Source organism: Terrabacter ginsenosidimutans, assembly GCF_039539425.1.
GTDB lineage: Bacteria > Actinomycetota > Actinomycetes > Actinomycetales > Dermatophilaceae > Terrabacter > Terrabacter ginsenosidimutans.
The window spans coordinates 1-328,819 of record NZ_BAABDC010000005.1; the positions used below are offsets into that span (position 1 = coordinate 1).

Sequence of the window (328,819 nt, forward strand, 5' to 3'; positions counted from 1 at the left end):
ACCAAAGGATAATTCGCCCAAAACACAACCCGACCACCAGAACGATGGACCGAGCCACGCCTCGAGACGAGGTAATTGGCATCGATTTTTGACACGCTGTTGAGTTCTCAAGAATCGGACACACACCATCAACCACCTCACCGAGGAGGCCTCCGGGGCAACCCTTCAAACTTACCCGCCACACCCGACCGAGTCAAACCCGCAACCAGCCCACAAGACCAGCCACGAGGACCCACCGAACCGGCAGTTCCTACCCTCCAAGGCTACCCGAGCACGTCAGGCACCTCAGACCATCACGTCAAACCCCGGGACCGGCCAACTTCGCTCACGATCACTCGCACCGCGGTGGCGTCCGTTCCTCCCTGTCGGGCTGACGAAGAGAACGTTACAGGGGCCTGGCCGGGATCTCATAATCGGGCTGCTGGGCCCCGACGAGACCGATCGCGGCGGCCTGGGGCCAGGCGCCGGCGGGTCAGGAGATGCGGTCGATGACGATCGGCGGCAGGTCCGGTCGCGAGCCCTCGGGGGCGATGGTGAAGCCACCCTCGAGCGCCTCCAGCGCCCGGGCGAACCTCTCCGGCTCGTCGGTGTGCAGGGTCATCAACGGCTCTCCCCCACGCACCGTCGCACCCGGCTTGTGGTGCAGCTGGACGCCCGCGCCTGCCTGCACCGGATCCTCCTTGCGGGCCCGACCGGCCCCGAGGCGCCAGGCTGCCACCCCGACGGCGAGCGCATCGAGCTGGACGAGCACGCCGTCGGCCGGAGCCAGCACGTGGTGGGTCTCGCGGGCCGTGGGCAGCTCGGCGTCGGGGTCTCCCCCCTGCGCCCGGATCATCCGCCGCCAGACGTCCATCGCCCGGCCGTCCGCCAGCACGTCCGCCGGATCGATGTCGGAACGGCCCGCGCCGGCCACCATCTCGCGCGCCAGCGCGAGGGTCAGCTCCACGACGTCGCCGGGTCCCCCACCGGCGAGGACCTCGACGGACTCGCGGACCTCGAGCGCGTTGCCTGCGGTCAGCCCCAGCGGTGTCTCCATGTTGGTCAGCAACGCCACCGTGTGGACGCCGGCGTCGGTGCCGAGTCGCACCATGGTCTCGGCGAGCTCGCGGGCCTGCCCGAGCTCCTTCATGAAGGCGCCCGAGCCGACCTTGACGTCGAGGACGAGCGACCCCGTCCCCTCGGCGATCTTCTTGCTCATGATCGAGGTGGCGATGAGGGGCACGCAGGACACCGTCCCCGTGACGTCACGCAACGCATACAGCTTCTTGTCCGCAGGTGCCAGACCCGAGCCGGCCGCGCAGATCACGGCCCCGACGTCCTCGAGCTGATGCATCATCTGCTCGTTCGTGAGCTCGGCCCTCCACCCCGGGATGGACTCGAGCTTGTCGAGCGTGCCTCCCGTGTGCCCGAGCCCCCGGCCCGACAGCTGGGGCACGGCGACCCCGCACGCGGCGACGATGGGCGCCAGGGGCAGGGTGATCTTGTCGCCCACTCCGCCGGTCGAGTGCTTGTCGCTCGTGGGTCGGGACAGGCCGGAGAAGTCGAGCCGCTCCCCCGAACGGATCATCGCGTCGGCCCACCGGGCGATCTCGCGCGGTGTCATCCCGTTGAGGTAGATCGCCATCGCGAGGGCGGACATCTGCTCCTCGGCGACGACGCCCCGCGTGTACGCGTCGATCACCCAGTCGATCTGCGCGTCCGAGAGCTCCTCCCGGTCACGCTTGGCGGAAATGACGTCTACGGCATCGAAGGCTTCACTCACGAGACCATCATGTCCCAGCGCCGACGACGCCGGACCCGCACGGGGACTGCACCGTTCAGCCCTCGGCGTGACGCAGGTCGTCGACCCCGAAGGCCTGCGGCAGCACCGCGGTCATGGGCAGCACCCCTTCGGGAGTCATGAGCAGGCACTCCGGTCCGCCGTTCTCCCACAACAGCTGCCGGCAACGGCCACACGGCATCAAGGCCTGCCCGTCGGACCCGACGCAGAAGACGGCCGTCAGGCGTCCCCCGCCGGTCGCGTGCAGCTCGGACACCATGCCGCACTCCGCGCAGAGCGCGACGCCGTAGGCGGCGTTCTCGACGTTGCAGCCCGCCACCACCCGCCCGTCGTCGACGAGCCCCGCCACTCCCACCCGGAAGCGGGAGTAGGGCGCGTAGGCGCGCTCCATCAGCTCCACCGCGCGCAGGCGCAGGGCCTCCCAGTCGACGTCGTCCGACGCTTCGCCGAACGGCTGGGCCGGCCCCGCGGCCGGCTCGGTCACGACGCCTCGCCCTTGCGGTACACGGCGCCGTCAGCAGCCGGCATACGCAGGCGTTGTGAGGCGAAGGCGAGCACGAGCAGCGTGGCGACGTACGGGGTCATGCCGGTGAACTCGTTGGGCACGCTGGGGGCCGAGAGGAACCAGCCGAGGGCGAGCACGCCCATGACGACCATCGGCACGCCGACGAACGGCTTGCCCTTCCGGCGTCGCACCCACTGCCAGACGCCCCAGGCGACCAGCGCCACCGCGATCGGCAGCAGGTAGGCACGCACCACGTCGCCGCCGCCGCGCAGCTGCACGGCGTCGGTGTAGCCGAAGAGGGCCGCACCGCCCGCGAGCCCGCCCGGGCGCCAGTTGCCGAAGATCATCGCGGCGAGGCCGATGAAGCCGCGACCACCGGTCTGTCCCTCGCGGTAGAGGTTGCTGGCGACGAGGACGAGGAAGCCACCCGCCAGGCCCGCGAGTCCGCCGGAGATGAGGACCGCCAGGAACTTGTAGCGGTAGACGTTGACACCGAGCGTCTCGGCCGCCACCGGAGACTCGCCGCACGAGCGCAGCCTGAGGCCGAAGGCCGTGCGCCACAGCACCCACCACGTCACCACGAGCAGCAGTACCGCGATGATCGTCAGGACGTTGAGGTTGGTCGTCACCGCCCGCAGCACCGCCGCGAGGTCGGACAGGAGCCACCAGTGCTTCTGCTCGAGGGTCTGCAGCGGGTCGGAGACCCCGGGGACCGACAGGAACGGCAGCTGCTCCAGCGGCGGCGACTGCGTGGGGCCACCGCCCGGCAGCCCGGTGAACGTGCGGACCGCCAGGTAGGCGCCGGCGCCGGCACCGAGCAGGTTGATGGCCACACCGGAGACGATGTGGTCGACCCCGAAGACGACGGTCGCGACGGCATGGATGCCACCGCCGACCATGCCCACGAGGATCGCACCGAGGATGCCCGCCCACGGGCCGTAGTGGTAGCCGAAGAACGCTCCGCCCCACGTCCCGAAGATCATCATGCCCTCGAGCCCGATGTTGACGACGCCGGCCCGCTCGCTCCAGAGCCCGCCCAGTCCGGCGAGCCCGATGGGCACGGCCAGACCGATGGCGGCCATGAGGGCACCCGAGGAGTCGATGTCGTTGGCGCCGGTGAGGACGCGGACCGTCGAGAGGACGACGAGGCCCCCCAGGACGACAGCCGCCCAGAACCAGCGCGGGCGACCGTTGCGCCCGGCCGCCTTCGGAGTGGCCGGGGCGGTCTCGGTCATGACGGAGGCGCTCATGCCACCGCTCCTTCCGTCGGGGCGCCGGCTTGCCGGGCGAGCTCGCTGGCGACGCGACGCTGCTCGAGGCGGACGTTCGCGCGCCGGACGACCTCGTAGGCGATGACGACGGACAGCACGATCACTCCCTGGATGACGAGCACGAGGCGGTCGCTCACCCCGGCGGTGATCTGCAGCCCGTTGCCCTGGGCGTCGAGGAAGGCGAACAGCAGAGCGGCGAAGGCAATGCCGACGGGGTTGTTGCGACCGAGTAGCGCGATGGCGATGCCGGCGAAGCCGAGGCCGGCCTGGACGGTGTCGCCGTAGACGTAGTCCTGGCCGAAGAGCAGCGGCATGCCGACGAGCCCGGCCGCGGCGCCGGAGATGAGCATCGACGTGAGGACCATCCGCTTGACCTTGACGCCGCTCGCAACTGCCGCCGACTCGGACCGGCCGGTCGCGCGCAGGTCGAAGCCGAACCGCGTCTTGTTGATGACGAACCAGTAGAGGACGCCGATGAGGATGGCGAGGAAGACGAGACCGTAGATCTTGCTCGGGGTCGCGATGATGCCGTCGACCGAGATGCCGGGGACCCGGGAGTCCTGCGGCAGCGGCTTGGTGTTGGTCGCGTTGCTGCCCTGGACGCGCTCGGCGGTCTTGCCCAGCAGGAACGCCACGAGGAAGGTCGCGATCGCGTTGAGCATGATGGTGGAGATGACCTCGGAGACGCCGCGCGTCACCTTGAGGACGCCGGCGATACCGGCCCAGAGCGCTCCGGAGGCCATGGCCACGAAGAGGGACACGATGATGTTGAGCCAGCCGGGCAGGTAGCCCTGACCGGCGAAGAGCGCAGCGGCGAAGGAGGCGACGCGGTACTGGCCGTCGACACCGATGTTGAACAGGTTCATCCGGAAGCCGATGGCCACGGCGATCGCCGAGAGGTAGTAGACCGAGGCGGCGTTGATGATCGCCACGACCTGGCGCGGCAGCGGCGCCTTGAACAGCTGGGCCCAGACCGCGCCGACCGGGTCGCCCGCGACGAACAGGATGATGCTCGTCACCACGACGGCCACGACGATCGACAGCAGCGGCGCCGCGATCGCCATGAGGATGCGGCGGGCGTCGAAGCGGGTGCTCATCGGGTCTCCCCCTCGTGGTGGGTGCCGTCACCGGTGGCTGCGTCGTCTCCGGTGCCCGGACCGTGGCCGGTGCCCTGACCGTCGTCGACCGGGGCGGCCGGCGCGTCGGTAGGCGTGTCGGTAGGCGCGTCGGTGGGCGCGGATTGCGCTCCGGTCATGGCGGCGCCGAGCTCCTCACGCGTGACGCGGTCCGGGTCGAACTCGCCGGAGAGCTTCCCTCGCAGGATGACGCGGATCGTGTCGGACAGCCCGACGAGCTCCTCGAGGTCGGCCGAGACGAGCAGGACCCCGAGCCCGTTGCGGCGGGCCGCCTTGATGTGGTCCCAGATCGCGGCCTGCGCGCCGACGTCGACGCCGCGGGTGGGGTGCGCTGCCACGAGGACGCGTGGGTTGCGGCGCATCTCGCGGCCGATGATGAGCTTCTGCTGGTTGCCGCCGGACAGCGACCCCGACGTCACGTTGATCGAGGGGGTGCGCACGTCGTACTCGTCGATGACGGCCTGCGTCTCTCGCTTGGCGCCGGAAGCGTTGACGAGGATGCCGCCGGGTCCCGAAACGTTGACCGCCTCGGTCTGGTGCCCGAGGACGACGTTCTCCCAGAGCGGTGCCTCGAGGAGCAGCCCGTGGCGGTGCCGGTCCTCGGGGATGTAGCCGATGCCGGCCTCGCGGATCTCGCGGACCTGCCAGTCGGAGATGTCGACGTCGCCGAGCAGGATGCGGCCGCTCGAGGGCTCGCGCATGCCCATGATGACCTCGACGAGCTCGGCCTGGCCGTTGCCCTCGACGCCCGCGATGCCGACGATCTCGCCGGCGTGGATGGTCAGGTCGATGTGTTCCAGCAGCGCGCGCCCACCTGCCGGGTCGGCGAGCGAGGTGTCCTCGATCGTCAACATCGCGGTCTGCGTCACCGTCGACTCCTCGGTCGAGGGCGAGGGCAGCTCGGAGCCGACCATCAGCTCGGCGAGCTGCCGCGCCGTCACGCCGGTCGGGTCGACCTCGGCGACGGTCGTGCCGCGGCGGATCACGGTGATGGCGTCGGCGACCTTGAGCACCTCGTCGAGCTTGTGCGAGATGAACACGACGGTCAGGCCCTCGGACTTCAGCTCGCGCAGGTTGTCGAAGAGCTCGTCGACCTCCTGCGGCACGAGGACCGCGGTCGGCTCGTCGAGGATGATGATCCGCGCGCCGCGGTAGAGGACCTTGAGGATCTCGATGCGCTGGCGTGCGCCCACCCCGAGGTCGGCGACGAGCGCGTCGGACGGGACCTCGAGCCCGTAGGCCTCGGAGATCTCGCGGATCTTCTTGCGGGCCGCGTTGCCGATGCCGTGCAGCTTCTCTGCGCCGAGGACGACGTTCTCGAGGACGGTGAGGTTGTCGGCGAGCTGGAAGTGCTGGAAGACCATGCCGATGCCGGCCGCGATGGCGTCGGACGGCGAGCGCAGCTGGAGCGCCTTGCCGTCCACCTCGATCGTGCCCTCGTCGGGCTGCTGGACGCCATAGAGGATCTTCATGAGGGTCGACTTGCCGGCCCCGTTCTCACCGACGATGGCGTGGACGGTGCCCTTGTCGACGGTGAGTGCGATGTCCTTGTTGGCGATGACGCCCGGGAACCGCTTCGTGATGCCCTCGAGCCGGACGGCCGGGGCTCCGTGGTGGACGGCCGCCGGGGGCCTGCCCCCGGTCACGGGCGTGTTGCTGACGATGACACACACTCCTCATGCGGGCCCGCCTCGACGCGGGCGTCGATCGAGTATTGAACCAGCACTGGCGAACCTAACAAGCCCCGCGGTGCCGGGTGGGTGAAGTCGGGAAGATGCGACGGCCCGGGCGGCGCTGCACGCGCCGCCCGGGCCGTCCGGTGGGACGACCGTGAAGGCCGCTCCCCTCCGGGATCGAGGCGATCAGGCCTTGGGGACCGTGATCTCGCCCGAGATGATCTTCTGCTTGTAGTCGTCGAGCTTGCTCTTGATGTCGTCGATGTGACCACCGGTCGTGGAGAAGTCGACTCCGCCGGCCTTGAGGTCGAAGATCTTGTTGCCCGCCTTGAAGCTGTTGTTCTTCACCGAGGTGATGAAGTCGAACACGCCGACGTCGACCTTCTTGATCATCGAGGTGAGGATGACGTCGCGGACGTCCGCCGGGGCCGTCTTGGCCTGGTCGGAGTCGACGCCGATGGCCCACTTGCCGGCCGCCTTGGCCGCCGTGAAGACACCGCCGCCCGAACCGCCGGCTGCGTGGTAGACGACGTCGGCGCCGCCCTGGTACATGCCCTCAGCCGCGGCCTTGCCCTTGTCGACCGAGTTGAAGCCCGAGAAGTCCGGCGGCTGCGTGAGGTACTTGACGTCGATCTTGATGTCCGGCTTGACCGCCTTGACGCCGGCCTCGAAGCCCTTCTCGAACTTCTTGATGAGGTCGGTCTGGACGCCACCGATGAAGCCGACGTGGTTGGTCTTGGTCTTGAGGGCCGCAGCGGCACCGACGAGGAAGGAGCCCTGCTCCTCGGCGAAGGTGATCTGGTCGACGTTGGGGCCGGCCGAGTCGGGCGACGCGTCGTCGACGATGGCGAACTTGACGTCGGGGTTGGCCTTGGCGGTCTCGCCGACGGCCTTGGCGTAGGCGAAGCCGACCGCCACGATGTTGTTGTAGCCGGCGTCGATGAGCTGCTGCAGGCGCTCCTTGCGGGCGGACTCCGCCTCACCGTTGACCGCCGATGCCTCCTTGACGTCGGCACCCAGCTCGGTCTTGGCCTTGTCGAGGCCCGCGGCGGCGGCGTCGTTGAACGACTGGTCACCGCGACCGCCCACGTCGTAGGCCATGCCGATCTTCAGCGTGCTGCTGCTGGCGCCGCCCGTCGAGCCGCCCGTGCCGCCGGGGGACGTCGTGTTGTTGGTGCTGCTTCCGCAGGCTGCGAGGCCCAGCGAGGCGGCGGCAACAACGGCCGCGACCTTGGTTGCGTGACGCAAGAGGAGCTCCTTTGATTCTGCGGGGCCGACGACGACATCGGCCCAGATAGCACGGAACTGTAGACCCCGGCACGACAAGATCTGAGCACCTCGGGGCAACTCGCAGGAAGTGTTACCGATCCGCGACCGCGCCCAGAGGCGTCACTCCGGCGAGGGTCGGCGTGCCTGCCAGCTGGGCCGCCGCCGCGAACACGACACCGGCCAGCGTCCGTGCCCCGACGGGGATCGCGGCCTCGTCGATGACGATGTCCCCACGGTGCAGGTCGTGGGTCGTCCCGCCGGGCGTGCGGGTGCCGAGACGGGCCATGGCCCCGGGCACGTGCGTGAGGTACCACGCGAAGTCCTCGCCACCCAGCGACTGGGGGGTCGGGGCCACGAACGACCCGGTGCCGGTCACCGCGGCCGTGAGCGCGTCGATGCAGCCCGCGTCGTTGACGACGGGGGGCACTCCCTTGGTGATCGTGACCTCGGCCTGCACGGCATACGGCTTGACGACCTCGTGGACGACGGCCTCGAGAAGGCGCTCGACGCCCTCCCAGATGCCGGCGTCGAGCATGCGCAGCGTGCCGCCGACCTTGCCCGACGACGGGATCACGTTGTGCGCACCGCCCGAGTGGATCGAGCCCCACACGAGCGCCGCGCCCGCCCGCGGGTCGAGCCGGCGCGACAGCACGGCCGGGACGTCGGTGACGACCTTCGCCAGGGCGTACGTGAGGTCCTGAGTCAGGTGCGGGCGGGAGGTGTGACCGCCGCGGCCCGAGAGCGTCACCTCGATCTGGTCGGCAGCCGCGGTGATGGCGCCGACGCGCAGGCCCACCTGCCCGGCGTCGAGACCGGGGTCGCAGTGCAGCGCGAAGATGCGGTCGACCCCGACGAGGCCGCCCTGGGCCACGACGTCCTCGGCGCCGCCGGGCATGAGCTCCTCGGCCGGCTGGAAGACGAGGCGGGCTCCGATGCCTGCGGCGACGAGCCGCTGCTCCGCCGCCTTGAGCGCGAGGGCCGCGCCGAGGAGGGCGGTCGTGTGGACGTCGTGGCCGCACGAGTGGCTGACGCCGTCGGTCTGCGACGCGAAGTCGAGACCGGTCTGCTCGCGGATCGGCAGGGCGTCGATGTCGGCCCGCAGCGCGATGCGGTGGGTGGGCTCGGCGGCGCCGAGGTCGGCGACCAGTCCCGTGCCGCGCAGTCGCCGGACGCCGATCCCGGCGCGCTCGAGGCGCTCGGCGATGAGCGCCGTGGTGCGGATCTCGCCGCGTCCGAGCTCTGGGTGGGTGTGCAGGTCGCGGCGGATCGAGACCAGCTCCGCGGCATGCTGCTCGACGGTGCGAGCAAGGGCCTCGAAGGGCAGCGGAGCGGGTCGGTCGGTCACGAGAACGGGAGTCTAGCGAGAGGATGGGCGCGACCTCCGGGCACGGGGGTCGGACGATGGTCGGAGGAACGGTCGGAGGAGAGGTCACGCGTGGACTCGGAGTCACGCTCCGCGGAGCTCGGGGCCGACGCCGTCCGTGGCGTCGTCGCCCTGGTGGACCGCGCGCTGCCGTTCACGACCCTGACGTGCGAGTCGTCCCCGGCGACGGTGTGGTGGCGCGACGTGCTGGCACACGTGAGAGCCGGCGCCGACCCGCTCGAGCCGTGGCGCTCGGCGCTGCGCACCCAGATGGGGCAGCGCCACGACGCCCTCGTGCCGGGGCACGTGCCCGCGGCGTTCGTGCTCCAGTGGGCGTGCGAGGTCGCCGCCACCCCGATCGCGTATGCCGCGACGCTCGGTCCCTGGCTGATGGTGCCGTCGGCGGGTGGGCTGGGTGCTGGGCTCGGGTTCGAGCTGGCTCCGGGGCTCAACCCCGCCCGGATCGTCATCGACCCCGCAGCGACGTCGTTGGAGGTGGACGAGGACCCCGCGGGGCGCCTGGGACGCGGCCACGCGGCATACCGCGCGCTCGTCTCCGGGGTGGTGGCGGCATACGCACCCGACGTGCGGATGGGCTCTCGGCAGCGGTGGGGCGTCGTCGACGACATGTGGGGCACGGCGCTGCGGCTGGCGCGCGGCGCGGCCGGCGAGAGCGTGGGTCCGCAGCCGACACGTGTGTCGTGCTGCTTCATCTACGCACTGCCGGGGATGCGGGAGTGTGCCGCCTGCCCGCGCGGTGGTCGCTGACGCGCGGCAAGCGCGCGGAACTATGGTGTCGGCCATGCGTGCGCACCTGCCCGGGTCAGACCTGTTCGTCGTCCACGAGGAGGTCCGCGAGGCCCTCGATGCCGGGGTGGGTGTCGTCGCCCTCGAGAGCACGATCCTCGCCCACGGGCTCCCGCACCCCGACAACATCGAGATCGGCGCGCGGATCGAGGGCGCGGTGCGGGCCGGCGGCTCGGTGCCCGCGACCATCGCGGTCCTGGACGGCGTGGTTCACGTCGGCCTCGGCGGACCTGAGGTGGAGCGAGTCTGCACCGACCCCGCCATCGCGAAGCTCTCGGTGCGCGACGTGGGCGTCGCTGCGGCACTTGGACTTTCGGGAGCGACGACGGTGGCGTCGACGTCGGCACTCGCACACCGGGCAGGCATCCGCGTCTTCGCGACGGGCGGTCTCGGCGGCGTGCACCGCGGCGCGTCACAGACCTTCGACGTCTCGGCTGACCTCGGGGTCATCGCCTCGACACCGGTCCTCGTCGTCTGCGCCGGGGTGAAGTCGATCCTCGACGTCGCCGGGACCCTCGAGACGCTCGAGACGCTGTCGGTGCCGGTGCTCGGCTACCGCACGGACGCGTTCCCCGGCTTCTACCTGTCGGACTCGGGGCAGCCGGTGCCGTGGCGGGTCGAGTCCGCGGCGGACGCGGCCCGGGTCGTCGTCATGAGAGAGCGTCTCGGGACCGACGCCGCCGGTGTGGTCCTCGCCAACCCGCTGCCCGTCGACCGCCAGGTCGAGCGGGGCCTGCACGACCGCCTCGTCGAGGAGGGACTTGCACTGCTCGAGCGCGAGGGCGTGCACGGCAAGGACGTCACGCCGCGACTGCTCGAGTACTTCCACGACAGCTCCGGCGGGGAGTCGCTGCGCGCCAACGTCGAGCTCGTCCTGTCCAACGCGCGCCTCGCCGGCGAGGTCGCGGCCGAGGTCGCCGCCCTGGTCTCCACCCAGACGGCAGCATGACGACACGACCGGTCGTGGTCGTCGGCGACGTCGGGCTCGACGTCATCACCCGGCCCTCCGGCGACATCCGCTGGCACTCCGACACACCTTCGGCCGTCGCACTGGTGCCCGGTGGCGCCGGCGGCAACTCCGCCTCCTGGCTCGCCGAGCTCGGCGCCGAGGTGACCCTCGTCGCTCGGGTCGGTGACGACGCAGCCGGTGCGGCCTGCCGGGGCGAGCTCGAGGCCGCCGGGATCACCTGCTCCTTCGCCGTCGACCCGGCCCTGCCGACGTGCATGGTCGTCATCCTCCTCGACGCCCACGGCGACCGGACGATGTTCCCCGACCGCGGCGCCAACAAGGCCTTCTCCGTGGCCGACGTCGACCTCGCCTCGCTCGGCCTGCCCGCCGAGCCCCGGCCGCACCTGCACCTGTCGGGCTACGTGCTCTTCGACGCGGGGTCGCGGGCCGCCGGCCTCGAGTCCCTGCGTCAGGCGCGGGCACTGGGCTGGACGACCTCGGTCGACCCCCAGTCGCCGGCCCTCATCGAGCGCGAGGGCGTGTCGTCGTTCCTGGCGTGGGTCTCCGGGGTCGACCTGCTGCTGCCCAACGAGAACGAGGTCGCGGCGCTCGGTGGGCTGGCAGCGATCCTCGGCCACGCGAGGGAGGTCGTCGCCACCTACGGCTCTGCGGGTGCGCGGTGGGTCGGTGCCGACGTCGACGAGTCGGCCGAGGCGCCGGTCGTCGAGAACGTCGACGCCACCGGGTGTGGGGACGCCTTCAACGCCGGGCTGCTCTCGGCCTGGCTGCGCGGCGAGGACCGGTCCGGCGCCCTGCGGGCCGGGGTCGCCGCCGGAAGCGCAGCGGCAGCCCGCGTGGGTGCCCGGCCAAGCTGACCGGCATACGGCCTGGGTCCCGCCGCAAGGCGATCCGGCGGACCTCCACGAACTCGCGTATGCCGCGTGGCTGGAGCGCGTGGGACGGCAGCGGCTCCGCGTGCGTGGCGGTCCGTCGGTCCTGTGGATGGCCGCAGCGACACGCTGGCGCGTCCGGGCAGCCTGAGGCCATGGACGTCGCGACAGTGCTGGCCCAGCGCGTCGGCAGCGGTCAGTGGGCCGAGCTGCGTCCTGTCGTGCGTCGCCGAGAGCTGCGGCGAGCCGTCGCTGAGGGCGCGATCATCCGGCTCGGCCGAGGCCGATACGGCTTGTCGAGCCTGGCCGCGGCGCGCGTCACGGCAGAATCGCTCACGGCCACCGCGTCACACCTCACGGCGGCCCTGCACTGGGGATGGGCGGTCAAGCACGAGCCGGAGACCGCCCACGTGACGCTGCCGCGAGGGCGCAAGCTGCGAGAGCCGGCGCGGACCGGAGTGCGGCGTCACTGGCGAGACCTGGCTTGTGACGAGATCGTCGACGGTTGGGTGACGACCCCGGCGCGCACCGTCATCGACTGCTGCCTGGACCTGCCCTTCGACGAGGCCCTTGCCGTGGCCGACTCCTCGTGGCGGGCCGGTCTGTCACCGCTCGTCGTCCGAGACCTCGCGCTGCGGTTGCCGCCTCGGTCGCGGCGCAAGGTCGGCCGGGTCCTGCAGCACGTGGATCGCGGGGCCGCCAACCCCTTCGAGTCGGTGCTGCGCGCCCTGTGCCTGCAGGTCGACGGGCTCGGCGTCGTGACCCAGCACGTGGTCAAGGGACGCGGCTTCTTCGCCCAGGTGGACCTCGCCGACCAGTCGTTGCGCATCGTGATCGAGGCGGAGGGCTTCGACAACCACGGCACCCGGCGGGCCCTGAGGCGCGACTGTCGGCGCTACACCGGGTTGGGAGCGCGCGGATGGGTGGTGCTTCGATTCACATGGGATGAGGTGATGTTCGACCCCGACTACGTGCTGGCCGCCCTGCGCGAGACCGTCGCCGTGCGCCGACCGACCGCCACGAACCTGCCCGCGGCGTAACAGCCGTGCTCGGCACTCGGCCGCAGCGGAGCTCATGGCGGTCCGTCGGGCCGGGCACCCGGCATACGGCCTCGGGTCAGAAGGTCTCGCGGGGCTGGTAGGTGCCCCAGACCTCGCGGAGCGCGTGAGCGACCTCGCCGCCCGTGGCGCGCGCGGCGAGCGCCTCCTTCATCGGGTAGAGCAGGTTGTCGGTGCCGCGAGCGGCTTCCTGGAGGCGTCCCAGGGCGGCCTTCACCTCGTCGTTGTCGCGATCCGCGCGCAGGGCCTCGAGGCGCGCCCGCTGGTCCGCCTCGATCGTGGGGTCGACGCGGAGCGGCTCGTAGTGGTCCTCCTGGTCGAGGACGAAGCGGTTGACGCCCACGACGGTGCGCTCGCCGTTGTCGATCTCGAGCTGGACCCGGTAGGCGGAGCGCTCGATCTCGTTCTTCTGGAAGCCCTGCTCGATCGCCGCGACGGCTCCGCCCTTGTCCTCGACGGCCTGGATGAGCGCGAGCGCCGCGGCTTCGATCTCATCGGTCATCGACTCCACGACGTACGAACCGGCAAACGGGTCAACGGTTTTCGTCACATCGGTCTCGTAGGCAATGACCTGCTGCGTGCGCAGCGCGAGGCGAGCCGCCTTCTCCGTCGGCAGGGCGATGGCCTCGTCGAAGGAGTTGGTGTGCAGCGACTGCGTGCCGCCAAGCACCGCGCCGAGGCCCTGGAGCGCGACGCGGACGAGGTTGACCTCGGGCTGCTGGGCGGTCAGCTGCACCCCTGCGGTCTGCGTGTGGAAGCGCAGCATCATCGACTTCGGGTTCTGGGCGCCGAAGTCCTCCTTCATGATCCGCGCCCAGATGCGACGCGCGGCACGGAACTTCGCGACCTCCTCGATGAGGGTCGTGCGCGCGACGAAGAAGAAGGAGAGGCGCGGTGCGAAGTCGTCGACGTGCAGTCCCGCGGCCTGGGCTGCGCGGACGTACTCGATGGCGTTGGCGATGGTGAAGGCTATCTCCTGCACGGGCGTCGCCCCGGCCTCGGCCATGTGGTAGCCCGAGATGGAGATGGTGTTCCAGCGCGGCATCTCCTTGTGGCAGTAGGCGAAGATGTCGGCGATGAGGCGCAGGGACTCACGCGGCGGATAGATGTAGGTGCCGCGCGCGATGTACTCCTTGAGCACGTCGTTCTGGATCGTGCCGGTCAGCTGCTCACCGGCGACGCCCTGCTCCTCGGCGACGAGCTGGTAGAGCAGCAGCAGCGTCGAGCCGGGTGCATTGATCGTCATCGACGTCGAGATCTTGTCGAGCGGCAGCCCGTCGAAGAGGGTGCGCATGTCGTCGAGGCTGTCGATGGCGACGCCGACCTTACCGACCTCACCGTGCGCGATCGACTCGTCGGAGTCGTAGCCCATCTGCGTCGGCAGGTCGAAGGCCACCGACAGTCCACCGGTGCCTGCCTTGACGAGCTGGTGGTAGCGCTGGTTGCTCTCCTTGGCCGTGCCGAAGCCGGCGTACTGGCGCATCGTCCACGGCCGCCCGGTGTACATCGACGGGTAGACGCCCCGGGTGAAGGGGTAGCTGCCGGGGGCGCCGAGCTTGGCGTCGGCGTCGAAGCCGGCGAGGGCCGACGCGTCGTAGACGGGCTCGATGGGGAGGTCGGACTCGGAGCGCGCACCAGTGCTGTCAGCCATGCTGCCGAGCGTATCGGCGCAGGGGTGCGCCGCTGCCGTCCGGCTGCCCAACGTTGCCGATCTCACGTCACCGAGGGCGTATGCCGTGGGCCCGGGCTCACGGCTGGACGTGGCCTCTCGACGGTTGAGAGGGGGCCAGACGTGGCCTCTCGACGGTTGAGAGGGGGCCAGACGTGGCCTCTCGACGGTTGAGAGGGGGCCAGACGTGGCCTCTCGACGGTTGAAGGGGGCGGGTCAGGCGTCGGCGGGCCAGTCGGCGGCGATCTGGGCCCGGCGGCGCTCCCAGCTCGCGTGCATGTCGGCCATCTCGCGCGCGACGTGGTCGAGGAACTCCACCGACAGCGCGAGGCGGCGACCGGCCTCGCTGCCGACTCCCCCGACGGCAGCGAGACCGGCCCGGACGGAGGACTCCATCTGACCGAGCAGACGGTCCCGGCTCAGCATCGCCTCGTGCCAGGCGTCGAGGTGAACGACGTAGACGTCACGACGCGATCCCCGCTCACGCTCCTTGCCGATGAGGTGGGTCTGGGTGAGGTACTGGACCGCACCCGACACGGCCGCCGGGCTCACGTCGAGCGCCTCGGTCAGCTCCAGCGCCGTCATCCGCCCGTCGGTGTCGGCGAGGAGCTGGGCGAAGACCCGGGACGCGAGGCGTGGCATGCCGGCCTCGGTGAGGACGTTGCCGAACCGCTCGACGTAGGCAGCGACCGCTCGTTCGTCGCGCTCGGTCATCCGACGGCTCCTTCGGTCTCGTGAACTGCCACCCTAACCACGAGTCATATCATTCAGTAAACCGTGAATGTTGTGTACCGTCGATACATGACTTCCGCGATCCAGGTGCAGGGGCTGCACAAGAGCTTCGGGCGCACGGTCGCCCTCGACGGGCTCGACCTCGACGTCGCAACCGGTGAGATCCACGGCTTCCTCGGCCCCAACGGCGCCGGCAAGTCCACGACCCTGCGCATCTTGCTCGGGCTGCTGCGGTCGGACGGCGGCACGGCGACGCTCCTCGGCGGGGACCCCTGGCGCGAGGTGGAGTCGCTCCACCGGCGCCTCGCCTACGTGCCGGGCGACGTGGCCCTGTGGCCCAACCTCACGGGCGGCGAGGTCATCGACATCCTGGCGCGCCTGCGGGGCGGTGTCGACGAGAAGCGGCGCGCCTCGATGGTCGAGCGCTTTGACCTGGACCCGACGAAGAAGGGCCGGTCCTACTCCAAGGGCAACCGGCAGAAGGTGGCCCTCGTCGCGGCCCTCAGCAGCGACGTCGAGCTGCTCCTGCTCGACGAGCCGACCTCGGGGCTAGACCCGCTCATGGAGTCCGTGTTCCGCGAGGTCGTCCACGAGTTCCGGGAAGCCGGGGGGACGGTCCTGCTGTCGAGCCACATCCTCTCCGAGGTGGAGCAGGTGTGTGACCGCGTCAGCATCATCCGCGAGGGCCGCAACGTCGAGTCCGGCACGCTGACGCAGCTGCGCCACCTGTCACGGACGACGGTGAGCGCGACGCTCACCCAGCCCGTCGACGAGGCGCAGGTCGGGGCCCTGCCCGGGGTCGCCGACGTCACGGTGTCCGGTCTGCACGTGAGGTGCACGGTCGGCAGCGACGACCTCGGACGGCTGCTGGAGCTGCTCGGCTCGCACGGGATCACCGCTCTGACCAGCGCTCCCCCGACGCTGGAGGAGTTGTTCATGGAGCAGTACCGCTCGACCCCGGTGGCGACATGACCACCCTGACCGCGCCGACGCACCCTCCCGCTCGCCCCACCACGCGGCTGGGGGGTGCCGGCTTCACCGGGACGACGGCGCTGCTGCGTCTCGCCGCGCGACGCGATCGCGTGCTCGTGCCGGTCAGCGCCTTCGGTCTCGCCGCCTTCGTCGCGCTGTCGGCGCAGGCGACCTTCGACCTCTTCCCCGACCTCACGACGGCACAGGCGTCGATGGCCCCGACCCTGTCCAACCCCGCGCTCGTCGCGATGTACGGCCCGATCTCGAGCCTCGGCATCGACTCGATCGCGACGTTCAAGTCGGTGCTCCTGGGCGCCGTCTTCCTCGCCCTCCTCGCCTACGTCGTCGTCCGCCGCCACACCCGGACCGAGGAGGAGGCCGGACGCCTCGAGCTGCTCGGCGCCGGCGTCGTGGGCCGACGGGCGGCCCTGACCGCCGCCGTGCTGCACGCCACGTTCGCCGTCCTGCTCACCGTCCTGCTCACCGTCGGGTGGTCGATCGCCGTCGGCCTCGACCCCGCCGGCTCCGTCGCCCTCGGCGTCACCTGGCTCGTCATCGGACTCTCGTGGGTGGGTGTGACGGCCGTCGCCGCCCAGCTGACCTCCAGCACCCGCGGCACGGCCGGATGGTCGCTCGGCGCGCTCGCCGTCGCGTTCCTCGTGCGCGCCGTCGGCGACACCGCGGCCGCCGACAGCCCGGCCCGCTTCCTGACCTGGCTCTCGCCGTTGGGCTGGGGAGTCAAGGTCTCACCCTTCGGCGAGAACCGTTATGCCGTGGTCGTGCTCGGCCTCGCGCTCTACGCCGTTCTCGTCGTCGTCGCGTACGCGCTGCTCGACCGACGCGACCTCGGCGCCGGGGTTCTCCCCAGCCGGGCCGGTCATGACCGCAGCATGATCGCGTCGCCGGGGGCCCTGACCCTGCGGCTCGCCCGCGGCACGCTCGTGGGCTGGGTCGTCGCCTACGTCGTGCTCGGCGTGGTGCTCGGCTCGATCGCCGGAAGCGTCGAGACGTTCGTCGACTCTCCCCAGGTCGCCGACATGCTGCGGGACCTGGGCGGTGACGCCGGGACCATCACCGACATCTACTTCTCCACCGAGCTGCACTTCGCCGCGATCGGCGCGTCCGCTCTCGCGATCGCGCTCGTGACGCGGATGCACACGGAGGAGACCACGACCCGGCTCGAGGCCGTGCTCGCCACACCGGCCCGACGCGTCACGTGGGCACTCGGGCACATCGCGCTCGCCGTCCTCGCCACCGCCGTCGTCATGGTCGTCAGCACCGCGGTGGCCGGCCTCGTGCACGGAGAAGACGTGGGCGACGTCCGCGGGACGATCACGCGCCTCACCGGAGCCGCGCTCTCGACGCTTCCCGCCGTGTGGGTCGCCCTGGCCGTCGCGATGCTGCTCTACGGCGCCGTGCCCCGCTTCACCGGGCTGGCGTGGGCCGCCCTGATCGTCTACCTCCTGCTCGGTGAGTTCGGCGAGCTGCTCAACCTGCCTGGCTGGCTCGTCGACCTCTCTCCGTTCACGCACCTGCCTGCCCTTCCCGGTGGTGCGCTCGAGTGGGTGCCGCTCGCGGCACTCACCGTCATCGCGGCCGTCGGGTGCGGCGCCGGTCTGGTCGCCTTCAGGCGGCGCGACGTCGGCTGACGGCCTGCGGCATCGGTCGGCCGGGGGGCCGACTTCGCGCGCCTCGGCCGGGGCAGGGGTCCGCCCCTCGGTACGGTGTGCCCCATGACTGGCATACCGGGCTTCTGGGCCGTGATCCCCGCCGGAGGCGCCGGCACGCGGCTCTGGCCCATCTCCCGGCGCCACTCCCCCAAGTTCCTGCACGACCTGACCGGCTCCGGTCAGTCGTTGCTGCGGGCCACGTGGGACCGGCTCGAGCCGCTCGTCGGCGAGCGGATCCTCGTCGTGACGGGGGTCGCCCACGAGGACGCCGTCCGCCGCCAGCTGCCGATGCTCGGTTACGACGCCGTCATCGGGGAACCGTCGCCGCGCGACTCGATGCCGGCCATCGGCCTCGCTGCTGCCGTCCTCGAGCGCCGCGACCCGGAGGCCGTGCTCGGCTCGTTCGCCGCGGACCACGTCATCACCGAGCCCGACAACTTCCGGCAGGCCGTCGCCGAGGCCGTCGTCCTGGCCCGGCGCGGTGAGCTCGTGACGATCGGCATCGACCCGACAGGGCCGGCCACCGGCTACGGCTACATCCGGCTCGGCGAGCCGCTCGACGTCGTGGGGGCCCCGAGCGCCCACCGGGTCGACGAGTTCGTCGAGAAGCCCGACCTCGAGACGGCGACCCGATACCTCGAGAGCGGCGAGTTCCGCTGGAACGCGGGCATGTTCGTGGTCGGCGCGACGACCTTGCTCGAGCTGCTGTCGGAGAACCACGCCGACATGGTGGACAGCCTGCGCACCATCGCGGCGGACCCCCGCCGGATGACCGACCTCTGGCCGTCGCTGCACAAGATCGCCATCGACCACGCGGTCGCCGAGCCCGCCGCGGCTGCAGGGCGCGTCGCCGTGGTGCCCGCCGCGCTGGGGTGGGACGACGTGGGCGACTTCGCCGCGCTCACCCGGCTCGTCGCCGAGTCGAGCTCGCTGCCGGGCATCACCGCGATCGGGCCGGCCGACGACATCATCAGCATCGACTCCACGGCCACCGTGGCAGCCGGGGGTCGTCTCGTCGCGCTCATCGGGGTCGAGAACCTCGTCGTCATCGACACCCAGGACGCGCTGCTCATCACCCGCCCCGATCGCGCCCAGGAGGTCAAGCAGGTCGTCGAGACCCTGACCGCCCGAGGTCGCACCGACCTCACCTGAGCCGAGCAGGCACGTGACCGGGCCGCCTCACGCATCCGCCCAGCCGGCGCCCGTGGCGGTCGGCGCCCAGGCAGCCGCAGGACGCACGAGGGCCCTTCCCGTGGTCGTCGCCGTGGTCATCGCCTGGGCCGTGGCTCTCCCCCGCCTCGTGCCCAGCACCTTCGGCGACCACGGCACGTACGCGTCGGTCGCGGAGCGACTGATCGCCGGCGACCGTCTCTACGTCGACGTCTGGGACAACAAGGACCCGCTCTTCTACTACGCGCTCGCTCTGGGCCGCCTCGTCTCCCCGCTCGCGGACGTCGCGCTCGAGATCCTCTGGGTCGTCGGGGCGGGCGTCGCCGTGCTGGTCCTCGCGCTCTCCGCCGGCGCTGACCGCAGGCTCTCGGTCGTGGCCGGCCTCGGCGCCACGCCGCTTCTCCTGACCGGACCTGCCTACGAGAGCGGGATGACACACCTCCCCGGGCTGGCGCTGCTCCTCGGAGCCGTCGCCTGCGCGGTGCGTTCGCGCTGGGTCGCCGCCGGGGTGCTCGTGGGCCTGCTGCTGCTCACCAAGCTCATCCTCGCCCCGCTGGTCGCCGGCGCGCTGCTCGTGATCGCGCTCCACCGCCGGCCCACCGGCGGACTCGCCGGTCTGGTCCGGGCGCTCGCCGGGGCGTTCGCACTGCTCGCCGTCGGGCTCGGCGCCCTGTGGCTGCGGGGCGAGCTGCCGGGCTGGGTCGAGAACTTCCGGCTCAATGCGGACTACGCCGACGGCGAGCTGGCCTCGTCGCAGTACGGGTCCGTGGTCGGCCATCTCCTGCGGGCCTTCCCGGAGGACGGGCGCGGCGCGGGCATGCTCACCGTCGCAGCCCTGATCGTCGTGCTGGTCGCCATCCCCCGTTCGTGGAGGCCGGCCACGAGCGACGGCGAGGCCTCGGGACCCACGGCGCACCGGGCCGCGACGCCTGACCCCGCCCGCGAGCGGACCCTCGGCCCTGCCGTCCTCTGGGACCTCGTGCTCGTCTCGCTCGTCCTCGGACTCGTCGTCATGTCCGCGACGGCGACCTGGCCGCACCACGCGCTGACTCTCGCTGTCCCCGCTGGGTTCGCGCTGGCCCTCGTCGCGGCCCGCTGGTCGCGCGCCATCGAGCCTCGCCGGGCGGCCGCCCTCATCCTCCTCGCCGGCTACGTGGCGGCGGGTGCACTGCACCCGTACTTCGTCGTCACCGCGGCTCGTGCAGCACCCACGACCCTGCAGCAGCTGCAGCGGGAGTCGCCGGACGCCGTGGTGCTGGACTCGTTCCCCCGCGTGACGACGTACGCCCGTGCCGGCAGCAACGACACGTCGGCACACGCGGTCGGTCTGGGAGATCTCCAGCTCGTGTGCCCCCGCTTCCACCAGTACTCCATCGAGCCGCGTGAGGTCCTCGACCTGACAGCCGCCTGCCTCCCGCGCGCGGGTGCGATCATCGTCGACGACACCGTGCGTCCGGAGGCGGGCCGACCGGAGTGGAACGCCTACGTGGCACGCGTCCGTGCCCTGGTTGCCACCGGCTACGACTGCGTGCGCGCGTCCGTCTCACAGGTGTGCGTCCGCCGCGTCGGCTGAGGCCCCGGTCCACCCTCACCTCGATGAGGCCGAATCCGGTCCCCGCGCGCCTGCGCTGGCAGACAGTGGAGGCATGAGCTCGATGCTGCCCGACGAGGGCGAACACCTGACGACCGGCTGGGAGGACGACCTCGCCCCCACCGACTCGCTCGTGCGCCAGGCGGTGCTGGCGCACGTCTCGTGGGCCCGGGCCCTGACGACCGCGGCGCGCGGCACGTTCTCCGAGGGCGAGAGCTGGTGCGCCGGCCGCGGTGGTGGTGCGTCGGCACTGCTCAACTGGGCGATCGTGACGCGCCCTCCGCGCGACTGGGCCCAGACCGTGGACGGCGTCACCGCGGCATACCCCGACGGCGTCTCGGCGATCGTCATCAGCCCCTTCCCGACGCCCGACCTGACGAGCCACGGTCTCGCACTCGTCGGCCACCCGCCGCTGATGTTCCGGCCGACCTCGACCACCACGTCGCCGCCGTCCACGCCGCTCGACGTCCGTGAGGCGACGACGGACCGGCAGCTGCAGGACGCCGAGCGGGTGCTCGTCGAGGGCTACCCGATGCCCGACATGGCTGCCCTGCCGCCCGGCGACTTCTACCGTCCCGACGTCGTCGCCGGCCCCACCCGGGTCTTCGTCGGCTACGACGGCGAGGCCCCCGTCGCGACCGCGGCTGCGCACTCGGCCGCCGGGGTCACGGTCGTCGAGAACGTCGCCGTCCTCGCGACCGCGCGGGGCAAGGGGGCCGGCGCCGCGCTGACGTGGGCGGCGACGACCACGTGGCCCGGCCAGGGTGCCGTGCTCATCGCCAGCGACGACGGCCAGCCCGTCTACGAGCGCCTCGGCTACCTGCGCGTCGAGCGCTGGACCTGCTGGCTGCGTCCGTGACGCACCGAGAGCGCGTATGCCGTCCGCCCGGCTCAGACGCTCGGCTGCCCGGTCGCGTCGCGGACGAAGTTCCAGAACTGCGCCACCTGCTGGGGCGTCTCGACGCCCACCGGTGCGTAGTGCGTCGACCGACGGCGCCGGTCGTGCCAGAAACCGCCGGTGCCGATCGCGTCTGCCGTGGCCGTGAGCCACACGGCCGTGTCGGCGCCCGAGTCGGCGTCGCGCAGCAGCGGCCCGGTGACGGCGGCGAACCGTGGCAGCGAGTCGGTGACACCCGGGGTGTCGGCCCACCCGGGGTGCATCGAGTGGACGCGGATGTCGTCGGCTGCCAGGTCACGCGCCCACAGCTCGGTGAGCACGAGCTGCATGCGCTTCGTCCGGGCGTAGGCGGTCACCCCGGAGTAGTCGCCCGTGGCGAACTCCGGGTCGTCGACGTCGAGGCGCTGGCCGTAGGCGCCGCCGGAGGTCACCACGACGACCCGGCCACCGGCGAGTGCCTCGCGCAGGCCGTAGGTCAGCACGTGCGGGCCGAGCACGTGCGTGGCGAGAGTGAGCTCGTGTCCCTCGGCCGTCGTCGTGCGCTTCGGCGGCATGACGCCCGCGTTGTGCACGACGGCGTGCAGGCGAGGCACCTCGGCCGAGAACTGCCGCGCGAACTCGGCCGTCTCGGCGAGGTTGCTGACGTCCGCGACGTGCGTGGTCACCTCCGCCAGGGGCTGCTCGCCCAGCAGCTGCGCGCGGGCGTCGTCGAGGCGTGTCGCGTCGCGACCGGTGAGGTGGACGGCGGCACCGAGGCGAGCGAGCCCGCGCGCCGTGGCGAGACCCAGTCCTCCGCTGGCGCCCGTGACGAGGACGTGGCGACCGACGAGGGCGCCGGGCACCGCGTCGTGCGGCCACCACGCGCGGCGCACGGCAGGCCCGATCTTCGTGTAGCCCAGCACCAGTGACTTGTCCATCACCCAGTCGAGCGCAGCAGCCGCTTCGTGGAGCACCATGGGCCCACCCTAGGTGGACCCCACCACGACGCTCAGGCGGCCTCACCGAGGACGTCACCCAGGTCCGCATCCGGGCACGCACCGAGGTGTCGCCGGTGTCGCCCGCACCGCGCCCGGGGCACCGCGATCACCCGGCCCGAGATGACGGCATACGCCCCGCGTGTCGAGGGTTCTTGTTGAGATTGTCACAACGGGCCGTTTACCAGTGGGTAGGAATTCGGGTGCGGAAACCGCGGGGATAGGGTGCGGACGTGGCCACCAACACTCTCCCAGCGACGGGAACTCCTCGACCTGCGTCGGCACGCCGCACCACCGTGTTCATGAAGCTGCTCATGGCCCTCTCGGGCGCGCTCTTCGTGTTCTACGTGGTGCTGCACATGTACGGCAACCTCAAGATCTTCGGCGGCGTCGAGGCGTTCGACGAGTACGCCCTTCACCTGCGCACGATCCTGATGCCGATCCTGCCGTTCGGCGGGTTCCTCTGGCTCTTCCGCGCCCTGCTCGTGGTCGCGCTGTTCGCGCACGCCTATGCCGCCTTCTACCTCTGGAGCCGCGCCAACGGCGCCCGCACCACGCGCTACGTGGCCAAGCAGGCGGCCCGCGCGACGATCCGGAGCCGGATGATGCGCTGGGGCGGCGTCGCGCTGCTGCTCTTCCTCGTGTGGCACCTGCTGCAGTTCACGATCCTCAAGATCAACGTCGGCCCCGACGCCGTCGGTGACAGCGCCGGCAAGCTCGTCATCTCGAGCTTCCAGGTGTGGTGGGTCGTCCTCATCTACGTCCTCGCGCTCGCCGCGCTGGGCATGCACCTGTGGCACGGCGTCTGGAGCGCCTCGCAGACCCTCGGCTGGACGAACAGCGCGAAGTCGCGTCGGACCGCCAAGGCGACTGCCACCGTCATCGCGCTGGTGACCGCGGTGGGCTTCGCGCTCCCGCCGCTCGCCATCCTGTTCGGAATCGTCAAGGGGAACTGATCCATGACCGACACCCAGACGGCCACCACCGCCGGAACCATCACTCCCGAGGCTCCCGCCCCCGAGGCAGCGCCCGGCGTCGTGCACGGCCTCTACACCGAGGGCGCACCGATCGTCGACACGAAGGCGCCGCACGGGCCCATCGAGTCGCGCTGGAACACCCGCAAGTTCGAGGCCGCTCTCGTCAACCCGGCCAACCGCCGCAAGCTCACCGTCATCATCGTCGGCACCGGCCTCGCCGGTGGCGCCGCGGCGGCGACGCTCGGCGAGGCCGGCTACAACGTGAAGTCCTTCTGCTACCAGGACTCCCCGCGCCGCGCGCACTCGATCGCCGCGCAGGGCGGCATCAACGCCGCCAAGAACTACAAGGAGGACGGCGACTCGACGTTCCGCCTCTTCTACGACACCGTCAAGGGTGGCGACTACCGCTCCCGCGAGTCGAACGTCTACCGCCTTGCCGAGGTCAGCGCCAACATCATCGACCAGTGCGTCGCGCAGGGCGTTCCGTTCGCTCGCGAGTACGGCGGCCTGCTCGACAACCGCTCCTTCGGTGGCGTCCAGGTCTCCCGCACGTTCTACGCGCGTGGCCAGACGGGCCAGCAGCTGCTCATCGGCGCCTACCAGGCGCTCGAGCGCCAGGTCGCGGCCGGCACCGTCGAGATGTTCAGTCGCCACGAGATGCTCGAGGTCGTCGTCGTCGACGGGAAGGCCCGCGGCATCATCGCCCGCGACCTCGTCACGGGCGAGATCGAGACGCACCTCGCCGACGCCGTCGTGCTCGCCTCCGGCGGCTACGGCAACGTCTTCTTCCTCTCGACCAACGCGATGGGCAGCAACGTCACCGCGACGTGGCGCGCGCACCGCAAGGGTGCGCACTTCGCCAACCCCTGCTACACGCAGATCCACCCGACGTGCATCCCCGTCGCGGGCGAGCACCAGAGCAAGCTGACGCTCATGTCGGAGTCGCTGCGCAACGACGGACGCATCTGGGTGCCCAAGAACGCCGCCGACTGCGAGAAGGACCCGCGCGAGATCCCCGAGGAGGACCGCGACTACTACCTCGAGCGCATCTACCCCTCCTTCGGCAACCTCGTGCCGCGTGACATCGCGAGCCGTCAGGCCAAGAACGTCTGCGACGAGGGTCGCGGCGTCGGCCCGAAGGTCGGCGACTTCCGCCGCGGGGTCTACCTCGACTTCACCGACGCCCTCAAGCGCATGAGCGCCGAGGCCGTCGCCGAGAAGTACGGCAACCTGCTCGACATGTACCAGCGGATCACCGGCGAGAACCCGTACCAGGTGCCGATGCGCATCTACCCCGCCGTGCACTACACGATGGGCGGCCTGTGGGTCGACTACGACCTGCAGTCGAGCATCCCCGGCCTGTTCGTCGCCGGTGAGGCGAACTTCTCCGACCACGGGGCCAACCGCCTCGGCGCCTCCGCCCTGATGCAGGGCCTGGCCGACGGCTACTTCGTCCTGCCGAACACGATCCGCGACTACCTCGCGAAGGGACCGTTCGAGAAGCTCGAGGAGTCCCACGAGGGAGTCGTCGAGGCGCGTGCCTCGGTCGACGCCCGGGTGCAGAAGCTGCTCTCGATCAACGGTGACCGCTCGGTCGACTCCTTCCACAAGGAGCTCGGCAACATCATGTGGGAGTACTGCGGCATGGAGCGCTCCGAGGAGGGGCTGCTCAAGGCCATCGACCTCATCCGCGGCCTGCGCGACGAGTTCTGGCGCAACGTCAAGGTGCTCGGCAGCGCCGACACCCTCAACCAGAGCCTCGAGAAGGCCGGCCGCGTGGCCGACTTCCTCGAGCTCGGAGAGCTCATGTGCATCGACGCGCTGCACCGCCGCGAGTCGTGCGGTGGTCACTTCCGCGCCGAGTCCCAGACCGAGGACGGCGAGGCGCTGCGTCACGACGACGAATACGCCTACGTCGCCGCGTGGGAGTGGGGCGGTCAGGACGGCATGCCGGTCCTGCACAAGGAAGACCTGGTCTACGAATTCGTCGAGATGAAGCAGCGGAGCTACAAGTGAGCGGCATGAACCTGACCCTGAAGATCTGGCGCCAGGCGGGGCCGAAGTCCAAGGGCGAGATGGTGACCTACCCCGTCACCGACATCTCCGAGGACATGTCGTTCCTCGAGATGCTCGACGTCCTCAACGAGCAGCTCAACGCCCGCGGCGAGGAGCCGATCGCCTTCGACTCCGACTGCCGCGAGGGCATCTGCGGCATGTGCGGCCTCATGATCTCGGGCAAGGCCCACGGTCCCGAGGTCACGACGACGTGCCAGCTGCACATGCGCAGCTTCTCCGACGGCGACGAGATCACCATCGAGCCGTGGCGCGCCGACGCGTTCCCGGTCATCAAGGACCTCGTCGTCGACCGTTCGAGCTTCGACCGGATCATCCAGGCCGGTGGCTTCATCAGCGCCAACACCGGCTCGGCCCCCGAGGCCCACTCGGTGCCGGTGCCCAAGCCCAAGGCCGACCGGGCGTTCATGGCGGCGGCGTGCATCGGCTGCGGCGCCTGCGTGGCGGCCTGCCCGAACGCGTCGGGCATGCTCTTCATGGGCGCCAAGATCACCCACCTCGGCGAGCTCCCGCAGGGCCAGCCGGAGCGTGACGCGCGCGTCGTCAGCATGGTGAGCCAGCACGACCACGAGGGCTTCGGCGGCTGCACCAACGTCGGCGCCTGCTCCTCGGCCTGCCCGAAGGAGATCCCCCTCGACGTCATCAACCAGCTGAACAAGGACCTGCGCGGCGCGCTGATGCGCGGCGAGTGACGGGCGACCCGCCCGACGCAAGACCGACCCGCCCCGGACCACCGGGGCGGGTTAGTCTTTCCCGGCGATGACGCCCGTGATGCCCTTCCGACGTCGTCCGTGGACGACTCCGGCCGCGGGCGTGACGCTCGGCGCCGTCGCGGTGGGACTCATGCTGACGACGACGTATGCCGTCCCGACGGCGAGCGGCACCCCGCTCCCCCACGCCGCGGTCGCCCCACCCGCACTGGCGGCCGCGCCGACGTGCGCTCCGTGGCAGACCCCGCAGGCTGTCCCGCCGGGGGTGACGTTGACCCCGCGAGTCTTCCCGACCGGCGAGGCTCCACCGGCGGCCGTCCCGTCCGGCAGACCGTCGGTGGGACCGCCCGTCACCACGACGGCGCCGACGAGACCCGCGAAGCCGCCCAAGGTGCGCGTCGTCTGCCGCAGCGCCCCACCGTCCCCGTTCGCGCACCCCGCGTGGCAGCCCGAGACGGTCGTGGGCGGTTCACGGCTCGCCGAGACGGGCGTCGTCGTGGACCGGCCGGTCTCCGTGCCGGCGCCGCCGGAGGTCTACGACGTGTCCTACGTGATCGCCGACCTCGACACCGGCGAGATCCTGGCAGCCAAGTCGGCGCACGCCTGGCTGCGCCCGGCCAGCACCCTCAAGACCCTCACGGCCCTGACCCTGATGCCGCGTCTCGACCCACGACAGGTCGTCGTCGCCGGACAGGACGCCCAGGACGCGGCCGGCTCACGGGTCGGCGTCCTCGCCGGCAACCGCTACCCCGTGTCGAGCCTGTTCGACGCGATGCTGATGTTCTCGGCCAACGACGCGGTCTATGCCCTCGCCGACGCCGCCGGCGGCTACGACGCGACGGTCGCGCTGATGAACGAGAAGGCCGAGCAGATCGGCGCGCACGACACGCTCACGGTCGACCCGAGCGGTCTCGACGACGGCGCCCAGCGCTCGAGTGCCTACGACCTCGCGCTCATCGGGCGCGACGCCATGCGGCTGCCCGCGTTCCGGACCACCATCACCAAGCGCGACGCGGTCTTCCCCGGCGGGAAGGACCAGCGGGGCAAGGTCTGGCCGGCCTTCCACGTCTACAACATCAACGAGCTGCTCGGGCACTACCCCGGCGCCATCGGCATCAAGCCGGGACGCACCGACCGGGCCCAGCACACCTTCATCGGTGCGGCCACTCGCGGCGGTCGCACGCTCGTCGTCAGCCAGATGGGTAGCGTCACCGGGTCGTGGAGACCCACGGCGGCCCTGCTCGACTGGGGCTTCGCGAACGCCGACCGGGTGACCCCTGTCGGGCGGCTCGTCGAGCCCGGCGAGGCCGTGGCGCCGTCGGCCGCCCCGACCCTGCCTGCCCTCCCCACCGACGGTGCGACAGGCACGGGCTCCGGCACGGGCGGCCCCGACCGGTCGTCACCCACGGGGACACCCGCCCCGGAGGCAGGTTCGGTGACCAGCTCGGTGGCGGAGGCGACGTCCTTCGACCGGACGATGTCGCTCGTCGCGCTTGCCGCGGCAGGTGCCGTCGTCACGACGGCGGTCGTCCTCGTCCTCGTCGCCGTCGCCCGGCGCCGACGTCGTCGCGCCTAGATCGTCCGTCCCGGAAGGGGATCAGCGACGGCGCAGGCGCCGCGTTCCGGTCACCGCGAGCGCGCCTGCAGCGCCCAGGACTGCCCCGGCCGTCAGGCTCGCACGGTCCGTGGCCCGCGACGGCCGTCGCTCTCGACCGTCACCCTGGCTCACGCCTTGCTCCTGACCGTGCTGTCGAGCTCGGAACGGCCCCACCGCGACGGGTGACACGGCATACGGCACGCGCGTCGCGTCGGGCTGGGCCGCGGACGGTGCGCTCACCGCAGAGGCCGGACGGCTGAGGTCGACGTCGTTGGCCGCCCAGGCGGACGAGAGCAGGATGACCTTGGACATGAGGTTGAGCCAGAAGAGCAGGCCGACCGAGACCGCGACCGCCCCCAGCAGGGGGTTCGCGGTGACATGGCTCACGAGGAAGCCGCCGAAGAGCTTGAGGGCCGTGAGGACGGCCGCCCCGAGGACGGCCCCCTGTCGGACGTTGTGCATGGGCAGCGGCACTCCCGAGAGCATCCGCAGCAGGACGACGAGGATGAGCGTGTCGAAGACGACACCCACGAGCAGCCCGAGCAGCCCGATGAGGAACCCGTTGCCCGACAGGCCGATCCAGCCCGCAACGCGTTCGGCGAGGCCGCCGACGGCGCTGGTGAGGATCGCCGAGACGGCGATGGCCATGCCGACCGTCACCAGCACCAGCAGGTCGCGTGCCTTGGTGCGCACGAGGTTGCCGGTCGATGCCTCGAGGCCGAAGATGCCGCGGATGCCGGTGCGCAGAGCGCCGACCCAGCCGAGTCCCGCGAGCAACAGCGTGACGAACGAGATGATGCCGGTGATGGTCAGCGTCAGGCTCGCCGGAGCCTCGATGCTGATGATGCCCTCGGGGTGGCTCGCCGTCTTGACCATGCCCGGCAGGGTGGCGTTGAGGGACTCGGCGATGGTGTCGACGAGGTCCGGCCGGCCCTGCAGGACGAAGCCGAAGATCGCGAAGGCGAGCGCGAGCGCCGGGAAGATCGAGAAGAATGCGAAGTAGCCGACGCCGGCCGCCAGCAGGTCGCCGTTCGCCTCGCCGTAGCGGGTCCAGGCGTGGTAGGCGCGGGTGGTCTTGAGCCGGTCCAGGACGGGCTGGAACGCCGGCACGCGTCAGTCCCCGACGAGCGCGAACTCGTGGACGGGACGCCACACGCCGTCGTCGCCCAGCTCGTACAGGTGGTAGCCGTCGACCTGGAAGGCGACGGAGTAGTCGGCCAGCTCGCCGAAGGCTCGGTCGAGCGACGCCGTCGCCACGTTGTGCGCCACCGTGACGTGCGGGTGGTAGTAGAAGTCGAGGTCGCGGCGCACCGGCCCGGAGCGCAGGGCGCGCTCGAGTGCCTCGCAGTTCGAGACGCCCTGTGCGACCTGGATGAACACCACGTCCGAGAGCGGGCGGAACGTGCCCGTGCCCCGCAGGACGACGTCGAACGGGGACTGCGCGGACGCCACGTCCGCGCAGTGGCTGCGGAAGGCGGCATACGCGTCCTGGTCGACCGCAGTCGGCGGCAGGAGCGTGATGTGCGCCGGGATCTGCCATGCCTGAGGGTCGCCGAAGTCCGCACGACGCCGCTGCAGGTAGTCACCGTGCGGAGCCGGGATCGGGATCGAGACGCCGATCGTCGTCTGGCGCGCAACACTCACGCCCCCGACCGTACCGAAGGTTGCCGCGCGCAGCCGACCCAGGTACCGCCCCGCGTGGCGCGTCGGACGCGGCACGCCCGGGACGGACGGCTGGACGAACTGCTGCGCTGCTGCCGCGCAGGCTGCCGCATACGACGCCCGGCGGGCACCCCGGGCCGCTAGCGTCAGCGCCATGGATCTCCGACGCCCCTGGGACGGCCGTGGCGTGCTGGCCTGGGGAGTGGCGTGGGCCATCGCCCTCGCGCTGTCATGGGTGCGGTTCCGGTCCGCGATGGCCTCGGCCGACCGGCCTGACCTCGAGGACTTCTTCCTGCCCGCCGCGCGAGCGGTGCGTGCCGGCGGATCGCCGTACGAGGTCGTGGGATACCTCTACTCCCCGTTCGTCGCCCTGCTGCTGGCCCCGGTGGCAGACACCTCGTGGGCGGTGGGCGGCTGGACCGTGCTGCTGCTCGCCCTGGCTCTGGCCTCGTGCTGGATGGGCGCCCAGGCGTCTGCCCACCGGTCCGGCCGGGTGGGCCGGGCCGCCGTCTTCGCCGTGGCGGCCGTGAGCCTGCTGGGCAGCTGGGCGCTGACGATGGAGCTCTGGCAGGGCCAGGTGCACCTCCTCGTCCTCGCCGCCGTGACCCTCGCCATGCTCGCAACCGCGCGTGGCCTGCGCGGTGTGGCGGGCACCGCGCTCGCCGTGGCCGGCATGGTCAAGACGTGGCCCGCCGTCCTGCTGGTCTGGCTGCTGCGGCGGCCGTTGCACCTGCGCCGCTCGGAGTGGGCGGGTGCAGCCGCGGTCGCTGTGCTGACGGTCGCTCTGGTCATCGCGGTCGGTGGTCCCTCGGCCCTGTGGACGATGGCGTCGGAGACGAGGCGTGGCAGCAGCCAGCCCCTCGTCGCCTACTCCGCCTGGGGAGCCGGCACCGTGCTCTTCACCGAGAGCGGGCTGTCGGACCCGGTGCTCGTGTCACCGGCGCTGCGCGTCATCGTGACGGGACTCGTGCTCGCGTGGGTCCTGGCGCTGCTCGTCGTCACGCTGCGACGGCCCGGGGACGCCGTCTTGGCCCTGCTCAACGTCGCCTTCTGCGTCGTGCTCCTGCTGCCGGTGTCCCACTACGTCTACCTCCTCGTCCCTCTCCCCGCGCTGTGGTGGTGGAGCGCCCGGGCGCTGCGTGAGCCGAGACGCTGGCAGGTGTGGGTGACGGCGCTGGTGCTCGGCCTGTGGTGGTTCGTCGCGCTCCGCCGGATCCCCCCGGTGGGGCCGGACGCCCTGACGACACCCGGGTCGTTCGTGCTCGTCCTCGGCTCCACGCTCGTGGCCGCGACGCTCAGCGTGTGGACCGCCGCAAGGCTCCCGGCCCCGGATCCCGCGTCCGTCACGCCGGCTCGCAGGCGAAGGGTGAGAGCGTGACGGACGCGCCCGCGAGGGCCGGGCAGCCACTGACGATCGCGGCGCTCTTCGTGTCCCCCTGGGACCACGAGTTCGCGAACGTCGACGCGGGCCGCGTCCCGTCGCACCGGCTGTTCGGCATGCACGAGCTCGCGGCCAGGGGCCACCGCGTGCTCCACCACGCCCGCTCGACACGCCCGAACCGTGGCCTCGGCACGGGGTGGCGCCTGTCGCAGGTCCTGTGGCTGCTCCGCGTGCAGCGCGACGTCGACGTCGTCATCGCCACGCACGAGGCCGCGGCGCTTCCCGCGCTCCTGCTGCACCGCCTGGGCCTCGTCCGCCGCCCCGTCGTGGTCATGACCGTCGCCGCCCTCGACGCGACGTCGCGCCACGGGTTCGCCGGCGCAGTGCACCGTGCCGCACTTCGGGGCGCCGACGTCGTCTCCGTCTTCGCCTCGGCCCAGCTGGAACCGCTGGCGCGCCGCCTCCGACGGTCTCGGGACAGGGTGCGCTGGGTGCCGCTGGGCGTCGACACGTCCTTCTTCGCTCCCAGGGACGTGGCGCGCGACGGCGGCGTGCTGTCCGTCGGGACCAACGCCGGCAAGGACTTCCCCACCCTCATGGCGGCACTGCCTCGGGACGCCGTCTGCACGGTCGTCACTGACGCCTGGAACAGGGGCCAGGCCGAACCATCAGCCCGCGGCCGAGCGGTCACCTTCCGCAGCGACGTCGCCATCGCGGAGCTGCGGGAGCTCTACGCCCGGGCTGAGGTCATGGTGCTCCCCCTGCGCGAGTCGGAGATGTCGTCGGGTCAGACGGTGCTCCTCGAGAACCTCGCCATGGGCACACCCGTCATCATCAGCGACGTCAGCGGGGTCACCGACTACCTCGACCCCGAGGTGATGTGCGTGGTCCCCGCCGGTGAGCCGGCGCCGCTGAGGGAGGCGCTGGACGACCTCACCTGGCGGGAGCGTTCCCGGCGAGGGCCCGGTCTCGTGGCTGCCCGGTTCACCACCGAGCACCTGGCTTCAGCCCTCGAGGACATCGCCCTCGGGCTCGTGAACCGGAGTCCGGACAGGGGTCAGGGCCGCCCGGTCGAGGACAGCAGCCCGACCTTGTCGTAGACGCGTCGCACGGTCGCCTCGGCCACCTCGCGAGCGCGCTCGGCACCATCGGCCAGGATGCGGTCGAGCTCGGCCCGGTCGGCCATCAGCTCGAGCGTGCGGGTGCGGAACGGCGTGACGGCCTCGACGACCACCTCGGCGACGTCCTTCTTGAGGTCGCCGTAGCCCTTGCCGGCGTACTGCTCCTCGAGGATCGCCACCGGGGTCCCAGACAGGGCCGAGTGGATCGAGAGCAGGTTGGAGATGCCGGGCTTGTTGTCCTCGTCGAAGCGGATCTCCCGCTCGGCGTCGGTCACGGCGGAGCGGATCTTCTTCGCGATGCGCGCGGGCTCGTCGAGGAGGCTGACGAGCCCGGCGTCCGAGGCGGCCGACTTACTCATCTTGGCCGTCGGCTCCTGGAGGTCCTGGATCTTGGCCGTCGCCTTCATGATGTGCGGCTCGGGCACGACGAGCGTGTCGCCGAAGCGCTGGTTGAAGCGTCCGGCGAGGTCGCGCGACAGCTCGAGGTGCTGGCGCTGGTCCTCGCCGACCGGCACGACGTTGGCGTCGTAGATGAGGATGTCGGCCGCCTGGAGCACGGGGTAGGCGAAGAGGCCGACGTTGGTGTTGGTTCCCTTGGCCGACTTGTCCTTGAACTGGGTCATGCGGCTGGCCTCGCCGAAGCCGGTCAGGGTGCCGAGGACCCAGTAGAGCTCGGTGTGCTGGGCGATGTGGCTCTGGACGAAGAGCGTCGAGCGACTGGGGTCGACGCCGCCTGCGATGAACTGCGCCGCGGTGATGCGGGTGCGCTCGCGCAGCACCTCGGGGTCGGGAGCGACCGTCAGGGCGTGCAGGTCGGCGACGAAGTAGAAGGCGTCGTGTGTCTCCTGCAGGCGCACCCACTCGACCAGCGCACCGATGTAGTTGCCGAGGTGGAGCGAGTCGCTCGTCGGCTGCATGCCGGAGAGGCTGCGCGGCGTCGTGGTCGGGAGGGAGGGCGTCGAGGACATGGGTGCATTCTGGCCCATGCCCTCCCACCGCCCCCAAACCGGTCCGGGGGCGGGATCCTCGCGGGGACCCGCTCAGGCGCTCTCGAGGGCGTAGTCGACGACGACGGGCGCGTGGTCGCTCCAGCGCTCGGCATAGCTCGGAGCACGCCCGACGAAGGCGTCGCTGACGGTGGCCGCGAGGCGCCGGGTCGCGAGCTGGTAGTCGATGCGCCACCCGGCGTCGTTGTCGAACGCCTTGCCGCGCCACGACCACCACGAGTAGGGACCGGCGACGTCGCCGGCGTGCCGGCGCTGGACGTCGACCCAGTCGCCCCTGGCGAACCAGCCGTCGAGCACGGCGCGCTCCTCCGGGAGGAAGCCGGCCTTCTTGAGGTTGCCCTTCCAGTTCTTGAGGTCCGCCTCGCGGTGGGCGACGTTGAGGTCCCCGGTGACGAGCACCAGCTCGTCGGCCTCGGCCCCGCGACGCATGCGCCCGGTCATGGCGGCGAGGAAGGCCATCTTGACGTCCTGCCGCTCGGTGCCGGCCTCACCGGTGTGCACGTAGGCGGACGCGACCGTCAGTGTCCCGGCGCGCGTCCCCAGGTCGACCTCGACCCACCGGCCGTCGTCGGCGAAGGCCCCGTCGAGGCCGACCCGCACCCCCGTGTGCGGCTCCCGGGTCACGACGGCGACGCCCGCCCTCCCCTTGGCCGTGCCCTCGGTGTGGGCGACCGACCAGTGCGCCAGACCGGCATCGGCGAGCACCTTGGCGAGCTCGGTGTCGTCGGCGCGCACCTCCTGCAGGCACAGCACGTCGGGCGCCGCCTGCTGCAGCCACGGCACCATCCCTCGCCTCGCTGCGGCTCGGATCCCGTTGACGTTGGCGGTGACGACGCGCATGGGCTCGATTGTGTAGGACCGCAGGGACACCCTCGGCGCCCGGCCCGCGGATCGACCGATCACCCGCGGTGGTATGCCGTGTCCTGCCTAGAATGCGACGTGCCCACCGACGCCCTCGCCCTCGCGCCCGTCATCCTCGCGGTCGTCCTCGTCGTCAGCGCGGTCGGCAAGCTGCGCGCCCCGAGCGCGTCGGCAGAGGCGTTCCGCGATCTTCGCGTGCCCGCGCCCCTCTCCAGTTCGCTTGTGGTGCCGGCGCTTCCGTGGGTCGAGCTGGTGCTCGCACTGGCGCTGGTGGCCCTCGGTGGCCTGCCGGGAGCGGCGGCCGCGGTCGCCGCGCTCGTGCTCTTCACGGCATACCTCGTGCTGGTCGTGCGCGCCCTCGGATTCGACGAGGACGTCGAGTGTGCGTGCTTCGGGGAGTTCGCGCCCGGGCGGATCTCTCGGCGGACGGTCGTGCGGAACGCCTGGCTCGTCGCGCTGGCAGCCATCTCCGTCGGCGCCGCCACTCAGGGCTCGTCCGTGCTGACGTGCATCGCGGACGGCCGGTTGCCGTGGTGGTGGCTCGTCGGTGCAGTCGCTGCGGCGGTGACCACGTGGCTCGTGACCGGCGCGTCGGCCGAGGCTGCACGACAGGTCGAGCCGACCGCCTACGCCCAGGAGGAGGGCGACTACGTGCGCTACCGCACGCCCGCCCTGCCCGTCACCCTCGGGGACGGCACCACGACCAACCTGCGTGCGCTGAGCAGTGCCCGCGCCCAGCTGCTGCTCTACGTCTCGGACACGTGCGGCAGCTGCGAGGCGATCATCGAGGAAGCACCGGAGTGGAGCCGAGAGCTCACCCCGCTCGACGTGCGGCTCGTCCTGCGCAGCACGCCGGACCAGACGCAGCTGACCTCGGCCGACGAGCCCCGGACGGTCCATGACGGCGAGGGGCTGTTCGTCGACAGCTTCGGCGTGCACGGCACCCCGAGCGCCCTGCTGCTCGGCGCCGACGGGCTCCTCGCCGGCGGACCGGTCGTCGGGGTCGACAACGTCCGGGCGTTCGTCGACGACGTCAGGGCAGAGCTCGGGCTGCTGGCCTGACCACCGCCCCCTGCGAGCGGGCCGACAGACGACGATGCGCGGCCCCCGAGGGGACCGCGCATCGTCAGACCGGGACCGTGTCGGTCAGGGCTGGAACTGCTGGGCGCCGACGATGGTGCACGGCCCCTGGACGGGAGGCGTGCCGCCGAGCGATGCCTGGCTCGACTGCGAGGTGAAGGTCCCCGGGCAGACGCTGCCGCCGGCGCAGTCGTAGATGCGGTACGTGATGGTGACCGTCGAGTTGGCGCTGTTGCCGGTGACGTCTGCGGACGTGTAGATGAGCACCCGCTGGTTGACGGAGCCGTCCGGCGAGCAGTAGACGTGGTTCGGGTTGAGCGTCCCGCACGAGCACGAGCAGCTCTGGGCGCCGCCGGGCAGGACCACCTTGTAGGCCCCGAGGTCCGGACTGCCGGCCACGGTGATGCTCGTGATCTCGACGATCGCGTCGCGCGGGAGCGGACCCGTGACGTTGTTGGAGATCGCCTCGAACACGTAGCCCTTGAAGGTGGACTGCGAGTTGCCGGGCAGCTTGCAGGCGTTGCCGTTGAGCGTCAGGAACCCCGCTGACGCGGCGACGGTGGGCGCCGCTCCCGCGACCACGACCGCGGGCACGGCCCAGGCCGCGCCCTTGACGACCGAGCGACGGCTCGGAGGCGCCGTATCGGCGCCGTGCTTCTGTGACATGTGTGAATCCCCCACTCGATGACTGAAACCCCCCAAGGCATTGTCAACATACCCGAGGGGCACACCCCAGATGCCGGAAATCACACACCTTGGGCAGGCCGGTCCACATCACGGTGCAAAGTCGCCCGAATTGTCGTCTTTGGGCACCTGACCTGCGACGATGACCCGCTCGTGCATCAGCGCGAGCACCGCGGAACGCACCAGCTGGGACAGGTCTCCGGTCGGTGGTTCCCCGAGCCGGCGCCTCATCTCGACCTCGAGCTCGGCGAGCGTCGCACCGGTCCCGATGGCCTCCCGGACGACCAGTCCGAGGGGTGACAGCCGGACGACCCGATGGCCGGTGACCGCGCCGACGAGGACGACCGTGCCGTCGTCGGTCGCATACGCATCGAGCAGGTCTCCCTGACGCAACAGCGTGTCGGAGGCGAGCTCGGCAGGCACGTCGGGGCACTCGGACTTCGCCTTCACCGCGACCTCCCGAGGATCTCGCGCACGACCGGCTCGACGTCAGCGGTGTCGCGGTAGCGGATCCGCCGCAGACCGCCCACGGAGGCCACGAGATCGGCCAACCGGTGGAGCGGCCGGTCGAACGAGGCCAGCGAGGAGGTCTCCGGCGCGAGCAGGACCAACGCGTCGAGGACGCCCACCGGCTCGACGACCGGGGTCTCACCCGCCGCCAGGTCTCGTCTCAGCAGCACCATCCCGGCGAGCCACGGCTGGACCCGGGGCGAGCAGAGACCCAGGGACGACGGCGAGATCTCGTCCTTGGGCTGCCCCAGCCCGTCGCGACGGACCGACAGCGGCTTGCAGTACGGCGCGATGCTGAGGTCTGCGGCGACCGCGACGGTCTCGTCCGTGATGTAGCCGCGCTCCCTGCCGAGCGCCCGCACCAGCGTCGTCTTGCCCGTGCCGCCCGGTGCGACCATCGCGATCGTCGCACCGGTCGACTGGTCGCAGAGCCCTGCTGCGTGGAACATCATCACCTGGCCCGCTCGGGCGAGGATCGCCTCGCGCGTGACGGACTGCGTCAGTGACTGGAGCGCCCGGGCGATCTCGTCGGGATCCGCGTCCTCCGCCAGCTCCGGAGGCTGCACGACGGGGCAGGCTGCCACCGGTTCGCTGCGACAGGTCGACCAGACCCGCTCGACGGCGGGTCTCAGTCGCTCGTCGGACACGTCGATGCCGATCGTCGCGCCCAGGGCGCTGACGTGAACCAGGCCGGGGTCTGCGGGCGACGTCATCATGAGCCCGCCCCCCGCGCGTGCAGCCGAGCCAGGATCTCGACCATCTGGTCGACTCGCCGCGACCAGTCGGCTGCGCTCGACCTCTGGGCACGAGTCGCCTCGTCGGCAACCCGTCCGGCCCGTCCCGCGTGGGCGACGGCGTCGACGACGGCGGCCACGAACGCCGAGGAAGCGGCGACCGTCATGAGGTCGTCGGCGACGTCCCTGAAGCCCGCCACCGGCGTCGAGACGACTGGCCGCCCGGCCGCTTGGTACTCGTAGAGCTTGATCGGGTCGAGGCTGTCGGTGAACGGTGTGACGACGTGGGGCACGACGAGCACGTCGGCGTGCACGAGATAGGCAGGGACCTCGTCGCTCGGACGGGCCCCGAGAAGGACTGCCCCAGCAGACAGGAGACGCGAACGCTGCTCTGCCGCAAGGGAGTCGGGCCCGACGAGAACCAGACGCCCCGATCCGGCCAGTGCCAGGGCGGTCTGCGCGCAGAGGTCGACGTCCAGCCGGTCACCGTGCAGGGTGCCGACGTAGACGGCCACCGCACCCGCGGGGAGGTCGGACGGCCGCTCGTGCCCGACGAGGTAGGCCGACGCGTCGACACCGTTGGGCACGAGCGTCACCGCGCGGAGTGCCCCCTTGCTCGCCTCCAGCGCGGGTGAGCAGACGACGACCTCGTCGCACCGGGTCAGCAGGACGTGTTCCTGCGTCTTGATCCGCTCGGTCTCGGCGGTCGACCGATCGGCCACGGTCCAGTCGTCGGTGACGTCGTAGAGCGAGGGCCACTGCGTCGCCTCGACGAGGAGCGAGCCCCTCGGGTCGTTGACCCACAGCACGGGGCGGTCCATCTCGAGCGTCTGCGCGGCACGCAGCACCTGCCGCGCCCAGCGCTCGTCGAGGCGTCGGTCCACCCGTCGGGGCAGCCACTTCGTCGGCTCGAGCAGCCAGAGCGCGTCAGGGTGTATGCCGTCCAGCTGGGGCCCGCGGCGCAGCCCGCGGCCCAGACGCGGCTGGCTCGCGCCGAGCGCTGCGTGGAGCGGGTCGGTGGCCGGCTCGACGAAGAGCACGCGCAGGTCGGGGTCACGGCGCAGCAGGCCCGCGACGAGGTGCTGGTTGCGGCGCCAGACACCGTCCCAGACCTCGAGCGAGGTGACGACGAGGTCCATGTCAGACCACCCCCCGGTAGACCGCCGCGGTCTCGTGAGCCTGGTGCTGGGGGGTGAAGTGGGCGCGCTGGACGCGTTGCAGCTCGGCGGCGTAGGCGTCCCGGCGGTCGGGGTCGGACGTGAGCTGTGCGAGCAGCTCACCGGCTCGCTCGGCGTCACCCGCGGGGTGCAAGGCCGCGGAGGCGACTGCGCCCACCGTCTCGAGGTGACCGCCCGCGCCCACGGCGACGACGGGCAGGGCTGCCGCCATCGCCTCGAGGACGGTCAGGCCCAGTCCCTCGATCTGGCACGGGGCGAGCAGCACCCCGGCGGTCTCCATGAGGGCAGGCACGTCGGGCCGGTGCCCGAGGAAGCGGGTGGACTCCGCGATGCCGAGAGCCCGGGCCATGGCCGTCAGGCGCGCTCGCTCGGCGCCGTCACCTGCCACGACGAGTCGCCATCCACGCGCGGCAGCGCCGGACGCCGCGAAGGCGCGCAGGGCCACGTCGGTGTCCTTCTCCGGCTCGAGACGCTGTGCGACGAGAACGACGCGGTCCCGCTCCGCGGCGGGACGGGTGCACGTGGTCGAGTCGACGCCCGGGTGGATCACGACGCTCTCGCCGGCGATGGTGTCGGCGACGTAGTGGCTGATCGCGATCTGCGCCTCGACGCGTCGGCCGGCGGCAGCTGCCACCGCCGTGGACACCGGGTTGCTCCCCCGTCCGCGGGCGAAGTGACGGGTCACGACCAGGGGCGTGTCCACCGCGACCATCGCTGTGGCACAGGCGATCTCGGCCGCCGTCATGTGCCCGTGGACGACGTCGGCGCCGGCGGCCCATCTCCGGACCGCCGTGAGCACGTCACGCACAGTCGTCGACGGCAGGGTGCGCACCCCGGGTCCGGCGGCGGCGGCCATCCGGCGTGGGTCTCCTCCGACGACGAGCACGTCGTCACCCGCACGGTGCTGCGCGCGTGCCAGTCGCGCGATGTGGCTCTCGACCCCGGCGAACGCGTCGGAGCGGACGGCGTGCAGGACTCTCACCGAGCTCCTCCACGGAGGCTCGACGGCGCGCCGGGCGAGGGACGCAGACCGGTCAGGACGTCGAGGTAGCGGCGCGCGACCGTGGTCCAGGAGTGCTGCTCCGCCGTCTGCCGGGCCGCGGCGCGGACCGCCGTCGGCTCGAGAGCGAGGACGCTCGCGATGCCGCGTGCGATGCCGTCGGAGGTCGCCTCGACGACGGCGCCGTTCACGCCGTCCATGACGACGTCGGGCACGCATCCGGTCGCGGTCGCGACGACCGGCACGCCACAGGCGAGCGCCTCGAGGACGACGAGACCGTAGGACTCGTAGGCGCTCGGCATCGCGAGGACGTCAGCGGCTCGCAGCCAGGGCCGCGGGTCCGGGTGCGCGCCGGCGAACTCCAGCCGGTCCCCCAAGGCTGCGGAGGCTGCCTTGCCCGCCTCGACGGAGACCAGGTCGGGAGTGCCCCCGACGACGACGAGTCGGACACCCGGCCCGAGCGCCTGCACGGCGTCTATGAGGAGCGGCAGGCCCTTCCGGCCGAACTCATTGCCGATGAAGAGCACCATCCGCTCGTGCGCCTCGAGGCCGAGCTCGGCACGGGCCATCAGCCGCTCGGCGTCCGTCGGCGGGCGGAAGCGCCCCACGTCGACGCCGTTGCCGATGACGACGGTCGGGAGGGCGAGTCTGGGATGGAGCTCGCGCAGCAGGCGCTCCTCGTCGGCCACGAGGTTGACCACCAGGCGGTGGGTCCCCGTGCGCGAGTAGCGCAGCCGGTCCCGCGTCGTGGTGAAGAGGTGCAGCGGGTTGCGCGCCAGCCGGAGCCGGTGGTGGCCGCGGGCTCGCATGGCCGCCTCCACCAGACCGTGGTTGACGTAGACGTCGCCCGCCATCGCGTCGTTGTGGCACACGGACAGCTGCTCGGGGTGGGCGCGGAGATGGCGGCGGGCGCGGGCCGTGCCCACCGTGGAGAACCAGACGACGCGCCCGACCAGCGCCAGCCGACCACCGAGTCCTCCGCGCGGTTGCGGCAGCCAGGCCCCGCCTGCCTCGGCCAGGGTGAAGCGCCGGACGTCGACCCCGAGTCGCTGCCACTCCTGCTCCAGGTGGTGCGCCACTGCCCCGACTCCGGTGCCGGGTCCGATCTCCGGCGTGATCTGGACGATCGTCGTCATGCCGACCCCACCGGCACGGAACGTGCCAGCTTCGGGTCCGCCGGTCGTGCGCCCGCCGCCCGCTCGGCGTACCAGCAGGCTCCGAGACAGATCCCGAGGACGACGAACGGCACGGAGCCCTGCACCGCCGACCAGAACAGGTCGAACTGGCCCTGGACGAGGCGCGACACGAGGACGGCGACGGCCAGTGAGCCGTAGGCCGGGTCGAGCTTCCAGGCGACCCGCAACGACACCACCATGAGCATCACGAACGCCGCGAGACCGAGGACGCCGGCGGAGGTGAGGACCTCGATCTCGGCGTTGGGTGGCTGGAACTGGAAGGGGAACCGGTCGGTGTACCACCACCGGAGCCCCACGCCGAACCACGGGTCGGAGCTCCAGACGGTCATCGAGTCCTGGAACCACGTGAGCCGCTGGAACACGGAGTTGAACTGGTTGCCCGACTCGACCTGGTCCTGCACGAGGTTGGTGACGAAGAGCCCGAGGGGTGCGACGAGCAGCAGGACGACCTTCGAGCGCTTGCGGTCGCTGTCCGAGCGCAGCACGAGGACGACGACGGCCGCGACGAGCCCGATCAGGGCCTGCCGGGACTGCGTGAAGAGGACGGCACCGAGCAGGAGCGACATCAGCGCGACCGACCAGCGGCGGTTGATGCCGACCCACGCGGGTCGGGCATAGACCATGACGGCGCCGGTCGCGCACACCGTGCCCGCGAAGTTCTTGTGCATGTCGTACGGGAAGCTCGGGTAGACCGGCGAGAAGTCGCCGTGCACGAAGTGGACGGCCCCCTCCACGATCGTGATGACCGCCAGCACGGTCATCGTGGCGACGAGCAGGCGTATGCCGGTGCGCCCGTGACCGTTGGCCCCGACCGCCCAGCCGACGACGAGAGATCCCGACACCATCATCCAGGCGTGTGCCCACTCGACGGCGTTGGCGGTATACGGGTTGTTGACGACGGTGACGAGCGTCGCGAACTGGTAGATCGCCGACGCCCAGAGCACCGCGCGCAGGCCCGGCGAGAACGGGCGCTTCGCGAGCAGGAGCGCCGGCAGCGCCGCCGCGGCAAGCGCGAAGTCCGACAGCGACAGGTCGACGCCACCACCTCCGACCCGCAGGACCACGAGCAGCAGCGGCAGCACGGCGAGCGGGATGAGACCCGGCTGCACGGCCGTCACCCCCATGGCCAGCACCGCCGCCGAGATGATCACCGCCGCCTCGGGCAGGGTGACCGCGAACCGGCCGACCATCGCGACGAGCACCAGGCCGCCGAGCACCAGCGCCGCGCCCGCGAGCAGGTCGGAGCGACCCGCGTCACGCGCACGCCCGGGGAAGACAGCTGCCATCAGCTCGCGGCTCCCTCGGTCGTGCCCGCCACGGTCCCAGCCAGAGTCGTGGCCGCCACGGTGACCGGGGCGGGGCGGGAGTCGTCAGGTCGCGTCTCGCTGCGGGCCGGGCCGCGCAGGTAGAGGCGAAGCCGCGACCGCGCCACCTCGCCGCGGGGACCGGGCAGCACGACACCGCGGACGGCGGAGCCGACCACCTGCCCGGCGCGGCCCACCTGCCAGCCGAGGCTGCCGAAGTGCTTGCGGAGGTAGACCTCCTGGGCGGCGTGGAAGTGGCCCTCGCGCGCCGCCGCGTCGGTGCTGGTGGCCGCCCCGACGTGGGTGGCCCGGGCCGTGGGAACGAGCGCATGACGCCAGCCGAGCCGGACGGCGCGGTGGGCCCAGTCGGTCTCCTCCGCGTAGAGGAAGAAACGCTCGTCGTCGAACGGACCGACGTGGTCGATGGCCTCACGACGGAGCAGCAGGACCGACCCGATGACGTAGCGGTTGCGCCTCAGCCGGCCGAGGCCCACCGCCTCCACCCACGTCGCCACGGGCGAGGGGAACGGCCACTCGACGCGTGACGGCCTGCCGTTCGCGTCCACCTGGGACGGACCGACGCTGGCGAGGTCGGGCTCGGCGAGCAGCGCAGACCGGAGCCGTTCGACGTCGTCCGGGTGGACCACCGCGTCGGGGTTGACGAGCAGCACGTCGGCGCGCGGGTCGACATGGCGCAGGGCCTCGTTGACACCCGCGCCGAACCCGCCGTTGTGGCCGGGGTCGACGTAGCGCGCGGCGAACCTGTCGGTCACGGCGCGCACGGACGCGGACGACGAGTTGTCGACGACGGTGACCGACAGCCCACGCAGTGGCGCCAGCGCCTCGGCGAGCAGGTCCGGCTGACCGTAGGCGACGACGACGACTTCGAGCGGCCTTGCGTCGCAGTCGATCTCGGTGACCCACTGCTTGGTCGCGGATCGATACATCGCCTCGTGCTCGAGGGCGATGAGGTCCCACGACGTGGCTGCGGCGCGGCTGAGACCTGCCTCGCGCAGTCGGGCTGCGACATCGGCGTCGTGCACCACGGCGGAGAGCGCCTTGGCGAGCTCGGTGGCGTCGCCCTCGGGCACCACGAGGGCCGCGTCGGCCACGACCTCGGGCAGGGCGCCGCTGTCGCTCACGACGACCGGGATCCCGCAGGCCATGGCCTCGATCGCCACCCGGCCGAACTGCTCGACCCACGACGAGGTGGTCAGTGACGGGACGGCCAGCACGTCGAGCGAGCGGTAGAAGTCGGGCAGCTCCTCCGGCGCCAGCGCACCGACGAACTCGACCCTGTCGCTGATGCCGAGTGCGCCCGCGAGCTCCTGCAGGGCACGGCGCTCCGGCCCGTCGCCGGCGACACGGACCTGCACGCCCGGCTCGAGGGCCGCGGCGTGGAGCAGCACGTCGGCGCCCTTGGCCGCGTCGAGGCGACCGGCGAACCCGACGACGGGCGCCTCCCCCGGCGTGACGGCATACGCCCTCGGTGCGAAGGCGGCGAGATCGGTGCCGAGGTCGAGCGTGCGGGCGACCCCCGGGAAGCCCTTGCGCTGGGCGATGCGTCCGGCGGCGGCGTTGCACACGTTGACACCGCTCGCGTGACGCAGGACGGCTCGCTCGATCCACCGGAACGGGAGCGGATGGCGCTTGTCGATGTTCTGGGCGGAGTAGACGAGGTAGGGCGCGGGCTGGCGGCGCAGCCACCGGATGAGCAGGACCTCTGCGGTCGCGAGGGCGAAGGGCTCCTCGTGGATGTCGACGACGTCGACCGGGCGCCCGAGCGCGGTCCACAGCGGTCGCGGGTCGTAGAGGAAGAGTGCCGGGTGCGAGCCGAACGTGCGCGCGGCGACAACGGTCTCGTCCGGACGCGGGGTGAGCGTGACGGCGCGCCCGCCCTCGGACCAGACCGCAGCCGACACGACGTCGACGCGATGGCCCCGTCGGCGCAGGGCTCGCTCCCTCTCGCGCCACGCGTCGACGACGGCGCTGTGGGACACACGCAGTGCCCACATGACCACTCACCCCTCTCCCCGTGCCGTCCCCCGGATGTCTCCGTCTCGGCACAACCCCTTGGATGATATGGGAGGATCGCCGCACATACTGTCGAGTTGGGCCAGGGGGGCAAGGTGACGTTCCGGGAGTTCCTGGGCGTTCTGGGGGCACGCTGGCGGATCATCGCGCTGAGCCTGCTCGCCGTGGTCGCCGCGGCGGCCGTCCAGACGATGCTGACGCCTGCCGTCTACTCGTCCAGCTCGAAGATCTACCTGCGCGCGACGCAGCCGGCGAGTGCGAGCACGGACAACAAGGTCGCCACGTATGCCGTGCAGGCCAGCGACCTCGCGACCTACCTCGACGTGCTCACGTCACCGTCCGTCACGGAGCCACTGCGGAGCCGGCTCGGCCTTCCGGCCAGCTACCCGCTGTCGGTCTCCGGCGAGGTCTCGCCGACCTCCAACATGATGACGATCACCGCGACAGGCGGCGACCCCCAGCTGGTCGCCCGGGTCGCCTCCGAGGTCGGTCCCGTGCTGGCAGAGGTGGCCACGAAGAAGTTCTCGCCCCTCCTCGCCGCCAACGGCCAGTCGGTCGAGGCCACGACGATCACCCCCGCCGAGGTCCCGGGTGAGCCGACGTCGCCGAACGCGAGGCGCAACCTCGCGCTCGGCGGGCTGCTCGGGCTCGCGCTCGGCATCGGCCTGGCGCTGCTCCGCCACACGCTCGACACCAAGGTGCGCTCCGCGAACGACATCAAGGCCCTGTCGAGCCGGCCGATCCTCGGCGACCTCCCGATGGTCAAGGCGGTCAAGGGTGGCCTGCTGTCGCTCGAGAGCGACCCGCACGGACGGCACGCCGAGTCGATCAGGCGCCTGCGCACCAACATCCTCTTCGTCGACGTCACCACCGGCGGGCACTCCTTCGTCATCACCTCGTCGGTCCCCGGCGAGGGCAAGACGACGACGACCATCAACCTCGCCCTGGCGATGGCCGACGCCGGCTCCAAGGTGCTGCTCATCGACGGCGACCTGCGCAACCCCTCGGTCGCGAGCACCATGGGCCTCGACGGGTCGTTCGGCCTGACCACCCTGCTGCTCGGGCAGGCCGAGCCGGAGGACGTCGTCCAGCGCTGGCGCGAGACGAACCTGCACGTGCTGCCGGCGGGCCCGGTCCCGCCGAACCCGAGCGAGCTGCTGGGCTCGGAGCCGATGGAGGTCCTCTTCGGCAAGCTCTCGCACGACTACGACTTCATCCTCGTCGACAGCCCGCCGGTCGTCCCCGTCATCGACGCCGTGCTCATCAACAAGCTGACCCACGGGCTCATCATGGTCGTCGGGGCCGAGCGCACGAAGAAGCGCGACCTCGCGAGCGCCGTCCAGTCCCTCGAGACGGTCGACGCCCCGGTCGCGGGCTTCGCCCTCAACATGGTGACGTCGGGCTCGTCGACGACGCACCGCTACGGCTACTACGGCTACAACCGCGACGCGGACGTCAAGCTCAGCAGGCGCGAGAAGCGCGAGCGGGCCAAGCACGAGCCGGCCAGGCACGAGGCCTGACCGGTCCGGCTCATCCCTCGGGGTTCGTCTCGTCGGCCGCCGTCACGAGGAGGTCGCGGGCGCGCAGGTCGTCGACGAAGGCCGTGACCTCCGCGGAGATGGCGTCTTCGGGCTGGTCGACGGACGCAGCGACCCGCGACACCCAGCCCTGCGCGGGTGCGGTGGTCGCCTCGGCCCAGATGACTGCCGCCGGTCCCTCGAGCACGAGGAGCGGGCCGCCCGGCAGGCGGGCGACGAAGACCGAGCGCCCGTCGTCGCTGACGACGACGCCGGTGTCGGGACCCGGACGGTACGCGGCGCTCACCTGTCGCCGTCCCTGCCGGGGTGGGTGCGACGCGCGACCTGCTCGCGCAGGCCGCGGAGAGGCCTCGCGAAGAACTCTGCGAGCACCTCGCCCCGGCTCACCGGCCGCCCGCGGACGATCGTGAGGTGCTCGACGTTGACGAGGACCGAGCGGGCCGCGACCTCGACCTTGGCGCGCACCCCGCGGGCGGCGCGCACCCGGGCGCGCCACTCGTCCATCCGCGTGCCGCCGCGGGAGGCGACGCGCCAGAGGTCGTATGCCGGGTCGTCGCGGTGGTCGTCGAGCGTGCCGGTGATGACGGAGAAGCCGAGGCCGGCGTCGAGCCGGTCGATCCAGCCCAGGATCCGTTGACGCTGGGCGTCGTCCACCGCGTTCCAGACCCACTCGACGTCGTTCGCGGCCTTGAGGTCGCCCCCACCGCGGGCGGCGTGGAGCAGCAGGAGCGCCGCCTGCGCGTCGCGCGGCGGCACGGCGCACTCGACGCCGCCGAGGGTCGTCGTCGTCCGAGCGGCCCACAGGGTGTCGAAGGCCTGCTCCGGCGTCGGTCCCGTGCCGGGGAAGATGCGGTGCAGGTCGAGCAGGCCGAAGTCGTCGTGGCGCAGGGTCGCCGAGTGCTCGAAGGACGAGCCGAAGGTGAAGGAGTTGATGAGCTCCCAGTCGTGGCGGCGCAGCTCGTCCAGCAGGTGCCGCACCTGGTGCGGGCGCGCGAGCACGTCCGCGTCGGAGTAGCGCCGCCCCGGCACGAGGGTGGGATCGAGGGCAGCGCCCTTGACGTGGATCAGGTCTGCCCCGCAACGGTCAGCGATCCACTGGAGGCTGGCATGCGCGAAGCCGATCCGGACCTCGAGAGGGACGGACGCGGCTGCCGCCGGACTCTCCGTCGCCTCGTGGGCTGCCACCTCGTGAACCCCCATAGACTGCAGGCGGACTGGTCGATCGCACCCTAACAGCCCCACAGGAGGCGCACGTGTCGCACCGCGATCGCCTGCGCTGGGCCGGGCTCGCGGCCGCTGCCGCGGTGGCCTTCGTGCTCCTCGCGATGGTGTCGACGCGCACCGGGATCGGGATCGCGATCGACGACACGGTGCGCGGATGGATCCTCAACTGGATCCCCGCCCCACTGCGTCAGGGACTGGACCGTCTCGCACGTCCCCTCGTCATCTTCGTGCTCATCCCCGTGGTCCTCGTCCTCGCGCTGCTCGCAGTGGTCCGTGGGGCGTGGGGTCGCGCGGTGGCCGCGCTCGTCGTGCCTGCCGCCACGACGGCGCTGGCCCTCGAGCTGCGGGTCCGGGACGTCTTCGCGACCGGTGGTGACGCGTTCCCGTCGAACCACGCCGCCGTCGGCCTCGGCCTGCTCGTCGGGGTCGGCATCGCGTGGCCGCGTGCGGTGACGCGTCGGGGTCTGCTCGCGCTGACGGCGGCTGCCCTGGTCGTGGGCCTCGGCAACATCACGTGGTACGCCCACCAGCCCCGCGACGTGCTCGGCAGCGCGCTGCTCGTGCTGTCAGTGGCAGCAGCGACGTTCGCGGTGGTCGGCGGGGACTCCCCCAACCTCGCCGCCGACGTCCGGGCCCTCGGCGCCAGCAGCCGACGACCCGCCTGAGCGGCTCAGCCTGCGACGGCGCGCCAGACCCGTGCGTGCCCCTGCGCGCTCGCCTCCCACGTGAAGCCGCGCGCCCGCTGGAGTCCCCGACGCGCCATCGTCTCGACGTCGCTCCCCCCGGCGAGGACGTCGAGCACGCCCTCGGCGAGGGCCGCGCCGGTGGGATCGACCAGCAGTCCGCCGTCTCCCACGACCTCCGGCAGCGACGACCGGTTCGAGGCCACGACGGGGACCCCCACTGCCATGCCCTCGAGCGCCGGAAGCCCGAACCCCTCGACGAGGGAGGGCACGACGACGACGGACGCGGCGGCATACAGCCCCGGCAGCACGTCGTCGGTGACTCGGCCGACGAGCCGCACGCCCGGGAGGGCGCCGAAGAGCTCGGTGCGGCGCGGGTGGGGTGGGCCGGCGAGGACGAGCGTCAGGTCCGGCCGGCGCGCGCGCACCCTCGGCCAGGCCTCGGCGAGGGCGGCGAGGTTCTTGCGCTCGGAGGCCCCACCGGCGGTCAGGATGAACGGCCCGTCGACGCCGAGGGCGGCCAGCCCCTCTGCACCGAGCGCCTGGGCCCCGAGGTAGCGGTCCTCGACACCGTTGGGCACGACGACCGGGTCGTCCAGCCCGAGCAGCTCGACTGCCTCGGCTGCGGTGAAGGCCGAGACGCAGACCACGGCGGCCGCGCGCCGCAGCTCCGCCGCCGCGGACGCCACAGGCGCCGACTCGTCGGGCCAGCGCCAGGCCACGACGTCGTGGAGCGTGACGACCTCGTGCGGCGCGGGAGGCAGCTCGAGGTCCATCCGGTGCACGAGCCCACCCCCGGCATACGCGACCCTCCCGACGGCGGCGCGGGCCCGTGGGGACGCGCCGCGGAGCCAGCCCATCGGCAGGCGGAAGGTGCCCGGCAGCGGCGAGCGCAGCGACCGGGCGACGACGGACCGGACCTGCCAGTGCTCGCCGGTGTCCGAGAGCGAGTCGAGGGCGGCCGAGGCGCGCGACGCGATGTGTCGCTGGTAGGCCTGAGCCCCCATGGGCACGGCTGTCGCGGTCGTGGCGATCGTGAGCCGGGGCACGGGGAACCTGCCTGTCGGGGTGCCGGGAAAGGAGCGTGGGGGTCTGCTCTCGCATCGTAGGGTGAGACCGCGCGCCGGCCGACCGACGACGCGTGCCCGACGAGAGGAGCCGCGGTGAGTCCTCGCATCGCCCTCGTCGCCTCGTCGTTCCACCCCTACGTCGGTGGGGTGGAGTCCCACGTGCGCCACGTCGCTCGCGAGCTGCGCGCCGCCGGCACGGACGTCGAGGTGTGGACCGTGGACCGCGGCGAGCACCTCGGCGTGACCGAGCTCGACGGCACCGTCGTGCGCCACCTGCCGACGCCCATGCCGGCGCGCTCGGCGCGGGCGCTGTCGAGCTTCGCCGCGGCGGCGCCGGGTGCCTGGCACGCGTGGAGCTCGGCCTTCCGGACCTTCCGCCCCGACGTGCTGCACGTCCAGTGCTTCGGCCCCAACGGGGTGTATGCCGCCGCGCTGGCCCGGCGCACCCGCACCCCTCTGGTGGTGTCGAGCCACGGGGAGACGACGGCCGACGACCACGACGCCTTCGGCACCTCGGCCCTCATCCGGGCCGGGCTCCGTCGCGCCATCGATGCGGCAACGGAGACGACCGGGTGCTCCGAGCCGGTGCTCGACGACCTGCGACAGCGCTTCGGTCTCGTCGGCGGTGTGGTCGTGCCCAACGGCGTCGGACCGGTGCCGGACGCACCAGCATCGGGTGTGCTCCCCGACTCGGTGGACCTCGGGCCTCGACGTGTCGTCCTCGGCGTCGGGCGGCTCGAGACGACAAAGGGATTCGACCTTCTCGTGGAGGCCTTCGCGTGCCTCGACGCCGACGTTGACGCATCCCTGGTGCTCGTCGGTGACGGGGCGCAACGCGACGCACTCCGCGCCCTCGGTGACCGGCTCGACCTCGGTGACCGGCTGCAGCTCGTCGGTCCCCTCGACGAGGCGGGCGTCCATGCCTGGATGCGTCGCGCCGACGTCGTCGTCGTGCCCAGCCGCAAGGAGGCCTTCGGCATCGTCGCCCTCGAGGCCTGGCGCGCCGGGACGCCCCTGGTCGCGACGAGTCTCGGCGGCCCCGCGTCGTTCGTCACCGACGGGGTCGACGGGCTGCTCGTCGACCCGGTCAACGCCGCCGCGCTGGCCCACGCGGTCGAGTCGGTGCTGGGCGACGGCCTCCTCGCGGACGGGCTGGCCACGGCAGGTCTCTCGACGGTGCGCCGCTACTCGTGGTCGTCCGTCACCCAGGCCTATTGCGAGCTCTACGAGCGCGCGCTGGGGTCGTCGTCGACGTCCTCACCCGACACGTCGACGCGCGACGCTTGACGGTCTGGCACCGAGACTGCCCGCAGGAGCAGGTGAGCCACCCGCCCGGCGCGTGAGGGGATCGCGCGTCCGACCGCTCCGCGGTCCTCCACGGTGAGACCCACTCCAAGCAGACGCATGGCCGCGACACACATGGAGCCTCCGACGACCGCCGCTGCGACCGAGCGCACGACGACGGGCCCGGGCAGCTGCATCCCCACAGCGAACACGATCGCGGCGCAGGCAGTGCCCACCAGCGCCGGCGCGGCGTCGCGCAATGCCGTCCCGGCAGGCAGCCCCAAGCCCCGTAGCTCTTGCCAGGCCAGGATCGAGAGGGTGGTCATCGCCCCGCCAACGTTGGCGATGACCGCTCCCCACGCGCCCAGCGGTGGGATGAGCAGGACCGCGAGGCCGATGTCCACCACGAGTGCGATGACGTTGGCGACAAGGATCGCCTTGCCGGAGAGCCGCGCGGACACGAACGCGAAGAGCGGCCCGCCGACGGTGGCCAGACCGGCTGAGATGCCGAGGACGAGGACCACTGGGGAGGCTGCTTCGAACTCCGGTCCGTAGAGCAGCGGAACAAGAAGGGCCAGGGGGGCCAAGCCGACGGAAAGGATGAGGGCCACCACGGTCGATCCGGCTCGCGTCACGCGCCGGAAGGCGGGCTTCACCGCCGCCTCGTCGACCTCACGCAGCCCCGAGATGGCCGGGATCAGGGGGCCGACGAGGGCCTGCGCCGGCGCGAAGGCGTGCACGGCCAGCCCGAAGGCCAGCGCGTAGATGCCGAGCTCTGCCGGCTCGGCCAGCCAGTTCATGACGAAGACCTCGCTACGCGACGACACGAGACCGCTGACGACGCCGGCAAGGCCCATCGGCACAGCGAACGCCCAGAACCCCTGCGGCAGCCCGCGAGGCAACGCCGGCCTGAGGACTGCTACGCGGTAGGCCGGAGAGATGCGAAGGAGGCAGAGTGCCACGGTGGTGCCCACCACGACGAGGCGGGTCGCCCAGACCGCATCAGGGGTGCCGACGAGCAGTGCCACGGCCAGCACGGCGGCCTGGGTCACCACCGTCGTGACGAGCGCGATCTTGGCGCCGTCGGCCGTCTTGTTCTCGATGCCGAGGCAGGCGGCGCCGCCGTCGAGCGCTGCCGGAAGCACGACGCCGAAGACCAGGGCGACGGCCATCGCCTGCGGTGGCACGTCCGCGACGACGAAGACGACGACCGCCAGGACCGGCATGGCCACGAGCAGCCGGAAGCCCTGCCACTGGGAGAGCAGCCGGGCGACGTCCGCGGTGCGCCCGGCCGCGTGCGCCTTCGCCCCGAACTGGATGACGGCCGTCGCCACTCCGCTCGTGAGCAGGGCACCGACGAACTCCATCAGCGCGGTGAGCAGGGCGAGCCGGCCGTAGTCGGCCGCGCCGAGGACTCGTGCCACGACGAGGTTGACGCCGAAGGCGATCGGGATGCCGACGAACGTGTTGACGACCGTCCAGGCAGCCCCGCGGACCGCCCGCTGCTGGAGGTGTCCGGCGCTCATCCCGGCGACGGGCATGGGCTCGTCGTCGGGTCCGTCTTCGGGCACTCGCTGATCGGGCTCCCCCGGCCCCGTGGACGACACCTCAGCCGGGGCGTCGGTCGCCGAGTCGCGTGCGGAGGGCGGCCGTGGTCCCGGCAGCGAGGCCACCGAGGGTCGCCGACGCGTGCAGCGCCTTGCCCCCGACCGACCGGACCCGCTGGCGCGGCGTGCGCTCGCCGTCCACGACGGCGCGGGCGCCCTCGACGACGTTGCCGCCGACGCCGCGCAGCGCGGTGCCGTAGTAGCGCCGGAGGATGGGAGCCCCCATGCCGAACGTGTGCGACAGGAGCACGACGTGGTTGCGGTGGCCGTAGAAGGTGTAGCGCACGTCGAAGCGACGCCCCCGGGTGTAGGGCGCCGCGACGTGCTCGACGAGGGCCGTCGGCGTGTAGACGACGCGGTAGCCGGCCCTCCCGAGCCGCAGCATGATGTCGCTCTCCTCGCGCAGGCAGGTGCCGGGGAAGAGGTCGACGATGCCGCCGATCTGCTCGAGCGCGGATCGGCGCACCGACATGTTGGCGCCGAGCACGTGGTCGACGTCGAGGTCGCGGCCGGTGTCGGCGGCGAAGTTGCCGGTCAGGGTGCCGTCGGGCAGCAGGCGCCCGACGGCGTCGTGGCCCTCGTGCTCCTCGCCGGGCCGGCCGTTGCTCGCCCGGCCGCCGACGGCGCCCACGGCCGGGTCCGCGTAGCGGGCGACGATGTTCTCGAGCCAGTCGGGCTCGGCGTACGCGTCGTCGTCGACGAACGTGACGATCTCGGAGCTGGTCTCGGCGACCCCGATCGCCCGCGACGTCGCGAGGGTGCCGGGACCGGCGTCGTTGCGGATGTAACGCACTCCCGGGAAGTCGGCGACGACGTCGGCGGTCAGGCGGTGCGGGGACGAGTCGACGACGACGATCTCGTCTGGGGTGAGCGTCTGCCGGCCGAGGTGCTCGAGGCAGGTCCGGACGTTGTCGGGGCGGTTGAACGTCGCGACGACCACGTCGACGGAAGGCGAAGGGGCCGGCATGTGCGGAAGTATGGCAGCAAACCCTCGCGGATCGACCCGGTTCACGAGGGTCGGTGGATAGCCTCGGAGCGTGCCTCCAGCCGACGCCTGCCGTGACCGTCCCGTGCGGGTGGCGATCCTCGACCACACGGCCGAGCTCGGGGGCGCCGAGCTCGCGCTGACCCGGCTGCTGGACGCGCTCGACCCGGCGCTCGTGGACCCGGTCGTCGTCCTCTTCTCCTCGGGGCCGTTGGAGGAGCGGATCCGCCTGTCGGGCCACCAGGTCGTCGTCGTGCCGCTCGACCCGACGGTGCGCGACGCGGCTCGTGCAACGGGACCGGTCGGGGCGGTGGGCGCCGCAGCGGCGACGACCGGTTTCCTCGGGCGTCTCGTCGGCGCCCTGCGCCGCCTCGACGTCGACGTCCTCCACTCCACCTCCCTCAAGGCGGACCTGCTCGCCGTGCCCGCCGCTGCCGCGCTGCGGCTCCCGCTCGTCTGGCACGTCCACGACCGGATCGCCGACGACTACCTCCCGGCGCGGACGGTGCGTGCGCTCCGAACCGTGGCCCGTCACGTGCCGTATGCCGTCGTCGCCAACTCCGAGGCCACCGCCGCCACCCTGCCCGGCGCCCGGCGGCTCACCGTGGCCAACCCGGGGCTGTCACCCGACCAGGTGGCCACCGTCCCGCGTGACCGGCAGCCGACCGGCCCTCCGGTCGTCGGGATGGTGGGGCGGTTGAGCCCGACCAAGGGCCAGCTCGTCCTCGTCCGCGCCGCCCGCCGGGTGGTCGACGCCCGTCCTGACGTGCGCTTCCGGCTGCTCGGTGCCGCGGCGTTCGGGGCGCACGACTACGAGCGCGAGCTCCGCGACGAGATCGACCGGCTCGGGCTGGCGGAGGTCGTGGAGCTCGCCGGCTTCGTCACCGACCCTCGACCCCAGCTCGACGGGCTCAGCGTCTGCGTCCACGCCTCGACGGTGCCCGAGCCGTTCGGGCAGGTGGTGACGGAGGCGATGGCCTGGGGTGTGCCCGTGGTGGCGACGCGCGGCGGCGGGATCGACGAGATCGTGCGCACCCATCCCGTCGGCACAGAGACTGGTCTGCTCGTGGCTCCCAACGACGAGCAGGCTCTGGCCGAGGCGATCCTCGAGGTGGTCGAGCACCCCGTCGAGGCACTGGCGCGAGCGGCACGCGCGCACGCCGATGTCGCAGGCCGCTTCGATGCCGAGCGCGGCGCCACCGGGATCACCGGGGTCTGGCAGTCCGCAGCGTCCGACCCGGGGTGGTGGCGCCCGCGAGCGCGCGGGACGCGGATGGTCCACACTGACTCTCGGCAGCTGACCGGGCCGCACGAGCCTTCGTGAACGATCGGACACCATGAGAGATCGACCGCGCGTCGCCATCGCGCACGACTACCTGACCCAGCGCGGCGGCGCCGAGCGGGTCGTCCTCGCGCTGCACCGGGCCTTTCCCGACGCCACGATCCACACGACGCTCTACGACCCCGAGAACACCTATCCGGAGTTCCGCGACGCGCACGTCGTCGTCTCGCCGCTCAACCGCATCGGCCCGCTCCGGCGTGAGCACCGCGCCGCACTGCCACTGCTGTCGTATGCCGTGTCGCGCCTTCCCGTCGACGCCGACGTCGTCGTGGTGTCGAGCTCCGGCTGGGCGCACGGCGTGCCGGCGACCGGCCGCAAGCTCGTCTACTGCCATGCGCCCGCGCGGTGGCTCTACCAGGCCGAGGCCTACCTCGGCGGCCCCGCGGCCCGGTCGGTGCGGGGTCGCGTCCTGATGCTTCTCGGCGGCGGCCTGCGCCGCTGGGACCGGCGGGCCGCCGCGTCCGCCGACCGCTACCTCGCGAACTCGACGGTGGTCCAGGAGCGCATCGCGACGGCATACGGCATCGAGGCGGACGTGCTCGCCCCGCCCTACGGCATCGACCCGGCCGATCCGCAGGAGCCGGTGAGGGCGCTCGCGGACTGGGGCGCCGACGGCTACCTCCTGGTCGTCTCGCGGCTGCTGCCCTACAAGAACGTCGACGTGGCGGTCGAGGCCCTGCGTGGCCTGCCCGAGCGTCTCGTCGTCGTCGGCTCCGGGCCGCTCGAGGCGCGACTGCGCGCCGAGGCCCCCGACAACGTCCGCATCGTGACGGGCCTGTCCGACGCCGAGCTGCGCTGGACCTACGCGCACGCGCGCACGCTCCTCGCGCCGAGCCTCGAGGACTTCGGGCTGACCCCGCTCGAGGCCGCGGCCTTCGGGGTGCCGACGCTCGCCCTGCACGCAGGCGGCTACCTCGACACGATCGACGAGGACGTCAACGGGATGTTCTTCGAGGCCCCGACCGCCGAGGCCGTCCGGGCCGCCGTCGTCGCGGCGCGCGACCGCACGTGGGACACAGAGGCCATCCGCGCGCACGCCGAACGCTTCTCCGAGGCCCGGTTCCACGCCCGCATCCGCGGCGAGGTCGAGCGGCTCCTCGCGCCCTAGCCGATCGCGTGCACGACGAGGAACCACCCGACGACGGGTGCCCCGACCGCGAGGATGATCGCGAGCACGCGCAGGGCCGCGGCGTGGTGGTAGACCTTGGCGACGACGGCGGCGACGAGACCGAGCGCCAGGACGGCGAGCGAGAGGTTGGCGAACACCGCGCTCAGCTCGACGATCTCGGGCGACTTCGTGATGTTGGCGATGGTCGCCGCCTTGCCCGCCGGGCCCCACGGGGCGGGCAGCGGCACCTGCGCCAGCAGGACGGCCACGACACCGAGCACGTCGGTGCGCAGGTGCGAGCGCCGCAGGGCTGATGCCTGCCGGCGGCTGCGCACCGACGGCTGGACGGCGGCCACCGGCTGCGCCAGCGCGCGCGGCAGCGTAAGCAGCAGTCCGGCGAGCCCGGCGAGCCCCGCGAGGAAGGCCGCGTAGAGCTTGGGACGACCGTCGGAGGCGAAGTCGAAGACGGTGACCAGCGGAACCGTGGCGTGCATCAGCAGCCACACGAGCACCACGAAGGCCCCGGCGCCCCCGACGACGAGCGGGACGTCGGTGTTGACGCGTCGCATTTGTCCTCGTGGCACGCGGGACAGTGTAAGCAGGCGTGGGGATCGCTCCCGACACCTACACTGGCGCCGTGGACAGCACCCGCGAGCGCGACACCGACCTGTTCGACCGTGACAGATCGGACTCCGCCGATGCCGGCAACGGCGACGGCGGCTCCGGTGGGTCCGGCGACGACTGGGACGGTGGCGCCGCGGCCGACGGCGGCTCCCGCCGCCGGGAGAAGAAGCGCAACCGCAAGGTGCTCGTCGCCGCCCTCGTGCTGCTGCTCGTGCCCGTGCTGGCGGTGGGCGGCTACCTCGCCTGGCTCAACCACATCGTCACCAACAACGTGAAGCAGGAGCTGCTGCTGCCCGACGCCGGCGCCGACAGCCAGCCCACCGACAAGAACGGCAACGTCGTCGTCCAGCCCACCGGCACCGGCACGAACTACCTCATCATCGGCAACGACGCCGGGCCCGACCGTGTCGGCGCCCGCTCCGACGTCATGGTCCTCGTGCACGTCCCCGACGACCACTCCCGGGTCACCCTCATCCACTTCCCCCGAGACCTCTACGTCTCCATCCCGGGCAAGGGCAAGAACAAGCTCAACGCCGCGTATGCGTTCGGCGGGGGCCCGCTGCTCGTCAAGACCATGCAGAACATGCTCGGCATCCGCATCGACCACGTCGCGATGCTCGGCTTCGAGGGCTTCAAGGCGATGACCGACGCCGTCGGCGGCGTGGATGTCGACGTCGAGGAGCCCAGCAAGGACGACGGCTACGACTTCAACGTCGGCACCATGCACATGACCGGCGACATGGCACTGGCCTTCGTCCGTGAGCGCAAGCAGCTGAGCGAGGGTGACATCTCCCGCGGTCGGCGTCAGCTCGCCTTCATCAAGGCGCTCATGCTCAAGACCCTCAACAAGGACGTCCTGCTCAACCCGGTGCGCCTCAGCCAGTTCATCGATGCGGCGACGAAGAACCTCACGGTCGACCAGAAGCTCGACGTGGGCACGATGCGCTCGGAGGCGCTGGCGATGCGTGACCTGCGCGGCAACGACATCCGGTTCATCACGGCTCCCTTCACCGGCTTCGGCATGACCGCCCAGGGTGCGTCCATCGACATCGTCGACGAGGTCAAGATGGCCGACCTCGGCGAGGCCATCCGGACGGACTCGCTGAACTCCTACAAGTAGGAGATCGCCGGCTCAGCCTCGTGAGCGTGCGGCAATCAGGCCCGCTTCCACGAGGTCAGGTCGCCCCGCGCGAGCCACGTCTGGTTGCCGGCGACGATCCAGCCGGCCCGCTCGGTGACCGACAGTCCGACGTCGCCGCGCCGTGCGTCGGGCACCGGGACGCACGCGATCACGTCGGCAGCCCGGCCCTTGACGACCTCGACGAGCTGGACGCCCTTGCAGGCACCGACGAGGCGGACGGCATACGTCGTCAGCCTGTTGTCGACGAGGAGGTTGCTGAGGGCGATCCCTCCGGGGGCGTCACCGGAGTCGGTCCACGTCGAGCCGCCGTCCCTGGTGAGCACCACCGAGCCGTCGGCGCACAGCGACTGCGCCTCGGACGCGGAGGTGCGCGACAGGTCGAGCACGACGCCGTCCCCGCAGGGAGTGGCGGCACTCTCCTTCGGGGCGAGCACCTGCGTGGGATTGTCGAGCCGGCGCGCCCATCCCCCGCTGATCACGGTGGGCGCCAGCCAGGTCCGGCCGGCGTCGCTGGACGCGTACTGCTTGAGGGTGCAGTCGGCTCCGGCGCCGACGGTGAAGACCCGCGTCGCGTCGAGGGGCTGCACGCGAGCGATCGCGCGGGTGGGTGAACGCAGCTTCGTCCAGGTCTGGCCGCCGTCGGAGGTGAGCTCGAGGGCTGCGCCACCGCGGTCGCACGTGCCCGTCGTGGCGCGCCAGGCGGTTGCCGCGTCGAGGGCCGACACGAGCCGTGAGACGGGGACCGCCCTGGCCCCGGTGGCGGTCGCCGCCGTCGTCGGGGCCTTCGTCGTCGTGGTGGGGGGTGAGGACGTCGTGGGCGGGCTCGTGGTGAGCGAGGCGGCGCGCGTCGTCGAGGCCGCGGGCAGCTCGTCGGACGCGGTGTGCCCGGACCGCAGGGCCAGGGCGACCAGCCCGATGTCCACGGCGAGGAACGCGACGAGACCTGCCGTCGCGACTCGTTTCTTCATTGCTGCAACTCCCCCTCGACCCGCCTGCCCGACCTTCCCCCGGGGACATGCTAGGGGCGAATCCGCTTGTCGCACGCCGCAGTCCGCGTCGAATGCGAACTCGCGGCAGCGGTTAGCGCGAGGTCAGCGTGGGGTCAGGGCCTCGACGACGACAGGCAGCTGCGACTCGATTTCGGTCGACATCAGGTCATATGCCGCAGAGCTGCGCCCGTATGGGTCAGGTATGTCCGATTCGGCCGCGGAGCGAGCCGGGTGCAGTCCGCGCCGGCCGCGCGCGACCTCGGCGACGACCACTGCCCACGGCGTGTCGGTGTCGGCCTGCGCCGCCTCTGGCGACCCGGCCAGGTCCGCGTCACGGACGAGGTCGGCGAGCTCGCCGAGGGTGAAGGTCTTGCGCAGCGCGCGCGGGTGCAGGGCGACGGCCTCGCCGCGGTGGCTCTGCGTCGCGGCGATGACGAGGTCGGCCTCGTCGAGCATCGCAGGGACGAGCTGGCGCGAGGCGAAACCGGTCGTGTCGGCGCCGACGGCACCGAGGGCCGCCACCGAGCCGGGCTCGATGTCAGCACCGACGAGCGCCCGCGTGCCGGCGCTCTCGACGACGACGTCGTGCCCGGCGAGCAGCTGCCGGAGCCGCCGCTCGAGGTAGGGCGAGCGGCAGACGTTGCCGGTGCAGATGACGAGGATGCGCCCGACGCGCCTCAAGAGCGGTCGCCCGCCAGGGTGCGGGTGTGGGCGAGGCACGCCTCGAGCGTCGGCAGGATGCCGGCCTCGAGAGCCTCGTCGAGCGTCGGCGCCGCGGCGTCCTTGGGCGACAGGATCGGCTCGAAGCCCTCGGGCAGCTCCAGCGCGATGCGCGGGTCGAGCGGCGTGAGGCCGCGCTCGCCGTCGGGGTTGAAGACCTCGGAGCAGAGGTAGACGGCCGTCCCGTCCTCGACGCAGGCCAGCGCGTGCCCCAGCCCCTCGGAGAGGTAGACGGCGCGCCGGCCGACGGTGTCGAGCACGACCGAGTCCCACTGCCCGAACGTCGGGGACCCGACGCGCAGGTCGATGACGTAGTCGACGAAGACGCCGCTCGTGGCCGTGACGTACTTCGCCTGCGAGGGCGGCACGTCGGCGAAGTGGATGCCGCGCAGCGCCCCGGCGGACGACACCGAGATGTTGGTCTGGCGGACCTGCATCTCGTGGCCGATGGCCTCTGCGAGGCGATCGGCGCGGAAGCCCTCGGCGAAGACGCCGCGGTCGTCGGGGAACTGACGGGGGGTGATCTCGAAGGCGCCGTCGATGCGCAGCGGTCGGATGTCCATCAGATGCTCTCCCGAGCCTCGGTGAGCAGGGCGTGCAGGTAGAGGCCGTAGCCGCTCTTGGCCTGGGCGTCGGCGTGCACGCGCAGCTCGTCGTCGTCGATCCAGCCGTTGCGCCAGGCGACCTCCTCGACGCAGCCGATCTTCTGGCCCTGCCGTGCCTCGACCACGTGGACGTACTGGCTGGCCTCCATGAGACCGGTGAACGTGCCGGTGTCGAACCAGGCGGTGCCGCGCGGCAGCGGGGTCACGGTGAGGGTGCCGCGGCGGAGGTACTCGTCGTTGACGGCCGTGATCTCGAGCTCGCCGCGCTCGCTCGGCACGAGGTTGCGCGCGATCTCGACGACGTCGTTGTCGTAGAAGTAGAGGCCGGGCACGGCGTAGCTGGACTTGGGGTCCGTCGGCTTCTCCTCGATGGAGATGACCGTGCCGTCCTGGTCGAACTCGACGACGCCGTATGCCGTGGGGTCGGCGACGCGGTAGGCGAAGACGTGGCCGCCGCGCACGTGGGTGTTGTCGCGCAGGCGGGTGCCGAGGCCGGGGCCGAAGAAGATGTTGTCGCCGAGGACGAGGGCCACCTCGTCGTCGCCGATGAAGTCGGCACCCAGCACGAACGCCTGGGCGAGGCCGTCGGGACTCGGCTGCACGGCATACGTGATCGACATGCCCCACTGGGCGCCGTCGCCGAGGAGGCGTTGGAACTGGTCGGAGTCGGCGGGGGTCGTGATGACGAGGACCTCGCGGATGCCGGCCATCATCAGCGTCGACAGGGGGTAGTAGACCATCGGCTTGTCGTAGACGGGCATGAGCTGCTTGCTGATGCCGCGCGTGATGGGGTGGAGGCGCGTGCCCGAGCCGCCGGCAAGGATGATTCCCTTCATGGTGGCCCAGCCTAAGGGGACACGGCAGCGGACGCGTCATGCGGGACGGCCCGAAGCAGGGTCACGCGGTCGCGCTCCAGCTCTTGAGGCTGCTCCCGGACCGCCACGTGGCGTCGGCGACGGCGAGCCAGCCGGCGTCGTCGACGACGCTGAGCGACACCCGACCCTCGGAGCCGTCGAGCAGCGTCGTGACGCAGGCGACGCGAGAGGCCTTGCCGTCGGCCACCTTGGCGACCTCGACGCCGGCGCAGCCCTCGACCGTCCGCGCGACGTAGACGGTCGGGGTGCCTTTCTCCTCGCGGGCGGCGACGGCCAGAGTGCCGTCGACCGTCGCCAGCGACGTCCAGCGGGAGCCGCCGTCGATGGAACGCACGACGCGGCCGTCGGCGCAGGCCGCGACGGCCCTGGAGGCGCTCACGCGGGCGAGGTCGATGACCGCCGTCTCGCCGCACGGGCGCGCGTCGGGGCGCTTCGGGGTGATGACGAGGGTGGGCTTGTCACCGCCCGGCACGCGGGACCAGCCGCCCTCGATGTCGCGGGGGCCGCGCCACGTCTTGCCGTCGTCGTCCGTGGCATACTCCCCCGCCGAGCAGTCCTTCGGGGCGCCGATGACGAAGCCGCGGGTGGTGCCGACCGGCTGGATGCGTCCGAGCGCCGGTGCGGCGGTCTCGCGCTTGGTCCACGTGCGGCCGCCGTCGTCGGTGACGCTGATGGTCGAGCCACCGTCACGGCAGGTGCCGAGCTTGGCGCGCCAGGCGCGCTTGCCGTCGACGGCCGCGATGGCGTTGGTGATCGGGACGGCCTCGGCGGCCTTCGTCGCCGCCGTGGTCCTCGTCGCGACCGAGGTGGCCGCGGGCCTGGGAGCGGGCGCCGTCGCGGACGCCTCGGCGGCGTCGGGACGGAAGGCGAGCGCCACGAGGAGGCCGTCGATGACGAGCAGGGCCAACAGGCCCAGAAGGGCCATCCGACCCACCGACTTGTCCGACATCCACTGCTTCACGCCCGTCACTCTACGGACCCGCTGGACAGAAACAGCGCATCCCGGACACGCGCACTAGGATGCCGGGGACTGATGTGTCGGAATTGTCCGACCAGGAGCCACGTGACCAGGGCGCGGCCGGCGAGAAGAGACGACGACTGTGGAACTGCAGGACTACCTGAACGTCATCCGGAAGCGATGGATGATCATCGCCGCGGTGACGCTCCTGACCCTCGGCCTCGCAGCCGCCTACACCGCCCTCTCTCCACGCACCTACGCATCGTCGACCCGCTTCTTCGTGTCGACGACGAACGATGACTCCGCGTCCTCACTGCAGCAGGGGGGCACCTTCACGCAGGCGCGCGTCAAGACGTACGCGCAGGTGCTGAAGGACCCCAACGTGCTCGGACCTGTCATCGACAACCTGGGTCTCAAGAGCACCTCCGATCAACTGGCCGACCGCGTGAGCACCACGGTCCCCCTGGACACCGTCCTCATAGACGTGTCCGTGACCGACAGCACGCCTGCGGGGGCCCAGAAAATCGCTGCCGCCATCGGTGAGATCTTCCCCAAGTATGTTGCCAAGATCGAGAGCCGACCCGGCAAGGCGTCCCCCATCGAGGTGGCCGTCACGACTCCGGCGACCTTGGACGCCACACCGGTAAGCCCTAAGCCGACACGCAACCTGGCGCTCGGGTTGATGCTGGGGCTCCTGCTCGGCTTCGGCGTCGCCCTGCTGCGCGACGTTCTCGACAAGTCGGTCAAGTCCCAGCGTGACCTCGAGACGGTCACCGACCGCACCATCCTCGGCGGCATTGCCTTCGACGCCGACGCCTCGGCCCACCCGCTCATCGTCCAGGTCGACCCCCGCTCGCAGCGTGCCGAGGCGTTCCGCTCGCTGCGCACCAACCTGCAGTTCATCGACGTCGCCAACCCGCCGAAGTCGATCGTCGTCACCTCCTCCCTCCCGGGTGAGGGCAAGTCGACGACGACGGCCAACCTCGCGATCAGCCTCGCCGAGACCGGCCTCAAGGTCGTCGTCATCGAGGGGGACCTGCGACGACCCCGCCTGCTCGACTACCTCGGGTTCGAGGGCTCCGTCGGGCTGACGGACGTGCTCGTCGGCCGCGTCGAGGTCGACGACGTGCTCCAGCCCTTCGGTCGCACCGGCCTGCGCCTGCTCGGTGCCGGACCGATCCCGCCGAACCCGAGCGAGCTGCTCGGCTCGGCCAACATGGAGCAGCTCATCGAGGACCTGACCGAGCGCTTCGACTACGTCCTCATCGACGCGCCTCCCCTGCTGCCGGTCACGGACGCCGCCGTGCTCAGCACGATCGTCGACGGCGCTCTCGTCGTCGTCGGTGCGGGTGTGGCCCAGCGCGAGCACGTGCGGCGCGCCCTCGACTCGCTCGACGCGGTCAACGGGACAGTCCTGGGCCTGATCCTCAACCGCGTCAAGGCCAAGGAGGGTGGCGCCGGCTACGGCACCTACGAGTACGACTACCGCCCCGAGAGCGAGCGACAGCGCGCCAAGGGCCGACCGGTCCGAGTCCACCGCCGCCCGGTCGCCGGTGACGAGGACCTCGGTCCGGTGACCCCTCGCCCATCGACCACGGGGGCGCGCACGCCCGACGATCTCGGCGCCGCCCCGCAGGGATACGGCTCCGCGCCGGCTCGTGGCTCCTTCACGGAGCAGTCCGAGGCTCGACAGCCGGCCTTCCCGGCGGACGACTCGATCTTCCACTGACGACCGCGCTCGGAGACCCGGCGCCTCAAGCAGAGCGGAGGCCCCGCGACCATCCGGTCACGGGGCCTTCGTCGACGTCAGCCGAGGTGGGCGGCGCCGTCGTCAGGTGCGGCGAGCCGTGGCGCGAGACGAACCGGCGACGGTGCCCATCGCCGCCACGACGACGGCGAGGAAGTCCTCGATCCGGTCGAACGCCTCGATGTGCGTCCGGGCAGAGCGCCCATAGGGGTCGACGACGTCGACCTCGGAGGCGTCACGCGGCGCGACAGTCCCCCGGGCTGCGGCCGCCTCGGTGACGACCTGCGGGAGCCAGGGGCGCGACGGCGCGATCGGGCGCCATGCAGCGGACGCGCGGCACAGGTCGGCGAAGTCGCCGAGCGCGAAGATCCGGCGCATTGCGGCAGGTCGCAGCCGAGCCACGTCTGCCCGGTGAGCGCGCGTCATCGTCAGCACGAGCTCGGCACCGTCGAGCAGTTTTGGCGTGACGTCTCTCGCAGCGAAGCCGGTGACGTCGGCGCCGAGCCGACGCAGCTGCTCGCTCGTCGCCTCCTCGATGTCTGAGGCGACGACGGCGCCGGTGCCGGCGCTTGCTATCGGAATGCCCGAGTCGGGCAGCAGCTGGCGCAGTCGCCTCTCCGCGTACGGCGATCGGCAGATGTTGCCGGTGCAGACGAAAAGGATGCCACGGTTGTGAGGGGATTCCCCGAGCATCATGCCCCCGAGTTTCATTTGGCGTGAGTGCTTGAAACCCGATCCTAGGTGTCACTCATGTGACGGATGCGCAGAAAACGACCAATTGGTGGCTTTGTCTCAGCGGACGCACACCTGACGTGGAGCCGCGTGCGCTGTCACCAGATCGAGCTCGACCGCCGGCCCATCCCGCGGTAGTCCCAGCCGGCCTCGGTCCAGGCGCGGGGGTCGAGCACGTTGCGCCCGTCGATGATCCGAGGCGTCGCTACGAGTGACTTGGCGGTCGCCGGGTCGAGGTCGACGTAGTCCTTCCAGGCCGTGAGCAGCATGACGAGGTCCGCACCGACCAGCGCCTCGTCGGCCGAGTCGACGATCTGCAGGTCGGGTCGTGCCTGGCGCACGGCTTCAGCCCCAGCTGGGTCAGTGGCCACGACGTTGGCCCCGCGCCCCCAGAGGCGGCCTGCGATGTCGAGAGCAGGAGAGTCGCGCACGTCGTCGCTGTCCGGCTTGAAGGTCAGACCGAGCACGGCGACCTTGACGCCCACGAGGCGGCCCCCGGCCATCTCGGCCGCGAGGTCGACGGCGTGGTCCCTGCGTCGCATGTTGATCGAGTCCACCTCGCGCAGGAAGGTGAGCGACTGGTCGACACCGAGCTCCCCCGCCCGGGCCATGAAGGCGCGGATGTCCTTCGGCAGGCACCCTCCCCCGAAGCCGATGCCGGCCTGCAGGAACTTCGACCCGATCCGGTCGTCGTGTCCGATGGCCTCGGCCAGGCGCGAGACGTCGGCCCCAGAGGCGTCGCACAGCTCGGCCATCGAGTTGATGAAAGAGATCTTCGTGGCCAGGAACGAGTTGGCGGCGACCTTGACCAGCTCGGCAGTCGGGTAGTTGACGAGCAGACGCGGGGTGCCCGCCTCGATGATCGGGGCGTAGACCTCGTCGACGACGGCACGGCCGACCTCGCCCCGCTCGCGGTCGTCGGGCAGGCCGTAGACGACGCGGTCGGGGCGCTGGGTGTCCTGGACGGCATAACCCTCGCGGAGGAACTCGGGGTTCCACACGACCACGGCGTCCACGCCGGCCTCGGCGAGTCGCTCCGCGATGGCGCCGGCGGTGCCCACAGGCACGGTCGACTTGCCGACGACGATGATCGGGCCGTCGGGGTGCGGGGTCGCGTTGGCGATGATGTCGTCGACCGCCGACCAGACGTAGGACATGTCGGCCGCGTAGCTGCCACCCCGCTGGGGCGTGCCGACGGCGATGAAGTGCACGCGTGCGCCGGCCAGCAGGGTCTTGTCGGTGGTGAAGCGCAGAGACCCCTGCTCGACGCCCTGCTTCAGCAGCGGCTCGAGGCCCGGCTCGTGGAAGGACGGGATGCCGGCCGCAAGCTTGGCCACCTTTGCCACATCCACGTCGACGCCCACGACGTCGTGGCCGAAGTCGGCCATGCACGCGGCATGCACCGCTCCGAGGTATCCGCATCCGATGACCGAGATCTTCACGCCGGGAGCATATCGACCGAGGGCCAAACGGTCAGTGGCCTGCGACTGCGGCTTGGTTCGTTATCCTCGGGGCCATGCGAGTACTGGTCACCGGCGGCGCCGGCTTCATCGGGTCGAACTTCGTCCTCCGTGCGCGGGAGACGCGCCCCGACTGGACGCTGACCGTCATCGACTCGATGACGTATGCCGCGAACCGCCACTCGCTGGCCCCGGTCCTGTCCGAGCTGGGCGGGGACGGCTCGGTCCGGCTCGTCGAGGGGTCCGTCGCGGACGCCTCGCTCGTCGACGGTCTCGTCGCCGACCACGACATCGTCGTGCACTTCGCCGCCGAGTCCCACAACGACAACAGCCTCGACAGCCCGTGGCCCTTCGTCGAGAGCAACATCGTCGGCACGTTCACCCTGCTCGAGGCGATCCGACGGCACGGCAAGCGCCTGCACCACATCTCGACCGACGAGGTCTACGGCGACCTCGAGCTCGACGACCCCGAGCGCTTCACCGAGCGCACCCCGGTCAACCCCTCGTCGCCCTACTCGGCCACCAAGGCGGGCGCCGACCTGCTCGTGCGCGCGTGGATCCGCTCGTTCGGCATCCACGCCACGGTCTCGAACTGCTCGAACAACTACGGTCCCCGACAGCACGTCGAGAAGTTCATCCCGCGCCAGATCACGAACATCCTCGACGGGACCAAGCCGAAGGTCTACGGCTCGGGCCTGAACGTGCGCGACTGGATCCACGTCGACGACCACAACGACGCGGTCATCGCCATCCTCGAGCAGGGCCGCCTCGGCGAGACCTATCTCATCGGCGCCGACGGTGAGCGCAACAACCTCGAGATCGTGCGCATGCTGCTCGAGATCATGGGCAAGCCCGCCGACGGGTTCGACCACGTCGACGACCGCCCGGGCCACGACCTGCGCTACGCCATCGACTCCTCGAAGCTGCGCGCCGAGACCGACTGGCGTCCGCAGTACGGCGACGTGCGGGCCGGCCTCGAGGCGACGGTCGAGTGGTATGCCGCGAATCGCGACTGGTGGGAGGCGGCCAAGATCGAGTCCGAGCGCACCTACGCCCGGCTGGGCCGGTGACCGCCGAAGGCAGCGCCGGTCGCGTCCTCGTCACCGGGGCCAGCGGCATGCTCGCCCACGACCTCGTGCCGGCTCTCCGACAGGCCGGATGGGTCGTGACGGCCATGGACCGCAACGACCTCGACGTGACCGACCCTGCCGAATGCGTGGCAGCAATCGACGGGCACGACCTCGTCGTCAACGCCGCGGCCTACACCGCCGTTGACGATGCCGAGACCAATGAGGCCGCCGCCTTCGCCGTGAACGCCGTCGGCGCGGCCAACGTCGCCCGGGCCTGCTCACGCACGGGCGCGCGCCTCGTCCACGTGTCAACCGACTACGTCTTCGACGGCACGGCCACCGAGCCGTATGCCGTCGACCACCCGGTCGCGCCGCGCTCGGCCTACGGCCGCACCAAGGCAGCCGGCGAGTGGGCCGTGCGGGCGCTGTGCCCCGAATCATGGGTGGTTCGCACCGCATGGCTCTACGGGGCCGGGGGCCCGAACTTCGTGTCGACGATGCTGCGCCTCGCCGACGAGCGCGAGACGCTGTCCGTCGTGGACGACCAGGTTGGCCAGCCCACGTGGACCGTCGACCTGGCCGACCTCATCGTGCGTCTGGTCGAGGGGGACGCGCCCTTCGGGATCCACCACGGCACGTCGAGTGGCCAGACGACGTGGTTCGGCTTCGCTCGCGCCATCTTCGAGCTCAACGGCCTCGACCCGGAGCGAGTGCTCCCGACGACGACCGCGGCCTTCCCACGTCCCGCGCCGCGCCCCGCCTGGAGCGTGCTCTCGCACCACAGCCTCGGGCAGGCCGGAGTCGCCACGATCCGCGACTGGTCCGAAGGGATGGCGGCCTTCAGCGCCTAATGTCTGGTTCGTGACGGTGTGCCCGTAGACTCGCGGTGCCGCTCTCCGAATAGATGAGGTTCTGGATGTACGTCCACGACAGCGCTGAGGTCGCTGCCGATGCTGTTGTAGGTCAGGGTTCGAAGATCTGGCACCTCGCGCAAGTGCGTGAGCATGCGTCCTTGGGCGCCAACTGCATCATCGGCCGCGGCGCCTATGTCGGCGCCGGCGTCACGATGGGTGACAACTGCAAGGTGCAGAACTACGCCTTGGTCTACGAGCCCGCCGTCATCGGTGACGGCGTGTTCATCGGTCCGGCCGTGGTCTTCACCAACGACCACTTCCCGCGAGCGGTCGATCCCGACGGAGATCTGAAGTCCGGCGACGATTGGGAGGCCGTGGGCGTCACCGTCCGCAGTGGCGCATCCGTTGGTGCTCGCGCCGTGTGCGTGGCTCCGGTGACCATCGGCCAGTGGGCGATGGTCGCAGCCGGTGCCGTCGTCACCAAGGACGTGCCTGACTTCGCCCTCGTCGCCGGCGTCCCTGCGCGGCGCATCCGCTGGGTCGGACGGGCCGGAGTCCCGCTCGAACTGCAGGCAGAGGGCGTGTGGCGATGCCCCGAGAGCGGTGAGACCTACGTCGAACACGACGACCAGCTCACCCTCAACAGCAACTGACCCGAACCTGAGATCCAGAGGACACCACACGTGAAGATCACCACCGTCGGACTCGGCAAGATCGGACTGCCACTCGCGGTCCAGTTCGCCGCCGTGGGTCACGAGGTGCAGGGCGCCGACGTGAACCCCTCCACCGTCCAGCTCGTCAACGCCGGTACCGAGCCCTTCCCCGGGGAGGACTACCTGGCCGAGAAGCTTGCAGCGGTGGTGTCCGAGGGTCGACTCGTCGCGACCACGGACACGACCCAGGCGGTGAGCCAGAGTGAAGCCGTCGTCGTGGTCGTGCCGCTCTTCGTCGACGGGGACGGCGTCCCGGACTTCGGGTGGATGGACTCCGCCACGCGTGACATCGCGAAGGGCCTGCGCCCGGGCACTCTCGTCGCTTTCGAGACGACCCTCCCGGTCGGCACCACGCGCAGTCGATGGAAGCCGATGCTCGAAGAGGGCTCCGGTCTCACTGAGGGTGTCGACTTCCACCTGGTCTTCTCCCCCGAGCGCGTCCTGACCGGACGCGTGTTCGCTGACCTCCGCAAGTATCCGAAGCTGGTCGGCGGCCTCTCCCCCGCCGGCGCCAAGGCGGCCGTCGCCTTCTACGAGGCCGTCCTGGACTTCGACGACCGACCCGACCTCGAGCGCGGCAACGGCGTCTGGGACCTCGGTTCGGCTGAGGCGGCCGAGATGGCCAAGCTCGCCGAGACCACCTACCGCGACGTCAACATCGGGCTCGCCAACCAGTTCGCGGTCTATGCGCAGAGGGCCGGCATCGACGTCTACCAGGTGATCGAGGCCTCCAACTCGCAGCCCTACAGCCACATCCACAGGCCCGGTATCGCGGTCGGTGGACATTGCATCCCGATCTATCCCCGCCTCTACCTCTGGAACGACAACGACGCGACCGTCGTGCGCGCCGCCCGGGAGGCCAACGCAGCGATGCCGGCGTACGCGGTCGGCCTCGCGCGAGGCTCCTTCGGTGACCTGACTGATGCCCGCGTCGCCGTGCTTGGCGCGAGCTACCGCGGTGGCGTGAAGGAGACCGCCTTCTCCGGTGTCTTCGGGATCGTCCAAGCCCTCCTCGACGAGGGAGCGACTGTCACGGTCCACGACCCGATGTACAGCGACGAGGAGCTCGCCGCGCTGGGCTTCGTGCCGCACGAGCTGGGTTCGGGTGTCGACGCCGTCATCCTGCACACGGACCACGCTGAGTACCGCGCGCTGACGGCCGACGCCCTGCCGGGCGCACGGGTCATCGTCGACGGGCGCAACATCCTCGACTCCGCAGCATTCCCCGACGCCGATGTGCTCACCATCGGCCGGGCCTGACTCAGCAATCACACGACAGGGACACAACATGGACTTCATTCCGCCCGCCAAGCCGCTCATCGGTGACGAAGAGCGGGCTGCCGTCGATCGCGTCATGCGCTCGGGCATGATCGCCCAGGGCCCTGAGGTGGCCGCTTTCGAGCGGGAGTTCGCCGAGCACTTCCGGCTGGGCCGCTCCTGCGTCGCCGTGAACTCGGGCACCTCGGGTCAGCACCTCGGGCTGCTGTCCTGCGGCGTCGGCGTTGGCGACGAGGTCATCGTCCCGTCGTTCACCTTCGCGGCGACCGCGAACTCGGTCGCGCTCACCGGCGCGACGCCGGTCTTCGCCGACATCGACGCCGACGATTTCTGCCTCTCGCCCGAGGCGGTCGAGGCTGCGATCACCGACCGAACCGTAGGCGTCATGCCGGTCCACCTCTACGGGCATCCGGCCAAGATGGACCGGATCATGGACATCGCTCAGCGGCACGGCATCCAGGTCTTCGAGGACGCGGCCCAGGCCCACGGAGCTTCGTTGCACGGCACGCCCGTCGGGGCCTTTGGCTCGTTCGCGATGTTCTCGCTCTACCCCACCAAGAACATGACCTCGGGTGAGGGCGGGATGGTTTCAGCTGCCAACCCTGATGTGGAGCGTCTGATGCGCCTCTACCGCAACCAGGGCATGGAGAAGCAATACCACAACGAGGTCGTCGGCCTGAACAACCGGATGACCGACATCCATGCGGCGATCGGCCGCGTCCAACTGACGAAGGTGGACGCCTGGAACGAGGCCCGGCGCCGGAATGCAGCTTTCCTCACCGACCACCTCGAGGGAGTTACCACCCCCACCGTCGCAGATGGCGCGGTCCACGTCTTCCACCAGTACACGGTGCGAGTCCAGGATGACCGTGACGGCCTGTCGCAGGCCCTCCGCGATGAGCACAACGTGGGCTCGGGCATGTTCTATCCGGTGCCGAACCACCGCCTTGCGCCGTTCAGCGTCGATGCGCACCTCCCCGAGACCGAGAAGGCTGCAGCTGAGTGCCTGTCACTGCCCGTGCACCCGTCCCTCACGACTGAGGACCTGGAGCGCATCGTGACAGGCGTCAACGCCCTGGTAAAGGCGGGCGTCTGATGGCGAAGCTCCGTGCGGGACTCATCGGGCTAGGCATGATGGGCCGGCACCACGCGCGCGTCCTCTCCTCGCTGGACGGCGTTGAACTCGTCGCCGTGGCCGATCCCTTGGGCGACCCCCACGGCATCGCTGGAGGACGAGACGTGCTCGGCGGCGTTGACGAGATCATCAAGACTGGTGTCGACTACTGCGTCGTCGCCGTGCCGACGACCTACCACGAGGACATCGGCCTCGCCTTGGCCGCAGCCGGCGTCCACTCACTCATCGAGAAGCCGCTCGCCCCCGACGTCGCCTCCGCCCAACTCCTCGCCGAAGCCTTTGAGGCCGCTGGTCTGGTGGGCGCCGTCGGCCACATCGAGCGCTACAACCCTGCTCTCCAGAGTGCCCGTGCGCGCATCGAAGCGGGCGAGCTCGGACGCGTCTACCAGGTGACGACGAGGCGCCAGGGCCCGTTCCCAGCGCGTATTGCCGACGTCGGCGTGGTCAAGGACCTCGCAACCCATGACATCGACCTGACCGCCTGGGTGACCCAGCAGCGATACACCCGAATCAGTGCCAACACCGCGTTCCGCAGTGGGCGCGAGCACGAGGACCTCGTGGCAGCGACCGGTCTGCTGGAGGACGGCACCGTCACAAACCACCTGGTCAACTGGCTCTCCCCCCTCAAGGAACGAGTCACGACGATCACCGGCGAGCGAGGCGCCTTCGTGGCCGACACGCTCACAGCGGACCTCACCTTCTACGCCAATGGGTCCGTCAAGGTCGTGCGTGACGACATCGCCCAGTTCCGGGGAGTCTCCGAGGGCGACATGATCCGATACGCCATCGCCAAGCCCGAACCGCTGCGGGTGGAACATGAGCAGTTCCGGGATGCGGTCCTCGGTAACGATGGGGACATCGTCACCATGCGTCAAGGACTTGAGACAGTCCGGGTTGCTGAGGCTTGCATCGCAGCGGCTCGAGGCGGCGCCGGTATCAAACTGGATTCGCCCAGAGTTAAGGCCTGATTCGCAGCAAAATCATCGATCCCAACTGGCCAGGGTCTCGACAACCAGATCCGCAGAGTTGCCGGTCCCGTACGGGGCGACGTCAGTTTCGTTCGGTCGAACACGCAGAGCACTGGAGACGATGTCAGCAGGGTCAGGACACAGCTCGTTCCACCTCAGATCGACAGTCTCGGCCCACTCTGTCTCGGTTCGGACCGTCGTGCAGGGCGTACGCAGAAGAAAAGCTTCCTTTTGGAGGCCGCCTGAATCCGTCACAACGGCAAGGGCCTGTTGCACAGCCGCGACCATGGACGCGTAATCCAACGGAGCAATGACGGAAATAGACCCAGCATTGAGGTCTATCCCATGATCCTGAGCTCGAGCCAACAGGCGGGGATGGGCTGTAAGTACGACAGGTACCGGCATCACCGACAACGCCTCTACGACACTGCGAAGACGCTCAGGATCGTCGGTGTTCTCTGCGCGGTGCAATGTCGCTAAGACGTAGTCGCCCTCCGCGACCGCGGCACGACTCTGTTTCTCCGCCGCGGTTCGCCTGGCTGTTGCCAGGCATACATCGGTCATGACGTCGCCGGTGACGACAGTGCGCGAGCTCAGCCCCTCCGCCCTGAGGTGGTCCGCTGCCCTCTCTGTCGGAGCCAAGCACAGATCCGCCGCATGATCGGTCAGAATGCGATTGTGCTCCTCTGGCATCCTTCGGTTGAAGGACCGAAGTCCTGCTTCGAGATGCGCGAGCGGAAGATGCATTTTGACGGCCGACAAAGCCCCCGCAAGCGTGGAGTTTGTATCTCCGTAAACGAGGACCCAGTCGGGATCGTGCTCCTCAAGCACACCATCGAGAGCACCAAGCATGGCACCCGTCTGCACTCCATGCGAGCCCGATCCGACTCCCAGATGAACATCAGGCTTGGGGATGCCCAAATCGCGAAAGAACACCTCAGACATATTGTCGTCGTAATGCTGCCCGGTGTGCGCGATGACGTGTTCGACAGAGTGTCGCGACATAGCGTCAGCCACGGGTGCCAGCTTGACAAACTGAGGCCGTGCGCCGACCACGCTCAGAACCTTCATTTCTGGACTCCCTCGCCAGTTGTTGTCGCACGCGCCGCGACCGTGCCTCGCGACCCTCTAACAGTTTGGTCCTTTAGATCGCAAACTAAGCTTTCCATAAACTTCACGTATGTCTCAGCGACCATCTTGGTACTGAAATTCCGCGATGCATGCCCTCTGGCAGCGGAAGCCATCCCCGCAAGTTCATCGTCCCCAAGCGCCACGAAGCGCTCAACAGCGGCGGCAATTGACGTGGCTTCTCCTGGCAGAGCGTCGAAACTTGCGTTAGAGCCCGTCGCCGGGTTAGGCACCGCAGGACCAGCATAGAGAATCGGCTTGCCGATATTCAAGTAGTCCACGAGCTTGTTGGGACTGAGGCCATACTGAAAAACGGGAGCATCAAGCAGGTGAAAAAGCGCCACATCCACCCCGTCGACGATGCGGAACGCATCACTCTTGGGCACGTGCCCAACAAATTTGATGTTTTCGCTAGGCAAAGCCAGCGCCTCCAAAGCCTCTCTCTCCGGACCATCACCACAGACCACTAAGGCCGCGCTTCCACTCACCTCCGGTTTCTTGAAGGCGTCGACAACTGCGCGCAGCCCATTTGCCCGCCCAACCGTTCCTGCGTAGCAAAAGACGCGACGCCCATCTCGCCTCCATGCATCGACCTGCTCGAGGACTTCACCAGCTCGCTGTCCCGGAGACCCATCCGGGGGTTCGAATGGCGGGGCCGAGTTCGGGGCATGCAGTGCACGCCGCGCAGACAAGCCTCTCTCAGCCATGTAGCGGTCTGCCTGGGGAGGCAAGAAAACGACTCCGTCGGCGGCACGAACTGTCCATCGTTCAACTGCGTAGAGGAACTTGGCAGCGACCGAGTCTCGGCGCATCGCGCCCATGTCGACCAGAGTTTGGGGCCAGAGGTCCCGAATCTCGTAGACGAACGGCACCTTCCGACGCCTCGCCACGAACGCCGCGGACAGGGCAGAGAATGGGTGAGGTGAGGATCCCACAACCACATCGACGTCCCCCAACTCTCGACGCGATCGCAGGACTCTCAACGCGAAACTCAGCATACCCACGGCACGGCCAATGCCATTGCCTTCGTAGGGCCGCGCGTCAAGAGCCAACAGAACGGATCGCCGTCCGATTTCTGTTCGCCTCGCCATCTGGGATGTAGTCGATTGTTCGAAGTGATTGAACGAACTCGCCAAGATGCGCACCGTGTGGCCGCCTGCATCCCATGCATTAGCGAGATCCCAGTGCCGAGTCCCGCCCGCCGCACTTGGTGGTACGGCATAGTGATTGATTAGCCCGATGCGCATTAGTCCTCCGTGATGCACAGGCAAACTACCTGCGCCATCTGTCTTTGTTGGTCTTCGTGAAGTCTCATCAAGGATCGGTTGCGTTGGGAGGCTTCGGGTTCCATCCTTCCCGCTTGCGCCAGCACCGCGCAGAGGAAAGGGCCGACAGGCTCTCCCACAAGCGTTGCCTCGATGCCAAGTTGAATGAGTTCCCTATATGGATGAATGTCGCTCAAGACCAGCGCGGCACCAGACGCGGCAGCCTCCAGCACTGTTGTTGACCTCTGATCGTCCGGGGGGATGGAGACGACGAGGTCGGCCGCCGCGAACAGTTCCGCAAGTTCAGGCTTCGGCAGGTAAGGGAGCAAGACCTCTCCGTCACCGGCCGTCGCCCCCTCTGCGTCTGCACCCAATACGACCAGTCGTAGATCCTTGCGGCCTGAACGCGCAGCCGCGAAAGCTTGGCGGAGTTCGTCGGAACGATATGTCCTGCTGATCCCGCGCGGCGCCACCACCAACAAATCATCCGGTGACACACCCAAGCGAGCACGGACAGAGTGCGATTCAGGAATAGACGATGGGTCGGTCTGCTCAAGGAAAAGAGAGCTTACGCCCCAAGAGACCACTTTCGTGATCCCTTCTGAGATTCGCCATTGATCGGCAATCACGAGGGCCATCGCCTGCGACGTGACCAAGACCAGGTCGGCTCGCGACAGCACCATACGCGCTACATGCGAACGCATCTTGCTGCGACGAGCCGCAACCACCTCACTCCCCCATGGCACGACAATGTGCCTTCGCCCACGCGGAAGCATGAGGCTGGCAAGTGCATGTGTCCCCAAGGAATGCACAACGGTGACGTCCACGCGCCGTCCGAGCGCACGCTCTCGTAGTCCCCTGAGGCACGTTCGAACCAGTCCGACGAATACCCGGCCCTGAATACCCACAATCTCAACATCGTGTCCATGCTGAATAAAGGAATCAGCCCAAAGCATCGTGTGAACCGATGAAGGTGGCCCGATGAGACGGACGGACTTGGTGGTCTTAGGGGTCATCGCCGACCCCGCGCTACATCTAAGACCCTTCTCACGGCCAACGACCCAAGAGCCCTACCCCTATTCACGGGGGACGAAGCCTGGTCCGCAAACCGGATGGCCCATTCGTCGAATCCCGCATCCGGAAATCGGCCATCTAGCGCCCGAATCACACTAACGTGTAAGGCGTGGTAATCGGGCGAGGAGGGACTTGGGTCCTGAAGATCATATCTTGACCAGTACCCCAGATCCCAGGCGCCCATGCGGCGGGCAAGACTCTCGGCAGCTTCATCGGCAATCATTCTATGGCTTGCATCGCTCGAACAGGACAGGCCAATGACTGCAAGAGCAGCACCATTGAGAATATATGGCGGCTTGTCCTTCGGACACTCCTCGAGAAAGATTCCCAACTCATCGGTAACAGTGCATCCCCCCTTGTCCACCGGAGTCATCATGTGATCGACGGCTGCACCGACAGCATCGTAAGCCCTTCCTCTATCCGACGCATTCAGCCTGTCCACGGTCTCAGACACTGCGGCGACGAATAGTCCTTGAGCCAGCGCCGAACTCCATCCCGGTTGTAGGCCGTACCGGGGCACAGGCACTGGGTAGCGAAAGGAACCGTCCGCTCCCTGCGCCTGCAGGAGAGCGTGAAGTCCCGCCTGGATAGCCTCGAACTGGGTCTCCGTCTGGGACAGCCGAGCCGACTGCGCGCGCGCAATGAGGTTAAAGCAGGTGGCGACGGGGTGAAGGTACTGAATAGATCCGGTCCCTACGTGCACGCCGCCGTCAGCACCGGAAGGTCGTGCGAGCTCTCTCCAGTCCAGAGGAAAGTGTCGCTGGCCGTCGCTGGCAATGAGCGGGTAATGTGCTGGTCGCGTAGCACGGAGCGCCTTTCCGACCATCTCAGGGACGGCTCTCCAACCATCAGCCACGGCCAAGAACCTCGTCATAAATTCTTTCCAAGGAATCAACAGTCTTGGTGATATCGAAGGACTGCTGGACGTGAATTCGCCCCGCGCGTCCCATGTCGCGTCGCAACTGTGCATCATCGGCAAGCGTGAGGAAGGCAGCGGATAGGGCTTCTACATCTCTGGGGGGTACGAGCAGACCGGTGACGCCGTCCACAACGGTATCTGGGAGGCCGCCTACCGAGGACGCCACGACGGGAAGCCCCGTGAGAGATGCCTCCATCATCGTGTACGAGGCGGACTCGCTCAGTGAGGGATTCGCAGCGACGTCCATGAGGGCCAGCAACACGGGCACGTCATCACGGTGGCCGAGGAACCTGATGCTGTCGCTGGCCAATGCTGCACGCGCCTCCAATCGCCGCCTGTACGCCCCATCTCCCACGAATTCGTCGCCCACTATCAAGAACTTCAACCGAGCGTCTGCAGCGTGCGCCTTCGCCGCGGCATCGATGAAAACTTCATGGCCTTTGACGCCAACGTCTGCAAAGTGGGCAACGTTCGTCGGGTACATGTGCGCAACCATGATCACGGCAACGTCACCTTCCCGCAGGCCAAGGTTCGCGCGCGCGGTATCGTCCCTCTCGGGCAGTTCGCGAATGAAATTCAAGGTGTCCATACCGTAAAAAGAAACGGCAGTCCGTCGAGCTCCCCTACTTCGATAAGCTGCCGCAAAGTCCGTGCAGGATCCAACAGTGACGTCATCCGCCGATATCGTTGCTCGGTCAATACGTCGCAACCAGCCCGCCTGCAGATGCACCACTCCAGGTACTTGCGAGACCAGCTTCGGCCGGAGACCGCGCGGGCGACCTATCAATGCAAGTCGACACATGACGATCGATTTGATCAGATGCGAGTGAACAATGTCGTAATCCTGGCTCATGATTTTGCGAAGCCGTAACCATGACCGGAACACTCGCGGAATTTCACGTGGTCGATACCCGCGGAAAGGGATTACCTCGACGTCAAATCCGTCCTTGCGCAGCTGCTCGGTGAGAGGTCCCTCCCCTGTCGTGATGACTTCCACTTTGTGGCCCCTGCGGGCCAGTTCCTGCACTTGCCACAGGAACCATGTACCCCCGCTGGCCGTTCCGCTGACTTGTAGGATTCTCAAGGGCTTCGTCAAGGTGTTCTCCGATTATCCAAGTGACAGCAAGAAAAGGCAGGATGGCAACAAGGGTTGCTACGGTCAGCAACGGCTCTCCGAAGATTGAGGAGACCGCTACCGACAGAACAGCCGCCCAGCGCCCGTCAGCGTGACCCTCTCGCCGCCGTCCGTAAGCACGGACTGAGACGGCTACCGCTACGAGTAGGGGAAGGACCAACCCGTATGCGGCAAGGACCGTTAAGAAGGTGTTATGCGCGAAAACTAATTCATCCCCGAACTGTCGAGATCTGAACTCGTCGGCGAGACTTTGGATCCCGACACCCGTGAACGGATGCTCAAGCGCAAGATCCCAGGCGACCTGCCACAACTCGAGCCGCAACGAGGAGGATGCGTCGAGTCCACCACTAGCACTCGTGTATTCGACACGCTCCAGAATCGGCGCAGAGAGGTACTGAGTGCCCAATACAGCAAGGGGGGCCAACAGTAAAATCTTCTTGCGCCCGCGATAGACACAAACGATTACGCCAATAACGAGCGCAAGATACCCGCTCCGACTGAACGTTAGTGCGGTTGCAGCGGCCGCCCCTGCACACATGGTGAGGTAGGCGGCTCTCGGCCCGCTCCGAAGTCCTCGGTCCAGGAAGTAGAGCGTGACCACCGAAAATACGACCGCCAACGCGTTGCGATTGATCCATCCCGCAAGATATCCGGAGGCCGCCCAAGCGTTGGGGCCCCCGGCCCCCGCGACCGACGAAGATTCAGCTGCGTACACCAAGCAGATACCCAAGAGTCCCGCGGCCAGCTGGGGAAGGCATTGCCTTAGCGCGGAGAAGCGACGAGCCGAGACGACGTTGAACGCCACCCAACCGACTGCAGTCACCTGCAGGAGCAAGTAGTCGCTGTCAGAACTGGCCCGCAGTGTCGTGACGAGGGCTACAACCAACAGAAGCATGCCCAGCAACACGGACGGCCAGGTAAGGGTTCGGGGCCGGACATGCGCCAGTTCTGCCGACCTCCCCCGCCACAGGACGTTGGGCAGCGCCAACAGGTAGGGCGCATATGCGGCCTCAGGGACGCCCAGGGCGAGAATCGCGGCGAAGAGCAAACCGATTAGCAGCGAACGCCCCACCCACGCAGCGCCGAGGGATGCCGCAACCACGCAGATCAGGGCGGAAGACCCAGGAAGCGCATGCGCGAGCGTCACAGTGGCGGCAGCGATCCCTGCCAAGATGAGGCCTTGCCATATGGATGAACGGCGTGCCGGTGGATGTTTGGAGTCAGGCATTGGCTCGCAACCTTCGGAAGGAGACTCCCATGGCGGCTGCGAAAGTGATGTAGGCACCCGCAATCGCCAAAGCAGCTCCGAGTTCGGAGTAGCGCGGGGACAAGATGACCTGCAACAGGATGCTCACCACTAACGCCAGCGCCGACGCGACGGTGACGGGCTTGAAATGATCTCTCGCAAACATTGCGCTCTGCAATACGCGCGCGTAAGCGAATGCGATCATGGATGGGGCGATAACCAAAATCGGCCACACCGAGCCGGCATAGTCACGACCGTAAGCCCAAGGGACCAAGGGCGCGGAAGCCGCTACGCCGATCGCGCAAAGGGCGGTGAGGTACACGGTCTTTCTCGCATGCGTCGCGACCAGGTCGGCGCGTGCACTCGACTCGTGATACTCGGGCAGCAGGACGGATGATATGGCCACCGGGGCGATTAGCAGGAGCTCTGTTATCGGTAGTGAGACACTCAATAGCCCCGCAGCTGCAGGCCCAGAGAGGACTACGAGCAGCGGCAATTGCACTCGTAGCAGCAAGAGTTGGACGATGGTGGTTACAAACGTCGCACGACCGGCTCGACGGAGGATCTTGGACTCGCTTGACTTAAATCCACCGCGATCCGTCCATGTATGTCTGAGCAGAAGTGTCATCGAGAATATGTATCCAATCCCAAGGGAAACCACGAACGCTGAGGGAAACGATACATTGTTCAAGAACAACACGAGAGCAAGAACGGCATACACGGAGATGCTCAGCACATTCGCTAGCGCCCAACGGACGACCTGCCCACAACTGAGTACACAATTGCCAAGCAATTGATTCAGAGTCAGCACGGGAGCCAACCCGAGACTCACGAGGAGCTCGGTATTGTTTAGACCCATCACCATGCCTGGACGCAGGGTCAACACTAGGGCAGCGCACACAATCGCCGCCATCGCGGTGAGTTTGACCTGTCGGAAAGCCAACCCTACGGCCGCCTTGCGCGCGGGCCCGTTACCGGCGCGCAAGGTCGCGGTGTCAGGCCCGGCGGTAAACACTAGTGACAGGAATGACGCCAGGGTAATCGACAGCGCCAGCGATCCGCGATCAGGAACTGTCAACGCGCGCGCCGTACAAACCCCGACAAGCGCATTGATGCCGATCGTGCCAAAGCGACTCGCAGTGACCAAGAGGGCGCGGCCGCGAGTTCCGGACAAGGAGCGTGATTTGTTAGTTCCGTTCAGCGTGGGCAACAAACCACTCCGAGTAAGAGATCTTGCCATTGGCACTCATTCATGGGTTGTCGTGCTTGCTGAGTCGATGCTGAGTGAGGGTGCTCGACGTCACGGACCCTTCTTCACTCACGCCGCGTCGACCGACGACAACACCTACCGTCCTCGCCAAGATCTTTACGTCCAGGCCGACCGACCAGTTGTTCACGTACCAGACGTCCGTCGCCAGACGATCGGACCAGGCCAGGCCGTTCCGCCCCGAGACTTGCGCGAGCCCAGTGACGCCGGGTCGCACCGCATGCCGTCGCGATTCTGCGGCGGAGTAGAGCGGCAGGTAATCTAGTAGAAGGGGCCGCGGACCGACCAGCGACATGTCGCCGCGGAGCACATTCCAGAGGGTGGGCAATTCGTCCAAGCTCATAGCGCGAAGAACTCGACCTAAGTCGGTCATGCGTTGGTGATCATCCACAAGACCCAACTCTGGCCTAACGGGCTCCATGGTCCGGAACTTCACCAAGGTAAAGGGCTCACCGTGAAGTCCAGGGCGCTGCTGACGAAACAGCACCGGCGACCCCAACCGGCGCCTAACCATCAGGGCCACAAGCACTTGGACTGGTAGGGACAAAATCAGCAGCGGACCCGCAACGACGATGTCAATTGTCCGCTTCAGAAAGGGATGCCTCACTAGTCCTCCAAGAGCGAAGTGAGTGCGTCGACCACGCGTAGGACCTCAGCGTCGGTCAGAGTGGCCCCGGATGGGAGTGTGACACCGGTTCGGAAGAGCTCGTCAGAGGTTCCGGAGACGAAGGCGCGGTGCTTTGCATAGACGGGTTGCAGGTGCATCGGCTTCCAAACATGGCGCGCCTCGATGTCCTGGGCACCAAGCGCCGAGACCACGTCGTCGGCCACAGGACCACGTCGATCGATCACCACTGTGGTCAACCAGCAGTTGTCGTGCTCGTCCGTGTCGTGCCCTGAGCGCCCCAAGAAGCGGACATCGGCGTAGGGCGCAAGGGCCTTGGCGTAGACATCCCGGATTTCGCGCCGACGCTCGATCATGTCCTCGAGCCTGTCGAGCTGGCCTCGTCCCAGGGCCGCCAGGATGTTCGACATGCGGTAGTTGAAGCCCACATCGGTGTGCTCGTACCACGGGACCGGCTGCCGGGCCTGCGTAGAGAGGTACCGTGCTCGGGCGAGCAGCTCGAGATCGTCGCTGAGCAGCATGCCGCCACCCGACGTCGTCATGATCTTGTTGCCGTTGAAGGACAACGCGGCAGAGCGGCCGAAGGCGCCGGCGGCCCGTCCGGCGTGGGAGGCGCCGAGTGCCTCGGCCGCGTCCTCCACGACGACCACTTCGCGTGCTTCGAGGAGCGGGAGGAGTCGGGAGTAGTCCACACATCGACCGAACAGGTCGACCGGGACGACCGCAGGAACGGTCTTGCCCTCCTGACGGAGCGTGTCGACGGCGTGGACGAGCAGGTCCACGTCCACGTTGCCATCACTCAGCTGCGAGTCGACGAGAACCGGCTCAGCGCCGGTGTAGAGGATCGCGTTGATGGTCGCGGCGAAGGTCAGGCTCGACACGGGTACGTGCGTTCCGGGTCCGACCCCGGCGTCTAGCAGGGCCAGGTGCAGTGCAGCCGTCCCCGATGAGAGTGCGAGGGCGCCGGCCACTCCCACTCTTTCGGCGATCGAGGCCTCGAAGGCGTCCACGTGGGGGCCGAGCGGCGCGATCCATCCGGACCGGAGGGCATCGAGGACGTAGGCCTCCTCGACCTCGGTGACCTCGGCCTTGGACAGGTAGATGCGGCTCATCGCTGGACCGCCTCCGCCCGCGTCGGCGCTGGGACCATGGCTTCGCGCTGCATCCAGTCGCGACCGTGCTCAGTGGACTCGAATGTGGCTTCCAGCACCGCCCCACCCGTCATCGACGGAACGTCGACGCTGTCCACGAGCGGATGGCCGGTGGTGCGTCGCTCTTCGTTTGGGGAGAAGAGCTCTTCACCGAGCTTTTCTCCCGGGCGCAGCCCGGTGAAGACGACGTCAATGTCCCTGCGGCCGCTCATCCGGATGAGCGTCTGTGCCACCTCGAGGATCTTGACCTGCTCGCCCATCTCGAGCACCATGACCTCGCCGTCGACCCCGATGGACGCTGCTTCCAGCACGAGCTGGCAGGCCTCCGGGATGAGCATGAAGTAGCGGCGGACGTCCGGGTGGGTCACTGTGATGGGGCCGCCCATCTCGATCTGTGCGGTGAATGCGTGCACGACCGAGCCCCGCGAGCCGAGCACGTTGCCGAAGCGGACCGACACGTAGCGGCCACTGGCGCGACGGGCGAAGTCTGCGGTCAGGCGCTCAGCGAGTCGCTTGCTGTAGCCGAGCACGCACGTCGGGTTGGCGGCCTTGTCGGTGGAGATGTTGACGAACGTCGAGACACCCACCGCTTCCGCGGCGGTGAGGACGTTGAGCGTGCCGATGACGTTGCTCTTCCACGCTTCGAGCGGATGCGCTTCGAGCAGGGGAAGGTGCTTGAGCGCGGCGGCGTGGAAGACGACCTCCGGCCGGGCGCGCTCGAAGGCCTCTTCGAGCGCCCTCGGGTCACGGATGTCCGCCAGAATCAGGTCGTCCGAGTCGAGCAGCCCGTGGCCGGACAGGCTCATCTCAGTGCCCTGCAGTCCTGACTCGTCGCGGTCGAGCATGAAGAGGCGAGAGGGACCGAATCGCGCGATCTGCCGGCACAGCTCGGAGCCGATGGACCCACCGGCCCCGGTGACCAGGACGCGGCGTCCGGAGATCTGCTCGGCGATGGCGGTCGTGTCGAGCTCGACGGGACGCCGCCCCAGCAGGTCGGCGACATCCAGGTCGCGCAGGTCGTTGGGGGTCGGTCGTCCGCCCATGATGTCCTTAAGCGGCGGCAGGCTGACGACGTCAAGACCCGCATCGGCCGCTCGGGCGGCCAGGTCACGCAGCGTCGGGGCCTCGGCGTTCGGCAGGGCCAGCACGAGAGTGTCCGCCTCGAAGCGCTCCGCGACCGAGGCGATGTCGGCGCGCGTCCCGCGCACGCGCAGGCCCTCGAGACGCAGGCGGTGCTTCGAGGGGTCGTCGTCGAGGAGAGCCACCGCGACGAAGGAGCCCGCACCGTCGTACTTCATGCTGCGCAGGAGGCGACGACCGGCCTCGCCCGCACCGAGCACGATGGCCCGCCGTTCGGCCGCCGTCTGCATGGCCTTGTGGGAGCGCACGGTACGCACGACGAATCGCACGGCGAACATCGTCGCGATCGCCAGGGCGCCGGCAGTCAGCGGAACGCCCCGAGGAATGATCGGAGGACTCACCATGAGGGACCAGAGGAAGAGCACGACGGTGACGATCAGCGTGGTCGTGGTCAGCTCGACGATCTCCTCGAACGAGCCGAGGACATGGCTGATCGAGTAGGGACCGACGAGGTAGCCCACCAACAGCTGGCCGCCCATCGCGGCGAGCGCGAAGGTTGCGGCGCCCCGCAGGTAGGAGTCGTCGACGGTGAAGTCGAGCCGGATCCACAGTGCTGCGAACAGCATCACGAACCACATCAGGGCGTCGACCGCAGCCCAGCCGAGCCTGACCCAACGAGCCCTGCGTACCTGTCCTGTCACCCTGTACTCACCAAATTCCCTGACGTCCCTGACTTCGCGTACGCGTCGTGGGGTCTTCGCAACCGCGCAGACCTCATCCCGACAACTCGGCTAAATCACACTCAGAGTGCTATTTCAGCCAAACCGCCCGCTTGTGAAGGATAGCCGTCAATAGGGATACCTCCTGACATGTTGGGTATGTGGACGAGTCGTGCGCGGTGCCTGGGCGCCGACTCCCGGGCCGCAGCACCCCAGGTCCACTACGCTGCGAGCACCCGGGGCCTCCCGGATGGTTCGGCCTCGACGACCCCGCTGGAGGAGCACCATGTACACGCCCAGGATGAGCTCGCGCCTTGCCGTCGAGGCTCTCGGCACCTTCTGGCTCGTCTTCATCGGCTGCGGCTCGGCCATCTTCAGCGCGAAGTTCCCCGTCCAGGGCCTCGACGGTCAGTCGACCCAGCTGGGCATCGGTCTCTTCGGCGTCGCCGTCGCCTTCGGCCTCGCGGTCACGACGATGGCGTATGCCGTGGGTCACGTCTCCGGGGCGCACTTCAATCCCGCGGTCACGATCGGCATCGCCGTCGCGAAGCGCTTCGAGTGGCGCGAAGTCCCTGCCTACGTCGGCGCTCAGCTCGTCGGCGGCCTCCTCGCCGGTGGGGCGCTCGCCGGCCTGCTGTCCTCGACCGGGCGCCCCGTCACCGGCAACCTTGCAGCCAACGGTTTCGGCGCCCACTCCCCCGGTGGGTTCGCGCTCGGTGGCGTACTCATCGTCGAGGCTCTTGTCACCGCCTTCTTCGTCTACATCATCCTCGGCGCGACCAAGGACGACGCCCCCAAGGGCTTCGCGCCGCTCGCAATCGGCTTCGGCCTGCTGCTCGCCCACCTGGTCGCCATCCCAATCAGCAACGCCTCGATCAACCCGGCCCGGTCGACCGCCGTCGCCTTCTTCAACGGCAACGGCGCGGTCGGCCAGCTCTGGGCCTTCTGGGTGGCGCCGGTCGTCGGAGGACTCATCGCCGGCTCGACGTTCGCGTGGATCACCGGCGAGCGGCGCGACTTGATGGACATCAGCGGCTCGACCGACATGGTCGAGAACGCCGCGGTCGACGCCGAAGGGCGTCCGGTCCTCGATGTGGACTCGACCGACTGAGTCGCGGTCAGGCCTTCGCCGCGAACATCCCGAGCCGGTCGGAACCCAGGAGAGGGAAGACCGTCGAGGACGACAGCCCGGCGCGCTGCTCGAGGGCCTCGGCGAGGATCGTGCGGTAGTCGGTCGTTCCCGCCAGGTCGCCGTTGTCGAGGTTCGCGGCGGCCAGCCCCGGCCAGCGACCGTAGACCTTGCCTCCGCGCACACCACCGCCCAAGACGAGCGAGACGTTGCCGTGTCCGTGGTCGAGGCCGCCCGAGCCGTTCTGCGCGACGCGTCGCCCGAACTCGCTCAGGGTCACGAGCGTCACGTCGCCCATCTGCGCGCCCAGGTCCTGGTTGAAGGCGGCTAGCGCTTCACCGAGCTCGGTGAGTTGGCGGAACATCCAGCCGTTGTCACTCGTCCCGAGCCCAGAGTGCATGTCCCAGTTGCCGACGTCGATGGTGGCCGCCCGCAGCCCGACGTGGGCCTTGATGAGTCGCGCGAGGTCGCGCAGCGCGTCGCCGACGGCGCCCTTGGGGTAGGCCGCCCCGTTGGCCGGGGTATAGCCCGCAGCCTTGAGCGGCGACATCGTGGAGAGCGCGCCCAGCGTCGCCGTGGCGGGTGCCGCGAGCGTGGCAGGCGCCCCGGCGTACAGCGCACTGAGGGCTGTCGTCCAGCGCGTCGTCTCGGCAGCCGTGCTGGCGCCGCTGAGGGCGAAGCTGTCGACGGTGCGAATCGCCACCTCGGGGTTCGGCCCGATCATCGACTGCGGCGTCGTGGCCGAGCCGACCGCCGCCGACGCGAAGGTCGACACCGGCCCGCTGAGCCCGATCATCCGGTCGAGCCACCCGGTGCGCAGCGACGACCCGGGCGCGGCGTTCTCCATCGTGGCCATCGCCTCGAAGTGCGACCGTGTCGGGTTGACCTGGCCGACCGCGTGCACTGCCGCGAGCCCACCGGCGTCCCAGATCGGCTTGAGCGGGGCGAGAGCCGGGTGCAGGCCGAACATGCCGTCGAGCTTGATGGCCCGGGACGCCGGGATCGCGATGGTCGGGCGCGCGGTGAAGTAGGCCGGGTCGCCGACCGGCGCGATGGCCGACAGTCCGTCGAAGCCGCCGCGTAGGCTGAGGATGACGATCGTGTCCCCGGTGTAGGCCGTTCCTGCGAAGGCGAGCTGCGTGGCCGCGCTTGGGCCCGCGACGCCCACGACGGCCCCGATCGCGCCGAGGGCCGAGGCTCCGGCGAGCAGCGTGCGGCGCGAGACCTGAGAGGTGAGGGCCTGGCCCTGTGCGCAGCCGCAGCCCTCCGGCGGGATCGTGGACTCGGCCGGAGCGTGAGCGGGACTGGTGGTCATGGCGGTCCTCAGCGGGTCAGGAAGTTCGGGGAGTTGAGCAGGAGCGCGACGATCGACGGGAGGCGCCACGTCACGGCCGCCGCGCCCGCCGTGAGCGCGTCGCCCGGCGCGTGGTCTACGAAGCGGCAGATCGCGTCGCGCTGCGCAGTGGTCAGCGAGATGAGCAGCTTGGTGGCGAGCGCGTCGACGAGGACGGCATACGTGCTCGGCAGGGGTGCCGGGACGAGTGTCGCCACGTCGGGTCGCGTCATGGCCTTGAGGGTCCAGTTGCCGGCGAGGCTGAGGTGGAAGTTCCAGCGGTTCAGGGTGCTCGAGGCGCCGTTCCAGGCGGCGGCAACGTCTGGATAGCCGTTAGGGGCTGGCCAGCCCATAGGCGCCTGGCCGAACGTTCCGGTAAGCCAGCTGAGTGAGCGAAGATCACTGGTCACCCCACTCGCCGGCACCGGCTCTGGTGTGAGCCCCAAGATGCGGCAGGACGCGATGGCGTCCTCGTACGGCGTGCGCACCTTCTGTCCCGCCGAGGCTGCGAACTCCGGCGACAGGAACAGGGCTCGGAGCACGGGGGCGATGGCGGTCCCGTTGGCGAGGTAGACCTGGGCCAGCTGGGTCACGAGCGAAGCCGGGGGCGTGTCCGAGACGTAGCGAGTGGCGAGCTTGGTGGCGATGCGCGTCGCCGTCGCCGGGTGGGCGGCGAGGTAGTTGAGGTAGAGCGTGGCGACCGCGCTGCCGTTCTCCGGGACGGTGTTGGGGTCGCTCCAACCCAGGACCTTGACGGTCCCGACGTAGCGGCGCTGCGGCTTGTAGGAGTAGAGGCCCGACTCCGAGTCCACACTGAGCCCCGTGAGAGCGAGCGCCGACATCTTGACGTCGGCCTCGGTGAAGTTGCCGACCCCGACCGTGTGGAGCTCGAGCAGCTCTCGGCCGTAGTTCTCGTTGGGCGCCTTCTTCGTGCTGTCGGCGTTGTCGAGGACCTTGAGCATCGACGGATGCCGCGCCGCCGCGTTGAGCATGTCGGAGTACTTGCCGAGGGCGTACTTCCGGATGACGTCGCGCTGGAAGAGGTGCGCGCTGTCCCAGACCTCACTGCTCGGGACCGGCACGACGAGGTGGTTGGTCCAGAAGTCCACGACGGTCTCGAGAAGCTGCCTCCGCGAGAAGAGCGCCCGCGCGAGGTGCGACTCGAGCAGGTCGTTCATGACTGTCCACGTGTCCCCGCCCTCGAGGCGTTCGCGCACCTCCCACGTCTTCCAGCCGAGCCTCGGCCAACGCGTGAGGACGGCGTCCATGGTCGTGTCCGCCACCGTGGCAGGGGCCAGCTGGGCATCCAGCCAAGCCGTCGCGCCCTGGGCACGCACCTCCGAAACCAGGGCAGGGGAGGGCCCGAACGTCGCACGCCGCAGCAGGTGCAGGACCGGGTCGGTCGTCGTCGCAGGCACCGTGATATTCGGGAAGCCTCCCGGAGCGACCGCAATCCGCGCGGAGGCCCGCGAAGCCCCCGAAACCGTGGCCACGGCAGACGCAGCTCCACCACCGAGCCCGGAGAGCACGCGGCGGCGCGCCGGCGTGGCGGCCGACGAGGACTTGGGCGAAGGAGCGGTCATGCGCTCGAAGGTACGCAGCAGAAGCCGCATTGACCCCGAAATCGGACATTTCCTTCGATGGGCTCCAGCGATCCGCCCTGAAGCGAACGCTTCATTTGACGGATATGAAGCAAAGGCCTTTAGATCGCCCGAATGGAGCTAGGGTCTTCATATGCCCAACTTGAAGCATCAGCCTTCACCAGTGGCGCTCATCGGCGACGTCGTGGAGTCCCGCACCCACCGGGAGCGCCAGGCGCTCCACGACGCGTTCGCCGCCGCCATCGCCCGCGCCAACGCCGAGGTGCCGGTCGACGACCCCGCTGTCATCACCGTTGGTGACGAGTTCCAAGGCGTCTACCCCACCCTCGGCGCGGCCCTACGGGCCAGTTTCGTCGTGCGGGCCGAGCTCTACCCCAAGGCGGACGTCCGCTTCGGCCTCGGCCGCGGCGAGGTAACCACGCTCGACCCCGTCCGCGGCATCCACGACGGCCCCGCCTACTGGGCCGCCCGCGAGGCCATCACGACAGCAGAGGACCGCGCACAGCGAGCGCAGACGCGCACGTCGCGGACGGCATACGTCGCCCCCGACGAGCCGGAGGCCACGGTCGCAGCCGTGCGTGCGGCCCTCGACTGTCTGGACTTCATGGTTGGCTCCATGTCGACCACCTCTCGCGAGATCCTCGGAGGACTCATGCACGGCCTCGCCCAGCACGACGTCGCAGACCGGGTCGGCATCAGCCCGTCCGCGGTGTCGCAGCGCGTGCGGCGCGACGGCATCGGTGTGGCCCTCGAGGCGATGGCGACCCTCGGGGGGCTCCCGTGACCTGGCTGTCCGTCGTCCTGATCGGCATCGGTTTCGGCGACATCGTCCGGTCGACGTCGTGGGGTCCCGGCCGCGTGGTCGGGCACGTCGTCGCACCGGTCGTCATCCTCGCGCTCGCCCTGCTCGCCGGGCTGCACTCGTGGGCCGACGCGCTGGCCCTTGTCCTCGCGGCAGCCGCCGGGGCGGCGTGGGCCGAGCTGTCCCGGCGCACCCAGATGACCGGGCGAGCCGCGTTGGCGGCACTCGCCGTCTTTGCGGCGATCGTCGTCGGGCTTCTCGCCTTCTCCGGCGCGGCCTCCCCCGCCGACGGCCCGCTCGCCACGTGGCTGGCCTGGGCCGACCTGCCCGGCCACGGACCGCTGCCCGTCGCGCGCGTGCTGCTGCTCACGGGTCTCGCCGTCTTCAACGTGGCGACGGCCAACATCATCGTGCGCCTCGTGCTGCTCACCATCGGCGCCCTGCGCCCGTCCGACGTCACCGACGCCAACGCCGCCGCTGCGGCAGCCGCCTCCCTCACCGGTCACCCCGCCCCCCCGACGCAAGCGCAGCCCGCCGACCGACTCAAGGGCGGTCGCCTCCTGGGGCCGATGGAGCGCCTCGTCATCCTCGGGCTCGGCGTCGCAGGCGAGTTCGGCGCTGCCGGCCTCGTCATCGCCGCCAAGGGGCTGCTCCGCTTCCCCGAGATCCAGGCCGCCGCCCGCGGCAACGGCGCCTCCGGCACAGGCCCGAACGCCTCCTACCAAGGTGGTCCCGCCGGCATCGATGACGTCACCGAGTACTTCCTCGTCGGCAGCTTCGTCAGCTGGCTCATCGCGCTCGGGTCGCTCGCCCTCACCGTCTGACGCAGACGCCACGCGCCGTCCGCGTGATCGGCGTCACGCCCCTCGCCGAGGCGTGCGGCGGAGCCCAGTTGAGCACGGACGCCCGTCCAGCCACGCTGGAACGCACTGATAGCGTCGGAGCGTCCAGCGACACACCGATGTGAAGGGCCTACCTGTGAGCACTACCCCCGTCAAGGTCGCCGTCACCGGCGCCGCCGGCCAGATCGGCTACAGCCTCCTGTTCCGCATCGCGAGCGGTGCCCTGCTCGGGCCCGACACCCCGGTGGAGCTGCGCCTGCTCGAGATCACCCCCGCGCTCAAGGCGCTCGAGGGTGTCGTCATGGAGCTCGACGACTGCGCCTTCCCGACGCTCGCCGGCGTGCAGATCGGCGACGACGCGACGAAGGTCTTCGACGGCGTCAACCTCGCCCTCCTCGTCGGCGCCCGCCCGCGCGGCCCCGGCATGGAGCGCGGTGACCTCCTCGAGGCCAACGGCGGCATCTTCGCCCCGCAGGGCAAGGCCCTCAACGAGGTCGCGGCCGACGACATCAAGGTCACCGTCACCGGCAACCCGGCCAACACCAACGCGCTCATCGCCATGAGCAACGCCCCCGACATCCCGACCGAGCGCTTCTCGGCCCTGACGCGCCTGGACCACAACCGCGCGATCAGCCAGCTCGCCGCCAAGCTCGGCGTGCCGGTCACCGAGATCAAGAAGATGACGATCTGGGGCAACCACTCCGCGACGCAGTACCCCGACCTCTTCCACGCCGAGGTCTCCGGCAAGAACGCCGCCGAGACCGTCGGTGACCAGGACTGGCTGGCCGGCACCTTCATCCCGACCGTCGCCAAGCGCGGCGCCGCGATCATCGAGGCCCGCGGTGCGAGCTCGGCCGCGTCGGCCGCCTCCGCGACCATCGACCACGCCCGCACCTGGGTGCAGGGCACGCCCGACGGCGACTGGGTCTCCATGGCCGTGCGCTCCGACGGCTCCTACGGCGTTCAGGAGGGTCTCATCTCCTCCTTCCCCGTCACCGTCAAGGACGGGCAGTGGAGCATCGTCCAGGGCCTCGAGATCGACGACTTCTCGCGCGGCAAGATCGACGCGTCAGTCGCCGAGCTCGCCGAGGAGCGCGACGCAGTCAAGGGTCTCGGCCTCATCTGAGCCCCCCAGCACGAGAGGGCGCCGTCCACCACGAGGTGGGCGGCGCCCTCTGTTGCGTATGCCGTGTGGCCGGTCAGCCACGCCCGCCGAGCCGGGCGGCCCGGGCCTTGAGCGCCTCGGTCAGCCGAGGCGCGTCGCTGCGGGGCCGCTCGTGCGTGCCTCGCAGTCGCCAGTACCTCGCCTCGGCCCACTTCGTCACCTCGCCCGGGTGCTGCGCCCACAGCCGCACCAGCCGGAGCCGGTGGGCGACCTTCTGCCGCAACAGCTTCCACCCGGACACGTCGCGGTCGTAGACGAGCTCGAGGTCGAAGCGCTCGTTGACGACGCGCGGTGACACCCGTGCCCCGGCCGTCAGGTTGAGCAAGTTGCTGCCGTGGATGACCTGCACCCACATCGGGGGCGCACTCACCTCACGCACGGGACCCCACTGGCGTGCGCGCGCGTGGCGGGCGGCATACACCGTGCTCGGCGCCGCGTCCGGCCGGCGACGTTCGACGAGGGTCAGGAACGGGCTCGAGAGCTGGTCGTAGCGGTAGGTCGCGCCGCTCCGGTCGATCTGGATGCCTCGGGGGAAGTCGACGAAGAGGCCGTGGGTCGGGGTGAACTCGCGCTGGACCGACGCCATGAAGTCCCGGGCGATGGCGTCGTCGCTGTCGAGGCGCGTCGTCAGCAGCCACGGCCGCGCGGTATCGACCGGGCTGTGCTCGGCGATGGCGCGGCCGAAGATCGACGGGCTCCACTGCTCGCGCGACCAGACGGGGGTGAAGGTGCCCTCGGCGAGCGCCTCGACGTCGGCGCGGAAGTCGTCCGGGCAGCGGTCGTCGAAGAGCACGAGCCAGGTGAAGTCGGCGCCCTGCTGGCTGCGCACCGACGACCAGCAGGCGTCGACGAAGAAGCCGAGCCGGTAGCGCAGCCACTCCTCCTGCGCCGGGACCCCGGGCGAGAACGCCGCGCTGAACCTCGTCAGCAGGTAGTGCTCGAACGCCTCGGGCCCCTGCGCCGGCACCCCGATCGCCTCAGCGGGAGGTGCGGCCGACGGAGGTCCGGTCGGGCACGTCCGCTCGGACGTTGACGGTCGCCGACGCGATGAGCACGCCGAGGCCCAGCGCCAGCAGGATGGCGACGTCGAGCGTGCGGGAGCGGACGTTGAGGCCGCCGGCCTTGCGCGACGGCCGCGCCACGAGCCGGATCAGCGCCCCGATGAGGAACGCCGCGGCGACGATCCGGCCGCCCCACCGCACGTCGACGAAGCCGATGACGAGCACACCGGCGGCCGCCATTCCCGCGACGAGATACCACCAGCTCAGGACGACGAAGCCGCTACCCCGCCACTGCATCGAGGCTGCTCAGGCGCCGGACGCGGTCAAGGACGCGACCGAGGCCTCGGCGGCCTCGACGATATTGGTGAGCAGCATCGCTCGCGTCATCGGGCCGACACCGCCCGGGTTTGGGCTGACCCAGCCGGCGACCTCGGCGACGTCGAGCGCGACGTCGCCGGCGATCTTGCCGTCGACGCGGCTCACGCCCACGTCGAGCACGGCCGCGCCGGGCTTGACCATGTCCTTCGTGACGATGCCGGGCACGCCCGCTGCCGCGATGACGATGTCGGCCTGGCGCACCTCGCCGGCGAGGTCCTTCGTGCCGGTGTGGCACAGGGTCACGGTGGCGTTCTCGCTCTTGCGCGTCAGGATGAGCCCGAGCGGACGTCCCACGGTGAGGCCGCGGCCGATGACGACGACCTTGGCGCCGGCGATCGGCACCTCGTGCCGGCGGAGCAGCTCGATGCAGCCCATCGGCGTGCACGGCAGCGGCGCGTGCTTGCCGAGCGCGAGCCAGCCGAGGTTCATCGGGTGCAGGCCGTCGACGTCCTTGGCCGGGTCGACCCGCGACAGCAACGCCATCTCGTCGAGGCCGGTCGGCTGCTGCACGAGGAAGCCGGTGCAGGCCGGGTCGGCGTTGAGCTCGTCGATGGCGGCCTCGACCTCGGCCTGGGTGGCCGTGGCCGGCAGGTCGCGGCGCAGGCTCGTGATGCCCAGCTCGGCGCAATCCTTGTGCTTGGCGTTGACGTACCAGTGGCTGCCCGGGTCGTCCCCGACGAGGACGGTGCCGAGACCGGGCACGACCCCCTGCTCGCGCAGGCGTGCGACCCGCTGGGTCAGCTCCACCTTGATCGCCTTGAGGGTGGCCTTGCCGTCGAGGATCTGTGCCGTCACGGTGGACATCCTGCCACCCCGGGCCCGGGCGCGTGGCTGCGGCTCAGTCCGCCAGCAGACGCATCAGCTCGCCGACGTTGCGTTCCCACGTCAGCGACTCGGCGCGCGTGCGCAGGGCACGCCCACGGCATACGCGCTCGGCCGGCGACTCCACGAGCGCCTGGAGGACGTCGGCGAACGCCGTCGCGTCCCGCGGGTCGGCGTAGACGCCGTCGGGACCGAGGTACTCCGGTATGCCGCCACTGCGCGCCGAGACCACGGGCAGTCCCGACGCCATCGCCTCCGTGACGACCTGCCCGGCCGGCTCCTGCCACTGGACCGGCATCGCGAAGACGTCCGCCTGACCGTAGACCGCAGGGAGCGACCGTCGGTCGACGAAGGGCGTGAAGCGCACGAGGTCACCGAGCGGGGCGGCCGCCCGGCGCAGCTCCTGCTCATAGGTGGACAGGCCCTCGGCGGGGCGCAGGCCGGCCGACCCGACGACGTGCACCCGGAAGTCGCGGGTGCGCCGCGCCAGCACGTGCGCAGCCGCGATGAGGTGGTGGACCCCCTTGTGCGGCACGACGTTGCCGACCGACAGGATCGTCACCGGCGCCCCGCCCTCGCGCGCGGACGGCCGGAAGCTGTCGGAGTCGACCCCGTTGCGCAGCACGTGCAGGTTGTCCGGCCGGAAGCCGAGCCGGTCGGAGATCGTGCCCGCGAGGTAGTCGCTCACCGTCACCGTCACGTGGGTCCGCTCGATGACCCGACGGATCTCGGAAGGCCGCCACGTGCGGAAGACGTCGTTGCCGAGGTGGAGCACGACCTTGCCCGGGAAGCGCTGCACGAGCCGGTCCGTCACCGCCCCCGCGTAGTTGTAGACGACGAGCGCCTCGGCATCGGACGGCACGGCCCCGAGGGCGTCCCGGTGGAAGCGCGCGACGAACGGTCGGCGCCCGAGGGTGACACCGCACACGGCATCGGCGCGACGCTCGAGGTCGGTGAACCACTCACGCCGCGTCGAGCGCGACGACGCGTAGCGCACGATCGTGCCCTCGCCGTAGTCGTGCTCGCGGCGGTCGCTGACGACGACGTAGGTGCGGCCGCCCATCGCCTCGTGGGCGCGCGCCTGGGCGTTGATCTTGGTCGACATGGCGTTGCCGGTCGTCGTGGAGTACTCCGAGAAGACGTAGGCGAGCTGCGCGATCGGGCTCACGAGGGGCGCCGTCACGGGTGGCGCGTGCTCGGGCTCACTGCTGACGTCCATCGTCCTCACTCCTGCTGCGCGCGGGCCCCGAGAACGTGTGGCGGAGGGCCACGGGTCGAGCGTAGGAGAAGAAGCAGGCAGGCGCGACGAAAACGGACATCGCGGCCGCCGGGCGTGGCGGCCGCGATGCCCGGTGGTCGGTGAGGGGTGGTCAGGTCAGGTCAGGTCGGCGAGCGGGACTTTGGGGTCGGCGAGGCGGTCGCGGTCCACGACGGTGCGGTCGCGCACGAGGCGCTGGACGTCGTCGATGGTGTCCCACACGTTGACGTGCATGCCGGCCAGCACGCGCACGCCGTCACCCTCCGGCACGACCCAGAAGGCCATGAACTCGTTGCTCTTCGGGTCGCCACGCAGGACGACCTCGGCGTCGGTCCCGCGGGGGACGTAGCCGGCATACTCCAGCCCGATGTCGTACTGGTCGGAGAAGAAGAACGGGATCGGGTCGTAGGTGACGTCCTGGCCCGCCATCGAGCGGCCGGCCGCGAGCCCACCGTCGTTGGCGTTGGCCCAGTGCTCCACACGGACGTGCGTGTCGAGCGTCGTGCTGCGCCAGCTCGCGACGTCACCGGCGGCCCACACGCCATCGGCCGACGTGCGCAGCCCCTCGTCGGTGGTGATGCCGTTGGCCGTCGCGATGCCGGCGCCCTCGGCGAGACCGGTGTTCGGGGTGATGCCGACACCGACGACGACCGCGTCGGCCGGCACCGTGTCGCCGGACTTCGTGACGACGCCGGTCACCGACGTCTCGCCCTCGAGGCGCTCGACGCCCTCGCCGAAGCGGAACACGACGCCGTGGCCGCGGTGCAGGTCGGCGAACCAGCTGCCGACCTGCTCGCCCATGACCCCGAGCAGCGGCGCGGCCTGCGGCTCGATGACCGTGACGGTGCAGCCGGCGTCACGGGCCGCCGCGGCGACCTCGAGCCCGATCCAGCCGGCCCCCACGATGACGATGCGGGCGCCGTCCGTGAAGCGCGCCTTGAGCGCCTCGGACTCCTGCATCTCGCGGAGGTAGAGCACGCCGTCGAGGTCCGCCCCGGGCACGTCGAGCGCGCGGGCCGAGGAACCGGTGGCGATGAGCAGCTTGTCGTAGGAGAGCGACTCACCGTCGGCGAGCGTCAGCGCGTGCTGCTCGGCGTCGAGGGACGTGGCCGGCGTCCCGAGACGCAGCTCGACGTGCTGGTCGGAGTACCAGTCGCGGTCGTGGGTGAACGCCGTCTCCATCTCGTCCTCACCCTTGAGCACCGCCTTGGACAGCGGCGGCCGCTCGTAGGGCAGCCGGTCCTCCTCTCCGACGAGGACGATCGCGCCGGTGCTGTCGCTCTCGCGGATGCCCTCGACGGCCTTCGCCGCCGCCAGGCCTCCGCCGACGATGACGTATGCCGTGCGCCCCTGCTGTCCGCCTGTGTCAGTGCTCATGTGCACACCTTCACATGCGAGTCCGCGCCCGTCGAGAGCCGCCGCTCCCCCACACGCACGCGCCCCCGCCCCACATGAGTGAGCGCTCCGCCCCATGCGTGTGGGACGGAGCGCTCACTCGACGCACGCGCGTCGTCAGGAGGTCCATGCACGCCAGAGCGCGGCGTACTCCCCGTCCCGCTCGACGAGCTCGTCGTGGCTGCCGAGCTCGGCGACGCGGCCGTCGATGACGACGGCGATGCGGTCGGCGTCGTGCGCCGTGTGCAGGCGGTGCGCGATGGCGACCACGGTGCGGCCGGTGAGCAGGGCGTTCATCGAGCCCTCGAGATGACGCGCCGTGCGCGGGTCGATGAGCGAGGTCGCCTCGTCGAGGACGATCGTGTGCGGGTCGGCGAGGATGAGCCGGGCGAGTGCGATCTGCTGCGCGCGACCCGGCGTCAGCACCTGGTGGCCCGACCCGAGCTTGGTGTCGAGCCCCTCGGGCAGCCGCTCGACCCAGTCGAGGGCGTCGACGGCGCGCAGGGCCTCGCGGACCTCGTCGTCGCTCGAGCCCTCGCGCGCGAGCACGACGTTGTCGCGCACCGAGCCGATGAAGACGTGGTGCTCCTGCGTCACGAGCGCGACCTCGGTGCGCAGCGCGTCGAGCGGCAGGGACGTCAGCTCGACGCCCCCGACCGTGACGGACCCGGTGCGCGGACCGTGGATGCCCGAGAGCAGGCGCCCGAGGGTCGACTTGCCGGAGCCGCTGGGGCCCACGATGGCGAGACGCTCACCGGTGCTGAGGTCGAGGTCGATCCCGTGCAGCACGTCGTGGCCGGCGCGGTAGGCGTAGCGCAGGTCGGTTCCCACGAGCTCGGGCCCGGTCGGGCGCCTGTCGCCGGCCTCGCGGTCGGGCTCAACCGTCGCGATGCCGAGCAGGCGGGTCGTCGAGGCGATGCCGACCTGCACGCGGTCGACGGTGTGCACGAGCATGTCGAACGGGCCCCAGAGCGCCTCGGTGTAGAGGATCGCGGTCGTGATCTGTCCGAGCGACGCCCAGCCCTCGGCATACCCGATCGCTCCGAACAGGAGCACGAGCACCCGCGGCAGGCTGAAGGCGATGTCCATGACGACGAAGAGCAGGTTGCGCAGCGTCATGGTGTAGCGCTCGGCCTGTCCCGAGACCTCGATGTCGTCGTCACCGCGGCGCAGCCGGTGCCCCGAGAGCCCGAGCGCCTCGACCGTGCGGGCGCCCTCGACCGTCTCGGTGAGCGTGGTGTTGATGCGCGAGTAGGTGCCGCCCTCGGTGAGGTAGCCCTTCGGCGCGCGTGCGAGGTAGCGGCGCACCTGGAAGAGCGCCAGGCCCATGAGCACGATCGACGGGAGCGAGAGCAGCGTCGAGTTGCTCACCATCGCGACGAGCGTCAGCACGACCGTGATGCTCGCGACGATCGCCTCGGGCAGGGCCCAGCGCACGCTCTCGCTCATCGTGCCGACGTCACGGGTGACCCGCGTGACGAGGTCACCGGAGCTCGCGCTCTCGACGCGGGACAGCGGCAGCCGCAGGATCGCCCGGACGATGTACTCGCGCGCGGTGGCGAGGACGCTCTGGCCCAGCACCGTCGAGGAGAACTTCGCGGCGAGCGTGAAGGCGCTCTGGACGATGACGAGGCCGGCGACGACGAGCGCCGCGGAGTTGGCCCCCGCCAGGGCCGCGTCGACCCGGCCTGCCTGCACGTCGGCCACGGTCGAGTCGACGAGCTCGCCGAGCAGCCGCGGGACGAGCAGGCCCGCGGTCGCGGCCAGCGCGTTGGCGACGATCACGGCGACGACGAGCATCCGCTCCTGGGAGAGCAGCCCGCCGAGGAAGCGCACGACGCGGCGGTTGTCGGCGATGGGCAGGCCGGTGCGGGCGTTCATCGTGTCGGCGACGAACTCCTGCGCCCGGCGCTCACGCAGCAGGTGCCGGCGGCGCAGCGCGCTGAGGCGCTCACCCACCGAGGCGGACTCGGGCGGACGAAGCTCCTCAGGCACCGCCGGCGCCTGGGTGGCGGCGTCCCACGTGCGCGCCGACTCGGCTGCCAACTCGTCCGGCAGCAGGGAGACCCAGCCGGGGGTCGCGGTGGTCGGTGAGGTGGCGTCCGTGGCGACCGTGCTGTCGGCGCGGCTCATCGTGACTCCTCCGAGAGGTGCGAGAGGACGGACGGGTCGGCGTCGCCGCCGCGCACGACCACCGAGCGGTAGGCGGCCGAGTCCGTCAGCAGGTTGGCGTGCCGTCCCCGGGCCGTGGCGACGCCGGACTCGAGCAGGATGATCTCGTCGGCGTGGTGCAGCAGGAGCGGTGAGGCGGTCATGACGACCGTGGTGCGTCCGGCGCGGTGCTCTCCGAGGCGAGCGGCGATACGGGCCTCGGTGTGGGCGTCGACGGCGGACGTGGGCTCGACGAGGACGAGGATGTCGGGGTCGGCGGCGAGCGCGCGCATCAGCACGAGCCGCTGGCGCTGACCGCCCGAGAGTCCGCGACCGCGCTCCTCCAGCTCGCCCTGCCACCCCCCGGGCAGCGCGTCGAAGACGTCGTCGGCTGCGGCCGTGTAGAGCGCTCGCTCGGCCTGCTCGCGGGTCAGCCGACCCAGCGGGTCGACGGCGGCGCGCAGCGTCCCCGCGAACACCTGCGGTGAGGTGTCGCTGACGAGGATGTGACGGCGTACGTCATCGAGCTCGACACGCGAGAGGTCGACCCCGCCGACGGTGACTCCCCACGGCTGGCGGGCGCGCTCCTCGTCGCGGTGGGCCTGCTCCTCCCGGGCACGGGCCCGCGCCGAGCGCTCACGTCGTGCCGCCCGACCCTTCATGTCCTCGGGGATCTCGTCGCTGACGAGCGCGCCCTCCTCGCTCGGCAGGTAGCGGCCGAGGCGGTCGGCGAGCGCGGCGGAGTCGTCGGGCACCGCCGAGACGACCATCGTCAGGATGCCCGGCCGGATGCTCGCCCCGGACTCGCGGTCGACGATCTCGGCGCCGGTGTCGAGCGTGGCCGGCTCGTCCGGGTGCACCCACGGCGGGCGCTGCGAGAAGACTGCGACCGCCTTGCGCGCCGAGACGACCGAGCGGGTCCACTTCTGGGCGAACTCGACGAAGGTGCGCATCGGCTGGATGAGGAAGAGGCCGTAGCCGAGGAAGCTGACGAGCTGCCCGACGGTGAGGCGGCCCTGGGCGACCTCCCGCGTGCCGAGCCACATGAGGGCCACGACGAAGCCACCCGAGAGCAGCACGCCGACGGACTCGACGGCGGCGAGCCAGCGTCCGGCCGAGACCCCGGACTGGCGCACGCGCTGGGACTGCCCGGCGTAGTTGCCGCCGAACGTCTCCTCGCCGCCGATGCCGCGCAGGATGCGCAGGCCGCCGACGATGTCGGTCGCCATCGACGTCAGCTCGGAGTTGCGCGAGCGCTCGACCCCCTGCCAGCGCTGCATCGGGCGCAGCAGCGGCGTGCCGAGCAGCACGAGCAAGGGGGCCGACACGAGCACGAGCACACCCATGCGCACCGACGTGCTGAGCACGATGGCGGCCACGACGAGGTAGGCGGCCAGCTGCGAGATCGCGCGGGTCGTGATCTCCATGAGCGCGCCGAACTGGTCGCCGTCGCTGCCCGAGACCGAGAGCACCTCACCCGTCGGCGTGCGCCGGGTCAGCACGTGACCGAGCTGGAGCGCCTTGCGGGTGACGAGCATCGTCGTGCCGTAGAGGGCGATCAGCCACTCCCGCACGATGACCGTGTGGAAGGCGATGCCGCTCGCCGCGCCGAACACCGTCACGACAGCAAGGGCCAGCACCCACTGCGCCGTCGCCGCCGAGTCGCCCGCGACGATGCCGGTGTCGATGGCCCGACCCACCATCCAGGGCCCCACGGTCTGCGGCACCATCCAGATGAGGGCGACGAGCAGACCGGCCCAGAACAGGCTGCCGTTCTGCCGCACCATCCACCAGAGGAAGGCCCGCGGCGAGCGGGTGTCGGGCGCGTCGGCGCCGCGGTCGGTGTAGGCCCTGATCTGGGGCGGGAAGTCTCGCATGGCCTGTCCACCCTAGGCGGGCACACCGACACGACCCCACCCATTTTCGGCGCGCCACGCGCACAGCAGACCCCCGCCGGAGGTGCAGCCGCTCTAGCCGGGCGACACGGGTCCGCCCGTCCCGCTGCGCGTGCTGGGTGAGGCGCCGATGCTCGAGAGGTTGCCGTGGGCCGCGTGTGTCCGGCCCATCGGTCCTTCGGCCATGGCACGGAACAGGTTGCGCGTCAGCGTCTGAGCGAAGGTGGCGGCACGTTCGTCGATGCGCTTCCGGGCCCGCGCCCCCCTGAGTCCGGCCGTCCACGCCATGGAGCCGACCGAGAAGACACCGGCGCCGCCGGTGGTCGAGTAGTAGGTCATGTCGGAGTGCGTGTCGGACCTCTGGAACTGCGGCACGGGCGAGTGCGCAACCACCTGCACGTTTGCCGGCGTGCCCGGCAGGGGGTAGGCCCGGTCGATCTCGGTGCCGACGAGACCGGCATACCTGTCGCCTCGTCGTGCTCCCGTCCCGGCGAGGAGGAAGAAGCCGGGATCATGCACCACGAGGTCGGCCTCGGCCGGGAACGCTTCATAGAGCATGCCGGTCAGCGAGTTCTCGGGGTCGGGACGTGGCGCCTGCCGCCACTGCACCGTGGTCTCGTCGCCGTGGACGGGGTCGCCCGTCCTCGACTTGTAGCAGGTGAGGAGCCGGCCGTCGCCCGAGAAGCGGGCGCGCCAGTAGACGGCGTTGGCGCCGAGGAAGGCGAGATTCGTGCCGGCGTCCCTCGCTGCCTCGACGTGCCGGCGCATGGGCACCGTCCAGTACTCGTCGTGTCCGGGCGAGACCACGCCCCGCGCGCCGGCGAGCAGGTCAGGCTCGCGGTGCAGGTCCCACGAGGTGACGTAGGCGAGATCCAGGTCAGGGGCGTCGAGGCTCTCGGCCATGAGGATCGGTCCCTGCTCGTAGGCGAGCACGAGCGGCGCGCCGTTGCGGTCGTAGGGCCGCTCGAAGCTCACGGCGCTGGCCCGGCCGGCCTGCTTGTCGGGTCCCTTGTAGAGGGAGTAGCCGCCCCACTGGTTGTAGGCCTGGTGGGTGGCCACCGCCGAGACGAGCACGAGGCGGCCGGCCGTCGTGCGGGACCGGACCACCATCGGCACGTACCTGGCGCGCGCCCCGGCCTGCAGTCGCAGCAGGTAGCTGCCCTCGGGCCACCCCGTCGTGCGGATGCGCAACGACTCCGGCCAGTCGCAGCGCACCGTGTGCAACGCATCGGTGCGCGGACCCGGCTGTCTGGTCACCGCGACCTTGCCGGATACCCAGACCTCACGGGCTCCGCTGCCGCCGTAGTGGCCGAGCCGATAGGCCCGAACCGTCACGGCGCCCAGCTCCGAGCTGAGGTGCAGCCCGAAGGGCTCGCCCGACAGCACGCTGTCCGTGTCGGTGTAGCCGGCGAGCTCGGTCTCCGAGGCGAGGTGAGCCTTGTCGATCCGCCACGCCGTGGTGCCCGGGTGCCTGTTCTCGGCGCGCACCCAGCCGGGGCCGCCGGACGTCGACCCGGTGGTCGCAGACGGGTCGGGGACGGACTGCGTGGACGTCGACGGCGTGGCGGGCGACGTCCTCGTGGACGCCACCGGTGACGGCTGCGTCGAGCCACCGGTGCACGCCCCCAGCGCCAGCGCCCCTGCACCCGTCAGGAGGGCTCGCCTCGACAGCCGCCACGCTTCGCTCGTCTCCCCCATGACCCGAGAGCCTAGGAGGGGTCTCTGAGCGCAGCCCGCACGCGCTCAGTGAGCTCCTGCCGCCCGGGCCAACGCGGCGAGGGCCTGGGTGAAGCACTGCTCGGGCGGCGTCACGAGGCCGGCCCCGACCTGTCCGGTGCCCGCGACCCGTCCGGCCATGCCGGTGTTGATCTGGGGCAGGATGCCGGTGCGCGCGACTGCGGCGACGTCGATGCCGGTGGGCGTTCCCCGGAACTCGAGGATGGGCACCTGGTAGGCCGTGTGCTCCCCCACCGTGATCTCGTACATCGTCTGCGTGGCGCGCAGCGCGAACGGCACGTCACCGCCGACGAACTTCACGATCGCCGGTGCAGCCGCCATCGCGAAGCCACCGATGCCGGCCGTCTCGGTGATCGCCGAGTCGCCGATGTCGGGGTTCGCGTCGTCCGGTCCGTAGGAGCCGAGGAAGAGACCCTCGGGGGTGTTGGCCGGCCCGGTGAACCACTCGTCGCCCGTGCCCGACACGCGGATGCCGAAGTCGGTGCCGTTGCGGGCCATGGTCGTGACCACTGACGATCCCGGGATGCCATGCGCGGCAAGGGTGCTCAGCTTGCACGCCGGCATGCCGAGGTTGAGGAAGAAGTGCTCGTTGGCCCCCGAGAACCGCACGGCCTCAGCGATGTCGCTCGACGGTGCGTCTGCCGTGATCATCGTCGGCAGCAGCTCGCGGAGCAGCATGAGCGAGCCGGCGCGGTTGCGGTTGTGCCCCTCGTCGCCCATCTGGAGCATCTGGGCGATGATCGTCTTGACGTCGATCGAGCCCTGCTCGACGCGGGCCCGGACGGCCTGCTGGAGGATCGGCCCGAGGATCGTGTTCATCCACCGCAGCCGGTCGATGACCTCGGGACCGTAGGCGCCGTAGCGAAGCACCTTCCCGAGCCCCTCGTTGAGCGAGCACCACGACGTGTTGTCGTGCACCTCGTCGCGCAGCTCGTAGACCCACATCGAGGGGCTGATGACGCCCGCCATCGGGCCGACGGCGTCGCGGTGGTGGCACGGCTCCAGCGTGATGCCGTCGCCACGCTCGAGCTTCGCCTCCGCCTCCTCGGCGGTGTCGGCGAGGCCCTCGAAGAGCATCGCGCCGATCAGCGCACCCTTGAGCGGCCCTGAGGCGCGGGCGAACTCGATCGGCGGCCCGGCGTGCAGGAAGGTGCCCCGCTCGAGTCCCAGTGCCTCGTGGGCCGGGCGCACGTCGACGAGGTCGGCGCCGGAAGCGGTCATCCGGCGCAGCGCCTCGGCGTTGGCGGCGTCCCGGCGCGCGTCGGCGAGGACCTGACGGAGGTCCCCGGCCGTGCCCGGCATCGGCGGCTGCCAGGCGGCCTCGGTCACCGAGACCGCTTGCGCCCGAAGGGCGTCCGAGAAGAGCGAGACACCTGCTGCCGCGACCGAGATGTCCCTTTCGAGCAGTCCGCGCAGTGGCTCGGCACCAGCGTCGCCGCCGTCCCGCGGCTCGCTCGCGTATGCCGTGCCGCCCGTCGGGCGCACGGGTGCTGCCACGTCGTGGCCGAGCAGGCGCAGGGCCTCGCGCGTCGCCTCGGCGTTGGAGAGCTGGACGTGGGCACCCGCCTGGACGAGCAGGCCGGCGCTGGGCTGCAGACCCTGGGGGTCACCCGCCGAACCCGTCAGCGACACGACGACGTCGAGGTGGCGCCCGTCGGCGGCTGCGGTCGCGAGCGCCGCGCGGATGGCCGCAGCCAGCTCGGGAGCCGGGTCGGCGTGCGCGCCGTGACCGAGCACGAGGTCGAGCAGCAGGACGCCGCAGCTCGGGTCGGCGGCCTCCACCGCGATCCGCTCGAGACGCAGCGACGGGTCGATCATCGGGTGGGCGCGGCCCTGCGTCATGGCGTCGTCGCCGAAGTCGATGACGACGTGCCCGGCGTCGCGCAGGTCGGGGCCCAGCGCAAGCTCGGGGCGCAACGGGATGTTGGACCGGATGTCACCGACGACCTCACCGGCCACGAGCATCGCCTCGTCGGCGAGCGTGCCGCCGCAGAAGAGGCCGCGCAGCGAGCTCCCCTGCGCCGCAGCGCCTCTGGCAGCAGCGCCTCTGGCAGCAGGCTCGAGCTCGGACGACTCCTCGGCGGAGCTGCCCGGGCCCCAGGACGGCCAGTGCTCCGGCACCGGCTGACCGGTGGCGGCCAGGGCCGACTCGACCGCCGCCGTCAGGTCGGGACGGCCCGCCCCCAGCGTGGCCCAGTGGACCGGCTTGCCGAGCGAGGCGGCATACGACTCCAGGTCGGCGAGCACCTCTGCTGCCGGGGGCTTGGAGACGACGATGATCGAGGTCGTCTCCGGGTCCGCCGCGAGTGCGGCGAGCGCCTGCTTGGTCGAGCGGGCGGCGACGGCGGACGACAGGTCGCGGCCGCCGACCCCGAGGCAGTGGCTGATCCCGACGCCGGCGGCGTCGAGCAGGCACATGACCTGCTGCGCCCCGGTGCCCGACGCTGCGACGAGGCCGACCGAGCCGACCTGCACGACGTTGGCGAAGCCCAGCGCGACACCGCCGACCACCGCGGTCCCGCAGTCGGGTCCCATGACGAGCACGTCGGCGTCGGCGGCGGCATCCTTGAGGCGGACCTCGTCCTCGACCGGGACGTTGTCGGAGAAGACCATGACCGACACCCCGGCCCGGACGGCGTCGAGCGCCTCTGCGACGGCGTGCTCGCCGGGGACCGACACGAGCGCCAGGTCGGCACCTGAGAGGCGGATCGCGCCGCCGAGGGTCCGGGCGGCGGGCGCCTCGCCCAGGCCGCCGGAACCGCCTGCAGCAGAATGGCTCTGGGTGAGTGCGGTTTCCAGCGCCGCCTGACCGGCCGCGACACCGGCCTCGTCGCCGCGGATCGCGACCACGAGGTCGTTGGGCGACGACGGGGGCACCTCGAAACCCATGCTGCGGATCACGTCGAGGTTCAGCTCGGTCGCCATCGCGACCTGGGCGGCCTCGACCCCGGGGGCGGCGGCGACGGTCCGCGACACCTGCATCAGGGTCACGGAGTCGAGGTAGGCGCCGGTTCTCAGCTCGACGTGGTCAGCCACGGTGGGCTCCTTCGTGGGATGTGGGTCGGGGGACGGACGGATGGGCGTCGACGGCACGCAGGGCACCGCTGACGCCGGACAGCAGGTCGCGACCGGAGGAGTGCCCGATGGCGAGCACCCGGTCGACGAGGTCGAGGAGGTCGCTCGGGGCGCCAGACGGCCCGACGGGCCCGGCGACGAGGGTCACGAGGCGCGCGACGTCCGGGACGGCATACCCCGTCCCGGCGGCGACGAGCAGGGCCGCGGACAGGCTCGTCGTCCGCGGCAGCACGCCCCGCACGGCGGTGCGGACCGACGACAGCGCGCTGCGGGACTCGGGCCGGTCGACGGCGGCGAGGGTGAGCAGGACGCCGCACAAGGCGTCGTCGCCGCTCGGGGTCAGGCCGCGCCCGACACCGATGAGGCCACGGACGCCCGGTTCGACCGACCAACCGGCGAGCGCCGCGGCCGTCAGGTCGTGGGCGAGGTCACCCAGCACCCCGGGCTCGGGGAGCGCGTCAGCGCCGACACACCCGCGCGGCGCCGGACGCACTCGCGCCGGTCGCAGCAACCGGGCGGCGACCACGTCGGCCCGCGGCAGGCGGACGCGCCCCTCCCCGACGACGACGCGGTCGCCCGGCTCGACGCCCCAGCGGACCTCGGTCGACGGCAGGGCGAGCCGCACGCCGATGGGCAGGGCGACCGCGTCGGAGGCGAGCACGGCGAGGACGCGTTCGTGCGCGCCGAGGTCGAGGTAGAGGCACGTCGGGAAGGCGGCGAGCACCCGGCAGCGCCGGAGCCCACCGGCCACCTCAGCGGCGACGAGCGGCGACACGGCGCCCGGCAGCAGCATCAGGTCGAGACCGTCGCCCATCCGCACCTCCGCTGTGTCACCGCGACCTCAGACGCGGACCGTTGCGGTGACGCTACCGACGCTGGGTATGGTGCGCTCATGGTGAAAGTTGCCAACGATCCGCCTCTCCCCGAGGGTGACTTGCCAGCCGCGGGGCGCGTCGTCGACCCCGAGCCCGAGGTGTCCGGCATCTCGCTGCGGCTGATCGCGGGACTGGCCGCCACCGCCCACGGCGTCGTCCGCGCCGACGCCCGTCGCCTCGACGTCAGCGTCGACAGCACGACGCAGCTCCGGTCGGCCCTGCGCGACGCGGCCGGCGGGGCTCGGCTGACCCACCGGCTCGTGCTCGCCGACGCGGCGGCGCTGGCGGACCAGGACGGCGACGCTGCCACCCTGCGCGAGGTCGTGGCTGCCCTCGACGCCGCGGGCGCCGCCGGGCTCGTCGTGTCGGGGACGAGCGGCACCGTGCTGGCAGCCCTCGTGGCCGCGGCGGAGTCGACCGGTCTCCCCCTCATCGACGTGCCGCTCGACCACATCGCCACCTTCACCACCGAGGTGCTGAGCGCCATCCTCGAGCACCAGACCGCCATCCTGCGCAGGCTCGAGGACGCCGACCGCGCGCTCGTGCAGATCGTCCTCGCCGGCGGTTCGCTCGACGACCTCTGCGAGCAGGTCGTCGGCTTCCTCGACGGCGCCGCGATGGTGACGACGACCGACGGACGCGTCATCGCCCGAGCCGGGTCGCAGCGCGAGCTCGACCACGCGCTGTCGCTCGAGTGCTTCGACCGCACCGGCCGGCTGCTCACCGAGGCCGAGCCGATGGGCCCGCGGCCCGACGGCCCCACGGCCAACCGCTCCGCCGTGCGCATCGTGGCGGGGCACCTGGACCACGGCGTGCTCATGGCCTTCTGCAGCCACCGGCACCTGACCGTCGACGACGTGCGCCTGCTCGAGCGCGCGGCGACCGTCGCGGCCCTCGCCATCACCAAGGACCAGGCCGTCTCGGCCGTCGAGAGCAAGTACCGCGCCGAGTTCCTCCGCGACGCCCTGGCCGGACGCGCCGGCTCCCCCGTCGACGCCGTCGCCCACGCGAGCTCGCTCGGCTGGGACATCGACCGGCCCATGGTCGTCGTCGTGGCCGAGACCGACGAGGACGACGACCGCTCCAGCCGGGACGCCGACGAGGTTCGCTTCCTCCAGCAGCGGTTCGCCCGCGCGTGGACGCACGCCGTGGCCGTGCGCGACTCCCGTTCTCCCGTCATGGGATTCAGCCGGGAGGTCGTCGCGCTGATCGGTGTCCCGGCGGAGGCCGAGACCGACCAGGTGATGCGGATCGTCGGCGAGTACGTCCGCGTCGTGCGCGGCGACGGCGGCGGTGGCCGCAGGTCGTTCTCGGCCGGGGTGTCGCGGCCGATCAGGTCCGTCGCCGGCCTGCCCCACGCCTACGACGAGGCCCTCTCGGCGGTCACGGTCGGCCGCCAGATGCACGGCGACGGCGCCCTGACCCACGTCGACGGCCTCGGCATCTACCGCCTGCTGGCCCTCATCCCCGACGGCGCGGACCTTCGCCGCTTCGTCACCGAGTCGCTGCGCGAGCTCGCCACCGACGACTCTCCCGAGTACGCCGGCCTGCGCCAGACCCTGAGCATCCTCATCGACACGAACATGAACGTCGCCGAGACCGCGCGCCTTCTCTTCTTCCACTACAACACGCTGCGCTACCGCATCGGCAAGCTCGAGAAGATCCTCGGCCCCTTCACGACCGACCCCGACCTGCGCCTGACGCTCGCCCTCGCGCTCAAGATCCACCAGATGCGCGGCATCTGACCTGTTCGCCCAGCGATCGCGTATGCCGTGTCGCCCAGTTCGTGGAACATCGCACCCCCTCACGGGGGTAGTCACCTTCCACAGACCTCCGCCCCTGTGGAGGGTCGGCGCCGACAAGAACCTGATCCGACGACGATCCGGGGATGGATGCGCTCCTCCGAGCCAGGGCCGCCGGTCAGTCCGGCCTGCTGAGCCGCGCCCAGGCGCTCGCGGGCGGCCTCACCCCGAAGGCAGTCCAGTGGCGGCTCAGCCGCGGCAGGTGGCAGGTCGTGCACCCGGGCGTCTACCAGACGATGCCGGGCAGGGATGGTTGGGAGACCCAAGCGGTGGCAGCCCTGCTGCATGCAGGGGACGGGTCATCGTTGTGCGGGATCAGCGCCGCCTACGCGTGGGGCCTCGTCCGGCAGGCTCCCGACGCGATCCACGTCGTCGTGCCGGCCGCGCGTCGAGTCCGGCCCGTGAGCGGCGTCGTCGTGGTCCGCAGTCGACACGCCTCCGAGCGGGTCGACCCCCTCGCTTGGCCACACCGCACGACGGTCGAGCACACGGTGCTCGACCTCGGGGCGAGTCGCGGCTCCGACCGCGCGGTCGCCCTTGCGGCGAAAGCCATCGGACTCGAGCTGACGACCTCAGAAAGGCTTCGGCATGCCGTGCTGCAGCGACCGCGACAGCGTGACAGGAGCCTCCTCCTCGAAGTCCTCACCGATGTGGCCGACGGGTGCGAGAGCCCGGCCGAGCGACGTTACGTCCAGGACGTGGAGCGAGCCCACGGCCTTCCCCGCGGCCGCCACCAGACGCCCTACGGACGAGCCGGCCGGCGCGACGTCGAGTACGAGTGGGGCATCGTCGTGGAGATCGACGGGAGGCTGGGGCACTCGACGTGGGCCGAGGTGCAGCGTGACGGTCGGCGCGACCGGCGAAGCCTGGCCTCGGGACGCGTCACCCTCAGGTGCTACTGGACTGACCTCGTGCCGACCGCCTGCATGCTCGCCGGCGAAGTTGCCCACGTGCTCTGTGACCGCGGCTGGCACGGCCGTCCGCGGTCGTGCGGGCCCGCCTGCACCATCGACGAGCGCTCGCCCATGTGGAACAACACACCCCGCTGACGGGGTTCGACCTTCCACGCCGGGACCGCTGGGACCCGCCGGGAGGGACCACACGGCATACGTCATGACATGCCAGAGGGGCTCCGTCGGCGTGTATCAACGTTTGACGAACGCAATCCCCTGAGGTGGGAGTAGTTTTCGGCCATCCCGGAGTGGGACGTGACCCACATCACCGAATGTGGCAACCATAGGAGTCGGAATGGCTTTGGGCTTGGGCTGGAAACTGCACGGGGACGGCAAGACGATGGGCCCCGACGACGTCGTGGCCCCTGACGAACGGCTGTCGTGGGGCAAGACGGTCGGACTGGGTGCGCAGCACGTCGTCGCGATGTTCGGGGCGACCTTCGTCTTCCCGCTGGTCATGGGTCTCAACCCCCAGCTCGCGATCATGATGAGCGGGATCGCGACGATCTGCTTCCTGCTCATCGTCAACGGGAAGGTCCCGAGCTACCTCGGCACGTCGGCGAGCTTCGTCGGTGCCGTGGCCGCCATCCGGGCCCAGGGGGGCACGTCCCAGGAGGTGACGGGCGCGATCCTCGTCGCCGGCGTCGTGCTCGCGCTCGTCGGTGTGGCGATCCACTTCGCCGGGTCCGCGGTGCTGCACAAGGTGCTCCCGCCGGTCGTGACGGGCGCGGTCGTCATGCTCATCGGCTTCAACCTCGCGCCGGTCGTCGCCAGCATCTACTGGCCGCAGGACCAGTGGGTGGCGCTGCTCGTCATGACCTTCACGATCATCTGCGCGGTCGCCTTCAAGGGCTTCGCCTCGCGCATCGCGGTCTTCCTCGCGCTGGTCTTCGGCTACATCATCTCGTGGCTCTTCGACAAGATGTTCGGACAGATCACCTCCTTCGACGCCGGTGCCGGCAAGGTCACGACGCACTTCCGCACGAACTTCGACAACCTCGCGGCCCAGCCCTGGTTCGGCCTGCCGCCGTCGACCGGCACGATCGGCCCTGACGGCAAGGCCATGGTCGGCATCCACGCGCCATCGTTCTCGGTCGCCGCGATCCTGCTCGTCCTCCCGGCGGTCATCGCGCTCATCGCGGAGAACACCGGTCACGTCAAGGCCGTCGCCGAGATGACGAAGGCGGACCTCGACCCCTACATGGGTCGCGCCATCGCGGCCGACGGCATCGGCACGGTCATCGCGAGCTCGGTCGGCGGCTCGCCGACGACGACGTACGCCGAGAACATCGGCGTCATGGCGGCCACCCGCGTCTACTCGACGGCTGCCTACTACGTCGCCGCGATCGTCGCGATCGTCTTCGGACTCTCGCCGAAGTTCGGGGCGCTCGTCGCCTCGGTGCCCGGAGGGGTGCTCGGCGGCATCACCGTCGTGCTCTACGGCATGATCGGCCTGCTCGGCGCGAAGATCTGGAAGGAGAACGGGGTCGACTTCGGCAACCCGATCAACCTCGTGCCCATCGCGGCCGGCATCGTCATCGGCATCGGCGGCGTGTCGCTCGTCTTCACCTCGGACTTCACGCTCGGCGGCATCGCGCTCGGCACGATCGTGGCCGTCGTCGCCTACCACGTCGCCCGCGCCGTCGCCCCGGCCGACCTGCGTGAGCGGGCCGACGCCGCGCGGGGCACGATGATCTCGCTCGGCGAACGGGAAGGGGACTACGGCGACGCCGACGGCATCGACGACCTCTACCAGGACCGACCGGGCGGACCGGACCTGCGCCGCCGCTGACGCCACACGCACCACCGGCCCGTGGGCCTCCGATCTCGCATCGGGGGCCCACGGCCGTTCACGGCAGAAGTTGCCAAAAGCCCACGTGCAGCCATGCACGACGATCACTAGTCCCCACCGGGGGTCGGAAGGCAGGATCGGTTCGGTGAAGCCCGCCCCCTTCGAGCACCACGCACCGCTCACCGTCGAGCAGGCCGTCTCCGTCCTCACCGAGGTCGGTCACGACGGCAAGGTCCTCGCGGGCGGCCAGAGCCTCATCCCCATCCTCAACATGCGGCTGGCCTCGCCGGCCCACCTCGTCGACATCAACCGCGTCGCCGGTCTCGACACCGTCGAGGTGACGCCCGCGGCCGTCCGCGTCGGTGCCCTCGTGCGCCACGCCGCTCTCGAGCGCTCCGAGAGTGCGTATGCCGTGCTCCCCCTCCTCCGCCAGGCCCTCGTCAACGTCGCCCACCCTGCGATCCGCAACCGCGGCACCACCGTCGGCTCCATCGCGCACGCCGACGCGGCCGGTGAGATGCCGGCGATCCTCGCCCTGACCGACGGGGTCGTCGAGGTCGCGGGACCGTCCGGATCGCGTGAGATCGCCTGGTCCGACTTCTTCCTCGGCGCTCTCGAGACCTCGCTCGCGGCTGAGGAGCTCGCTGTGGCGGTGCGTTTCGGGCGTTTCCCCGCCGGCACCGGCACGGCCTTCACCGAGGCGGCCCGTCGCCACGGTGACTACGCGATGGCCGGTGTCGGCGTCGCCGTCACCGTCGCCGACGGCGTCGTGTCCGCGGCCCGCGCCTCGTTCGTGTCCGTCACCGACGTGCCGACCGTCCTCGACCTCGCGCCGGCCCTGGGAGGCGTCGAGCCGGGCACGGCCGCCTGGGACGCCGCCGTCGACGTGGCCGCCGAGGCCGTGCGCGAGCACGTCGCGCCCGAGGGCGACATCCACGCGAGCGCCGACTACCGCCGCATGCTCGTCACGGAGCTGACCCGCCGAACCCTCCCCCAGGCCGCCGACCGCGCAGGAGCCACCGATGACTGAGACGACCAGCGAGACCCTCCACGACGTGACGGTCACGGTCAACGGGGTGCGCCGTTCCGCCGCCGTCCCCGCCCGCCGGCTGCTCTCGGACTTCCTCCGCCACGACCTCGAGCTCACCGGCACCCACGTCGGGTGCGAGCACGGCGTGTGCGGCGCCTGCACCGTCCTCGTCGACGGCGCGCCGATGCGCTCGTGCCTGATGTTCGCCGTCACCGCGCAGGACCATGCCATCACGACGGTCGAGGGCCTGTGCTCGGCCCCCGACGCCCGGGTGGCCCCCACCGGTGAGTCGATGAACCCGGTCCAGCAGGCCTTCGCCGAGTGCCACGGGCTGCAGTGCGGCTTCTGCACCCCGGGCTTCCTCACCACCGTGACGGCCTACCTCGAGGAGAACCCGTCCCCGACGAGCGAGCAGGCGCGAGAGGCGATCTCGGGCAACCTGTGCCGCTGCACCGGCTACCAGAACATCGTCAAGAGCGTCCTGCGCGCCGCCGAGATCAGGTCCGAGCGTGCGGGCGGGCCGACGGCCGAGGAGCAGGCATGACGACCCAGATGTTCGGGGCGCCGATCAAGCGCAAGGAGGACCCGCGCCTCGTCACCGGTGGCGGCCGCTACCTCGACGACCTCGGTCACGACGCCCTCGCCGCAGCGTTCGTCCGCAGCCCGCACGCGCACGCCCGCATCGTCGACATCGACGCGTCCGACGCGGTCGACGTCGAGGGCGTCGTCGGCATCTACGTCCACGAGGACCTGCCGGGCAGGGTCGCCGAGCCGCTGCCGCTGCTCATCCCGCACCCGACGCTGACCCACGGCCGCACCGGCTACGCCCTGGCCAAGGACGAGGTCAACCACGTCGGTGAGCCCGTCGTCATGGTCGTCGCGACCGACCGCTACGTCGCCGAGGACGCCTGCCAGCGGATCCGCGTCACCTACGACCAGCTTCCCGTCGTCGTCGGCATCGAGACCGCCCGGGACGGCGAGCAGCTCGTCCACGACGACGTGCCCGGCAACGTCGCGGCCCACATGCTCCAGGAGGTCGGTGACGTCGACGCCGCGATGGCCGCCGCGCCGCACACCCTGACGCTCGACCTCGACATCGAGCGCAGCGCCTGCATGCCGATGGAGGGCCGGGGCGTCTACGCGCGCTGGGACCGCGACCGCGGCGAGCTGCGGATGTACTCCTCGACCCAGACCTCGACCGGCGTGCGCGCTGCCGTCGCCGCCAAGCTCGACCTCCCCCTGGCGAAGGTCGAGTGCATCGCCCCCGACGTGGGCGGCGGCTTCGGCGTCAAGATCGTCCACCCGTGGCCCGAGGAGGTCCTCGTGCCGTGGGCGGCCATGCTCGTCGGCCGCCCGGTCAAGTGGGCCGAGGACCGACGCGAGCACTTCATCAGCGCCGCGCACGAGCGGGGTCAGCTGCAGCAGGTCACGGTCGGCTTCGACGACGACGGCCACCTGCTCGCGCTCGACGTGAAGCTCTGGCACGACAACGGCGCCTACACCCCCTACGGGATCATCGTCCCGATCATCACCTCGACCCAGCTGCTCGGCCCCTACAAGCCGGGCACGTACCGGTGCGAGTTCTGGTCGCTCTACACCAACACCGTCCTCGTGACGCCGTACCGTGGCGCTGGGCGCCCGCAGGGCTGCTTCGCGATGGAGCGCACGATGGACGCCATCGCCGACGAGCTGGGCCTGGACCGCACCGAGGTGCGCTCGCGCAACTTCATCCTCCCGAGCGAGATGCCGTGGGACCACGGCCTGCTCTTCCAGGACGGCCGCCCGCTCAAGTACGACTCCGGCGACTTCCCGGCGAGCCTGGCCAAGCTCAAGCAGCTCGTCGGCTGGGACGACTTCGCCGACTACCGTCGCCAGGCCGAGGCCGAGGGACGCAAGGTCGGGCTCGGAATCGGCTGCTATGTCGAAGGAACCGGCGTCGGCCCCTACGAGGGCGGCCACATCCAGGTCGAGACGAGTGGCCGGGTCAACGTCGCCACAGGCCTGACCTCGCAGGGCCAGGGACACGAGACCGTCTTCGCCCAGATCGTCGCGCAGGAGCTCGGCGTCCGCATGGAGGACGTCTTCGTCACGACCGGCGACACCCGCAAGATGCCGTATGCCGTGGGCACCTTCGCGTCCCGAGCCGCGGTCATGAGCGGCAGCGCCATCGCCCTCGGCGCCCGCCAGGTGCGCGAGAAGGCGCTGCGCATCGCCGCCGACGCGCTCGAGGTGTCGCCCGACGACCTCGAGATCGTCGACGGCACGGTGCGCGTCAAGGGCGCCCCCACGACGTCCATGAGTCTGGGCACCGTGTCGGTGCTGTCGAACCCCCTGCGGTACGCGTTCGACGAGGCGGCAAAGGCCGCAACGCAGTTCGCCGGGACCTTCGACCCCGACAAGCCTCCGGTCGCCGAGGGCGAGGAGCCGGGTCTCGAGGGCAAGGGCTTCTACTCCCCCACCCAGGCGACCTTCGCCAACGGCATGCACGCGGCCGTCGTCGAGACCGACCCGGTCACGGCCGAGATCAAGATCCTGCGCTACTGCGTGATCCACGACTGCGGCACGATGATCAACCCGATGATCGTCGAGGGCCAGGTCCACGGCGGCGTCGCGCAGGGCGTCGGCGGCGCGCTCTACGAGCGGATGGCCTACGACGAGTCCGGTCAACTGCTCAACGCGAGCTTCATGGACTTCCTCATGCCCTACGCGTCCGAGGTGCCGACCATCGAGGCCGACCACCTCGAGACACCGTCCCCGCTGAACCCGTTGGGCATCAAGGGCGCCGGCGAGGCGGGCTGCATCCCCGTGTCGGCCGTCATCGCCTCGGCCATCGAGGACGCCGAAGGCTTCCCGATCACCCGGATGCCGATCTCGCCCAACGACCTCTGGGACCTGCGCCGCCGCCACGCCGACGGCGAGATCCCCTCCCTGCACCGCCTCTCACGCACGTCATCGAAGGAGCCGACCGCATGAAGATCACCGGATCCGCCACGCTCGCGGCCGACCCGCAGCAGGTGTGGGACGCCTTCCACGACCCGGCCGTGCTCGCGCGGTGCCTGCCGGGCTGCGAGCGCCTCACCGAGCTCGGGCCCGACCACTACGCAATGACCGTCACGGCGGGCGTCGCCGCGATCAAGGGCACCTACGACGGGGAGGTGTCGCTGCGCGACCCGCAGCACCCCGGGTCGTTCACCATGAAGGCCTCGGGTGCGGGCGCGCCGGGCACCGTCGACGCCGACGTCGTCGTGCGGCTCGCGCCGTCGACCGCCGGTGGCACTGACCTCACCTACGACGCCGACGCCTCGGTCGGCGGAGTCATCGGCGGAGTCGGACAGCGCATGCTCGCCGGCGTCACCAAGAAGATGGCCGGCCAGTTCTTCTCGGCCGTCGACGCCGACATCTCCGGCGTCCGCGTCCCCACCCCGGGCGCTCCCGCAGCCGTCGCGCCGACGGCAGCACCCGGCATACCCGGTGGGGCGCCTGCGCCCGTGTCGTATGCCGGACGGCCGGCTCCCGCAGCGCCGTTCGCCGGGCGCGACTACGCCCTCGGCGTCGTCACCGGCGGCGTGGTCGCCCTCGTCGGCGTCGTCGTCGGCTGGGCCATCGGACGGAGGAGCTGACGATGCGCGCGTTCACCGCTGCGGCCGTCCAGGTCGCCCCCGTGCCGGCTCCGCTCAGCCCCGAGACGATCCGCACCAACCTCGACACGTGCGTCGAGATGACCCGCCGGTGCGTCGAGGCAACCGGCGCCGAGCTGGTCGTCCTGCCAGAGACGGCGAGCACCGGCTTCACCCCCGGCTGCTCCAAGGAGGAGCTCTGGGACCTCGTCACCGAGCTGCCCGGCGCCATGATCGAGCCGATCCAGGCCGTGGCCCGTGAGCTCGGCGTGCACATCTGCTTCGGCACCTACGAGCGGGGACCGGAGCGCGGCGTCGTCTACAACTCGTCGGTGCTCATCGGCCCGTCGGGAGACCTGCTCGGGACCTACCGCAAGACGCACCCGTTCTGCTCCGAGATCGTCAGCGGCGGCGGGTGGGTCACACCGGGTGACACCGTCACCGTGTGCGACACCGAGCTCGGCCGCATCGGGATGATCATCTGCTTCGACGGCGACTACCCCGAGCTCTCGCGCATCCAGGCGGTGCAGGGCGCCGAGGTCATCTGCCGGCCGTCGGCACTGCTGCGCTCGGCCGACATCTGGGACCTCACGTCACGGGCCCGCGCCTACGACAACCACGTCTACGTCATCGGCGCCAACGCCGTCGGCGCCGACCCGGCAGGCGTGCTCTACTTCGGCAACTCGCACATCGTCACCCCGATCGGGCACATCGTGGCCAAGGCCGCGACGCATCCGGGCTGGGTCACGGCACGGCTGGACCCGGCCGAGGCGCTCTCGTCGCTGACGCCGGGGTCCAGCGTTGGTCAGGCGTTCGACCACCTGCGCGACCGCAACCTCGACCTCATCCGCAACCACCGCGAGGACCTCGAGCGACCGGCGGAGACGTCGTTCCCGCACGCCCCGATCCACCGCGGCGAGGCCGGCTGACGGGCCACCCCACCGGCCGACGACCATTGGTCGACGTCGACCGCCGTCTGCGGCGTGTCGGCCCGCGTGCCGTCGGCCGGCGCGCACCAACGGTCGTCTGACGGCATACGCGTGCAGTGACGTCAGCCCGCGGGGAGGCCGGAAGCGACCTTCCGGTGCGACATCGCATACACCGCGGCCAGGAGCAGTGCCACGATGATCGCGATCACGAGGACGACGAGGCCGGTGGGGTTGCTCCAGAGCACGAGGACCAGGGCGCCGAGGGCCACGACCGCTCCGGCCGCCACGGCGGTGTGATCGGCGACCGCCGCGCCGACAGGCCCGTTGCGGAGCGAGTCCCAAGCACCTCGCGTGGCCGTGGTCACTCCGCCGCCCGCCCGGGCGAGGAGGGCCCGCTGGCCGAGCAGGACGGCGATCAGCGCCACGACCAGCGCGATGATGAAGATGAGGCGGATGCCGTCGCGGAGGAACCGCGTCACCGTGTCGAAGATGTAGGCCGACGCCTGCGGCGTCACGACGTCGGTCGGCATCTGGTCGAGATAGACCTCGCGCAGCACGACGAGCGCGAGGCGCAGCAACACCATGCCGATCGCCGTCGAGAGCGCCGCCCAGAGCAGGGCGCGGCGCCGGCGTCCCCGAGCCAGCGCGACGGCGCCCGCCAGCAGGACCAGCCCGATCCACGGCAGCCAGTTCGCCAGGGTGTTGAGCCACCGCACGACCTGTTGCGCACGGTCGACGCCTTGGAGGCGGGCGATCTCGATCGTCGCGCCGACCGTCGGGATGTTCTGCGCGATCCCGAGGCCGGCCGTCACCAGCCGTGCCTTCACCTGCTCGATGATCGGGCCCAGGTTGAGCATGACCGCCCCGTTGCTGGACACCGTGACGGCCTTGCCCTGGTCCTCCCCGGTCAGGAGACTGACGAGCGCGTTGTGGCCGGCCCGGTTGGCGGCCGTCCACAGTGTGACGAACGCGTCGCTCGTCACCGCCTTGTGGACCGCGGTCCCGATGAGCCCGGAGACTCCACTCTCGATCGGGGCCTTGAGTCGCGCGGCCTGGGGTGGGAGCGCTTGGAGCGCCTGGTCGACGAAGGCTCCGATGTCGAGACGGGCGGCGATCTGCTGGTTCACCGCAGCCTCCACGGAGGCCTGCACGTCCGGGTTGGATGCCAGCGGCTCCATGTTGGTGACGTAGCGGTCGGTGTCGAGGACCTGGTTGCGGGCCCAGACGGCCGGCACCGCGAGCGTCAGGCACAGCGCGCCGAGGATGGTGAGGATGACCACGGCCGTGGTCCGCGCGGCGTGCCGCGCCCGGACCGCTCTGGGTGACTCGAGCTCGGCGTTGCGACGACGGAGCCGCTCGATCTCGGCCTCGAGCGCCGCCACGTCCCTGGTGCGCACGGGTTGCGTCTGCGCCTTGCCCGTTCCGTCGCCGCCGACGGCTGTGTGTTCGTCCGTGGTCATTGCTTCGCCTCCCAGAGCTCCGGTCGTCATGTCGGCCGAGTCCATGCCTGCTGGTCCGGCCCACGGGTCAGGCCTCCACGCCCACCGTCGCGCCGTCCGGGCAGCGGGTCATCATGCTCTGAGGGTGAGGCTTCCGCACTGGCTGCTCACCCTCTGCGCATGAGGTGGACGCACCCACGGAGGCGGAGCATGGATGCCATGCCACCCGATGCCGACCGCCCTCGCGCCGGACCGCGCCGGGCCGGGCAGCTCGTCGGCCGGGGCCGGGACCTCCAGGCCCAGGCGGGTCGCCGCCTGCTCGACGCACGGGAGGAGCACGTCACGATCAAGCTCCTCACCGATGCCTTCCGAGAGGACCGGGACACCGGAGGAGCCCTGCTCGCCGGTGCCCTCGCCTTCCGGCTCTTCCTGTGGCTGCTTCCTGCCTGTCTGGTCGTGGTGGCGCTCCTCGGCTTCTCGAACGCCGACGAGGTGGGCCGAGGCCTGACCGGCGCAGGACTCGGCGGCTTCACCGCGTCGACGATCGCCCAGGCCACGGCGCAGGCTCATCAGGGTCGGTGGTTCCTGCTCCTCGTCGGCGTCGTGGCGCTCTACTCGACCTCGGTGGGACTGGCGAAGGCCATGTGGATCGGCACGAGCCTCGCGTGGCACCTGCCCGTCTCGAGGCTGCGACGGCCGCCGCGGGCCGCAGGAGCCGTGGTGGCCCTGCTGCTGCCGGCCGTCGCGCTGACCCTCGCGGCGAACTGGCTGCGCTCGGTGACCTACACGATCGGGCTCGTCATCACGCTCGTGATGCTCCTGCTCTACATCCTCTTCGGCTGGTTCATCCTCAGCCTGCTCCCACGCCCCGCGCAGGCCTCGGTCACCGACCTGCTGCCCGGTGCCCTGCTCATCGGGGTGGGCATCCAGGTCCTGCACCTCGTCAGCGCCTTCTACCTCGTCAACCGCATCAGCAGCTCCTCCCAGCTCTACGGCGCGCTCGGCGCGGCCGCCACCCTGCTGCTCTGGGGCTACCTGCTGGCCCGCATCCTCGTCGGCGCCTCGACCCTCAACCACACCCTGTTCCGCTACCGCGACGTGGCCCGGCTGCCCGACCGCCTGTCCGTCGACGAGGCACATGGGTCCTTCTCCGTTCGTGGGCTGCCGGCCCGGCTCCGGGCCGACTGGCGCGGTCTGGTGGCCGACCTGCGGCAGGGCCGCGGGCCCACGACCGGAGGCCCCGCACCTGGAGCGGGGTCGGGCTCCGGCTCCGGCTCCGGCGACGGCGACACGGAGCCGATCGCCACCCTCACGGTCTGGCGCTTCGACGACGAGGACGGCGCCGAGGCGGCCAGCCGCACCCTGGGCGAGCTGGAACGGCAGGGCGCGCTCCGGCTCATCGACGCAGCCGTGGTGACGTGGCCCGTGGGGACCCGTCGGCCGCGGGCGTCGCAGGTCCTGACGGGAGCAGCGACCGGGGCACTCGGTGGCTCCTTCTGGGGGCTGCTCTTCGGCATCATCTTCTTCGCGCCCCTGCTCGGCCTGGCCGTCGGCGCGGCGGCCGGAGCGCTGGGCGGTTCGCTGCGCACCGCAGGCATCAACGAAGCGTTCGTCCAGCAGGTCCGCGACGAGGTCACGCCCGGCACGTCGGCCCTGTTCGTCATGACGACGGACGTGGACGTCGACCGGGTCCGCGACGCGTTCCTGTCCCACCGGCCGACCCTGATCCACACGAGCCTCACCCCCGAGCAGGACGCGGCGTTGCGGGAGTACTTCCGCACCTGAGCCGCGTCACCCCCCGGGCGACGTGGGGCCGTCGTCCGTCGCCCGCCCCTCCTCGGCCTGACCGTCGTCCCGCTCCGAGGCGGACGCCCAGTCGTAGACCACCGACGAGCGCAGGAGGACGTCTGCCCCGGACCGGTTCTCCGGGCTGACGACCACCCAGAGGAGCACCACGGGGAAGAAGACGCACAGCAGGGCCCGCGCAATGGCGACCCACGGCCGCAGGCGCCGCCCGCGCGAGTCGACCACGCGAAGCCCGAGCAGACGGCACCCGTAGCTGCGTCCGGTCGTCGCCCACGCCAGGGCGAGGTAGCAGGCCAGGAAGCCGAGGAAGGCGATGAGCAGCAGGGCGAAACCCGGCTCGGGGAACCGGAAGGTGCGCGGGTCCAGCACGAAATAGGCCGCGACGGCGCCCGCATACCCCAGGGCGACCGCGACCACGGCGACGGCTGCATCGACGGCCGCGGCCAGGAACCGCGTGACGATGCCCGCACGGTGGCCCTGGACGGGTCGCGCGACCCGGGGCACCGCGATCCGCGCGATCGGGTTCCGAGGCGGCTGCGCCGGCTGTTGCACGGCTGTCCTCAGTGCACGAGCCCGGGGTCACCCGGGCCGGGGCGGTTCGTGTGACGCGTGCGGGACCCTTCGGACGCCTCCTCGAACGTCGAGCCCGGGGTTCGCTCAGGTCGGTGGAGAAGCCGGTCGACGACGTGCGCCACCCGTTCGTCCGCCCCGATGCCCTGCCTGCGGACCTCGCGCAGCCCCTCGGACGCCATCGAACCCGTCGAGCTGCGGATGATCCCGGGCAGGTCGATCCCCTCGACGACGTACTCGGCCAGCTCGATGAGGTCGAGCTTGGCCACCACCGCGTCGAGGTCTGCCCGCGCCACGACCCCGTCCACGTCGATCCGGTCGATGATGCGCTGCAGGTCCACGCGTGCCACAGCACGGTCCAGGTCCGCCCGCGCGACCACGGCGTCGACGTCCACCCGGTCGATGATCGCCCCGATGTCGACCCGCGCCACAGCACGGTCCAGGTCCGCCCGCGCCACCACCGCATCCACGTCGACGCGGTCGATGATCGCCCCGATGTCGACCCGGTCGATGATGGCGTCGATGTCGACCCGGTCGATGATCGTGTCGATGTCGACCCGCGCCACAGCACGGTCCAGATTCGCCCGAGCGACCACCGCATCCACGTCGACCCGGTCGATGATCGCCCCGATGTCGACCCGGTCGACGATCGCGCCGATGTCGACGCGGCGGACCACGGCGTCGAGGTCCACCCGCTCGACGGCCCGGTCGAGGTCCACCGCGCGAACGACCGCGTCGAGGTCGACATGGTCGATGACGACATCGGTGACGTCCACGAGCTCGAGGACGGCCTCGACCACGGCGGCCGCGACCCGGCGAGCCAGGTACAGGGCGCGCCGGTCGAGGTCCCGCCGCCGCGACCGCCCGCTCCGGAGCACGTCCTGCGACCAGTCCGTGTGCACGGCCCGGTCCTCCAGCCGGCCCAGAGCCGACGACACAGGGCCCGTGACGAGGCCCGTGACCACCCTCGTGAACAGCGCGGGCGCACGGACCCGCTCGACGGCCCGGCCAGCGGCGGCCGCACCGACCGATGCCAGACCGAGCAGCAGGTCGGCGACGTCAGTCGGGCCGAGGGGCTCGAACCGTGTGACCGGCCCAGCTCGCCCGGCCTCGTGCGCCGCCGTGCTCTCCATGCGTCGTCCTCATCGCCCTCGGCGCCATGGCCCGCACGGGCCGGGCACCTGTGACTGGTTGCACCTCCAGCATGCGTCGCCTCGCCCCGCCGGGCATCACCCTCGGCGAGTGAAGCCGCCCACCTCGGCTCAGGGCCGAAGTCGGGCAGCCCTCTCGGCGAGGTGGCGCTGCTCCGCCTCGTTCGTCGCGGTCGCGGCCGCCCGGTCGAGCAGCTCGGCAGCTGCCGCGGTGTCGCCCGCCATCTCGAGCAGCTGGCCCCGGACGGCGAGCCACCGGTGCGTCGTGCCGAGCCGGTCCTCGACCTCGTCGACCACCTCGATCGCAGCCTGCGGACCGCGCACCATCGCCACGGCCACCGCGCGATTCAGCGTCACCACCGGGTTGCCGGTGACGTCCTCGAGCAGACCGTAGAGGGTCAGGATCTCCTCCCACTCCGTGTCGGCCGCCGTCGGGGCCCGGTCGTGCACCGCGGCGATGGCGGCCTGCAGCTGGTACTCCCCCACGGCCCCGTGCGCCATCGCCCGACCGAGCAGGTCGAGCCCTTCGGCGACGAGCGGCCGGTCCCACCTCGAGCGGTCCTGCTCCGGCAGCGGCACGAGCGCGCCCGAGGCATCGCTGCGTGCCGGACTGCGTGCCTCGAGGAGGAGCATCAGGGCGAGCAGGCCCTGGGCCTCCGCATGGTCGGGCACGCCGCCGACGAGCAGCCGCGTCAGGCGGATCGCCTCGCGGGAGAGGTCGATCCGCTGCACCGTGTGGCCGTGCGTGCTGGCATACCCCTCGTTGAACAGGAGGTAGAGGACGTGCAGCACGGATCGGAGACGGGCATCGCGATCGGGAGCGGACGGCATACGAAAGGGCTCTCGTGAGGCGCGGATGGTCGCCTTGGCGCGACTGATCCGCTGGGCCATCGTGGCCTCCGGCACGAGGAAGGCGCGCGCGATCTCACCCGTCGTCAGGCCGCCGACGGCGCGCAGCGTCAGCGCGATCGCCGATGCCGGGGTGAGCGACGGGTGGCAGCACAGGAGCAGCACCGTGAGGCTGTCGTCGTGGTCGACGGGGTCGTATGCCGGCACCTCCCAGGCGATGACGCGCGCCTCCCGGTCGCGCCGGGCCGCGTCGCTGCGCCACACGTCGACGAGGCGCCGCGAGGCCGCGGTCACGAGCCAGGCCCGTGGCTCGTCCGGCACACCGTCGACGGGCCAGTGGCGCGTCGCGGCCAACAGGGCCTCCTGCACGGCGTCCTCGGCCGAGTCGAAGTCGCCGAAGCGGCGGCTGACGATGCCGACGACCTGCGGCGCGAGCGCGCGCAGCAGGTCGTCGACGGCGGGAGTTGCGCTCAGCTGGAGGCACCCGCCGTGCGCAGGAAGGCGTCCATCTGCTCGGGGTCCGCGGGCGCGTGGTCCATGACCTGGCGCACGTGGATGGGCTGGCGCGTCGGGCGGCCGCCGCGACCGGGGACGGCGGACATCCGGGAGGCGATCTCGAGGGCGCGCTCCTCCGAGTCGACCTCGACGACCTGGAAGCCGGCCATCCACTCCTTGAACTCCTGGAAGGGGCCGTCGGTGACGACGGGCGCCACGCCGTCGGACCGGACGATCTTGGCGAGGTCGGGGCCGGTCAGGATCGTGGACGAGACGAGCTCGCCGTTGGCCTCGAGCTCGCCGATGAGCTCCCCGTAGTAGTCGAGGTGGGCCTGGACCTCCTCGGGGGTCCAGTCCGACATCGGGGCCGGGTCGTCGCCGGCCTGGAAGTCCACGCCGATGAGGTACTGCGTCATGTCTCACTCCTTCGTCGCGTCGTGCCAGCATGGCACGCTCACCCGGGGGACGGAGGCGGCGACGCGCGCTCGACATCCATCTCCGACATTCGAACAGGTCTGGCGAGGATTGGCCCAGAACCGGGCAGGTGTTGGCACGAGTTGCCAACGCCCGGCGAGGGTCCCCGCCGGTTGAATCCTCACCATGACAGCAGGCACCTCCCCCGGCCGCCGGATCCGCATCGGCATCGACACGGGCGGCACGTTCACCGACGTCGTCGCACTCGACGAGGACTCGGGCGAGCTCGTCACGACGAAGACCCCCTCGACGCCGAGCAACCCCGCCGACGGCTTCCTCACCGGCGTCCGCAAGGTGCTCGACCTCATGGGCGCGAGCGGCGACGACATCAGCGCCGTCTCGCACGGCACGACCGTCGCGACCAACAAGCTGCTCGAGGGCAAGGTCGAGGCGCTCGGCTTCATCACGACCGAGGGCTACGAGTTCATCCTCGAGATCGCCCGCCAGGCCGTTCCCGACGGCTACGGCAACTCCTACTTCTGGGTCAAGCCCCCGCGCATCGTCCCGGCTGACTTCGTCAAGACGGTCGGCGGACGCCTCGACTTCGAGGGCAACGAGATCCGACCCTTCGACGAGGAGCGGGCCGTCGCGGTGGCCCGCTGGTTCCGGGAGCGCGGCATCACGACGATCGCCGTCTGCTTCCTGCACTCCTACGCCGACGACACCCACGAGCTCGCCATGCGCGAGGTGCTGCGCCGGGAGCACCCCGAGGCCGTCGTCTCGATCAGCTCGGAGGTGCTGCGCGAGTACCGCGAGTACGAGCGCTCGATGACGACCCTCGTCGACGCCGCGGTCAAGCCCAACGTGTCGCGCTACGTCCGCAACATCCACGAGCGCCTCGACGAGTTCACGGGTGGCGCCTCGATCCCGTTCTACGTGATGAAGTCCAACGGCGGCGTGCTCTCGGCCGACGAGGTCGTGCACCAGCCGATCACGACGGTCCTCTCGGGCCCGGCCGCCGGTGCGCTCGGCGCCGGTCTCATCGCCGGCCGAGCGGGCTTCGACAAGGTGCTCACGTGCGACGGCGGCGGCACCTCCACCGATGTCTCCGTCGTCCTCTCGGGTGAGCCGACGTTGACGACGGAGGGCACGGTCGGTGCCTACCCGAGCAAGATCCCGATGATCGACGTCGTCACGGTCGGCGCCGGCGGCGGCTCGATCGCGTGGATCTCTCCCGAGGGGTCGCTCAAGGTCGGGCCCCAGTCCGCCGGCGCCGACCCCGGCCCGCTCTGCTACGCCAAGGGCGGCACCGAACCGACGATCACTGACGCCCACGTGACCCTGGGCCGGATTCCCCCGCACCTGCTCGGCGGGGAGATCCCGCTCGACGTGGAGGCAGCGCGAGCCGGGGTGTCAGCCCTCGCCGACCGCCTCGGCCTCGACTTCGAGCGCTGCGCGACCGGCATCCTCGAGATCTCCGCGTGGAACCAGGCCAACGCCCTGCGCCAGGTGAGCGTCAAGCGCGGTCTCGACGTGCGCGACTTCATGCTCGCCACCTTCGGCGGGTCCGGGTCGCTGCTGGCCTGCCGCCTCGTCGACATCCTCGGTCTCGCCGGCGTCGTCGTGCCCCAGAACCCGGGCAACGTCTCCGCCTTCGGGCTGCTCACGGTCGACGTCAAGAACGACTACGTCCAGACCGCCGTGTCGCGCCACTCGTCCCTCGACCACGCCGCCGTGCAGAAGACCTTCGACGACCTGACGGCGAAGGCCGCGAGCGCCCTTGACGCCGAAGGGTTCTCGCGCGAGAGCCACCGCTACACGCGCACCGTCGACCTGCGCTACTTCGGCCAGGCCTACGAGGTCCGAGTCGCCGCGCCCGAGGGTGACGTCGACGAGGCGTATGCCGCGGGCGTCGCCTCGCGCTTCCACGACGAGCACCGCGCGCTCTACGGCTACGACTTCCGGGGCGACCCGACCCAGCAGGTGGAGTGGGTCAACCTCCGCGTCACGGGTGTCGGTCCGATCACGCGCCCCGAGCTGCGTGACCTCGCCGCCGCCGACGCCGCCGGCACCCCCGACGTCCGCGAGCGCGCCCACCGCAGCGTTCGGCCCGTCTGCTTCGACGCCGACGCCGGCTACGTCGACACCGACGTCTGGTGGCGTCCCGCCCTGCTCGCCGGCGACACGGTCGAGGGCCCGGCGATCATCGAGGAGTTCGGCTCGACCGTCCCCGTCCACCCCGGCTTCGTCGTCCGCGTCGACACGCTGGGCAACCTCGTCATCACGAAGGAGGCCTGACATGTGCTTCTCCTGCCAGACCGCGGCCACCCGGCTCGCCCCCGTCGACGCCGCCACCGGTTCGCACGGCACCGCGCCGCACGTCGGCGACGCCGGCCGCGACGAGCGGGTCCCGAACCCCGCCGGGCTCCCCACGGCATACGAGCACGGCAACCGCCTGACGCCCGAGGGCAGCACGGTCGACCCGATCCTCGTCGAGATCGTCGAGGGCACCCTCGCCAGCGTCGAGATGGAGGTCGAGACCGCCATCGCCCGCACGTCGCGCTCCCCCATGATCCGCGACGCGCACGACTTCCGCGCCGGCATCCACGACCGCCAGCTCCGCAAGCTGACCGGCCGCTCCTACAGCGCGCTCGTGCACCCGATCGCCCGCGACTTCCCGCTCTCCGAGATGGCCGAGGGCGACGTCTTCTTCCACAACGACGTCTACGAGTCCGAGGGCGGCATCGGCCACCTGCCCGACCTCTGCGTCACCGTCCCGGTCTTCTCCGGTGGCGAGGTCGTCGCCTTCGTCCAGGCGTTCGGCCACCACGACGACATCGGCGGCGCGGTCCCCGGCTCGATGCCGAGCAACGCCCAGACGGTCTTCGAGGAGGGCCTCTCGGTGCCACCGATCAAGCTGTGGGACAAGGGAGTTCCCAACCAGGCCGCGTTGCGCATCATGACGCGCAACAGCCGCATGCCCGACAGCCTCGCGGCCGACCTCGACGCCGAGTGCTCGGCCTGCCTCATGGGCGCGCGCCGTCTCGGTGAGCTCTTCGAGCGCTACGGCCGCGACACGATCGAGGCCGCCTTCGACGCGATCCTCGACAAGACGACCGAGACCTACCGCCGCGAGATCCTCAGCAAGATCCCCGACGGCACGTACGTCTGGGAGGACTACGCCGAGCACGACGGCGTCGACGAGCCGAAGCTGCACACGCAGCGGATCACGCTGACCAAGCTGTCGACCGGCGGCCCCGGCCCGGGCGACGGCGGACCCAAGCTCGTCATCGACTTCACCGGCACGGCGCCGCAGGCCAAGGGCCCGATCAACCACTGCGGCGACTACGTCGGCGGCAACTTCCTCAAGAAGTGGCTCGCGCCGATCCTGCGCAACCTCGCGGACACCCCGGAGCGGATGGCCGAGCTCGACGTCAACGAGGGCATCGTGCCGCTCATCGAGATGAAGTTCCCCGAGAAGGGCACGCTGCTCACGCCGATCTACCCGGCGCCGACCAACGCGCGCACCTTCGTCATCCTGCGCCTGCTCGGCGTGCTCGCCGGGGTCGTGGCCAAGGCCGTCGACGGCAAGATGCCCGCCGACCAGGAGACGATCCGCTACACCGGCGTCTACGGCAAGGACCGCGACGGCAACGACTACCTCATGCGCGAGGTGCTCGGCGGCGGCTCGGGCGGTCGCTACTACGCCGACGGTGAGGACACGATCCACGTGGTGCCCGACAGCCGCAACCTGCCGACCGAGTTCACCGAGAGCCGCTTCCCGTTCATCGTCGAGCGCCTCGGCCTCGCGGTCGACTCGGGCGGCGCCGGTCGCCACCGCGGCGGCCTCGGCTACGAGAAGCACATCCGCATGCTCAAGGACGCCCACTTCATGTCGATCGCCGACCGGTCGATCCTCGCCTGCTGGGGCGTCAAGGGCGGCAAGGCCGGTCGTCCATTCGAGGTCACCGTCGACGTCGGCGGACCCGAGGAGCGCACCGTCGACGCCCTCGCCGACGCCGAGGTGGTCAAGGCCGGTCAGGTCATCCGCATCCGAACCACGGGCGGCGGCGGCTGGGGCGACCCGCTCGAGCGACCCTACGACGAGGTGGAGCGCGACCTCCGCTGGGGCAAGGTCTCCTTCGACGGCGCGCGCCGCGACTACGGCGTCGTCGCCACCGGCGACCTCGACAGCCCGGTCATCGACTCCGACGCCTCGGACGCCCTCCGCGAGCAGCTGCGGGCCGACCGGGACGACGAGCAGCCCTTCTTCGACCGCGGCCCCGGCTACGCCACGCTCGCGGCCGGACGGACGGCGGCGGATGTCGACTGGGTCTGACGATGGCGACGGTCCTCGTCATCGGCGCGGCCGGCAAGACCGGTCGCGCCGTGACGGCGGCGCCCACCTCCCGAGGCGTCGACGTGCGCGCTGCCGTGCGTTCGGCACCACGGGCCGAGATAGCGTATGCCGTTGGGGCCCGGTCGATCTCGGTCGTTGACCTCGAGTCGGGTGCCGGTCTCGACGAGGCCGTCACGGGTGTCGATGCGGTCTACCACCTCGCGCCCAACGTGCACCCCGACGAGGTGGGCATGGCCGACCGCGTCGCTCGCGCGGCGGCGCGGGCAGGCCTGTCGCGCTTCGTGTTCCACTCCGTGCTGCACCCGGATGACGCGTCGATGCCGCACCACCTCCGCAAGGCGGAGGCCGAGAAGGTCGTGCGCGCCCACCTGCCCGGGGCCACGGTGCTGCGTCCCGCGGCATACCACCAGAACCTCGTCGGCGCGGCCCTGGCCGGGCGTCTCGCGGTGCCCTACTCGCTCGACTCGCCCTTCACCAACGTCGATCTCGCCGACGTGGCCGAGGTCGCGGCGACGGTGCTGACCCGCCCCGGCCACGAGGGCGTCACCTACGACCTCGCCGGGCCCGAGGTGCTCTCGGTTCGCGACCAGGCGGTCGTCGCGGCGGACGTGCTCGGGCACCCCGTCGAGGCCGTTCGCGTGGAGCTGTCCGGCTGGGTCGCCGGGCCCGGCGCGTCCCTGACACCCCAGGCGCGTGACGACCTGCTGGCCATGTTCGCGTCCTACGACCGCGGTGGCCTCGTGGGCGACGCGTCGACGCTGCGCCGCCTCCTCGGAAGGGATCCGCATTCTTGGGCGGAAACGCTCCGCCTGGAATCCGACTCGATGAGGCAGTCGTCAAATACGGTTCTCTGACAAGGGGATTCGTGGACCAACCTGCTGTCCGTCGGCCGGTCGGCACCGTGACGCCACCATGCCGGGCCGTTGCACGAGGGACACAACCAGAGCCTCCTGCCGCTGTCACATGTTGACGAAGAGTGACGTTCACCACCGCTGGCACAGTCCTCGCAACGGCACAGGGCCGAACTCACACCGGCTCCTCGCGGACGCCGGAGCACCCTTTGGAGGTCCCATGGCACGTCATTCCGCCTTCCGAATCCTCGTCCCCGCCGTCGGCGTCGCACTGCTCGTCGCAGCGTGTGGCTCGAACGAGCCGGGCAGCAGCACGACCGCCGGCCCCGGCGGCGGGGCCCCCCGCATCGCCGCGATCTTCTCCGGGTCGGCCACCGACGCCGACTACAACGCCCTCGGCCTGCTCGCCCTCCAGGCCGCCGAGAAGTCGCAGGGCGCCGAGACCGCCCACTCCGAGAGCGTGCCGGTGCCCGACGCCGAGCGCGTCATGAAGGAGTACCTCGCCGACGGCTACACGGTGATCTGGAGCCACGGCAGCCAGTACTTCGAGGCGACGAGCAAGCTTGCGAAGCAGAACCCCGACGTCACCTTCATCGGCGAGTTCGACAACAAGCCCAAGGAGTCGGTCCCCAACCTCTGGGTCCTCGACCGCAACTTCCACACGGCGTTCTACCCCCTCGGCATCCTCGCCGCGGCCCAGAGCAAGTCCGGCAAGATCGGCTACGTCGGCGGACTGTCGCTGCCGTTCTCCTACTCCGAGGTCCACGCGATCAACCAGGCGCTCAAGGACAGCGGCTCGAGCGCCACGGTCACGCCCGTCTGGACCGGCGACTTCAACGACCCGACGAAGGCCCAGCAGATCACCTCCCAGCTCGTCGGCCAGGGCAACGACGTCATCATCGGTTCGCTCAACCTCGGCATGGTCGGCGCCTTCCAGGCCCTCAAGGGCAAGACCGACAACGTCATCGTCACGGCGAAGTACACCGACAAGTCGCAGTTCGACCCGCAGCACTACGCCACCTCCGCGATCTATGACTTCACCAAGCCCCTCGGCGACATGCTGACGAAGATCAAGGCGGGCGAGCGCAACGGCTACTACCCGCTCGGCTTCGACGCGGGGGTCTCGATCCAGACGCCGAAGAACGTCGACCCGGCCGTCGCCGCGAAGGTCGAGCAGGCCGTCGCCGACATCAGGTCGGGCAAGGTCATGGTCGAGAAGAACCTCACGCCGATCAAGTGATGACCCACCCATGACCGACAGCACCGACAGCATCGACAGCGCCGTGCGGGCGCCCCGTCCGCTCCTGCACATGGACGGCATACGCAAGACGTTCGGGCCGGTCGTGGCCCTCGACGGGGTCGACCTCACGGTCGGCCGCAACGAGGTCCACGGCCTGCTCGGCGGCAACGGAGCCGGCAAGACGACGCTCATGAACGTCCTCTACGGCCTCTACCGGCCCGACGCCGGGACCGTCACCCTCGACGGCGCCGAGGTCGTCATCCGCGACCCGCGCGACGCGATCGCCCACGGCATCGGCATGGTCCACCAGAACTTCCTCCAGGTGGACACCTACTCCGTCACGGAGAACATCGTCCTCGGCACGGACCTGCCGTCGTGGCCGGCGATCAACCTGCGCGGGGAGGCCGAGCGCATCGCCGAGCTGTCGACGCGGTTCGGCCTCACGGTCGACCCCGGCGCCACGGTGGCCGACCTGTCCGTCGGGCTGCGCCAGCGCGTCGAGATCCTCAAGGCGCTCTACCGCGGGGCCAAGGTGCTCGTCCTCGACGAGCCGACGACGAACCTCACGCCGCAGGAGGTCGACTCGCTCTTCGGCTCGCTCCGCGCGATCGTCGACGAGGGGATGAGCGTCGTGTTCATCACCCACAAGATCCGCGAGACGATGGCGGTCTGCGACACGCTGACCGTCATGCGCGACGGGCGCCGGGTGGGGACCGTCGCCCGCCGTGCGACGACGCCCACCGAGCTCGCGGGTCTCATGGTCGGCGACGACGCCATGGTCAGCCGGGTCACCGAGGTCGTGACCGCGGGCATGGTTGCCCCTGTCGCCCGCGAGGGCGCCCCGAGCACGTATGCCGTGAGCGACGCCCCCGAGCGGGTCGTCGTCTCCGGGGTGGTGGCGCGCAACGACCAGGGCGTCGCGGCCACCCACGACGTGAGCCTGTCGGTCCGCGGGGGCGAGGTCCTCGGCATCGCGGGCGTCGCCGGCAACGGGCAGGTCGAGCTGGCCGAGGCCCTCTCCGGCGTCCGCCCCATGGTCTCCGGTGCGGTGTCCCTCGACGGGAAGGACCTCGCCGGAGCCCCGACCGCGACCTGGCTCGACGGGGGCGTCGCGTACGTGCCGGAGGACCGTCACCGCGACGGCATCCTCCCCTCCGAGAGCATCGTCGAGAACCTCGTCCTCGGCGCCCAGCGCGGGCGACGCTTCCGGTCCGGGCCCTTCCTCGACTGGCGTCGGGCCCGGCAGCACGCGGAGGCGTCGATCAAGGCGTTCTCGATCAAGGCGCCGTCGGCGAGCACGCCGGCCGCGCAGCTGTCAGGGGGCAACATCCAGCGGATCATCCTGGCGCGGGCGTTCTCGCACGAGCCGGGCTTCCTCATCCTGCACAACCCGACGCGAGGTCTCGACATCCCCTCGACCCAGTTCGTCTACGACCGCACCCGTGAGGCCGCCGCGAACGGCTCCGCCGTGCTGCTCATCTCCGAAGACCTCGACGAGCTGACCAACCTCTGCGACCGCATCCTCGTCGTCTACTCCGGTCGCATCGTCGGCGAACGTCGCCGCGGGGAGTACGACCAGTACGAAATCGGCCACCTGATGGCCGGACTCGAGGAGTCGGCATGACGACGACCACCATCCCCGTCCAGACCCCGCCGAAGTCCGGCACAGGCACCAGCCCGGGGCGCGGGCCTGCGCTGGCCCGGCAGGTCGCCTCGTACGTCGTGGCCGTGCTCATGGCGTTCGTCGTCGCCGGCGTCGTCATCGCGATCCTCGGCCACAACCCGCTCGACGCGTACCGGGCCATCGTCACCACGTCGTTCAAGTCCGGTTTCGGGTTCGTCGAGACGATGCACAAGTGGGTGCCCCTGGTCCTGCTGGCGCTGGCCTTCACCATTCCTCTCGCGGCCGGCAAGTACAACATCGGTGGTGAGGGACAGCTGCTCGTCGGGGCCACCGCGAGCACGGCCGCCGGCATCCTGCTGGCCGACCTCCCGCTGCCCGTGCTGCTGCCGCTCGTCCTCGTCTGCGGCGTGCTCGCCGGCGCGGTGTTCGCGTGGATCGCCGCCTGGCTGATGGACCGCTTCGGCATCAACGAGATCCTCAGCACGGTGCTGCTCAACTTCGTCAGCTTCGGGATCGTCGACTACGTCGCCTCCGAGGTGTGGAGCGACCCGGCCGCCGGTCACCCGACCACCATCCCGATCGGCGACGGTGGGCTGCTCCCCCTCGTGGGCCGGCCCCCGATGCACCTCGGTGTGCTGCTCGCCGTGCTCGTCACGGCAGCGGTCGTCGTCGTCATGCGACGCAGCGTCCCGGGCTACGAGCTGCGCGCCGTCGGCGCCAACGCCCGAGCGGCGCAGGTCCACGGCATCCGCATCGGGCGGGTCGCCGTCGGGTCGCTCGTCGTCGGAGGCGCTCTCGCCGGGTTGGCAGGGGCCATCGAGGTCGCCGGCGTGCACGGCAAGCTCATCGAGGGGATGCAGTCGAACTACCTGCTCCTCGGCATCATCATCGGGCTCATCGCGCGCGGCAACGCTCTCGCCGTGCCGTTCGTCGCCTTCGGCATCGCCGTCCTCGAGGTCGGCTCCAGCGCCATGCAGCGCAGCGCCGGCGTGCCCAGCGAGATGGTGCTCATCGTCGAGGCCCTGATCCTGCTGTTCCTGCTCTTCTCCGACGTCGTCGGGGCCCGTCTGGGAAGGTCGTCACGATGACCGAGGTCACCTCGTTCCTGCAGCTCGTCGTCACGGCGATGGTGCCGTTCATCCTCGCCGCGCAGGGCACCATGCTCGCCGGGCGCGCCGGGGTGTTCAACGTGGCCCAGGAAGGCCTCATGATGCTCGGCGCGAGCGTGGGGTTCCTGGTGTCGCTGAAGTTCGGTGGCAACCTCGTGGGCCTCGTGGTCGCCGCGCTCGTCGGCGGTTTCTTCGGCTGGTTCCTCGGGTGGGTGACCACGCGCTTCCGTCTGGACCAGTTCGTCATCGGGCTCGCGCTCTTCTTCGCCGCCACGGGCGTCGCATCGCTGCTCTACAAGGTGGTCATCGGCGTCACGCTCCAGCCGCCGCTCATCCCGACGCTCGACGACGTCAGCATCCCGCTGCTGTCGTCGATCCCGGTGCTCGGGCCGGTGCTCTTCCAGCAGTCGGCCATGGTCTACCTCGCCTTCGTCGTGTCGGGCCTGCTCTACTGGCTGCTCTACCGGACCAACCATGGCCTCAAGCTGCGCTCCGTCGGCGAGAACCCCAAGGCCGCCGACAGCCTCGGGGTCAACGTCGCCCGCACGCGCATCTGGTGCAGTGCCGCCGGCGCCGCCCTCATGGCCCTGGCCGGGGCGTACCTGCCGATGACCTACACCGGCACGTACACCGAGGGCATGGTCGCGGGCCGCGGCTGGCTCGCCATCGCGCTCGCGTTCTTCGGGGGCTGGCGGCCGCAGTACATCCTCCTCGGCTCTGCCTTCTTCGCCGGCATGGAGGTGCTCGCCCTGCGGGTGCAGGTGGGCGGACTGGACGTGCCGCACCAGTTCATCTCGATGCTGCCCTACGTCGCGACGCTGCTCGTCATGATGTTCGCACTGCGTTTCGCGCGGATCCCCGCGTTCCTGGGGCGCAACTACGACCGTGAGAGCCGCACGTCGCACTGACCCACTGTTCACCGAGTCACGGCATCAGCAACGGACCACTCACGCCCACAAGGGGTTTCGCAATGACGCAGCAACGCCGGCTCGGGGCACGAGAGCTGCTCGACACCGTCCTCGACGACGCGAGCTGGCAGAGCTGGGACGCCGCTCCTGACCAGTCCGGCGCGCCAGGCAGTGCGTATGCCGCCGAGCTGGCTGCCGCTGCCGAGCGCAGCGGGTGCGACGAGGCGATCATCACCGGCGAGGGCCGCATCCACGGGCGGCGCGTCGCGGTCATCGCGGGCGAGTTCAGGTTCCTCGCTGGGTCGATCGGCGCCGTGGCGGCCGAACGGATCGTGCTCGCCTTCGAGCGCGCCGTCCGCGAGGAGCTCCCCGTCTTCGCGGCACCGAGCTCGGGCGGCACCCGGATGCAGGAGGGCACCCCGGCGTTCGTCGGGATGGTCAAGATCAGCGCGGCCTGCGCGCAGCTCAAGGCGGCCGGGCTGCCCTACCTCGTCTACCTCCGGCACCCGACGACCGGTGGTGTCTTCGCGTCGTGGGGGTCGCTCGGACAGGTCACCGTCGCCGAGCCCGGCGCGATGATCGGCTTCCTCGGCGCCCGGGTCTACGAGGCGCTCTACGGCCAGCCGTTCCCCGACGGGGTCCAGACGGCCGAGAACCTCTTCGAGCACGGTCTCATCGACGCGATCCTCCCGGTGGAGGCCCTCGCCGAGACGGCGGACCGGGCGCTGAACGTCCTCATGGGGCCGCGCGAGGACGTGCCGGACGTACCCGAGCTGGTGAAGGAGCCGCTCGCCGACATCCCCGCGTGGGAGTCGATCGTGCGTTCCAGGCGCGACGACCGGCCCGGAGTCCGGGCACTGCTCAAGCTCGGAGCCACGGACGTGCTGCCCCTGCACGGCACCGGCCAGGGCGAGTACGACCCCGGCATGCTCATGGCCCTGGCCCGGTTCGGCGGAGCCCCGTGCATCGTGCTCGGGCAGGACCGGCGGGGCCAGACCCTCGACACTCCCCTGTCCCCCAAGGGGCTGCGCGTCGCGAGGCGAGGCATGGCGCTCGCCCGCGAGCTCGACCTCCCGCTCGTGAGCATCGTCGACACGGCCGGTGCAGCCCTGTCGAAGGAGGCCGAGGAGGGCGGCATGGCCGGTGAGATCGCCCGCTGCCTCGCCGACCTCGTCACCCTCGAGGCGCCGACCCTGTGCGTCCTGCTGGGTCAGGGCACCGGCGGCGGTGCGCTGGCCGTCATGCCTGCCGACCGCGTCATCTGTGCGCAGCACTCGTGGCTGTCACCGCTGCCTCCGGAGGGTGCGTCGGTGATCCTGCACCGCGACACCGAGCATGCCCCGGATCTCGCCGCGGCCCAGCGCGTGCGTTCTGTCGACCTGCTCGCCGACGGCATCGTCGACCGGATCGTCGCGGAGCACCCTGACGCCGCCGACGAGCCGGAGGAGTTCTGCCGGCGGATGAGCCAGACCATCCAGCACGAGCTCGCGGTCCTGGCCCGCGAGCGGCCGGCAGACCGTCTCGCGGCGCGACTAGCCCGCTACCGGGCCCTCGGTGGCCGACGACCAGGGACGACCGTCTCCTGAGACGACGGCGTGGTCGACGCCTCGGCCACGACCAGGTGAACAGCGGTTGAACCATCCCGCGAGGCCGTGGCCTTCGACGACCGGGGTCGTTGTCCCGGGCATGCAGATCACGAGAAGACAGGTCCTGGGCGCCGCCGGGGTGGCCGCCGGAACCGCCCTCGGCATGCCCACCGGCGCCGCCCGTGCGGCACAGGCCGGCCCCTCCGCCCTGCCCGCACCCCAGCAGTCGGGCATCGACCACATCGTCGTCGTCATGATGGAGAACCGCTCGTTCGACCACTTCCTCGGCTGGGTGCCCGGGGCACGTGGGCGGCAGGCGGGGCTCACGTACGTCGACCGTTACGGCATACCGCACGGTACCCACCACCTCACGGACTTCCAGGGCTGCGGCCACCCCGACCCCGACCACTCCTACGAGGGCGGCCGCGTGCAGTACGACGACGGCCGGTGCGACGGCTGGCTGCGCTCGGGCGACAACGACGAGTACGCCATCGGCTACTACACGGACGCCGACCAGGCCTTCTACGGCCGGGCTGCCCGCGACTGGACCGTGTGCGACTCCTACTTCTCCGCGGTGCTCGCCGAGACCTACCCCAACCGCTTCTACCAGCACTCCGCCCAGACCGACCGCACCCACAACTCCACCGCCATCGCGACGATGCCGACGATCTGGGACCGGCTGGCCGACGCGGGCGTGGACGCCCGGTACTACTTCAACGACGTCCCCTTCACGGCCCTGTGGGGCACGAAGTACCAGACCATCTCGAGCCCGTTCGCGCGCTTCCGGGCCGAGGCCGCGGCGGGCACCCTCCCCGCGGTGTCCTTCGTCGACCCCCAGTTCACCGACGAGTCGACCGGGACCTCCGCCGACGACCACCCGCACAGCGACATCCGGGCCGGCCAGCACTTCCTCGACACCGTCTACTCAAGCCTGGTGGAGAGCCCGAACTGGGCCAGGACGGTGCTCGTCGTCAACTACGACGAGTGGGGTGGCTTCTACGACCACGTCGCCCCCACCACGGCTCCCGACGCGAGGCCCGACTGCACCCTGCACGGATTCCGGGTGCCCTGCCTCGTCATCTCGCCGATGGCCCGACGCGGCTACGTGGCCCACGAGACGTACGACCACACGTCGGTGCTCAAGATGATCGAGTGGCGTTGGGGTCTCCCCGCCCTGACCCCGCGCGACGCTGCCGCACGCAACCTCGCCGAGGTGCTGGACTACTCCGCGCACGACACCTCGGCGCCACGCTACGACGTGCCGTCCGTCATCGGAACGCCCTGTGCCGCAGCCGTACCCAGTGACAACAACCAGTGGCTCGAACTGAAGAAGCTTGCCCTCTCACAAGGATGGACCCTGCCGTGAACCGCTCCCGCTCCGCCCTGCTCATCGCCGTGCTCACGGCCCTCGGCCTGGTGACCGCCGGTCTCACGGGTGCCGGGAGCGCCGGCGCATCGCCGGCCCCGACCTCCGCGCCACGAACCGCATCCTCGCCGTCCTACCTCCCGCCGGTGGGGCACGTCTTCGTCATCAACCTCGAGAACAAGGGCTACGACGAGACGTGGGGCGCAGGCTCGGCCGCTCCCTACCTGTCCCAGACGCTGCGCTCCCAGGGCGTGCTGCTCAGCCAGTACTACGGCACCGCCCACAACTCGCTGCCGAACTACATCGCCCAGGTCACCGGCCAGGGCCCGAACATGCAGACGCAGGCCGACTGCCAGACCTACTCGCCGTTCGTCACCTCCCCGTCGGCCGTCGTGTCACCGGGGCAGTACGTCGGCGACGGCTGCGTGCTCCCGGCCTACGTGCCGAGCCTGCCCGGCCAGCTGACGTCGTCAGGCATCTCGTGGCGCGGCTACATGGAGGACATGGGCACGCCGTGTCGGCACCCGCAACCCGGCGCGGTCGACGACACCCAGAAGGCCCGGGTGGGCGACCAGTACGCCGTGCGCCACAACCCGTTCATGTACCTCGCCTCCGTCACCGACTCCGGCACCTGCGCGCGTGACGTCGTGGACCTGAACAACCTCGCCGGCGGCCTCGGTGCCGCCGAGACGACCCCTGCGCTCAGCTACATCACGCCGAACCTCTGCCACGACGGGCACGACAGCCCGTGCGTCGACGGCCAGCCCGGCGGCCTCGTGAGCGCCGACGCCTTCCTGCGGCAGTGGGTCCCACTCATCACCGGATCGGCCGCGTTCAAGCGCGACGGCATGCTCGTCATCACCTTCGACGAGTCGGACGGCCCGCAGAGCGACGCCTCGGCGTGCTGCGGCGAGGGTCCGGGTCCCAACAGCCCGGCACCGGGGATCACAGGCATGGGCGGCGGACGCGTCGGGGCGCTCGTCCTGTCGCCCTTCAGCCGGCCCGGGACCGTGAGCAGCACGTCCTACAACCACTACTCGCTGCTCGCCAGCCTCGAGGACGTCTTCGGCCAGCCCCGGCTCGGGTACGCCGCACAGCCCGGGCTCAACCGTTTCGGCCTCGACGTCTACAACCGCTGACCGACTCCGGGCTCGTCGGCCGCTCCGAGACCTCGTCCCGGGGCGGCCGCTCGCGTCAGCCCTGCCTGTCGCGTCAGGGGCATCAGCGGCGTCAGTCGATGTCGCGTTCCTCGATGGTCTGGCGCACCGTGCTCGTCGGGGTCGTGGAGCCGTGCGGCCGCTCCTCACGGGTGATGACGCGCTTGTGCTGCGTGCCCTTGCGCCCGTGCCAGATGAGCAGGCCGCCGGCAACCATGAGGATGACGCCGACGGTGGGCAGACTGACCACCGACGTGTTGGCCCGGACCGCGAAGGTCAGGATGGCCCCGACGACGGCAAGCAGGACTCCGACTCCCACGTGTCTCCACCTCTCGGCTCGAGCGAGGCGCACCGGACGGCACCTCCCGACATTATCCCTTCGTACCCCGCGGGCGACCACGGCCCACGTGCGAGGTCGGGGCAGCCGGCCGCCAGGGTCAGCGGCCGACCGGCCACGCCCGACGGCATACATCTGCCAATGTGGAGGGCCGCATTGGGCAGGAGGTGACAACGCGCCCGCTCGGCCCCGCTCCCTAGGCTCACGCCATGACGACCGAGGACGCGCCGTGAGGGTGCTCGTGGCGCTGGGCGGCAACGCCATGACCGGGCCCGACGGCAACGCGACGCCCCAGGCGCAGCTCGACGCCATCGCCGTGGCGAGCCACCACCTCGCCGAGCTCATCGCCGCCGGCCACGACGTCGTCATCACGCACGGCAACGGGCCCCAGGTCGGCAACCTCCTCGTCAAGAACGAGCTCGCCGCGCACGTCGTGCCGCCGGTCCCGCTCGACTGGTGCGGCGCGCAGACGCAGGGGACGATCGGCTTCACGCTGCTCGACACGCTCGAGACCGCTCTCGCGGCCCGCGACGTCGCACGACCCGTCGCCGCGATCATCACGCGCACCCTCGTCGACGCCGACGACCCCGGCTTCACCCACCCGACCAAGCCGATCGGCCGCTTCCTCCCCCGCGAGCAGGCGCAGACGCTCATCGACCACGGCGAGCGCTGGGAGGACCGCGGCGAGAAGGGCTGGCGCCGCGTCGTCGCCTCCCCCGAGCCGGTCGAGGTCCTCGAGACGCACACGCTGCACACACTCCTCGCCGCCGGTTACGTCGTCGTCACGGCCGGCGGCGGGGGGATCCCCGTCGTCCGCGACCCCGACGGCGCCGTGCGCGGCGTCGAGGCTGTCATCGACAAGGACCTCACGGCTGCCCTGCTCGCCGGCGCCGTCCACGCCGACGTGCTCGTCATCGCGACCGACGTCGCGCACGCCGTCGCCGGTTGGGGCACCCCCGACGCCCACGACATCGGCCGGGTCACGCTCGACGAGATGGAGGCGTATGCCGCAGCCGGCCACTTCGCGTCCGGCTCGATGGGGCCGAAGGTCGAGGCTGCGATGCGCTTCGTGCGCTCCGGTGGCTCACGATCGATCATCACGGCCCTCGACCAGCTCGCCCCGGCCATCGACGGCCAGGTCGGCACCGTCATCGAAAACCCTGAAAGAGAAAGGTGATTCACGTGCCCGAAGCCATTGAGGTGCGCAAGGTCCCCATCCACTCGGTCGCCGACGCGTCGGAGCTCGCCAAGCTCATCGACGACGGTGTCATGGAGGCGAGCCGCGTCATCGCCATCATCGGCAAGACGGAGGGCAACGGCGGCGTCAACGACTACACCCGGATCATCGCCGACCGCGCGTTCCGCGAGGTCCTCGTCGAGAAAGGCGCCCCGGCCGACCAGGTCAAGCAGGTCCCGATCGTGTGGTCCGGCGGCACCGACGGCATCATCAGCCCGCACGCGACGATCTTCGCGACGGTCCCGGCCGAGCAGGCCGAGCAGTCCGACGAGCCCCGGCTGACGGTCGGCTTCGCCATGAGCGAGCCGATCAAGCCCGAGGAGATCGGCTACGTCGCAATGGTGCAGAAGGTCGCCGATGCCGTGAAGATCGCCATGGAGCGTGCCGGCATCACCGACCCTGCCGACGTGCACTACGTGCAGACCAAGACGCCGCTGCTGACGATCCACACGATCCGCGACGCGAAGTCCCGCGGCCACCAGGTCTGGACCGAGCACACGCACGAGTCGATGGACCTCTCCAACGGCACGACCGGCCTCGGCATCGCCGTCGCCCTCGGCGAGATCGAGATGCCGACCGACGCCGACATCATGCACAACCGCTCGCTCTTCTCGTCGGTCGCCTCGTGCAGCTCCGGCGTCGAGCTGGACCAGGCCCAGGTCGTCGTCGTCGGCAACACCAAGGGCATCGGTGGCCGCTACCGCATCGGCCACTCCGTCATGCAGGACGCCCTCGACGCCGACGGCGTGTGGGGCGCCATCAAGGACGCCGGGCTCGACCTGCCCGAGCGTCCGCACAGCAGCGACATCCAGGGGCGCCTCGTCAACGTCTTCCTCAAGTGCGAGGTGAGCCAGGACGGCACCGTCCACGGGCGACGCAACGCGATGCTCGACGACTCCGACGTGCACTGGCACCGCCAGATCAAGTCGGCCGTCGGTGGCGTCACCGCGTCGGTGACCGGCGACCCGGCCGTCTTCGTCTCGGTCTCCGCCGCGCACCAGGGCCCCGACGGCGGTGGCCCGGTCGCGGCGATCGTCGACCTCGGTGAGGGCGACCCCACCGGCTACCGCTGGACCCGCTGACCCCCGAACCTTCCACCGTCGAAGGGCCACGTCTGGCCCTTCGGACGCAGTCGAAAGGCCAGTTCTCGTGAAGAGAACTGGCCTTTCGACGGGTCAGGAGGGGCCAGACGTGGCCTCTCGACGGGTCAGTGGGGGCCAGACGTGGCCTCTCGACGGGTCAGGAGGGGCCAGACGTGGCCTCTCGACGGTGTCAGTGGGCGAAGTGGCGCGTCCCGGTGAAGTACATCGTCACGCCGGCCGCCTTGGCCGCCTCGATGATCTCCTCGTCGCGGATCGAGCCCCCCGGCGCGACGACGGCGCGCACACCGGCATCGAGCAGGATCTGCAGGCCGTCGGCGAAGGGGAAGAACGCGTCGGACGCGGCGACCGAGCCACGGGCGCGCTCCTCCCCCGCGCGGCGCACAGCGAGGTAGCAGGAGTCGACGCGGTTGACCTGGCCCATCCCGACGCCGACGGCGGCGCCGTCCTTTGCCAGCAGGATCGCGTTCGACTTCACGGCGCGGATGGCGCGCCAGGCGAACTGCAGGTCGGCGATCGTCGCGTCGTCCGCGACGTCTCCGGCGACGAGGCGCCAGTTCGCGGCGTCGTCGCCACCGGTCACGGCGTCGCCCTCGCCGCGCACGACCGCGTCGACCTTGTCGACGGTCTGCACGAGCAGGCCGCCGCTGACGGCGCGCGTCTCGATCGGGTCGGCGGCCCCGGCCATGCCGGCTGGCAGGCGCAGGATGCGGAGGTTCTTCTTGGCGGTCAGGATCTCGAGCGCCTCGGGCTCGTAGTCCGGCGCGATGATCACCTCGGTGAAGACCGGCTTGGCCGCCGCCGCCATCGCAGCCGTGACCGTGCGGTTGGCCGCGATGATGCCGCCGTACGCGCTCACCGGGTCGGTCGCGTGGGCCCGCTCGTAGGCCTCCTCGATGGTGGCGCCGACGGCGATGCCGCACGGGTTGGCGTGCTTGATGATCGCGACGGTCGGCTGGTCGCCGTGGTCGTGCGCGGCACGCACGGCCGCGTCGGTGTCGACGTAGTTGTTGTAGGACATCTCCTTGCCGTGCAGCTGCTCGGCCGAGGCCACGCCCGGACGCCAGTGGCGGTAGAGCGCGGCGCTCTGGTGCGGGTTCTCGCCGTAGCGCAGGGCTGCCGCGCGGTCGAACGTCGCACCCGTCCAGGCCGGGAAGCCGGTGCCGTCGCTGGTGTCGGCGTACGCGTTGCCCATCCAGCTCGCCACGGCGACGTCGTAGGACGCGGTGTGGACGAACGCCTCGGCCGCGAGCCGCTGACGCTGCGCGAGGGTGAAGCCCCCGGCCCCGAGGGCGTCGACGACCTCGCCGTATGCCGTCGGGCTCGTCACGATCGCGACGCTCGGGTGGTTCTTGGCCGCGGCCCGCACCATCGAGGGACCGCCGATGTCGATCTGCTCGATGCACTCGTCGGGGGTCGCGCCGGAGGCGACGGTCTCGCGGAAGGGATAAAGGTTGACGACGACCAGCTCGAAGGGCGCGACCTCGAGGTCGGCGAGCTGCCGCACGTGGTCGGGCTTGCGCGTGTCGGCGAGGATGCCGGCGTGCACCTTGGGGTGCAGCGTCTTGACGCGACCCTCGAGGCACTCGGGGAAGCCGGTCAGCTGCTCGACCGGAGTCACCTCGATGCCGAGTGCCGCGATCGTCTTCGCGGTCGATCCGGTCGACACGATGCCGACTCCGGCGGCATCGAGAGCGCGAGCAAGGTCCTCGAGGCCCGTCTTGTCGTAGACGGAGACGAGGGCCCGCCGGACCTGGCGGCGGCCGTCGCCCCCGGTAGTCGGCGCGGTGGTCGGCGCTGCGGACGGGGCGTCGGTCATGGGTGCACTCCTGGTTCGGTGACGTCGGTCGCGGTACCTCCGGTCGGTCTGACCGAACGGCATCCGTTCTCGCGAGGCACCCAGGCGGTCGATGCTCCCGACGTCACTCCCCGGTGGTGTCCCACCCGCGCCAGTCGTGTGCGACCAGCGTAGCGGTCAGGCCCGCCCGATCCGAACTCGTCGCCCCTCGACGGCGAAGCCCTCGCGCGCGAGCCGGCTGACGACGTCGACGAGCAGGTCGCGCTCCTGCACCTTGATCCGCTCGTGCAGGCTGTCCTCGGTGTCGTCGTCCTCGACGGTCACGACCCGCTGCTCGATGATCGGTCCCGTGTCGACGCCCGCGTCGACGACGTGGCACGTCGTGCCCGTCACCTTGACGCCGTAGGCGAGGGCGTCGCGGACCCCGTGCGCGCCGGGGAAGCTCGGCAGCAGGGCGGGGTGCGTGTTGACGACGGGCTGCGCGCCCAGGGTCGCCGGGCCGAGGATCCGCATGAAGCCCGCCGTGACGACGAAGCGCGGACCCGCTGCGGCGACCCGCTCGGCGAGGGCGAGGTCCCACGCCGAGCGGTCCTCGAAGTCGGCGGGGCGCACCACGAAGGTCGGTATGCCGGCCCGCTCGGCCCGCTCGACGCCGACACACGGGCGGTCGGCCCCCACCGCCGCGATGCGCACGCCGTAGCCCGGGTCGGCGGCCGCGTCGAGGAGCGCCTGCAGCAGCGTGCCGGACCCCGAGACGAGGACGACGACCGGCACCGGGCTCGCGGGGGAGGCTGCGGACGCATCGGCGGAGCGCTCGGAGGCCGGCGTGCTGGCAGGGGGATCGGTGCTCACGCGCCGGAGTGTAGCGACCAGCCGTGCGGACCTCCCCCTGTCATCCGGCGTGACGGCATGGGCGAGGATGGACCGCATGACCGAGCCCCAGCTGGAGCAGGAGATCGCCTACGCGCGCGAGAAGGCCAAGCGCACCCTGCCCGTCGCGCTGCTCGTGCTGCTCGGCCTCGTCGCGATGTACCTCCCGCTGCCCAAGCGGTTCGTGGCCTTCCTGCCGCTCGTGCTCGCGGTCGTGCTCACCGTGCGCCTGCTCCGCTTCCTGTCGGCGCGCGCCGGCAAGGAGAAGGTCTGGCCCGTGGTCACGCTCGTCATCGCCGGGATGCTGCTGTCGACCCTGGCCATGCAGATCGTCTTCTACGACACGGTGAGCGCCTACGAGGAGTGCCTCGCCGGTGCCCAGACCAGCATCGCCGCCGGCAGCTGCGAGCAGCTGCGCGACGCGGGGATGTTCGGTCTCGTCATGCGCTGAACGGGACGCCGAACCGGACGCTCAACCGAGTTCGGAGCCTGCGGCCACGGGCCGCGGCCCATGGCGTCCCCGCTCAGTCCGCGTCAGTCCGCGTCAGTCCGCGTCAGTCCGAGTCGGTCGTGGCGGAGTCGGCCGCCGGCCGGTCGGCCCGTTCGCTCCGCCGCTCCCGCAGCACGAGCGCACCGGCGAGGAGCAGCGCGCCGCCGACGACCTCGGCCGTGAGCGCAGCGGCGAACGCCCAGAGCGGCACACCGACCGCCGAGAGCCGGTCGACACCGACCGCGCCGTTGCCGAGGAACGTCACGGCCACGACGACCACGACGGCGATGAGGCCTGCCATCGCGGTGGCAGCCAGGCGGGCCCGGGTGTTGCCGAAGAACTCGAGCTCGGCGTCGACCCGGCGCCCGAGCCAGACGCCGAGAAGCACGGGAGCCAGCACGACGGCATACGTCATCGCGGGATAGTCGGCGGCCTGCGGCAGGGCACCGAGCACCGGCACGAGCGGCAGCAGTCCGGGGTGGGCGGCACCCGGGGTGATCGTCGACCCGAGCGCGACCTGGAAGCCGGGCCCGGCGAGGAACGACAGCGCCCAGGTGGCCGTGTTGCCGAGCAGGGCGAGCTGCGCGAGGGCGACGACGGCGAGTGCGCCGACGTTGGCGCCGTACTGGTCCTGGACGTCGGCGACCGCAGACCAGGACACGACGAGACGCACGACGACCACGACGAGCCCGAGGGCGAGCAGCAGGCCGGCACCGCGCCATCCGGTGCGCCAGACCGACGGCAGCCAGGTCGGGCCCCGGCGGAACCACGTGCGGACGAACACGGGCGCCGTCTCGTCGTCAGGACGCACCAGGACGAACCCGAGCGCCGCCAGCGGCACGAGGAGCGAGCCGACCACGGCCGCGACACCTGGCGTGGCCGGACCGCCGAGGGTGAAGAGCGCGAGGACCGCCGACACGAGGCCGTAGCCGATGACGAAGCCCGGTAGGACGCCCCACTGGGCCACCCGGCTCCAGTCGCCCGCGCCGACGCGCAGCCGTTCCGTCACGGCGAGGCGGCGGCCCCAGCGGACGGCGATGTAGACGAAGACGAGCATGAGCAGCAGCGGGGTGACGGAGATCGAGACCGGGCCGGCGCCGACCGACTGGCCGTGCCCGAGGAACCAGATCGCGCTCGCCACCGACACTGCCGAGAACCATCCGACCGAGCTCTCCGGCGCCGCGACCCAGCCGATGAGCGCCGGCAGCACGACGACCGCCCACGTGCCGATCGCAGCGAGCGCGCCGGCCCGCAGCGCCGCCGGCATGGCCGTCGAGGGGCTGACGGAAGCGGTCGTCGCCGCGGTCGTGGTGGTCGTGCTCGGCGGGGCCAGTGGTCTCACTCCTGCGCTGCGGGTTGGTGGTCGGGTCCGGCGGTCCGTCCCATGGTCACAAGATCCCCGCCCCGGTGCGAGCGCCCACGCCGGTGGCGGTCGACCGGGCTGGAGCGGGTCTTCGAGCGGGGACTCGAAGGAGCGGCGGATGCGAGTGGCGGAGGCGAGCGGCGGATGTGAGGCACAGATCAGCGCAATCCACCACCGGCGACTCTCACCCGAGCGCACACTGAGAGTGAAAGGGATGAATCATCATGAGCAGCAAGATCCTCCACGTCCTGACGCCCCTGCTCGCAGCACTCGCGCTCGCCGCCCCACTGGCAGCTCCCGCCTCCAGCCCCGCCCCGGCATCACCGCCCGGCTCGGGACGCCCGGTGGCCGCGGCGCCCACGGAGGTCGCGGCGGGCCCGGTCGCCTACGCCGGCACCGTCTACTTCACCTTCGACGACGGACCACACGCCACGTGGACGCCCAAGGTGCTGGCCGTCCTGCGCAAGTACGGCGTCAAGGCCGTCTTCTTCGAGGTCGGCCAGAACGTCTCGTGGTACCCGTCGATCACGCGCAGCCTGCGCTACTACGGCAACAAGATCGGCAACCACACCTGGAGCCATCCCAACCTGACGACCCTGTCGACGGCGTCCGTGACGTGGCAGCTGAACCGGATGGAGTCCGCGCTCGGCTACCGGCCGCGCTGCGTGCGTCCGCCCTACGGCGCCACCAACTCGCGCATCGCCACGATCATCGCGAACCGCGGCCAGCGGCAGATCCTCTGGACCGTCGACCCTCGCGACTGGTCACGTCCCGGCACGTGGACCATCGTCAACCGCGTCCTGGCCAACGTCCGATCGGGCTCGCGGATCCTCATGCACGACGGTGGCGGTGACCGCTCCCAGACCGTCGCTGCCCTCAACATCCTGATCCCCAAGCTGAGGGCGCGCGGCTTCGTCATCGGCCTGATGGCCTGTTGACGGCCTGCTGAGCTCGTCGTCGACTGCAGGCGGCGTATGCCGTCACGGGCCTCGCCGACCCGGGCCCGACGGCATACGCCATCGTTCACAGGCACGCGAGCGGGCGGTCACCCGAAAGGTGACCGCCCGCTGTGATCGCTTGCCGCGCAGGTTACCTGGCGATGCCCTGCATGATCTCGCGCATGAGGTCGGCGGTCTCGGACGGCGTCTTGCCGACCTTGACGCCGGCGGCCTCGAGGGCCTCCTTCTTGGCCTGGGCGGTGCCCGAGCTGCCGGAGACGATGGCGCCGGCGTGGCCCATCGTCTTGCCCTCGGGGGCCGTGAAGCCGGCGACGTAGCCGACGACCGGCTTCGTGACGTGCTCCTTGATGTAGGCCGCGGCGCGCTCCTCGGCGTCGCCGCCGATCTCGCCGATCATGACGATCGCGTCCGTGTCGGGGTCGGCCTCGAACGCCTCGAGGCAGTCGATGTGCGTCGTACCGATGACGGGGTCGCCACCGATGCCGACGGCCGAGCTGAAGCCGAAGTCCCGCAGCTCGTACATCATCTGGTAGGTCAGCGTGCCCGACTTGGAGACGAGGCCGATGCGGCCGGTGCCGGAGATGTCGGCCGGGATGATGCCGGCGTTGCTGACGCCCGGGGTGATCAGGCCCGGGCAGTTCGGGCCGACGATGCGCGTCGTGCCCTTCTCCTTGGCGTAGTTGTAGAACTCCGCGGTGTCCTTGACCGCGACGCCCTCGGTGATGACGACGGCGAGCGGGATCTCGGCGTCGATCGCCTCGACGGCGGCCGCCTTCGTGAACTGTGCGGGCACGAAGATCACCGACACGTTGGCGCCGGTGGCCTCGATGGCCTCCTTGACGGTGCCGTAGACGGGGACGGAGACGCCGCCCTCGAAGTCGACGGTGGTGCCGGCCTTGCGGGGGTTGACGCCGCCCACGATGGTCGTGCCGGACTTGAGCATGCGCTGCGTGTGCTTCATGCCCTCGGACCCGGTCATGCCCTGGACGATGACCTTCGAGTCGGCGTTGAGGAAGATAGCCATGGTTTCGTTCTCGCTTCTCTTGGCTCGGTGGTCAGTTGGCGGGCCGGGCGGCGAGCTCGGCGGCACGGCGCGCGGCGCCGTCCATCGTCGGCTCGATCGTCACGAGCGGGTGGTTGCGCTCCTGCAGGATGCGACGACCCTCCTCGACGTTGTTGCCGTCGAGGCGCACCACGAGCGGGCGGTCCTCCTCGTCACCGAGCGCGTCGAGGGCGCCGACGATGCCGTTGGCGACGGCGTCGCAGGAGGTGATGCCGCCGAAGACGTTGACGAAGACGCTCTTGACCTGCGGGTCCGACAGGATGATGTGCAGGCCGTTGGCCATGACCTCGGCGCTGGCGCCGCCACCGATGTCGAGGAAGTTGGCCGGCTTCTGGCCGCCGAACTCCTCACCGGCGTAGGCGACGACGTCGAGGGTGCTCATGACGAGGCCTGCGCCGTTGCCGATGATGCCGACGGAGCCGTCGAGCTTGACGTAGTTGAGGTTCTTCTCCTTGGCCGCAGCCTCGAGCGGGTCGGCGTGGGCCTTGTCCTCGAGCGCCTCGTGGTCGGCGTGGCGGAAGCCGGCGTTCTCGTCGAGCGTCACCTTGCCGTCGAGGGCGACGATGTCGCCGTCCTCGGTCTTGACGAGCGGGTTGACCTCGACGAGCGTCGCGTCCTCGTCGCGGTAGACGGTCCACAGCTTCTGGATCGTGTCGGCGATGGCGGCCTTGTCGGCGTCGTCGAAGCCGGCGGCGTCGACGATCTCCTGCGCCTTGGCCGCGTCGATGCCCGTGTTGGGGTCGACGGCGATGCGCGCCAGGGCCTCGGGACGCTCGACGGCGAGCTCCTCGATCTCCATGCCGCCCTCCTTGGAGCACATGGCGAGGTAGGTGCGGTTGGCCCGGTCGAGCAGGATCGAGAAGTAGTACTCCTCGGCGATGCGGGCGCCCTGGGCGATCATCACCGTGCCGACGGTGTGGCCCTTGATGTCCATGCCGAGGATCGCCTCGGCCGCGGCCTGCGCCTCGTCGGGGCTCTTGGTGACCTTGACGCCACCGGCCTTGCCGCGGCCGCCGGTCTTCACCTGCGCCTTGACGACGGTGACACCGCCCGACTTCGGCCCGATCTGCTCGGCGGCCGCGCGGGCCTCCTCGGGGGTGGTGGCGATGGCGCCGGCCAGCACGGGCACCCCGTGCTTCTCGAACATGTCGCGGGCTTGGTACTCGAAGAGATCCACGGGTGGGGTCCGTCCTCGTCGTCGATTCGTGTCGTCGTCGATCGCGTCGCTGCGGCGTCCCGGGGCACCCGTGCTCGCGCTCGGACGGGCCCTGCGCCGTGGCGCAACCGAATCAGGCTGTCGGTCGGACTCTAGTGGCTCTGACCTGTGACGACGGCATCGGGTCCGCCCGACCGGACAAAGATCACACGTCCGTCCGGGCGGACCCCGCCCGCTCCGGTGCCGCTACCCGCGGTCGTATGCCGCCGGGCCGAGCGACGTGCGCGGGCCCCCTCCCGAGGTGGCAGGGACCTCGGACCGACCCCACCGGCGCCACCAGGCATGGAGCCCGAGACCGAGCCAGACCGTGGCCGCCACCACCAGCGCGAGCCCCACCCACGCCGGTGCGGGGGTGGCGCCGCCGTCGCCGTCCCCGGCGACGAAGGCCGGTGCGAGCGTGACCCCCATCCCGAGGAGCAGCGGTAGCGCCCGGACCACGAGGGGCCGGCCGTGCAGCGCCACGGCGACGGCCGTCCCGACCGCGCCCGGCACGAGGACCATGCCGGGGCTCGCGAAGAGGACCAGGCCGGGCAGCGGCGCCAGCCGCCACCACCGGGACCGCTCCATCACCCGGGCCCCCGCGACGAGACCGATGCCGCCCCAGAGGAGGGCGCTCATCCCGACGATCGCTCCCGTGCCCGACCAGCTGAACTCCGGGTCGGTCGAGACGAGCCGCATGAAGATCCGGGCCGTCACGCCCCAGGCCACCCCCACGAGGGCGCCTCGGCCCAGCCAGCTCAACATCGTCACCACTCCACGGGCAGGCAGGCGAGACGCGCACCGGCCAGGCCGGTCGCCGGGTCGGTCGGTGCCGCGTGCACGACGACGGACCTGGCCCCGGGCTCGACGGGGAACCGCACCGCCGTGCTGGAGTCGCCCGCGCCCGACGCGTCGACCGTGAAGTCGAGCCAGACCTCCGTCTGCCTCGACACGACGACGGGGACGTGGCCCGCGTGCGCATCGGCGTTGTAGTGCCCCGACGCCGCGGCGGGAGCGTCCGAGCTGCACGGTCCGTCGTGCAGGTGCGCGCCGAAGGTCCTGCCGGCGACGGCCGGGTCGACGCCCCGCACGTGGAGGACCGCCGTCGTTGCCGTCGCCCGGTCCACGAGCTGCAGCCGCGCCGTGGCGTGGTCGAACGGTCCTGCAGCCGCCGAGCTGTAGTCCTTGAGGCCGTCGGCGAACCGCAGGACGGTCGCTCCCGCCACAGCCGTGGCCGCGACCGCCACCGATGCCGACAGCCCGACGAGCACTGCCGCTCCCCCACGAAGTCCCTTGTGTTCCATGGCTTCCGCCCCCTTCAGAGTCGAGTGAACCTACACTTGGGAGACGCTCGTCACGAGGACTCGGGCGACACCGTTCCCGCAGAAATTTCCTCGAATCTTCTTGTCACCCAGAAGCATTCATCGCTCGTCTGTCGAGGTGATGGACGAGCTGACAGTGGGGGTCTCGATCACGCGAGATCACGTCCCTGACGACTTCGAGAGCCGGGCCGCCGCCCTCTTCAACGCGGAGGCCCCCTCGCTGCTGCACCTCGCCCGGTTCTACGTGGAGGACAAGACCGCTGCGGAGGACCTGGTGCAGGAGGCCTTCATCCGGTTGAGCCGGAGCATGGCGCGTGTGCGCGACCCTGCCCGAGGCGCCGCCTACCTCCGCTCGATCGTCATCAACCTGGCCCGCGACCACAACCGTCGTGGCCTCGTCTCGCTCCACCACAGGCCCCCGCCCGTGGACGACGAGCCCTCCGCGGAGGAGGCCGCCCTGGGTCGCAGCGCCCGCCAGGAGGTCGTGGACGCCCTCCGGGCCCTCCCGGGACGCCAACGCGACTGCGTCACCCTCCGCTACTACTACGACATGTCGCCGGCGGACATCGCCGACGGACTGGGGATGTCGGTCAACTCCGTCAAGACACACCTGCAGCGCGGACTGCGTGCCCTGTCCATCGCCCTCCGGGAGGACTCATGAGCGACCTCGAGCACCTCATCGAGGAGGCGCTGCGCCCCGTCGGTGCGGCACCACCGCCCCCGTCGCGCGACCTCTTCGCGCGCGTCCTCGACTCGGTCGCCGACGACCGTGTCCGGCGCCGCCGCACCCGCCGGATCGTGGCCGCATGGGCCACGACGGTGGCGGTCGTCACCGCTCTCGTGCTCACCCTGACCCCGAAGTCGAACGGAGACCTGCTCATGCCCTGGTGGATCCTCGAGCTCGCGACGAACCTCGTCCTCGTCGCGATCGCCGTCTGGCTCGGCCCGTTCATCAAGCGGTTCGGCCGCGCCTACGCGGCCGACGTCTTCCACGACAACCCGATGACGGGCAAGAGCTACATCGTGCTGACCGACATCGTCTACTACCTCATCTTCACCGCCTACATCTGCTTCACGCTGAGCTTCTCCGGCAAGGAGGACTGGGACAACCAGTTCACCGGCCTGGTCACGCCGCAGCAGCTGCAGTGGGAGGTCGGGCGCATGGGCGGGATCCTGCTCATCATCGGCGCGCTCCACGGCCTCAACATCGTGCTCATGCCCGTGCTCGGCCGGCTCTTCTCACTCAACCGACGGGTCGACCGCCCCTGACGACGTGCAGGGTCCACGCGGCATACGGCGGACGGTGGGCAGACTTGGGAGCGTCGCTGCCCCTCCCGCGTGAGAAGGACGGTCAGGCGGGGTGGACGTGCTGGCGCACCCACTCGACGATCTCCATCGTCGTGGCGCCGGGCGTGAAGACCTTGGCGACCCCGAGCCGCTCGAGCTCGGCGATGTCGTCGTCGGGGATGATGCCGCCGCCGAAGACGACGATGTCGCTCGCGTCGCGCTCGGCGAGCAGCTCGACGACCCGCGCGAAGAGGGTCAGGTGCGCCCCGGAGAGGACCGAGAGCCCCACGACGTCGGCGTCCTCCTGGATGGCCGCCTCGACGATCTGCTCGGGCGTCTGGTGCAGCCCGGTGTAGATGACCTCCATGCCGGCGTCACGCAGCGCCCGCGCGACGACCTTGGCGCCGCGGTCGTGGCCGTCGAGGCCGGGCTTGGCCACGACGACGCGGATGACGTCGGTCGACACGGGACCCGCGCCGCTGGCGCCCTCGTCGGCAGTCACGGCAACGGCGTCGGCACCCTGGGACTCGCTCATGCCGGGCACTCTAGCCAGCCGCGCGAGACGCGACGCGCAATAGTGATGCATCGCCCACCGGTCGGGGTACGTTCAGGAAGTGGCACTGGCAGCACGTGCGGCGACGACGCCGCAGCAGACCGGCACTCCGACGCCTGCCGTGAAGGGTCCTCGGGCCTTCTTCGCGGCCCTCGGGGAGGTGGCCGGTGCGCTGCTGACGCCCACCGGGCTCGCGGGCGCAGCCCTCGAAGCGTCGTGGATGGGCCTGCACCTGGGGCTCTACCCCCTGGGTCTGCTCGGTCCGCGCGCGAGCGACCGCCGCCAGGGCTACCGGCTGGGGCACCTGCCGCCCAGCCAGCGCGGGCTCGCCATCCAGAACGTCGAGGCGGCCGAGACGCCGATCCTGCTCGTGCACGGCATGGTCGACAACCGCTCGATCTTCACCGTGCTGAGGCGCGGCCTCGTGCGGCGCGGCTTCGGGCGCATCGAGACGATCAACTACTCGATCTTCACCGGCGACGTCCGGGCAGCGGCTGCCGACCTCGGCGCCGAGGTCGAGCGCATCGTCGAGGAGACCGGCTACGAGCGCATCCACGTCATCGGGCACTCGATGGGCGGCCTCATCGCCCGCTACTACGTGACCCGGCTGGGCGGCGACCAGCACGTGCACACCCTCGTCACCCTCGGCACGCCGCACCAGGGCAGCTACCTCGCCTACACGTGGAACAACGGCCTGACCCGACAGCTGCGCCCGGGCAGCGCCCTCATGAAGGAGCTCGCTGCTCCCGTGCCCGAGTGCCAGACCCGCTTCCTCGTCTACTCCTCCGACCTCGACCAGGTCGTGGTCCCCCAGCACAACGCCGCGCTGCACCACCCCGACCTCAACGTGCACAACATCGTCCTGCACGGCGTGGGCCACATGAGCCTTCCGATCACGAGCAGCGTCGTGCACGGCATCTCCACCGCCCTGGCCCACCTCGACACCTCCGGCGCCACCGTCACGCCGGGCGTCAGCTCGCTGGGGACCCGGCGCACGACAGCGGCGCGGGAGCCGCGCCTCGGGGCCACGGCCGGGCGGGCCACCCCGACCCGCTGAAGGGCTCGTTCGAGGCCCCGCCGAACGGCTGGCCGCAGACCGTCCGGCGGATGGACGGCGAGACTTCAGGTTTTGCGCAGATTTGCCTGTGCAAAACCTTTTCCGCACCGTTTGCATGCCCTAGTGTCGAGCGCAGTCGCGTCCCTCCACCGCGACATCGGACCGTCCAGAGACGTGGCGTGATTTTGGATCACGAAATGGTCACGTTAGGCTGGCGGCTCGCATCATCGTGACCGATAGGTAATTCTTTCGTGCCCAAAACCAGTTACACCGGCCGGCATCGACCGGCAGCCAAGCCTTCACGGGGTCGACAGTTCGTCGTCCCCGTTGCGTTGCTCTCCTCGACCGTCGCCGGTGGCCTCGTCATCCGCGACGCCGGCGCGAGCCAGCTCAGCCCCGAGGCCGCTGCCATGAAGAACGTCTCCAACTCGGTCGCCGGCCTCGGTCTGGCCGCGGACCCCGACGCCGTCGCTGCAGCAGCGGCCAACCGCGCCGGTGCCCGCTCCTCGCGCGACATGGCTCGCGACGCCAAGACGCTCATCGTCGGCGCCACGCAGACCGCCGCCCAGAGTGCCGCCGAGGCCCAGGCCGCCGCCGTGAAGGCCGCCGCCGACCGGGCCGCCGCCCAGAAGGCCAAGGCAGCTGCCGCCGCCAAGGCGAAGCAGGCTGCCGCCGCCCGCGCCCAGGCCAAGGCCCACCGATGGGTCTCCCCCGTCGCCGGCTACACCCTCACCTCAGGCTTCGGCTTCCGCTGGGGCAAGATGCACCCCGCGCAGGACCTCGCCTGCCCCGTCGGCAGCCCGGTCCACTCCCTCTCCAGCGGCACGGTGATCTTCGCCGGCTGGTCCACCGAGGGCTACGGCAACTTCGTCAAGATCCGCTACTGGGACGGCACCGTCTCGTGGATGGCCCACAACAGCCGCCTGCTCGTGTCCGTCGGCGAGACGGTCACGCCCGGTCAGGTCATCGCCTACAGCGGCAGCACCGGCAACTCCACCGGCCCGCACGTGCACCTCGAGATCCACCCCGACGACGGCGCCGCGGTGCCGCCGATGGTCTGGCTCGCCAAGCACGGCGTCATGCTCTGACCGACACCTCTCCTCGACACGAGGCCCGTCCCTTCCGGGACGGGCCTCGTGTCTTCGGGGCCTGTGCCCGCCCGACCCACGCAGCAGCCTCCAAGCGCCACGTCGTCTGTCGTATGTCGTATGCCGTTGCGGCACAAGGACGTCCACCGCACGACGGCGGCCGGCTACGCGGCATACGCCATCGCGCTCAGGTCACCCGACGGGGCGCGCGCCTCAGAGCTTGACGAGGGGGGCGTAGCGCAGCAGGAGCCGCTTCGTGCCGGTGTCGGCGCCGAAGTCGACGTGCGCCATCGACTTGTCCCCGTCGCCCTCGACCCGCACGACGGTGCCGAGGCCGAAGGAGTCGTGCGTGACGCGGTCGCCGGACTGGAGCGAGATGACCGGCCGCTTGCCGGCGCTGCGCACCCCGGGACGTGCGGCCAGCGTCGCCACGGCGGGGCGGTCCGAGCCGCGCGCACCACTGAACGACGGGCCGAGCCGCTGCCAGTCGAGCAGGTCGCCGGGGATCTCGTCCAGGAAGCGCGACGGCGGGTTGTACTGCGGCGCACCCCAGGCGGACCGGACGGCCGCGCGGGAGAGGTAGAGCCGCTCACGGGCCCGGGTGATGCCGACGTAGGCGAGGCGCCGCTCCTCCTCGAGCTCCTTCGGGTCACCGAGCGCCCGCATGTGCGGGAACGTGCCGTCCTCCATGCCGGTGAGGAAGACGACGGGGAACTCGAGCCCCTTCGCGGTGTGCAAGGTCATGAGCGTCACGACGCCCTGCGCCTTGGCCTCCGGCCCGTCCGGGATCTCGTCGGCGTCGGCGACGAGCGAGACCTGCTCGAGGAACTCCTCGAGCGCGCCTGCGGGACCGACGTCCTCGGGCTCGACGCCCGGCGCCAGCTCGCCACCGGACTCCTCGAGCTCCGTGGCCCGGCGGTCGTCGTACTCCTGGGCGACCGCGACGAGCTCGGCGAGGTTCTCGACCCGCGTCTCGTCCTGCGGGTCGTGGCTGGCGCGCAGCTCGGCGAGGTAGCCGCTCTCCTCGAGGGTCATCTCGAGCAGGGCCGCGACGCTGTCGTCGGCCTCGTAGGAGGTGCGCAGCTTCTCGAGCAGCGCCGTGAAGCCCTGGATGGCCGCGACGGAGCGCGTCGCGATGCCCGGCGCGTCCTCGGCGCGGCCGAGCGCCGCGACGAACGGGATGCGCTCACGCTCGGCCAGGGCCGCGACGCACGCCTCGGCCCGGTCGCCGATGCCGCGCTTCGGGGTGTTGAGGATGCGGCGCAGGTTGACCGTGTCGGTCGGGTTGGAGACGACCCGGAGATAGGCCAGGGCGTCCTTCACCTCGCGCCGCTCGTAGAAGCGCGTGCCACCGACCACCTTGTAGGGCAGGCCGACCCGCACGAGCACCTCCTCGATGGCACGGCTCTGCGCGTTGGTGCGGTAGAAGACCGCGACGTCTCCGGGCTTGACGCCCTGGTCGGCGAGGTCGTCGATCTCCTTGGCGACGAAGGCGGCCTCGTCGTGCTCGTTGTCGCCGACGTAGCCGGTGATCATCGCGCCGTCGCCGGAGTCGGTCCAGAGGTTCTTGGCGCGGCGCCCCTCGTTGCGGGCGATGACGGAGTTGGCGGCGCGCAGGATGCGCTGCGTCGAGCGGTAGTTCTGCTCGAGCAGGATCGTGCGGGCGTCGGGGTAGTCCTGCTCGAACTCGAGGATGTTGCGGATCGTGGCGCCCCGGAAGGCGTAGATCGACTGGTCGGAGTCGCCGACGACGCACAGCTCGGCCGGCGGCACGGCGTAGGCGCCCTCCGGCCCCTTCACCTCGCCGACGAGCTCCTTGATCAGCTGGTACTGCGCCTGGTTGGTGTCCTGGTACTCGTCGACGAGCACGTGGCGGAAGCGACGACGGTAGTACTCCGCGACGTCGGGGAAGGCTTGCAGGATGTTGACGGTCATCATGATGATGTCGTCGAAGTCGAGCGCGTTGGCCTGGCGCAGACGGCGCTGGTACTGCGTGTAGGCGTCGGAGACGGTGCGCTCGTAGTGGTTGCCCTCGGTGACCTGCGCGGCGTAGCTCTCCTCGTCGATGAGGTCGTTCTTGAGGTTGCTGACCTGCGCCGAGAACCCGCGCGGCGGGTAGCGCTTCGGGTCGAGGTCGAGATCGCGCAGCACGAGGCTCATGAGGCGCTGGCTGTCGGCCGCGTCGTAGATCGAGAACGTCGACTTCATGCCGACCTTGGCGGCCTCGCGACGCAGGATGCGCACGCAGGCCGAGTGGAAGGTCATGACCCACATGGCGCGGGCTCGAGGGCCGACGAGCGCCGCCACGCGCTCGCGCATCTCGGCCGCGGCCTTGTTGGTGAAGGTGATGGCGAGGATCTGCCCCGGCTGGGCGCCGCGCTCACCGAGCAGCCAGGCGATGCGGTGGGTCAGCACGCGGGTCTTGCCCGACCCTGCACCGGCCACGATGAGCAGCGGGGTGCCCTCGTGGACGATCGCCTCGCGCTGCTGCGGGTTCAGGCCCTCGAGCAGCACGGCCGGGTCGAGGTCGGGCCGGCCCTGCGGCGCGCCCGACACGCCGCCCTGGGCGGCGGCCTCGGCCCACGTCGGCACGCCCTGCTCGGTGACGTCGCCGCCGCGCCCGGTGCGCGTGGGCCCGCCCGCGGGCGCGCCCTGACCGTGCTCGAAACCGGGAATGGGGAGGTCGTCGAAGAGCGTGCTCATGATCGACCAAGCCTACGTCGAACCGCCCACAGCGCCGGACCACGACGCACAGTCGGCCCGGCCGGGAGAGGATGGCCGCGTGAGCGACTCCCAGATCCGCGAGGCCACGGCCGCCGACGTCCCCGACCTCATCCGCCTCGTCCAGGAGCTGGCGACCTACGAGAAGGAGCCCGAGTCCGCGACGGCGACTCCCGAGCAGTTCCGGGACGCCCTCTTCCCCGCCCAGGGCGACCCCACGGCATACGCCCTCGTCGGGGTCCGGGAGGGCAGGATCGTGGCGATGGCCCTCTGGTTCCGGAGCTTCTCGACGTGGACCGGGCAGGCGGGCATCTGGCTCGAGGACCTCTTCGTCGAGCCGGAGCATCGCGGCGACGGCCTCGGCAAGGCGCTGCTCGCCCGGCTCGCGCAGCTGTGCGTCGAGCGCGGCTGGACCCGGCTCGAGTGGTCGGTGCTCGACTGGAACACGCCCTCCATCGACTTCTACCGCGCCCACGACGCCCGCTCGCTCGACGACTGGACGACGTTCCGTCTCGACGGCGACGCGCTCTCGCGACTGGCGGGCCCGTAGGTGCGCCGCGCGTCGCGTCGGATGGGCTCCGCCGACGTCCTCTGGCTCACGATGGACCGCCCGACCAACCTCATGGTCATCGTGTCGGTCGTGATGCTCGAGTCCGTGCCGGACTGGGACCGCGTGCTCGGACTGCTCCGCACCCGGATCCTCGAGCCCTACCCCGTCTTCAGCCAGCGACCGAGACGACCCCGGCACACCGTAGGTCTCTACCGCTGGGAGGACGACCCGGACTTCGACCTCGAACGACACGTCGTCCGGACGACCCTCTCACGCAAGGGAACCGGGGCCGAGGCCGACGCCGAGCTGCAGGCCTACATCGAGGAGCAGCTGCCGCGGCCGTTCGACCAGACGCGGCCGCTCTGGGAGGTGCACCTCGTCGACGGGCACGGGACCGGTGCCGCGCTCGTCTTCCGCATCCACCACGCGCTGGCTGACGGGATCGCCCTGACCCGAGTGCTGCTCGGGCTCACCGAGGACGCAGACGGCGTGCCGGGAGATCTCGTCGGACCGCCGGCCACGACCGACCTCCCGACCCTGCCCGTCACCGGCCCCCTCGGCGAGTCCGCGTCGACGGGAGCCGTCGCCTCCGGCCTGCGGCTCGCGCGGGCCACGACTCGATCCGCGTGGGATCGCCTGCGGTCCAAGGGAGCCCGGGCCGCGGTGACGGATGCAGCCATCCTCACCCTGCGCACGGGTCAGGTCGTCTCCGACCTGCTGCTGACCACGAACCCGGCCAGTGCGGTGGGCGGCGTGCCGGGCCAGCGCAAGCGGGTCGTCTGGACCCAGCCGCTGCCCCTCCCGGGCCTGAAGCAGGTCGGCCGGCTCGTCGGTGCCACCCTCAACGACGTGCTCATGAGCGCGGTCGCGGGTGCACTGCACGTCTACCAGGACGAGCACGGTCGTGACCCGGTCGACCTCGTGACGATGGTGCCGGTCAACGTGCGCCCGCTCGACGAGCCGCTGCCCCGCGAGCTCGGCAACCGCTTCGCCCTCGTCTTCCTGCGCTTCCCGAGCCGTGATGCCACGCCGCTCGGCCGACTGGCGCTCTCCAAGGCGCGGATGGACTGGCTCAAGGCCTCCCCCGAGGCCGCGCTCACGTTCGCCCTCATCTCCGTCATCGGCCGCTTCCCCGCTGCGATCGAGCGCCGGGTCGTGGACTTCTTCGCCAACAAGGCGATCGGTGTCACGACCAACGTCGCCGGCCCCCGCGAGGTCCGTCACCTCGCGGGCGTGCCCGTGACGGGCGTTCTGGGCTGGGTCCCCGGGTCCGGACGGCACACGCTCGGCTTCTGCATCGTCACCTACGACGACGCCGTCCGCATCGGGATCATGGCCGACGAGTCGGTCGTGCCCGACCCCGAGGCCCTGCTCGTGGCCCTCGAGGACGAGGTGGCGCTGCTCGTGCGCATCGGTGCCGCCGGGCCCACCGCCCCGAGACGCCGGCCGCGCCGGTCGTAGGCTGGCGAGCATGATCCGAGCGACCAGCGTCTTCGTCTCCGAGCCCGGCGACCGCAGCGTCCTGCAGGTCCGCGACCACGACCTCCCCGACCCGGCCGAGGGCGAGGTGCAGGTCGAGGTCGCCGCCGCCGGCGTCAACTTCATCGACGTCTACAAGCGACAGGGCGTCTATCCCGTGCCGACGCCGTTCGTGCTCGGCGAGGAGGGTGCCGGCACCGTCACTGCCGTCGGCCCGGGCGTCGGCGACGTCGCCGTGGGCGACCGCGTCGCGTGGTGCCAGGCGTCCGGCAGCGAGTCCACGGTGGTCAACAAGCCCGCCCGCCTCGTCGTCCCCGTCCCCGACGGTGTGGACCTCGAGGTCGCTGCAGCCGCCATGCTCCAGGGGCTCACCGCCCACTACCTCGTGACGAGCACGTATGCCGTGAAGCCGGGTGACGTCGCCCTCGTGCACGCCGCGGCCGGCGGAGTCGGGCAGCTCCTGGTGCAGATGGTCACCGCGCGCGGCGGCGTCGTCGTCGCCACGGCCGGTTCGGACGAGAAGCTCGACATCGCCAAGTCGCTCGGCGCCCAGCACCTCATCAACTACTCGACGGTCGACGACCTCGCCGGCGCTGTCCGCCGGGCCGCCGGGCGCGGCGTCGACGTGGCCTACGACGGTGTCGGGAAGTCGACCTTCGACGCCTCACTCGCCTCGCTGCGCCCGCGCGGCATGATGGTCCTCTTCGGCGGTGCGAGCGGGCAGGTGCCGCCCTTCGACATCCAGCGCCTCAACAGCGGCGGGTCGCTCTTCCTGACGCGCCCGACCCTCGCGCACTACGTCGCCGAGCGCGAGGAGTACGAGTGGCGCGCGGGCGAGGTGCTCGGCGCCGTCGCCGACGGGTCGCTGAAGATCGACGTCGGCGGACGCTACCCGCTCACCGAGGCGGCCACGGCATACGAGGCCCTCGAAGGTCGACGCACCACGGGCAAGCTCATCCTGGTGCCCACCGCATGAGCCGCACGCTCTTCCGTCACGACCGCATCTGGACCGGCGACGCCGAGAACCCTTGGACCGACGCGCTGCTCGTCGAGGACGGCCGCATCGTCGCGACCGGCGCCGAAGCGGTGTCGGCGACCGGAGGCGCGGACACCGTCGACCTGCCCGGCGCCGTGGTCATGCCCGGGCTGCACGACGCGCACATCCACACCGAGTGGCTCTCCCGCGACCTCTCGTCGGTCGACCTGCGCGAGGCGCGGTCGCTCGAGGAGGCGCTCGAGCTCGTCCGCGCCCACGCGGAGAGCCTGCCCCAGGGCGAGTGGCTGCACAGCGGACGATGGAACCACAACCGGTGGGCCGTCCCCCAGCAGCCGGACCGGCATGCCCTCGACTCCGTGTCGGGCGACCGGGTGGCGGCACTGTCGAGCGTCGACGGTCACACCATCTGGGCCAACTCCCTCGCCCTGCAACAGGCGGGCATCACTCGAGACACCCAGAACCCCGTCGGCGGCGAGATCGTGCGTGACGCCGACGGCGAGCCGACCGGCATCCTCCGCGAGTCTGCCCAGGAGCTGCTCGACGTCATCCCCCGCGACGAGTCACCGCTGCGACCGTGGCTCGAGCGCTGCCAGGAGTGGCTGCTGTCGGTCGGCCTGACGAGCATCACCGACATCGACGGCGAGGACGCCCGGGCCGCCTACGCCGAGCTGCACGCCGACGGGGCGCTGCGCCTGCGCGTCACCGAGTGCACCCGCGACCCCGACCTCGAGCCGGCGATCGCCGAGGGACGCCGGTCGGGCCAGGGCGACGAGGTCTTCCGCGTCGGCCCGGTCAAGTTCTTCAGCGACGGTGCGCTCGGTTCGCACACGGCCCACATGACCGAGCCGTTCATCGGGCACGAGGGCTGCGGCATCGCGGCCATGCCCTACGAGGTGCTCCTCGAGCGCACCCTGCTCGCGGCCCGCAACGGCCTCGACGTCGTCACGCACGCCATCGGCGACGAGGCGAACCGCCTCGTGCTCGGCACCTTCGAGGCGGTGCGTGCAGAAGGGCTCGACACGCGGCTGCGCGTCGAGCACGCCCAGCACGTGCTCCCGGTCGACATCCCCCGCTTCCGGGCCCTCGACGTCGTCGCCTCGATGCAACCGAGCCACTGCACCGCCGATCTCGAGCTGGCCGACGAGATCATCGGCCCGCGCCGCCTCGCGTCCTATGCCTGGCGCAGCTTCCTCGACGCCGGCGTGCGCGTGGCCTTCGGCTCGGACGCGCCGGTCGAGGACCCCAACCCGTTCTTCGGGCTGCACGCCGCCGTCACGAGGCAGCGTGCCGACGGCCAGCCCATCGGCGGCTGGCGGCCCGAGGAGCGGGTCACCCTCACCGAGGCCGTCCACGCCTTCACGGTTGCGGCGCACGAGTCGGTCGGGCGCACCGACGTCGGGCGCCTCGTGCCCGGCCAGCTCGCCGACCTCGTGGCGGTCGACCGCGACCTGTGGGCTCTGGAGGAGTCCTCCCCCGCCGCCATCCGTGACACGGTCGTGCTGCAGACGTGGGTCGGCGGCGACCTCGCCTTCGAGCGGGGCTGAGCCACCCGGCATACGCCCTCGGCGCCGACCGACGACCGTTGCTCACCAACACCCGGCGACGCGCCCGCGCGACACGCGGGAAGCCCGGTCAGGAGCGACCAATGGTCGTCGGTCGGCGCAGCGCGCCCCGACGGCGCATCAGGTCACCGCCCAAGGTCAGGTCCTGTCGGTTCGCCGCGCGGCGCAGGACGGACACGACCCAGTCCTGCTGGAACATCGCCTGCACCCACGAGACCCGGATGACCAGCCAGCCATCGAGGACGAGCTCGTCGTAACGCCAGCAGTCGGCGTCGATGGCCCTCTCACTCGTGTGGAACTCGTGGCTGTCGCCCTCGACGACGAGTCGCAGCTCGCGGTCGACGAGGTCCGGACGGATCCGCCGGCCGGCGACACGAAGTCGCACCTGAGGCTGGAGTCGCAGTCCGGGCACGTCGAGTGAGATCGCCCTGATGACCGACTCGAAGGCGTTGGCCGGGCGGTCGCTGGCGAACCACGCCACCTCGAGCGCGGCGTCCCGACCGCGTCCGGGCAGGCTGTCGGCGGCGCGCATGAGGTCCGCCTGCGTGGCCAGCCCCGAACGCAGCGCCGAGTCGGCGACGGCAAGCGCCTCGTCGAACGGAAGCGTCGTCGCACAGTCCATCACCGTGCGCAGCGGTGTGGTGCGCCAGCCGTCGACGTCGCAGGCCGCGAGCCGCTGCCACCGGACACGCGCCAGCGCCTGGTCACCAGCGCTGACCTTGCGCCCCCTGGGCACGACGAGCTCGGGACGGTCTGGAGGCGTCTTGAGCGACCAGCCGTAGGAGGCGGCGGCACTTCGGAGTCCGACGACCGCGGTCAGCCGATGGGCCTCGGCGCGGGCGCTGTCGACGACGTCAGGGAGCACGTAGCGGCCACGGGCCACGCGACGGATGCTGCCGGCGCGCAACGCCTGGTCGAGCGCCGCCCGTCCGGCCACTGCCTTCAGATGGCCGTGGTCGGCGACCCCACCGGAGCGACGCATCGCGGTGATGATGTCCATCGCGGCAGCGTGCCCGTGGCGGCCTCGCTTGCGCCGAGGTCATCCACAGGGTCCGCAGCCGCCGAACGACCGTTGGTCGCCGACACCCCGCGACACGCCGCTACGACCCGCGGGAAGCGCGGGCAGGGGCGAGCAGTGGTCGTTCGTCGGCGGTGTTCGTCGGTGGCGCCGCGCGGGGCGGTCAGCCGGGGACGACGGCGAGCAAGAGCGTCGCGAACCAGGTGAGTCCTCCGACGACGAGCAGGAAGATACCGATGACGGCCATGTTGCCGGCGCCCTCGGCACGCGACACCTGCCGCCGCCGGCGTCCGACCACGACGAGGACCAACCCGGCGACGAGCCAGACCAGACCGATGAGCAGACCCGCGAGAACGCCTGCGTTCCAACGCATCTCAGCTGCCCACCCCGGCACGGAGCGTCGTCACCAGATGGCCGCGACGAGGACGTTGACCACGGCCCCGCCCCCGGCCAGGTCGAGCAGGTTTCCGGTGTCCTTGCCCTTGCGGCCTCGGGCGGCGCCGATCTCGGCGGCGGCCAGCACGACGAGCGCGATGACGAGCTTGACCGCGATCTTCGAGTTGTTGACCGTGTGGTCGTCGTCCTTGATCGCAGAGGCGATGCCGACGAGGGCGAGACCGGTGACGAGCTGCGCCCGCGCTCCCCAGACGATCGGCGCGATGACGGTGCGGCCGCTGCGCACCGCGATCCAGCCTCCGACGATCGCGGCCATGCCGAGCAGGTGAAGGGCGACGAGGAGGTTGTAGACGAGGTCCATGGCCGACATCCTACGGAGCGTCGTACGTGGCTCGACCCGCCCCCTCCACTCAGCGCGAGGACGGTGGCACGAGCGCGTGGAGGGCAGCCAGGTGCCGCCACGACGAGGTGAGCCGGTAGTCGCCCAGCCGCTCGGCAGGCACCCACCGCGCGTCCGACGTCGTGCCGCCGACGTCGTGGATGACGACGTCGACAGGTTCGGGACACGTTGCGGCATAGACGATCCGCACCGCGTGGAAGTCCTCGAGCACCCCCGACGGCGCCCGACCCACCCAGTGCTGCGACTGGACCGTGAGGAGCTCACCGAGCTCGATGCGCTGCCCCGTCTCCTCCCAGACCTCACGGTGCACGCCCTCGACGGGTGACTCACCGTCGTCGAGCCCGCCGCCGGGCAGCCCCCAGTCCCCGGCCACGTGGGTCTGGGAGTTGAACTGGGTCAGGAGCACCCCCCGCTCACTCGTGACGACGGCGTATGCCGCGACCCGCTGGAACGGCTCACCCACCTCGTCGTCGCCGACTCCCGCGTCACGCGGGACGTGCTCGAGCCGAGGACGTATGCCGTCCAGCTCGCGCACGCGGTAGCCGACCTCGAGCGTCCCGTCGTCTCGCACCGTGGCAAAGACCGGTGACTCGATGCGCCAACCGGCGGCTCCGAGCACGACGTCCGGATGGTCTCCGTGGCCGAGTCGCGCCTCCGCCACGCGCTGCTCGTCCGCGTCGAGGGCGACGACGACGAGGCCGCCGGGGACGTTGGTCCTCATCGCGGCCTCACCGGCGCACCAGCCCGACGGCGCGTTCGTACTCCGCCACGGCGAGGGCAGCGACGTGTGACCACTCCTGCGCGGGCGGGTTGGCGACGTTCCAGTCCCTCATCCGGGCGACCTCCCCAGGGTCCTTGGCCAGCCGCGCGATGGCAGAGGACATCTGCGAGTCGCTCGACACGACAAGGCCGTTCACGCCGTCACACACGAACTCGCCTACACCGGAACCGGATCGGCCGATCACCGGCAGCCCGACGGTCCGCGCCTCGAGGGCTGCGATCCCGAACGACTCGAGACGGGCCGGGGACAGGTAGACGTCGGCGGCGGCATACAGCTCGCGCAGCGCGTCGCGCGGCACCCGGCCGGGGAGCGACACCCAGTCGAGGCGGCGCTCTCGCACGAGCGCCTCGACCTTGCGCCGGTCGGGCCCCTCCCCCAGCACGGTCAGCGAGACGGACCCCGCACCAGCGGTCTTCTCCGCCTCCGCCACGAGCTCGACGAGCGCCGCGGGGCGTTTGCGGGCCGCGAGGCGCATCGCGGTGACGAGGCGCAACGGACCCGGCTCGCGCGCGACCGCGCCGCCGCTCCAGCGCGTGACGTCGATGCCGTTGGGGAGGACGCCGACCGAGGAGCCGGGCCCGACGAGACTCCGGAGCGGCTCGGCGGCGACGTCCGAGACGGCCGACATGGCCACGCCGCGCGATGCCCACCCGCGCACGAACCGGGCGGCCCGGAACACCGGGGCCACGCCGGCGAGCATGCAGTGCCACGTCATGGCCGTCGGCAGGCCGAGTCCGACCGTGACGCGCGTGCTGTCCCAGGCGAACGGTGAGACGACCCCGGTCTGGACGTGGGCCACGTCGAAGCGACCGGCGACGAGCCGCCGGCGCAGCTCAGCGGGGGCGAACGGGTTGACGGGCAGCTCCCACGGCATCCGGGCCGCGAGCCGGTGGACCGGCACTCCGTCGACGACCGTGACCGTCCCGTGCATCTCGCCCTCGGCACCGCGCGTGGCCGTGAACACCTCGACCTCGTGGCCGGCGGCCTGCAGGTGCTGCGCGAGGTCGTGCGTCTGGACCTCGATCCCGCCCAGCCTGGGCAGGTAACAGTCGGACAGGAGCGCCACCTTCACGGAAGACACTGTGCCATGGGCCAAGATGGGTGACTGTGCCGCACACGCTCCTCGCCTTCCACGCACACCCCGACGACGAGGCCCTGCTGACCTCGGGGACGATGGCGCGCGCCGCCGCGGAGGGCCACCGGGTCGTCGTCGTCGTGGCGACCGACGGCGAGCTCGGGCTGGCGGCGAGCGAGTTCACCGGCCAGGGTGCGCTCGCCGCGACCCGGATGGACGAGCTGCGCGCGAGTGCCAAGGCCCTCGGCGTCGCACGCGTGGAGCACCTGGGCTACGCCGACAGCGGCCTCGGACCCGAGGTCGCCCCGGACCCGCCCGGCAGCACCCGCTTCGTGCGCGCCGACGTCGAGGAGGCGGCCCAGCGGCTGGCTGCGATCCTGCGCGAGGAGCACGTCGACGTGCTCCTCCACTACGAGCCCAATGGGGGCTACGGCCACCCCGACCACCGACAGGTGCACCGGGTGGGTCGGCGCGCGGCCGAGCTGGCCGGCACGCCGAAGGTCCTCGAGGCGACGGTGCCGCGTGACACCATCTGCCGCGCCATCGACCTCGCCGCCACGGTCTACCGCTTCCCACCCGAGTTCGACCGGGCGGCCTTCGACCGCGCCTTCTCGGCCCGCAGCGAGATCACCCACCGCATCAACGTGCGCCGCCACATCTCGGCCAAGCGGGCCTCGATGCGCGCGCACGCCTCGCAGGCCACCGCAGACGGTGGGGCCGACCGCACCCTCGCCGCGTTCCTCCGGATCCCACGCCCGTTCTACGACCTCGTCTTCGGGCGTGAGTGGTTCGTCGACCGCTCGGCCCGGCCCGGAGACCCGATCCGCCGCGACGTCTTCGACGGGCTCGCCTGACGCGGTTCGTGGCCTTTCGACGGTGGGGCACGGGCCGTTCGTGGCCTCTCGACGGTTGGGCATGGGCAGTGCGTGGCCTCTCGACGGTTGGGCACGGTCCATTCGTGGCCTTTCGACGGTTGGGCATGGGCAGTTCGTGGCCTTTCGACGGTTGAGGCGGGGAGTCTGCGTATGCCGGGTGGCGCCGCCTGTGACTCCTGTCCCCAACGCCGTCTGCCGGGTCCGGGGCGGCGGATGATGGAGGTGTGACCTGGTGGCGCGGCCGCTCACCGGCGGTCTTCTTCGTCGCGTCGGCGATCCTGCTGGCCGGCGGCGGGATCGCGGCCGCGCTCGGCTCGGACGCGGTGTCGCGAGCCCTGTGGGTCTCCGCGACCGTGCTCGGGCTGGCGCTCTCGCTGCTGTGGACCGTGCGGGCCGTCGTGGAGCGCCGGGCCACGGTGGACGTCATCGCCGTCCTGGCCCTGGCCGGTGCGCTCTGGGTCGGGGAGGACTTCGCCGGCGCCATGGTCACCCTGATGCTGGCCAGCGGGCGGCTGCTCGAGGACCGGGCCTCGGCGCGCGCCGACCGGGAGCTGCGCCTGCTCGTCGAACGCACCCCGCGCACGGCCCGACGACGCTCCGGCGACCGCGTCGACGGCATATCGGTCGAGGAGGTATCGCCCGGCGACGTGCTCGTGGTCGGCACGGGTGAGGTCGTGCCGGTCGACGGCCGGCTGCTCGCCACGGGCACCTTCGACGAGTCGGCGCTCACGGGCGAGCCGATGCCCGTGGAGCGCCCGACCGGCGACGACGTCCGCAGCGGGGTGGTCAACGCCGGTCCCCCGGTCGACATCGTCGCCACGTCCTCCGCGTCGGAGTCGACCTACGCGAACGTCGTCCGGCTCGTCGAGCAGGCACAGGCCACGTCGGCGCCGTTCGTGCGCACGGCCGACCGCTTCGCCGTGCTCTTCGTGCCGTTGACACTCGCGCTCGCCGGAATCGCGTGGGCCGTCTCGGGATCCGCGGTGCGCGCCGTCGCCGTGCTCGTCGTCGCGACTCCGTGCCCGCTGCTGCTCGCTGCTCCGGTGGCGATCATGTCCGGCCTGTCGCGGGCGTCGCGCATCGGCGTCGTCGTCAAGGGTGGTGCTGCCCTGGAGGCCCTTGCCGCCGGCGACGTCGTGCTCTTCGACAAGACCGGGACACTCACCCACGGCCGGCCGGAGCTGGCCTCGGTGGTCACCGCGCCGGACGCCCCGCCGGCCCTCGACGTGCTGCGCCTCGCGGCGTCCCTCGACCAGGTCTCGCCCCATCCGCTGGCGAGCGCGCTCGTCGGTGCAGCCCGCCGGCGCGCCCTCGACCTCCAGCTGCCGACCGACGTGCACGAGGTCCACGGCTACGGTCTCCAGGGGCTCGTCGGCGGCACCGAGGTCCGGCTGGGCAAGGCGCGCTGGATCGTGGGCGAGGACGACCCCGCCTGGCTCCGGCAGGTGCGCCGGCGTGCCGCGCTCGACGGGTGCCTCACGGTCTTCGTCGCCGTCGGCGGCCGGCCGGCCGGGGCCTTCCTCCTCGAGGACCCCGTGCGACCCGACGCGCCGCGCATGCTGGCCGCCCTGCGCGAGGTCGGCATCCGGCGCACCGTCCTCGTCACCGGCGACCGGGCCGACATCGCCGAGACGGTCGGGCGCATCGTGGGTGTCGACGCGGTGCTGGCCGACCGCGACCCCGCCGACAAGCTCGCCGCGATCCGCGAGGAGTCGGCGGCCGCACGCACCATCATGGTCGGCGACGGGGTCAACGACGCCCCCGCCCTCGCGGCGGCGGGGGTGGGGGTCGCGCTCGCAGCGCGCGGGGCGACGGCCTCGTCGGAGGCCGCCGACGTCGTGCTCACCGTCGACCGTGTCGACGCGATCGCCGACGCGATCCTCATCGCCCGCCGGTCGCGCCGGATCGCCCTCGAGGCGGTGCTGGTCGGGATGGGCCTGTCCCTCGTGGCCATGCTCGCCGCCGCCGTCGGGCTGCTGCCACCCGCGGCAGGTGCCGTGCTGCAGGAGGGCATCGACGTGCTCGCGATCGGGATCGCGCTGCGGGCCCTCCTGCCGAGCCGCCTGCACACCGTGCCCATGTCCGAGGAGGACATCGCGACGGCTCGCCGCCTCCGCAGCGGGCACGACGGCGCCATCGCCGCCGTCGAGCAGATCCGCACCGTCGCCGACGCCCTGCGCACCCGGGACTGCCGGCTGGAGCCGGTCCACGAGCTCCTCGCGCGGCTCGAGGGCGACCTGATCCCCCACGAGCGCGCCGACGAGGACGAGCTGATGCCGCTCGTGGACCGGGCGCTCGGCGGCGCGGCCACCGCCACCATGCGCCGCACGCACGCCGAGATCGAGCACCAGGTCTCGCGGTTGCGCCGGCTCCTCGACGGCATCGACCCCGAGCACGTGACGCCGGAGGACGTCACGGAGCTGCGCCGGCTGCTCTACGGGCTCTACGCCGTGTGCCGTCTGCACAACAGCCAGGAGGAGGAGGGCGCCTTCGCGCTCGTCCCCCCGGGGCCGTCCCCGGCCCGCCGCACCGGTCGGCGTCGTGCGTCCGGCTGACCCCACCGATGGCGTATGCCGTGTGCTGCCAACGATGCCGGCCGACCTCCCGGCCGGCAGAGTCCGCGTCGTCGCCGCAAGGGGCGACCGGCACGCCGCCGACACCACCGCCATACTGGGCGTGCCGCGCGGGGCGGCAGCAGCGGACCGGCGACGGAGGCTCGGATGACGGCGGGACTGGAGCACACGTGGGTGGCCCACTACGCCGAGGGGGTGCCGGCCGAGATCGACCCACCCATCGGCTCTCTCGTCGACCTGCTGACCGAGGCCGTCGCCACCTACGGTCCACGACCGGCGCTCGAGTTCTTCGGCGCCGAGGTGACCTATTCGGAGCTGGGACGCCGAGTCGAGCTGGCGGCCGAGGGGCTACGGCTCCTCGGCGTCCGCGCCGGCGACCGGGTGGCCCTCGTGCTGCCGAACTGTCCCGAGCACATCGTCGCCTTCTATGCGGTGCTCCGGCTCGGGGCCGTCGTCGTCGAGCACAACCCGCTCTACACCCCGACCGAGATGGCCCACCAGTTCGGCGACCACGGCGCGACCGTCGCGGTCGCCTGGGACAAGGTCGCCGGAGCCGTCACGCAGCTGCCCGACCTCCAGCACCGCGTCCAGCACGTCGTCGCGGTCGACATCACCGCCTCGATGCCGTGGGCGAAGCGGGTGGCGCTTCGGCTGCCCGTGCGCCGGGCGAGGGAGATGCGGGCCCAGCTCACCGCGCCGTCCACCGGGACGACGCCGTGGTCGGACCTGCTCGCGCACGGCCCGCTCGACCCGTCCGTGCCCGGTCCGAGCGTCGAGGACCTCGCGGCGATCCAGTACACGAGCGGCACGACCGGCCACCCCAAGGGCGCCATGCTGAGCCACGGCAACCTGCTGGCCAACGCGGCGCAGGGGCGGGCCTGGGTGCCGGGCATGCGGCCCGGTCAGGAGGTCGTCTACGCCGTGCTGCCGATGTTCCACGCGTACGGCCTGACTCTGTGCCTGACCTTCGCCATGAGCACGGGTGCTCGGCTCGTCCTCTTCCCGAAGTTCGACGTCGACCTCGTGCTGGCCGCCGCCAAGAAGCACCCCCCGACGTTCCTCCCGGCCGTCCCGCCGATCTACCAGCGGCTCGCCACTGCGGCTCGTGAGCGCGGGGTCGACCTGACGGCAACGCGGTTCGCGATCTCCGGCGCCATGGCCCTCCCCCGCGAGACCCTCGAGCTGTGGGAGGACGTGACCGGGGGTCTCCTCGTCGAGGGCTACGGCCTCACCGAGACCTCACCCGTCGCCATCGGCAACCCCATCGGGAGCGAGCGCCGACCGGGCGCGGTCGGAGTCCCCTTCCCGAGCACCGACATCAGGGTCGTCGACCCCGACGACCCGACGCGTGACCGGCCCGTCGGCGAGCGCGGCGAGCTGCTCATCCGCGGACCGCAGGTCTTCGGCGGCTACTGGGGCAAGCCCGAGGAGACGTCGGCCGCCCTGCTCGACGGTGGCTGGTTCCGCACCGGCGACATCGTCGTCGTCGACGCCGACGGGTTCGTGTCGGTCGTCGACCGGATCAAGGAGCTCATCATCACCGGCGGCTTCAACGTCATGCCGTCGGAGGTCGAGGCCGTGGTGCGCACCGTCCCGGGCGTCACCGATGCCGCGGTCGTCGGGCTGCCCAGACCCGACGGCAGCGAGGACGTCGTGGCCGTCGTGACGACCGAGCCCGGCGCCGAGGTCGACGTCGAGGACGTGCGGGCCCGGTGCCGGTCCGACCTCGCCGCCTACAAGGTGCCGCGCCGGGTCCTCGTGGTCGACGAGCTGCCGCGCTCGCAGATCGGCAAGGTGCTGCGCAAGCAGGTGCGCGACTCACTCATCGGGGGCTGACCACGTCCCCTGACGGGACCACCGCCCGAGGACACCCCACACGCCGACGCGGCCACACGGCATACGCGAAGAGCCCTCAGGCAGAGGGCGTCTCGAAGACGATCGCCATCGGCGTCTGCTCCGAACCCTGCCCGAGCGGGTTGTCCGCGAACATCAGCTCGTAGCGCTCCTTGGTGCCCGGCGCGTCCTTGCCGAGCACGTTGCGGCCGATGTCGTTGGCGTCCATGACGACGGTGCCGCCAAACGTGTCACGGTAGGCCTCGGGCACCCGCGCCCGGATGGCCGCGGAGAGGCGCGCGGCGACGTCGTCCGGGTCCTTGGGGCCGAGCTTGGCCGACACGTTGGCCGGGTAGACGGAGTACTCGGTGGGCCCGTCGATGGCGCGGATGTCGCCCCCGACGAGGTCGTAGAAGAGACCCCGCTTGCCGAGGACCTTGCCGACGGCGCCCCCGGCCGAGGCGAAGAGCACCCGCGGGAGCCCGGCCTCCTCGATGGCCAGCTGCATCGTGAAGGGCGAGCCGAGGCCGATGCCGGCGGGCGTGCGCGTCACGTAGCGGCTCAGGAGGCGGGCCGGGCGGCCGACCTTGATGTCCCAGATGAAGTAGGACCGGCCCTGGGTGATGGCGACGATCTTCTCGGAGATGAAGAAGTACCAGCGGCCCCCGGTGGCGGCGGCGTGGTCGGGCCCCGCGTCGGGCAGACCGGCGAAGAAGCGGTCGATGTAGCCGAGCGTCTTGGCCTCGAGGTCGTCCTCACGGGCATAGAGGTCGGTGCGCAGCGGGTAGCGACGCACCGCCGTGCCGTCGGCCGTCACGAGGTCGAGCTGCTTGCGGGCGTTGGGCTCGTAGTCGGTCTTGACCGGCTCGACGTGGTCGGGGTCCTCGGGCTCGTGCTCGTCGAAGAACTCCTTGAGCCACAGCTCGAGGTTGAGCATGCGCCAGACCGTCATCGAGTCGACCGAGCTGGTGCCCTTGATCCACCCCTCGAACATGTTGAGCACGGCGGTCTGGTCGAAGTAGCGGCGGCCCGCGAACGACTCGGAGAGGAACTCGCCGTAGATGTGGTTCTTGAGGCGCATGAACCACTCGCTCTGCGGGGTGGTGGCGCCGACCTTGTCGCGGCGGTCCACGACCGAGTCGGGCAGCAGCCCGCGCATCGCGTCGCGCAGGACACGTTTGCCGACGCCGTCCTTGACGAGGGCGTCGTCACTGAGGCCGAAGACGAAGCGCACCAGGTCGCGGTCGACGAACGGCAGGCGGACGGCGACCCCGAAGCGGCGGGCGTTCTTGTCGGTGTAGCGCAGTCGGGCCGGCAGCGAGTGGGCGAACACGTCGTCGAGGAGACGGGCGCGCAGGTCGGTCTTCTCGACGTCGTAGGACTCGGAGGCGTGGTCCCGGACGAAGTCGGCAGCCAGCAACGACGTCACCGGCACGTCCTTGCGGCCACGCAGCCGGTCTCCCACGAGGGGACGACCGCGGCGGTAGAGCACGTCCAGCGAGCGGCCCAGCTGGGTGACCGCGCCCACGGCGCTGCGGCTGCGCAGCTCGCGCAGGTGGATGAGGTGGTGGGGACCGAACCCGGCGAGCGTCTCGTCGCCGCCGTGACCGTCGAGCACGACCGCGTCGCGCTCGGCCGCCTCACGCAGCACGCGGTACTGCGTGTAGGCGCCGGCGGAGACGAGCGGCTCCTCCTGGGTGCGCACGAGGTCACGCAGGTCCTGCTTGAACTCCGTCGGGGTCGGCTCGACCCGGTGCTCCTGCACGCGGTTGCCGAGCCCTGCCACGACCGCGTCGAGGTGCTTGCGCTCGTCGTTGTGCGAACCGGGGTAGACGGCGGACCAGGTGTCCTGCGTGCCGTCCGCGGCCGATCGTCCCGGCTCGTGCTCGACGACGTCGAGGAGCGCAGCGATGGCTGCCGAGTCGAGCCCACCGGACAGGGAGGTGCCGACGCGGCCGGATGAGCTCGAGCGGCGCCGCACCGCGGCCGTCAGGAGGGAGCGGAACTCGGTGGCGACCGCCGGCGAGTAGGACCGGGGCGTCCGGCCGAGGCCTGCCAGCTCCTCGCGCAGGCGCGAGTAGAGGTGGCGCTCGACACCACCGGGCACGTCGGCGCCGAGGGTGACGACCTCGCCCGCCCCGACGCACTCGATGCCCGCGAAGAACGTGGCCGGACCGTCGTCGTGGACGCGGAAGCAGAGGTAGCGGTAGATGGTGCGGTCGTCGGGCCGCCGCTCGTGCAGGCCGCTGTCGAGGATGCCGCGGATCTCGCTCGCGACGAGCCAGCCGTCCCCGGCCTTGGCGAGGTAGAGGGGGCGCACACCGAACGGGTCGCGCGCCAGCGTCAGGCGCCGGGTGTCACGGTCCCAGACCGCGAGCGCGAAGGCCCCGTCGAGCCGGTCGAGGCCGTCGGTGCCCCACTCGGTGAAGGCGGCGAGCACGACCTCCGCGTCGCTGCCCACTCCGAAGTCGTGGCCGAGGGTCTCGAGGTCGGCGCGCAGCTCGGCGCGGTTGTAGAGCTCACCGTCGAGGGCCAGCGTGAACCTCCCGCCGCGGGCCACGGCGAGTCGCGCGACGTCCCCCGCCATGTCCCCCGCCCCGTCCCCGTCACGGGTCTGCGCCGCCTGCGCCGGGCGGCTCTCGCGGACCCCGAGGCCTGCGTCGCCGTCCCGTGCCGTCGCCGGGGCGCCCGCTCCCGGGTGCGTCGCCAGGAGTCGGTCGAGCAGGGCCTCGTCGGCCTCGAACCCGCAGTAGGCCGCGATTCCACACATGGCGACAACCCTAACGGGCCCTCGAGCGCCCTTCGTGCAGACACTGCGTGGCGACGGCCGCCCCGAGGTGCCAGGGCCACCGGAGCAGCAGCCAGAGCACGAGCGACCCGAGCAGGATGGACCCCACGACGTCGCTGAGCCAGTGGAAGTGCAGCCACAGCAGCGACACGGCGACGAGCAGCGTCCACAGGGCGGCGGCGGCTCGGGCCGGCGTCCGGCGCGGCGGGTGCAACCGTGCGACGAGCTCGGCCGCGACCCCGGCGCACACGAGAGCGGTGGCGGTGTGGCCTGAGGGGTAGGACCCGTCGCCGCCGAGCATGCCGGGGACGTCGGGCGCCGTGCGGCTGATGAGGCCCTTGCCCAGGAGCACCGCGCTGCTCATCAGGACCAGGGCAGGCGCTGCCAGGACCAGCGGCGCCCAGCGGCCGGTCCGCAGGCAGAGGGCCATCGTCAGGGCACTCACGACCGCGACCGAGAGCGCCGGCGTCGCCAGCTCGACGACGCCGAGGGCCAGCAGGTCCGGCACCGCCGGACCGTTGCCCCGTCCCGGGGTCGAGGCCAGGACGAGGTCGTCGAGCCGGAAGGCGGCCCCACCCCGGACCACGCTCGACGTGACGACCACGAGGCCGGCGGCGAGCACCAGCGCGACGACTGGCCCGGACAGACGACGCCACGGCGTCTCCGGCGAGGGACCCCCGGCCTCGGCCGGGTCCCGCGACGGGCGGGTGCTCGGTCGGGTCGTCATGACGACCACGGTAACGAGGCGATCTGTGCCCGGCGTCCACGTGCCGCGAACCCGGGATGAACCCACCCGCCGTACGGCGACGTCCTCGGGAAGGGGGGCCTTCACCCTCCTCGCCCACAACCCCAGGAGCACGACATGCACGCGATCTCCCGAACCGCAGCCTTCCTCGCCGGTGCCGTCATCGGTCTGTCCGCCCTCGCCGCGACGTCGAGCGCGTCGGCCGACAGCGGCGGCGTCCCGCGCAGCGACATCCTCCGCGCCCCGCTCCAGGGCAGCCAGCTCAGCGACCCGCCCCTCTTCGGGCTCGTCCGCGGCGGCGCCCCGTGGGTCATCTCCGAGGGCACGGCCCGGCTGCGTGCCGACGGCGACCTCACGGTGGAGGTCGAGGGCCTCATCATCCCGACGCGTGGCGACAACCCGCTCGCCACCCTGTCGGCCACCGTCGTCTGCAACGGCAGGGACCTGCTGACGACGGCGCCGGTGCCCTTCAGCACCGCCGGGGACGCGCAGGTCCACGCCCGCGTCGCCCTTCCCGCCCGCTGCCTGGCCCCGGCCGTGCTCGTCAACCCGCTGAGCAACGCCGGGGTCTACATCGCGGCGACCGGGCGCTGAGCGGACGATGGCGTATGCCGTGTGGCCGGCCCACGGCATACGCCCCCTCGCCTTCCCCAACCGTCGAGAGGCCACGATGTGCCCCTCCAAGCACATCGAGAGGCCACGTCTGGCGAACAGATGTGGCCTCTCGACTGCACCGGAGGGGCCAGACGTGGCCTCTCGACGGTTCAGGGGGTCAGGCGGGGGTGGTCACTCCCACTCGATGGTGCCCGGCGGCTTGCTCGTGACGTCGAGCACGACGCGGTTGACCTCTTCGACCTCGTCGGTGATACGGGTGGGAGCGGACGATGGCGTATGCCGTGTGGCCGGGCCACACGGCATACGCCCCCTCGCCTTCCCCAACCGTCGAGAGGCCACGATGTGCCCCTCCAAGCACGTCGAGAGGCCACGTCTGGCGAACAGACGTGGCCTCTCGACTGCACCGGAGGGGCCAGACGTGGCCTCTCGACGGTTCAGGGGGTCAGGCGGGGGTGATCACTCCCACTCGATGGTGCCCGGCGGCTTGCTCGTGACGTCGAGCACGACGCGGTTGACCTCTTCGACCTCGTTGGTGATGCGGGTGGAGATCGTCGCGAGCACGTCGTAGGGCACGCGCGCCCAGTCGGCCGTCATCGCGTCCTCGGAGGCGACCGGGCGCAGCACGACGGGGTGGCCGTAGGTGCGACCGTCGCCCTGGACCCCCACCGAGCGGACGTCGGCGAGGAGCACGACGGGGCACTGCCAGATGTCGCGGTCGAGACCTGCCCGGGTCAGCTCCTCGCGGGCGATGGCGTCGGCACGGCGCAGGATCGCGAGGCGCTCGGCGTCGACGGCCCCGATGATGCGGATGCCGAGGCCGGGGCCCGGGAACGGCTGGCGCCACACGATGACCTCGGGGACGCCGAGCTCGAGACCGACCTGGCGCACCTCGTCCTTGAAGAGGGTGCGCAGCGGCTCGATGAGCGAGAACTGCAGGTCGTCGGGCAGGCCGCCGACGTTGTGGTGGCTCTTGATGTTGGCCGCGCCCTCGCCGCCGCCGGACTCGACGACGTCGGGGTAGAGCGTGCCCTGCACGAGCCACTTGACGGGGTGCTCCTCGTCGCCGCGGTCGTGGACGACGTCGCGCGCCGCCTGTTCGAAGACACGGATGAACTGCTCGCCGATGATCTTGCGCTTGGTCTCCGGGTCGGTGACGCCGGCGAGCGCCGCGAGGAAGCGCTCGCGGGCGTCGACGATGACGAGGTCGACACCGGTCGCCTCGACGAAGTCCTGCTCGACCTGCTCGGCCTCGCCCTCGCGCAGCAGGCCGTGGTCGACGAACACACACGTCAGCTGGGCGCCGATCGCCTTCTGCACCAAGGCTGCCGCCACGGATGAGTCGACACCGCCGGAGAGCGCGCAGAGGACGCGGTCCTCACCGACCTGCTCGCGGATCGCCCCGACGAGATCGTCGACGACGTGGCCGGGAGTCCACTCCGGCGTGATGCCCGCGCCCTTCCAGAGGAAGTTCTCGAGGACGCGCTGGCCCTGCTCGGAGTGGAGGACCTCGGGATGCCACTGCACGCCGTAGAGGCGGCGCTCGTCGTCCTCGAAGGCCGCGACGGGGGTGCCGGCGGTCGTGGCGGTGACGGCGAAGCCGTCGGGCGCGGCGCTGACCGAGTCGCCGTGCGACATCCACACGGTCTGGCTCGGCGGCTGCCCCGCGAAGAGCGTCGACTCGACGTCGCTGATGGCAGCGTCGGTCTTGCCGTACTCCCGCGCACCGGTGCGGGCGACGGTGCCGCCGAGGGCCTGCGCCATCGACTGGAAGCCGTAGCACATGCCGAAGACGGGGACGCCGGCCTCGAGCAGGGCCGGGTCGAGGCGCGGGGCGCCGTCCTCGTAGACCGAGCTCGGGCCACCCGACAGGATGATCGCCGCCGGCTTCCTGGCGAGGATGTCGGCCGCGGCCATCGAGTGCGGCACGACCTCGCTGTAGACCTGGGCCTCACGCACCCGTCGGGCGATCAGCTGGGCGTACTGCGCGCCGAAGTCGACGACGAGGACGGGGTGGCTCTGCAGGTCGGTCGGGTGCGCTTCGCTCACGGGCGCAAGCCTAACGGCTGGCCCGCACCCCCAGATCCAGGCCCGGACACCCCTCGCCGCGACCGCTCACCACCGGGTCCGGTGCGCCCGCCCGGTCGCCCGGTAGTCCTTGGAGACGTGGTAGGCGCGGCGGTCGAGGCGCAGCGCCTCGGCCCGCACCGCGCGCAGCTCGCGGGGACAGAGCCGCCGGAGGGACTTGAGCACCATGACCTCCCGGGAGTCGCCGCCCTGGGCCGCGATGCGCACCAGCCCGACGTGCGGGGCGTAGTACTTCAGCTGGATGCCGTCCTCGGGAGCGTTCGGGGCCGACTCCCTGATCTTGACCACGCCTGAGTAGCAGCCGGTCGGGACGCAGACGCGCAGTCCCTTGGCGACGACCTTCCCCACGTCGTAGAAGCCGACCGCCGGCGCCCGCCCCTGGACGAAGGGCGCCGTTCCGAGACGGGGCCGGCCCGGGACGAGGATCCCGGCGTGGGCTCCGCGCACCCCGGTGACCCACGTGCTGGGGGCGCCCTGGAACCGGCCGTTCTCGTACTCCTCGGGGTACTCCCCCCGGGTCCACACGTTGCCCTTGTTGTCCTGGGAGAAGAAGGCGAGCTCTGCCTCGGTGAGGACGCCGTCGTTGTAGTCCTTGTCGAGGATGACCCGCGCGTTGACGCCGCCCACCTTCTTCACCAGGTCGGTGACGACGAACACGACTCGGTGCCGGTGGGTGCCCTCGGCGTCGGTGACGGTGCCCTCGTAGGAGAAGCGCGTCCCCGGGACCAGGGGGAAGTACCGCGAGCGCGTGGCGAGGGGGTGCGTGAACCTCGGGTGGCTGGAGCTCGCGACCGCCGTCCTGGCCGTCCCGGACGCCCGGGCCGCCTCGGGTGCGACGAGAACGGTGGCGGCCAGCACCGCCATCCCGGCGAGCAGCGTGGGGACCGCGACGACACGGCGCAGGTCAGGTCGCATGGGGTTCTCCTTCGGCGCCGGCCACGAGGACCGGCTGGTCGGGCGGTCGGTGGAAGCGCAGGTAGATGGAGGGGACGACGAAGAGGCTGAGCAGCGTCGAGGTGACGAGGCCACCGAGGATGACGACGGCGAGGGGGTGCTCGATCTCGTGCCCGGGGCGGGAACCGAGCACCACGAGCGGGACGAGCGCGAGCCCGGTGGCGAGCGTCGTCATGAGGATCGGCGCGAGGCGCTCCTTGGCGCCCCGGATGACGAGGGGAAGCCCGAACTCCATGCCCTCGACCTGCTCGAGGTGCTGGTAGTGGTTGATGAGCAGGATCCCGTTGCGTGCGGCGATCCCGAAGACGGTGAAGAAGCCGACGAGGGACCCGAGCGAGAGGATCCCGCCGGACAGCCAGGCCGCCAGCACTCCGCCGACGAGGGCCATGGGCAGGGTGAGGAACACGAGGACGGCGAGTCGCCAGCTGCGGAAGGCCGTCTGCAGCAGGAGCAGGATGAGAAGCCCTGCGACCAGGGCGGAGGTCAGCAACCGGCTCTGCGCGGTCTGGCGCTCCTTGTACTCCCCCAGCACCTCCGCGTGGTAGCCGCGCTGGAAGCCGACGCTCGCGAGCCTGGCGTTGAGCTCGCTGACCACCGAGCCGAGGTCGCGGCCCTCGACACCGGCGCCGACGTCGAGCCGGCGCGAGTCACCCTGCCGCTCGATGGCGTTCGGGTTGGGCTGCACCGACACGTCCGCGACGTCCTCGAGCCGCACCCGTCCGCCCGACGGCGTGTCGATGAGGAGCTTCTCGAGAGCCGTCACGTCCGACCGGGTGGCCGGCGTGCTCCAGACCACGACGTCGTACGCGCGGCCTGACCGGAAGATGTCACCGACCTCCTCGCCCGCGACGAGGGTCGCCGCGGCGCGCCTGACGTCGCCGGGCTTGAGACCGACCCTCTCGGCCGCGTCGAGCTTCACGCGGACCTCGACCTGGGGGATGTCGGCGGAGATGTCGGTGTGGGCGTCCTTGACCCCCGGGATCGCCGCGAGCAGCGACAGGATCTCGGCCGACTTCGCCCGCAGCACCCCCAGGTCCTCGCCGTAGACGCGGACGATGATCGGCTCCTTGCCGCCGGTGAGCACCTCCTCGACGCGCTCGTCGAGATAGGTCTGCACCTCGGCGAACACGCCCGGGTACTTTGCGGCGATCGCATCGATCTGCTCGCGGGCAGACGCGTAGTCGGCGGAGGGGTCGAGGCTGATCCAGTTCTCGCCGAAGTTCACCCCGAAGACCTCCTCGCCGAGCAGTGCCTGACCGATGTGCGCGCCGAAGCTGCGCACACCCGGGACGGCGCGGATCTGCTTGCTGACCGCCGTGGTCGTGCGCACCGTCTCGGCGTCGGAGGTGCCCGGCACCCCCACCCAGTGCATGAGGAAGTCGCGCTCCTGGAACGCCGGGAACAGGCTCTGTCCGAGAGCCGACCCCACGAAGGCCCCGAGGACCGTGACCAGCGCGGCTGCGGCATACACACCCCGGGGCCGCACCGCGATGCGTCCGAGCGCGGCGACGTAGCCGCGCTGGAGCCAGCGGACGACGGGCGACGTGCGTCGCTCGATCGGTGCCGAGCGCAGCAGGATGAGACACAGTGCCGGGGTCAGCGTGAGGGCCACGGCCATCGAGGCCACGATCGCCAGCGTGTACGACAGCGCCAGCGGGCGGAAGAAGGCGCCGGTGAGCCCCTGGAGCAGGAAGACGGGGATGGCGGCGGCGACGATGATCAGGGTCGCGTAGACGATCGGGCTGCGGACCTCGAGCGAGGCGTGCAGGATCACCGAGGCCGTCGACTCCGAGCTGCCCGACAGCCGGCGCTCCCGCAGCCGCCGGACGATGTTCTCCGCGTCGATGATCGCGTCGTCGACGACCGCGCCCAGGGCGATGACGAGGCCGGCCAGCGTCATCGTGTTGATCGTCGCCCCGCCCAGGTGCAGCACCAGCAGGGTGACCACGAGCGACAGCGGGATCGTCAGCAGGCTGATCAGCGCCACGCGCCACTCGAAGAGGAACAGCAGCAGGATCGCGACCACCAGCAGGAAGCCCAGCAGGAGGGACTGGGAGAGGTTGGAGATGGCCAGCTCGACGAAGTCGGCCTGCCGGAAGACATGGGTGTCGAAGGTGACGTCGGGCAGGCCGGGCTGGAGCTCGGCGATGGCGGACTCCACCCCGGCCGTCAGCTCCAGGGTGTTGGCCCACGGCAGCTTCTCGACGACCAGGAGGATGCCCGGCTGGGAGTTGACGACGGCGTCACCGATGAGGGGCTGGTGGTTCTCCCCCACGAGCGCCACGTCGCCCAGGGTGGACGGACGGCTGACCCGGCTCGTGGCGCCTCCCGGGGACGACCGGGTTGCGCCGGACCCCGCGGCGGCCCCCTTGATGGGCACCTTCGCGAGGTCGGCCGGGGTGATGATCGGCAGGACGTTGCGCACCGGCAGCCGCTGGTTCGCCGACTCGATCGTGCCCCCGGTGCCGATGACGCTGCCGGACGAGAACCTCAGCAAGCCCGAGTCGACCGCGTCCGCGGTCGTCTCCATGACCTGGTCGAGGGTCACCCCCCGGGCGGCCAGTCGGGTTGGTTCGACCTGCACCGTCATCATCTGCAGGCGTTCGTTCCAGATCGCGACGTTGGCGACGCCCGGCACCTGGAGCAGCCGGGTGCGGATGTTCCAGTACGCCGACATCGACATCTCGATGAGGGAGCTCGTCCTCGAGGTCATCCCGATCTGCATGGCGCGGCCGGTCGCGGACACCGGGGCCAGGATGACCGGCGGCGCCGCCCAGGTGGGAAGGCTCGGCGAGACGATGGCCAGCCGCTCCTGCACCAGCTGCCGCGCCCGGAGCAGGTCGGTGTCGTCCGAGAAGAGCAGCTCGATCGACGACAGCTGCGGGACGGACCGCGAGCGCATGTCGGACAGGCCCTGCAGCCCGTTCAGCCCCTGCTCGAGGGGGACGGTCACGAGCTCCTCGACGTCGGAGGTCGACAGCCCGACGCAGGCGGTCTGGATGACGACGCGGGGCGGCGCGAACTCGGGGAACACGTCGACCCGCATCTGGGAGAGCGAGGTGAAGCCGAGGACCATGAGGACGACGGACGCGGCGACGACGATGAATCGCAGGTTCAGGCTGGACTGCACGATCCACCGGATGACGCCGCGCCGCTCGGTCATTGCTCGCCGCTGATCTCGAGCTCGGCGCCGAGCACCTCCGTCGCCCCGACCACGACGACGGTCGAACCGACCGGTGGCCCCGCGGTCAGGGTGGCGACGTCACCGGAGATGGACTCCACGCGGATCGGCACCCGGCGGAAGGTGTTCTTCTCCTCGACCCGGTAGGCCCAGGTCGAGCCGTCGAGGTAGTAGAGGACCGCCGCGTAGGGGATCCGTAGCTTTCCAGGGGCGGCGGCACGGCCGACCGTGGCCGTCTCGATGCCGACAGCGTCCGCCGCGTCGTCGGAGAGCCGCACCGTCTTGACGTCCGACCCCGGGACCTCCTGGACGACCGCGGGCGGGTCGGCCTCGGGTGCCGCGGCCGAGGCCTCGCAGGCGGCCACCCCCGGTGCAAGCAGGAGGCAGAGGACCAGGAGCCCGGTGGGCCTGCGGTCATTCATGATTCGGCTCCCTTCGGGAGGCCACACAGGGTGGGGACGAGGTACAGGACGACGAGTGAGCTCGTCACGAGACCCGCGAGGAGCGAGACCGCGAAGGGCTGCAGGACCTCCGAGCCGGCGCGGTCGGCGAGGACGGCAGCAGGGGCCACCGTGAGGGCCACGAGCGCAGCGGCCCGGAGCACCGGCACGATGCGCTCCGTGGCGACGCCGGCCACCGAGGTCGCCGGGCGGCCGGGGACGCCGGCGCCGAGGACATGGGCACCGAGGGCGCGGGCCGATGCCAGCCCGACGACGAGCGTGAGGGCGGAGGCCGCGAACAGACCGAGCAGCGGCCCCGGAGTCCCGAGTCCTCCGAGCACCGGGGCGACGAGCACGGCGCCGACCCCGCCCAGGGGCGCCAAGAGCACCACGGCGGCCGCGGCGCGCCAGCGGCCGATGGCGGCCTGCACAAGGAGCAGGATCCCGAGGAGCACCCCCAGCGACACGAGGGCGACGCGCCTCGCGTCCACCTCGCGGTCGGCGGCCTCACTGAGCACCTGCAGGTGGGTCTCGCGCGGCATGGGCACCCGGTCCACGGCGGCGCGGACGTCGGAGACCAGGGAGGAGGCTCCGCCGCCCGCGAGGTCGGCGACGACGTCGACGCTGCGCATCGCCTGGTCGTGCACGATGGAGGCCGGCTCTGGCCCGACCGTGACGTGCGCGACGTCGCCGAGGCGCGCCTGCGTGCCGGACGGGGTGTCGACCCGCAGGTCGTCGAGGCCGGAGAGGTTCGCCCGCGTCGTCGGGGTGCCGAGGACGACGACGTCGAAGACCTTGGCCTTCTCGTAGAGGTTGCCCACGACGAGCCCACTGGCCAGCGTGGTGGCCTCGCGGCGCACGTCTCCCGGTCTCAGGCCGGCTCGTTCGGCTGCCGCCAGGTCGACCTCGACGTGGACGGTCGGCTGCCGGGGAGTGGCGACGACGTGCGCGCCCTGCAGACCGGACACGGTGGACATGGCCCGGGCCATCTCGGCGGCCGTCGCCTGCATGGCGTCGAGGTCCTGTCCGAAGAGCCGCACGACGACGTCGTGCCTTCCCCCGGCGTCTCCCCCAGCGGCTCCGCCAGCGGCTCCCCCGGCGTCACCACCGGCGGTGGCGACCCCGACCCGGTCCGCCGTGTAGGTCATGAGCGCGGTCCGCACCCCGGGATACCGGTGCGCGACCCGGTCGATGGAGTCCATGGTCGCCTTGTAGTCCGCGGAGCCGTCCATGGTCAGCCAGAGCTCGCCGCTGTTGACGTCTCCGAGCTGGTCGGAGGTGACAGCCCGGCCGACGTGCCCGCCGACGGTCGCGACCCCCGGCAAGGCCCTGAGGTCGGACGACAGCCGGTCGGACACCCGGGTCGTCTCGGTCAGCGAGGTCCCCACCGGGAGCTCGACGTGGAGCAGCAGGTCGAGGTCCCGCGCCGTGGGGACCATCGCAGGGGTGGTGCGCAGGACTGCCACTGCGGACGCGCCCACCCCGAGCACGGCGAGACCGGCGACCAGCGACCAGACGAGCGCCCGGCTCGCCGCGAACCGGGACACCGTGCCCGAGAGCGCTCGGGCGACCGCCGGCACCGGCCCGCGCTCACGACGCGCCGGCGCACCGCGAGACCGGTCGCGCACGAACAGGAGCATCAGGGCGGGGGTCACCGTGAGCCCCACGACGAGGGCCACCGCGAGCGCCAGGACGTAGGTCAGCACGAGGGGCTTGGTGAAGGCCGTGGCGAGCGGGCCGAAGGCGAGCAGCGGGACCATGGCCAGGGCACTGGCGAGCAGTCCGACGAACGCGGTCCGCCGCGTGGCGCCCAACGCCTCCGCCACGATGTCGCCCATCGACCGCGACACGCCGGCAGACCGTTCGTCCCACGAGCGCGCCCGGACGGCCTCGACCTCGGCGGCCACCTCGTTGACGATGAGCACGACGGCGACGATCAGGCCGGCGAGGGTCATGCTCGTGAGCGTCGTCCCGCGCAGGAAGAGCAGGTAGAGGGTCGCCGTGACGGAGACGAGCACCGAGCCGGCGATGACCACGGCTGCCCGGAGCGACCAGAACAGCAGCAGCGCGCCGAGGGTCAGGGCGACGAGGCCCGCGGCGCCGGCGAGCCCGACCGTGTGCACGGCGCTCTCGATGAAGTCGGCGGGACGGTAGACCGACGCGTCGACGTCGATCCCGCCGAGGCCGGGGCGCAGGCCGGCGAGGGCGTCCTCGACAGCCTTGGTGACGGTCAACGTGTCCGCCTCCGGGAACTTCTGGATGACGAGGAAGAGCGAGGGTTCCGACGTGACCGCGTCGCCGATGAGCGGCTGGTGGTCCTCGATCACCTGCGCGACGTCGCCGAGCCGCACCGGCTTCGCGGTGCCCTCGACGGAGACCTGGGCCAGGTTCCGGGCGGTCGTGATGGGCAGCACGTGCTGGACGGCCAGTCGCTGGTTGGGTCCTTCGACGAAGCCTCCGGTGCCCGGGGTCGAGGCCTCGACGAACGTCAGGGGTGAGACCCAGAGCGCGTTCCCGGTGGTCTCGATGACCTGAGTCAGCGTGATGCCCTTGCGGTGCAGGTCGGCGGGGTCCACCTGAACCTGCAGCTGCCGGTCGCGCTGACCGTAGATCGACACGTTGGCCACACCCGGGATGCCCATGAGCCGGGGGCGGATCTTCCACCTGGCGAAGACCGACATCTCGATGAGTGGGACGGTCCTGGAGTGCAGGCCGATCATCGCGACCCGGCTGGCCGACGCGAGCGGCTCGACCATGATCGGCGGGCTCCCGACGTTGGGCAGGGCGTGCGCCTGGGTCAGCCGTTCCTGGACCATCTGCCGGGCGGCATAGATGTCGGTCCCCGGCTCGAACACGACCTCGATGGCCGACAGGCCGGCCTGCGAGCGCGAGTGGATCCGGTCGAGCCACGGCACGCCGTTGAGCAGGTCCTGCTCGAGGGGCACGGTGACGAGCTGCTCGACCTCCGCGGCCGACAGACCGAGCGCCTCGGTCTGCACCTGCACCGACGGCGCCATGAACTCGGGGAGGAAGTCGACGCGCGCCGAGCCCAGCGCGGTCGCCCCGAGCACCAGGACGCCAGCGGCGACCGCGAGGACGAGCCGGCCGAACCGCGGGTTCGCCCCGACGAGGGCGGCCCGGCTCACGGCCTGCCCCTCGTGGAACCGGTCGGGGTCGAGCTCCTCCTGCACGTCACCGGAGCCGGCGCCTGCCGGACCGGGCCCATGGACCTCATTCCGCCCCCTTCGGTGGGAGGCCGTCGTACCGTGATATTTGAGGCTAGTTAGGGGTGATGGTCTTGGTCTTCAGCCGCCGGAACCCCCTTCGCCTCGTCCTCTCGTGGGAGCGACGGGTACTGCAGGAGGACAGGGCCTCCGTCCCCGAGGTGGCCTCCCTCCTCCCGGGGGACCGCCGCCGGCGCTTCTCGCCGGGTCCGATCACGGCCGGCGACGTGGCGCTCGTCCTCTTCGTGGCCCTCGCCTCGCTCTTCGGCTTCGTCGAACGCGCGTCGGTGGTCTTCGAGACGGACGACGGACCGCTGCACTACCGCGAGCCCGATCTGGCGGGCGCCGCGTTGATCCTCGTGGGGTGCGTCGCGCTCCTGTGGCGCCGCCCGTTCCCCGGCTGGGTCCTCGCCGTCGCCACGCTCTCCGCCGTGGCCCGCAACGCGGCCGGCTACCCGCTCGCACCGATGCCGTATGCCGTGGTCGTCGCCTGCTTCGCCGTCGGCCAGCGGTGGCCGCTCCCGCGGTCTGCCGTCGCCCTGGTCTCCGTTCTGGCGAGCCTTGCCGGGAGCGCTCTGGCCCGCTTCGGCACGGCCGTCGACGACGAGGTGCTGACCGAGGTCCTGGCCGTCCTCGCCGCCTGGGCACTCGGCCGGGGCTACCGGCTCCACCGGATGCGCACCCGGCTGCTCGAGGACCGCACCCTGCTGCTCGAGCAGCGCGCCCGGCACCTGGCCCAGGAACGCTCGACCGTGGCCGCGCTGGCCGCCGCCCATGAACGCGCCAGCATCGCCCGGGAGCTGCACGATGTCGTGGCCAACGACGTCGGCATGATCGTGGCGCGCGCCGGGGGCGCCCGCCGGAGGGAGCGACAGGGCGACAGGGTCTCAGGCGAGGTGCTGGCCGCGATCGAGTCGCTCGGCAGGGAGGCCCTGACGGACATGCGCCGGATGGTCGGGGTGCTCCAGTCGATCGACGACGACGCGGCCGGTGCCGCCCCGCCCGGTCTCGACCAGCTGGAGGAGCTCGTGGCCAAGGTCGCCGCGGCGGGCACCGACGTCCGACTCGAGGTCACCGGGGACCGCCGGCCGCTCGCCCTGCCCGTCGAGCTCAACGCGTACCGCATCGTCCAGGAGTCGCTCACGAACGCGATGAAGCACGCCAGCGGCTCACCCGTGACGGTCCACGTCGACTTCGGACCCGAACGGCTCCGCCTTGTCGTCCGCGATCTCGGTGGGCGCGAGACGTCCGCGTCCACGCCGGGCAACGGCCTGCTCGGGATGCGCCAGCGGGTGGACCTCCTCGGAGGCGCCCTGCGGACGGGTCAGGTGCCCTCCGGCGGCTTCGTCGTGGACTGCGTCCTCCCGGACGGGGCGGGGGAAGTGACCCGTGACCCTGCGGCTGCTGATCGCTGACGACCAGCCCCTCATGCGACGTGCCCTCGCCGACTGCCTCAGGGGCGAGCCCGACCTCGACGTCGTCGCCGAGGCGGCCAACGGCCAGCAGGCCGTCGACCTCGCCGCCCGGCTACGACCCGACGTCGCGATCCTCGACATCCGCATGCCGGTGCTCGACGGTGTCGAGGCCACCCGGCGCATCGTCGCGATGGGTCCGCCACCCCCCACCCGGGTCGTGGTGGTCACGACGTTCGACCTCGACGAGTACATCGTGGCCGCTCTGCGGGCAGGCGCGAGCGGGTTCCTGCTCAAGGACGCGACGCCCGAGGAGCTGGTCCATGCCGTCCGGGTCGTCGCGAGCGGGGAGGCCCTGCTCGCGCCGGCCGTCACCCGACGGCTGCTGGAGCGCTACTCGCGCTACCTGCCGATGACCCCGCCGGACGGGAAGGCACGGCCCGCGCTCACCCCGCGCGAGCTGGCGGTGCTGCGTCTCGTGGCGCGCGGGCACACCAACGCCGAGGTGGCCGCCGAGCTGCACCTCGCCCAGAGCAGTGTCAAGACGCACATCGCGCACCTGCTCGCCAAGCTCCAGGCGCCCGACCGGGTGCACCTCGTGATCCACGCCTACGAGACGGGGCTCGTCCTGCCGAACCGACCGGAGGCCGGGGACGGCGACCCGTCGGCAGTCAGCCCGCGCGGGTGAGCCGACCCGACGCCGACCCGAGGCCGGCTCAGGCGGGCTCAGGCGGGCTCTGAACCGCCCGCGACGTAGGCCCGGGAGAGCAGCGCCTCGGTCTCGGCGGTGTTGCGACGCTCCGCGACCCACGGGAGCACGGGCACGAAGCCGGCGAGGAGGTTCTTGACGATGCGCACCGGGCCCCACGCGGCCTTGAGGCCCAGGTTGGCGACGGACACGGCATACGCGAAGTAGATGATCCCGTGGATCGGGCTCCAGTACTCCGTCAGCACGTTGGTCTGCTTGAAGGCGTACTTCATCACCATCTCGAGGATGAGGACGAAGAGCGCGATGCCGGCGATGATCGCGAGGACGCGGTAGATCGACAGGGCCGACCGGATCTGCTGCGGCTTGGCCAGGGTCTGGGGGTACGTGCTCACGTCGTGGCGCCTTCTCTCGGTGCAGCGACGGGCTCGTCCGCCTGCTGCGCTGCCAGGCCCTGGGCCTGCTGTTCTGCCTGCTGTTCCGCCTGCTCTTCTGCTCGGAACATCTTCCACCACATCCAGATCGCGAAGATCCCGAAGACCCACCACTGCACGGCGTAGGCGGCGTTGCGCAGGTTGAGCGGTGCGTCGAGATCCGGTGGTGGCACGCGCGTCAGGCCGGTGGCCGGACCGGAGGACTCGGCCGAGGCCAGCACGACGACGTTGTAGAGCTCGCCCGGCCACTCGTTGACGAGGGAGGCGAGGTCGATCGAGCGCACCCGGGGCGCGGGCAGCGGGGCGCCGTCACGCGGCGACTCCCCCGGCCCCAGCGTCCCCGTCACGGTGACGACGCCGCTCGGCGGCTGCGGCACGTCCGTCGGGGTGCCGTCGACGAAGCCGCGCAGCACGGGGACGGTGCCCCCCTGCGTCTCGAGCGGGGTCACGACCCACGACCCGACCCGGCCACCCAGCCGACGGTCGACGACGAGCAGGGTGCGCTCGGCGGCATACGTCCCGGTGACGGTGACGGCGCGGTTGGAGTAGTCGGCCTGGAAGTCGCGGTGCGGCGCGGTCACCTGCTGCAGCGGGGCCCGCTCGAGCGTGGAGGCGGCGGACACGGCGTCCTGGCGCCCGGAGTCGCGGGCCACGCCGAGCTGCCACAGGCCGAGCAGGACGCAGGCAGCGACGACCCCGGCGAGGGCGGCGAGCATGCCGACCCAGCGGGGGGTGAGCAGGCGCCGGAACACGCCCCAAGGGTAGGTCACCGCGCTGTCTCCGACCTGACCCGGGGCGGGCACCCGTGCCAGACTGCTGCGGCATGTCCCCGTTGCGACCCCTGCTCCGACACCGACCGGGTATGCCGCGTGGCGCCGTCGTCGTCCTGGCCGCCGTCGCCGTGGCGGGCGTTCTCGCCGCGTGCGGCGCGACCGACATCCCGACGCCTCGGCGGACCGTGACGGTCATGGTCGACCCGCCGAGCTCGCCCGGCCCCACCGCCGGGTCCGGGACCGCGACCCCGTCGCCCAGCGCCAGCGCGACGACGACGCCTCCGGTCCCGACGGCCCTGTCGGTCGGCAGGCACCGCGGCGCTCCGACCTCCTTCGACGAGGCCAGGGGCCGTGTCGACGCGGCCGCGCCTGCGGCGTCCGTGGGCGCGGACTTCCGCAGCCCGACGGGCAACATCGTGTGTCGCCGCGGCAGCGACTCCACCGTCGCCTGCGAGGTGCAGCAGGGACGCATCGACCCTCCCCTGCCCACGATCTGCCCGCCGGGCGGGGCGAAGGACGTCGGCCGGATCGAGCTGGGTCCCGCCGGCGCGCGGCCGGTGTGCAACACGGACACGATCCGCACCGGATCCGAGCCCGTGCTCGGCTACGGCTCGCGCACCCAGCCCTCCGGCACGACCGCCTGCCTGAGCGAGACGACGGGCGTCACCTGCATCGACGAGGCCGGTCGGCACGGCTTCTTCCTGGCACGCAACACCTTCGTCACCTTCTGACGGGGACAGCTGACCGCGCGCGACTGCGGCCGAAATCGTCCACACGCGGGCAGACGTGGCAAACCACTCCCTGGCTCTGGTCACGAATCGATAACGCTCATGGAACGAAACGGCTACGGAGGGCCCGGGAGGTCTTGACTGCGAAAGTCGCGCTTCGGGGGCGGAGCGGAAGATCTGCGGCGAGCTCGACATCCCACAGGAAACTCACACATCTCAGGGACGGTCCTCGTGAGGCAATCACTGCACTCCGGGCGTCGCAGGCTCATCGGCCTGCTCGCCACGGGAGCCCTTGTCACCGGCGCCATAGCGGCGTCACCGGTGCAGGCGGCAACCGGCGTCGGCAAGACCAAGGCCGACAGCTCCGCATCGGGCAAGACCCGGAACGACAACCTGCGCTCGCCACTCGCGGTCAAGCAGGACGCCATGCGCCAGAAGGCGCTCGAGAAGCGGCTCAAGGGCGACCCGAGCGCCCAGGGCAAGGTCGCCACACTCGGCAAGGGACAGCACGTCCAGCTCGAGCGCGAGGGCACCGACAAGATCTTCGTCGTCATCGTCGAGTTCGGTGACCAGCAGTATCCCAACCCGATCTTCCAGGGCCCGCCGCCGGACGGCAGCGCCACCGACGTGACCGGACCGCGCCACAACGAGATCCCGGCCCCCAACCGCGCCGTCGACAACTCGACCCTGTGGCAGACCGACTACAACCGGGCGCACTACCAGGACATGTACTTCAACCGGATGGCGAAGTACTACGAGCGCCAGTCCTCGGGCCGCTACTCGGTCGAGGGAGACGTGACCGAGTGGGTCAAGGTGCCCTTCAACGAGGCGCTCTACGGCCGCAACTACTGCGGCAGCATCGTCTGCAACACGTCGACGGCGCTCGTCCGTGACGCGCTCGCGGTCTGGGTCAAGAGCCAGCTCGACGCCGGCAAGACGATGGCCGAGATCCAGACGTACCTCAAGACGTTCGACCAGCAGGACCGCTACGACATCGACGGCGACGGCAACTTCAACGAGCCCGACGGCGTCATCGACCACTTCCAGATCGTCCATGCGGGCGGCGACGAGGCGGCCGGCGACCCCAACCAGGGCACCGACGCCATCTGGAGCCACCGCTCCTTCGCAGCCGTCCAGGGCGGCGGCCCGCTCGGGGCCGGCGTCAACGTCGGCAGCAACACGGGCCTCGTGTCCAGCGCCCTCGTGCCCAACAACCCGACGGGTGTCTGGGTCGGCGACTACACGATGCAGCCCGAGAACGGCGGCCTCGGCGTCTTCGCGCACGAGTTCGGCCACGACCTCGGACTGCCCGACCTCTACGACACCTCCGGCAACACCGGCGGCGCCGAGAACAACACGGCGTTCTGGACGCTCATGAGCTCCGGGGCGAACATCGGCGACGGTGGCCCGGACGGCATCGGCGACGACCCGACCGACCTCGGTGCCTTCGAGCTCTTCCAGCTGGGCTGGCTCCAGCCGCAGGGCAAGCAGGGACCGTTCTACGACGTCGCGTACGCGGGCAAGCGCTCGTCGCACACCATCGGCTCCAACGTGCCGGCGACCAAGCAGGCACAGGCCCTCTTCACCGTGCTGCCGGACAAGATGGTCCCGCTCGAGCTCGGCGACCCCTACGAGGGCTCGAAGATGTACTACAGCGACGCGGCGGACGACCTCGACACGACGATGACGAAGTCGGTGACCCTGCCTGCCGGCACGGTCGGCCTCGCGGCCAAGGCCCGCTACAACATCGAGGAGGACTGGGACTACGCCTACCTGCGGGTCTCGGCCGACAACGGTGCCACGTGGACCCAGGTGCCGACGAACCTGTCGCGCACGACCGACCCGAACGGCAACAACCTCGGTCAGGGCATCACGGGCGTCAAGGCATCGTGGACCGACCTCACGGCCGACCTGTCGCCGTGGGCCGGCAAGACCGTGCAGCTGCAGTTCCGCTACAAGGCCGACGGCGCCCAGGTCGGGCAGCCCGGGGTGTCCACCCCGCCGCCGGGCCTCCAGCTCGACGCGATCGCCGTCACGGGCCAGGCGCTCGACGGCGCCGAGACCGACGCGGGCTGGACCTTCAGCCCGGCCGACGGCAGCGGCTTCCGCGCCACCGCCGGCTCGGTTCAGCGGGCCTTCTTCAACGCGTACATCGCCGAGAACCGCCAGTACGACGGCTACGACACGTCGCTGAAGACGGCCTACAACTTCGGCTTCCCGACGAAGCCGGACCTGGTCGAGACCTACCCGTACCAGAACGGACTGCTCATCAACTACTGGGACACCTCCCAGAACGACAACAACGTCGGTGACCACCCGGGCTCCGGGCTCGTCCTCCCGGTCGACGCCCACCCCGAGTTCACGCACTGGTCCAACGGCACGCTGATGCGCAACCGGATCCTGTCCTACGACTCGACCTTCGGGCTCGAGACGACCGACGCGATCACGCTGCACAACCCGGCCGACGGCACCACCGGCACGGTCGCCTCGAAGCCGGCCCAGCCGGTCTTCGACGACACGAAGACGTGGTGGGTGAACGCCGACCAGCACGGAGCGACCGGCTCCCACCCGGGCCGCTACCAGCCCGGCTGGTACGGCGTCGACGTTCCCAAGACGGGCACGACGATCCGCGTCGTCGGCACGTCGAAGCAGGGCAACTCGCTGAACGTCCTCGTCGCCCCCAGGTGACGCGAACGGCCTGACGCACGAACGGCCCCGCCGACCACTGGTCGGCGGGGCCCTTCACTGCACCTAGGATTGGACCACGACCTGACCTGACGTGGACCGAGCTCTACCCCACCCGACGACCGAAGGGCCGCCGTGGCGCAACTCCTGCTCCTGCACCTGATTGCTGCCGCCCTCGCGCCGTGGCTGGCCAAGGTCCTGCGCACCAAGGCGTTTCCGGTCCTGGCGCTCGCGCCCGCGATCTCGTTCGGCTGGCTCGTGTCCGTCTCCAACGACGTGCGTGCGGGCAACCTTCCGACACAACGGATCTCGTGGGTCCCCGGTCTCGGCCTCGACCTCGACTTCCGGGTCACCACCCTGTCGTGGGTGCTCGGTCTGCTCGTCACCGGCGTCGGTGCACTCGTCCTGCTCTACTGCACCTGGTACTTCACCGACCGCGACCCGACGCTGTGGCGCTTCACGTCGGTCTTCACGGCGTTCGCCGGCGCGATGCTCGGGCTCGTCCTCACCGACAACTTCCTCGTGCTCTACGTGTTCTGGGAGCTGACGACGGTCTTCTCCTACCTGCTCATCGGCCACAACCCGGCGAGCTCGACCAACCGGCGCGCGGCGATGCAGGCGCTCATCGTCACGACGTTCGGCGGCTTGGCGATGCTCATCGGCATCATCACGCTCGGCGTGCACCACACCTACTCGATCTCCGGACTGCTCGCCGACCCGCCGCCGCTCGATGCCCTGACGGTCGCTGCCGTCGTGCTGCTCCTCGTCGGAGCCCTGAGCAAGTCGGCCCTCGTGCCCTTCCACTTCTGGCTGCCGGGTGCCATGGCCGCACCGACCCCGGTCAGCGCCTACCTCCACGCCGCCGCGATGGTCAAGGCCGGCATCTACCTCGTCGCGCTCCTCGCGCCCGTCTTCGCCGGAGCCCCGGCCTGGCACGCGCTCACCGTCGGCCTCGGCCTCTTCACGATGCTCGTCGGCGGCTGGCGGGCCCTGCGCCAGCACGACATCAAGCTGCTCCTGGCCTACGGCACCGTGAGCCAGCTCGGCTTCATCGTGGCCATCGCCGGCCTCGGCACGAAGGCGTCGGCCCTGTCGGCCCTCGCACTCGTCATCGCGCACGCCCTCTTCAAGTCGACGCTCTTCCTCACGGTCGGCGTCATCGACAAGTGCGCCGGCACGCGTGACCTGCGCGAGCTCTCCGGCGTGGGGCGCCGCCTGCTGCCGGTCGCGGTGCCGGCGACGCTCGCCGGTCTCTCGATGGCCGGGATCGTGCCCCTCGCAGGCTTCGTGTCCAAGGAGAGCGCGCTCGAGTCCCTGTGGGAGGACGTGCACACGTCGGCTCCCCTGCCGGCGCCGTGGAGCTGGCTGGCGATCATCGGCGTCGTCGCCGGCTCGGCGCTGACGGTCGCCTACACCGCGCGCTTCCTCTGGGGCGCCTTCGCGACGAAGCCCGGCGTCGCACCCACCCGGGTCAAGGCCGCCCACCCGGGTTTCGTGCTCGCTCCCCTGCTGCTCGGCGTCGCCAGCCTGCTGCTCGGCCTGCTGGCCCCCCTCGAGTCGCCCTGGCTGCTGCCGTATGCCGTGGGGTTCCCCGTCGGCGGCGAGCCCCAGCCGCTCGCGCTGTGGCACGGCGTCACCGCGCCCCTCCTGCTCTCGCTCGTGTCCGTGGCCGTCGGTCTCGTGCTCTTCGCCCAGCGCGACCTCGTCGCCCGGGTGCAGTCCGGGGTCCCGGCCGTCGTCGACGGCGAACGGGGCTTCGCCCGCACGCTGCGGTGGGTCGACCGCGGCGCCGTGGAGACGACGGCCGTCACCCAGCGCGGGTCGCTCCCGATCTACCTCGCCGGCATCCTCATCGTCTTCGTCGCGCTCCCGGGCGTGGCCGCGGTGACGCAGGGCACGTTCCCGCAGGTCCGCCTCTGGGACAACCCGGGTCAGGCCGTCGTGGGCGTCGTCGTCGTCGCGGCCGCCGTGCTGGTGCTCGTCACCCGACGCCGGCTCACCGCGGTCATGCTCGTGGGCGCCACCGGCTACGGCGTCTCGCTGCTCTTCATCCTGCACGGCGCCCCCGACCTCGCCATCACCCAGATGCTCGTCGAGACGGTCTCGCTCGTCGTCTTCGTCCTCGCGCTTCGCCGCCTGCCCACGAAGTTCACCCGGCACCCGCACTCACCGTCGCGCACCTGGCGCATCGTGCTCGGTGCGGCCGTGGGGGCGTCGGTCGGCGCCATCGCGCTCGTCGCCTCGGGCGGTCGCACCGCGGAGCCGGTCTCGGCCGGGTTCCCCACGGAGGCCTACGCCTTCGGGCACGGCAAGAACATCGTCAACGTCACGCTCGTCGACATCCGCGCCTGGGACACCCTCGGCGAGGTGTCGGTGCTCGTGGCCGCCGCGACCGGCATCGCGAGCCTGATCTTCGTGCGCACCCGCAACACCCGGTTGTCGCGCGCGACGTCGAAGTCGCTGCCGTCGAGCAGCCCCGGCCGCGGCACGTGGCTGCACGGCGGCCGGACGATGCGGACGGAGAAGCGCTCGGTCATCTTCGAGGTCGTGACCCGGCTCGTCTTCCACATCATGCTCGCCGCCTCGCTCTTCCTCCTCTTCTCCGGGCACAACCAGCCTGGCGGTGGTTTCGCCGGTGGACTGGTCGCCGGGCTCGCCCTCGTCGTGCGCTACCTCGCGGGCGGTCGCTACGAGCTCGACGAGGCAGCGCCCTTCGACGCCGGCCTGCTCGTCGGCCTCGGCCTGCTCGTCGCGGTCGGATCGGCGCTGGCACCTCTGGCGTTCGGCGGCACGATCCTCGAGACCACGGCGGTCGACTTCACCCTGCCGCCGTGGGGCGAGGTGCACCTCGTGACCTCACTCGTCTTCGACATCGGCGTCTACCTCATCGTCGTCGGCATGATGCTCGACATCGTGCGCAGCCTCGGCACGGGCATCGACCGGCAGATCGCCGTGGAGGCCGAAGGGGCCGACGCGTCCGGTGACCAGGAGGAGGCGGTCCGGTCATGACCACCCTCGCTCCCACGCTCATCGAGTCGACCCTGCAGCCGAACATCACGCTCGTGCTCGTCACGGTCGGCCTCGTCGCCGCCGGCACCGCCCTGGCCCTCGACCGCAGCCTCGTTCGCGTCCTGCTCGGCATGGTGCTCATCGGCAACGGCATCGCCGTGCTCTACCTCGTCGTCAGCGGGCGCGCCGGACGCGCCCCGTTCGTCGGCGAGGACCCGGCTGCGATCAGCGACCCGCTGCCCCAGGCCATGGTCCTGACCGCGATCGTCATCTCGCTCGCGACGATCGGCTTCCTGCTCGCCATGTCCTACCGGCTCTGGCAGATCTCCGGCACCGACGACGTGCCCGACGACGCCGAGGACGCCCGCATCCAGCGCCTCGCGATCGAGGACCAGACGTCATCGACCTACGACCCCTCCGAGGAGTCGACGACGACGTCCGACGAGCTCGCCGACGGCGACGGGAGCCCACGACGCCCATGAACCCCACCGACTTCACTGTGACCGACCTCGTGCCGATGCCCGTGCTGCTCCCGCTGCTCGGGGCCGCCCTGACCCTCGCCTTCCGTCGCTCCCCACGGCTGCAGCGAGGCGTCAGCATCGCCGTGCTCGCCGCCGTCGTCGCCGTCGCCGTCGTCCTCGTGTGGCAGACCGACGTCAACGGCCCGCAGGTGCTGTGGCTCGGCGCGTGGCAGGAACCGCTCGGGATCTCGCTCGTCGCCGACCGCCTCAGCGCCCTCATGCTGCTCGTCTCCGCGATCGTCACCCTGCTCGTGCTCGTCTTCGCCATCGGTCAGGGCCAGGCCGACAGCGACGACGAGACGGAGAGCGAGACGCCGCTGACGATCTTCCACCCGACCTACCTCGTGCTCGCGGCGGGCGTCTCCAACGCGTTCCTCGCCGGGGACCTCTTCAACCTCTTCGTCGGCTTCGAGATCCTGCTCTTCAGCTCCTACGTCCTCATCACCCTCGGCGGCGCCGCGGCGCGCATCCACGCGGGCACGACCTACGTCGTCGTCAGCCTCCTCAGCTCCGCGCTCTTCCTCGTGGGGATCGCCGCGGTGTATGCCGCGACGGGGACCGTCAACCTCGCCCAGCTCGCGATCCGCATCGGAGACCTGTCCCCCGGCGTCGCGCTCGTGCTCCAGCTCTCGCTGCTCACGGCCTTCGCCATCAAGGCCGCCGTCTTCCCGATGTCGGCGTGGCTCCCCGACAGCTACCCCACAGCGCCGGCGCCGGTCACCGCGGTGTTCGCCGGCCTGCTGACGAAGGTCGGCGTCTACGCGATCATCCGCACCCAGACCCTGCTCTTCCCCGACTCGCCGCTGCAGGGCCTGCTCATGTGGGCAGCGCTGCTGACGATGGTCATCGGCATCCTCGGCGCCGTGTCGCAGTCGGGCCTGAAGAGGATCCTGTCGTTCACCCTCGTCAGCCACATCGGCTACATGATCTTCGGCATCGCCCTGGCGACCCCGCAGGGCACCGCGGGTGCGATCTTCTACGTCGCGCACCACATCACGATCCAGACCGCGCTCTTCCTCATCACCGGGCTCGTCGAGCGCCTCGGGGGAACCACCTCGCTCGACCGTCTCGGTGGGCTGGCCGTGGCCTCCCCCGTCCTCGCGACGCTCTTCTTCGTCTCGGCGATGAACCTCTCGGGCATCCCGCCGCTCTCGGGGTTCCTCGCCAAGGTGGGGCTGCTCGACGCCGGGATCTCCGTGGGCACACCGCTCGCGTGGCTGCTCGTCGTCGGCGGCATCGTCACGAGCCTGCTGACGCTCTACGCGCTCGCCAAGGTCTGGAGCCAGGCCTTCTGGCGCACCCTCGCCGACGCCCCTCGCTCGACCGAGACGGCCGCAGCCCTGCAGGACGGCACCCTCGACGTCGAGCCCGCCACCGACCCCGCGAGCGCCGTGCTCGTCGACGCGAGCCCGCGGGCCCTGCCGCGAACGATGCTCGGGGCCACGGCCGCGATGACGCTCGTGGGGCTGCTCATCACCGTCGTCGCCGGGCCGCTCTTCGCCTACACCCAGCGGGCCGCGAGCGACCTCATGAGCCGTGACCCCTACATCACGAGCGTCCTGCCCGTGGAGGTCCGGCGATGAGCGAGGTCCGCACGGAGACCGCACCGCGCGGCCCCGAGTCGCCGCGCCGCCGGCGGCGCGTGCTCCAGCCGCGTGCCGTCGCGACCATCGCGCTGGCCTGGGTGCTGCTGTGGGACCGCCTCACCTGGGGCAACGTCGTCAACGGCGTCCTCGTCGGGCTCCTCGTGACCTACGCGTTCCCGCTGCCCTCGATCGAGTTCCAGGGCCGCCTGCGCCCGCACCGGGTGCTGCTGCTCATCGGGCACTTCCTCGTCGACCTCGTCGCCTCCTCGTGGCAGGTCCTGCGCCTGGCGTTCGGTCGTCGTCGCCCGCGCAACGCCGTCATCGAGGTGCAGCTGCGCTCGCGCTCCGACTTCTACCTCACGATCACGGCCGAGCTCATCGCCCTCGTGCCGGGGTCGGTCGTCATCGACGCGCGGCGCTCGACCTCGGTGCTCTACCTGCACCTGCTCGACGTGGAGCGCGAGGGCCGGATCGAGCAGCAGCGCGCCCACGTCCTCGACGTCGAGCGCCGCGTGGTGCGGGCCTTGGGCTCGCGCGCGGAGATCGCCGCGATCGAGACGGGCAGCCCGTGGCCGACCGGGCTTGACCCCGACACCCGGCCTGGCACCCGCCCCGACACCGGCCCCGACGGGGAGGAGCACCCGTGACCGTCGTCCTCGGCATCTCGCTCGCCATGCTCGGCGTGGCGGCTGCGCTCGTCCTCGTGCGCCTCTTCAAGGGCCCGAGCAACCTCGACCGCATCGTCGCCGCCGAGATCCTGCTCGTCATCGTCATCGCCGGCGTCGCCCTCGAGTCGGCGCGACAGCACACGACGACCTACCTGCCCCTGCTGATGATCCTCGGCCTCGTGGGCTTCGTCGGCGGCGTCGCCGTCACCCGGTTCCTGTCCCGCGACTCCGACGAGCCCGACGCCGACGTGGCCGACCACCCGGAGCCGCGTCAGCAGCCCGAGGCGTGGGAGCAGTCATGACCTGGACCGCCGTGCTCGACGTCGCCGGTGCCGTGTGCCTGCTGCTCGGCTCGTTCCTCTGCCTCGCCGGGGCCGTCGGCCTCGTGCGCTTCCCCGACACGCTGTCGCGGCTGCACGCCGCGACGAAGCCGCAGACGCTGGGGCTCATCCTCATCCTCACGGGGCTCGCGTCGACGCTGCGCACGTGGGCGACCCTCACGACGCTCGTCCTGCTCGCCGCGACGCAGTTCTTCACCTCGCCGGTCTCGGCGCACCTCGTCGGTCGGGCCGCCTACCGCAACCGGTGCGTCGACGCCGACACCCTCGAGGTCGACGAGCTCTCGGAGGCGCTCGACCGCCCGGACAGCGATCCGTCTAAGTGACGGGAGCTGACGGGTACCCGGCCGAACGGCATACGCCCCAAGGGTTTTGACCTCCAGTCGGCTTGAGGTCCTACGGTCGGGCGGTGACCCCGACGATAAATGGTGTGAGGCGCTCCGTCGCCGACCGTACGATGAACCAAGTGATCTCGCTGCCCCACGCCGACCCAGGCACACCCGACCTGACGAGCCCGACGGCATACCTCCGGTGGGTCGGCAGGGGTCAGTGGCGCACCCTCGTCGTCGCCATCGCCTTCGGCATCGTGTGGCTCGTCAGCCAGGCGCTCTTCCCCGCCGCGATGGGCAAGGCCATCGACGAGGGCATCATCGGCGGTGACGCCGGCTCCCTCCTGCTGTGGTGCGGCATCCTCGTCGGCCTCGTGACGATCAGCGCCCTGTCCGGCGCGATGCGGCACAAGTACGCCGTGGCGAACTGGATGCAGGGAGCCTTCCGCTCGGCCCAGCTCATCGGCCACAAGGCGGCCGACACCGGTGAGGCGCTGACGCGCTCGGTCCCGACCGGTGACGTCGTCGCCACGGTCAGCTCCGACGCGATGCGCATCGGCGGACTCTACGACGTGTCAGCGCGGTTCGCCGGCGCCGTCGTGTCCTACGTCGTCGTCGCCCTCATCCTGCTCAACGCCTCGACACCGCTCGGCCTCGTGGTCCTCATCGGTGTGCCGGTGCTCGTGGCCTGTCTCACCTTCATCGTCCGCCCGCTCCAGGCGCGCCAGCTCGCCCAGCGCGAGGAGTCGGGCAAGCTCATCGGGCTCGGCGCCGACACCGTCGCCGGCCTTCGCGTGCTGCGCGGCATCGGCGACGAGCACACCTTCCTGAGCAGGTATGCCGTCCAGTCGCAGTCCGTGCGCCGGGTGGGCAACCGGGTGGCCGGGTACCAGGCGGCGCTCGACGCGGCACAGGTGCTGCTGCCCGGGCTCTTCGTCCTCGTCGTGGTGTGGCTCGGTGCCCGCTTCGCCATCGCGGGCGAGATCACCGCGGGCCAGCTCGTCGCCTTCTACGGCTACACCGCCTTCCTCGTCATCCCGCTGCGCACCGCGACCGAGATGGTCGACCGGGCGACCCGCGCCCACATCGGCGCCCGCAAGCTGACGACGATCCTGCGCGTCGAGCCCGATGACGTCGACACCCAGGATGCCCAGCCGCTCCCGAGCGGGCCGGCGCGTCTCGTCGACCCCGCCAGCGGTGTGACCATCGAGCCCGGTCGCCTCACCGTGGTCGTCTCGGCCCGCCCGGAGCAGTCCGCCGCCCTCGCGGACCGGCTCGGCCGCTTCGGCGCCGGCGAGACGGACGTGCGCCTCGACGGCACGCGCCTGGCCGACGCCTCACTCACAGAGGTGCGTCGGCGCATCGTCGTGTCCGAGACCGACCCGCGCCTGTTCACGGGCACGCTCCGCGACGAGCTCGACCCCTGGGGGGAGCACGACGACGCGACGATCCTCGACGCGCTCTCCGTCGCGAGTGGCGACGACGTGCTCGAAGCCCTGCCGGGGGGTCTCGACAACGAGGTCGAGGAGCGCGGCCGCGCCTTCTCCGGCGGCCAGCGCCAGCGCCTGGCACTGACCCGCGCGCTGCTCACGGGTGCCGAGACCCTCGTGCTCGTCGAGCCGACGAGCGCCGTCGACGCCCACACCGAGGCCCGCATCGCCGGACGCCTGGCCGCGGCTCGCGAGGGACGCACCACGGTCGTCATGTCGGCGAGCCCGCTCATCCTCGACCAGGCCGACCACGTCGTCTTCCTGCGCGAGGGCACGGTCGCAGCGACCGGCACCCACGGCCAGCTGATGGCCGACGATCCCGACTACCGACGCACCGTCGTCCGAGGAGAGGAGGACTGATGTCGCTGACACCAGCGCCGTCCACGCGCACCCTTCCCGTGGCCGACATGGACTCGGTCAGGAACCACACGCGCGGGCTGCTCCGCCGTCACCGCGGCAGCCTCGCGACGGTCATCGGACTGCACGCCGTCGCCGCCTGCGCGGCCCTCGTGGCCCCGCGCGTCATCGGCCTCCTCGTCGACGAGATCAGCCACGGGCGGTCCCTCGACGTCGTCAACCGGCTGGCCCTGTGGATCGCCGGTGCCGTCGTCGTGCAGACGGTCGTCACGTGGTTCGCCCGGCGCGCCTCGTTCGTCATGGGCGAGACGGTCTTCGCCGAGCTGCGCGAGCAGTTCATGGAGCGGGTCGTCGAGCTGCCGCTCTCGACCGTCGAGCGCGCCGGCACCGGCGACCTCGTCTCGCGCACGACCAACGACGTCGAGGCGCTCTCGCACGTCATCCGCTTCGGCATCCCGTCGATCTTCGTCGGCGCCGTCACGACGGCCATCACCGTCGTCGCCGCCTTCCTGACCGGGTGGCAGGTCGCGCTGGCGATCGTCGTCGGGGTGCCGATCCTCGTGCTGTCGACGCGGCGCTACCTGCGCCACGCTCCCGACGGCTACCTGCGCGAGCGCGCGACGTATGCCGTGCTCAACGGCGTCGTCACGGAGTCCGCCGACGGTGCCCGCACCGTCGACGCCCTCGGCCTGCGCAGCCGTCGGCGCCAGCGCATGGACGACGCCCTGCACGACTGCTACGACGCCGAGCTCTACACGCTGAAGCTGCGCATGCGGTGGTTCCCCTCGGTCGAGTTCGCCTTCTTCGCCCCCGTGGCGGTCACCCTGCTGTGGGGCGGCTACCTCATCTCGCGCGACGTCGCGACGGCCGGCACGGTCACCGCGGTGGCGCTCTACGTCCAGCAGATGGCGGGGCCCCTCGACGAGCTCATCTCGTGGCTCGACGAGATCCAGGTCGGCGCGACGAGCCTGGCCCGCGTCATCGGCATCGCGGACGTGCCGGCCGACCGGGCCGCGACCGGTGAGGAGCCGGAGGACGACCGCCTCGAGGTCGAGGACGTGCACTACTCCTACCGGGCGGGCCGCGACGTCCTGCGCGGCGTCTCGCTCGACCTCCGACCGGGTGAGCGCCTCGCCATCGTCGGCCCGTCCGGCGCGGGCAAGTCGACGCTCGGCCGCCTCATGGCCGGCATCGACGGGCCCCGCGAGGGACGCGTCGACGTCGGCGGTGTGCGCCTCGTCGACCTCGAGCTCGCGCAGCTGCGCGGCCAGGTCGCGCTCGTGACGCAGGAGCACCACGTCTTCGTCGGCTCCCTCGAGGACAACCTGCGCCTCGCGCGGCCGGGGGCCACTCGCGAACAGCTGCTCGAGGCGCTCTCCGCCGTCGATGCGCGAGGCTGGGCGCTCGCGCTGCCCGACGGGCTCGACACCGTCGTCGGCTCGGGCGGCCACCGCCTCACCGAGCCGCAGGCGCAGCAGCTGGCCCTCGCGCGGCTCGTCCTCGCGGACCCGCACACGCTGGTCCTCGACGAGGCCACCTCGCTGCTCGACCCACGGGCGGCCCGGCACCTCGAGCGGTCGCTGGCCGCCGTGGTCGAGGGGCGCACGGTCGTCGCCATCGCCCACCGCCTCATGACGGCGCACGACGCCGACCGCGTCTGTGTCGTCGAGGACGGCCGGATCAGCGAGATCGGTTCGCACGAGGAGCTGCTCGAGGCCGACGGGGCGTATGCCGCCCTGTGGCGCTCGTGGCGCGACGAGCCCCAGCCCGCCCGCTGACCGGCGCCCTGACGACGGGGCCACCCGACCAGACCCCCAGGGGGTCTGGTGGCTCCGTCGTCACGCGCGAGCAGGGCCCCGAAACGACTTCGGCAAAGAAACGACAGGACCCGTAACCCGGCCCCGGCTGCCTCGTTGTCAGCGCGGTGCCGGGCTGTTTCTCGACCGGTTGCTAGCCCGCACCGCCGGGTGGGGCCGTCTCTGAGGGGTGACGGCCTCACCCTCCCTCTCTCTTGGGGTGGACCGCGCGCCGGCTCCCCGCTGCGTCACAGGCTCGGTGCCTACCGTCGGACCATGAACGGGCTGCCCCGTCTCATCACCGCCATCGCGGCCCTCGTCGCGCTCGCGGCCTGCACGTCGCCGCCGACCACACCGACCACGTCGGCCACCCGGCCCCCACTGACGGCGACCTCGTCCCCTACGTCCCCGACGTCCCCGCCCTCCTCGGTCCCGCCGTCGAGCTCTCCCCGCACCTCGCCCCCGGCAACCGGCCCTGGACGGACGACGCGGCCCCCCACCGGCGCCGGTCCCGCACCGACCTCGTACCGCTCGACCGTCGTGCACCACGGCAGCGACCACCCCGACGACCTCGTCCTCGACGCGTCAGGGGCGCTGCTCTACAGCGACTACACCAGCGGAACGATCAGCCTGTTGCGCGCAGACGGCACGAGCACGGTCATCCACCGCGGCCTCGACGGTCCCGAGGGCCTGGTCCTGCTCGCCGACGGCACCCTCGTCGTCGCCGAGGAGAACACGAACCGGGTGCTCGCGTTCGCGCCCCGTGCCTCCCGCGCGCACGTCCTGACGACGTTGCCCGGCCGGCCGGTCAAGGTCACCTGCCATGAGGGTGTCGACGGGATCGCTTGGGACGCAACCACGCACACCCTCGTCGTGCCGGACCCGGTCACCGGCGCCATCTACCGGATGGCCCCGGACGGCTCGAACCGCACCCGGCTGTCCGGCGGTTTCGTGCACCCGGTCGGTGCGGCGGTCGGTCCCGACGGCTCGGTCTACGTCGCGGACGAGTGCGGCGGCGACGTGTGGCGACTCGGCGCGGATGGCAGCCACACTCGCGTCGCGCGCGCCAGCATGCCCGACGACCTCGCCCTCGACGGCCACGGCAACCTGCTGGTGACGGACGTCCGGCACGTCCGGCACGACCTCCGACGGTGGCCGCTCGCCGGAGGCCCCTCCACGGTGCTGGCCCGCTCCGGACTCATCGAGCCGCAGGGCCTGCTCGTCGATGCGGCGGGACGCATCTACGTCTCGGACGACCAGACCGACGTCATCCTGCGCCTGACGCCCACCGGCTGAGGCTCGCGCCCGGGGTCAGGCGTCGACGAGGCGGTAGGCCTCGCCCTGGGCCGGCCGCCGGTCGGTCTCACCGCGAGCCGGCCACAGCGACACCGCGCGCTCGGCCTGCGCCGTGATGGTCAGGCTGGGGTTGACGCCGAGGTTGGCCGACACCGCCGACCCGTCGAGCACGTGCAGCCCCGGGTAGCCCCACACGCGCTGGTAGGGGTCGATGACGCCGGTCTCCGGCGAGTCGGAGATGACCGCCCCGCCGAGGAAGTGCGCCGTCATGGGGATGTCGAGGACCTCGCCGATGGACGAGCCGGGCCACGCCCGCTCTCCCGTGGCGCGCTCGAGACGCGAGGCCATCGCCCGCACCGCCACGTTGCCCTCGGGGATGTAGGTCGGGTTCGGCTCGCCGTGGCCCTGCTCCGACGTCAGCCCCCACCCGAGCAGGCCACGCCGGCGGCGGACGGAGATCGAGTTGTCGCTCGTCTGCATGACGAGGGCGATGACCGTGCGCTCGCTCCAGCGCCGGGTCGACAGGGACCGGGCGAAGACGAGCGGGTGTCGCCCGGCCGTGCCGACGAACCGCAACCACCGTGGTATGCCGCCACCGCCGTCGACCTGCATGACGGCGAGCGCTCCCATGAGGTTGGAGCCCTTGCCGTAGCGGACGTTCTCGACGTGCGTGGTGTCGGTGACGTGGAAGCTCGACGTGATGGCGACGCCCTTGGTGAGGTCGACATCGCCCGGGACCCGGGAGGTCATCGCGCCGCCGAGCGCCTCGGAGTTCGTGCGGGTCTGCTCCCCGAGCCGGTCGGACAGCCGTGGCAGTCCGAGCCCCTCGGGCTGCGCCTTCATCGCCTGCAGCAGCTGCGCCGTGCCCCAGGCACCGGCCGCGACGACGACCTGCGCGGCCGTGACCGTCCGCTCCCCCGCCCGGCGCCGGCTCCACGCGCCGCTGCGGACGGTCGTGACGGCATACCCCTGCTCCGGCGCAGCCGGGTCGAGCGGGCGCACGCGGGTCACCGTGCGCAGCGGCTCGATCACGACCCCGAGCCGCTCGGCGAGCGCGAGGTAGTTCTTGACGAGGGTGTTCTTGGCGCCGACGCGGCAGCCCACCATGCAGTTGCCGCACTCGGTGCAGCCGGTGCGCTCGGGTCCTCGGCCGTCGAAGTAGGGGTCCGGGACCCGCTTGCCGGGCTCGCCGAAGAAGACGCCGACGGGCGTCTTGCGGAAGCTATCGGCGACCCCGAGGTCCGCCGCGGTGTCGCGCATCAGCTGCTCGACCGGGCCCTCGCACGGGTTGACCGTGACGCCGAGCATGCGCTGGGCGGTCGCGTAGTGCGGTGCCAGCTCGGCCTGCCAGTCGGTGATGTGACCCCACTGGCGGTCGCGGAAGAACGGGACCGGCGGCACGTAGAGGGTGTTCGCGTAGTTGAGCGACCCGCCGCCGACGCCGGCGCCGCCCAGGATGAGGCAGTGGGGCAGCCGGTGGATGCGCTGGACCCCGAAGAGGCCGAGCCGCGGCGCCCACAGGTAGCGCCGCACGTCCCAGCTCGTCCGGGCGAAGTCCTCGTCCTCGAAGCGGCGCCCCGCCTCGTAGACGTGGACGCGGTAGCCCTTCTCGGCGAGGCGCAGCGCGGCGACGGACCCGCCGAAGCCGGACCCGATGACGACGACGTCGTGGTCGAACTCCATGCCCCCACCCTAGGCAGAGCGGGGGCGAGAGGCTACCGGCAGTAACCTTCGCCACACGTCCCCGGTGACGAGCCGCCGGTCAGTTGCCGAGGTAGGGCGACACGACGACCTCGACACGCTGGAACTCCTTGACGTCGGAGTAGCCGGTCGTGGCCATCGCACGCTTGAGGGCGCCGATGACGTTGGTGGCCCCGTCGGCCTGGCGTCCCGGACCGAAGAGGACCTCCTCGAGCGACGCCTGGCCGCCGAGGGCGATGCGCTCACCACGCGGCAGCTGCTGGTGGTGGGCCTCCGGACCCCAGTGGTAGCCGCCGCCGGGAGCGTCCGTCGCCCGGGCCAGCGCCGCGCCGAGCATGACGGCGTCGGCGCCGCACGCGACGGCCTTGACGATGTCTCCGGACGTGCCGACCCCGCCGTCGGCGATGACGTGGACGTAGCGACCGCCGGACTCGTCGAGGTAGTCGCGACGGGCGGCGGCGACGTCGGCGACGGCCGAGGCCATCGGCGCGTGGATGCCGAGAGCGGTGCGCGTCGTGTGGGCCGCGCCCCCGCCGAAGCCCACGAGGACACCGGCTGCACCGGTGCGCATGAGGTGCAGGGCGGCCGTGTAGGACGCGGCCCCGCCCACGATGACGGGCACGTCCAGCTCGTAGATGAAGCGCTTGAGGTTGAGCGGCTCGGCCCGACCCGACACGTGCTCGGCAGAGACCGTCGTGCCCCGGATGACGAAGAGGTCGACGCCGGCGTCGACGACCGTCTTCCAGTGCTGCTGCGTGCGCTGCGGCGAGAGCGCGCCGGCGACGGTGACGCCGGCCTCACGCAGCTGGCGCAGCCGCTCGGTGATGAGCTCGGGCTTGATCGGCTCGGCGTAGATCTGCTGCATCCGGGCCGTCGCGTCCTCGGGACCGATCTCGGCGATCTCGCGCAGCTGCGCGGTCGGGTCCTCGTAGCGGGTCCAGAGGCCCTCGAGGTCGAGGACGGGCAGGGCGCCGAGCTTGCCGAGCACGATCGCGGTCTCGGGCGAGACGACGGAGTCCATCGGGGCGGCCATGACCGGGATGTCGAAGTGGTAGGCGTCGATCTGCCACGACACCGAGACCTCCTCCGGGTCCCGCGTGCGCCGCGAGGGCACGACGGCGATGTCGTCGAAGGAGTAGGCGCGCCGTCCGCGCTTGCCTCGGCCAATCTCGATCTCGGTCACCGACCGATCCTATCGACAGCCGGGCGCCGTTCCTCGCGCTCGTCCGGGCCGGGGCCGGATGCGCGCCGGCGAGCCGGCCACGCGTCAGCGCCGGACGTATCAGCACATAAGACGCGGGCACTGACCCACATGGCACACGGAACAGCAGATGCGGGCGTCCTCACGCCACAGTCCACCTTCTACGAGCAGGGCCGGTTCGGCCGCCTGTTCCCGACGCTGCCGCCCTTCTCCGCCGACACGCCCACCGTCCGCCGAGCCCTCCTGGAGCTCGGCAGGCCCGGCGGGATCATGGACGCGCAGGAGGGCACCGATCCGGTCGCGCTCATCGTCGACCCGACGCAGAGCGCGCACAACCCCAACAACCCCGACCTGACCGCCGGCATGACCTTCCTCGGCCAGTTCCTCGACCACGACATGACGTTCGACCCGACGAGCTCGCTCGCGCGGCGGCAGGACCCAGAGTCGATCCGCAACTTCCGCATCCCGGCGCTCGACCTCGACAGCGTCTACGGCGGCGGCCCGGGCGTCAGTCCCTTCCTCTACGACCACGCGGTCGACGGCGGCGCCACGAGCTTCCTCGTCGAGGCCATCCCCGGATCCGATGCCGTGTCCCTCGGGGGGACCCGGACGGACCTGCCCCGCAACGCCCAGAACGTCGCCCTCACCGGGGACCCCCGCAACGACGAGAACCTCATCGTCAGCCAGCTGCACCTCGCGATGCTCCACTTCCACAACCGGGTCGTCGCCGACGTCAAGGCCGACCTCGGCGCGGTCCTCACCGTCGAGGAGGTCTTCGCCGAGGCGCAGCGGCTGGTGCGCTGGCACTACCAGTGGATGGTGCTGCACGAGTTCCTGCCCAAGACCGTGGGCACGCAGACGGCCTCGGACGTGCTGACCCACGGCCGCACGTTCTACGCCTGGCGCAACGACCCGTACATCCCCGTCGAGTTCTCCGTCGCGGCCTACCGCTTCGGCCACTCCCAGGTGCGCCCGTCGTACCGCGCCAACTTCGGCACGTCCGCGACCGACCCGAGCCAGCAGTTCTTCGCCCTGATCTTCGACCACACCGTCCCGGGCGGCACGGCCGACCCGGCGGACCTGCGCGGCGGCTGCCGTGCCCCACGACGCTTCGTCGACTGGCAGACGTTCTTCGACTTCGGCGACGGTCGCGCCCGGCCCAACAAGCTCATCGACGTGACGCTCTCGTCGCCCCTCTTCGCGCTCATGGGCCAGTCGACCGGGACCCCGGTGTCGCTGGCGCAGCGCAACCTGATCCGCTCGCTGACGATGAAGCTGCCCTCGGGGCAGGCGGTCGCGCGGGCGATGTCGCTGCCGGTGCTCGCCCCGGCCGACCTCGCGGACCTCGCGCCGCTGCACCTCGACCTGCGCACTCCCCTGTGGTTCTACATCCTGCGCGAGGCCCAGGTCGTCGCCCAGGGCCGGCACCTCGGGCCGGTGGGCGGCCGGATCGTCGCGGAGGTCCTCCTCGGGCTCGTCGAGGGCGACGCGGACTCCTACCTCGCGCAGGACCCGGGCTGGACCCCGACCTACGGCACCGCGAACGACTTCACCATCGTCGACCTGCTCACCGCGGCCGGCGTCGTGGCCACCTTCTGAGCGGCCGGTGGCTCACCGTCCGACGACGTATGCCGTCCCGCTCGGTCGCGGGACGGCATACGTCATCGTCGGCCGGGCTCAGCCGACGGTGTAGTTGGGCGCCTCGACCATGCCCTGGATGTCGTGCGGGTGGCTCTCCTTGAGCGAGGCCGACGTGATGCGCACGAACTGGCCCTTGTCCTGCAGCTCCGGGATGGTGCGTGCGCCGACGTAGAACATCGACTGGCGCAGCCCGCCGAGCATCTGGTGGGCAACCTGCGCGAGCGGGCCGCGGTAGGCGACGCGCCCCTCGATGCCCTCGGGAACGATCATGTCGTCGGACTCGACCTCGGCCTGGAAGTAGCGGTCCTTGGAGTAGGACTTCTTGCCGCGCGAGCTCATCGCGCCGAGCGAGCCCATGCCGCGGTAGGCCTTGAACTGCTTGCCGTTGACGAAGATCAGGTCACCGGGGCTCTCCTCGCAGCCGGCGAGGAGCGAGCCGACCATGACCGAGTCGGCCCCGGCGACGATCGCCTTGGCGATGTCACCGGAGTACTGCAGGCCCCCGTCGGCGATGACCGGGACGCCGGCGGGCTTGCACGCCTGTGCCGCGGCGTGGACGGCCGTCACCTGCGGGGCACCGACACCGGTGACGATGCGGGTCGTGCAGATCGAGCCGGGACCCACGCCGACCTTGACGGCGTCGGCGCCGGCGTCGACGAACGCCTGGGCGCCCTCGCGGGTCGCGACGTTGCCGCCGATGACCTGGACGTGACGGGTGGCGGGGTCGCTCTTGAGGCGCTGGACCATCTCGATGAGCAGTCGCACGTGGCCGTGGGCCGTGTCGGCGACGAGCACGTCGACGCCGGCCTCGATGAGGGTCGTCGCCCGCTCCCACGCGTCGCCGAAGTAGCCGATGGCCGCGCCCACCATGAGGCGGCCGTCGGCGTCGTTGCTCGCGTCGGGGAACTGCTCGCCCTTGACGAAGTCCTTGACCGTGATGAGCCCGGCGAGGTGGCCCTCGTCGTCGACGATCGGCAGGCGCTCGCGCTTGTGCTGGCGCAGCAGCGCCGTCGCCTCGTCCCGACTGATGCCGACCGGACCCGTGATGAGCGGCATGGGGGTCATGACGTCACGCACGAGCGTCGTCGCCCACTCGGCGACCGGCGTGAAGCGCAGGTCGCGGTTGGTCACCATGCCGATGAGCTTCTTGTCGTCGCCGATGACGGGCAGGCCCGAGACGCGGTACTCGCCGCAGATCGCGTCGAGCTCCTCGAGGGTGCGGTCGGGGCCGATGGTGATCGGGTTGGAGATCATCCCGGTCTGGGTCCGCTTGACGAGGTCGACCTGGTAGGCCTGGTCCTGGATCGAGAGGTTGCGGTGCAGGACGCCGAGGCCGCCCTGGCGGGCCATCGCGATCGCCATCCGCGCCTCGGTCACGGTGTCCATCGCCGCGGAGACCAGCGGCGACCGGATCGACAGCTCGCGGGTGAGGCGGGTCGTCGTGTCGATGTCGTTGGGGGCGAGGTCGCTGTAGCCCGGCAGGAGGAGGACGTCGTCGTACGTCAGCCCCATCGAGGCGAAAGCAGCGGGCACGTCAGACGATCCGAGGCTCATTGCCCGATTCTACGGGCTGCCGGGATGACGTCCGCACACGCGTCAGGAGGCGGGGTCCCCGGTCGTGGGAGCGCTCGGGACGACGCCGTCGGCGAGAGTGTCGAACACGCCGGTGACGCTTGCCCCGGCCGTGCCGACAGCACCGGTCGTGGGCCTGGGAGCGGGTGTCCTGCTCCCCCTCGGCGGACTGGTCGGGCTGACGCCGGTCGAGCGGGCCTTCGAGGTCGTGGTGGTCAGCGGGGCGAGCGTCGTCTGCGGGGCCACCGCCTCCGGGCTGGGTGTCCCCGTCGGGGAGGAGGTCAGGGTGGGGGAAGGGGTGGAGGCCGGGGTCGGCTTCTTGCCGCCCTTGGTGCCAGGGGTGTCGGGTGTCGGCTTCTTGCCGGTGTTGGCCGTCTGGGGCGTCCCCGTCTGGGCGCCGCCGCCCTGGTCGGCCGAGTCGCCCTGGTCGCCGTCCTGTCCGGTCGTCCCGCCGGCCTCCGAGCCGGCGGCACCTGTCTGACCGTTGCCCTGACCGTTGCCCTGGCCGTTGCCCGTCGCTGCCTTACCGCCCTGGCCGTTGCCCGGCTGCCCCGTGCCGACCCGGCCCTCGAGGGCGACGCCCGGCAGCACTGCGCCGGCTGCTCCGTGCTGCGCCGCGACCATCGCCGCCGGCAGCAGCACGATGGTGCCGTCGTCGCGACGGGCGAGGACGAGTCCCCTGGCCTGCCTGGTGCCGGACGTCTGCGGCAGACCCAGCCGGGTCAGCAGTGCGCTCGAGGCGTCGCTGCGGGCGCTGTCATCCATCATCCTGATGATCCGGGCGCGCTCGGCCTGGCTCGGGCCGTTGGACGGGAGGGTGACGGCCGCGGCGACACCGGCGCCGGAGGCGGCCACCGCGAGGGCTGCGAACGCCCCGAAGTAGCGGTGCTTGTTGGCGATGCGGCGGCGGCTCGTGCGTGACGGCAGCGGAGTGTCGGCCTGGGCGGCGAGCGCACCGAGCAGCCCGGCGAGGGGCTCGGAGCCCGCGTCGACCCGGCCGGCGAGGCGGTCGAGGAAGAGGTCGTCGGCGATGAGGTCGCTCATGGGAGACAGGTCGTTCATGCCACGTCACCCGCCCCGGCCTGGGCGATCATGGCTCGCAGCTTGGTCAGCGCCCGGTGCTGAGCGACGCGGACCGCACCGGTGGACATCCCGAGGGCGGCGGCGGTCTCGTCGGTGCTCATGCCGACGGCGACGCGCAGGGTGAGGATCTCGCGCTGCTGTGCAGGCAGCTGCTGCATGAGCGTCATCGCGGCCGCGGCGTCGTCGCGCATGACGGCCAGGGACTCGGGCGTGGGCCCGTCGTCGGGGCCGTCGGGCAGGTCCGCCACGGGCGAGGGTGCGCGCATCGCGGCGCGCTGGGCGTCGGCGAGCTTGCGAGAGGTGATCGTGTAGACGAAGGCCTCGAAGGGCAGGCCACGCTCCTCGTAGGTCGGCAGGGCGGTCACGACAGCCATGCACACCTCCTGAGCGACGTCCTGGGCCGTGTCCTCGGCGCCGAAGCGGCCGAGGCGGACGCGGGAGTACCGCAGGGCCATGTCCCTGACGCGGGCCAGCAGCACGTCGCGCGCGTTGGAGTCACGCGCGGCGAGCGCCGCAAGCTCACGAAGCGATGGAGCGTCCATCCGCTCCATCGCACCAACACCACCCGGCGTTACGCCGGTGTGTGTGGACCACCCAAGACCCATGAGAGTCGTCGTCCCCCCGAACTGTCGTCTGTGCTGGTGACGCCGTCGTCTGCGCCCCGGTCGAGCTGGTCGGGTTGGCCCGGAGCGCACCCATGCTAGTGGGCGATGGCGCCTCCCGGGACGAGCGCGACGCCCGCAACTCCCTTCGAGGACGAGCATGCCATCCAGATGGCAATTCTTGAACAAGTCCTTAAGATTCCGCTCTTTATCCGTGATCGGGGGCGCGGTTAGCGTCGATTCCGCGGTCCCGCACCAGATGTCGTGCACCGAACGGGCCGGTACGACACGGCGGCAACCCCGCCCCACCGAGAGACGAGTTCATGGCCGAGATCACCCGCCTACCCGGACCGGTTGCCGACCTCTGGGACTGGCAGCTGGACGGGGCCTGCAGAGGCGTCAGCCCCGAGGTCTTCTTCCACCCCGAGGGCGAGCGTGGACCTCGCCGCCGCAACCGAGACGCGCAGGCCAAGGCCGTGTGCGACGCGTGCCCTGTGCTGACGCAGTGCCGCTCGCACGCCCTCGAGGTCCGCGAGCCCTACGGCGTGTGGGGCGGGCTGACGGAGTCCGAGCGCGAGGTGCTCTACGACGGCATCCAGCAGGCCTCCTGAGTCCCTGACGGCCGCCGGCACACGTCGCCGGCGGCGCGAAGCCCCTCGGCCCACCGCGAGACACGACGGGGTCGCGGAGGTCGAGCAGCAGCGAGGGCCGCTCCCCATCGGGGAGCGGCCCTCGCCGTATGTCCGGCAACGACCGGGGCGCCCTCAGGCGACCCCTGTCGTATGCCGTGTGGTGCGGTTCGTCAGGTGACCTCAGTGGCCGTGGCCGTGACCGTGGCCGCCGGCCTCGGGCTCGTCCTCGGGCTTGTCGACGACGAGCGTGTCGGTCGTGAGGATCATCGACGCGATGGACTCGGCGTTGCGCAGCGCCGAACGGGTGACCTTGACCGGGTCGATGACGCCGGCGGCGATGAGGTCGCCGTACTCGCCCGTGGCCGCGTTGAGGCCCTGGCCGAGGGGCAGCTCGGCCACCTTGGACGTGACGACGTAGCCCTGCAGGCCGGCGTTCTCGGCGATCCAGCGCAGCGGCTCGGCGACGGCCTTGCGCACGATGGACGCGCCCGTGGCCTCGTCGCCGGTCAGCTCGAGGGCGTCGATGGCCGAGGCGGCGTGGATGAGGGCGGTGCCGCCACCGGCGACGATGCCCTCCTCGATCGCGGCCCGCGTCGCGGAGATCGCGTCCTCGATGCGGTGCTTCTTCTCCTTGAGCTCGACCTCGGTGTGCGCGCCGACCTTGATGACGCAGACGCCGCCGGCGAGCTTGGCGAGACGCTCCTGGAGCTTCTCGCGGTCCCAGTCGGAGTCGGTGCGCTCGATCTCGGCCTTGATCTGGTGGACGCGGCCGGAGACCTCGCCCTCCTCGCCGTTGCCGTCGATGATCGTCGTGTTGTCCTTGGTGAGGACGACGCGGCGGGCCTGGCCGAGGACGGTCAGGTCGGCCTGGTCGAGGCTCAGCCCGACCTCGGGCGCGATGACCTGGCCACCGGTGAGGATGGCGATGTCCTGGAGCATGGCCTTGCGGCGGTCGCCGAAGCCGGGGGCCTTGACGGCCGCGACGTTGAAGGTGCCGCGGATCTTGTTGACGACGAGCGTCGAGAGGGCCTCGCCGTCGACGTCCTCGGCGATGATGAGCAGCGGCTTGCCCGACTGCACGACCTTCTCGAGCACGGGGAGGATCTCGGCGACCGAGGAGATCTTGCCCTGGTTGATGAGGATGTAGGCGTCCTCGAGGACGGTCTCCATGCGCTCGGTGTCGGTGACGAAGTAGGCCGAGAGGTAGCCCTTGTCGAACTGCATGCCCTCGGTGAACTCGAGCTCGGTCGCCGTCGTCGAGGACTCCTCGACGGTGATGACGCCGTCCTTGCCGACCTTGTCGAACGCCTCGCCGATGAGGCCACCGAGGGTGGCGTCCTGGGCCGAGAGCGTGGCGACGGAGGCGATCTCGTCCTTGCCGTCGACCTCGCGGGCGTTCTCGAGGAGGCGGTCGTTGACTGCGGTGACAGCCTTGTCCATGCCGCGCTTGAGCGCGGCGGGAGCGGCACCGGCGGCGACGTTGCGCAGGCCCTCCTTGACCATGGCCTGGGCGAGCACGGTCGCGGTCGTCGTGCCGTCACCGGCGACGTCGTTGGTCTTGGTCGCGACCTCCTTGGCGAGCTGGGCGCCGAGGTTCTCGTACGGGTCCTCGAGCTCGATCTCGCGGGCGATGGTCACGCCGTCGTTCGTGATCGTGGGGGCGCCCCACTTCTTGTCGATGACGACGTTGCGACCCTTCGGGCCGAGCGTCACCTTGACGGCGTTGGCGAGCGCGTTGACGCCGCGCTCGAGCGACTTGCGTGCGGAGTCGTCGAACTCCAGCTGCTTGGCCATGATGTTCCTTTGGCTCGGATTGCGTTGCGGTGCTTAGGGATTCCGGGCAGACCCGGGTCAAACGAGACGCACCCCGGCGAGACCCCAGCGGGGCTCACCGGGGTGCGTTCACGGCATACGGCTGATTCAGCCGACGATGGCGAGGACGTCGCGCGCGGAGAGGATGAGGTACTCCTCGCCGCCGTACTTGACCTCGGTGCCGCCGTACTTGCTGTAGATGACCTTGTCGCCGACCTTGACGTCGAGCGGGACGCGCTCGGTGCCGTTGTCGTTGAAGCGGCCGGGGCCGACAGCGAGGACCTCGCCCTCCTGCGGCTTCTCCTTGGCCGTGTCCGGGATGACGAGGCCGGAGGCAGTGGTCTGCTCGGCCTCGAGGGACTTGACGACGATGCGGTCTTCGAGCGGCTTGATGGCAACCGACACGGTGGTGACCTTCCCTTCGGGACAGTCGAAAGAATGACTACGGACTGTGGGCTCTTCGAGGCTGGCCGCCGTCGCGGGGGTCGACCTCCCTCGATGAGGGCGCTGGCACTTTCAGGTCGAGAGTGCCAACAAGAAGAAATCTAGGTTTGCGGTTAGCACTCGGTCAAGTCGAGTGCCAATACTCGGGTGCTCGCAGGGCCAGCGGCTCTGCGTCCCCGGGCACTCCGAACGGCCCGCACCGGCGGTTGCCGGGCCGGCGACTGCGAGGATGAGGCCATGGATGCCGCGATGGTCGACCGCCTGTCCGCGGGCGAGGGCTGGGCGCTGCTCCAGTCGCTGCCGCCCTACGACGAGAGCGGGTCGCTGCACCTGCAGGGCCGCCTGCGCGAGGCCGGCTTCGCGCCGGACCTCGTCGCAGCCGCGATGACCCAGTCGCGGCTGCGAGCGCGCGGCGCTGCGAAGTTCGGCGACTTCGCCGCCGGGATGCTCTTCACCCCCGACGGGCTCGAGCAGGCAACACGTCTGGCGATCGCCGCGAGGCACGCCCACCGCTACGCCGCTGCCGGGGTCCGGGACGTCTACGACCTCGGGTGCGGGCTCGGCTCCGACGCCATGGCGTTCGCCGGACTCGACCTCACCGTCCACGCCGTCGACGCCGACGACACGACGGCACGCATCGCGGCCGTCAACCTGCGCCACTGGCCGTCCGCGCGGGTCACGCACGCGCTCGCCGAGGACGTCCAGCTGCCGCAGGGGGAAGGCCGACGCCACTTGGGACTGTGGCTCGACCCGGCCCGGCGCGTCACCGGCGTCGCCGACATCAGCGGCCGCACCAAGCGCGTCTTCTCGCTCGACGCGATCTCGCCGTCGTGGTCGCAGGTGCTGGCCTTCGCCGAGCAGGTCCCGGCGACCGGCGCCAAGCTCTCCCCCGCCTTCCCCCACGGCTCGGTGCCTCGCGGCGCCGAGGCGCAGTGGACGTCCTGGCACGGCGAGGTGCTCGAGTGCGCCGTCTGGTGGGGGCCGCTCGTTGCGACGTCCGGACGCACCGCCGCCGTCTGCACCGAGTCCTCGACGTCGGTCGTCACCGAGGACGATGCGTTCGACGGCGGCCTCCAGCCGGGGCTGACGTCGATCAACGACGTCGGCGAGTGGCTCTACGAGCCGGACCGCGCGATCATCCGGGCCGGCCTGACGGGGGCACTCGTCGCCGCGGTCGACGGTGCCGAGCTCGCCACCGGGGTCGGCTACGTGACGAGCGGCCGGCCGCGTGAGCTGCCGTGGGCCCGCCGCTTCCGGGTGGTCGAGGCGATGCCGCTGTCGACGAAGCACCTGGCGCGCTGGCTGCGCGACCACGGCCACGACCGGGTGACGATCAAGAAGCGCGGCGTCACGCTCGACGCGGACCTGCTCCGGCGCCAGCTGAAGATGACCGGGCGCGGCAAGGGGGGCTCGGAGGCGACCCTCGTGCTCACGCGTGTGGGCGGCAGCCAGGTCGCTCTCGTCGTGACGCCCGCCTGACCCGGGTCGACGGTCTGCGTCGGGTGCGGCATCGCCGGCTGGGTCCGGCGACCTGTCACCGCTGGGAGAGCAGGTCGCCGGACCGAGCCCGGGTCACCGAGCACGAACGCTCAGGAGGTGACGGCATACAGCTCGTGCAGGGCGCTCCACGTGACGTCCCAGTCGGGCCCGGGCAGGCCTGCGACGTGGGCCTCGAGTGAGCGCACGTAGGTGTCCCAGCCCGCGGCATACCCCGCCACCTGCGTCGACGTCAGCCGCTCGTGGCGCAGGACGAGGCGCGAGCCCTCACCGTCGGCCGTCACGTCGGCGGTGACGACGGTCGCGACGTCGCGGATGGGCCACTCCCAGACGAGCCGGGTCGTCGGCTCACACGTCACGATCCGGCACTGCGGGGTGTCGGCGTCGTCGAAGTGGATGGTGAAGCGTCCGCCGGGTCGCAGGTCACCCGTCACGGGCGCGAACCAGCGGGCCAGGCGCTCGGGGTCGGTGCAGGCCTGCCAGAGGTCGTCGGGGGTCGTCGCATAGTGCCGGTCGAAGACGACGGCGACCACGTCACCGTCCCGCTCGATCCGGCCCAGCACCTGCGTCAGCTCGCTCATCCTGGCTCCTGTCGTCGCATCTCGGGTCTCTGGCGTCAGAGTACCCTTTTGGTTACGTACCCTACAAGGTACACAGCGAGAGACGTCAGAGCGCGGCGTCGGGCTGAGCACCCACCCAGCGCACGGCGGCCGCCCCGGCCTCGTTGGCCGCCTCGAGCGCCGCCCGAGGGCCCGCGCCGTCCGCGAGCGCCGCAGCGAGCGCCCCGCAGAACGCGTCCCCGGCCCCGACCGTGTCACCCACCTGCGCCGTCGGAACGGGTATGCCGTCGACCCCCTCGGTCCCCCACCGCGCACCGGCTGCCCCGAAGGTCACGAGCAGCGACTGGGGCAGGAGGTCGGAGTCGGCGAGCTGACGCATCTCCGACTCGTTGACCACGACCGGGTCCGCCAGCGCGATGACGTCGGGCGGGAGGGCGGCATAGGGGGCCAGGTTGATGACGACGCGGGCACCCGCTGCGTGGGCGGCGCGGGCCGCGTCGGCGACGGTGCCGAGGTCGACCTCGAGCGAGCAGAGCAACACGTCACCCGGCTCGAGGCGACCCGCCTCGTGGGCGAGCGACGGGTCCGGCTCACCGTTGGCGCCCGCGATGACGACGATCGAGTTCTCGCCCTGCTCGTCGACGGTGATGAGGGCGGTCCCGGTCGGAGCCGTGCGGCTCGTCGAGACGGGCGACGCGTCGATGCCCAGGGCGGCGAGGCGCTCGACGTAGGCGGCGCCCGCCTCGTCCGTCCCGACCCGGGCGAGCATCTGCACGTGGCTCGTTCCGGCACGCGCCGCTCCCGCGGCCTGGTTGCCACCCTTGCCCCCGGCGAACCTGCCCGCGGCCTGCCCGAGCACCGTCTCGCCCGGTGACGGGTGCCGCTCGACGAGGGTCACGACGTCGACGTTGAGCGAGCCGAGCACCGCGACCCGGCCCATCAGGGTTCCCCCGTCCGGCCGAGCAGCGTGTCGCGCCACAGCCGCGCGTAGCGCTCGCCGTCGACATCGAGCGCGACCTCGACACGGACCGGCGCCTCGCCGTGGGGGTCGCGCTCGATGGCCCCGCTCCAGCCGCGGCGGTCGACGATGGTGCGCCCCCGGGACCACGAGCCCGCGAGCTCGACCCGGAGCGGCAGCGTCTCGGTGCGCAGTGCCGCCCGGTCGATGACGGCACAGACGGCACCCGCGTCGCCGATCGTGGCATCGCCGCCCAGTCGCTCGCGCTGGAAGTCCATGAGGCGCCCGCCGAGCTCGGCCGGGCCACGACCCCCCACTGCCACCAGCTCCGCGGCCGCCTCTGGCGTGATGACGGGCTCGTAGAAGACGTCGAGGCCGTACATCGTCACCGGGATGCCGAGGTCGGCGGCGGCGTCGAGCGTGATGGCCGCAGCCTCGGGGTCGTGGAAGACGTTGAACTCGGCCGAGGCGGTCGCGTTGCCGACGTGGGCCGCCCCGCCCATGAAGATGATCTCCGAGATGCCCTGTGCCGCAGCGGGATACGTGCGCAGCAGCAGCGCGATGTTGGTCAGCGGCGCGAGCGGCACGAGCGTGACGGGGCGGTCGGCCTCTGCGGCCTCGCGGCAGATGTCGCGGAGCATCTCGACGGCGTGGCGCGGGTCGACGGTCGCGGCGGCCGGCCCCCAGCCGAGGTCGGCCATGCCGTCGTCGCCGTGCACGTGCCGCGCATCGTGCGGCGCCTCGAGCAGGGGGCGTTCGGCTCCCCGGGCGACGGGCACGTCGGCGCGACCGGCGGTCTGGAGGACGAGGAGCGTGTTGCGCACGACGTCGTCGACGGGCGCGTTGCCGCCGACACAGGAGACGGCGCGCAGGTCGAGGGCGGGGTGCAGCGCAGCGAGGAGCAGCGCGCACGCGTCGTCGACGCCGGTGTCGACGTCGAGCACGACGGGAGTGGGATGGGTCGTCACAGCGGCAACGTACCTGTTGGGCGCGCACCCGCACGTCGACGCAGAGGACGTGGGTCCGGCCGGGATAGGCTCGAACGATGCGCCAGAGCTCGAGCCGACGCCGCCCGCCCACCATGAGCTGGGCGGTCGTGGCGGCTGCCGTGACGGCGGTCGCGGCCGCCTGCTCGTCGTCGCCGCCCGCCGCCGGGCCGTCCGCCTCGGCGGTGGCGACGACCCCGTCCGGCTCCACGTCGGCCTCGTCCGTCCCGACCTCGGTTCCCCCCACGAGCGCGACCCCGTCGACCACGGGCTCCCCCACCACGACGGCGACCCAGCCCGCCACGCCCTCCTCGTGCGCCCCCACGATCGTCTCGGGCATGGACTCGGACGAACGCGCCGGTCAGCTGCTCATGGTCGGCCTCGACAGCGGTGCGAGCCGCACGAGCCTCGACGCGCTCGTGGCCCGGCGCCACCTCGGCGGGGTCATCCTGCTCGGCGGGTGGACCGGTGGCACCGATCGGGTGCGCGTGACGACCCGACACCTGGCCGCCCTCGCGTCGGCGGAGGACACCGCGGGCCTCGGACTGCTCGTCGCCGCCGACCAGGAGGGCGGTGCCGTGCAGCAGCTGCGCGGCGAGGGCTTCAGTCGTATGCCGTCCGCTCGCGTCCAGGACCAGGGCTCGCCGAGCGGGCTGACCGCCGACGCGACCCGCTGGGCGAACCAGCTGCGCACGGCGGGCATCAACGTCAACCTCGCCCCGGTGGCCGACACCGTGCCGACGTCGATCGGTCGCGCCAACGGCCCCATCGGGCAGTACGACCGTCAGTTCTCGAGCGACCCGGAGCGGGTGTCTCGGATGGTGGGTGCCTTCATCGCCGGCATGCGCGCGGGCGGCGTCGCCTCCACCGTCAAGCACTTCCCCGGCATCGGGCGCATCACCGGCAACACCGACGTCACGGCGCGCGGCATCACCGACCGGACGACGACGGTCGACGACCCCTACCTCGAGCCGTTCCGGACCGGCATCCAGGACGGGGTGGAGCTCGTCATGGTCGGCTCCGCGATCTACAGCCGCATCGACCCGGGCACCAACGCCGTCTTCTCGAGACCGATCGTCACGGACCTGCTCCGCGACCGGCTCTCCTACGACGGGGTCGTCATCACCGACGACGTGGGCGCCGCCAGGGCCGTGGCCGCGGTGCCGGTCGGCGAGCGCGCCACCCGCTTCATCCAGGCCGGCGGCGACATCACCCTCACCGCGCGTCCGAGCACGGTTCCCGCCATGCACGACGCCATGACGAGGAAGATGAAGCAGGACCCCGTCTTCGCGAAGGAGGTCCAGACCGCCGCCACGAGGGTCGTCGACCTCAAGCTGAGAATGGGCCTCGCCCACTGCCGCTGACCGAGGCACACCGCGGCCGCCGGGTGGGCGGTCGGGTGCCCGACGGAGCCAGCCCAGCGGGCGTGAGGCTAAGCCTGGACGAGCGTGACCGGCATGGACGAGTCCGTAGGAAGCCCGAGGTCGCTCGGCTCGCGCCCCTTGGCCACCATCTGCGCCCCCAGCGCCGCGACCATGGCCCCGTTGTCGGTGCACAGACCGGGCCGCGGGACACGCAGGGTCACCCCGGCCTTGTCGCACCGCTCCTGGGCCAGCGCACGCAACCGGGAGTTCGCTGCGACACCGCCTCCGATGAGCAGGTGGTCGACGTCGTGCTCCCTGCAGGCGAGCAGGGCCTTGCGGGTCAGCACGTCGACGACGGCCTCCTGGAAGCTCGCGGCGACGTCCGCGACGGGCACGTTCTCGCCGGCCCGCTGACGGGTCTCGACCCAGCGCGCGACGGCGGTCTTGAGGCCCGAGAAGGAGAAGTCGAAGCGGTGCCGCTCCATGTCGCGGCCCGTCGTGAGGCCGCGAGGAAAGTCGATGGCGATCCGGTTGCCTTCTCGCGCAGCGCGATCCACGTGCGGACCACCGGGGAAGGGTAGGCCGAGGACGCGGGCGACCTTGTCGAAGGCCTCGCCCGCGGCGTCGTCCATCGTCGCGCCGAGCGAGCGCACGTCGTTGGTCACGTCGGGCACGAGGAGCAGCGAGGAGTGACCACCCGACACCAGCATCGCCATGGTCGGCTCGGGCAGCGGGCCGTGCTCGACGATGTCGACGGCGACGTGCGAGGCGAGGTGGTTGACGCCGTAGATGGGCTTGCCGAGGGCCAGCGCCAGGGCCTTCGCCGAGGCGACCCCGACGAGGAGCGCACCGGCCAGACCCGGGCCGGAGGTGACCGAGATCGCGTCGAGGTCGCGCAGCTGCACGCCGGCCTCGCGGCAGGCGCGCTCGATGGTCGGCACCATCGCCTCGAGGTGGGCTCGGCTCGCGACCTCGGGGACGACGCCGCCGAAGCGCGCGTGCTCCTCGACGCTGCTCGCGACGGTGTCGACGAGCAGCGTCTGCCCGCGGACGATGCCCACTCCGGTCTCGTCGCAGGACGTCTCGATGCCGAGGACGAGGGGCTCGTCGATCATGCGTCTCCCTTCGTGACGATCAGGCGCATGACGAGCGCGTCCACGTCGCCTGGTTGGTAGTAGCGGCGGCGCACCGAGATGACCTCGAAACCGGCCCGGTCGTAGAGGCGGCGTGCCGCGTCGTTGTCGGCCCGCACCTCGAGGAGCACCGCGTCGACGCCGTGCGCCGTGGCACGGCGGACGAGCTCGCCGAGCAGCAGGCGGCCGGTGCCGCGCCCCTGGTGGCCGGGCGTCGTGGCGATGGTCATGACGTCGGCGACGTCTCCCGAGAGGTCGAGGCCGGCGTACCCCGCGATCGTCCCGTCGGAGGTCGTCGCGACGACGTAGTCACGACGAGGTCGTCCGGCGAGCTCGCTCCACCAGGTGGCCTCGGACCACGCGTCGTCCGCGAAGAGCTGCTGCTCGAGCCCGGCGAGGTGGGCGAGGTCGGTCCACTCGAGGTCGCGCAGCAGGACCTCCCCCGGAGGGCGCGGTGGGTGTGTCTGCGGCTGTGCCACGGTCATCCCAGCGTCGACTTCGCCGACGGCGGGGCGGGCGCGACGTCGGGTCGTCGGAGGTAGAGGGGCTCCAGGCCGTCGAAGCCGTGGCCCGGGTCGACCCACTGCAGCCCGACCGCCGGTGACGCCGAGCCCTCGCGGAGACGACGGGCCGCGAGGTCGGCCAACGCTCCCCCGCTGACGTCGAGGGGCGCCACCGCTCCCGGCAGCGCCTCGGCGTAGAGCGACGGCCCGCGTCCGGCGGTGGACAGGCCACGCACCCCGGGGGGCAGGTCGGCGGCACGCGACACGACGGGCTCGCCCACGCGGCAGGCGCGCGCGTCGTCGAGGACGTACGTCGCGGCATACACCTCCTTGCGGCGGGCGTCCGTCGCGACGAGCAGGTCGCCGCGGCGACCGCCCAGCCACGCCTCGTGGGCGATGGCGTCGAGGCTCGTCAGGCCACGCACGGGCAGACCGAGGGCGAAGGCGAAGGTGCGACCGGTGACGATGCCGACCCGCAGCCCGGTGAAGGGTCCGGGACCGATGCCGACGACCACGTCGGTGACGTCACCGGGCTCGGCCCCGGCGGAGGCGAGTGCCGCGCGGATGTTCGGCGCGAGGTGCTCCGCATGTGCGCGTGCGTCGAGGGTCGTGGACTCCGCGACGACCGAAGCGCCGTCGTGCAGGGCGACGGTGATGGCGGTCGTGGAGGTGTCGATCGCGAGCAGGAGCACGTCGGTCAGGCTATCCGAGCACGCACGGGGTCCCCGAACCCGAGGTCGTATGCCGTGTGTCCGGCCTGTGAACGTGGCCGTCCTCGTGGGCGCGTGGCGTCAGCCGACGGGCGCGAGCGCGTCGAGGACGTCGTCCCAGCGGTCGCCGACCCCGACGAGATGGGCGGTGCGGACGTCGTCGCCGGTGAGGTTGAGCTCGAGGCGGCTCTCGCTCAGCTGCTCGGCGAGGCCGGCGCCCCACTCGACGACGGTCACACTGGCATCGAGGTCGGCGTCGAGGTCGAGGTCGTCGAGCTCGATGGCGCTGCCCAGCCGGTAGGCGTCGACGTGGACCAGGGCGGGGCCGCCGACGAGCGACGGGTGCACCCGGGCGATGACGAAGGTCGGCGACGTGATCGGGCCGCGCACCCCCAGCCCTTCGGCGATGCCCTGGGTCAGGGTCGTCTTGCCGGCGCCGAGGTCCCCGGTGAGGACGAGCACGTCGCCCCCGCGCAGGAGTGAGCCGAGCCGGCGGCCGAAGTCCTGCGTGTCGTCGGTGGTCGCCCACCGCACCTCGCGCTCCATGCCGGTCACGCCCCCTTGGTGCGGGTCTGCTTGCCGCGGCGGGCGCGGGCCAGCTCGGCGGCTTCCTTTTCGAGGCGTCGCTGACGGCGGTTCTTGGCGACGTCGGTGACGATCCGGCGCACCCGCGGCTGCTTGTCGACCTCGATCTGCTCGGCCCGCGCCCGCGCCGACTGGTCGACGAGCTGGACGAGGTGGGCGTTGAGCAGGTCGGGGTGCTCGAGCATGATGACGTGCCCGGCGTCGTTGACGACGATGTGCTCGGCGCCGGGGATGCCCTCGACGATGAGCTCGCTGTGCGACGGGGGCGTCAGGATGTCGTCACGACCGTTGAAGACGAGGACCACGGCGTGCCGGAACTCGAGCAGCGCGGGCCGCTTGTCGAAGCCGTCGAAGGTCTGGAGGTAGTCGTTGACGACGTCGAGCGGTGTGCCGAGCAGGATGTCGGACGTGTAGCGCACGACCGAGCGCGGCACGGGCGAGGCGAACGAGTTCTGCTCGACCATGAAGTGCTCGATGTCGCGCCCGACCCGGCGGATGCGGGTGAACAGCTCGGGCCGGTTGCTGAGCGGTCCGAGCACGCCGGGCCCAAGCCGCTCGAGCATCTGCCGCCCGAAGGTGGCGACACGGCCACCGTTGGCGAGCATGATCCCGCCGGGGCTCGTGGCCACGAAGGCGGCCCCGACGACGCGCTCGATGACGAACTGCGGCTCGTGCTCGCCGAGGGCGAGCATCGTCATGCCACCCATCGAGTGCCCGACGAGCACGATGTCCCCCTCCGGCACGAGCTCGTCGATGACGGTGTGGAGGTCGTGTCCGAGGCGGTCGATCGTGTAGCTGTCCTTCTCGCCACGACCCGAGCGACCGTGGCCCCGCTGGTCCCAGCTGACGACGCGGTAGCCGGCCTCCTTGAGGGCCCGCCGCTGGTAGACCCAGCAGCGGAGGCTGAGGCAGTAGCCGTGCGTCAGCACGACGGTGGGCAGCTCGTCCGGGCGGCTGTGCCGCGTGGTGCCGTCGGCGGCCTGGCGGGCGGCCGCCTCGGTCGGGAGGTCGATCTCGACGTGGAGCGGGACGCCGTCGTCGGTGAGCACGACGTGCTCCTCGTCGGGCGTGATGTCGAGCAGCTCGGGAGTCTCGAGCGCCTCCATGGCGGCACGGTGCTTGCCGGCCCGGTCCGCCGCGATGCCCGCCGCGACACCGGCCGCGACACCGAGGGTGGCGGCGGCGATGCCGAGGACCGGATTGCGACGCGGGCTCATGCGTCGTCCCGCGGCGCGCCGACGTGGAGCCGGGGCACCCGGGCGCCGATCCGCGTGACGATCTCGTAGCTGATGGTGTCGGTCGCGTCGGCCCAGTCCTGGGCCGTCGGCTCACCGGGCGCTCCGCCGAAGAGGGTGACGACGTCACCGGCACGGGCCTGCGAGTCGGGTCCCAGGTCGACGACGAACTGGTCCATGCAGACCCGTCCGGCGATCGTGGTGCGGCGGCCGTCTACGAGGAGGGGCCCGACGTTGGTCGCGTTGCGCGGCACGCCGTCGGCGTAGCCCGCCGGCACGAGCCCGACGACCGTGTCGACCTCGGGGACGTACGCATGGCCGTAGCTGATGCCCTGGCCGGCCGGGAGCGCCTTGACGAGCGCGAGCCGCGCCCGGAGCGTCATGACGGGGCGCAGGCCGAAGTCGTCCTCGACCTGCGGCACGGGTGTCAGGCCGTACATCGCGATGCCCGGGCGCACGAGATCGGCGTGCGCCGAGGGGTGCACGAGGGTCGCGGCCGAGTTGGCCAGGTGGCGCAGCTCGGGCCTGATGCCGGCCCGCTCGGCCTCGGCGACGGCTTCGAAGAAGCGCTCCTGCTGGGCCAGCACGGTGGGGTGCTCGGGAGAGTCGGCGTGCGCGAAGTGGGTCCAGATGCCGACGACGGTGACGGAGCCCTCCGTCTCGAGGCGGCGCGCGTGCTCCACGAGCGTCGTCCAGTCGGCGCCGTAGGCACCGCCGCGGCCCAGTCCGGTGTCGACCTTGAGGTGGACCCGCGCGGTGCGCCCGAGGGCCGACGCGGCCGCCGCGATCTCGTCGAGCACCCAGGGCGCCGACGCGGAGAGGTCGATGTCGCGCCTGACGGCGCCCGCGAAGTCTGCGCCGGGAACGCTGAGCCAGGTCAGCAGGCGCGTCGTGAGGCCCGCGTCGCGCAGCTCGAACGCCTCGGCGAACTGGGCGACGCCGAGCCAGGTCGCTCCGCCGCGCACTGCGGCACGGGCGACGGGCAGCAGCCCGTGGCCGTAGGCATCGGCCTTGACGACGGCCATGAACTCGGACGCCGGGGCGAGGGCGCGGAGCGTGCGGACGTTGCTCTCGAGCGCGTCGAGGTCGATCTCGGCCCACACGGTCAGGCCGTGGGTCTCCGGTGCGGCCTCGGGCGGGTGCGCGGGCGTGCGCGGAGCCGGGTCCGTCGCGGTCCGGTCGGCGTCGGAGGCGTCGATCTCGCTCATGCGTGCAGTCTCGCAGTTCGTCAGGGCTGTCCGGGAACCGGGCGTGGCGGCGGGGTCGCCGCGGGGCCGGCTCAGCCCGGAGCGGACCGTCCCCGGGCCAGCAGGTCCCGCACGGTCGGGCGTATGCCGTGTGCCACGGCGAGCGCCCGAAGCGGGCCGCCGCCGGAGACCCGGTCGGCGGTCACCCCGTGAACGAGCGCGCCGAGCGACGCCGCGTCGTGGGGCGACAGGCCGGCCGCGAGCAGGGCGCCGATGACACCGGAGAGCACGTCGCCGGCTCCGGCGGTGGCGAGCCACGGCGGGGCGTCGGCCTGGGAGCGCACGGGCTCGCCGTCGGTGACGACGAGGGTCGTGGCGCCCTTGAGCAGCACGGTGGCGCCGGTCAGGGCGACGAGGCGACGGGCATGTCCGAGCGGGGCACCCTTGACGTCGTCTGCGGTGACCTCGTGCTGGGCGTCATCGCCGCCGTCACCGGAACCGCCGACGGGACGCCCGGCGCCACTCCCGCCTGCCGAGGCTCCGGAACCGCCCTGGGTCCCGTCATCCGTACCGGCCGACGGCGCCTCGAGGCGGGTCAGGAGCCGGGCGAGCTCACCGGCATGGGGCGTCAGGACCGTCGGCGCGGTGCGGCGCCCGTCGACGAGCGCCAGTCCCCCGGCGTCGACGACGACGGGGAGGTCGCTCGCCAGGGCGGCACGTGCGGCGTCGAGCTGGGCGCGGGCCGCGTCGTCGGCGGTCTCGGTGTCGAGACCCGGTCCCACGACCCAGGCCTGGACCCTGCCCTCACCCATGACCGCCTCCGGCACGGCCTGGTGCACGAGCCCCACCGGGGTCGGCGTGCCGACGTAGCGGAGCATCCCGACGCCGGCCTCGGCGGCCGACGTCGTGCACAGCACGGCCGCGCCCGGGTAGGCCTCGCTGCCGGCCACGACGCCGAGGACGCCGCGGGAGTACTTGTCGTCGCCGCTGCCGGGCACGGGCCACAGGGCGGCGACGTCGTCCCACGTCAGTCGCTCGACGGCGGCCGCCACGTCCGCCAGGTCGATCCCGATGTCGACGACGGTGAGGCGCCCGGTGGCGGCCTCACCGGCCGGGAGCAGGTGGACCGGCTTCGGGGTGCCGAAGGTGACGGTCTCGTCGGCCCACACGGCGTCGTCCTCGCCCTCCTCGCCGGCTGGGTCGAGCCCGCTCGCGAGGTCGACGGCGATGACCCAGGCGTCGTCGTCGACCGCGTCGACGAGGCGCGCGGCCTCCGGTCGGAGTCCGGGGCGACCGCCGATGCCGACGATGCCGTCGAGCACGAGGTCTGCCTCGGCCACGACGTCGGCCACGGCGTCCGGGTCGTCGGCGGCCACGTGGACCATGACCCCGGCCGCCTCCGCGGCGGCGAGACCCGCAGCGTGCACGCCGGAGCGGCCCGCCGTCGGGACGAGGACCACGGCGCAGGCGAAGCCCGACTCGGCGAGGTGGGCGACGGCATACAACGTGTCCCCGCCGTTGTCGCCCGCTCCGACGAGCCCGACGACGGTGGTGCCGTCGGTGTCGGCGAGACGGGCCGCGGCGACCTCGGCGAGGCCGAGAGCGGCTCGGGACATGAGCTCGCCCTCGGGCAGCGCCGCCATGGCGGTGGCCTCGGCGGCCCGGACGGCCTCGACGGAGTGTGCGCGGATCATCAGCCCTCCGCGATGACGACGGCCGACGCGACACCCGCGTCGTGCGACAGGGAGACGTGGAAGGAGTCCACGCCGAGGTCGTTGGCGCGCGCCAGCACGGTTCCGCCGATCTCGAGCGAGGGGCGCCCGTCCTCGCTCGTCACCACCCTCGCGTCGGTCCAGTGCAGTCCGACGGGGGCGCCGAGCGACTTCGCCAGCGCCTCCTTGGCAGCGAACCGCGCCGCGAGGGAGGCGATGCCGAGGTGGCGCTCCTCGATGGTGAAGAGGCGCTCACGCAGCGCCGGGGTGCGCTCGAGGGTCGCCTCGAAACGCTCGATGTCCACGACGTCGATGCCGACCCCGACGATCACGTCACTCGACCGTGACCGACTTGGCGAGGTTGCGCGGCTGGTCGACGTCGAGACCCTTGGCCGTCGACAGCCACAGCGCGAACAGCTGCAAGGGCACGACGGTGAGCAGCGGCGCGAGCAGCGGCGACGTCGCGGGCACCCGGATCACCTCGTCGGCGAACGGCACGACTGCCTCGTCGCCCTCCTCGGCGATGACGAGGGTGCGGGCGCCGCGGGCGCGGATCTCCTGGATGTTGCTGACGACCTTGCCGTGCAGGCCGTGCTCGCTCGTCGGGGACGGCACGACGACGAAGACGGGCTGCCCCGGCTCGATGAGCGCGATCGGCCCGTGCTTGAGCTCACCCGCGGCGAAGCCCTCCGCGTGGATGTAGGCGAGCTCCTTGAGCTTGAGCGCGCCCTCCATGGCTATCGGGTAGCCGACGTGCCGGCCGAGGAAGAGCACCGAGCGCGTGTCGGCCATGAACTTCGCGATCTCCTTGACCCGGTCCATCCGGCCGAGGAGGGTCTCGATCTTGGCCGGGACGCCGGCCAGCTCCTTCATGACGGACTGCGCGTCGTCGGCGTAGGAGCCGCCGCGCAGCTGCGCGAGGTAGAGGCCGAGGACGTAGCAGGCCGTGATCTGCGCGAGGAACGCCTTCGTCGACGCGACCGCGATCTCGGGCCCGGCGTGCGTGTAGAGCACGGCGTCGGACTCGCGCGGGATCGTCGAGCCGTGCGTGTTGCACACCGACACCGTGATGGCGCCGAGCTCACGGGCGTGCTTGACGGCCATCAGCGTGTCCATCGTCTCGCCCGACTGGCTGATCGAGACGACGAGCGTGCGCTCGTTCACGATCGGGTCGCAGTAGCGGAACTCGTGCGCGAGGGCGACCTCGACGGGGATGCGCGTCCAGTGCTCGATGGCGTACTTCGCGACCATGCCGGCGTACGCGGCGGTGCCGCACGCGACGATGGTGATCCGGTCGACGGCCTTGAGCTGCTCCTCGGAGATGCTCATCTCGTCGAGCACGAGCCGACCGTCGGCGTCGGTGCGGCCGAGCAGCGTGTCGGCGACCGCGTGCGGCTGGTCGTGGATCTCCTTCTCCATGAACGTCGCGTAGCCACCCTTCTCGGCGGCGGCGGCGTCCCACGTGACCTCGTACGCCTTGCCCTCCGCGGGCGTGCCGTCGAAGTTGATGACGGAGGCGCCCTCGGGCGTGATGGTGACGATCTGGTCCTGCGCGAGCTCGAGCGCGTGGCGCGTGTGGCCGATGAAGGCGGCGACGTCGGAGCCGAGGTAGTTGGCGTCGTCGCCGAGGCCGACGACGAGGGGGCTGTTGCGACGCGCGCCGACGACGACGCCGGGCTGGTCGGCGTGGATCGCGAGCAACGTGAACGCGCCCTCGAGGTCTGCGACGACGGCCCGCATCGCGGCGGTCAGGTCGTGTTCACGCTCGTAGGCAGCGGCGACCAGGTGCGCGACGACCTCGGTGTCGGTCTCGCTCGTGAAGTCGACGCCGTCGGCGAGCAGGCCCTGCTTCAGGGCGTGGAAGTTCTCGATGATGCCGTTGTGGATGAGGGCGAGCTTGCCGTCCCTGCCACCGCGGTGCGGGTGCGCGTTCTGGTCGGTCGGGCCGCCGTGCGTGGCCCACCGCGTGTGCCCGATGCCGGTCGTCGACGTCGGGAGCGGGTCCGCCTCGAGCTCGGTCACGAGGTTGGCGAGCTTGCCCGACTTCTTGCGGGTCTCGACGTGGTCGCCGTCGAGCAGGGCCACGCCGGCCGAGTCGTAGCCGCGGTACTCGAGGCGGGCCAGACCCTCCATGACGACGTCGAGAGCCGTCCCGTCGTCGGTCCGTCCGACATACCCCACGATTCCACACATGAGATCCAGCCTAGGGGAACCCGCGAGGGGCCGACGCCACCCTGGGCCGTCGCGTCCGCAAGAATGTCCCCCGTGTCGGAGCCATCCAGCGGTATCGACGGAAGCGGCGCCACCGGGAGCAACGGCACCAACGGCGCTGCGATCCCGTCGCCCTACGTCGAGTTCGACCGGTCCGCGTGGTCCCGGTTGCGCGAGAACCACCCGCTCAACCTCGACGACGCCGACCTCGCCCGACTGCGGGGACTCGGCGACCGCGTCGACCTCAACGAGGTCGAGGAGGTCTACCTCCCCCTGTCACGCCTGCTCAACTTCTACGTCGGGGCGACGCGGCAGCTGCACCAGGTGACGAGCGACTTCCTCGGGGAGCGACCCGCCAAGACGCCGTTCGTGATCGGCGTGGCCGGGTCGGTGGCCGTCGGCAAGTCGACGACCGCCCGCATCCTGCGCGAGATGCTGGCGCGCTGGCCCGACACTCCGCGGGTGGCGCTCGTCACCACCGACGGCTTCCTCTTCCCGAACGCCGAGCTCGAGAAGCGGGGACTGCTGCAGCGCAAGGGATTCCCGGAGTCCTACGACCGGCGGGCGCTGCTGCGCTTCGTCGCCGAGATCAAGTCCGGCCGGGCCGAGGTCACGGCGCCCGTCTACTCGCACCTGACCTACGACATCGTCCCGGGCGAGCGCATCGTCGTGCGCCAGCCCGACGTGCTCATCGTCGAGGGCCTCAACGTCCTGCAGGCGCCCCAGGTCCACCCCGTGCGGGGCAGCGGCCTGGCGGTCAGCGACTTCTTCGACTTCTCGGTCTACGTCGACGCCTGGGTCGACGACGTGCGCAAGTGGTACGTCGAGCGGTTCCTGCGCCTGCGCGAGACCGCCTTCTCCGACCCGGACTCGTACTTCCACCGGTATGCCGTGCTCTCCGACGAGGAGGCCGTCGCCACCGCCAACCGGATCTGGCGCGAGATCAACGGGCCGAACCTCGTCGAGAACATCCTGCCGACGCGCTCGCGCGCGAGCCTCGTGCTGTCCAAGGGCGACAACCACGAGGTCCGCCGGGTGCGCCTGCGCAAGATCTGACCCGTCCGGGCCACCCGCTCGGTCGACGAACACGCGTATGCCGTGCGGCGGGCTCCCTCAGGAGCGCGCCACACGGCATACGGAAACGGTCACGACGAGTGGGACGTGACCCGTGTCAGGTCAGTACCAGTGCGGCGAGCGGGCCTGCCACGTGGACCACGCGTTGCACGGGTTGCCGTAGGACATCTCGATGTACCAGAGGCCCCACTTGATCTGGGTCAACGGGTTGGTCCGGTAGTCGGAGCCGAACTGCGACATCTTGCTGGCCGGGAGGGACTGCGGGATGCCGTATGCGCCGGAGCTCGCGTTCTCGGCGGACCAGCGCCAGTCGCTCTCGCCCGTCCACAGGTTGACGAGGCAGTTGTACTGCGCGTCGCTCGACCAGCCGTGGTCGGCCATGAGGACGCGGGCGGCCGACTTGGGGTCGTCCTTGGCGTTGTCGATGACGCGCTGGCGCTCCTTGGCGAGCGCGGCGCGAGCGGCAGCCTTGCGGGCGAGCTCGGCCTGCTTGGCTGCCTCCTGCTTCTTCTTGGCCTCCAGCTCCTTGGCCGAGCGCAGGCCGGTCGCGGCGATGGCGGTGCGACGCTCGTTGCGCGAGACGGAGGCAGCGGCGCGATACGTCGTGTCGACGGTCGAGGCGCGGGCCAGCTCGTCGGTCTGCGCCACGACACCGCTGCCGACGACGAACGCCGCAGCGTCGGCACCGATGAGGTTGGTGGCCTTGGCGTAGGCGAAGCCCGAGGCTCCGAGGCCCAGGGCGAGCGCGCCGGCCAGGATCGGTCGACCGACGTGGCGCTTGCGCGGGGCCTGCTTCGCGTGTCGGCTGCTGCGGCTGACGTGCGGCTGCTCGGTCCGCGCGGTCTGCTCCCGGCGCCTGCCCTGCTCGGGGCGCTGGGTGAACGGGGGGCGCTGGCCGTGCTGGGGACGCTCGGCGTGCTCGGCGGCCGACGGGACGACCGGGATGGCGCGGGTGGGGTCGAACGCGCGCCGTGCGCCGGAGCTCTCCGGACGCGAGGTGCGTGGGACCGCCGGGACCTCCTCGTGCCGGGCCGTGCCGGACCGCGCCGAGGAGGGGGCGGGGTTCGGGCGCGGAGCGGTCGAGGGGGCCGGAGCGTTGCGATGCCGGCCTTCATACCGTGCCATGAACAGACGTCACGCCTTCCTGATGTCGGGGGTGCGCCCGGCGCGGACGTCTCCGGGCGACGGCCCGTCGACGGCTGCGCCCGACGTGAGTACACGATCCCGGCCGATGGCGCTCACACCCCATGGTGAGCGTTACCGTTCCGAGATCTTCCAACCTGACACGGTGCCAGTCGATCGCAACAGGAGCAAATCGACATCCACCGTTGGGACCCCTCGCGCACCCCGAGCGCGTGGCCCAGCGCACAGCGTCCCCGACTTCCGCGCTCGGGGACGCCGTGCGCGGTGTGACTCAGGTCACATCGATTTCTTCGAGCATGTCGGTGACGAGTGCCGCGATCGGGCTGCGCTCGCTCCGGGTCAGGGTCACGTGGGCGAAGAGCGGGTGGCCCTTGAGCTTTTCGATGACGGCCGCGACCCCGTCGTGCCGGCCGACCCGCAGGTTGTCGCGCTGGGCGACGTCATGGGTGAGCACGACCTTGCTGTTCTGGCCGATGCGGCTCAGCACGGTCAGCAGGACGTTGCGCTCGAGGGACTGGGCCTCGTCGACGATGACGAACGCGTCGTGGAGGGAGCGGCCACGGATGTGGGTCAGCGGCAGGACCTCGAGGAGGCCGCGATCCATGATCTCCTCGACGACCTCGGTCGAGACGAGGGCGCTCAGGGTGTCGAAGACCGCCTGCCCCCACGGGTTCATCTTCTCCGCCTCGGTGCCGGGCAGGTAGCCGAGCTCCTGGCCGCCGACGGCGAACAGGGGCCGGAAGACGAGGACCTTGCGCTGGACACGACGCTCCATGACCGACTCGAGGCCCGCGCACAGGGCGAGGGCCGACTTGCCCGTGCCGGCCCGTCCGCCGAGGCTGAGGATGCCGACGTCCGGGTCCAGGAGCAGGTCGAGGGCGATGCGCTGCTCGGCGCTGCGACCGTGGAGGCCGAACGCGTCCCGGTCGCCCCGCACCAGCCGGATCTGCTTGTCGGCCCCGACGCGCCCCAGACCGCTTCCCCGCGGCGAGAGCAGGACGAGCCCGGTGTGGCACGGCAGCTCGGCGGCCCCGGCGTGCTCGATGCGACCGCGGTCGTAGAGCTGGTCGAGCTCGTCACTGGTGACCTCGAGCTCCTGCATCCCGGTCCAGCCGGAGTCGATGCCCTGCTCGTGGCGGTACTCCTCCGCCTCGAGACCGCATGCCGACGCCTTGACGCGCATCGGGAGGTCCTTGGACACGATCGTCACGTCGGCGCCCTCGTTGGCGAGGTTGCGGGCCACGGCGAGGATGCGGGTGTCGTTGTCGCCGAGCCGGAAGCCCGCCGGGAGCGACGAAGGGTCGGTGTGGTTCAGCTCGACGCGCAGGGAGCCGCCGTCGGTGCCGACGGCGACCGGCTTGTCGAGCCGTCCCTGGCTGACCCGCAGGTCATCCAGCAGGCGCAGCGCCTGTCGGGCGAAGTAGCCGAGCTCCGGGTGGTGACGCTTGCCCTCGAGCTCGGTGACGACGACGACGGGCAGGACGACCTCGTGCTCGGCGAACCGCAGCATCGCCCGTGGGTCGGACAGGAGCACCGACGTGTCGAGCACGTACGTCTTGTGCTCGGGCTCGCGCTGCCGAGCCGTCGTGCGTGTGGCCGTGTTCGTGGCCGTGGTGGCGCGTGTGGAGGCCGCGGCCGGCTTGGTGGTCGTGCTGGCGGGGTCCGACGTGACCTGACGGGTCGTACGTGCCATGTGCCACTCCCTACGCGGCGCGCCTCGCGCGCCTAGTCGCTCCCGAGATGCCGGGCGGCCACCAGAGGGTGGCGTCGTGCCCGGCCCTCCGTCCTGAGCGATCGCTCCATGGGTGGGCCTCCTGGCAACGTCCGACGGGTGTCGGCCGTTGGGACGACGGTACGACCCGAGGCCGGGCCCGACGCGGATTGAACGTCGTCGTGTCGTCGTGTCGCCCGAGAGTTCACACCGTCGTAACGCACCGGTCGCGGAACGCCCGGAGTCAGTGTCGCCAGGACCCCGCCACGACGGCTGCTCACGCCCAGGGCGAACGACCCATGACTCGGACGTACTCGCGCTTCCACCGCCAGCGGACGGCGGCGATGGCCATCCCGATGACGCCGAGCCCGGCGAAGATGGCCAGGATGAGGTAGGCGACGCCCATCGCGCCCTCGGCGCCCTGGTCGGCGCCCTTCTTGACCATGAAGAAGAAGATGACGCCGACGACGGCGAAGGCGAGGAAGAAGACGAACATCAGGGCCGGTTCGCGGATCTTCAGCGTCAGCAGCCCACGCTGCTGGCTGACGTAGGAGAACGGCTCCTTCGGCGGCGTCGTGTTCGGGTCCGTCGCGCGGGGGGTCGGCGCGCTCATGCGCTGACCGCCTCGGCGTAGAGGGCCGACACCGCGCCCTGCAGGCCCCCGGCGTCGACGACGCCGCCCGTGCCGGTCCCGGGACCCGCGACGTCGGCGAGGGCCTCGAAGCCCGAACCTGACTGCCGGACAGCGAGGTTCGTGCTGCCGTCGAGCGTCTGCACCTCGAGGAAGACCCCGGACTCCGGGTTGGCGGCGAAGCGCTCCCGGACGAGCCCGGTGACGAGGGCGCTGGTGTTGCCGTCGCGCTCACCGAGGCGGATGAACCACGAGGCGAGCTGGCGCGGCTGCATGAGCGCGATGACGGTGTCGGACTCGACGAGCACGGCGAAGTCCATCTGGCTGGCGTTCTCACCCACGAGCCCGACCCGGGTCCAGCGGGTGGCCGCGCCGACGGCGTACTCGACGAGCGCGGCGCTGGACCGAGTCTCGGCAGCACCGTCGTCGGTGACGGTGAGCCAACCGCGGGACGCGAGGCTGGAGGCCCCGGCGAGCAGGGCGGCGTCCTCCGCCGACCGCGGGTCGAGCATGAGCAGGCGGCGCGAGCGCTCGCCGGCGGGCGTCTCGTGGCGCGCCATCAGGTAGGCGAGCTCGGCGGCTCCCAGCCCGAAGACGTCGTCGGGCAGCTCGAAACCCTCGAGTGGGGTGCCCTTCATCGGGTCAGCCATGGTTCTCCTCGGTCGTTCGCGATCGGGCGGTCGTGGGTTCACGGTCTCAGGTCGTCGGTCCAACGATGCCGGGCGCCTCGGGATCTCGCCTCCCGGAGAGCCGGCGCGCCGTCAGAAGGTCGGGTCAGAAGGGCCAGGCGGCATCGGCGACGTCGCCGAGGGTGTCGGCGGCTCCGGAGGCGAAGTCGCCGACCGCGTCGACCGCGTCGGACGTGAAGTCACCGACGGCGTCGGCGGCGTTCGAGGTGAAGTCGGTGATGGTGTCCCAGTTGTCGTAGACGAGCTGGCCCACGGCCATGCCTCCCGCGGCGATGCCACACACGACGTCGACCGGCGGGGGCGTCATCAGCGCCGCGGCCCCGAGGCCGGTCATGACGGAGTCGTAGCCGGCTCGGCCGTAGTTGCCCTCCGAGATGTCGTTGGCGACGGTGAAGCCGCCGAAGGCGACCCCGATGGGACCGAGCGCCTTGCCGACGGTGCCCAGGGTGCGCGTGAGCGCTCCACCCTCGGCCAGGGAAGGCAGGAAGCGCGACAGCGTGCCCCAGTTCTTCGGCGCCAGCGCCTCACCGAACTCAGCGAGACGGCCGGTCTTCCACGCGTTCTTGAGGTTGGCGAACACGCCGGTCGCGCTGTCCCAGCTGCCGAGGTTCGACAGGAAGTTCCTGACCTTCATGCTCGTGCCGAGAAGCCCGACGGCGGTGCCGAGCCCCTTGATCGGGGTCCAGAGCGACTTGAGGAGGTCATAGCCGGGGATGCCGTTGCTGCCGCCGTTGCCGTTGCCGGCACCGTTGCCTCCGGCACCGGCGGGGCCGGAGCCCGAGCCGCCCTGGCCACTCGTCGTGTCCTGCGCGCCGGCGTTGCGGCGCAGGGCCTCCGCCAGCTTGCCGAGGTCGGTGCCGAACTGCGTGAGCTGGGCCTCCACCGGGGGCCAGCGGTTCATCAGGTGGTCGAGGTCCGCACCGCCCCACTGGCCCTTGAGCGCATGGACGGCCCGGCTCGCCTCACCCTTGACGGTCTCGCACTCGCGGGCGTGGCCCGTGATCCGCTCGGCGGACGCCCGCAGGGCCACCGGGTCGGCACCCTTCTTGTAGATCGCCATCTGTCGTACTCCCCTGATGTCGTCGCCGTGGTCGCGCCGGCCCGCGCCGGTTCGTACCCGCCCGGGCGTCTCGGCCCACCCGCAACCTACGCAACCCGCCCAACCCGGACAATGGGGAGCACTCCCCTACGCTCGGACGCCTCGGTCAGCCGCCGAAGCGACGGTGCCGCCCGGCATACGCCCTGAGGGCGCGCAGGAAGTCGACGTGGCGGAAGTCCGGCCAGTACGCCTCGCAGAAGTAGAACTCGGACGTCGCGCTCTGCCAGAGCAGGAAGCCGCCGAGCCGCTGCTCGCCCGACGTGCGGATCACGAGGTCGGGGTCGGGCTGACCCTTGGTGTAGAGGTGCTCGGCGATGTCCTCGACGGTGAGCTCCGCGGCGATCTGCTCGATCGACTCGCCGGCAGCAGCCCTGGCGAGCAGCAGGTCCCGCACGGCGTCGGCGATCTCGCGGCGACCGCCGTAGCCGACAGCCACGTTGACCGTCATCCCGTCGACGGCCTTGGTGCGCTCCGCCGAGGCGCTCAGGCTCGCAGCGGTGTCGGGTGGGAGTAGGTCGAGCGCGCCGACGATCTTGAGCTGCCAGTTCCCGGAGTCCGCGAGGTCGGCGACCGCGGTCTCGATGATCTTCAGGAGCGGGGCGAGCTCCTCCTCGGCGCGGCGCAGGTTGTCGGTCGAGAGCAGCCAGAGCGTGACGTACTCGACGCCGGCGTCGCGGCACCACTCGAGCAGCTCCTCGATCTTGTCGGCGCCGGCCTGGTGGCCGCTGGCCGTGCCGGCCCCTCGGGCCCGGGCCCAGCGGCGGTTGCCGTCGAGCATGACGGCTACGTGGCGCGGGAGCGCCTCCTTGGGGAGGTCCTTGAGGACTCGACGCTCGTATGCGCCGTAGACCACGTCGCGCCACCCCACGGGGCCTCCTCGTCGACTCGCTCGTGTCATCGCCGGTCAGGTCTGGGCAGCCCTGGAGAGCGAGCCGCGGTCCCACCGTACCCCTCACCCTGCGAACGCCTACGAACGCCCGCAGTGGTCGGCGCGACGCGAACCTACGCTTCCGTAACCTACGGTGCCGTAGGTTACACTCGCCCACATGAGCACCTCTCGCGAGACCACCCCCGAGGAGACGTCGAGCGCTCCGGTCACCGACCTCGTCGCGGTCGTCAAGCCCCGCCTGCGCGGCTGGCTGCACCTCGCGATGTTCCCCGTCGCCGTCATCGGCGGCCTGGTCCTCGTGCTCGTCTCGGACCCCGGAGCCGTGCGCACCTCCTCGATCGTCTTCACGATCAGCGCCGCCCTGCTCTTCGGCGTCTCCGCCGTCTACCACCGCGGCACGTGGGGCCCGAAGATGTCGGGACTGCTCAAGCGCTTCGACCACTCGAACATCTACCTGATCATCGCCGGCACGTACACGCCGTTCGCGGTGACCCTGCTGCCCACCGACCAAGCCCGGCTGCTGCTGTCGGTCATCTGGGGCGCGGCGGTCGCCGGCGTCCTCTTCCGCGTCTTCTGGGTCAGCGCGCCGCGCTGGCTCTACACGGCGCTCTACCTCGCGCTCGGGTGGGCCGCGGTCTTCTACGTCGTGCCGTTCTGGCGCGAGGGCGGCCCGCTCATCGGGTCGCTGATCGGCCTCGGCGGCCTGATGTACACCGCCGGCGGCATCGTCTACGGCACGAAGCGCCCCAACCCGTGGCCCCGCTGGTTCGGTTTCCACGAGGTCTTCCACGCCTTCACGCTCGGCGGCTTCCTCACGCACTTCACCGCGGTGCTGCTCGCCGTGATCGGCTACCAGGCCGCCACCTGAGCGTCCCTGCGACGCCCTGCTTCTCGGCGGGACATGACGAACGCCCCGGCCTCGTGCCGGGGCGTTCGTCATGTCCGAGGGCGTATGCCGGGTGGCACCGTCTCAGGGGCGGGACCCCTCGCCGGTGGTGCCGGCGTCGTCACCGGGCTCGCGCGGGACCTCCGAGGTCGAGGACTCTGGGGCCGGACGGTCTGCCGCCCGACCATCGTTCACCGGACCAGCGGCCTCCGGACCCTCGGCCTCGCCGCGAGCCGGCTTCGAGCCGTCCGCATCGGCACTGGCCGCGAACTCCTCGGCGCGGTCACGGTCGCGGTAGGCCATCCGCCGCAGCCGGTTGTTCATGTTGCGCACGAGGAACCACAGCGCGATGGCGAGGACGAAGAACGCGATGAAGCCCCAGATGCCGGGACCGACCGGGAGGTTGCCGCCGCCGCTCATCGGGCACCCGCCCTGGCGGGGCGCTCGCTGTCGTCCTCGTCCGCGTGGGTGTCCGAGCTGTCGCCGCGGCCGCGCCCGGACTCGGGGGCGCCCTCCTCGGGCTCGGGCTCCTCGGTGACGCGGCCGTCGTGGACGAGCTCGAGGTCGGTGCGGGTCGCGAACGCGTCGGCCTCGGCAGGGGTGCCGAGACCGGCGAAGAGGTCGTCCTCGCCGTCGGCGATCTCGACGTAAGACAGGGCCGCCTCGAACTCCTCGACGCCCCAGACGCGCTGCTGGATCGCGAGCGGCACCTGGAACCAGAAGCCGTCGGGGTCGACCTGCGTCGCGTGGGCGATGAGCGCCCGGTCACGCGTCTCGAAGTGGTCCGCGCAGGCGATCGTCGTGGTGGGACGGCCCGACCGACGCGGCTTCCAGTTGGCCAGCCACTCGGCATACGGGCTCTCGAGCCCCTCGGCGAGCATGGCGTCGTGGATCGCCTCGAGGCGGTCCTTGCTCCAGCCGCCGTTGTAGTAGATCTTGAGCGGCTGCCAGGGCTCACCCGCGTGCGGGTAGCGGCTCGGGTCGCCGGCTGCCTCGAAGGCCGCCATGGAGACCGTGTGGCACATGATGTGGTCAGGGTGGGGGTAGCCACCCTTCTCGTCGTAGGTCGTCATGACGTGCGGCCGCCAGGTGCGGATGACCCGCACGAGCGCCTCGGTGGTCACGTCGATGTCCTCGAGGGCGAAGCAGCCGTCCGGAAGCGGCGGCAGCGGGTCGCCCTCGGGCAGACCGGAGTCGACGAAGCCGAGCCAGGTGTGCTCGCAGCCGAGCACGTCCTGCGCAGCCTTCATCTCGTCACGGCGCACCTGGGCGATGTCCCGCAGGATGTGCGGGTCGTCCTTGAGCTTCTCGTTGAGGATGTCGCCGCGCTCGCCGCCCGTGCAGGAGACGACCATGACGGAGGCGCCCTCGGCGACGTACTTGGCCGTCGTCGCGGCGCCCTTGCTCGACTCGTCGTCGGGGTGCGCGTGCACCGCCATCAAACGCATGCCCTCGGCCACGTGGCTCCCTGTTCGTCTGCAGTGTCGGTGGGGGCGCGGGTGGCAGGTGTTGTCCTGAGGCCTCCCAGCGCCGGGTCGGTGCGTCTCCCGTGGTGCCATGGGAGACACTGGACCCGCCCGCCATCCTCTCACTCCCCCGCGCGTCCCGACGCCCGGGCTCGAACCGCCAGGACCTTCGCATGCCGTCCCGCCCGACCCTGCCCCGCCCCGCCCCCGGCCAGCTGAAGTGGTGGGTGGTCGGCACGGTCGGCATCCTCGCCGGCGTGGGCCTCGCCATCTGGTTCGGTCTGTCGGCGACGCTCGGCCAGCCGAGCTGGCAGACCCTCGGCTACAAGGTGGTCAGCGACCAGCAGGTGCGTGTCGACTTCGAGGTCTCCCGGCCCGGTGGGCGGGCCATGACGTGCACGGTCGAGGCGCTCGCGCGGGACTTCGCGCCCGTCGGCACGAGCACGGTGCGGGTGGCGGCGAGCGCCGAGGAGACGACGACCGAGTCGGCCACCCTGCGCACGACGTCGCGGGCCGTGACGGGGCAGGTCAAGTCCTGCTCCTGATCCGCGGCCGCGCGCGACCGAAAGTTCGGTGAACTGCACCTTCGCCGCTCATTTTGTTATCCTGAATGCTTCATCAAGGGTCCGGACCCGTCGCCGACCGGCATACGAGTTGTCGACAACCCCGTTCGGGCCCTCATTTTTGTGCAGGCGCCCACGCGGAGCACCGCGTGGGCGCTGTTCATCCAAGGAGTGACAACCGTGACCGAGACTGCCGCTGGCTTCCTGACCCAGGAGGCCCATGACCGCCTCAAGGCGGAGCTGGACCAGCTGACGGGCGAAGGTCGCCTCGAGATCGCACGCAAGATCGAGGAGGCCCGCGAGGAGGGCGACCTCAAGGAGAACGGCGGCTACCACGCCGCCCGCGAGGAGCAGGGCAAGATGGAGGCGCGCATCCGTCAGCTGACCGCGCTGCTCCAGGACGCCACGATCGGTGAGACGCCGCCCGACGACGGTGTCGTCGAGCCCGGCATGCTCGTGACGGTCGAGATCTTCGGCGATAAGGAGACCTTCCTGCTCGGCAACCGCGAGATCGCCGACGGCTCCGACCTGCAGGTCTTCTCCGAGAAGTCCGCCATGGGCTCTGCCATCAACGGCAAGAGCGTGGGCGACAGCACCTCGTACGAGGCGCCCAACGGCAAGACGATCGACGTCAAGATCGTCGCCGCCAAGCCCTACACCGGCTGAGCACCACATACGCCTGACGAACGGGCCGGGTCATCGACGAACGTCGGTGACCCGGCTCGTTCCGTCTCTCTCCCCTCCCTCAACCGTCGAGAGGCCACGTCTGGCCCCTCCCAAACCGTCGACAGGCCACGTCTGGCCCCTCCCGAACCGTCGACAGGCCACGTCTGGCCCCTCCCAAACCGTCGAAGGGCCACGTCTGGTCCCTCTCGAACCGTCGAGAGGCCACGTCTGGCCCTAGGAGCGGCGACGCCGCGGCCTGGCGAACTGTGCCGGGGCGAAGAACTGCGGCTCGGCCCCCATGAGGTCGAGCACGTGCGGGTTGACCCCGAGGTGCCCAGCGAGCTCACGGAGCTTGAACGCGCGGCACTCCCGTTCGAAGACGTCGTCCGCCGCGATCTGGACGACCGTCCAGCCACCTCGCTCGATACGTCCACGTCTGATCCCGTCGTGCACCTGGTCCCCGAGCCGGGTGTGGAACTCGACGCCCTGGTACTCCCCGACGACTCGCTGCTCCTCCCAGACCAGGTCCCCGCATCCCAGCCACAAACCCGTGGGACTGAGGAGGTCGGCGTTGTGGGCCGGCTCCGGAAGCCCTGCCCGGACGACCATGAGCCGACTCCGGGTCTCCATCGGGGACCACGACCTCAGACGGATGCGCGGGATGGCATACGTGAGCGTGACCTTCCCGCGCGGGCGGACGCGACGTTCGACCGCCCTGCTCAACGGCGTGGTCCCGCCCATGAGGTTCGCCACGGCGTCCCCCGCGACGATGAGGTCGTCGAGCCCGACGGGGCGGCCCGCCCCGACCAGCTCTCCCAGGTCGGCCCAGGTGTCGGCAGGGGCCACGACCGGGAGGCCCTCGATCTCCACGACCTCACGCGTCTCCAGCCCTCGGTGTCCACACACCTCCGGTCGCCGGATGCGGTTGGCTGCCGTAGGCGTGACGATGTGGATCAGGCAGTCGTCCTCGGCGGCATACGGCAGCGGGATGCCGAGCAGCTGGGCGGCCGTCACATGGGAGAACGCGAAGTCCGCCGGAGCCGCGACGGCAAAGGCACGGGCACGCTCGACGGCGGTCGTGGGCAGGGACGAGATGCGGACGCCGTGGGTCGGGGTCCAGAGGTCCTGACCGCGCATGCGCTTGCGGGAGACGCCGGCGGCGAGGCCCTCCGACGTACGGAACGGACGAACACCGAGGTCAAGGGGCAGCGGTGGCGGTTGCATGCACGCACGATCTGCCGCACGCGTCCTCGGGACCAGAGGACCACGACGTCCTGTGGACGCCGGCGATCCGTGCCGCGGGGGTGTGGACGGCGGCATTCCGAGGGCCAGACGTGGCCTCTCGACGGTGAAGGAGGGGCCAGACGTGGCCTCTCGACGGTTCAGGGGGTGATGGTGCGGGCCAGGGCCAGGGCGAGGTCGGGGTGGGCCGGGTCGTCGGCGAGGAGGCCTGCTGTGAAGAGGAGGTATGCCGTGTCGACCGTCGCGCGCGCGGCGCGGGGCACCTTCCAGCCGCCGGCGTGGTCGGCGAGGACGGCGCCGAGCACGCGCTCCCGACCGGCGGCCTGGGCGTGGCGGAGCACTCCCCCGGACCCGACCAGCACCGTGACGTTCGCGAGCGGACGGGCCGACTCGGTCGGCAGGGCCGGCCGTGCGTGCCGGCGCACGGCCACGAGCGCGGCGAGCCGGGCCAGCTCGAGATCGAGGGCGCGCTCGAGATCGTCGACGGGTAGCGAGCCCGGCTGCTCGTGGACGCGGGCGGCATATGCCGTCAGTGCGTCGGCATCGGTGACGGTGTCGAGCAGGTGCTCGGTCGCGGCCGCCTCGAGGACGTGCTCGGCGTTCCAGCGCAGGCCGAGGTCGCCCTCGACGGTCCGGGCGTGCCACAGGGGCGCGACGACGTCCTTGCGCAGGCCCGCGTCCTCGCCCTCCGGCGTCAGGCACGAGTAGACGTCGGTCGTGGCGCCACCGACGTCGACGACGAGCACGTCGCTGCCGGTCACCGACGCCAGCACCTCGACGCCCCGCAGCACGACGTCGGGCGTCGCCGCCTCGACCATCGCGGCGAAGGCGGGGTCGCGCGACAGGCCCTTGCCGCCGATGACGTGGCGCAGGAAGGCCTCACGGATCGCGGCCCGCGCCGAGTCCGGCGCGATGACCCCGATCTCGGGCAGCACGTTGTCGGCGAGGACCGTCGGCCGGCCGGCCGTCGCGAGCACCGCTGCCGCCTCGTCACGCGCCTCGACGTTGCCGGCCACGACGACGGGGACGGCGTGCGCACCATGGCCGCCGATGGCGCCCTTGGCGAGCCGGGCGGCGTTGTGCAGCAGGACGTTGCGGTTGCCGCCGTCGGTGCCGCCGACGAGCAGGATGAGGTCCGGGCGCGACGCGCGGATGCCGGCGACGTCGGCCGCCGTCAGCTCACCGGCCGCGACGTGCACGACCTTCGCCCCGGCCGACAGCCCGACCCGGTGGCCCGCCTGGGCCGTGACGGTGCGCTCGTAGCCGACGACAGCGAGCCGAAGCCCACCACCCGCGCTCGAGCAGGCCCGCACGACGGCGTCGTCGGGCACGCGCAGCTCGGCGCGCAGCGCCCGGTAGCCGTCGAGGATGTCGCCCCGCCTCCGGGTGCCGGTCGTCGGCGTCGACGCCGTGCCCAGCACGGTGCCGTCGTCGGCGACCAGGGCGCCCTTGGTGAACGTCGACCCGAAGTCGACCGCAAGGATCGTCATGCGAGGTGGTGGGCTCGGGCGGCTCAGCCGTGGATGTCGAGCGCCTCGCGCAGGTCGTCGATGAGGTCGCCGACGTCCTCGATGCCGACGGACAGCCGGATGAGGTCGCTCGGCACCTCGAGCTCGGTGCCGGCGACGCTCGCGTGCGTCATGCGGCCCGGGTGCTCGATGAGCGACTCGACGCCGCCGAGCGACTCGCCGAGCGTCCAGAGGCTGACGGCCGCGCACGTCTTGACGGCGGCGTCCTCGCCGCGGCGCAGGCGGAAGCTCACCATGCCGCCGAACCGCTTCATCTGCCGCGCGGCGACCTCGTGGTTCGCGTGGCCGGGCAGCCCTGGGTAGAGGACCTGTGAGACGCCGTCGTGGCCCTGGAGGAACTCGACGACCTTCTCGGCGTTGTCGCAGTGGCGCTCCATGCGGATCGCGAGCGTCTTGAGGCCGCGCAGGGTCAGCCACGAGTCGAACGGCCCGGCGACACCGCCGATGCTGTTCTGGTGGAAGGCGATCCGGTCCTCGGCGTCCTCGAAGCCGGGCACGGTGATGGTCCTGGCCGTGACGACGGCCCCGCCGACCACGTCGCTGTGACCCCCGGAGTACTTCGTCGTCGAGTGCGTGACGATGTCGGCGCCGAGCGCGATAGGGCTCTGGAGGTAGGCCGTGGCGAAGGTGTTGTCGACGACGAGCACCGCGCCGGCCTCGTGGGCGATGCCCGCGATGGCCTCGATGTCGGCGATGCCCAGCAGCGGGTTGGTCGGCGTCTCGACCCAGACCATCTTCGTCCGACCCGGGCGGATCGCGGCGCGGACGGCCTCGACGTCACCCATGTCGGCGATGGAGTGCTCGACACCCTGCGGCTTGGCGACCTTGTTGAAGTAGCGGTAGGTGCCGCCGTAGGCGTCGTTGGGCACGACGACGTGGTCACCCGGCACGAGCAGCGCGCGGGCCACGGTGTCCTGGCCGGCGAGTCCGGACGCGAAGGCGAAGCCGCGGCTGCCGCCCTCGAGCGCCGCGATGCACTCCTCGAGCGCGTTGCGGGTCGGGTTGGCCGACCGGCTGTACTCGTATCCGTTGCGGAAGCCGCCGATGCCGTCCTGCTTGTAGGTCGAGACCTGGTAGATCGGGGGCACCACCGCACCCGTGAGCTCGTCGGCCTCCTGGCCGGCGTGGATGGCGCGTGTGGAGAAACCGTGCTCGTCAGACATGGGTCCGAGCCTATGCCCTGCGACGACGCGGCCCACCGCGGCCCGAGGCGTTGGCGGGGTCGTCTGAGATGCTGCCCTCGTGGCCCCGGACTTCGACTACAGCAACCGCAGCGAGCGGCCGCGCGGTCCGGTGCTCTCGGCCCTGTCAGCCGCCTTCCCGGGCGTCCGCGCGGTCCAGGAGCAGGTGCTTCCGTATGCCGTGTGGTGGGAGTCCCACAACCGCGTGGCCGCCGCGGGGGCGGGGCCGCTGTGGGTCGCGCTCGGTGACTCGATGACACAGGGCATCGGCGCGAGCGCTCCTGACCGCGGGTGGGTCGGGCAGCTGAGCGAGCGGCTCGTCGCCCGCGGCTGGGACCACCGCCTCGTCAACCTCGGCGTCAACGGCGCCCGCGTCGAGGACGTCCTCGACCGTCAGCTGCCCACGCTCGAGGCCCTGACCGCGGACGCCCGGCCTGCGGCCCTCGTCACGGTCGTCATCGGCTCCAACGACGTCGTGGTCCGCAAGCACCGACGCGGCCTCGTCGGGCGGTTCACCGAGCTGCTCGACCGGCTGCCCGAGGGGACACTCGTGTCCAACCTCCCCAACCCGCACCGTGAAGCGCGCACCGTCGACGCGATGCTGCGCGAACGGGCCGACGCCGGCCGGCTCGTCCTCGTCGACATGCGGCGCGACGCACCGCGGTCGTGGCGGGGGCGCCTCGCCTCGGACAAGTTCCACCCGAACGACCGCGGCTACGCCGACATGGCGACCGTCGTCGAGCGCGCGCTCGACCGGGCCGGCCTGCTCGCGTGAGGCGGGCGGACGGCATACGCCCTCGGTTGCCGTGCAGCGCGACAACCCAGCGGCGCAGCGGCGCTCAGTCCAGCGGGTCGAGGATGCGGTGGAGGAACTGGCGTGCACGCTCCGTGCGCGGCCGGGTCAGCACCTCGTCCGGCGTGCCTCGCTCGACGATGACGCCACCGTCCATGAAGAGCACCTGGTCGGCGACCTGCTGGGCGAAACGGATCTCGTGGGTGACGACGACCATCGTCCACCCCTGTGCCGCAAGGTCTTTCATGACGAGGAGCACCTCGCCGACGAGCTCGGGGTCGAGCGCCGAGGTGGGCTCGTCGAAGAGCATGAGCTTGGGCCGGATCGCGAGCGCCCGCGCGATTCCGACGCGCTGCTGCTGACCGCCGGAGAGCTGGAAGGGGTAGGCGTGCGCCTTCTCCTCGAGCCCGACGAGACGCAGCAGGTCACGCGCCTCCTCGTCGACCGCCGCACGGTCGCGGCGCTGTGCCAGGACCGGCCCGGCCGTGACGTTCTCGAGGACCGTCAGGTGCGGGAAGAGGTGGTGGGCCTGGAAGACCATGCCGCTCTGGGCACGCAGGCTCGCGACCTGGCGCTTCGTCACCGGGCGCTGGGCGAAGTCGACCTCGACGTCGCCGATGCGGACGACGCCCGCGTCGGCCACGTCGAGCGCGTTGAGGGAGCGCAGGACGGTCGTCTTGCCCGAGCCGGAGGGCCCGATGAGGACGGTGACGCTGCCCGGCGCCACGTCGAAGTCGACCGACCGCAGCACCTCGTGCTCGCCGAAGGACTTCGCGAGGCCGGAGACCGACACCAGCGGGTCACTCTCGGGCGCAGAGGGTTTCGTTGTCTCGGTCATGCTGCGACGTACCTGTTCTGTCGTTCCTCGAGGCGGGACTGCCCGAAGGACAGCACGAGGCACACGACCCAGTAGTAGATGGCGGCGACGCCGTAGAGCGCGAAGAACTGGAAGGTCGGTGCGGCGGCCTCCTGGGCCACTCGAAGCAGCTCGGTGACCTGGATGGTCGAGGCCAGCGAGGTGTCCTTGACGAGGGAGATGAGGGTGTTGGACAGCGGCGGGATCGCCGTGCGCGCGGCCTGAGGCAGGACGACCCGGCGCAGGGTCGTGACGTAGCCCATGCCGACCGTCGAGGCCGCCTCCCACTGCCCCTTCGGGATGGACAGGATCGCCGACCGGATCACCTCTGCGGCATAGCCGCCCACGTTGAGCGTGAAGGCGAGGACCGCCGCCGGGAAGGGTTCGAACCGCACCCCCAGGGCGGGGAGGCCGTAGAAGATGATGAAGAGCTGGAGCAGCAGGGGCGTGCCGCGGATGACCGAGATGTAGAGCCTCGCCAGGCCGGAGACCACCCGCACCGACGACAGCCGCATGAGCGCGACACCGAGCGCGAGGACCAGGCCGAGGACGAAGCTGATCAGGGTCAGCGGGATCGTGGTCGTCACCGTGGCGCGCAGCAGCGGCCCCAGCGAGTCGAGGATCAGCGTGACGGTCTGTTCGTTCACGAGGTGGCAGAGGCAGCCGGCTGCTTCGAGACGTCGGCCGAGAAGTACTTCTTCGAGATCTTGGCCAGGGTGCCGTCCGCCTCGAGGTCGGCGAGCGCCTTGTCGATGGCTGCGACGAGGTCAGAGCCCTTGCGGGTCGCGACGACCTGCTCGGAGACGTCGCCGGTCTTGGCTGCGATCTTGACGGTCTGGTCGCCGGTCGACTTGAGGTACTCGAGCACCGCGAGGCTGTCGTTGACGGTCGCGTCGACGCGGGACTGCTTGAGCAGCGTGATGGCCTGGGTGAAGCCCTCGACGGACTCGACCTGGGCACCGGCGTCCTTGGCGACCTTGGTCCAGTTGCTCGTCAGGCTCTGCGCCGACTTCTTGCCCTTGAGAGAGGCGAGCGAGGTGATCGAGGCGTCGTCGGCGCGCGCAGCGACGACGCCCTCGGACCACGTGTAGGTCGAGCTGAGGCCGTAGAGGCCCGCGCGCTCGGGGTTCTTCGTCACCTGGTTGACCACGACGTCGAAACGGTCGGCGGCCAGGCCGGCGAAGATCGAGTCCCACGGCGTCTCGACATACTCGACCTTGACCCCGAGCTTGTCGGCGACGGCCTTGGCCACCTCGACGTCGTAGCCGGTCAGGGCGTTCGTCTTAGGGTCGTGGAAGGAGAAGGGCGAGTAGGTCCCCTCGGTGCCGACCTTGAGCACGCCGGCGTCCTTGACCGCCTGCAGTTCGGACCCACCGCTCGAACCGGTGGTGCTGCACGCGGCGAGGACGGCGGTCAGAAGGGTGGTGATCAGGACGGTGAGGACGGACCTCGAACGCATGGTGGGCACTTCCTGGTGGGGTGGTGGATCGGTCGCGAGCTGCGGACGACCGTCAACCTATAAGCCCACCTTGGGATGGGCATAATCCGGCGAGGGCGTCCACCGCCTGCCAACCGCCCGATCGCCCGAGGCATTCCCGCTCGGCGTGTCGCGGCTCGCCCGCCCTGCTCCAGTCGTGCCGCCCCGTCCTGCCGCCCAGTCGTGCCACCCAGTCGCGCCGCCCAGTCCTGCCGTTCAGTCCTGGCGTTCAGTCCTGGCGTTCAGTCGGCGAGCGAACGCAGGTAGCGGTCGAGCGCCGCACGATCCGTGCCGAGCGTCTTGACGTCGTGGCCGAGGGTGGCCGACGCCTGCCCCGCCGTCAGCGAGTAGGTCTTGCCCCCGGAGGTGACGTGGACGGCGTCGAGGTTCGTCACGGTGCCGAGCAGCAGCGTGGCCGGAGCGCTGAAGTCGATCGTCTCGAACGGCTTGGCGGGGTCGGTCACGGTGATGGTCACGGCATACGGCTTGCTCGTCGTCCACAGCGAGAGCGCATAGCTGCCCGTGGCCCCGAACCCGGCGTGGTCGACCAGCGAGATGACCTTGGAGTTGTCGCCGACGTAAGCCGTCCGGTGGGCCCACAGGGCCTGCGCCTGCGCGTCGGACCCGACCGTCGCGGACGCCTCCGTGCCCTGCGCGTCCCCCGGGGAGGAGGTGCAGCCGGACAGCGCCACGGCTGCGAGGACGAGGGAGCCGACGACGTTGCGGACCATGGGGTTCTCCTGTCTGCGACGCCGACCGCCGGCGCCCTGCAGTGCACCGACGCCGCGCGGACCGAGCCGGTTCCGGGCCGTCGTCCGGTGGGCGCCGGCCGAGCCCGTCAGAGGTCCTTGGCCCACTCGCGGGTCCACCCGGTGACGACGAAGCCGAGCCGCTCGTTGATCGCGACCATGTGCGCGTTGCTGTCGGCGTTCCACGTGCGGACCGTCGTGACCTCGGGTCGCTCGCGCTGCAGGCCGCGCAGGTTGGCCAGCTTGACCGCGAGCCCGAGTGCCCGACCTCGGTGCTCTCGCAGGACGAGCGTGTCCGACTGGACCGCGAGGTCCGGCTGCCCGGGGCGCACCACGAGGTCGGTGAAGGCGACGAGACGTCCGGTGGGGACGTGGCGCGCGACCGACTCGATGCCCCAGATGGGACTCGGGGTGTTCCACTGCTGCCGGACCCGTTCGGCGTCCCAGTCCTCCTCGTCGAGGTCGATGTCGCCCGTCGGGGCGTCCGTGCTCATCCGACGGGCCAGCAGCGCGCGGTCCTCGAGCCACTCCTCCGGCAGCCCGTCGACGGACGTCTCGATGATGTATGCCGCCGGGTCGGGTCGCGGGTCGAGCGCTGTCAGCGCGGCCTCGTCCACCGGCAGGGCGAGGTCCTGGCGGTGGTCGAGGAGGGTCTGGCGGTAGCCGTTGGCGAGGGCGAATCCTGTTGCGGCGTCGCCGTTCTCGACCGGCGCCCCGCTGTGCTCGTGGATGCGGACGCACCCGTCGGCGCGCAGCACGCCCTCACAGCGGGCGAGCAGGTGCGCCCCGGCGGCCCGCCTCTGGTGGTCGGGGTGGACCGAGAGCCAGAGGCCTCCGGTGCCGACGTTGTCGCGGGTCCGACGGATCGTCTGGGCCGCCGCGACCGGGACGTCCGAACCCTCCTCGGTGACGAGGAACGAGCGACGCACCTCGTGCCGGCGCGCCGCGACGTCGACGATCTCCGCGATGGACGTGCGCTCGGCCGCGGCGCCCCACACGCCGCGGTTGGCGGCGTGGTGGACCTCCAGCCAGGCCTCGCTCGTCGGGTCGCCGACAACGAGCTCGATCTCCTTCATGTCCAAGCTCATTCGCCGCTCCTGATGACCTTCTGCCATTCCCGGCTGTAGCCGTCGACGGTGTAGCCGAGCTGCCGGTTGACGGCGAGCATGTGCTCGTTGGAGGCGGCGTTCCACGTGCGGACCGCCGTCACCGCCGGCAGCTCGTCCATCAGGCGCAGCGCGTTGACCGCCTTGAGCCTCAGACCGAGGCCGTGACCGCGGTGCTCCTTGAGCACGAGGGTGTCCTGCTGGTAGCCCAGGTCCGGCTCTCCGGCCGACACGGACACCGTGGTGAAGGCGACGAGCCGGCCCGACGGGACGTGTCGTGCGGCGGTCTCGACGATGCGGCGGCCGGACGCCCGCGCCCTGGCGTTGCTGGCCCGCAACCGGTCCGCATCCCAGTCCTCCTCGCCGATGTCGAGGTCGTCGGCCGGGGCGTCGGTGCTCATCCGCTGCTGGAGCACGGCACGGTCGTCGAGCCAGTGCTCCGGCATGTCGTCGACGTAGGACTCGAAGGCGTAGTCCTCGGCACCCGGAGCCCGGACCGCGGACTGCAGGGCTCCCACGTCCGCGGGCAGCACCTGCTCGCTCCGGAGCACCGTCTGCGCCACGACGAAGCCGCGCGACGTCGCGAAGCCCTCCGCGACGTCGACCCCACCCTCGGCCCACTCCGTCTCGCCCATGAGGCTGGTCCGCCCGTGCTCGGCCGCGACCCGCTCGCCCTCCGAGAGCAGTCGGGACCCGACGCCGCGCCCGCGGCTCGAGGGCAGCACCGAGAGCCACAGCATCGCCGCGTGCTGGTTGTCGCGCAGGGGAATGTGCACCTCGAGCGCACCGACGAGGCGTCCGCCGCACCAGGCTGCGAGCGCCACCCGCTTCTTGTCCGCGCCGCGCACGAACCCCTGGATCTCCTCGAGCGTCCACGCACTCCCCCGGGGACCGAACAGGTCGTGCTGGACCGCCGCGTGGACGGCGATCCAGGCCCGGCCTGCAGGCTCCTGGGCGGGGTCGAGCAGGTCGATCGGCCGGATCTCGAGGTCGTCGCTCATTCGGGCAGTCTGTCGGGCCCGCCCCGCGCGGGGCGAGCGATTTGTCCGGACCGCGCCACCCGGCATACGCAGGGGGTCGCGGACGTTACAGGGACGTAAGACGCTCCCAGCACGAAGGATGTGACACTGGCATGGTGTTCGGATTCGGTAGGAAGTCCCAGATGCCCAGCCGCGACGAGGCCCTCCCGGGTCGCGCGGACCGCCCGTATGCCGTGAACCCCACCCACGTCGTGCTCGGCACCCCGCTCGAGGGCCCGTGGCCCGACGGCTCCGAGGTGCTCTACGTCGCGATGGGCTGCTTCTGGGGCGTCGAGCGGATCTTCTGGAAGCAGGACGGCGTCGTCTCGACGGCGGCGGGCTACATGGGTGGCTACACGCCCAACCCGACGTACGAGGAGACGTGCACCGGTCGCACCGGGCACGCCGAGACCGTCCGGGTCGTCTACGACCCCGAGAAGACCTCGCCCGAGCTGCTGCTCAAGGCCTTCTGGGAGAACCACGACCCGACGACGGAGAACCGTCAGGGCAACGACGTCGGCACGGCCTACCGCTCGGCGATCTACTGGACGACCGAGGGGCAGCGGCTCGCGGCCGAGGCGACCCGCGAGGCGTTCCAGAAGGTGCTGGACGACAACGGCTACGGGCAGATCACGACGGAGATCCGTTCCGCGGACGACGCCGGCCCCTTCTACCTCGCCGAGGACTACCACCAGGGCTACCTGCACAAGAACCCCGGCGGCTACTGCAACCACGGCCCCAACGGCATGACGTGCCCGGTGGGCATCGTGCGGCAGGACCAGCTGCCCGCACAGCAGGACATCGCCCCGCCGGCCTGACCCGCTCCGGTTCACGACGGACGCCCCCACCCGGGTCGGGTGGGGGCGTCCGTGCGTGGTGGCGGGCTGTCAGGGCGTGCAGGCCGTCTCGTCGAAGTGACCGGGCGTGCCCGGGTAGGCCGCTCCCGCCCCGTGCTCGGTCTCGCCCGGGTGGACGAGCGCGAGCTCGCGGAAGGCCGACGTCCCTGTCGTCGTCACGTCGGTGGCCGACCGGCCGGCGCTCGTGGCCCAGGCCAGCTGCTGCAGGAAGTCCTGCATCGCGGGAGAGTGCTGACGGACGTCGTTGAAGCCGCCGTAGGCCGCGTTGCAGTGCGAGAACAGGTTGTAGGCGCCGTTCCAGTCGATGAGCCGGTCGCCGGCGTTCGGGCCGTTGGCCGTCACGTCGCCCTGCATGACGTCGCGGTCCCAGCCGCCGTAGATCCAGTCGGTGCCCTGGTGGTGGTTGTCATTGGCGGGATCGGCGTCGTCGGTCCCGGTCATCTCGAACCACAGGCACGGGTCGACCGTCGTGACTGCCTTCTTCGTGCCCGACGTCAGCGGCCAGTCACCGAGCGTGCAGCCGGTGCCCGGCGTGTAGGTGCCGCGCGGACGCAGGTCGAGCAGGTCGGAGCCGAGGACGTCCTGCTTCGCCGGGTCGGACTCGCCCGCACCACCGAAGACGTGGTCGACGAACCGGTCGCCGGTGCCACGCGACGTCGGGTCGAACGCCCCGGCCGTGCGGCAGTCGGGGGTGTTGCCGTCGAGGGCCGCGTCGCAGCCCCGGCCGCCCCACAGCACGTCCTCGCCGTCGTCGCCGAAGACGTCGTCGCCGCCGCTGTCGCCGTTGGCGACGTCGTCGCCGTAGCCGGCGTGGATGGTGTCGTCGTCCGTGCCGCCCCTGATGAGGTCGCGCCCACCCTCGTCCATGCCGTTGTGCGGCATGGGCGTGTCGGTCGAGGAGCCGACCCACTGGTCGCCGTCGACGTCGTGGAGCAGGTCGACCCGGCGGTCGTACGCCGTCCGCGGGAAGCCGGCGAAGCTCTCCTTGGGCGGGCTGTTGAGCGAGCTCGTGAACGCGGCCGGGCTGTCACCCGCGCTGAGGTACTGGTTCACGATGCCGCCGCGATCGCCGACGATGGCGTCCCGACCGCTGTCGCCGGTGAGGCGGTCGTTGCCGAGCTCGCCGTAGAGGTCGTCGTCGCCGGCACCGCCGGAGACGGTGTCGTCACCGTCCTGGCCCCAGATGCCGTCGTTCCCGTCGTCACCCCAGATGACGTCGGCGCCGAAGGCACCGACCACCTCGCACGTCGACTGCGCCGTCGTGCAGAAGCGGGTGCTCGGCCCCGGCAGCGCCGGGTCGTGGGTGCGCGACGCGGTCGCGTCGGCCGGGAGGGGCCCGTCCGGGTAGCGGTCGGCATACGCCTTCTCCGACCGGGCCCCCGCGGAGCCGACGAGCGTGCGCAGGAGGGAGCCGTTGTCGCCGAGGACGACGTCGTCGCCCCCGTTGCCCTCGATGACGTCCGCACCGTCACGGAAGCCGGGCGTCGGCGTTCCGCCGACGATGTCGTCCTGACCCGCTGCCACGCTCGTGCCCCGGAGCAGCGAGGTCGGGCTGGCCGACCCGGGCCACGCGGCGTTCAGCGCCGTCGCCGCCGTCCCGTGCGGGGAGGCCGTGCCGAACGGCAGGTCACCGAAGAGCGCGTCGGCTCCGCCGTTGCCCTGCACGTGGTCGGCCCCGGCGTCACCGGTGATGACGTCGTTGCCGTCCTGCCCCTCGAGCACGTCGACCCCGTCACCGCCGGAGAGGCGGTCGAAGCCGTAGAGCGTCGCGGACGGCGTCGAGAGGAAGCCCGCTCCCGCCGACAGGTCGTACGGCTGGACGACGCGGGGCGTCATCGCGGCGCCCGGCGTGCTGCCGAGACGCACCGTCACCGAGGTGGGTGCCTGACCCGGGACCGGGCGAAGCACCTGACCGTTGTCGCCGAGCACGACGTCGTCGCCGGGGCCGCCGAAGACGGCGTCGTCGGTGTCGGGCTGGCCGGCCGTCGTGGCGCCCGACCCACCCGCCGGCGTCGAGCTGCCGCCGACGAGGTCGTCGTCGCCGAGGTCGCCCTCGACCCAGTCGACGTCCGGGCCGCCCTCGACGTAGTCGTCGCCGGCGTCGCCCTTGAGGCGGTCGGTGCCGCGCTGGCCGAACACGACGTCCTGGTCGTCGCCGCCGAAGACCTGGTCGGCCCCCGAGTTGGCGAGCACCGGGCCGGCGCCGAGGTCGAGGAGCGTGATGCGGTGCGTGGCCGCGAAGCCACGCATCCGCGTGACCGGGGTCGAGTCGGCCGGGCTGACCCCGGACGTCACGACGGCGTTGTCGCCGGTGACGATGTCGGGACCGGCGTCGCCGTAGAGCACGTCGCCGGCATCCGGTCGACCGACGCCCGGGCTCGCCTGCTGGAAGGAGCCACCGACGACCTCGTCCTCGCCGCGGTCTCCGTGGACCACGTCGGAGCCGTTGTTGCCCTCGAGGTGGTCGGCGTCGTCGCCGCCGTTGACGCGGTCGTCTCCGAGGCCGCCGTATGCCGTGTCGTCGCCGGACCCTCCGAAGACCTGGTCGCCGCGACCGGCGTCGACTGACGTCCCGGCGAGGTCGAAGGGGATGGCCGCCGCATCGGCGGACGACGACGGGTCGTCGACCGTGCCGTTGTCGCCGATGAGGATGTCGTCGCCGGTGTCACCGGAGAGGATGTCACCCGCGTCGGCCGGGTCCTTGTCGGTGCGCCCGGACGCGCGGCTGCCGCCGTAGACGAGGTCGTCCCCGTCGCCGCCGCTGGCCCAGTCGGCACCGTCGTTGCCCTCGATGACGTCCGCGGCGTCCTGGCCGTAGAGGACGTCGGCCCCGGCGTTGCCGAAGATCCGGTCGAGTCCCGCGCCTCCGTAGCCGCGGTCCTGCCCGGTGCCGCCCCAGACGGAGTCGGACCCGTCGCCCCCGAAGAGGACGTCGTTGCCCTGCTGGCCGCAGACGAGGTCGTCGCCGCCTCGGGTGTCGACCCGGTCGGCGCCGCCGCCGGCGGAGACGGTGTCGACACCGGCCCCGCCCGTGATGAGGTCGGGCCCGTCGTCGGCGCTCGGGTCGCTGCCGCCCGACGTGCCCTCGGGCACCGGGTCGGACGCGACGGGCGAGCCCGCACGACAGGTCTCGTCGGAGGCCGACGTCACGGTCGCGGCGTCGCGCAGCGTGTCACCGAAGATCGTGGACGGCCCGTCACCGCCGACGACGTGGTCGCTGCCACGGCCACCGACGAGGGTCTTGGGCGAGGGCGCGGTCCCATCGGGCAGCGGCAGGTGCTCGATGTCCCGGGTGTGGCCGAAGGTCACGCCCTCGATCGTCTCGGTGGACCTCAGTCCACCCACCTTGCTCGGCTCGGCCACGACGTAGTCGTCCCCGGGGCCGCCATAGATCGCGTCGGAGCCGTAGCCGCCCACGAGCGCGTCCTCACCGCCGCCACCGAGGATGCGCGCGTGCTCGGACGTGGCCGAGTGGCTCGTCACGACATCCTCCTCCCGGCTGCCGTAGACGACGTCGTTGCCCGACCCCGTCTCGATGACGTTGGGGACCGTCGGCTGCCCGGACGGCGTCGTGAGCGTGTCGGCAGGTCCCGACGCGTCGACGCCGAAGGTCGTCTCGGTCGACGCGAAGATCGTGTCGGGTCCCGTGCCACCCGTGATGGAGTCGCTGCCCCGGCCGCCGATGAGCGTGTTGCCCTTCGAGCGGATGGTCGCACCCGAGCCGTCGAGCCGGTCGGCGGCGACGCCGACCTTGTCGTCGCCGGGGCCGGCGTCGACCCGGTTGCGGCCGAGGCCGACGCTGATGGTGTCAGCTCCGCCGTCGGCCTGCGGCCGCGTCGTCGGGTCGACACTGAGCTGGTCCGGGTCGACGAGGTCGCCGAGGCTGACGGGGGTCTTGCCCGGCCAGTTGGCGTCGTCGACGTCGTTGAGCGTCGCGGAGAAGGCCTTGGTGGGCGAGGGCAGGCTCCCGTCGCCCGTGACGAAGTCGTCGCCCTGTCCGGTCGTGATGGCGTCGTCGCCCTCCCCGCCGGCCACGCGTGCGACCGAGCCGGGAAGGTCCGCGGTGACGATGCGGTCGTCACCGCCGCCGGCGTCGACCCAGGAGTTCCCCGTCCCGGTCTGGATCTGGTCCTTGCCGGGGGTGCCGAAGACGACGGCGTCCTTGTCGAAGGTCCTGAGGTCTCCCGCGCCGCCCGCCGACGACGGGTTGGAGTCCTTCTTGCCGTCGCCGACGAAGCTGACGACGAGCGGTGTCGACGAGCCACGGCCGTCGACGACGACCTTCTCGAGCGTGGGGTCGAGGTACTCACGGCGCTCGCCGAGCATCTGGATCGCGAAGCCGTCGAAGCCCGCGTCGGTGCCGGCGGGGTCGGTCTCCGTCTGGGCGAAGTGCAGCGCCGTCACCTTGACGACGTCCGCCTCGGTGGCGCCGGTGTTGCCCCACGGGGTGCCTCGCTCGGCGTCGGTGCCGAAGCGTCCGGCGAAGACCGTGAGGGTCTTGCCCGAGGTGCCACCGAGCCGCGGCGGTGGTGGGGTGCAGTTGGGTTGCGCCGTGAAGTCGAGCAGCGTGATGTCCGCGAGGTTGATCGAGAAGGACACGCTGAAGGGTGAGAACCCGATGGTCACGTAGAGGCGCAGGAAGAGGCTGAGGCGCCCGGTCGTCGTGAAGAGGCACAGCGGGTTGTTGACCGCCGTGTGGAGGAACTCGCTGACGCGGAACTTCCCGTCGTTGTTGGGGTCGTTCCAGTGGAAGCCGATGGTCAGGTGCAGCCCGCCCTCGATGCCGACGGTGATGATGACGGCCGTGACCGCGGCACCCGCGGCGATCTCGCCGTCGAGCTGGACGACCGGCACGGGCCGGCCCTCGGAGTCCGTCGTCTTGAAGTAGAGACCGTCGAGGAGCTTGACGGCGTCGACGGGGGCGCCCTTCTGGGCTGCCTCGACGGCATACCGGATCCCGGCGGTGTCGAGTCCGGCCATGAAGCGCAGGGTCACCGACGCGGATCCCGACAGCGTCACCATGACCGGCGGTGGGGCGTAGACGGGACCGAACGACTGGCGCCACGTGAAGCCGAGGGTCAGCGGGCCGCTGTCGAACTCGACGAGCGAGACGTCGCTGCCCATGAGGAGGCTGAAGACCGACGACGGGTTGTCGAGGATGGGGAAGGTGAAGCCGGACTTGCTGGCGCTGCCGGCGGCGCCGCCGGCACCGAAGACGTTGCCCTTGCCGCCCTTGCTGTTGAGGGCGGACTTGACGGTGTCCGGGCTGGCCGCGCTCGCGGTCTTGATGAGCGAGGCCGCCGTGCCCGGGGCGAGGCTGCTCGTCGGGGAGACGTCGGTGTCGAGGGCCTTGTCACCGCTCACGGTGAAGCTGCCGATCGGGATGAGGCACGACGGTCCCCCGCCGCCGCAGTCGGGCAGGTTGTTGAGGAGCGTCGTCAGCGCGGCGATCTTGTCGACGAAGTCGAGCTTCGGGCCGCCGGCCAGGGTGTTGAACGTCTTGGCCAGCGTCATGAGGCTCACGTCGCCGCCACCAGCCATCCGGCTGAGGTCGGACAGGACGGGGATCGGGGCGTAGAGCGTGTCGAGCACGGGCTGGAGCGGGCCCGTCACGGACTTGACCTTCTTGAGCACCGGCCCGAGCAGGTTGGACAGGAAGCCCCCCGCGTCGATGGCGACGTCCTTGAACTCGATGGACGGTGCGCCGAGGTGCTTGAGGTCCTGGTTCGTGAACTCCCAGACCATGACGAAGTTCGCCTGGACACCGGGAAGCACCGAGTCGACCGACGCCTTGACGATCCAGTCGGCTTTGATCCTGGCCGTCAGTGAGATGCCGAAGAGCGACGACGCGTCCCCGTCACCGATGTCGGCGACCGTCAGGACCGAGCCGTCGGACTCGGTCGTGTCGCGGGACTTGAGGTCGACGAGGAAGGCGCCGGCGAAGAGCGGCGCGGTGCCGTTCTTCGTGACGTCGATGTCGAGGAACGCGAGCTGGGCCTTCATCGACGCGGGCATGTCGAAGCGGGCGCCGAGGCCGAACTCGGGCGCGGCGGCCCCGTCCTGCCAGGCGTCGTGCGTGTAGATGACGAAGCCCTTGGTCGTGTTGACGCCGGCCTTGAGGTGCAGCTGCAGACCGACGCCGTAGGTGATGGCGTCGGTGTCGCCGGCCTTGAGGGCCAGGCCCGGGATGCCGATGTCGAGCGGCAGCTTCTTGCCGTCGCCGAGGCAGCCGGAGCCCGCGACGCAGCCCTGCTCGGGGGTGACGGTGCCCGCCTTGATGGTGAAGGACAGGGTGATCCCGTTGATGCTCGTCGTCGGGCAGTCGGTGCGGCCCGGCTTCGTGCTCACAGGGGCGTATGCCGTCGCCGTGGCGGTGCCGTCGTCAGTGAAGCTCTGCGCGCTGCCGGAGGCCGCGTCGACGACCTTGACGAGCTCATAGGCGCCACCGTCCTTGCTGCGCAGCACCTTGTACTTCGTCGCGCCCGCAGCCGCCGACCACGAGACGGTGATCGAGTTGCCGCTTCCGAGCGTCGTCCACGACGTCGTCGCCGCGACACTCGCGGCCGACGGGACGGTGTCGCCGTCGGTGCCGGAACCGTCGCCCTGGCTGGCGACGACCTCGTAGCGCCAGGAGGTGGACCCGGTCGTGGACGGCGTGGCGGCAAGGGTCGGTGTGCCGGCCGGCTCGAGCTTGAGCTTGCACTCGTAGTCGACCTTGAGCGTCGTCTTCTCCAGACCAGAGGCGGTGATCGCCTCGGCGAGCTTGTCGTTGACGTAGGTGCGGGCCTCGGCCGGGCTGGCCGGCACGGTGCCGAGCTTGGCCTTGATCTCCGACCGGAGCCGGCCGATGGAGTCGGCGCCCTGCTGGAGGTCCTTGCCGACGAAGGGCAGCTTGCCGTCGAAGGTCGCGAGGCGCATGGCCTGCTCGATCTTCTCGAGGTAGCCGTCGAGACCCGGGCCGATCTGGGTGAAGTCGGCGAAGGCGCTCGCGAAGGCCGCCGACAGGTCGGGCACCTCGAAGCGCTTCGTGGCGGCGTCCGGCGCGGGAAGGGTGCCCGAGAGGGTGGTGAGGTCGGCCGGGTCCGTGGAGTCCGGCAGCCGCAGCGCGATCGTACCGAGGGAGGCCGGCGCGCTGCCCGGCACCACGGCGTAGAGCGGGACCTTGGCGCACACCATGAGCTTCGTCGTCAGGCCCTCGTTGCAGTCGACCGGGCTGTTCGAGGCGTTGAGGCTGGCGTCGAGGCCGGAGAGGAAGGTAGAGAAGCTGACCGGGGTGTCCGGGGTGGCGCTCGCGTCGGAGAGGTCGAGGCTGAGGTCGGCCTTGAGCGACACCTGCTTGGCCACGTCACCGCCGGGGTCTCCGGCCGAGACGGTCAGCGGGCCGATCGTGCCGGCGACGCGTCCGTCGAAGCTCGCGTTGGCCGCGACGCTGACCTTGGAGTCGGCGAGAACCTTGAGCGAGGCTGCGTCCCCGGGTCCGGTCCCGGGCGCGAGGGGCACGACGAGGCCGACGTCGACGCCGCCCTTGACGTGCACCAGGCCCTGGCCGGTGGCGGCCGCCGAGACGAGCGACTGGTCGCCACCGAGGTCGAGGCGCAGCGGGGCGTTGGTCTGGTAGTCGCGCTTCCAGTCGAGGTCGAGCACGACGCTCGGGGTGCCGGCGTCGTCGAGGTAGCGGAAGTGGAGCGCTCCCGTGCCGAGGCGCTGGTCGAGGAACGCGACGAGGTCCTGCATGTTCTGCGGAGGGTGCACCGACATGATGTCGATGGCGTCGTCGAGCGGCGAGCGGAAGGTGTAGGCCGTGTCGTCCGCCGGCTTGGTCGCCCAGTTCTCGCTGAGTGTGACGGTGTCACCCGACACCGACGCGACGACGGCCACCTGGGTGCCGACGACGATCGTGCGTCCGACGAAGGATGCGTCGAACGTGCGGCCGACGTGCTGCATGGTGTTCGCGCCGTAGTTGACGGCGCTGCCGACACCGGAGGAGTCGCGCTGCATGAGGTCGCGCAGCGAGGTGCCGGTGCCGGGGATCTCGCGGCTGTAGATCCCGGACGCGCCGCCGGGCTGGGCCTCGGCGAGCTGGGCGGCGAGGGTCTGCAAGGTCTTGAGCACGATCGCGAAGAGCTCGGCCTGCGAGCCAGGCTTGATGTCGAGCGCGAAGATCCGGCCCAGCCGGCTCACGTCGAGCTGCGGGCCGTCGGCCCCGCTGAGCCGGGTCAGGTCGTTCCACGAGGCGGAGACACCGACGTCGGTGCCGGCGGGCAGGAAGCCGTCGGCCTCGGGGATCGAGGCCTTGAGGTCTGCGGTCGCGCGGACGTTGACGTCGACGTCGAGCAGGTCCCCGGCCTGGCTGGGCCCGGTCGGGCCCGACGTGACGAGCTGGTCGAAGAGCTGGCGCAGGCGGATGTCGTGCTGGGCGTCACCGGCCTGCTTGAGGCCGATGGAGAGCATGTGGCCGGAGCCGGGAGCCGAGCAGTCGGCGGGGGCGGCGCTGTTGCACACCGCGAGATGGCCCTTGAGGCGCACCTGGAAGAAGCCGGCGTTCGCGGTGAAGTCGACGGCGGTGTCGATCGGGAAGTCGGCGGTGAGCAGCGGGCTGCCGGTGCGGATGAGCACGCGGTCGGCGCCGAGGGGCAACGAGGTGACCTGGGTCTTGAACGCGCCGGTCGTCTGCACGAACGGGCAGGCCTCGGTGTTGCCCTCGAAGCCGATGCAGGCGGCGCCGGTGCGGGCGTCCTGGAGGTCGAGCACGAGCGTCAGGTCGGCCGCGAAGGACGGCTTCACGGTGGCGAAGGTCTGGGCGGAGTTGGCGCGCAGGATGCCGCGGCGAGGACCACTGGCGACGGGCTGGTCGGTGAGCCGGTCACCGAAGGTGACGGCGCCGAGCTGCGCCTCGGGCCCGACGATGACGAACGGCGTGCTGGCAGAGGGCTGCCCACCGATCCACGGCCCCGACAGGGTCAGGGCGTTCTTCGTGTTCGAGGCGATCTCGCCCGCGGACGTGCCGGCCATGACCCGCATGCCGGTCCACTGGTTCGCCTGCCATGGCTGGGAGCCGTCGTCGAGCGTCAGCCCGGTGGCCGCATACGTCGCCGAGGGACGTGACGTGCGCGCGCTGCCGGCGTCCATGGCGACACCGGTGGTCGGCGCGGTCTTGACCATCCGCATCCGGAAGACGAGCTTGCTCGTCGTCGGGTCCCAGGCGAGGCCGTCGAGGCCGATGCCGGCCGCGTTGAGCTTGCCGATGAGGTCCTGGAGCGAGTCGAACGTCGGGTTGCCGACGGTCGTCGCGTCGAAACCCGGAGGCGTCGGCTGGTCGGGGTCGGGCTGCTGGACGACGTTGGCCTTGAGGAAGTCGACGAGGACCTGGTTGGCCTTGACGGCATCGGACACGGTGCCGCGCAGGAAGGGCAGGTCGAGGTTTCCGGTCGTCGGGAGCGGTCCGGCCCCGTCGGGGTCGAACTTCGCCTGCTGGATGCCGGTGAGGGCGACCGCGACCTGCGCGAGGCCGTCGGCCAGGTCGCGCAGGCTCATGTTCTGGAACTTGCCGACGAGCCCGGCGAGCGTCGGGGCCGTGACGGTGGGCACACCCGTGGAGATGTTCGGCCACGCCACCGACACGTCAGCGGCGATGTTGCTCGGGAAGCTCACCCCCGCAAGGCCGCTCGTGTCCGCAGCGACCGAGAGGGTTCCCGTCACGGAGCCCGGGGTCCCCGGGTCGGACGGTGAGCCGGTCGGGTCGAGGACTGCCGACACGAGCCCCGCGAGGGAGCCGTCGGCGGCGAGCTCACCGTCGCCCACGCCGGCCGCGTCGAAGGCGAGGACACCGTCGTTGTTCGGGTCGTTGACGCGGGCGTAGGCGTGAGCCCGGACGGTGAAGTCCGTGCTGCTCAGCGTGACGCCGAGGATGCCGACCGCCGCCTTGGCGGCGCCGGAGAGCCGTGCAGTGACGTCGACGTCCAGGCGTGCCGCGTGTCCCGCATCGCTCGCGAGGTAGACGCGGTTGGTGGTGGGGCCCGTCCAGACGACCCACAACGACAGCGTTGCCTCGACGGTCGCCGTGACGCCCTTCGGCGAGCTCAGCTCGACCTTCGGGCTCGTCGAGCTGAGGGCGAGGGACTGCTGGGCCGCGGTCCGGGTCACGACGAGGTTGACGTGAACCCGCTTGCCGTCGCCGAGGTCGTCGACCGACACGTCGAGCGTGCCCTGGCGGCCCGCAGGAAGTGAGACCGGCTCGGCCGACGTCGCGAGGTCGGCCCACGTGGTCGTGCCGGCGAGGGCCGTGGCCACGCCCTTCTCGACGAGGTCGTCGACGCCGGCGAGGCCGCCGGGGCTCGCGGACACGAAGGGAATCGGCTTCCCCAGGGCGCCGACCCCGGCGAGCCCCGTGGTCCAGGCGGCAAGGTTCCGAGTGCCTCCGCTCCCGCCGAGCAACGCGACGACACGGTCCACCCCGGGATCCGGGTCAGCGGCATACGCCGGCGACTGCCCGGCGAGCGCTCCGACGACGACGAGGAGCGAGGTGAGACCGGCTCCGAGGGCACGACGAATCGACTTGCGCACCATGATTCTCCCCATGAGGGGCGCGCCGTGTGCCCGTTCCCTGCGCGAGCCGTGTCCGCCACGCCATCCTTCGGCTCAAGGTAGTGAGGTTCACGTCACACGTCCGGCGAATCGTCCTAAATCTCACTGATCAGGTGATAGCGGGACAGGTGGGACTCATGGGACCGGCCCGGAAAGGCGAGAGGCCGACCACCATGTCGCGCAACGCCGCCGAGGGTTGCGGTGGCAGGATGCGGCCATGGCCGACAAGAGCTTCCACATCAGCCGCGAGACGATGATCGCCGCTCCCCCGGAGCGGGTCCACGCTCTCGTCAACGACTTCCACGAGTGGCAGGCGTGGTCTCCGTGGGAGGGCCTCGACCCCGCGATGGAGCGCACCTACGCCGGTTCCGCCACCGGTGTCGGTGCCGTCTACGCCTGGCGCGGCAACAGCAAGGCGGGCGAGGGCCGCATGGAGATCCTCGAGTCCGCGCCGCAGCACGTCGCGGTCGACCTCCTCTTCGCGGCTCCGATGAAGGCCCACAACCGCGTCGACTTCACCCTGACACCGACCGCTGACGGGACCCATGTCGAGTGGGCCATGACCGGCCCGCAGAACGTCGTCATGCGCCTCATGAGCAAGTTCTGGTCGATGGAGAAGCTCGTCGGGCCGGACTTCGAGAGGGGTCTCGCGCAGCTCAAGACCACCGCCGAGAACACATGAGCGCGTTGGTCATCCGGCCCGCGACCCGTGACGACGTGGCCGCGATCGTGGCCTTGCTCGCCGACGACCCGCTCGGCGCGGCACGCGAGGAGCCGGACGACCCGGGGACGTACGACGCGGCATACGACCGGGTGGTGGCCGACCCAGGACAGCACCTGGTCGTCGCAGAACGGGACGGCTCCGTGGTGGGGACGCTGCAGCTCAGCGTCATCCCCGGGCTGTCCCGGCGGGGTGCCACCCGCTCGATCATCGAGGGTGTCCGTGTCGCCCGGGACGAGCGCGGCGCGGGCCTCGGTACCGAGCTCATCACCTGGGCGGTCGAGGAGTCCCGGCGTCTCGGCGCCACGCTGGTGCAGCTGACGAGCGATGCGAGCCGTACCGATGCCCGACGCTTCTACGAACGGCTCGGCTTCGTGGCGTCCCACGTCGGTTTCAAGCTGCCGCTGGGCGACTGACCCCGCAAGCGGATGCCCGCGGGGTCGGTGCCGTGCCCGTGGCCGGCGTCAGAAGATCCGGACCCGCTGGTCCTCGTCGAGCCACATGGCGTCTTCGGGCTCGACCGCGAAGGCCTCGTGGAACTCGGTCAGGTTGCGCACGGCGTTGCCCCGTACGTCCTGCGGCGAGTGCGGGTCGATGGCGAGGAGGCGGATGGCCTCGGCCTCGCGGGCCTTGCCGCACCACACCTGCGCCCACCCGATGAAGAAGCGCTGCGGCCCGGTGAAACCGTCGATCTCGGGCATGCCGTCACCCTCCGTCGCGATGCGGTAGGCGGAGTAGCCGATCTGCAGACCACCGAGGTCACCGATGTTCTCGCCGACGGTCAGACCGCCGTTGACCTTGTGGTCCTCGGACAGGCCGGCGGGGGTGAAGGCGCTGAACTGCTCGATGAGCCGCTGTGACAGTGTGTCGAACCGCTCGCGGTCGGCTTCGGTCCACCAGTCGCGCAGCGCGCCGGTGCCGTCGTAGCGCGAGCCCTGGTCGTCGAAGCCGTGACCGAGCTCGTGGCCGATCACCGCGCCGATGCCGCCGTAGTTGACGGCATCGTCGGCCTCGAGGTCGAAGAACGGCGGCTGCAGGATCGCGGCCGGGAAGACGATCTCGTTCATCGACGGCATGTAGTAGGCGTTGACCGTCTGGGGCAGCATGAACCACTCGCTGCGGTCGATCGGGCGCCCGATCTTCGCAAGGTTGCGGTCGACCTCGAAGGCCGTGCTGCGTCGGACGTTGCCGACGAGGTCGTCCGGGTCGATCTCGATGGCTGAGTAGTCGCGCCACACGTCGGGGTAGCCGATCTTGGGCGTGAAGGCGTCGAGCTTGTCGAGTGCCTGCGCTCGGGTGTCGGTGCCCATCCACTCGAGCGACGAGAACGACCGACGGAAGGCCTCGACGAGGTTGGCGACGAGCTCCTGCATGCGCGCCTTGGCTGCCGGCGGGAACCAGCGCTCGGCGTAGAGCTGGCCGACGGCCTCGCCCACGCACGCCTCGACGACGGACACCCCGCGCTTCCAGCGCTCCTTGTTCTCCGGCTGGCCCGAGAGGGTGCGGCCGTGGAAGTCGAAGTCCTCGTCGACGAAGGACTGCGGCAGCACGGTCGCGAACTCCGACAGGACGTGCCACGTCAGCCAGGAGCGCCAGTCGGCGATGTCGGTGGACTGGAGCGCGTCCCCGAGCGCGGTGACGAAGCTCGGCTGTCGGACGATGACCTTGCCGAACGAACCGTCCGGCGCTTGGAGGCCGGACAGCCAGGCGTCCCAAGGGAACTGGGGCGCGAGAACCTTGACCTCGTCGAGGGTGTGCGCGTTGTAGGTCTTGATGGCGTCGCGGTTGCTGACGTTGTCCCAGTGCGAGGCAGCGAGCAGCGTCTCGAGCGCCATGATGCTCGTGGCCTTCGACTCTGCGTCGGGAATGCCGGCCAGACCGAGCAGGCGCCCGATGTGGGCGACGTAGGCCGACCGGATGTCGGCGTACTTGTCCTCGCGGTAGTAGGACTCGTCGGGAAGCCCGAGGCCGCCCTGCTCGAGGAAGACGACGTAGTCCTCCGGCGAGCGCTCGTCGGGCGAGACGAACTGCTGCAGGACGCCCGCGACACCGTCACGCGCGAGACGTCCGAGCGCCGCGCCGAGGGACTCGACGCTGTCGATGGCAGCCACCTCCGACAGCACGGGCTGCAGCGGGACGAGACCCAGCTCCTCGATGCGGTCCGTGTCCATGAAGCTCGCGTAGAGGTCGCCGACCTGTTGCTTCGGGGTGCGCACGGCACCGTCCCCGGCACCCGCCGCCTCCTCGATGAGGTCGCGGACCCGCGCCGTCGACTCCTCACGCAGGATGTCGAAGGTGCCGAACCGGGCCCGGTCGTCCGGGATCTCCGTCGTGTCGAGCCACGTCCCGTTGACGAACCTGAAGAGGTCGTCCTGGGGTCGGGTCGACCGGTCGAGGGCCTCGAGGCTGATGCCGGACTTGCTGAGCACGTTGTCTCCCCACTGCGAGTGCCGGACCTGACCGGCGAGCGTGTTCCCGAGCCTAGTCACGGGTGGGGACGGTCGGCGCGGCGACCGTCCGAGCCCGCCCGGCTCAGCGACGCAGCCGCCCCGCGACGACACCCGCCAGCCCGACGAGGAGCAGCATGCCGCCGAACGCGCCGATCATCGTCGGGCCGGCCATCCGGAAGCTGAGGTCCGCGTCGGTGAGGTTGGCCACGAGGACGTAGGCCGCCACGAGGATCGACAGCAGCCCGAGCATGATCGTCGCCGGGCGCGGGCCCTTGTGGACCGTGACGAGTGCCGGGCGCGGAGCGGGCTGCTGGACGGGCCACGCCGGCTGGTTCGGCTGGTTCGGCGGCGGCAGGTGCGGCAGGAGGGACCCCTCGCCGACCGCGTCGTCGGGCACCGGGGTGGCCGGCTCGACCCGGAAGGGCGTCGCCGCCGGGAGGGTCTGCGTCGACGAGGCGGGGATGGCTGTCGTCTCCGCCGGCTCCGGGACGGGGTCCGTCGCGGGCGCGGTCATCGGGTCCGCGGTGGGGTCCGCGGTCGGGTCACGGAACTCCGGCGCCCGGTCGGGTCGGTCGTTGCTGCTCATGTCGCTCGTCTCCGCTGCGTTGCTCGTGGGTTCGTTCGTGGGTTCGTTCGTGGGGTGGCTCGTCGGGTCGTCCTGGCCGGTGCTCATGACGCCCTCGCCGTCGTGATCTTGATCTGGCCGACGCCGACCTCGGCGTTGACGACGATCTCGGGGGCGGACGTGCTCGTCCCGAACGTCACCGTCTGCTGCCAGTTCGCGCCCTCGTGCTGGAGCTGGTCGGGCCCCAGACGCCGCATGCCGTCGCCGGCCACCGTCGGGCCCGTCGCAATGATCTCGCCGGCCCGCGCCTTGGCGTTGACGACCACGCTGACGCCCTCGGGGACGACGAGGTCGAGCTCGCCGACGCCCATCGTGGTCGTCACGGTGTCCTGGCCCGTCGTGCCCTGCCAGTTCGCGTCGCGCAGGTCGACCCTCAGCTGGCCGAGGCCGAGCTCAAACTCGGGCGCCGGCGTCATCGAGGTCACGGTGTAGCTGCGGTCGCCCACCTGCCAGGGCTGTGAGAGCCCCATCGGGGCAGCGGTCGTGGCGGCGGCGGCGATCATCCCGGTCACGGCGAAGAAGGCGAGGCCGCCCGACCTGCGACCGGCGATGCCGGCGATGAGGATGCCGAGGCCGAGCATGCCCAGCCCGGAGGCGATTCCGGTCGCGACGTGGTTGCCGGACCAGCCGGCGGCCTGCGCGACCGACGACATGACGACGCCGGTGACGATGGCGAGACCGAGGACGAGGAGCCCGCCGGCGAAGCCGATCGCTGGGGTCCGCTCCCGGACCGGGGTCGGGGCGGGCGGCCGGGGGGCGGCGAGCGTCGCGCCGGCGTTGGCCGCCGCATTGCCCGTCGAGCCGTAGGCCGTCGTGGGAGGTGGCATCGAGGGGGTTGCGCCGGTGCCGGGCTGCGTGAACGGCTCACCGGTCACGGGGTCGACGGCGCTCGTGGCGCCGGTCGAGGCCGCCGCGGTGGCGCCCTGGCCCTTCCACGGCGCGGACGCCATGAGCTCACGGCCGGTGCCGGTGCGCGTCAGGAACCACCAGGCCCCGACGACGAGGAGCACGAACCCGAAGAAGCGGAAGCCGCGGCTGTCGCCACCCCACCAGGGGCCGCCGCCGAGGACGGCCATCACCGTGACGACGAGCAGGAAGATCGAGCTGCCCTCGCCGTACTTGAGGGCCCGCTCGACGTGGATCTCCCCGCGCTCGTCGGGCATCAGCAGCCACAGCACGAGGTAGAGGGCGAGCCCCATCCCGAAGAAGATCGAGAAGAGGATGAAACCCGCACGCACGACGAGCGGGTCGACGCCGAGCCACCGGGCCACGCCGGCGGCGACGCCGGCGAACCAGCGGCCGTTCGACTGGCGCACGATCCCCGGGCGTCGCAGCGCGGTGTACAGGCCCTCGAGGCCGTGGCCCTGCCCCTGACCAGGGGCGTCATTGCTTTTCGTCATGCCATCAGACTGGCGCTCCAGCCCTCGCCCAGCCATGAGGGTCGACCCTGAGCGCACCCTGACGCGACCCCCAAAGAGGGTCCGGACGGTCGCCCCGACCCACCGCGGTGGGCGAGTATGGGACGGTGCAGACGGCATACGAGAACGGAACGGGACCCACGGGGCCCTCGGGGGGACCCACGTGGCGGACGACGCCGCGGCCCCCACTCGTGCGCCAGCGGCAGGGCAAGGTCATCGCCGGGGTCGCCAAGGGTCTCGCCGACCACCTCGGGATCCCTGTCGTCGCGGTCCGCGTCGCGCTGGTCCTGACGAGCATCCCCTTCGGCGCCGGCCTCGCGGTCTACGTCTTCCTGTGGGCCACGATGCGCGAGGTCGGCGATGTCGACCCTGCAGCACCCCTCCCACCTCCGGTCACGGTGGGGACGTCGCCCAACGGGACGGCGACCACCCGGCACCACGTCGACCTCGCGAGCCTGCGCACCTGGCTGCGCAGCGGCAACCAGGCCGTGCTCATCACCCTCCTCGGTGTCGCGGCCCTCGCCGTCGCCGGCGCCCTGTGGTTCGGCAGCGCCGGCCTCGACGTGCACGCCGAGGTGATCCTGCCCGTCGTCGCCATCGTCATCGGCGCGATCTTCTTCTGGTCCCAGCTCGACGACACCGACACCCTCGGCGCGCGTCGCCCGGTCCGCTGGATCTGGCTCGTCGTCGGTCTCGGCCTCACCATCCTCGGCCTCGTCGGCCTGCTCGTGCGGGGCACCAACCTCACCGAGCTGTGGCAGGTCGCGGGAGCCGTGCTCGCGGCGCTCGTCGGTGTCGCCGTCCTGTCGGCGCCGTGGATCCTGCGGCTCTGGAGCAACCTGCGGCTCGAGCAGGCCGCGCGAATCCGTGCCACCGAGCGGGCCGACATCGCGGCCCACCTGCACGACTCGGTGCTCCAGACGCTGGCGCTCATCCAGCGGCAGTCCGGTGATGCCGCCGCCGTGGCCCGGCTGGCCCGCGCCCAGGAGCGCCAGCTGCGCAGCTACCTCTACGACGAGGACGCGCGCGCCGGCACGCTCGGCGCAGCCCTGACCGCCGCCATGGGCGAGGTCGAGGACCTCCACGGCGTGCCCGTGCAGCTCGTCGTCACCGGCGACCGGCCGATGGACGAGCACCTCGACGCACTCGTCAAGGCCGTGCGTGAGGCCACGTGGAACGCCGTGCGGCACGCGAGCCCGCCCGTCAGCACCTACGTCGAGGTCGGGCCCGACGCCGTCGAGGCGTTCGTGCGCGACCACGGCGCGGGCTTCGACCTCGACACGGTCCCCGACGACCGTGCCGGCGTGCGCGAGTCGATCATCGGGCGCATGGAGCGCCACGGCGGCACGGCCCGCATCCGGCGCCGCGCCGACGGCACGGAGGTGGAGCTGCGCCTGCCGGTCAGCCAGCCGCACGAGCCGGAGCAGCCCTCCCCCGCCGCGTCCCCCAGCCCCGCCGCGTCCCCCAGCCCCGCCACCCAGAGCACGACCGCCGGCGGCACGCCGGACCCCCAGACCCAGGAGCAGGCTTCATGACCGACCCGCGGACCATCCGCATCGTCATCGTCGACGACCACCACATGTTCCGAACCGGCGTGCGCGCCGAGCTGACCTCGCTCGCGGCGACGCCGCGGGCCGGCGCGTTCACGCTCGAGATCGCCGGCGAGGCCGGTGCGGTCGAGTCGGCCGTGCAAGTCATCAAGGAGCAGCAGCCCGACGTCGTGCTCCTCGACGTCCACCTCCCCGGTGGCGACGGTCACGGCGGGGCCGACGTCATCCGCGCCTGCGCCGGCGTCCAGTCGCGCGCCGGGGTGCCGGTGCGCTTCCTCGCCCTGTCGGTGTCGGACGCCGCCGAGGACGTCATCGCCGTCATCCGGGCGGGCGCCCGGGGCTACGTCACCAAGACGATCAACGCCGAGGAGCTGCTCACCGCGATCGGACGCGTGGCCGACGGCGACGCCGTCTTCAGCCCGCGCCTGGCCGGCTTCGTGCTCGATGCGTTCGGGGCGGCCGCCGGCGAGGTCGCCGAGATCGACGAGGAGCTCGACCGGCTCTCGGCGCGCGAGCGCGAGGTGATGCGCCTCATCGCGCGCGGCTACCAGTACAAGGAGGTCGCCAAGGAGCTCTTCATCTCCGTGAAGACCGTCGAGACCCACGTCAGCTCGGTCCTGCGCAAGCTCCAGCTCAGCTCCCGCCACGAGCTGACGGCCTGGGCCATGGGGCGCCGCCTCCTCTGACGCGGGGCATCTGGCGGCGTCAGGCGGGTGAGTGCAGGAAGCGTCGCAGCGCGGTGACGATGATCTCGGGGGCGTCGGTGTGCACCCAGTGCCCGGCGCCCTTGATCGTGAAGAGCCGCGTCCGCGGGAAGTGCCGGCGCATGCGGTCGCCGTCCTCGCGCGTGACGTAGCGCGAGTCCCCGCCGGCGATCCACAGCACGGGCCCGTCGTAGGCCGGGAGCTCGTCGACGGCATCGGGCCAGTCCGCGATGTGCGAGTCGACCCCGAGGGCGGCGTCCCGGGCGATGAGGTCGAGGTTGACCTGCCAGCGCCAGCCCTGGCCCTCGCGGCGAAGGTTCTGCAGCAGGAACGCCTTGACGCCCGGGTCCGGCTCGGTGAACCGGGCCTCGGCGTCGCCGCGGCTCGCCAGCTCGCCGAGCGGCAGGCTCTGCATCTCGCGGATGTAGCCCTCGAACCGCTCGAGCGAGCCGTAGCCCTTGGGGGCGATGTCGACGACGACGAGCCGGTCGACGAGCTCGGGGTGGCGCAACGCCAGCACCATGGCGACCTTGCCCCCGAGCGAGTGGCCGACGACCGCCCACCGCTCCCCCTCACCGGCGTCGCGCAGGGTCGCGGCCACGGCGTCGGCGTACGCGTCGAGCGAGAACTCCGGCGACCACGGTGACCGGCCGTGGTCGGGGAGGTCGACGAGCAGGCAGCGTGCCTCCGCGCCCTCGGGGCCGCTGACCGACTTGGCGATCTGGTTCCAGTTGCGGCCCTGGCCGAAGAGCCCGTGCAGAAAGGCGATCCGCGGGCCCGCGGTGCCGACGGACAGGGTGCTGAGCGAAGCCTGGTCGGGAGCCGACGTCATGACCCGGAGCCTACGCGGCAGGCCGCCTCACGCCGATCCCGGTCGCCCGTGAGGCGACGTGGGTGGGCCGTCGTGCTGGACCTCACGGCCGCGGCCGAGCGTCGTGAGGGCGATGTAACCGACGCGTCACGGCAGCTCGGACGTGGTGCAACACCCGTTTCCTAGCGTGAGCGTCACGCTCTCGCAGCGGCCCCCACCCGCCTCCCGAGGAGGAACCCCGTGAGCACGACCAGCACCACCCCCGCCGGTACGACCGGCACGACCGCTACGACCCCGAGCACCGAGACCTCGGAGCGCCCGAGCCGGCTCCGCGCCCTCACCGCCCCACGCAAGCGGGTCATCCGCGACTGGGACCCGGAGGACACCGCGGCGTGGGAGGCCGGCAACAAGCAGGTCGCCCGACGCAACCTCGTCTGGTCGGTGGCCACCGAGCACATCGGCTTCTCGATCTGGTCGATCTGGTCGGTCATGGTCCTCTTCATGCCGCAGGCCGTCTACGGCTTCACGGCCGCCGACAAGTTCTTCCTCGTCGCCGTGCCGACGCTCGTCGGGGCCGTGCTGCGCGTGCCCTACACGATGGCGACGGCCTTCTTCGGCGGGCGCAACTGGGCCATCGTCAGTGGCTTCGCCCTCCTCGTGCCGACGGTGCTGACGTGGTGGCTCATGGTCAACCCGGGCCACTCGCTGACGACGTTCCTGCTGGTCGCCGGTCTGGCCGGTCTGGGTGGAGGCAACTTCGCCTCGTCGATGACGAACATCAACGCCTTCTACCCGCAGCGGATGAAGGGCTGGGCGCTCGGGCTCAACGCGGGCGGCGGCAACATCGGCGTCCCGGTCGTCCAGCTCGTCGGCCTGCTCGTCATCGCCACGCTCGGCAACCGCCGCCCCGAGGTCGTCTGTGCCGTCTACCTCGTCCTGCTCGCCCTGGCGAGCGTCGGCGCCGCGGTCTTCATGGACAACCTCGACCACCAGACGGCCAACCCGAGGGCGATGCTCGAGGTGCTGCGCCACGCCGACGCCTGGGTCATCTCGCTGCTCTACATCGGCACGTTCGGCTCGTTCATCGGTTTCGGCTTCGCGTTCGGGCAGGTGCTGAACCAGACCTTCCTCGCCGGCCTGACCGGTGGCGCCGCGCCGACCCCCGCCCAGGCTGCCACGGCGAGCCTGCACGCTGCCCAGATCGCCTTCGTGGGACCGCTCCTCGGCTCGGTCAGCCGGGTCTGGGGTGGACGGCTCGCCGACCGCCGGGGCGGCGCGTCCGTGACGCTGTGGACCTTCGTCGGGATGGCCGCGGCCGGTGTTCTCGTGACCCTGGCGGCCCGCGCCGACGACGTCACCACCGGAGCCGCGACCGGCCTGCAGCTGACCGGACTCATCGGCGGCTTCGTGCTCCTCTTCGTCCTGTCCGGCGTCGGCAACGGCTCGGTCTACAAGATGATCCCCGCGCTCTTCGAGACGAAGTCGGCCTCGATCCCCGGTCCCGCTGTCGAGCGCACGGCCTGGTCCCGCTCGATGGCCGGCGCCCTCATCGGGATCGCCGGGGCGATCGGCGCCCTCGGCGGCGTCCTCATCAACCTCGGGCTGCGCGCGTCGTACCAGGGCGCCAGCCACTCGGCCACGGCCGCGTTCGTCGTCTTCACCCTCTTCTACGTCGGCGCCGCCACGCTGACGAAGGTGCGCTACCGCCGATGACCACCTCATCGACGGAGCCGCTGACCCGTATGCCGTCACGCGCGCTCGGAGGGGACGCCCCCTCCGAGCGGGAGGGCGTCGCGACGCACTGCGCCTACTGCGGGCTCCAGTGCGCGATGACGCTGACGGGGACGTCGGCCGCCGACCTCACCGTGAGCCCGCGACGTTTCCCGACGAACCGGGGAGGCCTGTGCCAGAAGGGGTGGACGAGCGCCGAGCTGCTCCGCACCCCTGGCCGCCTGACGACCCCGCTCGTGCGGCGGGAGGGCGAGCTGGTGCCGGCGTCGTGGGACGACGCGCTCGACATCGTGGCCGACGGCATCGTCCGGACGCAGACGGCATACGGCCACGACTCCGTCGCGGTCTTCGGTGGTGGCGGCCTCACCAACGAGAAGGCCTACCAGCTGGGCAAGTTCGCGCGAGTGGCGCTGCGCACGAGCCAGATCGACTACAACGGCCGGTGGTGCATGAGCTCGGCCGCCGCCGCCGGGATCCGCTGCTTCGGGCTCGACCGTGGGCTTCCCTTCCCGGTCACCGACATCGGGTCGGCACACGCGGTGCTGCTCCTCGGCGCCAACCCCGCCGAGACGATGCCGCCGTTCCTCACGCACCTCGTGCGTGCGGCCGATGCCGGCGGACTCATGGTCGCCGACCCGCGCCTCACCCCGACCGCATCCAAGGCCATCGACGGCGGCGGCCTGCACCTGCAGCTGCGGCCGGGCACCGATGCGGCCCTGGCCCTCGGCATGGTCCACCTCGCCGTCACCGAGGGGTATGCCGACCGGCGCTTCATCCACGAGCGCACCTCGGGCTTCGACGACCTCTGGCCGATCGCGGCGCAGTGGCTGCCGGAGCGGGTCGAGCGCGTCACCGGTGTCGCCGTCACGACGATGCGCGCCGCGGTCGCAGCGCTCGCCCGTGCCCGCGACACCGAGCGCGGCGCCTACATCCTGTCGGCGCGCGGCACCGAGCAGCACGCGAGCGGTACCGACACCGTGACCGCCTTCATCGCGCTCGCCCTCGCACTCGGGCTGCCCGGCAACCCGGGGACCGGCTTCGGGACCATCACCGGGCAGGGCAACGGCCAGGGCGGCCGCGAGCACGGCCAGAAGGCCGACCAGCTGCCCGGCTACCGCAAGATCGACGACCCGGCGGCGCGGGCGCACGTCGCCGCAGTGTGGGGCGTCGACCCCGACGACCTGCCCGGCCCGGGTCGCAGCGCCTTCGAGCTGCTGTCGGCGCTCGGGACCGACGGCGGGGCGCGGGTGCTCATGGTCCACGGCAGCAACCCCGTCGTGTCGGCGCCTGACGCGCGAGCCGTCTCCGAGCGCCTCGCCGCCCTCGACCTGCTCGTCGTGTCGGACTTCGTCCTGTCCGAGACCGCGGCCATCGCCGACGTCGTGCTGCCCGTGCTCCAGTGGGCCGAGGAGGAGGGCACGCTGACCAACCTCGAGGGCCGGGTCCTGCGGCGGCGTCGCGCGCTCACGGCACCTGAGGGGTGCCGCAGCGAGCTCGACGTCTGGAGCGATCTCGCCGCCCGGATCGGCTGCAGCACAGACTTCCCCACCGATCCACGTGTCGTCTTCGACGAGCTGCGCCGGGCCTCGGCGGGCGGTCCGGCCGACTACTCCGCGGTGACGTGGGACCGTCTCGACGCCGGCGAGAGCCTGCACTGGCCGTGCAGCACCGAGCGCCCGCAGGGGACTCCGCGCCTCTTCCTCGACCGCTTCGCCACGCCGGACGGGCTCGCGCGCTTCGTGCCTGTCGACCACGTCGGGCCCGCGGAAGCCGACGACACGGCATACCCCCTCGTCGCGACGACAGGTCGCGTGCTCCAGCACTACCAGTCCGGCGCGCAGACGCGTCTTGTCGCCGAGCTCACGGCCGCGGCGGGCGAGATGTTCGTCCAGGTGCACCCCGACACCGCCGAGTCCGTCGGTCTCGCCGACGGCGACCTGGCCGACGTCGTGAGCCGTCGCGGCCGCACCCGAGCGGCCGTCCGCGTCGACGAGGACATGCGCCCCGACGTCGTCTTCCTGCCGTTCCACTGGGGTGGCGACGCGCGCGCCAACTCGCTGACCCACGCCGCCCTCGACCCCACCAGTCGCATGCCCGAGTTCAAGGCGTGCGCCGTCCGTCTGGAGGCCGTCGCATGACCCCCACCCGCAGGCACGTGCTCGTCGTGGGCAACGGCATGGCCGGGGCCCGTCTCGCCGAGGAGATCCGCCACCGCGACCCCGACGCCACGCGGTTCGCCGTCACCGTCGTCGGCGAGGAGCCGCACGCCGCCTACAACCGGGTGCTCCTCTCGACCGTCGTCGCCGGCGGCATCACCGCGCGTGACACCCGGCTCAAGCCCGACGGCTGGTGGGCGGCCCGCCGGATCGACGTCGTGCCCGGCGCCCGTGTGACCTCCGTCGACGTGACGGCCCGCACCGCGGTCCTCGCGTCCGACGGGGCCGAGCGGGTGGTCGCGTGGGACGAGCTCGTCCTCGCCACGGGCAGCACGAGCTTCGTCCCGCCCACCGAGGGGTTGTATGCCGGCACGCCCGGTCCGGAGGCCGCGCTGGCCGACGGGGTCGTCGCCTTCCGCACCGTCGACGACTGCGACCGGATGGTGCAGGCGGCCGAGTCCGCTTCGACCGCAGTCGTGCTCGGCGGCGGACTGCTGGGCCTCGAGGCGGCCCGAGGTCTGCTCGCCCGTGGTGTCGAGGTGACCGTCGTCCACCCGCAGGACTTCCCGATGGACCGTCAGCTCGACGCCGACGGCGGTGCGGTCCTGTCCCGCGTCGTCCGAGGCGTCGGCGCTCGGCTCGTCCTCGGCCGCTTCGTCGCGTCGCGGCACGCTCCCGCCGCCGGATCCCCCGCCCACGTCGTCCTCGACGACGGCACGGCGCTCCCTGCCGACCTCGTCGTCCTCGCGGCCGGGGTCCGGCCCCGCACCGACCTCGCCCTCTCCATGGGACTCGACGTCGTCCGGGGCATCGTCGTCGACGACCGCCTGGCGACCTCGCTCCCCCACGTCCACGCCGTCGGCGAGTGCGTCGAGCACCGCGGCCAGGTGCCGGGACTCGTGCAGCCGGGGTGGGACCAGGCGCGCGTCCTCGCCGACGTGCTGACCGGTGCCGACCCCGACGCGACCTACGAGGGCACGAGCGTGCTGACCCGGCTCAAGGCCCACGACATCGACCTCGCGAGCATGGGCACCGTCGACGTCGACGTGCACGACCCCGGGCACGAGGTGCTCGCCTTCACCGACCCGAGCCGCGGCCGATACGCGAAGCTCGTGCTGCGCCAGGACCGGCTCGTCGGCGCGATCCTGCTCGGCGTGGGCGACGCCGCCGGCGCCCTGACTCAGCTCTACGACACCGGAGCCACCGTCCCCCGAGATCGACTGTCGCTCATGCTCGGTCGCGCGATCACCCGCTCCGGGGCGGCCGAGAGCGTCAATCTCGCCGAGATGCCCGGCACCGCCGTCATCTGTCGCTGCAACACCGTGACGAAGTCCGCCGTCGTGGGCGCCTTCCGGGCCGGCGCCGACACCGTGGCCGCGGTCGCGGTCGCCACGCGCGCGACGACCGGCTGCGGCTCCTGCAAGAGCGCCGTCGACGGGCTCTGCTCCTGGCTCCGCTCGTCCGAGCCGCAGTCCGCACCGTCCTCCCAGTCCTCCCCTTCCTCCCAGTCCGCCACGACGCCCGAACCGGTGCCGGCACCCGCCGCCCTGACCGAAGGAGCCGCCTGATGTCCACCACCACCGAGAACGGCGCGTGCACCGCCACGCGCACCGTGGTCGTCGTCGGCCACGGCATGGTCGGCCACCGCTTCGTCGAAGCGCTCCGGGCCCGTGACACCGCCAGCACGTGGAAGGTCGTCGTCCTCTCCGAGGAGGCGGACGCGGCATACGACCGCGTGGGCCTGTCGTCCTACGTCGGCGCGTGGGACCGTGCGGGCCTCGCGCTCGCAGGGAACACGTATGCCGGTGACGACCTCGTCGAGCTGCGCCTCGGCACCCGCGCCGAGCACGTCGACCGCACCGCGCGAACGGTCACGACGAGCGCGGGCGACGTCGTCGCCTACGACTCGCTGGTCCTCGCGACGGGCTCCCACCCCTTCGTGCCGCCCGTGCCGGGGCACGACTCCCGCGGCTGCTTCGTCTACCGGACGCTCGATGACCTCGACGGCATCCGGACGGCAGCCGAGGCGGCCATCGAACGGGCCCACGGCGAGGGACGTGAGGCCAACGGGCTCGTCGTCGGCGGCGGGCTGCTCGGGCTCGAGGCGGCCAACGCCCTCCGCCTGCTCGGCCTGACCCCGCACGTCGTCGAGTTCGCGCCGCGGCTCATGCCGCTCCAGGTCGACGACGGCGGCGGCGCCGTCCTCGAGCGGCTGATCAGCGGACTCGGCGTGCAGGTGCACACGGGGGCCGGCACGCAGTCGATCGCCGAGCAGGACGACGGCCGCCTCGCGGTCGAGCTGTCCGACGGCACCGCCCTGCTGACCGACCTCGTCGTCTTCTCGGCAGGGGTGCGGCCGTCGGACGCCGTGGCCCGCACGGCCGGCCTCGACGTCGGCGAGCGAGGCGGAGTCGTCACCGACCTGGCCTGCCGCACGAGCGACGAGAACGTCTGGGCCGTCGGCGAGGTCGCCGCGGTCGAGGGCCGCTGCTACGGCCTCGTCGCGCCCGGCTACACGATGGCCGAGGTCGTGGCCGACCGGTTCCTCGGCGGTGGGGCGACCTTCCCCGGAGCCGACCTGTCGACCAAGCTCAAGCTCCTCGGGGTGGACGTCGCCTCCTTCGGCGACGCGATGGCCACGACCCCGGGGGCGCTCGAGATCGTGCACACGGACGCGACGAAGGGGACCTACGCCAAGGTCGTCGTCAGCGACGACGCGAGGACGCTGCTCGGCGGCATCCTCGTCGGTGACGCATCGGTGTACACCACCCTCAAGGCCTACGTCGGCCGCGAGGTGCCCGGCGACCCGGGTGCGCTCATCTCTCCCGCGGGAGCAGAGCTCGGGGCCGACGCACTGCCGGACGACGCAGTCATCTGCTCGTGCAACAACGTCACCAAGGGCGCGATCTGCGGCGCGATCGCCGACGGGGCCTGCGACCTCGCCACCATCAAGGGCTGCACCAACGCCGGAACCACCTGTGGTGGTTGCCTCCCCACGGTCAAGAAGCTCCTCGTCGACTCCGGCGTCGAGCTGTCCAAGGCGCTGTGCGAGCACTTCGACCAGAGCCGGGCGGAGCTCTTCGAGATCGTCGCGTCGACGGGGATCCGCACCTTCTCGGGGCTCCTGGCGCGCTACGGCACCGGGACCGGCTGCGAGATCTGCAAGCCGACCGTCGCCTCGATCCTCGCCTCGACGAGCAGCGACCACGTCCTCGACGGCGAGCAGGCCGCGCTGCAGGACAGCAACGACCACTTCCTCGCCAACATCCAGAAGAACGGCACCTACTCCGTCGTCCCGCGCATGCCCGGCGGTGAGGTCACCGCCGAGCAGCTCATCACGATCGGGCAGGTCGCCCAGGACTTCGGCCTCTACGTCAAGGTCACCGGCGGACAGCGCATCGACCTCTTCGGTGCCCGCGTCGAACAGCTCCCGGCGATCTGGCAGCGCCTCGTCGACGTCGGCATGGAGTCGGGGCAGGCCTACGGCAAGTCGCTGCGGACCGTGAAGTCGTGCGTCGGCTCGTCGTGGTGCCGCTACGGCGTGCAGGACTCCGTCGGGATGGCCGTCGACCTCGAGCACCGCTACCGCGGGCTGCGCTCGCCGCACAAGATCAAGTTCGGGGTCTCCGGCTGTGCCCGCGAGTGCGCCGAGGCCCGCGGCAAGGACGTGGGCGTCATCGCGACCGACAAGGGCTGGAACCTCTACGTCTGCGGCAACGGCGGCCAGACGCCCGCCCACGCGCGACTGCTCGCGAGCGACCTCGACGACGAGACGCTCGTGCGCTACATCGACCGGTTCCTCATGTTCTACGTCCGCACCGCCGACCGGCTCCAGCGCACTGCCCCGTGGCTCGACGCGCTCGAGGGCGGCCTCGAGCACCTCCGGGCCGTCGTCTGCGACGACTCGCTCGGCATCGCCGACGACCTCGAGGCGGCCATGGGTCGTCACGTCGAGGGCTATGAGGACGAATGGAAGGCCGTGCTCGACGACCCGGAGAAGCGAGCGCGCTTCGTGTCGTTCGTCAACGCTCCCGAGGAGGCAGACCCCACGGTCGCCTTCGACGAGTCCGGTCCCCGCAAGGTGCCGGTACTGCTCGGTCTGCCCACCGTCCGCGAGAACGTCTGAGCCGCAGAGGAACCCATCATGACGACCCTCACCATCACGTCCCTCGACGCCTCGCCGTCCTCCCGCACGGTGATCCGTCCCGGCATCCTGCCCGCGCCCGGAGCTCGACAGTGGGTGCCGGCGTGTCCGGTCGGTCGACTCGTGCCCGGCCGTGGCGTGGCCGCGCTGCTGCCCGGCGGCGCCCAGGCCGCACTCTTCCTGCTGCCCACCGGGATGATCTACGCCGTCGACAACCTCGACCCGTACGCTCGCGCCGCCGTCATCTCGCGCGGCCTCACGGGTGACCGCGCCGGCGAGCCGACGGTGGCCTCCCCGTTGCTCAAGCAGGTCTTCTCGCTGCGCACGGGCGCGGCCCTGGACGATCCGGACGTCGCCCTGCCCACGTATGCCGTCCGCGTCCAGCACGGCATCGTGAGGATCGGCGTCCCCCTCCCCTGACACCGTCGAAAGGCCACGATGTGCCCCATCGCACCCGTCGAAAGGCCACGAGGTGCCCCACCGCGCGCATCGAAAGGCCACGATGTGCCCCACCGCACCCGTCGAAAGGCCACGATGTGCCCCACCGCACCCGTCGAAAGGCCACGATGTGCCCCACCGCACCCGTCGAAAGGCCACGTTTGGCCCCCCGACCACCCACCTCGGGGGGCCAGACGTGGCCTCTCGACGGTTGAAGAGGGGCCAGACGTGGCCTCTCGACGGTTGAAGAGGGGCCAGACGTGGCCTCTCGACGGTTGAAGAGGGGCCAGACGTGGCCTCTCGACGGTTGAAGAGGGGCCAGACGTGGCCTCTCGACGGGTGCGGTGGGCCAGACGTGGCCTTTCGACGGTTGGGGGGCGGAGGAAGTCAGGCGGCGGGGGTGGTGACGAGCGCGGCGCGGAGTGCGTCCTCGAGCCCGGTCGTGGGACGGCCGATGAGGCGCGACAGGTCGCCGGTGTCGGTGAACAGCGCACCATCGGCGATCCCCCTGTCGCTGTCGGCCAGCACCGCGGCATACCCCTCCAGCAGGCCGGCCGCGACGAGCGCGGCGGTGAGGTCCGCGACCGACAGGTCGCGGTAGGCGACCTCCCGACCGGCGACCCGTCCCACCGTCCCGGCGAGCTCGCCGAGTGTGAAGGCGTGGTCGCCACCGAGCTCGTAGACGGCGCCCTCGTGGCCGTGGCCATCCTGGCCCGCGAGCACGACGGCGGCTGCCTCCGCGTAGTCGGCGCGCGTCGCGGCGCTGACGCGCCCATCACCGGCGGCACCGAGGACGGCGTCGTGCTCGAGGAACGTGGGCAGCTGGCCGGTGTAGTTCTCGAGGTACCAGGAGTTGCGCAGGAGCGCGTGCGGCAGGCCGGAAGCGGTCAACAGCTCCTCGGTCGCGCGGTGCTCTGCGGCGAGAACCAGGTCCGTGGTGTCGGCCCGGGTGATGCTCGTGTAGGCGACGAACGCCACGCCGGCACGCTTGGCAGCGTCGATCACGTTGGCGTGCTGGGCGATTCGCTGACCGACCTCGCTACCCGAGACGAGCAGGAGCCGGTCGACACCGGCGAAGGCTGCCTCGAGCGACGCAGGGTCGGTGTAGTCGGCGCGACGCACCTGGACGCCGCGGTCGGCGAGGTCGGAGATCGACTCGGGCGTGCGGGCGACGGCGACGACGGCGGCGGCAGGCGTGCCGCGCTCGAGGAGGGCCTCGACGACGAGACGGCCGAGGTGGCCGCTGGCACCGGTGACGAGAAGGGTCATGACGTTCCTTTCGGGTGGGGCTGACACCCGTCCAACGACCACCTCCACGTCATACTTCCCAGAAGTTAGTACCCACTTTGAAGTAAGGTACTGACATGACGGTTAGTCCCCTCCTGCGTCGGCACTTCCCCGACGGCATCTTCTCCGCCGACTGCCCCAGCCGCGTCGTGCTCGACCACGTGACGAGCAAGTGGGGCACTCTCGTCATCCTCGCCCTCGCCGAGGGCGAGCCGCTGCGGTGGAGCGAGCTGCGTCGCCGCGCCGAGGGCGTCAGCGAGAAGATGCTCGCGCAGACGCTGCGCATGCTCGAGGCCGACGGGCTCGTCCACCGCGACGCCAGGCCGGTCGTGCCGCCACACGTCGAGTACTCCCTCACCGCACGCGGCAGCGATCTGGCCGAGCGCATGGTGCCCCTCATGGACTGGATCGCCGACCACGCGCCGGCTATCGTCGGCGACGCCGAGGCTTCGGCCGCTACACGTTGAGCCGGTAGCCGCGTCGCACGACCGTCTGCACGAGCTGCCGGTCGGGCAGCGCGGACCGCAGCCGGCTGACGGCCATGTCGAGCGCATGCTCGTTCTCGGCCTCGGGCAGCTCGTCGAGCAGCCTCTCGCGGGACAGCACCGCGCCGGGCTCGGACATCAGCGCGGCCAGCATCGCGCGCGGGCCGCGGGCCAGCGTCACCGTCTCACCACCGAAGGTCACCACCCGGCCGTGCACGACGAGAGGCCCCAGCGCGGTCTCCACCTCCTCGACGCCGTTGACCGTCAGGTGCTCGACCACGCTGCGGATGAGTGCCCCCATCCGGAAGCGGTCGGGCACGATGGGCGTGACTCCGAGATCGAGCAGTGGTGCTGCCGTCACCGGCCCGACCGCTGCCGCTGTGACACCTCGGCGCAGCGCGTCCACGAGCACACCGTCCATGCCGAGCTGCGCTGCCGCAGAGACGAGCCCGTCGACAGCGGGTGCCGACGTGAACGTCACGACGTCCACCTCACGAGCCGCAACCGCAGCGACGAGGCGCCCCAACCGGCTCTCGTCGGTCGGACGCACCCAGCGGTAGGGCGCCACGGTCAGCACCGTCGCCCCAGCAGACCGGAGCCGCTCGAGCTGCTCGACGTCCTCGTGGCCGTGCAGCTGCACGGCCACCCGCCTGCCGGCGACGCCACCGTCGAGGGCCAGGCCCACCGTCGATGCCGTCCGCTCGTCATCGGCGATGCCGTCGTCGTCGTGGCCCGCGGCGCGCACCGCACCCCGCGCCTTGGGTCCCCGCACGATGATCCGGGCACGGTCGAGGGTCCGGGAGAGGTCCTCGCCGAGTCCGGCGGCGTCGGCCGCCTCGACCCATCGTCTGAAGCCGTAGGCCGTCGTGACGATGACGACGTCGGGACGGCACTCGATGACCGCTCGCGTGTCGCCGAGGAGGATCTCGTCCTCCTCGACCGGCGCGATGCGCACGGCAGGGGCGTGGATCACCTCGGCGCCCCGGCGCACGAAGGCGTCGATGAGGTCGCCGGAGCGGCGGTCGGACGTGACACCGATCCGGAAGCCTGCCAGCACGGGGCCCGTCGTCTCGGCGCGCACCGCGTCGGGGTCGGGACCGGTGAGCTCCGCCGACCAGGCCGTGGGCGGGTGCCCACGTCGGGAGGAGACCGCGACCGGTCCGGAGGGCTCGTTCACGCGACGACGTCCAGTGCGCGCCCGACAGCCTCGGCGCCGACCCTGCGTGCCCACACGGCTGACTGCCGGACCACCTCGCCGACGACGATGACCGACGGCGACGCGGCGCCGGCGCGGGCAGCGAGGTCGGGCAGCGTCCCGAGGGTACCGACGATGCTGCGCTGGTCGGGGGTGAAGCCGCGCTCGACGACGGCGGCCGGGGTGTCGCGAGACAGGCCACCGCGCACCAAGGCGGTCGTGAGCGGGAGGAGGTTGTGCATGCCCATGAGGAGGACGACGGTGCCCCCGAGCCCCGCGAGCGCCTCCGCGCGGTGCGGCTCGAGCGGTACGTGCCCCGAGACGACGGTGAAGAGGTGGCTGACGCCGCGGTGGGTCACGGGGATCCCGGCGCTGCCCGGCACCCCGACCGCCGAGGAGACCCCGGGAACGACCGTCACGGGCACTCCTGCCCCGACCGCGGCCGCAACCTCCTCGCCTCCGCGACCGAAGACGTAGGGGTCACCGCCCTTGAGACGCACCACCGTGAGACCGGCGAGGGCCCGATCGACCATGAGTCGTTCGATCTCGTCCTGGGGCACGGCGTGGTGGCCGGGGCGCTTGCCGACGTCCACCACCTCGGCGCCGGGTGCGAGCGCGGCGATGTCGCCGACCTCGGCGAGACGGTCGGTCAGCACGACGTCGGCCTCGGCGAGGGCGCGGATCCCGGCGAGCGTCATCAGCTCGAGACCCCCCGGGCCCGCGCCGACGAGGACGACCCGGCCGCGGGGCGCATCCGGGACCGGCTCGGTCACGACGGGGCAACGTCCCGCGAGGGCCGTGCGCGCCCCGGCCCAGGTGACCGCCGGCCCGACGAGGACACCCAGGCGGGCGCCCTCAGAGGCCTCGGTCGTCATGTCACACGGGCTCGCAGCGACCGACACGACGGCGCCGGCCCGCTCGTAGCGGCGCACGGTCGCGGCCGTCAGCCGCGGAGGGCCCACGACGAGCACGGGCAGCCCGGTGAGGTCGGTCTCGATCAGCACGGCGGCCTCCCGTCGCAGCTCGCGGTTCACGTCGGGTCCCACCCTAGGAAGGGCGTGTTTCGTCCGCGTTTCCGTCCCGCGATGTCCCGGTAACGGACCACTCACGAGGGCGTATGCCGTGGGGTGCGTTCGCAGCGCGACGCTCGCCACGCTCTCGTCCACGGGTTGGGGGCACCGGTGGGCACGGCTCCGCCGCCGGGCGCCGACCTGACAGAGTGAGGCCCATGACCAGCGCAGCGCCCGTGCTCGTGGCGGTGGCCCACGGCACGTCCTCGCCCGCAGGCCGGTCGGCGATCGGGAGCCTCGTCGCCGCCGTGGCGGCGCGACGTCCCGACCTCACCGTCCGGGCGGCCTTCGTCGACGTGCAGCCTCCGGGACCGGCCGCGGTGCTGTCCTCGCTCGACGAGACGGTCCCGGCACGGCTGGTGCCGTTGCTGCTGTCGGCGGGCTACCACGTCTACGTCGACCTCGCCGAGGCCGCGGCGGCGGTGCCCGGCACGACGGTCGCGCCGGCCCTGGGTCCGGACGACCGGCTGGCGGGCCTGCTCCTGCGTCGCCTCGTGGCGGCCGGACTGCGCGACGACGACGTCGTGGTCCTCGGCGCCGCCGGGTCGTCGCAGCCCTCGGCGGTGGTGGACTGCGAGCGAGTGGCGGCGGCGCTCGGCGACCTCATCGGACGTCCCGTCGTCGCGGGCTTCCTGTCGGCTGCGGAGCCGAAGCTGGCGAATGCGGTTGCGGCGCAACGACTCCCGGGCCGTCGCGTGCTCGTCGCGACGTACCTGCTCGCGCCGGGGTTCTTCGCCGACCTGGCCGGCAGGTCAGGTGCGGACGTCGTCACCGGTCCATTGCTGCTGGCCGGCGAGCCTGCACCACAGGAGCTCGTCGACGTCGTCGTCGAGCGCTACCTCAGCTGACGAGCGCGCCCGTGTCCCGGACCGCGAGCGCCACGCAGCGTCAGCGGATCGGCAGCCCGAGATCGTGCGCCGCGGCAGCAGCGACGGCCGCGGACGGGACCGGGCCGTCGACGGCGTCGAGCGGCTCGAAGGCGGCCACCCCGACCCCGGCGCTGCCGATCCACTGACCCCAGCCCATCGCGTGCAGCGGCTGCGGGACGCCGGGGGTGACGAGCGGCCGGCCACCGTCAGGTCCCGAGCCGCCCAGGACCTCGGCCCAGCCGACGCCGTGGGTGGGCGGGCCTCCGACGTGCGCACCTGCCTCGGCACCAGCGGGGGCTGCCCCGGGTGCAGACGCGGGTCCACCGACGGCGACGCCACCACCTTGGCGCGAGCCAGCACCGCCGGCGGAGCCGCTCGACCGGTGCTGGAGGTCCGCGTTGTCGTGGAGGCGGCGCGACAGCCGGTCGAACTCGGTGCTGATGCGGTGCAGGTCGTGCTCGACCCGGCGCCACCGTTCGACGAGCTGCTGCAGGTCCGGTCCCTGCCAGACCCGCTGCATCGTGGACACCGCCCGCTGGCCGTGTGCGCGGACGCCATCGACCTCCCGGCCGAACGACGCCATGCGGCCCGCCGAGTCGCGCAGCGCGTCGACGTCGGCACCTTTCGAGAACACAGATCTCCCCTTCACCCCTGCAAACCGGACCCATCCTCACCCGACCGCGACGATCGGTGCAATGGGGAGCGCTCCCCGGGCTGCGGGCATACTCGAGACGTCCGGTCCGAGCACCTGGGGAAGGTATGACGCTGAGCCCGCCACGCCACTACCTGACCCTCGCGTCACCGGCCACGGCCGAGATCGAGGTCAAGCGGTCGCGGTTCGTCTGCGACGTCGGGCCGGCGTCGTCGGAGGAGTCGGCGCGGCTGTTCGTCGAGCAGGTTCGCTCGCGCAGTCGGGACGCCCGACACCACTGCACCGCCTTCGTGCTCGGGGCCGACGGTGCAACTCGCCGCAGCAACGACGACGGCGAGCCCTCGGGCACGGCAGGCGCCCCCATGCTCGACGTCCTCACCGGGCGCGGCCTGACGGAGGTCGTGGCCGTCGTGACCCGCTGGTTCGGCGGGACGCTGCTCGGCACCGGCGGCCTCATCCGCGCCTACGGTGACGCCGTGTCGGCAGCCGTCGACGCCGGGACCGTGGTGACCATCGAGCGGCGCGAGGGGCTCGTCGTCACGGTCAGCGGCCTCGACGGGCCCCGCGTCGAGAACGCCCTGCGCGGGCAGCCGGGCTGTGCCGTCACCTCGACGAGCTGGGGCGTGAGCGAGCTCGTCCTCGAGCTCGCGGTCGCGCCCGGCACCGGGGAGTCCGTGCGCGGACTCGTCGGCGCCCTCACCGCAGGCGCGGGAGTGGTCGCCGACGGACGCGGGTCGTGGGTCCGGCTCACGTCTACGTAGTCGCGTGGTCAGGTCCCGCCGGCGGTCGACGGGCGCGTGAGAGCATGCGTGCATGGGCTTCCACATCGCCAACGAGCCGGCTGCCGACCAGGTCCTCGACGAGCACCCGTTCGCCGTCGTCGTCGGGATGATGCTCGACCAGCAGTACGGCATGGAGCACGCCTTCCGTGGCGGCTACAAGGTGCTGAGCCGCTTCGGCACGCTCGACCCCGCGGCCATCGCGGCTGCCGACCCCGACGAGTTCAAGGCGATGGCCAGCACCCCGCCGGCCATCCACCGGTTCCCGGGATCGATGGCAGCGCGCCTGCAGGAGCTCGCCGCCCTCGTCGAGGACCGCTACGACGGTGACGTCACCCGCCTCTGGACCGAGGCGAGCACCGGCAAGGAGCTGCTGCGGCGCGTGCAGGAGCTGCCCGGCTTCGGCAAGCAGAAGGCCCAGATCTTCGTGGCGCTGCTGGCCAAGCAGCTCGGTGTCCGGCCCGAGGGCTGGGAGTCGGCGGCCGGCGACTACGCCCTCGACGGTTTCCGGTCGGTGGCCGACGTCGTGGACGCCGACTCGCTGCTCAAGGTACGAGAGTTCAAGCAGGCGAAGAAGGCCGAGGCAAAGGCCACACAAGAGGCCTGAGACACACACTTCTCCGCACGTATGCCGCTGGGCTCGCTTCTCGTGGAAGCGAGCCCAGCGGCATACGTGGTCTCAGGCGAAGCCTGACCGCAGATCAGTCGGCGAGGAACCCGAGCAGGTCAGCGCGCGTGAGCACCCCGATCGGCTTGCCGTCCTCGACGACGAGGATCGCGTCGGAGTCCTCGAGCTCCTTGCGCGCCGCGGACACGGGCGAGCCCGCCCCGACGAGCGGCAGGCCCGGCTCCATGTGCTTCTCGACGGAGTCCGCGAGGTGCGCGTGGCCGGTGAAGAGGGCTGCGAGCAGGGCTCGCTCGCTGACGGAGCCCGCGACCTCACCCGACATGACGGGCGGCTCGGCCTTGACGACGGGCATCTGCGAGACGCCGTACTCGCGCAGGATCTGCACCGCGTCGCGGATCGTCTCGTTGGGGTGCGTGTGCACGAGGGCCGGCATGTCGCCCGACTTGCCGCGCAGGACCGAGCCGACGGTCTCCTCGGTGTGGTCGTTGAGGAAGCCGTAGGAGTGCATCCACTCGTCGTTGAAGATCTTGCTCATGTAGCCGCGGCCCGAGTCGGGCAGGAGGACGACCATGACGGCGTCCTCGGGCAGGTCCTTCGCGGCGCGGAGCGCGGCCACGACGGCCATGCCGCACGAGCCACCGACGAGCAGTCCCTCCTCACGGGCGAGGCGACGGGTCATCTCGAACGAGTCGGCGTCACTGACGGCGATGACCTCGTCGACGACGGACGGGTCGTAGGCGCCGGGCCAGAAGTCCTCACCGACACCCTCGACGAGGTACGGACGACCGGTGCCGCCGGAGTAGACGGACCCCTCGGGGTCGGCGGCGATGATGCGGACGGCGCCGTCGCTGACCTCCTTGAGGTACTTGCCGGTGCCGCTGATCGTGCCGCCGGTGCCGGCGCCCGCGACGAAGTGCGTGATCCGGCCGTCGGTGTCGCGCCAGATCTCGGGGCCGGTCGTCAGGTAGTGGCTGTTGGGGCCCTCGGGGTTGTAGTACTGGTTCGGCTTCCACGCGCCGTCGATCTCGCGCACGAGGCGGTCGGAGACGGAGTAGTAGGAGTCGGGGTGCTCGGGCTCGACCGCCGTCGGGCACACGACGACCTCGGCGCCGTAGGCCTTGAGCACGTCCCGCTTGTCCTGGCTCACCTTGTCCGGGCAGACGAACACGCAGTGGTAGCCGCGGCGCTGCGCGACGAGGGCGAGGCCCACACCCGTGTTGCCGCTCGTCGGCTCGACGATCGTGCCGCCGGGCTTGAGCAGCCCCTCGCGCTCCGCGGCCTCGACCATGCGCAGCGCGATGCGGTCCTTGACCGAGCCGCCGGGGTTGAAGTACTCGACCTTCGCCAGCACCGTGCACCTCACCCCCGCGTCCGCGACGACGGAGCCGAGCTTGACCAGGGGCGTGTTGCCGACGAGGTCGGCGACGTTCTCTGCGTACTTCACGCGCCCATCCTAGGAGGGCCGTCCCACTGATCGAGACACGCGGCCGCCCCAATGCCCCGGCCGCTGCCCCTGAAGGCCGCCGAACCCGGCACGGACCGTCGAGCCCGGGCGTTACCGTGGTGATCCGGGACGGGCAGCGGACCACGACACAGGAGGGGGCTTCGGGATGGGGCGTGCACGACGCGCGCGCAAGATCGCGCAGGCAGCCGCCTACGGCGGCGGGGTGGGCGTCGCGGGCCTCGGCGCACTCGGCGCCCTCGGCTACGGGATCCTGCGCGTCGAGGCGATGATGGCCCGCCGCATCGTGGGCCAGCGCTTCGAGGGCGCCCCCTCGGACAGCGGCGACTACGGCTCCGGCTCGGGAGCCGCCCTGCGGTTCGTCGTGCTGGGCGACTCGACCGGCGTCGGGATGGGCGCGGACCACCCGCACCAGACGATCGGGGCGACCATCGCCAACGGCATCGCCGCCTTCAGCGGCCGTCCGGTCGAGCTGACCAACGTCGCGGTGATCGGCGCCGAGTCCCCCGGCCTCGACGAGCAGGTCGAGCGCGTCCTCGCAGCCGTACCAGAGCCAGACGTCGCCGTCATCATGATCGGCGCCAACGACGTGACCCACCGCATCGACAGGTCCGTCGCCGTGCGCCATCTCGAGATGGCGGTGCGCAGCCTCCGCGAGGCCGGTGCCGAGGTCGTCGTCGGCACGTGCCCTGATCTCGGGGCCATCGAGCCCGTGCCGCAGCCGCTGCGCCTGCTCGCGCGCCGTTGGTCCCGCGACCTTGCCGCCGCCCAGACGGTGGCCGTCGTGGAGGCCGGCGGCCGAGCGGTGTCGGTCGGCGACCTGCTGAGCGAGGCCTTCTCCGCCGAGCCGCACGTGATGTTCAGCCAGGACCGCTTCCACCCGAGCCCCGCCGGCTACGCCCGGGTCGCCGCGGCCCTGTTGCCGAGCGTGAGCGCGGCCCTCGACCTCTTCGGCGAGCGCAGCACGCCGACGGAGCCGAACCTGCGGCGTGGTGAGAGCGTCGGGCCGCTCGCCGTGGCTGCGACGAGAGCCGTCACCCAGCCCGGCACCGAGGTCGCTCCGGCCGAGGTCGGCGGCCAGTCCCGCGGGGCCCACGGGCGCTGGGCGGTGCTGCTGCACCGGATCCGCCCGACCGTGCCGGCACCCGTCCACGTGGGCGCCGCGGCGCAGGGTGCCGCCGACGACGGCGCGGGCGTCCGCCCCGGGACGGACGGGACGGCATACGCCCCCGTCGGCACCACCGACGACACCGCTCACGACACCGTCGGCGACGCCGTCCTGCGCTGACCCTCCCGATGGTGGACGCCGGGCCGTGGCCCGACGAAAGGGGCCGCCCGCCGGTGCGGACGACCCCTTCGTGAGTGCTGGGAATCAGCTGATCTTCATGACCTGACTCGCCTCGGGGGCCTTGATGCCGAGGTCCTCGTTCCACTTGGAGAAGTCGAGCTGGCCCGGGCTGTCCGACGAGCCCGTGAAGCGCACGACCTCGGACTTGTCCTTCGAGACGTAGAGGGCGCCCTCGCTCTTGCCCTTCTTGTCGGTCAGGACCCAGCAGTCCACGCCGCCCACGTTCTCGCTCCCGACGGTGGGGGCGAGCTGCTGCGGGGTGACCGCGCCGAACGCCTTCTCGAGGAAGCTCTTCAGGCTGAGGCTCTCGGTCATCGAGCCCGCGGACGACGGGGCCTTGATGAACTTGTCACCGGCCTTCTGGACCGAGGCCGGCGCGCCCTGCTTCTTCCAGAAGGTCGCGTCGCCCTGGATGTAGACGCCGTCGGCGACGGAGATGACGCGGGCCTTGCCGTCGCCCTCCATCTCGATGGAGATGTCGGCGGTCTTGCCGTCGCTCGTGCCCTTGAAGTCGATCTTGATCGTCTTGCCGCTCTGGTCGACCTGCCCGACGAAGGCGCCCGACGTCGCGGCGAGCGCGTTCGTCTTGGCCTTGTCGAGGATGTCCGACGCCTGCGAGCCGGTGCTGCTCTGGGTCGTCGTCGAGCTCGTGGTGCCGGCCGGCGTCGACGCGCCGGCGCTGGCGGAGCTGCTGGCGCCGGTGGCGGGCGTCTCGGACTTCGAGCAGGCCGCGGCGCCGAGGCTGATCGCGATCGCGCCGGACACGGCGACGACGCGAGTCGTGAAGGTCTTCATGGTGGGCGAGCCCCCTGGTTGTCGGATGGTCCGGCGTGAGTGCCCGGACCCGGTGCGACGCCTGCGGCGCCGGCATTTCCACCCTAACGGTCGTGCGGGCGGACCCCGGAGTCGTACCCGCTTGGCGGGCCCGACCTGACGGCGGCCCAGCGGGCGGGCGAGACGCACGTCATGGCCGACGCCCTGTCCAACCGGTGCGAGGACGTCCTACCATCGTGGGGACTGAGCAAGCGCTTAGTCGCCCGTTGCACCGCTGGCGGGCCGTCGATGCTGCACCAGGAGATCCCCCGTGACCGAAGCCGTCATCGTCTCGACCGCCCGCTCGCCGTTCGGCCGTGCCTTCAAGGGCTCGCTCAAGGAGGTCCGTCCCGACGACCTCGCCGCCACGGTCATCCAGGCCGCGCTCGACAAGGTGCCCGCCCTCGACAAGCGCCTCGTCGAGGACCTCTACCTCGGCTGCGCCGAGCCGTCGGGACGCCACGGCTCCAACATGGCCAAGGTCGTCGCCACGCTCCTCGACATCGACGCGACCCCCGCCGCCACGATCAACCGCTTCTGCGCCTCCTCTGCCCAGACGACGCGGATGGCCTTCCACGCGATCAAGGCCGGCGAGGGCGACATCTTCATCTCGGCCGGCGTCGAGTGCGTCTCGCAGTACACCGACTGGGCCGGCGCGGGCGGCGCCAAGGAGGACCAGCAGAACGGCCGCTTCTCCGAGGCCCAGGCCCGCACGAAGCGCATCGCCGAGACCAACGAGACGTGGACCGACCCCCGCGAGCAGGGGCTGCTGCCCGACATCTACATCTCGATGGGTCAGACGGCCGAGAACGTCGCGACGGCCTACGGCATCTCCCGCGAGCGCCAGGACGAGTGGGGCGTGACGTCGCAGAACCGCGCCGAGGCAGCCCTCGGCCGCGGCTTCTTCGACTGGGAGATCACGCCGGTCACCAAGCCCGACGGCACCGTCGTCACGAAGGACGACGGCCCCCGCGCCGGCGTGACCCTCGAGGCCGTGCAGGGTCTCAACCCGGTCTTCCGCCAGCAGGGCACCGTCACGGCCGGCAACTGCTGCCCGCTCAACGACGGCGCCGCGGCCCTCGTCATCATGAGCGACACCAAGGCCAAGGAGCTCGGCCTCGAGCCGCTCGCCCGCGTCGTCTCGACGGCCGCGACCGGCCTGTCCCCCGAGATCATGGGCCTCGGCCCGGTCGACGCGACCAACCTCGCGCTCAAGCGTGCCGGCCTCTCGATCGGCGACATCGACCTCTACGAGATCAACGAGGCCTTCGCCGCGCAGGTCATCGGCTCGGCCGACCAGATCGGCATGGACTACGACAAGCTCAACGTCAACGGCGGTGCCATCGCCATCGGCCACCCCTTCGGCGCGACCGGCGCCCGCATCACCGGCACGCTCATCAACGCGCTGCGCGAGCGTGACGGCCAGTTCGGCCTCGAGACGATGTGCGTCGGCGGCGGCCAGGGCATGGCCGTCATCTTCGAGCGTCTCAGCTGACGCACTCCCCAGAACCACGTCGAGTGGGCACCTACCCCGCGGGGTAGGTGCCCGCTCGACGTCTGCCCGAGGCGTCCTGAGAATGGAATGCGCGATGATCCTGCATGCGGTGGGGTGATCACCCCACCGGACGCAGGATCATCGGCGAGATCATCCGCCAGCTGACGCGTCCAGAGCGGGCAGCCGGCTAGAGGGAGCGGCGTATGCCGGCCAGCTCGGCCGCGACCGGCGTCGGGTCCGTGCCGGGCTCGGCCCGGAACACGTCGAAGACCATGACGGTCAGCTGGTCCATGACCGCGGCCGGGCCGAGGTCGGGTACGGGGCGTGCCGCGACCCCGCGGGCCTCGGCGACGCGGTCGGCGAGCGACTGCACGAGGACCCGGACGGACGGCATACGCGAAAGCGCGTGGTCGAGCGGTAGCTGGTGCCACCGCTCGACCACGCGCCGGAGCTCGTCGGACACCTCGTGCGGGGTCGGCGAACCCACGCCGTGAGGCGTCACGAGGGCGTCAGTCGCGCAGACGCGCGAAGAGACGGACGAACTCGATGTAGAGCCAGACGATCGAGACGATCAGGCCGTGCGCGAGCAGCCAGGAGTACTTCTTCGGCGCACCCACCCGGACAGCGTTGTCGATCGTGTCGAAGTCGATGGCCAGGGAGTACGACGCCAGGCCGACGCCGAGGATCGACAGGCCGATGCCCAGCGGGCCACTGCCACCGAAGCCCCAGCCGTCGATGACGCCCGTCATGAGCAGCACGACCTGGAGCAGGGAGAAGAGGCCGTAGCCGACGATGGCGAAGAAGAACATCCGGCGGGTCTTGTCGTTGACCTTGACGAAGCCCGTCGCGTAGCCGACGTACATCGCGACGAAGACGCACAGCGTCGCGAGGACGGCCATCTGGACGACGCCGTCGTACTGCGGGATCGACGCGACGTACTGGCTGAAGGCGCCGAGGAAGGCACCCTGCAGCACGGCGTAGACCATGAGCAGCGGCACCGACACCTTCTTCATGAAGGCGATGACGAAGCCGAGGATCAGCGTGCCGAACATGCCGCCGAGCCAGAACGGCAGCGTCATGTCGGTGTTGGCCGCCGTCCAGAACCACGACACGCCGGCGACGGCGACCGTGACGACGAAGAGCGTGAGGCTCTTGACGACGACGTCGTCGACCGTGACGCGACCGGTGTCGACCGGACCCGCGCTCTGCTGGGCGTACATCTCGTTGAGCTGCTGCGCCGTCATCGCGTCCTGGGTCGCATAGCCCGTGGTCGCGGCCTGCGTGCCCTGCTGCGCCGGCTGCTGCGGACTGCCCTGGGGCGCGCCGAAACCGGCGTAGCGCTCCTTCTCGATCTGCTTGTTGAGCCGGTCGAAGACCGGGTTTCCACCTGCCATGTGAGTGCGCTCCTAAAAGCACTGGGTGCCACGACCCGCGAATGGGCGTGACGACTGTCCCCAAGACTAAGCGAACGCACCCCACCGGAAGGTTCCCGGACGCGGTTTCCGTGCGTCCGTGGCGTGCGCGTCCGGGCGCGGGGGGCCCGTCGGCACCGGCTGGCGCCACGGCATACTGGGGCTCCCGCCCCCGTAGCCCAATCGGCAGAGGCAGGCGACTTAAAATCGCCAACGGTGAGGGTTCGAGTCCCTCCGGGGGTACGTCACGGGCGTCAGCTGTCCGGGCACGGTTCGGTAACGCCCTGCTCACGCCTTGGCGAGACGCGGCGACCATCGGGTCGCTCCGCCTAGACTGGGCCGAGAGAACGAGGTCCAGGGGCCTGCCTACGAGCTCCTCATGGACCGTGCGTGCCCACGGGTGCGGACCCCTCACCACATGAAGGAGCAGCGGGTGCTGGAGCATCGTGTCGCCGGCGCGACAACAGCTGCTCCCACACGCACGTCGTGGTCGCTCGACCCACGGGTCTCCGCGTTCGGCGACCGACTCGCCGCGGCCCTGCGCCGCACGTGGGCCGACCCGATGGTCCGGCGCGGCACGCTCGGCACGACGCTCGTGGCCGCCGGCTCGATCAGCCCCGCCTTCCTGCCGGCCGACACCTTCGAGCTGCCCGCCTCGCCGCTCATCGAGCGCTTCGGCCTGGAGTGGCTCGGCACTGGCGCCGGCCGGGTCCTCACGACGATCCTGCTCGCCGTCGGCATGGCCCTGCTCGTCGACGCCTGGCTGCGGATGCGCCCGGTGCACGGCCGGAAGGCACCCTCGCTGGCGTGGCTGCTGTGGAGCCTGCCGATCATGCTCGCGCCGCCGCTCTTCAGCCGCGACGCCTACAGCTACGCCGCGCAGGGCCAGATCGTCCTGCGCAACATGGACCCGTATGCCGTCGGCCCCTTCTGGGTGCCGGGTCCGTTCGCCGACCAGGTCGACCCGATGTGGGTCGACACGCCCGCGCCCTACGGTCCGCTGGCGCTGCAGGTGCAGCACCTGGTCGTCAGCGTCTTCCCCGAGAACGCCTACGTGTCGGCCCTCGCCATGCGCGTGCCTGCGCTGCTCGCGGTCGGCCTGCTCGCCTACGCCCTCCCCCGCCTCGCCGAGCGCTACGGCGTCAGTGGCCGCCACGCCCTGTGGCTGGGCGTGCTCAACCCGCTCGTCATCATGCACTTCGTCGGCGGCGCCCACGGCGATGCCGTCATGGTCGCCCTCGTCACGCTCGCGCTGCTCCTCGGCAGCCGGGGCCAGTTCGTCACGGCCGCCGTCACGATCGCCGCGGCCGCCGCCTACAAGCAGACCGCCGTGCTCGCCCTCATCGGGATCGTCGGCATGGCGTTGCAGGCCCAGACCGGCCTCGCGCCCGGGGCCTCCGCCCGGCTGCGGGCGATGGTCCGCCACGGCCTCGTCTACGGCGGCTTCACCGCTGCCACGTTCACCGTGATCACGGCCGTGTCGGGTCTGGGCTGGGGCTGGATCCCCAACCTGTCCGTGCCGGTCTCGCTGCGCTCGATGCTGTCGCCTCCGACGTTCGTCGGCAGCGCCGTCGAGTGGCTGCTGCGGCTGGCCGGCATGCCCGAGAGCGTGACGTCCGCGCCGGTTCCGATCGCCCAGACGATCGGCCTGCTCGCGGGTCTCGCCGGCATCGCCTGGATCACCTGGCGGGTGGCGCCCCGCAACCCGGTGCTGGCCACGGCCGGCGCGCTGCTCGTGCTGTGCGCCTCGGGGCCCGTCATCCACCCGTGGTACCTCCTGTGGGGCGGGCTGCTCCTCGCCGCCGTGCGCCTGTCGGCCAAGCACCTGCGCGCCGTCGTCTTCGTCACCCTCTTCTTCGTCACCTACGGCGTCGTCGACGCAACGGTCTCCAACGGCACGTGGGCGCTGGGGGTCTCGGCCGCCCTGTGGATGGCCGCGAGGTGGCGCGCCAACCGCCGGCGCGCGCACGAGCAGTCCGACGAACCCGTGCTCGCCGCGGCGCTCCCCCGCCGCTGACCCCGGCTGACGGTCGCCACGTCCTCGCGTCGGCTCGGCTCAGCCGCGTCGCGCTGCGCTCAGGGCGATGCCGTCGAGGATGTCGTGCTCGGAGGTGATGACCTCCGTGACGCCGGCGCGGTCGACGACCCGCTCGACGACCCGCCGCCACACGAGGCCCCCGGCTCCGATGACGTCGACGCGGCCCGGGTGCATGTAGGGCAGCTCGGCACGCTGCGCGCGCGGCATGGCCAGCAGCTCGTCGCACGCGACGACCATGTCGGCCGGCGCGGACCGGGCGAGGTGGATGCGCTCCGGGTCGTATGCCGTGAGGCGCAGCAGGTGCGCGGTGATCGTCGTGACGCTGCCGGCCAGGCCGACGAGGGTCGCGACACCGTCGATCGGCACGACGGACTCGGCGAGGTCGAGGGCGGCGTCGATGTCGCGCGTCGCCGCCCCGATCTCGCCGTCGGTGGGCGGGTCGCTCACGAGGTGCCGCTCGGTCATGCGCACGCAGCCGATGTCGACCGACCGGGCCGACTCGACGTGGTCGGTGCCCCGCACCAGCTCGGTCGAGCCGCCGCCGAGATCGACGACGAGGTAGGGGCCCGCGACGCCCTGTGCGGCCAGGCCACTCGTGGCACCGGCGAACGAGAGCGCGGCCTCCTCGTCGCCCGAGACGACCTCGGGTGAGACCTCGGAGCCGTAGTGCTCGGTGAAGGCCGTGCGCACGCCCTCGATGAAGTCCGAGGCGTTGCGCGCGTCGCGGGACGCCGAGGTGGCGACGAAGCGCACACGAGCGGCGCCCAGGTCACGGCACACGGCGGCATACTCCCGCGTCATGGCGAGCGTGCGCTCCATCGACTCGGGCGCGATGACGCCGGTGCGGTCGACACCGTGGCCGAGACGGACGATCTCCATCCTGCGCAGGACGTCGGTGAGCGCCCCGGTGCCGGGGTCGACGTCGGCGACGAGCAGGCGGATCGAGTTGGTGCCGCAGTCGATCGCGCCGACGCGGACCGTCGCGCCGTCGGCGCCCGTGGTGTCACTCATCGCCGGCCTCCTTCGCGGCGGCGTCCTCGGCCGCGTGCAGGGCAGCGCACGACGTGGGCCGCCACCAGTCCTCGAGCATCGCGAGCGCCTCGTCACCGAGCGGGTTGACCCCCGGACCGGCGGCGAGCGAGTGTCCGACCAGGACGTGGAGGCACTTGACGCGGGTCGGCATGCCACCCGCTGAGACACCGTCGATCTCGGGCACGTCACCCAGCTCGGCACGTTGCGCGAGGTAGTGCTCGTGGGCCTTCGCGTAGGCCGCGGCGAGCTCCTCGTCACGGCCGAGACGCTCGGTCATCTCCTTCATGACGCCCGCCGTCTCGAGGGTGCTCACCGCGCCGGTGAGGCGCGGGCACGTCGCGTAGTACGTCGTCGGGAAGGGGGTGCCGTCGGGCAGGCGGGGCTCGGTGCGCAGCACGTCGGGCTCGCCGCACGGGCACCGGTGCGCCACCGCGGCCACACCGCGCGGGCGCCGCCCGAGCTGGCGCTCGACGGCGTCGAGGTCAGCCGTCTCGACGGACGGCTGGGACGGACGGGCGGGGTTGCTCACGCGGGTGCTCACTTCTCGGTCTGGCTGGGACTGACCGCGGTCACTTGGTGCGCGTGACCCCGGCCGTGGGTCGGTCGGCGATCTGCACCGACTGCCACACCTTGCCGTACCAGGGCGATGCGGCGTTGGCCAGGGGTGCGGCCACGACCGGGCGCTGGGGCGCCGGAGCGCTCGCCCGGTCGGCGGCAGGGTCGATGACGGTGTAGGCGCGGTCGCCCACGCGGACGAACTTGAGGCGCTCCCGCGCCTGGACCTCGATGTAGGCCGGGTCCTTCCACAGGGCCGCCTGACGCTCGAGCTGCTGGACGCTCTCGCGCTGCTCGGCGACCTTGTCCTGCAGGGCCGCCGTGTCGCCTCGCTGCTGCACGAGCGAGCGCAACGTCGGCACGATCGTCACGGCGAGCATGACGAGGATGCCGATCAGGATCGCTCCGCGCACCCAGGCCGTCGAGGCCGAGGGCGGGGCGGCCTGCGGCGTGCGTGGGCGTGCCGCCAGCGCCGGGCGCTCCTTGCCCGCTCCCGGGCGGCTCGCGCGGGACGCACCGGGGCGTGACTGGCCCGGGCGGGTCGCCGACGAGCGGGGCGCGCCGGCGCGGCCACCCGACCGCGTGGAGGAGGGGCGCCCGGTGGACGTGCCGCCCGTTGACGCTGCCGTCACGGCCCCGGACGAGGCCGGCGGCTTGGCGGGCGGCTTCGAGCCGGACTTCGGGGCCGGCTTCGAGCTCGGCTTCGAGCTCGGCTTCGAGCTCGGCGTGGGTCGGGCGGCGGTCGGCCGCGCGCCACCGCCCGGGCGACCCGTCGACGACGGGCGGCCCGGGCGGGACGGCGTGCGGTCGGCCACGAGGTCAGCTCTCGGCGCCGAAGCGGCTCGCGTCGAAGCGCGGGAAGGCTCCCGTGCCGGCGTAAACCGCAGCGTCGTCGAGCTCCTCCTCGATGCGCAGCAGCTGGTTGTACTTCGCGACGCGCTCGGACCGGGCCGGGGCGCCGGTCTTGATCTGGCCGCAGTTGGTGGCGACGGCGAGGTCGGCGATGGTGACGTCCTCGGTCTCGCCGGAGCGGTGGCTCATCATGCAGCGGTAGCCGTTGCTCTGCGCCAGCGTCACGGCGTCGAGCGTCTCGGTGAGCGTGCCGATCTGGTTGACCTTGACGAGCAGGGCGTTGGCGGTGCCGGTGGAGATGCCACGGCCGAGGCGCTCGGGGTTGGTGACGAAGAGGTCGTCGCCGACGATCTGGACCTTGCTGCCGAGCAGCTCGGTCATGGACTTCCAGCCGTCCCAGTCCTCCTCGTTGAGGGGGTCCTCGATGGAGACGAGCGGGTAGGCGTCGACGAGCTCCGCGTAGTAGGCCACCATCTCGGCGGCCGACTTGCTGGCGCCCTCGAAGGCGTAGGAGCCGTCCTCGAAGAACTCGGACGCCGCGACGTCGAGCGCGAGGGCGATGTCGCGGCCGGGCTCGTACCCGGCGGCCTTGATCGCCTCGAGGATGAGGTCGAGCGCGGCGCGGTTGGACTCGAGGTTCGGGGCGAAGCCGCCCTCGTCGCCGAGGCCCGTGGCGAGGCCACGCTCGCTCAGGACCTTCTTGAGCGCGTGGTAGACCTCGGCACCCCAGCGCACGGCCTCACGGAAGGTCGGTGCGCCGATGGGCGCGATCATGAACTCCTGGATGTCGACGTTGGAGTCGGCGTGCGACCCACCGTTGAGGATGTTCATCATCGGGACGGGCAGCACGTGGGCGTTGGGGCCGCCGACGTAGCGGAAGAGGGGCAGACCCGCCGACTCGGCCGCGGCGTGCGCGACGGCCAGCGAGACGCCGAGGATGGCGTTGGCGCCGAGGTTCTCCTTGTTCGCCGAGCCGTCGAGCGCCATCATCTCGGCGTCGATGAGCCGCTGCTCGCTCGCGTCGAAGCCGACGAGGCGCGGGTTGATCTCCTCGATGACCGCGTCGACGGCCTGCTCGACACCCTTGCCGAGGTAGCGACCCTTGTCGCCGTCCCGACGCTCGGACGCCTCGAAGGCGCCGGTGGAGGCGCCGGACGGGACGGCCGCGCGAGCGAACGTGCCGTCGTCGAGACGGATCTCGACCTCGACGGTGGGGTTGCCGCGCGAGTCCAGGATCTCGCGGGCGCCAATCTCCTCAATGCTGGCCACTTGGCTCTCCTGTGCTGGTACTGCTCGAGATGGATGTGGAGGGTCGCGACGAACGCGATCCACGGCTCCGTGCGTGTCGGGGCGCACCGTTCGCGATGGTCACGACCCACGCGCACGCCGAGCACCGGTGCTGGGGACGAGCCTAGCCCGTGGGGGTCGCGGGCCGTCGGAGCGACCCGGCATACGGGCAGGTGTAATGCCAAGCGGCACAGACCGGTACGTATCGGGCACGGGGACAAAAGAGTCTCTATCCGGCAATTCTTTTTTACTGTTTCCTTACCGAAGCCTGACCAGTTGCAGGCATACTCACAACTAACCATCCGGGGGGGTGGAGCTGGTCGTGAATAGGGCACCAGTGGGTGCCGGGGGTGGGGTGTGGACATGGGTCAACCCATGCGCGAGTCGGGGGTCGTACTACTGGATGTGAGCGCGCGTCCTGTGACGCAGCCGCTCAGTGAGAGGGGTCGGGGGCAGCGCCTGCTGCAGCTGGGGATAGCAGGCGGTGACCTCGTCATCATCTCGGCGGCGACCGCGCTGGCGGCCGTCGGGCGCACGAGACTCGAGATCTTCGAGTTCTCGAACGACGTCAACCAGGTCGCCCAGTCGGTCGGCCTGTGGATCGTGGTCGCGTGGATGCTCGCCAACCTGGCGCTCGGCACCTACACGAGCAGCCATCTCGGCGTCGGCACGATCGAGTACGCCAGGGTGTGCAGCGCCGCCGGCCTCACGGCCGGGGCCATCGGCATCCTCAGCTACCTGACGAAGTTCGACCTCTCGCGAGGCTTCTTCGTGCTGATCTTCGCCATCGGGCTGCCGACGGTGCTGCTGTGGCGCTGGTACGCGCGCCGTCTGGTGCACCACGCCCACCTGGGCGGACACCTGCTGACGCGGGTGCTCATCTCCGGCTCGGTCTCACACGTCGACGACGTCGCCGCGGTGCTCGAGCGGGAGCAGTGGCTCGGCTACCGCATCGTCGGCGCCCTGGTGCCGTCGTCGCAGCCCGCCAGAACGACGCCGAAGGGGGTGCCGGTCGTCGGCACCACGGCCGAGACGGCCTCGTCGGTCCTCGCCGAGAAGGCCGACATGGTCGTCTTCACCGAGGGGGCGTTCCCGTCGGCGACCGACTTCCGCCGCATCGCGTGGGACCTCGAGGGGCACCAGGTGCAGATGGCGGTCGTCCCGAGTCTCAGCGACATCAGCTCGGGCCGGATGGCCATGCGACCCGTCGGCGGCCTGCCCCTCGTGCACGTCGAGCAGCCCCAGAGCCTGGGCGCCTCCCGCGGCCTCAAGCGTGCCTTCGACTTCGTCGGTGCCACCCTGCTGCTGCTGCTCGCGGCCCCGGTCATGATCGTCTTCGCGATCGCCACGAAGCTGCAGGACGGCGGCCCGGTCCTCTTCCGTCAGACCCGTGTCGGTCGCGAGGGGGAGCTCTTCGAGTGCCTCAAGTTCCGGAGCATGGTCGTGGACGCCGAGGCGAAGCTCTCGAGCATCACGCACCTCAACCAGAACGCCGACGGCGTGCTCTTCAAGGCGCAGCGGGACCCGCGGATCACCAAGGTCGGGGCGTTCATGCGTCGCTACTCCATCGACGAGCTGCCCCAGCTGATCAACGTCGTGAACGGCGACATGAGCCTCGTCGGCCCACGTCCCGCCCTGCCGGCGGAGGTGCGCCGCTACGTTCCCGACGTCCAGCGACGACTCCACGTCCGGCCCGGCATGACCGGCCTGTGGCAGGTGTCCGGCCGCAGCGACCTCTCGTGGGACGACACCGTGCGCCTCGACCTCTACTACGTCGACAACTGGTCCATCGTGCAGGACCTGTCCATCATGGCCAAGACGATCCACGCGGTCTTCCGGCCGAACGGCGCCTACTGAGGCAGCCCCCGAGGACGTATGCCGTCCGCTCGGCTCAGGCGTCGCAGGAGGCTTCTCCGGTCGCAGGGTCCGTGGCACTCGTGGCACTCGCGGCGCTCGCGGCGTCGAGGCGTCGGAGGGTCTCGCGCAGGGCCGCCTCGGCGTCGACACCCTCGGCCCTCGCCCGACGGACGAGGTCGAGCAGTCGGGCGCCGAGGTCGCCGCCGGCGACGGCCGCGTCGACGAGGTCCTCGCGGCCGGACCGGTTCAGGCGCGAGACGTACTTCTCCGCCCGGGCCAGGGCCGGGAGCGCCGCGGGGACACCCTCGAGCGGGTGCAACCGGTGCTGCTTCTCGCCGGCCTTGATCATCTCCCAGTTGGCCTCGACGGCCTCGGCGGTCTCGGCGTCGACGTCCGCGAAGACGTGCGGGTGGCGACGCACGAGCTTGTCGACGAGACCTCCGGCCACGTCGTCGATGTCGAAGGGCTCGCTCGGGTGCTCCTGCGCCACGCGGGCCTGGAACGCGATCTGGAGCAGCAGGTCGCCGAGCTCCTCCTGCATGTGCGTCGGGTCACCGCTCTCGATGGCCTCGATCGCCTCGTGGGCCTCCTCCAGGAGGTAGGGCACGAGCGAGGCGTGCGTCTGCTTCGCGTCCCACGGGCACCCGCCCGGCGAGCGCAGGCGGTCCATGACCGCGACGACGTCGAGCAGGCGCGAACCCGGCACGTCGAAGGAGCCAATGAGCAGCTCGACGTCGGGCGGTTCTGGGAGCCGGGTCACCTCGACGGCGATGGCATCGCTGAGACCCGGGTCGCCGTCCGAGGAGCCGACCCACACGACGTCACCGACCTCGGAGGCAGTGACGAGGTCGCGGGCGAGGTCGGCCGGGTGCCCCTCCTCGCGGGACAGCACCTCGACACCGGCCTCGACCAGCGCGGCGACCTGCGGCTCGTCGGGACGGCCCCACACGGCATACGCCTGCTCGAGAGTGCTCCACGCCTCACGCGTGAGCAGTCCCGGGGCGATGCGCGGGGTCGTGACGAGCAGGACGACGCGGGCGGTCACGACGGCGACGCAGGACTACTGGGCGGGGGCCGGCGCAGGGGCCGGCGCGGTGGCCGGAGCAGCGTTGGCGGCCGGCTTGACCCAGTTGGGCGTCTGCTGGCCGAGCGTGAAGTAGACCGGGCCCTGGTCGGACGGCACGACCGAGCCGTACTTCGGGTTGACCGAGATGTTCGCCTTCTTGAGGTCGGCGCGGTAGGCGGCGACGTCGGCCGGCGTCATCTTCTGCGACTGGATGAGAGCGACCGCCGCGACGAACTCCTTCGTCGTGTCGGTGGCTCCGGGGATCGAGGAGATGACCGAGGCATACGTCTCGTCGGGCTTCCAGCTGCCCGAGGTGGCGACCGCGTCCTTGAGCAGCGGGGCCGCGACGAGGGCCGTGACGACGATGTTCTCGGCGAAGTCGAGCTTGGCGGCCTTGAGCTGATCGAACGTCTCACGGACGTCGGACTCGTGGATGACCTTGCCGTTGACGACGGCGGCAGCCTGCTGGCGCGTCTCGAAGCCGCACCCGCCGAGCAGCGACACGGCACCGAGCGCAGCGACGCCGACCACGGCCGCGCGCCTCGCGGGATGAGCAGACCAAGCCTTCACGAATTTCCTCCTCTGGCGGATGCGTCTGACATCCTACGGTGCTCCCACGGCAGACCTGGCCGCACCCGACGATGCGGACGACGCCGACGATGCTGCCGCGATGTCGTCGAGCAGGACGGCCTGGATCAGCTGCCGCGCCCACGTCAGCACCTCGACGTCGCGCAGCGGCTTGCCCCCGACCCGCGCCGTCATCGGGACGGGGACGAGGATGGTGCCGAGGGCCTCCTTGACGAGCGTGCCCGGGTAGAGGCGCATGAGCCGCAGCTGCTGGCTGTCGCGGAGCTCCTTGACCGGGCCGAAGCGCACGACCTTGCCCTGGACCCCGATGTCGCCGATGCGGGCGGCGCGGGCCACGACCCGCAGCCGGGCGACCTCGAGGAGGTTCTGCACGGGCTTGGGCGGTGCGCCGTAGCGGTCACGCAGCTCGGCCTCGATCTCGTCGACGGCCTCGAACGTCTCGACCGTCGCCATCTTCTTGTAGGCCTCGAGACGCAGCCGCTCCCCCGGCACGTAGTCGTGGGGCAGGTGCGCGTCGACGGGCAGCTCGATCTTGATCTCGGCCGGCAGGTCGACGGAGTCGCCGCGGAAGTCCGCGACGGCCTCGCCGATGAGCCGGACGTAGAGGTCGAAGCCGACGCCCTGGATGTGACCGGACTGCTCGCCGCCGAGGAGGTTGCCGGCGCCACGGATCTCGAGGTCCTTCATCGCGACGGCCATGCCGGACCCGAGGTCGGTGTTGCTCGCGATGGTGCGCAGCCGGTCGTGGGCCGTCTCGGTCATCGGCTTCTCGGGCGGGTAGAGGAAGTAGGCGTAGGCCCGCTCGCGCCCGCGCCCGACGCGCCCGCGCAGCTGGTGCAGCTGGCTGAGGCCGAGCATGTCGGACCGCTCGACGATGAGGGTGTTGGCGTTGGAGATGTCGAGACCGGTCTCGACGATGGTGGTGCAGACGAGGACGTCGAAGCGCTTCTCCCAGAAGTCCTCGACGACCTGCTCGAGCCGGTGCTCACCCATCTGGCCGTGCGCCGTGGCGATGCGGGCCTCAGGCACGAGCTCGCGCAGGCGGGCGGCCGCCCTCTCGATGCTGCTCACCTTGTTGTGCACGAAGAAGACCTGGCCCTCACGGAGCAGCTCGCGGCGGACGGCCGCGGTGATCTGCTTCTCGTCGTAGGCGCCGACAAAGGTCAGCACCGGGTGACGCTCCTCGGGCGGCGTTGCGAGAGTGGACATCTCGCGGATGCCGGTGACCGCCATCTCGAGCGTGCGCGGGATCGGCGTGGCCGACATCGACAGGACGTCGACCGCCGTGCGCATCGTCTTGAGCAGCTCCTTGTGCTCGACGCCGAAGCGCTGCTCCTCGTCGATGATGACGAGGCCGAGGTCCTTGAACTTCGCGTCCTTGGCGAGCAGCCGGTGCGTACCGATGACGAGGTCGATGGTGCCGTCGGCCATCCCGGCCATGACGTCCTTGGCCTCCTTGTCGCTCTGGAAGCGCGACAGCGAGGCGACCTTGACCGGGAACTGGGCGTAGCGGTCGGCGAAGGTCTGCTGGTGCTGGCTCACGAGGAGCGTCGTGGGCACGAGCACCGCGACCTGCTTGCCGTCCTGGATCGCCTTGAACGCGGCGCGAACCGCGATCTCGGTCTTGCCGTAGCCGACGTCGCCACAGATGAGCCGGTCCATCGGGACCTGCTTCTCCATGTCGGCCTTGACCTCGTCGATGCTGATGAGCTGGTCGGGGGTCTCGACGAAGGAGAAGGCGTCCTCGAGCTCGCGCTGCCAGGGGGTGTCGGGCGCGAAGGCGTGGCCCTTGGTGGCCTGCCGGGCGCTGTAGAGGCGGATGAGGTCGGCCGCGATCTGCTTGACGTAGCGCTTGGCCCGCGACTTGGTCTTGGTCCAGTCCGACCCGCCCATCTTGTTGAGGGTGGGCTCCTCGCCACCGACGTACTTCGTCACCTGGTCGAGCTGGTCGGTGGGGACGAAGAGACGGTCGCCGGGCTGGCCGCGCTTGCTCGGGGCGTACTCGATGACGAGGTACTCGCGCGTCGCGCCGGCGACGGTGCGCTGCATCATCTCGACGAAGCGGCCCACACCGTGCTGCTCGTGGACGACGTGGTCCCCGGGACGCAGCTGGAGGGGGTCGACCTGGTTGCGCCGGCGGGACGGCATACGCCGCATGTCCTTCGTCGACGTGCCGCTGCCCGGCTGGCCGGTCAGGTCGGTCTCGGTGAGCACCTCGACGCGGGCGCCTTCGTGGACGAAGCCGCGCCCGAGGGGGGCGGTCGTGACGTGGACCGAGCCGGGCTCGAACGAGTCGTCGCGAGAGGTGTCGAGCTGCCGCACGGCGACCTCGTGCTCGCCGAGCACCTCGGCGACGCGCTTGGCGAGACCGGGACCCTCGGTGACGACGGCGACCGCCCAGCCGTCGCGGACCCGCTCGCGCAGGTGCTCGACGGCGCGGTCGGTGTCACCGCGGAAGGCGTCGGGGTCGGTGGTGCGCACCGCGAGGCGCTCGTCGACGTCGTCGTCCTCGATGACGAGGTCGGCGTCGGCCGCGAAGGGCGTGAGCGTCCACCAGGCGCGCCCGCTGCGCTGGGCGAGCGCGCGGACGTCGGCGAGCGACCAGTAGGACGCGCTGCCGAGCAGGGACTGCAGGTCGACGGGAACGTGGTTGCCGGCGGCCGCGTTGGCCCAGCTCGCCTCGAGGAACTCCTCGCTCGTCGCCACGAGGTCGTGCGCCCGGCGCCGGACCCGCTCAGGGTCGGCGACCAGCATGATCGAGCGCTGCGGCAGGACGTCGAGCACCGACTCCATGCCGTCGACGAGGGCCGGTGCGAGGGACTCCATGCCCTCCACGGCGATCCCCTCGGCCACCTTCGAGAGCATCTCGGACACCCCGGGCAGATGGTCGGCGAGCGCGCGGGCGCGGGCGCGCACGTCGTCGGTCAGCAGCAGCTCGCGGCAGGGCGGCGCCCAGAGGCCGTGGTCGGCGATCTCGAGGGAGCGCTGGTCGGCGACCTTGAACCACCGCACCTCCTCGACGGTGTCTCCCCAGAACTCGATGCGGACCGGGTGCTCCTCGGTGGGCGGGAAGACGTCGAGGATGCCGCCGCGCACGGCGAACTCGCCGCGCCGCTCGACGAGGTCGGTGCGGGTGTAGGCGGCCGCGACGAGCGCGTCGACGACGTCCTCGAGCGGACGTTCGTCGCCGGCGCGCAGGGCGACGGGAACGAGGTCTCCGAGACCCTTGGTGAGCGGCTGGAGGATGGCGCGCACCGGGGCCACCACCACCGAGAGGGGGCCGTATGCCGGGTCGTCCAGATCGGGGTGAGTGACCCGTCGCAGCACCGCCAGTCGCCGGCCCACGGTGTCGCTGCGCGGCGAGAGCCGCTCGTGCGGCAGCGTCTCCCACGACGGGAAGACGGCGATGCGGTCGGTCGGGAGGAACAGCCCCAGGGCGCCGGCGAGGTCCTCGGCCTCACGCGTCGTCGCCGTGACCACGACGACGGGAGCGGAGTCGGACGGGGCTTCAGGACCGCGGGCTTCGGCCTGCTGGGCCAGGGCGGCGACGAGGAACGGCCGCGCGCCGTCGCTCGCGGAGACGTCGACGAGACGGGCCCTGCCCACCTGGTCGAGGACATGACGGACATCGGGAAGCGCCCTGAAGGCGGACAGCAATGGGTGCGGCATCAGGCCCTCCAGTGTAGGGGCCCCGCGCCGGCCGTCGAACGGCCGTCACCGAGGGCGGATTCGGCGAAAGCGGTGTGCTGCGGCGTCACGCCGTTGCAGCATGGGTCGATGGTGGTGATCCGGAGGGTGGCTGGGTGAGCCCCACTGCGGGTGTGGGCCGCCGCCGAGCCAGCCGCTCCCGACCCGGCTGGAGCCTCCCCACGTGGCTCGCTCTCGGGTCCTGCGTGCTCTACGTGCTGCTGACCCTCCTGGTCGTCACGGGAGCCACGCAGGCCCTCGACGAGGCGGTCCTGCACCGGCTCCGCCCCGGCGACGCGTGGAACGACGCCCAGGTCCTGTGGAGTCCCTGGATGAGCCGGCTGCGACCCAGCCGCATGTACTTTCTCCTCGCCGTCACCTCAGTGGTCGTGTCGCTGTGGCGCAGGTCCTGGTGGCCGTCGTTCCTCGGGCTGGCACTGGCCGGGGTGTCGGGCGTCGTCGCCCTCGCCACGAAGGTCGCGGTGCACCGACCCGACCCCCACGGCTACGTGACGGAGAGCGGCGGCGCCTACCCGTCGGGTCACACGGTCGCCCTGGTCGTGTGCCTCTCCGGCTGCCTGCTCGTCTGCTGGCCAAGGGTGCGCTGGTGGCTCTGGGCCCCGGTGCTCGCCGCGACCGCACTGCTGACCACGGCACTGCTCGTCGCCGGCGCCCACTGGCTCACCGACCTCGTCGGAGGTCTGCTCCTGGCCTTCGCCGTGGTGGCCGGCTACAGCCGAACTGCCCTGCGGCGCAAGGCGCACCGTCAGCCTCCCCGCACCGGCGAGGACGCGAGGCCCCCTTCGGACACGGCCGTCATCGATCGGTGAGCGATCCCCTGCCCTCCGCTCGAGCGGCCGTCAGGAAGCTCAGCAGCCGAGGGGCGACGGTGTCGGCGTCGTATTCCGCAAGGTACCTCCTTCTCGCGGCGCGCCCCGCCCGAGCAAGCTCCTCGTGGTCCTCCAACAGTCCGATGAGGATGCGTGCAGCGGCCGCTGGGTCGTCGAGGGGCCAGAAGCGCCCTTCCGCCGGGTCGTCGAAGAGCTCGGCGAGCGCTCCCGAGCTTGACGAGAGAATAGGGAGCCCGGCCGCCATCGCCTCCATGATCGCGAGCGAGGACGTCTCGACGTAGGACGCGTGGACGTAGGCACGGTACTCAGGCAGTCGCTGCTGGACGTCCCTGCGGAAACCCAGCAGCCGGACCTGTTTCCCCAAATCAAGCTGGTCGACCAGCCGCAGCAAACTCTGTCGCTCCTCCCCCTGGCCCAGGATGTCGAGCGAATAGGCGTGCCCAGCACGCCTCGCGGCCGACAGAACGTCCAGCAGGTAGCGATGGTTCTTGCCCGTATCCAGGTTGCCGACCGACACCAGGTCGCCGCCCTTCGCCGTCTCCTCTAGGTCGACCGACGGAGAGGAGACGAAGTTGGGGACGACCCGGCCCTCCACGCCATCGACTTCAGGCAACCACTCCCTGAGCGCTTCTCGTGCCCACGGCGACACGAACACGAGGCCGTCGACCGCCGGGACGACCGCACGCTCAGTCCTGCGTATGGAGCGGTAGATCGCCCCGCCCTTCCTGATCTGCCGCTTGCGCACCCACTCGTCGGCTTGAGAGATCCCGAAGTGAACCGCCAGGACGACGCGTTGCCGGGGGTCGGAGCGCGCGGCAAGGGCTGCCCGTGCTGCGACCGGGCACTGCGCGTAGACCGTGCACGTCCCCGCACCCGCAAGACGCCGTTGCAGGACCCGTCGTAGGAAGAACTCGTGCGACGTTCGGTACCACCACACGTGGCCTGGACCCCACAGCCGCTCGAGAACGACGCGGGCGCCGAACAGCGGTAGGAGCACGAGGCCGTGTAGCCGACCACGACGAGACCAGTCGTGGGGCGTGAGCAGTTCGCTCGTTTCGCCGGATCGCTCCAGGTAGCGCCGAAGCTGGCGCACGTGCGTGTGCACCCCGGTGATGCCTTCCTCGCGGGCGATCGTGGCGATGATCACGGGGCGGCGGGAAACGTCCCACGCTTCCTGCTGCACATGGGCGGCTGGGTCTGGTGAGCCGTGACTCATGGGCCTTCACTTCCAAAGTAGATGGTCGCCGGCGGGGGCCCATGGCTTGTGCCGCACCGTCGCCCAGTCCCGATTGGCCTGAGCCAGCGCCTCAGGCGTCCCGATGTCACGGAAGTACGCGCCGCCCAGCACGACCCCGCGAGCCGAGCCGACGAGCTCCGGGAGCAGGTGCAGACCGATGTCCTGAGGCAGCGGACCCTGGATGCGGTCGAGGACCTCCGGGCTGAAGGCGTAGAGGCCGGCGTTGGCCAGGTCTCCCCTCGGCCGCGTGGGCTTCTCCTCGAAGGCTGCGACGACCCCGTCCCGTAGCTCGACGATGCCGCAGCTGGTCGGGTCGGGGGCCCTGAAGAGCCCCAGCGTGGCCACGGCCCCTGACGTGCGGTGGGCGTCGACCAGCACCTTGAGGTCGAAGTCGGTGAGGCCGTCGGCGTTGACGGCGAGGAACACCGGCTCCGCGGCGACGAAGTCACGGTTGTGCAGCAGAGTCCCGGCGCTGCCCAGGAGCGTCGGCTCGTAGACCGTCCGGACCCTCGTGGGCTGGGCACGCCGGGCCAGATGGTCGACCACCTGCTCGGGGAAGTGGTGCAGGTTGACGAGGACCTCGGTGACGCCTGCCCGGGCCAGGAGGTCTAGCCAGATGTCGAGCAGCGGCGTCCCGTCAATGGGCACAAGGCATTTCGGGACCGTGTCAGTGACGGGCCGGAGGCGGGTTCCCAACCCGGCTGCGAGCAGGAAGGCCTTCATGCGTCGACCCGCCCACGGGCGCTGCGCACGACACCCAGCTCGCGCATCTTGCGGTCCGCGTCGGCCAGGACCCCGTCCAGACCCGGCATGCCGGACAGCCACGCGGCATACTCGGCGACCGAGTCGGCGGGCGAGCGCCGGGGCTGCCACCCGAGGTCCTGGAGCGCGGCGATGTCCGAGTGGATGTGCCGGGTGTCGCCGAAGCGGTACTCCCCCGTGGCGTGCGCCGGCTGGTCGGACCCGAAATGGGCTCGGACCACGTCGGCGAACTGCTCGGTCGTGTACGCCGTCCCACCACCGACGTTGAACACCCTCCCGACAGCGCGGTCGTCGGTGAGGACGAGCTCGTTGGCCGCCACGACGTCGTGCACGTTCACGTAGTCCCGGACCATCTGTCCGTCCTCGTAGAGCGTCGGCGCGCTGCCGAGGAGGTAGTGCAGGCAGAAGATGCGGCAGGCGCCCGAGTAGGCGTTGTAGATCGACTGCCTCGGGCCCTGGACGATGCTGTAGCGCAGGGCGACCGTGGGTATGCCGTAGCGACGGCCGAGGTTGACGGCGACCATCTCCTCGCCGTACTTGGACATCCCGTAGGCGTTCTGCGGGTTGGAGATCCGCTCGGGGGTGCGCAGCATCTCGAGCGGTCCCCCGCACTCGCGGCAGGAGTGGTCCCACTGCTGCCGCGTCAGAGCCGACTCCGGGCGCATGTCCGGCGTCTGCTCTCCGTGCTCGGGACACCGGTAGAGGCCCTCGCCCATCGCCGACTGCGACGACGCCACGACGACCCGGCTGAGGTCGAGCCCCTGGGCCACCGCGATCTCGTAGATGAGTGCCGTGGAGACGACGTTGACGGACGAGAACCGGGAGAAGTCGGTGAGGTAGTCCTGGTACGCGGCGAAGTGGTAGACCGCGTCGACCTCGCGCATGAGGCCCGCGAGCAGGTCACGGTTGCGCACGTCGCCGACCCAGAGCCGGGCGCCGGGCGTCACGTAGTTGGGGGTGCCGTCGCGATGCACGGGCGCGGTGAGGGCGTCCAGCACCGTCACCTCGTGCCCGAGCTCGACCAGGCGGTCGCAGGTGTGGGAGCCGATGAAGCCGGCCCCACCCGTGACGAGGATCCTCATTGCTGCCCCCTCCGGTTCGCGTGCACCTCGCGGTACACCTCCAGCGTGCGCTTCGCCGTGTGCCTCCAGGTGAACTCGCCCGCGCGCTGCAGGCCGCGCTCGCGGAGAGCCTCGCCCTCCTCGACGGCGCCGAGGATCGCGGACGCGATGGAGTCCGGGTCACGGGGGTCGGCGAGCACCGCGGCACCGCCGGCCGTCTCCGGCATCGCGCTGCAGTCCGAGGTGACCACGGGACAACCGCACGCCATGGCCTCCAGGATCGGCAGACCGAACGTCTCGTTGTGGGACGGGTAGACGAAGACGTCTGCGGCCCGGTAGAAGTCCACCGTCCCCTCGAGGGGCACGCCACCGACCCAGGTGATGCGGTCGGCGACGCCGAGCGACTCGGCCAGCGAACGGAGACGAGCGGCATACGCGGTGTCACGCCCAGGACCCACCACCACCAGGCCGCGGCCGTCCAGGTCGCGACGGGCGGCCGCGAAGGCACGGATCAGACCGTCACAGTTCTTGTAGGGCCACAGGGACGACACGAAGAGCACGAAACGCCCGTTGACGCCGTAGCGGTCGTGGAGGCGACGAGCGGCCTCCTGGGGGTCTCCCGGCCTGAACACGTCGTGGTCGACGGCCTCCGGGATCAGCCGCAGCTTGGCCGGGTCGACGTCGAGGAACTTCAGCACCTCGGAGCGCAGGCTCTCGGAGTTGATGATGATGGCGTCGGCCGCTGCCGCCGTGTGCGGGTAGCCGATGGTGCGGTAGAGCCGAGTGGCCCCGCTCAGGGCGTCGGGCGTCGTGAACGCATGCATCGTCTTGAAATGGGCCACGACGGATGGCGCCGGCCGGACGAGCGGCGCGATGAGGGTGCTGAACACGTCGATCCCCGCGAGCGGGAGGCGCACGGGCGCGTACACCTGCTCGCTCAGCGTGCGAAGGTTGCGCCGCTCATTCGACCAGGGGAACGTGATGAAGCGGACTCCCGGCGGATAGCCCTGGTGCATGACCTTGGAGCGGCGGCTGACGAGCAGCCGCAGCTCCTCCCCCTCGCTCAGCATCGAGGCCATCTCGGGGATCATGCGGGTCCAGAACCAGTGGGCTCCCGACGGGTTCGCCGGGTCGTCCGTCAGCAGGTTGATGGCGACCCGCATGTGGTCAGAAGACTGTCGCCGCAACGTCATCCGGAGACATCCTCGACTGGCGAACGTACTGTGCGAGCAGGTGCATGCAGGCCTGGTGCGAGTCCTCGATGACCCCGTAGTTCAGCGAGTCCACATGGATCGACACCGTGGCCAGCTGCCGGGCCGGCCCACCGGTGAAGCCGGTCAGGGCGACGGTCTCGACGCCGTTGTCGGCGCACCACTGGAGGGCCCGGACGATGTTGGGCGAGCGACCGGAGGACGACACCGCGACCAGGACGTCGCCCGGGCGAGCCTGCGACTGCAGCTGGAAGTCGAAGACGTTCTCGTAGCCGTTGTCGTTGGCGATGGCGCTCAGGATCTCCATGTTGGTGCTCAGGCTGTAGACCCGCGTCCGCAGGTCCGTGCCGACGCGGACCCCCTTGACGTGGTCGCACTGGAAGTGGTTCGCGATGGACGCCGAACCCCCGTTGCCGCACGAGAAGACCGTGGCACCACGGTCGTAGGCGGCGTCGAGCAGCCGGGCCGCGGCCCGCACCTGGGCGCGGTCGACCGATGCCATCGCCCGCGACAGCTCGTCCGTGTAGGCGCTCGCGAACTCCCCCGCATCCGCGTAGCGATCCTCGGGGAACGACGGCTGATGATGCGGCGCCGCCGCGACGGTCGTCCGGCGTGCGTGGTCGGCCAGGATGTGGCCCACCGCCGACGCGAGGTCGGGCACGACAGTCACGTCCTCGGCGCCGCCGGTCGCGCCGGGCGGCCTCAGCAGGAACGGTCGTGCGCCTACCGCTCGCGCGAGTCCCACGTCGCTGTCACGGTCGCCCACGACCCACGAGGCGGACAGGTCGAGATCGAGCGCGCAGGCCGCTGCGAGGGCCATGCCGGGAGCCGGTTTGCGGTCCTGGCTCACCCGAGCGAAGGACGCGACGATGCCGTCCGGGTGGTAAGGACAGAAGAACCAGGCGTCCACGTGGGCGCCCAGCTGTGCCATCTCCGCGGACATGTGCTTGTGCACGAGGTCCACATCGGCCAGCTCGTACATCCCACGTGCCACACCGGCCTGGTTGGAGACCACGGCGACGGGGATCCCCGCCGCGTTCAGCCGCGCGATGGCCGCGATCGCCCCGTCGAGGAACTGCACGTCCTCGACGGCGCCGACGTATCCGTGGTCGATGTTGATGGTGCCGTCGCGGTCCAGCAGCACCCCCGCCCGGCCCATCACCGACCACCTCGGGCCGGCTGCGTGCCGGCCAGCGCTCGACCGTGGACGCCCTTGTCCATCATGGCTTTCCATCCCACGAACCCATAGATCATCTTGGTCCCTCCCCACCTTCGTCGGCCTCGTCCACTCCCCAGTGGATGGGGCCCGAACACCCCTTGGACTGACACAGCAATGCTAGGTACCGGGCGGCCCACCCGTCCGCGTATCAGCGAAGTCGACGCGCTGGCTGCCCGCCATGCGCCGTCGCTGCGAGAACGAACCGCTCTGTCCCGTTTGGACATTCATCTCCTTCCCGGCAACCGTCCGCCAGCTGGCGCGCCTCGGCTCCGTGACAAGCAGTGACGCGGCGACGACGAGATCGAGCAGGTAGGGCGACGCGTCACCCAGTCCCGTCTCGGTGATCGACGCCACGACGCAGTAGAGGATGAGGAAGAGCGCCAGCGCGCGACGTGGCCCGCGCACCCGCGTGATCGCCATGAGCAGAAGCAGCAGGAGCAGGCTGGTCTGGATCACGATGCCCAGCCAGCCCAGGTCCACGAACGTCGCCACCCATCCGCTGTCGACGGGGAGGCCGTCGAAGGACTTGTTCGACAGGCCGTTGCCGAAGACCTCCTGAGCCAAGGAACGCCCTGTCTGGCTCACCGAGTCCCAGACCTTGGTGCGCCCGGTGAGCTGCGCAGCGTCCTCGGCCGACTGGCCACGGGAGAGCCAGTCGATGACCGGACGGGCGAAGAGGGCAGCTGCGAGGAGCCCCGCCACCAGCGCCGCTCCGGCGGTACGGCGCACTCTCGCATGACCGAGAAAGAGGCTCCCGCCTGCCACGGCGAGCCCGATCACGAGTCCCAGCAAGGCTGTTCGCGTGTGGGTGCCCACCAGGACTCCGGATGTCACGAGGATGAGCAGCAGCGCATGGCGACCGGTGATGATCCGACACATCCAGAGGATCGCCGTCGTGCCGAGGAGCGTGGCTCCGTAGTGCGCGACCTGGGTCGGCGGGATCGGCCAGAGCGTTCCGCCGAGTCGTCCGTTGGTGCTGAAGGCCTTTCCGGGCGACAGCGCCATGCCCACCACGACGGAGGCGATGATCACGCCGAGGCACACCCGATGGCACCTGAGCAGCACGAGGTCGGCCCGACCCCACCACGGGGTCAGCAGCCACAGGCACGTCACGAACCCGACGAGGCGGACGCCACGATAGGTCGAGCCGACGAAGAACTCGCTGTGCAGGCTCACCGCGAGGGCGACGACCGCCATCACCGTGAGCAGCACGAGGAACAGCGTGGGCCGGACCACGAGCCGCGGGTTGGCGAGCAGCGCGAACAGCAGCGCGAGGACGAGCGAGCCCTGCGCCAGACCCTGCCCCACGGCATACGGGATCGGCAGCACCGTGGCGCTACCTCCGGGTGGGAGGACGTTCAAGAAGAGCGCTGCCCACGTCAGCAGCACGAGCCGGGGCAGCCTCGCCGCACTCGTGCGGACGGCGGCCGGCGCCAACGGGTCGCCGGCGAGCCACTGCTTCCCGAGACCGGCCGAGCGCGTCATGGCTTGCCCCCCAGACCGGTTCCAGACTCCGCCGGACGGACCATCCCGAGGCTCTCGTCCGTGGCGTCGCAGCCGACCATCATCGCGAACGGCAGCCCCAGCCCGGCCTCGCGGACGAGGTCGCCCGTCGTGCTCAGCAGCTCGGCGGTGCACCCCCCGGCTGTGACGAGAGGGACCACGCGGTCGACCCACGTGGCGAGATGGTCGACGTCGATGCCGGGATCGACCTCCAGCAGTGCGAGCACGGCATCCGCCGACTCCCACTTGGAACGCCAGGTGTCCCCCTCCAGGTCGACCAGGGCGAGTGGCGTGCCGCCGCGCGGACCGGTGGCCAGCTCGGGTATGCCGGTCGGCCGGAGCACGCCCGATGCCTGACCGGCGCCCCCGCCGGCCGCCGGCGTGCCGGCCTCGGCTGCTGAACGGTGGGCCAGCACACCGCCCTTGGTGAGGTCGACGACGAACACGGTGGCGCCACTCTCGCGCAGCCGTGCCGCGGCGGCGCCCACGACGTCCGCGGCGGCGTGCACGTTGCCGATCGCCACCAGTGCCACCCCGTCCGGCTCCCGCTTCCCGGTGTCCGCTGTGGGGGGCACGTCCCGACGTTCGGACGTGAGCGACAGGACCTTCGACCCACTGACCTCGCCGGAGGCAGCGGACACCTGTCTCCCGTTCGGGGCAGCCGCCGCCGGCGCCGCCTCGACGGGAACCGCTGCGGCGGGGTCGAGCTCGGCGGCCCGTGGGTCGAGCACGGCTGCCAGACCACGGGCCAACGCGGCGAGGTCGTTGCCCTTCCACCGACCACGGGCCGGCAGCCACCGGCGCAGTCCCCCTCGCCCCGCCGGACCGGGGGAACGGACGCTGAAGCGCACCGACGCGCCGAGGGCGACACCGACGTCCTGCCGTCGGCGAAGCCGTTCGGTGACGAGCGCCCTGAAGAGGACGATCCCGACGCCCAGCGCCGCACCCGCCATGAGGCCCGAACCGACGGCCAGTGCCATCGCCCGCTTCACGGATGCCCGGTCGACCTGCACCGGGTCGATGACGTGGGTGGTCTGCAGGGCCGCATCCGTGTACAGGGTCGCGTTGTCGACCGACTCCTGCCAGTCGGCGATCTGCTTGTTGAGGTCGGTCCGTCGCGCGAGCGTGTCGTAGGCCCTGCTCTGGGCGGCAGCGCCCTGCGCGCTCAGCTGCTCGAACTGCTTCGTCAGCGCGGTGACCTGCTGCTGCGCGGCGGTGATCCGCGACGTGTACTGCGTGCGCAGTCCGCTCGTCATCGACCTCAGCTGTGTCGCCCGGAAGTCGAGGTACTGGCGCACCAACTCACTCGCCCGGGCAGCCGCTGCCGCCTCGTCCGGACCCGCGACCGTGATCGAGAGGACCTCGCTCGTGACGGGTTCGGCGGTGACTGCAGAGCGGAAGGCCTCCGGCGTCAGTGCCAACCCGAGCGCCTCGACCGTGTGCTCGGACACCGTGCGTGTGTTGAGGAGGCTCACGTCCATGGCGATCCCCTCAGGCCCGTCGATGCTCGGGGGGTGGCCCATGAGGAGCGTGACCTTGGCCGTGCTCCCCGGCGGCGTGACGAGGACGACGGCGAGGCCGAGTACGGCCCCGAGGACAGTCAGCCCGACCCACGTGCGCCAGCCGCGCCGCAGCGAGCTGCGCAGGTAGTGCCAGGTGCTGAGCACCGGCCGCGGGGCCTCGGTGAGCTCGGCCTCGCGCTCCTCGCCGATCGTCCAGGAGAGGTCGATCATCCCTGCCTCCCCCGCATCGTCGGTATGGGTGGGTCGTCGTGGTCGACCGGTCCGGTCATCAGCGACGGGAGCGGGGCCAGAAGGGCGCGCTGGGTCGGCAGGAGGCGACCCGTGGTGCGGTCGAGGGGGTCGGGGTCCGCCACGACGATCCCGCGCACGGGCATGCGGGCGTCGTCGGCAGCCAGCACCACCCGGGCCAGCTCCTCGCCGGTCGCGCCGCCGGACGACACCGCGAGCAGCGTGACGGCGTGGTCTCCTTCAGCGAGCTGCAGGCGCGGCTGTTGCCGGCTCACGGCGAGCGTGTGCACCACGAGGTCACCCTGGGTCAGGGCATCGAGTGCGCCTCCCACGAAGAGGCCCGGTCGCAGCTGGTCCTCGCTGCCCACTCGGAAGCACGCCGCCCGGAGCGAGCTCGTCGACTCCTGTGAGCGGCTCCCCACGACCAGCTGCGTCCGTGTGCCGTTCGACGCGGCGAAGGACGCGAGCTGGGCCGCGAAGGAGAGCGCGGGCTGGTCGCCCGCGAGGGTGAGGACGACGATCCGCCGTGGGCGCAGGCCGCCGTTGTTCAGCGCTTCGGGACCGCGGGCCGCATAGTGCTGCAGGAGCTGGCGCAGCGTCCAGGCCTCGGTGCTCTCGGGTGCGTAGCCGCGAAGGAGACTGACCCAACCGGCCACGGAGCGGGGTGTCCTGCTCCTGATCGAGGCGACGACCGGGATGCCGATGCTGTCGGCGATCTGGTCCCTCGATCGGAGGGTCTTCTCCCTGCGTCCGCGCAGGATGACCAGTGCCGCCACGACGAGGAAGCCGGCGGCCGCACCCGCAGCCACGAAGGCCGACCCCCGGGCCACCGGCGAGAGACTCCGAGCCGGCGACGCGGCGCCGACCAGCCGCGGCGCCCCGCTGGGTGCGGTGTCGGTCGTCGACTGGGTCTCCAGCTGCTTCTCGACGGAGTCGATCTGCAGCACGAGGTCGGCCTGTCGGCCGGTCAGCTGGGCGAGCGCTGCCGCATCGGTCTTGCCGGCGGACGAGGTGGCGCGCTCCCCGCGCATGCGCCCCGCCGTCCTGGCCAGCTGGTCCTGGACCGCGCTGAGGCTCTCCGTCAGGGTCGACCTGCGCCGGTCGAGGGTCGCGCGCTGGTCCTTGCCCGGACCACTCGCGATCTCGTGGAGGTAGTCGACGTCCGCCGTGGCCACGGCCGTCGCGAGCTGCTCCGCCTCAGTCGTGGTGGCGCCCTGCGCGGTGATGGTGAGGACGTCGTCGGTGGGAGCCTCGACCTGGACCAGGTCAGCCACCTCCGAGGCGCTGAGCCGGGAGCGCATCATCTGGCCGGCGCGCGCGAGCACCGTGTCACTGGAAGCGATCTCGGCCTGGGTGGCGATCGCGTGCGCGTTGGTCTGGGCTGTCGCGCCGGCCGGTGTCGCCGGGAACAGCACGAGGGCTGAGCTGCTGTAGACCGGCGGCACCGTCTGGAAGGCAACCCCACCGGCCAAGCCACCCAACGCGGACGCGACGGCGAGCGCGCCGGTGTGCCGGCGCAGGATGGCCCACACCGACCGGAGGTCGACGATCTGCTCGCTCACGGCCGCCGCCCCCGCGGATGCTCCAGGACGTGGCTCGAGGCCGGCTCCGGGCACGGGGGCACCAGAGCGGTTCGGGACACAGCTGTCTGTCGGGGCCCGGCTCCGAGGAGCTGCAGCGTGGTGCGCAGCGTGACCGTGCCGATCCACTCGGCGCAGCCGACAAGGGTGGTGCTGGGCACGCGCTCGCCGAAGCTCGGCGAGTACCAGCCGGAGATCGGCTCGGTCTCGCCGCGGTGCTCGGTCCACTGCAGCGCCTGGGGCAGCACGAGGCTCGCCTGCTGTGCGCCGTCGTCATCCGGCCAGGAGAGGGATGCGGCGGAGCGGTCGAGCGTGGCCGAGACCTCCGGACCGAGGTGCCAGCACAGACGCGCGGTGTGCGGGGACGACCCGGTGAGGATGTCTATGACGACCAGCTCGCCGGTCGCGGGGTCGAGAGTGACCCGCCGGGTGTGCCGCAGGTCCCGGTCCAGCCGGGCGTAGCCGGTGTGGTGGGCGACCCAGGCCTGGTGCCCGTCCACGACCTCGTATGCGGCCTCGACCACCGAGTCGGTGTGCGTGCGCCAGAGGAAGGGTCCTCCCTCGACGGACTGGTTGACCCCGTCGACCTCGATGGTGTTGTGGGCCCGGGTCGAGCGGAAGTAGCTCCGCCACTCGGGTTCACCGTGGTAGCAGTAGGTTCCGGGATCGGCGAGCACGTCGACCGACCCGTGTCGGAGCTCCAGCGACAGCGCGTCCGCGTGCGCGTGCGCAGCGATCGACAGGAAGCCGTGGGGGCCGCCGTCGCACCGGCACCACAGCGAGGGTTGGCCCGCAGGAGTGCTCGTCCCCAGCAGCACGATCCCGGAGTCCGGGAAGGCCCGAGGCGCCGCCGCGGGACGGCCGGGCACCGTGACGCGGTGTGTCATCGCGCCGAGCAGGCAGCTGGTGATCCCGCCGTCGGCCTGTGGCCACCACGCCGTCGACCCGAACACGGCCGCTCCGGAGCCGAGCAACGTCAGCCACGGATCGGCCCCCTCGCCCTCGAGCACCAGCCCACGACCCTCGTCCCCGTCGCCCTGCCGCGGCGCCCGGCCGGCACCGTCGAGAAGTGCCGCCGCCGCGTCGAGCGAGGCGACGAGCAGCCTGTGGGTCGGCGCACTGAGCGGACGGCCCGCTCGGTCGGACTCCGCGAGGGCGACGAGCCCCAGCTCCGTGACGAACCGGTGGTAGTCGGTCGCGAGCTCGCGGTTGACGCCGCTCGGGAAGGTGTTGCGCCTGAGCGCGGCCTCCAGGTCGCGGGCGGCCTGGTCCACCCAACGCTCGCTAGCGGCATACCAGGGGAAGGCGCACGACGCCGCGAGCAGGCCGCACGTCTCGGCGACGACGTGGTTGTTGGCCGACGAGCCGCGGCTGCGGAAGGCGGCGAGGTACTCCTGGTGCCAGCCGATCTGCCGGAGCGCCAGGTCGTTCTCCTCGAAGAGTGCAGCAGCCCCGGGCCAGCCCTCGAGGAGGCGCCGCACCCAGACCCAGCTGACCAGCCGGACACCGAGCTCGATCCCGCTCGTCCAGTGCACTCCCGAGAGGAACGGGTTCGCCGCCCACCACGACCGCAGCTGCGCGGCCACGACTGTGGCGTAACGCTCCTCGCCCGTGAGCCACCAGGCTGCAGCCAGCACGGTCAGGTGGTGGTGCCGGGAGAGCTCCCACACCGCCTTGACGTTGCCCGTCACCTCCTCGTCGCGATGGTCGATCGAGAAGGCGAGGTCGTTCTGGGGTGCCCGCCGGCCCGAGACGGGGTCGAGGAACCAGTCGGGGTCGACGATGTCGGGCCGCGGCCGCCCCAGGACGGTCCAGTCGCCCGCCAGGATCCGGTCGGCCGCTGCGACCACGGCCTCGCGGGCCTCGGGTGGGACCGCACCGCGAACGCCCCCGGGAACCACTGATCCGAACCGTCGCTCCGCGAGCAGCCCCGGGACGGGCCCGCGCAGGGTGGCCAGGTCGGCGGGCGTCACCTGGCGGGACCGCCACGCCTGCTGGCGCGCACGGTCGCCGACCCGCGAGGCGACCTCGCTCAGCGGCATACCGCGGAGTCGGTGGACGTACCAGCCCAGAGGTCTGCTCACAGGAGTACCGGCCGTCCTGAAGCCAGGCTTCGCTCGACGGCAAGGGTTGCCCGCGTGGTCTCGACGAGGGAGTCGAGCGCGATCGGCATCGGCGCACCGGCACCGACGGCCGCCACGAACGCGGCCACCTCGGCGCGTTGTCCCTTGTCCTGCCCCGCGAGCGAGCGTTTGACGCTCCTGCCCGAGCGGCTCCACACCGTCGCTCTGGAGAAGTTGTCCAGCCGGGCGTTGCGCCCGCTCCCGGCGACGTCGAGCGTCTCCTTGGGGAAGCGGCTGTCGCCGTCGGTGTTGTAGGTGATCGTCGCCAAGGACCCGTCGTCGTAGCGCAAGGTGGCTTCGAGGTTCAGGCCGTTCGAGGTCTGGTGGGCGACGACCTCGACGGGCGAGTGACCGATCCACGCTGCCAGGGTGTCGATGAAATGACCGCCCTCACCGACGAACCGCGACCCCTCGAGCTGCCCGTCGAGATACCAGCTCGAGGCGTCGAGACGGCCGGCATTGACGAGGTAGCGGGCGCTGACCGGGCCCGAGGGCCGGCCGAACCGTGCACGCAGGTCACAGAACAGTGGGGCGAAGCGCCGGTTGAAGCCCACCATGAGCCTGTCGTTCCCGGTCCGGGCCACCACGTCGAGCACGCGGTCCACCTCGGCGTCGTTCAGGGCGAGCGGCTTCTCGACGAAGACGGCCTTGCCGGCCTCGAGGGCGCGGCAGACGAACGCCGCGTGGGAGTGGTGGCGTGTCACCACGACGACGGCGTCGATGTCCGCGTCGTCCAGGACGGCCTCCACGTCGGTCGTCACGCCCTCGAAGCCGAACCGCCGCTGCGCGTTGACGGCCGACAGCGACCGCGTGGTCGCGACCGTCGCGAGCGTCACGCGCGGGTCCTTGGCCAGGTGGGGCAGCAGCATCGACGTGGCGTAGCTCCCCGCCCCGATGAAGCCCAGTCGCACGGGGCGCTGCGGACCCGCACCCGTCAGCGGACGCGCACCGGCACGCACGGGCGACCCTGCGGGAGAAGGAAGGTGGGCACGGCCGTTCAGCGAGTCCGGAGGCTCCACGGGCTGGACGGGCTCGGCTGGCTCGGCGGGCTCGGCGGGGTCGTCGAGCTCCGCGACGGGTCGGGGGTACTCGAAGAGGAACCCGATCCCTCGGAGCGTCCCGGCTCGCAGGCCGGTGTAGACCTCGGCCGCGTCGTTGATCGGGTGGATGCCGGACACGAGGGCGGCGACCTCGACCGAGTCCTCTGCGAGCAGGTCGAGGAAGCAGCCGAGATTGCGTCGTTCGGTCCACCTCACGTAGCCGGCGGGGTAGTCGACACCCTCGAGCTCGTAGCGGTCGTCGTAGCGGCCAGGCCCGTAGGAGCGCGAGAAGCGGACGTCGATCTCCTTCTCGTAGAAGGCGTTCCACGGTAGGTCGAGGCGCGTCTTGCCGATGTCCACGACCCGGCCGCGGTCCCGTACGAGCCGCACGGCGAGCTCGACCGGCCCGTTGGTGTCACCTCCTGCCGCGAGGTAGACCTGGTCGGCACCGAGCCCGTTCGTCGTGGCCTGGAGCACCTGCTCGACGTATGCCGTGCCCTCCGGGTCCACGCCGGCGCAGGCGAGCGCACCGGCCTGCTCGGCGAGACGGCAACGCTCGGGGACCGTGTCGATGCCCACGACGCGGAGACCGGCTGCCAGGAGGAGCCGCACGACGAGCTGTCCGACGAGACCCAGCCCGATGACGCAGGCGGTCTCGCCCAGCTGCGGTTCGCCGCGGCGAACGCCCTGCATGGCGATCGCGCCGACCGTCGCGAACGCGGCATGCTGCGCCGGGACGCCCTGCGGCACTGGGACGCACAGGTTCGTCGGGACCCAGTTGAGCTCGGCATGGAGGGCAAACTCATTGCCGGCGGCGGCGACGAGGTCACCGACCGCGAACTCCTCGGCCCCGGCGCCCACCTCGACGACCACACCGCAGAGGGAGTAGCCGAGGGGGGTGTAGCTGTCCAGGGTGGACGTGACCTTCTTGTACGTGGCGACCGGGCCCTGCTGGGCCACGGAGTCGAGGACCTTCCTCACCTGGTCGGGCCGCGCCCTGGCCTTGCCGACCAGGGAGAGCCGCGCCTCGGTCACCTTCATGAGCTCGGTGCCTGTCGAGATCAGCGAGTAGAGCGTGCGGACGAGGACACCGCCCGGCTTGCAGGCAGGGGTCGGCGCGTCGAGCACCACGAGCTCACCGGACCGGTAGTTCTGGGCAAGCTGCTTCATCTCATGTCCCGTCCACGAGGTCGGTTGGTGCGTCTCTCATCCGGCGCCCACCCCCGCAGCCCGGGCGTTGCGGAACCACAGTTCCAGCGTGAGCAGGTGCCAGATCTGCTTGGCCTCGTCGCGGCGACCGGCGCGCTGGTCCTCGACGAGCCGGCGCAGCGGCTCCCGCTGCAGGAAGCCCGACTCCACCAGCCGGCCACCGATGAGCACGTCGTCGACCATCTCGCGCAGGTCAGTGGAGACCCAGGCGCGCAGCGGTGCCCCGAAGCTGGCCTTGGGTCGGTCCACGATGACGGGTGGGAGCCATTCGCGGGCTACGTCACGCAGCGCGGCCTTCTGCACCCGCCCGCGGATGCGGTCCGATGGAGGCAGCGAGAACGCGGCGGCGAAGACGGCCGGGTCCACGAAGGGCACGCGCACCTCGGTCGAGGCCGCCATGCTGGCCCGGTCGGTGTAGGTGAGGTTGAGGCCGGCCATGAACATCCGGGTGTCGGCGAGGCACATCCGGGCCACCACGTCGTCCAGCTGGTTGTCCTCGTAGACGGCCCGGTGCCGGTCGAGCACACCGTCGACCGCGCCGGCGAGGTCCGGGTCGACCAGTCCCACGAGCTCGTCCCGGTCATAGAGGGTGTAGCTGCGCCGGAACGCCTCCTGCTCGGGCATCCCCGCGAAGGTGACGAACCGTTGCGCCCACCTCACCGTGCGCAGGCCCCGGCCCGCGACGGAGACGGGGAGCGACTGCACGAGAGGCCTGACCAGTCCGGAGCGAAGCACCTCCGGCACGCGGCGGTAGCGAGCGGCCAGGAGCATCGCATAGTGCTTGCGGTACCCCCCGAACAGCTCGTCGGCGCCCATGCCGGAGAGCAGCACCTTCACACCCTGGCCACGCGCCGCCTCGCACATGAGCACCGTGTTGATCGCAGCCGGGTCGCCGATCGGCTCGTCGAGCACGTCGACGATGCGCGGCAGCATCTGCGCCACGTCAGGGTGCAGCTCGATCTCGTGCAGGCGCATCCCGAGCCGGTCGGCGAGCAGCCGTGCGTAGGGGGCGTCGTCCGGCATGGCCTCGAGTCGCTGGTCCTCGGGCCGGACCGCGATGGTGTACGCCTCGATGGAAGGGTCACGACGGTGGGCCAGCACTGCGATCAGGCTCGAGTCCAGGCCGCCGCTCAGGAAGCACGCGACCGGTACGTCGGAGACGAGGTGGGCCTCGACCGAGGTCGTGAGCACGTCCCGGAGGTCGGCCCGCGGTCCGCTCGCCGCCAGGACCGCCTCCTCGGCTGCGTGCCAGTAGGTGCCGGAGGTCATCGTGCCGTCGCGGTGGTACTGCGCCCAGGTCCCCGGGTCGAGCTTGCGCACCTGGTGGACGGCGTCGTACTCCTGCGGCAGCCAGTAGTAGAGGGCCGACGCCACCATGGCTGCGGAGTTGACGGTCAGCTCCGAGCCCACCGCGGCGAGGATCGCCTTGAGCTCGGACGCGAAGAGGATCCCCTCCCCCCGGGCCATGACGTACAGCGGCTTGATCCCCAGCGGATCACGCGCCAGCGACAGACTGCCGGTGCGCTCGTCGTGGATGGCGAAGGCGAACATGCCCCTGAGCCGCCGCAGTGACGCGGGCCCCCACGCCCGCCACGCCTCGAGGACGACCTCGGTGTCCGACCGTGTGACGAAACGGACCCCACGGCCCTGGAGCTCGCGGCGCAGCTGGTCGTGGTTGTAGATCTCGCCGTTGTAGGTCAGTGTCAGCCCACCCTTGGACAGCGGCTGGTCCGCCGCCTGTGACAGGTCGATGATCGAGAGCCGGCGATGCCCGAGCACGACGGCGCTGTCGGGGGCGACGAGCTCCAGCACCCCGCTCGCATCCGGACCACGATGGCCCAGACGATCCGTCATGGTCGTGACGACGACCTTCCCGTCCGGCTGCTGGAAGGCGCCGGCGATACCGCACATCGCTCAACCTCCCGAGGTCGCGGCGCGCAGGACGGGTTCCGGCTCGGCCGGAGCGCCCGTGACCGCGTGGTGACGGCCACCGAGGCCGACGAGCTCGTCGAACACGGCCCGGTACGCGACCTGTTGGTGGGACCACGCCAGGTGGTCCTCGACCCGCCGGCGACCCAGACGCCCCATCCGCTCCCGCGCCTCCGCGTCGTCGACGAGCTCGACGATGGTGCGCGCGTAGTCCTCGACGGAGTTGGGCGTGACGTAACGGGCCGCCTCCCCTGCCGAGACCTTCGTCTCACGGAGGTCGAAGGCCACGACAGGCACCTCGAAAGCCATGTACTCCATCGTCTTGTTCATGGTGCTCACCTCGTTCAACGGGTTGAGCGGGTCGGGGCACAGACCGATGTCAGCCGTGGACAGGACGTCGGCCATCACCTCGTCCGACACGCGACCGGGCATCTCGACGTAGTCACCCAGCCCGAGGCGGTCGCGGTCGGCCAGCAGCTGCGGACGCATGTCGCCCGATCCCATGAGGCAGAACGTGATGTCGCGCCGGCCCATGGAGTTGACGACGATGTCAGCGGCCTGGATGGCGATGTCGACGCCGTCCTGCGGCCCCATGACACCGAGGTAGGCCACGAGGTGTTGCCGCCCTCGACGCAGCTCGGGGCTGGGGGCCCGGCGCTTGAGCCGGTCCGGGTCCGGTCCGGTGCGCACCACCGTGACCTCCGCGGGAGCCTTGCCACCCCTCGCGACGGCGACGTCGGCATAGGACCGGTTCGTCGACGTGACGCGGTCGGCGGCGCGAAACGTCTGGCGTTCCAGGAAGAGCAGTCCACGAAGGAGCATGCGCGGCCCGTCAGGGAACCTGGACCGGAACAGCTCCGGGCACAGGTCGTGGTGGTCGAAGACGAAGCGGCTGCCGTCGCGCAGCCGCAGCCAGCGGGCCAGGGGCCAGAAGATGTCGGGCGGGTTGCATGCCTGGACGACGTCGAAGCGTCCGGCGCGCCGCTCCCTGAGGGCGAGTCGGGCGGTGGCCTGGAAGGACTGCGCGTACTCCGCGAGGTAGCTGACAGCCGAGCCGCCGGGCGCGTATGCGGGGTACGCGACGATGCGTACGCCGTCGACGACCTGCTCACGCTCCGTGCCCTCGCCGGTCGGACAGATGACGGTGACGTCGTAACCTGCCCGGGTCAGCGTCTGGCACTCGAGCCACACCCGACGGTCGAAGGGCACGGGCAGGTTCTGCACGATGATGAGGACGCGCGGCCGAGGGCGGCTCGCTGACGGACGTCTGCTCACCAGCTGACTCCCTCGTAGCCGGGCAGGTGCTCGACCTGGTCGCCGAGCCTCCCGCTCATGTCGAGAACGACCCGTGGCGGGTGGGCCAGCAGGGCCGACAGGACGCTGCGGTCCGTGGAGACCACGATGGCGATCTCCGCCGAGCTGAGCGCGTCGTCCGGCGTGGCCACGAGGAGCCGGTTGACGTGAGTGAGCCGACTCTGCAGGTGGCGCAGGTTGGCACCCACGAGCAGGTCGGGGTTGACGATGGGGTCGAAGATGCGGACCTCGAGCCCCTTGCCCACGAAGCGCTCCGCGAGCTCCAGGCTCGGGCTCTCGCGGACGTCGTCGGTGTCCGACTTGAAGCTGAGCCCGAGCAGGCACACGTGCGTCAGGCCGGTGGCAAGCACCCGGTCGACGACGTGCCTGATCACCAGCTCGTTGCTCACCGTGGTGGCGCTGATCATCGGGATGTCGACGGCTGCCAGACGGGCGAGGTCCTGCAGTGCCCGAAGATCCTTGGGCAGGCACGACCCCCCGAACGCGAAGCCGGGTCGCAGGTAGGCGGCTGACAGGTTGAGCTTGTCGTCCTCGCAGAAGATCTCCATCACCTGCCGCGAGTCCACCCCGAACTCGCAGAACAGCCGACCCACTTCGTTGGCGAACGTGATCTTGACGGCGTGGAAGGCGTTGCAGGCGTACTTGAGCGCCTCGGCCGTCGGCACGTCGACGTGGTGGATCTCCTGACCCAGGAAGGCGAAGAGCTCGGCGAGCGCCGTCTGCGTGCGCTCGTCCTCGGTCCCCACCACGACGAAGGGCGGGTCGTAGAAGTCGGCCACCCCGGAGCCCTCACGGAGGAACTCGGGGCACATCGCCGTGCCCACCGACCACCCGGCCGGCAGACCCTCCGGGGCGAACAACGGCGCCACCACCGACGCCCCCGTCCCCGGCGGCACGGTCGAGCGGATCACGACGGCGTGGTGCCCGGACGTCGGCGGGCGGGCACCGTCCATCGCCTCCCGCAGGTCCGTCAGGGCGCGGGTCAGGTAGCTCAGGTCGGTGCTCCCCCGCGAGGTGGAGGGCGTGCCGACACAGACCAGTGACACGTCAGCGCCGTCCAGCGCCGACCCGAAGTCGGTGGTCGCCCGCAGCCGACCGCTGGCGACGCCATCCGCGACGAGGTCGGCGATGCCCGGCTCCACCACCGGACTCAAGCCCCGCTGTATCCCGTGGACCTTCGACTCGTCCACGTCTATACCGACGACGTCGTGCCCTTTCGAGGCAAGTCCTGCAGCAGTGATGGTCCCGACATAACCGAGTCCGAGCACAGTGATTCGCATTAGCCCTCAACCCTCCCTCTGACCGGGAATTACCCCCTCCCCGGCGTGGTACTCCAAGTGTTAGCGGACCGAGGAGGCCGACGCGGAAGAATCGCAAATGTCTTGCACTGACGACTCTTTGAACTACCTGCAAAACGACGCCAAATGCGTTCTTGAGTAGCGAATTCCCATCAAAGGGAGATTCGACCGAAGTCGCACTCAATAGTGTCCAAATCGGATGCGGTCAGGACGACCCGGCGTCGGAGTCAGGATTCAGCCGAAAGAGCCGACCGAGACGGATGACATACCTGTCAGGCGCCGGAACGACTCCCAGGGCGTCACTGATGACGTGGCGTGCCAGGAGGCGCAGCAGACCGACGTAGACGACGAGAGTCAGTGCGGTCGACAGGACCAGAGCCGGCCACCGCTGGCTCTGCAGTGCGCCCAGCGCGGCGGCGCCCAGGACGGTCGAGGCTGCGGCGATGGGCAGGATCTGGACGAAGGGCCGGGCGGTCACAGAGACGCTCCACCCGTGCAGCCTCGCGACGAGCAGCCATCGGGCGACGGTGGCGAGGAAGGCGACGACGACGAACCCCACCGCGACACCGACAAGACCCCAGCGCACGGCCACCGCCGTCGTGGCCACCGTCGCGGCGTCGACGGCGACGGCGTATGTCAGCCAGGTGCCCGGTCGACCGAGAGCGTAGAAGAGCCCGTGGTCGAGCATCGCACCCAACGTGATGATGCCTGCGACTGCGAGCGCCTGGGTCGGGCCCACGCTCGCGCTCCACTTCTGCCCGAACACCAGGGGCACGAGCGCCGGTGCCGTGACGACGATGACGACCATCACCGGGGACACGACGGCGTACACGAGGCCCAAGGCCTTGAGGTAGGCGCTGCGCAGCCGGTCACCTGACTCGCGCACCTTCGCGAACACGGTCGTCGAGACCGGAACCATCGAGCCTGCGACGAGCTCCTGCGCGACGAGGACCAGCCGCTGGGCGATGTTCAGCAGGCCCAGCGCAGACGGGCCCAGCGCAACGCTGACGATCCAGCTCTCGACCACGGCCCTGACGGTTGCCATCACGTCGTAGCCGGTGACCCAGACTCCGAACACGACCATGCGTCGCAGGCGCAGCCTCGACACCTGCAGGGACGGCCGCCACCCGGACCCTCGCCATGCCAGCAGCGCGATCACCGACTGCGTCACGATGACCTGGTACACGAGGGCCCACACCCCGCCACCACGCAGGGCGAGCACCACCGCGACGATCTGGCCCAACAGGGCCGCCACGAGGCTCTGCAGGGCAACGGACCGGAAGTCCAGCCGGCGCCTCAGCAGCGCCAGCGGGACCCCGGCCAGCACGGTCGGGACCGCCGCCAGGACGAGGACGCGGAGCACCTGGGCCAGGTCGGGGCTCTGGAACGCTGACGCGAGAAGCGGCGCCGTGGCCACCAACCCCGCGGACAGCAGCACCGCCGCGGCGACCGACGTCCAGAACGCGGTGCTGAGGCTCTCCTGGTCGACGTCGTCCGCCTGGAGCAGGTACGTCGAGAAGCCGAGGTCAGAGAGCAGGTAGACCAGGGGGATCACCGCCATGGCTGCAGCGACCACGCCGAACTCGGCCGGAGACAGCTGACGCGTGAGCACCATCAGGGTCACGAAGCCGCTGGCCCGGACGGCCCACCTGTTGGCGGCGAGCCACAGGACGCCGGCGGCGGCCCGCCGCCCGAGCGCCTCCTCCGGCACCTGCTCGACCGCGCTCCCGCCGGTCGGCTCTCCGGCAGCTCCGGCCCTGCGGTCAGTCGCCACCGGAGGCCAGTGCGTCGCGCAGTGACTGCGCCACGCGCTCCTGCTGCCGCTGGGTGATGCCTGGGAAGATCGGAAGGGAGAGGAGCTCGTCCGCAGCGCGCTCACACACCGGCAGGCTCCCCGGGCCGTGCCCGTAGTCCCGCATCGCGGGCGTGAGGTGAAGGGGGACGGGGTAGTGCACGCTCGCACCCACGCCCTGCTCACGCATACGACCCAGCACCTCGTCGCGGGGGCTGGCGATGCGTACGACATAGAGGTGCCATACGGGCTCGTTGCCCGGCAGCACCACGGGCAGGCGCAACCCGGGCGTCCCCTCGAGCAGCCGCGCGTAGAGCGCGGCCGCCTCGCCACGTTCGGCGTTCCATTGGTGCAGCCGGCGCAGCTTCGCGCGCAGGACGACGGCTTGGATCGTGTCCAGCCGCGAGTTGAACCCGACGTGGGTGTGCTCGTACTTCGTCGCGCTGCCGTGGGCCCCCAAGAGGCGTACGCGTGTGGCCAGCTCCTCGTCGTCGGTCGTCACCGCGCCACCGTCGCCGTATGCGCCGAGGTTCTTTCCCGGGTAGAAGCTCGTCCCAGCGGCGACGCCGAACGAGCCGGCGCATCTTCCGTGCCGGGTCGCCCCCTGGGACTGGGCCGCGTCCTCGATCACGGCCACTCCACGTTCGGCCAGGGACGGCGGCAGCTGGTCGAACGGGGCGACCTGCCCGTAGAGGTCAACGGGGATGACGGCTCGGGTGCGTTCGGTGAGCGCCTCCTCCACGGCAGTCGGGTCCAGCAGCAGCGCAGCGTCGTCCACGTCGACGAGGACGGGCCGGGCGCCCGCCCTGATGACGGCCTCGGCGGTGGCGATGAAGGTGTTGGCCGGGAGGACGACCTCGTCACCGGGGCCCACGCCGACGGCGCGCAGTGCCATCTCGAGGGCGTCGGTGCCGTTGCCGACCCCGACGCACGCTCGTACGCCCACGAACTGGGAGTACTCCTGCTCGAAGGCTGCGACGGCCTTGCCGCCGATGAAGTCACCCGTGGACAGGACAGCGGCGAAGCCCGCCTCCACGTCGTCAGCGATCTGCTGGTGCTGTATCGACAGGTCGACGAGCGGGATCACGACCGTCCCCGTTCCGCGCGCCACCAGGCCACGAGCCGACCGAGACCCTCCGCCAGGGGCACCTCGGGACTCCAGCCGAGCCGACGTCTCGCTGCCTCGATGGAGGCGAGCCGGCGCGTCACGCCGTTGACGGCGCGCTCGGGACCGAACTCGACCGACAGGTCGGATCCCATGGTGTCGAGCAGCGCCTCGGCCAGGCCCCGCAGGCTCGTCTCGACGCCGCAGCCGATGTTGAAGACCGTGTCCGTGACGTCGGCCTCGGCGGCCAGCAGGTTGGCACGGGCGATGTCGGTCGTGAAGACGAAGTCCATGGTCTGCAGGCCGTCGCCGAGGATGATCGGCGGCTCGCCGGCCACGATGCGCTCCATCCACCGGATGAGTACCTCGGTGTAGAGCCCGTGCACGTCCATACGAGGCCCGTAGACGTTGAAGTAGCGCAGCGCCACGTAGTCGAGTCCGTGCATCGCGTGGAAGCTGCGCAGCATCCCCTCGTTGAAGACCTTGGCCGCGCCGTAGAACGTGTCGTTCGCCCAGGGCGCCGCGGACTCCGTCGTAGGGAACTCGTCGGCCAGCCCGTAGACCGATGCCGACGAGGCGGCGACCACCTTGCGTACCCCTGCTGCCACCGCGGCCTCGAGCACGTTGAAGGTGCCGTCCGCCAGGACCTCGAGCGCCAGGCGCGGCTCCTGGGCGCACTGGGTGATGCGGATGGCGGCCTGGTGGAAGACGAGATCGACACCTTCCGTCGCGTCGCCGACCACCCCGACGTCACGGATGTCGCCCTCGACCACCTGCACCCGTCCCGAGGTGAGGGCGTCGGCGAGGTTCTCCTTCCGCCCTCTCACGAAGTTGTCGAGGACCCGGATCTCGGCGGCCCCGGCCGCCACCAGCTGGTCGACGATCGTCGAGCCGATGGTGCCGGCGCCGCCGGTCACCAGGCAGACACTGTCCTTGATCACTCGTCCTCCCCCACGTTCTCTCCCACTGTCACGAAGGCACCATCGCGCCGGAGGCTCTTGGCTGCCGCCTCGAGCACGCGCATGACGCGCAACCCCGACCAGCCGTCGGTGACCGCCGTGCGGCCCTCGGTGATGCTGGCGACGAACTCCCCCACCATCGAGAGGAGCGCCTCCTGCTCGCGCAGGGCGGGCGCCACCATGTCGCCCGTCCGGTAGGAGATCCTCATCTGCTTCCGGTCGTCGGCAGCGAGCTGCTCCAGGCCCGTGCGCTCGACGCCACGGTCGTAGACGGCCAGCCGCTGGCTCGGATTCAGGTCGTCCCACACGACCGTCCGGTTCGAGCCGCCGATCACCATGGTGCGGATCTTCACCGGACTCAGCCAGTTGACGTGCACGTGGGCCATGGCCCCGGTCGACAGGCGCAGAGTCAGGTACGCGACACACGCCATCCCGTGACCAATCGGGTCGGCGCCGTGGGAGGCGACCGCCTCCACGCAGACACCGTCCGGGAGCAGGTAGTCGAGGATGGCGACGTCGTGGGGCGCCAGGTCCCACAGCACGTCGACGTCGGGCTGGACCAGTCCCAGGTTGATCCGGACCGAGTCGATGAACTGCACGTCCCCGACCTCGCCGCTGCTCACCATGCGCCTGAGCTCCTGGACCGCCGAGGTGTAGCAGTACGTGTGGTCGCACATCAGGACCAGGCCGCGTTCTTCAGCGGCATGGACGAGCTTCTCGCCGTCGGCCAGGGCAGACGTCAGCGGCTTCTCCACCAGGACGTGCTTGCCGGCGTCGAGAGCCGCCATCGCGAGCGGGAAGTGTGTGGCTGCGGGCGTTGCGATGGCGACGGCCTGCACCCGCGGGTCGTTCAGGATCGTGTCGAAGGAGTCCGTGGTCCCGACGGTCGAATAGGGCCCCAGGACGCGCTTGGCCCGATCCTCGTCGAGGTCGCAGAGCCAGTGAAGATTGAGCGACGGCGTGGCCATCGCATTCCGAACGAGGTTCGGCCCCCAATATCCTGCCCCCACGACCGCCATTCCAATTGATGCGGTCATGTCAAGCAGGTTAGGCGCGGGAAATGCGCCAGCAAGGGCGTTCCGGGAAATTGCCAGCGGCTCCGCCGACCAAGGTAAAGCAGTCAGCCCCAGATGTCCCGGTGCGCGTTGAATATGACCCGCGAACCGAATGGGTCGATCTTGATCGGTAATTCACGCATATGTCCAATTGCTTTTCGGACCGAGTTCTGGCGCTCGAGAGGACACACGACGAGCAGGAAGCCGCCGCCGCCGGCCCCCGTCACCTTGGCGCCCGACGCGCCCGCCTGCACGGCCTTCTCGACAGCGTCGTCGATGAAACTGTTGGACACGCCGCTGGCGAGCTCCCGCTTGGCCGCCCAGCTCTTGTTGAGCGCGGCACCCAGGGCATCGACATCTCCCTCTCGCAGGCCGTCCGCCGCCTCGCGCGCCAGCTCCCGCAGCTGGGCCAGCTGCGTCAGCCGGCTGCCGATGTTGGCCCGCTGCTCGCCCAGGATGGCACCTGCCTGGCGGGTGGTCCCGGTGTAGAAGAGCAGCAGCTCGTCCTGGATTCGGCGCCGACGGTCGGAGGACAGCTCCAGCCGGTTGACGGACACGCGGTCGCCCGTGCCGAACTCGATGTCGCACACGCCCCCGAAGGCCGCGGCGTACTGGTCCTGCTTGCCGATCGGCTTGCGGCAGCGGTCGATCTCGATCGTGCAGGCGCGGTCGGCCAGCTCCTCCGCGCTCACTTGGCGGCCCTGGTAGGCGAAGAGCGCGTGCAGCAGCCCCACCGTCACGGAGGAGGACGAACCGAGGCCCGACCCTGCTGACGGGATGTCGGCAAGAGTCGTGATCTCCACCCCTCGGCGCACGCCGGCCATGTGCATGGCCTCACGGACGAGCTCGTGCTGCAGGTCCTCGACCCGGGAGACGATCTCCTTCGTCGAGTAGTTGACGTAGATGTCGTCGTCGAACCGCTGTTTGACGACGACGTATACGTACTTGTCGATGGTGGCGTTGAGCACCCGGCCACCGTGCTCGCGGTAGTAGTCCGGCAGGTCGGTTCCCCCACCCACGAGCCCCACCCGCAACGGCGTCTGCGTGATGATCATGACCTGGTCCGCCCTTTCCTGTGTCAGGGAGGAGCCTCCAGCCGCTCCCTGGGGCACGTCGCCCGCTCATACGCCGCGGTGGTTCCACCGCCGCCGACGCAACCACCACTGCCCCTTCTGGTGAAGCAGGAACTGCACGTCCCCCGGGCCTAGCCTTCGACCCGAGGAGAGCGTCCGGTACAGGCGGACCTGTTCGACGGCGGGCCAGCAGTCGACGGCGAACTCGAGCAGCTCATCGATGTCCTGTTCAGGCTCGGGGACCCCGCCTCCCGTCAGGACCCGGCCGACCTCAGAGCCACGCAGTCGACCTCGACCAGAGACGCGCCCTGCTGCCCACAGCGCCTCACGAGCCAGCTGACGGTGCACCATGTCCGACAAGCGGTGCGTGTCAGCAATTCTGTCGCCATGGCGCTCGATGACCACCTCGAAGACGGAGCGCCGCTGGCGCAAGTCCATCAACTCCGTCACGTCCATACTCATGTTGTCTCCGTGGAGGCGGTAGTACGCCTGGTCGACGCCTCGCACGAAACCCACGTCGGCGTGGGCTGCCATTCGCATGAACAGCTCCATGTCAGCCGCCTTCGACAGCTGCGCGTCGTAGCCACCGACCTCACGGTGGAACGACGTGCGGACCACCGTTGTGGGGGTGCTGATCGGGTTCTCCGCCTGCCGGTAGCAATGCTCAAGCCACCGCTGTCCCGGCCAGACGTACCAGCCGCGAGATCTCGTACGGGCCATCGGCAACGGCACACCGTCGGGGACCCAGCATGCGTGGCCGTAGACGAAGCCGACTTCCGGATGTGCATCGAGCAGGTCTCTGGCTCGTCCCAGGGCTCCGGGGGTCGCGCGGTCGTCGGCCGACAGCAGCATGCAGTAGTCACCATCGGCCCATTCGAGCCCCTCATTGAAGGTGGCGATGTTGCCGCGGTTGAAGTCGTGTACGACGACCTCGACCTCGGGGCGACGTGAGGCGATCTCCTTGGCCACCGCAGCGCTGCCGTCCGGCGATGCATCGTCGATGATGAGCACACGGACGTCGACGCCCGGCTGGTCGTCGATGACGCTGCTCACCGCCGCCTCGAGGAAGTGGCCGTACCGGTAGCACGGGATGAACACGCTGACCGTGCTCATCGCGGCGTCACCGCCTCGCCTGACAGCGCTGTCATCCCGCCCACCCCCAGGTCGTCCGGATCGCCGTGTCCGCGACGTCCGTCCCCTTGGACGAGGCACGGTTCCCCACGTCGCAGCCGGCCGGTGACCTCGATTGAACACGACTCCTGCGGGGCTTGTCCGTGCTTCCGGAAAGGTCATGACAGCCGGCGCGGATGCGTCCGAGGACGCCGGCACCATTCAAGGATTCGGCGGACAGTCCGCAATGCCCGTGGCGAGAATGAGTCCCGAGAGACGAGGTGAGCGAGAATGACGGCTGCCGAGACGGCCCGTGCCCTGTCGCACTCTGCGACTGTCCCGGGCATGGAGGTGCGGAGGCTGGCCCGCCTTGCCAGGGAGTCCGTCGAGGACATGCGGATCCGCCTGGACGGTGCCGTCGTCGTGACCGAGGCCGCGACGGGTGCCTACGCCGTGACGCCGGTCATCGCCGCCCTGGCGGGCGCCGAGCACGTCTACGGCTTCACCCGCGCCACCCGGCACGGTTCCGTCGAGGAGGTGAGACGGCAGACCCGGGAGCTCGCCACGCAGGCCGGGGTGCTCGACCGCATCGAGGTGCGGACGGACCGGCCGTCGTCCGTCGTGGCGCACGCCGACGTCGTGACCAACAGCGGGCACGTGCGCCCGATCGACGGGGAGCTGCTGGCACTCATGCGGTCGACGGCCGTCGTCCCGTTGATGTTCGAGGCCTGGGAGATCCAGGCCGGTCGTTTCGACCTGGCACTGGACGACGCCCTGGACCGCGGCATCCGGGTCGCCGGCACGAACGAGCGCCATCCGCTGGTCGACGTCTTCTCGTACCTGGGGACTATGGCGCTCAAGCTGCTCTTCGATGCCGGGACGTCGGTGCGCAACACCCGTGTCCTGGTCCTGTGTGACAACCCGTTCGCCGCCTACCTCGAGTCCGGCCTCTCGGCTGCCGGAGCGGAGGTGCACTCGACGTCGTCCCTCGAGGGGCTGGGACGCGGTCTCGCCCCCGACTTCCTCCTCGTCTCGCGGACGCCGACGGGGTCGCCGGTCCTCACCGGCGCCGAGCTGGAGTGGGTCGCGCGCACCTGGCCGGACACGGTCGCTGTGCAGTTCTGGGGCGACCTCGACCGCGAGTCGATGGATGCGGTCGGGCTGCGCTACTGGCCGCCCTCCGCCCCGGCACCCGGGCACATGGCGGTCCTGCCGGACCAGCCGGGGCCGGAAGCCGTCGTCCGGCTGCAGGCGGGTGGCCTCAAGGTCGCCTCGGTGCTCCTGACCGCTCCAGCCGACCGGACGGCATTCGACGTGGAGTTCCTCGATGAGCTCTAGCCCGGCCGAGCCGCGCATCGTGCTGGTCGGCTTCGGGCCGACGACTCGACCAGCTCTGGACAGCCTGCTGTCGCGCTGGCAGGTGACGGCGCTCGTTCGCGAAGAGGACGACGAGGTCGCGGCACACGCCCGACGCCTTGGCGTCGCCGTGGAGCGGGTGGGGTCCCCGTCGCGCGTCGCTTCACTGGTGGAGCAGCACGCGCCCGACTGTGTGGTCGTCTCGTCGTACAACCGGATCCTGTCCGCCGACGTCCTGGACCTGTGTCCCTTCGTCAACGTCCACTACTCGCCCCTTCCGCGCTACCGCGGCCGCGCCAACGTCAACTGGGCGATCCTCAACCACGAGACACAGGCCGCCGTGACCGTCCACTCGATCGTGCCCGGGCTCGACTCGGGAGGTGTGCTCGCGCAGGCGTGCGTTCCCATCGGGCCTCGCGACACCGTCGGCACGCTCTACGCCCGGTTGAACGTCCTGCAGGGCGACATCCTGCCGGACGCGGTGGCCCGCCGGCTCGGGGGCGACCTCGGTGATCCGCAGGACGAGTCGGAGGCGACCTACGGCTGCACCCGGCTGCCGGCCGACGGGGAGATCGACTGGACGGCGACGACCGCCGACGTCGACGCGTTGGTCCGCGCACTGGGGCCTCCCTACCCCGACGCCTTCACGTACCTCGGCCTCGAGCAGGTCGGGGTCCTGGAGGCCCAACCGTCCCCGGGCGGCAAGGTGTTCGCCGGCCGCGTGGCCGGACGCGTCGTCGAGTGGTCGAGGTCCGAGGGCTGGAGCGATGTCCTCACGGGTGACGGCGTCCTGCGGATCCAGCGGGTTCGCGTCGCGGGCGAGACGAGGCCGGCCGCCGCCGTGTTGAACAGCTCCCGGCTCTCGTTGGGCCTCCGGAGCAGCGAGCTGATCGCCGAGATCGCGGAATTGCGCACACGTATCGCCACGCTGACCGCGGAGCGCACCCAGCTCTAGGTGTACTGACCGGGCACGTTGGTTGAGGGAATGCGACTTCGCGTTGTGAGCTGATGACATGGGAGGGCCTCCCGCGGTGGAGTGGAACTGCTCAAGGTTCACTTCGCCAAACAGGAGGCCCTCATGTC

Annotated in this window: 272 protein-coding genes, 1 tRNA gene, 2 pseudogenes and 1 riboswitch; of the genes and pseudogenes, 112 read left to right on the forward strand and 163 right to left on the reverse strand. The window is 71.3% G+C overall.

Features of this window, described 5'->3' with window-relative positions; all coding sequences use genetic code 11:
• Positions 1–472: 472 nt before the first annotated feature.
• The 7 genes from ABD831_RS15105 to ABD831_RS15135 all read right to left on the reverse strand — a co-directional run bounded on the left by ABD831_RS15105 (position 473) and on the right by ABD831_RS15135 (position 8,982).
• Positions 473–1,762, reverse strand: coding sequence for a thymidine phosphorylase (locus ABD831_RS15105; RefSeq protein ID WP_344948283.1), 1,290 nt, complete (start codon positions 1,760–1,762; stop codon positions 473–475).
• Positions 1,763–1,817: 55 nt separating this feature from the next.
• Positions 1,818–2,264 carry a cytidine deaminase gene (locus ABD831_RS15110; protein WP_344948285.1) on the reverse strand — a complete coding sequence of 149 codons (447 nt, stop codon included), beginning with the start codon at positions 2,262–2,264 and terminating at the stop codon, positions 1,818–1,820.
• Positions 2,261–3,535 (reverse strand): ABC transporter permease, encoded by a 1,275-nt coding sequence (locus tag ABD831_RS15115; RefSeq protein ID WP_344948288.1) that lies wholly within the window; start codon positions 3,533–3,535, stop codon positions 2,261–2,263. The genes ABD831_RS15110 and ABD831_RS15115 overlap by 4 nt, the downstream gene beginning before the upstream one ends.
• Positions 3,532–4,653 carry an ABC transporter permease gene (locus tag ABD831_RS15120; protein ID WP_344948290.1) on the reverse strand — a complete coding sequence of 374 codons (1,122 nt, stop codon included), beginning with the start codon at positions 4,651–4,653 and terminating at the stop codon, positions 3,532–3,534. Before ABD831_RS15120 ends, ABD831_RS15115 begins: the two co-directional genes overlap by 4 nt.
• Positions 4,650–6,338 (reverse strand): ABC transporter ATP-binding protein, encoded by a 1,689-nt coding sequence (locus ABD831_RS15125; protein ID WP_344948293.1) that lies wholly within the window; start codon positions 6,336–6,338, stop codon positions 4,650–4,652. The genes ABD831_RS15120 and ABD831_RS15125 overlap by 4 nt, the downstream gene beginning before the upstream one ends.
• 216 nt (positions 6,339–6,554) lie before the next feature.
• Positions 6,555–7,616 (reverse strand): BMP family lipoprotein, encoded by a 1,062-nt coding sequence (locus tag ABD831_RS15130; protein WP_344948296.1) that lies wholly within the window; start codon positions 7,614–7,616, stop codon positions 6,555–6,557.
• 112 nt (positions 7,617–7,728) lie between these two features.
• Positions 7,729–8,982 (reverse strand): amidohydrolase, encoded by a 1,254-nt coding sequence (locus tag ABD831_RS15135; protein ID WP_344948299.1) that lies wholly within the window; start codon positions 8,980–8,982, stop codon positions 7,729–7,731.
• A gap of 90 nt (positions 8,983–9,072) precedes the next feature.
• Here ABD831_RS15135 and ABD831_RS15140 point away from each other — a divergent pair, with 90 nt between their 5' ends.
• The 4 genes from ABD831_RS15140 to ABD831_RS15155 all read left to right on the forward strand — a co-directional run bounded on the left by ABD831_RS15140 (position 9,073) and on the right by ABD831_RS15155 (position 12,686).
• Positions 9,073–9,768 carry a (2Fe-2S)-binding protein gene (locus tag ABD831_RS15140; RefSeq protein ID WP_344948302.1) on the forward strand — a complete coding sequence of 232 codons (696 nt, stop codon included), beginning with the start codon at positions 9,073–9,075 and terminating at the stop codon, positions 9,766–9,768.
• A 34-nt stretch (positions 9,769–9,802) separates the two neighbouring features.
• Positions 9,803–10,756 carry a pseudouridine-5'-phosphate glycosidase gene (locus tag ABD831_RS15145; RefSeq protein WP_344948305.1) on the forward strand — a complete coding sequence of 318 codons (954 nt, stop codon included), beginning with the start codon at positions 9,803–9,805 and terminating at the stop codon, positions 10,754–10,756.
• Positions 10,753–11,631, forward strand: coding sequence for a carbohydrate kinase family protein (locus tag ABD831_RS15150; protein WP_344948308.1), 879 nt, complete (start codon positions 10,753–10,755; stop codon positions 11,629–11,631). Before ABD831_RS15145 ends, ABD831_RS15150 begins: the two co-directional genes overlap by 4 nt.
• A 170-nt stretch (positions 11,632–11,801) precedes the next feature.
• Positions 11,802–12,686: a DUF559 domain-containing protein gene (locus ABD831_RS15155; RefSeq protein ID WP_344948311.1), complete on the forward strand. Its 885-nt coding sequence runs from the start codon at positions 11,802–11,804 to the stop codon at positions 12,684–12,686.
• A 76-nt stretch (positions 12,687–12,762) separates the two neighbouring features.
• On the opposite strand, the gene ABD831_RS15160 is transcribed toward ABD831_RS15155, so the two are convergent.
• Together ABD831_RS15160 and ABD831_RS15165 are read right to left on the reverse strand one after the other, a co-directional pair.
• Entirely contained in the window at positions 12,763–14,355 is a 1,593-nt protein-coding gene (locus tag ABD831_RS15160) for an acyl-CoA mutase large subunit family protein (protein ID WP_344948314.1), read from the reverse strand.
• Between the two features lie 234 nt (positions 14,356–14,589).
• A complete protein-coding gene (locus tag ABD831_RS15165) occupies positions 14,590–15,087 on the reverse strand; it encodes a GbsR/MarR family transcriptional regulator (RefSeq protein ID WP_344948316.1) in 498 nt (165 codons plus the stop codon).
• Positions 15,088–15,174: 87 nt separating this feature from the next.
• Here ABD831_RS15165 and ABD831_RS15170 point away from each other — a divergent pair, with 87 nt between their 5' ends.
• From ABD831_RS15170 to ABD831_RS15190, 5 genes are all read left to right on the forward strand, one after another.
• Complete coding sequence (locus ABD831_RS15170) at positions 15,175–16,077, forward strand: ABC transporter ATP-binding protein (RefSeq protein WP_344948319.1); 903 nt, start codon at positions 15,175–15,177, stop codon at positions 16,075–16,077.
• Complete coding sequence (locus ABD831_RS15175; protein ID WP_344948322.1) at positions 16,074–17,726, forward strand: ABC transporter permease; 1,653 nt, start codon at positions 16,074–16,076, stop codon at positions 17,724–17,726. The genes ABD831_RS15170 and ABD831_RS15175 overlap by 4 nt, the downstream gene beginning before the upstream one ends.
• 84 nt (positions 17,727–17,810) lie before the next feature.
• Positions 17,811–18,899 carry a mannose-1-phosphate guanylyltransferase gene (locus tag ABD831_RS15180; protein ID WP_344948325.1) on the forward strand — a complete coding sequence of 363 codons (1,089 nt, stop codon included), beginning with the start codon at positions 17,811–17,813 and terminating at the stop codon, positions 18,897–18,899.
• A 13-nt stretch (positions 18,900–18,912) separates the two neighbouring features.
• Entirely contained in the window at positions 18,913–20,490 is a 1,578-nt protein-coding gene (locus tag ABD831_RS15185) for a hypothetical protein (protein WP_344948327.1), read from the forward strand.
• 73 nt (positions 20,491–20,563) lie between these two features.
• The gene (locus tag ABD831_RS15190; RefSeq protein WP_344948330.1) at positions 20,564–21,367 is read left to right on the forward strand and encodes a GNAT family N-acetyltransferase; all 804 of its coding nucleotides are present in this window, start codon (positions 20,564–20,566) and stop codon (positions 21,365–21,367) included.
• Positions 21,368–21,399: 32 nt separating this feature from the next.
• Here the strand turns inward: ABD831_RS15190 and ABD831_RS15195 are convergent, their stop codons facing one another.
• Complete coding sequence (locus ABD831_RS15195) at positions 21,400–22,362, reverse strand: SDR family NAD(P)-dependent oxidoreductase (RefSeq protein WP_344948336.1); 963 nt, start codon at positions 22,360–22,362, stop codon at positions 21,400–21,402.
• 251 nt (positions 22,363–22,613) lie between these two features.
• Here ABD831_RS15195 and ABD831_RS15200 point away from each other — a divergent pair, with 251 nt between their 5' ends.
• The 4 genes from ABD831_RS15200 (at position 22,614) to ABD831_RS15215 (ending at position 27,716) form a co-directional block, all read left to right on the forward strand.
• A complete protein-coding gene (locus tag ABD831_RS15200) occupies positions 22,614–23,336 on the forward strand; it encodes a succinate dehydrogenase cytochrome b subunit (RefSeq protein ID WP_344948339.1) in 723 nt (240 codons plus the stop codon).
• A 3-nt stretch (positions 23,337–23,339) separates the two neighbouring features.
• Positions 23,340–25,373, forward strand: coding sequence for a fumarate reductase/succinate dehydrogenase flavoprotein subunit (locus ABD831_RS15205; RefSeq protein ID WP_344948342.1), 2,034 nt, complete (start codon positions 23,340–23,342; stop codon positions 25,371–25,373).
• Between the two features lie 5 nt (positions 25,374–25,378).
• Complete coding sequence (locus tag ABD831_RS15210; protein WP_142178603.1) at positions 25,379–26,122, forward strand: succinate dehydrogenase/fumarate reductase iron-sulfur subunit; 744 nt, start codon at positions 25,379–25,381, stop codon at positions 26,120–26,122.
• A gap of 67 nt (positions 26,123–26,189) precedes the next feature.
• Positions 26,190–27,716: a D-alanyl-D-alanine carboxypeptidase family protein gene (locus ABD831_RS15215; protein WP_344948347.1), complete on the forward strand. Its 1,527-nt coding sequence runs from the start codon at positions 26,190–26,192 to the stop codon at positions 27,714–27,716.
• Between the two features lie 21 nt (positions 27,717–27,737).
• On the opposite strand, the gene ABD831_RS15220 is transcribed toward ABD831_RS15215, so the two are convergent.
• Both ABD831_RS15220 and ABD831_RS15225 read right to left on the reverse strand, forming a co-directional pair.
• Complete coding sequence (locus ABD831_RS15220; protein WP_344948350.1) at positions 27,738–28,847, reverse strand: YihY/virulence factor BrkB family protein; 1,110 nt, start codon at positions 28,845–28,847, stop codon at positions 27,738–27,740.
• 3 nt (positions 28,848–28,850) lie between these two features.
• Positions 28,851–29,381, reverse strand: coding sequence for a 2'-5' RNA ligase family protein (locus tag ABD831_RS15225; RefSeq protein ID WP_344948353.1), 531 nt, complete (start codon positions 29,379–29,381; stop codon positions 28,851–28,853).
• 172 nt (positions 29,382–29,553) lie between these two features.
• On the opposite strand from ABD831_RS15225, the gene ABD831_RS15230 reads away from it, so the two are divergent.
• Both ABD831_RS15230 and ABD831_RS15235 read left to right on the forward strand, forming a co-directional pair.
• Positions 29,554–30,777: a glycosyltransferase 87 family protein gene (locus ABD831_RS15230; protein WP_344948355.1), complete on the forward strand. Its 1,224-nt coding sequence runs from the start codon at positions 29,554–29,556 to the stop codon at positions 30,775–30,777.
• Positions 30,774–31,880: a glycosyltransferase family 4 protein gene (locus tag ABD831_RS15235; RefSeq protein ID WP_344948358.1), complete on the forward strand. Its 1,107-nt coding sequence runs from the start codon at positions 30,774–30,776 to the stop codon at positions 31,878–31,880. The genes ABD831_RS15230 and ABD831_RS15235 overlap by 4 nt, the downstream gene beginning before the upstream one ends.
• On the opposite strand, the gene trpS is transcribed toward ABD831_RS15235, so the two are convergent.
• Together trpS and ABD831_RS15245 are read right to left on the reverse strand one after the other, a co-directional pair.
• The gene (trpS, locus tag ABD831_RS15240; protein WP_425582832.1) at positions 31,838–32,887 is read right to left on the reverse strand and encodes a tryptophan--tRNA ligase; all 1,050 of its coding nucleotides are present in this window, start codon (positions 32,885–32,887) and stop codon (positions 31,838–31,840) included. The genes ABD831_RS15235 and trpS overlap by 43 nt on opposite strands.
• A gap of 54 nt (positions 32,888–32,941) precedes the next feature.
• Positions 32,942–33,748, reverse strand: a complete 807-nt coding sequence (locus tag ABD831_RS15245) for an exodeoxyribonuclease III (protein ID WP_344948364.1) — start codon at positions 33,746–33,748, stop codon at positions 32,942–32,944.
• Positions 33,749–33,847: 99 nt separating this feature from the next.
• On the opposite strand from ABD831_RS15245, the gene ABD831_RS15250 reads away from it, so the two are divergent.
• Positions 33,848–34,831 carry a MauE/DoxX family redox-associated membrane protein gene (locus ABD831_RS15250; protein ID WP_344948366.1) on the forward strand — a complete coding sequence of 328 codons (984 nt, stop codon included), beginning with the start codon at positions 33,848–33,850 and terminating at the stop codon, positions 34,829–34,831.
• An 84-nt stretch (positions 34,832–34,915) separates the two neighbouring features.
• Here the strand turns inward: ABD831_RS15250 and ABD831_RS15255 are convergent, their stop codons facing one another.
• The 8 genes from ABD831_RS15255 to ABD831_RS15290 all read right to left on the reverse strand — a co-directional run bounded on the left by ABD831_RS15255 (position 34,916) and on the right by ABD831_RS15290 (position 43,470).
• Positions 34,916–35,515, reverse strand: a complete 600-nt coding sequence (locus ABD831_RS15255; protein ID WP_344948369.1) for a hypothetical protein — start codon at positions 35,513–35,515, stop codon at positions 34,916–34,918.
• 108 nt (positions 35,516–35,623) lie between these two features.
• Positions 35,624–35,983 (reverse strand): hypothetical protein, encoded by a 360-nt coding sequence (locus ABD831_RS15260; RefSeq protein WP_344948371.1) that lies wholly within the window; start codon positions 35,981–35,983, stop codon positions 35,624–35,626.
• On the reverse strand, positions 35,980–36,759 hold the full coding sequence (locus ABD831_RS15265) for a hypothetical protein (protein WP_344948374.1): 780 nt from the start codon (positions 36,757–36,759) through the stop codon (positions 35,980–35,982). Before ABD831_RS15265 ends, ABD831_RS15260 begins: the two co-directional genes overlap by 4 nt.
• The gene (locus tag ABD831_RS15270; RefSeq protein WP_344948376.1) at positions 36,756–37,916 is read right to left on the reverse strand and encodes a glycosyltransferase; all 1,161 of its coding nucleotides are present in this window, start codon (positions 37,914–37,916) and stop codon (positions 36,756–36,758) included. The genes ABD831_RS15265 and ABD831_RS15270 overlap by 4 nt, the downstream gene beginning before the upstream one ends.
• A 1-nt stretch (position 37,917) precedes the next feature.
• Complete coding sequence (locus ABD831_RS15275; RefSeq protein WP_344948379.1) at positions 37,918–38,937, reverse strand: glycosyltransferase family 4 protein; 1,020 nt, start codon at positions 38,935–38,937, stop codon at positions 37,918–37,920.
• Positions 38,934–40,091: a glycosyltransferase family 4 protein gene (locus tag ABD831_RS15280; RefSeq protein ID WP_344948381.1), complete on the reverse strand. Its 1,158-nt coding sequence runs from the start codon at positions 40,089–40,091 to the stop codon at positions 38,934–38,936. Before ABD831_RS15280 ends, ABD831_RS15275 begins: the two co-directional genes overlap by 4 nt.
• Positions 40,088–41,437 (reverse strand): O-antigen ligase family protein, encoded by a 1,350-nt coding sequence (locus tag ABD831_RS15285; RefSeq protein ID WP_344948384.1) that lies wholly within the window; start codon positions 41,435–41,437, stop codon positions 40,088–40,090. Before ABD831_RS15285 ends, ABD831_RS15280 begins: the two co-directional genes overlap by 4 nt.
• Complete coding sequence (locus ABD831_RS15290) at positions 41,437–43,470, reverse strand: glycosyltransferase (protein ID WP_344948387.1); 2,034 nt, start codon at positions 43,468–43,470, stop codon at positions 41,437–41,439. The genes ABD831_RS15285 and ABD831_RS15290 overlap by 1 nt, the downstream gene beginning before the upstream one ends.
• A gap of 114 nt (positions 43,471–43,584) precedes the next feature.
• Between ABD831_RS15290 and ABD831_RS15295 the strand changes: the two genes are divergently transcribed.
• A complete protein-coding gene (locus ABD831_RS15295; protein ID WP_344948389.1) occupies positions 43,585–45,009 on the forward strand; it encodes a tyrosine-protein kinase domain-containing protein in 1,425 nt (474 codons plus the stop codon).
• Positions 45,010–45,019: 10 nt separating this feature from the next.
• Here ABD831_RS15295 and ABD831_RS15300 read toward each other — a convergent pair whose 3' ends face one another.
• Together ABD831_RS15300 and ABD831_RS15305 are read right to left on the reverse strand one after the other, a co-directional pair.
• Positions 45,020–45,313, reverse strand: coding sequence for a hypothetical protein (locus tag ABD831_RS15300; RefSeq protein WP_344948392.1), 294 nt, complete (start codon positions 45,311–45,313; stop codon positions 45,020–45,022).
• On the reverse strand, positions 45,310–46,212 hold the full coding sequence (locus tag ABD831_RS15305; protein ID WP_344948394.1) for a nucleotidyltransferase family protein: 903 nt from the start codon (positions 46,210–46,212) through the stop codon (positions 45,310–45,312). Before ABD831_RS15305 ends, ABD831_RS15300 begins: the two co-directional genes overlap by 4 nt.
• Positions 46,213–46,280: 68 nt before the next feature.
• On the opposite strand from ABD831_RS15305, the gene ABD831_RS15310 reads away from it, so the two are divergent.
• Positions 46,281–46,916, forward strand: coding sequence for a phosphatase PAP2 family protein (locus tag ABD831_RS15310; RefSeq protein WP_344948397.1), 636 nt, complete (start codon positions 46,281–46,283; stop codon positions 46,914–46,916).
• Between the two features lie 5 nt (positions 46,917–46,921).
• On the opposite strand, the gene ABD831_RS15315 is transcribed toward ABD831_RS15310, so the two are convergent.
• The gene (locus ABD831_RS15315; protein WP_344948399.1) at positions 46,922–47,983 is read right to left on the reverse strand and encodes a glycosyltransferase family 4 protein; all 1,062 of its coding nucleotides are present in this window, start codon (positions 47,981–47,983) and stop codon (positions 46,922–46,924) included.
• A gap of 114 nt (positions 47,984–48,097) precedes the next feature.
• Between ABD831_RS15315 and ABD831_RS15320 the strand changes: the two genes are divergently transcribed.
• On the forward strand, positions 48,098–49,291 hold the full coding sequence (locus ABD831_RS15320) for a glycosyltransferase family 4 protein (protein ID WP_344948402.1): 1,194 nt from the start codon (positions 48,098–48,100) through the stop codon (positions 49,289–49,291).
• On the opposite strand, the gene ABD831_RS15325 is transcribed toward ABD831_RS15320, so the two are convergent.
• Both ABD831_RS15325 and ABD831_RS15330 read right to left on the reverse strand, forming a co-directional pair.
• On the reverse strand, positions 49,228–50,859 hold the full coding sequence (locus ABD831_RS15325; RefSeq protein ID WP_344948405.1) for a lipopolysaccharide biosynthesis protein: 1,632 nt from the start codon (positions 50,857–50,859) through the stop codon (positions 49,228–49,230). The two genes, ABD831_RS15320 and ABD831_RS15325, sit on opposite strands and share 64 nt — an antisense overlap.
• A gap of 37 nt (positions 50,860–50,896) precedes the next feature.
• Positions 50,897–51,862 (reverse strand): glycosyltransferase family 2 protein, encoded by a 966-nt coding sequence (locus ABD831_RS15330; protein ID WP_344948408.1) that lies wholly within the window; start codon positions 51,860–51,862, stop codon positions 50,897–50,899.
• A gap of 70 nt (positions 51,863–51,932) precedes the next feature.
• Here ABD831_RS15330 and ABD831_RS15335 point away from each other — a divergent pair, with 70 nt between their 5' ends.
• Both ABD831_RS15335 and ABD831_RS15340 read left to right on the forward strand, forming a co-directional pair.
• A complete protein-coding gene (locus tag ABD831_RS15335) occupies positions 51,933–53,204 on the forward strand; it encodes a glycosyltransferase (protein WP_344948411.1) in 1,272 nt (423 codons plus the stop codon).
• Between the two features lie 13 nt (positions 53,205–53,217).
• Positions 53,218–54,330 carry a glycosyltransferase gene (locus ABD831_RS15340; RefSeq protein WP_344948414.1) on the forward strand — a complete coding sequence of 371 codons (1,113 nt, stop codon included), beginning with the start codon at positions 53,218–53,220 and terminating at the stop codon, positions 54,328–54,330.
• Here the strand turns inward: ABD831_RS15340 and ABD831_RS15345 are convergent.
• Positions 54,327–54,914, reverse strand: a complete 588-nt coding sequence (locus ABD831_RS15345; protein ID WP_344948417.1) for a hypothetical protein — start codon at positions 54,912–54,914, stop codon at positions 54,327–54,329. The genes ABD831_RS15340 and ABD831_RS15345 overlap by 4 nt on opposite strands.
• A gap of 53 nt (positions 54,915–54,967) precedes the next feature.
• On the opposite strand from ABD831_RS15345, the gene ABD831_RS15350 reads away from it, so the two are divergent.
• A complete protein-coding gene (locus ABD831_RS15350) occupies positions 54,968–56,074 on the forward strand; it encodes an LCP family protein (RefSeq protein ID WP_344948420.1) in 1,107 nt (368 codons plus the stop codon).
• Between the two features lie 35 nt (positions 56,075–56,109).
• Here the strand turns inward: ABD831_RS15350 and ABD831_RS15355 are convergent, their stop codons facing one another.
• The 5 genes from ABD831_RS15355 to ABD831_RS15375 form a co-directional block, all read right to left on the reverse strand.
• Positions 56,110–57,063 (reverse strand): beta propeller repeat protein, encoded by a 954-nt coding sequence (locus ABD831_RS15355; RefSeq protein WP_344948423.1) that lies wholly within the window; start codon positions 57,061–57,063, stop codon positions 56,110–56,112.
• A gap of 123 nt (positions 57,064–57,186) precedes the next feature.
• On the reverse strand, positions 57,187–57,765 hold the full coding sequence (locus ABD831_RS15360) for an arsenate reductase/protein-tyrosine-phosphatase family protein (protein ID WP_344948426.1): 579 nt from the start codon (positions 57,763–57,765) through the stop codon (positions 57,187–57,189).
• Positions 57,762–58,367, reverse strand: a complete 606-nt coding sequence (locus tag ABD831_RS15365) for a dTDP-4-dehydrorhamnose 3,5-epimerase family protein (RefSeq protein ID WP_344948429.1) — start codon at positions 58,365–58,367, stop codon at positions 57,762–57,764. Before ABD831_RS15365 ends, ABD831_RS15360 begins: the two co-directional genes overlap by 4 nt.
• Positions 58,367–59,245, reverse strand: coding sequence for a glucose-1-phosphate thymidylyltransferase RfbA (rfbA, locus tag ABD831_RS15370; RefSeq protein WP_344948432.1), 879 nt, complete (start codon positions 59,243–59,245; stop codon positions 58,367–58,369). Before rfbA ends, ABD831_RS15365 begins: the two co-directional genes overlap by 1 nt.
• Before the next feature lie 61 nt (positions 59,246–59,306).
• A complete protein-coding gene (locus ABD831_RS15375) occupies positions 59,307–60,245 on the reverse strand; it encodes a WD40/YVTN/BNR-like repeat-containing protein (RefSeq protein WP_344948435.1) in 939 nt (312 codons plus the stop codon).
• Between the two features lie 139 nt (positions 60,246–60,384).
• On the opposite strand from ABD831_RS15375, the gene ABD831_RS15380 reads away from it, so the two are divergent.
• Entirely contained in the window at positions 60,385–61,971 is a 1,587-nt protein-coding gene (locus ABD831_RS15380; protein WP_344948438.1) for a tyrosine-protein kinase domain-containing protein, read from the forward strand.
• 102 nt (positions 61,972–62,073) lie between these two features.
• On the opposite strand, the gene ABD831_RS15385 is transcribed toward ABD831_RS15380, so the two are convergent.
• Entirely contained in the window at positions 62,074–62,685 is a 612-nt protein-coding gene (locus ABD831_RS15385) for an arsenate reductase/protein-tyrosine-phosphatase family protein (RefSeq protein WP_344948442.1), read from the reverse strand.
• Positions 62,686–62,819: 134 nt separating this feature from the next.
• Positions 62,820–64,163, reverse strand: a complete 1,344-nt coding sequence (locus tag ABD831_RS15390) for a UDP-glucose dehydrogenase family protein (protein ID WP_344948445.1) — start codon at positions 64,161–64,163, stop codon at positions 62,820–62,822.
• Between the two features lie 74 nt (positions 64,164–64,237).
• Here ABD831_RS15390 and rfbB point away from each other — a divergent pair, with 74 nt between their 5' ends.
• The 6 genes from rfbB (at position 64,238) to ABD831_RS15420 (ending at position 70,199) form a co-directional block, all read left to right on the forward strand.
• Complete coding sequence (gene rfbB, locus ABD831_RS15395) at positions 64,238–65,251, forward strand: dTDP-glucose 4,6-dehydratase (RefSeq protein WP_344948448.1); 1,014 nt, start codon at positions 64,238–64,240, stop codon at positions 65,249–65,251.
• Positions 65,248–66,102 (forward strand): dTDP-4-dehydrorhamnose reductase, encoded by an 855-nt coding sequence (rfbD, locus tag ABD831_RS15400; protein WP_344948451.1) that lies wholly within the window; start codon positions 65,248–65,250, stop codon positions 66,100–66,102. Before rfbB ends, rfbD begins: the two co-directional genes overlap by 4 nt.
• Positions 66,103–66,167: 65 nt before the next feature.
• Positions 66,168–66,758, forward strand: a complete 591-nt coding sequence (locus ABD831_RS15405; protein ID WP_344948454.1) for an acyltransferase — start codon at positions 66,168–66,170, stop codon at positions 66,756–66,758.
• A gap of 30 nt (positions 66,759–66,788) precedes the next feature.
• The gene (locus tag ABD831_RS15410; RefSeq protein WP_344948457.1) at positions 66,789–68,078 is read left to right on the forward strand and encodes a nucleotide sugar dehydrogenase; all 1,290 of its coding nucleotides are present in this window, start codon (positions 66,789–66,791) and stop codon (positions 68,076–68,078) included.
• 28 nt (positions 68,079–68,106) lie between these two features.
• Positions 68,107–69,192 (forward strand): DegT/DnrJ/EryC1/StrS family aminotransferase, encoded by a 1,086-nt coding sequence (locus ABD831_RS15415; RefSeq protein WP_344948990.1) that lies wholly within the window; start codon positions 68,107–68,109, stop codon positions 69,190–69,192.
• Positions 69,192–70,199 (forward strand): Gfo/Idh/MocA family protein, encoded by a 1,008-nt coding sequence (locus ABD831_RS15420; RefSeq protein ID WP_344948460.1) that lies wholly within the window; start codon positions 69,192–69,194, stop codon positions 70,197–70,199. Before ABD831_RS15415 ends, ABD831_RS15420 begins: the two co-directional genes overlap by 1 nt.
• Positions 70,200–70,211: 12 nt before the next feature.
• Here ABD831_RS15420 and wecB read toward each other — a convergent pair whose 3' ends face one another.
• The 11 genes and pseudogenes from wecB to ABD831_RS15460 all read right to left on the reverse strand — a co-directional run bounded on the left by wecB (position 70,212) and on the right by ABD831_RS15460 (position 81,715).
• Complete coding sequence (gene wecB, locus ABD831_RS15425; protein ID WP_344948463.1) at positions 70,212–71,270, reverse strand: non-hydrolyzing UDP-N-acetylglucosamine 2-epimerase; 1,059 nt, start codon at positions 71,268–71,270, stop codon at positions 70,212–70,214.
• Positions 71,267–71,815, reverse strand: coding sequence for a glycosyltransferase (locus ABD831_RS15430; protein WP_344948466.1), 549 nt, complete (start codon positions 71,813–71,815; stop codon positions 71,267–71,269). Before ABD831_RS15430 ends, wecB begins: the two co-directional genes overlap by 4 nt.
• Positions 71,816–71,998: 183 nt before the next feature.
• A pseudogene (locus ABD831_RS22260) lies at positions 71,999–72,574 on the reverse strand (glycosyltransferase); the annotation flags it as partial.
• Complete coding sequence (locus tag ABD831_RS15435; RefSeq protein ID WP_344948469.1) at positions 72,574–73,275, reverse strand: glycosyltransferase; 702 nt, start codon at positions 73,273–73,275, stop codon at positions 72,574–72,576. The pseudogene ABD831_RS22260 and the gene ABD831_RS15435, both read right to left, overlap by 1 nt.
• A 329-nt stretch (positions 73,276–73,604) precedes the next feature.
• Positions 73,605–74,540, reverse strand: coding sequence for a D-glucuronyl C5-epimerase family protein (locus ABD831_RS22265; RefSeq protein WP_425582834.1), 936 nt, complete (start codon positions 74,538–74,540; stop codon positions 73,605–73,607).
• Positions 74,515–75,612: a glycosyltransferase family 4 protein gene (locus ABD831_RS15440; protein ID WP_344948993.1), complete on the reverse strand. Its 1,098-nt coding sequence runs from the start codon at positions 75,610–75,612 to the stop codon at positions 74,515–74,517. The genes ABD831_RS22265 and ABD831_RS15440 overlap by 26 nt, the downstream gene beginning before the upstream one ends.
• Positions 75,521–76,948, reverse strand: a complete 1,428-nt coding sequence (locus tag ABD831_RS22270; protein ID WP_425582835.1) for an O-antigen ligase family protein — start codon at positions 76,946–76,948, stop codon at positions 75,521–75,523. Before ABD831_RS22270 ends, ABD831_RS15440 begins: the two co-directional genes overlap by 92 nt.
• Positions 76,941–78,176 (reverse strand): MATE family efflux transporter, encoded by a 1,236-nt coding sequence (locus tag ABD831_RS15445; protein WP_344948472.1) that lies wholly within the window; start codon positions 78,174–78,176, stop codon positions 76,941–76,943. The genes ABD831_RS22270 and ABD831_RS15445 overlap by 8 nt, the downstream gene beginning before the upstream one ends.
• Positions 78,177–78,216: 40 nt before the next feature.
• Entirely contained in the window at positions 78,217–78,840 is a 624-nt protein-coding gene (locus ABD831_RS15450; RefSeq protein WP_344948475.1) for a sugar transferase, read from the reverse strand.
• Positions 78,840–79,970, reverse strand: a complete 1,131-nt coding sequence (locus tag ABD831_RS15455; RefSeq protein ID WP_344948478.1) for a DegT/DnrJ/EryC1/StrS family aminotransferase — start codon at positions 79,968–79,970, stop codon at positions 78,840–78,842. The genes ABD831_RS15450 and ABD831_RS15455 overlap by 1 nt, the downstream gene beginning before the upstream one ends.
• Positions 79,967–81,715, reverse strand: a complete 1,749-nt coding sequence (locus ABD831_RS15460) for a polysaccharide biosynthesis protein (RefSeq protein ID WP_344948481.1) — start codon at positions 81,713–81,715, stop codon at positions 79,967–79,969. The genes ABD831_RS15455 and ABD831_RS15460 overlap by 4 nt, the downstream gene beginning before the upstream one ends.
• Positions 81,716–82,094: 379 nt before the next feature.
• Between ABD831_RS15460 and aqpZ the strand changes: the two genes are divergently transcribed.
• Positions 82,095–82,919: an aquaporin Z gene (gene aqpZ, locus ABD831_RS15465; protein WP_344948483.1), complete on the forward strand. Its 825-nt coding sequence runs from the start codon at positions 82,095–82,097 to the stop codon at positions 82,917–82,919.
• 7 nt (positions 82,920–82,926) lie between these two features.
• Here the strand turns inward: aqpZ and ABD831_RS15470 are convergent, their stop codons facing one another.
• A complete protein-coding gene (locus ABD831_RS15470; RefSeq protein ID WP_344948486.1) occupies positions 82,927–84,252 on the reverse strand; it encodes a DUF1501 domain-containing protein in 1,326 nt (441 codons plus the stop codon).
• Between the two features lie 8 nt (positions 84,253–84,260).
• On the reverse strand, positions 84,261–85,688 hold the full coding sequence (locus tag ABD831_RS15475; protein WP_344948489.1) for a DUF1800 domain-containing protein: 1,428 nt from the start codon (positions 85,686–85,688) through the stop codon (positions 84,261–84,263).
• A gap of 346 nt (positions 85,689–86,034) precedes the next feature.
• Between ABD831_RS15475 and ABD831_RS15480 the strand changes: the two genes are divergently transcribed.
• The 3 genes from ABD831_RS15480 to ABD831_RS15490 all read left to right on the forward strand — a co-directional run bounded on the left by ABD831_RS15480 (position 86,035) and on the right by ABD831_RS15490 (position 88,641).
• Positions 86,035–86,655 carry a SatD family protein gene (locus ABD831_RS15480; protein WP_344948492.1) on the forward strand — a complete coding sequence of 207 codons (621 nt, stop codon included), beginning with the start codon at positions 86,035–86,037 and terminating at the stop codon, positions 86,653–86,655.
• Positions 86,652–87,497, forward strand: a complete 846-nt coding sequence (locus tag ABD831_RS15485) for a hypothetical protein (protein ID WP_344948495.1) — start codon at positions 86,652–86,654, stop codon at positions 87,495–87,497. Before ABD831_RS15480 ends, ABD831_RS15485 begins: the two co-directional genes overlap by 4 nt.
• Positions 87,498–87,651: 154 nt before the next feature.
• Complete coding sequence (locus tag ABD831_RS15490; protein ID WP_142178659.1) at positions 87,652–88,641, forward strand: malate dehydrogenase; 990 nt, start codon at positions 87,652–87,654, stop codon at positions 88,639–88,641.
• Positions 88,642–88,714: 73 nt separating this feature from the next.
• Here ABD831_RS15490 and ABD831_RS15495 read toward each other — a convergent pair whose 3' ends face one another.
• The 10 genes from ABD831_RS15495 to ABD831_RS15540 form a co-directional block, all read right to left on the reverse strand.
• Positions 88,715–89,647, reverse strand: a complete 933-nt coding sequence (locus tag ABD831_RS15495) for a glycosyltransferase (RefSeq protein ID WP_344948501.1) — start codon at positions 89,645–89,647, stop codon at positions 88,715–88,717.
• Positions 89,648–89,657: 10 nt separating this feature from the next.
• The gene (locus ABD831_RS15500) at positions 89,658–89,978 is read right to left on the reverse strand and encodes a DUF3017 domain-containing protein (protein ID WP_344948504.1); all 321 of its coding nucleotides are present in this window, start codon (positions 89,976–89,978) and stop codon (positions 89,658–89,660) included.
• Positions 89,979–89,987: 9 nt separating this feature from the next.
• Positions 89,988–90,854, reverse strand: a complete 867-nt coding sequence (locus ABD831_RS15505) for a bifunctional methylenetetrahydrofolate dehydrogenase/methenyltetrahydrofolate cyclohydrolase (RefSeq protein ID WP_344948507.1) — start codon at positions 90,852–90,854, stop codon at positions 89,988–89,990.
• Positions 90,855–90,897: 43 nt separating this feature from the next.
• Positions 90,898–92,100, reverse strand: a complete 1,203-nt coding sequence (locus tag ABD831_RS15510; protein WP_344948510.1) for a glycosyltransferase family 4 protein — start codon at positions 92,098–92,100, stop codon at positions 90,898–90,900.
• A gap of 156 nt (positions 92,101–92,256) precedes the next feature.
• The gene (locus tag ABD831_RS15515; protein WP_344948513.1) at positions 92,257–93,516 is read right to left on the reverse strand and encodes an NAD(P)/FAD-dependent oxidoreductase; all 1,260 of its coding nucleotides are present in this window, start codon (positions 93,514–93,516) and stop codon (positions 92,257–92,259) included.
• Positions 93,517–93,651: 135 nt separating this feature from the next.
• The gene (locus tag ABD831_RS15520) at positions 93,652–95,667 is read right to left on the reverse strand and encodes an ABC transporter ATP-binding protein (RefSeq protein ID WP_344948516.1); all 2,016 of its coding nucleotides are present in this window, start codon (positions 95,665–95,667) and stop codon (positions 93,652–93,654) included.
• Positions 95,664–97,562 (reverse strand): ABC transporter transmembrane domain-containing protein, encoded by a 1,899-nt coding sequence (locus tag ABD831_RS15525; protein ID WP_344948518.1) that lies wholly within the window; start codon positions 97,560–97,562, stop codon positions 95,664–95,666. The genes ABD831_RS15520 and ABD831_RS15525 overlap by 4 nt, the downstream gene beginning before the upstream one ends.
• 93 nt (positions 97,563–97,655) lie before the next feature.
• Positions 97,656–99,278, reverse strand: coding sequence for a N,N-dimethylformamidase beta subunit family domain-containing protein (locus ABD831_RS15530; protein WP_344948520.1), 1,623 nt, complete (start codon positions 99,276–99,278; stop codon positions 97,656–97,658).
• A 45-nt stretch (positions 99,279–99,323) separates the two neighbouring features.
• Positions 99,324–102,353, reverse strand: a complete 3,030-nt coding sequence (locus ABD831_RS15535) for a bifunctional FdrA/YlbE family protein (RefSeq protein ID WP_344948523.1) — start codon at positions 102,351–102,353, stop codon at positions 99,324–99,326.
• Entirely contained in the window at positions 102,346–103,206 is an 861-nt protein-coding gene (locus tag ABD831_RS15540) for an oxamate carbamoyltransferase subunit AllH family protein (RefSeq protein WP_344948525.1), read from the reverse strand. Before ABD831_RS15540 ends, ABD831_RS15535 begins: the two co-directional genes overlap by 8 nt.
• Positions 103,207–103,284: 78 nt before the next feature.
• Between ABD831_RS15540 and ABD831_RS15545 the strand changes: the two genes are divergently transcribed.
• From ABD831_RS15545 to ABD831_RS15580, 8 genes are all read left to right on the forward strand, one after another.
• On the forward strand, positions 103,285–105,012 hold the full coding sequence (locus ABD831_RS15545) for a helix-turn-helix domain-containing protein (protein ID WP_344948528.1): 1,728 nt from the start codon (positions 103,285–103,287) through the stop codon (positions 105,010–105,012).
• Positions 105,013–105,155: 143 nt separating this feature from the next.
• Positions 105,156–106,118: a type IV toxin-antitoxin system AbiEi family antitoxin domain-containing protein gene (locus ABD831_RS15550; protein ID WP_344948531.1), complete on the forward strand. Its 963-nt coding sequence runs from the start codon at positions 105,156–105,158 to the stop codon at positions 106,116–106,118.
• A gap of 199 nt (positions 106,119–106,317) precedes the next feature.
• Complete coding sequence (locus ABD831_RS15555) at positions 106,318–107,814, forward strand: uracil-xanthine permease family protein (protein WP_344948534.1); 1,497 nt, start codon at positions 106,318–106,320, stop codon at positions 107,812–107,814.
• A 145-nt stretch (positions 107,815–107,959) separates the two neighbouring features.
• Positions 107,960–108,844 (forward strand): FAD binding domain-containing protein, encoded by an 885-nt coding sequence (locus ABD831_RS15560; RefSeq protein ID WP_344948537.1) that lies wholly within the window; start codon positions 107,960–107,962, stop codon positions 108,842–108,844.
• Positions 108,837–109,388 carry a 2Fe-2S iron-sulfur cluster-binding protein gene (locus ABD831_RS15565; RefSeq protein WP_142178671.1) on the forward strand — a complete coding sequence of 184 codons (552 nt, stop codon included), beginning with the start codon at positions 108,837–108,839 and terminating at the stop codon, positions 109,386–109,388. The genes ABD831_RS15560 and ABD831_RS15565 overlap by 8 nt, the downstream gene beginning before the upstream one ends.
• Positions 109,385–111,817, forward strand: a complete 2,433-nt coding sequence (gene cutA, locus ABD831_RS15570) for an aerobic carbon-monoxide dehydrogenase large subunit (RefSeq protein WP_344948543.1) — start codon at positions 109,385–109,387, stop codon at positions 111,815–111,817. Before ABD831_RS15565 ends, cutA begins: the two co-directional genes overlap by 4 nt.
• Positions 111,814–112,464 (forward strand): SRPBCC family protein, encoded by a 651-nt coding sequence (locus tag ABD831_RS15575; RefSeq protein ID WP_344948546.1) that lies wholly within the window; start codon positions 111,814–111,816, stop codon positions 112,462–112,464. The genes cutA and ABD831_RS15575 overlap by 4 nt, the downstream gene beginning before the upstream one ends.
• Positions 112,465–112,466: 2 nt before the next feature.
• Positions 112,467–113,390, forward strand: a complete 924-nt coding sequence (locus ABD831_RS15580; RefSeq protein WP_344948549.1) for a carbon-nitrogen hydrolase family protein — start codon at positions 112,467–112,469, stop codon at positions 113,388–113,390.
• 122 nt (positions 113,391–113,512) lie between these two features.
• Here the strand turns inward: ABD831_RS15580 and ABD831_RS15585 are convergent, their stop codons facing one another.
• Positions 113,513–114,850, reverse strand: coding sequence for a hypothetical protein (locus ABD831_RS15585; protein WP_344948552.1), 1,338 nt, complete (start codon positions 114,848–114,850; stop codon positions 113,513–113,515).
• 189 nt (positions 114,851–115,039) lie between these two features.
• Between ABD831_RS15585 and ABD831_RS15590 the strand changes: the two genes are divergently transcribed.
• A complete protein-coding gene (locus ABD831_RS15590; protein ID WP_344948555.1) occupies positions 115,040–116,614 on the forward strand; it encodes a YhjD/YihY/BrkB family envelope integrity protein in 1,575 nt (524 codons plus the stop codon).
• 6 nt (positions 116,615–116,620) lie between these two features.
• Here ABD831_RS15590 and ABD831_RS15595 read toward each other — a convergent pair whose 3' ends face one another.
• The 4 genes from ABD831_RS15595 to ABD831_RS15610 all read right to left on the reverse strand — a co-directional run bounded on the left by ABD831_RS15595 (position 116,621) and on the right by ABD831_RS15610 (position 120,116).
• On the reverse strand, positions 116,621–117,187 hold the full coding sequence (locus ABD831_RS15595; protein WP_344948558.1) for an RDD family protein: 567 nt from the start codon (positions 117,185–117,187) through the stop codon (positions 116,621–116,623).
• An 8-nt stretch (positions 117,188–117,195) separates the two neighbouring features.
• Positions 117,196–118,338, reverse strand: a complete 1,143-nt coding sequence (locus ABD831_RS15600) for a hypothetical protein (protein WP_344948561.1) — start codon at positions 118,336–118,338, stop codon at positions 117,196–117,198.
• 129 nt (positions 118,339–118,467) lie between these two features.
• A complete protein-coding gene (locus ABD831_RS15605) occupies positions 118,468–119,679 on the reverse strand; it encodes an RNA polymerase sigma factor (protein ID WP_344948994.1) in 1,212 nt (403 codons plus the stop codon).
• Complete coding sequence (locus tag ABD831_RS15610; protein WP_344948564.1) at positions 119,676–120,116, reverse strand: YciI family protein; 441 nt, start codon at positions 120,114–120,116, stop codon at positions 119,676–119,678. Before ABD831_RS15610 ends, ABD831_RS15605 begins: the two co-directional genes overlap by 4 nt.
• A 184-nt stretch (positions 120,117–120,300) precedes the next feature.
• Between ABD831_RS15610 and ABD831_RS15615 the strand changes: the two genes are divergently transcribed.
• From ABD831_RS15615 to ABD831_RS15660, 10 genes are all read left to right on the forward strand, one after another.
• Complete coding sequence (locus tag ABD831_RS15615) at positions 120,301–122,412, forward strand: hydantoinase/oxoprolinase family protein (RefSeq protein ID WP_344948567.1); 2,112 nt, start codon at positions 120,301–120,303, stop codon at positions 122,410–122,412.
• A 1-nt stretch (position 122,413) separates the two neighbouring features.
• A complete protein-coding gene (locus ABD831_RS15620; protein ID WP_344948569.1) occupies positions 122,414–124,453 on the forward strand; it encodes a hydantoinase B/oxoprolinase family protein in 2,040 nt (679 codons plus the stop codon).
• A gap of 2 nt (positions 124,454–124,455) precedes the next feature.
• Positions 124,456–125,328: an SDR family oxidoreductase gene (locus ABD831_RS15625; protein ID WP_344948572.1), complete on the forward strand. Its 873-nt coding sequence runs from the start codon at positions 124,456–124,458 to the stop codon at positions 125,326–125,328.
• Between the two features lie 217 nt (positions 125,329–125,545).
• Positions 125,546–126,565: a BMP family protein gene (locus ABD831_RS15630; RefSeq protein WP_344948574.1), complete on the forward strand. Its 1,020-nt coding sequence runs from the start codon at positions 125,546–125,548 to the stop codon at positions 126,563–126,565.
• Positions 126,566–126,575: 10 nt separating this feature from the next.
• Positions 126,576–128,189, forward strand: a complete 1,614-nt coding sequence (locus ABD831_RS15635) for an ABC transporter ATP-binding protein (RefSeq protein WP_344948576.1) — start codon at positions 126,576–126,578, stop codon at positions 128,187–128,189.
• Positions 128,186–129,277 (forward strand): ABC transporter permease, encoded by a 1,092-nt coding sequence (locus ABD831_RS15640; protein ID WP_344948579.1) that lies wholly within the window; start codon positions 128,186–128,188, stop codon positions 129,275–129,277. Before ABD831_RS15635 ends, ABD831_RS15640 begins: the two co-directional genes overlap by 4 nt.
• Positions 129,274–130,206 (forward strand): ABC transporter permease, encoded by a 933-nt coding sequence (locus tag ABD831_RS15645; protein WP_344948581.1) that lies wholly within the window; start codon positions 129,274–129,276, stop codon positions 130,204–130,206. The genes ABD831_RS15640 and ABD831_RS15645 overlap by 4 nt, the downstream gene beginning before the upstream one ends.
• A gap of 62 nt (positions 130,207–130,268) precedes the next feature.
• A complete protein-coding gene (locus ABD831_RS15650; protein WP_344948585.1) occupies positions 130,269–131,792 on the forward strand; it encodes a carboxyl transferase domain-containing protein in 1,524 nt (507 codons plus the stop codon).
• Between the two features lie 100 nt (positions 131,793–131,892).
• Positions 131,893–133,158, forward strand: coding sequence for an alkaline phosphatase family protein (locus ABD831_RS15655; protein ID WP_344948587.1), 1,266 nt, complete (start codon positions 131,893–131,895; stop codon positions 133,156–133,158).
• A complete protein-coding gene (locus ABD831_RS15660; protein ID WP_344948589.1) occupies positions 133,155–134,297 on the forward strand; it encodes an alkaline phosphatase family protein in 1,143 nt (380 codons plus the stop codon). The genes ABD831_RS15655 and ABD831_RS15660 overlap by 4 nt, the downstream gene beginning before the upstream one ends.
• A gap of 91 nt (positions 134,298–134,388) precedes the next feature.
• Here the strand turns inward: ABD831_RS15660 and ABD831_RS15665 are convergent, their stop codons facing one another.
• A complete protein-coding gene (locus ABD831_RS15665) occupies positions 134,389–134,634 on the reverse strand; it encodes a hypothetical protein (protein WP_344948592.1) in 246 nt (81 codons plus the stop codon).
• A 247-nt stretch (positions 134,635–134,881) separates the two neighbouring features.
• On the opposite strand from ABD831_RS15665, the gene ABD831_RS15670 reads away from it, so the two are divergent.
• Positions 134,882–135,829 carry a carbamate kinase gene (locus tag ABD831_RS15670; RefSeq protein WP_344948594.1) on the forward strand — a complete coding sequence of 316 codons (948 nt, stop codon included), beginning with the start codon at positions 134,882–134,884 and terminating at the stop codon, positions 135,827–135,829.
• Positions 135,830–135,834: 5 nt separating this feature from the next.
• Positions 135,835–136,971 (forward strand): barbiturase, encoded by a 1,137-nt coding sequence (bar, locus tag ABD831_RS15675; protein WP_344948597.1) that lies wholly within the window; start codon positions 135,835–135,837, stop codon positions 136,969–136,971.
• A gap of 190 nt (positions 136,972–137,161) precedes the next feature.
• Here bar and purH read toward each other — a convergent pair whose 3' ends face one another.
• The gene (gene purH, locus ABD831_RS15680; protein ID WP_344948600.1) at positions 137,162–138,808 is read right to left on the reverse strand and encodes a bifunctional phosphoribosylaminoimidazolecarboxamide formyltransferase/IMP cyclohydrolase; all 1,647 of its coding nucleotides are present in this window, start codon (positions 138,806–138,808) and stop codon (positions 137,162–137,164) included.
• Between the two features lie 71 nt (positions 138,809–138,879).
• Positions 138,880–138,956, reverse strand: a riboswitch (ZMP/ZTP riboswitch).
• Between the two features lie 8 nt (positions 138,957–138,964).
• Positions 138,965–139,561 (reverse strand): phosphoribosylglycinamide formyltransferase, encoded by a 597-nt coding sequence (purN, locus tag ABD831_RS15685; protein WP_344948997.1) that lies wholly within the window; start codon positions 139,559–139,561, stop codon positions 138,965–138,967.
• A gap of 154 nt (positions 139,562–139,715) precedes the next feature.
• Between purN and ABD831_RS15690 the strand changes: the two genes are divergently transcribed.
• The gene (locus tag ABD831_RS15690) at positions 139,716–140,108 is read left to right on the forward strand and encodes a hypothetical protein (protein ID WP_142178690.1); all 393 of its coding nucleotides are present in this window, start codon (positions 139,716–139,718) and stop codon (positions 140,106–140,108) included.
• A 103-nt stretch (positions 140,109–140,211) separates the two neighbouring features.
• On the opposite strand, the gene ABD831_RS15695 is transcribed toward ABD831_RS15690, so the two are convergent.
• Positions 140,212–141,489 (reverse strand): cell division protein PerM, encoded by a 1,278-nt coding sequence (locus tag ABD831_RS15695; RefSeq protein ID WP_344948606.1) that lies wholly within the window; start codon positions 141,487–141,489, stop codon positions 140,212–140,214.
• Positions 141,490–141,734: 245 nt separating this feature from the next.
• Between ABD831_RS15695 and ABD831_RS15700 the strand changes: the two genes are divergently transcribed.
• Positions 141,735–142,448 carry a polysaccharide deacetylase family protein gene (locus ABD831_RS15700; RefSeq protein WP_344948609.1) on the forward strand — a complete coding sequence of 238 codons (714 nt, stop codon included), beginning with the start codon at positions 141,735–141,737 and terminating at the stop codon, positions 142,446–142,448.
• Positions 142,449–142,599: 151 nt separating this feature from the next.
• On the opposite strand, the gene sucD is transcribed toward ABD831_RS15700, so the two are convergent.
• From sucD to ABD831_RS15720, 4 genes are all read right to left on the reverse strand, one after another.
• Positions 142,600–143,493 (reverse strand): succinate--CoA ligase subunit alpha, encoded by an 894-nt coding sequence (sucD, locus tag ABD831_RS15705; protein ID WP_142178693.1) that lies wholly within the window; start codon positions 143,491–143,493, stop codon positions 142,600–142,602.
• A 31-nt stretch (positions 143,494–143,524) separates the two neighbouring features.
• Positions 143,525–144,709, reverse strand: a complete 1,185-nt coding sequence (gene sucC / locus ABD831_RS15710) for an ADP-forming succinate--CoA ligase subunit beta (protein WP_344948613.1) — start codon at positions 144,707–144,709, stop codon at positions 143,525–143,527.
• A gap of 225 nt (positions 144,710–144,934) precedes the next feature.
• Positions 144,935–145,492 carry a hypothetical protein gene (locus ABD831_RS15715; protein ID WP_344948615.1) on the reverse strand — a complete coding sequence of 186 codons (558 nt, stop codon included), beginning with the start codon at positions 145,490–145,492 and terminating at the stop codon, positions 144,935–144,937.
• Between the two features lie 2 nt (positions 145,493–145,494).
• Positions 145,495–146,031 (reverse strand): hypothetical protein, encoded by a 537-nt coding sequence (locus ABD831_RS15720; RefSeq protein ID WP_344948617.1) that lies wholly within the window; start codon positions 146,029–146,031, stop codon positions 145,495–145,497.
• A 139-nt stretch (positions 146,032–146,170) separates the two neighbouring features.
• Between ABD831_RS15720 and ABD831_RS15725 the strand changes: the two genes are divergently transcribed.
• Positions 146,171–146,710: a sigma-70 family RNA polymerase sigma factor gene (locus ABD831_RS15725; RefSeq protein ID WP_142178697.1), complete on the forward strand. Its 540-nt coding sequence runs from the start codon at positions 146,171–146,173 to the stop codon at positions 146,708–146,710.
• Entirely contained in the window at positions 146,707–147,318 is a 612-nt protein-coding gene (locus ABD831_RS15730) for a hypothetical protein (RefSeq protein ID WP_344948622.1), read from the forward strand. Before ABD831_RS15725 ends, ABD831_RS15730 begins: the two co-directional genes overlap by 4 nt.
• An 82-nt stretch (positions 147,319–147,400) precedes the next feature.
• Here ABD831_RS15730 and ABD831_RS15735 read toward each other — a convergent pair whose 3' ends face one another.
• Positions 147,401–147,871, reverse strand: coding sequence for a cobalamin B12-binding domain-containing protein (locus tag ABD831_RS15735; protein WP_425582836.1), 471 nt, complete (start codon positions 147,869–147,871; stop codon positions 147,401–147,403).
• Between the two features lie 79 nt (positions 147,872–147,950).
• On the opposite strand from ABD831_RS15735, the gene ABD831_RS15740 reads away from it, so the two are divergent.
• Both ABD831_RS15740 and ABD831_RS15745 read left to right on the forward strand, forming a co-directional pair.
• Positions 147,951–148,946 carry an esterase/lipase family protein gene (locus ABD831_RS15740; RefSeq protein ID WP_344948625.1) on the forward strand — a complete coding sequence of 332 codons (996 nt, stop codon included), beginning with the start codon at positions 147,951–147,953 and terminating at the stop codon, positions 148,944–148,946.
• A 251-nt stretch (positions 148,947–149,197) separates the two neighbouring features.
• On the forward strand, positions 149,198–150,034 hold the full coding sequence (locus ABD831_RS15745; RefSeq protein WP_344948628.1) for a M23 family metallopeptidase: 837 nt from the start codon (positions 149,198–149,200) through the stop codon (positions 150,032–150,034).
• Between the two features lie 213 nt (positions 150,035–150,247).
• On the opposite strand, the gene pcrA is transcribed toward ABD831_RS15745, so the two are convergent.
• A complete protein-coding gene (gene pcrA / locus ABD831_RS15750) occupies positions 150,248–152,737 on the reverse strand; it encodes a DNA helicase PcrA (protein ID WP_344948631.1) in 2,490 nt (829 codons plus the stop codon).
• A 79-nt stretch (positions 152,738–152,816) separates the two neighbouring features.
• Between pcrA and ABD831_RS15755 the strand changes: the two genes are divergently transcribed.
• The 4 genes from ABD831_RS15755 to ABD831_RS15770 are packed head-to-tail and all read left to right on the forward strand — an operon-like array spanning position 152,817 to position 157,325.
• Positions 152,817–153,305, forward strand: a complete 489-nt coding sequence (locus ABD831_RS15755; RefSeq protein ID WP_142178701.1) for a GNAT family N-acetyltransferase — start codon at positions 152,817–152,819, stop codon at positions 153,303–153,305.
• A 21-nt stretch (positions 153,306–153,326) separates the two neighbouring features.
• On the forward strand, positions 153,327–154,766 hold the full coding sequence (locus ABD831_RS15760; RefSeq protein WP_344948635.1) for a WS/DGAT domain-containing protein: 1,440 nt from the start codon (positions 153,327–153,329) through the stop codon (positions 154,764–154,766).
• A gap of 10 nt (positions 154,767–154,776) precedes the next feature.
• Positions 154,777–155,760, forward strand: a complete 984-nt coding sequence (locus tag ABD831_RS15765) for a quinone oxidoreductase family protein (protein ID WP_344948638.1) — start codon at positions 154,777–154,779, stop codon at positions 155,758–155,760.
• Positions 155,757–157,325: an amidohydrolase gene (locus ABD831_RS15770; RefSeq protein WP_344948641.1), complete on the forward strand. Its 1,569-nt coding sequence runs from the start codon at positions 155,757–155,759 to the stop codon at positions 157,323–157,325. The genes ABD831_RS15765 and ABD831_RS15770 overlap by 4 nt, the downstream gene beginning before the upstream one ends.
• An 88-nt stretch (positions 157,326–157,413) precedes the next feature.
• Here ABD831_RS15770 and ABD831_RS15775 read toward each other — a convergent pair whose 3' ends face one another.
• From ABD831_RS15775 to ABD831_RS15795, 5 genes are all read right to left on the reverse strand, one after another.
• Positions 157,414–158,343 (reverse strand): hypothetical protein, encoded by a 930-nt coding sequence (locus ABD831_RS15775; RefSeq protein WP_344948644.1) that lies wholly within the window; start codon positions 158,341–158,343, stop codon positions 157,414–157,416.
• Between the two features lie 181 nt (positions 158,344–158,524).
• A complete protein-coding gene (locus tag ABD831_RS15780; RefSeq protein ID WP_344948647.1) occupies positions 158,525–158,734 on the reverse strand; it encodes a hypothetical protein in 210 nt (69 codons plus the stop codon).
• A 30-nt stretch (positions 158,735–158,764) separates the two neighbouring features.
• On the reverse strand, positions 158,765–159,118 hold the full coding sequence (locus tag ABD831_RS15785) for a hypothetical protein (protein ID WP_344948650.1): 354 nt from the start codon (positions 159,116–159,118) through the stop codon (positions 158,765–158,767).
• Between the two features lie 49 nt (positions 159,119–159,167).
• Positions 159,168–159,878 carry an NUDIX hydrolase gene (locus tag ABD831_RS15790; protein WP_344948653.1) on the reverse strand — a complete coding sequence of 237 codons (711 nt, stop codon included), beginning with the start codon at positions 159,876–159,878 and terminating at the stop codon, positions 159,168–159,170.
• A 7-nt stretch (positions 159,879–159,885) separates the two neighbouring features.
• A complete protein-coding gene (locus tag ABD831_RS15795; RefSeq protein WP_344948656.1) occupies positions 159,886–161,010 on the reverse strand; it encodes a glycosyltransferase family 4 protein in 1,125 nt (374 codons plus the stop codon).
• 35 nt (positions 161,011–161,045) lie between these two features.
• Between ABD831_RS15795 and ABD831_RS15800 the strand changes: the two genes are divergently transcribed.
• The 3 genes from ABD831_RS15800 (at position 161,046) to ABD831_RS15810 (ending at position 166,297) form a co-directional block, all read left to right on the forward strand.
• Positions 161,046–161,867, forward strand: a complete 822-nt coding sequence (locus ABD831_RS15800) for a PIG-L deacetylase family protein (RefSeq protein WP_344948658.1) — start codon at positions 161,046–161,048, stop codon at positions 161,865–161,867.
• A gap of 245 nt (positions 161,868–162,112) precedes the next feature.
• Positions 162,113–164,443 (forward strand): heavy metal translocating P-type ATPase, encoded by a 2,331-nt coding sequence (locus tag ABD831_RS15805; protein WP_344948660.1) that lies wholly within the window; start codon positions 162,113–162,115, stop codon positions 164,441–164,443.
• A gap of 165 nt (positions 164,444–164,608) precedes the next feature.
• Positions 164,609–166,297 carry a long-chain-fatty-acid--CoA ligase gene (locus tag ABD831_RS15810; protein WP_344948663.1) on the forward strand — a complete coding sequence of 563 codons (1,689 nt, stop codon included), beginning with the start codon at positions 164,609–164,611 and terminating at the stop codon, positions 166,295–166,297.
• A 76-nt stretch (positions 166,298–166,373) separates the two neighbouring features.
• Here ABD831_RS15810 and ABD831_RS15815 read toward each other — a convergent pair whose 3' ends face one another.
• Both ABD831_RS15815 and ABD831_RS15820 read right to left on the reverse strand, forming a co-directional pair.
• Positions 166,374–169,064: an asparagine synthase-related protein gene (locus tag ABD831_RS15815; RefSeq protein ID WP_344948666.1), complete on the reverse strand. Its 2,691-nt coding sequence runs from the start codon at positions 169,062–169,064 to the stop codon at positions 166,374–166,376.
• Positions 169,065–169,074: 10 nt separating this feature from the next.
• Positions 169,075–169,809, reverse strand: coding sequence for a phosphatase PAP2 family protein (locus tag ABD831_RS15820; RefSeq protein WP_344948668.1), 735 nt, complete (start codon positions 169,807–169,809; stop codon positions 169,075–169,077).
• A gap of 135 nt (positions 169,810–169,944) precedes the next feature.
• Between ABD831_RS15820 and ABD831_RS15825 the strand changes: the two genes are divergently transcribed.
• Positions 169,945–170,421 (forward strand): hypothetical protein, encoded by a 477-nt coding sequence (locus ABD831_RS15825; protein ID WP_344948672.1) that lies wholly within the window; start codon positions 169,945–169,947, stop codon positions 170,419–170,421.
• 192 nt (positions 170,422–170,613) lie between these two features.
• On the opposite strand, the pseudogene ABD831_RS15830 reads toward ABD831_RS15825, so the two are convergent.
• The 6 genes and pseudogenes from ABD831_RS15830 to ABD831_RS15855 form a co-directional block, all read right to left on the reverse strand.
• Positions 170,614–170,700, reverse strand: a pseudogene (locus ABD831_RS15830) (GMP synthase (glutamine-hydrolyzing)); the annotation flags it as partial.
• A gap of 198 nt (positions 170,701–170,898) precedes the next feature.
• Positions 170,899–172,488 carry a glutamine-hydrolyzing GMP synthase gene (guaA, locus tag ABD831_RS15835; protein WP_142178716.1) on the reverse strand — a complete coding sequence of 530 codons (1,590 nt, stop codon included), beginning with the start codon at positions 172,486–172,488 and terminating at the stop codon, positions 170,899–170,901.
• Between the two features lie 66 nt (positions 172,489–172,554).
• Positions 172,555–173,442 (reverse strand): hypothetical protein, encoded by an 888-nt coding sequence (locus ABD831_RS15840; protein WP_344948679.1) that lies wholly within the window; start codon positions 173,440–173,442, stop codon positions 172,555–172,557.
• The gene (locus ABD831_RS15845; RefSeq protein ID WP_344948682.1) at positions 173,432–176,644 is read right to left on the reverse strand and encodes an efflux RND transporter permease subunit; all 3,213 of its coding nucleotides are present in this window, start codon (positions 176,642–176,644) and stop codon (positions 173,432–173,434) included. Before ABD831_RS15845 ends, ABD831_RS15840 begins: the two co-directional genes overlap by 11 nt.
• The gene (locus ABD831_RS15850; RefSeq protein ID WP_344948684.1) at positions 176,641–177,084 is read right to left on the reverse strand and encodes an efflux RND transporter periplasmic adaptor subunit; all 444 of its coding nucleotides are present in this window, start codon (positions 177,082–177,084) and stop codon (positions 176,641–176,643) included. The genes ABD831_RS15845 and ABD831_RS15850 overlap by 4 nt, the downstream gene beginning before the upstream one ends.
• Positions 177,081–180,293 (reverse strand): efflux RND transporter permease subunit, encoded by a 3,213-nt coding sequence (locus ABD831_RS15855; RefSeq protein WP_344948687.1) that lies wholly within the window; start codon positions 180,291–180,293, stop codon positions 177,081–177,083. The genes ABD831_RS15850 and ABD831_RS15855 overlap by 4 nt, the downstream gene beginning before the upstream one ends.
• A 785-nt stretch (positions 180,294–181,078) precedes the next feature.
• Here ABD831_RS15855 and ABD831_RS22275 point away from each other — a divergent pair.
• Complete coding sequence (locus tag ABD831_RS22275) at positions 181,079–181,741, forward strand: sensor histidine kinase (RefSeq protein ID WP_425582839.1); 663 nt, start codon at positions 181,079–181,081, stop codon at positions 181,739–181,741.
• Entirely contained in the window at positions 181,716–182,426 is a 711-nt protein-coding gene (locus tag ABD831_RS15865; protein WP_344948690.1) for a response regulator, read from the forward strand. The genes ABD831_RS22275 and ABD831_RS15865 overlap by 26 nt, the downstream gene beginning before the upstream one ends.
• 38 nt (positions 182,427–182,464) lie before the next feature.
• Here ABD831_RS15865 and ABD831_RS15870 read toward each other — a convergent pair whose 3' ends face one another.
• Together ABD831_RS15870 and ABD831_RS15875 are read right to left on the reverse strand one after the other, a co-directional pair.
• The gene (locus ABD831_RS15870; protein ID WP_344948692.1) at positions 182,465–182,839 is read right to left on the reverse strand and encodes a DUF3817 domain-containing protein; all 375 of its coding nucleotides are present in this window, start codon (positions 182,837–182,839) and stop codon (positions 182,465–182,467) included.
• Positions 182,836–183,630, reverse strand: coding sequence for an SURF1 family protein (locus ABD831_RS15875; RefSeq protein ID WP_344948695.1), 795 nt, complete (start codon positions 183,628–183,630; stop codon positions 182,836–182,838). Before ABD831_RS15875 ends, ABD831_RS15870 begins: the two co-directional genes overlap by 4 nt.
• Positions 183,631–183,701: 71 nt before the next feature.
• Here ABD831_RS15875 and ABD831_RS15880 point away from each other — a divergent pair, with 71 nt between their 5' ends.
• The 11 genes from ABD831_RS15880 (at position 183,702) to ABD831_RS15930 (ending at position 198,454) form a co-directional block, all read left to right on the forward strand.
• Entirely contained in the window at positions 183,702–184,382 is a 681-nt protein-coding gene (locus ABD831_RS15880; protein WP_344948697.1) for a hypothetical protein, read from the forward strand.
• Positions 184,383–184,610: 228 nt separating this feature from the next.
• Positions 184,611–187,067: an immune inhibitor A domain-containing protein gene (locus ABD831_RS15885; RefSeq protein WP_344948700.1), complete on the forward strand. Its 2,457-nt coding sequence runs from the start codon at positions 184,611–184,613 to the stop codon at positions 187,065–187,067.
• Between the two features lie 132 nt (positions 187,068–187,199).
• Entirely contained in the window at positions 187,200–190,073 is a 2,874-nt protein-coding gene (locus ABD831_RS15890) for a Na+/H+ antiporter subunit A (protein WP_344948704.1), read from the forward strand.
• On the forward strand, positions 190,070–190,555 hold the full coding sequence (locus tag ABD831_RS15895; RefSeq protein WP_142178727.1) for a Na(+)/H(+) antiporter subunit C: 486 nt from the start codon (positions 190,070–190,072) through the stop codon (positions 190,553–190,555). Before ABD831_RS15890 ends, ABD831_RS15895 begins: the two co-directional genes overlap by 4 nt.
• A complete protein-coding gene (locus tag ABD831_RS15900; RefSeq protein ID WP_344948708.1) occupies positions 190,552–192,177 on the forward strand; it encodes a Na+/H+ antiporter subunit D in 1,626 nt (541 codons plus the stop codon). The genes ABD831_RS15895 and ABD831_RS15900 overlap by 4 nt, the downstream gene beginning before the upstream one ends.
• Complete coding sequence (locus tag ABD831_RS15905; RefSeq protein WP_344948711.1) at positions 192,174–192,827, forward strand: Na+/H+ antiporter subunit E; 654 nt, start codon at positions 192,174–192,176, stop codon at positions 192,825–192,827. The genes ABD831_RS15900 and ABD831_RS15905 overlap by 4 nt, the downstream gene beginning before the upstream one ends.
• Positions 192,824–193,150 carry a monovalent cation/H+ antiporter complex subunit F gene (locus tag ABD831_RS15910; protein ID WP_142178730.1) on the forward strand — a complete coding sequence of 109 codons (327 nt, stop codon included), beginning with the start codon at positions 192,824–192,826 and terminating at the stop codon, positions 193,148–193,150. The genes ABD831_RS15905 and ABD831_RS15910 overlap by 4 nt, the downstream gene beginning before the upstream one ends.
• The gene (gene mnhG, locus ABD831_RS15915; protein ID WP_344948717.1) at positions 193,147–193,512 is read left to right on the forward strand and encodes a monovalent cation/H(+) antiporter subunit G; all 366 of its coding nucleotides are present in this window, start codon (positions 193,147–193,149) and stop codon (positions 193,510–193,512) included. The genes ABD831_RS15910 and mnhG overlap by 4 nt, the downstream gene beginning before the upstream one ends.
• 131 nt (positions 193,513–193,643) lie before the next feature.
• A complete protein-coding gene (locus ABD831_RS15920; protein ID WP_344948720.1) occupies positions 193,644–195,365 on the forward strand; it encodes an ABC transporter ATP-binding protein in 1,722 nt (573 codons plus the stop codon).
• The gene (locus ABD831_RS15925) at positions 195,365–197,140 is read left to right on the forward strand and encodes an ABC transporter ATP-binding protein (protein ID WP_344948723.1); all 1,776 of its coding nucleotides are present in this window, start codon (positions 195,365–195,367) and stop codon (positions 197,138–197,140) included. The genes ABD831_RS15920 and ABD831_RS15925 overlap by 1 nt, the downstream gene beginning before the upstream one ends.
• Positions 197,141–197,434: 294 nt before the next feature.
• The gene (locus ABD831_RS15930; protein ID WP_344948727.1) at positions 197,435–198,454 is read left to right on the forward strand and encodes an SMP-30/gluconolactonase/LRE family protein; all 1,020 of its coding nucleotides are present in this window, start codon (positions 197,435–197,437) and stop codon (positions 198,452–198,454) included.
• A 15-nt stretch (positions 198,455–198,469) separates the two neighbouring features.
• Here the strand turns inward: ABD831_RS15930 and ABD831_RS15935 are convergent, their stop codons facing one another.
• On the reverse strand, positions 198,470–200,137 hold the full coding sequence (locus tag ABD831_RS15935; RefSeq protein WP_344948729.1) for a GMC oxidoreductase: 1,668 nt from the start codon (positions 200,135–200,137) through the stop codon (positions 198,470–198,472).
• A 79-nt stretch (positions 200,138–200,216) separates the two neighbouring features.
• Positions 200,217–201,338 carry a GuaB3 family IMP dehydrogenase-related protein gene (locus tag ABD831_RS15940; protein WP_142178735.1) on the reverse strand — a complete coding sequence of 374 codons (1,122 nt, stop codon included), beginning with the start codon at positions 201,336–201,338 and terminating at the stop codon, positions 200,217–200,219.
• 129 nt (positions 201,339–201,467) lie between these two features.
• Between ABD831_RS15940 and ABD831_RS15945 the strand changes: the two genes are divergently transcribed.
• Positions 201,468–202,955 (forward strand): peroxidase family protein, encoded by a 1,488-nt coding sequence (locus ABD831_RS15945; RefSeq protein WP_344948732.1) that lies wholly within the window; start codon positions 201,468–201,470, stop codon positions 202,953–202,955.
• A gap of 78 nt (positions 202,956–203,033) precedes the next feature.
• Here ABD831_RS15945 and guaB read toward each other — a convergent pair whose 3' ends face one another.
• From guaB to ABD831_RS15960, 3 genes are read right to left on the reverse strand one after another with little or no spacing between them, the layout of a single operon-like run.
• A complete protein-coding gene (gene guaB, locus ABD831_RS15950; RefSeq protein ID WP_142178737.1) occupies positions 203,034–204,551 on the reverse strand; it encodes an IMP dehydrogenase in 1,518 nt (505 codons plus the stop codon).
• A gap of 42 nt (positions 204,552–204,593) precedes the next feature.
• A complete protein-coding gene (locus tag ABD831_RS15955; protein WP_344948734.1) occupies positions 204,594–205,613 on the reverse strand; it encodes a hypothetical protein in 1,020 nt (339 codons plus the stop codon).
• 14 nt (positions 205,614–205,627) lie between these two features.
• Entirely contained in the window at positions 205,628–206,194 is a 567-nt protein-coding gene (locus tag ABD831_RS15960; protein ID WP_344948737.1) for a sigma-70 family RNA polymerase sigma factor, read from the reverse strand.
• Between the two features lie 383 nt (positions 206,195–206,577).
• On the opposite strand from ABD831_RS15960, the gene ABD831_RS15965 reads away from it, so the two are divergent.
• Complete coding sequence (locus tag ABD831_RS15965) at positions 206,578–206,865, forward strand: WhiB family transcriptional regulator (RefSeq protein ID WP_142178740.1); 288 nt, start codon at positions 206,578–206,580, stop codon at positions 206,863–206,865.
• A 201-nt stretch (positions 206,866–207,066) separates the two neighbouring features.
• On the opposite strand, the gene groL is transcribed toward ABD831_RS15965, so the two are convergent.
• Together groL and groES are read right to left on the reverse strand one after the other, a co-directional pair.
• Positions 207,067–208,680: a chaperonin GroEL gene (gene groL / locus ABD831_RS15970; protein WP_142178741.1), complete on the reverse strand. Its 1,614-nt coding sequence runs from the start codon at positions 208,678–208,680 to the stop codon at positions 207,067–207,069.
• 126 nt (positions 208,681–208,806) lie between these two features.
• Entirely contained in the window at positions 208,807–209,103 is a 297-nt protein-coding gene (groES, locus tag ABD831_RS15975) for a co-chaperone GroES (RefSeq protein WP_142178742.1), read from the reverse strand.
• A gap of 276 nt (positions 209,104–209,379) precedes the next feature.
• Between groES and ABD831_RS15980 the strand changes: the two genes are divergently transcribed.
• Positions 209,380–210,621, forward strand: a complete 1,242-nt coding sequence (locus tag ABD831_RS15980) for a class I SAM-dependent methyltransferase (protein ID WP_344948741.1) — start codon at positions 209,380–209,382, stop codon at positions 210,619–210,621.
• Between the two features lie 110 nt (positions 210,622–210,731).
• Here ABD831_RS15980 and ABD831_RS15985 read toward each other — a convergent pair whose 3' ends face one another.
• From ABD831_RS15985 to ABD831_RS15995, 3 genes are all read right to left on the reverse strand, one after another.
• Positions 210,732–211,220, reverse strand: coding sequence for an SRPBCC family protein (locus ABD831_RS15985; RefSeq protein ID WP_344948744.1), 489 nt, complete (start codon positions 211,218–211,220; stop codon positions 210,732–210,734).
• An 85-nt stretch (positions 211,221–211,305) separates the two neighbouring features.
• Positions 211,306–212,139 carry a PfkB family carbohydrate kinase gene (locus ABD831_RS15990; protein WP_344948746.1) on the reverse strand — a complete coding sequence of 278 codons (834 nt, stop codon included), beginning with the start codon at positions 212,137–212,139 and terminating at the stop codon, positions 211,306–211,308.
• The gene (locus tag ABD831_RS15995) at positions 212,139–213,125 is read right to left on the reverse strand and encodes a nucleoside hydrolase (protein WP_344948748.1); all 987 of its coding nucleotides are present in this window, start codon (positions 213,123–213,125) and stop codon (positions 212,139–212,141) included. The genes ABD831_RS15990 and ABD831_RS15995 overlap by 1 nt, the downstream gene beginning before the upstream one ends.
• Positions 213,126–213,202: 77 nt before the next feature.
• Here ABD831_RS15995 and ABD831_RS16000 point away from each other — a divergent pair, with 77 nt between their 5' ends.
• A complete protein-coding gene (locus tag ABD831_RS16000) occupies positions 213,203–214,507 on the forward strand; it encodes a glycoside hydrolase family 3 N-terminal domain-containing protein (RefSeq protein WP_344948751.1) in 1,305 nt (434 codons plus the stop codon).
• A gap of 68 nt (positions 214,508–214,575) precedes the next feature.
• On the opposite strand, the gene tsaD is transcribed toward ABD831_RS16000, so the two are convergent.
• The 9 genes from tsaD to glmS all read right to left on the reverse strand — a co-directional run bounded on the left by tsaD (position 214,576) and on the right by glmS (position 223,765).
• The gene (gene tsaD / locus ABD831_RS16005; RefSeq protein WP_344948754.1) at positions 214,576–215,622 is read right to left on the reverse strand and encodes a tRNA (adenosine(37)-N6)-threonylcarbamoyltransferase complex transferase subunit TsaD; all 1,047 of its coding nucleotides are present in this window, start codon (positions 215,620–215,622) and stop codon (positions 214,576–214,578) included.
• A complete protein-coding gene (gene rimI / locus ABD831_RS16010; RefSeq protein ID WP_344948756.1) occupies positions 215,619–216,125 on the reverse strand; it encodes a ribosomal protein S18-alanine N-acetyltransferase in 507 nt (168 codons plus the stop codon). The genes tsaD and rimI overlap by 4 nt, the downstream gene beginning before the upstream one ends.
• On the reverse strand, positions 216,122–216,835 hold the full coding sequence (tsaB, locus tag ABD831_RS16015; RefSeq protein WP_344948759.1) for a tRNA (adenosine(37)-N6)-threonylcarbamoyltransferase complex dimerization subunit type 1 TsaB: 714 nt from the start codon (positions 216,833–216,835) through the stop codon (positions 216,122–216,124). Before tsaB ends, rimI begins: the two co-directional genes overlap by 4 nt.
• A 99-nt stretch (positions 216,836–216,934) precedes the next feature.
• A complete protein-coding gene (gene tsaE, locus ABD831_RS16020; RefSeq protein ID WP_344949002.1) occupies positions 216,935–217,399 on the reverse strand; it encodes a tRNA (adenosine(37)-N6)-threonylcarbamoyltransferase complex ATPase subunit type 1 TsaE in 465 nt (154 codons plus the stop codon).
• A 5-nt stretch (positions 217,400–217,404) separates the two neighbouring features.
• A complete protein-coding gene (locus tag ABD831_RS16025) occupies positions 217,405–218,655 on the reverse strand; it encodes an alpha/beta fold hydrolase (protein WP_142178751.1) in 1,251 nt (416 codons plus the stop codon).
• A complete protein-coding gene (gene alr / locus ABD831_RS16030; RefSeq protein ID WP_344948761.1) occupies positions 218,652–219,881 on the reverse strand; it encodes an alanine racemase in 1,230 nt (409 codons plus the stop codon). Before alr ends, ABD831_RS16025 begins: the two co-directional genes overlap by 4 nt.
• Before the next feature lie 71 nt (positions 219,882–219,952).
• Positions 219,953–221,554 (reverse strand): bifunctional ADP-dependent NAD(P)H-hydrate dehydratase/NAD(P)H-hydrate epimerase, encoded by a 1,602-nt coding sequence (locus ABD831_RS16035; RefSeq protein ID WP_344948764.1) that lies wholly within the window; start codon positions 221,552–221,554, stop codon positions 219,953–219,955.
• Positions 221,554–221,904: a holo-ACP synthase gene (locus ABD831_RS16040; RefSeq protein ID WP_344948766.1), complete on the reverse strand. Its 351-nt coding sequence runs from the start codon at positions 221,902–221,904 to the stop codon at positions 221,554–221,556. The genes ABD831_RS16035 and ABD831_RS16040 overlap by 1 nt, the downstream gene beginning before the upstream one ends.
• A gap of 1 nt (position 221,905) precedes the next feature.
• The gene (glmS, locus tag ABD831_RS16045) at positions 221,906–223,765 is read right to left on the reverse strand and encodes a glutamine--fructose-6-phosphate transaminase (isomerizing) (RefSeq protein WP_344948770.1); all 1,860 of its coding nucleotides are present in this window, start codon (positions 223,763–223,765) and stop codon (positions 221,906–221,908) included.
• A 63-nt stretch (positions 223,766–223,828) separates the two neighbouring features.
• On the opposite strand from glmS, the gene coaA reads away from it, so the two are divergent.
• The gene (gene coaA / locus ABD831_RS16050; RefSeq protein WP_344948773.1) at positions 223,829–224,839 is read left to right on the forward strand and encodes a type I pantothenate kinase; all 1,011 of its coding nucleotides are present in this window, start codon (positions 223,829–223,831) and stop codon (positions 224,837–224,839) included.
• A 120-nt stretch (positions 224,840–224,959) separates the two neighbouring features.
• On the opposite strand, the gene ABD831_RS16055 is transcribed toward coaA, so the two are convergent.
• The 6 genes from ABD831_RS16055 to ABD831_RS16080 form a co-directional block, all read right to left on the reverse strand.
• On the reverse strand, positions 224,960–225,982 hold the full coding sequence (locus ABD831_RS16055; protein WP_344948775.1) for an aggregation-promoting factor C-terminal-like domain-containing protein: 1,023 nt from the start codon (positions 225,980–225,982) through the stop codon (positions 224,960–224,962).
• Positions 225,983–226,271: 289 nt separating this feature from the next.
• Positions 226,272–227,510, reverse strand: coding sequence for an RNA 5'-3' helicase PhoH2 (gene phoH2 / locus ABD831_RS16060; RefSeq protein ID WP_425582840.1), 1,239 nt, complete (start codon positions 227,508–227,510; stop codon positions 226,272–226,274).
• A 478-nt stretch (positions 227,511–227,988) separates the two neighbouring features.
• Positions 227,989–228,324 carry a hypothetical protein gene (locus ABD831_RS16065; RefSeq protein ID WP_344948781.1) on the reverse strand — a complete coding sequence of 112 codons (336 nt, stop codon included), beginning with the start codon at positions 228,322–228,324 and terminating at the stop codon, positions 227,989–227,991.
• On the reverse strand, positions 228,321–228,992 hold the full coding sequence (locus ABD831_RS16070) for a hypothetical protein (protein ID WP_344948784.1): 672 nt from the start codon (positions 228,990–228,992) through the stop codon (positions 228,321–228,323). Before ABD831_RS16070 ends, ABD831_RS16065 begins: the two co-directional genes overlap by 4 nt.
• Positions 228,993–229,116: 124 nt before the next feature.
• On the reverse strand, positions 229,117–230,091 hold the full coding sequence (locus ABD831_RS16075; RefSeq protein ID WP_344948787.1) for a hypothetical protein: 975 nt from the start codon (positions 230,089–230,091) through the stop codon (positions 229,117–229,119).
• 145 nt (positions 230,092–230,236) lie between these two features.
• Positions 230,237–231,028 (reverse strand): isoprenyl transferase, encoded by a 792-nt coding sequence (locus ABD831_RS16080; protein ID WP_425582837.1) that lies wholly within the window; start codon positions 231,026–231,028, stop codon positions 230,237–230,239.
• 148 nt (positions 231,029–231,176) lie between these two features.
• On the opposite strand from ABD831_RS16080, the gene trhA reads away from it, so the two are divergent.
• Positions 231,177–231,887 carry a PAQR family membrane homeostasis protein TrhA gene (trhA, locus tag ABD831_RS16085; protein WP_344948794.1) on the forward strand — a complete coding sequence of 237 codons (711 nt, stop codon included), beginning with the start codon at positions 231,177–231,179 and terminating at the stop codon, positions 231,885–231,887.
• A gap of 102 nt (positions 231,888–231,989) precedes the next feature.
• On the opposite strand, the gene ABD831_RS16090 is transcribed toward trhA, so the two are convergent.
• Both ABD831_RS16090 and mca read right to left on the reverse strand, forming a co-directional pair.
• Complete coding sequence (locus tag ABD831_RS16090; RefSeq protein WP_344948797.1) at positions 231,990–232,325, reverse strand: hypothetical protein; 336 nt, start codon at positions 232,323–232,325, stop codon at positions 231,990–231,992.
• Positions 232,322–233,344: a mycothiol conjugate amidase Mca gene (mca, locus tag ABD831_RS16095; RefSeq protein ID WP_344949004.1), complete on the reverse strand. Its 1,023-nt coding sequence runs from the start codon at positions 233,342–233,344 to the stop codon at positions 232,322–232,324. The genes ABD831_RS16090 and mca overlap by 4 nt, the downstream gene beginning before the upstream one ends.
• A gap of 200 nt (positions 233,345–233,544) precedes the next feature.
• On the opposite strand from mca, the gene ABD831_RS16100 reads away from it, so the two are divergent.
• Together ABD831_RS16100 and greA are read left to right on the forward strand one after the other, a co-directional pair.
• Positions 233,545–233,916, forward strand: a complete 372-nt coding sequence (locus ABD831_RS16100; RefSeq protein WP_142178764.1) for a DUF4307 domain-containing protein — start codon at positions 233,545–233,547, stop codon at positions 233,914–233,916.
• A 198-nt stretch (positions 233,917–234,114) separates the two neighbouring features.
• On the forward strand, positions 234,115–234,600 hold the full coding sequence (gene greA / locus ABD831_RS16105; protein ID WP_142178765.1) for a transcription elongation factor GreA: 486 nt from the start codon (positions 234,115–234,117) through the stop codon (positions 234,598–234,600).
• A gap of 234 nt (positions 234,601–234,834) precedes the next feature.
• Here the strand turns inward: greA and ABD831_RS16110 are convergent, their stop codons facing one another.
• The 3 genes from ABD831_RS16110 to ABD831_RS16120 all read right to left on the reverse strand — a co-directional run bounded on the left by ABD831_RS16110 (position 234,835) and on the right by ABD831_RS16120 (position 238,534).
• Complete coding sequence (locus ABD831_RS16110; RefSeq protein WP_344948804.1) at positions 234,835–235,824, reverse strand: hypothetical protein; 990 nt, start codon at positions 235,822–235,824, stop codon at positions 234,835–234,837.
• Between the two features lie 158 nt (positions 235,825–235,982).
• Positions 235,983–237,332, reverse strand: a complete 1,350-nt coding sequence (locus ABD831_RS16115; RefSeq protein ID WP_344948807.1) for a glutamate mutase L — start codon at positions 237,330–237,332, stop codon at positions 235,983–235,985.
• Positions 237,333–237,355: 23 nt separating this feature from the next.
• Positions 237,356–238,534 (reverse strand): cystathionine gamma-synthase, encoded by a 1,179-nt coding sequence (locus ABD831_RS16120; RefSeq protein WP_344948809.1) that lies wholly within the window; start codon positions 238,532–238,534, stop codon positions 237,356–237,358.
• Positions 238,535–238,613: 79 nt separating this feature from the next.
• Here ABD831_RS16120 and ABD831_RS16125 point away from each other — a divergent pair, with 79 nt between their 5' ends.
• On the forward strand, positions 238,614–239,327 hold the full coding sequence (locus tag ABD831_RS16125; RefSeq protein ID WP_344948812.1) for an SGNH/GDSL hydrolase family protein: 714 nt from the start codon (positions 238,614–238,616) through the stop codon (positions 239,325–239,327).
• Positions 239,328–239,391: 64 nt separating this feature from the next.
• Here ABD831_RS16125 and ABD831_RS16130 read toward each other — a convergent pair whose 3' ends face one another.
• The 6 genes from ABD831_RS16130 to ABD831_RS16155 all read right to left on the reverse strand — a co-directional run bounded on the left by ABD831_RS16130 (position 239,392) and on the right by ABD831_RS16155 (position 244,534).
• The gene (locus ABD831_RS16130) at positions 239,392–240,183 is read right to left on the reverse strand and encodes an amino acid ABC transporter ATP-binding protein (RefSeq protein ID WP_344948814.1); all 792 of its coding nucleotides are present in this window, start codon (positions 240,181–240,183) and stop codon (positions 239,392–239,394) included.
• Positions 240,180–240,848 carry an amino acid ABC transporter permease gene (locus ABD831_RS16135; protein WP_344948817.1) on the reverse strand — a complete coding sequence of 223 codons (669 nt, stop codon included), beginning with the start codon at positions 240,846–240,848 and terminating at the stop codon, positions 240,180–240,182. Before ABD831_RS16135 ends, ABD831_RS16130 begins: the two co-directional genes overlap by 4 nt.
• Positions 240,845–241,660, reverse strand: coding sequence for an amino acid ABC transporter substrate-binding protein (locus tag ABD831_RS16140; RefSeq protein ID WP_344948819.1), 816 nt, complete (start codon positions 241,658–241,660; stop codon positions 240,845–240,847). Before ABD831_RS16140 ends, ABD831_RS16135 begins: the two co-directional genes overlap by 4 nt.
• Positions 241,661–241,920: 260 nt before the next feature.
• Complete coding sequence (locus ABD831_RS16145) at positions 241,921–242,409, reverse strand: DUF4825 domain-containing protein (protein WP_344948822.1); 489 nt, start codon at positions 242,407–242,409, stop codon at positions 241,921–241,923.
• Positions 242,410–242,516: 107 nt separating this feature from the next.
• Complete coding sequence (locus ABD831_RS16150; protein ID WP_344948824.1) at positions 242,517–243,515, reverse strand: GNAT family N-acetyltransferase; 999 nt, start codon at positions 243,513–243,515, stop codon at positions 242,517–242,519.
• Positions 243,512–244,534, reverse strand: a complete 1,023-nt coding sequence (locus ABD831_RS16155; protein ID WP_344948826.1) for a GNAT family N-acetyltransferase — start codon at positions 244,532–244,534, stop codon at positions 243,512–243,514. Before ABD831_RS16155 ends, ABD831_RS16150 begins: the two co-directional genes overlap by 4 nt.
• Before the next feature lie 131 nt (positions 244,535–244,665).
• On the opposite strand from ABD831_RS16155, the gene msrA reads away from it, so the two are divergent.
• The gene (msrA, locus tag ABD831_RS16160) at positions 244,666–245,370 is read left to right on the forward strand and encodes a peptide-methionine (S)-S-oxide reductase MsrA (RefSeq protein ID WP_142178776.1); all 705 of its coding nucleotides are present in this window, start codon (positions 244,666–244,668) and stop codon (positions 245,368–245,370) included.
• 69 nt (positions 245,371–245,439) lie between these two features.
• Here the strand turns inward: msrA and ABD831_RS16165 are convergent, their stop codons facing one another.
• Positions 245,440–255,975: a calcium-binding protein gene (locus ABD831_RS16165; RefSeq protein WP_344948831.1), complete on the reverse strand. Its 10,536-nt coding sequence runs from the start codon at positions 255,973–255,975 to the stop codon at positions 245,440–245,442.
• A gap of 235 nt (positions 255,976–256,210) precedes the next feature.
• On the opposite strand from ABD831_RS16165, the gene ABD831_RS16170 reads away from it, so the two are divergent.
• Together ABD831_RS16170 and ABD831_RS16175 are read left to right on the forward strand one after the other, a co-directional pair.
• Positions 256,211–256,675, forward strand: a complete 465-nt coding sequence (locus tag ABD831_RS16170; RefSeq protein ID WP_344948833.1) for an SRPBCC family protein — start codon at positions 256,211–256,213, stop codon at positions 256,673–256,675.
• Positions 256,672–257,130 carry a GNAT family N-acetyltransferase gene (locus ABD831_RS16175; protein ID WP_344948836.1) on the forward strand — a complete coding sequence of 153 codons (459 nt, stop codon included), beginning with the start codon at positions 256,672–256,674 and terminating at the stop codon, positions 257,128–257,130. Before ABD831_RS16170 ends, ABD831_RS16175 begins: the two co-directional genes overlap by 4 nt.
• A gap of 48 nt (positions 257,131–257,178) precedes the next feature.
• Here ABD831_RS16175 and ABD831_RS16180 read toward each other — a convergent pair whose 3' ends face one another.
• From ABD831_RS16180 to ABD831_RS16190, 3 genes are read right to left on the reverse strand one after another with little or no spacing between them, the layout of a single operon-like run.
• The gene (locus tag ABD831_RS16180) at positions 257,179–259,203 is read right to left on the reverse strand and encodes a M13 family metallopeptidase (protein ID WP_425582838.1); all 2,025 of its coding nucleotides are present in this window, start codon (positions 259,201–259,203) and stop codon (positions 257,179–257,181) included.
• Positions 259,204–259,246: 43 nt separating this feature from the next.
• Positions 259,247–259,837: a hypothetical protein gene (locus tag ABD831_RS16185; RefSeq protein WP_344948839.1), complete on the reverse strand. Its 591-nt coding sequence runs from the start codon at positions 259,835–259,837 to the stop codon at positions 259,247–259,249.
• Positions 259,834–261,189: a PspC domain-containing protein gene (locus ABD831_RS16190; RefSeq protein WP_344948842.1), complete on the reverse strand. Its 1,356-nt coding sequence runs from the start codon at positions 261,187–261,189 to the stop codon at positions 259,834–259,836. Before ABD831_RS16190 ends, ABD831_RS16185 begins: the two co-directional genes overlap by 4 nt.
• A 125-nt stretch (positions 261,190–261,314) precedes the next feature.
• Between ABD831_RS16190 and ABD831_RS16195 the strand changes: the two genes are divergently transcribed.
• Together ABD831_RS16195 and ABD831_RS16200 are read left to right on the forward strand one after the other, a co-directional pair.
• Positions 261,315–262,742, forward strand: coding sequence for an ATP-binding protein (locus ABD831_RS16195; RefSeq protein WP_344948844.1), 1,428 nt, complete (start codon positions 261,315–261,317; stop codon positions 262,740–262,742).
• On the forward strand, positions 262,739–263,443 hold the full coding sequence (locus ABD831_RS16200) for a LuxR C-terminal-related transcriptional regulator (protein ID WP_344948847.1): 705 nt from the start codon (positions 262,739–262,741) through the stop codon (positions 263,441–263,443). The genes ABD831_RS16195 and ABD831_RS16200 overlap by 4 nt, the downstream gene beginning before the upstream one ends.
• A gap of 19 nt (positions 263,444–263,462) precedes the next feature.
• On the opposite strand, the gene ABD831_RS16205 is transcribed toward ABD831_RS16200, so the two are convergent.
• Entirely contained in the window at positions 263,463–264,293 is an 831-nt protein-coding gene (locus tag ABD831_RS16205) for an alpha/beta fold hydrolase (RefSeq protein ID WP_344948850.1), read from the reverse strand.
• Positions 264,294–264,512: 219 nt separating this feature from the next.
• Here ABD831_RS16205 and ABD831_RS16210 point away from each other — a divergent pair, with 219 nt between their 5' ends.
• The 5 genes from ABD831_RS16210 to nirD are packed head-to-tail and all read left to right on the forward strand — an operon-like array spanning position 264,513 to position 272,723.
• Positions 264,513–265,985 (forward strand): nitrate/nitrite transporter, encoded by a 1,473-nt coding sequence (locus ABD831_RS16210; RefSeq protein WP_344948853.1) that lies wholly within the window; start codon positions 264,513–264,515, stop codon positions 265,983–265,985.
• A 29-nt stretch (positions 265,986–266,014) separates the two neighbouring features.
• Positions 266,015–268,141 (forward strand): molybdopterin oxidoreductase family protein, encoded by a 2,127-nt coding sequence (locus ABD831_RS16215; RefSeq protein ID WP_344949010.1) that lies wholly within the window; start codon positions 266,015–266,017, stop codon positions 268,139–268,141.
• The gene (locus ABD831_RS16220; RefSeq protein ID WP_344948857.1) at positions 268,138–269,727 is read left to right on the forward strand and encodes an FAD-dependent oxidoreductase; all 1,590 of its coding nucleotides are present in this window, start codon (positions 268,138–268,140) and stop codon (positions 269,725–269,727) included. The genes ABD831_RS16215 and ABD831_RS16220 overlap by 4 nt, the downstream gene beginning before the upstream one ends.
• Positions 269,727–272,285 carry a nitrite reductase large subunit NirB gene (gene nirB / locus ABD831_RS16225; RefSeq protein WP_344948860.1) on the forward strand — a complete coding sequence of 853 codons (2,559 nt, stop codon included), beginning with the start codon at positions 269,727–269,729 and terminating at the stop codon, positions 272,283–272,285. Before ABD831_RS16220 ends, nirB begins: the two co-directional genes overlap by 1 nt.
• Positions 272,286–272,303: 18 nt before the next feature.
• Positions 272,304–272,723, forward strand: a complete 420-nt coding sequence (gene nirD / locus ABD831_RS16230) for a nitrite reductase small subunit NirD (RefSeq protein ID WP_344948863.1) — start codon at positions 272,304–272,306, stop codon at positions 272,721–272,723.
• A gap of 405 nt (positions 272,724–273,128) precedes the next feature.
• Here the strand turns inward: nirD and ABD831_RS16235 are convergent, their stop codons facing one another.
• Positions 273,129–274,010: an SDR family oxidoreductase gene (locus tag ABD831_RS16235; RefSeq protein WP_344948866.1), complete on the reverse strand. Its 882-nt coding sequence runs from the start codon at positions 274,008–274,010 to the stop codon at positions 273,129–273,131.
• A 95-nt stretch (positions 274,011–274,105) separates the two neighbouring features.
• Here ABD831_RS16235 and ABD831_RS16240 point away from each other — a divergent pair, with 95 nt between their 5' ends.
• On the forward strand, positions 274,106–274,495 hold the full coding sequence (locus ABD831_RS16240) for a winged helix-turn-helix transcriptional regulator (RefSeq protein ID WP_344948868.1): 390 nt from the start codon (positions 274,106–274,108) through the stop codon (positions 274,493–274,495).
• Here the strand turns inward: ABD831_RS16240 and ABD831_RS16245 are convergent.
• Complete coding sequence (locus ABD831_RS16245) at positions 274,485–275,594, reverse strand: uroporphyrinogen-III synthase (RefSeq protein ID WP_425582841.1); 1,110 nt, start codon at positions 275,592–275,594, stop codon at positions 274,485–274,487. The genes ABD831_RS16240 and ABD831_RS16245 overlap by 11 nt on opposite strands.
• A 92-nt stretch (positions 275,595–275,686) precedes the next feature.
• Positions 275,687–276,712 (reverse strand): uroporphyrinogen-III C-methyltransferase, encoded by a 1,026-nt coding sequence (gene cobA, locus ABD831_RS16250; RefSeq protein WP_425582842.1) that lies wholly within the window; start codon positions 276,710–276,712, stop codon positions 275,687–275,689.
• Positions 276,713–276,936: 224 nt separating this feature from the next.
• Between cobA and ABD831_RS16255 the strand changes: the two genes are divergently transcribed.
• Positions 276,937–277,626, forward strand: coding sequence for a sirohydrochlorin chelatase (locus tag ABD831_RS16255; protein WP_344948875.1), 690 nt, complete (start codon positions 276,937–276,939; stop codon positions 277,624–277,626).
• A gap of 40 nt (positions 277,627–277,666) precedes the next feature.
• Here the strand turns inward: ABD831_RS16255 and ABD831_RS16260 are convergent, their stop codons facing one another.
• The gene (locus ABD831_RS16260) at positions 277,667–278,281 is read right to left on the reverse strand and encodes a WXG100 family type VII secretion target (protein ID WP_344948878.1); all 615 of its coding nucleotides are present in this window, start codon (positions 278,279–278,281) and stop codon (positions 277,667–277,669) included.
• Positions 278,282–278,406: 125 nt separating this feature from the next.
• Between ABD831_RS16260 and ABD831_RS16265 the strand changes: the two genes are divergently transcribed.
• Together ABD831_RS16265 and ABD831_RS16270 are read left to right on the forward strand one after the other, a co-directional pair.
• Entirely contained in the window at positions 278,407–279,060 is a 654-nt protein-coding gene (locus ABD831_RS16265) for an IMPACT family protein (protein ID WP_344948880.1), read from the forward strand.
• 52 nt (positions 279,061–279,112) lie between these two features.
• Entirely contained in the window at positions 279,113–279,685 is a 573-nt protein-coding gene (locus tag ABD831_RS16270; RefSeq protein WP_344948883.1) for an HhH-GPD-type base excision DNA repair protein, read from the forward strand.
• Between the two features lie 94 nt (positions 279,686–279,779).
• Here the strand turns inward: ABD831_RS16270 and ABD831_RS16275 are convergent, their stop codons facing one another.
• Complete coding sequence (locus ABD831_RS16275; RefSeq protein ID WP_142178803.1) at positions 279,780–281,150, reverse strand: cystathionine beta-synthase; 1,371 nt, start codon at positions 281,148–281,150, stop codon at positions 279,780–279,782.
• A gap of 166 nt (positions 281,151–281,316) precedes the next feature.
• On the opposite strand from ABD831_RS16275, the gene ABD831_RS16280 reads away from it, so the two are divergent.
• Complete coding sequence (locus tag ABD831_RS16280; protein WP_344948887.1) at positions 281,317–282,456, forward strand: SGNH/GDSL hydrolase family protein; 1,140 nt, start codon at positions 281,317–281,319, stop codon at positions 282,454–282,456.
• Positions 282,457–282,540: 84 nt separating this feature from the next.
• Here ABD831_RS16280 and ABD831_RS16285 read toward each other — a convergent pair whose 3' ends face one another.
• Positions 282,541–283,311 carry a hypothetical protein gene (locus ABD831_RS16285; protein ID WP_344948889.1) on the reverse strand — a complete coding sequence of 257 codons (771 nt, stop codon included), beginning with the start codon at positions 283,309–283,311 and terminating at the stop codon, positions 282,541–282,543.
• A 289-nt stretch (positions 283,312–283,600) separates the two neighbouring features.
• On the opposite strand from ABD831_RS16285, the gene ABD831_RS16290 reads away from it, so the two are divergent.
• Entirely contained in the window at positions 283,601–284,824 is a 1,224-nt protein-coding gene (locus ABD831_RS16290) for an acetyl-CoA C-acetyltransferase (protein ID WP_344948892.1), read from the forward strand.
• A 187-nt stretch (positions 284,825–285,011) separates the two neighbouring features.
• Here ABD831_RS16290 and ABD831_RS16295 read toward each other — a convergent pair whose 3' ends face one another.
• Together ABD831_RS16295 and ABD831_RS16300 are read right to left on the reverse strand one after the other, a co-directional pair.
• Positions 285,012–285,311, reverse strand: a complete 300-nt coding sequence (locus tag ABD831_RS16295; RefSeq protein WP_344948894.1) for a hypothetical protein — start codon at positions 285,309–285,311, stop codon at positions 285,012–285,014.
• A gap of 22 nt (positions 285,312–285,333) precedes the next feature.
• Positions 285,334–286,218: a Bax inhibitor-1/YccA family protein gene (locus tag ABD831_RS16300; protein ID WP_344948897.1), complete on the reverse strand. Its 885-nt coding sequence runs from the start codon at positions 286,216–286,218 to the stop codon at positions 285,334–285,336.
• A 186-nt stretch (positions 286,219–286,404) separates the two neighbouring features.
• On the opposite strand from ABD831_RS16300, the gene ABD831_RS16305 reads away from it, so the two are divergent.
• Positions 286,405–286,479: transfer RNA gene (locus tag ABD831_RS16305), tRNA-Leu, on the forward strand.
• A 190-nt stretch (positions 286,480–286,669) separates the two neighbouring features.
• Complete coding sequence (gene mptB / locus ABD831_RS16310) at positions 286,670–288,253, forward strand: polyprenol phosphomannose-dependent alpha 1,6 mannosyltransferase MptB (protein WP_344948900.1); 1,584 nt, start codon at positions 286,670–286,672, stop codon at positions 288,251–288,253.
• 39 nt (positions 288,254–288,292) lie between these two features.
• Here the strand turns inward: mptB and ABD831_RS16315 are convergent, their stop codons facing one another.
• From ABD831_RS16315 to eno, 4 genes are read right to left on the reverse strand one after another with little or no spacing between them, the layout of a single operon-like run.
• Positions 288,293–289,285: a Ppx/GppA phosphatase family protein gene (locus ABD831_RS16315; protein ID WP_344948902.1), complete on the reverse strand. Its 993-nt coding sequence runs from the start codon at positions 289,283–289,285 to the stop codon at positions 288,293–288,295.
• Entirely contained in the window at positions 289,278–289,835 is a 558-nt protein-coding gene (locus ABD831_RS16320) for a DUF501 domain-containing protein (RefSeq protein WP_344948905.1), read from the reverse strand. Before ABD831_RS16320 ends, ABD831_RS16315 begins: the two co-directional genes overlap by 8 nt.
• Before the next feature lie 40 nt (positions 289,836–289,875).
• Positions 289,876–290,676, reverse strand: coding sequence for an FtsB family cell division protein (locus tag ABD831_RS16325; protein ID WP_344948907.1), 801 nt, complete (start codon positions 290,674–290,676; stop codon positions 289,876–289,878).
• Between the two features lie 4 nt (positions 290,677–290,680).
• A complete protein-coding gene (gene eno, locus ABD831_RS16330) occupies positions 290,681–291,982 on the reverse strand; it encodes a phosphopyruvate hydratase (protein WP_344948910.1) in 1,302 nt (433 codons plus the stop codon).
• 423 nt (positions 291,983–292,405) lie between these two features.
• Between eno and ABD831_RS16335 the strand changes: the two genes are divergently transcribed.
• A complete protein-coding gene (locus ABD831_RS16335) occupies positions 292,406–293,857 on the forward strand; it encodes a sugar transferase (protein WP_344948912.1) in 1,452 nt (483 codons plus the stop codon).
• Positions 293,858–293,891: 34 nt separating this feature from the next.
• Here ABD831_RS16335 and ABD831_RS16340 read toward each other — a convergent pair whose 3' ends face one another.
• From ABD831_RS16340 to mfd, 3 genes are read right to left on the reverse strand one after another with little or no spacing between them, the layout of a single operon-like run.
• A complete protein-coding gene (locus ABD831_RS16340) occupies positions 293,892–294,902 on the reverse strand; it encodes a nucleoside triphosphate pyrophosphohydrolase (protein ID WP_344948915.1) in 1,011 nt (336 codons plus the stop codon).
• Between the two features lie 15 nt (positions 294,903–294,917).
• Complete coding sequence (locus ABD831_RS16345; RefSeq protein ID WP_344948918.1) at positions 294,918–295,493, reverse strand: hypothetical protein; 576 nt, start codon at positions 295,491–295,493, stop codon at positions 294,918–294,920.
• Between the two features lie 33 nt (positions 295,494–295,526).
• A complete protein-coding gene (gene mfd / locus ABD831_RS16350) occupies positions 295,527–299,180 on the reverse strand; it encodes a transcription-repair coupling factor (protein ID WP_344948921.1) in 3,654 nt (1,217 codons plus the stop codon).
• A gap of 134 nt (positions 299,181–299,314) precedes the next feature.
• Here mfd and ABD831_RS16355 point away from each other — a divergent pair, with 134 nt between their 5' ends.
• The gene (locus ABD831_RS16355; RefSeq protein ID WP_344948925.1) at positions 299,315–300,028 is read left to right on the forward strand and encodes a phosphatase PAP2 family protein; all 714 of its coding nucleotides are present in this window, start codon (positions 299,315–299,317) and stop codon (positions 300,026–300,028) included.
• Here the strand turns inward: ABD831_RS16355 and ABD831_RS16360 are convergent.
• From ABD831_RS16360 to ABD831_RS16450, 19 genes are all read right to left on the reverse strand, one after another.
• Positions 300,015–301,196 (reverse strand): glycosyltransferase family 4 protein, encoded by a 1,182-nt coding sequence (locus tag ABD831_RS16360; protein WP_344948928.1) that lies wholly within the window; start codon positions 301,194–301,196, stop codon positions 300,015–300,017. The two genes, ABD831_RS16355 and ABD831_RS16360, sit on opposite strands and share 14 nt — an antisense overlap.
• 75 nt (positions 301,197–301,271) lie before the next feature.
• Positions 301,272–302,009, reverse strand: a complete 738-nt coding sequence (locus ABD831_RS16365) for a nucleotidyltransferase family protein (protein WP_344948931.1) — start codon at positions 302,007–302,009, stop codon at positions 301,272–301,274.
• Positions 302,006–303,130, reverse strand: coding sequence for an NAD-dependent epimerase/dehydratase family protein (locus tag ABD831_RS16370; protein ID WP_344948935.1), 1,125 nt, complete (start codon positions 303,128–303,130; stop codon positions 302,006–302,008). The genes ABD831_RS16365 and ABD831_RS16370 overlap by 4 nt, the downstream gene beginning before the upstream one ends.
• Positions 303,127–304,272 carry a glycosyltransferase family 4 protein gene (locus ABD831_RS16375; RefSeq protein WP_344948939.1) on the reverse strand — a complete coding sequence of 382 codons (1,146 nt, stop codon included), beginning with the start codon at positions 304,270–304,272 and terminating at the stop codon, positions 303,127–303,129. The genes ABD831_RS16370 and ABD831_RS16375 overlap by 4 nt, the downstream gene beginning before the upstream one ends.
• Positions 304,273–304,276: 4 nt before the next feature.
• The gene (locus tag ABD831_RS16380) at positions 304,277–305,479 is read right to left on the reverse strand and encodes an HAD-IIIA family hydrolase (protein WP_344948943.1); all 1,203 of its coding nucleotides are present in this window, start codon (positions 305,477–305,479) and stop codon (positions 304,277–304,279) included.
• 177 nt (positions 305,480–305,656) lie between these two features.
• Positions 305,657–307,024: a hypothetical protein gene (locus tag ABD831_RS16385; protein WP_344948946.1), complete on the reverse strand. Its 1,368-nt coding sequence runs from the start codon at positions 307,022–307,024 to the stop codon at positions 305,657–305,659.
• Entirely contained in the window at positions 307,021–308,775 is a 1,755-nt protein-coding gene (locus ABD831_RS16390; RefSeq protein WP_344948949.1) for a YveK family protein, read from the reverse strand. The genes ABD831_RS16385 and ABD831_RS16390 overlap by 4 nt, the downstream gene beginning before the upstream one ends.
• A complete protein-coding gene (locus ABD831_RS16395) occupies positions 308,772–310,355 on the reverse strand; it encodes a Wzz/FepE/Etk N-terminal domain-containing protein (RefSeq protein ID WP_344948953.1) in 1,584 nt (527 codons plus the stop codon). The genes ABD831_RS16390 and ABD831_RS16395 overlap by 4 nt, the downstream gene beginning before the upstream one ends.
• Positions 310,352–312,457: a heparinase II/III family protein gene (locus ABD831_RS16400; protein WP_344948957.1), complete on the reverse strand. Its 2,106-nt coding sequence runs from the start codon at positions 312,455–312,457 to the stop codon at positions 310,352–310,354. The genes ABD831_RS16395 and ABD831_RS16400 overlap by 4 nt, the downstream gene beginning before the upstream one ends.
• Positions 312,454–314,706: a bi-domain-containing oxidoreductase gene (locus ABD831_RS16405; protein WP_344948959.1), complete on the reverse strand. Its 2,253-nt coding sequence runs from the start codon at positions 314,704–314,706 to the stop codon at positions 312,454–312,456. Before ABD831_RS16405 ends, ABD831_RS16400 begins: the two co-directional genes overlap by 4 nt.
• Positions 314,707–314,742: 36 nt before the next feature.
• Complete coding sequence (asnB, locus tag ABD831_RS16410) at positions 314,743–316,656, reverse strand: asparagine synthase (glutamine-hydrolyzing) (protein WP_344948962.1); 1,914 nt, start codon at positions 316,654–316,656, stop codon at positions 314,743–314,745.
• A gap of 3 nt (positions 316,657–316,659) precedes the next feature.
• Positions 316,660–317,949: a glycosyltransferase family 4 protein gene (locus ABD831_RS16415; RefSeq protein WP_344948965.1), complete on the reverse strand. Its 1,290-nt coding sequence runs from the start codon at positions 317,947–317,949 to the stop codon at positions 316,660–316,662.
• Positions 317,946–319,268, reverse strand: coding sequence for a nucleotide sugar dehydrogenase (locus tag ABD831_RS16420; RefSeq protein WP_344948967.1), 1,323 nt, complete (start codon positions 319,266–319,268; stop codon positions 317,946–317,948). The genes ABD831_RS16415 and ABD831_RS16420 overlap by 4 nt, the downstream gene beginning before the upstream one ends.
• 223 nt (positions 319,269–319,491) lie before the next feature.
• Positions 319,492–321,060 carry a lipopolysaccharide biosynthesis protein gene (locus tag ABD831_RS16425; RefSeq protein ID WP_344948970.1) on the reverse strand — a complete coding sequence of 523 codons (1,569 nt, stop codon included), beginning with the start codon at positions 321,058–321,060 and terminating at the stop codon, positions 319,492–319,494.
• A complete protein-coding gene (locus ABD831_RS16430) occupies positions 321,050–322,165 on the reverse strand; it encodes a DegT/DnrJ/EryC1/StrS family aminotransferase (protein ID WP_344948973.1) in 1,116 nt (371 codons plus the stop codon). Before ABD831_RS16430 ends, ABD831_RS16425 begins: the two co-directional genes overlap by 11 nt.
• Positions 322,162–323,124 (reverse strand): NAD-dependent epimerase/dehydratase family protein, encoded by a 963-nt coding sequence (locus ABD831_RS16435; RefSeq protein WP_344948975.1) that lies wholly within the window; start codon positions 323,122–323,124, stop codon positions 322,162–322,164. The genes ABD831_RS16430 and ABD831_RS16435 overlap by 4 nt, the downstream gene beginning before the upstream one ends.
• Positions 323,121–324,179, reverse strand: coding sequence for a Gfo/Idh/MocA family protein (locus ABD831_RS16440; protein WP_344948978.1), 1,059 nt, complete (start codon positions 324,177–324,179; stop codon positions 323,121–323,123). Before ABD831_RS16440 ends, ABD831_RS16435 begins: the two co-directional genes overlap by 4 nt.
• Positions 324,180–324,262: 83 nt before the next feature.
• Positions 324,263–325,252: a GHMP family kinase ATP-binding protein gene (locus ABD831_RS16445; protein WP_344948980.1), complete on the reverse strand. Its 990-nt coding sequence runs from the start codon at positions 325,250–325,252 to the stop codon at positions 324,263–324,265.
• 66 nt (positions 325,253–325,318) lie between these two features.
• Positions 325,319–326,383 (reverse strand): glycosyltransferase family 2 protein, encoded by a 1,065-nt coding sequence (locus ABD831_RS16450; protein ID WP_344948983.1) that lies wholly within the window; start codon positions 326,381–326,383, stop codon positions 325,319–325,321.
• A 342-nt stretch (positions 326,384–326,725) separates the two neighbouring features.
• Here ABD831_RS16450 and ABD831_RS16455 point away from each other — a divergent pair, with 342 nt between their 5' ends.
• The gene (locus ABD831_RS16455) at positions 326,726–327,718 is read left to right on the forward strand and encodes a hypothetical protein (protein WP_344948986.1); all 993 of its coding nucleotides are present in this window, start codon (positions 326,726–326,728) and stop codon (positions 327,716–327,718) included.
• Positions 327,708–328,691 carry a methionyl-tRNA formyltransferase gene (locus ABD831_RS16460; RefSeq protein WP_344948988.1) on the forward strand — a complete coding sequence of 328 codons (984 nt, stop codon included), beginning with the start codon at positions 327,708–327,710 and terminating at the stop codon, positions 328,689–328,691. The genes ABD831_RS16455 and ABD831_RS16460 overlap by 11 nt, the downstream gene beginning before the upstream one ends.
• Positions 328,692–328,819 lie beyond the last annotated feature (128 nt).

Coding starts and splice junctions, on each gene's coding strand:
- ABD831_RS15215 (WP_344948347.1), top strand. CDS start 26,190: ATGACGCCCGTGATGCCCTTCCGACGTCGTCCGTGGACGACTCCGGCC.
- ABD831_RS15540 (WP_344948525.1), bottom strand. CDS start 103,206: ATGGGCGACGGTCTCGACCTGATGCTGCTGCCGGGCGCCGTGTCGCCG.
- ABD831_RS15770 (WP_344948641.1), top strand. CDS start 155,757: ATGAGCCGCACGCTCTTCCGTCACGACCGCATCTGGACCGGCGACGCC.
- ABD831_RS15815 (WP_344948666.1), bottom strand. CDS start 169,064: ATGTGTGGAATCGCGGCCTACTGCGGGTTCGAGGCCGACGAGGCCCTG.
- wecB (WP_344948463.1), bottom strand. CDS start 71,270: ATGAAGGTTCTGAGCGTGGTCGGCGCACGGCCTCAGTTTGTCAAGCTG.
- ABD831_RS15965 (WP_142178740.1), top strand. CDS start 206,578: ATGGCCGAGATCACCCGCCTACCCGGACCGGTTGCCGACCTCTGGGAC.
- ABD831_RS15455 (WP_344948478.1), bottom strand. CDS start 79,970: ATGAGCCGCATCTACCTGTCCAAGGCCGAGGTCACCGAGGTCGAGGAG.
- ABD831_RS15170 (WP_344948319.1), top strand. CDS start 15,175: ATGACTTCCGCGATCCAGGTGCAGGGGCTGCACAAGAGCTTCGGGCGC.
- ABD831_RS15790 (WP_344948653.1), bottom strand. CDS start 159,878: ATGAGGACCAACGTCCCCGGCGGCCTCGTCGTCGTCGCCCTCGACGCG.
- ABD831_RS15625 (WP_344948572.1), top strand. CDS start 124,456: ATGGCGACGGTCCTCGTCATCGGCGCGGCCGGCAAGACCGGTCGCGCC.
- rfbA (WP_344948432.1), bottom strand. CDS start 59,245: ATGAAGGGAATCATCCTTGCCGGCGGCTCGGGCACGCGCCTCCACCCC.
- ABD831_RS15930 (WP_344948727.1), top strand. CDS start 197,435: ATGAACGGGCTGCCCCGTCTCATCACCGCCATCGCGGCCCTCGTCGCG.
- ABD831_RS15735 (WP_425582836.1), bottom strand. CDS start 147,871: ATGAGCGAGTCCCAGGGTGCCGACGCCGTTGCCGTGACTGCCGACGAG.
- ABD831_RS15515 (WP_344948513.1), bottom strand. CDS start 93,516: ATGAGCACTGACACAGGCGGACAGCAGGGGCGCACGGCATACGTCATC.
- ABD831_RS16200 (WP_344948847.1), top strand. CDS start 262,739: ATGACCGACCCGCGGACCATCCGCATCGTCATCGTCGACGACCACCAC.
- ABD831_RS15190 (WP_344948330.1), top strand. CDS start 20,564: ATGAGCTCGATGCTGCCCGACGAGGGCGAACACCTGACGACCGGCTGG.
- ABD831_RS15955 (WP_344948734.1), bottom strand. CDS start 205,613: ATGAGCGACCTCATCGCCGACGACCTCTTCCTCGACCGCCTCGCCGGC.
- ABD831_RS16315 (WP_344948902.1), bottom strand. CDS start 289,285: ATGAGTGACACCACGGGCGCCGACGGCGCGACGGTCCGCGTCGGCGCG.
- ABD831_RS15580 (WP_344948549.1), top strand. CDS start 112,467: ATGCGCGCGTTCACCGCTGCGGCCGTCCAGGTCGCCCCCGTGCCGGCT.
- ABD831_RS15340 (WP_344948414.1), top strand. CDS start 53,218: ATGAGAGATCGACCGCGCGTCGCCATCGCGCACGACTACCTGACCCAG.
- ABD831_RS15115 (WP_344948288.1), bottom strand. CDS start 3,535: ATGAGCGCCTCCGTCATGACCGAGACCGCCCCGGCCACTCCGAAGGCG.
- ABD831_RS16155 (WP_344948826.1), bottom strand. CDS start 244,534: ATGAGCGACGACCTCGAGATCCGGCCGATCGACCTGCTCGACCCCGCC.
- ABD831_RS16100 (WP_142178764.1), top strand. CDS start 233,545: ATGCCGTCCCGCCCGACCCTGCCCCGCCCCGCCCCCGGCCAGCTGAAG.
- ABD831_RS16445 (WP_344948980.1), bottom strand. CDS start 325,252: ATGATCATCACGCAGACGCCGTTGCGGGTGGGGCTCGTGGGTGGGGGA.
- ABD831_RS16035 (WP_344948764.1), bottom strand. CDS start 221,554: ATGATCCGCGCACACTCCGTCGAGGCCGTCCGGGCCGCCGAGGCCACC.
- ABD831_RS15895 (WP_142178727.1), top strand. CDS start 190,070: ATGACCACCCTCGCTCCCACGCTCATCGAGTCGACCCTGCAGCCGAAC.
- ABD831_RS15945 (WP_344948732.1), top strand. CDS start 201,468: ATGGCACACGGAACAGCAGATGCGGGCGTCCTCACGCCACAGTCCACC.
- ABD831_RS15575 (WP_344948546.1), top strand. CDS start 111,814: ATGAAGATCACCGGATCCGCCACGCTCGCGGCCGACCCGCAGCAGGTG.
- ABD831_RS15850 (WP_344948684.1), bottom strand. CDS start 177,084: ATGAATGACCGCAGGCCCACCGGGCTCCTGGTCCTCTGCCTCCTGCTT.
- ABD831_RS15990 (WP_344948746.1), bottom strand. CDS start 212,139: ATGGGCCGGGTCGCGGTGCTCGGCTCGCTCAACGTCGACGTCGTGACC.
- ABD831_RS15655 (WP_344948587.1), top strand. CDS start 131,893: ATGCAGATCACGAGAAGACAGGTCCTGGGCGCCGCCGGGGTGGCCGCC.
- ABD831_RS15265 (WP_344948374.1), bottom strand. CDS start 36,759: ATGATGACGTCGCCCGCAGACCCCGGCCTGGTTCACGTCAGCGCCCTG.
- ABD831_RS16070 (WP_344948784.1), bottom strand. CDS start 228,992: ATGGCTGACCCGATGAAGGGCACCCCACTCGAGGGTTTCGAGCTGCCC.
- ABD831_RS15120 (WP_344948290.1), bottom strand. CDS start 4,653: ATGAGCACCCGCTTCGACGCCCGCCGCATCCTCATGGCGATCGCGGCG.
- ABD831_RS15280 (WP_344948381.1), bottom strand. CDS start 40,091: ATGACGACGATCGTCCAGATCACGCCGGAGATCGGACCCGGCACCGGA.
- ABD831_RS16370 (WP_344948935.1), bottom strand. CDS start 303,130: ATGAGGATCCTCGTCACGGGTGGGGCCGGCTTCATCGGCTCCCACACC.
- ABD831_RS16420 (WP_344948967.1), bottom strand. CDS start 319,268: ATGCGAATCACTGTGCTCGGACTCGGTTATGTCGGGACCATCACTGCT.
- ABD831_RS16080 (WP_425582837.1), bottom strand. CDS start 231,028: ATGACACGAGCGAGTCGACGAGGAGGCCCCGTGGGGTGGCGCGACGTG.
- ABD831_RS15550 (WP_344948531.1), top strand. CDS start 105,156: ATGGATGCGCTCCTCCGAGCCAGGGCCGCCGGTCAGTCCGGCCTGCTG.
- asnB (WP_344948962.1), bottom strand. CDS start 316,656: ATGTGCGGTATCGCCGGCGCCTTCCAGCAGCCGGACGGGAAGGTCGTC.
- ABD831_RS15530 (WP_344948520.1), bottom strand. CDS start 99,278: ATGGGGGAGACGAGCGAAGCGTGGCGGCTGTCGAGGCGAGCCCTCCTG.
- glmS (WP_344948770.1), bottom strand. CDS start 223,765: ATGTGTGGAATCGTGGGGTATGTCGGACGGACCGACGACGGGACGGCT.
- groL (WP_142178741.1), bottom strand. CDS start 208,680: ATGGCCAAGCAGCTGGAGTTCGACGACTCCGCACGCAAGTCGCTCGAG.
- ABD831_RS16145 (WP_344948822.1), bottom strand. CDS start 242,409: ATGGTCCGCAACGTCGTCGGCTCCCTCGTCCTCGCAGCCGTGGCGCTG.
- ABD831_RS15175 (WP_344948322.1), top strand. CDS start 16,074: ATGACCACCCTGACCGCGCCGACGCACCCTCCCGCTCGCCCCACCACG.
- ABD831_RS15810 (WP_344948663.1), top strand. CDS start 164,609: ATGACGGCGGGACTGGAGCACACGTGGGTGGCCCACTACGCCGAGGGG.
- ABD831_RS16235 (WP_344948866.1), bottom strand. CDS start 274,010: ATGACCCTTCTCGTCACCGGTGCCAGCGGCCACCTCGGCCGTCTCGTC.
- ABD831_RS15585 (WP_344948552.1), bottom strand. CDS start 114,850: ATGACCACGGACGAACACACAGCCGTCGGCGGCGACGGAACGGGCAAG.
- ABD831_RS15730 (WP_344948622.1), top strand. CDS start 146,707: ATGAGCGACCTCGAGCACCTCATCGAGGAGGCGCTGCGCCCCGTCGGT.
- coaA (WP_344948773.1), top strand. CDS start 223,829: ATGTCCCCCGTGTCGGAGCCATCCAGCGGTATCGACGGAAGCGGCGCC.
- ABD831_RS16255 (WP_344948875.1), top strand. CDS start 276,937: ATGACCAGCGCAGCGCCCGTGCTCGTGGCGGTGGCCCACGGCACGTCC.
- tsaE (WP_344949002.1), bottom strand. CDS start 217,399: ATGGAGCGCGAGGTGCGGTGGGCGACCACCGACGACACGCAGGACTTC.
- ABD831_RS16065 (WP_344948781.1), bottom strand. CDS start 228,324: ATGAGCGCGCCGACCCCCCGCGCGACGGACCCGAACACGACGCCGCCG.
- ABD831_RS15785 (WP_344948650.1), bottom strand. CDS start 159,118: ATGGACCTCGTCTACAACCTCCTCGTCGCCCTTCACCTGCTCGGCATG.
- ABD831_RS15255 (WP_344948369.1), bottom strand. CDS start 35,515: ATGTCACAGAAGCACGGCGCCGATACGGCGCCTCCGAGCCGTCGCTCG.
- ABD831_RS16025 (WP_142178751.1), bottom strand. CDS start 218,655: ATGAGCCCGCGTCGCAATCCGGTCCTCGGCATCGCCGCCGCCACCCTC.
- rfbB (WP_344948448.1), top strand. CDS start 64,238: ATGCGAGTACTGGTCACCGGCGGCGCCGGCTTCATCGGGTCGAACTTC.
- ABD831_RS15845 (WP_344948682.1), bottom strand. CDS start 176,644: ATGACCGAGCGGCGCGGCGTCATCCGGTGGATCGTGCAGTCCAGCCTG.
- ABD831_RS15525 (WP_344948518.1), bottom strand. CDS start 97,562: ATGCGAGACTTCCCGCCCCAGATCAGGGCCTACACCGACCGCGGCGCC.
- ABD831_RS15985 (WP_344948744.1), bottom strand. CDS start 211,220: ATGAGCGAGCTGACGCAGGTGCTGGGCCGGATCGAGCGGGACGGTGAC.
- ABD831_RS15405 (WP_344948454.1), top strand. CDS start 66,168: ATGTACGTCCACGACAGCGCTGAGGTCGCTGCCGATGCTGTTGTAGGT.
- ABD831_RS15510 (WP_344948510.1), bottom strand. CDS start 92,100: ATGGACGTCAGCAGTGAGCCCGAGCACGCGCCACCCGTGACGGCGCCC.
- ABD831_RS15415 (WP_344948990.1), top strand. CDS start 68,107: ATGGACTTCATTCCGCCCGCCAAGCCGCTCATCGGTGACGAAGAGCGG.
- alr (WP_344948761.1), bottom strand. CDS start 219,881: ATGAGCGAGATCGACGCCTCCGACGCCGACCGGACCGCGACGGACCCG.
- ABD831_RS16130 (WP_344948814.1), bottom strand. CDS start 240,183: ATGACCGAGACAACGAAACCCTCTGCGCCCGAGAGTGACCCGCTGGTG.
- ABD831_RS22265 (WP_425582834.1), bottom strand. CDS start 74,540: ATGACGAGGTTCTTGGCCGTGGCTGATGGTTGGAGAGCCGTCCCTGAG.
- ABD831_RS15230 (WP_344948355.1), top strand. CDS start 29,554: ATGGATCTCCGACGCCCCTGGGACGGCCGTGGCGTGCTGGCCTGGGGA.
- ABD831_RS15500 (WP_344948504.1), bottom strand. CDS start 89,978: ATGCAGTGGCGGGGTAGCGGCTTCGTCGTCCTGAGCTGGTGGTATCTC.
- mca (WP_344949004.1), bottom strand. CDS start 233,344: ATGGCGGTGCACGCGCACCCCGACGACGAGTCGAGCAAGGGCGCCGCG.
- ABD831_RS16190 (WP_344948842.1), bottom strand. CDS start 261,189: ATGACGAAAAGCAATGACGCCCCTGGTCAGGGGCAGGGCCACGGCCTC.
- ABD831_RS15285 (WP_344948384.1), bottom strand. CDS start 41,437: ATGGCAGCTGTCTTCCCCGGGCGTGCGCGTGACGCGGGTCGCTCCGAC.
- ABD831_RS16390 (WP_344948949.1), bottom strand. CDS start 308,775: ATGATCGACCTCTCCTGGACGATCGGCGAGGAGCGCGAGGCCGAGCTC.
- nirD (WP_344948863.1), top strand. CDS start 272,304: ATGACGACCCTCACCATCACGTCCCTCGACGCCTCGCCGTCCTCCCGC.
- ABD831_RS15690 (WP_142178690.1), top strand. CDS start 139,716: ATGACCGAGCCCCAGCTGGAGCAGGAGATCGCCTACGCGCGCGAGAAG.
- ABD831_RS16170 (WP_344948833.1), top strand. CDS start 256,211: ATGGCCGACAAGAGCTTCCACATCAGCCGCGAGACGATGATCGCCGCT.
- sucD (WP_142178693.1), bottom strand. CDS start 143,493: ATGGCTATCTTCCTCAACGCCGACTCGAAGGTCATCGTCCAGGGCATG.
- ABD831_RS16375 (WP_344948939.1), bottom strand. CDS start 304,272: ATGCGGGTCGCCATCAACCTGCTGACGGACGACCCGGCGAACCCGTCG.
- ABD831_RS15365 (WP_344948429.1), bottom strand. CDS start 58,367: ATGGACATCCGACCGCTGCGCATCGACGGCGCCTTCGAGATCACCCCC.
- ABD831_RS16175 (WP_344948836.1), top strand. CDS start 256,672: ATGAGCGCGTTGGTCATCCGGCCCGCGACCCGTGACGACGTGGCCGCG.
- ABD831_RS15630 (WP_344948574.1), top strand. CDS start 125,546: ATGGCACGTCATTCCGCCTTCCGAATCCTCGTCCCCGCCGTCGGCGTC.
- ABD831_RS15460 (WP_344948481.1), bottom strand. CDS start 81,715: ATGCTGTTCGCAGCACTGTGGATCCGGCTCGACTTCACCGTCGACGAC.
- ABD831_RS15825 (WP_344948672.1), top strand. CDS start 169,945: ATGCACGCGATCTCCCGAACCGCAGCCTTCCTCGCCGGTGCCGTCATC.
- ABD831_RS16270 (WP_344948883.1), top strand. CDS start 279,113: ATGGGCTTCCACATCGCCAACGAGCCGGCTGCCGACCAGGTCCTCGAC.
- ABD831_RS15720 (WP_344948617.1), bottom strand. CDS start 146,031: ATGGAACACAAGGGACTTCGTGGGGGAGCGGCAGTGCTCGTCGGGCTG.
- ABD831_RS15700 (WP_344948609.1), top strand. CDS start 141,735: ATGAGCAGCAAGATCCTCCACGTCCTGACGCCCCTGCTCGCAGCACTC.
- ABD831_RS15330 (WP_344948408.1), bottom strand. CDS start 51,862: ATGCCGGCCCCTTCGCCTTCCGTCGACGTGGTCGTCGCGACGTTCAAC.
- ABD831_RS16140 (WP_344948819.1), bottom strand. CDS start 241,660: ATGCGTTCGAGGTCCGTCCTCACCGTCCTGATCACCACCCTTCTGACC.
- ABD831_RS16150 (WP_344948824.1), bottom strand. CDS start 243,515: ATGAGCTTGGACATGAAGGAGATCGAGCTCGTTGTCGGCGACCCGACG.
- ABD831_RS15780 (WP_344948647.1), bottom strand. CDS start 158,734: ATGCGTTGGAACGCAGGCGTTCTCGCGGGTCTGCTCATCGGTCTGGTC.
- ABD831_RS16300 (WP_344948897.1), bottom strand. CDS start 286,218: ATGGCAGGTGGAAACCCGGTCTTCGACCGGCTCAACAAGCAGATCGAG.
- ABD831_RS16205 (WP_344948850.1), bottom strand. CDS start 264,293: ATGACGTCGGCTCCCGACCAGGCTTCGCTCAGCACCCTGTCCGTCGGC.
- ABD831_RS16460 (WP_344948988.1), top strand. CDS start 327,708: ATGAGCTCTAGCCCGGCCGAGCCGCGCATCGTGCTGGTCGGCTTCGGG.
- ABD831_RS15355 (WP_344948423.1), bottom strand. CDS start 57,063: ATGAAGAAACGAGTCGCGACGGCAGGTCTCGTCGCGTTCCTCGCCGTG.
- ABD831_RS15715 (WP_344948615.1), bottom strand. CDS start 145,492: ATGTTGAGCTGGCTGGGCCGAGGCGCCCTCGTGGGGGTGGCCTGGGGC.
- rimI (WP_344948756.1), bottom strand. CDS start 216,125: ATGACCGTGGCACAGCCGCAGACACACCCACCGCGCCCTCCGGGGGAG.
- guaB (WP_142178737.1), bottom strand. CDS start 204,551: ATGAGCCTCGGATCGTCTGACGTGCCCGCTGCTTTCGCCTCGATGGGG.
- ABD831_RS15435 (WP_344948469.1), bottom strand. CDS start 73,275: ATGGTGCTGTCGCGAGCCGACCTGGTCTTGGTCACGTCGCAGGCGATG.
- ABD831_RS15565 (WP_142178671.1), top strand. CDS start 108,837: ATGACTGAGACGACCAGCGAGACCCTCCACGACGTGACGGTCACGGTC.
- msrA (WP_142178776.1), top strand. CDS start 244,666: ATGGTGTTCGGATTCGGTAGGAAGTCCCAGATGCCCAGCCGCGACGAG.
- purH (WP_344948600.1), bottom strand. CDS start 138,808: ATGACCGACGCCCCGTCCGCAGCGCCGACCACCGCGCCGACTACCGGG.
- ABD831_RS16280 (WP_344948887.1), top strand. CDS start 281,317: ATGGGGCGTGCACGACGCGCGCGCAAGATCGCGCAGGCAGCCGCCTAC.
- ABD831_RS16365 (WP_344948931.1), bottom strand. CDS start 302,009: ATGAAGGCCTTCCTGCTCGCAGCCGGGTTGGGAACCCGCCTCCGGCCC.
- ABD831_RS15920 (WP_344948720.1), top strand. CDS start 193,644: ATGAACCAAGTGATCTCGCTGCCCCACGCCGACCCAGGCACACCCGAC.
- ABD831_RS16000 (WP_344948751.1), top strand. CDS start 213,203: ATGCGCCAGAGCTCGAGCCGACGCCGCCCGCCCACCATGAGCTGGGCG.
- ABD831_RS15760 (WP_344948635.1), top strand. CDS start 153,327: ATGGGCTCCGCCGACGTCCTCTGGCTCACGATGGACCGCCCGACCAAC.
- ABD831_RS15820 (WP_344948668.1), bottom strand. CDS start 169,809: ATGACGACCCGACCGAGCACCCGCCCGTCGCGGGACCCGGCCGAGGCC.
- ABD831_RS15180 (WP_344948325.1), top strand. CDS start 17,811: ATGACTGGCATACCGGGCTTCTGGGCCGTGATCCCCGCCGGAGGCGCC.
- ABD831_RS15545 (WP_344948528.1), top strand. CDS start 103,285: ATGGTGAAAGTTGCCAACGATCCGCCTCTCCCCGAGGGTGACTTGCCA.
- ABD831_RS15205 (WP_344948342.1), top strand. CDS start 23,340: ATGACCGACACCCAGACGGCCACCACCGCCGGAACCATCACTCCCGAG.
- mfd (WP_344948921.1), bottom strand. CDS start 299,180: ATGCCGCACCCATTGCTGTCCGCCTTCAGGGCGCTTCCCGATGTCCGT.
- ABD831_RS15150 (WP_344948308.1), top strand. CDS start 10,753: ATGACGACACGACCGGTCGTGGTCGTCGGCGACGTCGGGCTCGACGTC.
- ABD831_RS16405 (WP_344948959.1), bottom strand. CDS start 314,706: ATGAAGCAGCTTGCCCAGAACTACCGGTCCGGTGAGCTCGTGGTGCTC.
- phoH2 (WP_425582840.1), bottom strand. CDS start 227,510: ATGCTGCGGTTCGCCGAGCACGAGGTCGTCCTGCCCGTCGTCGTCGTC.
- ABD831_RS16380 (WP_344948943.1), bottom strand. CDS start 305,479: ATGGGCCGGGCGGGGGTGCTGCTGGACCGCGACGGCACCATCAACATC.
- ABD831_RS16285 (WP_344948889.1), bottom strand. CDS start 283,311: ATGAAGACCTTCACGACTCGCGTCGTCGCCGTGTCCGGCGCGATCGCG.
- tsaD (WP_344948754.1), bottom strand. CDS start 215,622: ATGATCGACGAGCCCCTCGTCCTCGGCATCGAGACGTCCTGCGACGAG.
- ABD831_RS15155 (WP_344948311.1), top strand. CDS start 11,802: ATGGACGTCGCGACAGTGCTGGCCCAGCGCGTCGGCAGCGGTCAGTGG.
- ABD831_RS15165 (WP_344948316.1), bottom strand. CDS start 15,087: ATGACCGAGCGCGACGAACGAGCGGTCGCTGCCTACGTCGAGCGGTTC.
- ABD831_RS15245 (WP_344948364.1), bottom strand. CDS start 33,748: ATGCGCGTCGTCACCGCCAACGTCAACGGGATCCGAGCCGCAGCGAGG.
- ABD831_RS16115 (WP_344948807.1), bottom strand. CDS start 237,332: ATGACGATCCTTGCGGTCGACTTCGGGTCGACGTTCACCAAGGGCGCC.
- ABD831_RS16220 (WP_344948857.1), top strand. CDS start 268,138: ATGACCCCCACCCGCAGGCACGTGCTCGTCGTGGGCAACGGCATGGCC.
- ABD831_RS15470 (WP_344948486.1), bottom strand. CDS start 84,252: ATGACCACCAGTCCCGCTCACGCTCCGGCCGAGTCCACGATCCCGCCG.
- ABD831_RS15210 (WP_142178603.1), top strand. CDS start 25,379: ATGAACCTGACCCTGAAGATCTGGCGCCAGGCGGGGCCGAAGTCCAAG.
- ABD831_RS15935 (WP_344948729.1), bottom strand. CDS start 200,137: ATGGAGTTCGACCACGACGTCGTCGTCATCGGGTCCGGCTTCGGCGGG.
- ABD831_RS16385 (WP_344948946.1), bottom strand. CDS start 307,024: ATGACGCGCTCGGCCGGTCTCGGGAAGCAGTGGCTCGCCGGCGACCCG.
- ABD831_RS15640 (WP_344948579.1), top strand. CDS start 128,186: ATGACGACGACCACCATCCCCGTCCAGACCCCGCCGAAGTCCGGCACA.
- mnhG (WP_344948717.1), top strand. CDS start 193,147: ATGACCTGGACCGCCGTGCTCGACGTCGCCGGTGCCGTGTGCCTGCTG.
- ABD831_RS15555 (WP_344948534.1), top strand. CDS start 106,318: ATGGCTTTGGGCTTGGGCTGGAAACTGCACGGGGACGGCAAGACGATG.
- ABD831_RS15195 (WP_344948336.1), bottom strand. CDS start 22,362: ATGGTGCTCCACGAAGCGGCTGCTGCGCTCGACTGGGTGATGGACAAG.
- ABD831_RS16185 (WP_344948839.1), bottom strand. CDS start 259,837: ATGAGCACCGGCCAGGACGACCCGACGAGCCACCCCACGAACGAACCC.
- ABD831_RS15905 (WP_344948711.1), top strand. CDS start 192,174: ATGAGCGAGGTCCGCACGGAGACCGCACCGCGCGGCCCCGAGTCGCCG.
- ABD831_RS16075 (WP_344948787.1), bottom strand. CDS start 230,091: ATGGCGATCTACAAGAAGGGTGCCGACCCGGTGGCCCTGCGGGCGTCC.
- ABD831_RS16165 (WP_344948831.1), bottom strand. CDS start 255,975: ATGGTGCGCAAGTCGATTCGTCGTGCCCTCGGAGCCGGTCTCACCTCG.
- ABD831_RS15635 (WP_344948576.1), top strand. CDS start 126,576: ATGACCGACAGCACCGACAGCATCGACAGCGCCGTGCGGGCGCCCCGT.
- trhA (WP_344948794.1), top strand. CDS start 231,177: ATGAGCACCTCTCGCGAGACCACCCCCGAGGAGACGTCGAGCGCTCCG.
- ABD831_RS15160 (WP_344948314.1), bottom strand. CDS start 14,355: ATGGCTGACAGCACTGGTGCGCGCTCCGAGTCCGACCTCCCCATCGAG.
- ABD831_RS15615 (WP_344948567.1), top strand. CDS start 120,301: ATGACAGCAGGCACCTCCCCCGGCCGCCGGATCCGCATCGGCATCGAC.
- ABD831_RS15765 (WP_344948638.1), top strand. CDS start 154,777: ATGATCCGAGCGACCAGCGTCTTCGTCTCCGAGCCCGGCGACCGCAGC.
- ABD831_RS16450 (WP_344948983.1), bottom strand. CDS start 326,383: ATGAGCACGGTCAGCGTGTTCATCCCGTGCTACCGGTACGGCCACTTC.
- ABD831_RS15960 (WP_344948737.1), bottom strand. CDS start 206,194: ATGGACGCTCCATCGCTTCGTGAGCTTGCGGCGCTCGCCGCGCGTGAC.
- ABD831_RS15900 (WP_344948708.1), top strand. CDS start 190,552: ATGAACCCCACCGACTTCACTGTGACCGACCTCGTGCCGATGCCCGTG.
- ABD831_RS15925 (WP_344948723.1), top strand. CDS start 195,365: ATGTCGCTGACACCAGCGCCGTCCACGCGCACCCTTCCCGTGGCCGAC.
- ABD831_RS15775 (WP_344948644.1), bottom strand. CDS start 158,343: ATGGACATCATCACCGCGATGCGTCGCTCCGGTGGGGTCGCCGACCAC.
- ABD831_RS16240 (WP_344948868.1), top strand. CDS start 274,106: ATGACGGTTAGTCCCCTCCTGCGTCGGCACTTCCCCGACGGCATCTTC.
- ABD831_RS15600 (WP_344948561.1), bottom strand. CDS start 118,338: ATGGAGAGCACGGCGGCGCACGAGGCCGGGCGAGCTGGGCCGGTCACA.
- ABD831_RS15290 (WP_344948387.1), bottom strand. CDS start 43,470: ATGTGGGCACTGCGTGTGTCCCACAGCGCCGTCGTCGACGCGTGGCGC.
- ABD831_RS16120 (WP_344948809.1), bottom strand. CDS start 238,534: ATGTCTGACGAGCACGGTTTCTCCACACGCGCCATCCACGCCGGCCAG.
- ABD831_RS16090 (WP_344948797.1), bottom strand. CDS start 232,325: ATGAGCGGCGGCGGCAACCTCCCGGTCGGTCCCGGCATCTGGGGCTTC.
- ABD831_RS15420 (WP_344948460.1), top strand. CDS start 69,192: ATGGCGAAGCTCCGTGCGGGACTCATCGGGCTAGGCATGATGGGCCGG.
- ABD831_RS16215 (WP_344949010.1), top strand. CDS start 266,015: ATGCCGTCACGCGCGCTCGGAGGGGACGCCCCCTCCGAGCGGGAGGGC.
- ABD831_RS15725 (WP_142178697.1), top strand. CDS start 146,171: ATGGACGAGCTGACAGTGGGGGTCTCGATCACGCGAGATCACGTCCCT.
- trpS (WP_425582832.1), bottom strand. CDS start 32,887: ATGGGCCAGAATGCACCCATGTCCTCGACGCCCTCCCTCCCGACCACG.
- ABD831_RS15520 (WP_344948516.1), bottom strand. CDS start 95,667: ATGAGCCGCGCCGACAGCACGGTCGCCACGGACGCCACCTCACCGACC.
- ABD831_RS16265 (WP_344948880.1), top strand. CDS start 278,407: ATGACGCTGAGCCCGCCACGCCACTACCTGACCCTCGCGTCACCGGCC.
- ABD831_RS16440 (WP_344948978.1), bottom strand. CDS start 324,179: ATGACCGCATCAATTGGAATGGCGGTCGTGGGGGCAGGATATTGGGGG.
- ABD831_RS15980 (WP_344948741.1), top strand. CDS start 209,380: ATGGATGCCGCGATGGTCGACCGCCTGTCCGCGGGCGAGGGCTGGGCG.
- ABD831_RS15645 (WP_344948581.1), top strand. CDS start 129,274: ATGACCGAGGTCACCTCGTTCCTGCAGCTCGTCGTCACGGCGATGGTG.
- ABD831_RS15270 (WP_344948376.1), bottom strand. CDS start 37,916: ATGGACCTCGTCGTCACCTCGCTCGAGGTCTGGGACGGTGTCTGGCGC.
- ABD831_RS15590 (WP_344948555.1), top strand. CDS start 115,040: ATGGATGCCATGCCACCCGATGCCGACCGCCCTCGCGCCGGACCGCGC.
- ABD831_RS15650 (WP_344948585.1), top strand. CDS start 130,269: ATGACGCAGCAACGCCGGCTCGGGGCACGAGAGCTGCTCGACACCGTC.
- ABD831_RS22270 (WP_425582835.1), bottom strand. CDS start 76,948: ATGCCTGACTCCAAACATCCACCGGCACGCCGTTCATCCATATGGCAA.
- ABD831_RS15880 (WP_344948697.1), top strand. CDS start 183,702: ATGTCCCCGTTGCGACCCCTGCTCCGACACCGACCGGGTATGCCGCGT.
- ABD831_RS16455 (WP_344948986.1), top strand. CDS start 326,726: ATGGAGGTGCGGAGGCTGGCCCGCCTTGCCAGGGAGTCCGTCGAGGAC.
- ABD831_RS15840 (WP_344948679.1), bottom strand. CDS start 173,442: ATGCGACCTGACCTGCGCCGTGTCGTCGCGGTCCCCACGCTGCTCGCC.
- cutA (WP_344948543.1), top strand. CDS start 109,385: ATGACGACCCAGATGTTCGGGGCGCCGATCAAGCGCAAGGAGGACCCG.
- aqpZ (WP_344948483.1), top strand. CDS start 82,095: ATGTACACGCCCAGGATGAGCTCGCGCCTTGCCGTCGAGGCTCTCGGC.
- ABD831_RS16110 (WP_344948804.1), bottom strand. CDS start 235,824: ATGCAACCGCCACCGCTGCCCCTTGACCTCGGTGTTCGTCCGTTCCGT.
- ABD831_RS15145 (WP_344948305.1), top strand. CDS start 9,803: ATGCGTGCGCACCTGCCCGGGTCAGACCTGTTCGTCGTCCACGAGGAG.
- ABD831_RS15385 (WP_344948442.1), bottom strand. CDS start 62,685: ATGATGCTCGGGGAATCCCCTCACAACCGTGGCATCCTTTTCGTCTGC.
- ABD831_RS16055 (WP_344948775.1), bottom strand. CDS start 225,982: ATGGCACGGTATGAAGGCCGGCATCGCAACGCTCCGGCCCCCTCGACC.
- ABD831_RS15610 (WP_344948564.1), bottom strand. CDS start 120,116: ATGACGCAGTACCTCATCGGCGTGGACTTCCAGGCCGGCGACGACCCG.
- nirB (WP_344948860.1), top strand. CDS start 269,727: ATGTCCACCACCACCGAGAACGGCGCGTGCACCGCCACGCGCACCGTG.
- pcrA (WP_344948631.1), bottom strand. CDS start 152,737: ATGAGCACGCTCTTCGACGACCTCCCCATTCCCGGTTTCGAGCACGGT.
- ABD831_RS15620 (WP_344948569.1), top strand. CDS start 122,414: ATGTGCTTCTCCTGCCAGACCGCGGCCACCCGGCTCGCCCCCGTCGAC.